This window comes from Nocardiopsis sp. MT53 (genome assembly GCF_019598965.1).
GTDB classification, from domain to species: domain Bacteria; phylum Actinomycetota; class Actinomycetes; order Streptosporangiales; family Streptosporangiaceae; genus Nocardiopsis; species Nocardiopsis changdeensis.
On sequence record NZ_CP080599.1, the window covers coordinates 3,588,104 to 4,049,476 of the forward strand.

The window sequence follows — 461,373 nt, forward strand, 5'->3', positions numbered from 1 at the left end:
GCCGAGGTCGGCGCCGGACGCCTCACCGACGGAGCGGAGGCGGTGGAACTGGAAGCCTTCACCTGGTCCTGGCAGCTGACCCAGCTCGGCGTCGGCCTGCTCTGCCTCGCCCTGTCGGTCACCGTGGCCGCACTGGTCTACAGCCGTGCCACGGTGTCCCACCGGGCAAGCTGAACGCCTGAGCACCAGGACCCCGAGCACGGAGAGGAGCGAGGCGGTGCACGTCGGCCCAGACGACCACCTCACGATCGGTGAGGTCATCCGCCGGACCGGTGTGTCCGCCTCCGCCCTGCACTTCTACGAACGCAAGGGCCTGATCTTCAGTGAGCGCGGCGGCGCCAACCAGCGCGTCTTCCCCCGGCACATGCTCCGCCGGATCTCCTTGGTCATCGTGGCCAAGAGACTCCGCATCCCCCTGTCGGACGTCGCCGAGGTCTTCGCCGGCCTCCCTGTCGACCGCGCCCCCACCCACAAGGACTGGCAGCGGGTCTCCCGGCGCTGGAAGAAGCAGCTGGAGGAGCGCCGCCGTGTCATCGAGAGGCTTGAACAGGAACTCACCGGCTGCATCGGCTGCGGCTGCCTGTCGATGAAGGCATGTCTGCTCCTCAACCCCGACGACGCCCTCGGCGGCCGCGGCACCGGTCCGGTACGCCTCCAACAGCCCGACACCACCCCCTAGCCCGGCCGGGGTCCGGCTTCGGGCGGGCCCGCCGCCGACAGCGGGAGGCGTGCCGTGCTCGCGGGCCGTTCGCGGGCCGCGGACGTGCTTTCCGGCGGCCCCGGCCTTTGGGGCAGAGCCGCGGCCGACCCCGTCCTTCGGATCGGCGGTGGTGCCGCCCCTCCAGGTTCGGCGGGAGGCCGCCGACCGGCCCCGCGCACCGATCCCCGGTTCCCACCCGGTTCTCCTTGGCCGGCCCCCTCAGCCCAGCGCCTGCGCCCCGATGACCGACAGCAGCCGGAGCTTCTCGTGGCTCTCACTGCCCGGGACGGCCGTGTAGACCAGCAGCGAGTGCGACTGGCCCGGGTCGATCAGCCTTTGGCAGTGCAGCTCCAGGGCGCCGACCTCCGGGTGGACGAAGTGCTTCACGTCGTGCGGCCGCACCCCCACCTCGTGCTCCTCCCACACCCGCCGGAACTCCTCGCTCCGCTCCAGCAGCAGCTCCGCGAGGTGGGCGGCCTGCGAGTCCGGCCCCCGCAGGGTGAGGATCTGGCGCAGCCCCGAGGCGTACATGCGGGAGAGGAACCCGTGCTCCTCCGGCGCGTACAGCAGTCGCGACCCCGGGTCGGTGAACCACCGGTACCCGATACTGCGTTCGGGCCCCGTGAACCGGGTCGTGTCCCCGGTCAGCGCCACCCCCATCGGGCTCTGCCGCAGCGTCTCCCCGAGCTCGGTGACGACCTCCGCGGGCGTGTCCTCCAACCGGTCCAGGATCCGCAGCAGGCCGGGGCTGACGTGCTCGCTGACCGACCCGCGCGCGGGCGGGTTGTGCCCGGCCAGGCGGAACAGGTGGTCCCGCTCGTCCAGCGACAGGTGCAGCCCCTGGGCGATCGAGGCGAGCATCTGGTGCGACGGCTGCGGCCCGCGCTCCTGTTCGAGCCGCGAGTAGTAGTCGGTCGACATGTGGCACAGCGCCGCGACCTCCTCGCGCCGCAGCCCCTTGGTCCTCCGCCGCCGCCCCCGCAGCATGCCGACGTCCTCGGGTTGCAGCGCCTCCCGCCGGTTCCGGAGGAACTCCGCCAGTCCGGTGCGATCGATCACGGCACGCCTTCTTCCTGCCAGGGGTTCGGGGATCCGGGGCTCCGGCCTGCCGGGATCCGATGTCCATGATCGGGGCCCGGGCCCCGGAGCCTCCGGGGATCCGCCGCCGGAACCCCGCCGTGGCCTCACCACGGCCTCACCAGGGTCTTCTCCCGTGTCTACCGTTCCCGCGCGCCTCCGACAACGGATCGCCGATCCCCCCTTACGTTCGGGGTGCGACCGCGTGAGCCCCGGATCGGGAGTCCCTGGATGAGGCCTCCGACTTCGCCGATCGTGGAACCATCACGACCCGAGGAGCCGAACCATGCCCCGCCGAACCATCGACATCACCGTGCCCGACCTGACCGGGAAGCTCGCCCTCGTCACCGGGGCGAGCGACGGCATGGGACTGGGAATGGCCGAACGCCTGGCCGCGGCCGGCGCGGAGGTCCTCCTGCCCGTCCGCAACACCCGCAAGGGCGAGGACGCCGTCGCCAGGATCCGCCGCGACAACCCGGACGCCCGGGTCTCCCTGCGCTCCCTCGACCTGTCCTCGCTCGACTCGGTCGCCGCCCTCGGGGAGACGCTCCGCGGCGAGGGTCGGCCGATCCACATCCTCATCAACAACGCGGGCGTGATGACCCCGCCCGACCGGCAGACCACGGCGGACGGCTTCGAGCTCCAGTTCGGCACCAACCACCTCGGCCACTTCGCGCTCGTCGGCCACCTCCTCCCCCTGCTGCGCGCCGGCCGCGCCCGCGTCACCTCGCAGATCAGCGTGGCCGCGAGGCGGGGCGCCATCAACTGGGACGATCTGAACTGGGAGCGCTCGTACGACGGCATGCGCGCCTACGCCCAGTCGAAGATCGCGTTCGGGCTCTTCGGCCTGGAACTGGAGCGGCGCAGCCGGATCCACGGGTGGGGCATCACCAGCAACCTGTCCCACCCCGGCGTCGCCCCGACCAGCCTGCTCGCCGCGCGCCCCGAGGTCGGCCGCGACCGGGACACCCTGGGCGTGCGCCTGATCCGGTTCCTGTCCGCCCGCGGCATCCTCGTCGGCACCGTCGAGACCGCGAAGCTCCCCGCGCTCATGGCCGCGACCGACCCCGCGGCCGAGCCCGCCGTGCTCTACGGCCCCAGCGGTCCCGGGAACCTCGGCGGACGGCCCGCCGCACAGAGGCTCTACCCGCCCCTGCGCAGCCCGCAGGAGGCCGAGCGGGTCTGGGAGGTCTCCGAACGGCTCACCCGGACCGGGATCCCCGCGGTCTGACCGCCGGCGGGAGGGGCGAGGGGCGCCCGGGGACAATGGGGGCATGGCCCCCTACCCGAACCCCTGCCGCAGCGGAGGTCACCGGTCGTCCCCCCAGGGAGAGGACGACCGGGACCCGGCGGCGAGGACACGCGCCGCCACCGCCCGCCTCATCGCCCTGGACACCCGCACCGGCGCCCGGCACCTGGTCCCGGCCGCCGCCTCGGCGGCCGCGGCCGCACGCCGTGCGGTGCGCGTCGGGTCAGGGGCCGGGGACGAGGTCCGGGCCGGGGCTCGGTCGTGGATCGGAGCCAGGTCCGGAACCGGTGCCGGGACCGCACCCGGACCCGGGCCCGACTTCGACCCCGGCCACGGCCCCGAACCCGGTCCGAGGACCGGATCCGGATCCGGAGCCGACCGGGACCTGCTCGCCGCCGTGGCCGAGGCCCATCAGGTCGCCGGCTGGATCGCCTACGACGCCGAGCACCAGCACCTCTCCCGGCGGATGAGCCTGGAGGCGCTGCGGCTGGCGCGCGCCGCCGGGGACCGTTCGATGGAGCACTTCGCGCTCGCCCAGCTCGCCATGCAGGACGTGCACGTCCACCGGCCGGCCGAGGCCGCGGACATCTGCGACGCGGTGACGCCGCAGACCCGGGGCAGCGTGCGCACCCTGTTCACACTGCGGGCGGCGCGGGCCGCGGGCCAGCTGGGCGAACGGATGCGCGCCCTGGACCTGATCCGCCTGACGCACAGCCGCCACCTGGACGGGCCGCGGGATGGGGACCCGGCCTGGTCCTGGTGGGTGAACGAGGCGGAGATCGCCTGGCACCACGCCATGATCCACGCCGACACCGGGGACCGGGCCGGGGCCGTCGAGCGGTTCGCCGCCGCCACCGACCGCCCGGGGTACGCGCGCGCCGTGTTCGTCGCCCACGCGAGCCTGCTGTGGGCGCTGGCCCGCGCGCGGGCCTGGAGCGAGGCCGAGGAGGTGCTGGTCCAGGAGGTGCTGCCGCGCCTGGGGGAGGTGGCCTCGACGCGCGTCGAACGGATGCTCGCCGAGGCGGCCCGTCGGCTGGACGGCGCCACCCGGCGGCCGAGCCTGCGCGACACCGCCCACGGCCTCGCCGCCTCCCTGCGCGAGGTCGCCCTACGTGAGAACCCCTTGCGCGAAAACCCTCGGCGCGAGGACTCTCGGTGCGCACCAGAAGGGAAGGCCCCGAACACCCCGAGTTCCTAGGCGTCGCTCCCGCCACCGGGATCCGCCGAGACCCGGCTTTCCGCAACAGGCCTTTCCGTGGCGGGTCCTTCCCCTACGCCACTCCCCGTGGCGGCCCTTCTCCGGGCGGGCCGACCGCCCTGTTCACGGCTCCACGACGTCGATCACGACGTTCCCGAGCTTGCGCCCCGTCTCCACGAACCGGTACGCCTCCACGATCCGTTCCAGCGGGTAGTGCCGGTCGATCAGCGGCCGGAACCGCCCGGTCGCCAACAGGTCCGCGAACCACCGGGCCATCTCCTGGTCCTCCGAGGGGACCGGGAACCGCACCGTCCGCCCCGGCAGCCAGGGGGTCGTCAGCGCCAGCACCGCGTTCTGCCAGTACGGGCCCACGTCGGACGACGCGAACCGGCCCCGGGGAGTGAGCAGCTGCCGGCACCGCCCGTACGTGCTCTTGCCGACCGCGTCGAGGACGACGTCGTAGGTCCGACCGCCCGCGGTGAAGTCCTCGGTCTCGAAGTCGACGACCCGGTCCGCGCCCAGGTTCCGGACCGTTTCCACGTGCGCGGTCGGAGCCGTCGCGGTCACCTCGGCACCCAGGGCCTTCAGCAGCTGCACCGCGGCCGACCCGATCGCCCCCGTCGCCCCGTGGACGAGCACCCGCTCGCCCTCCACGACGCGGAGCCAGCGGGCCGCCGCCAGCGCGTAGTGCGCGCCCTCGGTCGCACAGGCCGCCGTGGCGAAGGGCACCCCGTCCGGGATCTCCGCGACCATCCCCGAGGCGGGGACCGCCAGGTACTCCGCGTGGGCGCCGAAGGCCCCCTCGTTGTATCCGAAGACGCGGTCGCCGGGGGAGAAGCCGGTGACCGACGCCCCGACCTCCTCGACCACCCCCGCGTACTCCGTCCCCAGCACGCGTCGGCGCGGACGCGTCAGGCCGGTGAAGCCGCGAACGAAGAAGGGACGGGCGGCACGGTAGGCGCAGTCCGTCCGGTTCACCGCGGTCGCGTGCACGCGGACCAGCAGGTCGCCGTCACCGGGTTCCGGGGCGGGGACCTCCCCGATCCGCACCACGTCGGGGGGACCGTACCGATCGTGCACCGCGGCTCTCATGGCACGACGCTACCGGGGCGGCCCCGGCTGTTCCAGGGGGTCGGGGCCGGATGCCGGAAGTGGCCACGGCTCCGGCCACGGGGCCCGCCCCGGACGGCGGTTCCGCCGCCTCGCCCGCCACGGCTCCGGCGTCGAGACGGCGGCGGAACCGTGGCCGGGCGGGGTGCGGCGCTCAGGCGGGCAGCACGGCCTCGACGGCCTTGACGACGTCCTCGGACTCCGGCTCCGTCTGCGGCGCGAAGCGCGCGGCGACGGTGCCGTCCGGCGCGATGAGGAACTTCTCGAAGTTCCACCGGATATCGCCGGTGTGGCCCTCGGCGTCGGCCGCGGAGACCAGCTCCCCGTACAGGGGGTGCCGCCCGTCGCCGTTCACGTCGACCTTCTCCGTCATCGGGAAGGTGACGCCGTAGGTGGTCGAGCAGAACTGCGCGATCTCCTCGGAGGTGCCCGGCTCCTGGCCCATGAACTGGTTGCAGGGGACCCCGAGCACGGTGAACCCGCGCTCCCCGTACTGCTTCTGCAGGTTCTCCAGGGCCGCGTACTGCGGCGTCAGCCCGCACCGGGACGCGACGTTGACGACCAGCACGGCCCGGCCCCGGTACTGGGACAGGTCGGCGGAACCGCCGTCGAGGGCGCCGATCTCTACATCGAAAACGGACATGTCACTCCTTGCTCCGCGGGTTTCTCCGTTGTCGGACACCTTCTCACCCCGGCTCCGGCGCCTCGCCGGGGGCACGCGCCGAAGCCGGCGGGCCGCCGCCCGGATTCCCGCGTGATGTAGGACAGGAGTCGGCCTGGACGCCTCCTAGCATCGCCACCGTGAATCACGCAGACCGAAGTGAGAGGGACGCGATGCCCGAGCAGACCGGCGCCACCCCCGAGGGCTACACGACCGTTGCCCCCTGGATCGTCACCGAGGACACGGCGGCTTTCCTGCGGTTCGTCACCGGGGCGTTCGGCGGCGAGGAGATCGGACGGGTGCTCACCGAGGACGGCCTGGTGGGCCACGCGGAGATCCGCGTCGGAGACACGGTCGTGCTGGCCTTCGACCGGCGCGAGGACTGGCCCGCCATGCCCGGCCTCCTGCGCGTGTTCGTGCCCGACGCGGACGAGGCCTGCGCGCGGGCCGTGGCGCTCGGCGGCCGGGTGGTCACCCCCGTGATGGACAACCCCTTCGGCCAGCGCGGATGCCGGGTCAGGGACCCCTTCGGCAATATCTGGTGGGTGACCGCCCACGTCGAGGACGTCACCGAGGAGCAGATGTGGGAGCGCCTGGAGGACCCCGTCCACGTCGCGGGCATGCGCCAGGCACAGGAGACGCTCGACGCCGAACTCAGCGGCCGGAGCCGCGGCCGCAGCAGCGCACCGGTGAAGACCGCCTGACCGGCCGGGAGGACCGTTGCCCCCGGAGCCCCGCCGCGGGGGCTCCGGGCCCCGGGTCCTCTGTGCGGGTCGCACATCCGGTGGGGAAGCCGGATCGTTCGGACGTGTTCGGGGGAACCGGCCCCGGGGCGGGGCCCGAGAGGGCAGGATGGCGCGGCGGGGGAGTCAACACCCCGTGCCACCGCCGTCCACCCGCGAAGGAGAACCGTGTCCCTGCTGATCCCGTCGCTTCCCGACCTGGACTCCCACTGGTCGCGCGTCGCCCACCACCTGGGCGCCCGCCCGGACACCGCGACCCCGCACCCGGGGTCCGGCGGGCACACCCGCAGCGGGCCGGTCACCACGGCCGACGGGGAGCCCGGCTGGCTGCGGATCTGGTGCGCGCCCCGGTCGGAGGGGGCGGTGTGGGAGGGGCCGGCACTGGCGGCGCACCTCTTCGACGAACGCGTCCCGCGCCCGGCGCTGCTGGCCGAGGCCGCCTGGGACGGGGAGGACGACGACCGGTGGGCGGTGCAGGCCCACCTGTACGAGCGGCTGCCCTCGCCGCCGCTGTCACCGGAGCCGGCGCTGCTCCAGGCCCCGGACCTGCCGGAACAGTGGTGGGCGGACCTGGCCGAGGCGGTGGCCGCGATCCGCGGGGTCCCCGCGCACCCCGAGCGCACGGTCATCGACCAGGGATACGTCCACCGCGTTCCGGACATCCTGCCCGAGTTCGCGGCGGAGGACCTGACCGTCCGGCACTGGGAGACCGCCCACGGAGACCTGCACTGGGCCAACCTCACGGCCGCGCCGCTGCGCATCATCGACTGGGAGGGCTGGGGCGCCGCCCCGGCCGGGTTCGACGCCGCCCTCCTGCACACCTACGCCCTGCCCGTACCGGACCTCGCCCGCCGCGTGCGCGCGGAGTTCGCGGGGCTGCTGGACACCCCGTCCGGCCGTCTGGCGCAGTTGGCCGTCGCCGCCGAGGTCGTCCAGGCCGCCGAGCACGACGACACCCACGCCCGCTTGGAGCCGTTCGTCCGCCGCCACCTCGGAACCCTCCTCTGAGCCCAGCCCGGCTCACCCCGCGACGGCGACCCGCCACCACCAATGCCCGCCGGGGGCTCAGGTGGTCCTTCGGGACCCTTACCGGAACGCTCACAGCAAGCCCCACCCTCGGAAAGCGCACGCCAGGGCTTCTCCGAGCCACCGCGTCCACGCGGGGTTCGCGGGGCCGGAGGGCGGCCGGTGTTTCCGCCGACCCCGGCCGCCCGCCTCCGCTGTGCGGAAGCGGTATCGCTCCGAGATGAACGGCTCAGGGACGAGTTCGCGGCGCAGCTCCAAAGGAGTCTTATTTCAGTCCGGCCGCGTTGAATCCTTGGCCCTCCTCGTTCGGAGGGTAGTACTTGATCCCGTACCGTTCGGGCTCTGCGTAGAACGTGGGCTCGCCCGGCTCCACCTCGACTCCGATCGAATCTTCGATCTCTTTTATGGCGGCGGCCAGTCGCGGCGCATTATTCTGATGGATCAACGGATGGGGATCGCCCGAAAAATCATACCAGGACCAGATGTCATGAATGACACCGAGGACTCCGGTGACACCGAATATCTGGACATCGACCGAGAAGTCGACAAGCCTGGGCTCCCACTTCTCGTTCCCTTGCTCGTCGATCCAGGCTCCCGGGCCCGTCATATATATCCGATACGCCCTTGATTCCGGGTGGGCTCTCGGCTGGCTGTCGGCTATGCGGGCGGCCAGTTCATCCGCTTCGAGCCGCTCGCCCGGAGGAATGGATATCGTGGAGCCGAGGCCGATCGGGCCCTTGCCTTTTTGGTCCCAGGATATCTCTATGCGTCTGGCCTCCATCAACTTTTTCGCACCGAGAACCCGAGCGGCCTTCACCGCCGTGGAGACGCCGAGGGTCAGGTCCCGGCCATCCGGGGTCTCCTGGAGCCACTCCCACGAAGCGACTACTCCGCGTGCGGATCGAAGAAGTGCCATGATGATCACTCCGGATGGATGTCGCGCTATGTCTCTTCTGAGAAGTGAGAAGCCCCTGCTGGGGGCGTCGGCTGCCTAAAGCCCGGCGCCAGAGGGTTCTCGTGCTGTATACGGCAGGTCGTGTTCCGGGGAGTTCGAGTCCTTGGTTGGTTCGACCACCCATTGTCCACGCGGCGTGGCCTCCGACACCATCACCAGTAAGAACATGGTCCTTTCGGAATCCGGCGCTCTTCGAAAAAATCATCGGGAAAGAGGTCTGTGTACTTGCGGGCGGTCATCGTCATCGAACCGCGACGCGATCTCCCAGGTCGTTCTTTCCGCCAGTAGATCGAAAAAGAACTGGACTTTCTCTGGTGCGTCGATCCACCTGGCCTGTTCGACATCTATCACGGTAGGATAATCTTCGCTCAGATCTACTTCGACTCCGACCGTGAGGTTTCCGACTTTTTCGTCCATCCTCTCAAAGGAGAACCGGAACTCCCCTTCGGTCACTTCTTGTTCCGAGTTCGATTCGGGGAAGTTTCGGATCGTATCCACAACCTCCTCGAGGTCGGCTGAAACCCAGATGAACTCTGTTCTTGACAATGGATCCTCTCTGGGATGGGTATCTCCAAAATGTCATGCGGGATTCCTGGGAGCCCCGGGCATCAGTTCAGGCGAGGCCTGTGGACAAGTGGGCGGTCGTTCTCGTCAAAACGGGAGGAGATCTCCCATCTTGTCCTCTTGGCAACCAGGTCGAAGATGAACTGGACTTTTTCAGGGTTGTCCGACCAGGTCGCCGAGAACACATCTATGGCCGTGCTGTACGGACCGGATGAAACCTCTTCGATGTGAACATCGACGTCTCCGACGTGTTCGTCTCCGGACGCAACACGGAATTCAAAAGTTTCAGGGGCATTGCTCCACTCTCGTACCGTTTCCGGAAACCCGCGCAACGTAGAGGCGACTTCGTTGGGGGTGGCTGAAACCTCGATGAACTCGGCTCTCGACAATATCCCTCCTAAGGGTTGTCCCGTAATCGTGTCCGACCTGTCAGAGCTGCTCCGACGGGCAGCAAGGGCCGGTCGGGTGGCTGGAAGGAACGGGACGACGCTGTTCGCCGTTCCTGTGTCCGGAACGGGTTGTGCGGTCACGGTGGCGTCCTGGGTGCGGGCTGCGTGCGAAGCGTGAGGCACGGGGCTCACGCACTGGCCGCCCGACCCGTGACAGCGTGTCGTTGCTGCCGGCATGCCCCGTGTTCCAGCGGACAGCCTGTGGACGGCCCGTTCCCAGGTACGGAAAAAGGACCTGCGAGCATCCCGGACGCCATGCTGGGATGGATCATCATGAACCCCGTGCGCATCCCGTCCGTCAATGCATCCGACCTTCCGCTCGCGATGGAGCTGAATCTCGCCGAGCACGCCTGCCACCTGCACCGAACCCTCAAGGGCGCGTCCGTGTCCGAGACCGACGACCTGCTGATCGCCGACAGCGGTCTCGACGACGACACCTTCAACATCGTCGCGAGGGCCCGCTTCACCCCGGGTACCGCCCCGGCCCGCGTCGCGGAGACGGCCCGGACACTGGCCGCCGCCGGCCGCCCGTTCTCCTGGTGGGTGGGCCCCGCCTCCACGCCGGGCGATCTCGCCGGGCATCTTCGGTCCGCCGGCCTGGAGGCGTCGGAAACGGAGGCGGGCATGTGGAAGGACCTGCGCGGCCCCCTCCCCGACGCGCACGCCGACGGCCTGGCGATCCGCCCGGCCACCACCCCGGAACAGCTCGGCGATTACGCCACGGTCCTCGCCGCGAACTGGGACCCGCCCGCCGCCACGGTGCGCCGGTTCTTCGCCGACACCGCCGACCGGGCGCTTGCCGACGACTGCCCCGCCCGCTACCTGGTCGGCTACGTCGACGGCCGGCCCGTCTGCTCGGCCGAGGTCTTCCTGTACGCGGGCGTGGCCGGGCTCTACAACATCGCGACCCTCGCCGCCGACCGCCGCCGCGGCTACGGCGGCGCCATCACCGCGGCCGCCCTGCGCACCGCCCGCGACGCGGGCTACGAGACCGCGGTGCTGCAGGCATCCGCCGACGGGGAACCCGTCTACCACCGCCTCGGGTTCACCGTCAGCGGCCACTTCACCGAGTACGCCCTCACCCCCTGACCCATCACGGCACCTGCTCCGCTGCCCATCAACACGCGATCTCGACGGCACGGCCCAGGGCCGGGGTGAACGGATCGCTGTGCACGACGGAGGCGTCCAGTACGAGCCGGGTCCCGGTGAGGGAGGACGCCCGCTCCACGAACTCCGGAACCGGGCGGACGTCCGGTTCCCCGGCGGCCCAGCCCAGGCCGACCGGTTCCTTCTCGGACAGGAAGCCGTGGGTGTCGTCCCAGTGCACCGGCAGGCCGGTGAGACCGTCGTGGCAGGCGCCGGAGTCGTCGCGCACCACCCAGCGCCCCAGCGCCGAGGCCAGGAGGGTCCGTGTTCCGTAGGTCAGCCGTGAGGCGGACGGGGTGAGCACGTGGAGCGTCCGCTGCCGGGCCCGGGTGGCGACGGCGTCGGCGAGCCAGGAGGAGAACGGCACCACCGGCCGGTCCTGGACGACCAGGAGGGCGCGGTCCGCGGAGCGTTCCGCCGCCGGGTGCTCCGTCTCCTCCCACAGGCCGGCGTCGGCCCTCCCCGAGGTCCACACCGCGCCGCCGAGCCGCAGCACCAGGCCGTCGGCGAGGTCGTGCGCCGCCTTCCGTCCCGCCTCGTCGGGGCGGGAGCGGATCTCGACCCACCAGCAGGGGGCGGGAAGGTTCGCGGCGAGGTCGGAGCCGAGGAGGCGGTCGACCTCGTCCCGGTTCTCCACACGGAGCCCGGGCTCGAAGGTGGCCAGGAGGCGACCGCCGGCGTCCTTGATCTGGAGGAGGTCGGTGTCGTCCCGGTACCGGTGCAGGAACAGCTCGGGGTCGACGCGCCGGAGGGCCCGGGCGACCGCCTGCTCGTCGGGTTCGGCGGCCACCAGGGCGACGACGTCGTGGCTCAACGGCACTCCTCGGGGCTGGGGACGGACCGGCCGTGAGGCGGGCGGGTCACCGTGCGCCGACGAGCATACTCATAACGTTACGAACCGCCCGTTCTGGGTCCGGCGGGCAGGCGGGAGAGGGCGGCTTCTCCGGCGGGACGCCAGGTGGGCTTGCCGCCGGGGAGGCCCCGGTCGCCGGCGCGGCCGATGGCGATGAGGTCGAGGGCGCGCAGCAGCGCCCATCCCCGGGCGCGGCGGACGGTGGCCGGGTCGGCGCGGGCGTACGCGGAGAAGAACGCCGCGTCCGCGCCCGCGGGCAGCAGGAGCCAGGCCGCCGAGAGGTCGGTCGCCGGGTCTCCGGCGCACATGTCGCCGAAGTCGATCACCCCCGCCAGGGTGCCGTCCGCTATGACGGTGTTGGCCGGGTGCAGGTCGCCGTGGATCCACACCGGCGGCCGGTCCCAGGCGGGGGCCGCCAGCGCGTCGTCCCACACCCGGCGGAGCCGGTCGGTGCCGTCGCCGGGGTCCAGGGAGTCCAGCCCCCGCTCGGCCGCCTCGGCGAGGCGCTCCAGGGGGACGCCGCGGTCGGGGCCGAGTGGTGCGTCGTCGGGGGCCCGGTGGTGGAGGGCGGACAGGAAGCCGGCCAGGGCCCCGGCGGCGTGCGGGCCGCGGGTGACCGGCGACCGGTCGCCCGGGCCGCCCGGGACCCAGGTGGCGACGGTCCACGTGTCGGGGAAGCGCGCGGTGGGCTCGCCGACCCGGACCGGCACCGGCACGGGCAGGGGCAGGCGGGGCGCCAGCAGCGGCAGCCAGCGGTGCTCCTTCCGGAGCAGGGAGGACGCGCGCGGCGTGCGCGGCAGGCGCACCGCCAGGTCCTCGCCGAGCCGCCACATCCGGTTGTCCCAGCCTCCGTCGACCGGCTCCAGTTCCAGCCCCGCCAGGTCCGGGTGCTGCTCCTTCAGCAGCCCGCGCACCAGCTCGCCGTCGAGCGTGACGTCCTCCATCGGCCTCCCCTTCGTCGTTGTTCCGCCTGCTCCGTGCGGTGGGCCGGTCGGAGGCCGTGTCCGGAGGGGCCCGGGGATCCGCGTGCGGGCGGGGGCCTCCTGCCCGCCGGGTCCGGGTTCGCGGCGCCGCTCGACGAGTGCATCGACGGCGGGGCCGCGGGGTCTCCGGGGCCGCTCATGGCGGGCCTGCGGCCCGACGGGCACCGGAGCGCGGGTATCCGCATACTCCCGGTCGGCGCCCCGCGCGGCAACCCCCGGCCCGGGCGGTTCCGGGCCTTGTGAAAACGAACAGCGCTCGTTTAATGTGGCCCGACCACCCCCGAGGAGGCCGCCGTGGGACGACCCCGCACCCCCCTCCTGAGCCCCGAGCGCATCACGCAGGCGGCCCTGGAGATCGTCCGCGAGCAGGGCGACTTCACCGTCGCCGGGCTCGCCGCGCACCTGGGCGTGCGGGTCTCCTCGCTCTACAACCACGTCCGCTCCAAGTCCGAGATCATCCAGGCCATCCGCCGCGACCGCCTCCTGCCCGCGCTGGAGCGGCTCCGGGACGAACCCGATCCCCGGCGCCTGCTCGAACTGCTCGTCCTGGACTACTACGACTTCCTCAGCCGGGTCCCGCAGCTCGTCCCGCTGCTCGTCTCCGAGCCGATCCGGCAGCCGGAGATGATCGCGTACTACGACCTGATCGCCCGCTCGATCGCCCGCATGGGGGTGCCCGAGGACGAGGTCATGCCCGCCCTCGGCCTCCTGGAGGGCTACGTGCTCGGCGCCGCCGTGGACCTGGGCTCGAAGCCCTTCGACCCGCGGGACACGGGCGGGGCGCCGCACCTGGGCGCGGCCCTGTCCCACCGGGACGCCGACGACCCGCGCAGGCTCCGCTCCTTCGAGGCCGGCCTCGCGATCGCGCTGCGCGGCCTGGCCGCCGGCGTCCCCTGAGCGGACCCGTCCGCCCCCACCCCCCGAGGAGACCGCACTTGACGAACATCCTGATCCGCGACGGTGTCCTGTTCTCCGGCGGACGCCTCCTGGAGGCCACCGCCCTGGCCGTCCGGGACGGCCGGATCGCCGCCGTCGGAACCGAGGAGGAGGCCCGCGCCGCGGCCGGGCCCGGTGCCGCGGTGGTCGACGCCGCCGGCGGCCTGGTGACGCCGGGCTTCGCCGACGCCCACGTCCACGCCTGCTTCGGCGGGGTGGAGGCCGCCCGCTGCGACCTCACCGGGGCCGCCACCGCCCGGGACTGCCTGGACGCGATCCGCGCCTACGCCGACGCCCACCCCGACACCCCCGGCGGCTGGGTGCTGGGCGGCGGCTGGGGCATGGCGCTGTTCAGCGGCGGCACCCCCACGCGGGACCTGCTGGACGCGGTGGTCCCCGACCGGCCCGTGTTCGTCATCAACGCCGACCACCACGGCGCCTGGGCCAACAGCCGCGCCCTCGCCCTGGCCGGGGTCGGCGCCGACACCCCCGACCCCGCGGACGGCCGCATCGAGCGGGACGCCGACGGCGCCCCGTCGGGCACCCTGCACGAGGGGGCGATGGACCTGGTGGGACGGGTGGTCCCGCCCACGACGGCGGCGGAGTGCGAGGCCGGTGTGCTCACCGCTCAGGAGTACCTGCTCTCGCTCGGGGTGACCGCCTGGCACGAGGCGATCGTCGGCGAGTACGCCGGGTACCCCGACATCGCGCCCGCCTACGCAGCCCTGGCCTCCGCAGGAAGCCTGCGCGCCCGGGTGACCGGCGCGGTGTGGGTGCCGCGGGGGCTCGCCCCCGACGGCGTGGACGACTTCGTGGCCGCCCTGCGCGCCCGCCGGGACGGGCCGGGCCTGCGCCTGGACACCGCCAAGATCATGGTGGACGGGGTCGCCGAGAACCGCACCGCCGCCCTGCACGACCCCTACCTGTCGCCCTGCGCCTGCGGCGGCCCCGAACGCGGCCTCGCCTACTTCGGCCAGGACCTGCTCGACGCGCTCGTGCCCGCGCTCAACGCCGCCGGGATCGCCGCCCACTTCCACGCGATCGGCGACCGCGCCGTCACCATGGCGCTCGACGCGGTCCGGCGCGTGGCGCCCGGGCACCGCGCCCGGGTGCGCAACCACCTCGCCCACCTCCAGGTCGTCGACCCCCGCGACGTCCCCCGGTTCCGGGAGCTGGGGGTCACGGTCAACATGCAGGCCCTGTGGGCGTGCGTCGAGGAGCAGATGACCGGGCTGACGCTGCCGCTCCTGGGACCCGAACGCGCCCGGTGGCAGTACCCCTTCGGCTCGCTCGCCGCCGACGGGGCGGACCTGGCCATGGGCTCGGACTGGCCGGTGTCCACCCCCGACCCCTGGCAGGCGGTCCACGTCGCCGTGAACCGCCGTTCGCCCGGTGACACGGTGTCCCCGCCGCTCGAGGCGGGGGAGGCGCTGCCCCTGGCCCTGGCTCTGGAGGCGTACACGGCCGGGTCGCACCGGCTGCTCGGGTTCGCCGACTCCGGCCTCCTGGAGGCGGGAAGGGCCGCCGACCTGTGCGTCGCCGACCGGAATCCCTTCTCGGGCCGACCGGAGGACGTCCACCTCACCCGCAACCGGCTGACCGTCCTGGACGGGCGGATCGTCCACGGCGGCTGAGCGGAGCCCCGGCCCCCGGCCCGCCCACGCCCGCCCGGCACGGCCCGGCGCTAGGGTCGGGCGCATGATCGAGGAGCTGTGGGCCGCGGGGGAGATGCCCTTCCGCGACGGCCTGTACCGGCCGGACGACACCGCGCTGGAGGCCGACGCCCCCGGGCCCGGCGCCTACCATCCGGACGCCGGGCGGCCGATCCCCTTCCGCCTGGGTGGACCGATGGACGTGTCCCGGGCCCTGGAGGAGGACGGGGCCAACGGCGCCGACCCCTGGTTCGAGTCCCCGCTGCCGGACGGCCTGGGGTGGCTGACCGGCGGTGGCGGCGGGATGGGCAACATCGGGTTCCTCGCCCGCCTGGGCCCCGACCGATCCCTGCGGTGGGTCCTGCCCCTGTTCCGCTCCAACCCGTTCACGGGGGTGAGCTACGAGGGGGAGACCGCCGTGGCGGTCAACGACTGGGGCAACCTCCTGCGCCTGGACCTCTCCGCCGGCCCGCTGCGCGCCTGAGCGCCGGCCGCCGGCCGGTACGGTCGGCGGCGACGGCCCGGTACGGGGCGCCCGGGCCCCGGCCGGGGGCGTGTCCGGGCCCGGCGGGGGAGGGCCCGGAACGTGGGCCGCGCCCCTCCGGACCCCGGGCTCAGGTCCGGTTCTCGGCGCTCCCGGCCAGGATGGGCTGGTCGACCAGCCGGGACAGCACCAGGGTGCTCTTGGTGCGGACCACGAAGGGCTCGGCGCCGATGCGCTCGATGACCTCCTCCAGGTGCCGGGTGTCGCGCGCCCGCACCTGGACGATGGCGTCGGCCTCGCCGGTGACCGTGCAGGCCGAGGTGATCTCGGGGTAGGCGGACAGGCCCGTGCGGATCTCCCCGGGGGAGGTGCGGGCCCGGCAGTACAGCTCGATGAACGCCTCGGTGGTCCAGCCGACGGCCTGGGGCTCCACCACGACGGTGAACCCGCGCACCGCGCCGGACTCCACCAGGCGGTCCACCCGCCGCTTGACGGCGGACGGGCTCAGCCCCACCTGGCCGCCGATCTCCGCGAAGCTCATGCGCGCGTCCGCGCCGAGGATCGCGATGATCCGCTCATCGACACGATCAAGACGCATGGTGTCCCTTTGTCCACTTCTGATGCCGGCGGTCACATCGTACCGGCGCGTCCCCAGGTGAGCCGCCGTGTCGTTTCCTATGGTCACTGATGGTGACATGGACAATGCATATGGTCGCAACGCCTGGGCGAGGGAGTGGACACGTGCGAGCACCGTCTCTGACCGTGATGTCGGGGGTCCTCATGGCCTCCCTGGTGGCGGCCCCGGCACCCGCCGCGGCGCAGGCCCCCGGCCAGGCCCCCGGGCAGGCCCCCGCCCCGGAGCGGCCCGGGACCACGCGCATCGACCAGAAGGCCCTGCGCTGGGAGCCCTGCGAGGACCTCGACCCCGTGGGCGACGAGACCCTGGAGTGCGCGACGCTCACCGTCCCCATGGCGCACAACGGCCGCGGCCCCGGCGACCCCGTCCGGATCGCCCTGTCCCGGGTGCCCGCCACCGGCACCGCCGAGCACACCCTGCTGGTCAACCCGGGCGGGCCGGGCAGCGCCGGGCGCCGGTGGGCCTCCTACACGCACCTGCGCATGTCGCCCGAACTGCGCGAGGTCTACGACGTCGTCGCCTTCGACCCGCGCGGCGTGGGCGCCTCCACCCCGAGGATCACCTGCGACCCGGAGCACTTCACCCCGCCGCGCCCCGACGGCGTCCCCGCCGACGCCGGGGCCGAGCAGGCGCTGCGGGCCGACGCCGAGGAGTACGCCCGGTCCTGCGCGCAGAACACCGGGCACCTGCTGGACCACATGCGCACCGAGGACATCGCCCACGACATGGACGCCATCCGGGCCGCCCTGGACCTGGAGCGGATCGACTACCTGGGCTACTCCTACGGCAGCTACCTGGGCACCGTCTACTCCGCCCTGTACCCGGACCGGGTGCGCTCGCTCATCCTCGACAGCGTGGTCGACCCTGACACCCCCTGGTACGAGAGCAACCTGCGCCAGAGCCTGGCCCTGGACCGGTCCGCCCGCAACTTCTTCGGCTGGGTCGCCCGCCACGACGCCGCCTACGGCCTGGGCACCGACGCCGACGCGGTCGAGGAGGCGTACTACACGCTGCGCTCGGAGCTGGCCTCCGAGCCCGTCGACGGCGTGGTCGGGCCGACCGAGCTGGAGAGCGCCGTCATCGTCGTCGCCTACAGCGGCGCCTCCTGGCCGACCGTGGCCGCCGCCCTGTCCGACCGCATCATCGACGGCGACCCCGCCGCCCTCAAGAAGCTCTTCGACACCTACGGGGAGCAGCCCGACGCCGACACCGACACCGGGTACGGCGGCTACCTCGCGGTCCAGTGCACGGACGCCCCCTGGCCCAAGGACTGGGACACCTGGCACGAGGACGCCGAGGGAGTGCACGCGGCCGCGCCCTTCATGGGCTGGCACAACATCTGGTACAACGCTCCGTGCGCCACCTGGGACGCCGAGGTCGAGGACTGGTTCCAGGTCGGCGACGGCGCCTACGAGCACCCCGCCTACCGGGGCGACGCGCTCATCGTGCACGCCACCGGGGACGGGGCCACCCCCGTGGAGGGCTCCTACTCCCTGCGCGACCGGCTGCCGGGGTCGGCGCTGGTCGTCGAGGAGGGCGGGCTCACCCACGGGGTGACGCTCACCGGCAACGTCTGCGTCGACGAGATCGCCCGCGACTACCTGCTGGAGGGCACCCTCCCCGAGCGGGCGGAGGGCGAGGGGCCCGACGCCGTCTGCCAGGCCCGGCCCGAGCCGTCCCCGCGCACCGCGCAGAGCGAGCCTTTGGTGGATCGCCCGGGGACGTCCGGGTGAGGGTGGAATAGGCTGGAATCAGCGCGAACGGACCTGATCCCGCGGTCGCGGAGCCGACGGCGGGCGGATGGGGGAGATGCGATGCTGCGGACCTCACCGGTGAGGATTCTCGGCGAACGGGACAGGGAGGCCGTGCGCGCCCTCCTGGACATGGATCCGGTGGGGAACGTGTTCGTCACCTCCCGGCTGATGGCCGCGGGGATCTCCGCGGGCAACGGGACCGAGGTGTGGGGGCACGTCGAGCACGGCCGCCTCACCGCGCTCTGCTACTCCGGGGCCAACCTGGTCCCCGTCAACGCGGGTCCCGCGGCGATCCGCAGCTTCGCCGACCACGCCCGCTGGCGGGGTCGGCGCTGCTCTTCCATCGTCGGCCCGGTCGACGCGGTCAGCGACTTCTGGCAGCAGGTCACCCCCGCCTGGGGGCCGGCCCGCGCCATCCGCGCCAGCCAGCCCGTGCTGGAGATCTCCGGCGAGCCCGCCGTGCCCGCCGACCCGCTGGTGCGCCGGGTCCGGCGCACCGAGCTCGACATCCTCGTGCCCGCCTGCGTGGCCATGTTCACCGAGGAGGTCGGCGTCCCGCCGGACTCCGGCGACGGCGGCGCCCTGTACCGCGCCCGCATCGAGGAGCTGGTGCGCACCGGCCGCGCCTTCGCCCGCATCGAGGACGGCCGGGTCGTCTTCAAGGCCGAGGTCGGCGCGGTCACCCCGCAGGCCTGCCAGATCCAGGGCGTGTGGGTCCACCCCGACCTGCGCGGGCAGGGCCACTCGGTGCCGGGCATGGCCGCCGTCGTGCGCCACGCCCTGGCCGAGATCGCGCCGCGGGTCACCCTGTACGTCAACGACTTCAACACCCCGGCCCGGGCCGCCTACCGGCGGGTCGGGTTCCGACAGGTCGGAGAGGTCATGTCGGTGCTCTTCTGACCGGCGGCCGCCGACACCGCCGGGAGAAAGGGACCGCGACGGTGCACGGTGTCTACATAGCGTCCAGCGACGCCGAGGGGGACAAGCGCCCGGTCGCGCTCGGCCTGGCCGAGCTGCTGGCGGGGACCGTCGACACCCTCGGCGTGTTCCGGCCGGTGGTGGGCGCGGGCGAGCGCGACCCGCTGGTCGAGACGGTCCGCCGCAGGTTCGGGGTCGCGGCGCCCTACGAGGAGTGCACCGGCGTGGTCTACGACCGGGTCCGCGACGACCCCGAACAGGCCATGTCCGAGATCGTCGCCGCCTACGGGGCGCTGGCCGCGAAGTGCGCGGCCGTCGTCGTCATCGGCACCGACTACACCGACGTGGCCACCCCCACCGAGTTCGCGTTCAACGCCCGTGTCGCCGCCAACCTGGGCACCCCGGTGCTGCTGGTGCTCTCCGGCCGCGGCCTCTCCGAGGAGCAGGTCCGCGGCGCCGCCGCGGTCGCCGAGGCCGAACTCGCCCGCGAGCACGCCGCCCCGCTGGGCACCGTCGTGGGCCGGGTCGACCCCGACGGGGTCGCGGCGCTGCGCGCCGCCGGGCCCTGGTCGGTGCTGCCCGAGGTGCCGGGCCTCACCGTGCCCACCGTCCGCGACCTGCAACGGGCCTGCGGCGGGCGGCTGCTGTTCGGGGAGGACAAGCGCACCGGCCGCGAGGTGTCGGGCATCCTCGTCGCGGCCATGTCCCTGCCGCACATCCTGGACCGGATGCGCGACGACAGCGCCGTCATCCTCCCCGCCGACCGGGCGGGCGCGGTCCTGCCCGCGCTCATCGCCGCCCACCTGTCCCCGGACTTCCCGGCGATCGCCGGGGTGTTCCTCACCGGCGACACCGACGCCGACATGCCCGAACCCGTCTGGCGGCTGCTCGCCGGGATGCACGTGCGGGTCCCCGTCATCGCCACCGGCCTGGACACCTTCACCGCCGCCACCCTGCTCGCCGACGTCCGCGGCGGCGGCGCGCCCCTGCCCGACCACAAGATCGAGTCCGCGGTGGCCGCCTTCGACTCCGGCGTGGACGGACCGGCCCTGCTCGAACGCCTCCAGGTGGCCCGCACCGACACCGTCACCCCGCTCATGTTCGAGTCCACCCTGCTCGGCCGGGCCCGCGCCGACCGGCGGCGCATCGTCCTGGCCGAGGGCACCGAGGAGCGGGTGCTGCGCGCCGCCGACCTGGTGCTGCGCCGCGACGTCGCCGACCTCACCCTGCTCGGGGACCCCCGCGAGATCCGGGCCCGCGCCGCGGACCTGGGCCTGGACGTGGCCGCCGCCGACCTGGTCGACCCGGAGGCGTCGCCGCTGCGGGACGAGTTCGCCGCCGAGTACGCCCGGCTGCGCTCCCACAAGGGCGTCACCGAGCAGCTGGCCCGCGACACCGTCGGGGAGGTCTCCTACTTCGGCACCCTCATGGTCCACCTGGGGTACGCCGACGGCATGGTGTCCGGGGCGGTCCACACCACCGCCCAGACCATCCGCCCCTCGTTCGAGATCCTGCGCACCTCGCTGGTGTCCAGCGTGTTCTTCATGTGCCTGGCCGACCGGGTGCTCGTCTACGGCGACTGCGCCGTCGTCCCCGACCCCACCGCCGAACAGCTCGCGGAGATCGCCTCCGCCTCCGCCGACACCGCCGCCCGCTTCGGCGTGGACCCCCGGGTGGCCCTGCTGTCCTACTCCACCGGCGCCTCCGGCAGCGGCGCCGACGTGGACAAGGTGCGCACCGCCACCGACCTGGTCCGCGAACGCCGACCGGACCTGCCGGTGGAGGGCCCCATCCAGTACGACGCGGCCGTCGACCCCGGGGTGGCCCGCACCAAGCTCCCCGACAGCCGGGTGGCCGGGCGCGCCACGGTGTTCGTCGTCCCCGACCTCAACACCGGCAACACCCTGTACAAGGGCGTGCAGCGCAGCGCCGGCGCGGTCGCGGTGGGGCCGGTGCTCCAGGGGCTGCGCCGCCCGGTCAACGACCTCTCCCGGGGCGCGACCGTGCGGGACATCGTCAGCACCGTCGCCATCACCGCCGTCCAGGCCCAGGCCGGGGACTGACGGGGGCCGCCGGACGGCCGCGGAGGTTTCGCACACATCGGTGTCAGAACGGGGGCGGAGGCGGTTTCGCGGCGTCCCGCCACGGTTAGCCTGCAAAGGGCGCCGATCGCGCTTTTCGTCACCGCACCCCGAGAGAGCGCCGATGACCCTGCGCAACCCGACCGGCCGCACCCGCCTGTCCCTGGCCTTCCTCCTGGCCGCCCTGGCCGTGCTGGGGCCGCTCAACATCGACATGTACCTGCCCGCGTTCCCGGAGATCTCCGCCGACCTGGGCGCCGGGGCCTCGCAGGTCCAGCTCAGCCTCACCACCTGCCTCGTCGGGCTGGCGGCCGGCCAGTTCATCGTCGGCCCGCTCAGCGACGCGTACGGCCGCCGCGGGCCGCTGCTGGTCTCCCTGGGCCTCTTCGTGCTGGCGTCCGCCGTGTGCGCGCTGGCCCCGAACATCGCCGTGCTGGTGGCCGGCCGCTTCCTCCAGGGGCTGACCGCCTCGGCCGGGGTGGTGCTCTCCCGCGCGGTCGTGCGCGACGTGTTCGACGGGCACGAGCTCACCCGGTTCTTCGCCCTGCTCATGGTGATCAACGCGGTGGCCCCGCTGGTGGCGCCGGTGGCGGGCGGCGCCCTGCTGTGGCCGGATTTCACCGGGTGGGAGACCGTGTTCTGGGCCCTGGCGCTGCTGGGCGTCGCCATCGTCGCGGTCACCGCCCTGCGCCTGCCCGAGACCCTGCCCCGGGAGCGGCGCACCCCCGGCACGGTCCGGGGCACCCTGCGCAGCATCGGCGGGCTGCTGCGCGACCGCGTGTTCCTGGGGTACGCGCTGGTCACCGGGCTGCTGCACGGCGGCAGCTTCGCCTACGTCGCCGGGACGCCCTTCGTCTACCAGGAGCTGCACGGGGTGTCCCCGCAGGTCTTCGGGGTGCTGTTCGGCATCAACGGGATCGCGATCATCGGCGGCAGCTGGGCGGTGGGCCGGTTCTCGCCGCGCTTCGGCGAACGCCGCCTGCTGGTCACCGCCGTCTCCGTGGCCGTGCTGGCCACCGGGGTGCTGCTGGCCGCGACGGTGTTCCAGGGGCCGCTGGTCGCCCTGGTCGTCCCGATCTTCGTCTACATGACCTGCATGGGCATGATCCTCACCGGCTCGTTCGCCCTGGCCATGGAGGGGCAGGAGCGCCGGGCGGGCAGCGCCAGCGCGCTGCTGGGCGCGCTGTCCCCGCTGTTCGGCGCGGTGGTCGCGCCCCTGGTGGGGCTGGACGAGACGACGGCGGTGCCGATGGGCGCCCTGCTGTTCGGCACCTCCGCCGTCGGACTGCTGGTCCTGGTGGCGATGACCTCCCGGCGTCCCCGTGTCCCCGTCGCCGAGGCCTGAGCGGCGGTGCGGGATCCCCCGGAGGTCCGGCGGGCCTTCCGGGACCCCGTCCCGGGCATTGCCAACGTGTTGCATGTCACATGGCTCTCCCTGGGGCCCGCACTGTTTCCTTTGTCTGCATCGGGGAGGACACGTGACGGGGTTTTGTGGCCAATCCCAGGCAGGGTGAAGGCGGGTGTGCTGTTCTGGACTCGGCACACCCTTGTCTAAGGTGAGTGCAGGCGGCGCAACCCGCGCGCCCGACGCGGGTGATTGGAGTGACCGGATGGCTGAGGCGAGGCAACTCCGGGAATACGTGCCCGCGGAGGTACCCGAGAACGCGGAACCCGCCCCCATCGAGGGCGGCGACCTCACCGGCGGCGCCACCGACCACACCGTCTGGAGCTGCGCGGGCAACCTCACCGCCGTCCGCTCCGTCCGCGCCCGCGTACGCGACTTCCTCGCCCGCATGGGCCACTCCGAGACCGTCCTGGACGACGCCGAGCTCGCCGTCAGCGAACTGGCCACCAACGCCCTGCTGCACTCCCGTTCCGGCCAGAGCGGCGGGGTCATGACGCTGTTCATCCGCTCCGACGGCTCCCGGCTGCGCGTCGCCATCGCGGACCAGGGGGAGCGCGCGGGGGAGGGCGGCCACAGCCGCGAGGACGGCGACGACTTCGGCCGCGGCAAGCTCATCGTCGACAGCTGCGCCACCCGCAGCGGCGAGTACTGGAGCGAGGCCACCCACGTGGCCTGGTTCGAGATCGAGGACCCCCGCCCGGGCCTCCCCCTGGCGGGCGACACCGCCTGAGCCCGGCGGGCGCCGCGCACGGCCCCGCCCCCCGCCCCGAACCCCGTCGGGACGGAGCGCGGCGTCAGGCGGTCAGGCCCGGGGCGGCGATCCGCTCGGGCTCGGGGGCGCAGCGCACCGTCACCCGGCGGCCCTCCGGAGCGGGGCAGTCCGCCCCCGTCATCACACAGGCCCCCGTCCACAGCGCCAGCGCCACCAGCGCGGCCCGCGTGGCCTCCTCGCCGCGCTCGTCCACGGCGACCACGTCCTCGGCGGTCAGTGACAGGTGCTCGCGCAGCGCGACGAACCGCGCCATCAGGTCGCTGTGCGGGTACAGCGTCGTCAGCAGTCCCGCCCCGGTCTCCTCATAGCCCAGGATGCCGTTGTCGAACAGCCCCCGCGAAGGGCTGTACCCGGTGCCGTCCGGACTGGGCCGCAGCAGGTCCTCGAAGGGCGTCGTGCCCAGGGCGTCGCCGAACGCGATGACCTGCCGCACCCGCGAGCGCTCGGCCAGCTCCAGCGCCACGGGCGCCAGGTCGGCGCTCACCACCAGCAGGCGGGCGTCGGTCTCGGCCAGGGCCGCGCACTGCACGTCGGTATCGGAGGCAGGGGACAGGGGCAGGGCCCGGCCGCCCACCGCCATTACGGTGTAGGTGGCCAGGAACCGCTCGGGCGAGACCGGGGCCAGCACGCCGACCACGTCGCCCAGGCACAGGCCCCGCTGGCTCAGCCCCGCGGCGGCCCGCTCCACCGTGGCGGCGAAGGTCAGCGCGTCGACGCGCGCCCCCCCGCCGCGGATGCTGCCGCCCAGGCCCGGGCGCAGCCGCAGGCGCTCGCACAGCCCGCCGGTCAGCGAGCCGATGGGGTCGTCCCGGCGCGGCAGGTTGCGCCCCGGTCGTCCGGTTCCAGAAGACAGCCCTACCCCCATGCGTTCCCCCAGTTCACCCTGGTCGCGGCGGTACCGCCATCCGGGCTCGTCACGCCCCCTCCACGTGGCGAGCCCGGCGGCGCCGCACCGGCCGGTCCGAGCGAGGTCCCTCCCCAGGTTCCACCTCGCGCCGGTGCGGGTTCCCACCGGCCCCGGGAGTCCTCCCGGGGCTGACGGTCCGCCGGGATTCCGGGCAGCGCACCCGGGCCGACGGCCGTTCCCGGAGCGCCCGGACCGCGCCACCGAAGTGCCGCGATCGCGTGCGTTCCATGGCTGGAAGCCTAGCGCGTTCACGGTCGGATGCACATGCATATTGCTATGCAGATGCATATGTAGATTCAGTGCGCAGGGGCCGGTACAGGCCCCGTTCGCGGGGGTTTCGGAGGAACCGTCAGTCCCGTCCCCCGTGGCTCTGCATCCACGCCGCGATCTGCGTGCGCGAATGGAAGCCCATCTTTCTGTTGATGTTGGCGATGTGCCGGGCGGCGGTCGCCGGGCTGATGAACAGCGCCCGCGCGATCTCCGGGTTGCTCCGCCCCCTGCTCACCAGCCGGGCCACCTCCAGCTCGCGCCGGGTCAGGCGCTGCTGGGGCGGCGTCTGCGGCGGGGGAGGCGGCGGGGCCGCGGCGGTCCGCGCCGGACGGGCCGCCCGGGCGGGCGTGCGCCGGGGGGCGGGGGACGGGCTGCGCCGGGACGGCGGCCGGCGCCCCTCCTCGGCCAGGCGCTCGGCCTCGCGCACAGCCTCGGCGGTGCTCAGCCCCCGGCCCTCCTCCCAGAGGGAGACCAGGCGCTTGCGGCGCCTGCGGGTCTTCTCCTCGTCGCCGAAGGGCCAGGGTGCCGGGGGTACGGACAGCCCCAGCCGCTCGCGCATCTGCACGGCCGCCCCGGCGATACGGCAGGCGGCGTCGCGCATGCCGACCGCGAACGCCACCCGGGCGATCGCGACCAGCGCCCGGCCGACCTCGGCCCGCTGGCCGGCGGCGTGGCTCAGCAGCAGTCCCTCGCTCAGGTAGTCGCAGGCCTGCTCGACCCGCTCCTGCGCGTACGCCACCCTACCGATCCCGGCCAGGCAGCGGGCCTCCTCGGCGGAGGCGCCGATCATCCGCTGGGTGTCCAGCGCCTCCCGGTAGCAGCGGTCCGCCGTCACCAGGTCCCCGCCCAGCTCGGCCGCGCGGGCCTGGCCGATGAGGGTGACGCCCACGCCCCAGCGGTGGTCGATCCCGCGCAACAGGGTCAGCGCCGCGTTGTAGTGCTGGTCGGCGGTCTGGTGGTCGCCCTGCTGGGCGGCCAGCGCGCCCCGGGTGCCCAGGGCGATCGCCTCGCCCCACAGGTCGCCGGACTCCCGGCACAGCCGCAGGGCCTCCTCCACCCGCACCGCCGCCCGGTCGGGCACCCGCTCGCGCACCTCCACCAGCGCCAGCAGGTTCAGGGCGGTGCGCACGAACATCTCGTCGCCCGACTCCCGGCACAGCCGCAGCCCCTCCTCGCCCAGGGACAGCGCCAGGGCGTGGTCGCGGCGCACCCGCGCCAGCTGGGCCCGGCCCACCAGGGCGCGCGCCCGCGAGGGGGCCTTCTCGGCGTCCTCCAGGTCCAGGAGGAGGTCCATGAGGTGGGCGCCCTCGGAGTAGTCGTGGTGGCTCACCCAGTGCGCCACCAGGCTCGACGCCAGACGCAGCCCCGGCTCGGCCCGGCCCTCCCGGTGCGCCCAGCGCAGCAGCGAGCGCAGCGTGTCGAACTCGGCGAGCACCCGGCGCCGCCCGGCGTCGCGCTCGCTCCAGGGCATGGCCCGGCTCGACTCCAGCCGCAGGCCCAGGTCCTCGGCCAGCCGGGTCATCCGGTCCAGCAGCCGCTCCCGGAGCAGGCCGTCCTCGCCAGCCTCGGCCAGCCGCTCGGCGGCGAACGCCCGCACCGCCTCGGGCAGCCGGTACCGCAGCCGCCCCTCGAACTCGCCGGTGACGGTGATCAGCGACCGGTCCAGCAGCGACGCCAGCAGGTCCAGGACGTGCTCCCGGGCCAGGCCGTCGCCGGCGCACACCTGCTCGGCCGACTCCAGGTCCCAGCCGCGGAACACCGACAGCCGCCGCAGCAGGACCCGCTCCGGCTCGGGCAGGGTCCGGTAGACGAAGTCCAGGACGATCGGCAGCACCTCGCTGCGGGCCACCGCCTGGCCCGGGCCCGGCCGGAACTCGGGCGAGGCCAGGTGGGCGCGCAGCCCCTCGGCCAGGGCGTCCGGCCCGATGCCCGGAGCGCTCCCCCCGAGCACCTCGATGCCCAGCGGCACCCCGCCGGCCAGGTCGCACAGCACCGCCGCCGTCTCCAGGTCCTGCCGGGACGGGTCGAAGCGGGGGTCGCGGATGCGCGCCCGGTCCAGGAACAGCCGCACCGCCTCGGAGTCGGCGGGGTCGGGCGGCGGGCCGTTGCGCGAGGCCACCGGCAGCGCCATGGGCGTCATGCGCCACACCGTCCCGCCCGACAGCCGCACCGGCTCCAGCGCGGTGATCAGGATCGACACCCCCGGGCAGGCGGCCAGCAGGGTCTCGCCGATACCGGTGACCGCGTCCGCCACGGGGTCGCAGGCGTCCAGCACCAGCAGCAGCCGCCGGTCGCGCAGCGCCTCGACCACGGTCGTCCCCAGGGGCTGTCCCGGCTCCTCCACCACGCCCACCGCCTGCGCCACCCGGGCGTGGACCTCCAGCTCGGTGTGCGCGTCGGTGAGGTCGGCGGCCCACACCCCGTCGGGGAAGGACGCGGTGGACTGTTCGGCCACACGCAGGGCCAACCGGGTCTTGCCGATCCCCTCGGTGCCGCACAGCGTCACCGAGCGGCTGGACTCGAGAAGCCGCAGCAGGCTGCTCAGGTCCCGCTCACGGCCCACGAAGCCGGTGCCCGGCCGAGGGAGGTTGTGCCGCGCGGGCGCGGTCGAAGATGCCATGGCCTTCACATGTCAGGGCGGTCGGGGAGGTCCTCACCGTGGTGGGGGTCGCTGGCAAGGGGACGACTTCGTAGAGGGGGTGGTCGGAATCTCTGTCTTAGCGCCTGTACGCGCGGTGTGCAAGTGCGGTCGGAGCGCGCCGGTCCCTTCATGTCCGATCTCGGGAGGAAGCCCAGCCGGTCAGCTGGGTCCGCGAGGAAATCGAGAGTTTTCTGAAGATGTTCGCGATGTGCCGGGCCGCCGTCGCCTGGCTGATCGTCAGCCGCTCGGCGATCTCCCTGTTGGACAGCCCCTGCTCGACCAGTTCGGCGATCTCACGCTCGCGCGGGGTGAGGGTCACCGGCTCGGCCGGGCGGTCCGAGGAGCGGGGGAAGGCCAGGGCGCGGTCGCGCACCTGCTCCAGCGGCAGCGACCGCCAGGCGTTCCAGGCCTCGGCGGTGCGGACGGGGCCCACCCGCTCCTCGACGGCCGACCGCAGCCGCACGGTCTCGGCCGAGGGCCGGTCCAGGGCCGTCCGCAGGTCGGCGGCCACCCCCGTCAGCGCGGCGGCCCGCTCGGCCTCCTCCTCGGCCAGCGCCAGCTCGCCCAGCGCCTCCAGCGCCCGGGCCACCGCGATGCGCTGCCCGGAGGTGAAGCTCACCCGCAGGCAGGAGGCCAGCGGCTCGCGGGCCTGGAGGATCAGGCCCTGCGCCAGGTAGAGCCGGCCCAGCTCCCGTGAGCAGTGCGCGGTGGCCGGGGCGGCGCCCAGCTCCTCGAACACCGCCAGGGACTCGGAGAACAGGTCGCGGGCCCGCTCGAACTCGTCCTGCTCGGCGGCGATCGACCCCAGCACGTGCAGGCAGCGCGCCACGCTCCACCGGTCGTGCAGCTTCTCGCCCAGCTCGATGCAGTGCCGCAGCAGCTCCACGGCCCTGTCCGGCTCCCCGCGCCGCCGGGCCAGCTGGGCCAGCACGCCCAGCGCGGTGGTCTCGGTGAGCGGGTCGCCGTCCTGCTCGGCCCAGGCCAGGGCGCGCTCGGCGTGCCGGCGCCCCTCGTCCAGGGCGTTGGTGCGCAGCGCCAGCGCCGCCATGGTGGCCAGCGCCGAGGCGGCGGCCCCCGCCTCCCGGCAGGCCCGTGCCGCCTCCAGGGCGCACATGGCCAGGGTGGACACCCGCGGCGCCACGTCCAGGTCCAGCCGCAGCTCGGCCTGGAGCGCCAGCGCGCGGGCCCGCAGCTGCGGCGACTGCCCGTCGGGGTCGGCGGCCAGCACCGACTCCAGGATCCGCCCTCCGGCGGCGGCCTGGTCGCGCACCAGCCAGTAGGGGCGCAGCGCCACGCACACCCGCAGGGCGTCGTCCACCCGGCCGCGCGAGAGCGCCCACCGCACCACCCGGGCGTGGTTCTCCCGGTGGTGGTCGAGCAGGCGGAAGTGGGCCAGCCGCTCCGACCAGCCCATCGGGGACCGGGAGCCCTCGGCCGCCGCCTCCAGGCGGGTGACGCAGAAGTCCAGGTACCGGGACCAGCGCTCGTCCTCGCCGCCCTCCGCGGCCAGGTGCTCGGCGGCGTAGGCGCGCACCGTCTCGGTCAGCCGGTAGTGGGCGGTGCCCTCGATCTCGGAGTCCACCATGATGAGGGACTTGTCCAGCAGCGAGAAGTGCAGCGGCAGGATGTCGGCCGGGTCCACCCCGTCGCCCGCGCACACGTCCTCGGCCGCCTCCAGGTACCAGGTTCCGAACACCGACAGGCGGTGCAGCAGCGCCCGCTCCGGCTCGTTCAGCAGGCCGTGGCTCCACTCCAGGACCGCTCGCAGCGTGCGCTGGCGCGGCGGCAGGTCGCCGGACCCGTCGCTGGTGAGCAGCTGGAACCGGTCGTCCAGGCGGCGCAGGATCTGCTGCACCGACAGCACCCGCACCCGGGCCGCGGCCAGCTCGATGGCCAGCGGCATGCCGTCGAGCAGCCGGCAGATCTCGGCGATGTGGCCGGAGTTCTCGCGGGTCATCTCGAACCCGGAGCGGGCCGCGTGCGCCCGCGTGACGAACAGCCGCACCGACTCGTAGCGCTGGGCGTCGCGCCGGGGCAGCGGCGCCGGGTCGGCGGAGTAGGGGTCGGTGGGCGTGGGCCGGGCGGGGAGGGACAGCGGCGGCACCCGCCAGATGCTCTCCTCGGGAACGTGCAGGGGCTGGCGGCTGGTGGCCAGGACGCGCACCCGCGGGCAGTCGCGCAGCACCGCGCGGCACAGCCGCCCGACCGGGTCCACCGCGTGCTCGCAGGTGTCCAGGAACAGCAGCAGGCTCTGGGTGCGCAGGGCGGTGATGACCGCCTCGGTCGTGGTGCGGCTGTCGTCCTCCACCGCCTGGAGGACCCCGGCCACCGCGCGCAGCACCTGGTCCTCGGTGGTGGCCTCGCTCAGGTCCACGAAGCGCACCCCGTCGGGGAACCGGCGCATCACGCGCTCGGCCAGGTGCAGGGCCAGCCTGGTCTTGCCGATCCCGCCGGTCCCGGTCAGCGTGACCATCCGGGCGGTGCCCAGCAGGCGGCCCAGGTCGACGATGTCGCGTTCACGGCCGACGAAGCGGATGAACTCGCCGGCGGACAGGGGCAGGTTGTGGCGAGGGGGAGACATGGCCTCGATTTACATAGGACACCGAACGGTCCGCGGCACGGGCCCGTCCGGATCCGGGACCGCGGAGAACAGTCGCACCCAGTGTCGCACTTCTCCCCGCGCCCTGTCCCGGGAATGGCCGCTTCCGGCACGAGCGGTCGGAAACCGCCCATGCCGGTCGCGTTCGCGTCGTGGACCGGCTACTCTGTGCGGTCGCCCGGCGACCAGGACGCCGGGTCCGCCGCGGCCTGCTCGCCGCTGCCCATGTCCTTGACCTCGTGGCCGCCGTCCTCGTCGAAGGGCGGGAACCACACGAAGGGGATGCCCTTCTTCGAGGCGTACTGGATCTGCTTGCCGACCTTGGCGGTGGAGTGGAACACCTCGGTGTTGAACCCGCGCGAGCGCAGCAGCTCGCCGACGGCCAGGGCGTCGCGGCGCCGCTCGGCGCCGGGCACCACGACCATCACGTCGGTCGGGCAGATCCGGCCGCCCCCGATGCGCCCCTCGGCGACCAGCTTGGCGAAGATCCGGGTCAGGCCGATGGAGATGCCCACGCCCGGCAGCCTGCGGCGGATGAACTGCCCGGCCAGGTCCTCGTACCGGCCGCCGGCGCAGATGCTGCCGTAGCCGGGGTCGTCGTCGAAGGACGCCTCGTAGACCGTGCCGGTGTAGTAGTCCAGCCCGCGGGCGATCGACAGGTCGGCGACCACCGCGCCCTCGGGCAGGTCGGCCAGGTCGTCCAGGACGAACGACAGCTCCTCCAGACCCTCCTCCAGCAGCGGGGAGGAGACGCCCAGCCCCCGCACCCTGTCGGGCACGTCCGCGCCGGTGCCGCGGACGCGCGCCAGGGCCAGGCAGGCGTCGGCCTGCTCGGCGCTCAGCCCGCCCCCGGTGAGGATCTCCCGGACGCCGTCGTCGCCGATCTTGTGGAGCTTGTCCACGGCCCGGATGACCATGATCGGGTCCTTGACGCCCAGCCCCTCGTAGAAGCCCTGGAGGACCTTGCGGTTGTTGACGTTGAGCGTCCAGGCCGGGATGTCCAGACCGCTGAGCACCCGGTGCACGATGCGCGGCAGCTCGGCGTCGAAGTGCAGCGGCACGGAGTCGACGTTGATCACGTCGATGTCGCACTGGGTGAACTCGCGGTAGCGCCCCTCCTGCGGCCGCTCGCCCCGCCACACGCGCTGCATCTGGTAGCGCTTGAACGGGAACGTCAGCTCGTTGAAGTGCTGGGCGACGTACCGGGCGAACGGCACCGTCAGGTCGAAGTGCAGCCCCAGCCGGGCGTCGGAGTCGTCCTTGGGGTCGGATTGGAGGCGGTGCAGGGTGTAGACCTCCTGGGAGGTCTCGCCCTTGGCCGTCAGCACCTCCAGGTTCTCCACGGACGGGGTCTCCACCGACGCGAAGCCGAAGGACTCGAATCCGGCGCGGATATGGTCCAGCCAGCGCTGCTCCACGGACCGGACCTGGGGGGTCCACTCGGGGAAACCGCTGATCGGGGCTGGGCGGACGACGCGCTGATCGGACATGCGGAGTTCTCGGCTCCCTGGAAGTCGTACGTGGAAAGCCCCCGAACGGGGGCGTGACCATCCTACGGCCACAGGGGGTGCGGGCACGGCCGCCACCGGCCCACGTGGACGGTTGTGGGCCGGTGGGGCTCCGGCGGAGGTCGGGCGCGACGGCTCCGACGCCGAAGAGCGGGACGTCGGTTCGCCGGTCGCGCGTCCGTGAACGCCGCCGACGGCTCCCACTGTGCGGTCGGGTGCTCGTGCCAGGAGTCGGTTCCGCGACCGCGTACACCGTGCGGGGGCCCTGTCCTCCACCGTAGACGCCGTGGGCGGTGGCGGACAGGGATCGGCGCGGCCGGAAGCGGCCGAAAGCGGTCGCTCACGATGTCGTAAAGTCCGCCTCCCGGGGTAGAGTTCTGTGCTTGTCTGATCACTCTCGGTTCCCGGAGGGGGGCCGATCGCCATCGGACGCCCCGGGGGCGCGGTGGCGCTTCGCGCTGCCCGGGACCCCGCCCCCGCCGGTGTGAGAAAGCGGACCCGCGCGGCGACTGTGCCCAAAACGCCGTCCGGCACCGCCGTCCGGTGTTAGGTTCCAGGGGCGGCGACCCCGCGCGGTCGGCTGAAGGAACCCGTGAAGGTCCGCGGGGAGGCCGGACCCGGGGGCGTCGCGCCCCTCGCTAGCCCGGGCCGTGCGAGCCGCACCCGTCCGTTCGGACCCGGCACTCTCGCTAGGACTGTGACTGTGATCGATCCAGCCAACACCACGAACGACGTTCAAGCACCCGGCGCGCTGTCCACCAAGATCATCATCGCCGGGGGCTTCGGCGTGGGCAAGACCACGTTCGTCGGCGCCGTCTCGGAGATCCCGCCGGTGCGGACCGAGGCCGCGGTGACCGCTGCCAGCGCCGGGGTGGACGACCTCTCCCACACCCCGGACAAGCAGACCACGACCGTGGCCATGGACTTCGGCCGCATCTCGCTCGACACGGACCTGACCCTGTTCCTGTTCGGGACCCCCGGCCAGCAGCGCTTCTGGTTCATGTGGGACGACCTGGTGCGCGGGGCCCTGGGGGCGGTGATCCTGGCCGACACCCGCCGCCTGGAGGACACGTTCCAGGCCCTGGACTACTTCGAGCGCCAGTACCGGCTGCCGTTCGTCGTGGCCGTCAACGAGTTCGACCCCGAGGCGTCGATGTACACCGCCGACGACCTGCGCGACGCCCTCGACCTCACCCCCGACGTCCCGGTCGTGCGCTGCGACGCCCGCGACCGCAGGTCGGTCGTGCGGGTGCTGGTGACCCTCGTCAAGCACGCCATGGCGGTGGAGGCCCGCCAGAGCGGGGGGAGCCGGCTCGTGGTCTGATCCCGGTGCAGACCGGCCGCCGCGTCCGCGCGGCCGGTTCTCGAACGTGCGCGTTCGGGGTCTTGTGGGGTGTGTGTCCGGCGTTACTCTGTGGTGGTGTTCGGACGAATGGCGGAAAGCGTGCGCCGTCTGCTGGGTAAGCCCGGCGCGGTGGATCTGCGGCCTTATACCAAGCTCCTGTCGGCTATCGAGGCCGAGGAGGATGGTCTGCGCGAGCTCGACGACACCGAGCTGACGGACAGGGCCATCGAACTCGGCACCGGCGACCTCCCTTACGGGCGCGACGACCTCGTGTCGCTGTGCGCGGTGGGCCGCGAGGCGGCCCGGCGCGCCCTCGACGAGCGCCCCTTCGACGTCCAGCTGCTGGGCGTCATGTCCCTGCTGGACGGGCACGTGGCCGAGATGGCCACCGGTGAGGGCAAGACCCTGACCGGTGCCCTGGCCGCCGCCGGCTTCGCCCTGCGCGGCCGGCGCGTCCACGTCATGAGCGTCAACGACTACCTGGCCCGTCGTGACGCCGAGTGGATGAAGCCGCTGTACGGCATGCTCGGCGTCACCGTCGGGTGGATCACCGAGGACTCCACGACCGAGCAGCGGCGCGCGGCGTACTCCTGCGACGTCACCTACGCCCCGGTCAGCGAGCTGGGCTTCGACGTGCTGCGCGACCGCATGGTCACCGACATCGCCGACCGCGTGGTCCCCGAGCCCCACGTCGCCATCATCGACGAGGCCGACTCCGTGCTCGTCGACGAGGCCCGCGTGCCGCTGGTGCTGGCCGGCGCGGCCGAGCGGGTCGACGCCGACGTGGAGATGGCCGACATCGTGCGCGCCCTCAAGCCGCGCATGCACTACGAGATCGACGGCGAGGGCCGCAACGTCCAGCTCACCGACGCCGGGATCGACGCGGTCGAGAAGGCGCTGGGCGGCGTGGACCTGTACGCCGAGGACGAGTCGTCCCTGCTGCCGCAGGTCAACCTGGCGCTGCACGCCCACGTGCTGCTCCAGCGCGACGTCCACTACGTGGTGCGCGACGGCGAGGTCCGGATCATCAACGAGTCCCGCGGCCGCATCGCCCTGCTCCAGCGCTGGCCGGACGGCCTGCAGGCGGCCGTCGAGGCCAAGGAGAAGGTCGCGGTCAGCGAGACCGGCGAGGTGCTGGACTCCATCACCGTCCAGTCGCTGATCCTGCGCTACCCGACCCGGGCCGGGATGACCGGTACCGCCATGGCGGTGGCCGAGCAGCTGCGCGAGTTCTACGAGCTCGAGGTCGCGGTCATCCCCTCCAACAAGCCGAACGTCCGCGAGGACCACGGCACCCACCTCTTCGCCACCCGCGAGGAGAAGGAGGACGCCCTCATCGAGGAGGTCGAGGAGGTGCACGCCACCGGGCGGCCCATCCTCATCGGCACCCAGGACGTCGCCGAGTCCGAGCGGCTGGCCGAGCGGCTGCGCAAGGCCGGCCTGGAGTGCGTGGTCCTCAACGCCAAGAACGACGCCGACGAGGCCGCCATCATCGCGGAGGCGGGCACCCACGGCGCCATCACGGTGTCCACCCAGATGGCCGGCCGCGGCACCGACATCCGCCTGGGCGGCAGCGACATGGCCGACCGCGACCGGGTGGTCGAGGCCGGCGGCCTGTACGTGATGGGCTACGGCCGCTACCCCAGCAGCCGCCTGGACGGCCAGCTGCGCGGCCGCGCCGGGCGCCAGGGCGACCCGGGCGACTCGGTGTTCTTCGTCAGCATGGACGACGACGTGGTGGTCAACAACGCGTCCGAGACCTCCGGGTACTCCACCGACGACCGCGGCGAGATCACCGACCCTGCCTGGCTGTCGATGGTGGACCACGCCCAGCGGGTCGCCGAGGGGCAGCTGCTGGAGGTGCACCGCAACACCTGGCGCTACAACCAGCTCATCGACGTGCAGCGGGACGTGGTCCTGGAGCACCGCGAGCTGGTCCTCACCGGCGACGAGGGCGACCGGCACATCAAGAAGGACCGTCCCGAGAAGCACGCGGAGCTGGTCGAGGAGGTGGGGGAGGAGGCGGTCGCCGACGCGGCGCGGCTCATCACCCTGTACCACCTGGACCGCGGCTGGACCGACCACAACGCGTTCCTGTCGGAGCTGCGCGAGGGCATCCACCTGCGCTTCCTGGGCCGCCGGGACCCGCTGGACGAGTTCAACCGCGACGCGGTGCCGGTGTTCAAGGGCTTCCTGGACGACGCCCGTTCGCGGGCCGCGGAGAGCTTCGAGGAGCTGGAGGTCGAGGACGGCGCCCTGGACGTCTCCGAGGTGGGCGTCAAGCGGCCGTCGATGACGTGGACGTACATGGTCCACGACCACCCGTTCAGCTCGGCCCTGGAGGCCGTGGCGGGCCGTCTCAAGGGACTGATGGGGAACAAGGGGAACAAGTAGTTTCCAGGGCACGTGTTCCAGGGGACACGTGTTCCGGGGAGATCTTCCGGGAACGCGTGTTCTCGGGGGTTCGTGCCCCCCGCTTTTCCCTGGTGCGGGTCGGGACTTTGGTCCCGGCCCGCACTTACTTTTGTCGGCTACTCTTCTGAAAAGCCTCCGTGGCGGGGGAATCGCCATGCGGAATTGACCGGTGCGGGTTAACATGGCTGCGTTTTCCAGAGAATCCGAGACGGTTGGGACAGAAACTGCTGTGGTCCACGAAATCGGCGCGCAGGAAAAGATCAGTTACGGACGCAATGACCGCTTCCTCGGCGGCCCGGTGGGCGGCGGCCAGTTCTGGATCGACGAGGACGGCCGGGCGGTCGCCAAGATCGGCGGCCCCAAGGAGTGGCGGCCCACGCCGATGATCGACGTCCGTGTGGGCGACGTGTTCAGCGTCGGCGGCCAGGTGTGGAGGGTCACCGATATCGTCGACGCGGAGTCCCCGTCCGCTTATCTGCTGGCCACGCGCATTAGCTGAGTTCACGCCCGCCGGCGGGTCCGGCGGGCACCCCTGTTTGCTTGGGCCGGGAATCGCAACCCCGTGCAACCTTTACGGAAAGGTCGCACAGGGTGACGGTTCCCGGTTTTTCTTATGTGGCGTGTTTTCGCCCGGTGAGTGTCCGGTAACGGTGAGCGCCGGTGTCGCCGCAGGTCACGGCGGGTATTTCGGCCGCCGCCGGGGGAATCGAGACGCTCCGGTTATCGGAAGGGGGGTGTCCGTGTTACCGCCGCCTCGTTAACGTCGTTCGTGCAGGGCGCGCCCCGTTCCGGGCCGCCGCGCCCGCCGCCCCGTGGCCGGTCCCAGGGGCTGTCCCCCGCCCCTGGGCCTGGCCTCCCCGCCGTCGGCGGGGGCCTTCTGCTTCCGCCTTCCCGCCCCGTTCCCGCCTCCGGGGACAGCCCTGCCCTCGTCCGGGCGGCGGTTCATAACCGGTTCCAGTGTCTTCTGGAGGAGGGAAGTCGTTACCCTGCTGGGGGAAGGTCGCTCTGCGGGGCTTGCATTAGAACGAGTTTCAGTATTACGCTCAGGCCATGCCCGGCCCGGTGAGGGCGCCCGGTGGTTCGGTCACCCGGCGCCAAGGACGGCCGGTGAGGATCGTCGCCCGCCGAGACCGGATCGCGCCCCGGGACCGGCGGGCGGCGGCCGTCTCAGGCCAGGAGGCGCGAGATCTCCTCGAAGGTGGGGCAGGGCCAGGCCAGTCCGCACCCCGCGCACGTGCCGCCCTCCTCCTCGACGGGGTGGTGCAGCCGCAGCAGTTCCGCGCACACCCCCGCCAGGGCCGCCACGTCGTTGCGCGCGTTCGCGTAGAAGGCCACGTCGTTGATCCGGGACAGCGGGCTCTCGGAGCCGCCCCGCGGTATCCCGACCGTGTCGGGCTCCCAGGGGACCGCCCGGGCCGAGCGCTCCCGGATGCCCTCGACGCACCGGAGCAGTAACGCGTGCTCGGTGGCACTCCCTTTCGTCGGCCTGGTGAACGGCATCGCCGATCTCCCCCCAACGGGTGGATGCGCAGATACATCTAGTGACTCAGCGTATACCTATCGTCGCGCAATGTCGCGACACGGGGAGGAGTGCACAGGAGCGGGCTGCCCCCAAGGGGAGGGGCAGCCCGCCGGGAAGGGGGTCGGGTACGGGCTAGCCGCAGCTGCCGCCGCAGGCGCACGAACCGCCGCTCTGGCAGCCGCACCCGCAGCCCGAACCGCAGCTGCAGGCGCTCGGGGGAGTGGTCAGGGGGTGGGTCATGATCCCTCCTCGGATCGGTCCGGAATCCGGTCCACCGCGCCGGGCGGCGCGGTTCCCGACGGATGACGTGCCCGGGGCCGGGCTTTCCCAATCCGGGACGGTGTCCTTGACGAATCCTGACCGACACGCCGAGGTCCGGGCGGCCCGTCCCCACCGGCCCGGGCGAATCCGGGCTCAGGCGAAGAAACTCGGGGAACGGCTCGGGCGACGCGTCATTCGGTAGAGCCAAACCTGGCCGATGAGCATGACCGGAATGGCGGGGGCCAGCACCGACCACACCAGCACGGCGGTCGTGTCCGGGACCGGGGCCAGCGGCAGGTCTCCCACCACCGCCACCAGCACGCCCGGCACCGCGATCGCCACCGCGGAGGTGTGCCGGGACAGCATCGGGCCGGACAGCCCCGCGGTCGCCGCCAGAGTGGCCGCCAGCACCACCGCCGGGACCACCGCCGCCGCGCCCACTCCGGCGCCCGACAGCGGGGCGGACACCGCGGTGACCAGGGTCCCCGCCAGGGCCGCCAGGGCGATCGGGCGGGTGTCGCGGGCGGCCACGTCCGCGCTCTCCGCGTCGGACTCGCCGACCAGCCGCTCGGCCCCGAAGGCGGCACCCCGCAGCGCGAACAGCAGCACCACGGTCAGCGCGCACGGGACCGTGAACAGGGAGACCCCCGGGTCGCCGGCGACCAGCGACGCCAGGACCCAGCCCCAGGAGAGGGCCAGCGTCCAGCTGCCCGCGACGACGGCGCCGTCCCACAGGGCCGCCCACACCGGGCCCGGCACCCGTGAGCGCAGCCACAGGCCCGCGTCGCGCACCAGCAGCCCCGCGGCCAGCGCCACCAGCACCGGCCACAGCCGCGCCACCACGTGGTGCTCCACGGACGGGAACAGCCCGGCCAGCACCCCCACCAGGGCCACCAGCCACACCTCGGTGGCCAGGAAGTAGGGGGCGATCGCGGCCACCACCCGGCGCCGCTGGTCGGGGCCGCGCGCCACGCGCGGCATCAGCATGCCCAGCCCCACGTCGGCCCCGGCCAGCACCAGGTAGCCGACGACGAACAGGGCGAGCAGAAGAGAGGACAGGGAGGAAAGGACGTCCGACATGGCAAGGCTCCGGTTCAGAACGTGGGGACGGGGGTGGAGGACTCCGCCGGGGCGGCGCCGTCGTCGCGGCGCTCGGCCAGCGGGCCGCCTTCGGGGCCGCGCCGGGCGAACCGCACGAGCAGCCACCAGGTCGTCCCGGCCAGCAGCGCGAACGCCAGCGTGAACAGCCCGAAGGAGGTCGCGGCGGCCGCCGGGGACATCGGCGTCACCGCGTCGGCGGTGGTCAGGTGGTGCACGACGGTCCACGGCTGGCGGTTGGTCTCCCGGAACACCCACCCGCCGACGCTCGCCAGGTAGGGCAGGAAGGGCAGCACGGCCAGCGGGTACAGCGCCCCCCGCAGCCTCCGCGCGCTCTTGGACACACGGGCGATCACCCAGCCCAGCAGCAGCACCGGCCCCAGGAGGAACATCAGGCCCCACATGCCCATCATGAAGACCTCCGCGGCGGTCCCGACGCCGGCGTGCACCCCGCTGCCGGCCGCCTCGATGGCCTCGATCTCCGCCGCGGAGTAGGTCTGGCCGCTGGTGGGCGGGTCCTGCCCGAACAGACCGAACTGCACCCCGCCGAAGCCCGCCACCGGGATCGGCAGCAGGACCATCACCAGCGCCCCGTAGCCGATGCCCCGAGAGAACATCCGCTGCGGGTCGTTCCCGCGCCGCAGGTGGTAGGCGCTCGTCGCGATGATCACCGCCGCGCCCACCAGCAGGGCGCCGGTCACGATGTGCCCGAACGCCATCGTCGCCGCGGGGTTCGTCATCAGCGCCACCGGGTCGGTCAGGTGGGCGACGCCGTCCACCATCTCGAAGCCCACCGGGTTGCGCAGGAACCCGTTGGACACCAGCACCCACCAGGCCGACAGGTACGCCGTCGCGGTGACCACCGCGAAGCACCCCAGGTGCGCCCAGCGGCCCATCCGGTCCCACCCGAAGATCCACAGCCCCAGGAACGTGGACTCGATGAAGAACGCCGTCATCGTCTCCAGGGCCAGCGGCGCCCCGAAGGAGTAGCCGTACATCTCCTGGAGGCCGCTCCAGTTGAGCGCCAGCTGGAGTTCCATGACCAGCCCGGAGAGCACGCCCATGCCGTAGTTGACCAGGTACAGCCCGCCCCAGAAGCGGACCGCGGACATCCGCTCCCGGTCGCCGGACAGGGTCGCCCGCAGCTGGGCGGTGAGGATGTAGGGCGCCAGCCCCAGGGTCAGGGCCACGAACATGAAGTGCGTCGCCGCCGTGAACGCGAACTGGAGCCGCGCCAGGAGGAGGGGATCGTCGAACATCGCAGGGCCTCGTGATCGTCGTCGGGAATCACGAGAAGCATCCGCCGCGGGTCCGGTCCCGGGCATCGTCCGGCGGAGGGCTTTCGCCCGTCTCCCACGGGGGTAGCCGGCCCCGGGGCGCTACTCCCGGGGGGTTACGGGGGTCCCCTAGGGGTTCCGTCCGCTCCAGCCGGGGGTCACCAGCGCCGACTCGTAGGCCAGCACCACCAGCTGCGCCCGGTCCCGCACGCCCAGCTTGACCATGGCCCGGCTGACGTGGGTCTTGGCCGTGGCGGGGCTGAGCACCAGCTCCCGGGCGATCTCCTCGTTGGACAGCCCGCGGCCCACCAGCGCCACCACCTCCCGCTCCCGGTCGGTGAGGCCGTTCAGGCGCGGCGACGGCTCCGCGTTCGCGCGCGGGCGGCTGGTGTAGTCCGAGATCAGCCGCCGGGTGATCCCCGGCGACAGCAGCGCCTCGCCCCGGTGCACCACCCGCACGGCCTGCAACAGGTCGCGCGGCTCGGTGTCCTTGACCAGGAACCCGCTCACCCCCGAGCGCAGCGCCTCGAAGATGTACTCGTCCAGGTCGAACGTGGTCAGGATGATGATCCGGGTCTTCTCCAGGGCGGGCTCGGCGATGATGCGCGCGGCCGCCGCCAGGCCGTCCACCCCGGGCATGCGGATGTCCATGAGGACCACGTCGGGGCGTTCGGCGCGGGCCACCCGCACCGCCTCCTCGCCGTCGGAGGCCTCGGCGACCACCTGGATGTCGTCCGCGCTGTCCAGGAGGGCGCGGAAGCCGGCCCGCACCAGCGCCTGGTCGTCGGCGAGCAGTACGCGGATCAACGTTCACCCCGTTCGTTCTTCGGAACCCGTTATCGGCAGCCGGGCCCGCACCCGGAATCCTCCACCCTCCAGCGGTCCCGCGTCCACCGTCCCGCCGACCAGGGCGGCCCGCTCGCGCATGCCGCTGATGCCGTTGCCCGCGGCGGGGGAGCCCAGGGTGCCGCGCCCGTTGTCGGCGACCTCCACCACCACCGCGTCGGGGAGGTAGTCGACCAGCACCGTGGCCCGGTCCGCCTCCGCGTGGCGCACCACGTTGGTGAGCGCCTCCTGCACGGTCCGGTAGGCGGCGGAGTCGGTGCCCACCGGCAGCCGCACGGGGGTGCCGGCGACCTTCACCTCCACCGCGATCCCGGCGCCCCGGGCGGCCTCCGCGACCTCGTCGATCCGGTCGACCCCGGCGACGGGGGAGCGCGGCGCGCCCTCGTCGGCCGCCCGCAGCACCCCGAGGATGGCGCGCAGCTCCACCAGCGTGTCCTTGCTGGTCTGCTTGATGGTGGCCAGCGCCTGGGAGGCCCGCTCCGGCTCGCTCTCCATCAGGTACAGGGCGGTGCCCGCCTGCACGTTGATGAGCGAGATGTTGTGCGCGACCGTGTCGTGGACGTCGCGGGCCAGCCGCAGCCGCTCCTCGGAGGCCCGCCGCAGCAGCTCCTCCTCCCGGGTGCGGTCGGCCTCGGCCTCGCGCTCGCGGTCCGCCTTGAGGTACTCCTGCCGCCAGCGCACCACCTCGCCGGCGCACAGCAGCACCAGCACCCACCCGACGATGCCCAGTGCCTCGGGGCGGAACGTCTCGTTGGCCGCCAGCTCGTAGCCGTTCACGGCCAGGAACTGCACGATCCCCAGGGTCCAGCCGAAGGTGCGGTACCCCCACCGGACCAGGCTGTAGAGCATGACGGCGGTGCAGGCCATGACCACGCCGTCGGGGAACCCCAGGGGGTAGTAGACGGTCGCCGCGCTCACCGAAACCAGTCCGACGGCGCAGGGGAAGGCGGTGCGCCACAGCAGGGACAGGGAGGCGACCGCGATGAGCGCGTAGCCCCACGGCCAGGGGTCGCGCGCGCCGGTCGCGGGATCCGCCACCTGGACCACGAACGTGCTGCCCGCCGACAGCAGGAGCAGGCCCAGGGCGATCCAGGCGTCGGTCCGTGCGGGGCGCGGGAGTAGTGCTGTCACACCCCCGACGGTACGGCCCGCACGTAGGGGTTTCCGTCCTCCCCCGGGAGGCGATCGCGGCCCCGCGCCTACTCCCCGCGGAGTACCCCGCCGCCCCGGGCGGCCGGAGGACGGCGGTCAGAAGACGCCGTCGGGCGGTGCGGGGGAGTCGACCGCGCCGGTGTCGCGCACCGGGCCGCGGCCGGAGGCGAACCGGTCCAGCTCCCCGCCGGAGAGCAGCCGGGCCATCTCCGGGTCGCGGTGGGCCCGCCGGGACAGCTCGTCCACCGGCAGCGGCCCGTGGGACGCGGTCAGCACCAGGTTGCCGAACCGGCGGCCGCGCAGCACTCCCGGCTCCGCCGACAGCGCCACGTGCGGCAGCACCTCCCGGACGGTCGCCACCTGGCCGCGGGTGTGCGCCAGCGCGCCGCCGTCGCCCACGTTCACCGCCAGCAGCCCGCCGGGGCGCAGCACCCGGGCGGCCTCGGCGTAGAACTCCACCGACGTCAGCCGGGCCGGGGTACGGGCCCCCGCGAAGACGTCGGACACGATGAGGTCGGCGCTCGCGTCGTGCCGGGCCGCGATCCACTCCCGGGCGTCGCCGATCCCCACCCGCAGCTGCGCGCGCCGGTCCCAGGGCAGCCGCCGCCGCACCAGCTCCACCAGCGGGGCGTTCACGTCCACCGCCCGCTGGCGCGAACCCGGGCGGGTGTGCGCGATGTAGCGGGCCAGGGTGAGCGCCCCGGCGCCCAGGTGCAGGGCGTCGACCGGCTCCCGGGCGGGGGCGACCAGGTCGGCGGCGTGCGCGATCCGCCGTACGTAGGAGAAGTCCAGGTGCCCGGGGTTTGACAGGTCCACGTGCGACTGGGGCGTGCCGTCCACCACCAGGAACCACGATTCGGCCCGGTCGGCGTCGGCCAGCAGCTCCATGCCCGGCGCCCCGACGACCTCGTCGTCCTCCCGTGTCCCGCGTCCGCCCATGTCCCCGTCCCGTCCGTCCCGGTGCGGCCCCCAGCGTAGCCGTCCCCAGGTCGGGGAATTGCCGCGCGCTGCGCACCCCGGTGGCGCTAGCCTGGGGTTCCCCTGATTCTTTCGAGTTGTTCCAACACCCGCGCCCCGGCCGGGGCGCGTTCACCGAGGAGTGGCCGTGCTACTGCGGATGTCGACCCTGTTCCTGCGCACCCTGCGTGAGGACCCGGCGGACGCCGAGGTGCCGAGCCACAAGCTGCTGGTCCGCGGCGGCTACGTGCGCCGCGCCGCCCCCGGCGTCTACTCCTGGCTGCCTCTGGGCAAGATCGTCCTGGAGAACGTCGCCCGCGTGGTGCGCGAGGAGATGAACGCCATGGGCGGCCAGGAGCTGCTGCTGCCCGCGCTGCTGCCCAAGGAGTACTACGAGGCGACCGGCCGCTGGGAGGAGTACGGCGACACCCTCTTCCGCCTCCAGGACCGCAAGGGCGCCGACTACCTGCTCGGCCCCACGCACGAGGAGGTCTTCACCCTCCTGGTCAAGGGCGAGTACTCCTCCTACAAGGACTTCCCGGTCATCCTGTACCAGATCCAGGAGAAGTTCCGCGACGAGGCCCGGCCCCGGGCCGGCGTGCTGCGCGGCCGCGAGTTCCACATGAAGGACTCCTACTCCTTCGACATCGACGACGCCGGGCTCCAGGAGTCCTACGACAAGCACCGGGCCGCCTACATCCGGATCTTCGACCGGCTGGGCCTGGAGTACGTCATCGTCAAGGCCACCTCCGGCGCCATGGGCGGCTCGGCCTCCGAGGAGTTCCTCGCGGTCGCGCCCACCGGCGAGGACACCTTCGTGCGCAGCACGGGGTCGGACTACGCCGCCAACGTCGAGGCGGTCGCCACCCCGGCCCCCGCCGCCCTGCCGGTCGAGGGGCTGCCCGAGGCGAAGGTCCACCACACCCCGGACACCGCCACCATCCGCACCCTCGTCGACTTCCTCAACGGTCTCGACCTGGGCCGCGACTTCAGCGAGGCCGACACCCTCAAGAACGTCCTGGTCAAGACCCGCGCCCCGGGCTCGGGCGAGTGGGAGCTGCTGGCCATCGGGCTGCCGGGCGACCGCGAGGTGGACTTCAAGCGCCTGGAGGCCGCCCTGGAGCCCGCCGAGGTGGCGCTGCTGGACGAGGCGGACTTCGCCGCCAACCCGTTCCTGGCCAAGGGCTACATCGGCCCCCGCGCGCTGCTCGACAACAAGGTCCGCTACCTGGTCGACCCGCGCGTGGTCACCGGCACCGCCTGGGTGACCGGCGCCGACCGGACCGACCACCACGTCATCGACCTGGTGGCGGGGCGCGACTTCACCCCGGACGGCGTCATCGACGTCGCCGAGGTCCGCGACGGCGACCCCTCCCCGGACGGGCAGGGCACCCTGTACACCGCGCGGGGCATCGAGATCGGCCATATCTTCCAGCTGGGCCGCAAGTACACCGACGCCTTCCAGGTCGACGCCCTGGGCCCGGACGGCAAGCCCAAGCGCATCACCATGGGCTCCTACGGCATCGGCGTCTCCCGGGTGGTGGCCTCGGTCGTCGAGCAGTCCCACGACGACAAGGGCATCGTCTGGCCGCGCGAGATCGCCCCGGCCGACGTGCACGTCATCGGCACCGGCAAGGGCGACCAGATCGAGGAGGCGCTGCGCATCGCCGGTGAGCTGGAGGCCCGCGGGCTGCGCGTGCTGGTGGACGACCGCAAGGGCGTCTCGCCTGGTGTGAAGTTCACCGACGCCGAGCTGCTGGGCGTGCCCACCGCCGTCATCATCGGCCGCGGCCTGGCCGACGGCGTGGTGGAGCTGCGCGACCGCGCCACCGGGGAGCGCGAGGAGGTCGCCCTGGACGCGATCGTCGAGCGCGCCGCGGCCGCCTGCCGCGCCTGACCCGCGCGAGAACGGCCCCGCCCGGAAGCCCGGGCGGGGCCGTTCCGTCGGTCCGTGTCCCTGCGGACCTCCGCCGCGCTCCGCCCGCCCGGCGCCCTCGACGGACGGCCGACGGCCGCGGGTCCGGCCCGCTCGCACCCGCTGGAAGGTCCTCGGCGGGCGGCCTGCGGCCGGGGCTCTGCCCGCCGGGCGCCTGCCACCGCCCTTGACGGACGGCGGACGGCCGCAGTCCTGGTCCGCTCGTCACCCGTTAGAAGGTCCTCGGCTGAGGACTGACGGCCGACGGCCGCGGCTGTGCGGCCTCGCCCGGCGCCCGGGGGGCGGGCGAGGGCGGTGGGCGCTAGGCCTCGTCGAAGCCCGGCAGGGCGCCGGGCTCCCCGCCGCCTTCGACCACCCGGACCGCCGCCTCCTGGAGGCCGCGGGCCCCCGCGGTGCGCAGGTCGGTGTCGCGGGCGGCCGACAGCCACGCGTAGGCGCGGGCCGTCGCCTCCTCCAGCCCCAGCAGGAAGGAGTCCAGGGCGGCGTCGTCGCGCGACGCCGGCAGGGGGTAGGTCGCCAGCGCGGGCGCCGGGTCCACGCCCGCGGCCACCGACAGGGCGTGCAGTTCGTCACGCAGCGCCTTGTGCACCAGCGCCGCCTCCCCGGCCCGGGTGCGGTAGTCGAGGTCGCCCCCGGCCCCGCCCGCGAACTCGTACCCGTACACCGCCGCGTGCTCGGCGGCCAGGGCCTCCGCCAGGGCCGCGGGGCCGTCGTCGGCCGCCTCGACGGACAGGTCCGCGTCACTCACCGGGCACCGCCACCTTCCATCGCTCTCTCCATCGCCCGGCCGCTCACGCGCGCGCCAGCAGGTGGGCGTGCACGGCCTCACAGGCCCCGATACCGCTGATCAGCTGGGCCAGGCCGGGGTCGGACACCGCCGCCGCCTGGTCGATGCGGGCCGCCGCGGCCGAGGCCTCCAGCACCCGCAGCCCCTCGGCGTCGGGCGCGGTGTCCGGGGCCGGGTCGGTCGGCTCCCCGGACGGGGCCGCCGACTCCTCCGCCGCCGACTTCTCGGGCAGCGCCGCCGTCAGGGCGTCCACGTGCTCCAGGTGGTGGGCGCGCAACCGCTCCAACAGGTCGGACGGCCCCGAGCCGGTCTCGATCGCCGCGGCGTAGCGGGCCGCGACCAGCTCCTTCTCCCACAGCAGCGAGCGGACCACGTGCTCGTCGGGGGTCACGTCGGCCGGATACCAGTCGGCCCCGCCGCACCCGCTCAGGCCGACGGCCCCGGCGACCGCCGCCGCCGCGCCCAGGACCGTACGGCGGCTGATCCCGACCTCGCCCACGCGCTCTCCCCTCCGTGCCCGGCCCTCCGCCCCGCGCCGCCCTCGGCGCCGGACGCCCGGCCTCTTCGTTCTCGCGCTCCCATCTTTCCACGCCCGGCGCCGGAACCGGTCCCCGTCCACACCCCCTGCGGGACAGGGCCTGCGGGTCCGCCGGGACACACCCCGACGCGCCCCCGCCACGGACGGCGACCTGGAAGGGGTCCGGGTGTGGATACCCTTGCACCACGACCGCCGTCGTACGCGACGCGCGGCCGGTTCGCGTCCCCGAGCGGGAGCGGACCCACCAGTCGAAGACTTACGTACAGAGCTGGACCGCCCCGTACACCGGCCCGAAGGCCGCGCGGGCGGGATTCTCGCCTTGAAGGGGCACACCACATGGGAGCGCAGGCGCGTGAGGAGCGCATCGCCGAGCTGCTGGAACCCGTCCTGGCCGCGGCCGGGCTGGACCTGGAGGCCGTCGAGCTGACACCGGCCGGCAAGCGCCGGGTGCTGCGCGTGGTCGTGGACTCCGAGAACGGGGTGGACCTGGACACCGTCGGTGAGGTCAGCCAGGAGGTCGACACGGCCCTGGAGTCCTCCGACGTCATGGGCGAACTGCCCTACGTCCTGGAGGTCACCTCCCCCGGGGTGGACCGTCCGCTGACCCTGCCCAGGCACTGGCGCCGCTCGCGCGGGCGCCTGGTGCAGGCCACCCTCGCCGAGGGCGGCGGGATCACCGGTCGGGTCACCGAGGCCGACGACGAGGGCGTCACCCTGGACGTCGAGGGTCGTCCCCGCACCTTCACCTACGCCGAGATCGGCAAGGGCAGGGTGCAGGTGGAATTCCGCCGTGCCGCCGACACCGACGCGGCGGACTAGAGGGGGAGCCCCGTGGACATTGACATGAGCGTTCTGCGCAGCCTGGAACGCGAGAAGGACATCTCCGTCGAGCTGGTCGCCCGGGCCATCGAGGACGCGCTGCTGATCGCGTACCACCGGGAAGAGGGCCCCGACAAGAAGGCCAGGGTCGAACTCGACCGCTCCACCGGGCACGTCACCGTGTGGGTGGCCGAGCTGGACGAGGAGGGCGACGTCGTCGGCGAGTCCGACGGCACCCCCACCAACTTCGGCCGCATCGCGACCTCCACCGCCAAGCAGGTCATCCTCCAGCGCCTGCGCGACGCCGAGGACGAGCTGACCCTGGGCGAGTTCGCCGGGCGCGAGCACGACATCGTCTCCGGCATCATCCAGCAGGGCAAGGACCCCCGCAACGTGCTGGTCGACCTGGGCCGGATCGAGGCGGTGCTGCCCCCGCAGGAGCAGGTGCCCACCGAGACCTACACCCACGGCGAGCGCCTGCGCGCCTACGTGGTGCAGGTCCGCAAGGGCCACCGCGGCCCCTCGGTGACCCTCTCGCGCACCCACCCCAACCTGGTGCGCAAGCTCTTCGAGCTGGAGGTCCCCGAGATCGCCGACGGCACCGTGGAGATCGCGGCCATCGCCCGTGAGGCCGGCCACCGCACCAAGATGGCGGTCCGCTCCAACCGGGGCGGCGTCAACGCCAAGGGCGCCTGCATCGGCCCCCTGGGCAGCCGCGTGCGCAATGTCATGGCGGAGCTGCACGGGGAGAAGATCGACATCGTCGACTACTCCGACGACCCCGCGGTGTTCGTCGCCAACGCACTGTCCCCGGCGCGGGTCAATTCCGTGGAAATCCTCGACATGGCCGCCCGGGTGGCCCGGGTGATCGTTCCCGACTACCAGCAGTCGCTGGCGATCGGCAAGGAGGGCCAGAACGCCCGCCTGGCCGCGCGTCTGACCGGATGGCGCATCGACATCCGCTCCGACGCGGAGGTCCCGCAGGACGCCGACGAGGCCGAGGACGGGACCGGCGCGGGCGGTCGCGGCGCCGCGACGGACGGTTAACGGGTCGCGGTCGTGGCTCGACGCGATATGGTTGCCGAAGACGGTCCCGACCGTCCCACGCGCACGTGTGTGGGGTGCCGGTCGCGGGCAGTCCAATCCGACCTCGTTCGGATGGTGGCCGAGGGCACGGCCGTCATCCCCGACGTTCGGGGTCGACGTCCGGGTCGCGGTGCCTACCTGCACGACGATCGGCGCTGCCTCGAGGCGGCCGAGCGCAGGCGGGTGTGGTCACGCGCCTTTCGGAGGGGACCGGGCGACGGTGGGTGGGACGTTTCACGTGTGGAGGCGCTGTTCGGTGTCACCCCGCACGACCCGCCGGCGGACCCGTCCCGATAGGGTTGGAATGTCCGGGCCGGCCTCCGGGTTGTAGTGACCGAGGTCGGCGTGCAGTGCTGCGCGCTGCACGAGTTGTGTACGGCCCATTGTTGTGTAGCGATGAGGAAGCAGGTCGAGATTGCGATGAGCGCCTGATGAGTACGCAGCGATGAGTACGAGCTAACAACGGTCCGGCACGAGCCCATGTCCCGGACCGAAGCTGAAGGAGAGTAGTGGCGAAGGTCCGGGTGTACGAACTCGCGAAGGAGTTCGGAGTAGAGAGCAAGGCCGTCCTGGCCAAGCTCAACGAGATGGGCGAATTCGTCCGTTCGGCGTCCTCGACGATAGAGGCCCCCGTCGTGCGACGCCTGCAGGAAGCTTTCAACAACGGGAACGACGGCGGCAAGAAGGGCGGGGCCCCCAAGCCCGGCCCGCGCGCCGAGTCCTCCGCGGCCCCCAAGCCGGGGCCCGCGCCCAAGCCGGGTCCCAAGCCGGGTCCGGCCGCCAAGCCCGCCCCGCAGTCCCCGGCCGCGCAGCCCCCGTCCTTCCAGGGCGAGCCCGCGCGTCCGGCGGGCCCCAAGCCGGGCCCCAAGGCCCCGCGCGGCGAGTCCGGCCAGCGTCCCGGCGGTGCTCCGCGCCCCGGTCCGCAGGGCCGTCCCGAGGGCGGCGCCCCGCGCGGCGACCGTCCCGAGCGCGGTGACCGCCCCGAGCGCGGCGAGCGCCCGCAGCGCGGCGACCGCGGTCCGCGTCCCGAGGGCCGCAGCCCCCGTCCGGGCCCGCGCCCGGCCGGTCCGCGCCCCGGCAACAACCCGTTCCAGACCAACGCCTCGGGCATGGGTGCCAAGCCGGCCCCGCGTCCCGGCGGCGGCGCCCCGCGTCCGGGCGGCCCCAGCGGCCAGGGCGGTCCCCGTCCCGGCCCGCGTCCGGGCCCGCAGGGCGACCAGCGCGCTCCCCGCCCCGGCGGTGGCGCTCCGCGTCCGGGTGCTCCCGGCGCCCAGGGCGGTCCCCGTCCCGGCCCGCGTCCGGGTCCGCAGGGCGACCGCGCCCCGCGTCCGGGCGGTGCCGCGGGCGTGCCGCGTCCCGGCGGCGCGGCCGGCGCCCCCGCCCCGGTGGCGGCGCTCCGCGTCCGGGCGGTCCGCGCCCCAGCCCGATGAACATGCCCTCGTCCCGTCCCGCCCCGGCCGAGCGGTGCCGGTCGCGGCGGTCCCGGCGGCGGTCGTCCCGGCCCCGGCGGCCGCGGCGCGGCGGCGCCCCGCGGGTGCCGGCGGTCCGCGTCCCGGCGGCGGCGGTGGCGGCGGCGGTCGTCCCGGCGGCGGCGGTGGCTTCGGCGGCCGTCCCGGCGGCGGTGGCCGCGGTCGCGGCGGCGGCACGGCCGGTGCGTTCGGCCGTCCGGGCGGTCGTCCCGGGCGTGCCCGCAAGTCCAAGAAGCAGCGGCGTCAGGAGTTCAACGACCTCCAGGCCCCGTCGTTCGGCGGCGTCAAGATCCCGAGCGGCAACGACCAGGTCATCCGCCTGTCCCGCGGCGCTTCGCTGTCCGACTTCGGCGACAAGATCGACGTCAACCCGGCGTCGCTGGTCCAGGTGCTGATGCACCTGGGCGAGATGGTCACCGCGACCCAGTCCCTGCCGGACGAGACCCTGGTGCTGCTGGGCGACGAGCTCAAGTACCGCATCGAGGTCGTCAGCCCGGAGGACGAGGACCGCGAGCTGCTGGAGTCCTTCTCCATCGAGTTCGGCGAGGACGACGGCACCGAAGAGGACCTGCGTCCCCGTCCGCCCGTGGTCACCGTCATGGGCCACGTCGACCACGGTAAGACCCGACTGCTGGACACCATCCGCAAGACCAACGTCGTGAGCGGCGAGGCCGGCGGTATCACCCAGCACATCGGTGCCTACCAGGTCGCCACCGAGGTGGACGGCGAAGAGCGCAAGATCACCTTCATCGACACCCCCGGTCACGAGGCGTTCACCGCCATGCGTGCCCGCGGTGCGAAGGTCACCGACATCGCGGTCCTGGTGGTCGCGGCCGACGACGGCGTCAAGCCGCAGACGGCCGAGGCCATCGACCACGCCAAGGCGGCCGAGGTGCCGATCGTGGTGGCGGTCAACAAGATCGACGTCGAGGGCGCCGACCCGCAGCGGGTCCGCGCGCAGCTCACCGAGTACGGCCTGGTGGCCGAGGAGTACGGCGGCGACGTCCAGTTCGTGGACATCTCCGCTCTCCGCGGCACCAACATCGACGCCCTGCTCGAGTCGATCGTGCTGACGTCCGACGCGGCCCTGGACCTCCAGGCCAACCCGGACATGGACGCGCAGGGTCTGGCCATCGAGGCCTACCTGGACCGCGGCCGCGGCTCCACGGCCACGGTGCTGGTCCAGCGCGGCACGCTCAACGTCGGCGACTCGATCGTCTGCGGCGACGCCTACGGCCGCGTCCGCGCCATGCTCGACGAGCACGGCCAGAACGTGCAGAGCGCCGAGCCGTCCCGTCCGGTGCAGGTGCTGGGTCTGACCAACGTTCCCAGCGCCGGCGACAGCTTCCTGGTCGTCAAGGACGACCGGGTGGCCCGCCAGATCGCGCAGCAGCGCGAGGCGCGCGAGCGCTTCGCCCAGCAGGCGCGGTCGGCCCGCCGTGTCACCTTCGAGACCTGGCAGGACCACCTCAAGGAGGGCGAGCGCTCCGAGCTGCTCTTGCTCATCAAGGGTGACATGTCCGGTTCGGTCGAGGCGCTCGAGGAGTCGCTGCTCAAGATCGACGCGGGTGGCGAAGAGGTCAACATCCGGGTCATCGGGCGCGGTGTCGGTGCGATCACGCAGAACGACATCAACCTGGCGGCCTCCGCCGACGCCATCATCATCGGCTTCAACGTTCGGCCCGAGGGCAAGAACAGCGAGCTCGCCGACCGCATGGGCGTCGACATCCGCTACTACTCGGTCATCTACCAGGCCATCGACGAGGTCGAAGCCGCCGTCAAGGGTCTCCTCAAGCCCATCTACGAGGAGGTCAAGCTCGGTTCGGCCGAGATCCGCGAGGTCTTCAAGGTGCCCCGGATCGGCAACATCGCCGGTTCGATCGTCCGCGACGGCATCATCCGCCGCAACTCCAAGGCGCGGCTCATCCGCGACGGGGTCGTCATCTCCGAGAACCTCACGGTGGACTCGCTCCGCCGGTTCAAGGACGACGCGACCGAGGTCCGCGAGGGCTTCGAGTGCGGTATCGGTGTCGGCTACAACGACATCCGCATCGAGGACGTCATCGAGACGTACGAGATGCAGGAGAAGCCCCGCGACTAGGAGTCGCGAGGCCTGATCCACCGGGGCCCCGGACACGAGCTGTCCGGGGCCCCGCCTTTGACGGTTCACAACACCACAGGTGATCACTTGTACGTTGGGGCGCTGACCCTGGACGTCCTTCTGGGCGACGTCCACTCGCTCAAACAGAAGCGTTCGGTGGTGCGGCCGGTCATCGCCGAGCTGCGCCGCAAGTTCTCGGTGTCGGTCTCCGAGGTGGGAGAGCACGACCTGTACCGTCGCGCCAAGATCGGCGTCGCGGTGGTCGCCCCCACGGCGGCCCACGCCCGGGAGCAGATGGACACCTGCGAGCGCTTCGTCGCGGGCCGTCCCGAACTGGAGCTGCTGTCCGCCAGGCAGCGGCTCTTCAACGAAGAGGAAGACTGACCATGGTTGACGCCGCACGCGCGCGAAAGATCGCCGACCGCATCCAGCGCATCGTCGCCGAGATGCTGGACCGACGGATCAAGGACCCGCGCCTGGGATTCGTCACCGTGACCGACGCGCGCATCACCGCCGACCTGCGGGACGCCACGGTGTACTACACGGTGTTCGGCAGCACCGAGGACCGGGCCGCCTCCGCCGCGGCGCTGGAGAGCGCCAAGGGCCTCATCCGCAGCGAGGTGGGCAGGCAGACCGGCATCCGGCACACGCCGAGCCTGACCTTCGTCATCGACGAGGTTCAGGAGAACGCCCAGCACATCGAGGAGCTGCTGGTCAAGGCGCGGCAGTCGGACGCCGAGGTGGCCCAGCGGGCCACCGGCGCCAGCCCGGCGGGCGAGGCCGACCCCTACAAGGCGCCGCGTGAGGCCGAGGACGACGACGAGGACGAGGAGTAGCCCTCCCGTCCCGTGCCGCGGGGAGACCGCGGCCGGAGACGCCGGCCGGGGACCCTCCGGTCCCCGCCGTACGGGCGGCGGCGCAGCGCCGCCGCCCGCTCCCCTTTCCCGACCCCTTCCCGAGGAGACCGATGGCCGAGAGCGGCGTCGTGGTGATCGACAAACCCGCCGACTGGACCTCGCACGACGTGGTCGCCAAGACCCGCGGGCTGGCCAGGACGCGCCGGGTCGGACACGCGGGCACCCTGGACCCGATGGCCACCGGTGTCCTGGTGCTGGGGATCGAGAAGGGCACCAAGCTCCTGGGCCACCTCACCCTGACGGAGAAGGCGTACGACGCCACCCTCCGGCTGGGGCTCACCACCAACACCGACGACGCCGAGGGCGAGCCGGGGGAGCGGGTGGACGCCTCGGGGGTGACCGACGAGGCCGTCCACGAGGCGGTGCGGGCGCTCACCGGGGAGATCATGCAGGTCCCGCCGCAGGTCAGCGCGATCAAGGTGGACGGCGTGCGGGCCTACAAGTCGGCGCGGAAGGGCCAGGAGGTCGAGCTGAAGGCCCGCCCGGTCACCGTCTCCGCGTTCGAGGTCACCGGCATCCGCCGGGTGACCGACGAGGCGGGGACGTTCGTGGACGTGGACGCCTCCGTCGTCTGCTCCAGCGGCACCTACATCCGCTCCCTGGCCCGCGACGCGGGCGCCGCCCTGGGCGTCGGCGGCCACCTGACGGCGCTGCGCCGCACCCGGGTGGGCCCCTACGACCTGGCGCAGGCGCGCACCCTGGACCAGCTGGCGGAGGAGTTCACCCAGGTCCCGCTGGCGGAGGCGGTCGCCGCGGCCTTCCCGTCGCGCGCGCTCACCGAGGAGGAGACCCGGCGGGTGCGGCACGGCAACCGGATCGACCCCACCGACCAGGGGCGGGGGCCCATCGGCCTGTTCGCCCCCGACGGCCGGGTGATCGCGCTGGCGGAGAACCGCCGCGACCACATGAAGCCCCTGGTGGTCTTCGAACCCGCCTAGTCCGTGTTCCTTTGAACCTCCGCTGCGCTTCGGCCCGCCCGTCGCCCGCCACCACCCTCAACGGACGGCCTGCGGCCGCAGCCCGGTCACCTTGTTCGGCGCCCCTCGAGGGCGGGAACCTTCGGCCCCTCCGTCGCAGTCCTCGCCCGCCCGTCGCCCACCACCTCCCTCAACGGATGGCCTACGGCCACAGGCTTTCCTCGAGGACCGCTCCTTCGGGGCCTCCAGAACCCCGCCGGGCGCCTCACGAACCCCGGCGGCACAGGAGAGCGTTCAAAAAACAGGCATTAGGCAGCGGGGACCTCGGCGAGGAAGCCGGCCAGGGCGGCGGTGAGTTCGGCGGGGCGCTCCACCGAGGGCACGTGCCCGGTGTCGGGCAGCTCCAGCAGCCGGGCGCCGGGGATCCCGGCGTGGTAGAGGTCGGCGACCTCCTGGATCTCGCGCACGTCGGACAGGCCCTTGACGACCAGGGCGGGCACGCCGACCTCGGCGAGCCGCCCGTTGGCCGGCGGGTCGATCCACCGGGGCGTGTTGGCCGGGGAGGACCACAGGCGGGCGAACAGCTCGCGCAGCATCAGCAGGCTCAGGTCCCAGGACTCCGGGGGGAGGTCCTCGGGGGAGCGGCCGGGGCCGGCCACCATGAACCGGGCCTGCGCCTGCGCCATCGCGGCCACGTCCGCGGGGTCGGGGGCGGCGTTCCCGGCCCGGTAGCGGGCCAGGCGCTCGGGCGGGACGGCGGGGCCGACGGCGGCGGCCGCCGCGTCCGTGAACGACTGCGGCCACCGGTGGCCGGACATCCCCGGGCAGACCAGGGCCAGGGCGCCGACCCGGCCGGGCGCGGCCAGCGCGGCGTCCACGGCGTGCGCGCCGCCGTACGACGCGCCCACCAGGGCGGCCCGGTCGATGTCCAGGGCGTCCATGAGGTCGAGCAGGTCGCGGTGGTGCTCCACCGGCCCCCCGTGGTCGGCGGAGCCGCCGACCCCGCGCCGGTCGTAGCGCACCACCCGATGGTCCGCGGCCAGCGCGGCGAACTGGTGGTCCCACATGCGCCGGTCGGCCAAGCCCGCGTGCAGCAGCACCACGGCCGGTCCGTCGCCGGCCTCGTCGTAGGCGAGTCGGGTCGAGCCCGTGTCGATCATCGGCATCCGGGCAGGCTAACGACCCCCCCGCTCCCTGTCGACCCCCTTCTCCCCACCGCAGAACCCCGGCGCTCCCGAAGCACGGCCCGCCGGGGCACGGGCGCCGCGGGGGGACTGGTGTCGGCGGGCGGGCGGCGGACGTGGCAGGCTTGGGGCGAGGGGGCCGCAGGGCCCTCCGCCTGGCCTCGTGACGAAGGGGAGTCGGACGTGCGGCGATGGGACGGGCCGGAGGGCGTGCCCTCCGGATGGGGGCGGTCCGTGGTGGCCGTCGGTGTCTTCGACGGTGTGCACCGGGGACACCGGGCCCTCCTGGCGACCGCGGTCGAACGGGGCCGGGAGCTGGACCTGCCGGTGGTCGTGGTGACCTTCGACCCGCACCCGGAGGCGGTGCTGCGCGGCGTGACCCCGCCGGTGCTCACGCCGGTGGAGCGGCGGATCGAGCTGCTCGGCGGGTACGGGGCGGACGCCGTGTGCGTCATGCCGTTCACCAAGGACCTGTCGGCGCGCACCCCCGAGGAGTTCGTGCGCGGCCTCCTGGTCGACCGGCTGCACGCCGCGGCCGTGGTGGTGGGCGAGGACTTCCGGTTCGGGCACCGGGCCGCCGGAGACGTGGCCGAGCTGGCCCGCCTGGGCGGGGAGTTCGGCTTCACGGCGGACGGGGTCGCGCTGGTCGCCGACGGGGAGGCCATCACCTCCACCCGGGTGCGCGGCCTGCTGGCCGACGGCGACGTCGCCGGGGCCGCCGCGCTGCTGGGGCGCCCGCACCGGGTCGAGGGCGAGGTCGTGCACGGCGCCGCGCGCGGCCGCGAGCTGCTGGGCTTCCCCACCGCCAACATGGACCTGCCCCCGCACACCGCCGTCCCGGGCGACGGCGTGTACGCGGGCTGGCTGAGCCGGGTCGAGCCGGTCCCGGGCCGCGAGTCGCGCTGGCCCGCCGCGATCTCGGTGGGCACCAACCCCACCTTCGACGGCGCCGAGCGGACCGTGGAGTCCTACGCCCTGGACCGCGACGACCTGGAGCTGTACGGGGTGCGGATGACCGTGGACTTCACCGAGCGCATCCGCGGCCAGGAACGGTTCGACCGGCTGGACGACCTCATCGTCGCGATGCGGCGCGACGTCGAGCGCTGCCGCGCCGTCCTGGGGGTCTCCTGAGCCGGGGAGACCGCCCCCACGCTGCGTGCACGCCCGCGCCCTCCGTGTTTGCGGTAGGGTGGAGTCGTCCACGTGTGCCCCGCACGAGGTCACGGTAGCGTGACCCGAGGGGGAGCGCGATGTCCTCCCGCCGTCGGCGGGAGCCGCGCGGCACACCCGACGGTGACTGTTCGTACGCGTGGTCACCGCGTCTGACCCCGGTCCCTTCCGGCCGGGTTCGCCCTGCGTACCGAATCATTGAGAAAAGGAACGACGTGTCGATCGACGCCGCCACCAAAGAGAAGATCATCGCCGAGTACGCCACCGGCGAGGGCGACACCGGCTCCCCCGAGGTCCAGGTCGCGCTGCTCACGCACCGCATCACCGAGCTCACCGAGCACCTCAAGGACCACAAGCACGACCACCACAGCCGTCGCGGCCTGCTCCTGATGGTCGGCCGTCGCCGCCGTCTCCTCAAGTACATCGCCAAGCAGGACATCACCCGCTACCGCTCGCTGATCGAGCGCCTGGGCCTGCGCCGCTAGGACGTCGGAGGGAGCGGCTTCGGCCGCTCCCCCTTTCTTAGTAGGGTGTACGTGTCGGCGGTCACCGCCGCACCCGCACGCCAACTGAACAGAGACCACCCGCGCCCATCACTCCCTCGGCCGCAGAGTCGAGGCCGGTCCTCGGTAGTGGCCTCCGGAAGGTCCCGTCACGGGACCCCGTGGGCTTCGATCGATGACCGGCCGTCATCAACTCCGGGGCACGGACGCGGGGAACGAACACACGCGCCGGACCAGCGGGTCCGGCGCATCCCAACGCGAACACGTGTAGTAGGAGGTCGCCCATGGAGGGCGTTTACTCTGCCGAAGCCGTCATCGACAACGGCAAGTTCGGCACCCGTACCATCCGCTTCGAGACCGGTCGCCTGGCCCGCCAGGCCGCCGGTTCGGCGACGGTGTACCTGGACGACGAGACCGTCGTGCTGTCCGCCACCACCGCCTCGAAGCGACCCAAGGACAACCTCGACTTCTTCCCGCTGACGGTGGACGTCGAGGAGCGCATGTACGCGGCCGGCCGCATCCCCGGCTCGTTCTTCCGGCGTGAGGGCCGTCCCTCCGAGGACGCCATCCTCACCTGCCGCCTGATCGACCGGCCGCTGCGCCCGTCGTTCAAGAAGGGTCTGCGCAACGAGATCCAGATCGTCGAGACGATCCTGGCCCTGCACCCGGACCACCTGTACGACGTCGTGGCCATCAACGCCGCCTCGATGTCCACCCAGATCGCCGGGCTGCCCTTCTCGGGTCCGATCGGCGGCGTGCGCGTCGCCCTGATCGACGGCCAGTGGGTCGGCTTCCCGACGCACTCGGAGCTGGACAACGCCACCTTCGACATGGTGGTCGCCGGTCGCGTCCTGGAGGACGGCGACGTCGCGATCATGATGGTGGAGGCCGAGTCCACGGTCCACACCCTCAAGCTGGTCGCCGAGGGCGCCGTCGGCCCCAACGAGCAGACGGTGGCCGAGGGCCTGGAGGCCGCCAAGCCCTTCATCAAGGTGCTGTGCCGCGCCCAGCAGGCCGTCGCGGACCAGACCAGCCGCGAGGAGGGCGAGTTCCCGATCTTCCTCGACTACGAGGACGACGTGTACTCCGCCGTCGACTCCGCCGTGCGCGAGGACCTGTCCAAGGCGCTGACCATCGCGGACAAGCAGGACCGCGAGGCCGAGCTGGACAAGGTCAAGGCCGCCGCGGCCGAGAAGCTCGCCGAGGACTTCGAGGGCCGCGAGAAGGAGGTCTCGGCCGCCTTCCGCTCGCTCACCAAGAACCTGATGCGCGAGCGCGTCCTGCGCGACAAGGTCCGCATCGACGGCCGCGGCCCCAAGGACATCCGCCCGCTGTCCGCCGAGGTCGGCGTGCTGCCGCGCGTCCACGGCTCGGCGCTCTTCGAGCGCGGTGAGACCCAGATCCTGGGCGTCACCACCCTGAACATGCTGCGCATGGAGCAGACGGTCGACACTCTCAACCCCGAGAAGACCAAGCGCTACATGCACAACTACAACTTCCCGCCCTACTCCACCGGTGAGACCGGCCGGGTGGGCTCGCCCAAGCGGCGCGAGATCGGGCACGGCGCCCTCGCCGAGCGCGCCCTGATCCCGGTCCTGCCCTCGCGCGAGGAGTTCCCGTACGCCATCCGCCAGGTCTCCGAGGCGCTGGGCTCCAACGGCTCCACCTCGATGGGCTCGGTCTGCGCCTCCACCATGGCCCTGCTGTCGGCCGGCGTGCCGCTCAAGGAGATGGTGTCCGGCATCGCCATGGGCCTGATCAGCGAGGGCGACGAGTTCGTCACCCTCACCGACATCCTCGGCGCCGAGGACGCGTTCGGCGACATGGACTTCAAGGTCGCCGGCACCCGTGAGCTCATCACGGCCCTGCAGCTCGACACCAAGCTCGACGGCATCCCCGCCGAGCAGCTGGCGCTCGCGCTCCAGCAGGCCCGCGGCGCGCGCCTGGCGATCCTCGACGTCATGCAGGAGGCCATCGAGCGTCCGGCCGAGATGAGCCCGAACGCTCCGCGCATCCTGACCGTCAAGGTCCCCGTCGACAAGATCGGCGAGGTCATCGGCCCCAAGGGCAAGATGATCAACTCGATCCAGGACGAGACCGGCGCCGAGATCACGATCGAGGACGACGGCACCATCTACATCGGTGCCACCGACGGCCCCTCGGCCGAGGCCGCCCGCGACACGATCAACCAGATCGCCAACCCGACGATGCCCGAGGTCGGCGACCGCTACCTGGGCACCGTCGTCAAGACCACGACGTTCGGCGCGTTCGTGTCGCTGCTGCCCGGCAAGGACGGCCTGCTGCACATCTCGCAGATCCGCAAGCTGCACGGCGGCAAGCGGATCGAGAACCTCGACGACGTGATCAGCATCGGCGAGAAGATCCAGGTCGAGATCCGCGAGATCGACGACCGCGGCAAGCTGTCGCTGGTCCCGGTCGAGGTCGTCGAGGCGGAGGCCGCCCAGGCGGCTCCGGCCGCTCCGGCCGAGGGCGACGCCCCGGCCGAGGCCGAGGACAAGGACGGCGACAACGGCGAGGGCGCCCCGCGCCGGCGCCGCCGCCGCTCGAGCAGCCGCTCCGAGAACACCTGATCCGCTCTGAACACGTGAGGGGGCGGTCGCACCGTGGGTGCGGCCGCCCCCACCGCGTATCCTCGGGCGGTAGGTCCCACGCACACGACGCGAAGAAGAAGGATTCATGAGTTCTGTCCCCATCGCCGCCGAGCAGGAGCCGGGCACGACCGTGACGCTGCTGGAAGCGGACGGCGGCTCCGGCCTGGTGCGCCGGACCGTGCTGCCCGGCGGACTGCGCGTGGTCACCGAGCACATCCCCGGCGGGCGCTCCGCCGCGTTCGGGATCTCGGCGACCACGGGCTCGCGCGACGAGGACGCCGCGCACGCCGGTTCGGCGCACTTCCTGGAGCACCTGCTGTTCAAGGGGACCCGGACCCGGTCGGCGCTGGAGATCTCCGCGCTGCTGGACGGGGTGGGCGCCGACCACAACGCCTACACCACCAAGGAGCACACCTGCTACTACGCGAAGGTGCTCGACCGCGACCTGCCGCTGGCCATCGACGTGGTCGGTGACATGGTCGCCAACTCGGTGCTGGACGAGGGCGAGGTGGAGACCGAGCGCGGCGTGATCCTGGAGGAGATCGCCATGTACGAGGACGAGCCCGCCGACCTGGTGGACGACGTCTACGCGGCGCACTTCTTCGGGGACACCCCGCTGGGGCGGCCGATCCTGGGCACCATCGACACCATCAAGGCGCTGCCCCGGGAGCGGATCGCCGAGCAGTACCGGGACGCCTACGTCCCCTCGGAGCTGATCGTCACGGCGGCCGGGAGCCTGGACCACGACCTGGTGGTGGAGCAGGTCCGGGAGATGTTCGCCGAGCGGCTGGCCGCCGCGGGCGACGCCCGCCCGGCGGGGCCGCGCATCGGCGGCGGCCCGGTCCCCACCTTCGGCGGCCAGGTGGTGCAGCCGCGCGACACCGAGCAGGCGCACATCATCCTGGGGTCGGAGGGCATCATGCGCACCGACCCGCGCTGGCACGCGCTGCGGCTGCTCAGCGCCGCCCTGGGCGGCGGCATGTCCTCGCGCCTGTTCCAGGAGGTGCGCGAGAAGCGCGGCCTGGCCTACGCGGTGCACGCCTACCACACCGGCTACGCCGACACCGGGACCTTCCAGATCTACGCGGGCTGCCTGCCGGAGAAGGCCGACGAGGTCATCGGGGTGTGCCGGGACGAGCTGGCCAAGGTGGCGGCGTCGGGGATCACCGACGAGGAGCTGCGCCGGGCCAAGGGGCAGATCCAGGGCTCCCTGGTGCTGGGCAGCGAGGGCACCAACGCCCGGATGGGCCGCCTGCTGGGGCACGAGCTGAACCACCCGCGCCACTTCTCCATCGACGAGGACCTGGCCCGGTTCGACGCCGTCACCGACGCCGAGGTCGCCGAGGTCGCCGCCGAGCTGCTGTCGCGCCCGCGGGCGCTCGCGGTCATCGGCCCCTACGACGAGGGCCGCACCTTCTGACCTCCCGGCCGGCCGTACGGGCCCGCACCCCGCACCGGGCGGGGCGCGGGCCCGCTGTGCGCCCGGTCAGCCTTCGAGCAGGGTGTCCCCGACGTAGCCGCCCTCGGCGCAGCCCGGGGGGACGGCGAACACGGCCGAGCCGACGGCGGTGACCCACTCGTTGAGCAGGTCCAGCTCGTCCAGCCTGCGCTGGATGGGGACGAACTGGCGGACCGGGTCGGCCTGGTAGGAGGCGAACAGCAGCCCCGCCTCCGGGGTCCCGTGGTCGCGCAGGTCGTAGTTGTAGCCGCGCCGGAAGATCCGCTCCTCGGGGTCGTCGGTGCGGGAGCGGCGCACGTGGGCGAAGTCCGCGATCACGGACAGCCCGGTGGCGTCGGTGGCCGCGAGGTCCACCTCGGCGTGCTCGCCGCCGCCGGTCAGCGGCGCCCCGTCGGCCAGGCGGCGGCCGATGACCGCCTCCCGGGCGGGCCGGTCCAGCTCGTCCCAGGTGTCCAGGTGGGTCTCGATGCGCCGCAGCACCAGCCCGGTGCCCCCGGCGAGCCAGGGCGGTCCGGCCTCCCGCCACACCAGGTGGTCGAAGTCGGCGGTCCCCGGGCGCGGGTTGACCGTCCCGTCCACCTGGCCCATGAGGTTGCGCATGGTGGTGCCGTCGGCCTCGGAGCCGTGGGCGCGCCGGAACCCGCTCTGGGTCCACCGGGGCTCGGTGAAGGCGCGCGCGTCCTTGCCGAGCATCCGCACCGCGTGCGCCACCGTCACCGGGTCGTCGGCGCACACCTGGACGAGCAGGTCGGCCTGGCCCCAGCGCGGGTCCAGGTCGTCGTGGTCGAACTCCGGGAGCGGCCGCAGCCAGCCGGGCACGGCGTCCGGGTCCACCCGCTCCACCAGGCCCGGGCCGAACCCGAACGTGACGGTCAGGCCCGCCGGGACGGCCGCCAGCTCGGGTTCGGTGTCGGCCAGGGCGGGCTCGCCCCGGGTCAGGCGGGCGGCGTCGTCGCTGAGCAGCCTCATCAGCCGGCGCACCCCCTCGGCGTCCACGTCCCGGCCCAGGTCGAAGGCGGTGAACGCGGCGTGCGCCTGCGGCGGGGTCTCCACCCCGGCCTGGCGGGGCCCGTGGAAGGGCACGGTCCGCTCCCCGTTGAGGGGGAGCGCAGCGGCCTCCTGCGGCGCGGTAGGCGCGCCGGCCGCCCAGCGGTGGGCCAGCGCTCCGCCGACCGCTCCCGCGCCGGCCGCCGCGCCGCCCAGGAGCAGGCCGCGTCTGCTGACGGTCCGGTCCATCAGTGGTCCCCGCCGTCCCCGTGGTCCCCGTGGCCCCCTCCGCCGTGGCCGTCGCCCTCGTACTCCTCGTCGGCCCCCGCGTACTCCTTCACCGGAGCGGTGAACTCCGCCGTCGACCCGTCGGCGAACTCCACCGTGACGGTGGCCTCCATGCCCGGCTCCAGGTCCTCCGTGAGGCCCATGAGCATGATGTGGTCGCCGCCGGGCGCCAGGGCACGGGTGCCCCGGGGCTCCACGGGGAACCCGCCGTCGATCTCGCGCATGGTGGATTCGGTGCCCTCGGTGACGACCTCGTGCAGCTCGACCGTCTCCGCCGCCGGGTGCTCGGCCGCCACGATGACGATCTCCGCGTCGGAGCCGTTGGCCACCTCGCCGAACACGGCGGTCATCCCCTCCTCGGCGGTGACGGCCTTGACCCAGGGGTCGGTGATCGAGAAGGCCTCCGCCTGCTCCGCCGCCGGAGAGGGCGGGGCGGACTCGGCGGCCGCGCCCCGGGGCGTGTCGGCCGGGGTCCCCGTGCCGCAGGCGGTGAGGGCGAGGCCGAGCACGGCCGCGATCGGCAGGGCGCGGGCGGTGCGGGTGTACTGCATCGTTCCTCCGATTCGGGGCCGTACCGGAGACGGCCCTTCCGTCATCGGAGTCGTCGTGCGGGGGCGGGCGGTTCCCGCCGGTTCCGGGCGGCGGCGCCCGGGAGGCGCCGCCGCCCGGCTCAGGAGCCCCGTTTGCGCCTGCGGACGGAGATCGTCTTGGGCGCGGCGGCGTTGGCCGCGCCGCGCACCACCACCTCCAGCAGACCCTCCCCGTAGGAGGCCTCCACGTCGCGTTCGCTGACCCCCTCGGGCAGGGTGATCTCGCGGCGGAAGGTGCCCATGAACCGCTCCGACGAGTAGTAGACGACCGTTCCCTCCTCGTCGCGCCTGCGCTCCCCGCTGATGGTGAGGACCCCGTGGTTGAAGCTGACGGCGACGTCCTCCTCGTACACCCCGGGCACCTCGCAGCGGACGACCAGGTCCTCGCCGCGGGCGAGGATGTCGGTGGGCGGGCTCCAGGCGTCGGCGTACCCGCGTTCGCGCAGGCCCGTCTGGCTGGTCTCGATCGACGCCATGGCGTCGGAGACCCGGTTCATCTCGGTGATCATGTCCACGACCCCGTGGAAGGGGTTGCTGAACTTCTTCGGTGCCATCGCGGGCCCCTTCTGCTAGCGGCCGCCGGGCGGGCGGTAGGACGGCATCTGGTCCTCGGGTTCGTACACGATCTTGGGCCCGTGCCTGCGGGGCTCGTCCTTGAGCGCCTTGGCCAGCCCCCAGCACATGAACAGCAGGATCACCGCGAACGGGAGCCCGGTGACCACCGCCGCCGCCTGGAGCGCGGAGAGGGCGTCGGCCCCGCCCAGGACCAGCAGGACCAGGGTCACGGCGCCCTCGCTGATCGCCCAGAACGCCCGCTGGGCCTTGAGCGGGTTGGGGTCGCCCCCGTTGGTGAGCATGTCCACCACGAGGGAGCCGGAGTCGGAGGAGGTGATGAAGAAGACCGCCACCACGATGATCAGCAGGACCGAGACGAGCACGCCCGCGATCTGGCCCAGGGGCAGCAGTTCGATGAGCCGGAACGCCCGGTCCTCCTCCGCCAGCGCGTTGAGCCCGCCGCCCTCGAACAGGTCGTAGTACAGGCCGGAGCCGCCGAACACCCCGAACCACAGGACCGAGACGACGACCGGTGCGAACAGCGCGCCGATGACGAACTCCCGGATGGTCCGCCCGTAGGAGACGCGGGCCAGGAAGATGCCGACGAACGGCGCCCAGGAGATCCACCAGCCCCAGTAGAAGATGCTCCACGTGGTGGTCCAGCTCGCGGCCTGCTCGTCCATCAGAGAGCTGGGGAAGGACAGGCTCCACGGGACGAGGTTGTCCAGGTACTCGCCCAGGCCCGTGGTGGTGATGCTGATGATCCACAGCTTGGGCCCGAGCAGGAAGACGATCAGCATCAGCGCGATCGCCAGCCACAGGTTGATCACCGACAGGCGGCGGATGCCCTTGTCGATCCCGGCCAGAACGCTGAGCAGGGCGATGCCGGTGATGACGACGATGAGCACCGAGTGGACGAGCGGGTTCGACTCGATGCCGAAGACGTGCTGGATGCCGCCGCCGATCTGGAGGGTGCCCAGGCCCAGCGACGTGGCCAGGCCGAAGATCGTGCCGAAGACCGCGAGGATGTCCACGAGGTTGCCGGGCCAGCCGAACGCCCGGTCGCCCAGGAGCGGGTAGAGCGCGGAGGCGGGGCGCAGCGGCAGTCCCTTGCGGAACGTGAAGTAGCCGAGCGAGACGCCCAGGGCGATGTAGATCGCCCAGGGGTGGAAGCTCCAGTGGAAGAAGCTCAGGGCCATGGCCTCGCCGGCGGCCTCGACGTGCGGGGCGCCGTCCTCGCCGGGCAGGAACGCGGCCGTCCGGGGCCAGTGCAGGTGGTGGATGGGCTCGGAGACGCCCCAGAACACCAGGCCGATGCCCATGCCCGTGGTGAAGAGCATGGCGAACCAGGCGACGGTCCCGAACTCGGGCCGGGAGTCGTCCGGGCCCAGCCGGATGTTGCCGTACCTGCTGAACATCAGGAACAGGGCCAGGCCGAGGAAGAACGTGGTGGCGAGTACGTACAGCCACCCCAGCCTGGTCCCGATCCAGTCCCGGGTCGCCGTCGCGGCGTCCAGGAGGGGGTCGGTGAACACGATGCCCAGGACCACGAAGGCGATGATGACGATCCCGGACACCGCGAAGACCGCGGGGTTGGTGTGCTCTCGGATGTAGGTGCGCAGGGTCGAGATGACGACTCCTCCCCAACCTCGGCGGGGGTCCCCGGGTGGAGTGTCGGCCGGGTGCGAAGCCGGATACGGACTGGTCTGTCGGCATCGTAAGAGCGGCTCCGGGACACGGCGGTGAGCCGCGCGGGTGCGGAGGGTCGGTGACGGATCACCGCAGGGGCGGACGGTTCCGGCGGAAAGGGGCGTTCAGGGCGCTTCGGCGAGCCCGTCCAGGGTGCGGCCGACCCGGCCCAGCCAGTCGACGATGACGGCCAGTTCGTCGTTGGTGTAGCCCTCGTGCAGCGCGGTCATGGCGGCGCGCATACCCGGGGCGGTCTCGGGCGCCCGGAGTTCGGCGCTCTCGGTGAGGCGCACGGCGACCTTGCGCCGGTCCTCGGGGTGGCGGGTGCGCTCGACCAGGCCGTGGGCCTCCATCCGGTCGATCACGCCGGTGACCGAGCCGGTGGACAGGCACAGACTGGAGGCGATCTCTCCGGGTGTCATCGTGCCCGCGACCCGTAGCAGCGTGTAGCACTGGAAGTCGGTGGGGTTCATCCCGGAGCGGTCGGCCATCCGGTGCAGGAGCTTGATGAGCCGGACGGCGAGCATCTGCCCGTCGTTCTGGAGGGACCGGTAGTGGCCGAACCTCACCGCGGCCTCGTCGGGCCCGGTGGGGGAGGTGGTCGACACGGTGTCCACGGTTCCTCTCTCCCCGGTGTTCGGACTTCGGTCACCCCGAGTCTACGGCCAACGGAACCCCCGGTTCCTCCTTGCCGGATCCGGGGGAGCGAAGGCAATAGCTCGGTTGCCGAGATTCATGATTTCCGAGATAGTTGTCCATGACATGACCCGTCCAGGGGAGGCAGACATCGAACCGGTTCTGAACGGTCCCGGAGCACTCCGAATCCACCACGTCCACGGCGACCCGCGGCCGGCACTCGACCAGGTGCTCCGCGACCACCTGCGCCGCCGCCTGCTCGGGGCCGAACAGACCGACCCCGAGTTCGCCGCCGGGACCGCCGCGCAGACCGCGGCCTTCACGCTGGAGGGCGGCAAGCGCCTGCGCTCCTCGCTGGCCTGGTGGGGCTGGCGCGCCGGCGGCGGCCCGGTGTCCGGCCCCGTCGCCCACCACGCCCTGGTCGCCTGCGCGTCCCTGGAACTGCTCCAGACCTGCGCCCTGGTCCACGACGACGTCATGGACGGTTCCGCGACCCGGCGCGGCGCGCCCTGCGTCCACCGGCGGCACGAGGACGAGCACCGCGAGAACGCCTGGTCGGGGGAGGCGAGGCGCTACGGCGAGTCCCTCGCCGTCCTGGTCGGCGACCTCGCCCTGGCCTGGGCCGACGACATGCTCGCCGAGGCCCTGCCCGGGGTGCCCCGCCCCGAGGCGGGCCGCGCGGTCTGGCGGGAGATCCGCACCGAGATGATCGCCGGACAGTACCTGGACGTGCGCGGACAGGCGAGGGGGTCCCGTTCGGAGTCCCTCGCGCTGCGCATCGACCGGCTCAAGACCGCCTCCTACACCGTGGAGCGCCCGCTGCACCTGGGGGCCGCCATGGCCGGGGCGCCCCCGGCCGTGGCCGAGGCGCTGCGCTCCTACGGGCGGGACGTCGGCGTCGCCTTCCAGCTCGCCGACGACCTGGCCGGCGCCTACGGCGACAGCGGGTCCACGGGCAAACCCGTCGGCGACGACCTCCTGGAGGGCAAGACCACCCTGCTGCTGGCCCTCGGCACCCGCCTGGCGCGCGAGAGCGGCGACACGGCGGGCCTGGACCTCCTGGAGCGGGTCGGGGCGGGGGCCGACCCGGCGGAGGCCGCCGCCGTGCTGGAGGGCCTGGGCGCCCGGGAGCGGGTCGCCGAGCACTGCCGGGGCCTGGCCGCCCGCGGCGTCTCCCACCTGGACGGGATCGACCTGCCCGAACCGGTGCGCGACGTCCTCGCCGGCCTGGCCGCCCGACTGGGGGAGGCCGCGTGAGCCGCCGCACCGCACCCGGCCGGGGCCGGGTCGTCATCGTCGGCGCGGGGCTGTCCGGCTTGGCCTGCGCCCTGCACCTGCTGGGGGCCGGGCGGGAGGTCACGGTCCTGGAGCGCGACGCCCATCCGGGGGGACGGGCGGGCCGCCTGGACCAGGACGGCTTCCGGATGGACACCGGGCCCACCGTGCTGACCATGCCCGAACTCCTGGACGAGGCCCTGGGGGCGGTCGGCGAGACCGTCGCCGACCGCCTCGACCTGGTCCCGCTGCACCCCGCCTACCGCGCCGACTTCGCCGACGGCTCCACCATCGACGTCCACACCGACGCCGACGCCATGGCGGCCGAGGTGGCACGGGTGGCCGGCGAGCGCGAGGCCGACGGCTACCTCCGGCTCCGCGACTGGCTCACCCGCCTCTACCGGGCCGAGATGGGCACCTTCATCGACGCGCAGTTCGACTCGCTGCTGGACCTCGCCCGGCCGGACCTGGTGCGGCTGGCGGCCCTGGGCGGGTTCGGGCGGCTCTCCCGGGCGGTGGGGCGGCACGTGCGCGACGAGCGCCTGCGGCGGATCTTCTCCTTCCAGGCCCTGTACGCGGGCGTGGCTCCGGGGCGGGCCCTGGCCGCCTACGCCGTCATCGCCTACATGGACACCGTGGCGGGCGTGTACTTCCCGCGCGGGGGCATGCGCGCCCTCGGCGACGCCCTGGCGGGCGCGGCGGCCAAGGCCGGGGGAGTGCTCCGCTACGGCGACGCCGTGGCCTCGCTGGAACGCTCCGGCGACCGGGTCACCGCCGCCGTCACGGAGTCGGGCGAGCGCTTCCCCTGCGACCAGGTGGTGGTCACCGCCGACCTGCCCGCGGCGTACCGGCTGCTGGGCGGCGCTCCCCGGCGCCGGGTCCCGCTCCGCTACTCGCCGTCCGCCGTGGTCCTGCACCTGGGGGTGGACCGCACCTGGGAACGGCTGGGGCACCACACGATCTCCTTCGGCGGCGCCTGGGAGCGCACCTTCGACGAGATCATCCGCGAGGGGCGGGTGATGGGGGACCCGTCCCTGCTGGTCACCCGGCCCACGCACACCGACCCGTCCCTGGCCCCCGCCGGGCACGAGTCCCTGTACGTGCTGGCGCCCGCCCCCAACCTGGCGGTCGGCGGCATCGACTGGGCCGCCGAGGGCCCGCGCTACCGCGACCACCTGGTGTCCACCCTGGAGGAGCGCGGCCTCACCGGCCTGGACACGGCGGTCCGGACCGAGCACCTGGTCACCCCCGCGGACTGGGCCCGGCGGGGGCTGGCGCACGGCACGCCCTTCTCGCTGTCGCACACCTTCGCCCAGACCGGGCCGTTCCGGCCCCGCAACACCGTCCCCGGCCTGGCCAACGTCGCCCTGGCCGGGTGCGGGACCACGCCCGGGGTCGGCCTGCCGACCGTGCTGATCTCGGGGAAGCTCGCCGCCGCCCGCGTGGTGGAGCGAACGGGGGGACGATGAGGACCGCCACCGCAGAACTCGACGCCGCCGGGATCGCCCCGGAGGACCTGCGCCGCGCCTACCTGCGCTGCCGTGAGCTGCACGCCCGCCACGGGCGCACCTACTTCACCGCCACCCGGGTCCTGCCGCCGGACCGGCGGCCCGGGGTGCACGCCCTGTACGGGTTCGCCCGCTGGGTGGACGACATCGTGGACGAGCCCGGGCCCGGTGCCACGGCCGCCGGACAGGCGGCCCGGCTGGACGCGGTCGACGCCGACCTGGGCCGGGCGCTGGGCGGCGGCGAGCCCGGCGACCCCGTGCTGCGGGCCCTGGCGCACACCGTGCGGAGGTACCGCCTCCCGGCCGCGCACTTCACCGCGTTCATGCGCTCCATGCGCATGGACCTCACCGTGACGGACTACCGCGACCTCGACCACCTGCGCGAGTACATGTACGGGTCGGCGGCGGTCATCGGCCTCCAGGTGCTGCCCGTGCTGGGCACGGTGGTGCCGCGGGAGGAGGCCGAGCGGCCCGCGGCCGCCCTGGGCGAGGCCTTCCAGCTCACCAACTTCCTCCGCGACACCGCGGAGGACTTCGACCGGGGGCGCGTGTACCTGCCCGCCGACGTGCTGGCCGACCACGGGGTGGACCGCGACCTGCTGGCGCACTGCGCCCGCACCCGCCGGCCCGACCCGCGCGCCCGCCGGGCGGTCGCCGCCCTGGTCGAGGTCAACCAGGGGTTCTACCGGGAGGCCGAGCCCGGCATCGCCATGCTCGATCCGGTCGCCCGTCCGTGTGTCGCCACGGCGTTCCGGCTCTACCGCGCCATCCTGGACGAGATCGCCGCCGCCGGCCACGACGTGTGGAGCACCCGCCACCGGGTCTCCGAGGCCCGCAAGATCGCCGCGGCGGTGCCCGCCCTGGCCCGGTCGATGCTCGCCCGGACGGTCCCCCGTCCCCGTCCGGCATCCGAAAGGTAGGCCCGACGTGACCCTGCCCGATCCGACCCCCCGCCGCATCCCGCTGCGGCGCATGCCCGCCACCGCCTGGACCGCGCAGGACCCGACCTGGCGCGACGGGTCGCCCGGCATCATCGCCGCCGCCCTCAAACGGGCGCTGGCACGGCCCTCGGGCAACTGGTACGTGCTGGCCGCCTCCCGCGAGGTCCGCGCCGACCGGCCCTTCGGGCGGGTCGTCGGGGGCGTCGAGCTCGTCGCCTGGCGCACCCCCGACGGCACCGCGCACGTGGCCCCGGGGGCCTGCCCGCACCTGGGAGCCCCCCTGTGCCGCGGGGCCGTCGACGACGGGCGCCTCGTGTGCCGCTGGCACGGGCTGTCCCTGGGCGCGGACGGCTTCCCCGGCTGGAGCCCGTACCCGGCCCACGACGACGGGGTGCTGGTGTGGGTGCGCCTGGACCGCGTGGGCGGCGAGGTGCCTCTGGACGCGCCGGTCGTCCCCGAGCGCCCCCCGCTGGAGAAGGCGGTGAGCGCGGTGGAGAGCCTGGCGGGCCGGTGCGAGCCGGAGGACGTGGTGGCCAACCGGCTCGACCCCTGGCACGGGTCGTGGTTCCACCCCTACAGCTTCGTCGGCCTGCGCGTCACCGAGGTGCCCGAGGGGCCCGACCCCGACCCGGACCGGATGGTCGTCGAGGTGGGGTTCAAGGTGGCGGGCCGCTGGGGGGTGCCGGTGCGGGCGGAGTTCCACTGCCCGGAGCCGCGCACCGTGGTCATGCGCATCATCGAGGGCGAGGGCCTGGGCAGCGTGGTCGAGACGCACGCGACGCCGCTGGGCACGGACGCCCGCGGCGTGCCGCGGACCGCGGTCGTCGAGGCGACCGTCGCCGCCTCGGACCGGCCGGGCTTCCTGCTGGCCCGCCGCCTGTCCGCCGTGGTCCGCCCGGCCGTGCGGGCCGCCGCCCGCCGCCTGTGGCGCGACGACCTCGCCTACGCCGAGCGCCGCTACCTCCTCCGCTCCACCGGCCGCTTCCCCGGCTGACCGGTTCAGCGCAGATGCCGCCGCACCTCGGCGGCGAAGCGGGGGACACCCGTGCGCTCCAACAGGCCGAGTACGCCGATGACGGTGGTCGGCTCCCTGCGGTAGGAGGCGGCCTGTCTCTCCAGCGCGCCGAGAGTGGCACCGGGGTGGAGGTCGAGTTGGTCGAGCAGGAAGTCGTCCGGGTCCACCGCGGACAGGTCGTACGGGGAGAGCGCGCTATCCGGGAAGTCCTTGATGTTGCGGGTGACGATGACCTCCGCGCCACCGCGGACCGCTGCGGCGAGGACGTGCCGGTCCTTGGGGTCGTTGGTCATGCCTTCGATCATGGGCTCGTGGCCGCGCACGGTCGCGTCCGGGAAGGCCCGGCGCATCTGTCCGATCCGGCGATCGGCTCTGTCCTCGGGGATGCCGCGTGCGATCACGTTGCGGCGCAGCTCATCGAGGATGCCGTCCGACCACAGGGGGCGGTACGTGCCGGCCGAGGCCAGCCGCAGCAGGGTGTCGCACAGGTAGGCCGGGTACAGGACACAGGTGTCCAGGAGGGCGGGGAAGGCCACGGTCGTCCGTTCTCACCGGGTGTTCTCGGGCGGCTCGGTCAGGTCGTACAGTCCCGCCTCTTCGCCTTCGGCCGCCATGGCGTCCAGGGTGTGCTCGCGCTCCCGGCGCGAACGCTCCTGGTAGCCGAGCAGGTCGTGGAGCAGGACCCGCCGGTGTCTTCCCCGCATGCTGTAAGGGATCTCGCCCTCGGTGAGCAGTCTGACCAGGGTGGGGCGGGAGACGCCGAGGAGGTCCGCGGCCTCCTGGGTGGTCAGCATCGTGTTGTGCGGGGCGATGGAGATGGCCAGCCCCTGGGACAGTGCCGCGACGACGTCGCGCAGCACGCTGTAGAGCTCCTCGGGAAGCTCGGTCTCGGACCCGTCCGGGCCGACCAGTCGGGCGTGCGGGCCGCCGTCGGTGCCCAGGTCGCGGGCGAGCCTGGTCAGCGCGGAGCGGTCATCGGGCGGCAGGACGGTGCGTTCGTGCAGTGTGGTCGCCATACCTCCAATCTACCCTATTCGAAAAAAACGAAAGGTCAGGGACCGGGGGTGCGCCGGGAGAGGTGGGCGAGGGCGCGGGCGGGGGCCAGGCGGCCGCGGCGGGGCACGGTCCACAGGGTGTGGCCGGGCAGGCCCCAGCGGGACAGCAGCGCGTTGGCGGCGAGCAGGCCGCCGGCGGCCGCGCGCTCCATGAGCGCGACCGGCAGGCCGGTGCGGACGTGGTCGCCCGCCATCACCAGGAACGGGTCCGGGGTGGCCGTCCCCGGCCGGTCGCGGTACGAGCCCGGCGTGAACAGCGGGCAGTCCGCGCGCAGCTCGTGCCGGGCGTCCACCACGCCGGCGGAGGCCAGCTCCGGGTACACCGCGACCGCCTGCTCCCACAGGCGTTCGCGCTCGCGGTCGGGGTCGCAGCCCTCGGGCAGGGCGTAGGCGTGCAGCTCCACCACCGAGCCGCCGGTGCGGTCGGCCCACTCCCGCTCCCCGTCCCGGTACCGCTCCAGGACGCTGATGTTGTCCAGCGTCGGGTACCCGGCCGTGCCCAGGAAGGCGGGCCGGTGCGGCCGCACCGGCCGGTCCAGCCAGTACCGCGACACCAGGAACGGCGGCGCCGACTCCAGCCGGGCGATCCGGGACCGCCAGGCGGCGTCCCCCAGGCCGGGCGACGCGGCGACCAGGGAGCGCGTCCCCGGGACGTCCGCGGCCAGCACCACGGCGTCGAACTCCCCGTGCCCGGGCAGCGCGAACCGCCGCTGCGAGCCCGGCCCGACGCGCTCGACCGGCACGCCCGTGCGCACCTTGGCGTCCAGCCCGGCCAGGTACCGGACCAGCGGCTCCCACAGCGACTCCGGGAACGGCCCGCGCGGCACGTCGAACACCAGGCCCTCGGCCGAGCCCAGGAAGTACAGGTGGAACATCACCGCCAGCTCCGCCGCGGAGAGGCGGTCGGTCGAGGCGAAGAAGCTGCGCGTGAACACCTCGAACGCCAGGTGCCGCGCCGTCGGCGGGAACCGGATCGCCTCCAGCAGGTCCCGCGCGCTCATGTGGTCGAGCCGCTCGTACACCCCCGGCACGTCCACGTCGAGCAGCTGCAGCGCGGCCGGGACGTTGACCCGGGCCAGGTCGCGCGGAGGGAAGCTCGGGCTGGTGGCGGCCAGCGCCAGCGCGTTCCACGGCGGGGTCGCGGGCAGGCCGGAGAAGCGGTCGCGCGGCCCGTCGCGGTGGACCAGCGGGTAGTCGGCCAGGGGGACGAGCGCGTCCAGCGCCGGGTCGGCCCGGCGCAGCAGCCCGCGCAGGTTGTAGTACTGGCGGAAGAAGGCGTGGAACCCGCGGTCCATCGCCGCTCGGGAGCCGTCCGCCAGGGTGGTCTCCCAGCCGCGCAGCCGCCCGCCCGGGGACTCCTCGCGCTCGAACACCGTGACCCGAACGCCGCGCTCGGCCAGTCCGCAGGCCGCCGCCAGCCCGGCGATCCCGCCGCCGACCACCGCGGCCTCGGGCGCCTCCGCGGTGCGCGGGCCGACCGGCGGTGCGGGCGGGACCTCCTCGGCGAGCCGGTCGCGGACGTCCACCGGGCGGCTCACCGGTCCTCCTCCCGCCGCATGCCCGCGAACGTGTGCGTGATGCCGTACTCCCAGCCCGGCATCGGGGCGGAGGCCACCGACACCAGCCCCGCGCGGCGCATCCGCTCCAGCAGCGCCCGGCGGCCGTCGAACTCCAGGACGCTGCGCCACAGGTACCGGAACAGGGTCCCGTCACCCGAGAACACCCGTCCGGCGGGGATGATCACTCCCTGGCACACCGCCGTCCACACGGCCCGCGCCACCGCCGAGTCGGCCACGGAGTACTCGTGCAGCACCAGCCGGCCGCCCGGGCGCAGCAGGTCCCGCATCACCTCCAGCGCCCGGTCGGGGTCGGGGCAGTTGCGGATCAGGTACGCCCCGAACACCGCGTCCACCGGCCCGCCCAGGCGGTCGGCCGCCCACTGCGGGGTCAGCTCCTCGACCCGCGCGTGGTGGAACGAGACCGTGTCGGGCCAGTCCTTGGCCCGGGCGGTCGCCAGCATCCCCTCCGAGGCGTCCACCCCGACGATCCGGGCCGTGGGCACGGTGTCGAGCAGGGCCGCCGTGGAGGCCCCGGTCCCGCAGCCCAGGTCCAGGATCCGCGGCTCGGGGGAGAGGGCCCCGGGGTCCAGCCTCCGGGCGGAGAGCCGCAGGTGGGCGTGGTAGCCGGGGCTGCCCGCCACGAGTCTGTCGTAGGCGGCCGAGGCGAGGTCGAACCCCTCCGTGACCGCTCCGTCCTGTTTGGCTCGGGTGGTGTCCACACGTCCTCCGGGTGCGCGCTGGCCTGTGTGCGGCATCCCCGGCAGAGTGGGGGCCATGAACGATCATGACGTGGTGATCGTGGGCGGGGGAGCCGCAGGCCTCACCCTGGCCCACCGCCTGTCGGGCGTCAATCACCCCGACGGGGCCCCCGTGCGTGTCGCCCTGGCGGAGCCCCCGCGCGGGCCGCACACCCCGCCCCCGCGCACCTGGTGCTTCTGGGAGCCCGACGGCGGCGAGTGGGACGGCCTGCTGGCCGCCCGGTGGCGGAACCTGACCGTCGTGGGGCCGGACGGCGACGCCCGCACCGCGCCCGCCGACCCCTTCGTGTACAAGATGCTGCGCTCCGTCGACCTGGAGGCCCGGGTGCGGTCCGGCCTCGGGGACCGGGTGGCGGAGGTGCCCCTGCTGGTGGACGCGGTCCGGGACGGGGCCGACCGCGCCGTGGTGGAGGGGGTGATGCCCGACGGCTCCCCGGCCAGGCTGACCGCCCGGTGGGTGTTCGACTCCCGACCGCCCCGCCCCCTGCCGACGGGCCGCACCCTGCTGCTCCAGCACTTCCGGGGCTGGTTCGTGCGCACCCCCGCCGACGCCTTCGACCCGGAGGCGGCGGTGCTGATGGACTTCACCCCGCCCCAGCCGGAGAACGCGGTGGCCTTCGCCTACGTGCTCCCGCTGTCGGCGCGCGAAGCGCTGGTGGAGTACACCGAGTTCGGGCCCGCGCCGCTCACCGCCGCCGAGTACGACCGCCGCCTGGCCGACCACTGCGCCCGCATGGGCCTGGCGGGGTTCGAGGTCACCGCCGCCGAGCAGGGCGTCATCCCGATGACCGACGCGCCCTTCCGCACCCGGGCCGGGCGGCGGGTCTTCCGGATCGGCGGGGCGGGCGGGGCCACCCGGCCCTCCACCGGCTACACCTTCAGCGGGGTGCTGCGCCAGACCGCCGCCGTGGCCGCGGCCCTGGAACGCGGGGTCGTGCCGGTCCCCCCGATCCCGCACCGGCGCCGCCACCTGGCCATGGACGCGGTCCTGCTGCGCGCGCTGGCCACCGGTCGCGTGCGCGGCGCGGATTTCTTCACCCGCCTGCTCGCCCCGGACCGGCTCGGCGACGTGCTGGCCTTCCTCGACGGCGGTACCCGGCTGTCCCGTGAACTGGCGCTGGGCCTGCGCACCCCGGTCGTCCCGATGTCCCTGACCGTGCTGGACCAGCTGGGCCACGCGGTGCGCACCGCGCTCAGCCCGGGTCGAGCGCCAGCACCGCCTCCGGCAGGGAGTTCAGATGGCCGCCCCCGGACCGCGCGGTGAGGGAGCGCCAGCCGCCCCCGGCCGTGTACACCCGGACCGCCTGGGGCGACTCGGACGCGGCCAGCACCGTCGCGCGCAGTGCCGCCAGGTCGGACCGCCCGCCCACATGGGACCAGAGCACCACGGCCCGGGGAGCGGTCCGCCGCACGGTCCGCGCCGCGGCGTCCGCCGGCGTGCAGGCGCCCAGGACCCGGTGCGTCAGGCCGCGTTCGCGCAGGGCGGCGGCCAGCGCCTCGACCGGGAGGCTGTGCGTCTCCTCGGGCCCGCAGGCCAGGACCACCGGCCTCTGCCCCGTCCGCGGCGGGCCGCCGGGCGGGGGGACCCGGCGCAGCGCCGAGGACACGCACCACGACAGCAGGTGCTCCACCTCCACGTAGCGGCGGGTGTCCTGCCACTTGCGGCCCATCCCGTACAGCAGCGGCATGACCAGCCCCTCCCAGGCGGCCACCACGCCCTCGGCGCGCAGCGCGCGCTCGACCAGCGCCTCCACGAGCTCGGAGTCCATGCGCACCGCCGCCCGGGCCACCCCCTGGAGGCGGGACGCCCCGCCCGCCGGGAGCGCGTGCCCGCGCGTCCCGGGGTCCCGTCCGTCGCGCGGCGCGGGCACGGTCGGGGCGGGGGCACCGCCCCCGGCCAGCACCCGCTCGGCCGCGACCGCCGGGGCCAGCCCCTCGCCCACCAGCCGGCACAGCTCCCGCAGCCGGTCCACGTCCTCGGGCGTGTAGCGGCGATGCCCGCCGGGGCTGCGCTCGCGCGGCCCGATCCCGTACCGGTGGTCCCAGCTGCGCAGGGTGGACGGAGCGACCCCCAGCATCCGGGCGGTCGCACCGGGGGTCAGGGTCTCCGCCATGGCATCCCAACCGTTGCGAAAGCGGCGCGACTTGTCGCACCCGTCCTCGCCACCGACTCTAGCTGCAAAGACGTGGAACGGAGGGGACCCATGGACCTGGACACCTCGCACAACGCCGACCGGCGCCTGGCCGCCGTCCACCGGTTCGGAACGGCGTTCATCGGACTCGTTCTGGTGGGATTCGGCGTGACGAGCCTGTTCGTGCGCCTGCCGCTCTTCGACACCCGGGGGGAGGTCGTGGCCGGCCTGTCCACCAACGGGGCGCTGGGCTTCGTCTCGGTGGCGGTCGGATCGCTGCTCGTGGGCGCCGCCGTGGTGGGCGGCACCTACTCGTCGACGGTCTCCACCCTGGTCGGCGCCGGTTTCGTCGCCAGCGGCCTGGTCAACCTGTACCTCATGAGCACCGACTACAACATCCTCGCGTTCTCCATGCCGAACGTGATCTTCAGCTTCGTGGTCGGCATCCTGATGCTGACCGTGGGCATGTACGGGCGCTTCACCGGCGGCCTGCCCGAGGACAACCCGTACCGGCGCCACCGGGAGCGGCGGCGGAGCCTGCGCCGGGGCACGGCCCCCGCGGGGGCGGCCCGGTGAGCGGGCGCCGGGCGCTGGTCACCGGGGCCACCGGGTACATCGGGGGGCGGCTGGTCCCGCAGCTCCTGGACGCCGGGTTCGAGGTGCGCTGCCTGGCCCGCGACCCCGGCAAGCTGCGCGACCACCCCTGGCGGGACAGGGTGGAGGCGGCCCGCGGCGACGTGGTCTCCGGGGAGGGGCTGGCCGAGGCGCTGGAGGGGGCCGACGTCGCCTACTACCTGGTCCACTCCATGTCGGGGAGCCGTGACTTCTCCGGCGACGACGCCCGGGGCGCGCGGAACTTCGCCGAGGCGGCGGCCGGGGCCGGTGTCGGGCGCGTCATCTACCTGGGCGGCCTGGCGCCGGAGGGGGAGGACCTCTCCGCGCACATGGCCTCCCGCGCCGAGGTCGGCCGCATCCTGCTGGACGGCCCGGTGCCGGCCGCGGTGCTGCGGGCCGCCGTGATCATCGGGTCGGGGTCGGCGTCCTTCGAGATGCTGCGGTACCTCACCGAGCGGCTCCCCGTGATGACCACGCCCCGCTGGGTGCGCAGCCGGGTGCAGCCCGTCGCGGTGCGCGACGTGCTGCGGCTGCTGGTGGAGGCCGCCGACCTGCCGCCGGAGCAGGACCGCACCTTCGACGTCGGCGGACCCGACGTCCTCACCTACGCGGAGATGATCCAGCGGTTCGCGCGGGTGGCGGGGCTGCGCCCCCGCCTGATCCTGCCGGTCCCGGTGCTCTCGCCGGGGCTGTCGAGCCTGTGGGTCGGACTGGTCACGCCGGTGCCGCCCGCCATCGCCCGGCCGCTGGTGGAGTCGCTGCGCCATGACGCGGTGTGCGGCGAGGACGACCTGTCCGGCCTGCTCGGCGACCACGCCCGCATCGGGTTCGACCGCGCGGTGGAGCTGGCGGTCCGCCGCACCTCCCAGTCCCGCGTGGACACCCGGTGGACGTCGGCCTCCTGGGCCGGGGCCCCGTCCGACCCGCTGCCCACCGACCCCGACTGGGCGGGGGGCAGCCTGTACACCGACGAGCGGGTGCGGGAGGTGGACGCCCCGCCGGAGGCGGTGTGGCGCGTGGTCGAGGGGATCGGCGGCGAACGGGGCTGGTACTCCTGGCCGCTGGCCTGGGCGGCGCGCGGCTGGATCGACCTCGCCGTGGGCGGGGTGGGCCCGCGCCGGGGCCGCCGCGATCCGGGGCGCCTTCGGGTGGGCGACTCGCTGGACTTCTGGCGGGTGGAGGAGATCGTGCCGGGGGAGCTGCTGCGGCTGCGCGCGGAGATGCGCCTGCCCGGTCCGGCGTGGCTGGAGTTCACCGTCGAGCCCGGCCGGGGGCGCACGGTGCTGCGCCAGCGCGCGCTGTTCCGGCCGCGCGGCCTGTTGGGCCACCTGTACTGGGCCGCGGTGACGCCCTTCCACGGGGTGGTGTTCGGCTCGATGTCGCGGAACATGGCGCGTACGGCCCACAGCGAGGCGCGCGAGCCCGCGGCCGTGTGACCGCCGGCCCCGCCGCCCGCCCCGCACCGCGTCCGGTGCGGGGCGGGCGCGTGCGGAGGGGGAGGGAACGGCCGGTCCGGCGAGGGTGTAGAGTCGCGTCCAAGAAAGGCTCGAAAAGCGAGATACTTGTTTTCCGTGAATTTTGTCGCGGTGGAGGGGAACACCGGTGAACGAGGAGAGGCGACCGCTACGCCGGTCGCGGTGGTGGGTCGGAGCGGCGCTGCTCGTCGTCCTGCTGTGGACCCTGGGCGGCGGACCGCTGGGCGCCTTCCTGGGCAGGCTCGGCGAGGTGCAGACCAACGACCGGTCCGCCTTCCTGCCGGTGGGGGCGGAGTCCACCGAGGTCGCCCGGATCGCCGAGGACTTCGACCGCGAGGACGCGGTGCCCGCCATCGCCCTGTGGTCCGGGGACGGGGACGTCACCGCGGAGGAACTGGCGGACATCGCCGCCGTCGGGGAGGAGGTGGCCGAACGGCCGTGGGTCTCCGGCGAGGTGGTCGGCCCCTTCCCCGGAACCGAGGACCCCTCCGTCGCCCAGCTGATCGTGCCGATCGACTCCGGCGAGAAGACCTCCGACGCCGTCGAGGAATTGCGCGCCGTCCTGGCCGACCACCCCGTCGGCGACCTCACCCCCCAGGTCACCGGTCCGGCGGGCTACGCCGCCGACCTCGCCGCGGCCTTCGGCGGGATCGACTCCACCCTGCTGCTCGTCGCGGTCGCGGCCGTCCTGGTCATCCTCGTCGCCGTCTACCGCTCCCCGCTGCTCCCGGTCCTGGTGATCCTGGCGTCCCTGCTCGCCCTGGGCCTGTCGGGGGCCCTCGTGTACCTGGCCGCCGACGCCGGCCTGGTCAGCCTCAACGGGCAGAGCCAGGGCATCCTGTTCATCCTCGTCGTGGGCGCCTGCACCGACTACGCCCTCCTGCTCGTCGCCCGCTACCGCGAGGAACTGGCCCTGCACGAACGGGTCCCGACCGCCGTCATGGCCGCCCTGCGCGGCGTCACCGGACCGGTGCTCGCCTCCGCGGGCACCGTCGTCCTGGGCCTGCTCTGCCTGCTCGCCGCCGACCTGGCCTCCACCCGCAGCCTCGGCCCGGTCGTCGCCATCGGGGTCGGCGCGGCCGTCCTCTCGGCGATGACCTTCCTGCCCGCCGCGCTGGCGCTGGCCGGCCGGGCCGCGTTCTGGCCGACCGCGCCGCACCGGCCCACCGCCGAGACCGGCGGCGACACCGACCGCGTCATGGCCGCCCACCCGTTCTGGGGCCGGGTCGCCCGGGCCGTGGCCCGCCGGCCGCGCACGCTGTGGGCGGCCACCACGGTGCTGCTGGCCGCGGCCGCCGTGTTCGCCCCCGCGTTCAGCGCCGAGGGCACCGGCCAGGCCGAGGTGTTCCGCACCGAGGTGGAGGCGGTCACCGCCCAGGAGGTCCTGGACCGGGGCTTCGGCACCGACGCCGCGGCGGCCCCCGCGCTGGTCGTCACGGACGCCGACCATGTGGCCGACGTCGTCGCGGCCGCCGAGGGCTCGCCGTCCGTGGAGTCCGCCGCGCCGGTCACCGAGCCCGGTCCCCCCGGGGCCGGGGCGCCGCCCCTGGAGGAGGACGGGCGCGCCCTGGTCGAGGTGGTCCTCACCGTGGGACCAGAGTCGCCCGAAGCGGTGGACGCCGTGCGCGACCTGCGCGAACGCCTGGCCGCGGACGCCCCGGGGGCCGACGCCCTGGTCGGCGGCGTCACCGCCACCGACCTGGACACCCTGGAGACCGCCCAGCGCGACTTCCTCGTGGTGGTGCCGCTGGTCCTGGCCGTGGTCCTGCTCGTGCTGGTCGTCCTGCTCCGCGCGCTGGTCGCCCCGCTGCTGCTCATGGCCGCCAACGTGCTGTCGTTCGCCGCCGCGCTGGGCGTGGGGACCCTGGTCTTCGACCACGTGCTGAAACTGCCGGGCGCCGATCCGGTGGTGCCGCTGTTCGCGTTCGTCTTCCTGGTGGCGCTGGGCATCGACTACAGCATCTTCCTGATGTCGCGGGCCCGGGAGGAGACCCTGGTCCACGGCCACCGCGACGGCGTGCTGCGGGCGCTCACCGTCACCGGCGGGGTCATCACCTCCGCCGGCGTGGTGCTGGCCGCCACCTTCGCGGCGCTGGCCGTCATCCCGCTGCTGTTCCTGCTCCAGCTGGCCTTCCTGGTGGCGTTCGGGGTGCTGGTGGACGCGCTGCTGGTGCGCACCGTGCTGGTGCCCGCCCTGGCGCTGGACGTGGGGCCGCGCACCTGGTGGCCGGGGCGGGCCCGCCGCGCCGGGGCCTGAACCGGCGGGTCACAGGGGGTCGCCCGGCAGGTCCCGGTAGGTGGCGGCCAGCTTGTTGGTGAGCGCGGCCAGCGGCAGCCGCTCCCCGTCGACGGAGGCCACCGGGCGCACCCCCGTGACCGCGTTGGTCACGAACGCCCCCGACATCCCGGCCGCGTCCGCCGCCGACAGCGGCCGGGTGGAGACGGGCACGCCCATGTCCTCGGCGAGCCCGCTCACCAGCCGCGCGGTCACCCCCGGCAGTGCCGGGCCCTGCGGCCACACCAGGCCCTCGCCGTCCAGGAAGCAGATGTTCCAGGTGGGCCCCTCCGACAGCAGCCCGTCCGCCCCGTGGAACAGGGCGTCGTCGTGCCCGTCCAGCTGGGCCGCCCGCCGCTGGCGGATCGGGCCGAACAGGCCGGTGCCCTTCACCTCCGGGGTGTCCCGGGTGTACAGCCGGGTGCCCAGCCGCAGCGGGGGCGGCAGCCGGTCGGGGACGGGGGCGGGGCGGGTGGTGACGAGGATCTGGGGGAAGGTGCGCCCGGCGGGTCTGCCCGGGTCCAGCGCGGGGTCGAAGACGGTCACCCGGATGACGGCGGGGGAGGGGTGCGCGCGGGCGCTGCGCCGCGCGAGCTCGCGCACCCGGGGGATGTCCGGTTCGGTGCCGAACAGCGCCCGGCAGTCCCCGCGCAGCCGGTCCATGTGCAGTTCCAGGCCGCGTACGCGCAGGTCGGCGACGAGCATGGTGGTGAAGTGGCCGTAGCCGTGGAGGGCGAGGGAGCCGAGCTCCCCGGTGGTGGCAGGGCGTCCGTTCAGTTCCATTGCGCGCCCATCATGGCATTTCGGGACCTGTGTCACGTGGCTTTTCCTCCGCCTCGCCCGAAGCGGTGGCGAACCCCCAGGTCAGCGCGATGCCGATCGCCCCGTCAGTCGCCTCCGCCGGCCTCGCGGGCGAGGAACGCGGTGGTCAGCTGTTCCTCGGAGGTGTCCAGGTAGGCCTCCAGTTCGGCGGCGGCGGCCGTGTGGTCGCCGCCGGCGAGCAGGGTGTGGATGCGCCGGTTCCAGTCCAGGTAGGGCGCGTGGAACTCGCGGGGGGCGTCCATCACGTGGAAGACCAGCCGGGTCTCGGCCAGGACCCGGCTCATGAACTCGTCGACCCGGGTACTGCCCGCCAGTCCGGCCAGCGCCTGGTGGAAGTGCATGTTGGCGGTGCCCACCCCCCACCAGTCGCCCGCGTCGCGGGCCGCCTCGCCCTCGTCGACGGCCCGCCCCACCGCCGCCACCGCCTCGGGGGCGGGGTCGGCGGCGCGCTGCACGGCGGTCAGCTCCAGGGAGCGCCGCGCCCTGAACAGGTCGCGGACGTCCTCCGTGGTGGGCAGCGTGACGAACACGCCGCGGTGCATCTGGTGCACCACCAGCCGTTCGCGGACCAGCAGCCGGAACGCCTCGCGCAGGGTGTTGCGGGAGACGCCGAGCTCCTCGCACAGCCGCTCCTCGGACAGGCGCCGGCCGGGCGGGTGGTCGCCGTCGATGACGGCCTCGCGCAGCAGCTCGGCGACCCGCTCGGCCTGGCTGGGCAGCGGCAGCAGCCGTCGGGTCGGCCTGCCGACGCGGTCGTCCGTGGCCGTCACAGGAGCTCCTCGCTGGGAAGGGAACGGTGCCCTCCCATTGTCGCCGATGCCGCGGGGTTCCGGTCGGTGCGTTCTCATGTGAACGCTTCATTGGATGATCCTATGAATAATCGGCCGACGAGAGCAGAACGTTACATCCCTGACCAGCGGTCTTTGCGGCAAGGCTCTTTACTGGCCTTGTTGGATTGAAGTATTGTTCAACAATCCAACGGCGTGGAGTGGTCCGCGTCACGTCGTATCTCCAGACCGCATCCCCAGGAGAGACCATGGGCGACACGCCCCCCGCACCCGCCAAGGTGCGTCCCCGCCCCGGACGGGTCGCGCTGAGCAGCACCCTGCTCGGTGCGATGTTCCTGATGGCCACCAGCGCCATCGGCCCCGGCTTCATCACCCAGACCACTCAGTTCACGGCGCAGCTCGGCGCCACGTTCGCCTTCGCGATCCTCATCTCGATCCTCGTGGACATCGCCGTCCAGCTGAACATCTGGCGGGTCGTCGGCGTCGCGAACACGCGCGCCCAGGACCTGGCCAACAAGGTCGTCCCCGGCGCCGGCTACCTGCTGGCCGCCCTCATCGTCTTCGGCGGCCTGGTCTTCAACGTCGGCAACCTCGCCGGCACCGGCCTGGGCCTGAACGCCCTGGCCGGGGTCGACCCCCGGCTCGGCGCGGTCATCTCCGCGGTCCTGGCCGTCGTCATCCTGGGCGCCAAGAGGCTGGGCGCGGCCCTGGACCGCGTCCTGGTCGTCCTCGGCGTCGCGATGATCGGCCTCACCCTGTACGTCGCGGTCATCTCCCGGCCCCCGGTCGGCGAGGCCCTGCGCCAGGCCGTCCTGCCCGAGCAGCTGGGCACGGACGTCTTCCTCGCCGCCGTCACCATCATCGGCGGCACCGTCGGCGGCTACATCACCTACGCCGGGGTCCACCGCCTCATCGAGTCCGGGCAGGGCGGCCCCGAGAACATCGCCGCGATCTCCCGCACCTCCGTGCTGGGCATCATCGTCACCGGTGTCATGCGCGTGCTGCTCTTCCTCGCCATCCTCGGCGTGGTCTCCGGCGGCGTCGACATCATGCAGTCCGACAACCCCTCCGCCGAGGCCTTCCTCCAGGCCGCGGGCGAGGCGGGGATGCGCCTGTTCGGCGTGATCATGTGGGCGGCCGCGGTCAGCTCCGTGATCGGCGCCTCCTACACCTCGATCTCCTTCGTCTCCACCTTCCACCCGGTGCTGGAGAAGCGGCGCGGCATCCTCGTCACCGTCTTCATCGGCGTCTCCCTGGTCATCCTGCTGGTCTCCGGGCAGGCCCCGAACACCCTGCTGGTCCTGGCCGGCGCGCTCAACGGCGTCATCCTTCCGGTCGGCCTGGGCATCATGCTCTGGGTCGCCGCGCGCCGCTCCCGGGACCTGCTCGGCGGCTACAGGTACCCCGTGTGGCTCATCGTCATCGGCGTCCTGGCCTGGGCGCTCACCGCCTACATGGCGGTCAACTCCCTCGGCGGCATCGCCGCCCTCTGGCAGTAGAGAGGAGCACCCGTGTCCCGCATCGACCTCAACTCCGACCTCGGCGAGGGCTTCGGCCGCTGGGAGCTCGGCGACGACCGGGCCCTGCTGTCCATCGTCACCAGCGCCAACGTCGCCTGCGGCTTCCACGCCGGCGACCCCTCGGTGCTGCGCCGCACCACCGCGGACGCCGCCGCCGAGAACGTGGCGGTCGGCGCCCACGTCGGCTACCGCGACCTGGCCGGGTTCGGCCGCCGCTTCATCGACGTTCCACCCGCCGACCTGACCGCCGACGTCCTGTACCAGATGGGCGCGCTGTCGGCCTTCACCCGCCTGGCCGGCGACCGCATCCGCTACGTCAAGCCGCACGGGGCCCTGTACAACACGATCGTCCACCACGAGCAGCAGGCCGCCGCCGTGGTCGAGGCCGTCCGCGCCTTCGACCCCGGCCTGCCCGTGCTCGGCCTGCCCGGATCGCGGTTCCTGGAGCTGGCGGAGAAGGCCGGGCTGCCCACCTACCGGGAGGCGTTCGCCGACCGCGCCTACACCCCCGAGGGCACCCTGGTCTCCCGCCGCGAACCCGGCGCCGTCCTGCACGACCCCGAGGAGATCGCCGAGCGCTGCCTGCGCATCGCCCGGCGGGAGCCGGTCACCGCGGTCGACGGGAGTGAGATCCTCATCGAGGCCGACTCCCTGTGCGTCCACGGCGACAGCCCCGGGGCGGTCGCCATCGCCCGTGCCGTCGCCGACCGGCTGCGCGCCGAAGGCGTCACCCCGGCGCCGTTCGCCCGCTGACCGACCGGGGACCCGACCCCGGCCCGAAGGAGAATCCGTGCGCGTACTGACCTGCGCCGACAGCGGTGTGCTGGTGGAGGTCGCCGACCTGTCCGAGGTGATCGCTCTGGGGGCGGCCCTGGAGGCCGCCCCCGTCCCGGGCGTCGCCGACGTCGTCCCGGCGGCGCGGACCGTGCTGCTGCGGCTCGCCCCCGGGGCCGACCCCGGGGCGGTGGCCGCGGCGGTGCGCCGGGTCCCGCTCGCCCCGGCCGGGGAGCGCGCCGAGGGGGAGACCGTGGTCCTGCCGGTGGTCTACGACGGCGAGGACCTCGCCGACGTCGCCCGGCTGACCGGCCTCACCCCGCGCGGGGTGGTCGAGGCGCACACCGCGGCCACCTGGACCGTGGCGTTCTGCGGCTTCGCCCCCGGGTTCGGCTACCTGGTCTGCGACGACGAGCGCCTGCGCGTCCCGCGCCGCGCCGAGTCCCGCACCCGGGTCCCCGCCGGGTCGGTCGCCCTGGCCGGGGAGTTCACCGGCGTGTACCCGCGCAGCTCCCCGGGCGGCTGGCAGCTGCTCGGCCGCACCGGGGAGAAGATCTGGGACCTGCACCGCGACCCGCCCGGCCTGCTGCGCCCGGGCGTGCGCGTCCGCTTCGAGGAGGTGCGGTGAGCGCTCTGGAGATCGTGGCGACCGGGCCGCTGACCACGGTCCAGGACACCGGGCGGTCCGGCCACGCCGCCCTGGGCGTGGGCCGTTCCGGCGCCGCCGACACCGCTTCCTACGCCCTGGCCAACCGCATGCTCGCCAACCCGGCCGGGGCCGCCGCCCTGGAGGCCACCCTGGGCGGGCTGCGGGTGCGCGCCCGCGGCCCCCTGACGGTCGCCGTCACCGGGGCCGGGGTGCCGCTGCGGGTGGACGGCCGCGGTGCCGCCATGAACACCGTCCTGCGCCTGGCCGACGGCGCCGAACTCGTGATGGGCTCCCCGGCGCGGGGCCTGCGCACCTACCTGGCCGTCCGCGGCGGCGTGGACGTGCCGCCGGTCCTGGGCTCGCGCAGCACCGACGTGCTGGCCGGGCTCGGCCCCGACCTGCCCGCCCCCGGCGACCTGCTGCCGGTCGGCCCGCCGCCCGCCGGGTTCCCCAACGTCGACCTGGCCCCGGTCCCGCCGGTCGGCGGACCGGAGACGACCCTGCGCGTGGTCCCGGGCCCGCGCGACGACTGGTTCACCGGCGACGCCCTCAAGACCCTGCTCACCTGCTCCTACGAGGTCACCTCGCGCAGCGACCGGGTGGGCGCCCGCCTGTCCGGGCCGGCCCTGGAGCGGTCCCGCGACGGCGAGCTGCCCAGCGAGGGCATGGTGCCGGGATCGCTCCAGGTGCCGCCCACCGGCGAGCCCGTGCTGTTCCTGGCCGACCACCCGGTGACCGGCGGGTATCCGGTGATCGCGGTGGTCCGCGCCGCCGACCTGCCCCTGGCGGCACAGGCCCGGCCCGGGACCGCGATCCGTTTCACGCTCTAGAAGGAGAGACCGCCGATGGACCCGGCCCAGCTGTCCCCGAAGCAGGCCCGCGAGCTGTTCCGCTCCGGGCTGCGCACGCCCACCTCCGGGTTCAGTCCCGGGTACGCGCAGGCCAACCTCATCGCCCTGCCGCGCGAGGCGGCCTTCGACTTCCTGCTGTTCGCCCAGCGCAACCCCAAACCGTGCCCGGTCCTGGACGTGACCGAGCCGGGGCAGGTGTCGGCGTCGGTGTTCGACGGCGACCTGCGCACCGACCTGCCCGCCTACCGCGTGTACCGGCACGGCGAGCTGGTGGAGGAGCGCGCCGACGTCACCGACCTGTGGCGGGACGACCTGGTGGCCTTCCTCATCGGGTGCAGCTTCACGTTCGAGACGCCGCTGCTGGAGGCCGGGGTCCCGGTGCGCCACACCGAGGCCGGGACCAACGTCGCGATGTACCGGACGAACCGGGAGTGCCGTCCGGCCGGTCGGTTCCGGGGCCCGCTGGTGGTCTCCATGCGGCCGATCCCCGCGGACCGGGTGGCCGACGCCGTGCGCATCACCTCCCGCTACCCGGCCGTGCACGGGGCGCCGGTGCACGTGGGCGACCCGGCGGCGCTGGGCATCGCCGACCTGTCCCGGCCCGACTACGGCGACCCGGTGGAGGTCCGGGAGGGGGAGGTCCCGGTGTTCTGGGCCTGCGGGGTGACCCCGCAGGCGGCGGTGGCGGCCTCGGCCCCGGAGTTCGCGATCGGGCACGCTCCGGGGCACATGGCCGTCACCGACGTGAGGGACTCCTACTACCAGGTGCCGTGACGCGGCAGGTCAGGAGCGCTCCGCCCCGTCCCGGCCGCCGTCCTCTCCGGGGGAGTCCGGGGAGGAGAGCCGGCGGTCGGGGTCCTGGCCGCCGAGCCGCCGGATCCACCCGCCGAGCCGCCCCGGCCCGGACGGCTCCTGCGGCGGGGCCGGGGGCGTCGGGGGCGCCGGGGACGGCGCCTGCGGGGGAGGCGTCTGCGAGGACCCGGGCCCCTGGGCCTGCTGGTAGCGGCCGCGCTTGCGGGTGTACCCGGACTGGCTGGCGTAGGCGGTCTTGGCGGCCCGCGAGAGGTCGTCCTCCCGGGCCATCCGCGCCATGTCCCGCAGCTCCACGGCCTGCGCGGCCGCGGGGGCGGGGGCCGCTCCGTACGCCCCGCCCGGGGCGGCCGGACCGCCGAGGAAGTCGGGCGCGTCCAGGTCGTCCAGGTCCCGCCCGGCCTGGTCCAGGAGCCGGGCGGCCTCGGCCCGGTCGCCCCGCCGCAGCGCCTCGCTCGCCCGCTTCTTGGCGGTCTGCGCCTTCTGCAGGGCCTCCTCGGTGCGCACCTCCGGGCGCGGGACCCGGCCCGCGGCCTCGTCGCCCGGCACCACGTTCACGCTGACCGGCAGCGTCGCGTTGTAGGTCGTCAGGGTCTCCGGGTCGACGTAGGTGGCCTCCAGCGTGGTCAGGGTGACCGTCCCCAGCGACGACATCCCCGGCACCTCCAGCCGCAGCAGCAGCCGGCGCTCCTCACCGGAGTGGAAGTCGCCCAGCTCCACCATGACCGACCCGTCCGGCAGGCGGTGCGAGGGCATCTCGCCGACCACGTCCACCGCGCGCACGTGCTCGCCCGCGGGGATCCGCAGCGACACCGCCTGCGCGCTCTTGGCCAGCAGGTACTCCGCCTCCTGGGCGATCAGGCCGCCCGCGGTGTCGGGGTCCTCGGCGAACAGGGCGCTGCCGGTGCCGCCCTCGGCCACCGCGCCCAGCAGGGCCTCGTCGTAGCCCAGCCCGTAGCCGAGCGTGGCCACCGTGACCCCGTGCCCGTAGGCGTCGGCGGCCACCTGGCGCAGCAGGTCGTGGTCGGTGACGCCGTTGTTGGCGTGCCCGTCGGAGACGAGCAGCAGGGTCGCCCCCCGCTCCCCGCCCGCCCGGCGGGCCTCCTGGATGCCGCGCAGCAGGCCGCTGGACAGATCGGTACCCCCGCCCGCGCGCAGCGCCCCGACCGACCTCCGGACGGCGGGCTTGTCGGCCAGGGGGCCGCAGGGCACGACCACGCGGGCTTGGGTGTCGAACACGACCAGCCCGAAGTCGTCGGAGGGGTCGAGCCGGTCGATCAGCCCCAGGAGCGCCTGCACCGCCCCGTCGAGGCGGCCGCCGTGCATGGAGCCGCTGGTGTCCAGGACGATCTGGAGGGTGGCCCGGGGGCGCTGGGCGTTCTGTTCGCGTTCGGGAGCGACGATGTCGAGCAGGACGGCCACGGCGTCCTCGGTGTCCAGGGGGACGGCGTCGAAGTCGAGCAGGGCGGACAGGTGCATGTGCGGCTCCCGGGGTCGGTTCCCTCCAGGCTAGGCAGCGGCACCGACATCCGCCCCGCTCCCCGTGGCCGGATCGGGCCACCCCGGGACCCGGTCCCGGGGGCGGGGCTCACCCCGCCCTCAAGCCCATGCGGCGCAGCTCCAGGGCGGCCAGCCGGTCCAGGGCCGCGGTGTCCCCGGAGCGCCAGGCCCCGGCCGGGTCGGGGTGGACCGCGGCCAGCCGGGCCGGGGCCACGGACGTCAGGGCGCGCAGCGCCAGCAGGCGGGAGCGGGCCTCCGGGGACAGCTTCCCGGTCCGGCGCACCGAGGTGGCCCGGGCGATCCACCGGGCCCGGGCGGGCAGCCAGGTGGTGGCGACCAGCAGCACCGGCACCGCCGCCACCAGCAGGGGCAGCGTGGTGGCCAGCGAGGCGACCGTCTCGCGGAAGGAGTCGCCGGCGGAGGTCAGGGAGGCGCCGGTCTCGCTCATGTTCGTGAAGGGGACGGCCAGGGTCTCCCCGGCCAGCGGCACCTTGGCGGCCTGCTCGGCGGCGCTGTCCATGTGCTCGCTGAACCCCCGGCCGGTGGCGGCCATGAGCTCGCCGGGCCGGTCCAGCGCGCCGATCATGTCGCGCAGTTCGAGCGCGGCCCGGACCCACAGGTAGACCCACGCGACGGCCAGGGCGTCGGAGGCGAGCTGGAACAGGGCGCGGACCGGGTGGTCGGCGTAGAGCTTCACGGGGTCTCCCAGGGGGTCGGGGGAGCCGGACCTCGTGTCCGGACGCTCATCCGTTACCCGCTCCGACGCATCGGCATTCCGCCGGTTCCCGTGTCGGAGGGGGAATCCGGGGCCGCCGTGACCGAAGGGGCCCGATGCGCCCCGCTTCTCCCGACGCCGACCGCTCCCGCCGCCCCGAAGGCCGGCCCGCGGCCGGGCGGTCACCCGCGCACGGGCACCCGCCGGTCCAGGAACCCGCGGACGGCCCGGCCCCACTCCCGCGGGGCCTCCGCGGCGATCAGGTGGCCGGAGTCGATCTCCACCGACTCCGCGCCGGGGATGCCCGCGGCCAGCGCGCGGGACAGCTCCGGCGAGACCAGCCGGTCCAGCGCGGTGGTCACGACCAGCGTCGGCACCGCGATGCCGGGGAGGTCGGCGCGCGTGTCCGCCCGGGCCACCAGGTCCACGTGCTCGGGGGTGCCCGCGGGCACGGAACCGGCGGCGGAGCGCACGGCCTCCTCCAGCTCCCCGGGGGAGAGCGCGTCCAGCGCGGGGGCGCCGAAGGCCACGGAGAGGTTGAAGCGGGCCAGGGTGTCCCTGTCCCCGTCCAGCAGGGACCGCCACACGTCGACGTTCAGCCGCGTCCGGTTGTCGATCCGGGCGAACCCGGCCGTCAGGACCAGCCCGGTCACCCGCCCGGGGTGGCGGGCGGCGGCGCGGACCGCGATCGCGGTGCCCAGGGAGTAGCCCAGAACGGTGAACTCCTCGACCCCCTCCTCCACGGCGGCGGCCACCAGCGAGTCGGCCACCGAGTCCAGGTCCAGGGGGCCGGCGGCGCGCGGGGTGCCCCCCGTCCCCGGCAGGTCCGGGGCGACCACGGTGTGCGTGCGGGCCAGGTCCGCCATCAGGGGGCCGAAGTTCGGCTCGATCCCGCCCCCGCCGCCGTGCGCGAGCAGCAGACCCGGACCGGAACCCTTGACGGTGCGTGCGTAGTGTTCGATCATGCGGCGACGGTAGGCCGTGACACCGGTGTGAACGTCAAGTGAGGAGGGTCACCTCGTGCTGATCGGGGAGCTGTCGGAGCGGACCGGAGTGAGCCGTCGGCTGCTGCGCTACTACGAGGAGCAGGGGCTGCTGGACTCCGCGCGCGCGGCCAACGGGTACCGGACCTACGACCCGGACGCGGTGCGCACGGTGCGCGCCGTCCGCGCCCTGCTCGCCATGGGGCTGAGCACGGAGACCATCGCCTCGGTGCTGCCGTGCGTGCGCGACCCCGAGGCCGACCCCGTCGAGCTGGAGCTGTGCCCCGACCTGGTGGCCACCATCCGGGCGGAGGTCGCCGCCCTGGACGCCCGCATCGAGGAGCTGTCCGGACGGCGCGGCGCCCTCAGCGCCCAGCTGGCCGGCTGCTGAGGGCCGACCGGCGAACGTGCGCCGCCCCGCACCGGGCCTCGTGAGGCCGGTACGGGGCGGGCGGGGAGCCGGTGCGGCACCAGGGTTCCGGGAGGAGTGCGCGCACCGGGCGCGGTCCGTGGGCCGGGAGTGAGCCGGACCGCGCGGGGTCGGTCGGTCAGCCGCGGGTCCCCACCGGGGAGCGGTCCCCGTCCGCGCCCCCGTCGGAGGGCCGGGTGCCGGAGCCGTCGGCCTCCGCGGCCTCGGCGGTGTCCTCGGCGCTCCCGTCCCCGGACTCCTCGCCGGACCGGTCCTCCTCCTTGTCGGAGGACCTGTCGTCGAAGCTCATGAGGGCGTCCATGTCGATGGAGTTCGGGTTGTCGAGCACGTGCTTCAGCCGGTCGCGGTCCAGGCCGCCGGTCCAGCGGGCGATGACCAGGGTGCCCACCGCGTTGCCGATGAGGTTGGTCAGGGCGCGGGCCTCGGACATGAACCGGTCGATGCCGACGATGAGCGCGATCCCGGCCAGCGGGATGACGTCGCCGAACGCGGCCAGCGAGGCGGCCAGGGTCACCAGTCCGGCGCCGCTGACGCCCGCGGCGCCCTTGCTGGACAGCAGCATGAAGAGCAGCAGGCCGACCTGGGTCCAGACCGACACGTCCGAGCCGGTGGCCTGGGCGATGAAGATCGCGCCCATGGTCATGTAGATCGCGGTGCCGTCCAGGTTGAACGAGTACCCGGTCGGGATGGTCAGGCCCACCACGGACTTCTTGGCGCCCGCGGCCTCCAGCTTGGTCATCATGCGCGGCAGCACGGACTCGCTGGAGGAGGTGCCCAGGACGATCAGGAGCTCGTCGCGGATCAGGCGCAGCAGCTTGAACAGGCCGAACCCGGCCATCCGGCTGACGATGCCCAGGACCACGATGATGAACAGCACGCAGGTGACGTAGAAGCTGAGCATGAAGTAGGCGAGGCTGCTCAGCACCTGGCCGCCGTACTCGCCGATGGTGAAGGCCATGCCGCCGAAGGCGCCGATGGGGGCGGCGTACATGACGATCTTGATGACGCCGAACATGACGTGCGACATCGTGTCGAGGGCGCGGACGGCGGCCTGGCCGCGCTTGCCGAGCATGGTCAGCGCGCAGGCGACCAGGATGGCCAGGACCAGCACCTGGATGAGCTGGCCGTCGACGAACGCCGAGAAGAACGAATCGGGGATGGTGTGGAGGACGAAGCCGGAGAAGCCCTCGCCGCTCTCCTCCGCCTTGGCGATGGTGTCGGCCGCGTCGGCCTCGTCGAACGACATGTTCAGGCCGACGCCGGGCCGCATGATGTTCACGGTGACCAGGCCGATGGCCAGGGCGATCACGGTCAGCGCGGTGAAGTAGACCAGGGTCCGCAGGGCCAGGCCGCCCGCCTTGGCGAGGTTGCCCAGACTGGCGATGCCGACGACGACGGTACAGAAGATGGTCGGGGCGATGACGACCTTGACGAGCTTGATGAACAGGTCGGCGAGCCACCGCATCTCGGCGGCCCAGGTCGGGAAGAGCAGACCGACGGCGATGCCGAGTGCGATACCGACGAGCACCCAGAAGTACAGGTGGCGGTAGATGGGCTTCTTGGCGGGGGCGGGGCCGGAGGCGGCACCCTTCCCCGCGGTGGCGGCACGTCCGAAGGTCGGCATGGCCCCCTCCTCTGAAAGTTCTTGTGAAAGTTCTTGTGCGGCTGGTCACAGGAACTTTCACCGAGAGGCGGGCGGCAGTCGAACTTCAAACGGAAACTTAAGATTTACCTGACATTTGCTCACACACCGTGCCCGCTTACTCCGCTCTTATCCACACATCGTGACCAGGGGGCGGAGTTCGTCACGGACCGTGAGATCGGCCGCCGGCGACGCGCCGCCACGGGCCGCCGAACAGGGCCGGAACGGCGGCGACCGCCCACCGCCGCCCCGGCTCCCCGCCCCGCCGTGCCGGGCTACCGCCAGGCGTCCGCCGCCTTGCGGGCGTAGTCGGCGAACGGTGTGGCGGGGCGGCCCAGGGCGCGCTCCACCCCGTCGGCGGGTTCGGCGTTGCGGCCGTCCAGGATCTCCTCCAGCAGCCCCACCAGTCCGTGCGCCAGCTCCTCGGGGGCGCCCGCCGCCGCCATCGCCGCGACGAACTCCTCCGGCGGCACCTCCAGGAAGCGGACGTCCCTCCCGGAGACCTCGCCCACCACGCGCACCGCCTCGGCGAACGTGACCGCCTCCGGCCCGGTCAGCTCGTAGGTCGCACCCCCGTGCCCGTCCCCGGTCAGGGAGCGTGCGGCGACCAGCGCGACGTCGTCCAGGTCCACGAACGGCTCGGGGACGTCGGGCACCGGCAGCGGGAGGGCGCCCCCCAGCAGCGGGGGCAGGAAGAAGCTCTCCGAGAAGTCCTGGGCGAACACCGAGCAGCGCAGCACGGTCGTGCCGGGGAACGCCGCGCGGACCATGTCCTCGGCGTCCCGCGCCCCCTTCTCGCCCCGCCCGGACAGCAGCGCCATCCGGCGGACCCCGGCCCGTGCGGCGCGTTCGGCGAACGCCGCCACCGTTCCGGCGGCGCCGGGGAACGCCAGGTCGGGGTGGTAGCAGAGGTAGACGCCGGTGGCCCCGTCCAGGGCGGCGTCCCAGGTGGAGGTGTCGTGCCAGTCGAAGCGCGGCTCCCCGGACCGGGAGGCGACCCGGGTCCGGACCCCGGCCTCGGAGAGGAGGGCGTGGACGCGGCGTCCGGTCATCCCGGTGCCGCCGGTGAGGAGGATGTGCTCGGTGCTCGTGTTCTCGTTCATGGTCCGAGTCCACCAGTCCGGAGCCGGACGGAACATGGTCCGGATACCGGAAGGCATAAGAGATCGTCTACCATAGGGTCGGGTCATGGATCCGCTCTCCCACCTCCTGGACGGACCCCGGGCCCGGGGCGCCTTCACCCTGCGCGTCGTCATGCGCCCCCCGTGGGGCATCCGGCTGCTGGACCGCTCCGCCCTCACCCTGGCCGTGGTCACCTCCGGGGACGTGTGGGTGGACGTCGGCGACGGCGGCGCCCGGGCCACGGCCGGGGACGTGCTCCTCGTGCGCGGGCCCGAGCCCTACACGCTCTCCGACCGGGGCGGGCGCGCCCCCACGATCACCGTCCACCCCGGGCAGCGCTGTGTGGCGGCCGACGGCCAGGAGGTGCACCTGAGCATGCTCCACGGCGTCGGGACGTGGGGGAACGACCCCGACGGGCCCGACACCCTGATCGTCGGCGCCTACGAGGACGACAGCGAGGTCGGCCGGCTGGCGCTGTCCGCGCTGCCCCGCCTGGCGGTGCTGCCGGGCGAGCGCGTCGACCCGGCCCTGGTGTCCCTGCTGTCCAGGGAGATCACCAGCGACCGCGTCGCCCAGTCCGGGCTCAACGACCGGCTGCTGGACTGCCTGCTGGTGATGGCCGTCCGCGCCTGGATCGAGGACGCGCCCGACCACGCCCCGAGCTGGCTCAACGCCCGCCACGACCCGGTGGTGGCCCGTGCCCTGGACCTCGTCCACGAACGCCCGGCGGACCCGTGGACCCTCGCGGGCCTGGCCCGCGCCTGCGCGGTCTCGCGCTCCACCCTGGCCGACCGCTTCCAGCGCGCCGTGGGCACCCCGCCTATGACCTACCTGCGCACGTGGCGCCTCACCCTCGCCGGCGACCTCCTCACGGCCCGCCCCGACCTCGGCCTGGAGGCCGTCGCCGCCCGTGTCGGCTACGGCAGCGCCTTCGCCTTCAGCGCCGCCTTCAAGCACCACACTGGACGCAGCCCCTCCCACTACCGCGCCCCGGCCCCCGCCCCCTGACCCGGCCCGCCCCGGTCGGGCGCGCGGCGGGCCCGCCGGGCTAGGTTGGTGTCCGGGCCCGCCGACCGGGCGGGTCGCACGACCCCATGGGGAGGCGCCTCCGTTGACCGACAGGACCCAGGCCTTCGACCGGCTCACCGACGACTACCGGCGCTTCCGCCCCGGCTATCCCGCGGACATCACCGAACGCCTCCGCGAGCATGTCCTGGCGGGAGGCGGTGAGCCCCGGCTCCTGCTCGACGTCGGCTCCGGAACCGGGATCTCCACCCGGACCCTGCGCCACCTGTTCGGCCCCGGGCCCCGCGTGGTCGGCGTCGAACCCGGGCGGGCCATGCGCGGTGCCGCCGCCGACGAGGCCGACGGCCTGGAGTACGCGGACGGCCGCGCCGAGGCGCTCCCCTTCCCGGACGGGTCGGCCTCCCTGGTCCTGGCGGCCCAGGCCGTGCACTGGTTCGACCGGCCCGTGTTCTACGCCGAGGCCGTCCGTGTCCTGGTCCCCGGCGGTACCGCCGCCGTCCTGCACAACGACCGCGACTGGGAGTCCAGCGACTTCGTCGACGCCTACGAGGGCCTGCTGGAGAAGTACGGCGACGACTACCGGCGCGACTACCGGGTGTTCGACACGGTGGGGGAGATGAACGCCGCGGACGGGCTGGCCGACGCGGTCGGGCACTCCACCGCCTGGACCCGGGAGCTCGACCTGGAGAAGCTGCTGGGCAACGCGCTGTCCTCCAGCAAGGTCGCCTCGGTCGTCCGCGCCCTGGGCGAGGACGCCACCCGCGCGGCCCTCACGGCCCTGGCCCGCGAGCACTTCCCGGACGGGCGGATCCGCATCCCCTACGTCACCCGCCTCTTCCTCGCCCGCCGCACCTGAGCCCCCGCCCGGCCCCGCACGGGACCTGCGCCGGGGGCGTCCGTTGAGGGTGGTGGAGGGCGACGGACAGGGAGGGGCTGCGCCGGGGGCGTCCGTTGAGGGTGGTGGAGGGCGACGGACAGGGAGGGGCTGCGCCGGGGGCGTCCGTTGAGGGTGGTGGAGGGCGACGGGCGGGCTTTGCCGGATGAAAAGGGCCCCCTGACATTGGCGGGAGCCGCCTCCGGGAAGGGTTCCGCCGATCGGGCCCGACACCCGGGCCCGGCGACGACGGGAGAACGCACACCCATGTCACAGCTCATCGTCCTCGGCGTGGCCGACCGTGAAACCGCCGAGCGCGCCCTGGACATCGCCGCCGACCTCAACAAGCAGCAGCTGCTCCGGCTGGAGGACGCCGCCTACGCCTACAAGGACGACAAGGGGCGCCCCCGCATCCAGCAGACCGTGAGCACCACCGGTATGGGCGCGGCCGGCGGCGCCCTGTGGGGCACCCTCATCGGCCTGATCTTCCTCAACCCGCTGCTCGGCCTGGCCGTCGGCGCGGCCACCGGCGCCGTCGCGGGCAAGCTCACCGACATCGGCATCGACGACGACATGATCAAGCAGATCGGCACCCACCTGGAGGACGGCCGCGCCGCCGTCTTCCTGCTCGCCGACATCACCACCGCCGACCGCGTCATCGACGCGGTCAAGCCGCTCCGGCCCACGGTCATCCAGACCAACCTGTCCAAGGACGACGAGCACGAGCTCGTCGAGGCCCTGCGGGCCTGACCCGCGGCCCCCGGGGACCCGCCGCATGAGCGGCGGGTCCCCGCGCGTTCCGGGTCCACCGGGGGTGCTCCGGCGCGGGTCAGGAGGGGCGCGAGCGCAGGCGGCGCAGCATCCGGGCGTCGCCGAACCCGACGGCGCGCGCCGCGGCCTCCACGGTCTCGCCCGCGCCGATCAGGTGCTCGGCGTGCTCCAGGCGCAGCCCCTGCTGGTAGCGCAGCGGCGTGAGCCCGGTCGTCGCCGTGAACAGCCGGGTCAGCGTCCGCTCGCTCACCCGCGCCGTCGCCGCCAGCTCCGCCAGCGGCAGCGGTTCGCGGAACCGGGCGTCGATGACGTCCTGCACCCGGTGCACCGCGTCCACCAGGTGCCCCCGGTGCCTCAGCATCACCCCTGCCTGCGGTTCGTCCCCGTTGCGGCGGGCGTAGACCACCATCTCCCGGGCGATCGCCGCGGCCGCAGACGGCCCGTGCCGCACGGTGACCAGGTGCAGGGCCAGGTCGATGCCGCTGGCGATGCCCGCCGAGGTGAGCACGCCGCCGTCGGGCACGTACAGCACGTCGGGCACCACCCGGGCGCGCGGGAACCGGCGGGCCAGCAGGTCCTGGAGGCCGTGGTGGGTGGTGCAGCGCCGCCCGTCCAGCAGCCCGGCCTCGCCCAGGGCGAAGGCGCCCGAGCACACGCTCGCCACCGTCCCGCCCGCGGCGCGGTGGGCGGACAGCGCGCCGGCCTGCCCGTCGGTCAGCACCCGGTGCGGGACCCGGCCGCCCGCCCGCCACCCCGGGACCACCACCAGGCCGTCGGGGGAGGGCGGCGGGACGTCGGTGCCCACCCGCAGGGCCGGGCCCTGCGCGGTGGCCACCTCCTCGTGCGCCGCGCTGTAGCGCACCTCGTACCCCAGGCCCAGGTCGGCCGCGGTGGAGAACACCTGCGCCGGACCGGCCAGGTCCAACAGGTGCACGCCGGAGACGAGGAGAAAGCTGACGAGGGTCACGATCCGGTCAGTCTACGCCGGTCACCTCGGCGACCGTGGAGATCCGCGCGAACCTTCCCGACAGCGCGTACACGGTGCGGGTGACGACGTCCCCGGTGCCCAGCGTCGCCGGGTCGGCGAGGATCTCCGCCAGCGGCCGCCCCGGCCGCGACCCGGGGGCCGGGATCGGCTCGGTGGCGGTGGCGTCCACCACGAAGGTGACGCCGTACCCCAGGTCGGAGGCGGCCCGGGCGGTGGTCTCGCAGCACTGCTCGGTGCGGATGCCGCAGACCGCCACCTCCGTCACCCCCCGCTCGTCGAGGACGCCCTGGAGGCCGGTGCCGCCGAACGCGCTGTGCACGGTCTTGTACAGCACCGGCTCGCCCTCCCGGGGGTCGAGCCCGTCCAGGGGCTCGACGAACCCGAGCGCGGGGTCGAAGGGGGTGCCGGTCCCCGGCTCGGTGTGCAGGACCCACACCACCAGGTCGCCGCGCCCCCGGGCGTGCGCCACGAGCCGGGCGGCGTCGTCGGCGACGTCGGGGTTGGAGGAGGCCCGCCAGGTCTCCCGCTGGAGGAAGGACTTCTGGGCGTCGACCACAAGGAGTGCTCTCGTCATGCGCCGATCCTCCCGCGCCGCCCCCGTGTCCGGACAGACACGATCGGGGCCGCCACCGGAACGATCCGGTCAGCCGAGGGGCTTCTTGAACCCCAGGTGCGAGGGCGCGTAGCCGAGGCGCTCGTAGAACCGGTGGGCGTCCTCGCGGGCCCGGTCCGAGGTGAGCTGCACCAGTGCCGCGCCCCGGCCGCGGGCCACCCGCTCCACCCACTCCATGAACGCGGACCCCAGGCCGGTGCCGCGTTCGCCGCCGTGCACCCGGACCGCCTCCACCTGGACCCGCAGCGCGCCCCGCCGGGACAGCCCGGGGACGAACGTCAGCTGGAGGGTGCCCACCACCCGGTCGCCCCGGCGCAGCACCGCCAGGAACTGGTTCGGGTCGGCGTCGATGTCCTCGAACGCCCGCCGGTACACCTCCGGGTCGTCCGGGGCCTCCCGGGAAGCGCCCAGCCGGTCGTCGGCGAGCAGCCGGACGATCGCCGGGACGTCCTCGAACCGGGCGCGGTCCACGAACACTCCCGGCACCAGTTCCTCCGTCGCGATGTCGCGTCCCATATGCACTCCTTCGTCCGGTTCCTCGAAGCGTCCCCACCCTGTCACAGGCCCGATGCCGGCCCCGGGACCGGACCCCGGCGGACGGTCCGCACCCGGCCGGGCGGCCGGAGGGGGTGCGGTCCGCACGGTGCGGTCGCCGCGGGCCTCGTTTACAGTCGATCCATGGACGCCGAGCGGTTGGCCGACCTGGCCCGCGCCACCGAGAACACCGACCCGCTGGTCGGGCTGGACGCCACCGTGCGCATGCGCCAGGAGATGGAACGGCTCGAAGCGGTCCTGGTGCGCCGGGCCCGCAACCAGGGGGCCACCTGGGAGCGGATCGCCGACGCCCTGGGGGTGTCCAAGCAGGCGGTCCACAAGAAGTACCGGGGCGGCCTCTTCGGCTGACGGCGGCCGGGCCCGTCAGGCCGGCCGCAGGACCGCCGCGGCGAACCGCTCCATCCGTTCGCCGGACCCCTCCCAGTCCCCGAACCACACCGCCACGGCGTCCGCGCCCTCCCGCTCCAGGGCGCGGTACAGGTCCACGGCCCCGTCGAACCCGGCCTCCCCGCCGTCCCACGCGATCCGGGTCTGCGCCCGCACCGGGCGTTCGGTGAGCTCCCGCAGGCGGTCGCGGCAGCGCGCGAACCCGGCGGCGTCCAGGCCCACCCCCTGCCAGGCGTCGCCCAGGGCCGCGGCCCGCGCCAGGGCGGGCTCGGAGGCGCCGCCCACCGTCACCGGCAGGGGCGACGCCGGGCGGGGCTCGAACACCCCCCGTTCGTAGGAGTGGAACCGGCCCCGGAAGGGGCCCGAGCCCTCGAACAGGTGCCGCAGCAGCCGCAGTGTCTCGTCGGTGCGGGCGCCGCGCGTGGCGAAGTCCGCGCCCACCGCGGCGAACTCCTCCCGGGACCAGCCGACCCCCACCCCCAGCACGAACCGCCCGCCGGACAGGGCGTGCAGCGTCGCCGCCTGCTTGGCCAGGGTGAACGGGTCGCGCATCGCCGCCACCAGCACCGACGTGCCCAGCCGTACCCGCTCGGTGCGGGCGGCCAGGTGGGCCAGCGTCACCAGGGGCTCGTACACGCCGCCGAAGGTGGCCCCGTAGGGGGCGGGCGGGAGCAGGTGGTCCGGCAGCCAGAGGGCGTCCGCGCCCAGCTCCTCGGCCCGCCGGGCGAGGTCGGCGAGGACCCGCGGCGGCATGTCCGGGGACTCGTCGGGCAGCACCACCTGGAAGCGGGTCGCGGATGTCGTGCCGGGGGCCTGTTCGCTCATGCGCCGACCGTAGACCGTGCCACCGGTGTGAAGGTCAAGCCCGGCCGCGGCGTGCCGTCAGCGGCCGCCGGGAAGGGTCACGGTGACGACCACGGCCCGGTGGTCGCTGCCGGTCACCTCCACCACCTCCAGGTCGGCCACCCCCATGCCCGGGTCCACCAGCACGTGGTCGATGGTCACCGGGGGCAGCGTCCGCCCCAGGACCGGCCAGGTCGGGCGGGTGCCCTCGCCCAGCTCGGCCGCCGCGTCCAGGTAGCCCGAGTCCAGGACGTCGCGCAGGGCCGCGTGGTCCAGGGTGGCGTTGAAGTCCCCGGCCAGGATCCGCCGCACGCCCTCCGGCGGGGGAGCGGTCAGCGCCGCCAGCTCCGTCTCCCAGGCCGCGACGTACTCCGCGTTCAGCGGGGGAGGCGTGTGCACCGACACCACCTCCACCGCCCCGCCGTACCGCGCGCCCGGGACCTCCATGGCGGCGACGGGCATGGCGAACCCGTCCGGCCCGTTCAGCGCGCCCGCGTCGGTGAGCGGCAGCGCCGCGTGCACGGTGCTCCCCTCCACCCCGGCACCGGAGTGGTCGACGGTGTACGGCAGCAGGTCGTCGAGCCCGGCGGCGGACAGGTCGGCCAGCACCTCCGGGGTGACCTCCTGGAGGGCCAGCACGTCCACCCCGTGCTCGCGGACCAGGCCGACGATCTCGTCGATCCGGGCCCCGCCGCCTAGGACGTTGAAGGTCGCCACCCGCAGTTCGGGCCCGCCCATGTCGGTCACCGCGAAGAACACGGCCGCGCGCGGCACGACCGCCGCCACGAGCACCGCGGCCGCCACGGACAGGACCGCCAGGGACACCCACCGGCGCAGCACCCCCGCGAGGGCGACGGCCAGGACGGCGGCCCCCGCGGCGTAGGGCGTGTAGGCCATGAGCGGCACCAGCGGGAACCCGCGTTCCAGGCCCAGCCCGCGCGCCAGCGCGAAGGCCGCGAACCCCGCCGCCACCAGACCGACCAGCACGGTCACGGGCCGCGACCCGCGCCGCACGCCCACCGGTGTCCGTTCCGCCATGCGTCCTCCTCCGCTCCGCCGTTGCCGGGGGGTGGGATCCCCGTACAGGGGGGGACGGTTGCGACCGGATGCGAACGCGGGGTTCACCAGGAGCGCCCCGCCGCGGACAGCAGCGACAGCACCCCCTCCAGGCAGGAGTTCTCCGGTATCCCCGGCCGCCGCACCAGGAACGCCGTGTTGATCGGCGGGTCCTCCGGCTCCAGCAGCGTCACCAGCCGCCCCGCGTCCAGCTCCCCCTGGCACAGGTAGCGCGGCAGCACGCTGACCCCGGCACCGCCCGCCACCGTGGCCATCACCGCCCGCAGGTCCGGCACGACCACCGCCGCCTTGCAGGTGAGCCGCACCCCGAACACGTGCCGCCAGTACCGGCGCAGGATCGGCAGGCTCTCGTCGTAGGCCACCAGGGGGACCTCGCACAGGGCCGGCGCCCCCTGCCGGGCGATCCGTCCCGGGCCGATGCGATCCGCCCACAGCGGCGCCCCCACCAGCACGAACTCCTCGTCCGCCAGCGGCTCGGCCACCAGTGAGCGCCCGCGCGGCCGTACCGTGGACACCACCAGGTCGTGCCGTCCCGCGCGCAGCTCCTCCAGCAGGTCGTCGGAGAGGCCGTGGCGCACCCGCAGCCGCAGCCCCTCCGACTCCACCAGCGGGGCCAGGGCGGGCAGCACCAGCACCTGGAGCGCCTCCGCCGGCCCGGCCAGCCGCAGCGGCCGGTGCGGGACCGCCGGACCGCCCCCGGCCACCAGCTCCAGAGCGTCCAGGGGCTCTGCGACCCGCGCCGCCAGTTCGTTGGCCTCCGCGGTCGGCGCGACACCCCGCGGCAGCCGCTCGAACAGGGAGTGCCCCAGCCGGCGCTCCAGGGTCCGTATCTGAGTGGTCACGGTCGGCTGTGACAGGCGCAACGCCTGTGCGGCCGCCGTGAAGGACCCCGACCGGTGCACGGCCAGGAACGTCCGCAGCTGCTGGAGATCCAGCGGGGCGGGACCGGTCTCGACGCGGGCGTCCCCGAGGACCGCCGCGGATCCATTGGAATACCTATGGCTCACTTCGGCGATTTTATTGGTCGGTCAATACGTGGAGGTACTAGCGTCGGCCACCGGGCCCACCGCCCACCGCGCGGGGCCCGTACCCGTTCCCACGGCAGTCCGTTCGAGAGGTGCCACCGTGTCCGTCACCAGCAGGGAAGTCCACCTGGTCGCCCGCCCGGTCGGGGAGCCCGTCCCCGGCGACTTCGCGCTCGTCGAGACCACCCTGCCCGACCCCGGTCCCGGGCAGGTCCTGATCCGCAACGAGTGGATCTCCGTCGACCCGTACATGCGCGGCCGGATGAACGACACCAAGTCCTACGTCGCCCCCTACCGCCTCGGCGAGGCCATGGAGGGCGGCGCGGTCGGCACGGTCATCGCCTCCGGTGACGACTCGGTTCCGGTCGGCACCACCGTGCTGCACTCGCTGGGTTGGCGCGACCACGCGCTGGCGCCCGCCGGGGCGGTCCGGGCCGTGGACGCCGGGGCCGCGCCCGCCCAGGCCTACCTCAACGCGCTGGGCATGATCGGCTTCACCGCCTACGTCGGCCTCACCGAGATCGCCCCCGTCCGCGAGGGGGACGTGGTGTTCGTCTCCGGCGCCGCCGGGGCGGTCGGCTCCCTCGCCGGGCAGATCGCCCGCCGCCTGGGCGCCGCCAAGGTCATCGGCTCGGCCGGGGGCCCGGAGAAGAAGCGCCGCCTGGTCGAGGAGTTCGGCTACGACGCCGCCATCGACTACCGCGAGGGCCGGCTGGAGGAGCAGCTCGCCCAGGCCGCCCCCGACGGGATCGACGTCTACTTCGACAACGTCGGCGGCGACCACCTGCGGGCGGCCATCGCCGCCGCGCGCGACCACGCCCGCTTCGCCCTGTGCGGGGCGATCTCCCAGTACAACGCCACCGAGCCGGTGCCCGGGCCGGACAACCTGTTCCTCGCCGTGGGCAAGCGGCTCACCCTGCGCGGCTTCATCGTCGGCGACCACGCCCGCCTCATGGGCGAGTACGCCCGCCGCGCCGCCGGGTGGCTGGCCGACGGCGACCTGCGCGCGGAGGAGACCGTGGTGGACGGCATCGAGAACGCCGTCACCGCCTTCCTGGACATGATGCGCGGCGCCAACACCGGCAAGATGCTGGTCCGGCTGGCCCCTTAGGGCGTGTTCGGCGGATCATTCCGGGTCGCGGCCGCCGGGCGGCCTCTCGCCGCGCCGCCTGTGCTCGGACGGCCTACCCCGGGCCGACCTCGCCAGGCGGCTTGCGAGAGATCGCCCGACGACCGCTCCCGGCACCCGGCGCAAGCGCCGGGCCACACGAAAGCATCCACCGAACACGCCCTAGTCTGCTCCCGCCCCCCGCGCCACACCTTCCTCATCCTCGTGACCCCGGAAAGGGACCCATGCAGTACGTCACCCTCAACAACGGCCTCCGCATGCCGCAGCTCGGATTCGGTGTCTGGCAGGTCCCCGACGACCAGGCCCAGGCCTCCGTCGAGACCGCCCTGGAAGTCGGCTACCGCAGCATCGACACCGCCCGCATCTACGACAACGAGGCGGGCACCGGCCGGGCCCTGGCCGCCTCCGGACTGCCCCGCGAGGAGCTGTTCGTCACCACCAAGCTGTGGAACGACGACCAGGGCGCGGACAAGGCCCTCAAGGCGTTCGACGCGAGCCTGGAGCGCCTGGGGCTGGACTACGTCGACCTGTACCTGATCCACTGGCCGGTCCCGGCCCAGGACGCCTACGTCGACACCTGGAAGGTGCTGGAGCGCATCGCCGCCGAGGGCCGCGCCAAGGCGGTCGGCGTGTCCAACTTCACCGAGAAGACCCTGGCCCGCCTGCTGGAGAACACCGACCTGGTGCCCGCGGTCAACCAGATCGAGCTGCACCCGTACTTCTCGCAGGAGGCCATGCGCGGGCTCAACGCCTCCCACGGCATCCTCACCGAGGCCTGGAGCCCGCTCGGCCAGGGCAAGGGCCTGCTGGAGGAGCCCGTGCTGGCGGAGATCGGGGCGAAGCACGGCAAGACCGCCGCCCAGGTCGTGCTGCGCTGGCACCTCCAGACCGGCAACATCGTGATCCCCAAGTCGGTGACCCCGTCCCGCATCGCGGAGAACTTCGACGTGTTCGATTTCGCACTGGAGGGTGACGACCTGGACAGGATCGGCGCCCTGGACCGCGACGGCCGCATCGGGCCGGACCCGGACGGGTTCAACGTCGTCTGACCCCGGCGTGCGGAGGGCGCTCCCGGCGGGCGGGGGCGCCCTCCGGCGTTCCCCGCGGCGGTGGCCGGTGCCGGTCACCCCCGGGCCGCGCCCTCCCCGCCGCCGCCCGTTCTTCCGGGAGGAACGGGTCGAAAGCGCTCGGGAGCGGACACATTCCGCGCATCGGAGAAGATCGCGGAACGCCTTCCCGCGGCCGCTCCCGCCCCCGAGGTGGCACGGGGCCGACGGGAGGCGTACAGTCCTCTTTTGGCGCGCCGGGCAGCAGACCGGCGAACAGCACTCTCCCTACGCGAAATCCCAGATCCATGACCGTCGTTCCTTCGCGCACCGCGCGTGTCTACCGCTCCGAGAGCGCCGAGCGTTCGGTACACGCCTGGTGCCACAAAGCCCTCAGCCGCTGGCCCGAACTCGGCCCCCTGCCCCCCGTGGACACCCGCATGGGCAGCACCCAGGCGTTCCGGTCCACCGGCGGCCCCGGGACGCCGGTCCTGATCCTGTCCGGCACCAACTTCAACGCCGCCACCACGGTGCCCGCGGCCCGCGCACTGTCCGCGGACCGCCCCGTGTACCTGGTGGACCTGCCCGGGCAGCCCGGCCTCAGCTGCGGCGAACGCGTCGGCAGGCCGGGGATCGAGGCGTACGGGGCCTGGTTCGACGAGCTCCTGCCGCAGATCACCGACCGGCCGGTCATCGTGCTCGGCCACTCCCGGGGCGCCGCCATCGCGCTGGCCTCCACCCCGTCGCCGCTGGTCGCCGGGCTGCTGCTGCTCAACCCGGCCGGGCTGACCGCGCCCGGGATGACCTCCGAGTCGATGCGGGCCACCCTGCCGTGGATGCTCCGCCCTACCGAGCAGAACAGCGGGCGCCTCGTCGAGTTCCTCAGCGGGCCGCAGACGCCCTGCGAGGAGCACCGCGAGGAGGCCGAGTGGCTCACCCTGCTCGCGCGCAGCTGCCGCACCGGGTCCACGCCCAGCCCGCTGTACGCGGAGCAGATCCGTGCCTGGTCCGACACGCCCGTCGCGGTCGCGACCGGGTCGCACGACCCGTTCTTCTCGCCGGCGCGCCTGCACGGGCCCGCCCGGCGCTTCCTGGACGCCGAGGTCCACACCATCGAGGGCGCCGGCCACCTGTCCCTGTACGAGAACCCCGAGCAGGTCTGCGGGCTGCTGCGCTCGCTCGACGGCGCCTGACGGCCCCGCACGCCGACCGCGGGCGGCCCCCGGGGGCGACCCCGGAACCGTCCGCGGCCGTGTCCCGGCCCGCATCGGAGGGCCGGAGCGGCAAGACTCTCCGTGAGGAAGCCATCACGGGGAGGCGCATATGCTCGACAGGGCGGCGAAAGCCCTCGGTCTCAGGACCGATCCGGTCATCTTCTTCGGCGCGGTCGCGGCGACGGTCCTGTTCGTGGTGTGCGCCATCGCCTTCACCGACACGGTGGACGCGGTCTTCGGCGCCGTGTCCGACTGGATCCTCACCCACCTGGGATGGTTCTACATCCTGGGGGTGACCACCTTCCTGGGCTTCCTCGTCTGGATCGCCCTGAGCAGGTACGGCCGCGTCCGGCTCGGCGGCGACGACAGCCGGCCCGACTACAGCGACCCCGTCTGGTTCTGCATGCTCTTCGCCGCCGGCATCGGCAGCATCCTCATGTTCTGGGGTGTGGCGGAGCCCATCAGCCACTTCGCCGAGCCGCCGCTGCGCGACGTGGAACCGGAGTCGGTGCAGGCGGCGAGCGAGGCCATGGGGTTCACCCTCTACCACTTCGGCCTGCACACCTGGACGATCTTCTGCCTGCCGGGGCTCGCCTTCGCCTACTTCGCGTACCGCAAGGGGCTGCCGTTCCGGGTGAGCTCGATCCTGTACCCGTTCCTGGGGAGGCGCACCTTCGGGCCCCTCGGGCGCTTCATCGACGCGTTCGCCGTCCTGGGCACGCTCTTCGGGGTCGCCGTCACCATCGGCCTGGGCACCATGCAGATCAACAGCGGACTGCACACGCTCTTCGGGGTCCCGGAGAACAGGGCCGTCCAGCTCGTCCTCATCGCGTCCGTGACGACCCTCGCGGTGATCTCCGTGGCCACCGGCCTGGACGTCGGCATCAAGTGGCTGTCCACCGCGAACATCGTGATGGCCGTGGGACTGCTCGTCTTCGTCTTCCTCGCCGGCGCCAGCCTGTACCTCGTCAAGGGGGTCATCGAGACCACCGGCGTGTACCTGTCGTGGCTGGTCCCGCTCTCCTTCTGGAACGACACCTTCGGCGACACGGGGTGGCAGGGGACGTGGACGGTCTTCTACTGGGCGTGGACGATCACCTGGTCGCCGTTCGTGGGGATCTTCGTCGCCCGCATCTCCCGGGGCCGGACCATCCGGGAGTTCGTCCTGGGGGTCCTGGCCGTGCCCACCGCCTTCAGCATCATCTGGTTCGGCGTCTTCGGCCTGTCGGCGTTCGACATCGAGATGAACCAGGGCGGGGAGCTGGTCCGCAACGTCGTGGTGGAGGAGGACATCCCCGGCGCGCTGTTCGCCTTCCTCGCCCACTACCCCCTGCCGACCCTCGTCTCCGCGGCGAGCATCCTCATCGTGGTCGTCTTCTTCACCACCTCCTCGGACTCCGCCTCGCTCGTGGTCGACATGCTGTGCGCGGGCGGGCCCGAGTCGCCCGTCCGCCAGCGGGTGTTCTGGGGCGTCACGGAGGGGGTGGTGGCCGCCACCGTGCTCACCGCGAGCGGGGTGGGCGGGCTGGAGGCCCTGCAGCAGACGATCATCGTCTTCGGGCTGCCGTTCTTCGTCCTCACGTTCTTCATGATGGTCGGCCTGGTGCGCAGCCTGCGCCGGGAGCCGGAGAGCGCCTTCCGCAGGCGCCCGCCGCACGGCGGGGAGCCCGGGGAGGAGAAGAGGGAGGCCGGAGCGGACGGGCCCTAGCCGTACGGGCGGGGCGCCGCCGGCTCACTCCGGCCAGAAGAAGTCGTCCAGGACCCGGTACAGCTCCAGCAGCCCCGGGTCGACCAGGTCGCGGCCGTAGGCGTCCAGGAAGGCCTCCGCGTCGCGCGGCCCGAACGACGGGTTGAGATCGCTCAGCATGCTGCCCGTCATGTCCGCCAGGTCCAGGTGGCGGTCGCCCACGCCCACCCGGCCCAGGTCGATGAGGGACCACCCGCCCTCCCCGTCCACCAGGACGTTGGGCAGGCAGTAGTCGCCGTGCAGCAGGACCGGCCCGGACACCGGGATCCGCTCCAGGCGGTCGGCCAGCGCGGCCAGCACCTCCGCCGCCCCCGACGCGCGCCGCCCGTTGCCCCCGGGGACCCGCGGGGTGTGGCCCTGCGCCCGCCAGCCGCGGTCCACGGCGCCCGACGCCACCCGCTCGCGCGCCTGCTCCAGCAGCACGTCCGGGCCCATCGGGAGCGGTAGCCCCGCCGCCGGGACGGCGTGCAGGTCGCGCAGCGCCCGGGCCAGCAGGGCGATCAGCTCCGCGCGGTCGTGCCTCGGCTCGTGGGCGCCCCGGCCGGGGAGGTGCTCCATGGTCAGCCAGTACGAGCCCCGCCACCGCCCGGAGTCCAACAGCCGGGGGACCGGCAGCCGCGTGCCGGCCAGCAGGCGCAGCCGCCGCTCGGTGCCGACCAGCTCGGCCACCAGGTCGCGGCGGCCCGCGTCCGCCGACTTGAACACCGCCGTCGGCCGCCCCGCGACGTACAGGCGGGCGACCCGGGCCCCGGACAGGCCCACGTCGATCTCCTCGACCCGGTCGGCGGCGACACCCGGCGGCAGTGACATGCCCGGCAGCCTAGCCGCACGCCCGGCCCCGCCCCACCGGTTTTCCCGCCGCCGGGCCCGTGCAGCGGGACGGCGGCATGTCCGGTGCCCCTGCCGGGCGGCCGATGCTGTTCCCACCGGTTCTCCGCGGCCGCCGGGTCCGTGCAGCGGCGTCCGCCACGGCCGCCGTCTGCGGGAGCCCGCTCCGCGCGGTGCGACCCCGGCGGGGCGGCGTGTCCGGTGCCGCGGCCGGATGGCCGGTGGCGATTCCGCCGGCTCTCCGCTTTCGCCGGGCCGCCCCGAGTGCGGCGCGGCTAGGGTGTGCGGCTCGGGCGGGGGTCCGCGCCGACGGCGGGCAGGATCACCTCGTCGACGACCTGGGCGAGGTGGTCGCGGTCGGGCGCCCGGCCGTGGTCGATCGAGTACTTGAGGACCATCGCCTCCCCGATGTCGGTGGTCACGTCGGTGACCCGGGCCGGGTCGATCCGGCCCTGCTCGGCGTAGTGCATCAGGACGGTGCGGGTGAACCGCCCGCCCCGGGGGCCGAACACCTCGTCGTCGAACCGCTCGTGCAGCACCGGGTCGCGCAGGGACTCGGCGATCACCGCGAACATCGCCTGTCCCAGGGGGGACGAGCTCAGCTCGGTCAGCATCGCCAGCGAGTCGATGAGGTCCCCGCGCAGGTCGTCGGCGCCCGGGGCGGGCCGCTCCTGCGGGAAGTGGCTGTACATCGCGTCCAGCAGGATGTCCGTGGGCAGGGACCAGCGCCGGTACAGGGAGGTCTTGGCGGTGCCCGCCCGGCGGGCGATCCCCTCCATGGACAGCCCGCCCACGCCGTTGTCCGCCGCCTCCAGGATCGCGGCCTCGTGGATGGCGCCGACGAGCTGCTCGCCGCGCCTGCGTGTACGCCGCGGGGAGGACTCCCCGTCCGATGGCGCGGCCGAATCCTCGTTCCGGTTGTCCACAGGGCTTCCCAACTAAGAAACGATGCCGTATCTTAAAAACGCGTACTGGCTACGTACCCGTATCTTAGCGTCCGACCTTCCCGGAGTGATCCCTATGCCCCCTCCTCGTACCTACGGCGTCCCGCTGACGGGACGGGCCGTGGCCCCCGACCTCGCCCGCGGCGTGATGCTGCTGATCATCGCCGTCGTGCACGCCCACATCCTGTGGCAGATGACCGCCGGGGGCCACTCCGCGGGAGTGGCCGACACCGTGACGACGATGGCGCTGATGCTGTTCGCCGAGGCGCGCGGCTACCCGATGTTCGCCGCCCTGTTCGGATACGGGCTGGCCTGGATCCACCTGCGGCGGACGGCCGAAGGTCGGCCCTGGCCACGCGTGCGCTCCCTGGTGCGCAGACGCGGCCGCTGGATGCTGCTCATCGGGGTGCTGCACACCGCGCTGCTCTTCTTCGGCGACATCATCGCCGTCTACGGTCTCATCGCGCTGTGCTTCGCGGGTCTGCTGCACGTCACCGACCGGAGGCTGCTCTCCCACGCGTTCGGCTGGATGGCGGGCGGTTCCCTGGTCTACGCGCTGGGCACCACCCTGCCCGAGGCCACCTCCGCCGACGCCAGCGTGTTCGGCCAGGACTACCTGGCGGACGTGGGGATGCGGCTGATGACCTGGCCGGTGATGACCCCGCTGCTGCTGTTGACCTCGGTGTTCCCGTTCGCGATCGGGGTGTGGGCCGCCCGGCGCCGGGTCATGGAGCGGCCGCAGGAGCACCTGGCGCTGCTGCGCCGGACCGCCGGGATCGGCATCCCGCTCGCCGTTCTGGGCGGGCTTCCCCAGGCGCTGGTGTCCGCCGGCCTGTGGGCGCCGTCGTCGACGGCGGTGGAGGGCCTGGGGGCCTGGCTGCACGTGCTCACGGGATACGCGGGCGGGTTCGGCTACGCGGCGCTCATCGCCCTGGTGGCGGTGCGGTTCGGCGAGCGGCAGGGGCCGGTGGTCCGCGCCCTGGTCGCCACCGGGCAGCGGTCGATGACCTGCTACCTGCTGCAGTCGGTGGCCTGGATGACGCTGTTCATGCCGTACACGCTGAACCTGGGCGCCGAGCTGTCCGCCACCGCCTCGGTCCTGGTGGGCGTCGCCGTCTGGGCGACGACCGTGGTCCTGGCGGACCTGATGCGGCGCACCGGGGTGCGGGGGCCGGCCGAGCGGTTCCTGCGGTGGCGGACCTACGGCCCGGAGCGCGAGCAGCCGGCCGGAGACCCCGGGGGTCACGGCGACCGACCATCCGCACAGCCGTCGGTGCGCTGAACCACCACCACCGCCTCCCGAGTCCGGGGTGAAGGCCGTGTCACCCTCCCGGAGCCCGGGTTCCGGGAGGGTGGGAGCATGGCGGGATGGGACGTTCTGACGACATCTTCCTCAAGGACACGGCGGCCCGGCTGGGCGGGCTGACCGGGGTGCGGGCGGTGGCCCTGGGCGGGTCGCGTGCGCAGGGGACGCACCGGGACGACAGCGACTGGGACCTGGCGGTCTACTACCGCGGGGAGTTCGACCCGCGGGAGCTGCGGGAGCTCGGCTGGCCCGGTGAGGTATCGGAGGTCGGCGGCTGGGGTGGGGGTGTGTTCAACGGCGGCGCGTGGCTGCGCATCGACGGCCGCCCGGTGGACGTGCACTACCGGGACCTGGACGTGGTGGAGCGGGAGGTCGAGCGGGCGCAGGCCGGCGACTTCGACGTGGAGCCCCTGCTGTTCCACCTGGCGGGCATCCCCACCTACCTGGTGGTCGCCGAGCTCGCCCTGGGCCGGACCCTCCTGGGCGAACTGCCCCGGCCGGACTACCCGCAGGCCCTGCGCCGGAACGCGCCGCCCCGCTGGCGCGGGGTCGCCGCGGCCACCCTCGGGTACGCCGAGCACAACCACGCCCCGCAGGGGCGGGTGAGCCAGACCGCGGGCCTCATCGCGCAGGCGGCCGCCCAGACGGCGCACGCGGTGCTGGCCGGGCGCGGCGAGTGGACGACCAACGACAAGGCCCTGCTGGCCAGGGCCGGGTTGGAGGAGATCGACCTGGTCATCGCCGGGATGACCGCCGACCCCCAGGACCTGGTGGCGGCCGTCGCCGAGGCCGGACGGGTCTTCGCCACGGCGTGAGCGAAGACCGCGGCGCGGCGTCCCAGGCGGTGCCACCTGGCGCCGACCGAGCTTTGAGCGTGCCTCTGCGTCGGCGTGGCCGAGCCCCGGCCGCGTCCGAGCGCGGCGTGGTCACCGGCGGACCCGGGACGTGTTCTCCCTGCCCCGCGACCGCCGGGCCTCGTCGGGCGACATCGCCGTGCTCGCCGTGGGGCGGTGCTGGTACCGCCGGGTCTGCCGGGCCTCGTCGGGCGACACCGCCGTGCTCGCCGTGCGGCGGTGCCGGTGCAGCCGACACCGCCGGGAACGGCACGACGTCCCGGGCGGTGTCGCCCGGGGAGGGGCGACCGGTCGGCCGACGCAGGGCGCCGGCCGATCGGAGGCCCCGGCGGCCGCGCCTACAGGGGCGCGTCCCACACCATGTCGACGACCCCGCTGATGGTGGCGTACCCCGCCCGGGCGAAGGCCGCGGCCATGGGGGTGTTCCCCAGGTCCGTGGCGGCCCGCGCGTACGTCTCGCCGCCCTCCTCGACCAGCACCCGGGTGCCCTCGGCCAGCAGGTCGTCGATGTACCCGTTGCCCCGGTACTCGGGCAGCACCGCGATGTACCCGATGATCGGGTGCTTGGCGTTGCGGGCGGGCAGCACGAACCCGACCGGTTCCCCGTCGGGCCCGGTGGCGATCCGCCACCAGGACCGCGGCGTGGAGTAGCGCCCGAACTCTTGGGCGAACTCGCCCGAGACGACCTCCTCGGGGGTCATGGTCAGCAGCTCGTGCCGGTGGTGGGCGTCCAGGCTGCCCTGCAGCGCCCGCTCCATCAGCTCCCGCATCTCCTGCTCGTCCCGGATGCCCCGGAAGCGCAGCCGGTCGCCGGGGCGCGGCGCGGAGTCCCCCAGGTCCCACTGGAAGCGGAGCCGCTCCACGAGCAGGGAGCCGCCGGTCTTCTCCACGGCGGCCATCCGCTCGGCCACGGCCCGCCGCTCGTGCGGGTCGGAGCGCCAGTCGGCGGACACGAACCGCAGGAACTCGGGCGGTACCGTCCCCGGCGGGACGGTGGCGGCCAGCGCCGTGCGCAGCAGGTGTTCGAGGACGGCCTCCCGGTCCAGGCCGGAGGCCTCGTCGTCGACGTCGAGGACGTCGGTCAGCAGGGGTTCGTCGCCCTGCTTCGCCGCCCAGAAGGACAGCCGGGCCACCGGGCGGTCGCCGGCCAGGGCCAGCCACATCCATGCGGCGCGGCGGCGGCCGTCGGCCAGGTCCTCGGCGAATTCGTCGTTCAACAGGTAGGGGAACCGGTTGAACAGAGACAGTTCTTCGGGTCCGGTGATCGGACGGACGGTCAGGTCGGATACTGCAACAGTCAAGGCGACACCTTCGTGTGTGCGCCCGACCGCCCGGAGGCGGGCCGCGTGAGCCCTATCGGTTCCCCCGGGAGGCCACGAGCGCGATGTGCACGGTGGACATGGCCCGGCCTCCTCTCGTTCTCGGACCCCGGTTCACCGTTCGTACCGGGGCGCGTAATTTCTACCGGTCGCGTGCCGGGGAGCGCAACCGTCTTTCACGCGGCCTCCGCCTCCTCGTCGGTCCGCGCGCCCCGCCGCGCGGTGACCGCCCAGGTCACCGTTCCGGCGACCAGCCCCCAGAACGCCGAGCCGATGCCCAGGAACGTGACCCCCGACGCCGTCGCAAGGAACGTCACCAGCGCGGCCTCCCGCGACCGCTCGTCCGACAGCGCCGACGACAGCGACCCCCCGATCGTGCCGAGCAGGCCGAGCCCGGCGATGGCCGCGATCAGCGCCGGGGGCAGCGCCACCAGCAGCGCCGCGACGGTCGCCCCGAACACGCCGACGACCAGGTAGAAGACGCCCGCCCACACCCCGGCGAGGAACCGCCGCTCCCGGTCGGGGTGGGCCTGGGGCCCCGTGCAGATCGCGGCGGTGATCGCCGCCAGGTTCATGCCGAAGCAGCCGAACGGCGCCAGCACCAGGTTGGTCGCCCCGGTCCACCCGATCAGCGGCGAGACCGGCACCCGGTAGCCGTCGTTGCGCAGCACCGCCACCCCGGGCAGGTTCTGCGACGCCATCGTCACCACGAACAGCGGCACCCCCACGCTCACCAGCACCTGCCAGGAGAACTCGGGGACGACCAGCACCGGGACCGCGAGCCGGGGGACCACCCCCGACAGGTCCAGCGTTCCGCCCAGGGCCGCCACGGCGCCCCCGGCGACCAGCGCGGCGGGCACCGCGTACCGAGGCGCCCAGCGGCGGGCCGCCAGGTACACCGCGAACATCGCGGCCACCACGGCGAGGTCGCCCTCCATGCTCGTGAACAGGCCGATCCCGAACTGCAGCAGCACCCCGGCCAGCAGTCCGGCGGCCAACGGCACGGGGATGCGGTCCATGACCTTCTCGAACCAGCCGGTCACCCCGCTCAGCGTGATCAGCGCGGCCGAGAACACGAACGCGCCGACCGCCTGCGCCAGCGTCACACCGTCCAGGCCCACCGCCAGCAGCGCGGCGCCGGGCGTGGACCAGGCGGTGACCACGGGCGCCCGGTAGCGCAGGGACAGGCCCACGCAGGTGACGGCCATGCCCACGCCCAGGGCGAGCATCCACGACGCGACCTGCCCGGAGTCGGCCCCGGCGGCCTCCGCGGCGGTGAACACGATGGCCGCGGAACTCGTCACCCCGACCAGCACGGCGACCAGCCCGGCGGTGACGGCGGGCAGGGGGGTGACGGAACCGGCGAACCGGAGCAGAGTCCTCATGGGGGTCCATCCTGGCGAGTCCGCTCCGACGCACCCGCGGCGGGGTGGCCCCATCACCGGATGACATGCCGCCGCCCGCGGAAAACCGGCTGGCCGCGGACGGTCCCGGATGTGAACATGCCTCCATGAGCACCTTCGACGACCTGGTGGCCGAGGCCGCCGACGCACCCGTGGCCGGGTGGGACTTCTCCTGGCTGGACGGCCGCGCCACAGAACAGCGCCCCTCCTGGGGCTACCACCGCCTGGTGGCCGAACGCATGGCGCGGGCGAGTGCCGCCCTGGACGTGCAGACCGGGGGAGGGGAGCTCCTGGCGGGTGTCCCGCGCAGGCCGCCGCTGACGGTCGCCACCGAAGGGTGGCCGCCCAACGTCGCCCGGGCCACCCGGCTGCTGCACCCCCTGGGCGCGGTGGTGGTCGCCGCGGCCGACACCGATCCCCTGCCGTTCGGGGACGACGCCTTCGACCTGGTGGTCTCCCGCCACCCGGTGGCCGCGAACTGGCCCGAGATCGCCCGGGTGCTCGCCCCGGGCGGCACCTACCTGTCCCAGGAGGTCGGCCCGGCGAGCGTGTTCGAGGTGGTGGAGTTCTTCCTCGGCCCCCAGCCGGAGGAGGTCCGGGCGAACCGCAGCCCCGACCACGCCGGCCGCGCCGCCGAGGCGGCGGGGCTGGAGGTGGTGGACCTGCGGTTGGAGGAGCTGCACACCGAGTTCTTCGACGTCGGCGCGGTGGTCTACTTCCTGCGCAAGGTCGTGTGGATGGTCCCGGACTTCACGGTGGAGAAGTACCTCGACCGGCTGCGCGCCATGCACGACCACATCGAACGCGAGGGCTCCTTCACCGCCACCACGACCCGCTTCCTCATCGAGGCCCGGGCCCCGCGGAACCCCTGACCGCGAGCCGTCCGCGCAGCCCCCGCCGCAGCCGTGCGGAGGCCCCGCGCAGGGCTCCGAGCGCCGCGACCCCGTCCGGGTCCACCCGGGGGTTCCCGGCCAGGGCGAGCGCGGCGCCGTAGGGCCGGGCACCCGCTGACAGGGATGCGGCGACGGCCCGCAGGACGGCGCCGAGCACCTCGCCGTCGGCCCCGGGGTGCTCGGCCAACAGGCGCAGCAACCGGTGGTGGTTCCACTCGTCCGACCGGGCGTGTGCCAGCAGCGCCAGTGCGTCCGCCGGTGTGCGCCGGTTCTCCGCGAGGGCCTGCCACACGAACGGATAGGGCGTGGCCGCCAGGCGGCGCAGCTCGGCGGGATCACGGGAGCCGCGCGCCGCCGCCAAGTGGTCGGAGGGGGAGGTGCCCGCGCGGGGCGGGCACCCGGGGACGGTCACGCCCCGGCCCCGTCACCCCTCGTCCTTCGCCGAGACGCGCTGGATCACCTCGAAGCCCCACAGCTCGCTGCCGGTCGCGGCGGGACCGCCGTGCCCGTGGCCATGGCCGTGCCCGTGCCCGGTGCGGCCCGCGTCGGCGGCGGCCTGGGCGTGCCCCTGACGGAACTCCCGGCTCTTCAGCCAGTTCTCGAAGTCCTCCTGGGACCGCCACCGGGTGTACACCAGGTACTTGTCGGTGCCCTCCACCGGGCGCAGCAGCTGGAACTCCTCGAACCCGGGCTGCCCCTCCACCAGGCCCGCGCGGTTCGCGAACCGTTCCTCCAGCGTGGCCCCGGCACCCTCCGGGACGGTCAGGACGTTGAACTTGACGACGCTCACGCGGCACCTCCACGGTTGTCGGCGATCTGTACGCCCAACCTACGGCCATCCGCCCCCGCCCCCGCGCCGCCCCCGCCGGTGTACGTTGGCCGACGCCCCTGCACCCCGGACCACCGAGGATCTCCATGGCCTTCCACCGCCCCGGCCGCGCCGGGGACCTGCCCCCGCTGCCCGACCTGTGGGCGCGCGCCGCCCTGCTGGCGGCCCTGTCCCCGGGCACCCGGTACACCGCGGACGAGGACGGTGTCATCCGCTTCGACGACCACGGCGGAAGCCGCTGGGAGCTGGTCCCGGTGGCGGGCGGCCGAGCCGTTCTCACGGGCACGGAACGCTCCTGCGACGAGCACCTCTACATGGGCGTGGACCCGCTGGACGGCGCCCCCGGCTGGCTGCCCTGGGCCTGGCTGGCCGACAACGAGGCCGAACGCCCGCCGGGCCTCGCCTACTGGTGGGACGGCGCCGTCTGGGACCGGGTCGCCTACGACGACCGGGTGGAGGACGACGGCCTGTCCCGCCTGCTCGGGGACCTGGCCGACGACGCGGCCGTCCGGGCGAGGATCGCGGCCGGGCTCGGGCTCCCCGCGGGCCCCGACCCGGAACCGGACGCCCTGGCCGCCGACCTGTCGGCCCGGGCCCGGACCGCTGGGATCACCGGGGATGTGGTCGAGCGCGCCCTGGCCCTGTACGCCCGTCGCCCCGGGTACCGCGGCGGGCTCGACGCCCCGACGGCCCTGTCCACGGCCGCCCGGCTCGGGCTGACCCCCGGGAGCACCCCTCCCGCCCTCCCCGCGGGTTCCGCGGCCCCGGTCCGGACGCGCCTGCTGGAGGACTACGAGGCGATGGTCTCCCTGCGGCTGGGCGACGACCTGCGCCGCCGCGCGGAGATCCCCGGCCGTCCGGTCCCCGGGCCCTCGCCCGCTCTGGACGCCCTGGTCGCCTGGACGCGCGCGAACGCGCCCGGCGGCACCGCCGTCCTCCTCCACGAGCGGATCGGCCGGAACTGGGGCTTCGCCGTGAGCGGCCCCGAGCCGCTGGCCCGGCGCTCGCCGCTCACCGAGCCCATGACCCTGCTCAACGCCCTCTACGAGGCGGAACTCCACCCCGAGCACGGCGGCTGGTGCTTCCTGCGCCTGGAGGTCGGCCCCGCCGGGGCCTGCGTGCTCCGGGCGTACGACCACTGGCCCTCCTGGTTCCCCGCCGACGGCCGCGGCTGGGAACCCGCGAGCGCGCAGGCGGCGGGGAGCACGTTCTTGCGGGACCTGGAGCGGCGCGCCCCGGCCTGGCGCCACCCCCTCGATGAGCGGCACCGGGGGAACGACCTGCCCGACGGCCTGGAGACCGCCCCGGGCGGGGCCTGGATCCCCCTGGCCCCCGGGGAGCGCGAGACGCTGGAGGCGCAGGTCGCCGCCGCCTTCGCGGAGGGGGCCGCGGGCGCCGGCGTCCGGGGGTTCGCGGTGCTGCTGGGCGGACGCGTCGGGGTGCACGCTGTGGCCGGGGGCGCCCGCCGCCTCACCGTTCCCGCCCGTGTCTCCGCGCCCCTGGCGCGACTGCGCCGCGGCATGTACGAGCCCGGGACAGGCACGTGGTTCCGTGCCGATGTCACCGTGGAGCCGGACGGGGCGTACACCTTCTCCTACGACCGCGACTCCGAGCCGGGCTTCGGGCGCAGGACCCACGACGGGCACTACGTCCTGGACTTCCGCTGCTTCCCCCGCGCCCCCGAGCACATCCCCGACTGGTGGCGGCGACGGCTCGGGTCCTGAGGGGACCGGTCACCGCCGGAGGGTCCGGCCCTCCGGCGGAGCGTACTGGTCGTGGTTCCGTCCTGTGGCGTTCTCGTGGTCGCCTGCCGCCTCGCGCCCTGCCTCGCAGCCGATTCTCCGGCGTCCCGCTTTCAACCCGCTTACCGTTCTCCGGAGAGGTCGCGCGGTCCCCCGGCGCGGCGGCACGGCGCGGCGCCCCGGACGGGCGCCCGGCTCACCGCAGGCCGTGCCTACGGGCGACCATGCCCAGGACCACCGAGCGCGGCATCAGCCGCCGCAGCGCGAACACCAGCGGCGCGTTGCTGCCCACCGCGTACAGCGGCCGCGGCCGGGCGTCCTCGATCGCCCGCAGGACGGTGCGGGACACCGTCTCCGCGGGGATGCCCGCCGCCTCGTTGGCGTTGAGCGCGGCCAGCATGGTGCGGTAGTCGCCGGTGTAGGGGGAGCCCTCGCGCAGGTACTGGGTGCGCCGCTCGCTGATGCCGGTGTTGATGGAACCGGGCTCCACGGTGGCCACCCCGATCCCGTACGGGGAGACCTCGCGGCGCAGCGCGTCCGCGAACCCCTTGATCGCGGCCTTGGACGCCACGTACGAGGACCGGTGCGCCAGCGGGAAGCTGGCCAGCATCGACCCGACCATGACCACCCGCCCGTACCGGCGCGCGCGCATCCCCGGCAGCAGCAGCTGGGTGAGCCGCACCGCACCGAACACGTTGAGGCGGAACAGCCGTTCCAGGGCGTCCATGGGCAGCTCCTCCAGCGGCCCGCTCTGGCTCTCGCCCGCGTTGTTGACCAGCACGTCCACGTCCCCGGCCGCCGCGGCGCAGGCCGCGATGGAGTCCGCGTCGGTCAGGTCCAGCGCCAGGTACTCCACCCCGGCCACGGGGTCGGCGACCGCCTCGGGCCTGCGGCTCGTCCCGTACACGCGGTACCCGCGCCGGACCAGGTCGGCGGCGACGGCACGGCCGATGCCGGAGGAGGCGCCGGTGACGAGCGCGGTCCGCCGGGTGGTGTTCTGCATTCGGGGGTCCTTCCGGGGGTGGGACGGGGAGGGTGCGCTCGCGCCGCGCTGGGGGAGATGATCGCACGGCCCCCTCCCGCGGGTCACGGCCGCCCGGTGTCCCAGCGGTGCGGGTCGAACATGGAGACCGGCACCGCGGTCGCACCGTCCCGCGCCAGGTCGGCCAGGGCCGTGCCCACGGCGGAGGCGAACTTGTACCCGTGCCCGGAGAACCCCCCGGCGACCACCAGGCCGGGCAGGTCGCGGTGGCGGCCGATGACGAAGTGCTCGTCGGAGGTCATCGTGTACATGCACGCCGCCATGCGCTCGGGCAGCGGCTCGACACCGCGCAGCCCGGCGGTGAGTTCGCCGAGGCGGCGGGCGTCGTCCGCGTCGGGGGCGCGCGGACCCGCGTCGGGGTCGACGGGCTCGCCCCACTGGGACCCGGGACGGTGCGGGGCGCCGGGGGCCTCGGCGTGCACGCCGATCTTCACGGTGCGCCCGTCCAGGCTCGGGAAGCCGTACCAGAGGGTGCCGTCGGGCTCGTCGCGGGCGAAGACCGGGCCCGCGGCGTGCGGCGGGGCGTCCCCGGTGAGCCGGAACCAGCCCAGCACCCGCCGCTCCACCCGGATACCGCCGCCGAGCCCGGCCAGGGAGGGCAGCAGGGTCGGCAGCCACGCCCCGGCGGTCACGACCACCCGCCGGGCGCGGATCTCGGTGTCGCCGGCGAACACGCGGGGGCGGTCGGGGTCGGGCTCGATCCGGGTGACGGCGGTGCCGGTCATCACGCGGGCCCCGTGGGCGCGGGCCAGCCGCACCGCGGCCAGGATCGCCGCCTCGGGGAGGACGGCTCCGCCCTCCTCCTCGAAGACGCCCTCCTCGCCGGGGCGCACCGCGTGCTGGGGGAAGCGTTCGGCCAGGCCGGCGCCGGACAGGTGCTCCACGGCGAGCCCGTGCCGGGCGGCCGCGGCCAGCGAGCCGGCCACCGCCGCGCTGTCGGGGGCGCCCAGCATGAGCGCCCCGGTGCGGTGGACGAGCCGCTCCCCGGAGGCCTCCTCCAGTTCGGCCCAGGCCCGCCAGGCGGCCCGCACGAACGGGACGTACTCCTCGCCCTCCAGGTAGGCGGTGCGGATGATGCGGGACTCGCCGTGGCTGGAGCCGCGGTCGTGGCCGGGGGCGAACCGCTCGACCCCGACGGCGTCGACCCCCTGCCGGGCCAGTCTCCACAGGGTCTGGGCACCCATCGCTCCCAGACCGACGACGACGGTGTCGGTCTCCACCGGGTTCGCCACGTTCGCCCCTTCCACCTCGGATGGCACCCATCATCCCAGGACCGGATGGAACGGACGCCCGCCCCGGCGAGGAGGCGGGCGTCCTGCGGAGCCGGGGAACGGTCTCCGGGGGTGAAAGGGGAAAGGGAAAGGAAGGGGTGCGATCGGGGGTTCGGGAGCGCTCCCAATCGTGCCGTGAGCGGGTTGGTGAAAGGACGGACAATGGCACGCCGCCGGGCCTTCCGCGCCGGTGCCCGGTGGGTTCCGGCGGCGTGCCAGAAAAGTAACCCGCCAATGGTGATATGTAAACACCATATGAACGACTTATTTCAGGAACGCCGTCCCGAATTCCCCGCCGCCGGCTCCGCGTCGGCCGCGCCCAGGGGCCGCCAGGCCACCGCCGCCAGCACGCCCACCGCGGCCGCCGCCACCCAGAACGGCGCCAGTAGTCCCAGCGTCTGGGCCAGCGCCCCGCCGAGCACCGCGCCCAGCGCCGCCCCGCCCAGGTCGGCCCACCGGTACACCCCGGCCGCCCGGCCCAGCAGGCCGTCGGGTGTGACCGACTGCCGTACGGTCACCGCGGCCGTCCCCCACACCACCGCGTGCACGCCGAACAGGGCCATGACCGCCCCGGCCGCCCACGGGCTCGCGACCAGGGCCAGCGCCGCGTAGGTCGCCGCCTCCAGTACCAACCCCCAGCGCAGCAGGAACGCGCGCCCCACCCGGGGCTCCCAGAACCCGTACACCCGCGAGCCCACCACCCCGCCGACGGCGCCGGCCGCGATGAACAGGCCGAACCCGGCCTCCGACAGCCCCAGGTGCTCGCGGGCGTACAGCACCCAGATCGAGAACGCGCCCACCCCGGTCAGGTTCATGACGAGGATGCAGCCGGTCAGCGTGCGCAGCACCGGGACGCCGCCGACGAACACCAGGCCCCCGAGCGTGTCCGCCCACAGGCCGCCGCCGTTGCGGCGTTCGGGTTCCGGGGTCCGCGGCCGCACCGACAGGCGCAGCACGACCAGCCCGGCCACGGCGTAGGCGAGGGCGTCGAACCCGAACGGCAGCGCCCACAGCACGGCGAACAGCGCCGCGCCCAGCGGCGGCCCCAGCAGTTGGTTGTTGAGCGAGAACGTCAGCGCCAGCCGGGCGTTGGCCCTGCCCAGCAGCTCCCTGGGGACCACCGAGGGGACCAGGGCACCGTAGGCGGTGTCGGCCAGGGTCTCGCCCACGCCGAGGGCGAACACCGCCGCGTACACCGTCCACAGGTGGGCCCCGCCGGTCAGCACGGCCAGGGCCAGCAGCGCGAGCACCGCGCCCCGGGCCAGGTCGGCGGCGACCAGCACCGACCGCCGGGGGAGCCGGTCGACCAGGGCGCCGGCGAAGGGGGAGAACAGCAGGTGCGGCGCGGTCTGCACGGCCGCGGCGCCCGCCACGGCCAGGGGGGAGGGCGCCACGGAGGCGACGAGCAGGGGGCCGGCGGCCAGCAGCGCGCCGTCGCCGAGGTTGGTCAGGGCCGACGCCCGCCACAGGAGGGTGAAGTCGCGGCCCAGGGGAGGGCGTCCGGCGCGCGTGCGGCGGAACGGGAACAACGATGACACGGGGACTCCCGAGACACGGAGGGAAGAGAACACGCATGTGCCTTCCGCCCGGCCGTGTCCGGGGACACCGGGCACCGCGGACCGCCGGCGCGCCCCGGGCGGGGGCGCCGGTGGCGGCCCCGGGGCCGTCAGCGGCGGGTCGGCTCCCCGGCCGCGGCGGTGCGGAGGGCTCGTCGTCCGGAGTGCTCGTTCATGCGGCCCCTTCCCGTCGGGATGTCGTCCCGGCACCTTAACCCCGGCCGGCACCCGGCGGCGAGGGAATTCCGGAGCGCTGTGTTTCGGGGCGGATCCGGTGGGTAACAATCGGCGTGGGAGCGCTCCCCGTCGTGTGGCCACCCGGCCGAGACCGACGGAGACGCAATGAACGAGAACACCGCAACGACCACCGCCCGCCCCCGCCTCCCCCTGGCGGCCCGGGCCCTGACGCTGGCGGCACTGCCCCTGCTCGCCCTCACCGCCACGGCCGCGCCCGCCTCCGCGCACGGTTCCGTGGTCGACCCCGCCTCCCGCAACTACGGCTGCTTCGAGCGCTGGGGCGACGACCACCTCAACCCCGGCATGGCGCAGGAAGACCCCATGTGCTGGCAGGCGTGGCAGGACAACCCCAACGCCATGTGGAACTGGAACGGGCTGTACCGCGACAACGTCGGCGGAGACCACCGCGGCCAGGTGCCCGACGGCACCCTGTGCAGCGGCGGCAACACCGAGGGCGGCCGCTACGACTCCCTCGACACGCCCGGCGCCTGGAAGACCACCCCGGTGGAGGACGACTTCACCATCCACCTGTACGACCAGGCGTCGCACGGGGCGGACTACTTCCAGGTGTACGTCACCCGCCAGGGCTTCGACCCGACCACGCAGGCCCCCGGCTGGGACGACCTGGAACTGGTCGAGCAGACCGGCCAGTACCCGCCCGGCAACGACTACCTGATCGACGTCAGCACCTCGGGGTACACCGGCCACCACATCGTCTACACGATTTGGAAGGCCTCCCACCAGGACCAGGTGTACTACCTGTGCAGTGACGTGGACTTCGGCTGATCCCCTCCGCCGGAGCGCCCTCTCGGGCGGGCGGCCCGCCGGGTCCCGGAACACCCGGCGGGCCGCCGTCAGGCGCCCAGGTGGCGCAGGATCGCCAGCACACGGCGGTTGTAGCCCGGCGTCGCGGCCAGCCCGAACTTCTCGAAGATCGCGTTGGCGTGCTTCTCCACCGCGCTCACCGAGACGAACAGCCGCTCGGCGATCGCCGGGTTGGTGTGCCCCTGCGCCATCAGCTCCAGCACCGAGCGCTCCCGCTCGGTCAGCCCGCCCCCCTCGCCGCCGGCCAGCAGCTGCCGGACGACCTCGGGGTCGAAGGACGCCCCGCCCGCGCCCACCCGCTCCAGCGCGTCGAGGAAGCCGTCCACCTCCATCACCCGGTCCTTGAGCAGGTAGCCGACCCCGCCGGTGTTCTCTGTGAACAGCCGGGTCGCGTACCGCCGCTCCACGTACTGGGACAGCACCAGCACCCCGATCCCCGGGCGCTCCCGGCGCAGCCGCACCGCCGCCCGCAGGCCCTCGTCGGTGTGCGTCGGCGGCATGCGCACGTCGGCCACGACCACGTCGGGCTCCTCCTCGGCGACCGCCGCGAGCAGCGCCTCGGCGTCCCCGACGGAGGCGATCACCCGGTGGCCCTCGTCCTCCAGCAGCCGCACCAGGCCCTCGCGCAGCAGCGCGGAGTCCTCGGCCACGATCACCCGCACGGCAGCACCGCCGTCACGGTCGTCGGTCCGCCGACCGGGCTGTCCACGGCCAGGCTCCCGTCCAGCGCGCCCACCCGGCCCGCCAGGCCGGACAGTCCCGTCCCCGACGGGTCGGCCCCGCCCGCCCCGTCATCGCTCACCCGGACCACCAACGCGTTCCCCTCACTCTCGACGTGCACGTCCACCCGGGTCGCCCCGGCGTGCTTGACCGTGTTGGTGACCGCCTCGGCCACCACGAAGTAGGCCGCGGTCTCCACCGCCGGCGGGATCTCCGCCGGAACCCGGCAGGACACCCGGATCGGCAGCTCCGACCGGGCGGCCAGCCCGTCCAGGGCCGCGGCCAGCCCGGACTCGGCCAGCACCGCCGGGTACACCCGCCAGGCGACCTCCTTGAGGTCGCGGATCGCGTTGCCCATCTCCCGGTGGGCCTGCTCCACCAGTTCCCGGCCGCGCGCGGAGCCGGGGTCGCGCCGGGCCCGGCCCAGGGCCATGCCCACCAGGACCAGCCGCTGCTGGAGGCCGTCGTGCAGGTCGCGCTCGATCCGGCGGCGCTCCCGGTCCACGGCGGTGACCACCCCGGCCCGGGACGCGGTGAGCTCGGCGACCCGCTCCCGGAGCAGGTCCTGGCGGCTGGGGCCCAGCAGCCGGCGCGCGAGCCAGCGCTCGGTGCCCACCAGTCCCACGATCCCCTGCACGCTCAAGTACACCAGGGCCAGCCCGAACGGGACGACCGCCACCGGATTGCCGTCCAGCACCGCCAGGGGGGAGAGCGCCAGGTAGACCCCCGACGGCAGGAAGAACCCCAGCACCAGCCCGCCGAACAGCCCCACCGGGCAGCGCACCGCCAGGTACGCCGACACGCGCAGCGGCCCGGGCTCGCCCACGATCTCGATCCCGAACAGGGCGGCCAGGCGCCACCGTTCGGCCCGCTCCAACGGCCGCAGCAGCCGGTGCAGCCACCGCCGCCCGGGCCGGGCGGCGGCCAGCGGCAGCAGGACGAGCAGCGGCACCAGCGCCGCGGCCTCCACCACCGCGGACGCCGCGCCCAGGGCGGTGCCCGCCACGGCCCGCGCCCAGACGCGCGCCGACCGGTCCTCGCCGCCCATGGGTCCTCCTCCTCGTCGGTCCTCGCCCCGCGGATGTGCCCGGGCCCTCCCCGGCGCGGGCACCGGGCCGCAGGGGCGTCCGCGGGGCACGTCCTGGAGCATGCCCGGTGGATGCCTTCGAGCGTTTCGGCGCTTGCGCCGAATGCCGGGAGCGGCCGCGACCCGGAATGATCCGCGGAGCACGCCCTAGGACGGTAGCCGCCCCCGGGGCCGCACCGGTACTGCGGGACTCCGCAGTTCGGGCCGCGGGATCCCGTAGGGACCGGGCGGGATCCCCCATGGGAACGGGGGAGCGCGCGGCGTAGCGTTTGCGGAGCCCCGGCCGGGCCGCACCGCACCATCCGATCCGAAGACCCGATCCGAAGGGAGATCCGTGGACTCCGCATCCGTGCGCCGCGCGATCCTTTGGGCGGCCGGGACCCTCCTGTCCGTCTTCGCCATGCAGGCGGCCTGGGACATCGCCCTGCTCGCCTGGCTCTACCCCGTCCTGCTGCTCCGCTCCATCCGCTCGTTCGGCCCCCTCGCCGCGTTCGGCGTCGCCCTGGCCTCCACCGCCGTCTCCACGACGGTCTGGCTGGCCCTGGCCGACCTGCTGTCCCCGCCCTTCCTCCCGATCGCCCTCGTCCTGGCCCTGGTCCACGCCGTCCCCTACACCCTCGACCGGCTCCTGTACCTCCGTGTCGGCCGGTGGGCGAGCGCGGTCTTCCCGGCCGCCGTGGTCACGGTGGAGTTCGCGGTCGCCTCGGTCACGCCCTTCGGCACGATCCAGGGGGTCCTGGGCGCCACCCAGGCCGAGAACACGGCGCTGATCCAGGTGTCCTCACTGACCGGGGTGTACGGGGTGAGCCTCCTGATCGCGTGGACCGCCTCGGCCGCCGCCCTGCTGTGGGAGCGCGGAGCGGCCGACCGGTCCTCCCGGAACGCCGCGGTCGCCGCCGTCTCGGCGGTCGTCCTGGTCACCGCGCTGGGCGGGGCGCGCCTGGTGTTCTCCCCGCTCCCCGACGACACGGTGCGCGTCGCCGGGGTCAGCGCCTCCCAGGCCGCCTGGGAGGAGCTCCGGCCGACCTTCCACGAGTACGACTCCCTGGAGGCCTTGCTCGCCGCCGACCGCGCCGAGATGCGCGCACGCTTCGCCGCCGTCAACGACGACCTGCTCGCCGCCACCGGACGCGAGGCCGAGGCGGGCGCCGAGGTCGTGGTCTGGGCGGAGTCGGCGGCCTTCACCATGGAGTCCGACCGCGACCTGCTCGTGGAGGACATCGCCCGGGTCGCCCGCCGGCACGGCGTGTACGTGAACGCGGGGATGTCGGTCTACACCGAGGAGGCGCCGCACCTGCGCAACCAGATGGTCCTCGTCGACCCCGCCGGGACCGTGCTGTGGACCTATGACAAGAGCCACCCGATCCCGATCCTGGAGCCGTACGAGCCCGGCGACGGCCGGGTGCCCGTGGCGGACACGCCCGCTGGGCGGCTGGCCACGGTCATCTGCTACGACGGGGACTTCCCGGGCACGGTCCGGCAGGCGGGCGCGGCGGGGGCGGACATCCTGCTCGTGGGCGCCAACACCTGGGAGGGGATCAAGGAGATGCACGCGCGCAACGCGGTGTTCCGCGCGGTGGAGAACGGGGTGTCGCTGGTCCGCCAGGCGAGCCGGGGCCGGGCCAACGCGGTGGACCCGCTGGGGCGGACCCTGGCGACGGTGGACTACTACACCGCCGAACGGCAGCTCCTGGTGGCCCACGTCCCCCGGGAGGGGGTCCCCACGGTGTACGCGCGGGTGGGGGACGTCTTCGCGTGGCTGTGCGCGGCGGCCCTGCTCGCGCTGGCCGCGGCGGCGGTGCGCGCCCGGTACGGCCCGGGGCCCGTCCGGGCCGCGCGAGGCGGTCCGGAGCGTCCCGGACGGGGATAGCGGGACGCGCCCTGCCCGGCGGGGGTGCCGGGCAGGACGTCGTCAGCCGCCCTCGCCCATGAGGCGGTCGCGGGCGGCGTCGGTGACGGCGCCGCCCGGGTCCTCCACGAACCCGCCGACGGCACCGGCCTGGTCCTGGAAGCCCTGGACGGCCTCGCCCGCCTCGCCGAACGCGGCCTCGCCGTAGCCCTGGGCGGTCTCGGCGGCCCCGCCGAGGACCTCTTCGCCGTACCCCTGGGCGGCCTCGCCGTAGCCCTGCGCGGTCTCGGCGGCCCCGCCGAGGACCTCCTCGCCGTAGCCCTGAGCGGCCTCGCCGTACCCCTGGGCGGTCTCGGCGGCCCCGCCGAGGACCTCCTCGCCGTACCCCTGGGCCGCCTCCCCGTACCCCTGCGCGGTCTCGCCGTAGCCCTGCGCGGTCTCACCGAACCCCTGCGCGGCCTCGCCGTACCCCTGGACGGTGTCCGTGACCCCCTGGACGGCCTCCTCGGCCGCCCCGCCGAACATGCCCTTGAACCACTCCACGACACTGTCGAACATCGACACGCTCCTTCTCGGTTCTCTGACCCTTACCCGGGCGCCCTACCCCCGCACTGTAAGCCACGGGTAAGGGGCACGAGTGCCGTCTGGGCGAAGCGGCAGGCCCTGTGTCCCAAGGGATGGAGCACGCCGGTGATGGCGGTCACACGTGCCGTTCCCGCTCCGGGGGACCGCCGTCCAACGGCAGCGCCCGGGTGAGGGCGTACAGCCCGGCGGCCGCTCCGGGGTCGAAGGCGGGGCCGGACAGGTCCAACCGGGTGTTCCGGCGGAACGCGGAGACCGGTTCGGCCGGGGGCGCGTCCAGCAGCCGGGCCAGGTCCGCGGCCGCCGCCTCCGGGGATCTCGCCAGGACCCGGGCCAGCACCCGGGTGAGCAGCCGTTGCGGCGCGGGCAGCGGGTCGGCCATGCCGGTGCGCACGAACCCGGGGTTGTAGAGGACGTACCGGGTGCGCGCCCCCGGGTGGCGGGCGGGGAAGTCCGCCCCCAGCAGGTCGTTGCAGCGCGAACCCTGCATGGCCGCGCGCATCCCGGTGTACCCCCGGGTCAGCTGGAGGTCGTCCCAGTGCACGCGCCCCGGCAGTCCGCCGGGGCCGGCGATGTTGAGGATCACCGGCGCCTCCCCGCGTTCGAGCAGGTCGACCAGTCCGTGGCCGAGCACGGACCGGCTCAGGTAGGTCAGGGCGAAGGTGGCCTCCAGGCCGTCGGCGGTCTCCTCGCGGACGGGGCGGAACCGCTGCGCGCCGAAGACGAGCCCGTCGAGCCGGTCGGCGCGCTCGCGCACACCCGCCAGCGCCGCGTTCATCCCGGCGACGGTGCTCAGGTCGGCGCGCAGGAAGTCGACCCGGTCGCCCGCCCCCGCCTCCCGGGCCCGGTCGAGGAGCGCTCGCCCGCCCGCCTCCCCACTGGCCAGGGCCAGGACCCGGTCCCCGCGGCGGGCCAGCAGCAGGCCCAGGGCCCGGCCCATCCCGTTGGTCCCTCCGGTGATGGCGTACACCCGCATACCGTTTCCCCGTCCGATCAAGTCATCAGATGATGACAAAGGCTAGGCGGAGCCGGGTATTAAGTCAACGCTTGATGACTTATGCTGACACGCATGACCACACGACGGCGCCGCGACAAGGCGGCCACCCGCGCGGCCCTGCTCGACGCCGCGCGCCTGCGTTTCTCCCGACAGGGCTTCGACGGTGTCGGCGTCCGGGAGATCGCCGCGGACGCGGGCGTCGACGCCGCGCTGGTCTTCCGCTACTTCGGCTCCAAACGCGAGCTCTACGCGCAGGCGATGCGGCCCGAGGTCCCCGACGTGCCGCACGGGGGCCCGGACCGCCCGGCCGGGGAGATCGCCGCCGACCTGCTGCGCGAGGTGGTCCTGGCCGACCGCGGCCCCGCCGGCGAGCACCCCCTGGTGGCGATGCTCCGTTCCTCCGGCCGGGCCGACGTGCGCGAGCAGCTGCGCGTCCGGATCTGCGACGAGCACCTCGCCGGGTTCGCCGAACGGCTGCCGGGGGACGACGCCGCGCTGCGCGCCGAGATGCTCGGCGCCCTCCTGCTGGGGCTGGGGGTCATGCGCTCGGTCGTGGGGTCCCCGGCGCTGACCGGGGCCGGACCCGCGCGGATCGAGGAGCTGTTCTCGGCCATGGCCGCCCCGCTGACACGCGATCAGTGACCCGGCGGCGGCGGGGTGAAGGCCATGGTCAGCGCGACGGCCAGCAGGGCGGTCCCGGCGACCACCCCGTACACGGGCCCGTAGCCGGTCAGGGCGGACGCGGCGAGCACGGCGCCGGTCACCGCGATCAGCAGCGAGACGCCCAGCGACTCCGCCACCTGCAGCGCCGAGCTGTTGCCCCCCTGCTCCCCGACCGGCGACAGCGCGAGCACCAGCGAGCTCACCTGCGGGTAGGCCAGGCCCATGCCCGTCCCCATCAGCACGCAGCCGAGCACGGTCGCCCAGAGCGGCAGCACCCCGGTCACCAGGCCCAGCGCCGCCACCGGCCCGCACAGCGCCAGCAGCGCCGCCGTACGCAGCGAGGCGGGCGATCCGGCGGGGGCGTCCGAGCGCCCCTGGATCCAGGCGCCCAGCGCCCAGCCGAACGCCCCGATCGCCACCACCGCGCCCGACGCCACGGGGCTGAAGTCCAGCCGGTGCTGGAGGTACAGCGGCAGGTAGATGTCGGTGGCGGCGTTGGCCGCCCCGAGCACGCCCCGGAAGGCGACCAGCCGGGGGATGCCCGCCCGCGCCCGCAGCGTCCCCGCGGGCAGCAGGCGCGCGGCGGCGACCGCCGCGGCGGCCGCGCCCGCCGCCGTACCCACCACGAGCCAGGGCATCTGCTGCTGCCCGGCCAGGTGCAGGCCCAGCACCGAGACGGCCGCGACCACCGCCCACAGGCCCCGGCGGCCCACCGGGGATCCCGCGGTGTCCGGGCGCGGGGCCGAGCGGATCGCGTTCAGCAGCACCGCCAGCGAGAGCGCGGACCCGGCCAGCACCAGGGCGAACACCAGCCGCCAGTGCATCAGCTCCACCAGCGCGCCGGTGACCAGCGGCCCCACGATCGACGGCAGCAGCCAGGCCGCGGTCAGCAGCCCGAACATGCGCGGGCGCAGGTCCTCGGGGACGAACCGGGCGATGACCACGTACAGCACGACCGAGTCGATGCCGCCGCCCACGCCCTGGAGCAGGCGGCCGAGGACGAAGACCGGCATGCCGGGGGCGGCCGCGCACAGCGCGATGCCCACGAGGAACATCACCGCGCCGGCGACCAGCGGGCGGCGCACCCCGCGCAGGTCGGCCCAGCGGCCGCCGACGGTCATGCCGATGAGCCCGGTGGTGGCGGTCGCGGCGAACGCCAGCGAGTACCACTGCTCCGCGTGCAGGCTCCGCGCGACGACCGGCATCACGGTGGTGACGGCGAAGGCCTCGAAGGCGATGAAGGTCATCAGCCCGAACACCCCGGCCACCACGGGACGGTGGGGAGGCGCCCACAGCCGCGCCCGTCCGGGCGTCCCGGCCTCGGCGGTCACGCCGCCGCCCCGCGGTCCGCCGCGCTCGTCGTCTCCACGTTCCCCTCCTCGCCGGGCACGGTCGCGCCCGGGAGAATTCCACAACCTCAACCCGGGTCGAGGTCAAGCCGTCCGGGGCTCCCGCCGGCCCCGGGAACGCCGGCGGCGCCCCGCCGCGGAGCGGGGCGCCGCCGGGAGCGGCCCGGTCTCAGGCCAGGGCGTCCGCGATGCGGGGGACCAGGGTGTCCACCGCGTAGGGGATCGACAGCACCGAGTTGTAGGTGATGGCGCCGCGCTGCTCGATGGTGGCCACGACCACGGCGTCCTCGCGCACCACGTCCAGGTCGGCGAAGACCGGCGCGGCCTCGACCACGTCGTAGTCCTCGTCGTCGCTCAGGACCAGCAGCACGTCGCCGTCGAGCCACTCGACGTTCTCGGCGGGCACCTCCACGAAGAAGCTCTCGCCGGTGTCCCGCTCGGTGATCTCCTCGGGGATCCGGAAGCCCAGCGACACCAGGAACTGGCCGCGGGCGTCGCCGGGCAGGTACGCGCCGAACTTCCCGTCGTAGGGCAGCACGACCCCGCCGGTCATCTCCGCGAACTCCGGGTGCTCGGCGCGGACCTCCTCCAGCAGGGCGTCGGTCTCGGCGTTGAGCTGCTCGCCCTTCTCCGGGACGCCCATCGCGGCGGCGATGGACGCGGTGGCGTCCTCGCGCGGGACGGCGTAGGCCGCGGTCCCGGCGGGGCGCGCGAGCACGGGGGCGATCTGCGACAGGTTCTCGTAGGCGGCCTCGTCGAACCCGGAGGAGACACCGATGATGAGGTCGGGCTCCAGAGCGGCGATCTGCTCGAAGTTGGGCTCGGCCTCGGACTCCAGCAGGGTCGTCTCCGCGTCGCCCACCAGGTCGTCGGTCCAGGGCCCCAGCCCGTTCTCGAAGAACGGGTAGCCGGTGTGACCGACGGGGACCGCGCCCAGGGCCAGCACGGCGTCGGCGTCGGTGACGCCCAGGGTGACGATGCGCTCGGGCGCCTCGGTGACGGTGGTCTCGCCGAACTCGTGCTCGATGGTGACCGGGAAGGCGCCCGCCTCGGCGGCGACCCCGCCGCCGGAGCCGTCGGCGTCCTGGCCGTCGGAGGCGCCGTCCGCGGCGTTGCCGCAGGCGCTGAGCAGGGTCAGGGCGGCCAGGGCGGCGGCGGACGACAGGGCGCGCGCTCGGGCGCGCGGGTTACTGAGCAGGGGAGACACGGGACTCCGTTCACAAGCAGATAAGGCTCGCCTACCCTAAACCCTGGCCTCTCCCGGGTCCGCGCCGGGGGTGCGGCCGACGGGGCCGCCCGCCCGGAGCAGGGTGTCGCCCGCCGGCGTCCGGGTGTAGAACACCCGCCGCCCCACCCGCCACGACCGCACCAGCCCTGCCGCGCGCAGCACCGACAGGTGCTCCGAAACGGTGGCCGGACTCCACCCGTGCGCGCGGGCCAGCACCGTGGTCGTCGAGGGTTCGGCGAGCACCGTCAGCAGGCGCGCGCGGGTCCCGCCCAGCAGCCGGGCCAGGGCGTCCCCGGCCGGCGCCGGGGGCTCGGCCTCCCACAGCCGCCCCACCCCGTGCACGGGGTAGAACAGCGTCGGCTGCCAGGGCTCCTCGGTCTTGGCCACCGTCTCCGGCCACATGAACACGCTGGGCATCAGCACCAGGCCCCGGCCGTCCAGCGTGCGCTCGCCCTGGGCCGGGTCGGGCAGGTGCAGCACCCGCCCCCGCCACCGGGCGTCGGGGGCGACGGCGGCGATCACCTCCCGCAGCCCGCCCTCGGCGACGGTGCGGGCGCGCAGCGACACGTCGGCCTCCAGCAGCGCCCGGGCCCGCGGCCAGTGCGGCGCCACCAGCGCCTCCCACGCCCGGCGCACCGCCCGGACGATCCGCTCCAGGGTCGCCTCCGGATCGGCCAGCAGCGGCCCGGTCACCGACTCCGGCAGGGCCCGGCGCGGATCCAGCAGGCACTGCCGCAGCTCCACCGCCACCTGCTCGGGCGGGGTGGTGAGCAGCGCCTCCAGTTCGTCCTCCAGGTCCGCGGACGGCCCCGGCGGGGGAGGGGTCAGGAAGTCGGGCGTGTACCCGGGGCGCGGCGACAGCAGCGGCAGCGGGTCCAGGCCCAGGTCGGTGCCGTTGCGCTCGCGGATCGCCGCGGGCCACAGCCGGCGCAGCGTGCCCCGGTGCGGCTCGCCGAGCAGCCGCACCGCCGCGGTGGCCTCCCACAGCGGGGAGACCGCGAAGCGGCAGCGCAGCAGGTCGTCATGGCTGAACACCAGCCGTCCGGCCACCGGCGCCTCCCGTGCGCGTCGTCGTTTCGGTCACCGCCGAATCGTTTGAGGCTACCCCGGGCGGGTCCGAACCTGGGGGCATGACATCCCCGACCGAGCCGCGCGCCGCCGCGCGCACCGGATACCTGCGGGTCCTGGCCGTCCCCGAGTTCCGCGTCCTGTTCCTGGCCGAGGTGCTGGCGATCCTGGGCCAGGTCGCCGCGCAGATGACACTGTCCCTCACCGTGTACACGCGCACCGGCTCGCCGCTGCTGTCGGCGCTGGCCTTCGCCATGGGCTTCCTGCCCCACCTGCTGGGCGCGACCCTGCTGTCGGCGCTCACCGACCGGGTCCCCGCCCGCGGGCTCATGGTCCTGACCCAGGGGGCGACCGCTCTGCTCGTGGTCGGCATGGCGGTGCCGGGGACGCCCATCGCGGTGATGCTGCTGCTGATGTTCGTGATGGGCGCGATCGCCCCGCTCTACCAGGGGACCAAGGCGGCGACGGTGGCCGACGTGCTGCCCCCGGAGGGGTTCGCGCTGGGCCGGTCCCTGCTGCGGATGGCGGCGCAGCTCGCGCAGATCTGCGGGTTCGCGTTCGGCGGTGTGCTGTTCGCGGTGCTCTCGCCCACCCCGGCACTGCTCGCGGGCGCGGGGCTGCTGCTGGCGTCCTGCCTGCTGCTGCGCCTCGGGCTCCCCGCCTTCGGGCCCCGCCGCTCCCCGGAGGCCGCGCAGTCCTCCCCGGTGGCCGATTCGCTGCGCGGCGTCCGCGAGGTCCTGCGCTCCCCGCGCCTGCGCGTCCTGCTGGCCCTGACCTGGTTCCCGCCGGTGCTGGGCGTGGCCGCCGAGGCGCTGGCCGCGCCGCTGGCCGACGCCCTGGGTGGCGGGCCCGCCCTGGTCGCGATGCTGCTGTCGGCCACCCCGGTCGGCATGATCGCGGGCACCTTCCTGGCCGGGACCCTGCTGACCGACGCCCAGCGGGTGCGGGCCATCGTCCCGCTCGGGCTGCTGGCCTTCCTGCCGCTGCTCGGCCTGGGCCTGCACCCGGGTCCGGTGGCGCTGCTCGCCCTGCTCGTGCTGTCCGGGGCGGGGTACGGGTACGCGCTCGGTGTGGACCGGCTGCTGGTGGCGGCGGTCCCCGAGCAGGAGCGCGGCCAGGTCATGACGCTCGTGACCGCCGGGCTGATGATCTTCCAGGGGGCGGGGTTCGCACTGGCGGGGGCGCTCGCCGAGTTCCTGTCGCCGAACACGGTGGTGGTGCTCGCCGCCCTGGCCGGCATCGCCGTCGTCCTCGCCGCCGGGACCCGGGCGGGCCGCCCCTGACACCCGCGGGGCCGGACACGGGCCGGGGCCCGGTGCGCCGCACCGGGCCCCGTTCGCGTCGGCGGGCGGGGACGCGCTCCCTAGGGCACGTGCCGGGGGTTGCTCACGCCGCTCTCGCGGTGGGTCCGGTCCAGCGCGGTCGCGTAGTAGGTGCGGCCGCCGCCCTCGGTGGTGAACACCGCCCGGCCGTCGTCGCCGGCGGGCACGGTCCCGACCAGGGTGCGCACGCCGGGCACGGCGCAGTCGGGGTCGCGCCCGGGCTGCCCCTCCACCGCGTACACCGCGTAGTAGGCGGGGCGCTCGCCCCGGCCCGGGCGGATGGACAGCTCCACCCCGTCGCCCTGGGCCCCGCCGACCACCCGCGGCGCCTGCGGCGCCCGGCCGGGCAGGCCCTCGTGCAGGGGCACGAGCGCCGGGTGGCGGTAGTGCTCCTCGCGGACGAGCGCCATCGCCTCCGCCGCGTTGGTGTCCAGCGAGTTCGCGCTGAAGTACACGTCGCCCAGCACCCCCGGGTGGTCCCGGTTGAACTCCAGGTGCCGGGACAGCTCGCGTGGGTCCGACCAGGCGCCCGCGTTCCCGACCTTGTAGGCGGCCTGGCCCACGTAGAGGTGCACGTCGGTGCCCGCCACGACCTGCTCCCACCAGGGCACCAGCACCGCGTAGTCCGCGACCGGCAGGCCGATCTCCCAGTAGATCTGCGGGTTGATGTAGTCCACCCACCCCTCGCGGACCCACCGGCGGCTGTCGGCGAAGATGGCGTCGTAGGACTGGAGGCCGTTGGTGGCCGAGCCCTCCGGGTCGGTGGAGGCGTTGCGCCAGATGCCGAACGGGCTGATGCCGAACTTCACGTGCGGCTTGGCGGCGTGCACCGCCTCGTCCATCTCCCGCACCATGGTGTCGACGTTGTCGCGCCGCCAGTCGTCGATGTCGTCGTGGTCGCCGCCGTACTCGGCGAAGGTGTCGGCGTCGGGGATCTCCTGGCCGGACACCGGATAGGGGTAGAAGTAGTCGTCGAAGTGCACGCCGTCCATGTCGTAGTTCTCGACGGCGTGCATCATCGCCCCGATCACGAACTCCCGGACCTCCGGGATGCCGGGGTCGTAGTAGAGCCGCCCGCCGTAGGAGAAGGTCCAGTCGGGGTTGCGGCGGGCCGGGTGGTCGGCGCTCAGGCGGTCGGGGTCGTCGTGCATGGCCACCCGGTAGGGGTTGAACCAGCCGTGGAACTCCAGCCCCCGGGCGTGCGCCTCCGCGACGGCGAACTCCAGGGGGTCGTAGCCGGGGTTCCGGCCCTGGGTCCCGGTGAGCCACTGCGACCAGGGCTCGTGGGGGGAGGGCCAGAAGGCGTCGGCGGTGGGCCGGATCTGTACGAACACCGCGTTCAGGCCGTTGTCGACGGCGCGGTCGTACAGGGCGGTCAGCTCGGCCTGTTGCTGCTCGGGCGTGAGCCCGGTGCGGCTGGGCCAGTCGATGTTCTGCACCCCGGCGATCCACTCGGCGCGCATCTGCCGCTCGGGCGCGGCCCGGGGGTCGGCCCGGCACTCGGCGGATCCGGTGCCGGTCGCGGGCGCGGTCAGCGCGGCGGCGGGGAGCGCGGGCAGCAGGGCGGCGACCAGGGTCGCCGCCAGGAGCGCGCCGCATCGGGGGACGGGGGAGGTGGGTCGGGACGGGTGCGCCAACGTGGCTCCTTCCGGGGGCTCTCCTGCGGGTGGGGCCCGACGGATTCCGGGTCGTGTCCTGGCGACGACGGTACGCGACGATGACCCACCCAGTAGAAAACCTTCATGATTTTCCGGTGTGTCGCAAGAGACCTACGCGTTTTTGGTACGCGAGTGCCGAATGTTCCGTGTGCGCCCTTCGTGGCGCTCCGCCCGGTCCGCCACACTGGGGTGCATGAGCGACCCCCTGCGCGCCACTACTCTGAGCCGGGACGGCGCCGACCTGCACGTCCTCGACAGCGGGGGAGACGGGCCGCCGGTGCTCGTCCTGCACGGGCTGGCGGGGAGCGTCCGCGAGTTCGAGCCGACCGCCCGCGCCCTGGCGCCGGACTTCCGGGTGATCCTGGTCGACCAGCGCGGCCACGGCCGCAGCACCCGCCGTCCGGCCGACGTCTCGCGCTCGGCCTTCGTCGCCGACGCCGCCGCGGTCGCCGAACGGGTGGCCCGGGGGCCGGTGCGGCTGGTCGGCCAGTCCATGGGCGCGCACACCGCCCTGCTCACCGCCGCGGCCCGGCCCGACCTCGTCGAGCGGCTGGTGCTGCTGGAGGGCCACCCGGCGGGCGGCGAGGGCCCGGAGGGGGCGGCGCGGATCGGCGCCTTCTTCGCCTCCTGGCCGCTGCCGTTCCCCGACCGGGCGGCGGCCCGCGCCTTCCTCGGTTCGGACGTGCTCTCCCGGGCCTGGGCCGCCGACCTGGCCGAGGGGCCCGACGGGCTGCGCCCCCGGTTCGACGCCGACGTGATGGAGGCGGTCGTCGCCGCCGCCGACGAGCCCCGCTGGGCCGAGTGGGAGGGGGTGGCGGCCCCCACGCTCGCCGTCTTCGCCGACCTGGGCATCTTCTCCGACGCGCAGAAGGACGAGATGATCGCCCGGCGCCCCGCCACCGTCCGCGCCGACCTCGACACCGCCCACGACGCCCACCTGGAGGACCCCGGCGCCTGGTTCTCCCTCCTGCGCGGCTTCCTCTCCGCGCCCTGAGGGGCCCTCCCGGCGCCGGGGCCTGCGGGATGACGAGGCTCACAGGAGGGGAGTGCGCCCCGCGTTGCATGTGCATTCATCGTGATGCATACTTATTGCCATGTCCAAGGTACTCACCTCTCTGCCCGTCGGCGAACGTGTCGGCATCGCCTTCTCCGGGGGGCTCGACACCTCGGTGGCGGTCGCGTGGATGCGCGAGAAGGGCGCCGTCCCGTGCACCTACACCGCCGACATCGGCCAGTACGACGAACCCGACATCGCCTCGGTCCCCGGCCGCGCCCACGACTACGGCGCCGAGATCGCCCGGCTCGTCGACGGTCGTGAGGCCCTGGTGGAGGAGGGCCTGGCGGCGCTGGCCTGCGGTGCCTTCCACATCCGCTCCGGCGGCCGCGCCTACTTCAACACCACCCCCCTGGGGCGCGCCGTCACCGGCACCCTGCTGGTGCGCGCCATGCTCGAGGACGGCGTGCAGATCTGGGGCGACGGCTCCACCTACAAGGGCAACGACATCGAGCGGTTCTACCGCTACGGCCTGCTGGCCAACCCCGCCCTGCGCATCTACAAGCCCTGGCTGGACGCCGACTTCGTCAACGAGCTCGGCGGCCGCAAGGAGATGTCCGAGTGGCTCCAGGAGCGGGACCTCCCCTACCGCGACAGCACAGAGAAGGCCTACTCCACCGACGCCAACATCTGGGGCGCCACCCACGAGGCCAAGTCGCTGGAGCACCTGGACACCGGCATCGAGATCGTGGACCCGATCATGGGCGTCCGTTTCTGGGACCCCGCGGTGGAGATCGCCCCCGAGGACGTCACCGTCGGCTTCGAGCAGGGCCGCCCGGTCACCATCAACGGCAAGTCCTTCCCGTCGGCTGTGGACCTGGTCCTGGAGGCCAACGCCATCGGCGGCCGCCACGGCCTGGGCATGTCCGACCAGATCGAGAACCGCATCATCGAGGCCAAGAGCCGCGGCATCTACGAGGCGCCCGGCATGGCCCTGCTGCACGCCGCCTACGAGCGCCTGGTCAACGCGATCCACAACGAGGACACCCTCGCCGCGTACCACACCGAGGGCCGCCGCCTGGGCCGCCTCATGTACGAGGGCCGCTGGCTGGAGCCGCAGGCGCTCATGCTCCGCGAGTCGCTCCAGCGCTGGGTGGGCACCGCCGTCACCGGCGAGGTGACCCTGCGCCTGCGCCGCGGCGAGGACTACTCGATCCTCGACACCACCGGCCCGGCGTTCAGCTACCACCCGGACAAGCTGTCCATGGAGCGCACCGAGGACTCCGCGTTCGGCCCGACCGACCGGATCGGCCAGCTGACCATGCGCAACCTCGACATCGCCGACTCCCGCGCCAAGCTGGAGGAGTACGCCCGGCTCGGCATGGTCGGCACCGGCGAGGCCGCGGTCGTGGGCGCCGCCCAGGCCGCCTCCACCGGCCTCATCGGCGCGATGCCCGAGGGCGGCGCCGAGGCGATCGCCTCCCGCGGCCAGGCCCCCGAGGACGAGCTGCTCCTCGACCAGGCCGCCATGGAGTCCGGCACGGACTGACCCCCGCGGCGCGCGGCCCCCGGGCCGCGCGCCGCACCGGGCCCGGGGCTCAGTCCCGCTGGGCGGGGTGCTCCTGCACCAGGCGCATGGACACGTATTCCTTGATGCCGCTGAACCCGGCGTAGGGGGCCCTGCGCCGCCGGTACTCCCGGAACCCGAGCCGCCGGTAGAGCCCCAGCGCGGCCTCGTTGTTCCCGGCGATGTCCTCCAGCACGTACTCGTCGTATCCGGGCAGGGCGAGCAGGTGCAGCAGGACCGCCTTGGCCGCCCCCCGCCCCCGGTGCCGCAGTGACGAGGCCACGAACCCGATCTCGGCCTTGCCCTCCCGCGGTTCCCGCACGGCCCCCTGGAACTGGCTGCGGAACACCCGGTCGGCGATGGTCCCCCGGACCGCGCCCAGGTGCCGCCGCAGGGTCCTCGCGTCGGGTTCGACGCACTCCTCGTCGTCCACGGTGAGCGAGGCCAGTCCCGCCGGCTCGCCGTCGACCAGGGCTACGTAGAACCGCTCCGGCACCAACATGTGCGCGATGGCGTCGGCCAGGACCTCCGGGTCCTTCGAGAAGGCGGCCAGGTCCGGCCCGAACCCGTCCACGAACACCCGCGCGACCTCCCGCCGGCGCGTCTCGCCCAGCGCGTCGGCGCGCACCACCTCGATCATCCCGGCCCTCTCCGCCCCACCTGTCATCGGTGTCCGTCCTCTCATCGGTGTCCGTCCTCCTCGAGCAGCGGGGCCAGTACCACGGCGGCGCTCGGAACGGCGAACCCGTCGCCCACGGCGGAGCGCATCGTCACCAATCCGCCCAGGGTGGCGAAGAAGCAGGTCGCCAGCTCGTCCGCCGGGCCGCGGCGGAACCCGCCCTCCGCCCGGCCGCGCTCGATGAGCTCCACCGTCGCCCGGAGCAGCGCGGTGTTCCCCTCGACCAGGTCCCGGACCGCGGGCGGTGCCCCCTCCGGTCCGCCGTGTCCGGCGGTCCCGTGGGTGAACGCCTGGTTCATGAGCAGGTAGAAGTCCACGAACTCCGCGTCGCCGGCCAGGTCCCGCAGGAACCCCTCGCAGAAGGCGCGCAGCAGCTCCGCGGGGGAGCCGGGGCCGCGCAGCCGTGCGGCGGTGGCGTTCAGCCCGGCCGCGGCCTCTCCGACCAGGTCGCCGTACAGCTCCTCCTTGGTGGCGAAGTGCCGGTAGACCAGGCCGGTGCTCATGCCCGCCTCGGCCGCGATCCTCCGCATGTTCACCGTCGCGTACCCGTGGCGCGCGAAGAGGCGCATCGCCGTTCCCCGGATCCGCTCGCGTGTGGCGGCCCGCATGGCCTCGTTCTGCTCCGGACTGCGCGGCACGGCCCCTCGTCTCCCCGATTTTTCAATGAACAATTGTTCATTCTATTCGGGGCTCTCCAGAGCGCAAGGGCTCCCCCACCCGGGACCGGGACCCCCGGCCCGGGCGTACGCTGCGGACATGGACGCGCACGCCGACACCCTGGTCGCCAGGCCGAACGTGCCGGGCGTCGTCGAGGTCTTCCACACCCACATGCTCGGGCACGCCTACCCGATGCACACCCACGACACCTGGGCGCTGCTCATCATCGACTCCGGGCTGGTCCGCTACGACCTGGGACGGCACGAGCACGGCGCCCTGGAGCGCACCGTCACCCTGCTGCCCCCGCACGTCCCGCACAACGGCACCCCCGCCTCGGCGCAGGGGCTGCGCAAACGCGTCGTCTACCTGGAACCCGCCCGGATCGGCGCCGACCTGGTGGGCCGCTCCGTCGACCGCCCCGCCCTGGACGACGCGGTGCTGCGGCGGCGCATCCACGCCCTGCACCGGGCCCTGCTCGAACCCGGCGGGGAACTGGAGGCCGAGAGCCGCCTGGCGTTCGTCACCGAACGCCTGCGCGGCCACCTGCTGGGCGACCCCGAGCCCCCGCCGCCCGTCGACCGCTCGGCGCTGGCCGGGCGGCTGCGCGACCTGCTGGACTCCCGGGTGGTGGAGGGGGTCTCGCTCGACGAGGCCGCCGCCGTCCTGCACGCCCACCCCGCGCACCTGGTACGGGCCTTCGGCCGCAGGTTCGGCCTGCCCCCGCACCGCTACCTGGTGGGGCGCCGGGTGGACCTGGCCCGCCGCCTGATCCTCCAGGGGCGGAGCCCGGCCGCCGCTGCCGCCGCGGCCGGGTTCCACGACCAGGCGCACCTGCACCGGCACTTCACGCGCGTCCTGGGGCTGTCCCCGGGCCGCTTCGCCCGGGCGCTGCGCGCGGACCCGGTCAGCGGTGCATCCGGGCGCCCTTGACGACCTTGTCCACGGCGTTCCTCGGCCCGTACACCGCCATCCCGACCAGGTCCAGGGAGTCACGGGCGACCGCCCGCACCGCCGCCCGGTTGTCCCGGTCGTTGCCGGTGGCGAACAGGTCGGAGGTGAACACGGCGACGGCCAGGCCCCGGGACACGGCCCTCGCGTGGGCCCGGGTGAGGACCTCTTTCTCCCCCTCGAACACCAGCACCGGCTGGCGGAACATGGGGAGGTAAACGGTGCCGTCGCCGTCCTCGTAGGGCTCGCCGACCACGTCGGGCTCACGGGTCCCCAGTCCGCTGACCAGGAACGAGGTCACGTTCAGCCGCTGCCATACGGCGAGGTCCCCGCGCAGGAGTACGGCGATCTTGGTGTCGAAGCGCGCGGGCGCGCCGACGGCCTCGGCGCCGGCGTCCGCGGGTCGTCCGGTGTTCTGCATGACCCCCATGCTCGGGTCCGGCCCGCCCCCCGGTCTTGTACGTTCTTCACCTCTGCCGGCCCGGAGGTGGGGCGGGCCCCACCCCGGGGCCTCGCCCCGGCCCCCGTGACCGGACCCCGCCGGTCCGCTTGCATGGCGTACGGACACATCCGGCAGGGGAGAGGCGGAACGGCGTGCTGAGCCTTCGAGGACTGACCAGGACCTACCGGCGCGGGAGCGTCCCCGTGCCCGCCCTGCGCGGGGTCGACGCGGACTTCGGCCCCGGCGGGTTCACCGCGATCATGGGCCCTTCCGGCTCCGGAAAGAGCACCCTCCTGCACTGCGCCGCCGGGCTGGACCGCCCGGACGGGGGACAGGTGCTGCTCGGCGGCCGCGACCTCGCCCGGATGCCGGAACGCGACCTCACCCGGCTGCGCGCGGGGGCGTTCGGGTTCGTGTTCCAGGACTTCAACCTGCTCCCCTCCCTCACCGCCCGGGAGAACGTCGAGCTCACCGCACGCCTGTCCGGGCGGCCCCCGGACGCCTCCCGCCGCGACGCCCTCGCGGACCTGCTGGACCTGCGCGACCGCCTCGACCACCGGCCCGCGGAGCTGTCCGGCGGCCAGTGCCAGCGGGTGGCGCTGCTCCGCGCCCTGGTGCACCGGCCCGACGTGCTGTTCGCCGACGAGCCCACCGGGGCCCTGGACACCCGCTCCGGCGGCCGGGTCCTGGACGCCCTGCGGCACGCGGTCGACCACGACGGGCGCACCGTCGTCATGGTCACCCACGACCCGGCCGCGGCCGCCCGCGCCGACCGTGTGCTGTTCCTGCGGGACGGCCTCATCGCCGACACCCTCACCGCGCCGACCCCGGCGGCGGTCCTGGACCGGATGGGGGCGCGGTGATCCGCTTCGTGCTGCGCGGGCTGCGGGAGCGGTGGCGCACCCTCGCCCTATCGGTCCTCACCCTGGCGCTGGGCGCCGCGCTGACCACGGCGGCCCTGGTCCTCCAGGCCTCCGCCGAACACGCCGCGGGCACCGTATGGCTGCCCACCGCCGCCCCGGTCGTGGTGGCCGCCGAACCGGCGGACGACCGCCTGGCCGCCACGCCCTCGGCCGAACCCGCCCGCCTGTCCGGGGACGCGGTGGACACCCTGAGTGCTCTGCCGGGGGTGCGCGCGGCCGTCGCCCAGGCGCCCTTCGCCGCCTACGTCATCGCCGACGGCCCGGACGGCGCCGACGATGCGGGCGACGCGGACACCGCGGGAGGCCCGGGCGGGACCGTCCTGGGCGGACAGGCCGACCGGTCCCAGGGGTTCGCCTGGGACCCGGGACTGGAAACGGAGAGGGGGCGCGGCCCCGCCAGTGCGGGGGAGGCGGCGGTGGACGCCCGGACCGCCGCCGACGCCGGGATCGGCGTGGGCGACCGCGTGCGCGTCCTCACCGACGGCGGCGTCTCCGAGGCCACCGTCACCGGGGTGGTCGCGGGTCCGCCCGGCGGCCGCGCCGTGTTCTTCGCCGCCACGGCGGGCCCCGTCCCGGAGGAGCCGCGGGCCCCCACCGCGGTGGCCCTGTACCCGGACGACGGCGTGGACGCCGCCGCACTCGCCGCCGCCGTCACCGGACAGGTGCCCGGGGTGCGGGTGCTCACCGGGGCGGACCGGAGCACCGCGTTCACCGTCGACCGGACCGACCGCGAACTGTCCACCGGCATGGGCCGCTTCTTCGGCACCACCGCCGTCCTCACCCTGGCCGTCGCCGCGGTCGTCACCACCGGACTGCTCACCACGGCGATGCGCGCCCGCGGCCGGGAGTTCGCGCTGCTGCGCCTGGCCGGCGCCTCCCCGGGGGCCGTCCGCCGCATCGTGTGGGGGGAGGCGCTGGCCCTGGGCGCCGCGGCCGCCGTGCTCGCACCGCCCCTGGGGCTGCTCGGCGCCGCGGCCCTGACCCGGGCCTTCACCGCGACCGGGGTGCTGCCCGCCGGGTTCGAGACCGTGGTCGGCCCCGGGGCGGTCGCGGCCGGCCCTCTGGTGGCACTGGCCGCGTCCCTGGCGGCGGCGGTGCGCCCGGCCCGCGCCGCCGGGCGCACCGCCCCGATCGAGGCGGTGCGGGAGGCCGCCGCCGAGGACCCGGACCGGGTGCGCGGGCGTGTCGTCTGGGGCGCCCTGTCCCTGACCGCCGCCGCCGTGCTGCTCGGGCTCACCGCCGCCACCGCCGGGACCCGGGAGTCGGTACTGGCGGCGTCCGCGGCCGCGATCGCCCTGGTCCCGGCCGCCGCCCTCCTCGTCCCCGTCGGCCTGGCCCGGGCCCTGCGCCGCCTGCGGCCGCGCGCCGCGGTGCCCTTCCTCGTCGCACGCGAGGCCGCGGCGGCCCCGCGCCGGGTCACCGGTGTGCTGACCCCCCTACTGGTGACGACCCTGGTCGGACTACTGCTCCTCCTCCAGCCGCCCACCCTGGCCCAGGCCCGCGCCCACTCCTACGGGGACCGCCTGGCCGCCGACCTGGTGGTATCAGGGCCGGTCGGGGTCGGCCTGCCCGCGGGCACGGTCGGGGCGGCCGCCGCCGTCCCGGGGGTCGCCGCGGCGGGCGGGTTCCGCCAGACGGTCGTGATCGGCGAGCGCGTGTCGGCGCCCGCCCACATCGTCACCCCGGAGGCCGTCGGCGACCTCTACCGCCTCGACCCCGAACAGGGGTCGTGGGACCGCTTCGACGACGGCGGTGTCGCCCTGAGCGCCGGCCTGGCCGCCGCCGAGGGCTGGGAGGCCGGCGACACCGCCGAACTCCACGGCCCCGACGGGGAACCGGTCCGGGCCCGGGTCGACGTCGTGTACCGGGCCGGCCTGGACTTCCCCGACGTGCTGCTGCCCCGCGCGGCCCTGGCCGAGCGCATGGTCGACCCCCTGGAGAGCGCCGTCCACGTGCGCCTGGAACCCGGCGCAGACCCGGCCGGGACGGCCCGCCTGCTCCGCGAGGCGGTGGCCGACGTGCCCGGGGTCGAGGTCTCCGACCGCGCCGGCCACCTGGCCGACCTGGCGGCGCTCGCCGAGGAGGACGGCTGGATCACCTACCTGATGGTCGCCGTCGTGGCCGGGCTGGCCGGTGTCGGCGCGATCGCCACGCTGGCGGTGTCAGCCTCGGCCCGCGGCCGAGACTTCGCGCTGCTGCGCCTGGCCGGCGCCACCCGCGGCCGGGTGGCGGCGGTGGTCGCGGGCGAGGCGCTGGCGGTGTCGGCCGCGGCCCTGGCGGCGGGGACCGCGGTCGCCCTGGTCGGCCTGGCCGCCATGGCGCACGCGTTCACCGGCGGCTTCGCCCTCCCGGCCGTGCCCCCCGACCGCTACGCCGCCGTCGCCCTGCTGGTCCCGGCCGTGGGCCTGCTCGCGAGCCTGGTCCCCGCCCTGGCCGCCCTGCGCGCCCGTCCACTCCGGGCCGCCGCCTCCTGAGCGCCCGCCGGGGCGGGGCGCCTCTGCCAGAATGCGGGGCAGATGAACGAGCACACGGACTGCCCCCGGTGCGGCGGCGCACCCGCCCCCGACGGGCGCTGCTGGGAGTGCGGCGCCGACCTCTCCGACCTCCTCGGCCACAGCCGGGCCGGCGCCGGCGGCGCGGCCGGATACGGCGAACGCGGCCCCGGCCGCCGGACCAACGCCGACGCCCTGGCCCTGCTCGTCCCCGTGACCACGGGGCACCGGTGACGGCCGGGATGTACGAGGTCCTCGTCGAGGGCCCGGTGCCCCCGGAGCGGGCCCGCGCGTTGTGCGCCCGCCATCTGGGCGTGCCCGTGTACACCGGTGAGGAGCTGGCGGCCCTGCCCTCCCTCCCCGAGCGGTACGGGCTCCTCGAGGCCGCGCCGGACCCGGCCGCCGGGGGCACCCTGGTCTCCTGCTCCGTCACCCACGCCCGGCTGCCCGAATGGCGGTTCGCCGCCCGGGTCGCCCGCGGGACCGGATACCGCTGCCGGGTCCCCGACGACACCGCCAACCCCTTCCGGTGGCTGCTGGCCCGGCCCGACGGCCGGGTCCGTCCGGTCCACCTCACGGAGGAAGAGGACGGATCCGTCGCGTTCGGCGTCCACCACCTGTGCTGTTCCGCCTGCGCCCACTGCGCGGCCGAACCCCTCTGCCGCACCTCCCGCCACCCGCCCGACACCCTCCTGGTCGACCTCCCGGAGCGTTCCGGCGGCTGAGCGAAGGCACGGGACGGCGCCCCGGTCACCGGATCCGGCGGTACACCAGGTCGAAGTCCTTCTCCCAGCCGCCGTCCCCGTGCGCGATCTCCCAGGCACCGTCGATGACGTTCCCGTCCGCCGAGAAGGTGCCGGTGAACCGCTGCCGGAAGTCGAGCGGTGAGAAGTCCGCCTCCTCCCGCAGCAGGGTCCACACCCCGTCGGCGAACCCCATCGAGTACAGGCGCACCACGCCCCGGGAGTCGAAGTAGTGCTGCGTGTAGGTCCCCGCCGCCTTCCCCGGCGCGACGACCATGAGGCCGTCGGGCGCCTCGGGTATCGAGATCTCGCTGCGCTGGACCAGGAACCTCCCGTCCAGGTCCCACTCGAACCGGCTGCGCGCCACGACCTGCCCCCCGCCGGGACCGGCCCCGCCGGGGCGCCCGGCGGCGAAGCGGGGCTCCAGGTCCCACTCGCCGACGAAGACGTCCAGGCGCGCCAGCGCCTCCGGCCTGGTTCCTCCTGCTGTTCCCATACCGGTTCCCTTCCCTCTCCGCGGGTCCCCTCCCCCGGCGGCCGCCGCCCGCCGCGGTCCGTCACCCGTACCGACCACCGCCGGCGCCGGAACTCATCGGCCCCGTCCCTGCCTCCCCGGATTCTCCGGGGGTTCATGTGTCCTTCCGTGTAATCCGCGCCCCGGGGTCGGAGAATGCGTTTCCGGGGTCCCCTTCCGCCCTCCCGCCGCCGTGGGGGCGTCGGCCGCCCTCCGGCGTCCGCGCAGGCCGGAGCCGCTCCCGGCCGGACCGTGCCCGGCCAGGGTGGATCCATCACATCATTTGACTAGTTCCAGAAAAGGCGGCAGACTGGCGGCCATGCCAACCCCTTCGGATTTCGAGCGCATGCTGCGCGAGTCCGGCCTGCGGGTGACGAGCCCTCGGATGGCAGTGCTGTCCGCCGTGCACGACAACCCGCACGCCGACACGGAGTCGGTCATCGACCTCGTGCGCGGGAACCTCGGCACGGTGTCCGGCCAGGCCGTCTACGACGTGCTCAAGGCGTTGACCGGCGCCGGGCTGCTTCGGCGCATCCAGCCACAGGGCTCCGTGGCCCGTTACGAGACACGGGTCGGGGACAACCACCACCACGTCGTGTGCCGCTCCTGCGGTGCCATAGCCGACGTCGACTGCGCCGTCGGGCACGCACCGTGCCTGACCGCATCGTCCGACCACGGCTTCCGGGTCGACGAGGCCGAGGTCGTCTACTGGGGTGTCTGCCCCGACTGCGCCCGTACACGCGAGTCCTGAAACCAAGAGTTCACCTCTTCCCTGTTCCGGAAGGAAGACGATGTCCGAAAACAACGAGGTAGTCACCCCCACCGCCGAGACCGAGGCGTCCGGCGGCTGCCCCGTCGCGCACGGTCGCGCCCCGCACCCCACCCAGACCGGTGCCAACAGCACCTGGTGGCCCAACCGGCTCAACCTGAAGATCCTCGCCAAGAACCCGGCCGTGGCGAACCCCCTCGGTGAGGGCTTCGACTACGCCGAGGCGTTCAAGGCCCTGGACCTGGACGCCGTGAAGGCGGACATCGCCGAGGTCCTCACCACGTCCCAGGACTGGTGGCCCGCCGACTTCGGGCACTACGGCCCCCTCGTCATCCGCATGTCCTGGCACAGCGCGGGCACCTACCGCCTGTTCGACGGCCGCGGCGGCGGCAGCGCCGGCCAGCAGCGGTTCGCCCCCCTCAACAGCTGGCCCGACAACGCCAACCTGGACAAGGCCCGCCGCCTGCTGTGGCCGGTCAAGAAGAAGTACGGCCAGAACATCTCCTGGGCCGACCTCCTCATCCTCGCGGGCAACGTCGCGCTGGAGTCCATGGGCTTCGAGACCTTCGGCTTCGGCGGCGGCCGCGAGGACGTCTGGGAGGCCGACGAGGACGTCTACTGGGGCCCCGAGACCACCTGGCTCGACGACAAGCGCTACAGCGGCGACCGCGAGCTGGAGAAGCCGCTGGCCGCCGTCCAGATGGGCCTCATCTACGTCAACCCGGAGGGCCCCAACGGCAACCCGGACCCGATCGCCGCTGCCCGCGACATCCGCGACACCTTCGGCCGCATGGGCATGAACGACGAGGAGACCGTCGCCCTCATCGCCGGCGGCCACACCTTCGGCAAGACCCACGGCGCGGGCCCGGCCGACAACGTCGAGGCCGACCCCGAGGCCGCCGGCCTGGAGCAGCAGGGCCTGGGCTGGAAGAACAACTACGGCACCGGCAAGGGCGGCGACACCATCACGTCGGGCCTCGAGGTCACCTGGACCTCCACGCCCGCGCAGTGGAGCCACGGCTTCTTCAAGAACCTGTTCGAGTTCGAGTACGAGCTCACCCAGAGCCCGGCCGGCGCGCACCAGTGGGTCGCCAAGGACGCCGAGGAGATCATCCCCGACGCCCACGACCCGAACAAGAAGCACAAGCCGACCATGCTCACCACCGACCTGTCGCTGCGCTTCGACCCGATCTACGAGCCGATCTCGCGCCGCTTCTACGAGAACCCCGAGGAGTTCGCCGACGCGTTCGCCCGGGCCTGGTACAAGCTGACCCACCGCGACATGGGCCCGAAGTCCCGCTACCTCGGCGCCGAGGTCCCGGAGGAGACCCTGCTCTGGCAGGACCCGCTGCCCGCCCAGGAGGGCGAGGTCATCGGCGAGCCCGAGATCGCGGCCCTCAAGGCGGCCGTCGCCGAGTCCGGCCTGACCGTGTCCCAGCTGGTCAAGACCGCGTGGGCCTCGGCGTCCACCTACCGCGACAGCGACAAGCGCGGCGGTGCCAACGGCGCCCGCGTCCGCCTGGCCCCGCAGATCGACTGGGCGGTCAACAACCCGGTGGAGCTGCGCGAGGTGCTGAGCACCCTCGAGAGCATCGCCGACAAGTTCAACGCCTCCTCCGCGAAGAAGGTGTCGCTCGCCGACCTCATCGTCCTCGCCGGCGGCGTGGGCGTGGAGAAGGCGGCCCAGGCCGCCGGGCAGGACGTCGTCGTGCCGTTCACCCCGGGCCGCGTGGACGCGACCCTGGAGCAGACGGACGTCGAGTCCTTCTCCTACCTGCAGCCGGTCGCCGACGGCTTCCGCAACTACTACGGCGAGGGCAACCGCCTCCCCGCCGAGTACCTGCTGATCGACAAGGCGAACCTGCTGGGCCTGAGCGCCCCGGAGACCACCGTCCTGGTCGGCGGCCTGCGCGTGCTGGGCGCCAACTACGACAACTCCGAGGTGGGCGTGCTCACCGACGCGCCGGGCACCCTGACGAACGACTTCTTCGTCAACCTGCTCGACCTGGGGACCACCTGGACCCCGACCGGTGAGAGCTCCGAGACCTCGCAGACGTTCGTCGCCAAGGACGAGTCCGGCGCGGTCAAGTGGACCGGCAGCCGCGTCGACCTGGTGTTCGGCTCCAACTCCGAGCTGCGCGCCCTGGCGGAGGTGTACGCCTCCGACGACGCGAAGAAGAAGTTCGTCGAGGACTTCGTCGCCGCGTGGACCAAGGTGATGGAGCTGGACCGCTTCGACCTGGCCTGATCCGCCACCGGGTCCTGCCCGGAACCGGACCCGGAGCCGGTCCGACCGCCACGGTCGGACCGGCTTCCCCCTTTTCGGGGGCGGGAGCGCCGGAGGGGCGGTGGCCGGGGCGGGGGCGGGCCACCCGTGACGCCGTGTCATGGCAGCGCCCGGGGAAATGTCATCCCCGGGCGGTGACGCGGCGCCACTGCCGTGCGGGCGCCGCCGGGGATGGAATGGGGGCATGCCCGGGGGACCGCGGGCGAGGGCGCCCGACGCGGCCGGAGCCGCGCGGGCCCGCGGTCCCCGGGGCACCCGACACCGAGGAGGGACCAGCCATGTCCAGCACCCGTTCCGACCACCCCGGACGGCCGGCTCCGGCCGCCGGCGCCGCCCCGCGGCGCCCCGGCTGGCCCGAGATCATCGCCGGCCTGGCGGCCCTGACCGCGGCCGGTGTCCTGCTCGTGTTCATCCCGTCCGAACCCCTGGGGCCGGTGGCGTTCGGCCTCGTCGTGGCCGCCTGGTCGGGCGTCGCCGGGCTCTTCGGCTTCGCCGTGGCGGCGGCGCTGCGCATCCGCTCCCTGGCCGCCTTCAACGTCCGCCGCACCACGGCGCGCTGGATGCTCATCGGCGCGGCCTGGGGCGTGGCCGCGCTGCTCCTCAAGGGCGGGCTGATCCTCGCCATCACCGCCCTGACCGGGTACGAGGAGAACCCGCAGGGCATGTACTACGACGCCGCGGGCGGCGGCCTGCCCGCCTTCTTCCTGACCGTCCTGTTCCTGGCGGTGCTGACGCCGATCGGCGAGGAGTTCCTCTTCCGCGGCGTCGTCACCACCGCCCTGCTGCGGTACGGGCCCGTCATCGGGTCCCTGGGCGGCTCGGCGGTCTTCGCCGTGTTCCACGGCGTCAACGTCATCCTGCCCGCGGCGTTCGTGGTGGGCCTCGTCGCCGCCGAGGTGATGCGCCGCAGCGGGTCGATCTGGCCCGCCGTGGCCGTCCACTCGGTCAACAACCTCGCCCTGCCGCTGCTGGTGCTCCTGACCGGGACCGCCGGGCCGGCCTGAGCCCCGCTCAGTGGTGCGGCGGGTGGGGCGGCCGCGGCGGGTGCCCCTGCCAGGGGCCCGGCCGCCCCGGCGTCACCCGCCGCCCCCCGAGGGCACGCCCGAGGTGGAGGCCCGCCAGAAGTCCGCGTAGCGGCCGCCGCGGCGCAGCAGCCCCTCGTGGTCGCCCTCCTCCACGATCCGGCCGCCGTCCAGGAACACGATGTGGTCGGCGCCGCGGACGGTGCGCAGCCGGTGCGCGACCATCACCACCGTCCGGCCCGCCGACAGGCGCTCGATGCCCTCGTGCACCGCGGCCTCGCCGACCGGGTCCAGCGCGGAGGTCACCTCGTCCAGCAGCACCACCGGCGCGTCCTTCAGCAGCGCCCGCGCGATCGACACCCGCTGGCGCTCCCCGCCCGACAGCAGCGCCCCGCCCTCGCCGACCTCCGTCTCCCAGCCCCGGGGCAGCCGCTCGACCACCTCGTCCAGCCGGGCCGCGGCCGCCGCCGCGCGCACCTCCGCCGCCGTGGCGCCGGGCCGGCCCAGCCGCACGTTCTCCTCGATCGTCCCCGAGAAGAGGTGCACGTCCTGGAAGACCACGGCGATCCGCTCCATCAGCACCTCCGTGGGAACGGACCGCACGTCCACACCCCCCAGCCGCACCGAGCCGCCCTGTACGTCGTGGAACCGGGCCACCAGGTGCAGCAGCGTGCTCTTGCCCGCCCCGGACGGGCCGACGACGGCGAGCCGCCGCCCCTCGGGCACCGACAGGGACAGGCCGTCGATCACCGTGCGGCCGCCGTACCCGAACTCCACGGACGCGAACTCCAGGTCGTGCCGCCGGGGCCGGACCGGTTCCGCGGGCTCGGGCAGCGGCTCGGTGCGCAGCACCGTGTCGAGCCGTTCCAGTTCGGCCCGCGCGGCGCGCAGCTGCCCGCCCAGGTCCGCCAGCGACAGCAGCGGGTCGGCGCAGCGGGCGGCCAGCACCAGGACGGCCAGGAGTTCGGCCGCCCCGATGTCCCCGCCGAGCACCAGGTACGCGCCCAGGGCCAGGACCGCCGTGAACGCCGCCTGCACGGTCAGCGCCAGGCCCACCACTCCGGGCAGCGCCGACACGAGCGAGCGGCGCGACGCGCGCCGGATCCCGCGCAGCGCCTCGTCCAGCGCCCGGAAGCGCTCGGTGCCCCGGCCTCCCGCACGCAGCACCGGCTGGGCGCCGAGGTACTCGATCACCCACCCCGTGGCCTCGTGGTCCCGCGCAGCGCGCTCGGCGTCGGCGGCCGCCGACGCACGCCCCGCCCGGACCTGGACCGCGGCCACGACCGGCACGGCGATCGCGGCGGCCAGCCCCAGCCGCCAGTCGAAGGCGAGCATCACGGCGACGATGGTCAGGGGCGTCGCGCAGGCCGTGAGGAACGGCGCCAGCAGGTGCGCGATCACGCCCATCGCCTGGAGCACGCCGCGCCCGGCCAGGCCGGACACCTCCCCGACCCGGTCGCCGGTGTACCAGCCGACGGGCAGCCGGGCCAGATGGTCGCCGAGCCGGTGGTACACCCCCCGCAGCAGCGTGGTCCCGGCCCGGAACCCGGACAGGTCCGCGAGGTAGCGCAGGACCCCGTACCCGGCCACCGCGGCGCCGAACGCCGCCAGCCAGGGCAGGGCCCCGCCGGGGTCGTCGCCGAACAGCGCCCGCAGCACCGGGACCAGCAGGGCGCAGGCCAGGCCCTCGGCCACCGCGGCGGCCGTCATCAGCACGACGGTACGCCGTACCGGTCGCGCGTACTCGTCCCCGAGCACGCGCAGCAGCATCCGGATCATCGGGGTTCGTCTCCTCGCACCGCGTCGCCCGCGGCGGTCGATTCCTCGGAGGCGGCCCGGTGGGTCCTCCAGAACGCGGCGAACTCGCCGCCCCGGGCCAGCAGTTCGGCGGGCGCGCCGCGTTCGACGACCTCCCCGTCCCTGAGCATCACGACGGTGTCGGCGTCGGCGATCGTCTCCAACCGGTGGGCGATGACCAGGACCGTCCGCTCTCCTCCGCGCGCGGTCAGGGCCCGGCGCACCGCCCGCTCGGTCAGCGGGTCGGCGAACGCGGTGGCCTCGTCCAACACCAGGACGGGGGTGTCCGCGAGCAGCGCGCGGGCGATCGCGATCCGCTGCGCCTCACCGCCCGACAGCCCGGCCTCCTCGCCCAACACCGTCTCGTAGCCGTGCGGCAGGGCCGTGACGCGCTCGTGGACCTCCGCCGCCCGGGCGGCCCGCTCCACCGCCCCGCGGTCGGCCCGCGGCACCGCCAGCGCGATGTTGTCCGCGACCGAGGCGCGCAGCAGGCGCGTGTCCTGGAAGACGAACGACACCTTCCGGTACAGTTCCCGGCCGTCGATCTCCCGCAGGTCGGCACCGCCCAGGAGGACCGAGCCGGAGGTCGGGTCGAAGAACCGCGGCAGCAGCCGGACCAGGGTGGACTTGCCGCTGCCGGACGGCCCGACGACCGCGGTGACCGTCCCCGGTTCGAGCACCAGGTCGATCCCCCGCAGCACCTCGCGGCCGTCCCCGTAGCCGAATCCGACCCCGCGCAGCTCCACCCGGTGGCCCCGGGGCGCGACCGGGTGCGCGGGCTCGGGGAGCGGGGGCACCGCCAGCACCTCCCGGATCCTCCCGACCGCGCGCCGGGCGGCCTGCAGGTCGTCGAACCCGTGGCCCAGGGCCGCCACCGGGGCGGCCAGGCCGGGGCCCAGCAGCAGGAAGGGCGGCAGGTCCGCCGGGGCCATCCCGCCCGCCGTGACCAGCACCGTTCCGCCGACCAGTACGGCCAGCAGGACGAACGGCGGCGACAGCACCAGCTGCATGCCCGCGGCGACCACGGAGAGGTTGCGCACCATGCGGGAGAACGAGGCGGTGAAGTCGTCCACGGCCCGCAGGAACCCGCGGTGGGCGCGCTCCTGGCCGCCGAACACCTTGACCACCGAGATGCCCCGGACGAACTCCACGGCGGCGTCCGCGATCCGCCCCTGGGCGGCGTCGAACTCCTCCTGCTCGCGCAGCCGGGCGGGGGTCATCATCAGCGGCACCAGCGCCACCGCCAGCACCACCGGGACCAGGGTGACCAGGGTGAGCCGCCAGTCCACGGTGAACAGGTAGGCCAGCGCCACCAGCGGCACCACGAACGCGGAGACCAGCTCGCCGGGCGCGTGGGCGATGAACGGGTGCACGGCGCTCACGTCCTCCCCGACCACCTTGGCCAGTTCGCCGGTCCGGCGCCGGGAGAGCCAGCCGATCGGCGCCCGCCCCAGCCGCTCGGCCAGCCTCCGGCGCAGGGCCAGCTGCAGCCGGACGTCGACCAGGTGCCCGACCCCGGACGAGGCGGCCGTGAACAGCAGGCGGACGAACAGCCCGGCCGCGCCCACCACCACGGCCGCCCGGACGCGGTCCGGGTCGGGCGGTCCCGACGCCAGCAGGACCCGGCCCAGTTCGACCACCGCCAGCAGCGGGGCCAGGCCCGCGAGGGCCCCGACGACCTGGAGGACCACCACGGAGGCGAAGCCGCCCGCGTAGGGGCGCAGCAGCCCGCCGGCGCCCCCGTCCGGCGTGCGACCCGGGTCCCGCGCCTCGGCGGGCGGGGCGGTCCCGGTCGCCGCCCCGGCGGTGTCGGTGGCGGTCATCGCCGCTCCACCCCCGCCCGTCGCGCCGCGGGGTGCAGCCGGCCGCGCAGGAACGCGAGGATCCCGTCCCGCGCGGGGCGGGCCTGCCGGACCAGGCCGGGCATGCTGAGGAACCCGTGGACGGCCCCCGGGTAGCGGTCCCGCCGGGCGTCGGTGCCCGCGGAGCGGAGCCGCTCGGCGTAGCGGCCGCCGTGGTCCTCGAGCGGGTCCAGCCCGCCGGTCACCACCAGCGCCGGGGGCAGGCCGGACAGGTCCTCGAGCTTGAGCGGGGACACCTCCCGCGGGTCCAGACCCGGCGGCAGGCTCAGCCGGGCGGCGGTGCGGAGCTCGGACAGGGAGAACGCGGGCTGACCCGTGTTGGCGGCGATCGAGGGGTGGTCGGCCATGGTCTCCGTCCAGTCCAGGGCGGGGTAGGCCAGCACCTGGGCGTGCACCGCGGGGCCGCCGTCGCGGGAGCGCAGGGCCATGAGCGCGGCGATCGTGCCCCCGGCGCTCTCGCCCAGGACCGCGACGGCCGCCGGGTCGACGCCCCAGGCCCCGGCCTCGTCGAGGATCCGGGCGAGCGTGTCGTGGCCGTCCTCGACCGGCAGCGGCAGCGGGTGTTCGGGGGCCAGGCGGTACTCCACCCCCATGACCACCGCCGGACAGCGGGCGGCCAGGTGGCTGTTGAGCCAGTCGTTCTGCGCGGCGGTGCCGGCGATGAAGCCCCCGCCGTGGAACGACAGGACCAGCGGGAGCCGGGGGCCCGCGTCGCGCGGCCGGTGCACGCGCAGGGTCAGGCGGCGGCCGGGGAGGTCCAGGACCCGTTCCGTGATGCGGGTGCGCCGGTGGGGGAGGCCGGTGACCACGCGCATCGCGCGCGAGGCCCGCAGGCGGTTGGTCCGGTGCCGTGCGGCGATCACCTGCTCGTCGGTGAGCGACTCCCAGTCCGTGGTGTTCCTGGCGAGGATGCGGGTGCCCAGGGGGGCCTTTCCGCTCATGGCGTGTCCTCTCGGATCAATTACGCTACTTCCAGTAGCGTAATCGGCAAGATAGCCTGAACCGGTGCAGAAATCCACTCCGGCCGGACGCCCCCGCTCCGATCTGAACGCGACCGTCTTCGCGGCCACACTGCGCTCGGTGCGGGAACTGGGCTACGCGGGCGCCACGATGGACCGCATCGCGGCCGAGGCGGGGGTCGCCAAGACGACGCTCTACCGCCGGTGGCCCTCCAAGGGCGCTCTGATCGTGGACTGCCTGCTCGACGCGATCGGCGTGGTACCGCTGGAGGGGGAGACCCGGGACGCGATGCTGGAGACGGCCGTCCGCTGGGCCGCCGAGAAGATCGGGGAGCCCGGGGTGGGCGCGGCGTTCGCGGGGGTGTTCAGCGAGGCCATCAACGACCCCGCCCTGCGCGAGATCCTGAACACGCGCTTCCAGGCGCCGTACCTGGCCGTGCTCCGGGAGGCGCTGAAGGAGCCGGAACAGCGGATCCTGCTCATCGTCGACGTGATCGCGGGGACGCTGCTGCACCGCCTGGGCATCAGCGGCCGGCCGATGGTCGAGGAGGACGTCGACGCTCTGATCGCGATGACGCAGGGCCTCCTGCGCTGACCTGCGGGCCTCCCGGCCGCTTACCGGGCCGGAGCGGCTTCGGCCTATGATTCCGGCCATGGCATCTCTGGGCGAGGACGCGGCGGTCGTGGTCGACGACAAGCGGATCGTGCGCGGCGACACCCGCCGCACGGCGATCCTGGCGGCCGCGACCCGCGAGTTCGGCCGCAAGGGGTACGAGAGCGCGCGGATCGCCGACATCGCCCGGGCGGCCGGGGTGACCGACGCCGGCGTCCTGCACCACTTCCCGCGCAAGAAGGACCTGTTCCTCGCCGTCGTCGAGCTGCGCGAGGACGTCTACCGCGAGCTCTACCTCCGCGAGATCACCACCGTCCGCGACCTGTGCGACGGGCTGGTCGCCGCCGTCCGACGGGCGGCGCAGGACCCGGACCTGGTGCGGTTCCGCCGGATGCTCACCGGCGCGGCGGGCATCGAGGGGCACCCCATCGAGGGCCGCCACCGGCACAACCTCGAACGCGCCCTGGAGGAGTTCGTCCCGGTGGTGCGCGACGGGATCGGGTCCGGCGAGCTGGCCGCGGACACCGATCCCGAGCGGACCGTCCTGGAACTGCTGGCCCTCAACGAGGGCATCCGCGACCAGTGGCTCACCCTGCCCGACCGCATCGACTACGTCGAGACCTTCGAGGCGGCCGTGGACTCCCTCTACCGCCGCATCGCCGCCCCGACCGGGGACGCCCCGCCCGACTGAGGGGACGGCGCCCGGCGTCCCCGGGCCGGGCCGGCGTGCGGACGCCGCCTCAGCCGGCCGCCAGCAGCCGGCCGCGCAGCCGCTCCAGGGCCTCGGCGTCCAGGCCGTGCGCGGCGAGGTACCCGGCCGCGCCGCCGTACCGGGCGTCCAGCCGCTCGAACACCTCCGCCATCACCGGGGCGGGACTGCTCACGATCAGCGTCTCGACCTCCGGCGTGACCTCGATCCCCATCGCGCGCACGGAGGCCAGCATCCCCTCGGCCCAGGCGCCGCCCAGCCGCGACCCGCTGAGCGCGTAGTCGGCGACGATCTCTTCCCGCTCCACGCCCACCGCGTCCAGCAGCAGTGCCACGGCCAGTCCCGTGCGGTCCTTGCCCGCCGTGCAGTGCACCAGGACGGGACCGCCGGTGTCGGCGACCAGGAGCGCGATGCGGACGAAGGCCTCGCCGGCCGAGTCCACCAGGCCCGCGTAGACCTCGCCCAGGGTCGGCACGGCGGCCATGGAGTCGGCGGAGCCCTCCAGCAGGGGCAGCCGGACGGTGGCCGGGTGCACCCCCGGGGCCCGGGCGACCTCGTACTCGGCGCGCAGGTCGACCACCAGCGCGAAGTCGTCCCGCAGCGTCCGGGCCCCCGCCTCGGTCAGCGAGGCGGGCCCGGCGGACCGGCACAGCACCCCGGTCCGGACGGCGCCCGCGGGCGTCCGCAGGCCGCCGACGTCGCGGAAGTTGACGAGGCCCTCGGGGGCCCGGACGAGCGTTTCGGTCATGGTGTGGTGTCCTCGCTGTCGGTGGATACGGGGGCGCCCTCGGAGCGGGCGGCCCCGGGCGGGTTCGAGGGGGCGGGGGAGGCCACGGAGGCGGCCGGGGGCACCAGGGCCTCCGGGACCGCGGGGGTCTCGGGGACCGCAGAGGTCTCGGGGGTCGCGGGGGCGCGCCGCAGGACCGGCCGCAGCCCGGGCAGCACCGCCAGCGACAGCAGTACCGCGACCGCTCCCGCCAGGTAGAGCGACGCGTAGTTGTTCTCGTGCCCGGTCACCGGGTCCGGCCCGCCCACCGCGAGGGCGAGCGGAGCGAGCGCGGGCGCGACCGACTGCGGGATCGTCTTGGCGAGGTTGAAGATGCCGAGGAACTTGCCCTCCTCGCCGGCCGGCAGGGTCCGCATCACGAGCGCCAGGTCGATCGAGTAGTACACGCCCAGGGCGAAGCCCGCGACGACCGTGCTCGCCCAGAACACGGAGACGTCCCCGGTGTAGGCCTTCATCAGCAGCGACACCGCCATGGCCGCGGTCGCCGCGACGATGAACGGGCCGTAGTTCCCCCGCCGCGAGGCCAGGTACCCGCAGGCGAACGCGGCCGCGGTGTTCAGGCCGGCCCCGGCGACCGTCGCCAGCGAGGTCAGGGACACGGCTTCGCCCTGCTCCATGCCGAGCCGTTCGATGAGGTAGAAGAGCCCGAACGTGCCCACGATCGTGTACCCGAACTGCATCACGCACCGCTGGACCCACACGAGCGAGAACCGCGGCACCCGCAGCGGGTTGAACAGGAACGCGCGGAACACGTCCCCGATCCCGCGCTCCCGCGCCCCGGCGCCGGAGACGGGCGCGTCCGGCACGACGGCGCAGACCACGCCCACGATCACCAGCGAGATCAGCGGCATCGCCAGCATCACCACGGCCAGGTTCTCGGCGAACACGGCCGCGATCAGCATCGCCGGGACCAGGCCGAGGAAGCCGAAGGCGCCGAACACCCCGGACGCCTTGGCCCGCTGCTCCTCGGGGACCTGGTCGGCCAGCATCGCGTTGAGGGCCGCCAGCGAGGCGTTGTACCCGGCCTGGCCGAGCGCCCAGGCGGCGGCGAGCCAGCCCACGCCCGGGGCGAGCAGCATGAGGACCGCGCTCACCGCGCCCAGGACGGCCCCGGAGACGATCCAGGGCCGGCGCCGTCCGAAACGGGACCGGGTGCGGTCGGAGAGGTGGCCCCAGACCGGGTTCGAGACCAGGGCGGCGACCGCCCCGGCCGTGGTGACCAGGGCGAGCGAGGCCTCCTTGGACTCCGGGGCGATCTCCAGGACCTTGAGGGAGAGCGAGACGGCGAGCGCCGTGGCCAGCGGGCCGAGCGAGGCGAGCTCGACCAGGGCGAGCAGGTAGACGCGCGACATGGGGATGCGCGTCGGCGGGTGGGGCGGGGGAGCGGACGGGGCCGGTGGCACGGCGGGATCCCTTCGGGCCGGGGTGTTCTGTGGGCGGGCACCGCGGTGCCCGCCGTGAGCGTAGGGACTCCGGCCGGACCCGGAGTTGAATACCTAGTGGCTACTAGGTAATACCTAGTGAATACTAGGTCCAGGGGGTCGGATCCCGCTAGGGTGAGCGCATGCCCACCATCGGAACCCCTTCCACCGGACCCTCGCCGACCGCCCCGCACACCGCCTCACCTGCGGTGGAGTCCCTCCTCTCCAGGATGACCCCCCAGGAGAAGGCGGGGGCGCTCCTGGTCGCCCGGGTGACCGTCAACCCGGACGGAACGCCCTGGGAGGGCACGGACGACGAGTCGCCGTTCGGCTTCACCCCCACCACCGAACTGCTTCTGGACCGCCATGTCCGGTCCTTCTGCCTGATGAACTCCCCCGGCGCGGAGGAGCTGGCGCGCTGGGGCACGGCGGTCCGGGCCATCGCCGCCCGTTCGGGCCCGGGCGTGCCGCTCACGGTCGGGTCGGACCCCACCCACGGCCGCGGCCGCAACGCCCAGGTGAGCCAGAGCGGCGGCGGCTTCAGCACCCTGACCGAACCCCTCGGCCTGGCGGCCACCCACGACCCCGCGCTGGTCGAGGAGGTCGCCCGGATGATGGCGGCCGAGCTGCGCGCGGTCGGCGTCCACATCGCCGTGCACCCCATGGCCGACCTGGCCACCGAGCCCCGCTGGGCGCGCGTGGCCGGGACCTTCGGCGAGGACCCCGGGCACGCGGCCGCGATGACCCGCGCCTTCGTCCGCGGCCTCCAGCACGGCGGCGCGCACGAACGCGTGCTGGCCACCGCCAAGCACTTCCCCGGCGGGGGCCCGCAGCGCGGCGGCGAGGACGCCCACTTCGAGCGCGGGGCCCACACGGTGTACCCCGGCGGCCGCTTCGAGGACCACCTGCTGCCGTTCGCCGCCGCGATCGGCGAGGGCGTCGCCATGGTGATGCCCGGCTATGCCGCCCCGCTGGGACTGGACCACGACGAGGTCGGCTTCGCCTTCCAGCGCACGGTCATCACCGGCCTGCTGCGCGATCGGCTGGGCTTCGACGGCACGGTGGTCACGGACTTCAACGTCGTGACGGGGATGCGCCTGCCCCGCCTGGGGATCGAACTCCCCGTGCGCGCCTGGGGGCTGCTGGACCTGACCCCCGTCGAACGCGTCGCCCGCCTGTTCGAGGCGGGGGTCGACCAGCTCGGCGGAGAGGACGACCCGGCGCTCGTCCTGGAGGCCCTGGACCGCGGCCTGGTCACCGAGGAGCGGTTGGACGCCTCCGTCCGGCGCGTGCTCCGGGACAAGGAGCGCCTGGGACTGCTCGACGACCCGGCGGCGGGGACGGTCGCGCCGGAGCGGGTCCGCGAACGCGTCGCCACCACGGCCGGCCTCGCGCTGGCCCGCCGGGCGCAGGCGGCGTCCGTCGTCGTCCTGTCCGGCGGAGCCGTCCGGCTGGGACCGGACGTGCGCGTCTACGCCGAGGGGGTGGACCCCGGGGTCCTGGCCCGGTACGCGCGGCCGGTGGAGAGGGCGGAGGAGGCCGACCTCGCCGTCCTGCGGCTGGCCGCCCCCTTCGACCCCGCCCCGGAGGGGAGCCTGGAGGCCGCCTTCCACTCGGGGACCCTGGAGTTCCCGGAGGAGACCGTCCGGCGCGTGGAGCGCCTGGCGGCGGCCGTCCCCGTGGTCGTCGACGTGTTCCTGGAGCGCGCCGCCGTGCTGACCCCCTTCGCCGAGCTGCCCGGGGTGACCCTGGTGGGCACGTTCGGCGTCGACGACGACGTCCTGCTCGACGCCGTGTCCGGCAGGGCCGAGGTCTCCGGGCGGCTGCCCTTCGACCTGCCCCGCTCCGACGCGGCCGTCGCCGCGGCGCGCGAGGACGTGCCCTTCGACACGGCCGACCCGCTCTTCCGGTTCGGCCACGGTCTGCGCCTGCCCGCCCGCCGCTCCTGAAGCGCACCGCCACGGCCGGGCCGGGGAGGGCGTCCCCGGCCCGGCCGGATCGGCGGCCCCCCAGGCTCTGCGGGCATCCGGCCCCGCCCCGCGCCTGCGGGGGCGGACCGGGCCGGGGGACGCCGCGGTGCGCCGGCGCACCGCTCCCGGTCAGTCGGCGGCGCGGCGGAACCGGTACCACTGCGGCGAGGTCCGGTTCATCGGCCACCCCAGGCCCGCGGGATCGGCGTCCTCGGCCGAGAGGAGCTCCCAGCCGGGGAACGCGGCCTCGACCTCGGCCCGAGAGACGCCCTCGACCAGGCGCCGGTAGCGGGACGGCCCGAAGGCGAGCATCAGCAGGGTGGCGCCGGGGGCGGCCAGCGCCGTCACACCCCGCCCCTCGGCGGCCCGCTGCTCCGGGGTCAGCCCCTGGAAGCAGCCGATGTCGAGGAACAGGTCGAACACCCCCAGACCGGCCGACGGCAGGTCGGTCACGTCCCCCACAACGTAGGAGACCTCCGCCGGGCCCCTGCTCCGGGCGGCCTCGATCGCGGCCGGCACGAGGTCGACCCCCACCGCCTCCCAGCCGCGCCGGGCCAGTTCGGGGGTGAACTGGCCGCGCCCGCAGCCCAGGTCCAGGGCCCGCCCGGGCCCGCCCGGCCGCTCCCGCGTCTCCCGGTCGATCAGGCCGCCGAGCTGCGCCCCGCCGGCGGCGCCGTAACGTTCCCACGGGGTGAAGCCGAGACGGTACATCCGCGCGTATTTCGTCATGCCCTCACGGTAAAACGGCCTTCCGGCGGGGCGCCGTCACCCCCCGGACGCCGGACCCGCCGCAGGTGGGGGCGCCGCCCTGCCGTCGCCGACGGCCCGGAACAGCCCCGGCTCCACCTCGGCGACCCGCCCCTGCGCCGCCAGCACCTCCAGGTGCTGCACCGCGGTCCGGCGCTCCACCGGGTCCACGTGCGGCCCCTCGACGTGCGGGCGGTAGACCAGCCGGTGCGCGACGATGTCCTCCAGGGTCCGGGGCACGGCGAGGAGGTCCAGCAGAGCGGCACTGCGCCGGTCCACCACCCCGGCGTAGGCGTCGAGCCTGCGCCGGAACTCCCCGGCGCCCTCGACCACGCCCTTGTGGTGCCCGGTGCCGTACCACCGCGCCTCGATCTCCCGGCAGCGGCGCATCGACGCCTCGAAGTCCGTCAGGCTGCTGCCGGCGTCCCCGTAGAAGGGGCCGAACGAGCTCAGGTCGATGTCCGCCACGAACAGGAACCCGTCCGGCTCGACCAGGAAACCGCAGTGGCCCGCGGTGTGGCCGGGCAGGTGCACGGCCGTCACGGTGCATCCGCCCAGGTCGAACACGGTGCCGTCCCCGAACCCGGTCGCATCGGGGCGCTCGCGCACGTGGAACCGTTCCCGGTAGTCCTTCTCGACGGCGGCCGCCGCCTCGGGACCCAGGCCCAGCCCGGCGATCAGCTTCTCGGGGGAACGCACCCCTTCGAGGTCGTGTTCGTGGACGCCGACCAGGGCGCTGTGGTCCGCCAGGCCCGCCATGTGGTCCTCGTGCGCGTGGCTCACCAGGACCAGGTCCGCGGGCGGCGGGGAGCCGACCAGGGAGAGCGACGGGTCGATGAGCACCGTCGACTCCGTGCCGCGCACCAGCAGCGAGTTCGCGTAGGGGTAGGCGCCGCGTTCGGCGCCGACGAGCACTCGGACTCGTCCGTGGTCCACCGCCGTGTACCCCGTGGTGTGCGCGTCCGTCATCTCGGCCCTTCGTCGGAGGAGTCCTCCCCGGCGCGGGAGCCGAGGAAGCGCAGGCCGTCGACGACGGTCCCGGCCTCGATCTCCCGCAGCGTCCACGCGTGCGGGGAGTGGTCGTCGGCGGCGACACCGTCGTGTTCGAGCAGCAGCGCGAGCAGGGGGAGGAGTTCGGCCGGGCCCTCGACGCGCCTGGAGACGTCCACCTGGAGCGCCCAGTCGGGATGGCGGCCGAGCGCGGCGTCGATCCGCGCCACCTCCTCCGGCTCCCAGTCGCCGAACAGCAGGCCGGCCGGCTCGTCGTCGATGTGGGCGTAGAGGACGTCCGGCACGACCCACGTGCCGCCGGACCGGGGCAGGTGCCGGTCGAGCAGGGCGGCGGTCTCCTCACGTCCGGTGCCGGGGAACACGAACACGGTGCGCATCGCCGCAGTCTAGGAGGTGCCCCCTGCGGCGGACCGGGGCGGGGGCGGGGGTCGGCCCCGGACGGCGGCCCGGGGAGGGGCCGGTCGACCACGGCGTGCCCGCCGTGCCGCGCCCCCGCGCACCGGCGCCCGCGGCGCCGACCCGCCGAGGCGGGCCGGCGCCGCGGGCCGTCGGCTCCGCGGTCCGCGACCGCTCAGCCGCGGTCGACCACGATCTGACCGTCGGGCGCGCTCTGACCGGCCGCGCCGCCGCCGTAGTTGGCCTCGACCCGGGACCGCTCGGAGGCGTTCGGGTTGGGGTTGGTGCAGCTCACGCCACCGGTGGAGCCCGACATCAGCGACGAGCACGGACCGGGCTTGGCGTCGGGCAGCCCCAGGCTGTGGCCGAGCTCGTGGGCGGCGATGCGCACCGCGTCGTAGCCCTGCGCGGTGCCCTGGCGGCCCATCCAGACGGTGACCTGCCCGCCGGGCCGCACCGGGCCCAGGTGGGCCCGGGGCCAGCCGTCGTCGGCGATGACGCGGATCTCGGCGCGCCGTCCGGCGGGGGCCGGCTCCAGGCGGACGTTGCCGACGCTGGAGTTCCACACGTTCACGGCCGCCGCGACGGCGGAGGTGTACTCCGCGGCCTGGCTGGAGTCGTAGTACAGGACGGTCTGGGCCGCGGGCCGGACCTGCTCCGCGGTCGGGGCGTGGACGGGCGCGGCGCCGGCGGGCGCGACGCCCACCAGCGTCATCGCCAGAGCACTCAGGGTGATGAGCAGGGGCGTGAGGATACGTCTCAGCATGCGGGGGCTCCCGGGGGTGAGGGTGCTGAACTGATCGGTGACCCGGTGGGGTCGGGGCGATGCTATGCGTAGCGCCCCGTCCTCACAAGGAGTGCAGAACGACCATTCGCGAACACCGCGCCCCCGCGCCGGGAGCTCCCGCCCTCACCAGGGGACGGCCCCCGCCTCGTCGAAGAACCCGCCGCGCGGCCCGTCGTCGGGCAGGGTCGCGAGCCGGACCGCGATCGCGGCCCCCTGCTCGGGGGTCCGCGAGCCGTTGAACCCCGTGAAGTCCGTGGCCACGTATCCGGGGCAGGCCGCGTTGACGATGATGCCGGTGTCGGCGAACCGGCGGGCGTACTGGACCGTGACGGCGTTGAGCATGGTCTTGGACGGCGCGTACGCCGCCAGCACCGGCCCCGTTCGCAGGGCCAGCGACCCCATGTTGCTCGACATGTTGACGATCCGCGGCGCGTCCGAGCGGCGCAGCAGCGGCAGCATCGCGTTGGTGACCCGGACCACCCCGAACACGTTGGTCTCCAGCACGGTGCGCACGACGTCCAGGTCCAGCGTCGTCGGGTCCTGCCCGCCGCCGTCGGAGCGGCCGGCGATGCCCGCGTTGTTGACGAGTACGTCCAGGCGCCCCGCCTCCTCTTCGACGGCCTCCGCCGCCGCGGCGACGCCCTCGTCGGAGGTGACGTCCAGCGCGACCCCGAACGCGTCGACGCCCTCGGAGCGCAGCCGCTCCACCGCCGCCCCGCGCCGCCCGTCGTCGCGCGCCCCCACCGCGACCCGGAACCCGACCTGTCCGAGGCCCCGTGCGATGGCGAGGCCGATTCCCTTGTTCGCGCCGGTGACCAGCGCGGTCTTCGTGTCGTTCACGGGTCCCATCCTCGGGGGGCCGCGAGCCCGGCGTCCAAGACCGAGTGGGTCCACTGTGATACCCGCCGGGTATCGGCCGGTAGTCTGCCGGCGTGGACCATCTCGAGACCCGCGAGCTGCGGTACTTCGTCGCCGTCGCCGAAGAGCTGCATTTCGGGCGCGCCGCCGAGCGGCTCGGGATCGCACAGCCCCCGCTGTCCCGTGCGATCCGCCGGCTCGAACACCGGCTCGGCGTCCGGCTCCTCGACCGGGACCGGCGCCGCGTGGATCTCACCCCCGCGGGCGCGGTGCTGCTCCGGGAGGCCCGGTCGGCCCTCGACGCGGTCGAGGCCGCCGTCCACCGGACACGGCGCGCCGGGGATCCGAAGCGGCCGCTGGTGCTCGCGACCAAGGCCGGCGCCTCCCACGAACTGCTGCGGAGCCTCCTCGACCGGGCGGCCGGGGAGCCCGGCGCCGCGCCGGTCGACGTCCTGCTGTGCGAGGTCGGTGAACAGGCGGGCCTGCTGCGCAGCGGACGCGCCGACGTGGCGCTCATGCACCGTCCGTTCGACGACCTCGCCGGGTTCGACACCGAGGACCTCCACACCGAGGGCCAGGTCGCGATCCTGCCCGCGGACCACCCGCTGGCGTCGCACGAACGGCTCACGCTGGCCCAGGTGCAGGACGTCCCGGGGCTGCCGATCGCCCGGTGGCCGCGGCTCGACGGGTCCTACCCGGACGGGCCCGGGCCGAAGGTGGGCACCCAGGCGCAGCTCGCCCAGCTCGTGGCGCTCGGCAGGACGCTGCTCGTCATCCCCGCCTCCAGCCGCGCCTGGCAGTGGCCCGAACACGTCGCGGTGCCCGTCGTCGACGCCCCGGAGGTCACCACGGTGATCGCCTGGCCGCCCCACAGCCGGTCCCGGGCGGTCGCCGCGCTGGTCCGCACGGCGGCCGGACTCCACGGCGCCCCCCTGCCCGTGTCCTCGGACTGACCGCACCGGGGCACACCGGGACCCGGTGGAGCCGGGGCGGGCCGCTGGGTGCCGTTCCCGGACCCGTGCGGCGGTCGGCGGTTCTCCGCCACCCGCGGCGCGTTTCTCTCTATCCGACATAGAATATCTTCTATTGCCGATAGAGAACAGAGCGGGCGCCGAGCCGCCGCGGCACCCCCGGCCGCCCCGCCCGGCCGGACACCGCCCCTTCCCGCCCCGTGCGGAAGGACGGCGCCCGCGCGACGACGTGAGGTGGTACCCATGCCGGAGCGGTTCCGCCGCCCGTCCCCGCCCCGCCGTGCCGCACGCGCCCGGCGCCGGCTCCCCGCCGCGGCGCTGTGCCTGCTCCTGGCCGCCACCGCCTGCGGCAGGCCCGGACCCGCCGACCCGGTCGACGCCCTGCCCCTGGACGGGGAACCGACCCCCGCCCCGGAGGTGGAGCCGGGCCGGTTCCCCGGACCCGTGGACGGTTCGGCCGGATGGGCCACGCCCTACTCCTCCGAGCCCAAGGGCTCCGACACCGGGTTCGTCGGCCCCGTGTCCCCGGAGGGCGGGGGAGAACTGCACTTCGTCGGCATGGACGACCGGGGCCGCACCCGCTGGTCCACCGAGCGCAACCCGAGCTGCACCGGGTTCGCCCTCACCCGCACGGGCGGCGGCGACGACCTGGTGGTGCTGCTCGACAGCGACGCGGCACCCGAGCGCGGGCTGCTCGCGACCCGGACCACGGTGGCCGCCCTCGACCCCGGGACCGGGCGCAAGGTGTGGGGGCCCGTGGAGGTGCCCGGCACCTGGGTGGGGCCGGGTCTGGTGTTCGCGCAGGTCGCGCACACCGTCATGAGCGCCGAGACCGGGCCCGCGGTGGCCCTGGCCGCGGACACCGGGCACGTCGCGGCCGACGAACGGCAGGGGGACGCGGTCCTGCACGAGTACCAGGGCACCGTGCTCCTCCACCGCGACGGAGCGCTGCGCGCGGTCGACGCCGGCTCCGGACGGGAACTCTGGGACCACACCGGTCTGGAGGTCCCCGCCGCACTGGAAGGGGCTGCGGGGGAGGCCGTCGTGTCCTACGGCCCCCGCCCCGTGAGCGACTCCGCGCCGGTGGCCGTGATGGCCTGGGAGCGGGGGGAGGCCGCGGCCTACACCGTCCACGGCCTGGAGGACGGCCGGACGCTGGCGGAGTTCTCCTCGCGGTCCGAGCCCGTACCGGTCGGCGACGAGCACGGGCGCGCCGCGGTCGCGGGCACCTCGGCCAGGTCCGGCGCACCCGTGATCACGGGCTGGGACGGCGCCCCCGGAACCGGCGGCTGGACGGTGGAGGCGGAGGCGGGGGAGCGGCCCGTACGCATCGTCTCCGGCTACCTGTACACCGAGGCCGGCGGGGAGAACCGCGTCCGCTCCATGGCCGACGGCGCGCTCCTGGACAGCGGTGCGTGGGAGGCGCCCGTGGCCGGGACGGCTGGAGGGTCGGCCGCGATGCCGGTGCCCGGCGGAGGCGGCGCCTACGCCCTGTTCCCGTCACCGGGCGCAGGCCGCGGGCAGGGGGGCGCGTGATCACTATGCTGAGGGGGATTCCGATGTCGACCGGTGGGATGCGGATGCCATGATCGCTGGGCTGGGACCGCTGGAGGCCGCGGTCATGGAGGTGCTCTGGCGCGCGCCCGGGCCCCTGCCCGTACGCGGCGTCCTGGAGGGGCTCACCGACCACGAGGTCGCCTACACCACCGCCTCCACCGTCCTGGAGAACCTGCGCCGCAAGGGCTGGGTCGACCGCGAGCGGACCGGTCGCCTGTGGTTCTACCGCCCCCGGCGCGACCGGTCGACGCACGCGGCCGAGGTGATGCACGAGGCGCTGGCCGGCAGCCGCGACTCCGAGGCGACGCTGCTGCGCTTCGTGGACGCCATGCGGCCCGAGGAGGTGCGGGCCCTGCGGGCCCTGCTCGCCGACCTGCCCGACGAGGAGGGGCGGTGACCTGGTCCTTCGCCGCCCTGTGCGCCGTGGCAGCGGTCGGTGTGCGCGGACCCGCGGTACTGCGCCGCACCGCCCGCGACTGCGGCCCGGGACCGCGCGCCATGCTGGCGCTGTGGACCGCGGCCACCGCGGCCTGGGTGCTCTCCTGCGCCGCCCTGCTCGGGGTGCTCGCCGCGGAGCTGCTGGGGCCGGCGGTCAAGGGCGTCATCGCCGCGTGTGTGAGCGTCCTCCAGGCACTGGAGCGCAACCACGCCGGATGGGGGATCGGTGCCGGGGCCGTCCTGGTGCTGGCCGCCCTCGCGCGGCTGCTGTGGACCGCCGCCCGCCAGGGGCGCGCGGGGCTGTCCTGGCGCCGGGCCCACCACCGGGACCTGCTCGCGGCGGCGCGGCGCCGCCGCCTGTACGGCCACCCCGTGTGGCTGCTCGACGCCGCCGAACCGGGCGCCTACTGCGTCCCCGGGACCCGGGGCGGCGTCGTCATCACCAGCGGGGCGCTGGAGGTGCTCACCGCGGCGCAGGCCCGCGCGGTCCTGGCCCACGAGCGGGCCCACCTGCGCGGCCGGCACCACCTGCTGGTCGGCTGGGTCCGGCTCCTGGACCGCGCGTTCCCCGGGGTCCCGCTGTTCCGCGCCGCGGCGCGCGACGTCCCCGAACTCGTGGAGTGGGCCGCCGACGACCGCGCCGTGCGCACCGTGGGGATGCGCCCCCTGGTCCACGCGCTGGGATCCCTCGCGCGGACCGGGCAGGCCGGGCCGGGCGGGCCGACCGGCGCCGCGCGGACGCTGTCCATCGCGGGCGCGTGCCCGGTCGAGCGCGTCCGCCGCCAGGTCCAGCGCCCCACCGGGTGCCGGATCTGGAGGGGGCGGCTCCGCGCCGGGGCCGCCGCCGTGCTCGTGACGCTCCCCCTGGTGTTCACGGTCGCGTCCGCCCTGGCCGCGGTGCTGATCCCGCACTGCCGCTGCGCCGGCTGACCGCCCCGGACCCACGACGCCCTGCCGGGCGCGGGCGCGCCGGGGAAGCGGTCCGGCACGGCGGCCGCGCGTCAGCTTCCGGGCTCCCCCTCGTCGGCCGCCTCCACCAGGCGCCTGAGCGTGCGCACGTCGTCGGGGGACATGGCGTCGACGAACCTCAGCAGGGTGCTCCCCGGCCGGTCGCTGCCGGCCAGGGCCCGGTGCATGTCCCGCGCCGCCCGCTCGCTGCGGTCCAGCACGGGCCGGTAGAACCAGACCAGCCCCCGCTGCTCGCGGTCGACCCACCCCTTGGCGTGCAGGTTGCCGAGCACGGTGGCCACCGTGGTGTAGGCGGGGCCGTCCCCGCCGAGGTGTCGGGCGACCGCCCGCACCGTCACCGGTTCCTCCGCCTCCCAGACGGCGTCCATCACCGCCGACTCCAGAGGTCCCAGCGTCCCGCCGCCCATCGCCCGCGGCCACCCCTTCCCGTGCCCTGCCCGGCCCCGGCCGTCGCGGCGCCCCCGGCCAGTATGCGCCGGATCCGGCGGAGGGGCGCGCCCCACCCGATCTATCTTCCTTAGTAGGTCTACTATGGTCGATAGAAACCACATCGGACGAAGGAAGGCCGAGCATGCCCGATGCGCCGAAGAGGGGGACCGGACCCGGGGGTCGTTCCGCGGGGGACGGTGACACGGGCCGCGCCGGCGAGGGCCGCGGCGGCGCCTCCTGGAAGGTGCCGCTGGTCCTGGGGGCGGCTCTGCTCCTGATCGCCGCCGTGATCACCCTGGGGCGCTCCGGGCAGGACACCGGAACCGAACAGGACCGGGCGGCGGCACCGGACACGGCCGGCGCCCCGTCCGAGCCCACCGGGGCGGACGGGGAGGCACCCGACTCCGCTGCCGCCGCCGGCACCGAGGCGCCCATGGCCCGCAGGCAGCCCGACGACCCCACCGCCCTGGGCGAGGTCGACGCGCCGGTCGTCATGGTCGTCTACTCCGACTACCACTGCCCCTACTGCGGGCGCTGGGTCGAGGAGACCCAGCCCGAACTGATGCACTACGTCGACTCCGGCGACCTGCGCATCGAGTGGCGCGACTTCCCCATCATCACCGACACCTCCGAGGCGGTCGCCCTGGCCTCCCGCGCCGCCGCGGCCCAGGGCGCCTTCTGGGAGTTCCACGAGGCCTACTACGCCATCGACGAGGGGTCCGACCGGCGCGACCCGGAGGCGGCCGTCGCCCGCATCGTCGACGACCTGGGACTGGACCCCGAGCGGTTCGACGAGGACCGCAACGGCGCCGCGGCGGCCGAACTGGTCGGGCGCGACTTCTCCGAGGGCCTGTCGATCGGCGTCACCTCGACCCCGGCCTTCCTCATCAACGGACAGGCCGTCATGGGCGCCCAGCCGCTGGAGGTGTTCGAGACGGTCATCGACGACTCCCTGGAGGCCGTGGCCGCCCAGGCCGGGGGAGGGGGATGGTGACCGACATCGGGTTCGCCGCCGCCCTGGCCGGGGGAGTGCTCGCCCTGCTCAGCCCGTGCAGCGCCCTCCTGCTGCCCTCCTTCTTCGGCTACGCCTTCCGCGACCCGCGCCGCCTGGTGGCGCGCACGACCGTCTTCTACCTCGGGCTGTGCACCTCCCTGGTGCCCCTGGGGGCGGGGTCGGCACTGGTCGGCCGCCTGGTCTACGGCGAGAGGGAGCTCCTGATCGCCGTCGCCGGGTGGCTCGTCATCGCCTTCGGCGTCGCCCAGATCGCGGGCCTGGGCTTCTCGTCCCGGCTGGCACAGCGCATCCAGGGGCGGCTGTCGGGCAGGAGGGACACGGCGTCGGTCTTCGTCCTGGGCGCGGTGTACGGGTTCGCCGGGTTCTGCTCCGGCCCCATCCTGGGCGCGGTGCTCACCGTCGCCGCCACCGGCGGCACCGTGCGCGGCGCGCTGCTGCTGGCCGCCTACGCCCTGGGCATGGCGGCCCCGCTGTTCCTGCTGGCCCTGCTCTGGGACCGCTACGACCTCGGGTCCCGCCGCTGGCTGCGGGGCCGGACCTTCCGCGTGGGGCCGGTGGAGTTCCACACGACCGCGCTGCTGTCGGGCCTGCTGTTCATCGGGGTCGGGGTCCTGTTCCTCGTCTCCGACGGGACCGCGGCCCTGTTCGGCGGCACGGGCCGCCTGGACGAGGCCGCCCACCGACTCCAGGAATGGATCTTCGGGATCGGCGGCTCCGGGGCCGACGCGGTCCTGCTGGCGGCGCTGGGGCTGGTGCTCATCGCGGTGGGGCTGCGCGGCCGGTACCGGCGCGACAGGCGGGAGGAGGACGCCGCCCCGTCCGGCCCGCCCGCGGGCGACCGGTAGGACCCGGCCCGCCGACACCCCGCGGCCGGTTCAGCGGGCCGGACCGGTCCGCATCGACTCTGTGCCCACGACGCCCAGCAGCGCGAGCTTCTCGGCGGTGTCGGTCCCCGCGCGCGGTGCGAACCAGAGCAACCGCTGTCGGCCGTCCTCACTGAAGAGGCTGAGGCAGTCGAGGTCGAGCAGGCCGACGGCGGGGTGGACGATCCGCTTGCGCTCGTCCCTGCGCACCCCCACGTCCTGGGCGGCCCACAGCTCCCGGAACTCCGGCGACCGCTCCGACAGGTCGTCCACCAGCCCGGCCGCCTCGGCGTCGCCGGGGCTGCGCCGCCCGACCGCCGCGCGCAGGTCGGCCACGAACGAGCGCGACTGCGGGGCGAGGTCCTCCCGCGGGTAGATCCGCCGCGCGGCCGGGTCGGTGAACCACCGGTGGATGAAGCTCGCCGCGCGGCCGCGGTGCGCGGACAGGTCGCCGAGCAGCGCGACGGCGAGCGGGTTCTGGACCAGGACGGTGTGCAGGTCGGTGCTCACCATCGCCGGGGTCCCGTCGATCCGTGTCAGCAGGTCGAGCATCGCGGGGTAGACATGGGAGGCCGCCCCGCCCCGGCCCGGGACCGGGCGGTCCGCCAACCGGTACAGGTGGTCGCGTTCGTCGAGGCCGAGGCGCAGGGCGCGGGCGAGCGCGGCGAGCATCTGGTCGGAGGGCTGCGATCCGGCACCTCGCTCCAGCTCGGTGTAGTACTCCACCGAGGCGCCGGCCAGGACGGCGACCTCGTCACGGCGCAGTCCCGGGACGCGGCGCCGCGGGCCGGGCGCGATCCCCACCTCCTCGGGGCGGATCCGCTCGCGCCGCGAACGCAGGAAGCCGCCGAGTTCGGAGTACCTCGTGTTCGACATGGGCCCAGCATCCCCGAGCGGTGCCCCCGGTACCAGAGGACACCGTCCCCACCTTCGGGGGCAGCTGTCGCGGGCCCGCGCCGCGCCGCAGAGTGGACGCCATGAACACTCCACTCACCGACACCCCCGCCGGCGGCGCTTCGGCGGACGCCGGGAAGACGGTCCTCATCACCGGCGGCACGAGCGGCATCGGCGCCGCGACCGCCCGGCTCCTACTCGCCCGGGGCCACCGGGTCGCCGTCACCGGGCGCGACCCCGGCCGGCTCAGGGCCTTCCTCGACGACGTCGGCCACGCGGACCGCGTCCTGGGCCTGGTGGCCGACGCCTCCGACCGGGAGGCCACGAACACGGCGGTCACCGGCACGGTAGAACGCTTCGGGACCCTGGACGCAGCGGTCGCGAACGCGGGCGGCGCGTCCGCGGACCACTTCCGGACGGGCGGCGCCGGCGTCATCGGCGGCGGCGACCCGGAGCTGTGGGCGCCGATGGTGCTCGCCAACGTGCTCGGCCCGGCCCTGCTGGCGGAGGCGGCCCTGCCCCACCTGGAGCGGTCCCGCGGCCGGCTGGTGCTCATCGGGAGCGTGGCCGGGATCAAGAACAGCCCGGGCAACCTCTACTCCGCCACGAAGTGGGCGGTGGTCGGCTTCGCCGAGAACCTCCGCCTGCACGCCACGACCCGCGGCGTCGGGGTCACGGTCGTGAACCCGGGCATGATCGACACCGCGTTCTGGCACGGCCAGGCTCCCCCCACCGCCATGAGCCCGGAGCCGGTGGCCGAGGCGATCGGCTTCGCGCTCGACCAGCCGGCGGGCGTCGACCTCAACACGGTGACGATCCGTCCGATCGGCCAGCCCGTCTGACCCCGGGCGGGCGGCGCGCCCACTGGCGCGCCGCCCCCGGGACCGGGGGCGGCCCCGGCCGCCCCCGTCCCCGCAGACCTTCACCGCACTAGGCGACCGTGCGGATGAGCTTCTTGTTGAGGAACTCCTCCATGCCGGGACGCCCCAGCTCGCGGCCGAAACCCGAGCGCTTGACACCGCCGAAGGGCAGTTCGGCGCCCTCCGCACCGACACCGTTGATGAAGACCATCCCGGTGTCGAGGCGGTCGGCGACGCGCCGCGCCTGCTCGGGGTCGGTGGTGAACACGTACGACCCCAGGCCGTACGGGGTGTCGTTGGCGATCCGTACCGCGTCCTCCTCGTCCGCGGCCGGGAACACCAGGGCGACGGGGCCGAACAGCTCCTGCCGGGCCACGGGGAGGTCGGTGGTGAGACCGGTAAGGAGGGCCGGCGGGTAGTAGGCCCCGTGGGGCTCCTCCGCCCTGACCAGGTGCGCCCCCTGGGCGACGGCGGCGTCGACCTGGCTCCCCAGGGCCCGGGCGGCGGCGGCCGAGGCCAGCGGTGCCCCGGACCACCCGGCCGGCAGCCGGTCGGAGAACCGCTCCACGAACGCGTCGTACAGCTCCGCGACGACCACGAACCGCTTGGCCGCGTTGCACGCCTGGCCGGTGTTGTCGAGGCGGGACGCCACCGCGGCGTCCACGACCGAGTCGAGGTCGTCGGTGGACAGCACGATGAAGGGGTCGGAGCCGCCGAGCTCGAGCACGACCTTCTTCAGGTGCCGCCCCGCGATCTCGGCGACGGCGGAACCGGCTCGCTCGGAGCCGGTGAGCGAGACCCCCCGCACGCGCGGGTCGGCGATCATCGCGCCCACCTGCTCGTTGGTCGCGTAGACGTTGACGTACGCCCCCTCGGGGAAGCCCGCCCGGGTGAAGAGCTCCTGGAGGAGTTCGGCGGTGTCCGGGCACTGCGGGGCGTGCTTGAGGACGATGGTGTTGCCCGCCGCGAGGTTCGGGGCGGCGAACCGGGCGACCTGGTAGGCGGGGAAGTTCCACGGCATGATGCCCAGGAGGACGCCGAGCGGGGAGCGCCGCAGCACGGCGCCGCCGGGCCCGGAGGTGACGTCGAGCGGCTCGTCGGCGAGGAACTCCTCGGCGTGGTCGGCGTAGTAGCGGTAGATCTCGACGCAGAAGTCGACCTCCTGCTCGGCCTCGGCCAGGGGCTTGCCCATCTCCCGCACGATGCCCGCGGCCAGGGCGGCGCGGTGCTCCGTGTGGAGGTCGCCCAGGCGGCGCAGCAGCGCGGCGCGCTCGGCCGCGGCGCCGGTGCGCCCCCACTCCGCGGCCCGGTGGGCACGGGCGAGGGCCGCTTCGATCTCGGCGTCCGTGGCGGCCGGGCGGGTGGTGTGGACCCGGCCGGTGGCGGGGTCGGTGACGGCGTACATGGTCCTCCAAGCGGGTGGGCGTGTGCGGGACGGCGGGGCGGCCCGGGGCGGGGCGGGCCACCGGGTCACGGGGTCACGGGGTCACGGTCGCAGGATCGTGCGCAGGCCGGATCCGGCCTCGAGGTCGGCGAACGCGGCCTCGACCTCGGACAGGGGGCGGGTGGCGCCGATGAGGTCGTCCAGCGGCAGCCGCCCCGCCAGGTACAGCCGCGCCAGCTTCGGGATGTCGATCTGGCCGACGCTGGAGCCGTAGTTGCAGCCGAGGATCCGCTTCCCCTGGTCGGCGAGGTCGAACAGGTCGAACGCGCCGGTCGCCCCGGTGGGGGCCATCCCGACGAGGACGGCGGCCCCGCCCGAGGTGAGCATGGCCGGCAGGGTCTCGATCACCCGTGGGCTGCCGATCGCCTCGAACGCGTGGTCCACGCCCCCCAGCTCCCTTCGGCACCAGGCGGCCACGTCGGTCACGGCCCCGTCCAGGACGTGGGTGGCGCCGAACCGCAGCGCCGCCTCGCGCCGCTCGGGCGACAGGTCGACGGCGATGATGGGATCGGCGCCGACGAGCGCGAGCCCCATGACCACGGACAGGCCGACCCCGCCGGTGCCGATGACCACGGCCGACTCGCCGGGCCGCACCTCGGCGGTGTTGGTGACCGCGCCGATCCCGGTGGTGATGGAACAGCCCAGCAGGGCGCCCACCTCGAAGGGGAGCTCCCGGGGCACCTTCACCGCCGCGGACTCGGGAACGGTGAGGCGGCCGGTGAACGCGCCCAGGCCCAGGTAGGGCCACACCGGGTCGCCGTCGGCGTCGGTGAAGGGCGTGGTCCCGTCGGGCAGGGTGTTCTCGACGGCACGGGTCTCCGTGCACAGCCAGGCCCTGCCGGCCGCGCACTTGCGGCACCGGCGGCAGGGCGCGAACCAGGACAGGACGACGTGGTCGCCCGGTTCCAGACCGGTCACCCCGGCTCCGGTCCCGGTGACCACGCCCGCCGCCTCGTGGCCCAGGACGAGGGGCCGGTCGGTGGGCCAGTCCCCGTTCACGATGTGCAGGTCCGAGTGGCACACGCCCGCGGCCCGCACCTCGATCTCCACTTCGCCGGGGCCGGCGGGCCGGAGGGCGACCTCACGGGTGTGCATCCCCCGGTCGGGGTCGACGACGACGGCCGGGGAGGGGTGTGACGACATCAGGGCGTCTCCAACTTCTCTTCCTGGTTCTGGTTCTGGTTCGCGGGGAGGCGGGTGTGGGGCTTGGCGATCGCCACGTAGACGAGGCCGACGGCCAGCAGCACGGAGAAGACGAGGACCACGGCCCAGACCTGGACCCAGCTGCCGCCGACCGGCGCGAGCTCGACCCGCGGCCAGGCGATGTTGGTCGCCTCGAAGAGCAGCCAGACCACGGCCAGGACGTTGATCACCAGGCCGGCGCGGCCCAGGTCCACCCGCCCCCGGGAGGGTCGCCAGCGCCCGGTGAGGCGGGCGACGAGCGCCACGACGGCGACCGAGAGGAAGACGAAGTAGAACCCGCCGGAGCCGAAGGCGATCAGGGTCGCCGCCGCGTTGCCGTTCAGGCCGAGCAGCAGGCCGAGGCTGGCGAGGACCGCCGTGACCACGAGCGACACCCACGGGATCTGGCGCGGGCCGACGGTGGCCAGGGTGGCGGAGAAGGGCAGCTGCCGGTCGCGGGCGAACGCGTAGACGGCACGGCCGATGTAGGTCTGGATGGAGATGGCGCAGGCGATGAACGCCAGCAGGACGACGGCGATGAAGGGCTTCTCGCTCCAACCGCCCAGACCCGCGGTGACGGCGGTGAAGACCGGGTCCGCGAGCCGCCCGGCGACGGCCTCCTCCGGGTTCGGCAGGGCCAGCGTGACGGCGAGGCCGGTGAGCAGGACGGTGAAGGCGACGAACAGGTAGGCGCGGATGAGGGCCCGGGGGACGTTGCGCCGGGGCTGCTCGGTCTCCTCGGCGACCTGGGTGGTGGCGTCGAAGCCGAGGAACGCCCAGCCGGCCACGGCCAGGCAGGTCAGGAATCCGGCGAGGACCGATCCGCCGGAGGCGGCCTGGGCCCCCAGGGTCTCGAAGAGGATGCCGAACCCGTTGTTGTGCGCGAAGACGAGCAGGAACACGCTCACCGCGATGGAGGCGACGCCCTCGGCGACGATGCCCGCGTTGAGGAAGTGCTTGACCGGGTTGACGCCCAGGAGGTTGATCCCCAGGGCCACCGCGATGAAGACCACGCCCAGCAGCACGTGGTGTAGGGGTTCCAGCGGCCCGTCGCTGAAGAGCATGTGCAGCCACGTCGCCCCCAGGTAGGCCACGGTCGTCAGCGAGGCGATGGCCGAGGCGAGGTAGATCCACCCCACCAGCCAGCCCTGGCGCGGACCGGCCAGGCGCCGCACCCACTGGTAGACGCCGCCGGTGACGGGGAACTGGGAGGACAGCTCGACGTAGACCACCGCGACGAGCAGCTGCCCCAGGAAGGCGAGGAGGACCGCCCAGATCCAGGCGGGGCCGGCGAAGACGAACCCGAGCTGCACCACGGCGTAGATGCCCACGACGGGCGAGATGGTGGCGAACCCGATGGCGAACACGGCCCATACGGACAAGCTGCGTCGAAGTTCCTGCCGGTAGCCGTATTCGGCCAGTTCACCGGCATCGGTGCGTGAGTTGTCCACGTTCGTCTCCTGTGAGGGATGCGCGACGGCTCCCGAGGGCCGGCGGCGCCCGGGGATCGGGGCGCGGTGAGCCGGGCCGGGGAAGGATCCGGTGCCGTCGGCGTTACGGCCGACGGAGCGGGTTCGAGCAGGTCACCCTACGGATCGCGCTTATTGTTCGCGAAGCCAATAAGATACTGGGTGCTTAGCCAATAGCATCTGTGGCATGACGTCAAGCGATCGCAGGAAACGAGTTCGCAAAGCCCCCGGGGAGCGCCGCGACGAGATCGTGGCGGCCGCGGCCCGGACCGGGCTCGTCGAGGGCCTGGAACGCATCACCCTGCGCCGGGTGGCGGACGGCCTCGGAGTGCGCCCCGGCCTGGTCGGCCACTACTTCCCCGTGGTCGAGGAGCTCGTGGCCGAGGCCTTCACCAGCGCGGCCCTGGGGGAACTGGACGTCCTGCTCCCGGAGACGCCCGCGGAACCCGCCCCGGAGGAGGCGGCGCCGGCGGCGATGCCGATCCTGCGGGACTTCCTGAGCAGGATGTCCGGCCCCGTGTTCGACGACGTCAGCAGGCTCTGGCTCAACGCCCGGCACCTCGCCCGCTACCGGCCCGCCCTGCGCGAGAGGGTCGTGAGCCAGGAACTCCTCTGGTGCCGGCGGGTGGAGCGGGTCCTCGCCCTCGGCGTGGAACAGGGGAGCTTCCGCTGCGACGACCCGTGGGGCGCGGCCGTGCGGATCATGGCCGCCATCGACGGGGCCAACTCCTACATCAACACGAGCGCGCCACAGCGCTCGGAACCCCTGACCGAGATGGTCCGCACCCTCGTGGAAGTCGAACTGGGGCTGGGCCGGGACGCCCTCCGCGCCCCGAGCCCGGACCCGGCCCCGAACACCTGAGCCCCGGGCCGGGGGCGCGAACTGTCACTCTCCCGTCACCCGTCTTCCCCGGGCCCCGGCGAAGACGGGGCGGCCGTCCACGGTCGCGTCCGCATGGGCACGGGAACCGGCACCCCCCGGCCCGGCCGGAGCACACACCGGGACGGCGCCATCTGCCGCGCCGCGGCGTGCCCGCCTCCCGGAAAGCTCTCCACGCAGCGCTGCACGGAGCCCGGGACCTCGGAACCGCCGGGATGAAACCGGTGGCACGGCCGGCAGGGGAGCGGCCCGCCCCAGGCCCGCGTTCGGCGCCCCGGCGAGCGCACGGCCGGCGATGACGGTGTCCTGTGCCGGGTGCGACAGAGGCCCCCGAGGGATGAACAGGACCCCTGTTATCCTGCGCTGGTGTCAACGATCAAACAGTTCCAGGTGACCTTCGACTGCGCGGAACCCGCGCGCCTCGCCGCTTTCTGGTGCGAGGTGCTGGGGTACGTCATACCGCCGGTCCCGGAGGGCTTCGCCACCTGGGAGGAGCACCACCGCTCGCTGCCGCCCGAGGACGAGATCTACTTCGCGTGCACCGACCCCTCCGGTGTGGCTCCGCGCCTGCTCTTCCAGCGGGTTCCCGAAAGCAAGGTCGTCAAGAACCGGGTGCATCTCTGTGTGCGGACCGGCGACGGGCTCGTGGGTGACGAGCGCCTGGCCACCCTCGAGGCCGAATGCGCACGGCTGATGGCCTTGGGCGCGAAGCACGTGCTGACGCAGCCCGCCGACGGCGTCAACGAGTCGTGCATCACGATGCAGGACATCGAGGGCAACGAGTTCTGCCTCTCCTGAGTCCCCTCCGCGACTGCCAGGCCGAGAGCCGTCTCCCCTGGTCCTCCCAGGTCCCGCATACGGCAAGAGCCATTCCGCGAGAGCGAGGCCGTGCAGACGGGCGATGCCGGGGATGGCGTGAAGGACGCCGTCGCCGCCATCAGCCCAGACCTCCGGCCCGTTTGATTCAGGCCCCCTCCCGCCCGGTGTCTCCTAACGTGGCCGAATCGGCGGTGTCGCTACTGCCCCGGCTGGCGCCTGTGCCGTGTGCAGGCGGCACCGGCCCGGACGGTCCCCAGGGGGGAGGTGCGGTGTCGGGGGCGGACATGGCGGTACAGGTCCGTGGTCACTCCTCCCGGCTGGGAGCCGAGCGGACACGGGCCCACCCAAAAGGCTCACGGGATGGCGAAGCGCTTCGCGAGATCGCCCCCACTTGCACCCACCTTGCACCGGGGAGCACACAGGGAATGGAAACGCGGCGAGGACCCCTTACGAGGTCCTCTTCGAACCCCCTGAACCGGGATTTTCTGGTGCACCCGGCAGGATCCGAACCTGCGGCCATCGGATGAGAAGCCAACTGGTTCCGTCGCGTCTGTCCTGCGTGTGAATCTCAGTCCTTGGCGAACATCCCGTGGGCGATCAGCCGCTGGTTGGCCGCGCTGCGTTCGGCGACCACCACGGGGTCGAAGACCGGTGTGTCCAGGCCCGGTCGCATCACCGGTTCCAGGAGCATGGGGCCCAGGACGAGGAAGAGTACCTGGTAGGGGGCCCACCGCTCGTCCGTGCCGCCCATCGTCGAGAGCCGTACCCGTACCCCCTCCAGCAGACGGGCGAAGAGGCGGGCGCTCAGGTCGCTGCCCTCCGCCAAGGCGCGGCGGAGGTATTCACGCCGGATCGCGTCCGTTCCGAACAGCCTGGCGCTGGCCTCGCCGAAAGCGGCGAGGCTCTCCGTTTCGCCTTCCCGTTCGCCGATATCGGAGAGGACCGTGTCGAAGGCGTCCAGAACGTCCTCGTCCACGGCCTCGCGCAGTTTCTCCTTGGAACCGAAGTGGTGCCGGACCAGGGCGTGAGAGACCCCGGCGTCGGCCGCGATGGCGCGGAGCGAGGTGCTGGAGAAGCCGTGTTCGGCGAACAGGCGCAGCGCGGACATCCGGATGCGGGCCCGGCCGGTGAGATCGGCACTGTGCGTCATGGGCGCACAGCCTAGCCGCCCCACCGGCGGGGCGCCGTTCACAGCACCCTGCGCAGATAGGGGGTTCGGCCGGCGCCCCAGGCCAGCGCGAAGCTCAACACCAGGCCCCCGACGGCGGACAGGGCGAAACCCTCCCACGGGCCTGCGGCCAGGGCGCCCGCCATGTACTGCAGGGCGACGACCACCGGAACGTGGATGAGGTAGACGGTGAAGGCCAGCCCCGCCAACGCGAGCGGCAGACGACTCGGCCGGGCGGCCCACCGGCGGAACAGCACGAGCAGGCCGATGGACAGGGAGACGCACATCAGTGTCTCCATGGTCGACCACAGCAGGGAGCCGGCGCTCCAGCCGCCGTCGGCGTACCACCCGCCCAGTTCCTCACCGAAGGCCAGGTGGGCTCCGGCGAGCACCGTGCCGAGGGCGAGCCAGGCATATCCCGCGCGGTCGGGGAAGGCCGTGAGCCAGCCCTGCCGGTAGGCGAGGAGGCCTGCCACGAAGAAGGAGGACTGCAGGGCCAGGTCGCCGGGCTCGGCTTGGATGAACTCCAGGAGCGGGATCCAGGTGTCCACGGGATACCAGACCCGGAGTGCGAAAGTCGCCAGCGCCACCAGGGCCGCGAAGAGCAGAATCGCGGCGGTCGAGGGGGCCCGGGGAGCGGTGTCCGTGGAGGAGGAGGGCGCCCGGCCGCGCAGCCGGGCCGTCAGAACGCGCCACAGGGCGTACAGGACGGCATAGACCAGCAGGTGCTGGATGAACCACAGGTGGGCGAACTGGCGGTCCGGCCAGATGGGGCCGGACCAGCCCTGCGGTCGATCGGCACCGCCCATGTAGACGTCGGCGTAGTAGGTGGCGAAGCCGAGGTCGGGGTGAGGACGGAAGTTCGAGTAGTAGGCGTACATCAGGACCGGGACGACAACCAGGAATCCGATGAGCACCAGCGGCAGGAACCGCCGGAAGCGGTCGCCCAGGAAGGCCCTGGGGCCCTTGCGGTCGTAGGCCGCTGGGACGAGGTAGGCGGAGATCAGGAGGAAGAGGCTCATCAGAAAAGTGCCCGCGACGAGAGCGGCGTTGGAGAGCAGTGGCGCCTGGGCCTGGTCCTCGAAGTACCACCAGTCGGCGGGGCCGTAGGGCTGTGCCGCGTGGAGGAGCACGACGAGTGCGATGAGCAGGAGTTTGAGGTGGTCGAGGTAGTACAGCCGTCCGTTGCCCGCCTGTAGTTGCTGTCCATTTGGATTCTTTACTGTCCACATGGACAGCACACTAGGCGGGTGCGCTGGTGGCCGCCAGGGGTTCGCTTCGATATCAGGGAACTCTCCGGGATCTCCCCGGGGGCGTGGGTTGTCGGTGCCAGGGCCTCAACAGCGGGCTGTCTTGCGTTGATCGCCGTATCCGGTGTGCGCCGGGATCGCCCCTCAGTGCTCGGGCGGCTGAGACCTGCCGTGCTCTCCGTTCGAGACGGCTGAACCTCGAATCCGCTCGGCGGCCCGGCTCTACACTCGAGCCATGCCGCGGCCCCTGTACCTGGTGCTGTCCGGAGCCCCAGCACCCGAAGGAACGGTCGAACTCGTCCAGGCCTTCCAAGGCCATGACTGGCGGTGACGGTGCTGTCCACCCCCACCGGCACGGACTTCCACGACCCGGCCCGCTTGGAGGAGGTCACCGGCGATCCGGTCCGGGTGACGTTCCGCAGACCCGGCCAGGGCACACCCCTGCCTCCCGCCGACGCAGTGCTGGCCTGTCCGCTGACCCTCAACTCCACCAACAAGTTCGCCCAAGGGCTGGCCGACAACTTCGCGATCGCTCTGCTGTGCGAGATGGCCGGATACGGGATGCCCACCGTGGTGGTGCCCCACTGCAAACCCCAGCTGGCGTCCCACCCGGCGTTCACCCGCTCCCTGGAGACCTTGGGCTCCATGGACGCGATCACCGTCCTGCACGACCCCGACGCCCCCTACGAAGCCCGTCTGCCCTCCTGGAAGCAGGTCATCGACGCCGTGAACAGCCTCTGACCGAAAGGCGCGCCGTGGACCCCGCCACCCGAGGCCGGACGATCAAACGCGCCTGACGTCGCCGCGGCTACTCCCAGAGCGTGCCGGCCGGCCTCCTCGGCCGCTTCGAATCGTGGCTCTCCCCGGTCGAACGCGGCATCCTCATGGTGGACTCCCACGAGATCCTCACCCGCCTGGCCCGCGTCCTGCACCTGGACCCGGCCGAATTGACCGGAGCCGAACCCGAGGCGGTCACCGACATGCGCTACGACGCAGTCCGAGCCATCGAAGGCGCCATCGTCGCTGAGATCGGCAGGGAACCACGGACCGACCCCGTATCCCTTCTCGCTCAGGCCCAACACACCTATGCCGCCTAACAGGCGGCCCGCTACGACGAGGTCGGGCGCCGCCTGCCCGGCTTGATTCTCGAAGCCGAAGGCACCCCCCCGGATGCGGACCGCTCCGGGAGGTCTCCGCCCGCCTGCACTGACCTTGTAACTGGGGGGCACACATGGAGCACGCAGGGGCCTGGAACGCGGCGAGGACCTCTTGCAAGGTTCTCAGGTAACCCCTTTGAACTGGGATTTTGTGGCGCACCCGGCAGGATTCGAACCTGCGGCAATCGGATTGGAAGTGCCCTGGTTGCGTACCCTCGCAAGACGCTACGTACAGTTTTGTGCCTTCTCATCCGATCCGCCCTGCCGTTCTGTGCCATGTCATGCCGCGCAATGTCGCCCCGGTCCAAAACCGCGGAGCACGAACGGAGCACGCACGCCCTGTCGGCGGCGTTCGATGGCAGTTCGCGAGGGTCTCGTGAGAATCGGGCGGGCGTTTCGGAGCTCTGGTCCCTACCGACGGGAATTGCCAGTGATGACAGGCCGGGGCTGAGATCACCGGTCGGGTGCTGTGCGAGAAGATCAGGACTGCCTTGACCGAACGGATGAATGGCAGGGAAGCCGTGGAAGACGAAGTCCAGAAGTTGGAACTTTTTCTGTTCGCGGATCCGGTACAGAGCGTCGCTGTTGAAGTGGTGTGCGGTGATCCTCTGGTCATGGGCGAGGAGCGGTACTACGCCGCCTCCATCGTGCTGAGAAGCGACTTCGTCAACGGCCATGCCCGTCTGATGGTGTCAGTCAAGGACCTGGACGATTGGGAGCGCTGCCTCGACACGCTTCGGGGTGAGGAGGGGACGGCGTGGCCCAAGGGCGATCGGACCGCTTGGTTGGAAGTATCGCCCGAGGATCCGCTGGAGGTGATCGTGCATGACATGCCGTCGACACAGATCACGGTGCGCATGCCGATCGATGACACCTCTGACTGGGGGGAGGAGAACCAGCGACGCTTGGAACGCGTCCGTCACGCCATCGAACCGTGAGCTGCTCCGGGTGTCGGTATTTTAGGAGCGCCTTCCGTCATCTGGCGCACCTCAGAGTCGCCATTACACCAGACGCGAAACAGTGCCGAGACGAGACCGGGATGGTGTTCCACCGAAGGGCGTAACCTCACCAGCTCACGAAGTGGCAGCACCTGACCCAGATTTGATCTCGTTGGGACCCTGCTGGCTGCTCGGGTAGTGCGCGTCCTCGCCCAGCAGCTCGATCATGGACGCCTCGGAGAAGTAGCATCGATCACTGACCTGCCATTCATCGTGTATCTCGGACAGCACCGTTTGGCCGATCCGACCAACGTCGCGGGATCGGCGAAGGCCCGTGCCACGTCCGCTCTGTGTTTGCCCTCCCGGTTCAACTGCTATAACAGGCTGGTCGGCCAGATCTTCTTCCCGTGCCTGGTCGGAAAGTCGGCGAACGCGGCCACCAGTACGCTTGAAGCTGGTGCCGGTTTGAAGGTCGGTGCTGATTGAGGTGTGGGTAGTTTGGATTTCACCGAAGTTCCTGCCTTCCTTGGAGAAAGGAAGGCGATTTTCAGGACCCCGAGTGAAGCTTTTATTTCCTCTGTTTTCCTGGTGGCGCTGGTAGGTGGGGAGGGTTAGATGTTGGGATATCTCGTGTTGGCGGTTGTCCTTATGTTTTTTGGTGGCTTGTTGGTGGCCTCTGGGTATGGAAACTGGAGGAACTGGGATGAAATTCAAAGAGCTTCTCTCTTTTTGCTTCCTTTTATGTTGAGTGCTTGGGAGAAATCTCGAGGAGGGCGGATTGATTCGGCCAATAGGGCGATGTCATCTCTTGTTTGGGTTGTGCTGGGGGGCGCACTTTTTGTTACGGGATTGGTGACTTTGGTGGAGGTGGTGAGGCAGTTAATTTCTGTGGGTTGGTGGTAGTCGATTTCCTGGTGCAGGCTGGGAAGCGGTCGTGCTCGGGAGGGACGAACGGTCGCTGTGGTCAGGGCGGACGCCTTTGCCGGGGTGGTGGGGCGCTTCGGGCAGGCGGCATGGTGTTGTGGCCGTTGCGCGGAGGACGACAGGTACTGAGGAAGTGACACCGGGTTGCCGGTGGGTGTCGGGGTACGGTCCACGGAGGCTGGCCGCCAACGCTTGTCGGAGGAAGTCAGGGGAACGTGTTCGTCACGGCTTGCCGCCCCGTTCGAGTTCGAGGACCGGGTGGACGTCGACCCCGACCTGATCACCGGGGCCCTGGTGCGCCCCTACCTCGACCTCGGCTCCGTTCCTCGCCCCCGCCCGGCCGAACCGGACGACCACCCGGCCCCGCTTTCGGGTGTCGAGTCCGAGCCGGTGGAGGAGGAGTTCGCCGAGCTGACCGACCGCATCCGCACCTACCTGGCACTGCGGGGCTGACAAAAAACCGAACAGGCTGGGGGCGTCTTCTCCTGCGGGAGGAGGCGCCCTCCGCTGCGTTCCTGAACTCCTATGGTGCCATCGCGGGTTTCTCGATCAACGGTCGGGAAGAAGGAACCCGGGGTGATTTCTCGGACCGTCGAAGCGCTCTGGAGGCGTTCCGGAAGCCGTCGAGGGAAGCTGATCAGGGTGGGCCGTCGAGGGGCCGATAACGCCGCCGATCGGTGGGCCCTTTCGGGGGCCAGTGACCCCGCCGATCGGCGGGCCGCCTTGAACGGCCCACCCTCAGCCCGTTATCAGTGCAGGTCAACGCCCCTGTGGGTGGGCCTGTAGGAATCCAGACTTATGCCCGGTAGGCGGGTTCCTTCACATAGGGCGCGCGGCGCCCGGGGGTGTCCGGGGGCGTTCCCTCCCCCGCACACCCTCCCCGGCAGCCGTCTGTCGCCCCGCTCCACCCACCTGTCCTTGGGTGGCTCAAGCCCAGACCTTCCAGGCCCGGCTCGTCTTGGCTGCCCGGACGATGCCCGGGCTGCGCCACGGGGACGCCTCGCTCGCGCTCGTGGTGGGCACGGACGTGAAGGTGGTGCCCGCCGAGCTGGGCCATGCGACTACGCACTTCACCCAGGACACCTATCAATCGGTCTGCCCCAACGTCGCCAAAGCGACGGCCGAGGCGACCGCTGAGCTGTTGCGCGGGACGCCGGTTTCGGCCGGGTAGCGGGGCGGGGGAGCATACCAGGAGCGATTCAGCTCCCTGAGCTCTGGATCCTGTGGCGGGTTCACACCGCCTGGCCTGGGGCTTCACTGTCGGCGGAGGTGGCTGGCCATCGGATCGAAGGTCCCCTGGAGGTGACCTCAAGGAAGTGTCCACTGCGGAGAGGACTCCGTCTTCCACACCATGTCGTCGCGCGGCGACCGTTGTCGTCGGGGCCGCTTCCGGAACCGATGGCCTCCGTCGCTGATTTCTTGGAGATCGTCAGGTATTCACCAGGGCATCTCCCCGTTCTCATCCTGGAAGGTCCCCGTCGGCCCGCCCGCGGCGAGGGTCGCCAGCCGCACGACGGCCCTGGCGCTCTCCTCGGGTGACCTTCCGATGCCGAAAGCCGCGGTCATGTCCGTGGCGGTGGTACCCGGCTCCAGTGCGTTGAACTTGATGTCCGGATGGGCCTTGGCGTACTGGACCGTCAACATGGTGGCCGCGGCCTTGGACGCGGAGTAGAGCGCGGTCGGCAGGTGGAATTCGGGCCGTCCGGGGTCGGTCACCGCCCAGAACGATCCGGCGCTGCTGGAGATGTTGACGACGGTGGGGTTGGCGGACCTGCGCAGCAGGGGCAGCGCCGCCTCCGTGACCCGCACGACCCCCACCGCGTTGGTGTCGAAGGAGCGCAGTGCCGAAGGGCCGTCGATGTCTCCGGACGCCAGGATGCCCGCGTTGTTCACCAGGACGTCGAGCCGGCCCTCGGCCGCACCGATCGCCGCCAGAGCACTCTTCACCAGCGCGTCGTCGGTCACGTCGAGCCGCACGAACCGTGCACCGATCTCCGCTGCGGCCTTCTCCCCCCGCTCGGTGTCGCGCGCACCGAGATAGACGACGTGGCCCAGTGCCAGAAGCTGTTTCGCGGTCTCGAAACCGATGCCCTTGTTGGCCCCGGTGATCAGTGTGATGGTCATGGTTCTCCTCCTGGGATACGCGGCCCGAACGGGTTCTCGGACACGCTAGGAGGGAACGCGCCCCCGCCCCAGAGCCCTGCTGAGCCGGGGGTGTGACAGGGCCCCTCTATCTGCCCTGCGGCGATCTAGGCTGATCACATGAGCGAGACATCGAACGCCCTCGGCGCGTTCCTGCGGGCTCGGCGAGCTCTGGTGAGGCCCGAGCAGGTGGGCATCCCCGATGTCGGTGTACGGCGCGTGCCCGGATTGCGGCGGGAGGAGGTCGCCATGCTCGCCGGTATCAGTGCCGACTACTATCTGCGGTTGGAGCGGGGCCGCGACCGCAACCCGTCGGTGCAGGTCCTGGAGTCGATCGCACGCGTGCTGTGCCTGGACGACGACCACTTCGCACATCTGCTGTCGTTGGTCGCCGAGGTTCCCCGGCGGCGTGGACGGAGGCCGCGCAAGGAGACCGCACCGACCGGTGCGCTCAAGCTGCTGGACTCCCTCGTCCAGCCCGCCTTCATCGAGGGCCGGTACTTCGACATCCTGGCCTCGAACGCGCTCGCCCGGGCCCTCGACCCCCGACTGACCGTGGGCGGCAACCAGCTGAGGGACATGTTCCTGGACCCGGGCCAGCAGGCGCTGTACCCGGAGTGGAAGCGCGTCACCGAGTGCTTCATCGCAAACCTGCGCCAGTCCGTGGGCACCGACATCGACGATCCCCGCTTCGCCGACCTCGTCGGAGAACTCTCACTGGCGAGCCCGCTGTTCCGCAGGCTCTGGGCCCGGCACGAGGTGCGGGGCCAGCGCGGAACGCCGATCCGGCTCGACCACCCGCGGATCGGGGAACTGACCCTCAACAGGGAGCGGCTGAGCGTGGGCGGGGCCGAGAGCCTGAAACTCGTCGTGTACCACCCGGACGCCGGGTCCGACAGCGCGGAGAAGCTGGCTCTGCTGGCTTCGGCGGACATGCCCACACGGGAGCGCGGAGGGAACGAGGGCACTCCGGCCCGCGAGACGAACGGCGCTGCGCCTGAGTGAACCCGTTCCAGCACCGGGTACGGCGCACGGCGCGATCGCACGGGCGACCGGTATTTCTCATCAAGGCTTTGCAGTGGAGGCACCTGTGACAACGATCGGGATCATCGGCGCGGGCGAGGTGGGGAGCCAGATCGCCCGCGCGGCGGTGGCGAACGGCTACAAGGTCGTCATCGCCAACTCGCGGGGCCCCGAGACCCTGGAAGAGCTCATCGATGAGCTCGGTCCGGCGGCCTCCGCCGCGTACGCGGCGGAGGCCGCGGCGTCGGGCGACTTCGCGGTCATCGCCGTACCCCTCAAACTCGTCGACCACATGCCGGTCGCAGAGCTGGCGGGCAAGGTCGTACTGGACACGAACAACTACATGATCTGGCGCGACGGCCACTTTCCGATGGTCGACTCCGGTGAGAAGACGGTCCATGAGCTGCGCCAGGAACAGCTCCCGACATCGAAGGTGGCCAAGGCGTTCACCCACATCCAGGCTCCGAGCCTGCTCCGCACGGCCCGACCCGCAGGTCACCCGGCTCGGCGGGCTCTGTCGGTGTCGAGCGACCATCCAGAGGCCGTGGAAATCGTCACACGGCTGTACGACCAGTTCGGATTCGACACGGTGGACAACAGTCCGTTGAGCGAGTCCTGGCGCACCGCCCCGGGCCAACCTGCCTGGGTCCAGCACGCACGACAGAACCGCGAGCAGCTGGCCCGCAACCTGGAACTGGCTGAGCCCTTCACTGTTACGTGATACCGCCCGTCCACGGTATCCAAATGATCCCCGGGTCCCGGGAACAGGCGGTATCGACACGTCTGCGCACGGGTTGCTTTGTGCTTGTGCCGGGTGCGATGGAAGCTCTGGAAGTGGGCCCGGCGCCGAGGAGATGGTCGTCTGGGATGCGCGAACGAGTGATCAGGGTTGCCAGGTTGACGCCGGTGCCGGGCCGGGGGAACTCGATCAGGTTCACATGGGCACCGGACCGAAACCCGAGATGTGGGAACCGCGCCGGGTCGACGTGATCTCGAAGTCCGGGGCGGCTTTCTTCGCGTCAGCGTTGCGGGATCAGGGTTTACCGTTGAATTGGCTGTGTACGTTCTGCAGGGCGCCAGAGTGGTTCTGTTTCCGTGCCCTGCGCGTCCGGGGCGGCGCCAGACGGCTGTCGGCAGCGGCAGGCGTGTCAGGGCATACTGACGGCGAAGCCATGGGGCCGTGGGATGGCGAAGTGCTCGGGAGGTGGGTGCCCTGCCTGTACTGACCTTGGACTGGGGAGCACACCAGGAGCACACATGGCCCCGAAACGCGGCGAGGACCTCTTGCGAGGTCCTCACGCACTCCGATTGAACTGGGGATTTGTGGCGCACCCGGCAGGATTCGAACCTGCGGCCATCGGATTAGAAGTCCGGCGCCCGGGTATCCTCACGTGTCATTTCATGCCGTCGCGTCCCGCACCATCCGAATCCGGATGCCGTCCTGTGCCACATGGTGCCGTGTGGTGTCGCCCCGGTCCAAAACCGCGGAGCACCAACGGAGCACGCACGCCCTGTCGGCAGCGTCCGATGGCACCTCGCGAGATCCTCACGGCGTGGCCGTTGAGACCGAATCTGTGCCCAGAAACCTTGGGGTACCCCAGAGGGAACGTTCGTGCGTTGCTACGCATTTCCGGACTTCAACTCTTCGTCTTCCGGCATGGAGTTCTGGAACTGTGTGCGAACGTCCCTCAAACGGCGGCCGTCCGCCACGGACCAGAAGTACCACCCGTTCGTGGCCTTCTTGCGCAATGCGTATCCGGCAGCCGATGGTGACATGTAGCGCTTGCCGGCCAGCTCGATGGCCCCGTCGGCAGTCAGAGTGGCTTCCCTGCCCTTGAAGTCCCGGTGCGTTGCCACCAGCTTGTCGCCAGGAGCGAGAAGTCCTGCCTCGATGAGGTGCTTCAACTCGACCCAGTCACCAGCCTTGGTCTGCGGGTCGATCACCTTGCCGTGATGGCCCTCAGGGACCGGCCACACCTGAAGGACCCGATCGATCAGCTCTGTCGTCCGCTCGTCGATCAGCTCCTCGTCCCAGGCATGGTGCTCGGTTCGCTTGATCACCCGTCCCGTGAGCGTGATCGTGTTGTGGTCCATCAGCGCCGACCGTTTCGCTGACCACGGTCCGTTGGACACCTTCGCGTTGAGCTTCTGTGTCAGGAGCGTCAGGTTGCCCAGACGGTGGACACGCAGCTGCCGCTCCTCGATGCCCTCCGGTGTCTGTACGGCCCAGTGGTCGTGCCACTTCTGCGGAAGCAGGTGTTCGACCGGGTAATTCTTCCGCTCGATCTGCGGCTGGCCCGTCTCCGCCCGGTAGAGGTCCTCTATCGCTTCGAGGATCATGCGGAGTCGTCCCCGCGGGAACCGTGAGTATGCTGATTCCGTGGTGAGCGTCCTGCGGATCTCCTCGTCTCCCGGCCAATAGGTGCTCGTGACGTTCAGCCGGGCAAGGTGCCCGGTGACGCGTTCCACGAGTTCATCGGCGGGCATGGCGGAGTTCGCGTTGATGAGGTCGGCGACGATGCGCCCCAGATCGCTGCCGGACAGACGAAGCAGCTGACGGCGGACGACCCAGCTCTCGGCCGCCCGGATGATCTGGTCGACGGACTCCCGCGGAAGGTCACGGCCCGGCTCGTGCAACCAGATGAGCAGTGGCTTGAGCACCTCGACACCGCCGGCCTGCATTCGGTACACCGCCATCTCGGCGGAGTCGAGACTTCCTCCGTGGTGGGCTGCGGCTTCGGTCCAGGCCTCGTATTGCTGTGCCTGCTGTTTGATCACAGGCAGCAGGCCGGTCATCTTGTGACCGGACTCGAGCTCCACGTAGGACTTGAACCGGCTGAACGTCGCCTGCGGGCTGATCTCCTCGCCGGTACGCGATACGAGCCACTGGTTGAGGAACAGCGAGCTGCGGCTGATGAGGTTGCGCCCGACGCTGACCTCCTTCGTCCAGAACTTGGTCTCGAAGGGCCAGTCCTCCCGGTAGGCCTTCTTCGTGTCTGCGCCTTCGGCCTCAAGCCGCTGGAACACGAAGTTGCGCACAAGGTCGGCCGCAGTGAGCGGGGTACCGCGAGCGTTGAGCGTCTCGAAGATCTCCTGGGAGTTCTCTGAATCCTTCAACTCGATCGAGACCAGCTGGAGGCCGTTCAGCAGGACGGCGGTGAGGTTCTTGGCCTTGGTGGTGTAATCCTCCGACTCGGGCGGGCCGAGCCACTGTTCGACGACCGTGGAGAAGTAGGCGTGCGCGGCGACGATCTGGGAGTCCGAGTGGGCCAGAGCGGTGTGGTCGACCGGCGGCTCAGCCGACATCACCTCGTCGAACGCAGCCCGGTCCTTGTTGAGGTGGCGCACCTTCAGCCGGATGTCGCCGTCTTCGACGTAGACATCGTCGTTGTGGGTGAGACGTTCGAGTTGACCGGCGAGCGGAGTGTTGCCCGACTGCGCCAGGAGTGCACACGTGGCGTCCGCGAAGACCTGCAAGGTCGTCAGTCGCTGCTGGCCATCGACCACGTTCCACGTCGGCAGCTGCTTCTGAGCTTCCTGGGACTGGATGACCACCGCGCCGAGGAAGTGAGTGGCGTTCAGATGAGGCTCTTCGATCCGGAGTTCGGCGATGCGCCGGATGTCCTTCCATAGCGGCTCCCACTGCTCGTCCTCCTTCCAGACGTAGGGGCGCTGGAACAGCGGGATCACGAAATGCTGCGGCAGGTTGAACAGTTGCAGCGGCGTCCGTTTGAAAGTCTCCACGTCTCCTATCATTCCGCACCCGCCCGACATTTTGGGTCAGAAACCCGGGTGCATCGAGGGGTGGGGTGATGCGTTGGCCCACGACTGAAGTGCGGAGCCCGCTTGGGGCATCTCGTATCGGGGGCAGTAGACGCTGCGGAGTGTGCTGGGATCGCCTCCCGCCACCTGGCACACACCACGGACTCCATCAAACCCGGCGTGAGACATCCGCGCGTCCGCTCTCATGCATATGGCAGGCCTGACTCGTGCCACTTTTGAGCATCCCGGCGAAGAGCAACCTGCTGACCTGGTCTGATAGTGGCCGGGAGGGGCACTCGGGGTGACTAATCGCGGTGCCGGCCATAGCGTGAACGAGTGGCATCGTTCATCAGGAAGGTCCCCACCGCATCAGGCGCGCAAGCAGTACAGATCGTCCATAAGAACGGCCGCCAGATCGTGGACATCGACCACATCGGCTCGGCCCATAACGACGCCGAACTCGCCGCACTGATGGAGATCGCCCACCAGCGACTGCACCCCGGCCAGCTCGCCCTGGACCTGGATGTGGGACCGCCACCTGCGGCAGAACCCGAACCCGCGCCCCACACCGGCAGCGGCAGCGGCAGCGGCCCGAGGGCCGTGGGCACCCGCTCCGAACTGCTATGGGACACCCTGGCCGATGCCTACACCCGCCTGGGCTTCGATGCCGTGCGCGATGCCACCTTCGCCAAGCTCGTGCTCGCCCGCATCGTGGAACCCACCTCCAAAGCCGACACCCTGCGGGTCCTGGGAGAACTCGGTGTGCCCGCGCCCTCGCTGCGGACCGTCTTTCGGTGCCTGTCCCGCTGCCAGGAGCACGACTACCGCCAGAGGATCACCGACGCGTGCCCGGCCCACGCCCGCTCCACCACCGGCCTGGCCCTGATCATGTACGACTGCACCACCTTGTACTTCGAGGCCGAGAAAGAGGACGGCCTGCGCAAGGTCGGGATGAGCAAGGAACGCCGCGTGGACCCGCAGATCCTCGTCGGCCTGCTGGTGGACGCCACCGGTTTCCCGCTGGCTGTGCACTGCTTCGAGGGCAACAAAGCCGAGACCAAGACGCTGCTGCCCGTGGTCACCGACCTCATACAAGGCCTGCCCGAGGCCGAGGACGTCGTCGTGGTGGCCGATGCCGGCATGCTCTCGGCCGCCAACCTCAACGCCCTGGAGAAGGCGGGAGGACGGTTCATCGTCGGCTCCCGGATCACCAAGGCGCGCTACGACCTGGCCGAACACTTCCAGGCCCGCGGCACCTACTTCGAAGACGGGCAGATCCTCGAATCGGAGCGGGTGATGGGCACCGGCCGCAACGCCCGCACCCGGCGGGTGGTCTACCAGTACCTGTTCGAACGCCACCAGCGCGATCAGCGGGCGATCAACGCCCAGATCACCCGGGCCGAGAAGGTCGCCGACGGCACCCGGCCGGTGAAGAAGGACCGGTTCGTGCGCCTGGACGGCGCCGACAAAGGGGTGGACTGGGACCTGGTCCAGCGAGCTCGGGACCTGGCCGGGCTGAAGGGCTATGTCACCAGCATCGACCCGGAGGTGATGGGAGGCCAGGCGGTGATCGACGCCTACCACGACCTGTACCAGGTCGAGCGGTCCTTCCGGATGGCCAAGTCCGATCTGGCCGCGCGGCCGGTCTTCCATCACGTGCGCGAATCGGTCGAAGCGCACCTGACCATCGTGTTCACCGCTTTGGCCGTCTCCCGGCACCTCCAGACCACCAGCGGGGTGTCGATCCGCAAGATCGTGCAGACGCTGCGTCCGTTGCGGTCCGCGATCATCGAGATCAGCGGTCACCGGCTCACCGCCGCACCCGATATCCCCGAGAGCGCCCGCGAGATCCTCGACCGGCTCAAGGGTTCGGGGTGACTAAAAGCGGCACGAGTCAGGTCAGGGCGCCGCTGGGGTGTTCCCGTGCGGCGCCCCTGTGTCTGTGGGGCCCTCCTGCAGAGGGCAGTGGTCAACGGAGCAGGGTGACCAATGCGGCCAGGGCTGTGGTAAGAACGGCTGCCAGGGTTAGGGTGGCGGCGAGGGTGGCTGCGGCGTGGCGGATGGCTTTGGGGTAGGTGGCGCCGTCGCGGCGGGCCAAGTAGGCGGCGCCGGCACCGGCCAGCACAGCTACGACCGTGACCAGGGTGCCGGCCAGGACCAGCAGCACGATCCACTCGGGCATGTCGGTTTTCCTCCGTCATCATTGTTCTATCGGCGGAGTTGAATGTGGTCGAAGACGTGCCTGTGATGGTCGGGACTGGACACAATGAGACATAAAAAGACACGGCCACGCGAATCAGGAGATGGTGTGGGCCCTCACTTCGGCACGGACGGACTCACCCCTGACGTGGCGCTGTCGGAGCTGCGAAGCCGGTTTCGGAAAGCCCTCCACCAGAAGAACTGGAACCAGGACACGCTGGCCGACAGGGCTGGTCTGAGCCGCGCAGTGGTGAACCCGGTGGTGAGCACCACCAACAACGAAAAGGTGCCCTCGGAGCGGACGGTGAGGCGCCTGGCCGAGGCGCTCAAGCTGGAGGAAGGTCCGCTGCTCACCCTGCTCGCCGCTGCTGTGGCCGCCCCTGCCCAGCCACAGTCTGGGCTGGGGCGGCCCATTCGTGCGTGGGACCCTCACGACCTGGAGATGCGCGTGGCCGGGAACCCCCCGGATTCCCCCACCGCAACTGTCGGCGTTCCCCAACGTGACACGGCGAGGCTGCCGGGGTACGTACGACGTGACCACGACGACGAACTGGGCCGTGCCATGCAGGCGGCCGTGGACGGGGCCAGTCGAATGGTGGTGCTGGTGGGGTACTCCTCCACCGGCAAGACCCGCGCCTGCTGGGAGGCTATTCAACCTCTCGCCGAGCGGGGATGGCGGTTGTGGCACCCTCTGAACCCCACTCGCGCCGAAGCCCTCCTTGCTGATATTGAAAACGTGGGCCCGCACACCGTGCTCTGGCTCAACGAGACCCAGCATTACCTCGGCCACCCCCGTTTCGGTGAGCGCGTCGCATCAGCCCTGCACACCTTGCTCACCAGCCCTGACCGTGCCCCCGTTCTGGTTCTGGGTACCCTGTGGAAAGAGCCCGCCCAGACCTTCACAGCCCTCCCTCAACCGGGGCAGGCGGACGAGCACGCCACAGCACGGGCTCTGTTGGAGGGCCGACTGGTTCCTGTGCCCGTGGACTTCACCCACGCTCAGCTCGACGACGTCCGCAAGTTGGCCGAGGCGGGCGACGGCCAGCTTGCTCACGCCCTGGAACACGTCCGTGACCGTCGGCTGACCCAGACTCTGGCCGGGGCGCCCGATCTGGTGCTCCGCTATCAGCACGGCTCCCGCCCCGCCCAAGCGCTGCTGGAGGCGGCGATGGACGCACGCCTTTTAGGGGTGGGCTTTCATCTGCCGCTGAACTTCCTGGCTGAGGCCGCCGAGGACTATCTCACTGACGACGAGATCGACGCTCTGGATGATCAGTGGATGGAAGCAGGATTGAGGGAGACAAGGCTACCCGTGCATGGTGGGTGGGCCCCGCTGCGTCGCATAAGGTTCCGGCGGCGTGACCAAAACCCCACGGAGCCGCAGGGCCCCGTTTACCGGTTAGAGGAGTACCTCGAACAGCACGCCAGGGACACGCGATGGGAGAAGTGCCCTCCTGCATCGTTCTGGGAAGCCGCGCACCGCCACCTCACTGATCCTGACGACTTGTATGTCCTGGCGCAGGCTGCAAGGCGCCGGGGCCTGCTCCGGCACTCAGTCCGGCTCAGCCACCGGGCTATCTTGGCTCACCATCCCCAAGCCGCACACTTAGCTGCCGAACTGCTCTCCCCCGACACCGATCCCCAGCAGCAGGGCGCGGACTGGATTGCCGCGCACGCCAACGTGACCGACCCGCACGGTGTCGGGTTTCTCCTGAAAAGGCTGCGGGATATAGGGCCTGAACAAACGGTGGAGGTGCTGGCCTCCCGAGTAATCACCTACGCCGACCTTACCGACCCAAGCGGCATTGCCCACTTGCTGGGAGAGTTGCGCCGGGTGGGGCAGGAGCAGGCATTGGAGGTGCTGGCCTCCCGAGCGGCCTCTCATACCGACCCCACCGACCCAAGCGGTGTCGCCTTCCTGTTGGAGGAACTGCGCCGGGTGGGGCAGGAGCAGGCATTGGAGGTGCTGGCCTCCCGAGCGGCCTCTCATACCGACCCCACCAGCCCAAGCGGTGTCGCCTTCCTGTTGGAGGAACTGCGCCGGGCGGGGCAGGAGCAGGCATTGGAGGTGTTGGCCTCCCGAGCGGCCTCCCACGCTGACCCCGCCAACCCGCACAGCATCCTCCCCCTACTGGGAGAGTTGCGCCGGGCGGGGCAGGAGCAGGCATTGGAGGTGCTGGCCTCCCGAGCGGCCTCCCACGCTGACCCCGCCAACCCGCACAGCATCCTCCCCCTGCTGATGAAGCTGGGCCGGACGGGGCAGCGACAGGCATTGGAGGTGCTGGCCTCCCGAGCGGCCTCCCATACTGGCCTTACCGACTCAAGCGGTATTGCCCACTTGCTGGGAGAGTTGCGTGCAGCAGGACAGGAGCAGGCGGTGGCTGCATTGTTGGCACGCAACCCCGCCGCCCACGCCGACCTCACCGACCCAAGCGGTGTCGCCTTCCTGTTGGAGGAACTGCGCCGGGTGGGGCAGGAGCAGGCATTGGAGGTGCTGGCCTCCCGAGCGGCCTCTCATACCGACCTCACCAGCCCAAGCGGTGTCGCCTTCCTGTTGGAGGAACTGCGCCGGGTGGGGCAGGAGCAGGCATTGGAGGTGCTGGCCTCCCGAGCGGCCTCTCATACCGACCCCACCAGCCCAAGCGGTGTCGCCTTCCTGTTGGAGGAACTGCGCCGGGCGGGGCAGGAGCAGGCATTGGAGGTGCTGGCCTCCCGAGCGGCCTCTCATACTGGCCTTACCGACTCAAGCGGTATTGCCCACTTGCTGGGAGAGTTGCGCCGGGCGGGGCAGGAGCAGGCATTGGAGGTGCTGGCCTCCCGAGCGGCCTCTCATACCGACCCCACCAGCCCAAGCGGTATTGCCCACTTGCTGGGAGAGTTGCGTGCAGCAGGACAGGAGCAGGCGGTGGCTGCATTGTTGGCACGCAACCCCGCCGCCCACGCCGACCTCACCGACCCAAGCGGTATTGCCCACTTGCTGGGAGAGTTGCGTGCAGCAGGACAGGAGCAGGCGGTGGCTGCATTGTTGGCACGCAACCCCGCCGCCCACGCCGACCTCACCGACCCAAGCGGCCTCATCTTCCTGTTGGAGGAACTGCGCCGGATGGGGCAGGAACAGGTACTGGAGGTGCTGGCCTCCCGAGCGGCTTCCTACACCGACCTCACCAACGCCTCCGACGTGGCCTTTCTCCTAGGGAAGTTACGGGGCATCGGACAGGAACTGGCAGTGGCTGCATTGTTGGCACGCAACCCCGCCGCCCACGCCGACCTCACCGACCCAAGCGGTATTGCCCACTTGCTGGGAGAGTTGCGTGCAGCAGGACAGGAGCAGGCGGTGGCTGCATTGTTGGCACGCAACCCCGCCGCCCACGCCGACCTCACCGACCCAAGCGGCATCGCCTTTCTGATGAAGATACTGCGGGACACCGAGCAAGCACAGATGGTGGCCGAACTATCGAGGCGAGCGCTGGACGCTGGTGTCCTTCAGGAGCTGCCCTCATCGTTGTTGCCCTATGGACGTGATCCGGATGGTACTCCCGCGCGGGCGTGGAGCTGGGGCGAACTAGGTGTACTGACCACGGAGGTTGGTAACACCCACCCCATCTGACACAAGCCATGAGGGCCTCCGGTATCGGTGCGGATTGCAAGTTCTGCACCGACTCACCGGAAGGCCCTTGATGGCTCACACTACCCACGCCAACGCCAAACTCACACCCGCCAGCCGCCTCGCCCTGGCCCGCTGCGTGGTCGATGATGGCTATGGTGTTTTGCCCGTTCAAGGGGCGCGGCAAGCTCCGCGCACCGGGCGAACACGCGATCGCCCAGCACAAACAGTGGTACATTCCGTGCCGCCTGCGTTGCTGCCCGCAGCGGGCCGGCCAGACCACCCGCACTGTTCTGGTCCTTCAGCTCCGAGAAGAAGGATGAAAAAGGTTCAGTGGCGTCGGCTGCGATCATGCTCGGGGTGATACGGAGGCAAAGGCGCTTATGTGGATTAGGAGACCGTCTCATCTAGGTGAAACAGCTATCCTGGTGCTGCAACGACGGTAGCGGAGCCCCTGGTTCTGGAAACTTGTGGAAGCTGCCTCAGGAGCCTTATACCACACGAGGTGAGGCGAAGGCAAGGCAGCGAACGGTCGTACAAGGAAGCAAGGATGGTCGGCGTGGCAAAGACCAAGACAATTACTGACGAACGTACTCTTGCAGGCTGGTTTAGTGCACCAACGGAATCCAGGGCGGAGAAGCTTGAAAGCGATGGAATTGATCCCATCTTCTATCACGCCGATGTTGAAGAGCATGTATTCGATCAGAGCTCTGGTGGAACCAAGCGATGTGACCTGACCATTCGATCCAAGAAATTCGCACTGGCAAGCGTGGAGATGAAGCGTCCAGAGGTGGCTCAGGCAAATTCCCCAGAGCTTCTGATGGACGCCTGGAAGAAAGCGGTCGGTCGAGGTCTTCCGTTCTTTTTGACATGCAATTTTCGTGAAATCATGCTCTGGGAAACTAAAAAAGGACCTAGCCAGTCTGATCCAATCTTAAAGTTTGAAATAGCCCGTGACCTGAGTCATTCTCGCTTCGCTCATGCCCGTCGGGATGAAATGCGAGCCAATTGGCGGGAGTTTCTCGATGAGTTTTCTGAAATATACCGAAAGAAGATGTATCGTAAGGAGGGAGAGAAGAAGCTTCCGCCACAAGCTTCTGAACTGAAGGTCTCTATTGCCAGCGTTGCGGAAGAAGCGTCCGAGCGAATCCGTGAATCGGCGAAGGATAACAACTTTCGAGAAAAGACTCTGGATATATTCCGTTCCCAGTTTGGTGTTGAAATTTCACTTGACCCGCAGGGGAATATGGATAATTTCATTTCGGAATCCGAGCAAGTGGCAACCATATCTGCGTTCGTTATATCCACACGTCTTATGCTTTATCAAGCCCTGGCGACAGCTACACGTCCGGATGGAAGCAGTTTTGGGTTGGATTCCCTGGAGATCGCCAGGAACACATCTGATCCCAGGAGAGTTGCTAGTGATTTGCGAAGTTTGTACGAGCACGCACGACGAAAGACAGGAGACTTTGAAGTTCAATTCTCTTCTACAGATCTCGATGACATCGTTTTTGTCGATGGTGAAAGTTCCACCCGCGACATTGGAGAGCGTTGGGGTAAGCTAATTGATGTGGTTAAAGGTGCTGATTGGGAAGCCCCAGCATCCTATGTCCCAGGGCTTTATGAATCTCTCCTTGATGATGAGCACAGGCATGTCATGGGAGTTCATTACACCCCTGACACTGTCGTAGAGCTGATTACTGCATATGCTGTGCGGGAGCCTGCAGATGTTGTTCTGGATCCATCTTCTGGCGCCGGTACATTCGTTACAATGTGTTACGATCGAAAAAGGGCACTTGGGTCAACACATGAACAGGCGCTTGAGGAAGTTTACGCCATTGAGTTGGCGGAGTTTGCCGCTTCCCTAACTGGATTTAACTTGACGCTTGCTGACTCTTCAGCAACATCTGCTTATCCTCGTGTATTTCGTGCCGACTTTTTTGATACCTACCCCGGGTATAAGAGCCCGCTGACTCTCCCTTCGGTAGGTCGCCTGAAGTATCCAAAGAACGTAGACGCTGTAGTCGGAAACCCACCATATATCCGGTTCGAAAACCGTACTCCTGAGGAGCGTCAGGAGGTCCTTGAATTCCTTCAGAACCACTTCAATAAAACTCAAACGACCTACCCAAATTTCACTGGCAAGGCTGACGTATGGGCGTTTTTCATCGCGGGCGCTCACATGTACTTGCGGCCTGGTGGAAGGCTAGGCTTTATTGTTTCATGGAGCCTGCTGGCCTCTGAATATGGAGATGCCGTACTCGCTTTCCTGTCTCGATATTTTAAGGTGCATGCTATTATTGATAGCAGGGTGGAGCGATGGTTTGCTGCGAAGCAGAATACCGTAATCATCCTTGCAGAGAAGGTAGATGAGCCCACTGCGAGGTTCTCGCATATGCCAAACCCGAACATACCAGAAGGTCACTTGGTTCGTTTCGTGAGATTTAAGCAGTCTTTGGCTGATCTCTTGGAAATGGACTTTCCTCGTGGCAAGCGAGGAGAGGATGTAATCGATGAGATCCTGGAAACTAATTTTGATGTAGGCGAGGACCTCCGGTGGGATATCCGTGTATTTCCACAGGCTCAGTTGGTGCGTCCTGGGCGCGATGTTGGTGACTCTGGAGAGGAGAAATAATGTCTGGCGGAGTGGACTTTAGGATCCTTGGTGCCAAGAATGCATTCCCTGGAAAACTCAGTTCCTTCTGGGGTGCGTGTCTTGTCGAGCCGCCGAGTATCGGAGCGCTGCGTCGCAAGGCAGATTCCAAGCTTATTCGTCTAGGTGATATTGCACCTGCTAGGTCCGGAATCCCCACCCGAGTTGTAGGTTATTTTTGCCTTGAGGAAATCGCTGATCCAACGATCATGGCACGAATGGGTTTGAGGTCTCAACGAGACCGACAGCGCCTAACAGTTGTTCGGGATGGTAGGCAGGCTCTACATGTTATCGAACGTGAGGCCCTCAAACCTATGGTTCGCCGCCCAGGGGTGCTGGAAGGGCGAATTGATGTTAAAGTAGAGGACACTGATCCCTGGCGAATGCTTTATCTGCAAGAGACGAAGAGTGAAATAGAACTAAAGCGGTGGGCTCATGTGCTTTCCTATATCCACTATGGTGAGACCACCGACTTTTCAGCTAGAGAAGGAAGCCGGCGGGCCGGAGGTATTCCGGCTCAGCGATCTCAAGTTCGCGTTAGGCCCGTATGGTTTCAAGTTCCCAGGATCTCCACTGGCCCAGGAAGGGTTTGTTGGGTCAAGGGTAGGGGAGACCGGCACTATGCGCCTACGCTAGCAGCAGAAATTCTAATCCCAGATAACTTTATTTACTCGGCCCCACCTGCGGATCTTTCTGTTCCTCGCGCCTTCGCGGCGGTTGCTAATCTTACGTGGACAAACCTTATGGCAGAGGTGTATGGGCGGCGAGGGGGTGGGGATGGAGTCCTTCACACCTATATCCGCGAACTTGAGCAGATGCCGATCATAAATCCGTTGAAATTTACAACTTCGCAAGCAGAAGATCTGGTTGAACTCTTTGAGCGCTTGTCTAACCGTCCGGTGCTACCGATTGACGATGAGCTTCGTCAGGCGGATCGCCAAGAATTTGATTCATGGGCGATGAGGTACCTATTTGGCCCTGATGCCGATGACGCTGCTCGTGCTGTCGAACGGTCTATAAGAGACCTGGTCATGGAGCGAACTCAGCGCACGGTGAGTGGTCGAGAGCAGCAGCAGAAGGCAGTTCGCAGGACTGTTTTCGATCCTGTTCCTATCGCAGCACGTATCCTGGTGGATAATGGGGTTCCACCTAAGATTGGAGATTTTCTTCCGTCTGAGGAGAGCTCGGCGGAGATGACTATCATTCTAGATGTGCCTGCCCATGAAGTGCTTCCAGTAACTCTTGGCGAAACGCTGCTTGACCAGGGAGATGTTCTCATTGGTTCAAATAAGCTGATGGACACTCCAAGTGAAGCGCATTCTCAGGCTCTGGTTGCCCTATTGACTGTGAATCCAAAATTCACTGGGGAATTCGCTATCCCGGTCGAATCCAGCGTTGTTGCAGATGCTGTAAGCAACTGGAGCGAAGCTTGGAGGATTTGGCTTCGGAACGTGAAGACTGACTTGAAAACCATTCTTCCTAAGCCATCTCAGGCGCAGCGTCGTATGCAAGTTGCACGTGAGCTCGAGTCCAGAACTGGTCTTCTCACGTCTACGTTGACCATGGAATGATAACTATGTTAATTGTCTCCTCGGATTCATAGGGAGGTGAGCTGCCCGTCCTTGAGTATCTCATCACGATCTAGTTTGGATGTATAGTCAAGTGCTATTATTCTGGGATCGTGAGATTTGTGGAGGTTGTTCCAGGTTTTTGACATAATGGATGATTTATGAAATTTTGGAGGGTAGGGGTGTCAGTCATTGTGAGTATTGGTCCGGTTTGGCCGTTTGGACCTGAGGTGCAGTTAGGTCCTGTAGTTTTGTTTTAGTTGGGGAGTGTGCGAAGATCGGTTTCGAATTTCTCTGTCCCATGTAAACGTAGGTCCCCGTAGCTTTTCAACTATGGGGACTGTCTGTCATGTAAGAACCGAGTGATTGCCGAGTCTTCAGCTCCGGTACGGATGCGGCGGGCATCTTCTTTGCGGGTCACGTCGCGCACGTAGTGCACCCGGTTCTCCACCGTTTAGTGCCCGCGGGCATAGGTGGCCCATTCCTTAGGGAGACCTGGTGGGCGTCCAGGTCGGTACGGCGAAGACCACCTCGCGGCCGCCCTTCTCCTTGCCGTGCGGGTGGCGGTGGCGCTCGATGCGCACCGCCTGACACGCTTCGGGAAGACGAACCCGTTCTCCGCGGTGACCTTGAGAAAGCGGAGTTCCTCCCTTCCATGTGCATGGGTGGACCCTTCGTCGTGGGTGAGGGGACCTCGTTCCAGGGCAAGACGGCCGGCTGCTCGTGCAGGATGGGGCGGTTGCCTTATCCGGTGAGCAGGCCCCGTCAAGCCGAAGGCCTGGCTGTGCTCTATATCCAGGCTGCGGTCGCTGAACCTCTACGGGTACTCCTGGTAGGTACCCCTCAAGGGGATCCGCTGAGTGCGCTTGTACGGCCACCCTGGACATAGGCAACCGGCCGATCCGAAGGACACGGGTCTGGATCCCGGGCTGACCGTGGACATAGGGGCCTCACAGGCTTTCTCCGCCAGTGAGCCTTGCCGTCTGAGGAGTAGCGCTCGTTTGGGGCTGGTATGGGTTCTGTTTCCGCAATCCGAGGCGGTGGGCGTGATCGCTTGGCAGTGGCCGCGGAGTGTTCGCCTGACGCGAAGCCGTTCCTCCTCCGTCGGGTGACCGCCCCGGATGATCGCGCATCCGTGATGGTGGAGCCTTCCAGGAAGCTGGTGGGACATGCGGTAGCGGCTCCGGGGCAGCCCGTCTACGCCAAGGCCGTCCGCCGCTATCTGCGCGCGCTGGTTTCCTTGCCCGAGCGAGAGTTCGCCCTTGTCGAGCTGTTGGCCACGGAGCTCTTCAACAACACGACCCAACACTCCCGCAGTGGGGAGCCCGGGGGCGAGGTCGTAGTGGCGGTGTTCCAGCTCCCCGGGCGCCTCCAGGTCCGCGTCATCGACGCCGGCCCCGACCTCGAGGAGTTCACCGTTCCGCACCTGCGTCCCTGGGACGCGGACGCCGAGGAAGGACGGGGACTGTTCCTGGTCGCCGCGGAGGCCGACCGGTGGGGAACAGTTCACCATGACGACGGCCGCACCAGCGTCTGGTTCGAGATCGACCACGCCCAGGAATCCAGGCCAGGGGTTCCAGGAGAAGGTTGGTGACGTCTCGTGGGATGGAGGTACGAGGACGACCACGACCGCTATCAGGCCGCCCGGCACCTTCAACGACGACACGGACGGCTGTGGCTCATCCTGTGGGGACCGGCTTCGCGGGCGTTTTTCGCCTTCTACCAGGGCGAGGCCCACGTCGCCCCTCTCGCCGCCCCCACCTGCTCCGAGCTGCACAACCGGATCGTGAACACCGAGCGCGAGCTGGCGCGCACACTGACCCCACCCCGGTCGTGGTGGGCCTGCCCGACCCCGGGATGCACGTGGTCCTCCGCCAGGCCCACCGTTCACGCTCCCTGTCCGCTTCCGGCTGCTCCCGCTCGGCCGCATTCGCCATGACCGACCGAACCCCGTGCCAGAGCCTGGCCGACCCGGACCTCCTGTTCGGCGGCGCACTGCAACAACGCCGGCTCCGACACATCTGCGTCCCGTGCTCCGTCCACATCGCCTGCTTGACCCGAGTGCTTTCCGAAGGCGTGAAGGCAGGACTCTGGGGCGGGATGACCCACAGCGAGCGGAAGAGCCTTCTCCGCCGCCACCCTGACGTGACCGACTGGCACGCCTTCCTCACCCATAACACGTCCGTTCCACCGGAAAGGAACTTCGCACGTGCTCCCCATACCCTCCACCACCTACCCGAGCACAGAGCCCGAAAGAGTGCTGACCACCTCTGAAGTGGCCGGACTGTTCCGGGTCAACGTCCACACCGTCAGCAGATGGGCCGACCGAGGACTCCTGTCCAGCTTCAGGACGCCCGGCGGTCACCGGCGCTACCTCGCCAGCGAGGTCCACGCCCTGAGGGCCAAGAACTTCGCTCCGATCCGGGAGTGAGATCGACGGCCGTTCGCCCTTGCGGAGGGGGAGGGGCGAACGGCACCTGTGGTGGGTCGCCTCGCCTTCTCCCGGCAAGGACAGAACCCCGTTCCCACTGAACCTGATTTACAAGGAGGAGTCGAAGGCATGTCATCGTCCAGCCGTACCGAACGAGGGCTTTCTCGACGCAGCTGGTCCAGTGGATGGGAGTGCGCCTCGGATGGCAGTCCGCTGATTCGCCCCTACCTGTACCTCGGAGAACAGGTCACGGCCTCGGAGATGGCCCACCGAAGGAACACGGCCCGAAGCGCCCACGAAGGACTGCGCGTCCTCGGACGGATCGCCGTGGGCCAGGTCCACGCGAACGCGATGGAGCAGCTGAACGTCCTTACCTCCGGCCTGGAGGTCAGTGGTGGGGCCGACGACCTCGATGACCTGGCCGATGCGATCCGCCACCTGATCAACGAGCGGCCAGAGCTGGCTCGGCCTGTGTTTCCGAATCCCGAGCAGCCGTTCTAGAGACGCACGAACCGTCACCCAGTGAGACTTCCGAAGAGTCCGCGCTGCTCGCCGACGAACAGTCCAGAGCCGCCGGAACCCATGGTGAACCGTCCGCTGTCCAGGGATACTGAATGCCGTCGGCACCTCCACCCTCTGTGACAGCGCCTGACGGAGACACCATGGTCTACACCCCCTCAGCGGCCCTGCCAGCCGAACTCCTCGCCCGGGAGGATATGCAGCGCGCCCTCCAGGAGCACGACTTCGCGACCGTGTTCCAGCTGGCTCGCCGGCACGGGATCAGCTTCGGGAAGATCGGTGCCTCCTGCGGCGTCAAAGCGGAACGTGTCGGAAGGATCGCCCGCGACCTCGTTCGGGTGACCAGCTACGACAAGATCTGCGAGATCGCCGACGGACTGCGCATCCCCGGCCACCTCCTCGGACTCACGCCCCGACCATGGGAGACCACGCAGCCCCGGGGGCTGGCTACCCCGGGTCACTCCAACTCAGAGGGAACGACATCGCCGGTTCCAAAGCCCGGCGAACGCCTGGACTCCGAAGCCCGAGACTGGGCCGACGACGAACTGCGACGCCTGGAGCGCGACTACGACCTGGTCTCCTCATCCATGCTGCTCGCCGAAGCAGGTCAGATCCACGGGGTGCTGGCCAACGCGACCGTTCCCGCCGACTCCGAGGGAACACGGGCTGTGCTGGAACTGCGAGCACGTTCGGCCCTCCTGATGGGCCAGCTCATCTGGGACGCCTCCCACCGCCGCGACGGGGGAGCCGCAGGTTCGTACCTCGACCAGGCTGCGCATGCGGCCCGCCACAGCAGGAACCGCGATGTCCTCGCCCAGGCCTTGTTGCGCCAGTCGTTCATCCCGCTCTACGGAACCGGCGACAACCGAGGCGCGTTAATCGCCGCCCAGCGCGCTGTTCACGCCGCCCGCGGGCTACCCGCCGTGCACGCACTGGCTGCTCTGCACGTCAGCGAGGCCCACGCCCGGCTCGGTGACCGAACCGCGGCCGAACAGCACCTGAGGGAGGTCGACCGCTTGGTGGAGAAGGCCGACCTCGAACCCGGGGAATGGAACGGACGCCGACTGCGCATCTCCGGATCCGTGTACCTGTCCCTGCGACGCCCGCAGCAGGCCCAGCGGATCCTGGAAGAGGCGGTCCCCCTGCTGGAGGAACGCGCCAAGTCCCAGGCCATCGTGGTCGCCAACCTCGCCCTCGCCCACCTGCGCCAACAGCGCCCCGATGAAGCCGCAGCCGTCCTGCACGACGCCATGGACCTCATCGAGTCGACCCGCGCCGGAGGAGCACTCACCCTGGTCGCGACGGCATCACGGGAGCTGTCCCCCTGGAGGGGCGAACCCTGGGTCGCCGACGTGCACGATCGTCTCTTCACCCTCATGGCGAGCTAGAAAGTAGAAGCATGACCACCGATATCAACAGCGCCAAGGACGACGTCCGCCAACGCATCTGGTCTCTGCTGGACGCCCGCCGGATCGGCCGGAGCGGGCCGGTTCATGGCAAGATCCCGGACTTCCACGGCGCTGATCGAGCGGCGCTTCGCCTTGCTGGGCTGGAGGGCTGGGCCCGCGCCCGGGTGGTCAAGTCGAATCCGGACAAGGCTCAGGCCGAGGTGCGGGCCGAGGCACTTGCCGCCGGGAAACTGTTGTACATGGCCGTCTCCAAGATGGCCACCCCCGAACCGTTCTACGAACTCGACCCCGCCGCCATCCACGATCCGGTAGAGGTCGCGTCCACCGGTAGGTGGGCGGCCTCGCACGCCCCCCACATCTCCGTCGAACGGATGCACCCGGTGGACGTCGTGGTCTGCGGCAGTGTGGCGGTCAACCGGGCGGGCGTCCGGCTGGGCAAGGGAGCCGGATACAGCGACATCGAGATGGGGTTGCTCGCCGACGCCGGGCTCATCGGCCCCCGCACCCTCATCGTCACGACCGTGCACCAGCTCCAGGTCGTCGACGAAGAACTGCCGGACAGCGACCACGACGCGAGCGTCGACGTGATCGTCACCCCGGCGGAGACCATCCTGTGCCCGCCGCGCCGCCGCCCACAGGGAATCCTCTGGGACGACCTCCAAGCCGAGAAGATCCAGGCGATTCCCGCCCTCCGAGCCCGACGGCCTGTCCAGTAGCGCGCTGAGCGCTCCACACCGACAGCGGCACCGGCCTCAACTCCATATGCGGGAACCACGGTCTACCTGACTCCTGGGATGAGGAGTCCGCCGCCCGGCATGCGGACGCACGGGTTCGTGAAGGAACGTGAAGCCGAATGCCGGGCGGCGTAGGGTGTGACGGGTGATACAGGATGTGGAGCAGCGCACCCTCGATGCGGTTGATGTCGACGTGCGTCTGGCCGTGGCCGAATTCGACAACGCCCGCGCCTGGCTGGAGCAGGCCCGCCGCAAGCCGATGGAGCCCCTCTCAGCGGAAGTGTGGGTCATCGACCACGATTGCGGCCACGTGCTGCTCGTCCGGCACCGGTGGCGCGGCTGGGTCCCGCCCGGCGGCAAGGTCGAGCCCGGGGAGACACCGCGTGAGGCCGCGGCTCGGGAACTCCGGGAGGAGGCGGGCATCTCTGCCGAACTCCTGCCTGTGCCAGCCGCCGTGTCGGTCCGTTCCTACCGCTCAGACTGGACACCGACGCTCGGATTGGCGTATGCGGCCCTCGCCGACCGCACGCTGCCGCTTTCAGGGGAGAGCGGGCAGCCGGCTGCCTGGGTCCCGCTGGAGCACGATTGGGAGAGCGTGTTCCCCGAGGACCGGGACCGGATTCGACGACACGCCCGGCGACTGGCCGAAGCCCGTACCGGCATCCGCTGACGCCGGGCCCGGAACCGGGGGATCATCCCGCGGCCTGGGCGACGACGACGAGCCAGCTCGTGACGGTCACCTGGCCCGGGGCGACCAGCGCGTAGGCCTTGCGGAGGATCTCCATGCGCTGCTCATAGGTCAGATCGCCTTCGGGTTGGGCGAAGATCGGGATGGACAACCATGCCCGCTTCTCCGCCATCGTCCCGTGGTGGGCTACGACACCCGCTTCCAGGACCCGGAACCCCGCTGCACGCAGCTGTGCCCGAACCACCTCCAGGGGCAGCTTCGGTCGGGCCCGGGTCTTTCGCGGCGGTACATACCCGTAGTCGCGGACGGCCACGTCCTGGATTAGGGCGCTCAACGACGGTCCGGTGCGGGCGGCCTCCTCGTCGGGATGGGTGACTCCGGCGAAGCCGCCCCCGATGTTGAAGACGAACCGCCCGCCGGGCCGCAGAACACTTCGGACGGCCGTGAAAGTGGCCATGGTGTCGGTCTTCCAGATCGCGGAGTTGCACACCACCGCGTCGGCTCCTTCGCCGACGTGCCGGGCGACGTCCTCGGCTCTTGCGGTGACCCAGGACAGACGTGTGTCATGCAGGCTCCGCCGCCCCACCTCCTGCATGGCGGCGGAGGCGTCCAAGGAGATGACCCGCGCTCGCGAGGGCAGGACGGCGAGCGCGGCCCCGGCGGTGACACCCGTGCCCCCGCACAGGTCGACCACGAGCCGACTGCCGCGTAGCTCGGCCCGCTCCACCAGGTCACGGCTGGTGTTCGTGTACATGGGGAACAGGTGGGTGAAACAGGCGTAGGCCTCGGCGGTGTGCCGCTCATCCCAGCCCGCGACGGCATCCGGTGGAACCACAGGTGTCTCCTCGCGTCCTACACGTTCAGAAAAGAGCGGTCTGCACGCTCGTCGCCGGGGATGAGTAATCGCCGAGCGCGAGCCGGTGTCCCTTGAGAACGCCCAGGTCCAGCACATAGCGCACAGCATCGTCCGGGTCCGTGAGGCGGACCAGGGCATGGGAGCCCAGACACGCCTCGACGGTGAAGCCGTGTTCGCCTTCGCGAAGGTCATGGGGATACAGGGAACGCCCGACACCCGGGTGTATCCGGCGCAGTCCTTCGCCCTCCCGAGGCGGCTGCCACCCTTCCACCATGGTCTCGACGCCCAGGTCGGCCAGGAGCTCGACGCTCCGTTGCACGGTGTGCGCGTGTGCTTCCTCGACCTGCCGGAGATTGCCGGGGCTTATGAGCGCCGCGAGCTTGGCGGCTCCGCGTACTTGCTGGACGACCCCGAGGCCGCGTGTGATGGCGTCCTCCAACCGCCGTACGGTCCGGCCGTCCTGTGTTCTGGCGACGAAGGTCGCCATCAGCGCCCCCTGCTCGTCCAGGCGTGAGCGCTTTCGGGGCTGTGCCGCCGTGCCCACCTTGCTGACGCCGTGGGCGAAGGTGGCGATGTACAGCCAGTGGGGCTGGGCCATGTACCGCTCCAGCGCCGGAGACACGTATCCGCCGGTGTGGACCTGGTGGGCGAAACGGAACTCGTCCTGCTGGGCGCACAGAGCACACTGGCCGCCCCGTCCCGCCTGCGCCCGGTCGGAGCAGGGCACCGGCTCCACACGGAAGGTGTCGGTGAAACCGAAGCGTCCGGTGCAGAAGCGTTCCCGGCCGATCGTTCGCAGGCCGATCTTCCCGCCCATGACCTCGACGGCGAACAAGGGTCCCGTGGGGACGGGGGCGAGCAGGAGCCGGGGACGGCCACCGGCCCACGTCACCCCATGGCACACGTACTCGTTCTCGTTGTCGATCCGGCTCGCTGACACTGCGGAGTCCTCCCGGGGAGCTCAGATGGTGCTGAGGGCGAAGCGATTCCACAGGATCTCGGCCGCGTCGTCGAGGACCTGGCCGCGGTCCTTGCCGGCGACATCGATCCACACCCACCCGCCAGGATCTGTCCGGTGGCTCAGCTGGTCGGTGACAGTGTCCTGGTACCGCACGAAGTCGGCCCCCGCCGCCCCGGAGTGCCCAGCCTCCAGCGAGGTGAAGCCGCCCTTGCGGCGCAGCGCCTCGGCGGCGTCGATACGGAGGAACAGCACCAGGTCGGGGATGGTGAGGTGGGCGAAGACCTGCTCGGCCAGGTCCGTGGGCACTCCGGGGTTGACCGCGTAACGGGCCAGGATCTTGTGGTGGGCGTTGTCGAGGACGACATGCGTACCCGATTCCAGCGCGGGTCGGACGATCAGCCGGTCCTGCAACGTGTACCAGGCGGCCAGCGCCAGCAGCCAGTAGTGGTCACCGCACTGCTGCGCGACCTCGGCGTCTCGCCGGTAGACCAGGGCGTTGAGGCCGTCGACGTACGCCGACAGCGCCGGGTCCACGGGGACCCCGGTGGTGTGCTTGCCGACGAGAACGGTCTTCTCCCCCGCGGCGTTCAGGCGCTGGACGAGCGCGGTGGCGAGAGTCGACTTTCCCGCGCCGTCGATACCGGTCACGGTGATCAGCCTCCCGGCGGGGATTGTGCCGGGGCGCGGCTCGGTGGCCATGGTTGCTTCCTTTTCCACGGTGGGTCAGGTCGGGTCTGAGGCCAGGCGCATCTCGATGATCCGGCGGATGCGCGTGACCAGGTCGGCGCGCTGCCGCAGGACCTGGAGCAGGCGCTCGTTGGACAGGTCCTCGGGGTAGCGGCGGGCCAGGTTGTTGGAGATCACGTGCAGGTACCCGAAGCCGATTCCGGCGGCGGCCGCCGCTTGGCCCATGGGGCCGATCTCCGGGTCGACGAACGCGTGCTGGGCGTTGGCGGACAGCCAGAGGTTTCCCTCCAGCAGGACCGAGGGGGAGGTGACGTGGACACCGGTGCGTACCTCCGGCTGACTGATTGCGGTGGGGCCGAAGAAGTCCCTCCACGTGACGGGGGTGCCCTCGACCAGGCTCACGGATCCCGTGGCCAGCGCCGTGTTGGGAACGACCGACGGGTCCAGCGCGCCGACCTTGCCCACATAGACGACGTCTCGGGCGCCCAGGGCCGCGAGCCGTGCGACCACACGGCCGGCGACGTCGCCCCAGATGCTGTGCAGGAAACCCAGGTACACGACGCGGCGGCCGTGAACGCTGGCGCTCTGCCAGGCGTATCCGTGCCCGTAGGTCCATCCGGTGCGGCCTGGGGCCAGGTGCTCCAGGCCCCATCCCACGACGACGAGGGCCCCGTCCACATCCAGGTCGACCCGGTCGACCGCGGATCGGCAGGTCGCCGGGTGCGGGAACGTGTAGGTGATGTGGTCGTGGCGGCGGTCCGCCATGGCCAGATAGGTGGCCAGGATCAACCCGTAGTGCTGGACGTAGTCGCGTCCGGGAAAGCATCGGATGACCAGGGAGTCCCCGTCGATCTGTGCGGTGGGGCGCTGCCAGTTGAAGAGCTTGTCGGACTTCTCGTTGGTGGAGACGACACAGTCGCGGTTGTAGCCGCCCACGACGTGGATGCTCTCCCAGTCGCGTTCCTGGACGAGGTGGTGGGTCTTGATCTGGAGGTAGCGCAGCAGGCTTGCCGCGCCCATTGTGTGCTCGTGGGGGTCGATGGGTGCCGCGGCTACTGGGGACTCGGTCGCTTCGCTGAGTGGAGTGCTCGGTACGGGGCTGATCATGCTGGTGCCTCCGGGATGCGCAGGGGGCAGTCGGCCGCGCGGCGCACAGCCGCGATGTTCGCCTTGATCAAGGGGAAGCGTTCCGGGGGGATGGTTCCCAGCTCCTCGACACGGGGGGTCTTGGGCTTGGAGTAGGGGCCCTCGGGCAGCATCGCGATTCCCATCGCTCCCAGGAGCACGGGAGCCGCGCCGTCGACCGAGGCGATCCAGTCGTGCTCGCGCTGCTCGACGAGCTCCAGGTGGCCGGTGCGGCCCAATCCGAGCAGCCGGTAGACGAGCCGGTGATTGACCAGCCCGTGCTTTTTCAGGTAGGCGGTTGCGGCGGTGCGGGTCGCGGACAACCGGTCGGGCGGTGCCGGGCGTCTGGAGGCGGGCAGGGCGATGGCGCCGGCGTAGTCGCAGGAGGCGAAGTGGTCGTAGCAGCGCAGCCACTGCTCATCGTCAGCGGCGTGCACGACCGCGCACAGTCGGAACTCGTCGCTCAGATCCTGGATGCGTGCGGCGGCTTCGTCACTGGCCTTGATGGTGGCGGGCCCGTCGCCCATCACGTCGGGCAGGATGATCTCCTCGGCGTGCACCGCTCGGGCCGCCCGCACCAGATCCTCCGCAGGCAGAGCCCTGCCCAGGTCGAACACGCCGTTGTCAACGATGATCGACGCGCCGCGTTCGGCCTCGCACTGGAAGAAGGCGCGGTAGGACGGGTCGTTCAGGACGCGCTGTGCCGCCACGTGGTGCACCGTCGCCGGGTCCTGGGCGACGAAGTCGGCGAGGTAGGCGGCCGGGGCGATCACCGACACGTTGATGCCTCCGCCGCTCACCTCGGCCTCCCGGAGCCGGTGGTCTGCGCGAAGGCCAGGAATTGCTGGGAGAGGACCGCGTCCTCGCGCAGGCGGCCGAAGGCCAGCACGGTGCTGGTGCTCGCCGATTCCATCCGCACACCGCGCATGCTCATGCACAGGTGCTCACCGCGCGCCGCTACGGCCACGTCCTCGTTCCCCGTCGCCTCCTGCACCTCTCGGGCGACCTGGCGGGTGAAGCGCTCCTGGAGCTGGAGCCGCCCCGCATGGCGGCGTGCGATCCGCGCGAACTTCGACAGTCCCAGCACCGAGTCGGCGGGGACGTAGCCGACCGTCAGCTCCAGCCGCATCGGCAGCAGGTGGTGCTCGCACAGTGACCACACCTCCATGCCGCTGACCACGACCAGTTGGTCGCTGAGCCGCGTCTCGCTGAAGCTGGTGGGCACCAGGGCCGCGGGCGGTTCCAGGAACTCCCGCCACCAGTTCGCCACGCGCCGCGGGGTCGCGAGCAGGCCCTCGCGCTCGGGGTCCTCGCCGAGAACGACGAGGAGTTCACGCACCAGCTCGGCCACACGGGCGGTGTCCACACCGTCCGCTGGCCGGTGAAGGAGCCGCCCGTCGGGCGCCTCGCTCTCATGTGTTTGAACGCCAGGTGGAGACACCGTGTTCGCCTCATTTCGGGGGTCAGGGGTCGGGGGTGATGCCGGTTCGACGGAGAAGGGTCAGCGCCCTCGCGCGTTCTCGAAGGCGAGGACGTGCAGGCGGGACGTGAGCCGCCAGCCGCGCGCGGCGACCACCGGCGCCAGGACACGGGTGGTACGCACCAGGTCGTCGGCGGTGGCGCCCTCGGGCATGACGTAGACGGGGCTCAGAGCGAACCGGCTGACGAGCTCGTCGACCTCCTCCAGTTCGTCCGCGGTTCGGGCCACCACCTTGAACACGGCCCGCCCGCTGGCCGAGAAGGCGTCGAGGACGGCGGGAACGATGCGCTTGGCCGCGTCGACACCGGAGGTGGCGAGCTTCGGGGAGACGTTGAAGCCCACGCCGTCGACCAGGAGTTCCTCCTGGGGTGCGATCGTGCCATTGGTCTCGACCTCCACGCGCTTTCCCGCCGCCAGCAGTCGGCGGACGAGCGGGATGAGGGCGCGCTGCTGGAGGAGCGGTTCTCCGCCCGTGACAACCACCAGGCCGACGTCGGTCCCGCACGCCCAGTCCGCCAGTTCGCCCACGTCGCGGCGGTGTGCCTCGCGAGCGGGGTCGTAGGTTGTCCAGTCCCAGGTGTACTTGGTGTCGCACCATGAGCAAGTCAGGTTGCAGCGCGACAGCCGGATGAACAGAGCCGGCACACCCAGACTCGGCCCTTCCCCCTGGAAGGTCGGCTCGACGTCGCCGAAGCACTCCGCGACGATCAACGACCTCCCGCCGCCGGACACGTGCCGGGTTCCGTTGCCGGCGGGGGTCACGTTCCCTCCACGTCGAATCGTGCCCAGCTGCGTGCGGTCTCGCTGACCTTCACCGCTTGGAGGCGTCCGGGGATGTGGGGCTCGACGTGGCCGATGAACCACTCTGCCAGGTACCGGGCCAGCAGTTCGGACGTTGGCTCGACGGGGAGCACCTCGTGCAGGTTCCGGTGGTCCAGCTCCTCGTCGAGGAATTCCTTGAACGGTGCCAGGTCCGCGAAGTCGGTGATGAAGCCCGGCGGGACCAGGCGGTCGGCGGTGAGGATCACCTCGACCTCGTAACTGTGGCCGTGCTGCCGTGAACACTTGTGCTCGACGGGGAGGCCGGGGAGACGGTGGCCGGCCTCGAAGGTGAACCGTCTGCCTATCGTGAGGGTGCCCTGGGGGTGGGAATCGGGGGCGTTCAATGCCTCTCCTCGCTTCACTGCTGAGAGAGCCGACCGCTGGCGGAACCGGGGGTTCGCGACAGCGAGCGTGGGGACTGCTCCTCACTCTGGCCCGGTCGAAGCCGCGTGGGATCCCCCGCGGGGGTACCCACCACGGGGGTGGGCCCCGGGCGCAGCGAGGCCCTCCGAGCCGCCGTGTCTCGGCTCGGCGCACAGGAATCCGCTTCGATAGATTCACCGCCGTATCGGTTTTCTGCTCTCTCATGCACTGCGAGTGAGTAGAGAATGAGCGCGTTACGAGTGTCCTGAGCCCATGCGGCGTCCGTGACTTATTCGACCCTTCTCGTTGCGTGTCGAAAAAAATCTTTCATGACCTGTCGGAGAGGGTTGGTGAGAGTCGTCTGGGAGGGTGATCGGAGGCTGCTCACCTTGTCATCCGTGCAGGTGGGTGCGAGTTCGTGTGAGGTTGATCGGACCGGGGGTTGCAGCGGAAGTCGCCTCCCGGGGTGCGAATCTTACTTTTTATTTAACGTGGTGAACTTCTTTTGAGTGCGGGGTGAGTTTTTAGCGAGAGTGCTTCGAGGGGGTGCCGAGAAAGGCGTTTGATTTGATTCGGGTGTCATTTCTCTCTGCGATCCGAGGGGGCACCCGTGGCCTTTGCGCCGTCACCGCTGGAAGTGGTCGAGACCCACTTCGTTCACCTGGCACCCGCCCACCTGACCCTGACCGGTTCCGCGGTCCACCTCTGGCTCCAGGAGCGGATCTATGCGCTGTACGAACTGCGCGACGTCCTCATGGACGTGGACACCCCGCATGAGGTGAAGGACGAGGTGCTGCGGTACACCATCCGGAGGGCCCGCCTGTCCCAGGACTGGATGGTCGGCGCCCTGGGGTTGTGCATGCCCGCGTTCCGGTCCACCGCACGGCGCACGTGCCGAGGGTTGTCATCGGACGGTGTGGACACGGTGGAGTCCGCCATCCTGAGCGAGGCCGTTCACCAGATCCGCACTATCAACACCGACTACGCCCGCCTGGCCTGGTACTTGACCCGGCCGGTTCACCGAACGGCCCTCTCAATGCGCAGGCGTGAGAAAGAGGCACCGCGGCCGGCCGGGGCGGCGAGCGAGCAGGAGGCCCCCGAGCCCGGTGTGCAGGGCAGCGCCGAACTGCTGCTGGTGGCCGCGATGCGGGTCGGGGTGCTCTTGCGTTCCGAGGCGAACCTGATCGCTCGGACCCGCTTGGAGAACATCCCCTTGGCCGAAGTGGCGGGTGAGTTGGGGGTGTCCTACCCGGCGGTGGCCAAGCGCCGTGAGCGCGCCGAAGCCCGGCTCGTGGCCGCTGTGCACGCGGGCGAGGTGGTGATCGCCGACGCCCTCATCCGCCCTGGGACTCGCCCCGCAGACGGCCCCGAACACCTTGGCCGGCTCCTGAACGCCAAGATTCCGGCGAAGTCGATGTCGTATCTGCCCCTGCCCCTGGCTTGTTAGGGGAGCGAATACGGGCACTGGGCCTCGGATGCGTCGTGTTGAGCGCCTGGTGCCCTGATCGGAATCAAGTGAGGGGGATCGGGTGAGGGCATCGGCGCAGGGCGGCTCTTCGCGGTGTGGCGTCCGCTGGCGGGCGGTGGTGCTGGCCGCCGCCGTGTCAGCGGTGTGGTGGGTGGCGGTGGGCGAGGACGCCTCGTGGGTGTGGGCGGAGACCCGGGAGGGCGCCGAGCAGGAGGCCTCGGCGCTGCTCCAGATCGTGGACCGGGTGCAGCTGATCCTCATCGTGCTCGGTACGGCCCTGGGCACGCTGTTCCTGACGATCGCCGGGGTGCGGTGGATGGTCGCGGGCGGGGAGCCGGGGTCGATCGATTCCGCCAAGCGGGCGCTGACCGGGACCGCCATCGGCTACGGCATCGCGGTCCTGGCCAGCACACTCATGCAGATCCTGGACTGGGTGCTCGCCGCACAGGCCGGGGGCGGCCAGTGACCCCGCCCCCGCCGGGTGGGCGGTCGCCCGCGGATCTGGAGATCAGCGACGACCCGTTGCCGCCGCCGTCCGACGATCCGCCCCCTGAACCCGAGCCCGAACCCGTACCCGGGGCCGGGTCGGAGGTGGATCCGGAGATCACCGATGACCCGCTGCCACCGCCGGAGGACCCCGAAGGGGGCGAGCCTCCGGTGGTGGAGCCGGAGCCGGTGGAGCTGGAGGTCGACGACAACGTCTTCGACTGCGACCTGATCGACGCCGGCTGCCACGTCTCGAACTGGTTCGCCGACTTCGCCGTCTCGGGCCTGAACCCCGCGCTGGGGTGGCTGGCATCCAAAGCGTTCTACACCCCCGTCCCCACCGAGGGAATGCAAGGGCTGCACGCCGGGATCCTGGGCGTGTCCAACACCCTGTTCGTGCTGTTGGTGGTGGCGGGCGGGCTGATCGCGATGGGCCACCAGAGCGTGCAGTCCCGGTACTCGGCCGCCGACATCCTGCCCCGCCTCGTGTGGGGGTTCGTCGCCGCGAACATCTCGCTGTGGGTCTCCACCGAGATGATCACCGTTTCGAACCAGGTCTCAGCGGCGATCGGCGCCCAGGCCATCGACCCCCGGGAGGCGGCGGAGAACTTCCGCGACCGGCTGGACGCGCTGGTCGCCGACGCCCTGATCTTCACCGTGCTGTTGGTGGTGGTCGTGGTGGTGCTGTTCGTGGTGTGGATGATCACCGAGGCGGTGCGCATCTGCATGGCCATCGTCCTGGTCATCGGCGCACCGATCCTGTTGATCTTCCACGCCCTGCCGCAGACCAACCGGATCGCGGAGATGTGGTGGCGGTGCATGGCGGGCCTGTGCGCCATCCCCGTCGGGCAGGCGATCGTGTTCATGTCCCTGGCGAAGCTGTTCTTCGAAGGGCAACTGACACTGGCGGACATCAGCCACACTCCCTCCGAGACCGGGGATGAGGTGGGCGACGGCGACTGGCTGATGCAGCTCATGCTGCTGCTGGTGCTGATCTACACCCAGATCAGGATCGGGTCGTGGGTGATGCGCCTGGTGTGGCAGCCCAACCCCGGTACCTCGCCCATCGCGAGCCTGTTGAAGAACATCGCGTGGATGCTCGCCTTCCGCAGTGTCAGCGGCCTGCGCCTACCGCGCACCGCGGGCTCCCTGTCCGGCCTGGGGGTGCGCTGGCCGGGGCGTTCACCGGTGCCGTCGGGCAGGCCGCTGCCGCGCTACACCCCGGCCCCGTCGAGTGGGTTGCAGCCGTTGCAGCCGCAGACCTGGTGGTACCGGCCCCGCCGTGACCCACCCGACCCGGCCGGGGCGCTCGGTGCGGGCCGCCCGGGGTTGCCCGGCTCCGGCGGGGCCACCGGCCCGTGGCCGGCCGGTCCGGGAGCACCTGGCGGGCCGGGCGGTGCCGGCACCCCCGGAGGCCCCGGCCGACCGCTCGCCCTTCCCGGCCCCCGCCCGTTGCCCTCACCCCATGCGGGGGCTCCGCGTGGCCTGCCCGGGGTTCCGCCGCGTCGTGCTTTGGAGGAGGGACGCATGCCCGGATCACCCGAGACGGGTCAGCAGGTGCTGTTCCCGCGCCCGGCCGCACCGGCGGTGCGGCCGCAACCGGCCCCGCCCACCGGGGCTCCGCGGCGGCGGTGGCGGCAGTTGGTGCTGCCCACGCCCCCGCCGGTGCGGGTGCCCGGCAGGCGCGCCTCTGAGCGCCTGGGGTGGGTGGGGCCCCGTCCCCGGGCGAGGGAGGGGCTGCGGCACCTGCCGTCGATGCCCGCCCTGACCTGGGACAAGAAACCGCAGGTGAAGGGACAGATCCCGCTGTTCTCCAGCCCCAGGCGGGTGTGGAAGCAGTACGGCCTCTTCCCGGTACCGAAGCCGGGAGCGGGACGGGACGACTCGTGACGACACCACCAGTGCAACGAAGGAGGAATGTTCGTGGCCTCGGATGAGGAAACGGGGTGGCGGGGCCGTATCCCCGCTGACATCGACCGGCCTGAACCCCTGGTGTTCGGGCTGACCGCGCGTCAGTGCCTGATGATCACTCCCGCATTGGCGGGGGCCTGGGGGACCTACCTGCTGCTGCGCGATCACCTCCCGTGGTGGGTGCTCACGGCGACGGTGGTCCCCGTTCTGGGGGTGGTCATCGCCCTGGCCCTGGGCGAGAAGGGCGGCCAAGGGCTGGAGAAGCTGGCCGTGCAGGCGGCGCGGTGGGTCGTCGCCCCCAAACACCTGGTCGCCGCACCGTCAGGGCAGGTCCCCGCCCGGCCGCGGTGGGCGCCCCGGACACGGCGCGCACCGCGGTTGGAGCCGTTGCGGTTGCCCGTCTCGGCGATCACCCCCGAGGGGGTGCTCGACCTGGGCGGGCGGTGCGCGGTGGTCATCGCCTGCACCACCCTCCCCTTCCAGCTCTCCTCTACGCGTGAGCGCGGCCAGGTGCTGGCGGCGTTCGCCGGGGTTCTGGACGCCCTCACCGCACCGGTCCAGATCCTGGTGCAGCGGCGCACCGCCGACCTGGGCCCGTTGGCCGAGATGATCCGCGCCAACACCGCCCACCTGCCGCATCCGGCTCTGGCCGACGCCGCCCACGGCCATGCCGACTTCCTGCACGAGATGGCCGCCACGCACGAGCTGTCCCACCAGCAGGTCCTGGTCGTGGTCACCGCCACCGGGTCCGCCCGACGCGCGGGGGCGGCCCTGGTGCGCGCGGCCCGGGACACCGCCGGGCGGCTCGCCGCGATCGGGGTGCGCACCCAGGTGCTGGACGGACACGACGCCGAGCAGGTGCTGCGCGCGTCGATGGCCTCCCCCGAAGCACCCCTGACCCACGACCCCGATACAGGCGATCCGTGGGCAGATCGGGTCGGCGACGCACACGAACAGGAGCAGGAGTGGTGATGGGTCTTCGTGAACTCTGGAAACGCTCAGACTCTCCTGAGCTGGGCGGCCCTGCCATCCATATCGGTTCCCGCCATCTGCGGGTGGGCGGCGGGGTGTGCCAGACCCTGGCGGTGATCGGCTACCCGCGAGAGGTGAGCGCTGGGTGGGCCGAACCCCTGCTCTCCTACCCCGGGCAGCTCGACATCGCCTTCCATCTGGACCCGGTACCGGCGCCGACCGCCGCCGTGCAGCTGCGCAGGCGCCGCGCCCGGTTGGAGTCGGCGCAGCGCACCGATCTGGTTCGCGGGCGGGTGGAGGACCCGCACCAGACGGCGGCGGCACTGGACGCCGCCGAGATCGCCGACCGCATCGCCACCGGCCAGGGCAGGTTGTTCCGGGTGGGGGTGTACATCACGGTGCACGCCCCCACCCTGGAGCTGCTGGACGGGCATCTCCAACAGGTGCGGGCCTTGTGCTCTTCCCTGCTCATGGACGTCACCCCCACCGTGTTCCGGACGCTGCAGGGGTGGATCTCCACGCTGCCGCTGGGCACCGACCCGGTGGGGACGGTCCGGTCGATGGACACCGACGCCGTCGCCGGCATGCTGCCGTTCTCCTCCCCGGAGCTGGTCGCGGACCTGAGCGAGACGACCGTGGTCTACGGCACCAACACGCACTCCTCCGGCCTGGTGGCCTGGGACCGGTTCTGCGCAGGGTTGGACAACCACAACAGCGTGATCCTCGCCCGCTCAGGGGCGGGCAAGTCCTACCTGGCCAAGCTGGAAGTGGTGAGGTCGTTGATGGTGGGGGTGGAGGTCACCGTCATCGACCCCGAGGGCGAGTACACGCGGCTGGCCGAGGCGGTCGGCGGCACCGTGCTGCGCCCCGGAGCCGCCGGGCAGCCGGGGCTGAACCCCTTCTCCCTTCCCGCGGCGGCGCAGGACGGGCAGGGGTTCACGCACCGGGCGTTGTTCCTGCACACGCTCATCGGCGCGATGGTCGGCGACCTCTCGACCACCGACAGGACGGTCCTGGACCGGGCCATCGTCACCGCCTACGCCCAGGCCGGGATCACCCGCGACCCGGCCACCTGGGACCGGCCCGCCCCCGTGCTCGCGGACCTGGCCGCGGTGGTGGAAGAGCTGGCCACCGCCCCGGACACCGAACAGGACCTCGCCCACGCGGCCCAGGGCCTGGCCGGGCGGTTGGAACCCTTCGCCCAGGGCTCCCACGCCGACCTGTTCACCGGCCCTTCTACCAGCGTGGTCGGCGGGCACCTGACCGTGGTGTCCCTGCGGGAGCTGCCCGACCAGGTGCGCCCGGTCGGGGTGCTGGTGGCATTGGATGCGATCTGGCGGCACGTCACCGCGGGCACCGAGGCCCGGCCACGCATAGTCGTGGTGGACGAGGCGTGGCTGCTGCTCCAGGACCCGGCGGCGGCCCGCTACCTGGCCCGGTTGGCCAAGGCGGGTCGCAAGCACTGGGTGGGGTTGACGGTGATCACCCAGGATGTCGGTGACGTGCTCGGCAGCGAGCTGGGCAAGGTCGTGATCGCCAACGCGGCCACCCAGGTTCTGTTGAAGCAGGCGCCGCAGACCCTGGACGCGGTCCAGGCCGCGTTCCGGCTCTCCGAGGGGGAGGCCCACCTGGTGGGCACCGCGCCGCGGGGCAGTGCGCTGCTGGTCGCCGGCCACCAACGCGTCGGGTTCCACCCGGTCGCCTCGGCCGAGGAACACCGGTTGATCACCTCCGACCCCGCCGAGCTGGCCGCCATGAGGGCGCAGAAGCACTCTGGCCCCCAGGACCATGGCCACTGCACGGACGGGTCCGAGGGCGGGGAGGTGGCGTGATGGTCGGTTTCCTGCTCAACGGAGGGTTCTTCCTCGTCCTCGGCATGATCCCGTTGGCCGGTGCGCTGGTGTGCGCGGTCGTGCTCGGAGCGCGCTTGGCCCGTCACCGTTATCTGTCCTGTCAGGCGCGGGTGGTGGAGATCCTGCCCCCGCCCGAGGCCACCATGGAGAACGCCACCGCGTTCTGGAACCACACCTTGGGGCTGCTGAAGCCCCGCTGGTCCCGATGGCTGCTCCAACCCCACCTCGCGATGGAGGTCATCGCCTCCGCCTCAGGGGTCAGATTCCAGGTGTGGGTCCCCGGGACCGTACCCTCGGGGACGGTCGAACGCGCCATCGCCTCGGCCTGGCCCGGAGCCACCACCTCCACCCGGCACCTTGCCCCCGGTGAGTCACCGCTTCCGGCCGGGGCCTACACCACGGGCGGTCACCTGCGCCTGGGCCGCGGGGAGGTGTTCCCGCTGCGGACCCGGTTCGACGACGACCCGGCCCGGCCCCTCCTGGGCGCGCTGGAGGACCTGGTCGAAGGCGAGCACGCCCTGGTCAGAGTCAGCGCTCGCCCTGCCACGGGGTGGCGGGCGGCCCGTGCGCGCCAAGCGGCGGCCCGCTTGCACGGCCACATCGGACCCGCTGCGGTCATGGTCGACGCCTTCGACCCCACCCGCCACGGTGCCACCCGCACCCGGACCCCGATCCTTCCCGGTATCGGGGACGACGTGCGGGCGATCCTGACGAAGGCGTCCTCGCCCCGGCTGGCGTGCGATGCCTCCTACATCCTCACCACCACCCATCCCGGGGAGGAAGCGAAAGAACGACTGCGAGGGCGGGCACACGGAGTGGCCTCGGCGTTCGCCGCCTTCACCTCCGGCACCAACCACCTGGACCGCCGCTTCATGATCGTCCCCGCCTGGTGGGCGGCCAACAGGTTCCTCGGGCACGGGTACTTGCTGTCCACCGGCGAACTGGCGGGGATCGCGCACCTGCCCACCGACACCACCGTCCCGGGCCTGACCCGCGCCGGAGCCCGACCGGCGGCACCCTCCCCGGCCGTTCCGCGCGGAGGTGAGAACACGCGGGTGATCGGCGACGCCGACGCGGGCACGCCCCGACCCATCGCGGTCGGGGTCGTCGAAGCGAGGCAGCACACGCACATCCTCGGCAAGACCGGCTCGGGCAAGTCGACCCTGCTCGCCAACCTCGTCCTCCAGGATGCCGAGGCGGGGCGGGCGGGGCTGGTGATCGATCCGCGCGGGGACCTGGTCACCGACATCATCGCCCGCCTGCCCGAGCACGCCGTGGACAAGGTGGTGCTGTTCGATCCCGACGACAACGAGCCGCCGCCCAGGTTGAACCTGCTCGAAGGCGGGGATGCGGACTTCGTCTCCGACACCGTCGTGGGCATCTTCCGCAGGATCTACGCCGAGTACTGGGGACCGCGGACCGACGACATCCTGCGCGCGGCGACGCTGACCCTCACCCGGGCGGACGACCCCGGGCTGACCCTGGGCGATGTCCCGCGCCTGCTCGCCAACGACGCTCTGCGCGAGTCGGTCATGGCCAGGGTCATCGCCCGCACCGGCCAGGACGAGGCCCTGGAGGACTTCTGGGGCTGGTATTCGGGCCTGACGGTCTCGGCGCGTTCGGCGGTGACGGGACCGGTGCTCAACAAGCTGCGGACGGCCCTACTACGCAAGTGGGTGCGCCAGGTGGTGGCCTCGGGGCCGTCCACGGTCGACCTGCCCACCCTGTTCGACAGCGGCCACCTGGTCCTGCTCAGGCTGCCGAAGGGGCGGTTGGGCGAGGATACCAGCTCGCTCATCGGCAGCTTCGCGCTCGCCGCCACCTGGCAGGCGGTGACCGCCCGGATCCACACGCCCGAGGCACAGCGCAAGGACCTGTGCGCGTACGTGGACGAGTGCCAGAACTTCCTCAACCTCCCGGGCTCGTTGGAGGACATGCTCGCCGAGGCACGCGGCTACCGGCTCGGGCTGACGCTCGCCCACCAAGAGCTCGGGCAGCTGCCTGCGGACCTGCGCAAGGCGGTGTCGGCGAACGCGCGCACGAAGGTCTACTTCTCCGCTTCCCCGGACGACGCCGCCAGCTTGCAGCAGCACACCCACCCCGTGCTGGGCGCCTACGACCTGACCCACCTGGGGGCCTACCAGGCAGCGGTGCGACCCCTGGTGGGGGCGAAGGAGCTGGGGGCGGCGACGGTGCGCACCCGCCCGCTCCCGCCCGGGGTGAAGGGCCGGGCGACCAAGGTCCGCAAGGCCGCACGGCGCCACGGAGCCGGGGCGAGCGGCACGGACACCACGTCACAGAAACCCGTTGAGGAGAGGCTGGATGACTGAACCCGGTCACACCCTGGAGTTCTTGTCGATGCGCCTGACCGAACGAGACATGGCCATCATCTGCGACGTCCACGACCACCAGACGCTCACCACGCACCAGATCGAGAGGATGTACTTCGCAGACGCGGACGAACGCCGGGCCCGCCGTCGCCTGCTGGTCCTGCACCGGCATGGAGTACTGGACCGGTTCCGCAAGTACTCGAAGCACGGCACGCTCCCCGATCACTGGGTCCTGGCTCCCCTCGGAGCGGAGCTGTTGGCTCTTCACCGCGACGTCCAGGTCTCGGAACTGGGATTCCGGAGGGACCAGGCGATGCGGTTGAGGTATTCGGCGCAGCTGGAACACATCCGCGGCCTCGCCGAGAGCTACGTCTGCTTCGTCGAAGCCGCCCGGGGCCCGGGAGAGCTGGTGCGCTGGTACGGCGAGCGGGAATGCGCGCGCCGGTGGGGAGCCCACATCCGGCCGGACGCCTACGTGCGGTGGCTCCAGGAGGAGCGTGCCCTGCACGCCTTCGTCGAGTACGACACCGGAACCGAATCCCTGGCCAGGCTCCGCTACAAGATGACGGGGTACGCGAACCTGGCACGGCACAGCACCCTGCCCTCGATCGTGCTGTTCGCGGTCCACTCCGAGCAGCGGGCCGAGCACCTGGAGGCGAAGCTGGCCGGTGACGTCACGGACATGGTCGCGGCCTATGTGACCACCCACGCGCGGCTCGCCGATCCAGGACCGGACCGGTCGGTGTGGCGGGCCGTGGGTTGTCGGGATACCGGCGACCGGTGGAGGCTGACGGACATCGCCCACCGCCACGACTTCTCCGGTCGGGGGGCGGGGTGATCCGTCACGCGGCCGGTTCGGCAGGGGCGGTCTTCTTGCTGATACCGGTGCTCATCGGCGCGATGGCCGATTCCGGAGGACATCTGGCATCGGTTCCACAGAGGGTGGACGGCATTCCCGACGTGGTGCTGTCGGCCTACGCCCGTGCGGCCGGGCACCTGGAGAAGGAGTACCCGGACTGTGAGGGGATGACGTGGCCCGTGCTCGCGGGCATCGGGAGGAGGGAGTCGAGCCATGCGGCCGGAAGCGAGATCTCCGCTTCGGGGCTGGCGCACCGGCCGCTGATCACCGGGCCCCGCCTGGACGGTTCAGGGGCCGGCGGCAACACCACCCCGCACCCCGACAGCGACGGTGGGAAGTGGGACCGGGACACCGGGTTCGACCGCGCGGTGGGGCCCATGCAGTTCCTCCCCACCACCTGGGCCTCCCACGGTCTCGATGCCTCCGGTGACGGTGTCGCGGACCCGCACAACATCTTTGACGCGGCGTGGAGCGCGGCGGTCTACCTGTGCGTGAGCCGCCCGGAAGCCGGTGCCGTGGATTTCACCGATGAGGACGACCTCGAATCGGCGCTGCTGCGCTACAACAGATCGGCCTCCTACGTGGAGGAGGTGCGCGGGTTCATCGACTCCTACGCCGAAGTCGCCGTCCAGACGGCCCCGGTTCCTGCGGTGGGTTTGGGGGCCGGGAGCCCGCAGGGGCGGGCGGCGGCACAGTGGGCCCTGGCCCAGGTCGGCAAGCCGTACCTGTGGGGTGGAACGGGGCCGGGCGCGTTCGACTGCTCGGGGCTGGTCATGCGGGCGTGGGAGACGGCAGGAGTGGGCATTCCGCGGGTAACCACCGACCAGGTCAATGCCGGAACCCGTATAGGGCTAGGTGAGCTCCAGCCGGGGGACCTGTTGTTCTACGACACCGGAGCGCCCGGCGGCTCGCCCTCGCACGTCACCATGTACGTCGGCGACGGGCAGATGGTCAACTCGCCCAGGACCGGCCAGCTGATCCGCGTCGAACCGGTGAACGGCGCCTACTACAGCAGCGTTTTCGTGGCGGCCGTCAGGCCGGGCTGACGGGCCCACAGCGCCCTGGAGGCGCGGACGGCCGATCCAGGGCCGTCCGCGCCCACGGGGCCGACTGGCGGCCCCCTGGGGCGCCGTCGCGTGATGCCCCCTCTTTTTCAAGCGTAATGACTTTTCCGAACCATTCCGGTTGAAACTTCTCGCGAGTATGGGGAAACATCGTCGCTGTTCAGCCCGGGTGAACGCGGCCGTTCTTATGGAAACGGCTTATTTCTTATGTCTGAAATGGGGGATTTTGTCATGCCCGAGTGTGCCCTGAGAAAAACGTATCTCGCCCAGCTCTGTGCCGGTTCCGCTGCCGCGTAGCAGGGCCGGTGCCACCGTGTCCGGCGGGGTGAGGAAGCGCAGCTTCGCAGGGCGGCCGACCTTCGGGGCCATTGACACCCGCCCCGCCCGGAGCACGGAAACGAAAGCCGAAAAGAACGCAGAAGAGAAGGCGCCCCGGACGGTGATGGCGCACCGGCCGAGGCGTGATCCCCCACCTGAGAACACCAGGAGAGAAGATCCATGGGACATGCTACGGGTCGGCACCGCAGGCGCCGGCGAAGGTGGGCCGACCGCATGCGGCGGGCTGCGAGTGCGGTTCTCGCCGCGATCGTCGGAGCGGGGCCGGCGCCCTCCCGGCGCCCGGTGCCCTCGGAAGGGCCGACTCCGGCTTCGAGTCCGGAACCTACGGGCGCAACGGGCACACGTTCGGATCGTGAGCCGGAGTGGGTACGGCGCTATGACGAGGCGAGGCGCTCCCACACGGATCGGTCGCGCACCCTTTTCACCGAGGGCAACGAGAGGAACGCGGCAGATGCCCCGGTGCGGTTGCCGGAAACGGGCTGGTGCGTGGACGAGGACGGGGTACGGGCGGTGCGCCCCTACCTGATCGCGCATGAACAGAGCCAGCGGGCCGAACGGCACTATGCAGGGCCGCGCACTCCTTATCGCGGGAGGTCCGTGTTGAACGCTCCCGCCGAGGGGGCCGGCTCGGAGACCTCTGGCGAGTGGGCTGAGCTGGCCGGGCTGATCCGCCGATGGGACGCGCTACGGGTGTCCGCGGTCTGATCCCGGCGGTGATTTCGGGGCTGTCTCCCTGCGGGGCAGCCCCTTCGTCTTTGCTCGTGCTCGGTGTTTGCGCAGGTAGAGCGTGCGACATCGAATCCTCGTGGTTCTCTTCACAGTTTTGGTCACCGTGGGTGTTCAAGAAACGGTTGTGAGGTGACTCTGAGTGTGGTTACTGTCACTCATCGAAAGCGCGGCGTCAGGGCCGCGCCCGGTGAGGAATCGGCGGTGGGTCATGCGTGTGCCTGCGACGGGTTGGGCGGCGGTGGCGGCGGTCACGCTGATGGGGTGCGCGGCACAGGAGAGCGACCCCGTCGGCGAGCCGGCGAGCACGCCCCCGGCCCTCGCGGCGCCCGCCGAACCGACCGCGGAGGAGCTGGCGCTGGACGCCTACCGCGGCATGTGGGACGTGGTGGTCGAAGGCTCCCATGAAGGAACCGTCGGCCACCCGGACCTGGAGCAGTACGCCTCGGGCCAGGCGCTCGACTTCACTTCGGACATGCTGCGCGGTGTGGTGGCCACGGGGGAACCCGTGATGAGTCCCGAGGTGGTCGGCACCGACCGCTCCGGGTCTTCAGGGACCGTGTCCGTCAAGGACTGCATCGACGATTCGGGATGGCTCATAGCCGACACCGCGGCCGACGGGCCGAGCGGTTCACGACTGGTGACGGCCACGGTCGTCTCCACCGATGGCCGGTGGCTCGTGGACGACCTGTGGATGGAGGACTACGGGTCATGCTGACACGGGTCACCTCCTGGAACCTGGTCTTCTGCACCGCAACGGCCGCCGTGGTCGTCGCGCTGCCCCAGCAGGCGGCGGCCGACGGCTTCTTCGCCGACAGCGTGTGCTCGGACGGAGGGTGCCACGTCACGGCCCGCACGCCCGGCCTCGGCCCGGCGGTTGCCGACAGCCCCGTAGGAGGGGGTGGCGGCGGTGAGGGAAAACAGAGCGGGCCTGCCTGTGTGATGCCGGATACGGAGTTCGCGCAGTCCGGAACCGAAGGGCCGCTGGAGGCGCCTCCGAGCATGGCCCGGTGCGAGAGCACGGGCGGCACCGTGCGGGTGCCGGTGTTCGACCCCGCCGTGCTGGCCGAACAGGCGCGGGCGGTCATGCGCCTGCCCGAGCCCGATATCGGAGTCACACCCACCCCGGACAAGCTCCGGTTCGTGAACATCCCCCAGTGGATGTGGTTGGCCGAAGCGGACTGGGCGCCGGTGTCGGCGACGGCGTCGGTGAGCGCCGGGTCGGTGACGGTCCTCGCGACCCCGCAGCGGGTGGTGTGGGACACCGGGGACGGACACGAGGTGGTGTGCACCGGGCCCGGCACCGTCTTCTCCCGGACCGCCTATCGGCAGACGGGCTCACCGGACTGCGGGCACACCTACACGGCGCTGCCCCCGGGCGGCGCCGGGGCGAGGGTGGACCTGGCCGCGGCGTGGGAGTGGGAGGTGTCGTGGTCGGCCAGTGACGGCCGGAGCGGGGAGCTGGAGGCACTGACGACCACGGCGGTGGTCGCTGTGCCGGTGAGCGAGATCCACGCGGTGGTCACCGACAACCGCTGAAGGCAGCGGACAGAGACGTTGATCAAGAAGGGGGAGGGATGGTAGCGCTCGCGAATCCCAAGTATGCCAATCGGAAAGCCAGGGAAAACCCGGACGGGGTGGAAGGGGAGTGGGAGTCGGTCCGGCTGGCGGCGGTCTCGCGCCGCCGGTGGAAGTGGGGGCTGCTGGCCGGATCCCTGATCTTCTCGGGCGGCTTCGCCGGAGCTTGGGCGGGACTCGCCTCGGAGGACACCCACATGGTCGCGGTGCTCGCGGCCGACCTTCCGGCCGGTCACGTGCTCACCGCCCAGGACGTGTCCCAGGTCGAAGCGGAGGGGATCGAAGGACTTCACCTGCTGGCACCGGATGCCGTGGAGGGGATGGCACTGAGCAGGCCGATGACCGCGGGTTCCCCTCTGGTGGCGGGCTCGGTCGCCGATTCCGGGCTGTGGCCCGAGCCGGGCACCGCCCTGCTCGCGGTGCCCGTGGCCACGGTGCCCCAGGACATGGAACCGGGGGCACGAGTCGACCTGATCGCCACCCGCCTGGCACCGGACGAAGCCGTGCAGGACGCAGGATCCGAGGAGGACGGCTCGGGCGGTGCGCCCGGGGTCGTGACGGGCCTAGTGCACCGTGTGGTCTCCGGTAGCGAAGACGGGTTCAGCGGTGACCGCCAGGTGGTGGAGGTGGTCCTGCCCCGGGACCGGGCCGCACGTTTCTCCCAGGCTGCGGCCGGGGGAGACGTGCAGGTCGCGGTGGTCGACCCGCGTGAGGAAACCCGAACGGGTGAGGCGGGGGAGGAGAGCGAATGATCGTGGCGGTGTGCTCACTGAGCGGGGCTCCGGGTGTGACGAGCCTGGCCACGGCGGTCGCCGCGTGCTGGCCCTCCACCCCGTTGACGGTGCCGGTGCTGGTGGAGGCAGACGCCTCCGGCGGAGATGTGGCCTCCTGGTACGGCATCGATCTCGGCCGGGAGCAGAAGGGGCTGGTGCCGCTGGCCGCCGCCTCCCGCGTCCCGGTGCCGGTGTCGGCCGGTGCCTGGGCGGAGGCCGGGGTGGTCAACGCGGTCGCGGCGGGTTCGCCGGTGCTGGACCACGCGGTGGAGCTGCCCGGCGGCCTGCGGGTGGTGGCCGCTCCGGCCGACCCGCTGGAGGCGGGCCGCGCTGTGGCCGCGCTCGCCCACAACCCGGCCCTGCTGCGGGCCGGGCGGGTGACCGTGCTCGATGTGGGGCGGGCGGTACCAGGGTCCGCGGGGGCGTCCCTGGTCCGCTGCGCGGACATCGTCGTGGTCCTGGCCGACCCGGGCGATGTGGGGCACGCGAACCGGTTGAGGGTGTGCGCTCCGGTCCTGGCCTCGCTGAAGGAGGACGGGGTGCGGGTCGGGCTGGCCGTGGCCGGCACCTGCCCGCATCCCGACCAGGAGGTGTCCCGGCTGTTCGGACTGCCGGTGTGGGCGTGCATCCCGCACGACCCCGCCGGGGCGGCACTGGTCCGCGGCGAGCACCGACCGCCCACGCGGTTGCGGGACCGCTGGGCCGCGTGGCGGTCCCAGCGCCGCGACCCCGACGGTATGGAGTGGATGCCGTTGGTCAAAACCGCCAAATCCCTGGCGGAGCTCTGCGACGACTTCTCCGGCCTCGGCCTGGACGGCCAGGGGCAGAACACGACGGCGGTGAGTGCGGCATGACAGCGACGAACGACGTTCCACGACTGGCACCGACCTTCCAGGACGGCCCGGACGAGGCCGCCCTTCGAACCACCGCGGTGGCGCTGGCCGGCCGCATCACCGAACAGCTCATCACCGACCACGACAGGGCTGCGGACCCCGAGTCCGTGGGCCGACTCGTCGACGCCCTGCTGGAGGAACGGGCCCGCACCGCTCTGATCCGGGGAGGCGTCGAGTTCACGGCCGCGGACGAGGCCCGGCTGCGCCGCGTGGTCCTGGACCACGTCCTGGGCCTGGGGCCGCTGGAGGAGCTGCTCGCCGAACCGGAGGTGCAGAACATCCACATCACCGGAAACGACCCGGTGACCGTGGACCTCGGCGGGGGACACCGGGAACCCCGCCCGGCCGTGGTGGACACCGACGCCGCCCTCGTCTCCCTGGTGCAGCGGATCGCGGCACGCGCTCCCGGCGGGGAACGGCGCTTCGACACCGCTGCGCCGATCCTGTCCATGGAGCTGAAGGACGGTTCCCGGCTGTCGGCGGTGATGCCCGGCATTGCGGCCCGACCGACCGTGACGATCCGTCGTCACCCCGCCCGGTACCTGAGGCTGGGGGACCTGGCCCGGGCGGGGATGGTCGACCAGGCCGCACGTGACCTGCTGGTCGCGGCGGTCAGGGCTCGGATGAACCTCCTCATCAGCGGGGCCACGAACGCGGGTAAGACCACCCTGCTGCGTGCACTGGCGGGCACGGTCGAGGGCGAGCGGATCATCACCGTGGAGGATGCACTCGAACTCGGACTGCACCGTCACCTGACGGACGTCAACGTCGTGGCGCTACAGGGGCGGCCCGCGAACATCGAAGGCCTCGGCGAGGTCACCCTGGCCGAGCTGGTGCGGGCCGCGCTGCGGATGTGCCCGGACCGGGTGATCGTCGGGGAGACCCGGGGGCCGGAGACCATCGCACTGCTCAACGCGATGAGCATGGGCACGGACGGGTCGATGTCCACGGTCCACGCGTCCAGCTCGCAGCAGGTGTTCGCCAAGCTGGCAGCGTACTGCGCCCAGGCCCCGGAGCGGATGACCCCTTCGGCGACGGCAGCGCTGGTGGGCGCGGCGGTGCACCTGGTCGTCCACATCGATGTGGCCCCGGACGGGGACCGGGTGGTCACCAGCGTCCGCCAGGTCGTGGGCTCCCAGGGCGAACAGGTCGTCTCGGACGAGCTGTACACCCGGGAAGCCGACGAGCCCACCGGGGAGATGGTGTGCCCGCCGAGCGGGCAGGTCGGTCGGCACCTGGCCAGGGTCGGATACCCGATGCGGAGGTGGGCGTGATGGCGCCGTGGTGGGACTGGACGGTGGGCGCCCTCGTCCTTGGAGGTGTGCTGGCCGGTGCGGGCATCGCCTGCGCCGCCTACACGCTGAGCCTCTTCCCCGGGCGCGTGCCCTCTACGGGACCGGGACGGTGGGTCAAGCTCCCGAGCCGACGCGGCACGTGGACGCGTGCGGCCTGCGCCGCCGCAGCGGGGACGGTGACCGGCCTGGTGACGGGATGGCCGGTCGGAGCCGTGCTCGCCGCCGCCGCAGGGTGGTGGATGCCCGCCCTGCTCGGCCCCGACACCACGACCCGGGCACAGGCCGACCTCGGCGAGGCCCTGGCCTCCTGGGCCGAACAACTGCGCGACATGCTCACCGGGGCCTCGGGACTGCACCAGGCCGTCACGGCCACGGTGCCCGTCGCCCCGGATCCGGTCCGCGACCAGGTCCGGGCGCTTGATGCCCGGCTGCGTGCCGGACAGTCCATGGAGCGGGCGGCGGCGGTGTTCGCCCGCGAGGTCGACTCCGACCTGGGCGACCTGATCGCGGTCGCCTTGACGATGGGAGCGTCCCACCAGAGCGGCGATCTCGGCGGAGCCCTGTCGCGGTTGGCGGAGGCCGCGCGTGAGAGGGCGACCACGGTGGCCCGGGTGTCGGCGTCCCGAGCGCAGGTGCGCTCCTCGATACGGATCATCGCCGCCGCCACCGCCTTCATGCTCCTGGGCATGACGGTGTTCAACCCGTCGTTCCTGGCTCCGCTGGGAACGGTCTCCGGCCAACTCGTGCTCGCTCTGACCGGCGGGCTGTGGGCGGCCTCGTTCTTCTGGCTCGCACGCCTTGCCTCACCGCCCGGGCAGGCGCGCCCCTTCACCCTCACGGCGGTCCCGACGGCCGGGGCGGGTGGTGCGGGGTGAGCGCGGCCGTGCTGTCCATGGCCGGGGCGATGATGGGCGCGGGGGTCTGCGCCGCCGCGTACGCGATGCGCCGACCGACCCTGATCGAGCGCCTGACACCCCGTCCTGCTCCCGCGCCGCGAACCCCCTCGGAGAAGGGGTGGGCCCGACGACTGGGACACCGCGCGGGCCGCCTCCTGGCCCGCACCGGTATCCCGGGGCCGGCCATGGTGCGGACACTCGCGGCATCGGGTACCTCTGTGGAGTCCTACCGGGCGGAGAAGGCCGCCGCCGCTGGAGTCGGCATCGTGACGGCAGCGGCGCTGGCCGTTGTGGGCGCCATGATCTCGCCGCACCCCGCGATGGTGTGGCTGCTTGCTGTGCTGGTCGCGGGGGCGGGGTTCTGCGCCCCGGACCTGGCGGCGCACAGTGCCGCGGCCGAACACCGTGGCGAGCTCCGCGCGACCGCGTCAGTGCTGGCGGACCTGGTCGTGATGGGCCTGGCCGCGGGTGCCGGTACCACCGGAGCGGTCACCACCGCCCTCCAGTACGGGAACGGGCGCGCCCCTGAGCGGATCCGCAGGGCCGTGCGCGCGGCAACGCTGCGCCACCGGCCCGCCTGGGAAGGACTGGAGACCCTCGCCCGGGAAACAGGGGTGCGCGAGCTCGCGGAGCTGGCCGCGTCCCTGCACCTGGGCGGCACCTGCGGAGCGCACACCCGCACCTCCCTGACGGCGAAGGCGACATCGCTGCGCGCTCGCCGCCTGGCGGAGACCGAAGCGGCCGCGAACGCGGCCACCGAACGCATGACCCTGCCCACCATGGGCCTGGTCGCCGGGTTCCTGACACTGATCAGCTACGCCGCCCTCACCCACGTGACGGCCGGCTTCTAGACAGGGAGAGGTCCCAGTGAGGGATGTCCTTCAACGTGCCCAGAGCCGTGCACGCACCCGGCTGACACCGCAACGCCGTGTCACCTCCGACGCGGGGGCGGCGACGACCGAGTGGATCCTGGTGATCGTGGTGTCCATCGCGATCGCCACTGTCGTCGGCGGCATCCTGGTCGGGGAGTTCACCACGGCGGCCGAATCCATCGACCTGGGCGTGAACCGGTGAACACACGGTCCCGGTGCCGCAGCGGCCGCAGCCGGAGGAGCGACGACGACCGGGGCAGCGCGGAGCCGCTTTTCGTCCTGCCGATCGTGTTCGTGATGGTGCTGGCCGTCGCACAGGCGGGGGTGTGGGCGCACGCCCAACACCGGACCCAGGCGATCGCCTCCCAGACCCTGGCCTCCGCCCGCGCCTTCGACGGCTCGGCGGAGGCGGCCCGGGAGCGGGCCGGGCAGGCGCGGGAGCAGCTGGGAGGAGGCGTGCTCCACCGGGTGGAGGTCGAGGTCGACCGCACCGCGGACCTGGCGCGGGTGCGGGTGGCGGCCCGGACGGTCGGCCTGGTACCGGGGGCGGGGGTGCCGGTCTCGGCGGAGATGTCCGGACCGGTCGAACGCCTCGCACCATGAACCTCTGCGTGAGGAGCGGGTGTGTGCGGCGGCGCGGACGTGACGACGGGAGCGCCTCCGTGGAGCTGATGCTCCTCGTTCCCGTGCTCCTGCTGGCCCTGATGCTGATGGTCGTGGCCGGACGGCAGGTCTCGGCCGCCCTGGTCACCCAGGACGCGGCCGCGGCGGCGGCCCGGTCCGCCTCCCTGCAACGCGACATGACCTCCGCCCACGCCCAGGCCCATGACACTGCTCTGGGGGAGCTGGCCGACCGGGGCGTGGTCTGCGACCCCTTCACTGCCTCCGTGGACACCTCCCGTTTCGAGGCGGGAGGGACGGTGCGGGTGGAGGTGGCCTGCACGGTCAGCGCCGTGGACCTGGGCGGCTTCGGCGGCCAGCGCACGCTGCGCTCCTCCGCCGAGTCCCCGATCGACCCCTACCGAGGGAGGACGCCATGAGCCGGGTGACCCGAGTCCCGGGGCGCAACCTGCGCTGGTCCGGAGACCGGGGGAACGCGTCGGTGTTCCTCATCATGCTCATGCCGGTCGTGATGGCCGTGTTCGCGCTGGTGTGGGAGGCCGGGCAGATGCTCCTCGCCAAGACCGAACTGCTGACGGCCGCGCACGAGGCCGCCCGGGCGGGCGCCCAACAGATCGACCAGAACGAGACACTCCGCACAGGAACCCCGGTGCTGGCCCCGCACGATGCCCGCCGGGCCGCCATCGACCACCTCCGGTCTCCGGACACCACGGTGCGGGTGGAGGTCGGCGAGGACCGGGTCACGGTTCTGGCCCACACCACCTACACCCCCGTTCTGCTGCCGATAGGCGTCCGCGAGATCGAGGCGGAGGCGACCGCGACCGCGCTGCCCCCGCGGTAGTGACGCGGGACTCGCATGGTCCCAGCATCAAGGCCGGAAGAGAACCGAAGGGAAGAGGTATGACGCGAAGCCCGTGGTCAGTGGCGGGTGAAGCACTTTTCACGGTGGTCATGCTGGTGGGCCCGCCCTTCCTGGCGACCCGGATGGAGTGGCCGCTGGGGGAGGACACCACCTGGGTCTGGCTCCTCCAGTACCTGCGCGGGGGGACCGTGCCCAGCGCGGCCGTGATCGCCGCATCGATGGTCGGCCTCTGGGGAGTATGGACGTTCCACCTGGTGATCGTCGCCCTGGACATCGTCGCCGTGGTGCGCGGCGTCGTGCCGCGGATAGGGCTGGTCCGACTTGTGTGGGTGCTGGTGGCCGGAGGTGCCACCGCGACCACCACCCACACCGCGGCTCTGGCCGCGCACACGGACACGGTGGCCGAAGCACCGGTCACACCCACCACCGATCCCGTTCAGCAGCCTCGGAACGCGGGTGAGGAACAGGTGGAGAAACGGGGAGCGATCGACCGCACCCGCACCCTGGCGGGATTCGGGTTCGACTCGGTCGACCTCACACCGGCCATGGCCGACTCCCTGGAACCGACCATCGGCATGATCGCCGACTTCGGACACCCGGACGAGCCGGTGGTGGTGACCGGGCACACCGACCCGATCGGCGACCCCCGTTACAACCAGGCACTGTCCGAGCAGCGTGCCCAAGTCGTTGCTGACCACCTGGCCGAGCACCTGGACGCCGAGATCCGGATTGAAGTCCGGGGCAGCGGAGCAGCCCAGGCCCCATCGGACCCGGGTGCCTCGTACGGCGAGTACCGACGGGTCGAGATCTCCTACACCGTCCAACGCCCCACCCCCGAACCCGCACCGCCCGTGGAATCCGTTCCTGGGGCTCCCGCAGAGGCGGCCCCTGTTCAGGAACGGGTGGAGCCGGACATCTCCGCCACGGGCCACCGGTTCGCAGGGCAGGACGTGGTCCTGGTCGGTGCCGTATCAGGGGCGGCCGGCCTGGGGGTCGGTTACGCGGTCGGGAGGAGGAGGGGAGCGTCCGCTCCCGGAAAACCGGAGGCGGACGACGGGCGGTCAACCGGCCACGAAGCCCCGGTGGCGGACCCCGCCACCGGTGACACCTCTTTGCCTTTGAGCCAGGGCGGTTCGGCGCCCCGGGACGAGGCCGGGCCTGCTCGCGGTGTCATCCAAAAAGACGGCCATATGCTCTTCTCTGACACGGTCAGGGTGAGCGGTGCCGGAGGCCTCGCGTTCACCGGAACCCACGCGGCGCGAGTACTCGCGGCCACGGTCACCGCCCACGCCCCGGGCCCGGTGGTGCTCACCAGAGCGGTCGCCGCGGCCTTCACAGCGGACGGCGCACCACTGGAGGGGGCGCGGATCGTCCCCGATCTGCACCATGCACAACTCGCCGTCGAGACGGAGCTGCTGTCCCTCGCCCGGCTCCTGGACGAGGACGATGATGATCCTGCTGAACCCGCGGTCCCCGCCCGGCCCGTCCTGGTGGCGGTCGAAGCAGACGACCTCGCTGCGGCCCGGGGCCTGCCCGCGGAGCTGGCCACTGCTGCCGGGGTGGTGGCCTGCGTACTCGGCGACACCGACCGCACCGGATCCGTACTGGACTGCGAAGACGCCCACCAGGTGCGGGTCCGCACCCGTAACGGGGAGGCGACGCACGACGGCGCCCTGCGGCACGTGAGTCCACCGCCAGGTGGGGAAGCCGACGACGATCAGCTCCCGGGCACTCCGGAACCCGCTCCTGACCGGGCCGGGGACGGGCCGAACCGGGCCGGAGAGGGACAGCCCGACGCTGCTGCGGTCCCGGGGAGGGAACCGCATGAGGCCGACTCGCAGGCCAGGGTGCGGGTCCAGTTGTTCGCGCCACAGGTGATGTGCGAGGTGAACGGCCGCGATGTCCTCCAGGGAACGCGCAGCAGCACCTACACCCTGCTCGCCGTTCTGGCCCTTGCTCCGGTGTCAGGGGTCTCCCGCCAGGAGCTGACACAGGTCCTGGCACCCGAGATGCCCGAGGAACAGGCCCGCCGGTTTCGGTCCAATGCGATCTCGGCTTTGCGCAGGGCTGTCCGCGACGCATTGGAGCTGGGACCGGAGACGCCGGTCGTCGAGAACGAGAAAGGAAGGCTCCGACTCCAGCAGGAGTACTTCGACATCGACGTCCGTGAATTCATCAGCCTTCACGACGAGGTGAGAAGCTCGGATGATTCAGACGAAGAAGATCGGTTGTGGAAGTTGGTTGACCTCTACCGAACCGATCTCCTTGTAGATGTCCAGGACGAATGGTTCTTCGAGCGCCGGCGCGAGTTCCAGGAGATTATCGCCGATGTGTATGTGAGGCTGCTGGACTACGTCGAAAACGAAGAAGAGCGTATACGCCTCATCGACTCCGCATTGGAGATGGACAGCTTGAATGAAGTTCTTCACCGGGAGAAAATGAAGAACTATGCCTCCCTGGGGAGGAAGGACGCTGTTCATCGGTGCTTCCGGATGTTGGAGAGCGAACTCCGCCGGTGTGGCGCCAAGCCTGACCCGGAAACCCGGTCCCTCTTTGAAAGCCTCGTCCGCTAGCACTCCCGAGCCAGGTTCGGTGCGAGCTGGGTGCCTGGGCAGGCGAGTGCCTGCCTGAGAATCCCGTGGGCCGCGCGAGGGCCGATCGCCCCGCCGATAGCTCCGCCGATTGGAGGGCCGATCCTTGGGCCGATAACTCCGCCGATCGGTGGGCCGCCTTGGGCGGCCCACCCTGGAGGCGTTATCAGTGCAGGTCAAAGCCCGCTTAGGTGGGCCGATAGAAATCCAGACTTATACCCAGTGGGTAGTCATCCTCACGTAGGGGCGGGGCCGTCCCTCCGGCTTCGGCGGCCGGACGGCTCCCGTCCGCCCTGATGCTCGGAACTGTCTACCCCTCCCTCGCTTCCCCCTATCCTCACCCCAATCCCCGTTTTTATTTCAGCTTCTCTCTTCATGGAAAAAGCATTTCATGGGTGCTTTGATCGCCCAGATGCTCACTTTTCATGAAAAACATGATCAGCCAAAAGGTCAACGAAGGCGAAGTTCTCTCGCCTCGCGCGCGTGCGCGGTTCCTTCCTCTGGCGTGCGGGCGGGAAAGATTCTCGCGAGAAATCTCGCGCCGCGGGTTGACAACCCCGCCGAACCCAAGGTGCTATTGGCGTGCCACCGGGGCGGAACACGGCCCCCGGGGCGGGCGGGAAAACTTTTCCGCGACGCGAGTTAACAAACCCGCTTCACCCAAGGTCACCTAGTGGCCGCCCCGGATAACGGAAACGTTTATCGGGGGTGCGAAAAAAGGTTCGCGGGGCGAGTTGACAAACCCGCGACACCCAAGCGAACCTCGGACCGCCGAACACGGGACACCGGAATGGAAAGGAGGGAACTTCCGTGATTATAAACGGACGCCGCGCAAAAGGACGGACCGTCGGCCGGGCGCCCCCGGCCGGGTGATGCGGCCGACCCGGAGGTTGCCCCCTCCGGACCGGCCCCACCTACAACGACCGTGCCCGCCGAACAGGTGTGGAGCCCAAGGGCGGGCGCGGTTCCCACACAACCAACGAAGTGGAGTGTGCTGTGAGCACGAGTATGCCCTACACGGCGGGGATCACCGTCACCCCCGGCAACATCGACGAGCTGCGCGAGCTGGGAACCGCCGGTTGCCTGGTCTGGGACGAGGGGGCCTGCTGGGTCCTCGCGGTCAGCGGGGACAAGGCCCAGGCCCCCTCCCGCATGATCATCACGGGCCACTGGGGGCTGAAGCACCTGGCCCGGGACCTCAAAGAGCAGGGGCGGCCGGCCACCGATGAAGAGCTCGCCCGGGACCTGACCGACATCGCCAACGACCAGCTCACCGACTGGCCCGGCATCCGCGCGATGAACCTCCAGGTGCAGGAGCTGCGCGAGGCGCTGATCGGACCGCACATCTACCTGGACGCCGCCCCGACCTTCGAGATCCCGGCCGGGGGCCTGCCCCGGATGACGGACTACTACCGGCGCACCCACACCGGCATCACCGCGTGCGTCACGGTCACCTTCGGCTACCTGGAGCCGACCCGGATCACCGTGTGCACGCCGGGCGAGGTCCCCCGGCCGGTCGCGGACCTGACGGTGAGCACCGCGGGCCCCTGCAAGGCCCACCAGGTCCACCGGCTGATCGCCGCCGCGGTCGACGGGGCCCTGGACCTGGACCTGTAGCCACCCGCCGCACCTACCGGGGCCGCCCCTTGCGAGGGGCGGGGGCGGCCCCCTTCTTCCCGAACCACTGCCGAGCCTGTGTTCGGCATGCCCGAAAAGGACCGCATTCTCGTGATCGACCTGAACCTGACCCGTTTGCTGGCCGCCGAGGTCACGCCCGAGGACCTGCTCGCCCTGGCCGGCACCGGCCCCGGTGGGCTGATCATCCCCGACGCCGACAGCAGCGGGTTCACCGTCGCCCGCGCCGAGCACCTGGACTGGAACCGGCGCCGGGTCATCGTCTACGGCTACCGCGACCTGGCCTTGGACCTGGCCCTGCGCCACCGTGACCACGGCGAGGCCGCCGCCGACCTGACCCGCACCGTCCGGGCCGGTCTGCGGGGGTGGGCCGCCCGGACCCGGGAGGCGAGCCCCCTGGTGTGGCGGGTGCGCGGGGACCTGCACCGGCACGGTCTGCACCTCAACGCCCGGCCGCAGTTCAGCACCACCGAGGACGGCGGGGCGCGTATCGACGACACCTTCACCTGGCGCGCGGACCGCCGGATCGCCGTCACCCTGTGCACCGTCCAGCGCCAGCCGCACAGCCTGATGGCGGCCCTGGACCTGTACTGCGGGGGCCACCACGTGACCGGCTGGTCCGAGCGCATCACCCGCACCAGCGGCGTGCCCCGGTTCGCCCACCTGGCGGGGGACCGGGCCCGGCTGCACCTGGACCTGCGCGACTAACCCGCCCCCGGGGCCGCCTCCGTAAAGGGGCGGGGCGGCCCCACCCCGAGACCCGTTACCCGCGCCGGGCCCGGTGTTCGGCGCGCCCACAGAAAGGCACACTCCGTGTACGACAAGGCACCCGAAGTGGCGATCTCCGACTGGTTCACCCATGCCCGCATCACCTCGGGCATGTTGCGCACCCTGGACAGGATCGGCCCCGGCGGCGTGATCATCGCCGACCTTTACCGGCGCGACTTCCGGGCCACCCACGCCCGCACCCTGGACCCCGGCCGGATGCACACCTACCTCATCGTGTATGGCCACCACGACCTGACCCACGACCTTCCCGCGTTCCGCCGGGACTACGGGGACCGGTTCTGGGAGGAGCTGGTCGCGGCGGTGGACTGCACCGCCTTCGACTGCATGGACGACCAGCTCGACGACATCGCCGCCACGGGGCTCGTTGTGACCCGGATGCGCCAGCACATGCACAAGCTCGGGTTCGACCTCACCTCGGTTCCGCGCTACCGGGACCACAACGCTGCCGAGGCGGGCGGGGCGGTGTTCATCCGCCGGGTCGTCACCGACCGGTACGCCTACCGGGCCGCCCCGCACATCACGGTCACCGTCAAGAGCCCGGTGGACGAAAGGACCGGTGGCATGGCCCTGGTCAAGATCTCCGACAGCGACCGCCACGTGACCGGATGGCCCGCCCTGATGCGCACCCAGTTCTCCTCCGGGCCCTGCGCCCACCGCGTGCACCGGGCGGTCCAGGCCCACCTGGCCCGCACCCGCGCCTGACACCCCCGGGGCCGCCCCGCCAACGGGGCGGGGCGGCCCCGGACACCCGGCCCGCACCTGCGGCCGCACACCGCGGCCTGACACCCGACACCACCTCACGGAAGGCACCTGCAATGGCCATTGCCGTCACTCCCGAAGGACTGCGCGCCTGGTTCGCGAAAGCGCGTATCACCCCCGACATGCTCCGCAAGGTGCACGATCTGGGCCCCACCGGCTTGATCACCGCCGACATGTTCCGACGTACCTACCAGGCCTCCTCGTCAGCGACCCTCGCCCTGAACGGCAACCAGAGCGAGGTGATCGTTTACGACCACGACACGGTCACCACCGACCTGCGCCAGGCCGGAGCAGGGGCCCACGATGCCGAGCCCGCCTGGCTCCTGGCCTCCGATCAGGCCACCACCGCGGTCCGGGCGAGCACCGAGGACTGGCTCCCGTTCATCTTCATCAGCCCGCTGGCCTGGCGGATGCGCCGCACCATGCGCAGCCACGGGGGGTTCGAGCTCGCCGCCCGGCCCACCGTCACCCCCGACGACACCCTGGTGGACACCTACATCCACGCCGACGCCCCCGACCTGCGCATCACCCTGGCCATGCCCGCCTTCACCGACGGGGCGGTGGAGTGCGAGGCCACGATTCTGGACCGGCACAAAGCGCCTGCCGGGGGTGCCTCCGGTCACCTGTGCCACGGCTGCGGAGCCGAGGAAGCCGCTGCCGGTCTGCGCGACATGGTCAAGGACATCGCCGCCGAAGAGGCCTGACCTCCCCGGGCCGCCCCGCCAACGGGGCGGCCCCGGACACCCGAACCGCTACCCGCGCGCCGCACCCGGTGTTCGGCGCGCCTGCACGAAGGGAACCTCTGGTGACCGTTCACCCCTACCGGCCGATGTCAGCCCGGTTCGCCGACCAGCACCTCACGGAACCGCTGCTGCGTGCCCTGGACCGCACCGGGCCCGGCGGGTTGATCATCGCCGACCCGGCCAGCGGCGAGTACCGCCTCACCCACGCCCGCTACCTCACCACCCGGAACCGGGAGGTGATCGTCTACGGACTCGGTGACCTGCACCACGGCCTGGAAACCTACAGCCTCATCCTGCCCCGGGAGCGGGTGTGGCCGAGCGTCACCAACGCAGCCGACCAGCTCGCCCACGCCTGCCTGGCCCAGGACCCCTGGGAGCCGGTCCGGCCCCGGCCCCGCACCGCCCTGGCCGCCCTGCGCCGCGCCATGCACCGGGACGGGTTCGCGCTGCTGCGCCGCCCGCTGTTTCACGACCGGGGCGAGGTGGGGCGGCTGGACGATGTCTACCTCGACACCCGGGACCCGGCCACCGTGGTCACGGTCGCCACCCCCTACCCCGACCCCGACATGCCCGACGGGGCGGTCTTCACCTGGGTCACCCGCCGCGGCTCCTACCTGACCGGCTGGCACACCCCCGCCTCGCAGCGGCACGCCCTGCCCGAAGTGATCCGCGCCCGGGTACACGCCCACCTGGCCTGCGACACCTGACCCCGGACCGCCCTGCACCGGGGCCCTACAGACACCACCGACCGCACGAAAGGACCACGTTCACCATGACCACCACCACGACCGCCACCGCGCCGCGCCGCTCGGCCGAGCACACCCGCGCCCTGATCCTGGCCACCCTCACCGAGGCACCCGAGCCCGTCACGGTTGCCGCGCTGGCGGAGGAGACCGGGCTGGGCGCCTCCACCCTGGCCAAGCACCTCAATACGCTGGAGGAGGAGAAGAAGACGGTGCGCACCCCGGGCGGGCGCCAGGGGAACAAGCGCCTGCCCGACACCTGGCATGCCACCCCCGCACCGGAGCCCGCCTCCCCGCAGGAGACCACCGAGCTCGCCCCGGCCACCACGCCCAAGCAGAAGAACCCGGCGCCCTCCCCGGAGGAGAGGAACGAGACCGGCACCGTTTCGGGTACCGGCGAGCGGCCTCGCACGGCTCCGGCCGCCGAACCCGCCACCTCGAAGGCGGCGTTCATCGAGGTCGGCGCCCCCAACCCGGTCAGCGGATCCCCCAGGCTGGCCCCCGGCGAGCTGAAGGTGATGGTCAAGGCCCTCCTGGACGCCTCCCCCAAGGAGGAGTTCACCGCGACCGAGATCAGCCACCTCCTGGCCGGCCGGTCCATCGGCGCGATCCAGAACAACCTCGCCCGCCTGGCCAAGGAGGGACGCGCGGCACAGACCGGCGACAAGCCCCGCCGCTACCGCTCCGCCAAGTCCGGCAACTGACCGCACCACCCCGGGGGTGTGGGCCCGAACCAGCCCACACCCCCACCCCATGAATACCCCTGGGAGGTATAGAACCGTGTTCATCATGAACCCCTACTGGGACCCCTGCCCCGGATGGGGAACCGCCCTGCTCCTGGCCGGAACGTGTGTCCTGGTCACCCTCGCCGGAACCGTGGCCCGCACCGCCCGGCTCCTGGACCGCTACACGTGCAGGGCGACTGGCCCGGCATGGTCCACCACTCCGAACGCGGACCCGGCACCGTGTGCGGGCACTGCGGGCACCACCTGACCGCGCACGACCGCGCCACCGGCCGCTGCTGCCACGGCCTGCCCCTGGACCGGCTCGCCGCCATCATCGCCCTGCCGATGCCGCTGGCCCTGCGCGGCATCGTGCAGCAGGCGGGCTGCCCCTGCCGGATCGAACACCGGCGCACCTGACCCGCACCGCCCGACTGGCTGAAGCCCCGGGACCCGCACCAGCACGAACGGCTGGTACGGGTCCCGGGGCTTCAGCTTTCTTTGAGCTTTTCCCGGGCCGGTGTCGTATCGGCTGCGGGGGTGTCTTTTTAAGGGGTCATCAGGGCGAGCAGAAAGAGGTGCACCTGATGACACACGCACACGAGCCGACGAGGTCGGGTAGGCCGCCGCTGGCGGTGTGGGCCTGCGGCACCCACGACCACGACCCCGACGAGTACCTCGTTCCGGCCCGGTTGGCCGAGCGGCTGGTGGCCGAGTACACCCGCCCCGGGCAGGCGGTCGCGGACCTGACCGGAACCGGGATGGTCACCAACGCGGCTCTCCAGTCGGAGCGGACCACCTCGCCCGCCACTACCGGCGACGGTACGGAGGAGGTGGGGTGGGCCGACCTGGCCGTCCTGCACGTTCCCGTCCCCTCCGACCGGATGCGACCCGAGGGCGCGTCGGTACGGGCGCGGTTGGTGTTCGCCGCGACCGTGACCCGCCCCGGCGGGATCGTCGCGGTGATCACCGGCCTGGACCACACCCGCGCGGGTGCCTTGGTCGATCCGGCCCCGACGGTGGTACGGTCCGCCGCCTGCGCGGACCTGGTCTACCTCCAGCACGTCATCGCGTTGACGGTGCCGATCTGCCTGGGCGGGCTCGGTGCCACCGTCCCCGTGCGTGACCGGGACGACTCCGGTTTGGGCTGGTGGGAGGACGATCCCGAAGTGGAGGAAGCGGGGTTGGCGCCGTCGGTGGCCGAGGCCGCGGTGACCATCACCTCGCCCGCCCACCTCAACGTGTCGGTGTTCCGGCTGCGCAGGTTGGCGCACCGCACCGACGCCGGCCGCACCGGGGAGGTGGCGGCCTGATGCTCCATGAGAACACCGATCCCGCCATTTCCCCGGACCTGTGCGTGTCCACGTCGGGGCTCTCGGTGTGGGAGACCGGCCAGCAGCAGGCCGCTCGCCAAAGGGGTAACCGCTACTCGCGGCTGTCGCTGGAGCACCCCGCGCGGATGCTCCCGGCCATCGCCGCCCACGCCATCGCGACCTACACCCGCCCGGGGGATGTGGTGCTGGACCCGATGTGCGGGATCGGCACCACCCTGGTCGAGGCCGCCCACCAGGGCCGCCAGGCGGTCGGCATCGAGCTGGAGCCCAAATGGGCGTCCATCGCCCGGCTGAACCTGGAGACCGCCACGGTGCAGGGCGCTTCGGGGTCGGGTGAGGTGCACACCGGCGACGCCGCCGAGGTCGCTACCCGCTTGGCCCAGGTCGGGCTTGCGGGGCGGGTGCGGCTGGTGATCACCTCCCCGCCCTACGGGTCGATGACCCACGGCCAGGTGCGCTCCCGGAGGGACGGGGCGGACGCGGTGGAGAAGACCGCTTACACCTACTCCCGGGACCGCGACCGGAGGGCGGCGAACCTCGCCTACCAGCGCCCGGAGAAGCTGGCCGGCTCCTTCGCCCGGATCATGGCCGCCTGCCGCGAGCTGCTCACCCCCGGCGGGATCGTGGTGGTCACCACCCGCCCTTACCGGAAGGGCGGGGAGCTCGTCGATTTCCCCGGGCAGATCACCCACGCGTGCCAGGAAGCGGGGCTGGTGCAGGTCGACCGGTGCGCAGCCTTGTTGTGCGCGGTCCGTGACGGCGAGGTGGTGGGACGGACCTCGTTCTTCCAGCTCGTAGAGGCCCGCAGGCTCCGCAAGGGAGGTGTGCCGGTGCACGTGGTCCAGCACGAGGATGCCCTGGTCTTCACCAACCCCGCACCGCGACAGAGCGTCGAGCGGGAGGTGCGGGCTGCATGAACACCACCGGCCACGACCAGCCCGCCGAACCCGAGACGGGACAGACCAGCATGCCGTTCACCGACACCGCCGGGCCCGCGCTGCGGTCCCGGATCATCGCCGACCTGCGCGCGCTGGCGGACTTCCTGGCGGAAAACCCGGAGCTGCCCGTCAGCCAGCACACCACGTTGGACGTGACCTACTTCCCGCACACCGCCACCGATGAGGAGGCGTTCGACGAGGTCGCCCATGTCGGGGCGCTGTTGAAGCGGATTCCGGCGTGGGAGGGCGACCACTACGTGGTCGAACACTCCTGCGGGGCGGCCCGGTACCGGGCGGTGGCCATCCCGGAGCGGGTCAGGGCCGCCCACCGGGCCTGGGTCACGTACACCGGGCACGTCCGCCCCGACTGACCGGCGGACGGGTAGGGCGGTCGGGGCCGTGTGGGGCGCCGTGGTGCCCCACACGGCCCCGGACACCCGACATCGGCCCCACGCGGGTAGCTGGTGGGGTCAGGGGCCGACATGGCGGCTGCGGGGCCGCTTCCACGGGCTCGGGCATATCGCCGATGTTCGTGCGTGCTTGCCAGGTGGAGCGTGGGTCCGGTGGGTGTTTCGGCGAATCCGCTTGCATTGCTCGGCGAGGTCGAGCGTGGATACGTGGTGCCCCGCTGCCGGCGGGGCCACGCACTGTGTTCGTGCAGTTCAGAGGTGGTGAGGAGGTGGGTGAAGTGAGGTCAGGTACTCCGGTTACCTTGGCCGAGGTCGCCATGCTGCCGGTGGCGCTGGATCCGGTGACGGCCGGTCGGATGCTCGGCCTGGGCCGGACCACCGTCTACCGGCTGCTCCGCGAGGAGGCCTTCCCGGTTCCGGTTCGGAGGGTGGGCCGTAGCTGGGTGGTGCCGACCTCCGGGGTGCTGACCTTTCTCGGTTTGGACACCCCGACCACTTCCATTGCCACCGGCGGTGGGTGCGGGTGCGGTGCGCGTGCGAACACCACGGAAGAAGGGTGAGGGCATCGATGAGCGCGTACGAGGGGTCGGTGTTCAAACGGTGCGGATGCCGCAACGAGGACAGCGGTCGGGCGTTGGGGGTGAAGTGCCCGCGGCTGCGTCGGGAGGACGGGGCGTGGAACCCCAGGCACGGGAACTGGTGGTTCCAGCTCGAACTCCCGCGCACCGGTGAGGGCAAGCGCCGCCAGGCCCGCCGGGGCGGTCTGGCCTCTCAGGAGCAGGCCCGGGGACAGCTCGACCACGTGAAAGCGCTGCTGGCCCTGGCTGAGGGCGAGCAGGATCTTGAAGTCCAGGTCGCGGACCTGATCCAGACCGCGCTCAAGGGTCGTCGGCCTCTGCCCGAGGTTGAGGAGGTCCGTAAACGCATCGGCGCGGGGACAGACATCCGGCGCGAGCCGCCGCTGGTGGAGGAGTGGTTGCGCCAGTGGCTGGACGGCAAGCCCGATCTCGCGGAGGGCACCCGGGCTTCCTATGACGGGCACATCCGCAAATACCTGACCCCCCACTTGGGGAAGATCCGGGTGGATCGGCTCCAAGCGCGTCATGTGGAGGCGATGTTCGCGGTAGTGGAGGAGGAGAACGTGCACATCCTGGAGTGCCGCGAATCCGAGGACCCAGAGGTGAAGAGGTCGGTGCGGGGGCGGCGGGTGATCTCGCTGTCCACGAAGCACCGTATCCGGGCCACGTTGCGCAGCGCGTTGTCGGACGCGGTCCGCTCCCCGGACCTACCGGTGTCGGTGAACATCGCCTCGCACGTGCGCCTTCCCTCCTGCCCGAGGAAGCGGCCCCTGGTGTGGACCGCCGACCGGGTCCGTCAGTGGGAGAAGGACGGGACGGTGCCGGGGGAGGTGATGGTCTGGACACCCGAGCAGACCCGTACCTTCCTGGCCCATGCGAGGAGGTACACGTGGCTGCATCCTCTGTTCCACCTCATCGCCGCCAAGGGACTGCGCCGGGGTGAGGCGGTGGGGTTGCCGTGGGCGAACACCCGGCTGCTGGACGGCCAGATCGACATCCGCGTCCAGGTGGTGCAACTGGCGTGGGAGACGATCACCTCGACCCCCAAGAGCGCGGCGGGCCAGCGCACCATCACCCTGGACGCCGACACCATCAAAGTGCTGCGGGGGTGGAAGAGGTTCCAGAATGAACAGCGCCTCGCAGCTGGGGCCTCCTGGGCGAACACCGGGTTGGTGTTCACCTGTCAGGACGGGTCGGGGTGGCATCCGGGTCAGGTCAGTGACTGGTTCTGCCGCATCGCCAAAGCCGCCGAACTCCCGCCGATCACCTTGCACGGGCTCCGCCACGGGGCGGCCTCGCTCGCGCTGGCGGCGGGTACGGACGTGAAGGTGGTCTCCTCCGAGCTTGGCCACGCCACGACCCATTTCACCCAGGATACCTACCAGTCGGTGTACCCCGACGTGGCCAAGGCGGCGGCCGAGGCGACTGCCGCGCTGCTGCGCGGTACCCCGGTCTCGGCCGGATAGCGGGACGGGGAAGCACACCAGGAACGATTGAACACCCCGGGCCCCGGGCCGTGCGGCGGGTTCACCCCGCCTGGCCTGGGGCTTCCTCGTGGGTGGAGGTGGCTGGCCATCGGATCAAAGGTCCGATTGATTGCGATGACTTCGTAATTTTTGCAAAGAGTTACGCCAGGCTGGATTTTTGAGTCCACCTGGAGTGCGGGAAGACAATTTTGACAATCGAGAGGAATCTTTTAGGGATTTCTTGTTATTCTCTAATCGCACCCTGCGGAATGTACTATTAGATTAGTCGGGAGTGAGATTTATGAGCATAGCTGTATTGACAGGGAACGGTGTGTCTGTGTGTGATAATCCTGATATGTCAACGGACAGTCTTACGCGGGCTCTGGTGAGAAGATTCACTGACGTTGGGGAAGGTGGCGTGGAAGATTCTTTAAGTCAATTCCGTGACTTCGTGGGATCTTTCGAAGATCTTCTAGGTCCGCTTGACGTGGCGGCTAGCGGCATATCTGCCGCTTCGCCGCTAATCGGGGTCATTGGGGAGAATTTTTTTGACGAGGAAGTATTGCAGGGGGTGGTGAAATCAGAAGGATACCTTAGAGATATATATAACATTGGTGTGGCGATAACTTTGGATGAGATTCAACGTCGGGCGGTCAATTTTGAGTGTACTAGGGAGCTTGCTGAGAAGGTTCACGCTCTTGCTAAAAAGAACGGAGAAAAGTGCTACTTTGGGACACTCAATTATGACGGATTGGTCTACGCATCTAACATCGAAACATCATGGATCGATAAATGTGACTTGGCTCACGGACGACGTGAGGTAGAGGGGGTCGTGGTTGAGGGGGCTAGGCCTGCTTGCGGTTGGCTCCTGAGGGAGGTTGGTGATTTTCCAGAGGATCGGGATTTCATTTTCCTTGAGTTGCACGGCTCCATCGCTTGGCTCAAATGTCCTGGATGCTCCAAAGTAGTTCGATTTCCAGCAAGTGAGCTTAGGGATATTGACTATTGGATTGGGCTTTGCAATCGACTTTCCTTGTGGCAGCCTCAAGTTATTCTAACCAGTAAGTACGAGAAGCTCAATCGAATGAGGGTGGATCCGTTCAGCTTGGCCTACAATGAATTCATTAGAGGCGTAGCAAGGTCCAATTCTCTTCTCGTTGCGGGTTATGGATTTGGCGATATTGGCATCAATGAAATAATTGCAGACGCGCTTCGATTTGAAACTCAAGTCCTAATTTCCACTATTGAAAGCGGGCCTTCTGATTGGGATATCTTTCAGAGTCTTGGGGTTGGAGAAGGAGGGCTTCGGAGATATCTCGATATATGTCGGTGTGGTCTCCCTGGCGCTCTTTCCTGTGAGCATTGGGATCGCTGGAGGGATGCGGTAGTTTCTTGGCGCTGAAGAATTATTGGTTGGCGTGAATGCTTTCTGGGGCCTGTTGGGCATGATGGCGTTGCCTGGCTGAAGGGAATACCTGGTCAGTCGTCGGGTTTTCGCAGGTTGTGAGAACATTGTCCAGTACCACGTATCCGTTTTCAGATTTTCGAAACCTGCACCACGACTAGGAGGCGGTGTTGCTGCTGCACCTCGCTTAGTCGGTGGATCAGTCTCCTCAGAGAAAGCAGTGTACATTCTCACGGCCCGTTCCCGTCCTCGTTTCCAGAATTGGGATCGTTCCCCTCCGCAGTTGCTGCAGGGGATCCCTGGAAAGGTTTCCCGTACCACTTCAGAGGCAACGGGGTCGTGTTGAGAGGAGCCTCTCGGGCTGCCTTCACGATCCCCATGGGGGCAGGGCCTGCGGCCCACGTCGTTGAGTTTCTGTTCTCATGAACCTCGACGAATGTCACACGGCTTCCGCTCAGGACCACTCCGGTGAAGTCCACGTTTGGGTCACCGAAGACTAGCGGGGCGAACTTCGCCTCTCCGCCTTCGAACCTGGCAGCGTTGAAGGTCACGTAGGCGCCCTTGAACTTGGCCCGGGTGAAGCCCAGCATGCCAGCGGCGATGGTGGCGGCGTCGAAGGTCACTTCGCCTGATTCGAACCAGGCGTAGTTGAAGAGCATTCGGCCTCCGTTGATGCTCACATGGGTGAAGTTCACCTCGATACCCTCGAACTTGCTGTGGGCGAAGATGGCCTCGCCTCCCAAGACTCGCATGCCGCTGAAGGACACGACCCCCTCTTGGAAGAGGGCATGGCTGAAGTCGACTTGGCCGCTGCTGATTTGGGCTCCGTTGAACTCCACCCCGGCGCCGACGAATCTGGCGTGGGTGAAATCGACGACGGCGCCCCGGAAGCGGACGTCGTTCAGGTCCACGATGCCGCCGGTGAACCCGGCTCTGCGGAAACTCAGCCTGCCACCGGTGAAGTGGGCGCCGTGGAAATCGCCGCCGTCGAAGTCCACCCCGCTGAAGTCGTAGTCCTTGCCGCGCCAGCGGCTGTCGCCTCGTTCTCTCAGGCGGTTACCGATGACACGGACGATGGCGTGTCGCACTTCGCGAAACGCCTCGTACTCCAGGGTGTTCTTACGGTGCTCAGCCTCTTGCTGCGGGGTGGTCTGCTCTGGGAGGGGGGTCGGGGCGGTCTGGAAGGGGATGCGCAGGTAGGCGCACAGCACGTCAATGACCATCTGCACCAGGTCCTCGCGCCCCGCCGGGGCTTCGTCGGCCAGGTGCGCCAAGGCGTGTACCCCGCCGAGTCGCACAGCGGGCTGAGCGTCTCCGAGCTGTCCCACGGCCGTGGTGAACCGCTCGGTGAACAGTTTGGTGTTCTCGCGCTGCTCGCCGTTTTCGGTGGTGTGCTGGCGCCGGTAGGCGATCACCAGGAAAGCCACGGCTCCCAGGCCGGTCACGATCGCGAAGGCGCGGGTGATGATCGCTCCTAGCTGTCGCGGTTCCAGCTCCGTTGGGAAGACGATCCTGGGTGCTCCCATGAACCACCATGTCCCCGCGATGATGAGAAAGACCATGCAGGCCACCATCAGCCACGCGGTCGCGATCACCGCGCCCAAGTTCTTCTCTTCGAGGTGTTCACGGAGCTTCAGGGTTGTCTTCAGAAGCAGTGCGCTAACGATCAGGACCGCCCCGATGGTGCCCCAGACAACATTGACCGCGTGAGGCAAAGCCCAAAGGCCGGCCCAGGTTTGTGGGATGAACTGTGTGCTAGCTAGCAGGAGCAGGGCCGTGCCCGCTCCGAGGGCAGTGGGGCGCCAGTGTTTGCGCATCCAGCCGACCAGGGCATCGATGCCAGAGAATATGTTGCTCAGGTCCCACACTCCTACTGTTGAACACCTGCGGTACCAACGTTGTCAGGACCGCTCGGGCGTCTGCTGGACGACACTGGCGCTGCGGATCGCGAGTTCAGGCCGGTGGAATGACTCTCGGGTATTTTGCCCGAGGGCTGCGGCGCTGACGGGATCCTCGGTCGGTTTCGTCTCAAAGCCAGTATCAAGGCGCTCGCCGACACCAGCCTGGTCTCGGTCGGCCTCTCGCTGGCGGAGTTCGAGGATCACTTCCATCAGCGGGATTCGGTGTCATCGGATAGTCGCGTGCGAACCCCTGCCGATAAGGGGTTCTCGGTTGAAACGGCTGTATGCGGCCTGCCGAGCCCGTGGGGCGCACAGGGACCCGGGCGTTGAACTGGGCCGCGTGGCGGCGTTGGGTGGGCTGTGGGGGCGCTGGTGGGCGGGCGCTGGGGTAGCCGGGGCGGAACCGCCAGGGTCACGGGGTGGCAAAATGCTCCGCGAGGTCCTCACCCGGGTGTACGCGACCTTGTACTGGGGAGCACGCATGGAGCACTTGGGGGCTTAGAACGCGGCGAGGACCTCTTGCGAGGTCCTCGGAAACCCCCTCTGACCTGGGGTTTTGTGGCGCACCCGGCAGGATTCGAACCTGCGGCCATCGGATTAGAAGTCCGGTGCTCTATCCACTGAGCTACGGGTGCTCGGTTCAATTGTGGCCCGCGGTGGCGGGTCGTGACCACGTTGTGACCCAGGGTGCGGTCGGGGTGGCCTGCGACCGGGCGGTCCGCCCGTGTCATGGTGTCCCGGGCAGACATTCTAGGGTATTTGGAAGATCTCGCCCACAGGTGGGCAAAGCCTCATCAACTACGGTGATTCGTGGTTGACACTCGTTACCGCGCGTGTTCCGTCAAACCGGTCGCTATGGGCCCCGTGCACCACGTTACCGGTGATTAACTCCGGGTGTGCTGCACCCCCGCTGGTGTTTCGTGAACTCCTCGCGCCCCGGCGTCAGAAGTGCCACCACTGGCCGATGAGCACGGCCAGCCAGGTCAGGATGAACATGGGTGCCCTCTGAAGTCCGTCACTCTAAGTACACAGATTATTACTCTGAGTAATCAAGCGGGGCGTGTCAGGACCCGGAGTCGCTACCGTGGTGCGGTGCGATCACGAGGAATGGCGGCGGGCTACCTGCTGGACATGCTGGTGCGGGACCCCCGGAGGGGGCATCCCGTGGCGGTGTTCGGCCGGGCCGCGGGGTGGTGGGAGCGGCGCGTGTACCGGGACTCGGCGGTCGCCGGGGCGATGTTCGCCGCCGGGGCCGTCCTGCCCGCCGTGGGGCTGGGGCGGCTCGCCGAGCGGGGCGGGGAGGCGGCGACCGCCGCGGTCACCTGGGCGGTGCTGGGCGGGACCATGCTGTGCCGGGAGGCGGAGGGCGTGGCCCGGGCCCTGGAGGACGGGGACGTGGAGCTGGCCCGCGAGCTGCTGCCGCGGCTGTGCGGCCGCGACCCGAGCGGGCTGGGGGAGCAGGAGATCGCGCGGGCCGTGGTGGAGTCGGTCGCCGAGAACACCTCCGACGCCGTGGTCGGCCCCCTGGTCTGGGGTGCCCTGGGCGGGGCCGCCGGGCTGGCCGGCTTCCGGGCCGTGAACACGCTGGACGCCATGGTCGGTCACCGGAACGCGCGGTACCGCAGGTTCGGCGCGCCCGCTGCGAGGCTGGACGACCTGGCCGGCTGGGCGCCCGCGCGGCTCACCGCGCTGCTGGCGGTCGCCGCCGCGCCGCTGGTGGGCGGGAACGCGGGCGAGGCGTGGCGGGTGTGGCGCCGCTACGGGGACCGGCACCCGAGCCCGAACGCGGGTCAGTGCGAGGCCGCCTTCGCCGGCGCCCTGGGCGTGTCCCTGGGCGGGGCGAACGTCTACGGGGACCGCGAGGAGCGGCGGCCGAGCATGGGCGAGGGACCGCCGCCCCGGGTCGCGGACATCCGCCGGGCGGTCCGGCTGTCCCGGGCCGTGGGCGCGGGAGCGCTCGCGGTGGCCGCCCTGTGAACGCCGCCCCGGGGCCCCGGCGGGACCGGACCGGCCGGCCCCGCTCGCTCGGGGGCGGGGCCGGGGTCAGGCGGCGAGGCTGCGGGCGTAGTTGACCTGCTGGTTGATCTGCGCCGACAGGCCGCGGTGCGAGGCCGGGATGGAGGCCGCGTGGTAGTGGCCGTGCCCCTGCACGGTGACCTGGATGTGCCCGCTGGTCTTCTCCTCCTTGACCAGCAGGAAGAGCAGGCCGAGCAGACAGGTCCACCAGAACACGAGGATCGCCACGATGACGGCCCAGACCGGGGTGCTGCGCTCGGTGCGGGTCATGTCGGTGACGGTCCACACCGTCCCCCGGATCGGGAAGCGCCCGCCGGGGGTGATGACGGTGTTCTGGGTGATGGCGATGTCCCCGATGGTGCTGAGCACGGGCTCGTTCGCCCCACCGGGCGTCGGTCCGGCGGGGACGGGGGCGTAGCCGCCGGTGGGGGCCCCGTAGGGCTCGATCGCCCCGTACCCGTCGGCGGGGTTCCAGGCCGACGGGTCGGGCTGCTGCTGGTTCTGCTGCTGCCAGGGGTCGCCGTCGGGGGAAGGGTAAGGGTTCATGGGCCGATTGTGTCAAAGCGCGGGGGCCCGGGGAACGCGATCCCGGGCACGACCTCGGCCGAGAGGGCTTCGGGGCCGTGGCCGGATGTGGCCACTCCCGCGGCGCCGGGGACCGTTCGTGACGGCTCCCGTTCGCTGCGTGCCGGAGCGTTCCCGCTGGATGTGGTGTGGGTCACTCTAAACATGCCACTTCCCGCGGGCGGGCGGAGGGGGTGGGAGCAGGCCCGGACGCTAAACGTGAAACTCTTTCGCGATTTACTTACCCGTACGTAACATGCCGCTGAACCATCGCCCGCACCCCCAGGTGGTGACAGCACATGCCCCCTTCTCCCCCCTCGCTGGCAAGGCGGCTGCGCGCCGGTGCCTCCGGTGTCGCCCTGGCGGTCGCGGCCGCCACCGTCTCGGCGCTCCCCGCGGCACCCGCCCTGGCCGAACCCCTCCCCGACTACTGCGCACCCGAGGGATGCCACGACATCCTCCCGCCGGGCCAGAACGGCAGCGCGACCCTCGTCGAGATCCTCGGCCACCAGGCCTTCGGGACCCGGCCCCGGTTCTCCTCCAGCCAGCTGGACATGTACGACGACCTCGTCCACTACTACGACGGCCTCACCGAGGAGAGCCTGGACGACTTCTTCCTCGACGCCACCTTCGGTGTGGCCGAGGGCGACGTGGGCCGCAGGTACCAGCCGCGGTCCGACGTCACGATCACCCGCGACCGGCACCACGGCATCCCCCACATCGAGGGGACCACCCGTGAGGGCACGATGTTCGGCGCCGGGTACGCGGCCGCCGAGGACCGGCTCTTCCTCATGGACGTGCTGCGCCGCGTCGGCCGCGGCGAGCTCACCTCCTTCGCCGGCGGCGCCGAGGGCAACCGCGGCCTGGAACAGGACCTGTGGCGCAACGCCCCCTACACCGAGGAGGACAAGCAGGCCCAGGTCGACCGGGTCGCCGCCAGCGGTGAGCGCGGGGAGCAGGCCCTGGCCGACGTCGGGGACTACCTCGACGGCGTCAACACCTACATCGAGCAGGCCGACGAGGGCCGCTACTTCCCCGGTGAGTACGTCCTGACCGGGCACAAGAACGCCATCACCAACGCCGGTGAGATCGAGCCCTTCACCGTCACCGACGTCGTCGGCATCGCCTCCATGGTCGGCGGCATCTTCGGCGGCGGCGGTGGCGGCGAGGTCCAGGCCGCCATCGTCCTAGCCAACTTCCAGGACCGCTACGGCGCCGAGGAGGGCCTGGCCCTGTGGCAGGACTGGCGCATGGAGAACGACCCCGAGGCCGTGGTCAGCGTCCCGGGCGAGTTCCCCTACAGCGGGACCCCGGAGGACCCGGTCGGCGAGGTCCGGCCCGACCCGGGCTCGGTGGAGTACTACGACATCGTCCACGACGAGCACGGCTCCGCGGCCTCCGGGCAGGCGGCGGAGTCCGCCGAACCCCTCGCCGCGGCCACGGAGGCGCCCGACGGGGGCGAGGAGGTCACCGTCGAGGACCTCAGCGAGGAGCAGCAGGACGAACTCGACGCCATGGTGGAGGAGGGCGACCTCTCCGCCGCCGAGGGCGTGTTCAACGAGGGCGTGCTGCCCGAGGGCCTGCTCGAACCGCACGGCATGTCCAACGCCCTGCTGGTCTCCGGCGAGCACACCGAGAGCGGCAACCCGGTGGCCGTCATGGGTCCGCAGACCGCCTACTTCTCGCCCCAGCTGCTCCTGCTCCAGGAACTCCAGGGGCCGGGGATCAGCGCCCGCGGCGCCTCCTTCGCCGGGGTGAGCTTCTACGTCCAGATGGGCCGCGGCGTCGACTACGCCTGGAGCGCCACCTCGGCCGGCCAGGACCTCACCGACACCTTCGCCGTCCACCTGTGCGAGACCGACGGCTCCGAGCCCACCAAGGCCTCGCGTGCCTACATCGACTCCTCCGGGGACTGCACCCCCTTCGAGGAGCTGAGCGTCACCAACGAGTGGACGCCCACCGTGGCCGACGGCACCCCGGCGGGCGGCTACACGCTCACCTCGCTGCGGTCCGAGTACGGGCTGGTGCAGTCGTTCGCGACGGTGGACGGCACCCCGGTCGCGTTCACCTCGCTGCGCTCCACCTACATGCACGAGGTGGACTCCATCATCGGGTTCCAGCGCTTCAACGACCCCGACGAGATCACCTCGGCGGAGACGTTCACCGACGCCGCCGAGGACATCGGATACGCCTTCAACTGGCACTACGTGGACGACGAGGACATCGCGTTCATCAACTCCGGCGCCAACCCGGAACGGAACCCGGGCACCAACCCCAACCTGCCCATCGACGCCTACTCGGACGCGGGCTGGTCCGGCTGGGACCCGGACGGCAACACCGCCTCCTACATCCCCAAGAGCGAGCACCCGCAGGCGGTCAACCCCGACTACATCGTCAACTGGAACAACAAGCCCGCGCACGGGTACACCTCGGGCTGGGCCACCGGCTCGGTGCACCGCGGCGACCTGCTCGACACCCGCGTCTCCTCGCTGATCGACGGCGGGCACAGGTTCACCACCGCGAGCCTGACGCAGGTGATGATGGAGGCCGGCACCACCGACCTGCGCGCCCAGGAGGTGCTTCCGCTGCTGCTGGAGGTCATCGGCTCCGAGGAGGTCGACGACCCCGCCCTGGCGTCGGCGGTCGAGGGCCTGCGGCAGTGGAACGAGGCGGGGTCCCAGCGCCGTGAGCCCTCCCGGGACGCGGGCTACTACTCCTACGCCGACTCCATCCGGATCCTGGACGCCTGGTGGCCGCTCCTGGTCCGGGCCCAGTTCGAGCCCGAGCTGGGCGAGGACCTGTACACCGAGCTGACCAGGGCGGCGCAGATCGACGAGTCGCCCTCGGGCAACATCGGCGGCGGCACCCCCGGCAGCGTCAACCAGGGCCAGCCCCACCGCGGCTCCGCCTTCCAGTACGGGTGGTGGTCGTACGTGGACAAGGACCTGCGCACTGTGCTGGGCCAGGACGTCGAGGGACCGCTCGGCGACGGAGCCTACTGCGGCGACGGGGACCTGGCAGAGTGCCGCACGGTCCTGCTCGACACCCTCGCGGAGGCCGTGGCCACCCCGGCGGGCGAGGTCTACCCGGGTGACGGCCACTGCGCGGTCGGCGCCCAGGTGTGCGCGGACACGGTGATCCACCAGTCGGTGGGCGGCATCAACATGTGGCCGATCGCCTGGCAGAACCGGCCCACCTACCAGCTCGTCTACCAGTTCTCCGGCGGACGGTAGCGACGGGCGGCACGGCCCCCGGCGGCCCTGAGCGGGTGCCTCCGGGGGCCGTGCCGTGCCCGGGCGCCTCTGTACCCGAGCGGCGGACCGGTGCGTGGAAGGCCTCGCCGGGCTCCGACCGGAACCCCGGCCGAAAGCCCCGCCGCCGGACCCCGGACACGGGGCGCCCGCCCCGGAGCGCGACCCGCGGAACCCGTGTCGCGGGCCCCGCCGCCGGCACCGTCCGGCGCGGACCGGGGCCGCCCGGGGCCCGACCGGAACCAGAGGACGAAATCCCCGTACTCGTAAGCGAATCGTGTGGTTCGTCGGCCCTGGGTGGGTAGCAAAGGAATACCCGGAACAAGAACGGGAGGGTGGTACATGGACGCCTGGTTGGTCTGGCTGGTCCTCGCCGTCGTCCTGGGGATCATCGAGATCGTCACCCTCACCTTCGTCCTGGGACTCCTCGGCGCGGCGGCCCTGGTCGCCGCCCTGCTCGGCGCCGTCGGACTCCCGCTCCCGGTGCAGATCATCGGGTTCGTCGGAGCCTCGGCCGCCGGAATCTACCTGTTGCGGCCGATCATGCGCCGCCAGCTCGCCCGCGGGCCCGTGGTGCGCTCGGGTGTCGAGGGGCTGGTGGGGCGCAGCGCCGTGGTGCTCCAGCCCGTGGACCGGGACAAGGGACTGATCAAGCTCTCCGGAGAAGAGTGGTCGGCGCGCAGCATCGACGAGGACCTGGTGATCCCCGTGGGAGCGCACGTCGACGTGATGGAGATCGACGGCGCCACCGCCGTGGTCTACCCGCGCGAGGCCCTTCCCTGAGCCGGCCGCCGGGGAGGGCGGGCGGGCCGGGGCCGCGCGCACCGCCGCAGACACGAACCGAAGTCAGGTGCCGAACATGTTGGATGCCCTACCGCTCATCATCCTCGCCGTCCTCTGCGTCGCCCTCGCCATGTCGGCGATCCGCATCGTCCCCCAGGCCAGGGCGTACAACATCGAACGCTTCGGCCGCTACACCAGGACGCTCGGACCCGGCCTGAACTTCCTCATCCCGGGGGTCGACCGCGTCAACACCAGGTTCGACCTGCGCGAGCACGTGTTCAGCTCGCGCCCCCAGCCGGTCATCACCGAGGACAACCTGGTCGTCAACATCGACACCGTCCTCTACTACCAGATCACCGAGCCCAAGGCCGCCGCCTACGAGGTCGCCAACTACATCCAGGCCATCGACCAGCTCACGGTCACGACCCTGCGCAACGTGATCGGCTCGATGGACCTGGAGCGCACGCTCACCTCCCGCGAGGAGATCAACACCCGCCTGCGCGGCGTCCTGGACGACACCACCGGCAAGTGGGGCATCCGCGTCAACCGGGTGGAGATCAAGGCCATCGACCCGCCGCCCACCATCAAGGAGGCGATGGAGAAGCAGATGCGGGCCGACCGCGACAAGCGCGCGGCCATCCTGCACGCCGAAGGCGAGCGCCAGGCCCGCATCCTCAAGGCCGAGGGCGCCCGCCAGCAGGCGATCCTGGAGGCGCAGGGCGACCAGCAGGCGGCGATCCTGCGGGCCGACGGCGAGGCGCAGGCGGTGGAGCGGGTCTTCCAGGCGGTGCACGCCAACAACGCCGACGCCAAGCTGCTCGCCTACAAGTACCTGGAGACCCTGCCGCAGCTGGCCAACGGGGAGGGGAACACGTTCTGGGTCATCCCGGGCGAGTTCACCGAGGCGGTCAAGAACGTCAGCCACGCCTTCGCGGGGGAGGCGGTGCGCTCGCGCCCCTCCACGGAGAAGGACGAGGACGCCGGGGTGGACGGACCGGCCCGGATCGCCGGGCCCGAGCCGAGCGAGCTGTCCGCGTCGGAGCGGGCCGCCGTGGACGCCGCGGAGGCGGCCAGGCAGGCGGTGGAGGACGCCCGCGACGACGTGCGCCGCGCCGGGGTGGCCGGTGTGCGCGGTCCCGAGGCGGCTCCGCGCCCGCGCGAGGAGGGGGAGGGGTAGCCCGGGCGGGCCGGAACGGCCGCGGTCCCGTTCCCGGGACCGCGGCCGCGCCGTGCGGCCCGTCCGGGGCCGACCGGGGTCAGACCAGGACGAGCTTGCCGGTGGTCCGGCGCGAGGCCAGGTCGGCCTGGGCCGCGCCCGCGTCGGCCAGCGGGTACCGGCCGCCGATCCGCACGTCCAGGCGGCCCGCGCCCACCAGGGAGAACAGGTCCCCGGCCCGCCACAGCAGCTCCGAGCGGTCGGCCACGAAGTGCGCCAGCGAGGGCCGGGTCAGGTACACCGAGCCGGCGGCGTTGAGCCGCTGCGGGTCCACCGGGTCCACCGCTCCCGAGGACTGCCCGAACAGCGCCAGCACACCGCGCGGGCGCAGCGACGCCAGGCTCGCGTCGAAGGTGTCGCGGCCCACGCCGTCGTAGACGGCCGCCACGCCCGCTCCGCCGGTGAGGTCGCGCACCGCCTCGGCCACCGGGACCTCGGTGTAGCGGACGACCTCGTCGGCGCCGGCCGCGCGGGCGACGCGCTCCTTCTCCTCGGAGGAGACGGTGCCGATCACGCGGGCGCCCCGCTCCTTGGCCAGCTGGGTGACGAGCAGGCCGGTGCCGCCCGCCGCGGCGTGCACCAGGACGGTCTCGTCCCCGGCCACCGGGTGCACCGAGTTCACCAGGTAATGGGCGGTCATGCCCTGGAGCAGCAGGGCCGCCGCCTGCTCCGGGGACACCTCCTCGGGCACCGGCACCACGAGGGACGCCTTGACCACGGCGCGGTCGGCGTAGGCGCCCGGCGCCATCGCCCACCCCACCCGCTGCCCGACGGACAGGTCCCCGACGCCCTCGCCGACGGCGGCCACCGTGCCGGCGGCCTCCATGCCCGGGACGAAGGGCAGCGGGACGTCGTACTGGCCGCTGCGCTGGTAGATGTCGATGAAGTTGACCCCGCGGGCCTCCACGTCGATGAGGACCTCACCGGGGCCGGGTACGGGGTCGACGACCTCGGAGACGCGCAGGACCTCGGGTCCGCCGGTCTCCTCCAGGACGATGGCGCGCATGCTTCCACTCCTTGCCGAATGCGAATGCCCGGCATCATGCCAGGCCGTCCGGGGCGGCGCCACGGCGGCACCCGCCCCGGGGCGCGGTCACTCCTGCGCGAGGATCTCGTGCACCGAGAAATCGGTGTAGAGCACGGCCATCGGCTGGTGGCCGGGGCCCGACCGGGTCATCATCCCGATCCGCCGGCGGTCCTCGGCCTCCTCGGCCTCCGCGGGCAGCGGGTCGGAGTCGACGGCGCTCACCGCGTGCTCGCCGTTCACCCACAGGGCCAGCTCCATGCGTGCCTCGCCGCCCTCGTCCTCGACGTACTCGCAGGCGAAGGCGAGCGTGTTGACCACGATCTCGTCCCGGTCGAACTCGTACGGGGACCCGGGGTCGTACCCGTCCGTCCTGGCGCTCTCCTCGAACAGCGGGTAGGGCTCGAACCCGCGGACCTCGTTGGTGCGTTCGAGGACCTGGTCGCCCTCCTCCTCGCTCATCCGCCGGATCTCGGCCTGCTGCCCGTCGTAGCGCACCGCGGCCTCGTACTGGGTGCGGTACTCCTCGCCGGAGGTGTCCCAGCAGCGGACGCCGAAGGTCGCCTGCTCGGGCCCCTCGATCACGTAGGCACCGGCGGTGACCAGCACCCGGTCGGGCATGTCGTCCTCGCGGTCCAACGGCACGACCAGGCCCCGGCTCGGGTCGTCGCCCGAGGGCTCGGGGTGCCGGAGGAGCATGCCGCGGCGCTCCTCCCAGTACAGGGCACCGTCCTCGACCTCCTCGGCGTCGTAGAAATAGGTGTTCCACGCGGGGTTGAAGGAGAAGTCGGTGTTGTAGATCGAGACGATCTCGTTGTCCTCCTCCGAGGGGGGCCGGGGCTCCAGGTTGGACAGGACCACCGGGCCGATCCCGGCGATCAGCACGAGAGCGCCCGAACCCGCTCCGAGGGCGAGCAGCAGTCGGCGTTTGCGCCGTGCGCCGTCGCCCGCGCCGCCGGCCCCGCCGTTCGCGCCGGCGTTCGGCGGCACCGGGGCGCCGGGACCGCCCGGACCCGCCGGGAAGCCGTGGGCGGGCTGCCCGTGCGGCGGCGGGGCGTACCCGGCGGGCATCCGGTGGGTGGCGGGGGGCTGGGGGCCGGAGGGCCCGTGGTGCGCCCGCTCGTGGAGGGTGGGCGGCACCTGGCCGCCGGGGCCCTGGTGGGCGGTGGCGGGGGGCAGTTCGCGGCCCGGGTGGTAGGGCAGGGTCGGGTTCGCGCCGGTGCCGCCCCCGTAGTGGACCTGCCCCTGCGGGAAGGGGGCGGTGGCCCCCTCGGGCGGGGTCTGCCCGTGCGGCGGGGTGGCCGGTGCGGGCGGGGCCCCCGGGACGGGGGCGCCGGTCGGCACCTCCCAGGAGTCGCTGATGCTGCGCCGCACCTCGGCCTCGGCCGGTGCGTCCTGTCCGGTGAGGCGGGCCAGGATCTGCTGTGAGGTGGGCCGCCGGGACGGGTCCTTGTCCAGGGCGGCGGCCACCAGGTCGTACAGGCCCGGGTCCAGGCCCTCCAGCCGGGGCGGGGCCGACGTGATGTTGTGCAGCACGGCGGGCACGGAGACGGCGTCGAACGGCGCCTCCCCGATCCCCGCGAAGGCCACCAGGCAGCCCCAGGCGAAGATGTCGGCCGCGGCCGTGGGCCGCTCGCCCATCAGCAGTTCCGGCGCCATGTACGAGGGGGTGCCCATCAGCTGGCTGGACCGGGTGACCCCGCCGGAGTCCTCCAGCGCGCGGGCGATCCCGAAGTCGATCACCTTGGGGCCCACCGGGGACAGCAGCACGTTGCCGGGCTTGAGGTCGCGGTGGATCACCCCCGACCCGTGGATGGCGGTGAGCGCGGCGGCCACGCCCATGGCCAGGCCGTCCAGGGTGCCCCCGGTCATCGGGCCGCCCTGGCGGACCGCCTCGTCCAGGTTCGGCCCCGGGACGTACTCGGAGACGATGAACAGGGTGTCGCCCTCCAGGTGGGCGTCGATCACCCCCGCCGTGGAGAACCGGGCCACCCGGCGGGCCGACTCCACCTCGCGGGCGAACCGCAGCCTGAACGACTCGTCGTCGGCGAGGTCGGGATGGATGAGCTTGACGGCGACGGGCCGGCCGGAGGCGTCCTCCGCCAGGTAGACGGTGCCCATGCCGCCACGGCCCAGGCGCGCGGTGATCCGGTAGCCACCGAGTTCACGGGGGTCGCCCGCGCGCAGGGGTTTGCCGCTCTGGTGGCCGTTCGACGTCACGTGGAGGGTCCTCGCATGGATCGGGGATGGGGTGGTGCAAGCGTATCGACGGCGACACGCCGTGCGATTCCGAACGGGGGGATCCCCGCGCCGGACGCGCACGCCGGAGGGGGTGCCGCACACCGGTCACATGAGGTGATGCCGACCTTCGCGAAACAGTTCCACGGGTCCGCCGATTTCGCTACTGTGGGAACACTTGTTCGAACATCTGTCCGTATCTTCCCCGCGGGCGGGCGCATCCGGGGCCGGAGGGGTCGATGCCGAGGGGAAGTGTCGTGGGAAGGTACTACGGGACAGAGGTGACGGTCGTGGAGGACGCGGGCCGGCCGGCCCGGTTCACCTGGAACGGCAGGGTCTACGGCGTGCGCCGGATCATGGAGCACTGGGTCACGCCGCAGGACGGGTGGCGGGCCTCGCGCGGTCCCCTGACGCCCCGCAGCGAGCACTGGCGGCTGGAGGCCGGCGCCGCCGGATCCGAGGGGGTGTACGAACTGCGCCACGACACCGCCACCGGGACCTGGTCGCTGTCCCGGGTGTGGGGGTGAGGCGGGGCGTGCGCCGTGCCGGGGCCCGGTGTTCCGGGGCTCAGTGCGCCGGGGGCCGGTCCCGGAGGTCGGCGGGGAGCAGTCCGTACACGGCCAGGTCGGTGCGGCGGCCCCCGTGCAGGGGCATGGCGCCGCGCTCCACGCCCTCCAGGGTGAACCCGGCCTTCTCGGCCACCCGGCGCGAGGCGGTGTTCCGTGGCGCCGCCTTGATCTCCAGCCGCTGGAACCCCTGGTCCAGGGCCCAGCGGGACACCGCCACCACCGCCTCGGTGATGTGGCCTCGGCCGCGTTCGCCGGGGGCCGCCCAGTAGCCGATCTCGCTGTTCATCGCCTGCCACATCACGCGGACCAGCCCCACCGCGCCCACCAGCCGGCCGCCGTCCCTGAGCGTGACCGCCCACTGCTGGCCCTCGCCGCCGGTGCGCATCCCCGGCGCGATCTCCCGGCACCACTGCTCGGCGTCCGCGCGCGTGTAGGGGGCGTCGGGGCGGGGGAGCGGGAGCCAGGCCTGCAGGCCCGGGTCGCTGCAGGAGGCGTACACGTCGTCGATGTCGTCCTCGATGAAGGCGCGCAGGCGCAGGCGCTCGGTCTCCAGGACGACGGAGGGCAGGACCGGGCGCGGTGGGCGCAGGGCGGTCATGGGGAACTCCCGGGTTCGCAGGACTCGGTCCCACAAGCGTAGACACGCCTCGCGACCGGCCCCGCCGACCCCGACGGACCCGTGCGGTCGGCGCCGGAACGCCGACCGCGGCGGATCAGACCAGACCGCGTGCGACGCGGTCGCGGATCGCGGTGTCGAACACCTCGGCGAAGGCGTTGCCCGGGCACTCGGTGGACAGCCAGTCGCGGTGCCGGCCCAGCGCAGGGCCGGGGGTGACGGCCCCCGTGGCGGGGTTGGTGTAGTCGATCCGGGCGCGGGGGTCCACCCCGGTCACCGCGCACAGCAGGCGCAGTACGCGGACCAGCGAGTCCTGGGCGGCCGGGGTGGGCAGGGCGTCGGTGAAGTCCCCGAGCAGGCACACGCCGACGTTGCCGTGGTTGACGCCGAAGGCGTGCCCGGCGGTGACCGAACGCGCCCGGCCGGGCAGCGGGAGACCGGAGAAGACGGGGACGCCGTCCTCACCGGAGTGGCGCCCCTCGTACACCCCGCCCTCGGGGTCGATGAGCAGGTGGTAGCCGATGTCGCCCCAGGCCTGCTCCACCGCGTGCAGGTAGTACACGGCGCGCACGTCGGCGGAGTGGTCGCCGGTGGTCGCCATGGCGGTGTGGTGCACGGTGATCGCCTGCACCGGGTGGAAGACCGCGGGCCACAGGTCGTTCCCCTCGCCGTCGAACCGCCAGGACTCGTCGGCGCCCCACCCGGCGCGCGTGCGCAGGCGCAGGGCGGGCGGGCCCGCGGTCCGGCCGTCCCCGGCGGACAGGGTGGTCCGCTCGGGACCGCCGACGCGCAGGCCCTCGCCGTCGAACAGGTTCACGGCGGCGGTGTCCCCCTCGATGTCGGCCTCGTACCCGGTGGCGCCCTCGGGGGCGCGGACCAGGGCCGAGCCGACCGGGGCGTCGTCGTCGCGCCCCTCGGCGTGCAGGTGGAGGGGCTCCCAGGCGCCGGTGCCGGAGGGGGTGCGGAAGCGGATGGCGCCGCGGGCGCCGGGGCGGCCGGTCACCGTGACCACGTCGAACGGCCGCCCGGGGCGGACGGGGGTACCGGCGGGGGCGGTCTCGGCCAGGACGCGGGGAACGGTACCGTCCCCGGCGGCCAGAGCGGCGCGCGGTGCCGCGACACCGCCCAGCGCGGCCAGTCCGGCCGCGGCGGTGGCACCGGTGAGGAACGTGCGTCGTCGCATGCGGGTCGTCTCCTTGGGGTGAGCGATGGGGACCCGGGGGCAGGGAGCCCCGCCACTCTCGCACATGACCGACCACGGTGGGTGACGAATAGCGGGCGGAGGCGGGGGGAGCCTGGCCGGATCCGGCCGCCCCGCTCCGCGGCTCCGGGCGCCGGCGGCCCGCTTCGTGTTCCGCCCGCCCCGCCCCGGCAGCTCGCACCCCCCTTCCGGGACCCGCCTCCACCTGGGAGGACAGGGGGGATACCGGACACCGTCCGCGCGCCTTCAGGGTGACTCTGGCACAGTTGACGGTGATGTGCGGGGCTTGGGGAGAGGGGGTCGAGAGGCGATCCGCCCAAGGCCCGGGGGACCCGTGCGAGCGGTACGCCGCCGCAGACTACGCTTACCGGTCGAACACCGGGACGAGCAGTGGGAACGGGCAGTCGACACACCTTCACGGGGGGCGATCATGACCGAGGACGACCGAGAGGACTCCCGCCGCGGCGGCGCGGGCGGCGAGGACCCCCGCGGCCGGACCGCCGGGACGCCCGGCTTCGGGCCGCTCGGCGGCCTGCTCGACGGCCTGCCCGAGAGCGGCCGCGGCACCAGGCCCCGGCGGCCTGCGGGGGCCAACCCGTTCCGGCGGCCCGACCCGGCCCCCGCCGCCCGCCCCGAGCGGTCCCCGGCGGCCCCACCGCCCCCGGCCCCCGCCGCGCCGCCGCCCGAGCCGGAGGACCGGGCCGAGCCCGCCGCCCGGGCACCCGAACCCGAACCGCCCGCCGACCCCGCCCCGACCCCGCCGGCCCGGCCCAACGTGATCCCCTTCCGGAACCCGCCCGAGCCCGACCCCCGGGCCGAGCACCCGCCACAGGACCGGACCGGGGCCGACGCGCCGCCGGAACGCGCCGACCACCCGGCGGCCACCGCCGCCGGGACACCAGCGGACACCACCCCCGCGACCACCGAAGCAGAACAGAGCATGCACGTACACGAAGCGGCCGTCCCCCACGCCGAGCCGCACCCGGCACAGCCGCCGCGCCCCGCCGCGGTCCGACCCGCACCGGAGCCGGCCTCCCCGGCACCGGCCCCCGCGGAGCCGGCCGCACCGGCGGAACGCACCGACCACGCCTACGACGAGGCCGAGCGCGCCGCCGTCTACCGGGCCATCCACGACCGGCGCGACGTGCGCACCGGGTTCCTCCCCGACCCCGTCGACCACGAGGTGCTCGCCCGCGTCCTGGAGGCCGCCCACCGGGCACCCAGCATCGGCCACTCCCAGCCCTGGGACTTCGTGGTCATCGAGGACCCCGGCCTGCGCGGCCGCGTCCTGGACCTGGCCCGGCGCGAACGCGACGAGTACGCCCACGCCCTGCCCGGCACCCGCGCCCGCGCCTTCTCCGGGCTCAAGGTCGAGGCCGTGGCCGAGGCCCCGCTCAACATCGCGGTCACCGTCGACCCCGCCCGCGGCCTGCGGCACACCCCCGGCCGCCACGCCCGGCCCATGAGCGCCTCCTACGCCGCCGCCCTGGCCGTGGAGAACCTGTGGCTGGCCGCCCGCGCCGAAGGCCTCGGCGTGGGCTGGGTCGGCTTCGCCGACGAACGCGACGTCGCCCGCGTCCTCGACCTCCCCTCCCACCTCGAAGTCGTCGCCTACCTCTGCCTGGGCCACGTCGAGGAGTTCCCCACCGAACCCGAGCTCGGCCTCTCCGGCCGGGCGAAGGGACGCCCCCTGTCCTGGGCGGTGCACCACGACCGCTACGGTCGCCGCGGTCTGCCCGGCCAGGAGCCCACGACCCTGCTGGAGGAGACCATCGCCGCCATCGGAGTCCTGAACACCCGCGCGGTGGAGGAGGCCCGGGACCGGCAGGACAGGATGACCAAGCCGCCGGGCTCCCTCGGGATCCTGGAAGAGGTGTCCGTCCGCCTGGCCGGGCTCGCCGGGGAGTGCCCCCCGCCCATCCCCGAGCCCGCGGCCGTCGCCGTGTTCGCCGGGGACCACGGCGTCCACGCCCAGGGGGTGACCGCCTGGCCGCAGGAGGTCACCGAGCAGATGGTGCACAACTTCCTCAACGGCGGAGCCGTCGTCAACGCGTTCGCCGCCCAGGTCGGGGCGGAGGTCACCGTGGTCGACGTCGGCGTGGTCGGCGACCTGCCGCACGCCGCCGGGCTGCTGTCGCGCAAGGTCGCCCGCGGCACCGCCGACATCACCCAGGGCCCCGCCATGACCCGCGACCAGGCCATGCAGGCCCTGGAGAGCGGCATCGAGGTGGCCCGCGACCTGGTCACCGCGGGCAACCGCTGCCTGGTCACCGGCGACATGGGCATCGCCAACACCACTCCTTCGGCCGCCCTCATCTGCGCCTTCACCGGCGCCGCCGCGGAGGAGGCCACCGGCCGCGGCACCGGGGTGGACGACGCGATGTTCGACAACAAGGTCGACGTGGTCCGCCGCGCCCTGGCGGCCAACCCCGTGGACCCGGCCGACCCCATCGGCACCCTGGCCGCCCTGGGCGGGTTCGAGCACGCGGCTCTGGCCGGGTTCATCCTCGGCGGCGCGGCCATGCGCGTCCCGGTGCTGCTCGACGGCGTCATCGCCGGATCGGCCGCACTGGCCGCCGCGGCGATCTCCGGCGACTCCATCGGCGCGTACTTCGCCGGCCACCGCTCCAGCGAGCCCGGCCACGCCCTGGTGCTGGAGCACCTGGGGCTGCGCCCGCTGGTGGACCTGGAGATGCGCCTGGGCGAGGGGTCGGGCGCGCTGCTGGCCCTGCCGCTCCTCCAGGGCGCGGCCCGGGCCCTGCGCGACGTCGCCACCTTCGACGACGCCGGGGTCTCCTCCGCGCACTGACCCGCCGCGCGCCGCGCGCCGGGACCTCCCGGCCGCCACGGCCGCCCGCGCCCCTCCGGGTGCGGGCGGTCTCACATTCTCCACAGGGTCTGCTTCATCTCCCTGTAATACCGTTTTGACAAGGTAATTTGGAGCAATCGCCGACCATACCCGGCGGGCGCCCGGGCCCCGTGCCCGGTGACGGCCCCCGCCGGTGCCCCGCCGCCGTCGCCGGGGTCCGCCGGAACCGACGACCGAAGGGGTGCGCCCCGTGACCTATCTCCTCGGCCTGCGCCTGCACGACCGTGACGTCCTCGTCATCGGCGGCGGCCGCGTCGCCCAACGCCGTGTCCCCGTCCTGCTCCAGGCGGGCGCCCGGGTCACCGTGGTGTCCCCGGCCGTCTCCGCCGCGCTGGAGGACCTCGCCGCCGCCGGGCGCATCACCTGGACCGCCCGCGCCTACGAGCCCGGCGACGTCGCCGGGCCCGGCGCGCCCGCCCACTGGCTGGTCCACGCCGCCACCGACGACCCGCGGGTCAACGCCGCGGTCGCGGCCGAGGCCGAGGCCGCCCGCATCTGGTGCGTGCGCGCCGACGACCGGCACGCCTCCGCGGCCTGGACCCCGGCCAGCGGCCAGGAGGGCGGCATCACCGTCGGCGTCGTCGCCTCCGGCGACCCGCGGCGCTCCGCCGGACTGCGCGACGCCATCGTCGACGGCCTGGCCGACGGGACCCTGGACGCCCGCCGCGGGCGCGAGCGCCTCACCGGCGTCGCCCTGGTCGGCGGCGGACCCGGTGATCCCGGTCTGATCACGGTCCGGGGCCGGCAGCTGCTCTCCCAGGCCGACGTCGTGGTGGTGGACCGGCTCGCCCCCACCTCGCTGCTGGACCGGCTCCCCGCCGACGTGGAGATCGTCGACGCCGCCAAGATCCCCTACGGCCGCTCCATGCTCCAGGAGGAGATCAACCGGATCCTCGTCGACCGCGCCCGGCAGGGGAGGTTCGTGGTCCGCCTCAAGGGCGGCGACTCCTTCCTCTTCGGCCGCGGGGGAGAGGAGGCCGCGGCCTGCGCCGCCGCCGGGATCCCCGTCATCGCCGTCCCCGGCGTCACGAGCGCGCTCGCCGCCCCCGCCGCCGCCGGGATCCCCGCCACCCACCGCGGCGTCTCCCAGGACCTCCACATCGTCTCCGCCCACGTCGCCCCCGGCGACCCCCGGTCCACCGTGGACTGGGCCGCGCTGGCGCGCTCGACCGGTACCGTCGTCGCCCTCATGGGGGTGGAGCGCCTGGCCGCGATCACCGACGCGCTCGTCTCCCACGGGCGCTCCCCGGACACCCCGGCCGCCGTCGTCCAGGAGGCGACCCTGCCCGGGCAGAGGACGGTCACGGGTACGCTGGCCACCATCGCCGATTCGGCCGCCAGGGCCGGAGTGCGGCCCCCCGCCGTGGTGATCATCGGGGAAGTGGTCCAAACAGCGCGGGAACTTGACATACTGCACACGGGGAACCAGTTCGAGACCCATCGACTGGCGGCCGGGCGCGATCTCCCATGACACCCCCCGATGGCATCGCCCGCCCGGTGGGACGCCAGCACCGTTGAGGAGGGCATACCGATCATGACCCGGCCGTCGGCCGCGCCGGACACCACCGGTTCCGGTCCCGCGGGCCGGTTCGGTACCGGACCGGCCGCCACCTCCGACCAGCCCGCCCAGGGCTCCGGACCGCTGCCCGGGGAGGACCCCCGGGCCATCAACGAGGCCCGGCGGGGGCCCACCGTCCCCGTTGCGGCCGGACCCGCCAAACACCGAGCCCCCGTCCCGGAGGACGACCGCTTCGAACAGGTCCTGGAGTCCCTGCGCAAACAGATCCGGGACCTGAGGTTCGCCGACGGCCTCCCCGGGGCCGAGGAGGGGCGCGTCCTGCAGGCCGACGTGCTCGCCCAGCTCTCCGACTACGTGCTGCCCCGGGTGCGCCGCCCCGACATCCCACTGCTCATCGCGGTCGCGGGATCCACCGGCGCGGGCAAGTCCACCCTGGTCAACAGCCTGGTCGGCGAGCAGGTCACCACCACCGGCGTACGCAGGCCCACCACCAACAGCCCGGTCCTGGCGTGCAACCCCGCCGACGTGGACTGGTTCAGCGAGGCCTCCTTCATCCCGTCGCTGCCGCGCGTGCGCCAGCAGGGCCTGGCGATGCCAGGCAAGGACGGCATGCTGGTCCTGGCCGCCACCGAGGCCATGCCGCCCGGTGTGGCCCTGCTCGACACCCCCGACGTCGACTCCGCGGTGGCCGCCCACCACGAGTTCGCGGCCAAGTTCCTCGACGCCGCCGACCTGTGGGTGTTCGTCACCACCAGCAGCCGCTACGCCGACGCCCGCGTGTGGGAGTTCCTCCAGGTCGCCCGAGACCGCGACACCTCCATGGCGGTCGTGCTGTCCCGGGTGCCGCGCAAGGGGCGCCGCAGGCTCCTGGACCACTTCGGCGCCATGCTGGAGGCCAACGGGCTGGGCGCGGCGGCCCGGTTCGCCATCCCCGAGACCGACCAGATCCGGGGCGAGCGCTTCACCTCCAACGTCGCCGACCACATCCGCGGCTTCCTCGCCGACGTGGCGGGCGAGGCCGAGCAGCGCGACCGCGTGTCCCGGCGCACCTTCATCGGGGTCATCGACAGCTTCCGCACCCGGGTGCCCGAACTGGCCCGCCAGGTGGAGACCCAGATCGAGGCCGGCCGTGTCATGGCCACCGCCGTGGACACCGCCTACGCCGACTCCCGGGCGCGCATCGGCAGCGGGCTCGGCGACGGCTCCCTGCTGCGCGGCTCGCTGATCGCCCGTTGGCAGGAGGTCGCCGCCAGCGGCGAGCTCGCCCGCAGCCTGCGCCCGCGCGGCCGGCGCACCCGCAGGGCGGGCCGGGTCGAGCAGGCGGAGCGCGGACAGCGGGTGGCCGCCCTGGAGCGCGCCGTCCGCGACGCCGTCGAGGCCCTCGTTGTGTCCTCCTGCGAACGCGCCTCCGAGGAGGTCGAAAGCGTCTGGCGGGGGGTCCCCGGCGGCGCCGACCTGGCCGCCCGGGCCCTCGACCAGCCCGGCACCGGCCTGCTGGTCCAGCAGATCCGCCACGAGATCGGCGAGTGGCAGCGCGACATCGCCGAGATGACGGGGGAGGCCGGGGCCACCAAGCGCTCCGTCGCCCGCCTGGTCACCTTCGACCGGGACATCGTCACCCTGATCCTCATCATCGACCTGCTCGGCTACGAGCGGTCCAGCTCCGGGGGCGGCGCGCACGCCGCGGAACCCCCCGGCCCGTCACCGCAACGCCTGCTCAAGGGGTTGTTCGGCGCGCAGTCGCTGCGCAGCATCGGCGCGAAGGCGCGGGAGAACCTCATCGCCCGCATCAACGGCCTGCTCGACCGCGAACGGGTCCCGTTCGACACCGCACTGGCGTCGGCGGGGATCCCCTCCGAGGACGCCGCCGTCCAGCTCTACCAGGCCACGTACAACCTTGAGATAGCACGATGACGACTCAGTGGAACCCCGCGCAGGCGCACGGGGACACCGACGCCGCCCCCGACGGGGACGCACCGGCACCCGCGGACAACGGGCCCTGGCGCGGCTACACCGTGCCGGTACCCGAGCACCCGGACCACGCCCGCCACGGAGGGGAGGCGGAGGAGCCCGCGCACGACGGGATCTCCGCCTACCCCGACGACGTGTCGGCCGCTCCGGGCGAGCCCGCCGGAGAGGCGCCCCGGGTCCCCGGGGACGCCGGTGACACCGCACCCGGGGGCGATGGGGCACGGACCCAGCGCCGCAGCGGCCGCCACGCGCGCCACGCCGCCCCGCGCCCCGAGGCCGACCGGCCGGAGAAGGCCGACGACCCGGGCCGCGGGCCACAGGTGCAGGCCGCCGACGAGGACCCCGACGGCCTGGCCGGATGGGTCGGCAGCCTCGCCGAGGCCGCCGACGACACGCGCATCGCCGGACGCAGCGCCGGCACCGGGGCCTTCGCCGCCGTTCCCGCCACGGGCCGCCGCGCCCGGGTGGAACGCGCCGCCCGGGGCGCTTCGGAGGAGGACGGGACCGGAGACGGGGACGGGGAGAGCGCGCCCGAGGCGGCCCCGGATCGGGCCGCCCCGCGGACCGCTCCCGCCGCGGACGACCCCTGGGTGCCCGAACCCTCCGCCCGCCCGGACCGGGACGCGGAACCCGCCGCGGCCGGCGCCGGAGACGAGGAGCCGGAGCCGCTGCCCCGCCGCGTCCCCGGGCCCTCCGCGGTCTCCGGGTCCTTCCGGGCCGTGGACCCCGACGCGGCGGAGCCCGTGGGCGCCGACCCCGACGAGGAGTACCGGCCCACCACCCACGACTCCTGGCAGCACACCAGGAACACCACCCGCGCCGAGCTGGTCGAGCGGCTCGACGCCCTGTCCACCCTCGCCGAACTCGGCCAGGGCGACCTCCCGCAGGAGATCACCGCCCGCTCCGCGCAGCTGCTCGACCACGCCGGGGCCCGCCTGCGGCTGTCCGCCGAGCACACCGTCGTCGCCCTCGCGGGCGGCACCGGGAGCGGCAAGTCGTCCCTGTTCAACGCCCTGTGCGGGCTGGAGCTGTCGCAGACCGGCATCACCCGGCCCACCACCTCCCAGGCGCACGCCTGCGTGTGGGGCCACGAGGGCGCCGACGCACTGCTGAGCTGGCTCGGGGTTCCCACCCGCCTGCGCCACTCGCGCAGCAGCGTCCTGGACTCGGGCAGCTCCGAGCTGACCGGCCTGGTCCTGCTCGACCTGCCCGACCACGACTCGGTGCGCAGCATGCACACCGCCGAGGCCGACCGGCTCATCGGCTCCGTCGACCTGCTCGTGTGGGTGCTCGATCCGCAGAAGTACGCCGACGCCGCCGTCCACCACCGCTACCTGGCCAAGATGGCCGGGCACGGCGCGGTCACCGTCGCGGTGCTCAACCAGGTGGACAAGGTCGAACCCGACGAGCTCAAGGAGCTGCTCACCGACCTGCGCCGCCTGCTGGAGTCGGAGTCCGGTGTGCACCCCCGGGTGCTGACCACCTCCACCCTCACCGGGCAGGGGATCCGGGACCTGCGCGAGTTCCTCGCCGAGACGGTGCGCGAGCGGCGCGCCCTCGTCGACCGGCTCGTCGCCGACCTGGACCAGGTCGTGGCCCCCTACGCCGAGTACATCGGCGAGGCGGAGGTCCCCGAGAACGTCCCCGCCGACGTGCGCTCGCGCGTCCAGGAGGGGCTGGCCCGGGCGGCCGCCGTCACGGCCGTCGCCGACGCGGTCGAGGCCAACGACGTCCGCCGCGGGCGGCGCCGGGTGGGCTGGCCGGTCGCCCGCCGGGCGGCCCGCCTGCGCAAGGACCCGCTGGCCGCGGTCCAGCTCGACTTCCTGCGCAAGGACGGCGGCCAGGTGCTGGGCGGCCCGGTGGACGCCCACGAGGCCGAACTGGAGACGGTCCTCTCCGACGCGGCCGACACCGTCTCCGAGGACATGCCCGCGCCGTGGCGGCGCCGGATGCGCGCCGCCGCCCGGTCGGCGGTGACCGAGCTGTCCGCCGAGCTGGGCGGGGCCGTGGCGTCCGCCGTGGGCGACCCCGACCAGAGCCCGTCGTGGTGGCGGATGGCGCGGTCGGTGCAGTTCGCGCTGCTGGCCGTGGCCGGGGTCGGGCTCGCCTGGGCGCTCGTGGCGCTGGTGAGCCGGCTGGGCGGGGGGCTCACCGGGATCGCGATGTTCGACGACGTGGTGTTCGTGGCCTACGCCTCGGCCCTGGTCGTCGCCGCCCTCGCGGTGGGGTGGCTGACCGGCGTCGGCTGCGGCAACCTCGTGGAGGTGGCCGCGGTGCAGCGCCGGGAGGACGTGGAACGGGCGGCCCAGGCCAGGGTGCGGGAGATCGCCGCGGCGCGTGTGGTGGAGCCGATGGAGGCCGAACTCGCGCGCTACCGGGCGTTCCGCGCCGCGTACGAGGTCGCGGCACCGGCAGAGGAGTGAGAACGGCGGCGGCCTCCCCGGGAGGCCGCCGCCGTTGACGGCGAGGCCCGGGGTGGATGGTGTCAGATCATCTGCACCCGGGCCTTGTCATTGGGCTCAGACCCAAATTATGCCGCTGCCGATCATCTGAACTCCTTCTGGGCAGGTCCGCGTCAGCGTCCCTGGGACGGTGGAGCATCGAGTGGGGCGGTGCTCCAAGAGCCGGGAGGCGGTTCCGGATCCTAGAGCAGAATGCCCTAGTTCTCGTGTTCTATCCACCCCCGTTGTGGTACTCGATCTCATTGGTCTTCCCAGACCCATTCTCGTACACTGAGCAATTAAGCTATTACTCAAAGTAATGTAAAGTGATAGGGTGTCGCCTTGCCCGGGAACCGAGGGTCACCACTTGGGAACACATCTATCCAGAAGTGGTCACCGGGTGGCACGGTAGGGGAACGCCGAGCGAGAAGCCTCCGTCCTAGGGGGGATTCCGGAGGAGGTGGGTCACGATCGGTGCCGAAAGGGGAGGGGTGGCCGTGGTGGAGGGCGAAGGGAGGGCAGGGGAGTGAGGGACTCGGAGAGGCGCAGGCCGCCGCTCGGTGCCTTGGACCGGGCGCGCTGGCCGTTCCTTCAGGAGCCGCTCGGGCTGATCGTCTACATGTCCCTGATGGTGCTCGTCGCGCTCTTCCTGTGCGGGTTGGCGTTCGCGGTGACCGTCTTCTCCGTCATGGATCTCGTCGTCCTCGTCGTTTTCACGATCGGTGCCGCCGTCTGTGTCGAGGGCAGCCGGAGGCTGGAGACGCAGCGGCACGCGGGGAGCAGCCGCGACCTCCTGGGCGCCTGGTGGTTCCCCGTCGTCCTGCTCCTGCCCCCTGTCTACGCGTTCCTCATCCCCATCCCGATCTACCTCCTCAACCAGCAGCGGATCCGGCAGACCCTGATGTACCGGCGGATCTTCAACATGGTCTCCGTCGGCCTGTTCGGGTTCTTCGTCTCCGTCGCGTGGCACTGGCTGATCAGCGGCGACCTGATGGAAGGGCTTCGAGGGTCCGGCGAGGTGTCCCAGTGGCTGGCGACCCTCCCGGGGCTCCTGGTCGCCTTCGCCGGCTGTGCCGTGTTCACCCTCATCAACACGCTGGCCGTCGCCCTGGCCATCCGGATCAGCATGCGCGGCAAGCGGAAGCTGCCGCCCCTGTGGGACCGTGAGTCGCTCATGGTCGACGCAGTGGAGATCAGTATGGGCATCGTCGTCGCGGTCCTGTGCAACATCTCCCTGTTCCTGGTGCCCATCGCGCTGCCGCCGATCCTGCTGCTCCAGCGGAGCCTGCTCTACCAGCAGCTGCAGAACGCGGCGCGGACCGACCCCAAGACCGGGCTGCTCAACGCGCCCACCTGGGAGCAGGAGGCCTCGATCGAGATCGCCAGGGCCCGTGCCGCCCGCCACCGGTCGGCGGTCCTGATCATCGACATCGACCACTTCAAGCGGGTCAACGACACCCACGGACACCTCTTCGGGGACCAGGTGCTCATGGGGGTGGCGACCACGATCTCCCACCACCTGCGCCAGTCCGACCTGCTCGGGCGGTTCGGCGGCGAGGAGTTCGTGGTGCTCCTCCCGGGCTCCGACGTCAACGAGGCCTGGCACGCCGCCGAACGGCTGCGCGTGGAGGTGGGCTGCATGGAGATCGAGGTGGACAAGGTCAAGGTCGCCGTCACCGTGTCGGTCGGCCTGGCCGTGGTCGGGGAGCACGGGAACGACCTGGTGGAGCTGCTCACCGCCGCCGACCTGGCGCTGTACCGGGCCAAGGAGACCGGGCGCAACCGGGTGTGCCTGCCGGACGGCCGGGAGGACGGCCGGGGCCCCGAGTCGCACGGGGGCGTCGGGACACAGGCCGTCCCGGAGAGCCCGCAGGGCATCGCGGAAGCCTGACGGGCGGCGGGCTCCCGCGAGGCCGGGGTTTTCCACAGGTGGCAGAAGGCCATTGCGCGCGGTCGCCCGGTCACGCACCGTGAATATATGCACTTCGACCAGGATCGTTCCGCCCAGCACCCCGCGTCCGACGACCCCCGGCCCCCGCTCCCGCGCCGCCGCCTCCCCGATCCCCGACCGCCCGCCGACGACCTCCCGACCGCGCCCGCCCCGAATCCCGGGCGCGAGGGTCTCCCCCCGCCCGCACCGAAACCGTCCCGTTCCGTTCCGCCCGCCGAGGGTCCGCCGCCCGCCTCTGCTCCGCGTCGCGAAGGCCTCCTCCCGCCCGGGGCGAAGCCGCCCCGCTCCGGACCGCTCGCCGATGGCTCGGCTCTGAACCCGTGGCCCGAAGGTCTCTCCTCGCCTCCGTCGAAGCCGAGCCGTTCCGTTCCGCCGGCCGACGGCCCGCCGTCCGCCCCTGCTCCGCGTCGCGAAGGCCTCCTCCGGCCCGGGGCGAAGCCGCCCCGCTCCGGCCTGTCCGCCGGTGGCTCGGCTTTGAACCCGTGGCCCGAAGGTCTCTCCTCGCCTCCGTCGAAGCCGAGCCGTTCCGTTCCGCCGGCCGACGGCCCGCCGTCCGCCCCTGCTCCGCGGCCCGAAGGCCTCCTCCGGCCCGGGGCGAAGCCGCCGCGCTCCGGGCCGCCTGCGAACGCACTGCCGCCCGTCTCGGCCCCGTGGCGCGAGGGTCTTTCCCCGCCCGTGCCGGAACCGTCCCGCCCCGGCCCGCCCGCCGACGGTTCGGCTCTGAGCCCGTGGCCCGAAGGTCTCTTTCCGTTCGGGTCGAAAGCGTTCCCTGGTGTGCCCGGTGACGTATCGCCTTCCTCGGATGTGCGGCGCGATGGCCCCTACCCGTTCGGGACGAAGCCGCCGCGCTCCGGGTCGGAGGCCGGCCGCGGGGCGGGTGCGCGGCCCGGCGGCGCGGTCCGGCCGACCGGACCGCCGGGCGGCGGCGACCGCCCGCCGCCGCCCGTTCGGCAGGGCGACGCGGACCCGCCGGGGGAGGAACGGGAGGACGGGGCCCCGGGGGTGCCCCCGCCCGCGGATCCCGACGGCGGCCCGGCCGCGGACCGCGCGGCGCGCCGGGGCCGTCCCCCGGAGGGCGGCCCCCCGGACCCGGGTGCGCGGGGGGAGCGGCCGCCGGGCGGCGCCGTCCGGCGGGGGAGCGCGGTGGAGGGGGTGCCGGTGGGCGGGCGCCTGGCGCTGCGCAACCCCCTGGACATCATTGCCGGGATGCCCTACCTGGTGGGGGAGCCGCCCGACCCCGGGATCGTGGTGCTGGCGGCCAAGGGGGTCGGCGTGTACGCCGCGTTCTGCGGTGCGCTGGACGGGGCGCACGGGCACCTGTCGCCCATGGAGCGGGCGCGGCCGCCGGTCGACCTGGCCGTCGCCGAGGGCTGCGGCGGGCTGCTCATCGTGGCCTACGGCGCGGCCGAGAGGGTCACGCCCTACGTCGACGCCCTGATGCTCACGGCGCGCGAACGCGGGGTGAACATCATCGACGCCCTGCGCGTCACCGGCGGGCGCTACTGGTCCTACACCTGCGCGTCCCCCACCTGCTGTCCGCCCGAGGGCACCGTCGTCGACGTCGACGGCTCGCCGGTGCCGGCCGGGGCCGTCCTGCGCGGCATCGCCCCCGTCCGGCCGCCCCGCGTCCCGCCCGCCGAGCTCCGGCGCGTCCGCGCCCTGCTGGCCCCCGTCGGCGGACCCGAACGGGCGGCGGTGGGAGCCGCCGCGGAGGCGTTCGCCCTCCGGGTGCGGGCGCTGTCGGAGGACACCCGGGTCGCCCGGGGCACGGCGGCGGTCCGGGCGGCCGCCGACGCAGAGGGGCTCCCCGGGCGCGAGGACACCGCCCGGCTGGGCGTCCACCTCGGGCACCTCCGGGTCCGGGACCGGGCCTGGTCGGCCATCACCGCGGACACCGCCCCGCGCCACCGCGACCTGTGGGGCCACCTGGTCCGGCACCTGCCCGACCGGTGGCGGGCCGCCCCCGCCGCGCTCACCGCGGTCGCCGCCTGGCAGCAGGGGGACGACGTGCTCGCCATGGCCGCCGTGGAGACCGCCCTGGCGGCCGACCCCGGCTACTCCATGGCGGTGCTCATGGGGCGGGCCCTGGCCTGGGGGCTCCCGGTGGAGCGGTGGCGCGATTCCACGGGGGAGTGACGACCGCTCGGGTGGCCCCCGCGATGGCGGGGGCACGACCCGCGACGCCCTAGGCTTGGAGGCATGCCGGAGTACATCTACACCATGAACAACGTGCGCAAGGCGCACGGCGACAAGGTCGTCCTGGACAACGTTTCGGGGTCGTTCCTGCCCGGAGCCAAGATCGGTGTCGTGGGCCCCAACGGTGCGGGTAAGTCGACGCTTCTGAAGATCATGGCCGGCATCGAGCAGCCGTCCAACGGCGAGGCGCGCCTCATGCCCGGGTTCACGGTCGGCCTGCTCGCCCAGGAGCCCCACCTCGACGCGAGCAAGACCGTCCTGGAGAACGTCGAGGACGGCGTCGCCGAGACCAAGGCGATGCTGACCCGCTTCAACGAGATCGCCGAGCAGATGGCGACGGACTACTCCGACGACCTGCTCGAAGAGATGGGCAAGCTGCAGGAGCAGCTCGACCACCGCAACGCCTGGGACCTGGACAGCCAGCTGGCCCAGGCGATGGACGCGCTGCGCTGCCCGCCCGGGGACGCCGACGTCAGCCGGCTCTCCGGTGGCGAGAAGCGCCGCGTCGCCCTGTGCAAGCTGCTGCTCGAGCAGCCCGACCTGCTGCTCCTCGACGAGCCCACCAACCACCTCGACGCCGAGAGCGTGAACTGGCTGGAGCAGCACCTGGCCAAGTACCCGGGCACGATCATCGCGATCACCCACGACCGGTACTTCCTCGACCACGTGGCCACCTGGATCCTGGAGCTGGACCGCGGCCAGTTCTACCCCTACGAGGGCAACTACTCCACCTACCTGGAGACCAAGCAGGGCCGCCTGAAGGTCGAGGGGCAGAAGGACGCCAAGCGCGCCAAGCGCCTCAAGGACGAGCTGGAGTGGGTCCGCTCCAACGCCAAGGCCCGCCAGACCAAGAGCAAGGCCCGCCTCCAGCGCTACGAGGAGATGGCGGCCGAGGCGGACAAGACCCGCAAGCTGGACTTCGAGGAGATCCAGATCCCGCCGGGTCCGCGCCTGGGCACCACCGTGGTCGAGGTCAAGAACCTCACCAAGGGCTTCGGCGACCGCGTCCTCATCGAGGACCTCAGCTTCTCGCTGCCGCCCAACGGCATCGTCGGTGTCATCGGCCCCAACGGTGTCGGCAAGACCACCCTGTTCAAGATGATCGTCGGCGAGGAGACCCCGGACCAGGGCTCCATCAACGTCGGCGACACCGTCGAGATCTCCTACGTCGACCAGTACCGGGGCCGCATCGACGACTCCAAGAACGTCTGGGAGACCATCTCCGACGGGGAGACCTTCATCCAGGTCGGCAAGGTCGAGATCCCCAGCCGCGCGTACGTCGCCGCGTTCGGCTTCAAGGGCTCCGACCAGCAGAAGAAGTCCGGCGTCCTGTCGGGCGGTGAGCGCAACCGCGTCAACCTGGCGCTCACCCTCAAGCAGGGCGGCAACCTGCTGCTCCTGGACGAGCCCACCAACGACCTCGACGTCGAGACCCTCGGCTCGCTGGAGAACGCCCTCCTGGACTTCCCCGGCTGCGCCGTGATCACCTCCCACGACCGCTGGTTCCTGGACCGCGTCGCCACGCACATCCTGGCCTGGGAGGGCGACGCGAACTGGTTCTGGTTCGAGGGCAACTTCGAGTCCTACGAGAAGAACAAGATCGAGCGCCTGGGTCCGGACGCCGCGCGTCCGCACGCGGTCACCCACCGCAAGCTCACCCGCGACTAGGGCGTGTTCGGTGGATGCTCTCGAGCGTTTCGGCGCTTGCGCCGAATGCCGGGAGCGGCCGCGGGGCGATCTCTCGTAAGACGGCCGGCGCGGGTCGGCCCGGATTCGGCCGTCCGAGCGCGGGCGCGCGGCGAGAGGCGGCCTCGCGGCCGCGACCCGGAATGATCCGCCGAACACGCCTTAGCCCGCGGGCGGAGCCCTCGTGCCGGGGGCCGCGGGACCGGTGACGGTCCCGCGGCCCCCGGCCTTTATTCCGGGGCCGTACGGCCCTCGGAACGGGGGCGGAACGTGGCATACCCTAGGGGCGATGACTTCCGCGCGCGATGACCACAGGAGCCCGGGCGAGGAGCCCGTGCACATGACGTTCTACGAGGCCGTGGGCGGTGAGGAGACCTTCACCCGCCTGGTCCGCCGCTTCTACGAGGGCGTGGCCGACGACCCCGTCCTGCGGCCCATGTACCCCGAGGAGGACCTGGGGCCCGCCGAGGAGCGGCTGCGGCTGTTCCTCATCCAGTACTGGGGCGGCCCGCGCACCTACAACGAGCAGCGCGGCCACCCGCGGCTGCGCATGCGCCACGTCCCCTTCCGGATCGGGGCCGCCGAACGCGACCTGTGGCTCCGGCACATGCGTGCCGCCGTCGACTCCCTGGACCTGCACGAGGTGCTGGAGCGGCAGCTGTGGGAGTACATGGTCATGGCGGCGCACAGCATGGTGAACGTCCCGGAGGAGGCGCCCCGCCCGGCGGTCGCCGACCCCACCCGGGTCTCCGTGTCCTCCGAGGGCGGCGACGAGGACGACGACGGCGAGACCGTCACCATCTCCCTGAAGTAGCGCCGGCCCCCGGGTCGGCGCCGGCCCTGACGGGCGCCACCGGCCGGTTCCGGACACCGCCCGCGCGGACGCCCGGCGGCCGGTCTATCTTCTGGGGATGCACAACGACTCCTCCGGACGTCCGCCCGCGGGCGGACCCCCATCACCGGCGCCCCCGGGGCGGGCGGGCCGCCCCACCCCGGCGCGGTCCCCGTCCGCCCCGGGCCGCCGCACCCCCCGCGGCGCTCCCGGGTCGGGCTGATCCTGCTCGCGATCGGCGGGGTGCTGCTGCTCCTGGTGGCGGGCGGCGGCGTGGGCGCCGCCTACGCCCTGGGGTGGCTCGCGCCCGAGCCCCCCTACACGTCCGCGCCGCAGGCCTGCGAACTGGTCGACCCCGGCGTCCAGGAGCGGATCGCCCCGGGCCGGGGGCTGGAGCAGCAGGACGACGACCTCTTCACGATGCCCACCAGCCACTGCCTGGTGGCGGACACGGCCGCGGGGGACGGCTCCCTCGACTTCACCCTGGCCGCGCAGGTGTTCACCAACGACCCCGACGGCCTGGTCCGCGACACCGGCCAGGAGCGCGCGGCCGAGGAGTTCGGGATCAACTACGTCGACCGGCTGGGCCTGGTCCCGACCACCGACGGCAACGGCGTCCCGGCGTACACCGTCTTCCAGGAGGACGTGTACGGCCGGACGGCGCACGCGGCCGCGCACGTGGAGAACCTGATCGTCCACGTCACCGTGTTCGGCGGCGACCCCGAGGACGCGTCGGCGGACCACGAGGCGCTGGCCCTGGAACTGCTCACCCACGCCCTCGAACAGGCGGGTCCGCCCGCCTCCTGACCGCGTCCCCGCGGGGGCGCGGACGGCGGCCGCACGCTCCGGTCAGATGTACCGGGCCAGGAAGGCGCGCTCGACGCCGTTGAGGCGTCGGGCGCGCTGCGTGGGCACGTCGAAGCCCACGAGCACGGTCCGGGCGCGCAGGTACACGCGCTCGTCGTCGAGGATCTCGTAGGCCAGCGAGAAGCTGGCGTTGCGCACCTCGGTCACCCACAGCTCCACCCGCACCGGCTCCGAACGCGGCAGCAGCGGCGCCACGTAGTCGGCCTCCTGGCGGGCCACCACCATGGCGCCGAACACCTCCTCGCCCTCGACCGCTCCGCCGAAGCGCAGGAACGAGATGCGGGCGTCCTCCAGGTAGGTCAGCATCCGGACGTTGTTGACGTGGTGCTGCGGGTCGAGGTCGGCGTAGCGGACCTGCGCCAGGTGTACGTGGCGGCGCGGCCCGGTCTCCGTTCCGGTGCCCGCGGCCTCCTCGGTCTGTGTCACGTCCGTGTCCTCTCGTGGCTCTGCGCGGGTGGGCCCGGTACCGATTCTCCCAGCAGGGGGCGCGCGGGCACACGGCCGGGCGCCCGGGAGGCCTGTGTCCTTGCTCTCCCGGGGGCGAGAGCGGGCCCACCCCGGAGCACGGCCGGGCGGCGCGCCCCGCGGCCCGGCCGCGGGGCGCGCCGGGCCGGGGTCAGCCCGCGTCCAGGCCCAGGTGGTGGGCGAGGAACCCCAGCTGGTCGGCGTTCAGCTCCACGCTGCGGCTCACCGAGCGGGTGCTGTGCCCCACCTCCGCCTCCCGGCGCAGCAGCACCGGGCGCTCGTCGACCGGGGCCGAGGTCGCCCACTGCAGCTGCGCGCACAGCTTGCGGGCGTGCAGCGGGTCCACCCGGGTGTCGTTGTCGAACACCGTGAAGAGGACGGCCGGGTACCGGGTGCCCTCCCGCACGTTGTGGTAGGGGGAGTAGCCCAGCAGCCACCCCAGCTGCTCGGGGTCGTCGGCGCTGCCGTACTCCACGCTCCACAGCCGGCCCAGCCCGAACCGCTCGTAGCGGACCATGTCCAGCAGCGGGGCCGAGCACACCGCGGCCGCGAACAGGTCCGGCCGCTGGGTGACCATCGCCCCGACCAGCAGGCCGCCGTTGCTGCCGCCCATGACCGCCAGGCGGTCGGTGTCGGTGACCCCGGTGGCGATGAGGTGCTCGGCCGCGGCCGCGCAGTCGTCGAACACGTTCTGCTTGTCGGCGAGCATGCCGCCGCGGTGCCACTCCTCGCCCTCCTCCAGGCCGCCGCGCAGCCCGGCCACGGCGTACACGCCGCCGGCGCGCACCCAGGACAGGGCGGTGGCCGAGTAGCCGGGGGTGAGGGAGATCCGGAAGCCGCCGTACCCGTACAGGATGGTCGGCCGCGGGCCCTCGGCCGGGGCGGCGGGCGCCATCACCAGCATCCGGACGGTCGTGCCGTCCTTCGAGGTGTAGGCGACCTGCTCCACCCGCACGTCGGGCACGGTGACGGTGCCCGGGGCGCTCTCCCACAGGTCCACCGCGCCGGTGCCGGCGTCGTAGCGGTACACCGCGGACGGGGTGGTGCTGTCGGTGTAGCCGAACCAGGCCTCGTGGCCGCCCTCGGGGCGTTCCAGCAGGCTGCCGATGCTCCCCAGCCCGGGCAGCGGCAGCGTGCCCAGCAGCTCGCCGGTGGCCAGGTCGTGCCGGGTCACCTCGCCGACCGCGTGCCGGGACCAGGAGACCAGCAGCTCGGGGCGCTCCAGCCCGGGGCCGTCCAGGACCGCGTAGTCCTCCAGCACGGCGTCGTCGGCCTCGGCCACGAGCGTGCGCCAGTTCTCGTACCCGGGCGCCGCGGGGTCGGCCACGCACAGGCGTCCGCGCGGGGCGTCCCGGTCGGTGAACAGGTACAGCCGGCCGTCCCGGCCCACCCGGGCGGACAGCGACGCGGCGGCGTCCTCCTGGACGCTCACCCAGGCGGGCGCCTCGTGCGGGCTCCGGGTCAGGTCGGCCAGCCACAGGTCGGTGTGCGAGGAGGTGCCCTTGGCGGCGTCGAGCACCAGCCAGCGGCCGTCCGGGCTCACCCATACGCCGAAGTACTCGGTCTTGTCGCGGCCCTCGCCGAAGATCAGCACGTCCTCGTCGGCGGGGGTGCCCAGCCGGTGCAGGTAGACGCGCCGGTGGTAGTCCTGCTCCCCGTCGGGGACCTGCTCGGGGGGCAGCTTGCGCACGTAGTAGAAGGCCGACGAGTCCGGCAGCCACGCGACGGGCGTGTACCGGGCCCGGTCGATGGGCCCGTCGACGATCTCGCCGGTGTCCACGTCCATGACCCGCAAGACGGACTCCTCGTTCCCGCCCTCGGACAGCTGGTAGGCGAGCAGCCGCCCGGACGGGTCCGCCTTCCACGCGTCCAGCGTGGTCAGACCGGTGGGGTCGAGCGCACCGGGGTCCAGCAGGACCCGCTCGGGGCCGTCGCCGTCCCGCACGTACAGGACGGGGTGCTCCTGGTCGGCGGTCCGGCGCCCGGAGAAGCGGCGCTCCCCGCGCCACACGGGGGCGCCCACGCTTCCGGCGCCCATCAGTTCGCGGACGTGCGCGGCGAACAGGTCCCGGCCGGGCAGGTGCGCGCCGAGTTCGGAGAACAGGGTGTCCTGGGCGGCCGCCCATTCCTTGGCCGGGGCGGATTCGGGGTCTTCGAGCCACCGGTAGGGATCGGCGACGGGACGGCCGTGCAGGGTTTCGACGAGGTCGAGGCGCTCGGCCGTGGGATAGCGGTGTTCAGGCATGCTTCGCACTCTATCCACCGCTATCTCACTCGCGATCGGTATGGGAAGGGAACATGGAACGTGGTTTCGGTGACTCGCATTATGACCAGGAATAGCGATAACAGCGGGTTCACGACTCGGGCGGGGGAAATTGGGGTGGCGCCGGAGCCTCCCCACCACGCACACTGAATGCGGGACGCAACTCGGCGGGACCACCGGGAGGTCCGTGTGGCAAGGCGTACAGAGCCACCGATCACGGGATCGGTGCACAGGGAGGTCTCCTGGCTGGCCGAACGGCTGGCCGGGGAAGAGACACGGTCGTCGCACCCGACGGCCGAGGTGTCGCGATGAGCGGCGCGCGCAGCAGGGAGGGCGGTCCAACCGCCCGCCGGCACGTGCTGCTTCTCAACGCGAGTTTCGAACCACTCACGACATTGCCGCTGCGCAGGGCGATCCTGCTCGTGCTGCGGGAGAAGGCGGAGGTCGTCCACCGCGACGACGCAGGGGCGGTGCTCCACTCGGCGACGCACTCGTACGAGGTGCCGTCGGTGATCCGGCTCAGGCGCTACATCAGCGTCCCCTACAGCCGCAGGGTCCCCCTCACCCGGGTGGCGCTGATGCGCCGCGACCGGCACACCTGCGGCTACTGCGGGAAGAAGGCGGAGACCATCGACCACGTCATCCCGCGCAGCCGCGGCGGCGCGCACGTGTGGGAGAACGTGGTGGCGGCCTGCAAGCCGTGCAACCACCGCAAGGCCGACAAGTTCCTGGACGAACTCGGCTGGGAGCTGCACGTCACCCCCAAGGTGCCCAAGGGTCCGCACTGGCGGCTGATCAACGGGGACCTGCACGGCGACCCGCAGTGGGAGCCCTACATGGCGCACCTGGCCGCCTGACGGCCCTGAACGCCCCGGCCGCGGGGACAGCGCGTCCCGCCCCCGCGCCGCACCGCCGCCCCCGGCGCGCCCTCCACGGGCCGCCGGGGGCGGCTCTTCGCGCCCGCCCCGCCCCGGCGGGGAGCCGGCCGTATTCTGGGGGCATGCCCAGATACGACTTCCGGTGCCGCGAGTGCGGCGACACCTTCGAACTCTCCCGTCCGATGGCCGAGTCCGGGGACCCGGCCGCCTGCCCGCAGGGGCACGGGGACACGGTGCGGCTGCTGTCCACAGTGGCCGTCGGCGGGCTGGCCCCGGCGCCCGCGTCCAACGGCGGCGGTGGCTGCTGCGGGGGCGGCTGCTGCGGCTGACCGCGTGCGGTCCACGAGCGGAGGGGCGGCCCGCCAGGGCCGCCCCTCCGGCCGTTCCGGGAGCGGGCCGGGCCGGTGTCGACGGCCGGAAACCGCCGGTCCGGGGGGTACGGACTCTGCTGCAATGGGGCCCGCATCCCAGTGGACCCCTAGCGGACGGAACCCGTGTCGATGACGATCCCTCTCGCCCCCGGCCCTCCCGTGGCGCCGGAGCGCCCGCCCCTGCTCTCCTGGCTCGCCGTGCTCTCGGTGACGCTGGGGATCTTCGCGATCGTCACCACCGAGATCCTGCCGATCGGGCTGCTGACCTCGATCGGCGCGGACTTCACCGTCTCCGACGGGGTGGCCGGGCTGATGATGACCATGCCCGGCCTGCTGGCCGCGGTCTCGGCGCCCCTGGTCACCGCGCTCACCGGGGGCGTGGACCGCCGGGCCATGCTGGCGGTGTTCATCCTCCTGCTGGCGGCGGCCAACATCATGACCGCGCTCGCGTCGAGTTACTGGCCGGTGCTGCTCGCGCGGGTGATGGTCGGCGTCACCATCGGCGGCTTCTGGTCCATCGGGGCGGGGCTGGCCGGCCGCCTGGTCCCCGCCGCCCGGACGGCCCGGGCGACCGCGGTGATCTTCTCGGCGGTGCCCCTGGGGTCCGTGCTCGGGGTCCCCCTGGGGACCCTGGTCGGCGACGCGGCGGGGTGGCGGACCGCTTTCGCGGCCCTGGCGGTCCTGAGCCTGGGGGTCCTCGTCCTGCTGCTCGCGGTGGTCCCGCCGCTGCCGGCCGAGGAGCCGACCCGCGCGGGGGCGCTGGCCGACGCGCTCGGCGGGAGCGGCACCCGGGCCGCCCTGGTGCTGACGTTCCTCGTGGTCTTCGCCCACTTCGCCGCCTACACCTACATCACACCGTTCCTGGAGCAGGTGACCGGGGCGGGGCCCGGGCTCGTCACGGTCCACCTGCTCGCCTACGGTGCGGCGGGGGTCGCCGGGAACTTCCTGGGCGGCGCGGCGGCGGCGAGGCGCCCCGGTGCCGCCTTCGCGGGGGCGGCCCTGCTGATCGCCGCCGCCACCCTCCTGCTCCCGGTCCTGGGCGGGGGCGCGGCGGGCTCGCTGGCCCTGCTGGTGCTGTGGGGCGCCGCCTACGGAGCCGTGCCGGTCTGCTCCCAGACCCTCTTCGCCCGGGCCGTGCCCGGCTCGCCCGAGGTCTCCGCGGTGCTCTTCACCGCCTCGTTCCAGGCGACGCTCTCCCTGGGCGCGCTGGCCGGGGGAGCGGTGGTGGACCGGTCCTCGCCCCCGGCGGTCATGGTGCTCGCCGGCGCGGTCGCGCTCCTGGCGGTGGCGGCCGTCCTCCTGCGCCGCCTCGGGCGGGCCGGGAGGACGTGAGCGCGGCGAGGGGCCGGACCCGTACGGGTCCGGCCCCTCGCTCCGCGGTCAGCGCTCGATCTGGGACACGTCGCGGGCCGCGCCGGTGGAGGCCGAGGTTGCCATCGCGGCGTAGGCGCGCAGGGCGGCGGTCACCGGCCGCTGCCGGTCGCGGGGCTGGAACCGGCCCAGCTCCTTGAGCAGGCGCTCGCGGCGGGTGTTCAGCTCCTCCTCGGACACCTCCAGCACGAGGCCCCGGTTGGGGATGTCGATGCTGATGATGTCGCCGTCCTCGACCAGGGCGATGTCACCGCCCGCGGCCGCCTCCGGGGAGGCGTGGCCGATGGACAGCCCCGAGGTGCCGCCGGAGAAGCGCCCGTCGGTGATGAGCGCGCAGGCCTTGCCCAGGCCGCGCCCCTTGAGGAAGCTCGTCGGGTACAGCATCTCCTGCATGCCCGGGCCGCCCTTGGGGCCCTCGTAGCGGATGACCACCACGTCGCCCGGCTCGACCCGCTTGCCGAGGATGCCGTCCACGGCGTCCTCCTGCGACTCGAACACCTTGGCCGGGCCGGAGAAGGTCCACAGCTCCTCCTCCACGCCCGCGGTCTTGACGATCGCGCCGTCCGGGGCGAGGTTGCCGAACAGCACGGCCAGGCCGCCGTCCTTGGTGTAGGCGTGCTCCACCGAGCGGATGCAGCCCTTCTCCCGGTCGGTGTCCAGGCTGTCCCAGCGGGTGCTCTGCGAGTACGCCCGGGTGCTGCGCACCCCGCCGGGGGCGGCGTGGAACAGCTCCACGGCCTCGGGCAGGACTCCGTCGGAGGTGATGTCCCACTCGGCGAGGTACTCACCGACGGTCTTGCCGTGCACGGTGGGCAGCGAGGTGTCCAGCAGCCCGCCGCGGGCCAGCTCGCCCAGGATGGAGGGGATGCCGCCCGCCCGGTGGACGTCCTCGATGTGGTACTTCTCGGTGTTCGGCGCGACCTTGCACAGGCACGGGACCCGGCGCGAGACCGCGTCGATGTCGGTGAGGCCGAAGTCCACGCCCGCCTCGGTGGCGGCGGCCAGCAGGTGCAGGATCGTGTTGGTGGACCCGCCCATGGCCACGTCCAGGGCCATGGCGTTGCCGAACGCGGCCGGGGTGGCGATGGACAGTGGCAGCACCGAGTCGTCGTCCTGCTCGTAGTACCGCCGGGCGGCCTCCACGACCAGGCGGCCGGCGTCCTCGTACAGGGCCCGGCGCGCGGTGTGGGTGGCCAGGACGGTGCCGTTGCCGGGCAGCGCCAGGCCGATGGCCTCGGTGAGGCAGTTCATCGAGTTGGCGGTGAACATGCCCGAGCACGAACCGCAGGTCGGGCAGGCGTTCTCCTCCAGCTCGTCCAGCTCGGCCTGGGACACGCTCTCGTCGGCCGCGGCGATCATGGGGTTGATCAGGTCGAGCTTCTTGACGGTGGTGGCGGTGCCGTTCACCACGGTCACCTTGCCCGCCTCCATCGGCCCGCCGGAGACGAACACGGTGGGGATGTTCAGGCGCAGCGCGGCCAGCAGCATGCCCGGGGTGATCTTGTCGCAGTTGGACACGCACACCAGGGCGTCGGCGCAGTGCGCGTTGACCATGTACTCCACGGCGTCGGCGATCAGCTCGCGGCTGGGCAGCGAGTACAGCATCCCGCCGTGGCCCATGGCGATGCCGTCGTCGACGGCGATGGTGTTGAACTCGCGGGGGACGCCGCCGGCGGCGCGCACGGAGTCGGCGACGACGTCGGCGACCTCGCGCAGGTGCACGTGCCCGGGGACGAACTGGGTGAAGCTGTTGGCCACGGCCACGATGGGCTTGCCGAAGTCCTCGCTCTGTACGCCGGTGGCGCGCATGAGGGCGCGCGCTCCCGCCATGTTCCGGCCGTGGGTGACGGTGCGTGAGCGTAGGGGTGGCATGGCGCGGACTCCCATCGATACGGGTGTTTCCCCACGATGGTAGTCCCCTTTCGGCGCGCTCGCGGTCTCAGGGGGAAAGACGTGCGGTCCGCATGCCGAGACGGGCGGTGGATCTCCCCTGTTCCCGTCCGGGGCGCCGGCCGGCCCCGGACGTACGTGAGGCCCGGCGACCACGGCGTTGTGGTCCGGCCGGGCCTGTGGGTCCGTACGTCACGGGCGCGGTGGCAGAGCCCGCTCGGCCGCCCTGTAGATGTCCTCGATCTCCTGCTCGGTCAGGCGGTCCCGGCCGGTGCGCAGCCACTTGCGGACCTTGGTGCCGGAGATGATGTCCACGCCCCGCAGCCGGTGGCTGTCCCAGGGCATGCCGGGCCCGTAGATGGCCAGGGAGGCGCGCACCTTGATCTCGCGGCCGAGCTCCTTGCTGATGAGCTCCTCCGCGCGCTTGGCCTCCTCCAGCGCCTCGTCGATGCGCTGGTTCTTGTTGAAGCGCCCGTGGTAGAGCTGTTCGAGCTTGTTGCGCAGCGGCAACCGCTTGTCCCAGGACTCGGAGTCGATGGCGAACGCGCCGCGTCGGCCCACGATGAAGTGGTCGATCTGGCCGTTGCCGCCGGGCACCGAGCGGGCGTGCAGGACCTTGTACCCGAGCTGCTTCATCACCTTGAGCTGGACCTCGGTCTTGCGCTGCGCGGCCGAGGGCTTGCGCCAGCGGGGGATCTCGGACTCGCGCCGGGACTGGTACAGCGAGATGCCGACCATGGCGCCGATCCCCAGGGTCGCGCCGATGCGCCAGTCGGAGGTGATGAGACCGCAGGCGATCCCGACGACGACGGCCACGGCTCCGCGCACGGCCCATTTGCGGGCCGCGCCCTTCTCGCGAAGGGCGCTGTAAAGCACCCTTGTGGTCGAAATGCTCTTCTGCTTCTTTTGGTTGGGGAAGAAGAGGCTTTCGGGCCCTTCCGGCTCCGGCCTCTGGGACGACGGGTTCACTCTGGTTGCCGATTCCACGTCGGACAGGTTAGTTCCACTCATATCCGAGTCCTAGTGCATTACTTCTCACACTTTCCCTCCTTGTTCTGTGGCTCACAGGAGGGTTCGGGTCGCAGGGGGCGGGGAATGATTGGTTTTCTGTCGACCTCTCCAGAGAACTTGGGTTCCACCTCTCGTGGTGCCCGTTGGCGTGCCCGCTAATCTGGGTCGGTATGACCCAGATGCATGACCTTCCGGCCCACCGCCTCGCCGCGATGGTCCGCAGTCGTGAACTGTCCCCTCGTGAGATCACAGAGCACGTTCTGGCCCGGACCGAGCGCCATGACCCCGGCTATGGGGCCTACATTACGGTCATAGCGGAAAAAGCTTTGGAACAGGCCCAATATGCCGAGAAACGTGTGATGAGCGACACGCCGGAGAGCCTGCCCCCACTGCTCGGGGTCCCCGTCCCCATCAAGGACCTCGACCTCCTCGCCGGGGTCCGGGCCACCTACGGCTCCCGTGTCCTGGCCGACAACACCGCCCCCATCGACTCCGACACCGTCGCCCGGCTGCGCGCCGCCGGGGCCGTCTTCCCCGGCAAGACCAACACCCCCGAGTTCGGGTCCAGCTGCTACACCGAGAACGACGTCGCCCCGCCCGCCCGCAACCCCTGGAACCCGGAGCTGTCCCCGGGCGGCTCCAGCGGCGGCGCCGCGGTGGCCGTGGCCGCCGGGCTGGCCCCGGTCGCGCACGCGAGCGACGGCGGCGGTTCCATCCGCATCCCGGCCTCGGTCTGCGGGCTCTTCGGCCTCAAGCCCACGCGCGGCCGCATCTCCGGCGCCCCGGTCAAGCCCGACCTCGTCGGCCTGTCCACCAGCGGCCCCCTCACCCGCCACGTCGCCGACGCCGCGCTGATGCTCGACACCATGTCCGGGAACCTCCCCGGCGACTACTACACGGCCCCGCCGCTGCCGCCCGGCGAGACGTTCGCCGACCACGTCCGGCGCGAACCGGGACGGCTGCGCATCGGCCACTACGCCCACACCGGCTCGGCCGGGCTGCCCGTCCACCCCGACGTGCTGGCCGCCCACGAGTCCACCCTGCGCCTGCTCGCCGACCTGGGCCACGAGGTCGAGGAGATCCCCGAGCCCGGCGACGCCCACTTCGGCGGCACCTTCAGCGACGACTTCGCCGTCATCTGGGCCGCCATGGCCTCGGCCACGCCGGTCCCGGCCGAGCGCGAGCCCGAACTCGGGGAGCTCAACCGCTGGCTGCGCGAACGCGCCCGGGCCCTCCCGGTCCCCGAGTACATCGCCGCCTGCGCCCGCCTCCAGCGCGGCGTCCGCTCCTGGATGGCCGCCACCGAGCCCTACGACGCGGTGGTCACCCCGGTGCTGGCGCAGCCCCCGGTGCCCGTCGGGTACTTCGCCGGGGACGGCCCGGAGGAGGAGTTCCGGCGGATGACCGCGTTCACCCCGTTCACGTCGGTCTTCAACGTCACCGGCCAGCCGTCCATGAGCGTGCCCCTGCACCACGCCCCCGACGGGGCGCCCATCGGCTCCATGGTCACCGGCCGGATGGGCGGCGAACCCCTGCTGCTCTCCCTGGCGGCGCAGCTGGAGCGGGCACGGCCCTGGGCCGACCGGGTCCCCCCGGTCTGGCACGACTGAGCGCGGACGGCCGGCCCCCGGCCGCGGGTCAGTCCGCCGGCCGCCCGGCCGGGGTCCCGGGGGCCGCGCCCGGGCCCGACTCCGCCACGGGGGCGACCAGTCCGGCCGCGCCCGCCGGCGGCGCGGCCTCGGCGATCCCGGAGACCTCCGCCGGGACCGTGTCCGCGGCCCCGCCGTCGGACGCCTCGTCCGGGGCCTGGGGGACGAACGCGCTCAGCAGCGCCGCCACCGTCACCAGCACGGTCGCTCCGAGCACCCCGCCCGTGATCCCCATGAGGTCGATCAGCGCGCCCGCCAGCGGACCGGCGACCGCGCCGCCCGTGCCCAGGGCCGTGGCCATCCACCCGAACGCCTCGGCCCGCCGGTCGGCGGGGGCCAGGTCGCCCAGCCGCCCCATCGTGGCGGCCAGCGTCGGGGCGATCGCCAGGCCCGACAGGAACAGCAGCGGCGTGACCCACAGCGGGGTGGACAGCTCCACGAGCGGCGGCGTGAACGGGAGCAGCACCGCCACGCCCGCCGCGGAGGCGAACGAGCGCCGCACCAGCCGGGGCCTGCCCCGCAGGCCGCCCGCGATCGCGCCGCCCACCAGCGAGCCCAGCGCCCACACCGACGCCAGCACCATCACCAGGTGCGGGGCGTTCAGTTCGTTGGCCCAGGCCACGATGGCCATGTCCACGCCCATGATCCCGCTGACCATCAGCAGGCACATCACGAACAGCACCACCAGGGCGGGCCGGCGCAGCAGGCTGCGCCGCGGCCCGGTCGGCTCCGGCGCCGCCCCGGCCTCCACGGGGGCCGGTCCGGTCACCCCGGCCCGGCGCAGCGCCAGGGCGAAGCCCAGCGCGCCCAGCAGACCCAGCACGGCGAGCATCACCAGCGCCCAGCGCGCTCCGGCGAAGGCCACGACACCGGCGGTCAGGATGGGGCAGAAGACGAACAGCAGCTCCTGCGTGGTGGCCTCGGCCGCGTAGATCGCCTGCCGCTCCGGGCCGCGGGTGAGCCGCGGCCACAGGGCCCGCACGATCTGGTTCGCGGGGGTGCCGAACAGGCCGGTCCCCAGCGCCAGTGGGATGGACACCCACCACAGCGACCCCGGCAGCCACGTCAGCGCCAGCAGGCCCACCGTGAACACCACACCGCACACCAGCACCAGCCGGTCGGTGCCGCCCTTGTCCGCCATCCGCCCGCGCAGCGGCCCCACCAGCGCCATCCCCAGCGTGAACGCGCCCGCCACCAGGCCCGCCAGCGAGTAGGAGCCGGTCCAGTCGACCACCAGGAAGGTGACCGCGATCATCAGACCGGGGGTGTAGAAGCGCGCGGTCAGGGACCAGGCCAGCAGGGACAGCACATGGGGGACGGCGAAGAGCCGGCGATAGTTGGCGAGCACACTCCAAGATTATGCAGAGAGTGCAGGTCGGGGGCCATCCGATTATCGATACGACCGGTGTCATGGCCCTGCGCTCGACGGCGTGTCACCCCCGCCCGCCGGGCCGGGGCCCGCGACGCGCCCGGCCGGGCCCGGAATGACCGCCGCTTTCCCCCACGGGACGGCTGTTACCGGGCGTCCACCGGCCGGTACCGGCCCGTCCTTGCGGTGTACGGAGTCCCCGTTAGGGCATGATCGGTTTCTGTGAGGGACGTTCAGCTGGCCCGTGTGGCCGAGCAGTACGGTGTCGCGACGAGCTACGAGGACTGGCGGGGGCGCAGGGTCCCGGTCGACCCCGACGTCATCCGCCATGTCCTGGCCGCGCTGGGCGCCGACCCGGACCGGGAGCCGCCGGACCGGGAGCCCGCCCTGCTCCCTCCCGCGGTCGTCCTGCGCGAGGGCAAGGCGCCCGACCCGGTGCTCCCCGAGGGGGTGCACAGCACCGTCGAGACCGCCGACGGCTCCCTGCTGCCCTTCGACCAGGGCCTGCCCCTGGGCGTCCACACACTGCGCGTCACCCACCGCGGCACGGAGCACGACGCGCCCCTGCTGGTGGTCCCCGACCGGATCGACCCCACCGCCCTGCGCGAGAACCCGCGCCTGTGGGGGGTCATGACCCAGCTCTACAGCGTCCGCTCCCGGGCCTCCTGGGGCATCGGCGACCTGCGCGACCTCGCCGAGATATCGGACTGGAGCGCCCGCGACCTGGGCGCCGACTTCGTCCTCATCAACCCGGTGCACGCCACCGAGCCCGTCGCCCCGGTGGAGCCCTCCCCGTACCTGCCGGTCAGCCGTCGCTACGCGAGCCCCCTGTACATCCGCATCGAGGACGTCCCGGAGTACTCCCGGCTGGACCCCGCCCAGCGCGAGGGCATCCAGCGCCTGGCCCGGCCGCTGCGCGAACGCGGCCGCACGGCGGACCTGCTCGACCGCGACGCCGTCTGGGAGTCCAAGCGGGCCGCCCTGGAGATCCTCTTCCAGGTGCCCCGGGCACCGGGCCGCGAGGCCGCGCTGCGCACCTACCTCGAACGCGAGGGCCGCCCCCTGGTGGAGTTCGCCACCTGGTCGGCGCTGGCGGAGGAGTACGGCCCCGACCACCGGACCTGGCCCGCGCACCTGCGCGACGTCACCGACGACGCCGTGGGCCGGGCCGCCCTGGACCGCTGGCCGCTGGTGGAGTTCCACCGCTGGCTCCAGTGGGTCCTGGACGAGCAGCTCGCCCAGGCCCAGACCACCGCACGCACGGGCGGCATGGGCATGGGCGTCGTGCACGACCTCGCCATCGGCGTGCAGGCGGGCGGCGCCGACGCCTGGATGTTCGGCGACGCCCTCGTCCAGGGACTGCACGTGGGCGCCCCGCCCGACGAGTTCAACAGCCTGGGCCAGGACTGGGGGCAGCCGCCCTGGCACCCGCGCCGCCTGGCCGAACGCGGCTACGGCCCGCTGCGCCAGATCCTCGGCCAGGCCCTGCGCCACTCCGGAGGGGTGCGCATCGACCACATCATGGGCCTGTTCCGCCTGTGGTGCGTGCCCGAGGGCGCCTCCGCCGACCAGGGCACCTACGTCTCCTTCGACCACGAGGGCACCGTCGGCGCCCTGCTGCTGGCCGCGCGCCGGGCCGACGCCGTCGTCATCGGCGAGGACCTGGGCACCGTCGAGCCCTGGGTGCGCGACCACCTGTCCGATCGCGGCATCCTGGGCACCTCGGTGCTGTGGTTCGAGCAGGGGGCCGACGGCTCCCCGCGCCCGCCCGGCGACTGGCGCACCGACTGCCTGGCCACGGTTGCCACCCACGATCTGCCCCCGGTGGCGTCGTTCCTGTCCGCCGAGCACGTCGAGCTGCGCGACCGGCTGGGGCTGCTGTCCCGGCCGGTGGAGGAGGAGCGGGCCGACGCCGAGGCCCGGGTGGAGCGCTGGCGGGCCCTGCTCGTGGAGCTGGGGCTGCTGGAGGAGGACGCCGACCCGCTGGCCGACCCGGCCGCCGTGGTCACCGCCATGCACGCCTACCTCATGGCGACCCCGGCCCGGATGGTGGGGGTGGCGCTCACCGACGTGGTGGGGGAGCGGCGCATGCAGAACCAGCCGGGCACCAGCACCGAGTATCCGAACTGGCGGATCCCGCTGACCAACGGCGAGGGAGAGCCCGTCCTGGTGGACGAGCTGCTCGCGGACCCGCGCATGGTGTCGCGCATCCGCCGCACCCTGGGCCCGCTCGCCGACGGGCGTGGCCGCACCCTGTAGCGCCCGGCCCCGCGGTTCCGGACGCGGGGCTCCTGACACGGGACGGGCCCGGGGAGGACGTCCCCGGGCCCGTCACCTCTGCCGCGTCGACGCGGCCAAGGCGTGTTCGGCGGATGCTTTCGAGCGTTTCGGTGCTTGTGCCGAATGCCGGGAGCGGCCGCGACCCGGAATGATCCGCCGAACACGTCCTAACGGGCCTCGCCGGCGGCGATGTCCACGGCGCGGGCCTTCAGCGCCCGCTCCACCCCGGCGCGCCCCTCCACCAGCAGGCGCCGCAGGGCGGGGGCGGGGGAGTTCTCGGCGATGTAGGCGTCGGTGCGCTCGATCGTCGCCTCCTCCACGAGGCCGCCCGGGTACATGAACTCGGCGAAGGTCTGCGCGAACTCGCCGGTCCACTTCTCCCAGGCCGGGGCCAGCTGCGCGAAGTACTTCTCCACGTAGGGCCGGTACAGGTCGGCCTGGCCCGGCTCCACGAAGCCCAGCAGCACCGACCGGAACTCGGCGTTGGCCAGCTCCTCGCCCACGATCCGGTCCCAGGCCGCGGCCTTGGCCGCCGCGGTCGGGACCGCCGCCCGCGCACCGGCGGCGTGCCGCTGCCCGGCGGCCGTCGCGTCGTTCTTCAGCTCGGCGTCGATCTCCTCCTCGCCCGCCTTGCCGGTGGCCACCAGGCGGCGCAGCAGGGTCCACCGCAGCTCGGTGTCCACCACCAGGCCGTCCACGGTGATCGCGCCGTCCAGCAGCCCCCGGAGCAGGGACAGGTGGGCGTCGCCGACCGCGCTGGAGGCCAGCGCGTTGACGTAGGCCAGCTGCAGGTCGCCGCCGGGCTCGGCGGTCGTCAGCAGCTCGCGCAGGCGCTCCGACAGCTTCTCGAAGCCGAACGGGCGCCACGCCGGGTCGGCGTAGTTGTGCAGGGCGGAGACGGCCTGGCGCAGCAGCGTCTGGGCGACCATGACGTCGTCCACGCCGTCGATGCCGGAGACGACCAGGTCCACGTAGTCGCGGGCGGGCATCTCGCCGTCACGGGTCATGTCCCAGGCGGCGCCGAAGGCCAGCGCGCGGGGCAGGGACTCCCGGATGCTCCCGATGCCGTCCACGACCGTGGCCAGGGACCGCTCGTCCAGCCGGATCTTGGTGAAGGTCAGGTCGTCGTCGTTGATGAGGACCAGGTCGGGGCGGGCCCTGCCGACCAGCTCCGGCACCTCGGTGCGGGCGCCGCTGACGTCCAGCTCCACCCGGTCGCGGCGCACGATGCCGTCCTCGGTGCGGTCGTACAGGCCGATCGCCAGTCGGTGCGAGCGCAGCGTCGGGTGCTCGGGGGCCGCCTCCTGGAGCACCGCGAACGAGGTGAAGTCCCCGTTCGCGTCCACCTCGAAGTCCGGGCGCATCGTGTTGACGCCGGTGGTCTCCAGCCACTCGCGCGACCAGCCCGACAGGTCCCGGCCGGAGGCCGCCTCCAGGTGCTTGAGCAGATCCTTCAGCTCGGTGTTGCCGAAGGCGAACTCCTGGAAGTAGGCGCGCACGCCCGCGAAGAACGCGTCCACGCCCACGTACGCCGCCAGCTGCTTGAGCACCGAGGCGCCCTTGGCGTAGGTGATGCCGTCGAAGTTCACCTCGACCGCCTGGATGTCGACCATATCGGCGGCGATCGGGTGGGTGGAGGGCAGCTGGTCCTGGCGCAGCGCCCAGGACTTCTCCACGTTCGCGAACGTGGTCCAGGCGTCCGTCCACTTGGTGGCGTTGGCCTGGCAGTACACGCTGGCGTAGGTGGCGAAGGACTCGTTCAGCCACAGGTCGTCCCACCAGCGCATGGTGACCAGGTCGCCGAACCACATGTGCGCCATCTCGTGCAGGATCGTCTCGGCGCGCCGCTCGTAGCGGGCGTCGGTCACCCGGGAGCGGAAGACGTAGTCCTCCAGGAACGTGACGGCGCCCGCGTTCTCCATGGCGCCCGCGTTGAACTCCGGCACGAACAGCTGGTCGTACTTGCCGAAGGCGTAGCGGACCCCGAACAGGTCGTGGAAGAAGTCGAAGCCCTGCCTGGTGACCTCGAACAGGGCGTCGGAGTCCAGGTGCTCGGCCAGCGAGGCCCGGCAGAAGAGGCCCAGGTCGATGCCGTCGTGGGTGTCGCGCACCTCGTGGTACGGGCCGGCGACCAGCGCCGTGATGTAGGTGGACATGCGCTTCGTGGCGGGGAAGTGCCAGCGCACCCGCTCCTCGCCGGCCGCCTCGCGCGTCACGTCGGGCGCGCTGTTGGAGACCACGGTCCACGACGGCGGCGCGAACACGGTCAGCTCGAACGTCGCCTTCAGGTCCGGCTGGTCGAAGCACGCGAACATGCGGTGCGCGTCGGCGGTCTCGAACTGGGTGTACAGGTACACCGAGTCGTCCACCGGGTCCACGAACCGGTGCAGGCCCTCGCCGGTGCGCATGTAGGCGGCGTCGGCCACCACGGTCAGCTCGTTGTCGGCGGCCACCTCCGGCAGCGTCAGGCGCTCGCCGTCGAACAGCCCGGCCGGGTCGAGCTCCGCCCCGTTCAGCGTCGCCGACAGCACCCGGGGCGCCGCCAGCTCCACGAACGTCCGCGCACCCGGCTCCGAAGAGGAGAAGCGGACCACGGTGGTGGACCGGAAGGTCTCGTCCCCGGTGGTGAGGTCGAGTGTCACCTCGTAGGAGTCGACGCTCAGAATGCGCGCCCGCTCCCGAGCCTCGTCCCGGGTCAGGTTCCCTGCCACGCCACGCTCCCTCCACGGCCGCCGTCGTCGCCGGCCGGATCGCTTCACCGGGGACGACGGCGCGGGCCGGGGGAACTCCTCTGGGCGGGGCGTCGTCGGGGCCGGTGGATCGGTTGTCGATTCGGCTCCGATCCTGCCACGCACGGGGTCGGAATGCGCAACCGAAATCGAAGGTTGTAGCGCTACGTCGACCCCCGCGGGGCGCCGCCCCGACTCTCTTGCGAGGAGCACTCCATGACGCAGACCGCCGCGGACGCGGGCGAGCAGGACATCGCCTACGCGGACATGTGGTTCGATCCGGCCTGCCCCTGGGCCTGGATCACCTCCCGCTGGCTGCTGGAAGTCGAGAAGGTCCGGCCGGTGCGGGTGCGCTGGCACGTGATGAGCCTGGGCGTCCTCAACGAGGGCCGCGACATCCCCGAGGACTACCGCCGGCTGCTGGACCGGTCCTGGTCCGCGGTGCGCGTGTGCATCGCCGCCGAGCAGCGCTTCGGGGCCGAGGTCCTGGGTGCCCTCTACACCGCTCTGGGCACCCGCTTCCACAACAACGACGAGCCCCGCACCGACGAGACGATCCGCGCCGCCCTGGCCGACGCGGGCCTGCCCGAGGACCTGGCGGAGGCCGGCGGGTCCACGGAGTACGACGAGGCCCTGCGCGCCTCCCACGCCGAGGCCATGAAGCTGGTCGGCGAGGACGTGGGCACCCCCGTCGTCCAGGTCGAGGACGTCGCGTTCTTCGGCCCGGTCATCACCCCCACCCCGCGCGGGGAGGAGGCCGGGAGGCTCTGGGACGGCGTCCGCCTGGTCGCCGGCACCGAGGGCTTCTTCGAGCTCAAGCGCACCCGCACCCGCGGCCCGGTCTTCGACTGACACGGGAGCACGGCGGCGCGCCGCGCCCGGCCCCCGGGCGCGGCGCGATCCGGGGTGCGCGCGGGTGCACACTGGAGGGGGCCGCGGCGGCGGCCGCCCACGACGACGGAAGGACCGGCCGTGCCCGAACCCGACGACGAACGCAGGGTCGACTTCCTCGACGACCTCGACGTCCTGCCCGACACCACCTCCGACGAGGGCGCGCTGGGCTGGGGCGACGACGTCTCCGACGACTCCACCGACCGCCTGATCGCCGAGCGCCCCCCGCACTGGGACTGAGGAACCCGCGACCGGGGCCCGGCCCGGCCGTCATCGGCGGGTCCACCGGTCGTGCCTCCCGCACTGGCCGACCGAATCCGGTTCTGCGACAGTGGGGGCATGCGATCCCTCTACATCGACGGCGCCTGGCGCGACTCCGCCTCCGACGAGGCCCTGGACGTGATCGACCCGGCGACCGAGCAGGTCATCGACACCGTTCCGGCCGGGGACCCCAAGGACGTCGACGCCGCGGTGGCGGCCGCGGCGGCCGCCCTCCCGGCCTGGTCGGCCCTGGCCCCCGGCCGCCGCGTCACCCACCTCGCCCACGCGCTGGACCTCTTCAACGAGCGCATCGACGACATCGCCGCCCTGCTCACCCGCGACATGGGCGCGCCGGTGAAGTTCTCCCGCAGCGTGCAGGCGGGCCTGCCCGCGCTCATGTTCCGGACCTACATCGACCTGGTCGAGGAGACCGGCGAGCGCTACTTCGAGGGCGAGAAGCTGGGCAACTCGCTCATCGTCCGCGAGCCGGTCGGCGTGGTGGGCGCCATCACGCCGTGGAACTACCCGCTGCACCAGATCGTGCTCAAGGTCGTGCCCGCCCTGCTGGCGGGCAACACGGTCGTCCTCAAGCCCAGCGAGGTCGCCCCGCTGAGCGCCTACGCCCTGGCCGAGGTGTTCCACGACGCGGGCCTGCCCGCGGGCGTGTTCAACCTGGTCTCGGGCACCGGCCCGGTCGTCGGGGAGGCCATCGCCGCCCACCCGGGCGTCGACATGGTCTCGTTCACCGGCTCCACCCGCGCGGGCGTGCGCGTCTCCCAGGTGGCCGCCGAGACCGTCAAGCGGGTCGCCCTGGAGCTGGGCGGCAAGTCGCCCAACGTGATCCTGCCCGACGCCGACCTCACCGCCGCCGTCAAGCGCGGCGTCGCCGACGTCATGCGCAACACCGGCCAGAGCTGCAACGCCCTCACCCGCATGCTCGTCCACCGCGACTCCTACGAGGAGGCCGTCGCCCTGGCCGCGCAGGCCGCGGCCAAGTACGTCCCGGGCGACCCCAAGGAGGAGTCCACCCGGCTGGGCCCGCTCGTCTCCGCGGCCCAGCTCGACAAGGTCCGCTCCTACATCGAGCTCGGCGTCCGGGAGGGCGCCCGCCTGGTCGCCGGCGGCCCCGAGCCCGTCGAGGGGCCGGGCTACCACGTGCGCCCCACGGTCTTCGCCGACGTCGGCAACGACATGCGCATCGCCCGGGAGGAGATCTTCGGGCCGGTCCTGGTCCTCATCCCCTACGACACCGAGGAGGAGGCCGTGGCCATCGCCAACGACACCGACTACGGCCTCAGCGCCGCGGTGTGGTCGGGCGACCCCGAACGCGGCCTGGCGGTCGCCCGCCGCCTGCGGGCCGGGCAGGTGGAGCTCAACGGCGGCGCGCTCAACCCCCGCGCCCCCTTCGGCGGCTACAAGCGCTCCGGCAACGGGCGCGAGTGGGGGCTCCCCGGCCTGGAGGAGTTCTGCGAGATCAAGGCCGTGCAGATGTGACCGGCCGGTGTGTCCGGACTCACGGGCCGGAACGGTTCATACCAGGAATCGGCCCCGGTGAGAATCGCGTTGAGGGGTGTGGAAAAATTCCGACTGGTCATCCCTGGTCGAACCCAATCGAGGTGTGAGTTGAGCAACAAGCCCGCGGTCTCCAAGGCAGGACCCCTCGGCAAGGACATCAAGATGATCGTGATCAGCAACGTGATCGCGATCGCCTCCATGGCCCTCTTCGCCGTGCTGGGTCTGAGCGTCGCGGCCGCCGCAGGCGCCGCCTGACCCTCGGTCACAGACGCGTCCGACGCCCCGCCCGTCCCCTCGACGGGCGGGGCGTCGTGCATCCCCACCCCGGCGACCTGCGACACTGTGTCCGTGCGTGTTTACCTTGGATCAGATCATGCGGGCTACGAGCTCAAAGAACACCTCGTCTCCTGGCTGAAGGAGCGCGGCCACGAGGTCGTCGACGCCGGGCCCTTCGCCTACGACGCCGTGGACGACTACCCGCCCTTCGTCCTGCGCGCCGCCGAGGGCGTCGCCGCCGACCCCGGTGCGCTGGGCATCGTCATCGGCGGCTCCGGCAACGGCGAGCAGATCGCCGCGAACAAGGTCGCGGGCGTCCGCGCCGCCCTGGCCTGGAGCGAGGACACCGCCCGGCTGGCGCGCGAGCACAACGACGCCAACGTGCTCGGCATCGGCGGCCGGATGCACACCCTGGACGAGGCCACGCGCTTCGTCGAGGTCTTCCTGGCCACGCCCTACAGCGACGAGGAGCGGCACACCCGCCGCATCGCGATGCTGAGCGCCTACGAGGAGACCGGCGAGCTCCCGCCCCTGCCCTGAGGACCCCTCCCGGCCCCGCCGGGAACCGAGCGCCCCCGTCCGTGAACCCGGGCGGGGGCGTCCGCGTGCGGGGCCCCGGGAACGGGTTTGGGCTGATCCCAAACCCTCGATTATGGGGGAGAACACCGACGGATGCACGTGCCAGTCGGACATCCCCCGCGCTACAGTTCGTGCACAGCGGCTCGGTTCCGTCCCGGCCGCCGCCCGGCGGTGCCCTCGGCCCGCCGCCACGACCGCGGGCGGGTCCCCACACCGCCCTCAGCCCGTCGCACGTCCCGAGCCGGGGACGGCGCCGGAGCCCCGCCGGACCGCCACGGTCGCGGCACGGGCCACCCGAGCCGACCGAGACCGAACCCCCACGGGCGGGCGCGCCCGCACAGAGGATTGATGAAGCCCACACCGAACGCCAAGGCCGCCCGACTGCTGCGCACCACCGCGCAGCGGATCGTCGCGGTCCTCCGGCGCAAGGTGCTCTTCCGCTACCGGCTCGTCCTGATCACCCTGGTCACCCTGGCCGTCGGCATCGGCGTCGGCGCCGTCTGGGGCCCGGCCGGGTGGTTCCCGCCCAGCTCCACCATCCTCACCGTCCTGGCCGGCGGCCTGCTGCTCAAGCGCAAGAGCCTGGCGGCCCTGCTCGCCGTGGTCGCGGCCGTCCTGGTCTTCGTCGCCTTCATGCTCGACTTCGGGCAGGTCGGCCCCGGGCTGCTGGTCACCATCGGCGTCACCGCGGTGCTGTCCTACCTGCTGTCGGGCGTGCGCGAGCGCCTGGGCGTGCAGGGCCTGAGCGGCGAGATGATGCTCCTCGACCTGCGCGACCGGCTGCGCCAGCAGGGCCGGCTGCCCGGGCTGCCGTCCGGCTGGGGCCGCACCGCCGTCCTGCGCCAGGCCGGGGGCTCCTCCTTCGGCGGCGACTTCGTCGTCTCCGACCGCGACGGCGACCGGCTGGACATCGCCGTGGTCGACGTCTCCGGCAAGGGCGTCGACGCCGGGACCCGCGCCCTGATGCTCTCGGGCGCCTTCAGCGGGCTCATCGGCGCGGTGCCCACCAAGGACTTCCTCGCCCACTGCAACGACTACCTCATGCGCACCGGCGGCGGTGAGGGATTCGTCACCGCCGTCCACCTCAGCGTGGACCTGACCACCGGCGAGTACAGCATCGCCTCCGCCGGGCACCCGCCCGCGGTCCACTACGACGCCGGTACCGGCTCCTGGACCACCACCGAGGCCAAGGGCGTGGTCCTGGGCGTCATCCCGGAGATGACCTACACCTCGGTCCGCGGCCGCCTGCGGCCCGGCGACGCCCTCATGCTCTACACGGACGGCCTCATCGAGACCCCCGGCGAGGACCTCGACGCCGGCATCGACCGCCTGCTCGGCGCGGCCGAGACCCTGGTGACCAGGGGTTTCTCGACCGGTGCCGGGAAGATGGTCGACGCCCTCAGCAAGGACAAGAACGACGACTGCGCCCTGGTCGTCCTCTGGCGCGACTGACCCCCCGGCGACACCCCCGGACGGGGCGGCGGACCCGTGCGCGGCCCCCGGACGGGTAAGGTTCGGGGTGCTCCCCGTCCCGCGTACGGCGGCCGTCCCCGTACACGTCCCCGGATACCCGTGCGCGCCCTCCTCATCCCCGGCGCCGACTCCGCGCGGTCCACCACACCAGTGACGACGGGACCCGGAGCCGTCATACGCAACCGGTGTCGTCCGCGGCCGTGCCCTGCGGGCGGAGGAGAACGCGAGGGGGTGCTTCGCATGTCAGAAGGCGAGCGCGCTGAAGAACTCACCGAACTGGTCGAGAACAACGACCTGACGGGAATCCGGCTCTGGTTGGCCGAACATAGGCCCTACGAGATCGCCGACGAGCTCGCCCGCATGGCGGGCAGGCAGGCGATCATCCCCTTCCGGCTCCTGGACAAGGACCGCGAGCTGGAGGTCTTCGAGGAACTCGACCCCGGCCAGCAGCAGGCCATCCTCCTGGGTCTGCGCGACAGCGCCTTCCACGAGCTCCTGGAGGAGATGGACCCCGACGACCGGGCCCGCCTCATCGGGGAGGCCCCGGCCAAGATCGCCACCCGCGCCCTGGCCGGCCTCAGCCCCGCGGAGCGCCGGATGACGGCGGCGCTGCTGGGCTACCCCGAGGACGCCGTCGGCCGGTTCATGACGCCCGAGACGGTCGTCCTGCACCGCGACCTCACCGTGGGCCGCGCCCTGGAGATCGTCCGTGCCAAAGGAGCCGACGCCGAGACCATCTACACGCTCCCGGTGGTCACCGACGGCCGCCGCCTGGTCGGCACCGTCACCCTGGGCGACCTGGTCGTCAACGACGACGCCCGGCTGCTCAAGGACATCGTGGACGTCCTGGCCCCGCGGGTGCGGGCCACCCACCCGGCCGAGGACGCCGCCCGCCTGATGCAGGAGGCCAACCTGGTCTCCCTGCCGGTGGTCGACTCCGAGGACCGGTTCGTGGGCCTGCTGACCTTCGACGACGCCCTGGAGCTCATCGAGGCGGCGGACTCCGAGGACATGGCCCGCCAGTCCGGCGCCAGCCCCGTCGGCGACCACTACGTCAGCGTCGGGGTGCTGCGCCTGGTCGGCGCCCGCTCGGTGTGGCTCATGCTGCTCATCGTGGCCGCCACCCTCACCGTCAACGTGATGCAGGTCTTCGAGGCCACCCTGGAGGAGGTCACGGCGCTGGCGGTGTTCGTGCCGATGCTCATCGGCACCGGCGGCAACGTCGGCGCCCAGTCCGCCACCGCGATCGTGCGCGCCCTGGCCGTCGGCGAGGTGCGGGTCCGAGACCTGCCCCAGGTGATCTGGAAGGAGGCCCGGGTCGGGCTGCTGCTCGGCGTGATGCTGGCCGGCCTGGCGCTGGCCATCGGCGCCCTGCTGGTCGGGTTCCAGGTCGCCGTGGTGGTGGCCTGCTCGGTCATCGCCATCTGCACCTGGGCGGCGATCATCGGCTCGTCGATGCCGCTACTGGCCCGCAAGGTGGGCGTGGACCCGGCCGTGGTGTCCTCGCCGATGGTGGCGACCCTGGTGGACGCCACCGGCCTGATCATCTACTTCTCGGTCGCACGGCTCATCCTGCACATATGACACGGGGGCATAACCGGCGTGCCACCGGGTATCGCCTTGGGTGCAGGACGGACCTGAGGGGGGAATCCATGTCCGGTGCCGGAGATGCGTTCGACAAACTGAGGAAGGCCGTCGACGACAACGCCGACAAGGTCGAGGGGCTGGTCGGCAAGGCCGCGAACGCCGCCAAGAAGGCGACCGGCGGCGCCCATGACGACAAGATCGACAAGGGGGCCGGCGCCGCCACCGACTACCTGCGCAAGCGTGCCCGGGAGAACAGGGAGCGGTAACACGGTTCGGCGGGGCGGGACCGGGCGTCCACAATATGGAGATGCCCGATCCCGCCCCGACCCGTTCCCAGGTCGTCCTGGCCCGAGTCCGCGTCCCCCTCATGTGGGCCGCGGGCGCCGCTCTGCTCGCCGGGTACGCCGGCCTGTCGTGGTGGGCGGGCTGGTCCCTGTTCGCCGTCGCGCTGGCCGTGTACCTGCGCCTGGGCACCGTCCGCTGCGCCCCGCGGGTGCTGCGGCCCCCGGTGCGGGGGCGGTGGATGGCGCTGACGAGCCCGGTGGACGCGGTCCCCAGCCAGGGGACCCACGCCTACGGGCAGACCCACGCCCTGGGGCTGGTCGCCGAGGACGGGACCCGGCCCGACATCGGGTGGCGGCCGCTGAGCCGCCCCCCGGAGGACTTCCCCGCGTTCGGGAGGCCCGTGTACGCGCCCGCCGACGGGCTCGTCGTCGCCGTGCACGACCGGAGCCGCGACCACCGCAGCCGCAACTCCTGGCCGTGGCTGCTGGGCTCGGTCCTGGAGAACACCCTGCGCGAGCTGCGCGGCCCGGCGGGCCTGCTGGGCAACCACGTGGTCATCGACGTCGGCGGCGCGTACGTGCTGCTGGGCCACCTGCGGAAGGGCTCCGTCGGGGTCCGCCGGGGGGACCGGGTGGCGGCGGGCGCCCTGATCGCCCGCTGCGGCAACTCGGGGGCGTGCACCGAGCCGCAGCTGCGGATGCAGCTCATGGACCACCGGTGGCCGCTGGTGGCGGCGGGACTGCCGTTCCTGTGGGAGGCGGGCTGGGACGGGGGGTCCGACACCGCGGGGCTTCCCGAGACCTGGCGGCCGTTCGACGTCCCCGCTGGTCAGAGCGGTCCGGAGGCGGGTTACCCTGAGGCTGATGAGGTAAGGCGAACCTAAGGTTCGGGTGAGGAGGACGGTGTGGGCGAGATCGACGGGCGGCCCTGCCGGCTCACGGTCTGCCGCGGCTGCTGCTGCGGGACGAAGAAGAAGGTCCCGGGCGTCGACCACAAGGCCCAGCTCGCCCGCCTGTCCGCCATCGACGACCACGCCGGCCGCACCGTCCCGGTCCGCACCAGCAAGTGCCTGGGCATCTGCTTCCAGGCCAACGTGGTGGTCGTGCAGCCCTCCCAGAAGGGCCACGCCGCCGGGGGCCGGCCCGTGTGGCTCGGGGAGATGACCGAGGACGGGCTCCTCGACGCCCTCGACGACTGGATCTTCGAGGGCGGCCCGGGCCTGGCCCCGCTCCCCGACGCCCTGGCCGACCACGTCACCTCCAAGGACGCCAAGAAGCCCAAGAAGCGCAAGCGGCCCAAGAAGGCCAAGGCCATCGAGAAGGAGCGCCGGAAGGCGAAGGAGCGCAAGGCCGAGAAGGCCTCCCGCCGGCCCGGGAAGAAGGGCAAGGGTGAGAAGGACGGCAAGAAGAGGGGCCGGAAGAAGGACGAGCGCCGCAAGAAGAAGTAGCGCGGCGCCCGCCCCCGTGTCCCGTCAGTGGTCCTGCGGCGCGAACTGGGTCCGGTACAGCGCCGTGTACAGGCCGCCCCGGCCCAGCAGCTCCTCGTGGGTGCCCCGCTCCAGGATCCGCCCGTCCTCCAGGACCAGGATCTGGTCGGCCTCGCGCACCGTCGCCAGTCGGTGCGCGATCACCAGGGAGGTGCGCCCGGACAGGGCCTCGGCCAGCGCCTCCTGCACCGCCGCCTCCGACTCCGAGTCCAGGTGCGCGGTGGCCTCGTCCAGGACCACCACCGACGGCGAGCGCAGCAGCAGCCGGGCGATCGCCAGGCGCTGCTTCTCGCCTCCCGACAGCCGGTAGCCGCGGTCGCCCACCATCGTGTCCAGCCCGTCGGGCAACTGCTCCAGCAGCGGGCCCAGCCGCGCCATCCGCAGCGCCGCCTCCATCTCCTCGTCGGTGGCGTCGGGCTTGGCGTAGCGCAGGTTCGCGCCCACCGTGTCGTGGAACAGCTGGGCGTCCTGGGTGACCACGCCCACGGCCTCGCGCAGCGAGTCGGAGGTGGCCTCGCGCAGGTCCAGCCCGCCGACGCGCACCGCTCCCTCGGTCGGGTCGTACAGCCGCGACACCAGGTGCGTCAGCGTCGTCTTGCCCGCGCCGGAGGGGCCCACCAGGGCCACCATCGTCCCGGGCTCGGCCCGCAGCGACACCCCGCTCAGCACCTGGGTGTCGTCGGAGCCGCGCCCCTGCGGGTTCAGCTCCAGCGACGCCACCGAGGTCTCCTCGGCTCCCGGGTAGCGGAACGACACGTTGTCGAACTCCACCCCCACCGGGCCCCGCGGGATCGGCCGGGCGTCCGGGGACTCCTTGATCGCGGGGTCCAGGTCCAGGATCTCGAAGACCCGGTCGAACGACACCAGCGCGGTCATGATCTCCACGTGCACGTTGGACAGGCTCGTCACCGGCCCGTACAGGCGCACCATCAGCGTGGTCAGCGCCACCAGGGTGCCGACCTCGAACGCGCCGTCCACGGCCAGCAGGCCGCCGACGCCGTAGACCATCGCGGTGGCCAGCGCGGTGACGGTGCCCAGCATCGTGAACAGCAGGCCGCCGAACACGGCCTGGCGCACGCCCAGGTCGCGCACCCGGCCGGCCCGGCGGGCGAACCCGTCGGCCTCGTCCCGCGGGCGGCCGTACAGCTTGACCAGCATGGCGCCGCCGACGTTGAACCGCTCCGTCATCAGGGAGCTCATGTCGGCGTTGGTGTCCATGGCGTCCCGCGAGATGTGCGCCAGCCTGCGGCCGATCAGCTTGGCGGGGACGAGGAACAGCGGTACCAGCGCCAGCGCCAGCAGGGTCACCTGCCAGGACAGCGCCAGCATGGTGATGATCACGGCGGTGGCGCTCACCAGGTTGGACACCACCGACTGCAGGACCGAGGTGATCGCCCGCTGGGCGCCGACCACGTCGGTGTTCAGCCGGCTGATCAGCGAGCCGGTCTGGGTGCGGGTGAAGAACGCCAGCGGCATCTTCTGCACGTGGGTGAAGACCTGCGTGCGCAGCAGGTAGATGACGCCCTCGCCGATGCGGGCGGACAGCCACCGGCCGGTGAGCGCGAGCGCGCCCTCCAGCAGGGCCAGGCCGCCCGCGGCGGCGGCCAGGCCGATCACCAGGGAGCTGTTCCCCGCGACGATGCCCCGGTCGATGATCGCCTTGAGCAGCAGCGGGTTGGCCACCACGATGGCGGCGCCGACCGACGTCACGAGCAGGAACAGAAGTATCGCCCGCCAGTGGGGGCGGGCGTAGGAGATGATGCGACGGGTGATGCCGGGGGGCAGTGCCTGCCCCCGGGCGCTTCCGTCGTTGACCAGGGCCCTGTAGGAGGGCCGACCGGACATCATGGTCATACGGGCCTCGATTCGCGTTACGCGTGGGTCAACAACCGCCCGCGCCCACCGCTTCCCGAGGCGTCCGGGGTGCTCAGAGGGCTCGGGCCAGCCTGCCCAGCGCCGCTGTGGTGGAGCGGCCTGGAGTGAAGGGCAGCTCCCAGGCGAGGGCGTCCAGCGCCTCGGCGCCCAGGATCTTGGCGCGGGTGTAGCGGTCCCCGGCGGTGAAGGCCAGGGCCGCCGGGGCCAGCGGCCGCAGGACCTCGGCGTAGGCCGACCAGTCGGCCACCCCGGGGGGCCCGTCGATGATGAAGGAGCCGGCCACACAGCCCAGGGCGGCGATGGTCTCGGCGCGCTCCTCGGCCGGGTTGACCGGGCGTCCGGGCCCCTTCCAGGCGCGGACGCGCTCGTCGCACTCGATGCCGACGACCAGGGGGAGGCCGCGGTCGGCGATGGCTTGGAGGAAGCGGATGTGGCCGACGTGCAGGACGTCGAAGACCCCGGTGACGACGGCGGGGCGCTCCGGCCCCTCCGGCCGCTCGAACCAGCGTGTGCTCAGCGCAGTACCCGTGCCCGTGTCCGCCATCCAGTCACCCGATCCTCACAGGGGTGCCCGTGTCCGGTCTCGTCGGCGACCCCGCCCGCAAGGTCAACGTACCCGGTCGGGCCGGGTATTCCGCCTCCGGGCCCGAACGGTGTTCGGCCCTGTGGGGGAGCTCACCCGGGCCGGTCCGCGGGGGCCGCGCACGACGGCGGGGGCCGGTGCTCGCGCACCGGCCCCCGCAGTGTGAAGAGCGGGCGACGAGAATCGAACTCGCATGACCAGCTTGGAAGGCTGGGGTTCTACCATTGAACTACGCCCGCGTGGCGCCGGAGCCTTCGAGTTTCCTCTAGACTCGTTGAGCCGACGGGGACAAGACTACAGTCTCCGCAGCGTTGGTCGCACACCCCTTTCCCGGGTCCGTGCGGGCGGCGTGTTCGGTCCGTGCCGGGAACCCGGAGCCGAACACGGTGTTCGGGGAGCAGGCGCACGGGGTGTGGCGCAGCTTGGTTAGCGCGCATGCTTTGGGAGCATGAGGCCGCGGGTTCGAATCCCGCCACCCCGACGAAACCGGCCACGGCGGCGGCTCCGGCCGTGCGCGGTGGCCCCCTGCGCATCTGCCCTAGACTTGGTGCGATCAGCAGGAAACTGTAAGTCCCAGCCCGTCGCAGGGCACCCCGTCGCCGGAGATCGTCAGATCGGGCGGGGGTGCACGCGTGCATTCGCCGTTGTGTGGTGCGCCTGCGGGCCGACGCGGACACCAGCCGGCAAACCTAGGAGTACCGCCCCGTGAAGACCGTTGTCGAGGAGCTGAGCCCGACCCGGGTCAAGCTGACCATCGAGGTGCCCTTCGAGGAGCTCGATCACGCTTTCGACGTGACCTACAAGTCGCTCGCGAAGCAGGTTCGGATCAAGGGCTTCCGCCCGGGCAAGGCGCCGGCGCGACTGATCGACCGTTACGTCGGTCGCGGCGCTGTGATCAGCGAAGCGGTCAACCACGCCGTTCCCGAGCTCTACAACGAGGCCATCCAGAAGGAGGAGATCTTCGCGCTCGGCCAGCCCGACGTGGAGGTCACCAAGCTGGAGGACAACGACGAGCTCGCCTTCACGGCCGAGGTCGACGTCCGCCCCAAGTTCGAGGTCGCCGACTACAAGGGGATCGAGGTGACCGTCGACAGCGCCGAGGTCACCGAGGAGCAGATCGACGAGCAGCTCGGCTTCCTGCGCGAGCGCTTCTCGACCCTGGTCGGCGCCGAGCGCCCGGTCGAGGACGGGGACCACGTCTCCATCGACCTGTCCGCCGCCATCGACGGTGAGAAGCTCGAGGACGTCGCCGTGAGCGGCTACTCCTACGAGGTCGGCACCAACACCATGCTGGAGGGCCTCGACGAGACCCTGCGCGGCATGGAGGCCGGTGCCGAGGCCACCTTCACCACGACCCTGGTGGGCGGCGAGCACGAGGGCAAGGAGGCGGACGTCACCGTCACCGTGCACAGCGTCAAGGTGAAGGAGCTGCCCGAGCTGGACGACGAGTTCGCCCAGCTGGCCAGCGAGTTCGACACCATCGACGAGCTGCGCGGGGACGTGCGCAAGCGCATGACCGAGGTGCGCCGCCTCCAGCAGCTGTCCTCCGCCCGTGACAAGGCCCTGGAGAAGCTGATCGAGTCGATCGAGCTGCCGCTGCCCGACGCGGTCGTCGATGAGGAGATCCAGCGCCGCCGCGAGAGCCTGGAGCAGCAGCTCGCGCAGAGCGGCCTCACCAAGGAGGCCTACCTCGAGTCGCAGGAGAAGACCGAGGAGGAGTTCGAGGAGGAGCTGACCACCGGCGCCCGCTCCGCGGTCAAGGCCGGGTTCATCCTCGACCAGCTGGCCATCCAGGAGGACCTGAGCGCCGACCAGGGCGAGCTCAGCCAGTACGTGTTCGAGCAGGCCCAGCGCATGGGCGTCAGCCCGGACCAGCTGGCCCAGCACCTGGTGCAGTCCAACCAGATCCGCGTCGCCTTCACCGAGGTCGTCCGCGGCAAGGCCATGGACCTGGTGCTGTCCTCCGCGAAGGTCACCGACGAGGACGGCAACGTCATCGAGCAGGAGACCGCCGAGGAGAAGTCGGCCAAGGCCGCCGCCGAGGCCGCCGCCGCGGCCGAGGGCCTGGAGGTCCTGGAGGACGCCGAGGAGGCCCCCGTGGCCGAGGCGACCGAGGAGGCCAAGGCCGACGAGGACGAGGGCACCGAGGCCAAGGCCGACGAGGCCAAGTAGCCCCGGCCGCCGCGCCGAGCGCTCGCGGGCCCCGCACGACCCTCCCGGGTCGGGCGGGGCCCGCCGCTTTCCCCGGGCCGCGCCGACATGGCTTCGAGGGGGTGCGGGCGGTGCGGTGCGGCACCGGAGCGCCCGTTATTCCCGCTCCCGACCGCGTTCTTGTTCGCCTTCGGGAGAACAGGGCCTGCCGGGCTTGCGTCACCCTGCGCTCAAAGCGAACAGGCACGGTATCCGTGCAACCCCGGTGTCGGTCGGCGTTAGTGTCGCTGTATCGCAACCGTTTCGATTCCGGAGCAGGTGACGAGAGTGCCGCCGATCTTTGATGAGTCCTCGCGATTCGACGCTCGTACGTCGGAGCCGCAGTTTTCCCCTTTTCTTGAGCAGACGCCTCAGCGCCTGTTGCGCCAGCGAATCGTTTTCCTCGGCCAGCAGGTCGACGACGAGATCGCCAACCGCCTGGTGGGCGAGCTCCTGCTGCTGTCCGCGGAGGACCGCCAGCGGGACATCACCCTGTACATCAACTCGCCCGGCGGTTCCGTGACCGCGGGCATGGCGATCTACGACGTGATGCAGTACATCCCCAACGACGTCCGCACCGTGGGCATCGGCATGGCCGCCTCGATGGGCCAGATGCTCCTGTGCGCCGGTGCCCCCGGCAAGCGCTACGCGCTGCCGCACACCCGGGTCATGATGCACCAGCCGTCCGGCGGCATCGGGGGCACCGCCTCCGACATCCGCATCCTCGCGGACCAGCTGCTGTACGTGAAGAAGATGTTCATCGAGAAGATCTCCGAGCACACCGGTCAGACGGTCGAGCAGATCGAGAAGGACGCCGACCGCGACCGCTGGTTCACCGCGCAGGAGGCCAAGGACTACGGCTTCATCGACGAGGTCCTGGAGGGCACGCTCGACGTGGCCCAGGATCGCGGCTAGCGATCGGTCGGTGATCGGAACCGTCGGGTCCCGGAGCACCCGGGACCGGCACGGTGACCCCGCCCGACCCGGCGGTGCCGGGATCGGCGTAGTGCGTGGAAGCGTGGAAGGCGTGAAATGACCGAGTTCAATCCCTTTATCGGCGGCACGGCCCCGATGTCTCCCCAGGGCCGCTACGTCCTGCCGTCCTACGTGGAGCGGACGTCCTACGGCGTCAAGGAGATGAATCCGTACAACAAGCTCTTCGAGGAGCGGATCATCTTCGTCGGCGTGCAGATCGACGACACGTCGGCCAACGACCTGATGGCGCAGCTCATCACGCTGGAGCAGCTCGATTCCGAGCGCGACATCCAGATGTACATCAACTCGCCCGGCGGGTCGTTCACCTCGCTCATGGCGATCTACGACACCATGCAGTTCGTCCGCCCGGACATCCAGACGGTGTGCATCGGCCAGGCCGCCTCCGCCGCGGCGATCCTGCTGGCCGGCGGGACCAAGGGCAAGCGGGGCGCGCTGCCCAACGCCCGCATCCTGATCCACCAGCCCGCCACCGAGGGCATGCACGGCCAGGCCAGCGACATCGAGATCCAGGCCAACGAGATCACCCGGATCCGCACCCAGCTGGAGACCACCCTGGCGCGGCACACGGGCCGCACGCCCGAGCAGGTGTCCAAGGACATCGAGCGCGACAAGATCCTCACGGCCGAGGAGGCCAAGGATTACGGCATCATCGACTTCGTGCTCCCTTACCGCAAGGCCTCCCTGAACAAGTAGACCCTGCGGGCACAGGTCGAGAAGGCGTCGACCGGACCGGCCGCCAACCCGCCCGGAAGGGCCCGGTGGTGAAGCCGGTCCGGTTTTTCGCTTAGTCTGGCGAAAGAGCGACACACGGATCGCCCGTCCGTGAACGGACGGGTGCGGGGTATCGGACCCCGCACCGCCGCGGTACGCGGCATCGGCGGCCTTAGTTTCGAGGAGTGGCTGGGTGGCACGCATCGGCGACGGCGGGGACCTGCTGAAGTGCTCGTTCTGCGGCAAGAGCCAGAAGCAGGTGAAGAAGCTCATCGCCGGCCCCGGCGTCTACATCTGCGATGAGTGCATCGACCTCTGCAACGAGATCATCGAGGAGGAGCTCGCCGACTCCACCGAGCTCTCCTGGGATGCGTTGCCCAAGCCGCGGGAGATCTACGAGTTCCTGGATTCGTATGTGATCGGGCAGGAGCAGGCGAAGAAGGCGTTGTCGGTGGCGGTCTACAACCACTACAAGCGGGTGCGCTCGGAGGGGGAGCGTCCGGGTGGTGAGGATGTGGAGATCGCGAAGTCGAACATCCTGCTGTTGGGTCCGACGGGGTCGGGCAAGACGTTGTTGGCGCAGACGCTGGCGCGGATTTTGAACGTGCCGTTCGCGATCGCCGATGCGACGGCGCTGACGGAGGCGGGGTATGTCGGTGAGGATGTGGAGAACATCCTGTTGAAGTTGATCCAGGCGGCCGATTACGACGTGAAGAAGGCCGAGACGGGGATCATCTACATCGACGAGGTGGACAAGGTCGCTCGTAAGAGTGAGAATCCGTCGATCACGCGGGATGTGTCGGGGGAGGGTGTGCAGCAGGCGTTGTTGAAGATCTTGGAGGGGACGACGGCGAGTGTGCCTCCGCAGGGTGGGCGGAAGCATCCTCATCAGGAGTTCATTCAGATCGATACGACGAATGTGCTGTTCATCTGTGGTGGGGCGTTTGCGGGGTTGGACAAGATCATCGAGTCGCGTACGGGGCGGCAGGGGATGGGGTTCAACGCGGTGTTGCGGTCGAAGGAGGAGTTGGCGGGGGGCGGTTTCGGTGAGGTGATGCCGGAGGACCTGTTGAAGTTCGGGATGATTCCGGAGTTCATCGGGCGGTTGCCGGTGATCACGAGTGTGCATGATCTGGATCGGGGGCGTTGATCCGGATTCTGACGGAGCCGCGTAATGCGTTGGTGAAGCAGTATCAGCGGTTGTTCGAGTTGGACGGTGTGGGGTTGGAGTTCACGCCGGACGCGTTGGAGGCGATCGCGGAGCAGGGGATCATTCGGGGGACGGGTGCGCGTGGGTTGCGGGCGATCATCGAGGAGGTGTTGTTGTCGGTGATGTACGAGGTGCCGTCTCGTGAGGATGTGGGTCGGGTGATCATTTCGCGGGAGACGGTGATCGACAACGTGAATCCGACGATCGTGCCGCGGGCGCAGATCGAGCCCGAGCACCGCGAGAAGTCCGCCTGAGCCTTCCGCCGCCGCACATGAGAGGACGGCGCCCTCCCGACGGAGGGCGCCGTCCTCTCTTTCCGTTCCGGGGCCGGTCCCGGGGCGTGATCGATGGGTGCTTTCGCGTGGCTCGGCGCCTGCACCGGGTGCCGGGAGCGGGCACCGGGCGGTTTCCCGCAAGGCGCCCGGCGAGACCGGCCCGGGGAGGCCGTCCGAGCACAGACGGCGCGGCGGGAGGAAGCCTCGCGGCCGCGACCCGGAACGATCCGCCGAACGCGCCCTAGTCCTCGTTCTCGAGGACGGCCTCCATGCGCTCGATCTCGGTGTTCTGCTCGGCGATGAGGTCGTTGGCCATCCTCATCACCGTCTGGTCCTTGCCGTTCTCCAGGACCTCCTCGGCCATGGTCACCGCGCCGCGGTGGTGGGCCGTCATCAGCTCCACGAACAGCCGGTCGAACTCGTCGCCGTCGGCGGCCTCCAGCCGGCCCATGTCCTCCTCGGAGACCATGCCCGGCATGTCCTCGTGGTCCACCTGGAGGTCGCAGGCGGGGACCTCGCCCTCGCCGTGGTGGTCGCCGTCCCCCTCCAGCCCGCAGAAGTTCTGGTGGGCGGGGTTCTCCCGGGCCGGGCCGAAGACATTCGTCTCCAGCCAGCTCTCCATGGCGGTGATCTCCGGGCCCTGGGCGGCGCTGATCCGCTCGGCGATGCCGCCGATGCCCTCGCGCCGGTGGCGCTCGGGGGCCAGGTCGGTCATCTCCAGGGCCTGGGCGTGGTGCTCGATCATCTTCACCAGGTAGACGACGTCGGCCTCGTTGTGGCCCTGCTCCTCGGCCAGGGCGGCGATCTGGTCGGCCGTGGCCGGGGAGGACGACTCGCCGGGAGCGCCGGGGGCGATGACGTTCGCCGACTCCTGCGGCTGCTCGTCCTCCCCGGTGCAGGCCGAGGTTCCCAGGAGTACGAGGGCGGTTCCTGCCGCGAGTACCAGGCGACGCACGGGGTGTCCTCCAAGAACGGGGGTGTGGGGCGGGCCCGGGGGCTGTGCGCCGCCTCCGGCGCGGCGGGCCGGTCGGAGGAGAACGCTCTGCTGGGCTTTCTACTCACTGCCCGGGTGTTTTGTCCACCCTTGGGGGCGTGTCTCCATCGTTTTGTTCGCTCCGCGTGTCCCGGCCGTCCCGTATGTCAGACCTGGTGCCTGTGTACCCATGGCGGCGTTTCTGCTGGTCCGTTGGCCATCGGGAGAGTAAAACACAAAGTAGGCGATTTGTTGCTCTTTGTGTCGGAGGTGGGCCGTGGGCGGGGAGACGGGGCGAGGGGAGGGGCCGGCCCGCGCGCTCCTGCGCTGGGGCGGCGCCAGCGCGGCCGCGGTCCTGCTGGCCGCCGCGACCGCGGTCCCCGGGGCGGCGGTCGCGGAGCAGGACGTCTCCGCCGAGGGCGTGGTCCGGGTGGGCGGCCTGCCCCGGCCCGCGCCGCTGGACCGGGAGGGCGCCTTCAACTCCGACCTGGCGTTCACCGGCGACCACGCCATCGGCGGCAACTACGACGGCTTCGTCGTCTACGACATCTCCGACCCGACCCGGCCCCGGGTGGTGTCCACGGTCCTGTGCCCGGGCGGCCAGGGCGACGTGTCGGTCAGCGGCGACCTGCTGTACTTCTCCGTCGACTACCCCCGCGCCGGCGACGAGTGCGGCGCTGCGGCGGCACCGGCCACCGAGGCCGGCGCGTTCGAGGGCATCCGGATCTTCGACATCTCCGACAAGGAGAACCCGCGGTACGTGGCGGCGGTGCGCACCGACTGCGGCTCGCACACCAACACCCTCGTTCCGGGCGAGGACGGCGAGAGCGACCTCGTCTACGTGTCGTCCTACTCGCCCTCGCCGGACTTCCCCGACTGCCGGCCGCCGCACGACAAGATCTCGATCATCGAGGTGCCGCACGACGACCCGGCCTCGGCCGCGATCGTCAACGAGCCGGTGCTGTTCCCCGACGGCGGGGCCGAGTCCACCACCGGCTGCCACGACATCACGGCCTACCCCGAGCGCGGCATCGCGGCCGCCGCCTGCCTGGGCGACGGGCTGCTGCTCGACATCTCCGACCCGGTGGAGCCGCGGGTGCTCGACCGGGTGCGGGACCCGAATTTCGCCTTCTGGCATTCGGCGACGTTCACCGACGACGCCCGGTACGTCCTGTTCACCGACGAGCTGGGCGGGGGGAGCGCCGCCGTCTGCACCGAGGAGACCGGATCCGAACGCGGGGCGAACGCGGTCTATTCACTCAGCGGTTCCGGGGACCAATGGGAACTCGATTTCAGGAGCTACTACAAACTGCCGCGCCATCAGACCGAAACCGAGAACTGTGTGGCGCACAATGGCTCGCTGATCCCTGTCGCGGGGCGGGACTACTTCGTCCAGTCGTGGTACCAGGGCGGGGTCTCCGTCATCGACCTGACCGACCCCGAGAGTCCGGAGGAGATCGGCCACTTCGACCGGGGGCCCTGGGATCCCGGGGCCCTGCGCACCGCGGGTTCCTGGTCGGCGTACTACTACAACGGGCACGTCTACTCGTCCGACATCCGGAACGGGCTCGACGTCCTCCGGCTCACCGACCCGCGCCTGGAGCAGGCACAGGGCGTGGTCATGGAGGAGTTCAACCCCCAGTCGCAAACGTCCTTTTCCGGACATGGACAACATCCGTAACAACGGTCGCCACCTGGGAGAACATGGAAGCGCATAGGAGGGCGCTGGGAACCGCCGACCCGCGCGGCGCACCACCGACCCCCGAGGGAACCTAGGCACCGTGCGTAGCCGGATGGGGTCGTGTGGACAGTGTGTTAACTGGTGTGTTTCTTTTGTTCCCCCCTATACAGATAGATGTTGAAGTGTGTACTTTCTTCCTGTTCAGCGCCAGACCCGAACAGGAGCCCCCATGGCGTCCTCCCCCATGCCAACCCCTCCGCCGCGTTCGTGGAGATCCACGCTGAAGAGGGGAGCGGTCGCCCTCACCGGTGCCACCGCCCTCGTCGCGTCCCTCCTCGCCCCCTCCGCCGCCTCCGCCGACCCGGCCTTCACCAGTGACGCGGACACCAGCGCCAACGTCACGCACATCGCCAACGTCCCCAAGACCGAGGTGATGAGCGACTTCAACTCCGACCTGGCGTTCACCGGCGACTACGCCATCGGCGGCAACTACAACGGGTTCGTCATCTACGACATCTCCACCCCGGAGAGCCCGACGGTCGTCTCCGAGGTCCTGTGCCCGGGCGGCCAGGGCGACGTGTCGGTCAGCGGCGACCTGCTGTACTTCTCCGTCGACTACGCCCGCGCCAGCGACGAGTGCGGCGCCCCCTCGGTGCCGACCAGCGACCCGAACGGGTTCGAGGGCATCCGGATCTTCGACATCTCCGACAAGGAGAACCCGGAGTACGTGGCGGCGGTGCGCACCGACTGCGGCTCGCACACCAACACCCTCGTCCCGGGCAAGGACGGCGAGCACGAGTACATCTACGTCTCCTCGTACTCCCCGTCGGCGAACTTCCCCAACTGCCAGCCGCCGCACGACAAGATCTCGATCATCGAGGTCCCCATCGACGACCCGGCCTCCGCGCAGGTCATCGACGCGCCCGTCCTCTTCCCCGAGGGCGGCTACCGCAACACCAGCGGCTGCCACGACATCACCGTCTACCCGAAGCACGACATCGCCGCGGGCGCCTGCATGGGCGACGGCATCCTGATGGACATCTCCGACCCGGCCGCCCCGGTCGTCACCGACGTCGTCCAGGACACCAACTTCGCGTTCTGGCACTCGGCGACGTTCACCAACGACGGCGCCACCGTGATGTTCACCGACGAGCTCGGCGGCGGTGGCGGCGCGACCTGCCTGGAGAGCATCGGCTCCGAGCGCGGCGCCAACGCCATCTACACCATCGACGGCTTCAAGAAGGGCGAGCCCGAGCTGTCCTTCGAGGGGTACTTCAAGATCCCGCGCATGCAGGGCAGCACCGAGAACTGCGTGGCGCACAACGGCTCGCTCATCCCGGTCCCGGGCCGCGACTTCTTCGTCCAGTCCTGGTACCAGGGCGGCGTCTCCGTCATCGACTTCAACGACCCGTCCGACCCGCAGGAGATCGGCTACTTCGACCGGGGCCCGATCGATGACAGCCGCCTCGTGCTCGGCGGCTCCTGGTCGGCCTACTACTACAACGGCTACGTCTACTCCTCGGACATCACCCGGGGCCTGGACGTCATCAAGCTGGAGGACCCGCGCTTCCGTGTGGCCGAGCAGGTCCACATGAGCGAGTTCAACCCGCAGTCGCAGCCGGAGTACCGCCCGGGAAGGGGCAACGGCCGCTGACCGCCCCCGAAGACGCCCCCGGCCCTCCGGGGCAGGGGCGGGTGACGTGAGAGGGGCCGCGGCCGTGCACGCCGCGGCCCCTTCACGTACCCCTCGAACACCCCCTAGTGCACAGGAGTCCCGATGCCTGCACCCCGCAACAGGAGAGGCCTGAGCCGTTCCGTCGCCCTGGCGGCGACGGCCGCGGCCTCTCTGCTCGTGGGCCTGCTCGGCCCGGCGACCGCGTACGCGGACACGCCCCCGGCCGACTCGATCCACAGTGCCAACATCGAGCACGTGGCCTACGTGCCCAAGCCCTCCACCGTCCGCAACGTCAACTCCGACCTGGCGTTCACCGGCGACTACGCCATCGGCGGCAACTACGACGGCTTCGTCATCTACGACATCTCCGACCCCGAGAACACCAGGGTCCTGACCGAGGTGCTGTGCCCGGGCGGGCAGGGCGACGTGTCGGTCAGCGGCGACCTGCTGTACTTCTCCGTCGACTACGCCCGCGCGAGTGACGAGTGCGGTGCCCCGGCCGTGCCGACCAGCGACCCGAACGGGTTCGAGGGCATCCGGATCTTCGACATCTCCGACAAGGAGAACCCGGAGTACGTGGCGGCGGTGCGCACCGACTGCGGCTCGCACACCAACACCCTGGTCCCGAGCAAGGACGGCGAGAGCGACCTCATCTACGTGTCGTCCTACTCGCCCTCGTCCAACTTCCCCAACTGCCGGCCGCCGCACGACAAGATCTCGATCATCGAGGTGCCGCACGACGACCCGGCCTCGGCCGCGATCGTCAACGAGCCGGTCCTGTTCCCCGACGGCGGCAACCACGACCAGGACGGCCTGCTGCTGCCCACCCAGGGCTGCCACGACATCACCGTCTACGCCGAGAAGGACATCGCCGCGGGCGCCTGCATGGGCGACGGCATCCTGATGGACATCTCCGACCCCGTGAACCCGGTGGTCACCGAGGTCGTCCAGGACCCGAACTTCGCGTTCTGGCACTCGGCGACGTTCACCAACGACGCCCGGAACGTGGTGTTCACCGACGAGCTGGGCGGCGGCGGGGCCCCGACCTGCACCGAGGAGATCGGCGGCCAGCGCGGCGCCAACGCCATCTACTCCATCAACGGCACCGACGCGGCGCCGGAGATGGACTTCGCCAGCTACTACAAGATCGACCGGCACCAGGGCGACCAGGTCTGCGTCGCGCACAACGGCTCGCTCATCCCGGTCCCGGGCCAGGACTTCTTCGTCCAGTCCTGGTACCAGGGCGGCGTGTCCATCATGGACTTCAACAACCCGAGGAAGCCGAAGGAGATCGCCTTCTTCGACGTGGACTCCCGGGTCGAGGAGGGTGTCCTGGACAACGACACCTGGTCGACGTACTACTACAACGGCTACATCTACTCCAACGACATCACCCGGGGCCTCGACGTCCTGAAGGTGACCGATCCGCGCCTGCGGGCGGCCGAGCGCATCACGTTCGACGAGCTCAACCCGCAGAACCAGGAGAGCTACCGGCCCGGCCGCTAGGCCGTGACCGGTCCACTCCGTGAAGGCGGGGGCGGCGCCCGGGGCGCCGCCCCCGCCCCCTCTCCCGGACCGGTCAGCCGAAGAGGCGGTCGGTCGGCACGTCCAGGACCTCGGTCATCCGGCCGGTGAAGTAGACCGTGCCCAGCGCCAGTACCCGGTCGCCCAGGGCGGCCACCCGTGCGGGGGAGAGGTCGGCGGCGTCCACCCGGCCCCAGTGCGCGGGCGGGGCGTACTCGAACCGCAGGTGCGCCTCGGGCAGGCGCACCATGGTGACCGGCAGGTCGCCCAGCACCGCCACGGCGCCGGAGACGTCCTTGTGGTCGGGCAGGCACAGCAGCACGTGGTCCACCCCGCCCCAGGCGGCGCGCGCGTGGGCCAGCGCCGCGGCCACCCCCACCCGGTCGATCGCCGAGTCCACGATGGCCTCCGCCCCGGGCGTGCCCGGAACCGGGTGCCGCGACAGCCGGGCGGGCAGCCGCAGGGTGCGCAGCACCGCGTGCAGCCGGGCCGGGTCCAGCGGGCCCCGGCCCAGGTGCTCCAGCATCCGGGCGGCGGCGGCCGTGCCCAGCACGCCCGAGGCCGCCGACAGCCCCGGCGGGCGCAGGTCCGCGGGCGGTTCCGTCCCGGGCGCCTCCGGATCGGCGACCTCGGCCCGTACCCGGCCCCCGGTCGCCTCCTCCAGGGCGGCGTCCACGGCCGCGGCCACCTCCGGGGTCTGCGGCAGCCGGACCAGGCGCCGGGTGCGCCCGCCGGCCACGCGCGCCTTCTCCCGGGCGATCTCGGTCACGGTGTCCCCAAGGATCCCCACGTGTTCGGCGAAGACCGCGCCGAGGGCGACCACCTCGGGGCCGATCAGCCGCAGCTCGTCGCGGTGGCCGCCCATCCCGGCCTCCAGCACGCACACGTCGGCGCCGACGTCGCGGGCGTGCAGCAGGGCCGCGACGAGGAACACCCCGCTCGGCGCCAGGTACCCGCCGGACTCCGCGGGGCCGGGCAGGCCGCGCCGTGCCCGGTCGATCCGCGCGCCCAGGGAGTCCAGCACCCCGTCGGAGACCGAGGCCCCGTCCACCCGCACCCGCTCCCGGTAGGAGCGGAAGCTGGGCCCGGTGGCCAGCACGGTCCGCAGCCCCGCCGAGGACAGGGCGGCCGCCGCCGTGGTGGCCGTGGTGCCCTTGCCCTTGGAGCCGACCACCCCCAGCACCGGGGGCCGGGCGCCGTCCAGGTCCAGCGCGCGCATCAGCTCCCGGGCGCGCTCCAGGCTGCGGGTCGAGCCGGCGGCGCGGCCGGCCCACTCGGAGAAGAAAGGGTCAAGGTCGGGCATGCCCCCAGTATGCTCCCGGCCATATCGGGGTCCGGACCCCGTACCCGGAGGTCACGCCCCGGCCGGGCCGCGTACACTGACGCGGTGTGTACACCCCGACTCCGACCTCTCAGCAGCCGTGAGTGAGGACCGCGCCGACGCGCGCTACGCCGAAGTGACGGCGCAGATCCTCGCCCGGGCGCCCGAGACCGACATCGACCCCCGCTTGGACCGCGTCCGCACCCTGCTGGACCTCTTGGGCGATCCACAGCGGAACTTCCGGGTCATCCACGTCACGGGTACCAACGGCAAGACCTCCACCGCCCGCATGATCGACGCGCTCATGCGCGCCCGGGGGCTGCGCACGGGCCGCTACACCAGCCCGCACCTGCGCACCGTCCGGGAACGCATCGTCGTCGACGGGGAGCCCGTCTCCCAGGAGCGGTTCGTCGAGACCTTCGACGACATCCGCCCCTACATCGAGATGGCCGACGAGATGAACGACGCTCCCCTGTCGTTCTTCGAGATCCTGACGGTGATGGCCTACGCGGTCTTCGCCGACACCCCGGTCGACGTGGCCGTCGTCGAGGTGGGCATGGGAGGCCGCTGGGACGCCACCAACGTGGTGGACGGCGACGTCGCGGTGATCACACCCATCGGTATCGACCACACCGACTACCTGCCCGACACCGTCGAGGGCATCGCCGAGGAGAAGGCGGGCATCATCAAGCCCGACTCCGTCGCGGTGATCGCCCAGCAGCCGGTGGCCGCGGCCGAGGTCCTGCTGCGCAACGCGTCCGAGGTCGGCGCCCGGGTGACCCGCGAGGGCATGGAGTTCGGGGTGCTGGGCCGCGAGGTCGCGGTGGGCGGTCAGCAGATCGCCGTCAAGGGGCTCACCGCGAGCTACGAGAACCTCTTCCTGCCGATGTTCGGCGCCCACCAGGCGTCGAACGCCGCCGTGGCCGTGGCCGCGGTCGAGGCGTTCGCCGCCGCGGGCGAGGACGCGGCCGGCCTGGACCCCGGCATCGTCGCCGAGGCCCTCGCCGGGGTCGATTCCCCCGGGCGTCTGGAGGTGGTGCGCACCAGCCCCACCGTCATCGCGGACGCCGCCCACAACCCGGCCGGAATGATCGCGACGGCCGCGGCCGTGGAGGAGTCCTTCGGCTTCTCCCGCCTGGTGGGCGTGGTCGCGATCATGGCCGACAAGGACGTCGAAGGGATCCTGGATCCCCTGGAACCGTTGCTCGACGAGATCGTCGTCACCCGCAACTCCTCACCCCGCTCCCTCGACCCGGAGTCCCTGGCCGCCATCGCGGTGGGCATCTTCGGCGAGGACCGCGTCCACCTGGCGCCCCGACTCGACGACGCGATCGACCTGGCAGTGGGCCGGGCCGAGGACGACGGCGAGTTCGGCGGCTCCGGGGTGCTCGTCACCGGCTCGGTGGTCACCGCGGGCGACGCGGTCCACCTGCTGCGGGGCGCGGGGGAGTAGCGGGCCGACGCGCTCTCATTACGAAGGGAATTCCCACCGTGCGTGTCGTCTGCGCCGTCGTTCTGGCCTTCGAGGTCATCGTCATCGGCCTCTTCATCCCGGTCGCCGTGACCCTGGCGGGCATGGACCCCGCCTTCGCCGGAGGGCTGTGGGGCACCATGGCCGTCGCGGCCCTGGTGCTCGCCGGGCTCCAGAAGCACCGCTGGGCCCACTACGCGTCCTGGGCGCTCCAGGCCGTGTTCCTGTTCACCTCGTTCATGCTCCCGGGGGGCATGCTGGTCGCCGTGGTCTTCGTGTCCCTGTGGGTGACCGGTGTCGTCCTGGGCCGCCGGACCGACGAGATGAAGGCCGCCCATCAGGCGCGGGCCGAGGCCGAGGCCGCCCGGGAGGCCGAGACCGCCGTCGGTGCCTCGTCGGAGTCCCGAACGCGATAGTGTGACGCACGTTTCCGCGTGCACAGACGCCGTGGGCGTCGTGCCCTCGCGCCACGCGGAGTCCAGTGAGGAGCTGAATCGCACGTGGAACGCACTCTCGTTCTCATCAAGCCGGACGGCGTCCGCCGCAGCATCGTCGGCGAGGTCATCTCGCGCATCGAGCGCAAGGGCCTGAGGATCGTCGCGATGGAGCTGCGCACGCTCGACGCCGAGACTGCCAAGACCCACTACGAGGAGCACGCCGAGCGTCCGTTCTTCGGCTCCCTGGTGGAGTTCATCACCGGCGGCCCGCTGGTGGCGCTGGTGGTCGAGGGCGAGCGCGCCGTCGAGGCGTTCCGCGCCCTGGCCGGCGCGACCGACCCGGTCACCGCCTCCCCGGGCACCATCCGCGGCGACTTCGCCCTGGAGGTGCAGCAGAACATCGTGCACGGCTCGGACTCCACCTACTCCGCCGAGCGCGAGATCAAGCTGTTCTTCCCCGACCTGGGCTGATCCCGGTCGCCGGAACCGAGGCCGAAGGGCCGCCCCCGCCGGGGGCGGCCCTTCGCGCCGTTCGGGGGGCGATTGCGCCGAACCCCCCGCACGCCGGGGGCCGCGCGGCTACGCTGTGCTTCCCGGAGCCCCCGCCCGGCCCGGGCCCTCCCGCACCCGGGGACACTCCCGGAGCCCCGGGCCCGTCTCCCGCCGTCCCCCGCGGCCGACGGCGCCGACGGCGCCGCACTTCCGTCCGCGCGCCGCGGACGCGGAGAAGACAACGATTCGGTGTGTTTGCGTAACCAACTAAGTGCCGACCGTTACGATACGGGGGACTGAATACCTATCGTGCCGGAACGACTACGTATGGTCGCCCCGTGCAACCACGTCCGACACGGCGCCTCTGAGGACGTTACATGCCGAACAACCTTGCTTTTCTCGGCCGGGACATGGCCGTCGACCTGGGGACCGCCAACACGCTCGTGTACGTGCGTGGCCGCGGCATCGTCCTGAACGAACCCTCGGTCGTCGCCCTCAACACCTCGACCGGCAAGATCGTCGCCGTGGGCATCGAGGCCAAGCAGATGATCGGCCGCACCCCGACCAACATCACCGCCATCCGCCCGCTCAAGGACGGCGTCATCGCCGACTTCGAGATCACCGAGCGGATGCTGCGCTACTTCATCCAGAAGATCCACCGCCGCCGCCACTTCGCCAAGCCCCGCATCATCGTCGCGGTCCCCAGCGGTATCACCTCCGTGGAGCACCGCGCGGTCAAGGAGGCCGGGTACCAGGCGGGCGCGCGCCGGGTCTACATCATCGAGGAGCCCATGGCCGCCGCCATCGGCGCCGGGCTCCCCGTCCACGAACCGACCGGCAACATGGTCGTGGACATCGGCGGCGGCACCACCGAGGTCGCCGTCATCTCCATGGGCGGCATCGTCACCTCCCAGTCCATCCGGGTCGGCGGCGACGAGCTGGACCAGGCGATCATGACCTTCGTCAAGAAGGAGTACTCCCTGATGATCGGGGAGCGCACCGCCGAAGAGCTCAAGCTCGCCATCGGCTCGGCCTACCCGACCGGGGCCGAGGAACTGCACGCCGAGGTGCGCGGCCGCGACCTCATCAGCGGCCTGCCCAAGACCATCGTCATGTCCGAGTCCGACGTCCGCCAGGCCGTCGAGGAGCCCGTCACCGCCATCATCGACGCGGTCCGCACCAGCCTCGACAAGTGCCCGCCCGAGCTGTCCGGCGACATCATGGACCGCGGCATCGCCGTCACCGGGGGCGGGGCCCTGCTGCGGGGCCTGGACGAGCGCCTCCTGCACGAGACCGGGATGCCCATCCACGTGGCGGACAACGCCCTGGACTCGGTCGCCATCGGCTCCGGCACCTGTGTGGAGAACTACGAGCGCCTCCACCAGGTCCTCGTCCCCGAGCGGCGGCGCTGATGCTGCGCGACAGCCCGAGGTCCCGGCTCACCCTGACGGTGCTCGTCGTCCTGTCGGTGGTCCTGCTCGTCCTGGACGGCCGCGAGGGCCCGAACCCGGTCACCGCGGCGGCCCGCGCGGGCGGCGAACTGGTCTTCGCCCCCGCCGCCGCGGGCGTGGGGTACGTCGCCGCGCCGTTCGGCGGCCTCTACGACACCGTACGGCGCGCCCCCGGGGCCTCCGAACGCATCGCGGAACTCGAGGCGGCCAACGCCGACCTCAAGGAGGAGCTGCACGCCGCCCGCCTCGACGAGGACCGCGCCGAGCGCCTCGACGAGCTCCTGCACCTGTCCGGGATGGGCGGCTACGAGATCGTCCCGGCCCAGGCGGTCACCCGCACCACACCGCGCGGCTACGCCGACGTCGCCACCATCGACGCCGGGACCGAGTCCGGGATCGCCCCGGACATGACCGTGGTCAACGGCCAGGGGCTGGTCGGCCGGGTCATCGAGGCCGGCCCGCGCACCGCCACGGTGCTGCTCGCCACCGACGTCACCTCCGCGGTCGGCGCCCGCCTGGAGTCGACCCGCAAGATCGGCGTCGTCACCGGGGGCACCGTGCCCGGCGGGCCCGAGGCCGACCTCACCCTGGAGCTGTTCGACATGGAGGCGCCCGTGGAGGCCGGGGACCGGCTGGTCACCCTCGGCTCGCACGAGGGGGCGCCGTTCGTCCCCGGTGTGCCCATCGGCACCGTCGAGGAGGTGCAGGCCGCCCCCGGGGCGCTCAGCCGGCTCGCGGTGCTGACGCCCGCGGTCGACTTCGCCTCGCTGGACACGGTCGGCGTCGTCGTCGCCGGCCCGGCCGAGGACCCCAGGGACTCCGTGCTCCCGCCCAAGCCCGACGCACCCGAGAGGGAGAAGTAGCCATGAGGTCCGCCGTGACCCTGCTCTCGGTGGCCGCGGTCGTGCTCGTCCAGGCGGTGGTCGTCAACCGGCTGCCGTTCGGCGCGCTCTCCGACGGCGGCCCCGGCCCCGACCTGGCCGTGGCCGCCATCGTGGCCCTGGCCCTGACCACCGCCCCCGCCGCCGCCGCGGGCTGGGGGTTCGGCATCGGGCTGGCCCTGGACGTGCTGCCCCCGGCCGACCACGCGATCGGCCGCTACGCCCTGATCCTGTGCCTGGCCGGGTACCTGGTGTCGCTGGTCCACCGCAACACCGGGGCGCCCGGCGGGGTCGGCGCCCGCACCTCGCGCCTGTTCGCCCTGGGCGCCGTCCTGGCCACCTCGCTCGGCGTCGGCCTGGCCTACGCCGGGCTGGGCGTGCTCATGGGCGACCCGCGCACGGGCCTGTCCGACACCGTGGTCGCCGTCGGCGTCGGCGCGGCGCTCACCCTGGTGGTCGCCCCGCTGGTGACCCTGCCCCTGCTGTGGCTGCGCGAGTCCCTGTCGGACCACGAGTTCGCCACCGTCCAGGGGCCCATGTCCCCCCGGGGGTGGTGACCGTGCGACGACCTCCCGTGGACCCGGCCCTGGCCGGACCGCGCCTGGGGCGCACCGGCCTCGTGCTCGCGCAGATCCTCGTGGTCGCCCTGTTCGCCGTCCTGGGCGCGCGCCTGTGGTACCTCCAGATCCCGATGGCCGACCACTACCGGGACCTGGCCGTCGCCAACCACCACCAGCGGCTCGTCGTGCCCGCCACCCGCGGCCAGATCCTCGACGCCACCGGCCGCCCCATGGTCGCCAACCGCACCGAGCTCGTGGTCTCCGCCGACTACCACGAGCTCCTGGGCATGGACGACGGCGGCGAGAAGGTCCTGACCGACCTCTCCGAGGTGCTCGACGTCCCGGTGGAGCAGCTCCGGCAGCGCATGCGCCTGTGCGGGCCCGAGGTGGAACGGCCCTGCTGGCCCGGCTCGCCCTACCAGCCGGTCACCCTGGCCGAGGACATCGAGCCGTCCGTCGCGCTGCAGATCATGGAGAGCTCCGACGACTTCCCCGGCATCACCGCGCAGGCCCACGCCGTGCGCGAGTACCCCAACGGCGCCCGGGCCGGGCAGGTCCTGGGCTACCTCCAGCCCGTCACCCAGGAGGAGCTGGAGGCGCGCGAGGAGCTGCGCACCCAGTTCACCGGCATCGACCAGGTCGGCCGCGACGGCCTGGAGGCGGTCTACGACTCGCAGCTGCGCGGCATCGCGGGCGTGCGCACCCTGGGCGTGAACAACCACGGCGAGGTCATGGACGTCATCTCCGACCGTCCGCCCCAGGCGGGGATGCACATCGTCACCCACCTGGACATGGGCGTGCAGGAGATCGTGGAGGAGGCGCTGGCCGAGGGCATGCGGGGCGCCCGCCCCCGGTACAAGGCCGACTCCGGCGCCGCCATCGTCATGGACGTGCGCAACGGCGGCATCGTCGCGATGGCCAGCCTGCCCACCTACGACCCCGCGATCTGGCAGGGCGGCATCGACCAGGAGACCTTCGACGAGCTGCTCAGCACCGAGGCCGGCGAGCCGCTGCTGTCGCGCGCCGTCCAGGGCCAGTACCCGCCCGGCTCCACGTTCAAGGTGTCGTCGCTGTCGGCCGCGGTCGAGAACGGCTACTCGCTGCGCAGCACCTACGCCTGCCCCGGGTCGGTCAACATCGCCGGGCAGAACTACCAGAACTACGCGGGCGGCGGGCACGGCACCATCAGCCTGCACCAGGCCATCGTGGTCTCCTGCAACACGATCTTCTACAACTTCGGCTACCAGCTCTGGCTCAAGGACGGCGGCCTCGAACCCGAGGGCGAGCCCAAGGAGGCCATGGCGGAGATGGCCCGCGGGTACGGGTTCGGCGCCCCCACCGGCATCGACCTGCCCTACGAGACGAGCGGGCGCATCCCCGACCGCGAGTGGAAGCGCACCTTCTGGGAGGAGACCCGGGAGAACAACTGCCGCCGCGGGGAGGAGGGCTACCCCGAGGTGGCCGAGACCAACCCGTCCCATGCCGCCTACCTCAAGCTCCTGGCCTACGAGCAGTGCGTGGAGGGGTTCCAGTGGCGGGCCGGCGAGGCCGTCAACTTCGCGATCGGCCAGGGCGACGTGCTCGTCAGCCCGCTCCAGCTGGTCCGCGCCTACGCCGCCATCGCCAACGGCGGCACCGTGTACGAGCCCCGGGTGGCCCGGGCCCTGGTCTCGGCCGACGGCAGCGTCGTCGAGGAGATCGAGCCGGTCGTCGCCGGGAGGGTGCCGGTGAAGGACGAGACCATCCGCTACCTCCAGAACGCGCTGGAGGAGGTCCCCAAGACGGGTACCGGCGGCGGCGCCTTCGCGGGCTTCCCGCAGGACAAGGTGTCCATCGCGGGCAAGACCGGTAGCGCCGACGCCCAGAACCGGCAGGTGTCGTCCTGGTTCGTGTCCTACGCGCCCGCCGACGACCCGCAGTTCGCCGTGGTCGTGTTCGTCTCCCAGGGCGGTACCGGCGGCACCACCTCCGCGCCCATCGCCCGGAAGATCTACGAGGGCATCTACGGGTTCGGCGACTTCGACGAGCCCGCCCTGCCCGGCGGCGAGCCCCGCGCCGAGCTGCCCGAGGTCCGCTCCGACGGCTCCATCGACCCTCTGGACCGGTGACCCATGACCGTACACGTCCCGCGCAGGATCGACCTGGGCCGCACCGCGGTGACCGCCGCGGGCGCCGCCCGCAGGCTGGACTGGGTCCTGGTGCTGGCGGTGGCCGCGCTGTGCGCCATCGGCTGCCTGCTGGTGTGGTCGGCCACCCAGCCCGGCGACGGCGGGAACCCGCTGGACTCCACCGAGCACCTGCGCAGGCACCTGGCCCACCTGGCCGTGGGCTGGGCGGTGTGCCTGGCCGTGGCCGCCGTCGACTTCCGGACGGTCCGCGCGTACGCGCCCATCGTCTACGTGGTCACCGTCATCGCGCTGATCCTGGTGCTGACACCGCTGGGCGCCGTCATCAACGGCTCGCGCGGGTGGATCGTGGTGGGCGGCTTCCAGTTCCAGCCCAGTGAGCTGGCCAAGGCGGGCCTCATCCTGGTGCTGGCCACCCTGCTGGGGGAGCCCCGCGACGGCGAGACCCGGCCGATGACCAGGGACGTGCTGTTCTGCCTGCTGGCGCTCGCGGTACCGCTCTCCCTGGTCATGCTCCAGCCCGACCTGGGGACCACACTGGTACTGGGGGCCATCTTCCTGGGGATGCTGACACTGTCCGGGGCCCCGGTCTTCTGGGTGGCCGGGATGCTGCTGTCGGGAGTGGTGGCCGGCTTCTGCGTCTGGTGGTTCGACATGCTGGAGCCCTACCAGCTGGACCGCATCGCCACGCTCGTGGACCCGTCGGCGGACCCGCAGGGCGCCGGCTACAACTCCAACCAGGCGCTCATCGCCGTCGGATCGGGCGGGTTCGACGGGACCGGGCTGTTCCAGGGGGAGCAGACGCACGGCCGGTTCGTGCCCGAACAGCACACGGACTTCATCTTCACGGTCGCGGGGGAGGAGCTGGGGTTCGTCGGGGCCGGGCTGGTCATCGGCCTGTTCGCGGTGATCCTGTGGCGGATCCTGCGCATCGCCCTGGGCTGCGACCAGCCCTACCCGCGCCTGCTGTGCGTGGGGGTGGCGTCGTGGTTCGGGTTCCAGACCTTCATCAACATCGGCATGGGGCTGGGGATCGTCCCGGTGACCGGGCTCCCGCTGCCGTTCGTCTCCTACGGGGGCACGGCGCTGCTGGCCAACCTGCTGGCGCTGGGACTGGTGCTCGGGGTGAACTCCCGGGACCGGGGGTTCGAATAGGGCCTGTGGAGAACCCGGGACCGGGGGTCGCGGCGCCGGTAGCCTGAAAGGGCAGATCCGTCCCCGTCCGCCGATCGAAAGTCTCGAGGCCATGACCGTCGAAAGCCTCTTTCCGCGACTGGAGCCCCTGCTGGCCCGGGTGGGCAAGCCCATCCAGTACGTGGGCGGTGAGCTCAACTCCGTCGTCAAGGAGTGGGACGACACCCGGGTGCGCTGGGCGCTGATGTACCCCGACGCCTACGAGGTGGGGGTGCCCAACCAGGGCGTCCAGATCCTGTACGAGGTCCTCAACGAGCGCGAGGGGGTGCTGGCCGAGCGCGCGTACGCGGTCTGGCCGGACATGGAGGCCCTGCTGCGGGAGCACGGGGTCGAGCACTTCACCGTGGACTCCCACCGGCCGCTGGGCGCCTTCGACATCATCGGGGTCAGCTTCGCCAGCGAGATGGGCTACACCAACCTGCTCACGGCGCTGGACCTGGCCCGCATCCCGCTGCGCACGGAGGACCGGCGCGAGGGGCACCCCGTCGTGCTGGCCGGCGGGCACTCGGCGTTCAACCCCGAGCCCATGGCCGACTTCCTGGACGCGGTGGTGCTCGGCGACGGCGAGGAGATCAGCCTGGCCATCACCGAGATCGTCCGCGAGTTCAAGGACGAGGGGGAGCCGGGGGGACGCGACGGGCTGCTGCTGCGGCTGGCCGCCACCGGCGGGGTGTACGTGCCGCGCTTCTACGACGTGGACTACCACGAGGACGGGCGCATCGCCGCGTACACGCCCAACCGGCCGGGCGTGCCCGAGACGGTCCTCAAGCACACCGTCATGGACCTGGACCGGTGGCCCTACCCGAAGAAGCCGATCGTGCCCACCGCGGAGTCGGTGCACGAGCGCTACAGCGTGGAGATCTTCCGCGGCTGCACCCGCGGCTGCCGCTTCTGCCAGGCGGGGATGATCACCCGGCCGGTGCGCGAGCGCAACAAGGAGACCGTCACCTCCATGGTCCGCGAGGGGGTGAAGAACTCCGGCTTCCAGGAGGTGGGCCTGCTGTCGCTGTCCAGCGCCGACCACAGCCAGATCAAGGACATCGCCAAGGAGCTGGCCGACGGCTACGAGGGCACCAACACCGGGCTGTCGCTGCCCTCCACCCGGGTGGACGCCTTCAACATCGACCTGGCCAACGAGCTCACCCGCAACGGCCGCCGCTCGGGGCTGACCTTCGCCCCGGAGGGCGGCAGCGAGCGGATGCGCCGGGTCATCAACAAGATGGTCACCGAGGAGGACCTCATCCGCACGGTCACCGCCGCCTACGCGGCGGGGTGGCGGCAGGTCAAGCTGTACTTCATGTGCGGGCTGCCCACCGAGGAGGACGAGGACGTGCTGGCCATCGCGGACCTGGCCACCGAGGTCATCCGCACCGGCCGGGAGGTGACCGGGCGCCGGGACATCCGCTGCACGGTGTCGATCGGCGGGTTCGTGCCCAAGCCGCAGACCCCGTTCCAGTGGGCGGCCCAGACCCCGCACGAGGTGGTGGACGCCCGGCTGCGCAAGCTGCGCGACCGGCTGCGCTCGGACCGCGCCTACGGCAAGGCCATCGGGCTGCGCTACCACGAGGGGCGGCCGTCGATCATCGAGGGGCTGCTCTCCCGGGGCGACCGCCGGGTGGGCCGGGTCATCGAGGAGGTGTGGCGCTCGGGCGGCCGGTTCGACGGCTGGAGCGAGCACTTCTCCTACGACCGCTGGGCCAAGGCGGCCGAGGTCGGCCTGGCCGGGTACCCGGTGGACGTCGACTGGTACACCACCCGGGAGCGGGACGAGGACGAGGTGCTGCCCTGGGACCACCTGGACGCGGGACTGGACCGCTCCTGGCTGTGGCAGGACTGGCAGGACTCCCTGCACGGCGAGGAGTCGCTGGAGGTCGACGACTGCCGCTGGAACCCCTGCTACGACTGCGGCGTGTGCCCCAGCATGGGCACCGAGATCCAGATCAACGCCCCGGCGGAGGGCCGCCCGACCCTCCCGCTCACCGTCATCTGACCCCTGCCCTGGCCGTCGGCGCCCCGGCGCCGGCGGCCGGGGAGCGCTCCGGGGCCCGGTGCGCAGAGGGGAGCGGGTGAGAGTTCATTAGCTGTACCGCCGTTTTCCGGTCCGGGGCCGGGGCCCGGTGCGCAGAGGGGAGCGGGCGAGGGCCCCTCAGCCGTACCGCCGCTTCCGGCCCGGGGCCAGGGGTGGAGCGGGGAGCGGGTGAGGTTCCGTCAGCCGTACCGCCGCTTCCGGCCCAGGGCCGGGGCCCGGTCGGCAGAGGGAACGGATCGGTGCGGGCCCTTCGCTGTGCCCTGCGGTCGCCGCCCGCGTCGCGCGGCCGTCCCCGCGCGGCAGCGGGGCACCCGCGGTGATCGGTGGTCCCCGCCCGTCTCGCGCGGCCGGATCCGGCCACAGGGGCGTATCGGGTGCTCCGGCTCGGGAGGGGGAGGCGCCCGACGGGGGCGCGGAGGCGGTGGAGTACGATGCCCGCTCCGGGCGCCGCCTGTGCGGCGGTCCTCGACCCTGTGAAGGGGAGCGCCCGGGGGAGAAGGTGTACGGCCCGGCGCCCCGCTCGCGCCGGGCCGTACGTGTAATAGGACTCGCGGCCCCGTGGGGGGGTTGCCATGGGTCCGGGATTTTCTTCGGATTTTTTTTCCGGCCCCCCGCGTTCCGGTGGTGAACACTTGTTCACCCGGCGCGCAAACCCCGCAGCGGCCCGTCCGGAGTCCCATCGGGACTTTTCGAGCGCAGGTCAGTGGGGCAGATACGGGATGCGTGGTCCTGTCGGACGCACGTGCAACGGAGCACCCGCCGGTTCGCCGGTCCAGGTGCACCACCGCGCACCGTACGCTGAACAGGACGAGGAACAGTCCCTCACCGGCCGCCCCGCGGCCGCTCCGAGGGGCATGAGGAAAGGAGTTGAGCTGCCCCCCGCACCCGAGGGCACCACTTCACCCTCCACCGCCGCATCCGGACAACGGCTCCGCGTCCGCTACGCCAAGCGCGGACGCATGAGGTTCGCCAGCCACCGGGACATCGCCCGGGCGCTGGAGCGAGCCCTGCGCCGGGCGGACGTACCGGTGGCCTTCTCCGCCGGCTTCTCGCCCCACCCGAAGGTCTCCTACACCGGCGCCGCCCCCACCGGGGTCGCCAGTGAGGCGGAGTATCTCGAACTCACCCTCGCCCAGGAGCGGGAGCCCGCCCGGGTCGGGACCGACATCGACGCGGCCATGCCGGACGGCATCGACATCATCGAGGTCGTCGAGGCCCGCGTGCCGGGACTGGCCGAGCGGCTCCAGGCCTCCGTATGGCGGGTGGAACTGGACGGGGTGGGAGCCGACGAGGCGGAACGCGCCGTCGGGGCCTACCTGGCGGCCGAGACCGTCGAGGTGGAGCGGATGACCAAGAAGGGTCGCCGCCGCTTCGACACCCGGCCGGCGGTGGTCGGAATCGACGTGTGTCGTGATCCCGGGCGCGCCCCGAGGGAGCAGGACACCACATATGCCATACTTCGGATGGTCGTACGGCACACCACACCGGCCGTTCGACCGGACGACGTGCTGACCGGCCTCCGCCATGTGGCCGACCTCGCGCCGCAGTCACCGGTGACGGTGACCCGGCTGGCGCAGGGGCCGCTGAACGAGGCGACAGGTGCGATCGCTGACCCGCTCGCCGTGGACCGAAACGACTCCGGACCGGCGGACGACGCCGAGGAGCGGGGCGACAGCGCACCACAGCCGTCGGCGCCCATGACGGGACCGCGCTGATGAGCGGCCCCGAAGCGGGGAACGTGGGCGCCACCACAGGACTTTGCCCCGACGGCACCCCGGTGCCGTCGGCGCTGACACTGCGACGACAGTTCCCGTGAGCCGCGCCGCCGACCGAGAGGTCGCGGCGCGCCCGGGGACTTTGACGGGAGACCGCCCGGATGCTCGACAACGAGCCCAACAACGGTGCAGACGACACCGTGGGTACAACTGAAACAACCGAAACGAGGGCGGCGACGTCCCCCGTGGGGGGAGGCGAGGTGCGCGTGACCACGCGCGCACCGGCCAAGGGCGTGCGCCGCGCGGCAGGACCGCCCCCCGAGCCGGACGACGTCTTCGTCCCCCCGGCCAAGCCCGTGACCACGCTCGCGGGCTCCGGTGAGGGCGGCACGGTCAAGGTCACCTCCGCGACCCCGGTGCGGCGACGCACGGTGCGCGTCGAGGACCGGCCGCTGGACGTCCCCGCGACCCCTGCGACGGCCCCGGCCGGGCCGGAGGAGAAGGACGGGCCCGCGGCCGCCGAGCCCGCCGAGCCCGTCAAGAAGACCCGCACGCGCCGCACCCGCGCGGCCGCGGCCGAGACCTCCGCGGCCGCCGAGCCCGAGCCCCGGACCCGTGCGCGCCGCTCGCGCACGCGCGCCGCCGCCGAGCCCGAGGCCGCGCCCGAGACCACCGCCGTCCCCGAGGCCGGGGACGAAAGCGAGGAGGAGGCCGCCCAGGTCGGCACCGTCTTCCAGGCACCCTCCATGCTCTTCCAGCCGCCCGTGGCCGCCGCCCCGCCCGCGGCCCCCGCGCCCGTCGAGGCCGACACCGAGGACGGTGTCGTCGACGAGGACGAGGAGGACGAGGACGCCGCGGAGGACGAGATCGCCGAGGAGACCGGCGCCGAGGACTCCGCCGAGGAGCGGCCCGGCCGCCGCCGTCGCCGCCGCGGCGGACGGGGCCGCGGACGCTCGCGCTCCGGCGACGACGCCGATGACACCGAGGTCCCCGACGAGGCCGAGGCCGCCGCCGAGGAGGCCGAGCCCGAGGACTCCGCCGACACCGCCGAGGAGGACGAGCGCGGCGGGAGCCGGCGTCGCCGCCGCCGTCGCCGCCGCTCCGGTGGCGCGGGGGGCGAGGCCACCTCCGACGACCCGCCCAACACCGTGGTCCGGGTCCGCGAGCCGCGCCAGGAGCGGCCCATCTCGGACGAGGTCCAGGCCGTGCGCGGGTCCACCCGCCTGGAGGCCAAGAAGCAGCGCCGCCGCGAGGGCCGCGAGCAGGGCCGCCGCCGTGCCCCGATCGTCACCGAGTCGGAGTTCCTGGCCCGCCGCGAGGCCGTCAAGCGCGACCTGGTCATCCGCCGCACCGGCGACCGCACCCAGATCGCCGTCCTCGAGGACGACATCCTCGTCGAGCACTACGTCGACCGCGCCACCCACCGCTCCTACGTGGGCAACGTGTACCTGGGCCGGGTGCAGAACGTGCTGCCGTCGATGGAGGCCGCGTTCGTCGACATCGGCAAGGGCCGCAACGCCGTCCTGTACGCGGGCGAGGTCAACTGGGACTCGTTCGGCCTGGAGGGCCAGCCCAAGCGCATCGAGTCGGTGCTCAAGTCCGGCCAGTCGGTCCTGGTGCAGGTCACCAAGGACCCGATCGGCCACAAGGGCGCCCGCCTGACCAGCCAGATCAGCCTGCCCGGCCGCTACCTCGTGTACGTGCCCGGCGGTTCGATGACCGGCATCAGCCGCAAGCTCCCCGACAAGGAGCGCGCCCGCCTCAAGCAGATCCTCAAGAAGGTCATGCCCTCCGGAGCGGGCGTCATCGTCCGCACCGCCGCCGAGGGCGCCAGCGAGGAGGAGCTGGAGCGCGACATCTCCCGCCTGGCCAACCAGTGGGAGTCCATCAAGCGCAAGTCCAAGTCGGCCAACGCCCCGGCCCTGCTCAACAGCGAGCCCGACCTGACCATCCGGGTCGTGCGGGACGTGTTCAACGAGGACTTCTCCAGCCTGGTGGTCTCCGGCGACGAGGCCTGGGACACCGTGCACGACTACGTCGAGCACGTGGCGCCCAACCTCGCCGAGCGGGCCTCCCACTGGACCGAGGACCGCGACGTCTTCGCCGCCTACCGGATCGACGAGCAGATCAACAAGGCGCTGGACCGCAAGGTCTGGCTGCCCAGCGGCGGTTCGCTCATCATCGACCGCACCGAGGCGATGACGGTCGTCGACGTCAACACCGGCAAGTTCACCGGCCAGGGCGGCAACCTCGAGGAGACCGTCACCAAGAACAACCTGGAGGCGGCTGAGGAGATCGTCCGCCAGCTCCGGTTGCGCGACATCGGCGGCATCATCGTCATCGACTTCATCGACATGGTCCTGGAGTCCAACCGCGACCTGGTGCTGCGGCGGATGCTGGAGTGCCTGTCCCGGGACCGCACCAAGCACCAGGTGGCCGAGGTCACCTCGCTGGGCCTGGTGCAGATGACCCGCAAGCGGGTGGGCCAGGGCCTGCTGGAGGCCTTCTCCCACACCTGCGAGCACTGCAGCGGCCGCGGCCTGATCCTGTCCACCGAACCGGTGGAGGGCAAGGGCGCCGCCGCCGGCAACGGCGGTGGCGGCGGCCGCAAGAAGAAGGGCAAGGGCAAGGGCGAGGCCGAACAGGCCGAGACCCCCGCGGCGCCGGACACGGCGGCCGAGGAGCCCGAGCCCGCCGAGCCCGAGGCCCCGGCCGCGGAGGAGGCCCCCGAGCCCGCCGCCAAGGCCGACAAGCCGGCCAAGAAGTCGGAGAAGAAGTCGGCCAGGACCAGGAAGGCCGCCGAGGCCGAGGTCGAGGCGGAGGAGCAGGCCGAGCCCAAGCGGACCCGCAAGCGCACCACGCGCTCGCGCAAGGCCGCGGAGGACACGGTGGTCGAGACGGCGGTCGAGCAGGTGGCCGAGGTCGCTCCGGCCCCCGAGGCGGCCGACGGGGCCGCGGAGGCCCCCCGGGCCGCCGAGGAGCCGCAGGAGGCCGCCGCGGCGGCCGCGGACGAGGCACCGGCCGAAGAGGCCGCGGCCCCGCGCCGGACCCGTCGCACCGCGACCCGGCGGACCGCCCGTGCGGCCGCCGAGGCCGTGGGCGAGCCGGAGACCGTGACCGAGGCCGCGGCGCCGGCCGAGGGCGACGAGGAGGCCGGAGAGCGGCCCAAGCGCCGCCGCACCCGGCGGACCAGGGCGGCGGCCCCGTCCACCGCCGTGGACGCCGGCTGAGCCCGGCCGGGACGTGGGCCCGGTCCGGGCCGGGGTTCGCCCCCGGCCCGGACCGCGGCACGTGTGCAGGCCCGTGGCGGGGCGATGGTAACCTGATGGACGGTGCGTCGGCGCGCTCCTCGTGATCGCGCGCCCCGACACCAAGTGCTCTCCACGCAGGGTTTGTTTCCCTCAGATCCCCGCGCCCCGCTACAGGCAACAGTGGATCGTGGAACGAGGACTCCCCGGGTTCCCACACGGGGCGGTCCTCCCGGCCCGCCCGTCAGGGCACCCGGCCGGACCCGGACCCCGAACACATGTCTCGGGGATTGGTCCCGAGCATTATTCGTTGAGCGAGCAGGAAGAGAGTTACGCGGTGTACGCGATCGTGCGGGCGGGCGGCCGTCAGGAGAAGGTGTCCGTCGATGACGTCCTGAACATCGACAAGGTCTCCGCCGAGGCCGGCGCCACCATCACGTGGCAGCCCATCCTCGTCGTGGAGGACGGCAACGTCGTCAGCGACACGGACAAGCTGAGCGGCTACACGGTCACCGCCGAGGTTCTCGGCGAGACCAAGGGCCCCAAGATCAACATCCTGAAGTACAAGAACAAGACCGGTTACAAGAAGCGCCAGGGTCACCGCCAGAAGCACACCCAGGTCCGCGTCACCGGCATCTCGGCGAAGTAGGAGGATCTGAGAGATGGCACACAAGAAGGGCGCATCGTCCAGCCGTAACGGCCGCGACTCGAACGCCAAGCGCCTCGGTGTCAAGCGCTTCGGCGGCCAGGCCGTCCAGGCCGGCGAGATCCTCATCCGCCAGCGCGGCACCAAGTTCCACCCCGGCGCCAACGTGGGCCGCGGCGGTGACGACACGCTGTTCGCGCTGGTCGCCGGCGAGGTCAAGTTCGCCAACTTCCGCGGCCGCAAGGCCGTGAACATCGTTCCCGCCGCCGCCGAGTAGGTCGCGCGCGAACGTTCGTTGTGCACAGGGGCGGGCCAGGGAACACTGGCCCGCCTCTGGTGTTGTCACCAGGTGACGCACACATTTCCCATCGGGCCGCCCCGCGGCCGGAGCAGTGAACCGAGGAGAACCATGCCCGACTTCGTCGACGAGGCGGTCTTGCACGTCAAGGCCGGGAACGGCGGGCACGGCTGCGCCTCCGTCCACCGCGAGAAGTTCAAGCCGCTGGGCGGACCGGACGGCGGCAACGGCGGCCGGGGCGGCGACGTCGTCCTGGAGGTCGACTCCCAGACCGCCACCCTGCTGGACTACCAGCGCCGCCCGCACCGCAACGCCCAGAACGGCACCCCCGGCATGGGCGGCCACCGCAGCGGCGCCAACGGCGACGACCTGGTCCTGTACGTCCCCGACGGCACCGTGGTCACCCGCATGGACGGCGAGGTCGTCGCCGACCTGGTCGGCCACGGCACTCGCCTGGTGCTGGCCCAGGGCGGCAGCGGCGGCCTGGGCAACGCCGCGCTGGCCTCCAAGAAGCGCAAGGCCCCCGGCTTCGCCCTCAAGGGCGAGGAGGGCGAGGCGTTCGACGTGCGCCTGGAGATGAAGACCATCGCCGACGTCGGCCTGGTCGGCTTCCCCAGCGCCGGGAAGTCCTCGCTCATCGCCGCCATGTCGGCCGCCCGGCCCAAGATCGCCGACTACCCGTTCACCACCCTGATCCCCAACCTCGGCGTGGTCGAGGCGGGCACCACCCAGTACGTCATCGCCGACGTTCCCGGCCTCATCCCCGGCGCCAGCGACGGCAAGGGCCTGGGCCTGGAGTTCCTGCGCCACATCGAGCGCTGCTCCACCCTCCTGCACGTCCTGGACTGCGCCACCTACGAGCCGGGCCGCGACCCGGTCAGCGACCTGGAGGCCCTGGAGGCGGAGCTGACCGCCTACGGCGAGGCCACCGGCGTCGACCTGTCCGACCGCCCGCGCATCGTCGTCCTGAACAAGGTCGACGTGCCCGAGGCCCGCGAACTCGCCGAGCTCGTCGCGCCCATGCTCACCGAGCGCGGCTACCGGGTGCTGGAGGTCTCCGCGGCCTCCCGCGAGGGCCTGCGCGAGCTGTCCTTCGCCCTGGCCGAGCAGGTCTCCGCGGCCCGTGAGGCCGCTCCCGCCGCCGAGCCCACCCGCATCGTCATCCGGCCCAAGATGATCGGCGACGTGCCCTTCGAGGTCGTCCCGCTGGGGGACAACGCCTTCCAGGTCCGCGGCGAGAAGCCCGCCCGCTGGGTGCGGCAGACCGACTTCTCCAACGACGAGGCCGTCGGCTACCTCGCCGAGCGCCTCAACCGCCTGGGCATCGAGGAGGAGCTGGCCAAGGCCGGGGCCACCGAGGGCGCCGAGGTCCACATCGGCACCGACGAGGACTCCGTGGTCTTCGACTGGGACCCGTCCCTGGACGCCGAGGCCGTCCCGTCCGGCCCGCGCGGGACCGACGCCCGGCTGGGCTGAACCGCGCGGGGAAGCATCGGCCCGGCCGCACAGGCGAGACGGGCGCGGCTCCGCCGCCCGGACCGCGCCCTCGGATGGAAAGCCCCCATACGGTGCACAGCGCAGAACAACTGGAACAGACCGGCTCCCGGGAAGAGGCCCGCGGGCGCGCGGCCGTGGCCGCCGCCCGCCGGGTCGTCGTCAAGGTGGGGTCGTCGTCGCTGACGACCCCCGACGGCCGGATCGACTCCGGCCGCATCCGGGACCTGGTCGAGGTGCTGGCGTCCCGCCGCGCCCTGGGCCAGGAGGTCATCCTGGTCTCCTCCGGCGCGGTGGCCGCCGGCATGACCCCGCTGGGCATGCGCACGCGCCCCCGCGACCTGGCCTCCCAACAGGCCGCCGCCAGTGTCGGACAGGGGCTGCTGCTGGCCGCCTACACCGCGGAACTGGCGGGCCACGGCATCAACACCGCCCAGATCCTGCTCACCGTCGAGGACCTGATGCGGCGGGTGCAGCACCGCAACGCCCAGCGCACGCTGCGCCGCCTGCTGGACATCGGCGCCCTGCCCATCGTCAACGAGAACGACACCGTGGCCACCCACGAGCTGCGGTTCGGCGACAACGACCGGCTGGCCGCCCTGGTCGCACACCTGATGAAGGCCGACGCCCTGGTCCTGCTGTCGGACGTGGACGCCCTCTACGACGGGAACCCGGCCGAGCCGGGCTCCCGGGTGGTGGGCCTGGTCTCCGGGCCGGACGACCTGGAGGGCATCGACATCGGCTCCTCGGGCAAGCGCGGTGTGGGCACCGGGGGCATGGTCACCAAGGTGGCCTCGGCGCGCATCGCCACCGAGGCGGGTGTGAACACACTGCTGACCTCCGCGGCCAACGCCCGCGCGGCGCTGGCGGGGGAGGGGGTCGGCACGCTCTTCGCCGCCGCCTCGGGACGGCGCCCCTCGGTCCGCCAGCTCTGGCTGGCCCACGCCACCGCCGGGCGCGGCAGCCTGGTCCTGGACCCGGGCGCGGTGGCCGCGGTGGTCCGGGACAAGGCATCGCTGCTGCCCGCCGGGGTGGTGGACGTGCTCGGGGAGTTCAGCGCCGGGGACCCGGTGGACCTGCGCGACGAGCAGGGCGCCGTGGTGGCCCGCGGCCTGGTCAACTACGACTCCGCCGAGGTGCCCGACCTGATGGGCCGCTCCACCCGGTGGCTGGCCCGGGAGCTGGGCCCCTCCTACGAGCGCGAGCTGGTCCACCGCGACGACCTCGTCGTCCTGTGACAGCGGCCGCGTGACGCCCGCCCCGTGACACCGCCGCCCGCGGAACCGCGCGGGCGGCGGCGCCGTCACACCGGCATGAGCGAACGCGCGCAGGAGGCCCGGGACCGCTGGCGCCGTCTGGCGGGGGCCGTCGCCGACCACGCCCACGAACGGCTCGAGCCGGTGTGGACCCGCACCGGCCTGCTGACCTCGCTGGAGCTGTCCTGCACTGGGGTGGTCCCCTACCACGAGGGGGCGGACCCCGAGGCGGCCCTGCTCCGGGTGTACCGGGCGATGTGGCCCAAGGCCCGGGTGGAGATCCGCACGCTGGTCCCGGACCGGGGGTGGTGGCGCAGGAGCCTGGTGCGCAACGCGACCGGCCGGGCGCGGGACTCGCAGGAGCACCCCGTCCCCGGCCACGCCGCGATCATGGCCGAGGTGGCCGGGATCCTGTCCGACGTCGCGGACGAGGTGGAGGCCGAGCTGGGGGAGGTGCGCCGCTCCTTCACCGCGACCGGCAGGGTGGGCGACTGCTGCGCGTACGACTTCGCCTGGGTCGACCACCTCCTGCTCACCGACCGGTGGGCCTGCGTGATCCACATGGGGGAACTCGACTGACCCGGATTCCGGGCCCGCGCCTCCCCCGCCCGGTGACGGGGGTATGGAAAAGTCGGGTTCGTGCACGTTCGGAGAAGGAGTTCCCCATGCAGAGTCTGATGGCGCGGCTGCTGTCATTGGCGCTGCGTGTGGCGCGCAAGCGCCCGATGGGCTCGGTGGAGAGCGCCCGGGAGTGGCTGTACGAGCCCAAGGACGACCCCGCGCCGCCGCACTGGGTCTCCCAGCGGCACTGGATCGGCCTGCGGACGGTCGCCGGCTTCCCCGTCTACACCGTCCTGCCCAAGGACACCGAGAACCCGGTGAAGGCCGTGCTGTACGTGCACGGCGGGACCTACGTCACCGAGATCTCCGCGTGGCACTGGGTGCTAGTCTCCCGGATGGCCGACACGGGCTGCCGGGTGGAGGTGCCGCTGTACGGACTGGCCCCCGAGCACACCTACCGGGAGGCCTTCCCGTTCCTGACGGAGGTCTACCGGGAGCTGACGGCGGACGTGGCACCGGAGCGGACCGCGTTCGCGGGCGACTCCGCGGGCGGGGGGCTCGCGCTGGCCCTGGCCCAGACCCTGACCGGCGCGGGGCTGCCCGAACCGGCGCGGCTGATCCTGATCTCCCCGTGGGCCGACCTGACGATGTCCAACCCCGAGATCGCCGAGGTGGACGAGCGCGACCCCTGGCTGAGCCCGGTAGGGATGCTGGAGGCGGCGAAGTCCTGGTCGGGCGGCGACGACCTGTCCCTGCCCCGGCTGAGCCCGGTGTACGGGGAGCTGGCGACCCTGCCGCCCATGGACCTCTACATCGGCACGCGCGACGTGCTGCTGCCGGACACCCGTCGGCTGCGGGACCTGGTGGCCGAGGTCGGGGGCACGGTCCGGCTCAGCGAGGAGGAGGACGCCTTCCACGTCTACCCGCTGGTCCCCGTCCCCGAGGGCGGCCCGGCGCGGGCTGAGATCCTGCGGACCGTCCGGGACCTGTGAGCGCCCGCGGCGCCCGGCGCCGGGCCGGGCGCAGCGGGCGCGGGGTCAGGTCAGGCGCCGCACCACCGACAGCGGCAGCCGCTTCATCAGGAACCCGATCGGCGCCCACGGCCAGGCGGGGACGTACGCCTTGGCCCTGCGCTTCTCGATGGCGGCGACCATGGCGCGCACCCCGGTCCGGGTGTCGACCATGAACCGGGTCCTCTGCTCGACCCGCTCGTTCATCTCGGAGCGGATGTAGCCGGGGTGGACGACCGACACGTCCACGCCCGGGACGCCCTCGGCCCGCACCCCCTCGGCGAGGGCGGACACGCCCGCCTTGGTGGCGGCGTAGACGGTCATGGACCGGCGCATGCCGCGCAGCGCCGACATGGACGAGATCACCACCAGGTGGCCGCGGCCCTGCTCCCGGAAGATCTCCAGGGCCGCCTCCACCTGGGCCAGCGCGCCCACGAAGTTCGTCATGGCGGTCTGCCGGTTGGCGTCGAACCGGCCGGTGCCCAGTGCCGCGCCCTTGCCCAGCCCGGCGTTGACGATCACCCGGTCCACGGAGCCCAGCTCCGCGGCGAACTCGCCGAAGACCCGGAAGACGGCCCCGTCGTCGGTGACGTCCAGGGCCCTGAGCACCACGCGCCGGCCGGGGTGGGCGGCGGCGATCTCCTCGCGCAGCCCCTCCAGCCGGTCCGTACGCCGGGCGCACAGGCCCAGGTCGTAGCCGAGCGCGGCGAACTGGCGGGCCATCTCGGCCCCCAGCCCCGAGCTGGCCCCGGTGATGACGACGGTCCCCCTGCTCACACCCGCTCCTTCGGGGTGGAACCGCCGACGCGCTTGAGCATCTGCCCGGCCACCGCCCGCATGGCCCGGTCGTACAGGGGGCGGGCCAGCCGCTTGGCCCAGAACGCGCCCCTGGCCTGCGCGTCGGGGAGGATCAGGTGGGTGCCCCGGTCCACGGCCCGCACCACGCGGGCGGCGATGTCCTGGGCGCCCAGGTGCGACCCGTTGATGAGCGCGACCGCGCTGCGCTCCACCTCGGGGTCGCTGCCGCGCAGCGACGCGGCCAGGTTGGTGCGGAAGAACGAGGGGCACACCACCGATACCCGCACCCCGAACGGGTGGAGCTCGTGGAGCAGGGTCTCGCTGAGCGCGACCACGGCCGCCTTGGTGGCGTTGTAGGAGCTCATCGCGGGCGGGTGGACGAGCCCGGCGGCCGAGGCGGTGTTGACGATGTGGCCCGACCCCCGGCGCTTGAACAGCGGGGTGAAGGTGCGGCAGCCCCGCACCACGCCGAACAGGTTGATCTCGGTGATCCAGCGCCAGTCGTCCATGCCCAGGACGTCGATGCGGCCCCCCGCGGCGACCCCGGCGTTGTTGACCAGGACGTCCAGGCCGCCCCAGTGCTCTTCGACCCAGGCCAGGGCGCCGGCCCAGTCGTCGTCGGAGGTGACGTCCAGGCGCAGGTAGTCGGCTCCGGCGGGCAGGCCCGCGGGGGCCCCTTCCGCCAGGTCGGTCGCCAGGACGCGGTCGCCCCGGGCGTGGAACTCCGCGACCAGGGCGGCGCCCAGTCCGGAGGCGCCGCCGGTCACCAGCACGGTGCGGGGGGTGGGGGAGGTGGTCATATCCGGCTCCGTGTTCCATCGGTCCGCTGTCGAACGACGGGAACCCGGTGCGCCGGGCCGGGTCCGTCAGCGGGCGCCCGGCTCGCGGCGGGGCGCCGTGCCCACGATCCTAGTGAACGCCGTTCGGCGGCCCCGGGCCGGTCCCGCGCACGGGCGCCCGAGCCCGGCCCGGGCCCCTATCATGCGGGGATGAGCGAACGGACGATGCACCGCAGCGACGACCACCCCCACCGCGGCGAGGTACGGGAGATCCCCACCTCGGAGAGCGCCACCAGGCTCGTCTACGCCCCCGAACGGGACGGTCTGGCCGACGCGGGCGAGATCGTGTGGACCTGGGTCCCCTTCGAGGAGGACCCCTCGCGGGGCAAGGACCGGCCGCTGCTGGTGGTGGGCCGCCGGGGCCGCCGCCTGCACGGGCTGATGCTGTCCTCCCAGCGCCCCGAGCAGTGGGAGCGCCAGGACTGGCTGCCCATCGGCTCGGGCCCCTGGGACCGCGAGGGCCGCGACTCCTTCCTGCGGGTGGACCGCCTGTTCGAGTTCGACGAGGACGACATCCGCCGCGAGGCCGCCATCCTGGAGGAGAAGGTCTTCTGGCTGGTCGCCGACGTCCTGCGCAGCCGCTACGGCTGGACCTGAACCCGCGCGCCCGGTCCGGCCCCGGGACCGGACCGGGCGCCGTCCCACCCTGTGGAATTCCCCGGGCGGTGCGGGGGCCGGATGGATAGGCTGGAGCATCACCCCGGCCCGGTCCTTCGACGCGGCAGGACCCGGGCGTGCGGGGCCCTCCCCGATCCCGAGAGAGTAACGCCATGAGTGACATCGAGCGCGAGGTCCGCGCGGTAGCCGAACGTGCGGGGGACGCGGCGGCCGACCTCGCCCCGCTCAGCCGGGCGGTCAAGGACGCGGCCCTGGAGGCGATCGCCGACGCCCTGGTCAAGCGGGCCGACGAGATCACGGCCGCCAACGCCCAGGACGTGGCGCGGGCCCGTGAGGACGGCACCTCCGAGGCCATGATCGACCGCCTCACGCTGAACCCGCAGCGCATCGAGGCGATCGCCGACGCCGTCCGGGAGATCGTCGAGCTGCCCGACCCGGTGGGCGAGTCCGTGCGCGGCGGGGTGCTCCCCAACGGCCTGGACCTGCGCCAGATCCGTGTTCCGCTGGGCGTGGTCGGCATCATCTACGAGGGCCGCCCCAACGTCACCGTGGACGCCGCCGCCCTGTGCCTCAAGAGCGGCAACGCCGCCCTGCTGCGCGGCTCCTCCTCGGCCTACGACTCCAACACCGCCATCGTCGGCGTCATCCGCGACGCCCTGGCCGGCACCGGGGTCCCCGTCGACGCCGTGCAGCAGGTGCCCGGCCGCACCCGGGAGTCCTCCCTGGCGCTGATGCGCGCCCGCGGCCTGGTCGACGTCCTCATCCCGCGCGGCGGCGGCTCCCTCATCCAGGCCGTGGTCCGCGACTCCACCGTCCCGGTCATCGAGACCGGGGAGGGCCTGTGCCACGTGTACGTGGACGCCGAGGCCGACCTCGACAAGGCGGTGGCCATCACCGTCAACGCCAAGGCCCAGCGCTGCTCGGTGTGCAACTCCGCCGAGACCCTGCTGGTGCACGAGGCCGTCGCCGAGGAGTTCCTGCCGCGGGTGCTGGCCGGGCTCGCGGAGGAAGGGGTGACCGTGCACGGCGACGCCCGGGTGCGCGAGGTCGCCGCGGCCCACGGGTCGCCCGCCGAGGTCGTCGAGGCCACCGAGGAGGACTGGGCCACGGAGTACCTGTCCCTGGACCTGGCGGTCCGGGTCGTGCCCACCGTGGACGAGGCGCTGGCGCACATCCGCCGCTACTCCACCAAGCACACCGAGGCCATCGTCACCGACTCCCTGAAGACCTCCCGGTACTTCGTGTCCCGGGTGGACGCGGCCGCGGTCATGGTCAACGCCTCCACCCGGTTCACCGACGGCGGCGAATTCGGTTTCGGCGCGGAAATCGGCATCTCCACGCAGAAACTGCACGCCCGCGGCCCGATGGGCCTGACCGAGATGACCTCGACCAAGTACGTCGTGACCGGTGACGGCCATGTGAAGTGAGCCGCCGCCGCCCGTGCGGGCCGCCCTCGGACAGCGTCCGGGGGCGGCCCGCGGCGTATCCGGACCGGTCCGCCGGGGCCGGTCGCCGACGGTGCCCGGCCTCCGTTGTCACCTGGAACGTTTTCCCAGAGGAAACCTGGACAGAAGCGAATCTTCTCTCAGCGAGTATTCCCAAAGCGACGAGAGGTCGGTAATTTCACTGGGGTGTCTTACGACGCTCTTACCCCGCTCGAAGCACCCCGGGAGCGTCACCCCCACGGTCACGACGAAAGGAATCCCCCCGCATGAAGATCCGGAGCTCGGTCGCGGCCGCGGCCACGGCAGCCCTGGCCGTCGGCGGTGTCACGCTCATGGCCGCTCCCGCTCAGGCGGACCTGGTCACGCTCTGCTCGGGCCACGGCGGCGCCATCACGCTGCCCACGGACCTCGCGGTCCCCGCCGGCAAGAGCTGCTTCCTGGACGGCACCGTCATCCAGGGCGACGTCACCGTCCGCAAGGGCGCGAACCTGCACATCCTGGGCGGTGAGATCCAGGGCCAGGTGATCGTCCAGCAGGACGGCTACTTCGACGCCTCCGAGACCACCGTCGACGGCCGCGTCGTCAACCGCGGCTCGTACGGCAGCTACCTGGAGGACAGCACCGCCGGTGACGCGCTGCGCACCGTTCCGGTCGAGGGCGCGGCCAACGACGGCTTCGCGTTCGTCGTCGACTCCTCCGTCAAGAGCATCAACGCCGAGACCGGCGCCGTCTACGTCGAGGGCTCCCGGGTCGGCGGTGCCGTCAAGGGCACCGGCGTCGAGTACGTCGACATCTACGACTCCGTCGTGCGCGGCGCCCTGACCGTCAGCGGCTCCACCGGCGGCGGCATCCTCTGCGACAGCGAGGTCCTCGGCGCGGCGTCCTACACCGACGGCGCCGGCCCGGTGGCCGTCGGGGCGGGCGAGCAGGAGGGCTTCTGCTCGTCGGTCAACTACATCGACGGCACGCTGACCGTCACCGGCATCTCCGGTGGCGCCTACATCGACAACAACATCATCGGCGGCGACCTGGCCGCGTCGGGCAACACCCCGACCGCCCAGGTCGGCGACAACAACCGCGTGCGCGGCGACATCCTCACCCAGGAGGTGGCGCTGCGCTCCTTCAGCACCGCCGTGACGGAGGAGTTCGAGGCGCACCAGGAGGGCCTGGTCGAGGAGGTCGAGGCCGCCCGCGCCGAGACCGTCGACGAGGCCATGGCCGCCGGCCCGGCCTTCTAGGACCGAGGACAGCGGTACCCCTCCACGCGCATCGGCGCCGCCGGCACAGTGCCGGCGGCGCCGATCCCCGTCCGCGGCCTGCTACGGTGCGGGCGACGACGGCGTCGCGAGGAGACCCCATGCCCACCACCGAACGCTACGGCGACCACCCCAGCGGGATCGCCCACCGATGGGACCCCTCGGACGGGGGGACGGGCCCCGCCCCGGTGGCCGTGCTGCTGCACGGCGGCTGGTGGCGCGACCTGCACGACGCCTCCCTGATGGACCCGCTCGCCCGCGACCTCACCGCGGCGGGGTGGGCGGTGTGGAACGTCGAGTACCGGCGTACGGGGGAGGACGGCGGCGGCTGGCCGCAGACCCTCGACGACGTGAACGCGGCCCTGCGGTGGATCGGCCGCGCCCTGCGCGCGGCGCCCGAGCGGTACGACGGCGCCCGGGTGACGGCCGTCGGCCACTCCGCGGGCGGCCACCTCGCCCTGCTCAACGCCCTCGACCCCGACACCCCGGTCACCGGGGTGGTCGCCCTGGCGCCCATCACCGACCTGGAGCGCTGCGCCCGGGCGGGGCTCGGCGAGGGGGCGGTCGGACCGTTCCTGGGGCCGCGGCCCGGCGCGGGGGCGTACACGGAGTCCTCGCCGCTGCACCGGGTCCCGCTCGGACGGCCGCAGCTGGTGGTGCACGGCGACGCGGACCAGCGGGTCCCGGTCGAGCACAGCCGCGACTACACGGCGGCGGCCCGGGCGGCGGGAGACCGGGTGGAGTACCGGGAGCCTGCGGGGGCCGACCACTTCGCCGTCATCGACCCGGGGCACGCCGCCTGGGGCGAGGTCCGCTCCCACCTGGGGGTCTGACCGGGCGGGGCACCCGGCCGGGCCCGGAAAGGGCGAAGGGGCGGCCCGTGGGGCCGCCCCCGTCCATCCGCCCCGCGGGGCCTAGTTGTCGGAGTTCCGGTTCTGGCCGCCCGACCCGTTGCGCCAGCGGTCGGCCACCGTGTCGAAGATCTTCCCGCCCGCGCTGGCCGCGCTGCCCGCGACGTCGCGCAGGGTGCCCAGCAGCGGGTCGCCGGTGCGCTCCCACGACTCCTTGTACGACTTGGCGGCGTTGCGCGCCTCCTCGCCGACCCGGGCGTCCTTGTCGGTGGAGCGGCGCGGGTAGTCGCCGTTGAGGATGCGCTGGTAGGAGCCCTCCTCCACCCAGCGATTGAGCTCGGCCATGCGCACCACCGCGAACGGGTGGGTCTGCCCGACCAGGCTGAGCAGCTTGAGCAGGCCGTCCCGGGCGTCGCCGCCGCTCTCGTACTCGCGGGCCTGCTCCAGGAACGAGTCCGGGTTCATCTCGGCCAGGCGCGAGCCGCCCGCCAGCTTCATCAGCGCGCGCTTGCCCGCCTCGGGGTCCTGGGCGGCGAGGATGCCCGCGCGGTCGCAGGACAGCTCGGACTTGCGGTACCACTCCTCCAGCGCGGCCACGATGGCCTGGAGGCCGATGTAGCCCAGCGGCACCCACGCCACCCGGGTGGCCAGCCGGATCAGGGCCAGCAGCATGGTGCGGTACACGGCGTGGCCGCTGAGGATGTGGCCGACCTCGTGGCCGATGACGAACCGCTGCTCGTCGGCCTCCAGGAGGTCGAACAGGCCCGTGGTCATGACGATGAACGGCTTGTGGCTGCCGATCGCCATGGCGTTGGGCTTGGGGTTCATCTGGATGTAGAGCTCGGGCACCTCGTCCATGTCCAGGACGTAGGCGGCGTCGCGCACGTAGTCGTACACGTGCGGGAACTGCGTGGGGCCGACGCGGACCGCGCTGGACAGGAACATCAGGCGCAGGGCGCGCTCGTTGAACAGGCCGGAGAGGCGTTTGAAGACCTCGTCGAACCCGCGCAGGGAGCGCAACGCGACCAGGGCGCCGCGGTCGGCGGGATGCTCGTAGGCGCGGGGCGAGATGTCGGAGAGCCGGACACGGACGCGATCTGGTGAGTTGGGCATACCGGCATGCTATGCGCCGGGGTCGCGCTTGGCCACGGTTTCGGGGCAACGAGATATGACGCGTTTCCCGGGCGGGGGTGCGGACCCCGGAGGGAACCGGCGCGGAACCCGAGGTGGCGGCGGTGAAGGGGGTGACCGGAGAGGGGGAGGGGCCGCCGGCGGCATCGGGGGAAGGTCAGGGGGATCCCGGGGGCGCCTCAGGGACGGGGCCCGCCCCCGCCCGCGGGAAGGAAGCGGGGCGCACCGTCGTTGTGCCTGTGCACCGGGGGACGGGGGCGGGGTCCCCCGGGGGTGTCGGCTAATCTCGGTTGGCCGATTCCGGCACGCCGGACCGAGGAACGGAGCAGTCGAGTGGTGCACGAGGACAACGGGCAGCGGGGACGGCCCCCCCGCGTCGGTATCATGGGCGGCACCTTCGACCCCATCCACCACGGCCATCTCGTCGCGGCCAGTGAGGTCGCCCACCTCTTCGAACTGGACGAGGTGGTGTTCGTCCCCACGGGCAGACCCTGGCAGAAGGACCCGGAGAAGGTCACCCCGCCCGAGGACCGCTACCTGATGACGGTCATCGCCACGGCGGAGAACCCGCAGTTCCGGGTCGACCGCATCGAGATCGACCGCGAGGGGCCCACCTACACGATCGACACACTGCGCGAACTGCGGGCCGCCTACGGCCCCGAAGTGGAGCTGTTCTTCATCACCGGGGCCGACGCCCTGGGTGCCATCCTGGGCTGGCACAACGCGGACGAACTTTTCGAGCTCGCGCATTTCGTAGGCTGTAACCGGCCCGGTCACCGGCTCAGCGACTCGGGACTGCCCGAGGGCAAGGTCTCCCTGGTGGAGGTCCCCGCACTGGCCATCTCCTCGACCGAGTGCCGCGAGCGCGTCCGCAAGGGCGAGCCCATCTGGTACCTGGTCCCGGACGGCATCGTCCGCTACATCAACAAGACCGGGCTTTACCGAGAAAGCTGAAAGGCAGCAAGCACAACGTGACAGCCACCGACAGGGCGCTGGAAATGGTCAAGGTCGCCGCCGAGGCCGCCTCCGACAAGCTCGCCCAGGAGATCATCGCCTACGACGTCAGCGAGCAGCTCGTCATCACCGAGGCCTTCGTCCTCTGCTCGGCGCCCAACGACCGCCAGGTCCGCGCGATCGTCGACGAGATCGAGGACCGGCTGCGCCTCCAGGCGGGCGCCAAGCCCGTCCGCCGCGAGGGTGAGCGCGACGGCCGCTGGGTCCTGCTGGACTACGCCGACATTGTCGTGCACATCCAGCACGAGGAGGAGCGCGGGTACTACGGCCTGGAGCGGCTGTGGAAGGACTGCCCGACCATCGAACTGCCCGAGAACGCCCGCGGCGCCGAGCGCACCCCGCTCGACGAGCAGTAGCCGGCCCCCGGAACACCCCCGAGTGGAGAGACGCACCAAGGTGACCGACACCCGTCGCGTGCTGTTCTGGCGGCACGGCCGTACCGCCTGGAACATGGAGAACCGCTTCCAGGGCCAGACCGACATCGAACTCGACAAGGTGGGGCACGCCCAGGCCGACCGGGCGGGGCGGCTGCTCGCGACCCTGGAACCCGACCTGATCGTGGCCTCCGACCTCAAACGGGCCGCCGACACCGCGGGCTACCTCGCCCGCGCGACGGGACTGCCCATCGAGTTCGACAAGGGCCTGCGCGAACGGTTCGGCGGATCCTGGGAGGGGTTCACCGGCAAGGAGCTGGCCGAGCGCTGGCCCGACCGGCACCCGCGCATGGACATCCCCGACGGCGAGCCGATCGCCGAGGTCGGGGACCGCATGCACACGGCGGTGGGCAAGGCGCTGGCACGGACCCCCGAAGGGGGGCTGCTGGTCGTGGTCAGCCACGGGGCGGCGCTGCGCGTGGGCATCTCCCGGATGCTGGGGATCCCCGACGAGCAGCGCGAGATCCTCGGACCGCTCAGCAACTGCTGCTGGTCGGTGCTCCAGCAGCGCCGGGGGCACTGGAGGCTCATGGAGCACAACGCGGCGAGCCTGCCCGAGCCCGTCGTGCTCAGCGACGACGCGTAATCCGTTTCGACGTTCGCACCGGATTCCGCTATGGTGTGGGAGTCGGCAGCGCACGGCAGTGCGAGGTCCGACTCCCACAAGGGGCTATGGCGCAGTTGGTAGCGCGCCTCCATGGCATGGAGGAGGTCTGGGGTTCGAATCCCCATAGCTCCACTCGACTCTGAGACGACCCTGCTCGCGCGTTGGACGCGCTCGCGGGGTCGTCTTCGTCGTGCCTGCCGGGGGGAGACCCCCCGAACCCCCCGAGGTGACCCCCTGTGGCGGGGGCCGGGTGCATCGTGGATCTCGGCGGTGGGCGGTCTTGTATCGTTCGCGGGCTGCGCCCGCGGGGTCTTCTTCGAGGTGGCCCATTGTGGCGGGGGCCGGGTGCATCGTGGGTCTCGGTGGTGGGCGGTCTTGCGTCGTGTGCGGGCTGCGCCCGCGGGGTCTTCTTCGAGGTGGCTCATTGTGGTGGGGCCGCGTGGGTCGAGGGCCTCTGGGGTGGGGGGTCGGGGGATCTCGGTGGTGTGCGGTTCGGGTGTCGGGAAGGGGCGGGGGGCTCCGTCCCCGGGGTAGGAGTGGGGACACCGACGAAGGGGTGACCGCCATGCGACCGAACGAGATCGCCGAGATCCTGGACCGACCCGTCAGCCGGGAGCTGCTGGCCCGCGACATCACGCGCCTGGCCTACGTCGCCACGGACGGCACACCGCGCAGCATCCCGATCGCGTTCACCTGGAACGGCTCGGAGATCGTCCTGTGCACCACGAAGAACGCCCCGAAGCTGCGCTCGCTGCGGGTGAACCCCACGGTCGCCCTGACCATCGACACCGAGGTCCACCCGCCCAGGATCCTGCTCCTCCGCGGGCGCGCCGACCTGGACGAGGTCGACGGCATCCCGGAGGAGTACCTCCGGATGAACGGCACCTACGGGATGACGCCCGAGCAGCGCGTCGAGTGGGAGGCCGAGGTCCGCTCGCTCTACGACGGCATGGTGCGGATCGTCATCACCCCCACCTGGGCCAAGCTCATCGACTTCGAGACGACCCTGCCCAGCGCGGTCGAGGAGCTGGTGAGGCGGCGGGACGAACGCCGGAGCGGATCGGCCTGAGGACGGCGGCGCGAGGGCCCTCGAACCCGTGGAGCGGTATAGTATGGCCGGTATAGTTATTTGAGACGCGGGAAGGGCGCCCCATGATCGAGATCCTCAACCCCACCGAGCTGGCCCGGGCCGGAGTCACCGGCGCCCTGGTCGGGGACATCCTGCGGACGCTGCGGAGCCGCAGCGAGGTCGGCACCAACCTCCTGGACATCGACAGGTGGGCCCGGGAGATGATCCTCGAGGCCGGGGCGCAGTCCTGCTACGTCGACTACGCGCCCTCCTTCGGGCGCGGGCCGTTCGGCCACTACATCTGCACGGGCGTCAACGACGCCGTGCTCCACGGGCGGCCCCACGACTACGCCCTCGCCGACGGCGACCTGCTGTCCCTGGACCTGGCCGTCTCCGTGGACGGCGTCGCCGCCGACGCCGCCATCAGCTTCATCGTGGGCGAGTCGCGGCCCCCGGAGAGCGTCGCGCTGATCGACGCGACCGAGCGCGCGCTGGAGGCGGGGATCGCCGCTGCCGGGCCCGGGGCCCGCATCGGCGACATCTCCCACGCCATCGGCTCGGTCCTCCGGGAGGCCGGGTACCCGATCAACACCGAGTTCGGCGGCCACGGCATCGGCTCGACCATGCACCAGGACCCGCACGTCCCCAACACCGGGCGGCGCGGCACCGGGTACAAGCTGCGCCCCGGTCTGATGCTGGCGCTGGAGCCGTGGGTCATGCAGGACACCGACCGGCTCGTCACCGACGCCGACGGGTGGACGCTGCGGAGCGCGACGGGCTGCCGGACGGCGCACAGCGAGCACACGGTCGCCATCACCGAGGACGGGGCCGAGGTCCTCACCCGGTCGGCGCGGGGGTGAGGACCGGCCGCCGCGCCCGCGCGGGTCAGCGGGCGCGGCGGTGGACCGTCACCAGCACGCCGTCGCCGTAGACGGTCGCCTCGGCGAGCCTCCAGGCCGACTTGTCGGCGGTCTCGCCGAACAGCCTGCGGCCGTGCCCCAGGAGGAGGGGGAACGTCATGAGCCGGATCTCGTCCACGAGGTCGTGCCCGACCAGTCCCCGCACCAGGGAGAGGCTGCCCGGGACGGAGATCTCGCCGTCCACCTCCTCCTTCAGCGCCGTCACCGCCGATACGAGGTCCCCCGAGAGCACCGTCGTGTTGTTCCACCGCGGCTCGGTGAGCGTGTTCGAGACGACGTACTTGGGCATCCCGTTGTACTTGTCCGCGAGCGCCCCCTCGTACTCGGGCCAGGCGGACGCGAACCCCTCGTAGGTCCGCCGTCCCAGCAGCAGCGCCCGCGCCCCGAACGCCTCGTCCTCCTTGAACTTCTCCCCCTCCCCGCGGTCCACCTCGAAGCTCCAGTTCGGGTACCTGAAGTCCTCGCCGCCCGGTGCCTCCGCGACGCCGTCCAGCGAGACGAACTCGGTCACCACGACCCGTCCCATGTCAGCCCTCCTTCCCGGCGAACGCCCGCAGCACGGGCGCGAGCACCTCCGGGGCGGCGCTGTGGTTCTCGCCCGGCACCACCTGGAGGGTGGCGGTCGGCAGGTGACCGGCGACCGCCCGCGCGCCCGCGGCGAGGAAGGGCCAGGTCCGGTCGCCGTGCAGGACCAGCACCGGGACGTCGACCCCGTCCCACAGGTCGGCGCGCAGCGGCCGGCCGGACATGGTGTCGCCGAGGTTGCGGCCGTCGTAGGCGATCGTGTGCGCGATCGCCTCCAGCCCCGGCCACATCTCGCTCCCACGCACGTCGCCGAGGAACTCCGGCGGCATCCCCACGGCCGCCGTCATGAACAGCTCCACCGCGTCCCCCGGCCGCCCGGCGGCCACGGCCGCGTCGAGCCGCTCGACGTAGTCGTCCGGCAGCGGCGGCCGGGAGCCGTCGACGACGACCGGCGGCTCGAACAGCACCAGCCGCGCGACGGGCACGCCCGCCTGCGCCGCGTTGAGCGCCAGGTGCCCGCCCGAGGACCAGCCGAACACCGTCACGGGCCGCCCGCCGCCCTCCCGGTCGATCACCGCCGCAAGGTCCTCGAACTCGCGCTCCACCGCGTACGGCGCGGTGTCGCCGCTGGCGCCCCGGCCGCGCCGGTCGTGGTTGACCACTCGGAAGCCGTCGGCGAGCAGTTCCGCGATCGCCGCGTTCTCCGGGGTCGTAGCACGGTGCGCGGTCGCCCCGTCGATGATGACGATCGGATCGCCCTCGCCCCACGCGCTGTACGCGATGGCGGTGCCGTCGGCGGAGGTGACCGTTCCCTCGGACATGTCCAGCCCTTCTGTCGTCCGCGGTGGCCTCCCACCGCTGTGACCCCAGGCTAGGAACCGGCCGGGGGCCCGGTCTTGTACAGAAGCGACATCGTCCCCCGCCCCTCCTGCAACTGGGTGGCCGTCCGCCCGATGAACCGCTGGAGCGAGCGGGCCAGGTGCGGCTGGTCGTAGTACCCCAGCCGGTGCACCACGTCCAGCGGCGCGGCGCCCCCGCCGAGGAGCAGCGCCGCCTCCCGGGCGCGTTCGATCTGCCGGATCGCCCCCTGGGTGAGCCCGGTGGCGGCCGCGACGCGCCGCTGCACCGACCGGGTCCCCACCCGCGCGATCCCGCCCCAGACCACCTCGTCCACGAGGGGGTCGCGGGAGATCACCCCCGCCCGCGCCAGCCGTGCCACCAGGGCCTCGGCGTCGTCGAAGCCCGGGACCTCCCACTCCCGGCCGCCCAGCACGAACGTCCGCTCTGTGACGTGGGGGCTCTCCACGGCCGAGTCGACCAGCCGCGGCAGGTGAGGCAGTACGGTCCCGTGCGCGAAGGTGATGCCCAGCGACTCCGAGTCGCCCGCCAGCTCCACGCTGGACGCGGCGGTCTCGGGCCCGCGGACGGCCGCGTGCCCGCGGCCCCCCTCCTCCCAGAACACGAGCTCCCAGGTGGACGTCGCGACCGAGGTCATGGCCTCGAACCCCGACGCCCGCCCCCGCCAGACGCACGCCACGTGGGGCGAGTCCGACATCCTGTGCAGGCTCTCGATCGCCATCGTCCCCTCCGGGTCCGGTCCGTGGTGCCATCATCGCCGCGGGCACCGACACGGGGCCACCGGAGGCCGGGGATCCGCCTCTGGACGGCCCGGCGACGCGGGGCCGGTGCGCGGTTCAGGGGGTGCCGCCCGCTCTCCGGCGGGTGGCCGCCGTGTAGCGGTCGGCCAGGCGGGCGCAGGCGTCCGCCAGCTCGTCCGGACCGACGACCTCGAACCCGGCGTCGAACCGGCCGACCGCCGCGGCCAGGCCCGTCCACGACCACGAGTACAGCACGAGCCGGCACCGGTCCGGGCCCGCCTCCTCGACGGTGCCGTCGCCGACGTAGGGGGCCGCCGCGGCCGCGGGCAGGTCGAGGAGCACCTCGCCGCGGCAGGGAGGGACGCCCGTCCCGTCCGCGCCCCGGAACCGGGCGGCGACGAAGGCCGCGGCGTCCCCGCCCGGCGGCTCGCGCGGGGAGAACCGGGGACCGGTGAGCGGGCGCGGTGTGATGCGGTCCGCCCGAAAGGTGCGCCAGTCGCCGCGGTCCAGATCCCAGGCCAACAGGTACCAGCGCCCGCCCCGGGCCACCAGGTGGTGGGGCTCCGCCCGGCGCGGCGGGGGCCCGAGGGGGCCGTCGTCCCGGCCCGGTGCGGCGTAGTCGAAGCGCAGCACCTCGCGGGCGTGCACGGCCGAGCCCAGCGCGGCCAGGACGCCGCCGCCGACCGGCGGCCGGGGACCGGGATCCTCGGCCGCCGAGGCGTCCAGGGTGTCGATCCGGCGGCGCAGCCGCGCGGGCACGAGCCCGCGGACGGTGTGCAGGGCGCGCAACGCGTCCTCCGCCACGTCGGAGCCCTCGGGGCCGGCCGCCGCCAGCCGCAGCGCCAGGGCCAGGACGGTCGCCTGCCCGTCGTCGAACAAAGGCGGGGGCCGGTCGGCGCCCGCGTCCAGGCGGTAGCCGCCGTCGGGGCCCTTGGCGGCCGCCACGGGGTAGCCGAGCTCGCGCAGCCTGTCGACGTCGCGGCGCACGGTGCGCGGGCTGACGCCCAGCCGCTCGGCCAGCAGGGGGCCCGGCCAGTCCCGGCGGACCTGGAGGAGCGAGAGCAGCTTCAGCAGCCGCACGGAGGTCTTCTGCACGCCCCCGATCCTGCCGGGGGAAGAGGCCACCCCCTGTCCGCCTCCCCTGCGACCTTGTCCGCGGGGCCGCCGGACGGCGGCCCGGAACAAGGGAGCGACCATGTCCATCACCACGACGACCCATGCCAACTTCCGGGGCGACGCCCGGGCGGCGCTGGAGTTCTACCGGGACGTGTTCGGCGGCGACCTCGCCGTGATCACCTACCGGGACGCCGGCGGTGTCACCGACGAGGCCGAGGCCGACCAGGTCATGTGGGGGCAGGTGGAGTCCCCGGCGGGCTTCCGCCTGATGGCCTACGACGTGCCCGGGCACACCCCGTGGAACCCGGGGGAGCGGCCCTACTTCGTGTCGGTGCGCGGCGACTCGGTCGAGGAGGTCGCCGGGTACTGGGAGAAGCTGAGCGAGGGCGCCGCCGTCGTGCAGCCCCTGGGGGAGTCCGCGTGGGCGCGGGCCTACGGCATGCTCCGGGACCGCTTCGGCCTGACCTGGGTCCTGGACGTCCCCGCGGCCCACGGCGCCTGACACACCGCGGGCCCGGTCGGGGACCGGGCCCGCGGCCCGCCGCGTCGCGCCGCCGCCGTCCCACGGGCCGCCTTTTCCGTCCGAACCCAGTGCGAAGACTTGCCCTCGCTTTTCCACACCGCGCGCGAGGATGTTTCCGTGCCGTTTCCGGGGAGATGACTCCAGAACACGTTCGACCGATCGCGTACAGCCACCGGGATCGGAAGGAGAGGCCCATGTTCTTCCTGCCGGGGCGCGGACCGCGGGGGCGCCGGACGCGGGTCGCGCGTCCGCTCGCGGCCGGGGCCGCCGCCCTGCTGATGGTCCTGTCGTCCGGGTGCGGCGCGCCGCCGGGGCAGGAGGGCGGAGGGGCCGGCCTGGCCGACGACCCCCGGATCGTCTGGGCCGTCACCGGCGCCGACCGGGCCGCCCACGAGCAGGTCGCCGCCCTGTGGAACGAGACCCACCCCGACCGCCAGGTGGAGGTCTTCTTCCTGGCGCCCACCGCCGACGAGCAGCGCCAGGCCATGTTCCAGGACCTCCAGAGCCGGGCGGGGCAGTTCGACGTCCTGGGGCTCGACGTGATCTGGACGGGCGAGTTCGCCGACTTCGGCTACATCGAGAGCCTGGAGGACCTGCGCCCGGAGGTCGAGGGGGTGAGCCTGCCCGGCGCCGTCGACACCGCCCAGTGGCGGCAGGAGCTCTTCGCCCTCCCGTACTCCTCCAACGGGGCCTTCCTCTACTACCGCACCGACCTCATCGACGAGCCGCCCCGGACCTGGGAGGAGCTGTACGAGACCGGGACGGCGGCCGCCGAGGAGGCGGGGATCTCCGGCTTCGTCGGCCAGGGGGACCGCTACGAGGGGTTCGTCGTCAGCTACCTGGAGCTGTTCTGGGCCGCCGGGGGCGAGCTGTTCGACGAAGGGCAGACCCGGAGCACCTTCCTGGAGGGCGACGCCGCCTCCACCGCGCTGGACTTCATGACCCGGGCCCACGCCACCGGCTTCTACGCCGAGGGCTACGACTCCATGGTGGAGGACGACGCCCGGGCCCTGTTCCAGGCCGGCGAGGCGGTGTACATGCGCAACTGGCCCTACGCCGTGCCGCTGCTGTCGGGCGAGGCCGGCGAGGAGAGCGCGGTCGCGGACGACTTCGCCGTGGCCCCGCTGCCGACCTTCGACGGAGAGGGCACCACCAGCGCCCTGGGCGGGCTCAACAACGCCGTGAGCACTCTGAGCGACGAGAAGGAGGTGGCCCGCGAGTTCGTCCTGTGGGCGGCCACCGACCCCGGGGCCCAGGCCCTGCTGGCCGAGAACAGTCTGCCGCCCACCATGGAGTCGGTCTACGAGGACTCGGAGGACCCGAACTTCCGGATGCTCGGCGACATCCTGGCCGAGGCGCACGCCCGGCCCCCGGTCCCGGGGTACAACTCGCTCTCCCTGGCGATCCAGGACGAGCTCCACCCCGCCTTCCTGGGCCAGGCCGATCCCGGGCCCGCCCTGGAGGCCGTGGAACGCGCCGCGGACGACGCCCTCCGGCAGGAGTAGGACATGGCGACACGACAGAGCAGCGGACACACGGCGCAGGACCGCACGGGCCGGGTGCCCCGGCCGCGCGGGGGCGGGGACGGAGGCGGCGGGGGAGGCCGGACCTCCCGGGGCGGCGGCCGGGGGCCCCGCCGGAACCCGGGCCACGGCCTGGGCGAACGGGCCATGGGGAGGATCTTCCTGGCACCCTCGTTCGCCTTCATGGCCGTCATCGCGCTCTTCCCGGTCTTCTACGCCGTCCTGATGAGCCTCTACGAGATCCGCGGCTTCAACCAGGACTTCACGGGGTTGGGCAACTACGCGCGGGCCCTCACCGACCCCGGCTTCTACAACGCGGCGCTCAACACCCTGGTCTTCACCGTGGCCTCGGTGACGCTGGAGTTCGTGATCGGACTGGGCTTCGCGCTGATCATGCACCAGGCGTTCGTCGGCCGCGGCCTCACCCGGGCGGTGATCCTGGTGCCGTGGGTGATCCCCACCGCCGTCGCCGCCCAGGTGTGGCGGTACATGTTCGACCACAACCCGGGGTTCGTGAACGCGGTGCTCGGCACCGACGTCAACTGGCTGCGCGACCCGGCCTGGTCCATGGTCGGCATCATCGCCGCGGACGTGTGGAAGACCGCGCCGTTCGTGGCCCTGCTGCTGCTGGCCGGGCTCCAGACGATCCCCAAGGACTACTACGAGGCGGCCAAGATGGACGGCGCCGGGGTGCTCCAGCGCTTCTGGTCCGTCACGCTGCCGCTGCTGCGCCCCGCGATCGTGGTGGCGCTGCTGTTCCGCACGGTGGACGCGCTGCGCATGTTCGACTTCGCGTACGTGTTCGCCGGGTACTCCAACTCGCTGGCGACACTGTCGGTGTACGCGCAGCGCTTCCTCGTCGCCGAGCCCCGCCTCGGCTACGCGAGCGCGCTGTCCACCGTCACCTTCGTGATCGTCATGCTGGTCGGCCTGGCGTTCATCTCCCGGATGGGGCGGCACATGGTCGGCGACACGGCACGGGAGGTGAAGCGGTGACGATCTCGGAGCAGGACCGGGCCCGCGAGGCGGTGCGCGAGGCGCACCGGACACGGCGGGGGACGCCGCCGGCCCTGGTCAACGCGCTCAAGCTGCTGGGACTGGCGGTGGTGCTGCTGTGGTGCCTGTTCCCGTTCCTGTGGATGGCGATGACCAGCCTGCGCACCGGGTCGGTGGCGCTCACCGACCCCAACATCCTGCACGGGCCGTTCAGCCTGGACAACTACGGCCAGGTCTTCGACCTGGGGTTCCAGTTCGCGCTGCGCAACTCGCTGCTCGTGGCGGCGCTGACCACGGTCATCTGCATCCCGGTGGCGGCGCTGGCGGGCTACGCCCTGGCCCGGCTGCCGCTGCGCGGGAGGTTCGTGCTGCTGGCCGTCACCCTGGTGGCGACCCTCTTCCCGCCGGTGGCGCTGGTCAACCCGCTGTACCAGATGTACCTGGAGCTCCAGTCGCTGACCGGGGTCAACCTGCTCAACAGCTACGCGGGCATGGTGATCCCGTACGTGGCGCTGACCCTGCCGCTGTCCATCTTCATCCTGGCCACGTTCTTCGCGGGCATCCCGCGCGAGGTCGAGGAGTCGGCGAAGGTGGACGGGGCCACGCCGTTCCAGGCGTTCTGGCGGGTGGTGGCGCCGCTGGCGGCGCCCGGGGTGGGCGCCGCGTCGATCCTGACGTTCGTGTACGCCACCAACGAGTTCCTGCTGGCGTTCTCGTTCGCGCCCCGCGACCTCAACGTGCAGACGGTCCCGGTGTTCATCGGCACCTTCCAGCGCGTCGGGTACGAGAACCCGATCGGCCAGGTCATGGCGGCGTCGGTGCTGGTCTCGGTCCCCCTGATCCTCTTCGCGCTGGTGCTCCAGCGCCGGATCGTGGCCGGGCTGACCTCCGGCGCGGTCAAGGGCTGAACGCCGGGGTCACTCCAGGCAGGCGCGGACCACGGCGGCCATCCGCTCCCGGGGCTCGACGACCCCGGGGCGGGTGACCCCGCGCAGGATGAGCCCGTCGGCGTAGGCCATCAGGGTGCGCATCGCCGCCTGCGGGTCGGCCGCGCCCAGGTCGGCGAGGACGCGCGCGCCCCACTCCTGGATGAGGGCCGCGCCCCGGGACAGGGCGGCGGCGATCCGGGGGTCGTGGGTGGCCTCCACCGACAGCGCGTAACGGGCGACGGTGCGGACCCGGTCGGTGGTCACCGAGGCCTCGATGAACCGGGTGACGGCGTCCAGGAAGAGGTCGAGCGTCGGCTCCCCGGGCAGGTCCATCGCCGCCCAGTCGCGCCGGTCCAGCTCCTCCAGCCGTTCCACGACGGCGGTGACGAGCGCGTCGCGGGTGCGGAAGTGGTTGGAGGACGACCCCCTGGGCAGACCCGCCGCGGCGTCCACCCGGCCGTGGGTGAGGGCGTGCGCGCCGCCCGTGCCGAGCAGGGTGATGGCGGCGTCCAGGGCGCGTTCGCGAGTCTCCGACATGGGGGAACTATAAACGTAGTGACGGGCTACTATGATCGTAGTAGCGTGGGGCCATGAACGGTAGAGCACTCATCGTCGGAGGCGGCATCGCCGGACTCGCCGCCGCCCGCGGCCTGCTGGACCGGGGCTGGGAGGTCGAGGTGCGCGAACGCCACGCCGGCCCGCCCGACATCGGCGGGGCGCTGGGCATGTGGCCGCCCGCCCTGGAGGCCCTGGACCGGCTCGGCCTGGGGGATGCGGTCCGCGCCACCGGGAGCGTCCCCACCGCCGCGCGGCTGGCCGACCCCGCCGGACGGACCCTCGTGCGCCTGGACCGGCGCGCCCCCGCCGCCCGCCTGGTCGCCCGTTCCGCGCTGCTGGAGATCCTGGCCGGCGCCCTGCCCGCGGGAACGGTCCGCTGGAACACCCCCGTCACCCCGGAGGAGGCCGCCGCCGGAGCGGGCGGATTCGACGTGGTCGTCGGGGCCGACGGCCTCAACGGCGCCGTCCGCCGCGGCGCCTTCCCCGCCGCGCCCGCCTCCCGGGGGCTGGGCACCGTCGCCTACCGGGGAGCCGTGCCCGGCCATGTCGCGACCTTCACCGAGACCTGGGGGAGCGGCCGCCTCTTCGGCGTCACCCCCATGGACGGCCGCGCCGCCAACTGGTACGCGGCCGTGCGCGCCGACCTGGCGCCCGACCGCGGGGCGGACCCCGTCGTCCTGCTGCGCCGGCTGTACGGCGGCTGGCACGCGGGGGTCGCCCGGGTCCTGGACGCGCTGCCCGGCACCGCCGTCGACCGGCGCACCCTCTACGACCTGCCCGCCCCGGCCTCCTACGTGCGCGGGCGCCACGTCCTCATCGGCGACGCCGCCCACGCCATGGCGCCCAACCTGGGGCGGGGCGCCTGCGAGTCCCTGGTGGACGCGGCCGCCCTGGCCCGGGCACTGGGCGAGGCCCCCGCCGTCGCCCGGGGGCTGGCCCGCTACGACCGGGAGCGCCGCCGCCCGGCCGCCCGCCTCGTGCGCGCCTCCCGGGCGATGAGCGGGCTCGCCACCGCCACCCGCCTCACCGGTCTGCGCGACGGGACCCTGCGCACCGTCGGGGCGCTCCTGGGATAACCGCTTTACCCGGGCGCGGCCGCACGGTTGGCTGGGGGCATGAGCGGATCACAGACCGACGTACTGCCCCTGACCACCGACGTGCGCGAACACCCCGCCGTGTTCGCCAGCGCCTTCAACTCCGGCGACCCCGACCTGGTGGAACGCGTCTACGAGGAGGACGGGATCCTCGTCCTGGACCCGGCCGCCCCGCTGACCGGGGCCGCGCGGCGCGAGGGCAACGCCCGGTTCATGTCCCTGGGCGTGCCGATCGCGGTCAGCCCCCGGCACGTCCACCAGGCGGGCGACATCGCCTTCCTCATCGTCGACTGGGAGGTGCGCGGCACCGGACCCGACGGGCGGGAGGTCGACATCCGCGGCACCGCCACCGACGTGGCCCGGCGCGGGGCCGACGGGCTGTGGCGGTACGTCATCGACAACCCGTTCGGCGTGGCCGGGGCGCCCGCCGCGCCCTGACCGCCCGGACACGGGACCGCCCCGGCCCGGGGACCCCGGGCCGGGGCGGCGCGGCCGAACGCACCCGCGGCTCAGCCGGCCGCGGTCGGCTCCGGCACCTCGGCCTCGACCTCGGCGATGTGCAGCGCCGCGACCAGGTCGCGGTACAGCTCGTCGCGTTCCAGCAGTTCGGTGTGCGTCCCCTGGGCGCGCACCCCGCCCTCCTCCATCAGGATGATCCGGTCGGCGTGGATCACCGTCGACAACCGGTGCGCCACCGTCACCACGGCCGCCCGGTCGGCGTGCCGCCGCACGCTCTCGGTGATCGCCGCCTCGGTGATGGCGTCCACCTGCGAGGTCGCCTCGTCCAGCAGCAGCACGTCCGGCGAACGCAGCAGCGCCCGGGCCAGGGCCACCCGCTGGCGCTGGCCGCCCGAGAACGCCGTGGCGTCCAGCGGGGTGTCCAGGCCCTCCTCCAGGGCGTCGACCTTGTCGGCCAGGCGGACGTCCCCGACCACCCGGCGGATCTCCTCCTCGGTCGCCTCCGGGCGGCTGAACAGCAGGTTGTCCCGCAGGGTGCCCGGCACCACCGGGGTGTCCTGCTCCACGTAGGCGAAGTGCGCGCGCACCTGCTCGGGGGTCAGCTCCCGGTAGGGGGTGCCGTCCACCCGCAGTTCGCCGCCCTCCGGCTCCAGGAACCGCAGCAGCAGCGACAGCACCGTGGTCTTGCCCGCCCCCGACGGGCCCACGATCGCGGTGTGCCCCCGCCGGGGGATCACCAGGTCCACGTCCCGGAGCGCGGGCGCGGCGCCCGGGGCGTAGCGGGCGGTCACCCCCCGCAGCTCCAGCAGGGCGTCCGGGCCGTGCCCGTTGGAGAAGGCGGGGCGGCCGCCGAGCGGAGCCGGCGCCGGGCCCGCGGGCGCCTCGGCGGCCGGCTCCAGCGGGATCGCCTCCACCTCGCGGATCCGCTTGGCCGCGGCGATGCCCGACTGCAGCGTGCTCACGCTCTGGGACAGCTCCATGACCGGGTTCAGCAGCGTGAACGCGTACAGCAGGAACGCGATCAGGGTGGACACGCCGATGTCGCCGGAGGCCACCCGCAGGGCGCCCACGCCCAGGATGGCGATGATCGCCAGCTGGATGCCGCTGAACGCGATCGTCCAGGCCACCGCCTCCCGGCGGACCGCCCGCACGCCGTGCTCGGCGGCCTCGCGGGCGTGGACGAGGATCGTGTCGCCCAGGCGCTCCTCGGCGCGGCTCACCTTGACGGTGCGGATCGCCCGCAGCGCCCCGTCCAGCACGCCGCCCATCAGGCCCAGGGAGTTCTGCGCCTTCTCCTGCGCCTTGGCCAGGGCGGGCATCAGGGTGAGGAACAGGACCGTCACGATGAGCACCGCGGCCGCCGTGACGGCCACCAGGACCAGGTCCAGGACCGCCATCATCACCAGCGTGCCGACCAGCAGCACGGCGCCGTTGATGAGGCTGATGACGCTCGTGGACGCGGCCTCGCGCAGCAGCACGGTGTCGGAGGTGGCCCGGGTGACCAGCTCGCCGGAGGAGCGGCGGGACAGCGGGATCAGCGCGGCCCGGAAGTAGCGGCGCACCAGCGAAGTGCGCGCGTCCAGCACGACCTTCTCGGCGACGGTGCCCATCAGGATCCAGTGGTACATGCCCAGCACCGCGCCGACGGCGAACAGGCCCAGCAGCAGGACGATGGGCAGCGTCAGCCCGCCCCCCTCGGCCAGGGTGTCCAGGACGAGTTTGACCACCATGGGGTTGGCCAGCTCCAACCCGGAGCCGAGCAGCGCCAGGACTAGGCCCAGCAGGAGCTTGCGGCGGTGCGGGCGCACGAACGACCACAGCACCTTCAGCTGGGCGAAGCGCGGCTCCTCCCCGGGCGGGGACTCCGCCGGGATCGGGGCATCGTTTGTCTCAATGCGATCAGCCATGCTTGAAATTAGGTCATACGTGACCGATTATTGTCAACCAAATACCCGCAAGCCTAGGATGAGCGCATGGTGAAGAGCGCAACCTCAGAGGAAGAGACGAGGACCCGTGCCCGCACCCGCCGCGCCATCCTGGACGCGGCCGTGCAGGTCCTCGGAGACAACCCCGCCGCACCCCTGTCCCAGGTGGCCAGAGCAGCCGGGGTCGCCCGCAGCACGCTGCAGCGCTACTTCGCCGAACGGGCCGACCTCATCGAAGCCCTGCGCGACTACGCGGACGAGCTCTCCAACGAGGCCTGCGAGCGGGCGCGCACCACCGAGGGCACCGCCATCGAGGCGTTCACCCGGCTCGTCGCCGAGTACTTCACGCTGCGCAAGGTCATCATGCTGGCGTTCGGCTCCGACGACCTAACTGAGGACGCCCGCGACCAGGACGAGTGCAGCGCCGCCGACCTGGCCCTGCAGGCGCTCATCGTCCGGGGGCACGAGGACGGCACCATCGACCCCAGGATCACCCCGCTGTGGGCCGAACAGCTGCTGTGGTCCGGGCTGTACGCCGGCTGGACCTACGTCACCACGGCCAGGGTCCCCGCCTACGAAGCGCTCACCCTGTGCCTGCACTCGCTCGTCAAAGCGGTGGAGCGGCGGCCCGGGCGGGACGACTGACCCGATACGGAGCGGACCTCCGGGAGCCCACGGGCCCCGGAGGCGACGGGTGCTACAGGTACAGGCCGGTACCCCGCTCCGGGGCCTCCTTGGCGATCGCGTGCACGTCCCGCTCGCGCAGGATGATGTACCGCTCGCCGTTCAGTTCGACCTCGCCCTGCTCCTCCGGATCGAACAGGACCCGGTCCCCGGTCTTGACATGGCGGGCGCCGGTGCCGGCGCCCACGACCTCGCCCCAGGCGAGCCGCGTCGCCAGCTTCACCGTGTCCGGGATGACCAGACCCGCGCTGCTGCGCCGCTCGCTCTTGTCGGGGACCGTCTTCACCAGCAGGCGGTCGTGGAGCATCTGGATTTCAAGCTTTGATTCGGGCACACCCCCAGGGTATTCGCCCCCGGCCCGGGCCGTCCGCCGCCACCACCGGCCACGGGACCGCCCCCCTGGCTCAACCACCTCTTAACCTTCGGTACAGTAATTCCATCGCCGACCGGGGTAACCGAGCGGCGCACCAGGGGCTATGGCGCAGTTGGTAGCGCGCCTCCATGGCATGGAGGAGGTCTGGGGTTCGAATCCCCATAGCTCCACTCGACTCTCAGACGACCCTGCTCGGGGGCCTTCGGCCGCCTCGCAGGGTCGTCTTCGTCGTGCCTGCCGGGGGGGGAGACCCCCCGAACCCCCCGAGGTGACCCCCTGCGGCTGGGGCCGCGTGCATCGTGGGCCTCGGCGGCGGCTGGTCTTACATCGTGTGCGGGCTGTGCCCGCAGGGGTCTTCTTCGAGGTGGCCCGTTGTGGCGGGGCCGCGTGTATCGGGGGCCTCGGCGGTGGCCGGTCTTGCATCGTTCGCGGGCCGTGCCGACAGGTCGGCCGGAGGCGATCCTCTGCGGCGGGGGCCGCGTGCATTGTGGATCTCGGCGGTGGCCGGTCTTGCATCGTTCGCGGGCTGTGCCCGCGGGGCGTTCTTTGAGGTGACCCCTGCGGGGGAGTGGCGGACCTCACATGTGCGCGGGGGCGGTTCAGGTCGGGGTGAGGGCCGCGTAGTAGGACTGCCGGGACGTGAAGCACGGGTCGAAGGCGGGCGGCGGCTCCCCCCACGAAAGACCGCCGATGTGTCGAAGCGGTCCTCTCGATCAGGCCGTACCCGTCCTCGCTGCCCGCCGCCGGAGCGGTGGGCCACCGGAGCGCCGCGGGGGCCGGTACCGGACGATTCCCCGGAATTTCCCCGGACGTTCGAACGGTGTGCGGGCGGTGAACGGTCGGCGGCCGGTTTCGGACACGCGAATGGAGAGGGGGGACAATTCACCTGCGGATCTCCCGCGAAGAATGGAGGAATCGCAGATCAAGCGGCCTCCACCACTTTCGTCGGTAGTGCCACCACCACCCGCGTGGTGGGTGTGGGTGGACGGTGAATCGGGAGTCGGCACCATCGAATGCGGCGACCCGCGCATCTAACGTCGAAACCGTTAGAGAATCCCTCGATCCGACGGAGGATCATGATCACGGCGGGCCCCCGGACCGCGCCGCCCCTGGCGCCTCTGCACTACGAGGAGCAGGAGTGGAACGGCCTTCGACTGCTGGCTTACGACGAGTCCGGCGACGGGCGCATCGTCGAGGCCCTGGGTGATCCGGCGACCGCCGATCACATCATCGTCCTCGTCCCCGGAAACGACAATTACCTGGGGAATTACTTCGACCCGAGCCGTCCCACCCGCCCCCGGGTGAACGGCGCGACCCTGCTGCGGACCATGGGCGAGGTCGCCACGGGGGAGAGTTTCGCCGTCGTGGTGTGGATGGGCTACGACACCCCCCGCGGATTCTTCGAGGGCGCGATGCGCGGACCGGCCCGGCGGGCCGCCCCCGACCTCGTCCGGCTCACCCATTACCTGCCCGGCGACGCCCACATCACCCTGGTCGGGCACAGCTACGGGACCGTCGTGTGCGGCCTGGCGCTGGCCGAGGGCCGCGTCGACGACTGCATCGCCCTGGGCAGCCCCGGCATGGGCGGCTCCTCCACCGCCGACCTGCGCTACTCCGGGAACCTCTGGGTCGCCCAGGGGCGCGACGACTGGATCCGCCGCTTCCCGCGCGGCCGCCTCGGCGACCTCGGCCACGGGCCCACCCCGCTGCGCCCCGGCTTCGGGGGCCTGCGCATCGAGACCGGCGACATCCCCGGCCACTGCGCCTACTACACCGAGGGCAGCGAGTCGGTGCGCAACATGGCCCGGATCGCCCTGGGCCGCTACGAGGAGGTCACCCTGGTCGACCCGGTGGCCCGCACCCCGCTGCCCCGACCGGCCGCCCCGGCCCGGTCCGCCGCCCTGCCCGCGCAGCGGGCGGCCGCCGTCCCGGGGGAGAGGATCGCCCGGTGACCGCCGACGGACCGGTGATCCTCGCCGAGGGGGTCCGCAAGACCTATCCGTCCAGGAGCCGGCCCTCCCTGGACGGGTTCGACCTGGTCGTGCGCCCGGGCACGGTGCACGCCCTGCTCGGCCCCAACGGCGCGGGCAAGACCACCGCGGTCCGGGCGATGTCCACCCTGGTCCGGTTCGACGAGGGCAGCGTCCGGGTGGCCGGGCACGACGTGGCCTCCCAGAGCCGCCGGGTACGCGAGCGCATCGGCCTGACCGGCCAGTACGCCGCCCTGGACGAGGTGCTCAGCGGCCGGCGCAACCTGGAGATGTTCGCCCGCCTGCACCACCTGCGGCCCCGGGAGGCCAAGGCCAGGGCCGCGGAGCTGCTGGAGCGGTTCGGCCTCACCGACGCCGCCGAGCGCCCGGTCCGCCACTACTCCGGCGGCATGCGCCGCCGCCTGGACCTGGCGGCCAGCCTCATCCTGGACCCGCAGGTGCTGTTCCTGGACGAGCCCACCACCGGCCTGGACCCGCGCAGCCGCGCCGAGGTGTGGCGGGCGGTGCGCGACCTCGTCGACCGGGGCACCACCGTGCTGCTCACCACCCAGTACCTGGAGGAGGCCGACCGGCTGGCCGACACGGTGTCGGTGATGGAGGCCGGCCGGGTCATCGCCGAGGGAGCCCCCGACGAGCTCAAGCGGCGGGTCGGCGGCAGCCGCGTGGAGGTGGTGGTCACCGACCCCTCCGAGGTCGACAAGGCCGTGGAGGTGCTGGGCCGGGTGTGCGGCGCCCCGCTCGACGTCGACCCCGATACCCAGACGGTGCGCGCCCCCGTGGGCGGGCGCGGCAGTGAACTGGCCAAGGTGGTGCGGGCCCTGGACGAGGCCGGGCTGGAGGTGGAGGACATCGCGCTGCGCAGGCCCAGCCTGGACGAGGTGTTCCTCAGCCTGACCGGTCGCCGCACCGGAGAGGACGCGACCACCGGGGAGGGTCCGCGATGACCGTGATGGCCAGGCGCCTGGGATGGGCGCTGTCCGACACCGGGGTGGTGGCCCGCCGCTACCTGTCCCACCTGGTGCACAAGCCCGACGAGCTGATCGGCACCCTGCTCATCCCGGTGCTGGCGGTGCTGCTGTTCGGGTTCGTGTTCGGCGAGACCATGGGCGCCGCCGCCGGGGTGGACGACTACCGGGACTTCCTGATGCCGGGCCTCTTCGCGCTCACCATGGCCTTCGGTATCGGCAACACCACCATCGCCGTGGTCACCGACGCCGGGAGGGGCGTCATCGACCGGTTCCGCACCCTGCCGATGGCGCCGTCGGCGCTGCTGGCCGGGCGCAGCGTCTCCGACGTGGTCTCCGGGGTGGTGGACCTGGCCGTGCTGGCCGGGATGGGCCTGCTCATCGGGTGGCGCTGGAACGAGGGCTGGCTCTCGGCGCTGGCCGCCCTGGGGCTGCTGCTGTGGCTGCGGCTCGCCTTCACCTGGATCGGCATCTACCTGGGGCTGGTGGTGCGCAGCCCCGAGGCCGCCATGAAGTTCTTCTCACTGGTCTTCCCGCTGGCCATGGTCGCGGACACGTTCGTGCCCACGTCGAGCATGCCCGGCTGGCTGGCCCCGCTGGCGGAGTGGAACCCGCTGTCGGCGACGGTGATCGCCGCCCGCGACCTGTTCGGCTCGCCCGGGGTGGTGTCCGACTCCTGGGTGGCGCAGAACGCCCTGCTCATGGCGCTGGTGTGGCCGCTGGTGCTGCTGGCGGTGTTCGTCCCGCTGGCGGTGCACCGCTACCGGGCGGCCGCCCGGTAGCGGGGGCCGCGCGGTGGTGGGGACCGGGGTCCGCGGGGGCGGCCGCGGTCCTCACCCGTGCGCGTCCACGAAGGCCAACAGGCCGGGATCGCCCGAGACCAGGCGCTCCGCCTCCTCGCCGCCGTCGCACCGGCACAGCGACACCGTCACCTCGGAGTCCGTGCGCGCGACCACCCGCCACACACCCCCGTGCTCCTCCCAGCGCCGCAGGACGTCGACCGGATCCGTCATGGCGTACCGCCTCCTCGCCGTTCCCCGGGCGGCGCGGTGGAATCGCGCACCACCAGTTCCGGTGCCAGCACCTCGTGCCGGTCCCCGGTGCGGCCGCCCATGCGCTCCCACAGCAGTTCGGTGGCCAGCCTCCCCATGATCGCGCGCGGCTGGTCCACACTGGTCAGCCGGGGGCGGGTCACCTCCGCCAGGGACGTGTTGTCGTAGCCCACCACGGACACCTCCGGCGGGGCGTGGTCCAGCACCGCCAGCGCCGCCAGGTCGTTGACCGCGAACACCGCGCCGGGTCCCCGCGCCAGCAGCTCCGCGGCCGCGCGCTCCCGGTCGCCGCCCACCGGGTGCACCAGCGCCTCCCCGGCCAGCCCCGCCTCCCGCATGGTCTCCCGGTACCCGGCCTCGCGCGAGCGCGACGACGGGCTGCCGCTGCCGGACAGGTGCCCGATCCGCGTGTGGCCCAGCTCCAGCAGGTGCCGGACCGCCGCCCGCGCCCCCGCCTCGTCGTCGTTGGCGACCGTGTCCACCCCCGGGGCGAACTCCCGCGGCCGCCCCACCATCACCACCGGCACCCTGCGCGCCGCGTCGGCCAGGGCCGCGGCGCCCACCCAGGAGCTCACCACCACGACCCCGTCCACGTTGAGCTGGAGCAGGGAGTCCAGCTGGTGCTCCAGCCGCCCCCGGTCGCGGCGGCCGTGCGCCAGCAGCACCGTGAACCCGCGGCCCTCCGCGGCCTCCTCCACGCCCGCCACGACCTCCGTGTGGTACGGGTTGGCCAGGTCGGTGAGCAGCACGCCCAGGATCATCGTGCGCCCCTGCACCAGCCCGCGGGCCAGGCGGTTGGAGCGGTAGCCGAGCCGGTCGGCGGCGGCCAGGATGCGCGCCCCCGTCTCCTCGCTCACACCGGGATCCCCGCGCAGCGCCAGCGACACCAGGGATTTGGACACCCCGGCGGCCGCGGCGACATCGACGATGGTGGGACGGCGCCCGGGTCTGGTTCCTGTCACAACGACCATTGTGTCCCGGATCGGAGTGCCTCGCCCGCCATCGACTGGAACGTTCCAGACCCGTTTCCCGACCGGCCACCGAAAGTCCTTCCCCCGGCTCCGGCCCCTGTTTACCGTCACCGGTGAACGCACTCTCCGGGCCGCCGCGGCGGGCCCCGACCGGCAGGAGCCACCTTGGACCCGATCCCCGCCCTGCGCCGACGCCCCGAGGCCCTGCTGCTGGACTTCGGCGGGGTCGTCTTCCAGACCCGCAAACCGCCCGAGGGCCGCGCCGCCGTCGCCCTGCACCTGCGCGAGACCCTGCTGCGCGCCGGGCACGACGTGCCCGCCGCGGAGCTGCGGGCCTCCCTGGACGCGGGCCTGGCGGCGCTCAAGGACTGGAAGAACGCCGCCGGCCGCCGGCGCACCCCGCGCGAGCTGACCCACCGCGAGATCTGGACCGACTTCCTCGCCTCCGACCTGCCCGACCCGGTGCGGGAGACCCTCGCCGGCAGCGCGGGCCCGCTGCTGGCCGACATGTCCACCCTGCTCTCCGAGCACCGCCTCCGCCCCGGCATCCGCGACCTGCTGCACGCCGCCCGCACCCTGGGCGTGCGCGTGGGCATCGTCTCCAACGCCCACTCCGGCCGCGCCCACCGGTCACTGCTGCGCGAAGCCGGGCTGGAGGACGCCATCGGCGTGCAGGTGTACTCCGACGAGGTCGGCATCCGCAAGCCCCACCCGGAGATGATCGCCCTGGCCGCCCGCGCCCTGGGCACCGATCCCGGGCACTGCTGGTACGTCGGCGACACCCAGGACCGCGACGTGGTCGCCGGGCGCAGGGCCGGGGCGGCCGCCGTCGTCCTCACCCGCCACCACCACACCGACACCCCGCCCTACCCGGTACGGGAGAGCGCCGACGCGGTCTTCGACACCCCCGAGGGGCTGGTGGACCCGCTCTGGCACAGCGTCCCGGCCCGGGCGGCCGACGCCGCCCCGGCACGGACCGCCGGAGAGGACACGGAACAGGACCCGGTCCGGGTGGTCCGGCCCCGGGCGCACGGCCCCGCCGCGGCGCGCCGCGCCCCGGACCCCGGGGAGCCCGGCGCGCTCCTGCTCGACCAGGGCGGGGTCATCGCCGTCTCCAGCGCCACCCCCGACGTCCAGCGCGACTTCGCCGCCTCCCTGGCCCGCCGCCTGGAACGCGTCGGCTACGCCGCCACCACCGAGGACATGCTGGCCCTGGTGCGCGCCGGCCGCGACCGCTACCGCGACTGGAAGGCGGGGCACGACGAGGACGGGCCGATCCCCGAGATCACCCCGCGCGCGTTCTGGCACGACATGGTCGGCCGCGACCTGCCCGAACGCGTCCGCGCCTTCCTGTACGCCGAATCCGCGCAGCTCACCCTGGAGTACGCCGACTCCAAGAGCCTGGCCCGGATGCGCGCCGGCGTCCGCGAGGTCCTGGAGCACTGCGCCGAACGGGGCATCCCCGTCGCGGTCGTCTCCAACACCGTCTGCGGGCGCGCCGTCCGCGACGAACTCGACCGGTTCGGCATCGCCCACCTCATCGGCGCCCACGTCTACTCCGACGAGCTGGGCCACCGCAAACCCGACCCCGCCACCGTCCGCTCTGCCCTCACCGCCCTGGACGCCGACCCGGCGCGCGCGTGGTTCGTGGGCGACAAGCCCTGGCGCGACACCGCCGCCGCCCGCCGGGCCGGAGTCGGGACCGCGGTCATCGTGCGCGGCGGCTCCGCCTCCGACGAGCGCATCGACGCCGCGCGCACCGGCCGGGACCCGCTGCTGCGCCCCGACCACGTCATCGACGAGACGGGCGACCTGCTCCGGCTGTGGACGGGCACCCCGGTGCCCCTCGCCACCTGAGAGACCCCCTTCCCCCTCCCCCCGAAAGGTCACCCACCATGGCCACCCCCACCCCCCGGCCCCCCGACGTCCGGGAGCCGTCCCGGCCGCCCGCGCTCAACTCCGGCCAGAAGCTCATGGTCTTCGTCCTGAGCATGACGCTGTTCGGCCTGGCCAACATCATCACCGAGGTCCTGCCCGCGGTCAGGCTCGGCCCGGTCGAGCTGTCCGTGTCCTACCTGGCCTTCGTCCCGGTCGTCATGGCCTCCCTGTTCCACCCCCTCTACGCGGCCCTGGGCGCCCCGCTCGGCGAGATCGTCTTCGTCGACCTGCTCATGGGCGACTTCTCCGGCATCGGGGAGCTGGAGGGGTACCTCCAGATGTTCCTGGGCGTGTACATCGCGGGCTGCCTGGTCCGCGACCCGCGCCGCCGCGGGCAGCTGTTCCTGGCCGGGGTCACCGTCGTGTTCGTCGACAAGCTCCTGTCGGCCGTCGTCGACATCGGCAAGGTCATGGTCGGCGTCGAGGACGCCGAGTTCGTGCCCGGCCTGCCCGAGTCGATCCTGCTGCTGGAGGCGGTCGGGTTCACCACCGAACTGGTCATCAGCGGCATCCTCTTCGGCGCCCTGCCCGCGATGGCGCTGGCGCCCCGGCTGTACGGCAGGATCGAGCCCCTGCTCGGACTGGCCCCGCGCGACCCCGCCCGGCCCCACGCGCTGGCCGAGCGCGGCACCGGCGCGTTCCTGCTGCTGGCCCTGGTGCTGGCGTTCGTGTCGATGATCGCGGCGTTCACCTCCGAGATCTTCGACAACTTCGGGGTATGGCAGCCCGACTTCATCGACCGGTACGGGCAGCGGTTCCTGTGGATCGGGGCGTCGGCCGCGGCCATCGTGCTGGCCGCCGCGGTCATGGCGGTCCGGTTCGTCGTCCACTCCCGGCGCGAGCGCGCCGCCCAGGACGTCCGGGACGGGGAGGGGCCGCGGTGAGCGGCGGCGACCCCGCCGCACCCGCCGTCGAGGTCCAGGGGCTGCGCTTCCGCTACCCGGGCGCCGCCCGGGACACCCTCACCGGCGTGGACCTGCGCGTCGAACGCGGCGACATCACCGCCGTCATCGGCGGCAACGGCTCCGGCAAGACCACCCTGTGCAAGACCTTCAACGGGCTCGTCCCGCACTACTGGTCCGGCGACTTCGACGGGACCGTGCGCGTGTGCGGCACCGACACCCGCACCGCCTCCGTCGCCGCCCTGTCCCACCTGGTCGGCTACGTCTACCAGGACTTCGGCAACCAGCTGGTGCGGCCCACCGTCCGCGACGAGGTGTCCTTCGCGCCCGTCAACTTCGGGCTCGCCGACCACGCCGAGCGCACCGAGGAGGCCATGGAGCTGCTCGGCCTCGCCCACCTCGCCGACCGGTTCACCTGGCAGCTGTCCGGCGGGCAGCAGCACCTGGTGGCGCTCGCCTCCGTGCTGGCGCTGCGGCCCGAGGTCGTCGTGGTGGACGAGCCCGTCGCCGAACTCGACCCGGTCCGCGCGGAACGGATCTACGAGGCGCTCACCGACCTCAACGCCCGGCGGGGGACCACCGTCGTCGTCATCGAGCACCACGCCGAGTTCGTCGCCCGGTACGCCCGCTCGGTGGTCCTCATGGCCGAGGGCGCACCGGTGTGGCACCTGCCGGTGCGCGAGGCCCTGGAACGGCACGACGAACTCGACCGGCACGGCATCCCCGCACCGCAGATCGCCCGGGCGGTGCGGGCCCTGGCCCCCGGGGCACCGGTCCCGCTCACCGTCCCCGAGGCCGCGCGGGCACTGCGCGGGGTACCCCTGGGCGGGGCCGCCCCGGCGCCGCCGGCGCCGCCGCCGGGGGAGGCCGTGGCCGAGCTCTCCGGCGTCCACCACGGGTACCGCGAGGTCGGCGGCGGGCTCACGCAAGTGCTGCGCGGCGTCGACCTCACCCTGGGCGCCGGCGAGCGCGTCGCCCTGGTCGGCGGCAACGGGGCGGGCAAGTCCACCCTGCTGCGCCTGCTCACCGGCCTCAAGGTGCCCCGCGCCGGGACCGTGCGCGTCGAGGGCGTCGACACCCGCACCGTGCGGCCCGCCGACCTCGCCCACCGGGTCTGCCACCTGTACCAGCGGCCCGAGCAGATGTTCCTCAAGGACAGCGTGCGCGAGGACATCGCCATGTTCCCCGCCGCGCGCGGGGTCCCCGACACCGACGCGCTGGTGGACACCATCCTGGAGCGCATCCGGCTCACCGGCCTCGCCGACCGCGACGGGCGCCTGCTCTCCGGCGGCCAGCAGCGCCGCGCCACCCTCGGCATCGGACTGGGCGTGCGGCCCGCCCTCCTGCTGCTGGACGAGCCCACCTCCAGCCTCGACACCGCCAGCCGCGACGCCGTCATCGCCATGCTCGACGCGCTCGCCGACACCATCCGCTGCACCGTCGTCGCCACCCACGACATGCACCTGGTCGCCACCTGGGCGCAGCGGGTCGTCGTCCTGGACGGCGGCCGGATCGCCGCCGACACCGCCCCGGCGGCGCTGTTCTCCGACCCGGGGCTCATGGCCGCGGCCGGACTCGTCCCGCCCCAGGTCGTCCGGCTCGGCCTGGAACTGGGGCTGGAACCGCCGCCCCTGTCCGTGGCCGACCTCCTCGGCCGCCGCCCGATCACCGAGGGGACCGCCGATGGCCGCCGCTGAACGCCACCGCAGGGAACGGGACACCCTCTCCGTCGAGTGGGTCAAACTCGAACTCCTGCGGACCGCCTACGCCACCCGCGGCGGACTGCTCGCCTCCCGGGACCCCCGGTTCGTCATCGGGTGGTACCTGGTCTTCGCCGTGGTGCCCTGGCTCACCCACGACCTGACCGTGCTCGCCGGGCTGTTCCTGGTGTGCGCGGCCGCCGTCGTGCTCAGCCGGGTCGGGCCGCTCATCCTCGGGCTGTTCCTGATCGGGTTCGTGCTGGAGAGCGTGTACCTGCTGGTCGCGTCCTGGTTCTTCGGCGGGGACCTGGGCACCGTGCTGGCACTGTCCGAGCTCACGCTCAAGCTCGCCACCGTCAGCCTGGCCAGCATGGCGGCGTTCGTGTCCCTGGACCCGGAGAAGCTGTCCGACGCGCTGCTGGCCCTGCACGCGCCCGCCATGGTCGCGTTCGGGGTGAGCTACGGGTACCGGATGCTGCCGGTGCTGATGGAGGAGTTCCACACCGTCGTCGACGGGTACCGGCTGCGCGCGGCACCGCCGCCCCCGCCCGGGTTCCTGGGGTGGCGGGCCGCCGTGCGGCTGGCCACCACCGTGGTGGCGGCGTTCTACCCCCTGATGCTCAACACCGCCAAGCGCACCCGCACCACCGTGGAGGCGCTGGAGACCAAGGGGTTCACCTACGCCGCCGAACACCCGGCGGGGCGCCGCATCCGCCTCTCCCACCTCAGGGCCGACCGGTGGGACGTACTGCTCATCGCCGTGACCGCACTGCTCGTCGCCGGCTGCTTCGGCCTGGGGCAGGTCTACCCGATGCCCGTCCGGGTCCGCTGACCCCCGCCGGTGGCGGGCGGTGTGGGCCGCCCGACACCCGGCCGGGTCACGGCACCCCCCGCGATCCGATAGACTCGACCATGTCGCCGGGGAGACCCGGGCGGCACCCGCACGGGGCTATGGCGCAGTTGGTAGCGCGCCTCCATGGCATGGAGGAGGTCTGGGGTTCGAATCCCCATAGCTCCACTTCACTCCGGAACGACCTTGTCCGGTGGATCTCGTCCGCCTCGCAAGGTCGTTCCGTCGTTTCCGCCGGGGGACGACCCCCGGTCTCCCGATGCGGGGCTTCGCCCCACGGGTTCGGGTGACGTCCCGTCGGGCCCGTTCGACTCCGAGACGACCCTGCCCACGCGTTCCACGCGCCGGCAGGGTCGTCCTCGTCGCGCCCGCCGGGGCCACCCCCGGCCGCGGCTCAGCGGGTGACCGGCTCGGGCGCCTCGGTGGCCGGCGCGGACCGGGGGAGCAGGCGCACGGCCAGCACGGCCAGCCCCAGAGCCAGCAGTCCGCCCACGGCGACGGTGACGTGCAGGCCCGTCACGAACGCCTCCCGGGCCTGGTCCGCGGCGGCGGCCGTCAGCCCCGGAGTCCGGAGCGTCTCGTCCAGGGTGCCCGCCGCGCCCGGCCCCAGCAGCCGGAACACGAACGCCGCCAGCGACCCCAGCAGGGCGATCCCGAGCGCGTGCCCGATCTCGTTCCCGGTCTCGGCCATGGCGGCCGCGGCGCCCGCCCGCTCCCGGGGCGCCGCCGACACCGCGATGTCGGCGACCAGGCTGAACGAGATCCCGTACCCGACGCCCGCGACCATCGTCGCCGCGACGTAGGGCACCACCCCGCCGTCCGAGGCCAGCGCCAGCAGCAGGAGCAGGCCCGCGCCCATGCTCGCGTGCGCCAGGATCAGGGCCGGGCGGGCTCCGATCCACCGGACCAGCACCGGTGTCCCGATGGAGCTCAGGGTCAGCACCGCCGCCCCCGGCAGGGCGAACAGCGCCGCCGTCAGCACCTGCAGCCCCAGCACCGACTGGAGGTACACCCCGGTCAGGTAGATCGACGCCGCCCACACCACCAGCGTCGACACGCTCGTGAGGATGGCGAGGGCGAACACCCGGTCCCGGAACAGCCCCAGGTCCACCAGGGGGTGGGCCAGGGTGCGCTGGCGCCGTACGAACCACACCAGCAGCGCCGCCCCCGCGACCCCGGTCGCCACCGTCACGGCCGAGACCCCGTGCGCCGCGATCCCCTTGACCGCGTACACCGCCAGCAGCAGCCCGCCCGCCGACAGCACCACGCTCGCCGCGTCCACCCGGCCGGGCCGCCCGGCGCGCACCTCGCGCAGCACCAGCGGTGCCAGGACGAGGAAGGCCACCACGACCGGCGCGTTGATCAGGAACACCGACCCCCAGTCGAACCGGCTGAGCAGTATCCCGCCCACCACCGGCCCGACGGCGAACCCGGCCGCGAACGTCGCCGCGAACACCCCGATCGCCTGCGCCCGGCGCCGCGGGTCGGTGAACAGCTCGCCGATCACCGCCAGCGAGGACGGCAGCAGCGTCGCCCCGCCCAGCCCCATGAGCACCCGGAACCCGATGAGGACCTCCGGCGTGGGGGACAGCGCCGCCCCCACCGAGCCGGCGCCGAACACCGCGGCCCCGATCATCAGCAGCCGCAGCCGCCCGTACCGGTCCCCCAGGTTGCCGAACGCGATGAGCAGCGAGCCCACCACGAAGCTGTAGGAGTCCAGGATCCACAGGGCCTGGTCCGCCCCCGGCTCCAGGTCCGCGATCACCCGCGGCATCGCCAGGTACAGCACCGAGGCGTCCATGGCCACCAGCAGCACCGGCCCCAGCACGACCAGCAGGCCGAACCAGGTCCGTGCGGTCGTTCGTTCTCGATTCGTTCCCATGGCGGCAACAGTGCCGCCGCCCCGCCGCCGCGACCAGACACCCGCCGTGGGTACACCCGGCAGGTGCAGGCACGCCGGCCCGCCCGCCGCCTACGCTCGGGGCATGAGAACGGACAGCCTCGGAGCCTTCCTCAAGACCCGGCGGGACCGCGTCACCCCCGACGACGTGGGCCTGCGCACCTACGGCACCGCCCGGCGCGTCCCGGGCCTGCGCCGCGAGGAGCTGGCCCAGCTGGCGGGGGTCAGCGCCGGCTACTACACCCGCCTCGAACAGGACCAGGCGGGCACCGCCTCGGCCCAGGTCCTGGACGCCCTGGCCCGGGTCCTGATGCTGGACGCGGACGAGACCGCCCACCTGCACAACCTCGCCCGCCGTCCCGCCGCCCTGCGCATGGTCCGCCCGCGGCCGGAGCGCCCGGACGCCCGGGTGCTCACCCTGCTGCGGTCGCTGGGCGAGAGCGTTCCGGCGATCGTGTGGGGCCGCCGCGGCGACGTGCTGGCGTGGAACCGGACCGGGCACGCCCTGTTCGCCGAACACGTCGACTTCGGCGCCCCCGACGAGCCGTCCCGGCGCCCCACCAACGCGCGGCTGTTCTTCCTGGACCCGCACACCCGGGACCTGTACCGCAACCGGGAGGAGCTGGCCCGCGCCCACGTCGCCTACCTTCGCCTGGCCAGCGGCCGGTACCCCACGGACGGCCGGCTGGCGGAGCTGATCGGCGAGCTGATGATGCACAGCGCGGAGTTCGCGTCCCTGTGGGCGCGGGTCGAGGTCGCGGACTGCACGACGGGGCCGATGAACCTGCGCCACCCGGTGCTGGGCGACGTGGACGTGGACTACCAGGTGTGGATCCAGCCGGACAGCCCCGACCACCGGCTGGAGATCTACACCCCGCAGGACGTCGCCTCCGCCGACGCCCTGAACCTGCTCGCCGCCGGAACGGCCGGGACGGCCGCCCCCGCGGCTCCGGCCGCCGGCCGCCCTGGAACGCGGCCGCCCTCCCTCCCCGCCGGTTCCCCCTCGGCGTGAAGGACACCCCGGGACCCCTTTCGAGATTTTGCCGGGAGGAGACCGTACCGCTCCCCGTTCTGTCGGTGCCGGATGCGATGATCAACACATCGGTTGATCAACGAGGAGGTTGAATACACGGATGGCGGACGACCCGTTGAGTCTCACCTTCGCCGCTCTGGCCGACCCGACGCGGCGGGCCCTGCTCGCCCGGCTGGCCGAGGGCGAGGCGACCGTCAACGAACTCGCGGAGCCGTTCCCCATCAGCCTCCAGGCGATCTCGCGACACCTGAAGGTCCTCGAACGCGCCGGGCTCATCACCCGGGGCAGGGAGGCCCAGTGGCGCCCCTGCCGGCTGGAGACCGCGCCGCTGCGCGAGGTCTCCGACTGGCTCGGCCGCTACCGCGGCCGCTGGGAGGACCGCTTCGGGAGGCTGGACGCCGAGATCAGCAGGATCAGGGAACAGGCAGCGAAGAACCAGGGAGAAGGACAATGAGCGACCTCGAGATCATCGCCGAGCCCGGCCGGCAGGACATAGTCATCAAGCGCAGCTTCGACGCCCCCCGCGAGCTGGTGTTCCGGGCCATGACCGAGCCCGAGCACCTGGCCGCCTGGTGGGGGCTGCCCACCTCCGAGACCGTCATCGACCACGCCGAGCCCCGCACCGGGGGCAGCTGGCGGTTCGTCGAGAGGGCCGAGGGCGAGGAGTACGCCTTCCGCGGCGTCTACCACGAGGTCACCGCGCCCGAGCGGGTCGTGCAGACCTTCGAGTTCGAGGGCATGCCCGGCCACGTGGCCATGGAGACCATGACCCTGGAGGACGCCGGGGACGGCCGCACCCTCTACACCAACGTCTCCGTCTACCAGAGCGTCGAGGACCGGGACGGCATGATCGCCTCCGGCATGGAGGACGGCCTCGGCCAGTCCATGGACGCCCTGGACGAGCTGCTCCGCGAGCTCGGGTGACCCGCGGCGGGCCGGGCCTGTGGACAGGGCCCGGTCCGTCCCCGGCGGCCGGTACTGTCGATCCGTGGCAGATCTCCCCGACGTCCCGACCCTGCTCGACACCGCCGTGGCCGCCCTGGGCGGCCGCCGCCGCGACGGCCAGTCCGCGATGGCGGCGGCCGTCGCCGACGCCGTCGACAGACGCGAGCACCTCGTCGTCCAGGCGGGCACCGGCACCGGCAAGTCCCTGGCCTACCTCGTCCCGGCCATCCGGCGCGCGATGGAGAAGGACACCTCCGTCGTGGTCTCCACCGCCACCATCGCCCTGCAGAACCAGCTCATCGACCGCGACCTGCCGCGGCTGGCCGGGGCGCTCAAGCCCCTGCTGCGCCGCGAGCCCACGTTCGCCGTCCTCAAGGGCCGCCGCAACTACCTGTGCCGCAACCGCCTGCACACCGCGGCCGACGACTCCGACGAGGCCGAGCTGTTCGACCCCCGCCAGCTGTCCTCCCTGGGCAAGCAGGTGGCCCGCCTGCACGAGTGGGCGGAGGAGACCGCCACCGGCGACCGCGACGAGCTGGTCCCGGGCGTCACCGACCTGGCCTGGCGGCAGGTCTCGGTGTCCGCCAACGAGTGCATGGGCGCCCGCATCTGCCCCTTCGGGCAGGAGTGCTTCGCCGAGTTCGCCCGCGAGGAGGCCAAGGGCGTCGACGTGGTGGTCACCAACCACGCGATGCTGTCCATCGACATGACCCAGGGCAACCACATCCTGCCCGAGCACGACACGATCATGATCGACGAGGCCCACGAGCTGGTCGACCGGGCCACCTCCGTGGCCACCGGCACCCTGGCCGAGCGCACCGTCACCGTCGCCGCCAAACGCGCCGGCCGCCTCATCGAGCCCATGGTCGCCGAGCGGCTGACCGAGGCCGGCGAGGGCCTGGCGCTGATGTTCGCCGACGCCCCCGAGGGGCGCATCGACCACATCGACGAGGGGCTGGCCGGGGCGGTCGCGGTCGTCCGCGACGCCGCCGCGGCGTGCGTCACCGCCATCGGGCCCTCGCCCGGCGAGCAGGAGGCCGAGGCCGCCAGCGAGCGCCGCCTGGCCCTGGCCGCCCTCAACGAGGTCCACGACACCGCGGTGCGCGTCCTGGAGTCCTTCGAGCCCGCCCTGCGCGACCGCACCGACGTCGTGTGGCTCACCAAGACCCCGGGGCGCCGCCCCGCGCTGAGCGTCGCCCCGCTGGCCGTGGGCGGGCTGCTGCGCGAGAAGCTCTTCGGCGACCGCACCGTGGTCCTCACCTCCGCCACCCTCACCCTGGGGGGCTCCTTCTCCTCGCTGGCCCGCCAGTGGGGGCTGGGCCGGGAGGTCGGCCAGGAGCGGGCGGAGGCCGAGCGCGCCGCCGCGACCGGCGGGGACGACGCCGAGGACGGCCCGCACCGCGCCGCGGGCGAGCCCCGGTGGCGGGCGCTGGACGTCGGCTCCCCGTTCGACCACGCCCGCAGCGGCATCCTCTACGTCGCCGCCCACCTGCCGCCGCCCGGCCGGGACGGGCTCTCCCCGGCCTACCTGGACGAGATCACCGAGCTCATCGAGGCCGCCGACGGCCGCACCCTGGGGCTGTTCTCCTCGATGCGCGCCGCCCAGCAGGCCGCCGACGAGCTGCGCGAGCGCTTGGACCACCCGCTGCTGTGCCAGGGGGAGGACTCCACCGGCCAGCTGGTCCGCCGGTTCTCCGAGGACGAGAACGCCTGCCTGTTCGGCACCCTGTCGCTGTGGCAGGGGGTGGACGTGCCGGGACCGTCGCTGTCGCTGGTGATCGTGGACCGCATCCCGTTCCCGCGCCCGGACGACCCGCTGGCCTCGGCCCGCCAGCGCTCCGTGGCCGCCCACGGCGGCAACGGCTTCCTATCGGTGGCGGCCACCCACGCCGCCCTGCTGCTGGCCCAGGGCACGGGGCGCCTGCTGCGCTCCACCGACGACAGGGGCGTCATCGCGGTCCTGGACCCGAGGCTGGCCACCGCCCGCTACGGCGGGTTCCTGCGCGCCTCGCTGCCGCCGTACTGGGGCACCACCGACCCGCAGGTGGCCCGGTCGGCGCTGCGCCGGCTCTCGGGCCGCGCCGCCCCGGCGGCCTGACCGGCCCCGGACACGGCGACGGCCGGGCGCCCGCGGGGCGCCCGGCCGTCGCACGTCCGTGTCAGCCGCGGGTGCGGTAGCCGAAGAGCCGGACCGCGTACCCGGGGGAGTCGTTCTCGGCCTCCTGGATGAACCAGCGGTCGTCGTGCTCTCCCACCAGGAGCTCGTTCCACATCATGTCGATGAGCTTGAGCCGGGAGACCACCGACGCCTCGGGGTCCAGCACGATCGAGTACGCGCGGTCGGTCAGCCGCTGCGTCACCATGCCCACGGACTGCCCGTCCCAGATGGCGGGGACGGGGGCGTGGCCGACCTCGACCCCGCACAGCCGCAGCTGCTCGACCTCTTCGTCCAGGGCCTCCGCGGCCAGCGCGCCGTCCAGGCGCAGGGCGTCCTCCAGCTCGTCGCGGTCCTCGTCGGCGCGCAGGTAGGCGTGGTACGTGCGACGGTTGCAGGTGCGGCACTTGCGCCAGACGACGCACCGGGCCAGTCCGTAGGCGGACTGGGCCTCGCCGACACTCTGGTAGTCGCTCACCTCGCGAATCGTGCCGCATTCGCAGCACAGGGCCGTGAGATCCTGCTTCATCAGAGTCCCCCCTCCCAGGTGAGTATGCGACGGATGCGGGTCGTTAGGGAACCCGTTCGGTGAGGAAGTCGCGGCAAGGACTCGTCATCAATGCCCAAAATGACCCGGTGACGGGTTTCGCGTGGGCAGGTCCCGGTTCTCGACGTGTCCGTTCTCACCTCCTTCGTCCGGGCGTGTCCCCGTCCGCAGGGGAGGGCGGGGACGCCGAGCACGCATGCAAGGTGACCTACGTCTCATGGATCCGGTCGGGGGGAGGGGGGATCGGGACGCGCCGGGATCAGTCCAGGGACCGACCGTTCTTGTTGCGGGCGCTCCAGTCCCGCATCCGCTGGGGGTAGCCCATGATCTGCACGTCGTACACCGGGATGCCCCGCTTGGACGCCACCTTGCGGATGACCGCGGGGGAGCCGCAGCGGCGCCGGATCCACTCGCCGTCGGTGGCCACCGCCACCGCCGTGGTCTGGGTCGCGAAGGTCTCCGGCTCGACGAAGAACTCCACGCCCACCCTGCTCTGCGCGAACTCGATCAGGGCCTTGATGTCACCGTCCTCGGTGGCGCGGTCGAACCGGGCCTTGCCGGAACGGTTGGCCTTGCGCAAACCGAAGCGGTCTCGCCATCCCATCGGTGTCCTTGTCCCCTAACAGAGGTAGTGCGGTCGGGTGGCCCCGAGTCTATCGATGCGACTTTCATGATCAGAGGCCTCGACCGCCTGTCCTGCACCGGTTTCACGCGTTTTCCGGACAGGCCCGCACACCGGCTGCTACGTTCTGTTCCCACGGCACTACAGGGGGAGACGATGATGCCGATGTGGACGTGGGCGGGGGAGACCGCACGCCGACTCGCCAACGCAGGACAGGCCGAGCTGGCCGAGGCCGTCGTCGGCCTGCCCGAACTGGCGGAGGCGGGTGACGCCGTCCAAGTGGAGGCGGTCGCCCGCTCCGCACTGCGCACCGCCCGCCGCCTGGTGGCCGAGGCGGGCGCCGAGAACGCCGAGGTGCCCGGGGTGTTCGGCCCCGCCACCCTCTTCTTCCTGGCCCACTGGCCGCTGGCGGTCCGGGTCTCGGCCCTGGCCGAGGGCGGCCGGGCGCTGCCCCGCGCGGTGGCCGCCGCCGAGGACGCGCCGGGCCCGCACGCCCACGGGCCGCTGCCGGTCTCCGCGCTGGAGACCCTGGTCCGCTGCCACGCCAACGTCGACGCCGCGGGCACCGTCGGCCTGCGCCGCGAGCTGCTGTCGTCGCGCAACCTCGCCGGGTGGGAGCGCACCCCCGCCTGGCCGGCCTTCACCCTGGCCCGGGTGCACCTGCTCATCGACGAGGGTGACCCGGAGCGCGCCGAGACCGAGCTGCGCCGCTACGAGCACACCGCCACCGGCCCCGCCCTGCTCGGCGCCGACGGCATCTTCACCCTGGTCCGAGCCCTGCGCCACCGCGACGCGCACACCCAGGCGCTGGAGGTGCTGGACCGGATGGAGGCCGAGCTCGCACTGGAGCCGAACAACCCGCGCAGGCCCGCCCTGCGCCGCCGGATCCGGTTCGAGCGCGCCCGGCTGCTGTCCTGGTTGGCCCGCCTGGGCCAGTGCCCGGCCCGCGACGCCGTGGCGCCCCTGCCCACCGTGGAGGAGGCCGAGGCCCACCCGTCCCTGCGGCCGGCCTGGGTGGAGGCGGTGGAGAACCTGGTCTGCCAGGGCATCGTCCGCAACGACTGGCGGCTGGGCGTGCGCGTCACCACCTGGTCCCGCTACTTCGAGCGCGTGGGCGCGCCCCGGCGCGGCGCCGAGCTCGCCCTGGCCGCGGCCCGCCTGGCCGTGGGACGCGGCGCCCTGTGGGTGGCGGGCTGCTCCGCCCGCCGCGCCGAACGCCTCATGGGCGACCTCGCCAACACGGGGGAGATCCGCGGCGACCTCGCCGAGGTCCACGCCATGATCGCCGCCATGCCGGCCGTGCGCCCCCTGGCCCCGCCCGACCGCATCCTGGACTTCCTGCGCGCCCAGCCCGCCGAGGAGGTCGACCCGGAGAACCAGGCCGAGCAGGTCAACGCCGCGCTGGAGCACCGGCCGCACGACACCCTGCTGCTCACCGCGCTGGGCCAGGTCGGCCGCACTCTGATGCTCTCCGACGCCGCCACCGAGCCCCAGTGGCGCCACGTCCGCGAACGGCCCGGCGACCAGCGCGCCGCGCTGTCCCTGCTGGAGACCCTGCTGCACGACAACGACACCGCGGGCGTGCGCGACCTGGTCCGCACCCTGGCCGCCGACCGCGCCGCCGTGCTCACCCCGCACAGCTGACCCGCCGACACCGACCCGCCGCGGGCCTCGCCCCGTCCGCGGCAGGGCCCGTCCGGACTAACGGGCGGGAGAGGGCTCCCCGGCGGCCAGCGCCCGGCCGGCCGGATAGGCCAGGGCGGCCGCGGGCAGACGCGCCGGGCGGCCGCTGGCCAGCACCCGCACCCGGCCCCCGCCGGCCCCCGCGGCCCCGGCGTCTCCGGCGGCTCCGATACGGCGCAGCGTCTGCGCGGCCACGGCGTCCGCCGCGGTGAACAGCTCCACCCCGGCCGCGGCGCCCGACCGGGCCCGCAGGGCCTCGGTGATCGCCTCACCGACCAGGTCGTAGTGCGTGCACCCCAGCACGATCCCGCGCACCCGGCCCGGCGTGCGCTCCGCCGCGTAGGCGACCGCGTCGGCGATCCGTCCCGGGTCGGCCGACTCCACCGCCTCCGCCAGCCCGACGCACGCCACCGGCGTCACGTCCACGCCCCGGGCGAAGGTCTCCACCAGCCGCCGCTGGTACTCGCTGCGCGTCGTCGCCTCGGTCGACCACACCGCGATCGGCGTGCCCGCGGCCGCCGCGGGCTTGATCGCCGGGACCGTCCCCACCACCGGCACACCCGGCTCGAACCGCTCCCGCAGCTCCGCCAGCCCGTGCACCGACGCCGTGTTGCACGGCACCACCACCGCGTCCACATCGCCCCCCGCCGCGTCCACGGCGGCCCGGGCGCCGGCCAGGGCGCGCTCGACGATCTCGTCGTGGGTGCGCGGCCCCCACGGCATGTGGTCCGGATCCATGGACAGGTACAGCTCGGCGTCCGGCCGGGCGGCGAACAGCGCCGCGGCGGTGGACAGCATGCCGATTCCGGAATCTACGACAGCGATGCGCATGAACCCCGATCCTATCCGCGGGCCCCCGTCCCCCACCCGACCCACCGCCCTGACCGGCGGCGCGGCCCCGGGGCGGGCCGTTTCCACCGCGACACGACATAAATGGGGTGGTCTCCTTCGTTACCGATAGGTAGAACTGAGGGGATCGGTCACTTCCGGCCCACCGCGACCGGATCCGACCGTTCCACGCTGTGCCTCACTCGCGCGCGCCACGACCGGGAACGGGATCAGGGATGAGTCCTCAACGGCAGGGAACGAACAGCGACACCGCCTCCGGCGGCGACATCGGGCTGGCCCGGCACATCGCAGCGGTCAACCGCCTGCGCCGCGACTACCGGTCCCTGCCCGCCGACGCGCCGGTCCGGCTGGCCAAGCCCACCTCCAACCTCTTCCGGTTCCGCGAGCCGACCTCCGCGCCCGCCCTCGACGTCTCCGCCTTCTCCGGCGTCATCTCCATCGACCCCGTCGAGCGCCTGGCCGACGTCGGCGGCATGACCACCTACGAGGACCTGGTCGCCGCCACGCTCCCGCACGGGCTCATGCCCACCGTCGTCCCCCAGTTGCGCACCATCACCCTGGGCGGCGCCGTCACCGGGATGGGCATCGAGTCCTCCTCCTTCCGCAATGGCCTGCCGCACGAGGCCGTCCAGGAGATGGAGATCCTCACCGGGTCCGGCGACATCGTCACCGCCACCCGCGACAACGCCCACGCCGACCTCTTCCACGGCTTCCCCAACTCCTACGGCACCCTCGGCTACAGCCTGCGCCTGCGCATCGAGCTGGAACCCGTCTCCCCGTACGTGCACCTGCGCCACCTGCGCTTCCACGACGCGGCCGAGGCCATGGACGCCCTGGCCCGCATCTGCGACGACCGCTCCCACGACGGACAGCCGGTCGACTTCGTCGACGGCGTCGCCTTCTCCCGCGACGAGCTGTACCTGACGGTGGCCCGCTTCACCGACCGGGCCCCCTGGGCGAGCGACTACACCGGCCAGGAGATCTACTACCGCTCCATCCAGGCCAACGCCGACAACGGCCCGGGCGACTACCTCACCGTCCACGACTACCTGTGGCGCTGGGACACCGACTGGTTCTGGTGCTCGCGCGCCCTCGGCGTGCAGAACCCGGTGGTGCGCTCCCTGTGGCCGCGCTCCCTCAAGCGCTCCGACGTCTACCGCAGGGTGGTGGCCTGGGACCGGCGCACCGCCTTCTCCCGGCTGCTCAACCACTACCGGGGCCGCCGCCCCCAGGAACCGCTCATCCAGGACATCGAGGTGGGCGTGGAGCGCGGGGCCGAGTTCCTCGACTTCTTCCACGAGGAGATCGGTGTGACCCCGGTGTGGATCTGCCCGATGCGCCTGAAGGAGCCGCGCCGGGCCGACCTGGGGCCCGGCGGCCACGTGTGGCCGCTCTACCCCCTGGAGAACGACCGCCTCTACGTCAACTTCGGCTTCTGGGGCATGGTCGACATGAAGCCCGGCCAGCGCCGCGCCCACCACAACCGGCGGGTGGAGGAGCGCGTCGCCGAGCTCGGCGGCCACAAGTCGCTGTACTCCGACTCCTTCTACACCGAGGAGGAGTTCTGGCGCCTCTACAACGGCTCCGTCTACGCCGACCTCAAGGAGACCTACGACCCCCGGGGGAGGCTGCTCGACCTGTACGCCAAGTGCGTACGCAATGGATGACACCGCACGCGAACGGGAGGCGACCCGCGGAGTGGGCCGCGTCCGCGAGAGGAAGGGAAAGAAGAACATGCGGCTCGCCGAGATCTTCGAGCGCGTCGTGGGACCCGACGCGCCCATCCGCTTCACGGCCTACGACGGCAGTGCCTCCGGAGACCCGGGCAGCGACGTCCACCTGCACGTGCGCACCCCGGTCGCGGTCAACTACCTGGCCCAGTCGCCCAACGCGCTGGGCCTGACCCGCGCCTACGTCTCCGGGCACCTGGAGGTGGAGGGCGACATGTACACCATCCTCCGGCGGATGTCCGACTTCGTCTTCGCGGAGGGGTTCAACGTGTCCGCCCGCGACCTGGCGGCCATCGCCCGCTCCGTGGGCTGGGTCAAGTTCGTCAACCGGGTCGCCCCGCCGCCCCAGGAGGTGACGCGCGGCCGTCTGGCCGGGCTGGGCTGGCGCCACTCCAAGCAGCGCGACGCCGAGGCCATCCACCACCACTACGACGTCTCCAACGCCTTCTACGAGCTGGTGCTGGGCCCGTCCATGACCTACACCTGCGCGGTCTTCGACGACGCCGACGGGGCCCTGGACCGGGTGGAGGCGGACGACGGCGCCCTGGAGAGCGCCCAGTTCCGCAAGTACGAGCTGGTCGCCGCCAAGCTCGGCCTGGAGCCGGGCATGCGCCTGCTCGACGTGGGCTGCGGCTGGGGCGGCATGGTCATGCACGCCGCCCGCGAGCACAAGGTCAAGGCCCTGGGCGTCACCCTGTCCAAGGAGCAGGCCGAGTGGGCGGCCAAGCGCATCGCCCAGGAGGGGCTGTCCGACCTGGCCGAGGTCCGCCACATGGACTACCGGGACGTCCCCGACGGCGGCTTCGACCGGATCAGCTCCATCGGCCTGACCGAGCACATCGGCGCCCGCAACCTCCCCGCCTACTTCTCGTCGCTGAACGACAAGCTGGTGCCGGGCGGCCGGCTGCTCAACCACTGCATCACCCGGCCCCGCAACGACCTGCCCCCGATGGACACCGACGGGGTCATCAACCGCTACGTGTTCCCCGACGGCGAGCTGGAGGGGCCCGGGCAGATCCAGACGGCCATGAACGACGCCGGGTTCGAGATCCGGCACCAGGAGAACCTGCGCGAGCACTACGCGCTCACCCTGCGCCACTGGGGCGCCAACCTGGAGCGGAACTGGGACGCGGCGGTCGCCGAGGTCGGCGAGGGCACCGCCCGGGTCTGGCGGCTGTACATGGCCGGGTGCGTGCTCGGCTTCGAGCGGAACGTGGTGCAGCTCCACCAGATCCTGGGCGTCAAGCTCGACGGCACCGACGCCCGCATGCCGCTGCGCCCGCGGTTCCAGTAGGAGGCGGGGCCGGGAACGCCGTTCGCCCGCGGCGATCCCGGCCTGTCCGCGCCCCGCCGCGGCCCGCGGCACGGCATCATGGACGCGAGACCCTACGAGGAGTGCCCGTGACCGAGAACGCCGGGGGGGAAGGCCCCCTCGTCCCGGACCAGCCGGACCACGTCAAGCGCACCGCGATCGACCTGATCGCGGCCTACGCCGACCGCAACCGGGACGAGCTGGAGCGGGTGATCCCGCGGGCGGCCGACGACGCCGGGGCGGTGCAGTCGGAGCTGCGCGTCATCTCCGCGTTCCTGGGCCGCCGGGTCCAGGAGACCGGAGTGGTGTGGAAGCCCGCCGACTCCCGAGAGGCCGTGGCCCGCACCGTCGCGGAGATGCTCCCGCCGGAGCTGGAGTTCGCGGTCTCCACCGCCTGGGAGGCCCACACCGTGGGCGAGGAGGAGGCCGCCGAGCGCTTCACCCGCGGCGACCCCATGGTCTACGTCCACATGCTCGCCGCCTTCTCCGCCGCCATCGGCCTGGCGGTGTACAAGCGCGCCGAGCTCATCTCCACCCTGCGCCAGGTGACCGGCCTCTCCGAGTAGGGGGCACGGGGCTCCGGGGCGAGGGTCGGGGGAGGCGGGCCCTCCTTCGGCGCGCACCTCGCCGGAGCCCCGGAAACCCCTGCGGCACCGGGGTTCCCGGGCCCGTCCGGCGGCGTCCCCTAACAGCTCAGACACAAAATGGAGTGGTTTACTTCACTCCGAGCCGTTCTTTACGTAGGTTTCCTACCAACCCCGAGGGGACCCACGACAGGAACGGGAGGCGAGCCCATGGCCCGCAGACGAACCCGAAAGCACGTTCCGCTCCCCGCAGCCGCACTCGCCCTGACCCTGGCCGCGACCGCGTGCGCGGGAGGCGGCGGCGACGGCGGCGGTGACACCGACAGCCTCACCGTGTGGATCATGGAGGGCACCAACCCCGACGCCACCGGCTTCTTCGACGAGGTCAACGCCGCCTTCACCGAGGAGACCGGCATCGAGGTGGTGGTCGAGTTCGTCCCGTGGGACGGCGCCCAGGACAAGATCTCCACCGCCATCGCCGGCGGCACCATGCCCGACGTCATCGAACTCGGCAACACCTTCGTCCCCGGCTTCGCCGACTCCGGGGCCCTGCACGACCTGTCCGCCTACGGGGTCGACACCTCCCTCTACGTGCCGGGCCTCATGGAGATGGGGGCCCTGGACGAAGGGGTCTACGGCATCCCCTGGTACGCCTCCATCCGCTCCATGGTCTACCGCACCGACGTGTTCGAGGAGCACGACCTGGAGGTGCCCCAGAGCTGGGACGAGCTCCGCGAGACCGCCCTGGAGATCAAGGAGGCCGAGCCGGACATGGTCGCCCTGCCGGTGCCGGGCGACGCCCAGTACTCGGTCATGCCGTGGATCTGGGGCGGCGGGGCCGAGATCGCCGTCCAGGAGGACGACGGCACGTGGGTGTCCGGGGTGGACTCCCCCGAGGCGCGCGAGGGCATCGCGTTCTTCACCGGCCTGGCCCTGGAGGACGGCACCTCCACCACCGGCGCCGTCAACTGGAACGAGATCAACATCATGGAGTCGTTCTCCGAGGGCGACGCCGCCATCGCGCTGCTCGGCAGCGCCAACCCCAAGGCCATCGTCGAGAACAACCCCGAACTGGAGGGCCTGCTGGGCTCCTTCCCCATCCCGGGGCGGGAGGCCGGGACCTACACGCCGTCGTTCGCCGGGGGCTCGCTGCTGTCGGTGTTCGAGGGCACCGGCAACGAGGAGGCCGCCTGGAGCTACGTGGAGCACCTCACCGGCGAGGACAACATGATGCTCTGGGCCGAGCAGACCGGGTTCTTCCCCGGCCTCACCGGGAGCGTCGACGCGTTCACCGCCTCGGCCGACCCCGTCCTGGAGGCCTACGCCGTCCAGCTGGGGGAGGCGAGCAAGGGCGTGCCCACCGCACCCGCCTGGAGCCAGGTGGAGGCCGAGAAGGTCCTGGTCGGCATGCAGCAGTCCATCCTCAACGGCACCTCGGTGGAGGACGCCACCGCCCAGGCCGCCGACGACATCGAACGCATCCTCAACGGAGGTTGACACGTGGGAACACCGGTCGGGCAGGCGGTCGGCGGCACGGGCCCGGGGCTCCGGGCGCCGGCCGGCCCGCCCGGCCGGGGGCGGCGCGCTCCCGCCCTCGGCCTGAGGCGGCGCAGCGCACTGCTGCCCTGGGTGCTGCTCGCCCCCGCCCTGGCGGTCATCGCCGCCCTGCTGCTCTTCCCCCTCGGCCGGATCGTGTGGCTGTCGTTCCGCGAGTACCGGCTGCGCAACCTGGTGTCGGGGGAGTCGGACTTCATCGGCCCGGCCAACTACGTCACCCTGTTCACCGACTCCTACCTGTGGCGGGTCGCCCTGCCCAACACGGTGGGGTTCGCCGTGGTCGCGGTCGTCTCCACCGTGGTGCTGGGCACCCTCGTGGCCCTGCTGCTGTCCCGGCTGCGCCCGGTCACCCGGGTCGTCGTGGTCTCCTGCATCATGGTCGCCTGGGCCATGCCCGCCGTCAGTGGCACCTACGTGTGGCTGTGGATCTTCGACGTCGACAGCGGCGTCGTCGCCCAGGCCCTCAAGGGCGCCGGCCTGCTGGGCCCCGAGGGGTACAACTGGTTCGCCGACCGGCTGTTCTTCTACGCGGTCGTCGTGCTCAACGTGGTCCACGGCGGGTTCCCGTTCGTGGCCGTCACCGTTCTGGCCGGGCTGCTCACCGTGCCCCGTGAACTGCACGAGGCAGCCCTGCTGGACGGCGCCGGGGCGTGGAAGCGGTTCTGGCACGTCACCTTCCCGGTCCTGCGCCCGGTGTTCGCCGTCGTCACCATCCTGTCCACCATCTGGGACTTCAAGGTCTTCGCGCAGGTCTACCTGATGCCCGGAGGCGGGGTCGGCGGCTCGGAGATGCTCAACCTGGGCGTGTGGACCTACGTGAGCTCCTTCGGCCAGAGGGACTACGGAATGGGATCGGCCATCGCCGTGGTCCTCACCCTGCTCCTGCTGGCGGTCACCGCGGTCTACCTGCGGGCCCTGTTCCGAGAGGACGAACTGCGTTGAGCGCCCGGGCCGACACCGCCGCGTCCGCCGCCTGGGAGAGCCGGGTCCGCCGGGCCCGCCGCCGCGGCGGCGCCCTGCGCCTGACCCGGCTCGCCGGGCGGGCCGCCGGGGTGGCCGCGATCCTGCTGTTCACCCTGTTCCCCGTCTACTTCATGCTCGCCAGCGCGTTCTCCGACCGGATGACCTCCGCCGTCGGGACGCTGGTGCCCCGCGACCCCACCCTGGACAACTTCGTCCACGTCCTGACCGAGGGCGACTTCGGGACGTACATGCTCAACTCGCTGGCGGTCGCCTGCATCACCGTCGTCGGGGCGTGCGTGCTGTCGCTGCTGGCGGCCGTGGCCGTGGCGCGCTTCCGGTTCCGGTTCCGCACCGCGATCCTGGTGATGATCCTCGTCGTCCAGATGGTGCCGCTGGAGGCCCTGGTCATCCCGCTCTTCCTCCAGGTCCGCGACCTCCGGCTGCTCAACACCGTGCTGGGCCTGGGCATCGTCTACATCGCCCTGTCCCTGCCGCTGGCGGTGTGGATGATGCGCGGGTTCGTGGCCGCGGTCCCCAAGGAGGTGGAGGAGGCCGCCTACATCGACGGCGCCTCGTGGCCGGTCATGTTCTGGAAGGTGCTGTTCCCGCTGGTCGCCCCCGGCCTGGTGGCGACCGCGATCTTCGCGTTCATCATCGCCTGGAACGAGTTCGTGCTCGCCCTGACGTTCATGCAGCAGAGCGACAAGTACACGGTCGCCGTGGGCCTGCGGCAGTTCTTCGGCGAGTACGCCAACGAGTGGGGGCACGTCATGGCCGCGTCCACCCTCATCACCCTGCCGGTCATGGTCTTCTTCGTCCTCGTGCAGCGCTGGCTGGCCTCCGGGCTGGTCCAGGGCGCCGTCAAGGGCTGACCCGGCCCGGCGGCGGGCCGGGGGAGGCGAGGGGAAGGGGCGGGACCCGGCCGGGTCCCGCCCCTCGTCCGCCCCGCGGGGTCAGTCGCGCAGCTCGCGCTTGAGGATCTTGCCGGTGGCGGTCATCGGCAGGCTCTCGCGGAACTCGATCTCGCGCGGGTACTTGTACGCGGCCAGGCGTTCCCTGGCCCACCCGGTCAGCTCCTCGGCGGTGAGCCCGGCGCCCTCCTTGAGGATCACGAACGCCTTGATCTCCTCGCCGTGGGTGTCGTGCGGGACGCCGACGACCGCCGCGAGGCTGACCGCCTCGTGCCCCATCAGGACCTCCTCGACCTCGCGCGGGTACACGTTGTACCCGCCGCGGATGATCATGTCCTTGGAGCGGTCGATGATGAAGTAGAAGCCCTCCTCGTCGCGGCGGGCGATGTCGCCGGTGCGGAACCAGCCGTCCCGGATCACCTCGGCGTTGACCTCGGGCCGGTTGTGGTAGCCCTTCATCACCAGGTGGCCGCGGATGGCGATCTCGCCGACCGGGTCCTCGTCGCCGGTCTTGACGACCTCGTTCCACTCCGGGTCGATCAGCTTCATCTCCACACCCCACACCGGCTTGCCGATCGAGCCGGTCTTGGCCTTGACGTTGGGGTTGTTGAAGGACGCCACCGGGGAGGTCTCGGACAGGCCGTAGCCCTCCTTGATGCCGACGCCGAAGGTGTCCTGGAAGTCCTGGGCGAGCTGGGCGGGCAGCGCCGCGCCACCGGAGACCGCGTCGACGATGTTGTCCGCGATCGCCTTGATGTCGTACTTCCCCTCGCCGGCGGAGCGCACGGCGTTGAGCAGGCCCCAGTACATGGTGGGCACGCCCGCGAAGCCGGTGACGCCCTCCTTCTCCATCAGGCGCAGGGCCTCGTCGCCGTCGAACCGCGGCATCAGCACCAGGGTCGCGTGCCGGTAGAGGGCCGCGTTGAGCATGACGGTCTGGCCGAAGATGTGGAACAGCGGCAGCACCACCAGGGCCACGTCGCGGCCGTCCGGGTGCGGGTTGACCAGGCTGGAGGAGACGACCGCGTTCATCATCAGGTTGTTGTGGCTCAGCTCGGCGCCCTTGGGCTTGCCGGTGGTGCCGCTGGTGTAGATGATGACGGCCGTGTTGTCGGAGCTCGCCTGGACGGTCTCGAACTCGCCGGGCTGCCCCTCCAGGGCCTTCCACAGGGTCTGGGCGCCCTCGATGGCGGACTCGGTCGCCCCCGGGACGGCGGGCAGGTCGATGTAGGTCTCGCAGGTGTCCACCTGGCCGAACGCCTCGAAGGCGCGCTCGCCCAGCGGCAGCTCCGGGGTGCCGGTGAACGCGAAGATCGCCTTGGCGCCGGAGTCCTCCAGGTGGTAGGCGATCTCACGCGGCGTGAGCAGGACGTTGAGGGGGACGACCACCGCGCCCGCCTTGAGCGCTCCGTAGTAGACGAAGGGGAAGTACGGCACGTTGGGGCTGGCCAGGGCCACCCGGTCGCCGGGCCGGACGCCCCGGGAGACGAGGAGGTTGGCCACCTGGTTGGCGATCATGTTGGTGATCGCGTAGTTCAGGCGCAGATCGCCGAAGACCAGGCAGTCCTTCTCCGGGACGGATCGGGCACCGTCCTCCAGGACCACGGACAGGTTGAGCATGGGGCCTCCCGCAGGCAGATGTGTCCAGGGACGACAAGGGAACGGGACCCGGGTGTGATCCGGGTCGCGTGTTCTGCGCCACTCTCACGACTGAGTTGACGGAAGAGTAACAAACCGGACAGTCGGTGTGGAGGGGAAGGAGGTCCGTAATCTCACGCAATGTCGGGTGACGCACCGTGACGAACGCGGGGTGCCGCCGCCGGTCCGGGGGCGCCGTCCACAGGCGGGGAAACCCGTCCGCGCCCCGGTCCCCCAGCCGATAACCTGAGGGGGAACGGATCTCGCATGTTGGTCCGCGGATCCCATGTACGACCGAACCCGAGGGAACAAGCAGCGATGACAGCGGTAGACGGCGACCAGACGACGGGCGACACCTACGACGCCCGCGCCCTCCAGGACAAGTGGCAGGCGCGCTGGGCCGCCGAGCTCCCGTTCCAGGCCGACGAGGACCCCGGCGACACCCGCCCCCGCTCCTACATCGTCGACATGTTCGCCTACCCCTCCGGCGACCTGCACATGGGCCACGCCGAGGCCTACGCCATCGGCGACGTGATCGGCCGCTACCGCTTCCAGCGCGGCGACAACGTGCTGCACCCCGTCGGCTGGGACTCCTTCGGCCTGCCCGCCGAGAACGCCGCCATCAAGAACGACTCGCACCCCGCCGCGTGGACCTACGCCAACATCGAGACCCAGGCGGCCTCCTTCCGCCGCTACGGCATCGCCGTCGACTGGTCCCGGCGCATCCACACCAGCGACCCCGAGTACTACAAGTGGAACCAGTGGCTGTTCACCCGGTTCTTCGACCGCGGACTGGCCTACCGCAAGGACGGCCAGGTCAACTGGTGCCCCAAGGACCAGACCGTGCTGGCCAACGAGCAGGTCGTCCAGGGGCGCTGTGAGCGCTGCGGCACCGAGGTCGTGCGCCGCAGCCTGAACCAGTGGTACTTCAAGATCACCGACTACGCGCAGCGCCTGCTGGACGACATGGACCAGCTGGAGGGCGGCAACTGGCCGGACGAGATCCTGGCCATGCAGCGCAACTGGATCGGCCGCTCCACCGGCGCGGACGTCGACTTCGCCATCGAGGGGCGCGAGGAGCCGGTCACCGTCTTCACGACCCGGCCCGACACCCTGTACGGCGCCACCTTCTTCGTGGTGGCCGCCGACGCCGACCTGGCCGACGAGCTGTGCGCCCCCGAGCAGCGCGAGGCCTTCGAGGCCTACCGCTCCGAGGTCGCCAAGCTCTCCGACATCGAGCGCCAGACCACCGAGCGCCCCAAGACCGGCGTCTTCCTGGGCCGTTACGCGGTCAACCCGGTCAACGGCGAGCGCATGCCCGTCTGGGCCGCCGACTACGTCCTGGCCGACTACGGCCACGGCGCCATCATGGCCGTCCCCGCCCACGACCAGCGCGACCTGGACTTCGCCCTGGCCTTCGGCCTGCCCGTGCGCGTCGTCGTCGAGACCGGCGAGCCCGACCCCGCCGAGACCGGCGTCGCCACCGCCGGCGAGGGCAGCCTGCGCGACTCCGGCCCCCTGGACGGCCTGTCCAAGGCCGAGGCCATCGAGCGCATCATCGGCGTCCTGGAGGAGCGCGGCACCGGCCGCGGCACCGTCAACTACCGCCTGCGCGACTGGCTGCTGTCCCGCCAGCGCTACTGGGGCACGCCCATCCCGATCATCCACTGCCCCGCCTGCGGCCAGGTGCCCGTCCCCGACGAGCAGCTGCCCGTCACCCTGCCCGAGCTCAAGGGCGCCGAGCTGGCCCCCAAGGGCGTGTCCCCGCTGGCCTCCGCCACCGACTGGGTCAACGTCGACTGCCCGTCCTGCGGCGGCCCCGCCCAGCGCGACACCGACACCATGGACACCTTCGTGGACTCGTCCTGGTACTTCCTGCGCTACATCTCGCCGCACCTGGACACCGCGCCCTTCGACTCCGACCTGGTCAACGAGTGGGGCCCCGTCGACCACTACATCGGCGGCAAGGAGCACGCGACGCTGCACCTGATGTACGCGCGCTTCTTCACCAAGGTCCTGCACGACATGGGCATGGTGTCCTTCACCGAGCCGTTCCGCCGCCTGACCAACCAGGGCCAGGTCATCAACCAGGGCCGGGCCATGTCCAAGTCCCTGGGCAACGGCGTCGACCTGGGCAAGGAGATCGACGCCTACGGCGTCGACGCGGTCCGGCTGACCATGCTGTTCGCCAGCCCGCCCGAGGAGGACGTCGACTGGGCCGACGTGTCCGTCGTCGCCGCCCAGAAGTTCCTCAACCGGGCCTACCGGGTGATGAACGAGGCCGGTGCCGCCTCCAAGCCCGGCGCCGACCCGGCCGCCGGCGACATCGAGCTGCGCCGCGCCACCCACCACGCCATCGACCAGGTCACCAACCTGATCGAGGCCAAGCGGTTCAACGTGGCCATCGCCCGCGTCATGGAGCTGGTCTCCGCCGCCCGCAAGGCCATCGACTCCGGCCCCGGCGCCGCCGACCCGGCGGTGCGCGAGGCCGCCGAGTTCGTGGCCGTCGCCCTGTCCCTGTTCGCCCCCTACGTGGCGGAGGAGGGCTGGGAGCGGCTGGGCCACACCGGCACCGTCGCCGTCGGGAACTGGCCCGAGGCCGACCCCTCCCTGCTGGTCCAGGAGACCGTGACCTGTGTCGTGCAGGTGCAGAGCAAGGTCCGTGACAAGCTGTCCGTTGCGCCCGACATCGACCCGGCCGAACTGGAAAGGCTCGCGCTGGCGTCAGAGAAGGCGCAGGGCTTCATCGGCGACAAGCAGATCCGCAAGGTGATCGTGCGCGCGCCGAAACTGGTGAACATCGTCGTCGGCTGACCACCGCGACGGCGGCCGCGACCCGCGGCCGCCGTCGCACCTCGGTCGACCGGCGGCCGGACAGGGAGGCGGTGACCGGTTGGGTCCCCTCGCACGGGCGGGTGTGATCGCGGCGGGCGCGGTGGTGGTGTCCGCGTTGGCGATCGGCGGCGGCCTGTGGGCCGCGCAGGACGACCCGGACCGACCCCACCCCGGGGACGTCCACACCGCCGCGCCCGACTGCGGCGACCTCGGAGAACTGCTCGACGAGCACCTGCCCGGCGCGGTCCGCGACCTCGCCGAGCGCGGGCCGCTCACCGGCGGTGAGGGCACCGTGTGCCGGTGGACCTCCGCCGGGACCTCCGACACCCCCCGCCAGGGCGTCCTGCGGGTGGAGTACTCCGCCCTGTTCACGGACTCCACCGCCGAGGAGCCCGTCTCCGGCGAGGACCGGGTGAGCGCGGCCGCCACCGCGCTGGCCCCCGACGCCGCCGAGACCGTGGACCTGTCCACCGGCCGGGGCCTGGTGTGGCGCGGCGGCTCCGGCGACACCGAGCTCGCCTTCTGGGCCGACAACCTGCTGGTCCGGGTCTCCTACACGGCCGTCACCGGCGGCGAACCCGTCTCCCCCGACGAGGGCCGGGCCACCGCGGTCGCCTTCGCCGAACGGATCGGAGCCTCCCTGTGATGCCCCCCGGGCAGCCGCCCGAGACCGTGCCCTCCAGCCAGCCGCAGAGCCGGGGCTGCGCCACCGCCGGTGTGGTCGCCCTCGCCCTCCTGCTGCTCTCCGCCGCGGGCGGCGCCGCCTGGTACGTGCTGACCCGCGAGGACCCCGAGACCGGCGTGTACGACGCGGCCCCCGGCTGCGAGGTCGGTGAGACCGAGGCCCTGGACGCCCGGGTGCCCGAGCGCGAGCTCGCCCTGGAGGAGCCCGTCGGCGGCGCAGCCGACCCCTTCGGCCAGGGCTGGCAGTGCCGCTGGGCCACACCCGGCGGCGACGGCGACTCCGTCCCCGCCACCGCCACCCTCGTCATGGTGGCCGCGCCCAACCCGGGCGGGGTGGTCACCGCGCGGGAGAACTTCGCCGAGACCACCGGGGCCCAGAGCACCTCCCCGGTCGACGACCTGGGGGAGGAGGCGGTGACCTGGCTCGACGAGACCGGTTACACCACCTCCTGCGTGGCGGTGCGGGTGTCCAACCTCTACCTGGAGACCTGCTACTCGGCCGCCGCCGGGTACGACGGCCGCGAACCCGCCGACGAGGAGCGCCTCTCCGCCGGCGCCGAGGAGATCGCCCGCGCCACCGTGGACGCCCTTCCCGAGGAGATCACCACCGAGGACGACTGACCCCGCCCCGGCGGGTCGGGCCGCGGTGACGGACGCGCCGTCACCGCGGCCCGCCGGTCACCAGGCGGTGTCGACGAACTCCGCCAGCGCCGGGGCGACCTGCGGGGCGAAGGGGCGCTCGGCGTCCAGCACCGTCGCCCCCGGCCCGTCCTCGTAGACGCGGAAGATGTGGTCGGCGTCGGGGATGTCCACCCGCTCGGCCCGGGGCAGGCCGGTCATCAGCCGGTCCACCTCCTCGCCGGTGACCTGGGCGTCGGCCTCGCCCCACAGCACCAGGACCGGGGTGTCCTCGGGCAGTTCCGCGGCCAGCTCCACCGGGTCCATCCGGTCCATCCGGGCCAGGAACCCGGCGTTCTGCGGCGAGTACAGGGTGCCGACGACGCCGGTGAGGTCGTCGGGGACCTCCCGGCCGCCGCGCACCGCGGCCCGCCCGGCGCGGGCGTCGGAGAGCATGGTCACCGCCTCCGTCTCGGTGAGCTGCCCAGCCGCCTCGACCGCGCGCACCTGCTCGGTGAGCTGGCGGTCCAGCACGTCCAGGTAGCGGTCGCCCACCGGTGCGGCCAGCACCAGGGCCGGCGCGGCGTCCACCAGGGTGTGGGCGCGCAGCGCGTAGAGGGAGCCCTCGCTGTGTCCGACCACCGCGGTGCGGGCCGGGTCCACCTCGCTCTGCCCCACCAGCGCCTCGTAGGCAGCGGCCATCTGGGCGTCGAACACGTCCGGGTCCACCGGGGCCTCCGGGTCGAGGCCGCCCAGTCCGGTCTCGCCGCTGCCGAGCTTGTCGTAGCGCAGGGAGGCCACCCCCGAATCGGCCAGGAGGCGGGCGAAGTTGAGGTTGGTGTTCGCGTCGGGGCGCATGTCGGCGTTGCCGTCGCGGTCGGTGGGGCCGCTGCCCGAGACGATCAGCGCGCCCGGGACCGGGCCGGACGTGTCCGCGGGCAGGGTGAGGGTGGCGAACACCTCGATCCCGTCCACGGTGAAGCTCAGCTCACGCTCGGAACCCGCCACCCCGGGCGGCGGGGCGGCCTCCTCCCCGGCCGGAGCGCAGGCGGAGGTCGACAGCAGGGCCGCGGCCGCGGCGACCGCCACGGCGCGCCCTCGGGCACGCGGGAAGACGAGGGAAGCGAACACCCCCATAGCCTAGGCGCCCGGGAGGACGCCCGACGCCCCGGGCGGCCCGGAGCGGCGGGGGCCGCCACCGGTGTCCGGGACGGCCACCGGCCGCCGCGGCGGCCCGCCGGTCGCACCCGTGGCCCCGCACGGGTGCGACATGTCCCGTACCGCCCGCGGACCCGCGCCCGGTCCCGCCCGGCGGGGCGGACCGGCCGGGGGGCGACCGGGGGCGTATCGCTCAGACCCGGCGCATCACGGTGACGACCTTGCCCAGGATGGTGGCCGCGTCGCCGTTGATCGGCTCGTAGGCGTCGTTGCGCGGCATCAGCCACACGTGCCCGTCCTCGGTGCGGCGCAGCACCTTGACCGTGGCCTCCTCGTCCAGCAGCGCCGCGACGATGTCCCCGTTCTCGGCGTCCGGCTGCTGGCGGACCACCACCATGTCCCCGTCGGTGATGGCGGCGTCGGTCATCGAGTCGCCGACCACGGTGAGCATGAACAGCCGGCCCTCGCCGACCAGCTGCCGCGGCAGCGACAGCACGTCCTCCACCGACTCCTCGGCCAGGATCGGGCCGCCCGCGGCGATCCGCCCCACCAGGGGCACCCGGGCGGCGTGCGCCGGGTCGGACTCCTCGGCGGCGACCAGCGCGCGCACCCCGGGGCGGCCCGGCTGGCGCAGCTCCACGGCCCGCGGCCGGTTCTGGTCGCGGTACAGGTAGCCCTTGCGCTGGAGCACCTTGAGCTGGTGCGCGACGCTGGAGGGGCTGGACAGGCCGACCGACTCCCCGATCTCCCTGATCGACGGCGGGTAGCCGCGCTCGCGCAGGTACCGCTGGATACAGTTCAGGACGCTCTGCTGGCGGGCGGTGAGCTTGGGCGCCTCCTCGGGCGCGCCCGCCTCGCCCACGGGCGCGAGAACGGTGGTGGTTGCGGAATCCAGGGGTCCGGGATTCTCCTCCGGCACGGCCGGCCTCCTCGGCATCGGTTCGGTCAGGGCCTGCTTGCACGACTGGCCACCACCGGTCTGCGACCGCTCCGGACCCTGTGTCCACGTGATGGCGAAACCGGCGTGAAATCAAGGCCAACGTTAGTCGTTGCGCACGGTGATATCAAACAAGCGTTCGAGGCCTGTGGACAATTGCCGAGAGGATTTTCCGCGGCGCTTTTCCGGCCTCACTTACGTGTGTACACGTGTTCACGTCGCGTCGCCCCCGGAATGGCGGAAGATGTGCCGTCGGGTTCGAGAACGGGGGGATGCGGGGCGGATCACCCCCGGGCAAGGGGTCGACCGAAAACCCCGAGCCGCGCCGTGGAAGGGGATTCGCGGCGATATCCTGGGCGGCGCGCGGCTGTGACACGCGGGGCGCGCGAAAGTTGCGGTTCGTCCGACCCTCCGACTAGGTTCGACCACAACATCTGGTGTCGCTGTTTGAGGCGTCGGCCCAGGAGTTGTGGTTAAGTAGACCCAGGGTTGTCAGTTCGGCGAGGGAAGCAGGTGAGCCGGGATGCACTGTCCGTTCTGCCGCCATCCGGACACCCGGGTGATCGACAGCAGGTCCACCGACGACGGCGCGGCCATCCGCCGCCGCCGTTCCTGTCCTGCCTGCGAACGCCGTTTCACCACACAGGAGACCGTCCTGCTGATGGTCGCCAAGCGCTCCGGCGTCACCGAGCCCTTCAGCCGGACCAAGATCATCGCCGGGGTCCGCCGGGCCTGCCAGGGCCGCCCGGTCTCCGAGGACGCGCTGGCCAAGCTCGGCCAGCAGGTCGAGGAGGAGATCCGCGGCCGAGGCGTCGCGGAGGTCCCGGCCCACGAGATCGGCCTGGCCATCCTGGGCCCCATGCGCGACCTCGACGAGGTCGCCTACCTGCACTTCGCCAGTGTCTACCGCGGTTTCGAGAGCCTCGCCGACTTCGAGGCCGAGATCGCCAGCCTGCGCAGCGACCGCGAGGCCGAGGCCCGGGCCAAGGAAGAGGCCGACACCACGGCCTGACGCACCGCTCCCCGGGGGCGCCGAGGGAACGCCCCCGAGCAACGGTTCCGCGCGCGGGCCGCGCCCGCGCCCTATCTTCGGGGGACTCCGCCATGACGGAAACCACCAGCGGATCGACGGGACGCAAGGGCAAGGGGAGGCGCAAGGGGCTGAAGATCCCGCGGATCTTCACCACCGAAGGCGTTCATCCCTACGACACCCTGGAATGGGAGCGCCGGGACGTCGTCATGACGAACTGGCGCGACGGAACGGTGAACTTCGAACAGCGCGGGGTCGAGTTCCCCTCGACCTGGTCGATGAACGCCACACAGATCGTCGCCGGGAAATACTTCCGGGGCGCGCTCGGCACCCCGGAACGGGAGTGGAGCCTCAAACAGCTCATCGACCGGGTCGTCGGCGTCTACACCCGCACCGGCCGCGAGCACGGGTACTTCGCCGGCGAGGCCGACGCCGAGGTCTTCGACCACGAACTCAAGTACGCGCTCGCCCACCAGCTCTTCAGCTTCAACTCACCCGTGTGGTTCAACGTCGGAACCCGCGCGAAGGCCCAGGTGAGCGCCTGCTTCATCCTGTCGGTCGACGACACCATGGAGTCGATCCTCGACTGGTACAAGGAGGAGGGGATCATCTTCAAGGGCGGCTCGGGGGCGGGGGTCAACCTCTCCCGGATCCGCTCCAGCAGAGAACTGCTCTCCTCCGGGGGCAGCGCCTCGGGGCCCGTGTCGTTCATGCGCGGCGCCGACGCCTCCGCGGGCACCATCAAGTCCGGCGGGGCCACCCGGCGGGCCGCCAAGATGGTGGTGCTCGACGTCGACCACCCCGACATCGGGGAGTTCATCGACACCAAGGCGCACGAGGAGCGCAAGATCCGGGCATTGCGCGACGCCGGGTTCGACATGGACCTGGGCGGCGCCGACATGGCCAGCGTCCAGTACCAGAACGCCAACAACTCGGTGCGGGTCTCCGACGCGTTCATGCGCGCCGTCGAGGACGGCGGGCGCTTCGGCCTGGTCGCCCGCACCACCGGCGAGGTCGTCGACGAGGTCGACGCCAAGGCCCTGTTCCACCGCATGGCCGAGGCCGCCTGGGAGTGCGCCGACCCGGGCGTCCAGTACGACGACACCATCCAGGACTGGCACACCACCCCCGAGTCCGGACGTATCACCGCCAGCAACCCGTGCTCGGAATACCTCCATTTGGACGATTCGTCCTGCAACCTGGCGTCGATCAACCTGCTCGCGTTCCTGCGCGAGGACGGCACGTTCGACGTGGAGGGGTTCACCCGGCTGACGGAGCTGGTCATCACCGCGATGGACATCTCCATCACGTTCGCCGACTTCCCCACAGAGAAGATCGCCGAGACCACCCGCGCCTACCGCCAGCTCGGCATCGGCTACGCCAACCTCGGCGCCCTGCTCATGGCCACCGGCCACGCCTACGACTCCGAGGGCGGGCGCGCCGTCGCCGCCGCGATCACCTCGCTGATGACCGGCGTCGCCTACCGGCGCAGCGCCGAGCTGGCCGGTGCGGTGGGCCCCTACGAGGGCTACCGGCGCAACGAGGCGTCCCACATCCGCGTCATGCGCAAGCACGCCGCCGCCAACGGCGCCCTGCGCACCGTCGGCGCCCTGGAGGAGCCGATCCACGCCGCCGCCACCCGCGCCTGGGCCGACTGCCTGGAGACCGGAGAACGCCACGGCTGGCGCAACGCCCAGGCGAGCCTCCTCGCGCCCACGGGGTGCCTGACCGGGGACACCCTGGTCACCACCGACCGGGGGCTGACCCGGCTGACCGAGCTGGGCGATGTGCACGGCCCCCGCTGGCAGGACCTGTCCGCCACCGTCTCCACGGACGAGGGACCGAGGCGGGCCACGAAGTTCTACGTCAACGGCGAGGCGCCCACCCGCCGCATCGTCACCGAGGGCGGCTACCGGCTCCAGGGAACGCACACCCACCGGATCAAGGTGGTGGACGCGGACGGGGCCTGGAGGTGGAAGCGCTTCGCGGACATCTCCGAGGGCGACCTCGTCCCGCTGCAGATGGGGACCCTCGTCGGCGTCCCGCGGAACGTGGCGCTGCCGGTCCTGGACCAGGCCTACTACACGGGCGACCGGGGGGTCACCGTCCCCGACACGGTCGATGAGGAGCTGGCCGAACTCGTCGGCTACTTCATGGGGGACGGCAGCCTGCACGCCGAGGGGATCCGGCTCTGCGTCGCCGACACCGACGAGGACGTCGCCGAACGCCTGGCCGTCCTGGCCAAAGGCTGCTTCGGGCTGGTCCCGAAGGTGACGCGCAGGCAGGGCTACCTGGAGGTCCTGCTCTCCTCGGTCCGGCTGGCCCGGTGGTGGAAGGCGGCCGGGTTCGCCAAGGGATCGCCCGGACAGGACCACACGGGCAAGGGGTGGACGCCCCGGGTGCCCTCGGCGGTCCTGGAGGCCAACGATCCCGCCGTGTACGCGGCCTTCCTGCGGGGCCTCTTCGAGGCCGATGGCACAGTGCTCGAAGGGGTCCCGAGCCTGTCCACCGCACACGACGCCTTCGCCGGGGAGGTGCGCACCCTGCTGCTGGCCCTGGGCATGGCGACCACCACTCGGACGACCCGCAGCGGCCTGGGCGGGGACCTGTACATCCTCCGGCTGCGCAACCTCGACCACGCCCTGCGCTTCGACGAGGCGGTCGGCTTCATGGGCGACCGCAAGAACCGGCTCGTGGCGGACCTGGAACCGGACCGCGCGCCGAAGCGGGACCGGATCGTGCTGCCGCGTGCGGTCTGGGACGACCTGGTCCCGCCGGGGCACCCGCTCCGCGGCGACGTCCTGCAGGCCCTGCGCAAGTACGCGGGTGTGCCCCGCCGCACCGCCTCGCTGGTCCACGCCGGGACGCCGGACGCCCGCCTGGGGCGCGCCCTCGGGTACCTCTTCGAGCGGGTGGCGGCCAACGAGGACGGGGGCGTGCAGCCCACCTACGACCTCTCGGTCCCCGACAATGTCACCTATGTGGCCAACGGGCTCGTCAGCCACAACACCATCGGGTTCATGATGGACTGCGACACGACGGGGATCGAGCCGGACTTCTCGCTGGTGAAGTTCAAGAAACTGGTCGGCGGCGGGTCCATGCAGATCGTCAACCGCTCGGTGTCGCGGGCCCTGGAGCACCTCGGGTACCAGCCCGAGCAGGTCGAGGCGATCGTCGAGTACATCGCCGAGCAGGGCCACGTGGTCGACGCCCCCGGCCTGCGCGAGGAGCACTACCCGGTCTTCGACTGCGCCATGGGCCGCCGGTTCATCGAGCCCATGGGCCACGTGCGCATGATGGCCGCCGTGCAGCCGTTCCTGTCCGGGGCGATCTCCAAGACGGTGAACGTGCCGGAGGAGGCCACCGTCGAGGACTTCGAGCACATCTACTTCCAGGGCTGGAAGCTCGGCCTGAAGGCACTCGCCGTCTACCGGGACAACTGCAAGGTCGGGCAGCCCCTGTCCACCGCGAAGAAGGAGCCGCAGGAGGCCGAGGCGCCCGCGCGGCCGGTGCGGCGGCGGCTGCCCAAGAAGCGCCCCAGCGAGACCACGTCGTTCTCGGTGGGCGGGGCCGAGGGGTACATCACCGCGGGGTCCTACCCCGACGACGGGCTGGGCGAGGTGTTCATGAAGCTCGGCAAGCAGGGGTCCACCCTGGCCGGGGTCATGGACGCGTTCTCGATCGCGATCTCCATCGCCCTGCAGTACGGGGTCCCCCTGGACACGTACGTGGAGAAGTTCACCAACATGCGGTTCGATCCCGCCGGGATGACCGACGACCCCGACATCCGCATGGCGCAGTCGGTGATGGACTACATCTTCCGCCGCCTGGCGCTGGACCACCTGCCCTACGAGGAGCGGGCGGCCCTGGGGGTGTTCTCCGCGGCCGAGCGGCAGGCGCAGCTGGCGGGGGAGGACCCGGCGCAGGTCGCGGCGCAGGTGGAGTCCTACGCCCAGTCGGCGCCGACCGGCGAGCGGGAGCCGCGGGTCGCGCCGTCCGCGCGGGCGGACGACGCGCACTCCACCACGGAGGTGGTCGAGCGCGCGCAGGGGTTCGTCGCCGACGCCCCGCTGTGCGTCACCTGCGGGACCAAGATGCGCCCGGCGGGGAGCTGCTACGTCTGCGAGGGCTGCGGCTCCACCAGCGGCTGCAGCTGAACCCGGGGTGCCCCCTCCGCTACGCTCACGGCGAGCGGAGGGAGCACCCATGGCGCGCACCGCCCACCACGCGCGGATCCACCGGGAGGGCAGGCCGCTGGTCGGCCTGCGGTACGCCCGCGGCCGTCCCCCGGAACGCGTGGTCCGCCGGGTGCGGGTCCACGAACTCGCCCGGGTCCTCGTCCGGGACGGCTCCCTGGGTGCGGAGGCGGCCGTCGCCGAACGGCGTGAGCGCTGCCGCGCCCGCCGGGCCGTCGGCCTGACCCGACGCGCGGTCACCGCCGACGGGCACCTCGTCCCGGACGCGGCCGAGGAGGTCGTGTGGCCTTCCGGCCGCCACCGCCGCGGTGCCCTCTGGTCCGTCTGAGCCCGCGCAGTGCAGCCCGGCGAACTCCCCGGGCGTGAACGGGGGTGGCCGTTTCCGCAACGCCTTGTGCGGGGCGGGGAGGCGTGGGAGCATTCCCCGCATGACCAACGGAAGCGAGTCCACGAACGCGTGGTGAGCCCGGCGCCCGGTGCCGGGATCTCCTTGTACGAGCACGCCCTGTGCCTGCACGCCCGCATCCCCGACGGCCCCCTGGAGCCGCAGAACGACCCCTTCCCGGAGGGGGCGATGAACCTGCGCCACGCGCCGCGCGACCGGATCGGGATCGACGCCGCCGAGGCCGTGCGCGCCCACCTGGCCTGGCCGGACCTGCACCCTCGCTTCCTGGGGTGGGCGGTGCGCGAGGTGGCCGTGCCGATCTTCCGGGACGAGCGGATCACCGAGGCCGTGCGCGAGGCGGACCCGGCGCACGCCCGCCGGACGGGCCGCTGGCTGGTCCGCCGCGCCACCGACGTCAACTCCGTCCTCATCGGACTGGCTCTGCTGCTGGAGAGCGCCGAACCCGCCGACATTCCGCTGGTACAGACGGTCTCGCTGTACTCGGAGACCTTCGGCCCGCTGGCCTACCGGATCCTGGAGCGGCTGCCGGACGCGACGGACTCCCTGCTCTGGGCGGCCGAGCGCTCCCAGGGGTGGGGGCTGGTGTACGCCGTGAAGGCGCTGCTGCGCCAGGACACGGAGGAGGCGCGGCAGTGGCTGCTGCGCCGCCCGGCGGACGGCGACATCGCCCAGGGGTACTTCGCGCACGCGGTCCTGGTAGGGACCCGAGCGCACGAGGAGGTGGCCCGGCCCGACGCCGACCCCGCCCTGGTGGACAACACCGGCCTGTTCCTGCTCACGCTCACCCACTGCCGGGGGATGGGCACCGACCTGCTCGGCTACGCGCACGCGCGGGTCGCCGTCACGGCGTTCTTCGAGCACGTGTCCCGGCTGGGGCCCACGTCCGCGAGGTTCCGCGCGGTGCAGGAGCTCACCCGCCACCTCCACGCGAACACGCCGGAGAGACTGGGCTGGGACCCGCGGCGGGCGCGCCGCCTGGGGCGCACCCTGCTGGCGGCATGGGCCGGCCCCACCGAGCCCGTCCCGTGGGGCGGACACCGGTGGTTGGGCGTGCAGGGCGGCGGGTAGCCCTTCAGCAGCGACACGCCCGCGGAAGGTGGACCCCATGCTGATCGCCGCGATCCTCCGGACCAAGGGACCCGACGTGGTGCGCGTCCCGCCCGACGCGACCGTCGCGCTGCTGCTCACCGAGCTCGCCCGGCACAACATCGGCGCCGTCGTCGTCACCGACGGCGACCGCCTGCTGGGCATCGCCTCCGAACGCGACGTGGTGCGCGGCCTGGAGCGGCACGGCGCCGACCTCCTGGCCGCGCCGGTCTCCTCGATCATGACCGCGGACGTGGTCACCTGCACACCGCGCGACACCGTCGAGGAGATCGGCGAGACCATGACCCGGCGCCGGTTCCGGCACGTCCCGGTGGTGGAGGGCGGCCGGCTGGCGGGCATCGTCAGCATCGGCGACGTCGTCAAGAGCCGGGTGCGGGGCCTGGAGTACGACCGCGCCCAGCTGGAGGCCTACATCCACGGCCGCTGACGCCCCGCCCGCGGTCAGTCGCGTTCGGCGGCGACCGCGACGGCGGCGGTGGCCGCGGTCACGCCCAGCACGGCCGGCCAGGAGCCGATCTTCTTGGCCAGCGGGTGGGACAGCCCGAACGCCGCCACGTAGACGCCGGTGAGGGCGACGGCGGTGCCCAGCCCGGGGCCGCGGCGCCAGGTCTCGAACGCGGCCGCGCCGAACCCGGCCAGGACGGCGCCGCCCAGCGGCCGGTTCCCGGTGGCCCTGGCCACGGTATAGCCGCCGATGAGCCCGGCGGTGGTCAGGACGGCGCTCGGTACGGCGGCCATGGGAGCTCCTCGTGTTCGGGGACGGTACGCGCGAACGACGTTATCGCCCGCGTCCCGGGGGTGCCATTCGGCACGCTCCCGACGCGGGGTGATCACCGTACGGCCACGCTCCGGGGGCGCCTCTGGGTTCCGGGCATCACATATGCGAAGGTCGGAACCATCCGCTATGGCATTCGCCCCACAGGAACCGCCGTCGACCTGGAACCGGTCCCCGATACGCGGCGTCGAAGCGGATAGTTCCCAGACATCTCCGAACCTAGGAGTTCCCGCCCATGTCGTTCGCGCAGACGGTGCGCGGCGCGGCCGCGGCGGTCGCCCAGGGAGGCGACCCGCGGCAGGCCGTGACCGACGCCCTGCAACAGACCTCCAGGCAGGTCACCGAAGGTGGTGGACTCGACCCGAGCGACTTCGTCGCCGCCCGCGACCAGGGCGGTTCCGTGGGCACTCGGATCGAGCAGAAGACCGCCTCGCTCAACAACGCCGGTGAGGCCATCAACCGCAGCAGCTACGAGCGCGGCCCCAACGGCCCGGTGCACGTGGTCTGCCCGATGGTCATCCCCCGGGGCCGCACGTTCGTCACCATGCTCCCGGCCGTCGCGCTCATCGCGCTGGGCCTGGTGGGCGCCCTCCTCGTCCTCCTGCCGTACTCACTGGCCGGCGGCAACGCGCTGCTCAACCCGTTCTTCGGCCTCCACTACTGGATCATCACCATCGCCATCACCGCCTTCATGTGGTGGCGCCAGGGCATGGTCATGGTGCCGGAGGGCTGCGTCGCCATCGTCACCCACTTCGGGCGGATGGAGCGCATCTACCCGCCGGGCCTGGTGACCCTGTTCAACCCGTGGAAGCGGGTGTCCTACATCGTGAACGTGGTGCGCGAGTACCCGTTCAACGCGCCCATCCGCTCGGCCCCCACCAAGAGCGGGGTGCAGGCGTCGGTCGACCTGTTCGTCCAGTTCCAGATCAAGAACCCGGAGGGGTTCGTCTACACGCTGGGCGGCGTGCACGGCTTCCAGGAGAAGCTCAACAACGCGATCAGCGAGACCACCCGCAGCCTCATCTACGAGCAGGAGGCCTCGGCGATCTACGACCTGGTCGGGGAGAGCACCCAGGGGCTGCTGGCCCAGCTCAACCGCCAGTTCAGCGACATCGTCGTGCTGACCAGCGCCAACATCACCCACGCCGAGCCCTCCAGCCAGGAGTACCGGATGGACCTGGCGGCGTCGGAGATGGTGCGTGTCGCCAAGGACGCCTACACGTTCGAGTACGAGCTGCAGCTGCGCAAGGAGCAGAACGAGGGCGACCTGAACAAGGAGCTGGCCACCCTCAACGAGACGCTGTCGGCGATCCAGGCCGACATCGCCCAGTACCAGGCGCAGATGGACACCGCCCTGGAGCGGGAGACCAACCGCGCCCGAGCATTGGCCCGCCAGCGGTTCGTGGAGGCCGAGTCCGAGGCCAACGCCAACGCGGCCCTGCTGCAGGCCCAGGCCCTGGACATCCGCGCGGTCAGCGCGGCCGAGGCCCCGGAGATCCTCAACTACCGGTTCCGCGAGAGCCTGCTGGACAAGCTCTCGGAGGTCGCCGACAGCCTGCCCCAGGTCCTGCGGATCGGCTCGGGGGACGCGGCCAGCGTCGACTACCTGCGCATCGCGCAGGAGATCATCGGCCAGGCCGACGCCGCCCTGTTCTCCCAGGAGGACATGGAGGCGATCCGCTCCCGCCTGGGCGAGATCAACGCCCGCATCTCCGAGCGCCAGGACGAGATCGACGCCCTGCTGCGCGAGGACGGCGCCGGACGGGAGCAGTCCCCGGCGGACGCGCAGGCCCCCGGCGAGGACCTGGTCGAGGAGATCCGCCAGTCGGTGTCCGACCAGGCCATCGACGAGCGGCTGGCCGAGGCGCGCGACGCCGAGTCGGCGCCGCAGGAGCCGGCCCCGGAGGCCCCGCCCGCGGCCGAGCCCTACGCCGACCCGCAGGACCCGCCGCTGCCGCCGTGGTCCCAGGGACCCGACACGTTCGAGGGAGGCCGCTAGATGAGCCAGCAGGTCAATGTCAGGAGCGGCTCCAGCATCAAGGAGTCCCTCTCCTCCTGGAGCGATCTCGCCGGGCTGCTGCGCGGCGGCGACCAGGGCGCCGTGGTGCCCGTGGTCATCCCCAAGGACAACCGCGGCCTGCGGTGGATGGTCCTGGTGTGGATCGGGCTGTTCGCCCTCACCTCGGGCCTGGTCATGTCCATCAACGTGGCGGTCGAGGGCGCGATGTCCGCGCCGATCAACGCGGTGCTGGCGCTGCCCGCCCTGTTCGTCGGCGTCATCTCCATCGTGGTGGCGGTGCTGTGGTGGTGGCGCAGCTCGATCATCGAGATCGAGCACGGCACCCAGGGCATCCTCACCAAGTACGGCAAGGTGCAGAAGGTCATCGCCCCGGGCCGCCACTACCTGTGGCACCCGTGGAAGCGCGTGGACTACGTGGTGGACACCAGCACGGAGATCCCGTACACCGCACCCGTGGTGGCCTGCCCGACCCGCGAGAACGTGCCGCTGAAGTCGATCGAGTTCTTCCTGAAGTTCCGCATCCACGACCCGCAGCGGTTCGTGCTGTCGATCGGCGCCAGCAACTTCGACCTGGTGCTGTCCAGCGCGGTGCAGGACGCCATCCGCCAGCGCAGCCGCCTGGTGCGCACCGAGGCCGCCTACGACCTGCGCGGGTCCAACGTCGAGGACATGCGCACCCTGCTCAACCAGCAGCTGGAGAAGTACGGCGTGGTCATCACCGGCTGCAACATCCCCGACGTGCAGCTGCCCAACCAGTACCAGCAGCACCTGGCCACCCGGGAGCGGGTGTCCAAGGAGCTGGTGGCCTACGAGCAGGAGTGGGAGCTGACCCGCAAGCGCCGCATCGACACCCTGCTGATGGACATCGAGCGGTCCAAGAAGGTCCGGGACGCCAAGATCGTCGAGGTCAACGCGTCCCTGAACAAGGCCCGCAAGGACGTCGCGCAGATGCTCCAGGAGCAGGAGACCGAGGCGCAGCGGGTGCGCTACGAGATCGAGACGCGCGGCCGGGCCGACCTGGTCGCCGCCGAGAACGAGGCCAAGGCCCAGCAGCGCCTGGCCACCGCCTACCGGGACAACCGGGCGGTGCTGGAGTACGAGCTGGCCCGCCGCCGCCTGGACGTGGGCGCGACCCTGGCCGAGCGCGCCCCGCGCCCGGTCGTGGTGCAGACCGAGGCCGGGTCGGGGGACTCCTCGGCGCTGTCGACGCTGCTCACCGCGCAGCTGCTGCCGCAGGTTCTGGGCAACGGCGCGCGGGCCGCGAGCGCGACGGCCAAGGCGGTCGAGGGCCTGGAGTCCGCGCGCGGCGCGGTCGCCGCCGCTGCCGCCCGCCAGCAGCAGCTGGCGGACGAGTACCAGGAGCAGCAGGACATCGCCATGCGGCACCAGTTCGAGAACGGGGAGGGGTTCGGCGGCCGCCGCTGACCCGTACCCCCTGAGAGCGGAAGGGCTCCGCGACCCTCGTGGTCGCGGAGCCCTTCTCCGTTCCGGTCAGCCGCGGGGGGAGAGGTCGGCGTAGCCCGTTCCGATGTCGATGCCGTTGCGGGCGGCCAGTTCCACCAGGTCCTCGATCTCCCCGGCCTGGCCGAGGGCCAGGTCGTCGTCGCCCCGGGCGTGGGCCCGGCGCAGCGCGGTGATCGAGTCGTGGATGCGCAGGTGAAGGGTGAGCGTGAACTCGCGCATGAATCCTCTCCTCAGGGTCCGCCGTCGGGCCGGGGTCAGGGGGACCCCTCCCGGGCACCTCTCTGTCTACACGGCCAAGGTGAGAACCGCGTTGGAGGAGCACAAGCCCCGGCAAAGGCACGGAGAAGGCCCGGCGGCCTGCGCCGCCGGGCCCTCGTCCGGATGTCGCGGTGTGCGGCTCCCCGGGGAGGTCCCCCGGCCGCGCGGCCCCGCCGCTAGTGCTCCACCCACACGTACCAGTCGTCGGTGACGTGCTCGTAGATGCGCGTGCCCTGCCCGCTGACGAACACGCCCTCGGGGAGGTCCCCGTCGCTGTGCGCCAGCCCGGAGCGGCCCACCAGCCCGGCGCCCTCCACCTCGTAGTGGAGCACCCCCTCGGTCACGCTGAGGCTGCGCAGCGAGTACAGCCCGGCCCGCTCCCCGTTGAGGGGGATGGCGGAGGACTCGTCGGCCCGGTCGGCCATGGCCAGCAGGTCCTCGGCGGAGGCCTGCACCCGGGCGCTCAGCGGCACGTCGGCCGCGGAGACCCCGATGGCCAGGGCGGCGATCAGCGGCGCGGAGATCCAGCGCAGCCAGTAGTGGCGGATCATCGGCCGGGCGACGGCCAGGGCGATGCCCAGGCGCAGCGCGCCCATCCCGGCCAGCAGCATACCGCCGACCAGGCCCACCACGAAGGTGGGCAGGTGGCCGGAGGGGACGCTGTCCTCGAAGAGGATGAGCAGGGCCACCACCGTGCAGGAAGGGATGTAGAGCCGCCCCGGGGGCCGGGAGGCCCAGCTGATGAGCCGCCGGCCCAGGGTGGGCTTCTCGGCGATCTCGATCAGTTTGGCCACGGACCCGTCAGGGGTCGGGCCGGAACCTACGGCGGACATGGTGTTCCCCCCACCGAATCCATGCTGGTGACGGACGCGGTCCCGGGAGGGCGTGAGAAGGAGGAGCCGGAACGGGCCGCGTCACAGTTGAGACGGCCGACGTACAGCGGCCTGTCCCACAGGATAGAGCAGCGGCGGAGCGTGTTCGGGGCGACGCGTGGAAATAGCGGGAGGTTTCCCCTCCGCCCGGTCCGGGCGGGGACGGGCCGCCCTGCGCCGTTCGGGGCGCTCGGCGGGTTCGGGGGCCAGCACGAGGTGGTCCCAGGACCACCGCCCGCCGTTGACCGCCATGAGCAGGCATACCGCCGTGACCAGCGCCGTCACCGGCCAGGAGTCGAACGGGGAGAGCCCGGGGGAGGCGGGGGAGAGGGCGCCCAGCACCGCGCACAGGGCGAGCAGGGGGCCGGCGAGCCATGTGAGCAGACCCACGGCGAAGGACAGCGAGGTGGCGACCATGAGGGCGGGCAGCAGGTGGACCGCGAGGGAGGGCAGGGGCGTCCCGGACTCGGCCAGGTGGGCGGCCAGCCGCGCCTCCTGGCCGCGCAGGGCGAGGCCGTGGTCGGCGAACACCCAGCCGACGCCGATCCGGGTCAGCGCGGCCCCGATGTCGTACAGGCCGCGGCGGCGCAGGCGGACGCGCGACCGGGGGCGTGGCCTCTGGCTCCGGGGATGCCGGGTGGGGCGCTGCATGTCCATTCCTCCGGGTCACACCTGTGCGCGGTCCTGACAAGCGGAAACTACCGAAAGTCATGAGCCATGACGCGGTGTGATAAACGGCGAGTCGTGCAAAGACCCGTCCCGGACGCCCGTTCCCGGCGTTCGGCCGCTCCGCGGGCTCCCTGGTGGCGGCCCGCGGCCGTCGCGGAGCCGCCCGGCCCCGGTGTCAGCCGGACGCGGCGCCCGCCTCCGGCGTCCGCTCGCGGTGGCGGCGCACCCGCATCCGGGTGGAGCAGCGCGGGGAGCAGTAGTGCCGGTTCGCCCGGTGCGAGGTGTCCAGGAACGGGGTGTCGCAGTCGTCCGCGCCGCAGGTGTGCACGCGGCGCGCACCCCCGGCCGCCGCGAGGGCCTGTGGGCCTTCGGCGCGGCGGCCCTGCTGGTCGCGGGCTGCCTGCTGCTGGCCTCGGGACCAGCCCTACCCCTGGCCGCCCTGGCCCTGGCGCTGAGCGGGCTCCCGGTGGCCGCGCTGCTGGGCCTGCGCTCGCACATGATCGACCTCGCCGTCCCGCCGGGGCAGCGCGCCGGGTACTTCTCCTGGGCCTTCGCCCCCCAGAACGTCGGCTTCGCCGCCGGCAGCGCGGCCCTGGCCGTGGTCGGGCAGCCCGTGCTCCTCACAGCCGCCTCCCTGGCCACCCTGGCCTCACTGGTCGTGGCCGTGGGCCTGTCCCGGTCCTTGCGCGAACCGGCGGCGGAGCCCGCCGCCGCCCTCTAATCTGGGAACGTGTCGATCTCCGAGCCCGCCGCCAAAGCACCCGCCGCAGCCCCCGCCGCACCCACCTACGAGGTGGAGGACGAGCTCCGCGCCGCCGGGGCGCGGGTCGTCGCGGGAATGGACGAGGTGGGGCGCGGCGCCTGGGCGGGGCCGCTGCTGGTCTGCGCCGCCGTCCCCGGCGAGGGCGAGCCGCCCGCCGGCCTGACCGACTCCAAGCGCCTCACCCCTGCTCGCCGCCGCGACCTGGCCGCCCGGCTGGAGCCCTGGGTGGCCGACCACGCCTTCGGCTGGGCCGAGGCGGCCGAGATCGACGAGGTCGGCATGACCGAGTCCCTGCGCCGCGCCGCCCGCCGGGCCCTGGCGGGGCTCACCGTCCGCCCGGACGCCGTCCTGCTGGACGGCTCCCACGACTTCATCGGCCGCCCCTGGCGGGTCCGCACCCAGGTCAAGGGCGACCTCACCTGCGTGAGCGTCGCCGCCGCCGCGATCCTGGCCAAGGTCCGCCGCGACGCGCACATGGCCGAGCTCGCCGAGCTGCACCCGGGCTACGCCTTCGAGCGGGCCGCCGGGTACCCCTCGCCCGTCCACCGCGCCCACCTGGCCGAACACGGCCCCACCCCGCAGCACCGGATGAGCTGGTCCTACCTCGACGACCTGCCCCGGTGGAGCCACCTGCGCAGGCCCCGGCCCGGCCCCGGGGGCCAGATCCCCCTGCTGTGACGGCCCGCGCCCCCGCGGTGCGCGGGGCGACACGCCGCCCCGCACTGGACAACCGGGGACGGTTGGGGCAAGGGTCAACTTCACCCGGGACCGCGATCCCGGGATTGGAGGTGGCGCCCGACCGGCTGCCGGGTGGGCTCCTCCGTCCGACCACCCCTAGATCGTTGATGGGAAATCCCTGAACCCGCTGCGCGCATGGCGAAGGGCGTCGAGGATCAGAGTGTGACCAATGACCTTGACGCCCTTCTGACAGCACTCTACGTCCATCTCGACGACCATGTGCTCCCTTCGGCGAACCAGCGCCGCGGCCCGGGCCGCCCCCGAAAGCTCACCGACGCCGAACTCGTCTGTGTCGCCCTGGCCCAGGTCCTGCTCAGGTGTGACTCCGAACGCCACTGGATGCGGGCGGCACCGGCCCGGATCGGGCACCTGTTCCCCCGCCTGCCCGGCCAGTCCGAGTACAACCGCCACCTGCGCGATGCGGCCCCGGTCCTGCTCAAGGCCGCGATGTGGCCGGCCCGCTCCGTCCCGACCTGGTGGGAGAACCTGCGGTTGATGGACGGCACCCCGGTGCGGTGCGGGGCCTCTCGCGTGACGGTGGACCGCTCCGGCCCGGGCGAGGTGGCCGGGTACGGGCGGGACGTGTCCCACCACGCCTTCTACTGGGGTGCCAAGCTCGTGCTCATCACTACCGCGGAGGGGTCGGTGTGCGCGTTCTCCCTGGCCCACCCCAAGGAGTTGGACGAACGCAAACAGGCACTGCATCTGCTGCACGTCCGACCGTGCGCTCCGGGGCCGGCGGTGATCGTGTGCGACAAGGGCTTCGCCGGGGTCGGTATCGAGACGGCGGCCGCCGGGTTGGGGTTTGCCCTGGTGCGTCCGGCGCTCAAGGGCGAATCCGTCGAGGGCCGGTTCCCGGGCTGGTTGCGTCAGAGGATCGAGGCCGTCATCTGGACGTTGAAGAACCAGCTCGGCCTGGAGCGCCACCAGGCTCGCACCAGTGAGGGGCTGTGGGCGCGGGTGTGCCAGCGCATCTGCGCGCTCAACGCCGCGATCTGGCACAACTGGCTGGTGGGTGCCCCGGTCAAGCGGTCGTTGATCGCCTACGACCACTGACCAGGACACATTTCCCCATCAACGATCTAGGGGGCGGTGGGGACGCGTGACTCACGCCCCGCGTTCCACGCGTCCTGGCCCCTGCGGGCCAGGACGCGGGAAGCGTTGCGGTCGGCGTGCGCAACGACGCCGCACGACCGGCAGATGAAACGGGCTTGGGAGATGCGGTTGTGGCGGTGGGTGTGGGAGCAGTGGGCGCACTCGCGTGAGGAGTACGCCGCGTCCACGGACACCACCGGCACCCCGGCCCGTTTCGCCTTGTAGGTGATGAAGTCTCCCAGCTGGCGGAACGACCAGCTGTGCAGCGCGGCCCGTTGGGGCTTGCGGTGCCGTACCCGTGCGTGAATCCCCGTCAGATCCTCGAGGGAGATTCCTCGTCCGGTGCGTTCGGCCTCGGCCACGATGCGTTTGGCGATGACATGGTTGGTGTCCCGTGTGTGGCGGGACTCCTTGCGGCGCTGCTTCTTCAGCAGGCGTTTGGCACTCTTGGTGCCCTTGGCCTGGAGCTTGGCGCGGAGCCGTAGCCGGCGCCTGCGGTACCGGTTCAGTGTGCGCCCGGCCATGATGTGGCCGTCGCTGGTGGTGGCGATGTTGACGATGCCCAGGTCCACGCCCAAGAACCCGTCCGGCTCGTACTCGGGGGCGTCGGGCACGGTCACGCTGACCAGCAGGTACCACGTCCCGTCCCGGGCCACCAGGTCGGCCTCGCCCCGTTTGTGCTCGGCCAGCGCCTTGGCCTGGGCGGGTGAGCAGGTGAACGGCACCCCCTTCAGCCGTCCCCGCACGGTCCACAGCGAGATCGTGCGGGCGTCCGGGGCGAAGGACAGGTTGCGGGCGTCGTAGGGCTGGGCCGCGTCGGATCGGAACACGATCGGCTTGGACCCGGCTCCGCGGCGGCGCTTCGATCCGGGCCTGCCGTGGTCGCCGTTGCGGATGCCGGTGGCCAGGGAGGTGTAGGCGTCGGCGACCTTCTTGATGAGGTGCTGGGCCGCTTGGGAGCCGATCCCCGCTGCCCGCACATCCGCGTACACCAGTTTGCGGAGCGGGAAGTTCCTGGTCGTGCCGGTGTCGAAGGCCACCTGCGACACCCGGTTGGCCTGGGTGTTGACCGCGTGCAGGGTCGCCGCCAGCGCCGCCGCCTGCTCGGGCGACGGCGTCAGCTTCACCTGCACCGTGATCGTCGACACGGGTTGCATTCTGCACCCGCATGGTGGCGGAACGCGCTCGGACGCCCTTTTTCCCGGGGGTGACCCGCGTCACCGGATGCCGGGTACGGTCTATGCGGCGATTCCTCCCGGGGCTTCAAGCCCAGGGAGGCCCCACCGAACTAAGCTGAAGGCGTGGCGTCGACCCCTCGACCCCCCTCCGGCCAGCGACCCCCGGCCGGAGGCCCGCCTCCGGACCCCCACGCAGGAAGGGGCACCGATGACGCGCGACACGCGCCCCGGTACCGAGGTCCCCGGACCTTCCGGGCTGGAACGCCTGCGCACCAGGTACCGGGCCGTCCCCCCGGCCAGACGGCTGGTCGCCGGGGTGGCCGTGCTCGCCGTCGTCGCGGTCGCCGCCCTGGTCGCCTCGGTGCCCGTGGTCACCGCGGTCTCGGTCGCGCTGGCCCTGATCCTGCTCTTCGCCGCGCTGATGCGCTCGGCCGACGCCCTGGTCACCGTGGTCGTCTGCCTGATCTGGACCGCGGTCGCCTTCCCGCTCTTCCAGCTCCCGCTGGCCGGGGAGCCGGTCACCCTGCTCGTCCTGCTGCTGCCGCTGCCGGTCGTGGCGGCGGCAGCCGCCGTGCGCGAGTTCCCGGTCTGGCACACCGCCGCGCTGTCCCTGACCGCGGGCCTCGTCTTCGGCTTCTCCCTGGCCCTGGTCGGCATGGTCGCCCCCACGCCGCCCTCGTCCTGGGGGATCGGGGCGCTCTACGCCGCCGCCGGCGCCTGCCTGCTGTGGCGGCTGTCCGCGTCCCGGCAGATCCGCAAGGAGTCCGAGGCCGCCCGGGAGAGCGCCCAGGCCGACACCCGCCCGGTCTCCCGCGGCGCCCGCTCCGAACGTGTGAAGGGCCGCGCCGACGCCTCCCGGCCCGCGGCACCCGCCCGCGGGCGCGCGGCGGCCGCCGATGCGGGAGGTGAGCCGGTGCCGGTCGACGAGGCCCTGGCCGAGCTGGAGGCGATGATCGGCCTGGACCCGGTCAAGCAGCAGGTCCGCGGGCTGGCCGCGTCCATCGAGGCGGCCCGGCTGCGCGCCGACGCCGGGTTCCCGGTGGAGCGGCCGCTCCGCCACCTGGTCTTCTCCGGCCCGCCCGGCACCGGCAAGACCAGTGTGGCCCGCACCCTGGCCACCATCTTCCACTCCTTCGGGCTGCTGCCCACGGCCCGCGTGGTGGAGGCCCAGCGCGCCGACCTGGTGGGGGAGTACCTGGGGGCCACCGCCATCAAGACCAACGGCCTCATCGACGGCGCCCTGGGCGGGGTGCTGTTCATCGACGAGGCGTACTCCCTAGTCAACGAAGGCGACGGGCAGAGCGACCGGTTCGGCAACGAGGCGGTGCAGACCCTGCTCAAGCGCGCCGAGGACGACCGGGAGAACCTGGTCATCGTGCTGGCCGGGTACGAGAAGGAGATGGACGCCTTCCTGTCGTCCAACCCGGGCCTGGCCTCGCGCTTCTCCACCCGGATCACCTTCCCCAGCTACACCGCCGACGAGCTGTTCCGCATCGCCGGGAGCTTGGTCGCCCAGCGCGGCGACGTCCTGGACGCCGAGGCCGAGCGGACTCTGCGGCGAAGACTCGACCAGGCCGTGCAGCGCGAGGCCGTCGACGAGCTGGGCAACGGCCGGTTCGCCCGCTCCCTGGTGGAGAAGGCGGCCCAGGCCCGCGACGTACGGGTGGTCACCTCCGGGGTGGCGGGCGACCGGCCCGCGCCCCGGCCCGAGGCCGAGGAGCTCATCACCCTGCGGTCCGCCGACGTGATCACCGCCTACGACGAGCTGACCGCGCGCCTGCCCGGGTTCGGCGAGGCGCCGGGCATCGAGGAGGCCCTGGCCGAGCTCGACGCCATGATCGGGCTGGAGCCGGTCAAGGCCCAGGTCCGTTCGCTGGTCGCCCAGCTGCGGGTGGCCCGGCTGCGCGAGGAGCAGGGGCTGCTCAACCACGCGCCCATGCGGAACTTCGTCTTCACCGGGCCGCCGGGCACCGGCAAGACCACCGTCGCCCGCGTGCTGGGCCGGGTCTTCGCGGCCCTGGGCATGCTGGCCCGCGCCGACGTGGTGGAGGCCCAGCGCGCCGACCTGGTGGGCGAGCACCTGGGCGCCACCGCCATCAAGACCAACCGGCTGGTGGACCGGGCCCTGGGCGGGGTGCTGTTCATCGACGAGGCGTACTCGCTGATCAACCCGGGGTACGGCGGCGGGGACGCCTTCGGTGCCGAGGCGGTGCAGACCCTGCTCAAGCGCGCGGAGGACGACCGCTCCCGCCTGGCGGTGGTGCTGGCGGGCTATCCGGCGGAGATGGAGCGGTTCCTGGCCTCCAACTCGGGGCTGGCCTCGCGGTTCAACGTCCGGGTCCGCTTCCCGTCCTACACCGCCGACGAGCTCACCGCGATCGCGGAGGCGCTGGCCGCCCGCACCGGCGACGCCTTCGACGACACCGCCGTGGAGGACCTGCGCAGCATCTTCTCCCACGTGTGCGCCGAGGGGTGGATCGACGAGCTGGGCAACGGGCGCTTCGCCCGATCCCTGTTCGAGAAGGCGTGCTCCCAGCGGGACCTGCGGGTCTCCCAGGAGGTCGGCGACGCGGCGACCGCCGCCGAACTGACCGTCCTCACCAGTGCCGACGTCCGCTCCGCCTATGCCGAGGCCACCCAGCAGAGCTGATCCGGCGGGCGCCGGTGGCGCACCGGCCACCGGATTCCGCGTACTGCTAGTGTCCGGGCATGACCGCTTCACCCTCAACCTCCGCGGCGCCCGTCACCCAGGCCCTGATCCTGGCCGGCGGGCAGGCCACCCGGCTGCGGCCCTACACCGACACCCGCCCCAAGGCGATGGTGGAGGTGGCCGGACGGCCCATCATCGACTACCAACTCGAATGGCTGACGGGCCACGGCGTCGAGCACGTCGTGGTCTCCTGCGGGTACAAGGCCGAGGTATTGCGCGAGTACCTGGCCTCCCGCGACGGCGGCCCCGAGATCACCCTCCTGGTCGAGGACGAACCCCTCGGCCGGGGCGGCGCCCTGCGTTACGCCTCCCAGGGGCTGCCGGCGCAGGACGCGCCCTACTTCGCACTCAACGGGGACGTCCTCACCTGGTTCCCGCTGGACGAGATGACCGCCCACCACCGGGCCAAGGGCGGCCTGGCCACCCTGGCGCTGGCCCAGTTCCGCACCACCTGGGGCATCGTCGACGTCGACGGCCAGGACCGGATCGAGGGGTTCACCCAGAGCCCGCTGCTGCCGGTGTGGATCAACGCCGGCGTGTACCTGTTCGAACCCGGCATCACCCCGCTGCTGCCGGTCAAGGGCGACCACGAGTCGTCCACCTTCCCCGACCTGGCCGGGCAGGGGCGGCTCACCGCCTACCGCATCAGCGGGTTCTGGCGCGGGGTGGACACCGCCAAGGACGTCAAGGAGGCGGGGGAGGAGATCACCGCCATGCGGCAGGGGGCCTGACCCCGAACCGGGCTCGGGGCGCCGGGGAGGCGGTCGGTATCGTCGCCTTCGTGACGAACAACGGTTTCATCCTCTCCAGCGCCCCCAACTTCCGCGATCTCGGCGGCCACCGGACCGCCGGGGGAGGCACGGTCCGCCACGGCCTGCTGTACCGCTCCGACGCCCTGCACACCATCTCCGAGCCGGACCTGCCGGTCTACAACGGCCTGGGCATCCGCCAGCTCATCGACCTGCGCACCGCCCACGAGCGGGAGAGCCTGCCGGACATCACCCCCGAGGGCGCCGCCTACACCGCCATCTCGGTGCAGGACCCGACCGCGGCCGGGGCGAACTTCTCCCAGGCCCTGCTGGACCGCGAGCGCGCCCGGGCCATGTTCGCCGACGGCGCCGCCGAGCGCTTCATGTTCGGCGTCTACCGCGAGCTGGTCACCGACGGGGCCGCACTGACCGGCTACCGCGACCTGGTCGAGCGCGCGGCCGAGGGCCCGACGGCCCTGGTCTTCCACTGCAGCGCCGGCAAGGACCGCACCGGGTGGGGCGCGGCCCTGCTGCTCACCCTGCTGGGCGTGGACCGGGCCGCGGTGGTCGCCGACTACCTGGCCAGCAACGAGCGCCAGGAGAACACCGACAAGTGGATGCGCATGCTGTCGGAGCACAGCGGCCTGGAGTGGGAGGAGGTCGTGCCGATGACCAGGGTGCGCGCCGAGTACCTCCAGACCTCGTTCTCCCACATCGACGAGGTGTACGGCTCCTTCGACGGCTACGTCTTCGACGGGCTGGGCCTGTCCCGGGCCACGGTGGACGCCCTGCGCGCCCGCATGGTCGCCTGACCCGCGCCTACAGGGCGTCGAGGCGGCGGCGCAGGTCGGCGCCGTCGGTGGCGGCGTCGAGCACGTCGCCCAGCTCGGCCAGGACCGAGGCCCTGTCGCGGCCCCGGTCGAGCAGCCGCCGCGCGGCCGACCACAGCTCGGCGGGGCGCCCGGACCACAGCCGCTCGGCCAGCCGCTCGTGCCGGTCCAGCGCCCGCTCCCGGTCCGGGTCGTCGCCGGTCACCGGGCGGTACCAGTGGTCCTGTCCGGTGGAGTGGCGGCCGCTGGGCGGGGTGGCCGCCTCGTACTCGCCGAAGTGGTCCAGCCGCAGCAGCGCCCGGCGGCCCCGCGGGGTCGCCGGGTCGAACTCCTCGGGGGCCCACGAGATCAGGTCGCTGGCCAGCAGCGGGAACGCGAACATGCGCCGGGCCAGCGCCGAGAAGTCGCCGTCGGGCAGCAGCCTGCGCACCGCCTCCTGGCGCAGCCCCAGCGGTCGGGCGGGGTCCCGGTAGACCCTGGTGAACTCGGCGGTGGACTCCCACACCGCGTCCAGGGTCGCCCCGACGGCGACCTCGGGCAGGCCGGTGCGCGGACCGGCCCAGCGCACCCAGGCCGCCAGCACGTGGGGCATGGCCTCCTGCTCCTCGGGCAGCAGCACCACCCGGCCGGGCAGCCAGCGCAGCAGGAACGCCTCCACCTTGCGGGGGCTCACCCGGGTCGGCCGGCCGGCGTCCACGTCGCAGCCGTAGGCGATGATGTGGTCGGCGCAGCGGCTCGCGGTGTAGGAGTCCGACAGCTCGGCGGCCTCGTCGGAGGACAGGAAGCGGGCGGCCAGCACCGCCCGGCGGTCGCGCCGCCACACCGGGACGCCGTCCTGCGCGTCCCGGCCGCAGGGCTCCGGCAGTGTCCGCACCCGGGCGTTGGCCAGGGCGAAGTGCGCGGCCAGGGAGCCGCCCGCCAGGTCGGCGGCGGTGGGGCCGGCCGGCAGCGGGGCGGCGTCGGCGCCCCCGCCCGCGATCACCCGTTCGGTCACGCGCAGGGCGCGGACCAGGCGGCTGCGGGCCTGGGCGGGGTCCAGTTCGGCGAACCGGGTGAACTCGTCGGCGGCGGCCCGCTCCCGGCACCCCTGGAGGAGCTTCTCGACCTTGGTGGTGACCCAGGCGTCGCGCAGCACCCCGCCGGCGTTGTGGTCCACCACCAGGATGAGCGCGTGCTCGGGGACGGCCGCGGCTTCGCCCTCCCCGCGGCCGAACACGCACACCACGTCGTCGGTGTCCCCGAACAGGTCGCTGTTGACGTAGGCGCCCAGCGGTACGACCCGGCCCAGCTGGGACGCCCACTCGGGGACCTGGAGCCCCTGCTCGCGCAGCGCGATCATGCCCTGCTCGGCGAGGAGGCGCAGGCCGGGCGTGGTGCCCAGAGCGGCGACCGCGGCCAGCACGCCCAGTCCGGCGGGCTTGCCGGAGGCGGCGGCGTGGGTGATCAGGCCCTCGCCGAGCACCCGCTCGACGTCGAGCCCGGGCACGCGCTCGCCCCACCAGGTGCCGAGCAGCTCACTGAAGGCGAGCTCGGCGTCGAGGGGGTGCCGCATGGCGAGCATCGCCCTGGCGGCGCGCAGCATCTCGTCGAAGGCGGCGCCGGGAACCGGTTCGGGGTTCGCGGATGAGGGAGGTGTAGGGGAGGGCACGGTCCGAGCGTATGACAGCCGGGGGCCCGTGATTCACGGTCCGGGGGTTTCACCCGGTTCCTCCCGGCGCGTCCGCCGCTCCGGAAAGGGGAGCGGGGCGTGCCCGGCCGGGCACGCCCCGCTCGCCGCGGGTCGGGCGGATCACCGTGGCCGGGGAACCACCCGGTGGCCGGCGAACAGGGTCGGCCCCTGGGCCCGGGCGGCCGCTTTGGCCGCTTTGCGCGCGCCCTGGGAGGGCGGCACCGAGTTGACCATCGCCTCCAGGTGCTCGCGGGCGATGCGTTCGACGAGGTGCGGCGTGACCGCGATGCCCAGGTGTTCGGCGCAGTTCCAGGCGTCGCTGACGCACCGTTCGACGCAGCGGTGGGACAGACCGTTGAACTCGTCGTGCAGACGAGCCGAGATCCGTCGGAGATCCTGGACCGGGAAGGTCTGGAGCATTCTCGCTCACACTCCTGGTTGGTGATGGCCTGGACGGTGACCTCCACCCATTCCACTTGTTCTGAGCGGGCTGTCAACCCCTCTCCCGGCACGCTGTTGATAAAACCTGAGGTGGGCATCGTTTACTCGGACACCACCATCACCCCAGGTCAACAAGGCGAAAAGGACGTTTCGGGCATATAACGGAGCTGTTTCCAAGCTATGATCCCAAAGCGGACAAGTATCCCGATGCCTGGGAATTCGGGAGAAAACTCCTGTGGAAAACCAATGGTCTCCTCGTACGAGGTCCGCCGGTGGCCTACTATTTACCTCCCCGTCCGTGCGGGGCCCGCTCCCCGCGGGCCGTTGCGCCCGGACGGGCGTGTCCTATGCTTGAGCCGTGACAGCGGCCGAGAGGAGTCGTGGGAGTGACTCCCGAGGGCCGTGGAGCCCCCCGATCCCCTTTCGGCACCGCGCCGCGGATTCACATCACCCCCGCGCGGTCCGGTCCCCGGGACGAGGGGTCCGTGTGCTCGGTCGGTCGGGTCGGGAAATCCGAGGGTTCAGCGGAGGTGTCGAGCAGGTGAGCGCCGAGACGTCCATTCCTCCGCCCCGTTCCGACGGCGACGCCGTTCCGGACGACGCGGTCCGCGCACTTCTGGACGATTCCCCCATCGGATTCGCCCTGATGGATTCCACCGGGCGGATCATCGCCGCGAACCGCCTGGTCGCCGAGGTGCTCGGCCGCGCCCCCGAACTGTGCCCGGGGCACGAGCCCGTCGAGCTGATGCGCGCCTGCGGCGTCCCGGCCGCCGGGTCGGCGGTCGCCGAGCGCGCCGAGGACCGGGTGGTCCGCGTCCGCCACCGCACCGACGACGGCCGGCTGTGGGACCTCACCTGGTTCCCCGTCGTCGACCCCGTCACCGGCGACCCCCGGCTCGCCCTCATCGCGATCCGCGACGGCGGCGGCGTGCACCGCGACGAGCAGCGCCTGCGCGCCCTGCTCCAGATCGGCAACCAGGTCGTCTGGACCGCCGACGCCCGGGGCGAGGTCCACGAGGACAGCCCGCAGTGGCGCAACATCACCGGCCAGAGCACGCAGGACTACCTCGGCCGCGGCTGGCTCGACGCCCTGCACCCCGACGACCGGGCCTCCGTCGAGCGCGCCTGGGACGACGCCGTCCTGGACGGCACCCCGTTCGACGCGCTGTTCCGGGTGCGCACCCGCTCCGGCGGCTACGACCACTTCCGGGCCCGGGCCAAGCCCGTGACCGAGGGCGGGGCGCCCGTCGAGTGGGTGGGCAGCCTCGTGGACGTCACCACCGAGCGCGAGGCCGACGAGCTGCGCCGCCGGCTCAACCAGCAGCTCAGCGAGGCGGCCATGCGCACCGCCCGCCTCCAGCAGGCCACCTCCGACCTGGCCGAGGCCCTCACCGTCGACGAGGTCGTCGCCGCCATGTCCGAGATCGGCCGCTCCGGCGTGGGCGCCGACCACATCAGCGTGGTCCTGCTCGACCGCAACGGGGCGCGGCTGGACACCGTCGCCGCCGCCGGGGCCCATCCGCTGCCCCGCGCGTCGTTCCCGCTGGGCCACCCCGAGATCAGCGCGCTCGCCATCGCCGAGCGCGCCCCCCGCACCGCCGCCGACCCGGCCGGGCTCGCCGCCCTCCTGGAGGACGCGCCCGCGGTCGAGGAGCTGGTCCGCCTCACCCCCGAGCGGGCCTGGGCCGCGCTGCCCATGATGGTGGCGGGCCGCCCCATCGGGGCGCTGCGCCTGGCCTTCACCGCGCCGCGCGAGATCGGCGACGAGGAGCGCGTGTTCCTGGAGGCCCTGGCCGGGCAGTGCGCCCTGGCCATCGGCCGGGCCGCGCTCTACGAGCAGGAGCACAACACCGCGGAGGAGCTCCAGCGCAGCCTGCTCCCCGAGGAGCTGCCCGACGTGCGCGGGGTGCGCCTGGCCGCGTACTACCGGTCCGGCTCCCGCCACGTCCAGGTCGGCGGCGACTGGTACGACGCCTTCCCGCTGCCCGACGGGCGCATCGCCGGAGTGCTGGGCGACGTCATGGGCAAGGGCATCCCGGCCGCCGCGGGAATGAGCCGCATCCGCAACGCGTTGCGCGCACTGGCGTTCTCCATGCCGGAGCCCGCCGACGTCCTCACCGGGCTGGACCGCATGTTCAGCGCCACCGAGGCCATGGACCAGGTCACCACCCTGGTGTACTTCGTCCTGGACCCGGTCACCGGCCAGCTCGACCTCAGCAACGCGGGGCACCTGCCGCCGCTGGTCGTGGCGGGCGGGACCCGGCCCTCACTGCTGGACACCGACCCCGACACACCGCTGGGGATCACCTCCGTGCGAGGACACCACAAATTCTTCGTCCAACCCGGTAACACCGTCGCCCTCTACTCCGATGGACTGGTCGAGAACCGCAAACGGTCCGTCGACTCCGGGCTCGAGGAGCTCGTCGACGTGGCGTCCTCGGCTCCACCGGAAGTGGTGGGCGATCCACAGCAGATGCTGGAGTACCTTGTTGAGAGCATGCTCGAAGGGTATGAGCAGGACGATGACGTCACTCTGCTCGCCGTCCAGCTCCCGGTGATCGAGTCCGTCGCCGACCGTTGAGTCGCGTACGGAGGAGGACACCGTGGGGAGGAGCGGTGGACCGTACGAACAAGTCCATTCCTTTGCCTACAGTGAAGAAGCCGTTCCGCCCCGCACGGGGGTGATTCCGCGCAGCCGCCCGGAGAGCCGACCGCTCACCGTGCGTCTCCTGCGGGGAATGATCTCCGAGAGCGCATACGCTTGAAAGACAAACGGCTTCCCCGCCCCGGCGGGGACGATCCCAGGCCGCAGGTGGGAGAGGGCGCGGTGCCCGGTCCCGGCCAGGCGGACCACCGGGTCCGACAATCTCGCCACACGTCCGTTCGAGAGGTGTTTGTGTCATCTGCCAGTTCGACTCGCTCGAAGCAGTCCGAGTCACTGCAAGAGCCCGTCATTCAGCAGCTGATCGAGCGTGGGCGGTCCCAGGGCTATCTTGAGCCCGAGGACGTGCGCCGTGCCTTCGAAGAGGCCGAAATCCCGATGTCGCAGGCGCAGTCCGTGCTCCGCAGCCTCGCGAAGGAGGGCGTGACCGTACTCGTCCCCGAGTCCGCGTCCTCCCGGCGCAAGACCACGCGGCGCAAGACGACGGCCACGCGGTCCACCACCTCGACCAGGTCCACCAAGGTCACCACGACCTCCACCACGGCCCGGACCGCCAAGCCGGTGCGCGCCGCGGCCGCCCAGGAGCAGCCGGAGACGGTCACCGCCGTCGTCGACTCCGCCGAGGCCGCCGCCGACAAGAAGGCGCCCGTCCGCAAGGCCGCCGCCAAGAAGGCGACGACCGCGAAGAAGACCACCGCGGCCGCCGCCAAGAAGACGGCCGCGCCCAAGAAGGCCGCCGTCGCCAAGGACCCCGCCGCGGCCAAGAAGACCGCCGGCCGCAAGACCGCGGGCAAGAAGGACCTGGAGCTCGCGCCGGAGGCGGACGCGGACGCGGAGGACTTCGACGAGGACGACCTCGACGACCTCGAGCACACCGGCGCCGAGCTGGAGCTGGTCGAGGACACCGCCGAGGAGGTGCCGGAGAAGGAGCTCAAGCCGGCCCGCCCCGAGGCCGTGGGCTCCCCGGTCAAGACCGGGAACGAGGACGAGTCCTTCGTTCTGTACGACGATGACGACGACGCCCCCGCCGCGCAGGTGGTGGCCGCCGGCGCCACCGCCGACCCGGTCAAGGACTACCTCAAGCAGATCGGCAAGGTGCCGCTCCTCAACGCCGAGCAGGAGGTCGAGCTCGCCAAGCGGATCGAGGCCGGCCTGTTCGCCGAGGAGAAGCTCGCCGAGGAGGCCGACGGCCTCTCCTTCGAGCTGCGCGACGAGCTGGAGTGGATCGCCGAGGACGGCGGCCGCGCCAAGAAGCACCTGCTGGAGGCCAACCTCCGCCTGGTCGTCTCGCTCGCCAAGCGCTACACCGGCCGCGGCATGCTCTTCCTGGACCTGATCCAGGAGGGCAACCTGGGCCTGATCCGCGCGGTGGAGAAGTTCGACTACACCAAGGGCTTCAAGTTCTCCACGTACGCCACGTGGTGGATCCGCCAGGCGATCACCCGCGCGATGGCCGACCAGGCCCGCACCATCCGCATCCCGGTGCACATGGTCGAGGTCATCAACAAGCTGGCCCGCGTCCAGCGCCAGATGCTCCAGGACCTGGGCCGCGAGCCCACCCCGGAGGAGCTGGCCAAGGAACTCGACATGACCCCCGAGAAGGTCGTCGAGGTGCAGAAGTACGGCCGTGAGCCGATCTCCCTGCACACCCCGCTGGGCGAGGACGGCGACAGCGAGTTCGGCGACCTCATCGAGGACTCCGAGGCCATCCAGCCGGGCGAGGCGGTCAGCTTCACCCTGCTCCAGGAGCAGCTGCACTCGGTGCTGGACACCCTGTCCGAGCGCGAGGCCGGCGTGGTCTCCATGCGCTTCGGCCTGACCGACGGCCAGCCGAAGACTTTAGACGAGATCGGCAAGGTCTACGGGGTCACCCGCGAGCGCATCCGGCAGATCGAGAGCAAGACGATGTCCAAGCTCCGCCACCCGTCGCGCTCCCAGGTGCTCCGCGACTACCTGGACTAGGCCGTCCGGAGTGCATCGCGGCCTGAGACGGCCTGAACCCGTGTGCCCTTCCGTTCGCTGAACGGGAGGGCACACGGGTTCCGCGGTGCCTTCGTCGGTCGACGGGTGTGGCGACGCCCGCGTTCCCGCACCATCGGCCGGCCCGTTCCCACACGCGCCGACCTGACCGGGTACCGCCCGGCCGCGGTGGATTCGATCCCAGGTGTTCCGTCGTCCATCCGACACCGCCCATGCTCGCGCAGTGCCTGTAGGTGCGGGATAAAGTCGCGATGCCGGTTCGTTATCTCACGCAGAGCGACGGAGCGGTCCCCGGTCCCCCGGTCCCTCCGGCTCAGTCGCGCACGACGACGTCGAGGACCCGCGGGGCCCCGGCCTTCGCCTCGGGCGTCTCCACCGTGTGCCCCAGGTCCCGCAGCGCCGCGGCCAGCTCCGCTACGCCGGCCGCCTCGACCCCCTCGGCCAGCAGCGACCGGGCGATGTCGCCGCGGGTGGCCTTGGCCATGTGGCTGACCACCGAGCGCCGGACCTCCGAGCCGACGACCCGCTCGCGCAGCACCCGCACCGACACCAGCCGCTCGGCCGCGGCGCCCCGGGGCTTGAACGCGGCGGTGTAGGTCGCCGACCGGCAGTCCACGAGCAGCCGGTCCCCGGCCAGTTCCCCCAGCGGTCCGGCCATGGCCCTGCGCCAGTAGGCGCCCAGCCCGCCCAGCGGCGGCAGCTTCACACCCATCGACAGCCGGTAGGGCGGCAGCGCGTCGTCGGGGCCGACCACGCCCCACAGCCCGGAGAAGACCAGGACCCGCTCCCGGACGCGGCCGGGGTGCTCCCGGAGCAGTTCGGGCAGGCCCAGGCGGTCGTAGAGGACGCCGGTGTACAGGTCGGCGGCGCGCAGGGTCGGCGCGGTGGCCGCGTCCAGGTCGCGCTTGACGGCGTCGGCCTGTCCCGGGGTGAGCCCCAGCACCTCCAGCGCGGTGTCCTCCGGGCCCGAGCACAGCTCCTCCAGCGCCGCCAGGACCTCCCGGCGGGCGGGGGCCAGTGCGGGCAGCACCAGGGACTCCGGGTCCACGGCGGGACCGGTGCCGGAGGGGGCCTTGCCCTCGGACGGCGGCAGCAGGATGAGCATGGTCGAACGGTCTCCAGGTTCGATCGGGGTGGTCGGTCCACATGCTAGGGCGTGGCGGGCGCCCCGGCGGCCGGGGCGGGCCCGCGGCCCGCTAGGATCGCCGCTTCCGGAGAGAGGGAGGCGGCGGGCGTGCACGAGTGGGCGGCGCGGGTGGCGCGGGACTGGCCGGCGTTCGAGGTCGTCGAACGGGGCGGCTGGCGGTTCGGCACCGCGGAGGGGGTGACCAAGCGCGCCAACAGCGCCGTGCTCCTGGCACCCGGCGCGGACCCGGCCGAGGTCACCGCGTTCTACCGGGAGCGGGGGCTCACCCCCTGCGCCCAGGTGTGGCCGGGGCAGGAGGAGGCGGACGCGCGCCTGGAACGGCACGGCTACGCGGTGGTGGAGCCCACACTGGTCCTGGCCCGGGAGCCGCTCGGGCGCCCGCGGGCCCCGGGCACCACGGCGGTCGCCGCCGCGCCCGGCGCCGACTGGCTCGCCCACGGCCCGGCCCGGGTGGACGTGGTCGCCCGCATCCTGGGCGGGACCACCGCGCTGTACGGGACCGCCCCCGGCGGCGCGGGCCGGGGCTGCGCGGTGCTGTCGGGGCGCTCGGCGGCGGTCTGCGCCATGGTCACCGCCCCCGGGGCCCGGCGCCGGGGCGTCGCCTCGGGGATCCTGGCCGACCTGTTGGCCGCGGCCCATGACAAGGGCGCCACCGATGCCTACCTGTGCGTGGTGACGGAGAACACGGCGGCGCGCCGCCTCTACGAGGGCTTCGGGTTCACCGAGGTGTCCGCGTACCACAACCGCGTCCTGGCCTGAGGCCGCTCCGCGGTCCGGGCACACGACGGGCGGCGGTCCCCTGTCGGGGGCCGCCGCCCGTGTCCGTGCGGTGCGACCGGCGCTACTTGTCGTCGTTGAGCTTGTCGGTCTCGTCGTGGATGTCCGAAGCGATCTTCCGGAGGGAATCGTCGTGCTTGCGCATGTGGTGCGCGCAGAACAGCAGCTCGCCACCGGAGTTCAGCAGCACCCGGACGTAAGCCTGTGCACCACAGCGGTCGCAACGGTCAGCAGCCGTCAGCGGCTGGGTGGGGGCAAGGGTTCCAGTCACTTCGCCATCCTCAATACTCGGCGTCGGTCACCTCAGACAACATCTAACCCGACCCAGACGTTCCCAACCCGGGGCCGTGTACGCCGACAGCGGAATCCGCCTGATTGGTGCCTGGAGATCTCCCTTTGGGGCCTTTGTGGCCGCTCGTCGTTTCTACTCCTTGGTGTACCCCCTGAACGCCCGACGCATCCCCGGAAAAGGGGAGTATCCAGGTCGCATCCACCGGAGGTGGTAGTCTCGCGCGGGGCAGGACCGTTCCGGCCGCCGCCGACCCCGCTCCCCGCGGTGTTCCCGGTCGCCGCCGGCCCGCCCCGGGCGACCGTCCGGCACCGCCGCCGGACCCGTACGAACCCGCCCGAACCCTCCCCGGCGTACGAGGTGAACCGACCCGTACGCCGTGGCCTGGCCCTTTTCGTCGGTGCGGCGCGGTACAAAGGGCACGCACCGCATCCGAGCCCCGATGGCCCTCAAGACGCAGGAGATGTCCGAGTGACCGCCTTGACCGCAGCCGTCCACGACCCCGAGGACTATTCCGCCCGGCACCTGTCGGTCCTCGAAGGTCTTGAGGCGGTGCGCAAACGGCCGGGCATGTACATCGGCTCCACCGACAGCCGCGGCCTCACCCACTGCATGTGGGAGATCATCGACAACTCCGTCGACGAGGCCCTGGGCGGCTTCTGCACGCGTATCGACGTCGTCCTGCACAACGACGGCTCGGTGTCGGTGGCCGACGACGGCCGCGGGATCCCCGTCGACATCGAGCCCAAGAGCGGGCTCTCCGGTGTGGAGCTGGTCATGACCAAGCTGCACGCCGGCGGCAAGTTCGGCTCCGGCTCCTACACCGCCTCCGGCGGCCTGCACGGTGTCGGCGCCTCCGTGGTCAACGCCCTGTCCGCCCGCGTCGACGTGGAGGTCGACCGCCAGGGCCACACCCACGGCCTCTCCTTCCGCCGCGGCATCCCCGGGCGCTTCGCAGGGGCCGGGCCCGACGCCGAGTTCACCGCCGTCTCGGGGCTGGAGCAGTTCCGCAAGATCGCCAAGAAGCTCACCGGCACCCGCATCCGGTTCTGGCCGGACATGCAGATCTTCATCAAGGGCGCCGAGATCGCCCGGGAGTCCCTGCTGGAGCGGGCCCGCCAGACCGCCTTCCTGGTGCCCGGGCTCACCATCTCCGTGCGCGACGAGCGCGTGGAGGGCGAGGAGCAGCCCTTCGAGGAGGAGTTCCGCTTCGACGGCGGGATCAGCGAGTTCTGCACCTTCCTGGCACCCGACGACGCGGTCAGCGACGTGCTGCGCATCCAGGGCAGCGGCAACTTCACCGAGACCGTCCCCGTGCTCGACGACGCCGGGCACATGGTCCCCGCCGACGTGGAGCGCCGGCTGGACGTGGACGTCGCGCTGCGCTGGGGCACCGGCTACGACACCACGGTCCGCTCCTTCGTCAACGTCATCGCCACCCCCAAGGGCGGCACCCACATCACCGGGTTCGAGCGCGCCCTGGTCCGGGTCATCAACGACCAGCTGCGCGCCGTCAAGCTGCTCAAGAACAGCGACGACCCGGTCACCAAGGACGACACCCAGGAGGGGCTCACCGCGGTCGTCACCGTCCGCCTGCCCGAGCCCCAGTTCGAGGGCCAGACCAAGGAGATCCTGGGCACCTCCGCGGCCGCCCGCATCGTCTCCCAGGTGGTCGGCCGGGAGCTGCGCGAATTCCTCACCTCCACCAACAAGGCGGACAAGGCCAAGGCCCGCACCGTCATGGAGAAGGTGGTCAACGCCGCCAAGGCCCGCCTGGCCGCCCGCCAGCAGCGCGAGACCCAGCGGCGCAAGAACGCCCTGGAGAACTCGGCGCTGCCCGCCAAGCTGGTGGACTGCCGCAGCGAGGGGCTGGACCGCAGCGAGCTGTTCATCGTCGAGGGGGACTCGGCGCTGGGCACCGCCAAGCTGGCCCGCGACTCGGAGTTCCAGGCGCTGCTGCCCATCCGCGGCAAGATCCTCAACGTGCAGAAGTCGTCGGTCGCCGACATGCTCAAGAACGCCGAGTGCGCCGCCATCATCCAGGTGATCGGCGCCGGGTCCGGCCGCAGCTTCGACCTCGACGCCGCCCGCTACGGCCGGGTCATCCTCATGGCCGACGCCGACGTGGACGGCGCGCACATCCGGTGCCTGCTGCTCACCCTCATCTACCGCTACATGCGGCCGATGCTGGAGGCGGGCCGGGTGTTCGCCGCGGTCCCGCCGCTGCACCGCATCGAGCTCACCAACACCCGCCGCAAGCGGGGGGCCAAGCCCGAGGACAAGTACATCTACACCTACTCCGACGCCGAGCTGACCCGCACCCTCCTGGACCTGGAGAAGCGCGGCATCGCCTGGAAGGAGCCGGTGCAGCGCTACAAGGGCCTGGGCGAGATGGACGCCGACCAGCTGGCCGAGACCACCATGGACCCGCGGTACCGCACCCTGCGCCGCATCCGGGTGGAGCAGGCCGAGGAGGCCGCGAACGTGTTCAACCTGCTCATGGGCAACGAGGTCGCGCCGCGCCGCCGGTTCATCCAGCAGGGCGCCCAGGAGCTCGACGTCGCCCGCATCGACGCCTAGCCCCCGCGGCCGCCCCCGCCCGCCACGGCCCCCTCGGCCCCGGTCCCGGACACTCCGGGGCCGGGGCCGTCCGGGTCAGGCGGGCGGGGCCCAGACGCCCTCGCCGAGGAAGCGGTCGATGGCGTCGCGGTACGGGGCGGGGTCCAGCCCCCGCTCGGCCACCCAGGCGTCGTTGTAGTAGCTGTGCCGGTAGCGCTCGCCGCCGTCGCAGATCAGGGTCACCACGCTGCCCCGGCGCCCTTCGTCGAGCATCCGGGCCACCAGGTGCCACACGCCCCACAGGTTGGTCCCGGTGGATCCGCCCGCCGACAGGCCGGTCCGGTCGTACAGGTGGCGCATGGCGGCGATGCTCGCGGCGTCGGGCACCGGCATCATCAGGTCGATGACCGACGGAACGAAGCTCGGCTCCATGCGCGGGCGGCCGATCCCCTCGATGCGCGAGGGCATCCCCGTGCCGTAGTCCGCGGCGCCGGTCACCCACCCCGGGAAGAACGCCGAGTTCTCCGGGTCCACCACCGCCAGCCGTGTGTGCAGCCGCTTGTAGCGCAGGTAACGGCCGATCGTCGCCGAGGTGCCGCCGGTGCCGGCGCCCACCACGATCCAGTCGGGGCACGGGTGCCGCTCCATCGACAGCTGCTCGAAGATCGACTCGGCGATGTTGTTGTTGCCGCGCCAGTCCGTCGCCCGTTCGGCGTAGGTGAACTGGTCCATGTAGTGGCCGCCGCTCTCCGCGGCCAGCCGCTCCGCCTCGGAGTACATGTCCGGCGGGGAGTCCACGAAGTGGCAGCGGCCCCCGTAGCGCTCGATCAGGGCGATCTTCTCCGGGCTCGTCCTGCGGGGGATCACCGTGACGAAGTCCAGGCCCAGCAGCCGTGCGAAGTACGCCTCCGACACCGCGGTGGAGCCGGAGCTGGCCTCCACGATCGTGGTGCCCTCGTCGATCCACCCGTTGGCCAGCCCGTACAGGAACAGGGACCGGGCGAGCCGGTGCTTGAGGCTGCCGGTCGGGTGGACCGACTCGTCCTTGAGGTAGAGGTCGATGCCCCATTCGGGGGGCAGCGGGAACACGTGCAGGTGCGTGTCGGCCGAGCGGTTCGCGTCCGCGATCACCTTGCGGACCGCCTCGTCGGCCCAGGAGCGCCGCGAGTCGCTGCATCGGTCCACCCAGGGGGTGCCGTCGGGGTCTGTCGGAGGTGCCATGACCAGCAGGGTAGCGGGCGGGCACGGCGAGGCCCCCGGGACTCCGCGTCCCGGGGCCCTCGGCGGGGTGCGGCCCTCAGTCGAGCGAGCCGCCCGACATCACCGCGTGCATGCGGCGGTAGGTGGCCGCCTCCTCGTGCCTGCTCTGGCGTTCCAGGGTGCGGGCGAGCGCGATGTGCGCCCAGTGGTCCACCGGGTCGAGCTCGATGATCCGGCGGAACGTCCGCTCCGCCTTGTTCAGCTGCGCGGAGTGGAAGTAGGCGCGGCCCAGGAGCTCCAGCAGGGAACGGCTCTCGGGCTCGTCCTCCACGGCCGGCTCCAGGGTTCTGGCCGCGTAGATGGGGTCGCCCAGCTCCATGAACATGCGGGCGCGGTTGAAGATGTCGTACGTGCTCTCTTCCACGAGTGCTCCTCCCGGCGGCACGGGGGCCGTCATCGGGTCGAACGGTCGGGGGGACGACCGCATTCCCCTAGTTGATCCCCGGTCACCGGGGGCGCACACGCCCGCGGGCCCCCTCAGAAGTCGACGGGGGAGAGCCGGCCGGTGTCCACGTCGTAGACCGCCCCCGCCACCGGCAGCCCGGCGGGCAGCAGCGGGTGGTGGCGGATGCGCTCCAGGTCGTGCCGCAGCGCCCCCAGCTGGTCGTTGTCGGTGTGGAAGTCCAGGCTGCGGGTGTCCACCCCGTACTCCTCCATGATGGTGTCGTGCACCGCGTCGTCGCTGGGGACGGACGCCATCTTGCACCTGGTGTGCGGCATGACCAGCACCCGCTCCACTCCCAGCAGGTACACGGCCAGCACCAGGGTCCGCAGGGTGTCATCGGTGACCCGGGCGCCCGCGTTGCGCATGATCTTGGCGTCGCCGGGCTTGAGGCCCAGCAGGTCCAGCGGTTCGATCCTGGAGTCCATGCAGGTCACCAGGGCCAGGCCGCGCGCGGCGACGGGCTTGAGCCCGGCCAGTGAATACCGGGCCGCGTAGTCCTCGTTGGCGGCGATGACGTCGTCGAACGCGCCGCCCGCCGGGCCGCTCGTGCTGTCGTTGCTCATGAGATCCCCCTCAGTCCGTACCCAAGACGATGCCGTGCACATCGAACCAGGTCGGTGTGCACGGCATGTTGCGACTTCCTCAGGCCCCGGAACCCGGGGCCGTGATACCGAAGTCGGTCCGTCCACTCCCTACCGTAACGATCGCGCGCGGCAGAGCCTCACCCGACCCGTCCCGACGCTCGGTCGTGTCGGGCAGGCGCACCGGCTTGCCGTCGGCGCGGGCGGCCCGCGCCGGACCCCGGCCGATCCACGCCATGAGCAGGGTGTCCTCGCCCTTGAGGTAGCGGTGGCAGCGCACACCGCCGGTGGCGCGGCCCTTGGCCGGGTACGCGGAGAACGGGGTGACCTTGGCCGCTCCGGCCTGGGTCCCCTCCAGGGCACTGCTCGCACCGGACACGGTCACCACGACCGAGTCCTCGGGGCTGCTCACCGCGCCGAACCACAGCACGCGGGCCTCCTCCGGCAGCCGTACGCCCGCCACACCGCCGGCCGGGCGGCCCTGCGGGCGCACCGCGGAGGCGGGGAAGCGCAGCAGCTGCGCCTCGGAGGTGACGAACGCCAGGTCCTCCTCGCCCGTGGACAGCTGGGAGACGCCGATGACGCGGTCGTCGTCCTTGAGGGTGATGACCTCGAAGTCGTCCTTGTTGGGCGGGTAGTCCGGGGCGACCCGCTTGACCACGCCGGCGACGGTGCCCAGCACGAAACCGGGCCCGGAGGCGTCCATGGACACCACCGACACGACCCGTTCGTCCCCGTCCAGCTGGACGAACTCGGCGACCGGAAGGCCCGACGCCAGCGGCGGGGCCTCCTCGCCCTCGTCGGGCAGCTCGGGCAGCTCCACCACCGGGACGCGGATCATCCGCCCCAGGTCGGTGACCAGGCCGACGTCCGAACGGGAGGTGGTGGGCACCGACACGGCGATCGCGTCGTGCCGCACGCGCAGCCCCTCGAACATGGGCGGCGGGACGGCCCCCCGGCTGCGGCCGATCCGCCCGTCCACGTCCATGAGCACGTGGCAGGGCTGGTCGGCCATCTCCAGCGGGATCACCGCGGCGCGGGAGACGCCGTCGCTCTCGCGCAGCTGCGTGCGGCGCGGGGTGGCGAACTTCTTGGAGACGTCGCCCAGCTCCTTGGAGACGACCCGGCGCAGCTTCTTGTCCGACTCCAGGATCGACGTGAGCTCGTCGATCTCGCTGTTGAGCTGGTCGCGCTCGGTCTCCAGCTCCAGCCGGTCGAACCTGGTCAGGCGGCGCAGCGGGGTGTCCAGGATGTAGCGGGCCTGGATGTCCGACAGGTCGTAGGCCGACATCAGCGACTCGCGGGCCGCGGTGGAGTCATCGGCCTCGCGGATGAGCGCGATGACGCGGTCGATGTCGAGCAGGGCCACCAGCAGGCCGTCCACCAGGTGCAGGCGCTCGCGGCGCTTGCGGCGGCGGAACTCGCTGCGGCGGCGCACGACCTCCAGCCGGTGGCCGACGTAGACCTGGAGGAGCTCGCGCAGGCCCAGGGTCTGGGGCTGGCCGTCGACCAGGGCGACGTTGTTGATGCCGAAGGACTCCTCCATCGGCGTCAGCCGGTAGAGCTCCTCCAGGACGGCCTCGGGGTTGAAGCCGTTCTTGAGCTCGATGACCAGCCGCAGCCCCTGGTTGCGGTCGGTCAGGTCCTTCAGGTCGGAGATGCCCTGGAGCTTCTTGGACTGCACCAGCTCCTTGATGCGGGCGACGACCTTCTCGGGGCCCACGTTGTAGGGCAGCTCGGTGACGATCAGGCCGGTGCGCCGGGCGCTGACCTTCTCGATGGCGACGGTGGCGCGGGTCTTGAACGTGCCCCGCCCGGTCCGGTAGGCGTCGCGGATGCCGTCCAGTCCGACGATGCTGCCACCGGTGGGCAGGTCCGGCCCCGGGACGAACTCGGTGAGCTCCTCCAGGGTGGCCTCGGGGTGGGCGATGAGGTGGCGGGCCGCCGCGATGACCTCGCCCAGGTTGTGCGGGGCCATGTTGGTGGCCATGCCGACCGCGATGCCGGCGGCGCCGTTGACCAGCAGGTTCGGGAAGGCCGCGGGCAGGACCTCGGGCTCGGTCTCCTGGCCGTCGTAGTTGGGCTTGAAGTCGACGACGTCCTCGTCGATGCCCGACACGAGCAGCTCGGCGGCCCGGTCCAGGCGGGCCTCGGTGTACCGCATGGCGGCGGGGGCGTCGTCGCCGCCCAGGGAGCCGAAGTTGCCGTGGCCGTCCACCAGGGGGACGCGCATGGCGAAGGGCTGGCTCAGGCGCACCAGCGCGTCGTAGATGGCGGAGTCGCCGTGGGGGTGCAGGCGGCCCATCACCTCACCGACCACGCGGGCGCACTTGACGTGCCCGCGCTCCGGGCGCAGCCCCATTTCGTTCATCTGGTACAGGATGCGGCGCTGGACGGGCTTCATGCCGTCCCGCGCGTCGGGCAGGGCGCGCTGGTAGATCACCGAGTAGGCGTACTCGAGGAAGCTGCCGCGCATCTCCTCGGAGACGTCGATGTCGATGATCTTCTCTGCGAGATCCTCGGGGGGGTGGGAAGTTGTACGGGCCATGTCCGTAATTCTGGCCCGAACCAGAGACTGAAACGTACGTGTGCGCGTGGTCGGGCGTGTGTGAGTCGCGCGACTGGCGGGTTTCGTCCGTGGCGGTGGCGCTTTATGACCTTCCTGCCGAGGGGCGGCCCCGCTCCGGGAGCGAATCGGAACGGGGCCGCCGGGGTGCCGTCGCGCGGGTCAGCCGCCGAAGGGGACGGTCAGGGTCGCACCCCCGTCCGCGCCGGTCCGCACGCTGGAGTCGGCCGTGCCCAGGGCGCTCCAGATCTTCAGGCGCACGGTCCCGCCGTCGAGGTCGGCGAAGCCGCCGGAGACGGAGGAGGGGCCCCGGCCCTGCGTGTGGGTCTCCCACCCGGTGACGTCGTCGGTGGCGAAGTAGGGGTAGGTCTCGGTCCGGTCGACGGTCCCGTCGCCGTCGAAGTCGTACTCGACGCGCACCTGGACGGCGTTGGCGACCGAGGCCCCGGAGTCCACCGGCAGGGAGAAGGCGGTCTCCCCGCCGTCGAAGGAACCGCTCACACCCTCCAGTTCGAGGACCACGGCGTCCGCGGGCGGGTCGCCGTCGCGGTTGGCGCCCCCGGCGTCGGGGACCGTGATGACGCCCGCGGTGCCGGGGGGCTCGGCCGACAGGTCCGACCCGTTCGGGTACAGCACGCCGTCGCCCAGGTCGCCGCCCCCGGGGTCGGGGTCGGGCGACGGGTCGGGGCCGCCCGGGTCGCCCCCGCCGCCCTCGCCGACGGTGGAGGCCAGGGTGCCGGGGGCCACCTCCAGTTCGGTGCCGTCGGAGAAGGTGACCGTGATCGGCGAGCCGCCGGGGTTGAACGCGGTGTAGGCGCGCCCGTCGCCGTCGGAGAACACCGCGTAGTGGGCGGTGTCGGCCGTGACGGACGCGTCCACGGTGCCGACCTCGGCCAGCGTGGAGATCCACTGATAGGTGTGCGGCTTGGAGCCGCCCGCCTCCGGTTCGTAGGTCTGCCACTGCGCCTCGAACATGTCCAGGGCGGCGTCGCCGTCCGACAGCGCCCGGTGCGCCCAGTGGATGTCGCGCCAGATCTCGGGCTCGCGTCCCAGGCGGTCCACGAGGGACTCGTACATCGCCCCGGCGTGCGCCGGGTCGTGGCCCAGGTAGAGGGAGCCCGCGGTGATCGGCAGGTAGTTGATGCCGTAGTGCTCCTCGTCGCCGCCGTCCCACCAGATGCGGTAGTCGCCGCCGTCGCCCCAGACCATGCCGACCACGTCGTGGCCGAACCCGTCGGGGAAGGCCTCCCCGCCGTGGTCCTGCCAGTAGCGGGTGACGGTGGAGGCCTGGGTGGTGTGCAGGAAGACGCCCAGGTCGCGCAGCTCCTCGTCGCCGGTCAGCGCGCCGAAGAGCGCGGTGGAGGAGGCGAAGTGCATGCCCTCGGAGGACGACTCCTGGTTGTTGCCCGCGGCGAACCCGGCGTGGCCGGAGGCCCAGCCGTGCCCGGCGTAGGGGGAGAAGGAGCGCAGGCGGGGGAAGAGGCCGGCCTCGGTGGCGGCCACGTCGTCGATGACCATGCGCACCATGCCGCCCCAGGCGTCCTCGGCCGCCCAGCCCCGGTCGTAGCGGGCGATGGTGGCGGCGGCCGAGACCAGGTAGCCGTAGTGGAAGTCGTGGTCGTTGAGCTCGGTGGTGGCGCCGAAGCTGTCCGGGTAGCCCAGGAGCGTCCCCCAGTCGGCCTCGTAGTGCAGGCCGCGGCCGCCCCCGGCGGTCAGCCAGTCCTCGACGCGCCCCTTGAGCAGGCCCAGGAGCTCGTCGCGGGCCTCGGTGTACCCGATGGAGTCCGCGATGGGCACTAGCTGGGCCAGGCGGCCCATGGCCTTGCCGTCCCAGTAGGTGTCGCCGGGGGAGGGGAAGTGCGCGTCCTCGGCGAGGACCTCGTCGATGAGCAGGCGCAGCCGGTCGTGGTCGGCGGAGTCGACGGTGGGCAGGCTCGGCAGGATGCCCTGCGTGGTCAGCTCCGTGGTGAAGGAGCCGCCCAGCGCCACGCGCATCTCCCCGCGCGGGGAGGCGTAGGACAGGCCGGCGACCTCGTCGTCGCTGTTGCCCCAGTGGTGCGGGTACATCGCCAGGACGGTGCCCTCGGCGCCGCCCTCCAGCGCCTCGGTCTCCACCCGGTAGGTGCTGGTGAGGGTGGCGGCCGCCTCGTCGTAGTCGTACTCGACGACGGAGCCGGTGACGGCGGAGTGGGCGTAGGGGGCGAAGTCGTCCAGCGCGTCCGGCGAGGGCAGCAGGGCGACGGAGTAGTGCCCGCCGTCCCCGGTGGGCGCGGTGAAGGTGTCCCCCGAGCGGGTCCAGGGGGACCCGGTGGGGGAGAAGAGGGCGTAGTGGTTGCCGTTGACGGTGGCGCCGACCGTCGAGCCCTCCTCGTGCCAGACGTCCGGCGAACCGGTGAAGGCCACCTCGGCGTCGCCGCCGTCGGTGCGGGCGTGCGCGAAGGGCAGGCCCTGGCCGATGGTGACGTCCAGGGTGGGGCCGCCCGACCAGCGGGCGGTCACGGTCCAGTCGCCGCTGTCGGCGACCCGGGTGTCGGGGGAGTCCAGGCCGACGGCGCCCAGGGAGAGGTCAGCGGTGTGCGGGAACTCGTACTTGAGGCCGTCCGCGACCAGCCGGGGCTCGCGGGGGTGGCCCATCTCCAGGCCCCCGGCGTGGGGCCGGTAGGTGGCCGGGTGAGCGTAGAGGTTCTCGCCGTAGGGGTTGTCCGGGTAGCGCTGGAAGATGAGTGAGGACCACCACTCGTTGGTGGGTGCCGGTCCTTCGAAGTCCTCGGTGACCTTGGGGTCGACCGGCGCCCCGTTGAGGTCGGAGGGGCCGGTGGCGCCGGCGGGGAGGGCGTCGTCGTAGCTCCCGGCGCCGACCGGGACGAGGGCCGCGGCCGCGGCGGGGGCCGCGTTCGGGCCTGCGGTGAGGGCGGTGGTGGTCAGGGCGGTCGCGCCGCCGATCGCGAGCGCCGCCAGGACGGCGGCGGTGCCGCGGCCGGGGGACCGTCGGGAGGGGGCGGGGGGCGGGTGGTTGTCGTCCATCGGTGCGCCTCTCTGGGTTCAGCGGGGGGTTCGCGCATGGGAGCGCTCCCATGCGTGAGGAACCGTGCTCAGAGTGTGCTCAGGCGAAGATGTGAGCGCAATGGAGGAAACTTCGAAAGTTTCTGTTTTGTTACCGTGGTCGGCTCCCGTGGCCGGCGGGAACCGGCACACCCCGCGAACCGTGCGGAGCGCGAGGGGCGGGGGAGGAGCTTCAGGGCACCGCTCGCCGGCGGTGGCGGGCGACGGGCAGGGGGCCTCGTCGGAGGCGTCCGTTGGGGGCGGCGGTGGGCGACGGGCGGGAGTGGACGACGCCCCGGGCGTCGGCCCGCTCTGGTACGAAGGGATCATGGCCACCACCCCTGACCCCACCCTCACCACCGACCCCGCCGACGGGGACCTGCGCGAGCGCGCCGAGGCGCACCTGCGCGCCCTGGCCGGGGACTCCGCCCGGCTGCGCGAGGACCAGTGGACCGCGATCCACGCCCTGGTCGCCGAGCGGCGCCGGGCCCTGGTCGTCCAGCGCACCGGCTGGGGCAAGTCGGCGGTGTACTTCGTGGCCACCGCCCTGCTGCGGGCCCGGGGCGCGGGTCCCACCGTCATCGTCTCGCCGCTGCTGGCCCTCATGCGCAACCAGATCTCCGCCGCCGAGCGCGCGGGCATCCGCGCCCGCACCGTCAACAGCGCCAACACCACCGACTGGCAGGCCGTCTACGCCGACGTGGAGGCGGGCGGGGTCGACGTGCTGCTGGTCAGCCCCGAGCGCCTCAACAACCCCGAGTTCCGCGACCGGGTGCTGCCCGAGCTGGCCGCCGGTGCCGGGTTGGTCGTCGTCGACGAGGCCCACTGCGTCTCCGACTGGGGCCACGACTTCCGCCCCGACTACCGGCGCATCCGCTCCCTGCTGCTGGACCTGCCCGACGGCGTCCCGGTGCTGGCCACCACCGCCACCGCCAACGAGCGCGTCACCCGCGACGTCGCCGAGCAGCTGCGGGCCGGGGCCGACCGGGACGAGACGCTCGTGCTGCGCGGGCCCCTGGACCGGGAGAGCCTGCACCTGTCGGTGGTGGACCTGCCCGAGCCCACCGACCGGCTGGCCTGGCTGGCCGAGCAGCTGCCCCGCATCCCCGGCTCCGGGATCGTCTACACCCTCACCGTCGCGGCGGCCGAGGAGACCGCCCGGTTCCTGGCCGAGCAGGGCATGGAGGTGCGCTCCTACACCGGGCAGACCGACCCCGACGAGCGCCGCGCCGCCGAGGACGACCTGCTGGCCGACCGGGTCAAGGCGCTGGTGGCCACCAGCGCCCTGGGCATGGGCTTCGACAAGCCCGACCTGGGGTTCGTCGTGCACCTGGGCGCGCCCTCCTCGCCGATCTCCTACTACCAGCAGGTCGGCCGTGCCGGGCGCGGGGTCGAGCGGGCCGAGGTGGTGCTGCTCCCGGGGCGCGAGGACACCCGCATCTGGGAGTACTTCGCGAGCCTGTCCTTCCCGCCGGAGGAGACCGTGCGCCGCACCCTGGACGCGCTGGCCGAGGGCGGGCCGCTGTCCGTCGCCCGCCTGGAGACCCGGGTGGACCTGCGCCGCAGCCGCCTGGAGCAGATGCTCAAGGTCCTGGACGTCGACGGGGCGGTGCGCCGGGTGCGCGGCGGCTGGGAGGCCACCGGGCGGGCCTGGTCCTACGACGCCGAACGCTACGAGGCGGTCGCCAAGGCGCGGGAGACCGAGCAGCGGGCGATGCTGGACTACACCGCCCTGGACACCTGCCGGATGGAGTTCCTGCGCCGCCAGCTGGACGACCCGGAGGCCACCGCCTGCGGGCGCTGCGACAACTGCACCGGCCGCACCTGGGAGACCGGGGTCGACCCCGGCCGCCGGGAGGCGGCCGCCGCCCACCTGGACCGGCCGGGCGTGCTCATCGAGCCGCGCCGCCAGTGGCCCACCGGCATGGACACCCTGGGGGTGCCGCTGTCGGGGCGCATCAAGCCCGAGCTCCAGGCCGCGCCGGGCCGCGCCCTGGGCCGGTTCACCGACATCGGCTGGGGGGTCGAGCTGCGCGCCCTGCTCGCCGAGGACGCCCCCGAGGCCCCGGTGAGCGACCGCGTCCTCCAGGGACTGGTGCGGGTCCTGGCCGCCTGGGGCTGGGAAGAGAGGCCGGTGGGTGTGGTGGCCATGCCCTCGCTCACCCGGCCGCGGATGATCAACGACCTGGCCGGGCGCCTGTGCGCCCTGGGCCGCCTCGCCCCGGTGGGCTCCCTGGCCTACGCCACCCCGGAGGGCCCGGGGGAGCGGCGGCACAACAGCGCCATGCGCCTGGCCCAGGTGCACCGGGCCCTGGTCCCGGGCCCCGGCCTGGCCGAGGCCCTGGCCGCCCTCCAGGCCGAGACGCCGGGGCCGGTGCTGCTCGTCGACGACCACACCGACACCGGATGGAGCCTCACCGTCGGCGCCGCGATCCTGCGCGAACTCGGCGCGCCCGCCGTCCTGCCCCTCACCCTCGCCACCACCGGTGGCTGACCCCCGCCCGGGCGCGGCGTTCGCCGGCGCGCGCTCCCTTGCCTGCCGCGAACGGTCTCCGGTTCCCGGGGCGTGCCACGGGACTCCGCCGTCGCTTCGGGCGGCACCGGACACCCGACCGCCGTGGACGCCCTCCGGCGCGTGCGCTCCCTTGCCTGCCGCGGGCGGTCTTCGGCCGCCGCATCCCCGGGTGCGCGGAGACCTCGCCGCCGGTCGACGGCAGGTCCGGGGGTGCTCAGGGAACACGGACGGGGCCCGGTGTCGGCCGGGCCCCGTCGCGGGACGTCATGGGGGTGCGGGTCAGCGGATGCGCTGGCCGCGCGGGGCGCCGCGCCGCACCGGCTGGCCGTTGCCCAGGTCCGGGCGGGCACCCGGCTGGTGCAGGGCGCGCGCCGCCAGGCGGTGCGCCCGGGCCAGGGCCTCCTTGGGGTGGCGGCCCGCCAGCCACGCGGGCAGGAAGCCCGCGATGAACGCGTCGCCCGCGCCCACCGAGCCCGGCGAGGGGTCCACCTGGTCGGCCGGGGCCCACACCACGTCGTCGCGGGTCTTGGACGCCCACAGGCCGCCCTCCTCGCCCAGCTTCAGCACCACGTTCGGGAACCAGGCGGTGAGCACCTTGGCCGCCGCCTCCGGGTCCTCCCGGCCGGTCAGCACCTTGGCCTGGGCCAGGTTCGCGAACAGCAGGCGGGCGCCCTGCGTCCAGTCCAGGAAGTTCTCCGCGCCGGCGCGCTCCAGCGGGGCGTGCGAGCCGCCGTCCACCGAGATGGACATGCCGCTCTCGCGCGCCATCCGCAGCGCCACCCGCGCCGCCCGGCGCGAGTCGGCGTTGATCAGCGTGTAGCCCGACACGTGCAGGTGCCCGTCCGGGCCGAACACGTCGCGCGGCAGGTCCTCGGGCTGGAGGCGGGCGTTGGCGCCCGGGTCGCTCAGCATCGTCCGGTCGCCCCGGTGGGTGATCATCACCACGCAGGTCCCGGTCGCGACCTCGGGGTCCATCACCATCCGGGAGTCGAGCCCGTAGCCCATCAGCTCCATCTCGCGGGTGCGCCCGGTGATGTCGGATCCGCGCCGGCCCACGAACGTGGTCTCGGTGCCCTCCACGGCCAGCCAGGAGGCGATGTTGGCCCCCGAGCCGCCTCCGTACATCACCACCGACGCCGGGGTGTCGCTGCCGCGGGCCAACGGGTGGAACGCGCGCGCGACGGCGTCGGTCATCAGATCACCGATCACGACCACTCGTGTCATATCGCCAGCCACCACCGAGTCATGAGAATTCGTGCCCGCTCGACGTTAACAGGTGAATCGTCAGCGGTGTGTAACGAAGTGACGGCACCCCGGACACACGCCGATTCGGGGCCCTCGTCCCGGAGCCGAGCCCCGTGGACAAGCGTATCCGGCCATAGGGTGCTCGGTCCCGGATCGGGACCTCCGGCCCCCGGGGACGGGACGTACCGCGGGTGTTTTCGCGCCGACCGCATCGACTTTCCCCGGAATCGACCGATTGTCGTCTAGTCTCGCAGTCGTGCAGTCCTACCCGAACCACTGGGAAGCCGACGTCGTCCTCACCGACGGAGGCACCGCCCACCTGCGCCCCATCACCCCGGACGACGCCGACCTGCTGCGCGAGTTCCACGGCAGACTCTCCCCGGAGACGATCTACTACCGGTTCTTCGCGCCCTACCCCCGCCTCTCCGACCGCGACGTGAGACGTTTCACCACGGTCGACTACGAGGACCGGGTGGCCCTGGTCGCCACCATCTCCGACGCCCTCGTCGCGGTGGTGCGCTACGACAAGGTCGCCCCGGAGGAGGCCGAGGTCGCCTTCGTCGTGGAGGACGCCCACCAGGGGCGCGGGCTGGCCTCCGTCCTGCTGGAGCACATCGGCGCGGCCGCCCGCGAACGCGGCATCCGCCGGTTCATCGCCGACGTGCTCCCGGAGAACCGGCGGATGATCAACGTCTTCCGCGAGGCCGGGTACACCGCCCAGCAGACCTTCGACGAGGGGGTCATCCGGCTCACCCTCGACATCCAGCCCACCGACGACTCCACCGAGGTCATGCGGGCCCGCGAGCAGCGCGCCGAGTCGCGCTCCATCGCCCGGCTGCTGTTCCCGGAGTCCGTCGCGGTCATCGGCGCCAGCCGCACCGCCCACACCATCGGCCAGACCGCCCTGCGCAACCTCCTCGACAGCGAGTTCCAGGGCCCCGTCTACCCGGTCCACCCCGAGGCCAAGGCCGTCGTGGGCGTGCGCGCCTACCCCTCCGTCCTGGACATCCCCGACCAGGTGGACCTGGCCGTGGTCGCCGTGCGCGCCGAAGCGGTCGCGGACGTGGTGGAGCAGTGCGCCGAGAAGGGCGTGCACGGCCTGATCGTGGTCAGCTCCGGCTTCGGCGAGACCGGCCCCGAGGGGCGCGCCCGCCAGGACGAGCTGGTGCGCACCGCCCGCGCCGCCGGGATGCGCGTGGTCGGCCCCAACTGCCTGGGCGTCGCCAACACCGACCCCTCGGTGTCCCTCAACGCCACCCTGTCCCCCGACCTGCCCCGCAGCGGTCCCATCGGGTTCTTCTCCCAGTCCGGCGCCCTGGGCCGGGCCATCCTGCAGCGCGTCGCCGACCGGGGCATGGGCCTGTCCACGTTCGTCTCCGCGGGCAACCGCGCCGACGTGTCCGGCAACGACCTCATGCAGTACTGGCAGGAGGACCCCTCCACCGAGGTCGTCCTCCAGTACCTGGAGTCCCTGGGCAACCCGCGCAAGTTCACCCGCCTGGCCCGGCGCCTGGCCAAGCTGAAGCCGGTCGTGGCGGTGCGCAGCGGCGGGTCCGCGCAGACCACCCCCACGGGGCACGCGGCGGGCGGGCTGGCGCTGCCCGACTACGCCGTCACCTCGCTGTTCCAGCAGGCCGGCGTGGTCCGGGTCGACGACATCACGCAGATGTTCGACGCGGCCCAGGTGTTCGCCTACCAGCCCCTTCCCAAGGGCCCCCGGGTCGGCGTCATCGGCAACTCCGACTCCCTGGAGCTGCTGGTCAAGGACGCCGCGGTCCGCCAGGGCCTCAAGCCGCACGACCCCGTCAACCTGGGCCCGCAGGCCACCGCGGACGACTTCGACCGGGCCCTGGAGGCGGCGCTGGCCGACGACGAGGTCCACTCCGTCGTGGTCGTGTTCGTCCCCGCCCTGCACCCCATCTCCGACGACGTCGCCCGGGTGCTGCGGGCCCGCTCGCTGGGCTCGGACAAGCCCATCGTCACCACCTACCTGGCCCGCCAGGGCGTCCCCGAGGAGCTGCGCCACGTGGGCGAGCGCGGGGAGACCCTGCGCGGCTCGGTGCCCTCCTACCCCGCGCCCGAGGACGCCGTGCGCGCCCTGGCCTACGCCACCCGGTACACCCAGTGGCGCGACCGCAAGCCCGGCCGCCACCCCGAGCTGCCCGACATCGACGGCGCGCGGGCCCGCGCCACCATCACCCGGGCGCTCAAGAACGCCCCGGGGGAGGAGGTCTGGTTCGGCGGCGAGCGCCGCTACGACGAGGACACCGCGGTCTCCGCCGAGGACACCCGCGAACTCCTCTCCTGCTACGGCATCACCGCCTACCCCGACATCCCCGTGTCCTCCGCCGACGAGGCCGTGGTGGCCGCCGGGCGGCTGGGCTACCCCGTGGTGGTCAAGGCCGACTCGCCCGACCTGCGGGTGCGGGCCGGGGGCACCTTCGTCCGCGCCGACCTGCGCACCCCCGACGACGTGCGCAGCGCCTACCTGTCGCTGGCCGACCGGTTCGGCGCGGAGGCCGACCTGGTCGTGCAGCGCATGGTCGCCCCCGGGGTGCCCACCGTGGTGCGCGCGGGCGACAACCGGTCGTTCGGCTCGGTGGTCTCCTTCGGCCTGGCCGACGTCACCGCCGAACTCCTCGACGACCGGGCGTTCCGGCTGGCCCCGCTCACCGACATGGACGCCGCCGACCTCATCCACGCCGTGCGCGCCGCGCCGCTGCTGTTCGGGCTGCCCGCCGGGGCCACCTCCCTGGCCGAGCAGCCCAACGTGGAGGCGCTGGAGGAACTCCTCATCCGGGTCTCGCGCCTGGTGGAGGCGTTCCCCGAGATCGGCTACATCGACCTGGACCCGGTGCTGGTCAACGCCACCGGCGCGCACGTGCTCGGCGCCCGCATGTGGCTGCGCGAGGCCCCCGAGGTCCGGCCCGACGCCGGCCCCCGGCGGCTGCGCGGGGTGACGTTCTGATGCGGCGGCCCGCGCCCGGGTCCGGGCGAGGGGTGACGTCCTGATCAGGCACTGGGCATCCCGTTTCTCCCAGCGGTCGCGAAGTGCCGCGGTGAGGAGGCAGGATAGGGATATGAGGAAAACACGCGCCGTGTCCACGGACTGGCGGCTGGAGATCGAACGCAGCGGCTACTATCCCGCGCTGGTGATCGACGCCGTCGCCACGGCCCTGGGCGACGAGAGCGCCGAGGCGTTCGTCGTGCACCACGAGGCGACCTTCGACCCGGCGATGGAGATGCGGCGGCACATCACCGTCATGCTGCTCACCGCCACCCGGCTCGTGGTGTGCCACACCGACGAGCACCCGCCCACCGAGCCCGGCGGCACCTCGCACGCGTCCACCACCACCGACAGCATCCAGCTCGGCAACATCCAGTCGGTCGCCCTCACCAGGGTCGTGCCCAACCCCGCGCAGTACACGCCCGGGAGCATGCCCAGCGAGCTGGTCCTCAGCGTCAACCTCTCCGTCAACTGGGGCGCGGTCGCCCACATCGACCTGGAGCCGGCCTCCTGCGCCGACGAGAGCTGCGAGCTCGACCACGGCTACACCGGCGCCATCACCGCCGAGCCGCTCACCCTGCGGGTGAGCGAGGCGGCCGACGGGGCCGAGGCCGTCGCCACCATGCTGAACTTCGCGAACGCGCTGTCGGCGGCCACCCGCTGACACCGGGACCCTGCGGGGCCGGGGACCGCCGCGGTCCCCGGCCCCGCCGCGTTTCACGCGTTCGCCCCCCGGCCGTGACACGGACTTAACGAACACGGTTCACCCGGCCGTGGTGCCCCGGCGACCCGTCCGTCTAGGGTGGAACCGGATTCGTGCATTCCGCCACAAGAGAGGCGCGTCCGGTCACAAACCAGGCGTTTCCGTGCACGCCGTACCCCGACGGCGCGCCCGCTCTCACACACTCCCCGCACCCGCGGAGATGATGGACCCGGAGAAAGGTCGGTCTGCGATGACGCAGCACTCGTCCCCGACGCCCAAGGACGACACGCCCCTGGTACGCCTCGACGTGGACAGGGGAGTGGCCACGGTCACCCTCGACTCCCCCCGCAACCGCAACGCGCTGTCCGCGCGGCTGCGGTCGGAGCTCTCCAAGGCGCTGTCCGACGCCATGGCCGACGACGAGGTGCGCGCCGTCGTCCTCACCGGCACCGGGCCCGTGTTCTGCGCCGGGGCAGACCTCAAGGAGGTCGCCGCCGCGCTGGCCGGGGAACCCGTCGAGCCCGCCCCGGAGCTGCCGGAGGTCTTCGAGCAGATCATGGGAGCCCCCAAGCCCGTCATCGCCGTCCTCAACGGCGCCGCCCGCGCCGGCGGCATCGGCCTGGTCGCCGCCGCCGACATCGCCCTGGCCCCCAAGAGCGCCACCTTCGCGTTCACCGAGGTGCGCATCGGAGTGGTGCCCGCGATCATCTCCGTCCCCGTGTCCGCCCGGATGCACTCGCGCCAGCTCAGCCGCTACTTCCTCACCGGCGAGCTCTTCGACGCCTCCGCCGCCGCCAAGGCCGGGCTCATCACCCAGGCGGTGCCCGACCGCGACATGGCGCACGCCCTCGACGCCGTCCTCCAGGGCATCCGCGGCTCCGCGCCCAAGGCGCTCTCGCGCACCAAGGAGCTGCTCGGCGAACTCGGCGCCGGGGCGCTGGCCGCCCCCGAGCGGCGGGCCGAGGCGTTCGCCCGCATGGGGGAGCTGTCCGCCGAGTTCTTCGCCGGCGAGGACGCCGCCGAGGGCCGGCTGTCCTTCTTCGAGAAGCGCCCGCCGCGCTGGGCCAGGTGACCGTGGCCGGGCGCCCCTCCTTTCGGGGCGTCCGGTGCGTCCGCTCCTGCGCAGAGGTCACAATGGTCGGGTGAGCTACTCCGGAGATACCAGGGTCGGCGGCCCCGCCGACCTGCGACGACTACCGCATCTGACCATCACCAAGATCAGCGTCGGCCCCATGGAGAACAACGCCTACCTGTTGCGTTGCCGCTCCACCGGCGAGGCCGCCCTCATCGACGCCGCCGCCGAGCCCGACCGTATCCTCGAACTCATCGGCGCCGACGGCCTCGACCGGGTGATCACCACCCACCGCCACCAGGACCACTGGCAGGCCCTGGCCGAGGTGGTCGGGGAGACCGGCGCCCGCACCGTGGCCCACCCCGAGGACGGCGAGGAACTGCCCGTCTCCGTCGACGAGCCCGTCGTCCACGGCTCGCGGATCTCCGTGGGGGACTGCCACCTCACCGTCATCCACCTGCGCGGCCACACGCCCGGGTCGATCGCGCTGCGCTACGACGACCCCGAGGGGCACGTCCACCTGTTCACCGGCGACAGCCTCTTCCCGGGCGGGGTCGGCCGCACCTGGTCCGACGAGGACTTCCGAACCCTTCTCGGCGACGTCGAGGAGCGCGTGTTCGGGGTCCTGCCCGACGACACCTGGGTCTACCCCGGCCACGGGCGCGACACCACTCTGGGAGTGGAGCGCCCCCACCTGGACGAGTGGCGCGAACGGGGCTGGTGAGTCAGGCCCCCAGACACACGAAGCCGTGCCGCCCCAGGTGGGCGGCCACCGCCTCGGGCGGGGCGGCGCCCGCCGCCAGCGCCCGGTGGAAACCGGCCACGGCCCGTCCGGTCCCGGCATCGCGCACCGGGGCCGGGCTGGCCACCACGGCGCGCACCCCCGCCTCCAGCAGCGCCCCGGCGAAGCGCCCGGCTCCGCACGAGGTCAGCACCACCACCTTCGGAGGCGCCGCCGACACCAGGTCCAGGGCCAGCAGCGGACCGTCGGCCAGGGCGACCGACGACAGCAGCGGGGAGCGCTCGGCCACCCGGCCGTGCCCGGACAGGTGCACCAGGTCGCAGCCCGCGGCGCCCGCCGCCACCTCGCCGACCCGCACGGCCCGGTGCGCCCGGGAGTGGACCCTGCCCAGGTCGGCGACCTCGCGGACGGCGCCCCGCGGCGCCGGGCCCGCCGCCAGCAGCACCCGCCGCCACCGGGGGAGCGGACGCACCACCCGGTCCGCCCACGCCCGCGCCGACGGCACCACCGCGACGGGCCGGCCGCGCAGCCCGGGCAGCGCGCCCCACGGCGGGTGGCCCAGCCGCGGGTCGGCGGCGACCACCAGCGGCCGGTCGTCCACCAGCTCCAGCACGGGGGCCAGCGCCGCGCCGAACTCCCGCGCCACCCGCGCGGGCGGGCCCAGCGACCGGGCGTGCACCCGGCCCTCGACCACGACCAGCGCCACCACGTCGCCCACGACCACCAGGCGCACGAACGCCCGGCCGCCCAGCAGCCCGGCCAGCCGGGCGCCCACCGGAGCGCACTCCCGCGCGGCCGCACCCTGCGCGTACCGCGCCCGCTCCCACCGCCGCGCGTACACCAGGCAGTGCCGGTCCCGTCCGTTCGCCAGCGCCTCCCGGTACCGCTCGACCACCGGGTCGCACCGCCCCGCCGGCACCCGCGGCGCCGGGGGCACGGTGAACTCGGCCCACTCCAGCGCACCGCGCAGGTCGCCCCGCGCCAGCGACACCTCCACCCCGGCCCGCGCCACCTGCGGGTCCCCGAGCACACGGGGGTCCGCTTCGGCGGGCCCCGCGAAGGCGGCCCACGGGCCGCGGACCTCCTGCGACTCACGGGTCAGCCGCGAACCGGGGGCCGCCCGCCGCTCCCCGGCCCTGTGCACACCGCCGGCAGGCCGGTGACCGGCGGGTCCTCCCGGGGCCCGGGGCGCCCGCGGTTCCGGGGGCGACTGTTCGGTGCGGGCCGCCCGTGCGCCACCGGCCGTCCGCGGGGCCGGGGGCCACGGGGGGAGCTGCACGTCCACCGCCCGGTGCGCCGCGACCAGGCGGGGGACGGGCTCGGAGGCGCTCACCGGCCGCCGCAGTTCCAGTGCGGCGTGCGCCCGCTCCTGCGGCGACGCGGACGACCAGTCCAGCGGGGCCGCGCACACCCGTTCGGCCATCTCCTCCAGCCGCACGGCCAGGCGGTACCACAGCGACCCCGGGCCGTGGGTCTCCCGCACCCGGCGGGCCAGCTCCCGCGCACGGTGGCGGTCGCCGCGCAGCAGCCGCAGTTTGGCCTCCACCAGCAGGGTGACCGGCTGCGCCGACCGGCCGTGCGCCCACGGGCCGTCCGCCAGGGTGAGCGCGGCCTCCTCCAGGTGGCCCTCGGCCAGCAGGGCCTCCGCCAGGTCGGCGCACAGCGCCTCGCGCCGGTCGGTCGGCAGCCGGTGCGCCAGGCCCGTGAACGTGGCGATCGCCCCGGCGGCGTCGCCCCTGCGCAGTGCCAGACAGCCCAGGTTCTGCCGGGTGACCAGCTCCAACAGGTGCAGGTCCCGATCCAACGCCAGGGAACGGGCCTCCTCCAGGTGGTCCTCGGCCGCGCCGAACCCGCCGCACAGGATCCGGGCCAGTCCCAGGTTGGCGAGGAACCCGGGCAGGACGGGCGCGGCCTCCTCCGCCAACGGGTGCCGCCGCAGCCGGACGTGGGTGTCGTCGAGGATCTCCACGGTCCGGTCGAACAGCCCGCGCTCGGCCAGGGCGACACCGAGGACCACCCGTTGGAGGAGGAGACGGCCGGACCTTTCCACCCGACCGTCCCGGCCTGTTCGCCAACGGACGGAGGGGGTCGAGGAACGGGGTGCGGGACGGGACGGGGTCAAGGTCCGGCCGCCTTTCTCCGAGGGGGAGGAGCACCTCTAGGAATAGCAGCGGGTGACGGTCCGTGTGGAGATGGGAACGTGAAGTCACCTCGGAGTCGGCCGCCCAAAAGCGGACAAGGGGGTGCGAAGGCCGACGAGCGCGCGGGGGTTCCCGGCGGGATGCAATGGCAATTCGGAACCGCCCCTTCTGTGACCGTCCGGCCCCGTCTGCGGACGGCGGTCAGAGGGTGAACCACTCCGTGCTGAGCGGGGCCTCGGCGTCGCGGCGGAGGGTGAGCCGGATCGGCCCGCGGCGCAGGTCCGGCAGGGCGAACTCGCCGGTCTCCTCGACGGAGGCGACGTCCTCGCCGCCGCCCGGCCGGTGGGCCTCCAGCAGGGCGTACCCGAAGTCGCCCCGGACCGTCCCCGACAGGGTGCGGGAGGGGCCGCGGGCGTGCAGGGCCAGGTCGATGCGCACGTCCCCGAACTCGAAGGACAGCTCCCCGACGACCGGGTCGTCCACCGAGCGCACCTCCTCGGTGCGGGGGCCCCGCTCGGCCACGAGGACGGCGAGGTCCACGGCGTCCACGCTCCGGTCGAAGGCCGCCAGCGCGGCCTCCCGGCCCTCGAGGCCCTCCCGCTCCTCCCGGCTGCTCATATCTCGTCCTCCAGGGTGTTGCGCAGCCGGCGGACCATGCGGCGGCGCTCGTTGAACGCGGCCCGGCGGTCCTGCGGCGGCGGGGTGGAACCGGGTTCGAGGATGCGCAGCGCGGCCCGGCGCTCGGCGGGGTCGCGCAGGCGGTCGACCGCCCGGTGCAGCGCCTCGTCGCGCTCCTTGCGCAGGTACTCGGCCTCCGGGTCCGGGGCGTTCCCGTCGACGCGGGCGAACTCCTCCGGGTCGGTCGGGTACTGGCGGGCGTCGCGCCCGCGCTGGCGCAGGCACTTGTCGCGGGTGACCCGGGACAGCCAGGCGCGCAGGCGGTGCGGCTCGCGGAGCCGGGGCAGGTGCAGGTTGAGGGTCAGCCACACCGTCTGGACGACGTCCTCGCGGTCCGGCGCGGACAGCCCGAAGGAGCGGGCGATGCCGTTGACCATCGGCAGGTGGCGGTCGACGATGTCCCGCCAGGCCTCGCGGCTGCCGTTCGCGGCCCGGCGCACGAGTTCGGCGTCGTCAAGGCCGAGTCCGCTTGTGGCCAATGTCGGGGGGTGTTCGTGCCGCGGGTCGCTGGAAAGTACGGTTTCAGGGTCCTCGTGCGACTGGTCTGGCAAACGCGCCCCCACTATGATCGGATTCCCCCATAGCACCTTCGGGGCACACGTTACTCCGGAGGGGCGGGGGATACTGGGAGATCCCAGAAGATCGCTGGTCCTCAGGGTGCCCTTCGGGCACAATGGGGCAAAGGCATTCAGGCGGGTATGCAACCTTCTCGTGGTACGAGGGCGTCGGGGAAGCGCACTCGTTCGTATCAGGAGGTTCGGTGTCCGCACGTGGCGTCTTGTACGTCCACTCCGCGCCCGCGGCGCTGTGCCCACACGTCGAGTGGGCGGTCGCGGGTGTCGTAGGAGTGCCCGTGAAACTCGATTGGGTCGCCCAGCCGGCGGCACCCGGCAACCACCGCGCCGAGCTGAACTGGCAGGGGCGGCCGGGGACCGCGGGGCAGGTGGCCTCGGCGCTGAACACGTGGCAGCGCCTGCGGTTCGAGGTGACCGAGGAGGGGTCGCCCGGCTGCGACGGCGTGCGCTACAGCTACACGCCGTCCCTCGGTATGTTCACCGCGGTCACCAGCGCCGCCGGGGAGGTCCTGGTACCGGAGGGCAGGCTGCGCCTGGCCGTGGAGGAGGCCGCCGCCGGCGGCTCCGACCTGGCCTCGGCGATCGACCGCCTCACCGGCCGCGCCTGGGACGAGGAGCTGGAGCCGTTCCGCTACGCCGGAGACGGCGCCCCCGTCCGCTGGCTCCACGCCGTGGGCTGAGTCTCCACTGCCGCTGGGGTTCGTGAGGCGCCCGCTGGGGTTCTGGAGGCCCCGGAGGAGCGGTTCCCGGGGAGGCCTGTGGCCGCAGGCCGTCCGCTGAGGACCTTCCGCCACCCGACGGGCGGCGAGGAGCGCGACGCAGGGCCGAAGGCTCCCGCCCTCGGGGGCGCCGAACAAGGTGGCCGGGCTGTGGCCGCAGGCCGTCCGTCGAACCCGGCCTAGAGGGGCTCGCCCTCGTCGGGCCAGATGAGGGAGGCCAGCAGCACCGCCGCCCAGATCCCCAGGGGGACGAGCGGCCAGTACGGCACGGGTTCGCCGCCGATGAGGACCGCCGCGCCCCACACCCCCGTGAGGAGCACGGCGATGCCCAGCCACCACCGCCACTCGTCGGCGTGCTCCCACCGGGGCTCCTCCCGGGCGGACGGCACGAGCGGCGGCGGGGCGGGCGCGGGCAGGTCGGCGATGAGCCCGTCGAGCTCGCCGATCAGCACCGCGCTCAGTGCCGACTCCACCCGGCGCTCGTACTCGACCAGGTCCAGGCGGCCCTCCACGAACGCCGTGGTGAGCCGCTCGACGATCTGCTCGCGCTCGTCGTCGGAGGCGCGTGTGCGGTACCTGTTCTCCACTTCCCACCCCCCGGGGCGCGGTGCGGTGCCCACACGATACGCGTGACCCCCGGGACGGGGGAAGGGTCATCGGGCGGTGAGCCAGCGCGCGACCGTGCGGCAGGTCGCCGGGTCGGCCCCGCCGACCAGCCCGGTGTGCTCGTACCCTCCCCGGTAGGGGAAGGGCGTGCCGTCCAGCCGGGTGAGCAGGCCCCCGGTCTCGGCCAGGACCAGGCCGGGCGCGGCCACGTCCCAGTCGCGCACGGGCACGTCCTTGACGAACAGGTGGGCGGTCCCCTCGGCGATCAGGCACAGTTTCAGGGAGATGCTGCCGCTCTCCAGGTAGCCGCCGTACCCGAAGCGCTCGGCGACCCGGGCGGCGATGCCGCGCGGCTCGGGGGTGTTGTCGGTGAGCACCCCGTGCCCGGGCGGGACGGCCGGGTGGCGGGGCAGGGGGACGCCGTCGCGGCGGGCGCCCCGGCCGCGCACGGCGGTGTACAGGGTCCGGGACTCGGGGGCGTACACGGCGGCGACCTCGGGGCGGTCGCCGATGACCAGGGCGGCCTGGGTGACGTACCCGGGGAACCCGTGCGCGTAGCTGGCGGTCCCGTCGACGGGGTCGATCAGCCAGTACCGGGGCGGCCGCTCCCGGGCCAGGGAGCCGGGGTCCTCCTCGCTGACCACGGGGATGTCCGGGTCGATCGCGGTGAGCCGGTCCGACAGCGCCCGGTGCGCCCGGGCGTCGGCCCCGGCCTTGAACTGGTCCCCCTCCCACACGCCCCGCAGGGCCTCGGCGTCCCCGCGCCATTCGCGCAGCAGGGCGCCGACCTCGGTGACCGCTCCGGCCACCGCCTCCGCCAGCGGGTGCGCGCTCCCGGGACCCTCCGCGGCCCCGTCGGCCGTTCCGCTCAACAGCTCGCTCACGGGTCCGCTCACCGCCCCGCGAGCGGGGTCGCCGGGGCCAGGGCGGGGTCCCGGACCGGGACGCCGACGGTCGCGGGCGCCGGGCTGATGCCGTGCGAGGTGAACTGCTCCTCGTCGATGAAGTCGTCGGTCCAGTGCCGCACCATGGCCACCCCCTCGCGCCAGTCGTCGGCGAGCCGCGGGCCGCTCCCCACGGCCTGGCCCACCAGCCCGGCGATCTCGTCGACCCCGGCGGCGGTGGTGAGGGCGGAGGTGGAGGAGAAGCGCGGGTTGATCTCGAACACCCGGGGCGCGCCGTCCCCGTCCAGGCTCAGCTGGACGTTGAAGGGGCCGTCGGCCCGCAGGGACTCCTGGACCGCCCGGCAGGTCTCGATGACCGCCTCGTTGCGGCGGGTCACCGCGTACTTGGTGACGCCCTGCTTGAGGACGACCTCCTTGGGGACGACGGCCTGCACGCCGCCGTCGCGCCAGACCACCACGGACACGGTGTACTCGGGCCCGGTGATCCGCTCCTGGACGATGAGCTCGTCGGCGGGCAGGCCGCTCTCGGCCACGACCCGGGCCAGGTCGCCGACGGAGTCGACGAACCGCACCCCGCGGCTGCCCCGGCCGCTGCGCGGCTTGACCACCAGGCCCCGTGCGGCGTCGAAGGTGTCGGTGGGCCACTCGGAGGCGAGCCGGGTGCGGGGGACGCCGATCCCGGCGGCGTCGAGTTCGCGCATGAGCCGGTACTTGTCCAGGCAGGTGGCGACGAACCCGGGCAGCGGCAGCAGCACGGCGACGCCGTCCTCGGCCAGGCCGCCGACGTGCAGCAGCTCCTCGTCGACCAGGGGGACGACCGCGGCGGCGCCCTCCTCGGCGCACAGCGCGCGCATGCGGGGCAGGAAGGCCTCGCTGTCGCCCGGGGGGACGAGGTGGCCGCGGTCGGCGAGGTACAGGCCCGGTGCGGCCGGGTCGACGTCGGTGGCGACCACGCGGTAGCCCCGCGACCGCAGGTGGAGGATGGTGCCGGGGGTGGGCGCCGACCCCGCCGTCGTCACCACGATGGTCGGTTTCCTCGAAGACTTCTCTGGCACCGGACGAATCCTTCCAAGCCGTGTCGGGCGGATCGCGGGGGATGGACCGAGAGTAGTCCGCGGCGGGCGCGATGGCCCGTCATTGGCCGGTTCCGGCTCGGCGGTGAACCGCGGGAGCCCCTCGCGCGTGTATCCATCGGCCCCCGGGAGGAAGAGGGCCGAGGGCGGGTGCTCTCTGGGGAGAGGACACCCGCCCTCGACACGCCGTCCGACCGTCCTACCTCTGTTCGTAGACGGGGGTGACGACCGCGCGCCCGATGGAGTGCGAGAACAGGTTGAACCCGAGGAACGCGGGGCTGGCGGAGGCGTCCACGGACAGTTCGGGGACGTCCACGGCGTGCACCACGAAGAAGTACCGGTGCGGTCCGTGCCCGGCCGGCGGGGCAGCGCCGATGTAGCGGTGGGACCCGGCGTCGTTGCGCAGGGTCACGGCCCCGGCGGGCAGGGCGCCGGACTCGCCGGACCCGGCCCCGGCGGGCAGCCCGGTGACGTCGGCGGGGATGTTCGCCACCGCCCAGTGCCAGAACCCGCTCGCGGTGGGGGCGTCGGGGTCGAAGCAGGTCACGGCGAAGCTCCGCGTCCCCTCGGGGGCGCCGCTCCAGGACAGCTGCGGCGAGACGTCCTCGCCGCCCGCGCCCATGATCCCGCTGACCTGGGCTCGGGGCAGGGCGCGCCCGTCGGCGACGTCGGCGCTGGTCACGGTGAACGACGCGACCGGGGGCAGGAAGTCGTAGGGGGAGGGTGGCACGGCCACGGTGAGGGGCCTCCTTCGTTCGTTGCTGTTTCTCGGGCCCTACGAACATACGCTGGTGCGCGACCGCGCGTCCCGGCTCCCGGCCGCCGTGTCGCGGGGCCGCCCGAAGACGGCAGACCGACCGGGCGGTATGGTCGGGGGTCACCGGCACGGACGACACCGACAGGGAGCCACCATGACCAGTCGCTGGGGCATGACCGTTCCGCTCGAAGGGATCCCGCTCCCCGACCAGAGGGCGGTCATCGAGCGGATGCCCGACCAGGGCTACACCGACCTGTGGTCGGCCGAGGCGGGCTCGACCGACGCGTTCACCCCCCTGGCCCTGGCCTCGGTCTGGGCCCCCGACCTGCGCCTGGGCACCGCCATCGTGCCCGCCTACACGCGCGGCCCGGCGACCCTGGCGATGAGCGCCGCGACGCTGGCCGCGGCCGCGCCCGGCCGGTTCGCCCTGGGGCTGGGCACCTCCTCCAACATCATCGTCGAGCGCTGGAACGCCGTCCCCTTCACCGAGCCCTACAAGAAGGTCCGCGACACCGTCCGCTTCCTGCGCGAGGCGTTCACCGGTGCCCGGGTCAAGGCCGACTACGACACGTTCTCCGTCCAGGGCTTCACCCTGGGGGCGGTGCCGCCGCAGGCCCCGCCGATCCTGGTGGCGGCGCTGCGCCCGGGCATGCTGCGGCTGGCCGGACGCGAGGCCGACGGCGCCATCATCAACTGGCTGTCCGCCGAGGACGTGCGCACCGTGGTCCCCTACGTGCACGAACAGGGCGAGGGCAAGGAGATCGTCGCCCGGATCTTCGTCATCCCCGAAGCGGACCCGGACACCGCCCGGGGCATCGGCCGCCGGGCGATCGCGGCCTACCTCAACGTCCCGGTCTACCGGGCGTTCCACGAGTGGCTGGGCCGCGAGGAGCTGGCCCCGATGTGGAAGGCCTGGGAGGAGGGCGATCGCAAGGGCGCGCTGGCCGCCATCCCCGACGCGGTGGTGGACGAGCTGATCGTGCACGGGCCGGCCGGGTACTGCCGCGAGCGCGTCGCCGCCTACGTCGAGAACGGGGTGACCACCCCGGCCCTGGCCCCGATCCTGCCGCCGGGGGCCGACCCGGCCCGGGCGGTGCGGGCCCTGGCCCCGCGGGACTGACCCCGCGGGGACCGGCCCCGTTCGGCCCGGGACCCTCCGAGCGGCCCTCAGGGCCCTTCGACGGTCCCGGGCAGCCGGCGGGCGCGCAGCACGAGTTCGAGCTCGAACCGCTCGCCGGGGTCGCGCAGCCGCGCACCGAACAGCTCCTCCAGCCGCCGCATCCGGTACCGCACGGTCTGCGGGTGGATGTGCAGCCGCTCGGCGGCCTCGTTGGCGTTGGACCCGGCCTCCAGCCAGGCCAGCAGGGTCTGGGCCATCCGCTCCCGCTGGTGCGGGCGCAGCTCGGCCAGCGGTGCCAGCCGGGACCGGGCCATCGCCGACAGCAGGGCGGGGTCGCGGGACAGCAGCAGCGCCAGCAGGTGGTCGTCCCAGCGCACCAGCCCCTCCCCGGGGACCGCGCCCGAACGCACGAGCTCGGCCAGTTCCCGGGCCCGCTCCAGCGACTCCGGGACGCGTTCCAGCGGCACGCTCGGCCCCAGCACCGCACAGGAGCCCCGCAGCGACCGCTCCAGGGCCCGCAGCCTGCCGGGGCCCTCGGGGTCGGGCACCAGGGCGCAGGGCTCGGGGCGCTCCAGGTCCACCAGGGCGTCGGGCGGCAGCGACGGGGGCAGGGCGTCGGGCCGGGCGGCCCCCTCGCCCGCGGGCCCGGGGTGGAGCAGCACCACGGCGGCGCGCTCGGGCGTGCGCCAGTGGGCGCCGCGGGCCAGTGCCGCGACCGCCGCCGGATCCCGGCCGACCCCGGCCAGCAGGGCCTCCAGGAACCGGGTGCGGCGGTGCCGGGAGGCGTCGGCGCCCGCGGCGCTCACCCGGGCGTGCCCCTGGGCAGCGGCCTCGCCGAGCTCCTCCTCGAAGAGCAGGACGGCCTCGCCCAGCGGCCCCAGCAGGTCGCGGGACAGGGTGTCGTCGTCGGACAGGACGCGCCAGACGGCGGCGGCGATGACGCGCATCCCGGCGTGCAGGCGCTCCAGGCCGCGTCCGTGCCCGGCCTCGTGGGCGCCGAACGCCCGGAAGCGCGCGAGCAGCGCCTCGTCGGGGCCGCGGCCGGTCCCCAGCCGCTCCATGAACCCCTTCACCCCGATGTCGAGCAGGCGGCGCGCCCCCGCCTTCGCGTCCGGCGCCACCAGGGCCTCGCCGAGCCTGTGGTGGATGCCGGCGAGCGCCTCCTCCACCAGTACCGGTGCGAGGGAGCGCATGCGGGCGCCCACCTCCGGGGGGATGTCGGAGAACGGGTCCGTGCGGCCGCTCTCCCGCGGGGGACGGGTCATGTCTCCTCCGGCGCGGACGCACGGCGGAGCCGTCCGTGGCACGCCCGCGCGTGCTCCGTGCGCCAGAATCGGGGTGCGCCCCGCCGAGGGTGACGGGGGACACATCCATACCACCAGAGCCGCGTTCCGGGGACAAGCCCGGCCCCCCGGTAACGCGGTCCCGGACGGTACCGGACACGCGAGGGGCCCGTCGCCGGTCCGGCCGGCGGCGGGCCCCTCGCGTGTCCCGCGGTGCTAGACCACCGCTCCTGCCAGGGCCACGATGATCGGCCCGGTCAACGGCAGCAGGATGTTGGAGATGGCGTAGGTGATCGTGTACGCGATCACCGGCACCGTGTTCCCGGCCGTCGACACCACCTGGCTGATCGCCGGGGTGCTGCACTGCTGTCCGGCCACCGCGCCGATCAGCAGCGGCGGCTCGATCCTCATCAGCCTGCGGCCCACGAACAGCGAGATCGACGCCGGGATCAGCGTGGTCAGCACCGCCGCCACCGGCAGCATCACCCCGTAGTGCTGCACCAGCTGCCAGGCCGAGGGGCCCGCGGACATGCCCACCGCCGCGATGAAGGTGGCCAGCCCCAGGTCCTTCATCGTCCCGGCGGCCGCCGGGTGCAGCGAGCCGAAGGTGGGTCGCCGGGCCCGCAGGTAGCCGAACACCAGCCCGGACAGCAGCGCCCCGCCGCCGGTGCCCAGGGTGAGGTCGGCGCCCCCGATCGGGATGACGATCTGGCCGACCAGGATGCCCAGCACCAGGCCCAGGCCCAGGTAGACGAAGTCGGTGGTCTTCTGGGAGACCACCGGGTACCCGAGCTTCTTCTCGACCGCTCGCACATCGGCGGGCGCCCCCACGACGGTGAGCACGTCGCCGGTGTGCAGCCGGGTCTTGGGCAGCGCCGGGATCTCCTGCTCGGTGCGGGTGAGCCTGCGGATGAACACGGCCTCGCGCAGGTCGGCGCCGAGCACCTCGCCCAGCGACTCCAGCGGCAGGTGGTCTGTGCCGCGGTGGGTGAGCACCACGTCCAGGCTCTGGAGGACGGTGTCGGGCTCCTCGGCCTGCTCGGGGCCGATGACCGACTCGGCGCCCACCAGCGCCGCCCGGCGGCCCACCAGCACCAGCAGGTCGCCGGTGCGCACCCGGAACCCCGGGTCGGGGCGTTTGACGGTCTGGTCGCCGCGGCGCACCTCCTCGACGGTCGAATGGCCGTTGAGGGAGGCGTGGATGTTGTCCACGCTGCGCCCGTCGGACTGCTCGACCCGGTAGGCGCGGCCCACCAGGTCCGGCAGCGCCGGGGTCTCCCCGTCGGCCCGCTCCCGGCCGCCGCTCATCTTCTGCCACAGCTTCGCCGACTCCTCGCGCAGGTCGAACCGCATGATGCGGGGCGCGATCTGGCTGGTCAGCAGCACGATGGTGATGAGACCGCACAGGTAGCTGACGGTGTAGGCGGTGGCGACGTTGTTCTGGAGCTCCGTGGTCTCGTCGGCGGACAGGCCCAGGCGGCCGATCGCCTCGCTCGCCGTGCCCAGCGCCGCCGACTCGGTGGCGCCGCCCGCCATCAGCCCGGCGGCGGTGCCCTGGTCCAGTCCCAGCAGCACCGTGAACACCAGGACCACCCCGATCACCGAGACCACCTCGATGATCGGGAAGCCCAGGTAGCGCAGTCCCTTGCGGTTGAGGTTGGCGAAGAACTGGGGCCCGCTGCTGAACCCCAGGGCGAAGATGAACAGCGCGAACGCGAGGTTCTTGACCCCGTCGTCGAGCTGGGCTCCGGTCAGGTAGCCGATGACCAGCGCCACCAGCAGGGTGCCGCACACCCCGCCCAACCGGATCGGTCCGAACGGCACCTTGCCGAACGCGTACCCCAGCGCCAGCGCGGTGAACAGCGCGATCTCCGGGGTGTTCTGGAACAGGTCGGTGATCCAACCGCCCACGGCGGCCTCCTCACGACTCGGGGCGGCCCAGGCCGTGTCCTTCGAATGTCCGTTCCGCACCGGCCCGCCCGCCGCCCGCCATCACCTCGGCGGACGGTCCGGCGGCCGCGCCGCCGCCGGGCGGCACGGGAGGACACTCGAGAACAGGTCCTAGGCGCCGTGGGACGAAGTGAAGCGGCGGTGGTACTCCTCCCCGATCTCCCGCAGGGCCCGGCCGATCCGGGTGTAGGCGTCGTGGTCGAGGTTGGCCAGGCTGACCCGGACCGACCAGGCCGGTCCGTCGAAGCCGCCGCCGTTGAGCAGGACCACCCCGTCCTCCTCGGACAGGCGCAGCACCGGGTCCACGGGCTCGTAGTTCTCCCTCATCCAGGCCGCGAACTCCGAGCCCCAGTGCTGCTCGGCCCAGTACAGGAGGTCGAGCTCGACGTAGTAGCCGGCCCGCAGCGGGTTGTCGGGGAACTCCACGCCCAGGCTCTCCGACAGCGCGGCCAGCCTGCGGCGCAGCACCTCGTTGACGGGCCCGTGGTACTCCTCCGGCGCGTGGGTGAGGGCGAACAGCGCGAACAGGGCCATCTGCACCTGCTGGGGCGTGGACAGCCCGGCCGTGTGGTTGAGCGCCACCGAGCGGCTGTCGGCGACCATCCGGTCGATGAACTTCATCGACGCCGGGTCCAGGGTGAGGGAGGCGTAGCGGCGCCGGTGCGCCTCGGCGTCCTCCCCGCTCATCCGGGCGATCTGCGCGTCCACGGTGTTGTCCGGCTGGAGCGCGATGACCCCCAGCCGCCAGCCGGTCGCACCGAAGTACTTGGAGAACGAGTACACGCCGATGGTGTTGCGCGGGCACACCTCCATCAGAGAGGTGAAGCCCTCCACGAACGTGCCGTAGACGTCGTCGGTGACGATGACCAGGTCCGGGTTGCGGTTCTCCACGATGTCGCGGATGCGGTCCAGGGCCCGCTCCGACAGGGCCACCGACGGCGGGTTGCTGGGGTTGACCAGGCAGACCATGCGGACCGAGGGGTCGGCGAGCTTGTCCAGTTCGGCGTCGTCGTAGTCCCAGGTGTGGAAGCCGTCCGCGGTCCCGCGCGAGGCGCTGACCTCGACGACGTCGAAGCCGTACCGGTCCAGGTGCGGGATCTCCAGGTAGGGCGTGAAGATCGGGGTCATCAGCGCGATCCGGTCGCCCGCCCGCAGCACCCGGTTCACCTGGAGCGAGTCGAAGACGTAGCACATGGCGGCGGTGCCGCCCTCGACCGCGAACAGGTCGTAGGGGGCCTCGGGCTGCCGGCCGCCCATGGCGTGCACCAGGTACTCGTGCACGGACTTCGCGACGAACGGCAGGATGCGGTCGGGCACCGGGTAGTTGTCACCGATGATGCCGTCGACGAGTTCGTGCAGGACGGCGTCGGAGCGGTCGTGCGTCACCCGGTTGAGGATCCGCCGCAGCAGGTCGGCGCCGGGCTCCCCGGCGTTCTGGTCGAGGAACACCGAGAAGCGCTCGGTGATGCCCTCCCGTCGGGGCATGCCGGCGACGGCGGGCCACTCGTTCCAGGCGGCGCGGCTCTCCAGGACGGCGAACCGGCCCAGGAGGAAGAACGCCTCCCGCGGCGGCGCGGCGGTCCAGTTGGGGTTGCCCCGGCCGGCGTTGAGCATGGCGTGCGCGGTCTTGCGCTGCTCCGCCTCGGCCAGGTCGATGAGGTGCCCCTTGAGCTCGAAGGGGCTGAGCCCCTCCAGACGGCGCTGGGATGCGCGGTCGTCCTCCAGGTGGGTCATTCCGGTTCCCCCGATGGTCGTCACTCGAAGTGAGTGCGCAGTTGCCATGCGTGCGCCATCAGGGCGTGCCCGGCCCGGGGTCAAGGAGAACCGAGCCTCCCGCCATGCTTTGGCCGGGAGAGCGGGGGTGCCGGGTCAGCCGAACAGGAGGTAGCCCAGCAGCATGCCGCCCGCCACCACCACCAGGGCGGCCGCCGACCACAGCCGCTGGACCCCGGCCCCGCCCCGCTCCGGGGCGGCCGGGGCGGCGTCCGTGCCGGATCCGGGCGCGCGCTCGTCCAGGCGGCGGGCGCAGCGCTCCATGAGCCCGCCCGCGACCTCGGTGAGCACGGGCTCGGTCCAGCGGGTCAGCCCTCCGGCCAGCTCCAGGTCGGTGGTCACGGACACGACGGTGTCCTCCCCGCGTTCGCGCAGGCCGGCGGTGATGAGGGCCGAGCCGGTCCCCTCGCCGCGCCGGGACCGGCCGGTCGCCTCGACGACGATGCGGCGCGCGCCCTCGTCCTTCTCCACCAGGCGGGCGGTGCCGTGGCAGGCGACCACGGCGGGGCCGACCTTGATGCGCGCCTCGGCCAGGTGCGTGTCGCCGTCGGTTCCCACCAGGCGTACCCCGGGAACGCAGGGGACGAGGGACTCCACGTCGGTGAGCAGTTCCCAGGACCGCTCGACGGGCGCGTGGACGACGAATTCGTTGTTGATCCTCATGGGGGTGCTCTCTGTTCGGGCCCTGGGGGAGGAGGGGACCCGGCGGGCCGTGTCCCGGGTCCGGTGCGGCGGCAGGTCCTGCGCCCTGGGGCGGTGTCGCCGATGATACGGGCCGCGCCGACCGGGGGTTCCCGCGCGCCGGAACAGGGTCCGCCTTCCGGAGGGACCGCCCGCCCGGGCGGCGGACGCCCCGCGGCCGCCGGTTCCGGGCCCGGTGTCAGGTCCCGGTGGACTCCCGGGGCCGGCGGTCCCGGTCGGCCGGGCCGGGGGCCGGGGCCTCCCCGGGTTCCGCGGCGGGTTCCCGGCCGGGGTCCGCCCCGCGCCCTCGCACCGGGATGAACAGCCCGACGACGGTGCCCGCGGCGCAGGCCGCCACCCCCGCCCACAGCGCGGCGTCCATGCCCGCGCCCGACGGGTAGGGCACGCCGTCCACGGTGACCGTCAGCGAGGCGAACAGCAGGGCGAGCACCGCGCTGGCCGAGGAGGTGCCCAGGGAGCGGACCAGGGAGTTGATCCCGTTGGCGGAGGCGGTCGCGTCGCGGGGCACCGCGCCCATGATGAGGACGGGCATGGCCGCGAAGGAGACGGCCGTGCCCACGCTGACCAGGGTGCTCCCCAGGACCGCGTTGGCCAGGGAGCCGGGGGCCAGGACCCGGCCCAGGTAGGTCAGCCCCATGACGGCCAGCCCGAACAGCAGGGTCGGCTTGCCTCCCCAGCGGTCGAGCATGCGGCCGGCCACGGGGGAGAACACCAGCATCATCAGCCCGCTCGGCACCATGAGGAGCCCCGCGGTGACCACCGGCAGTGCCAGGCCGTACCCGGTCTCCGCCGGGACCTGGAGCTCCTGGGTGAGGACGAGGCCGTTGAGGAACATCGCGAACCCGGTGAAGTACGACGCGACGTTGGTCAGCAGCACCGGCGGCAGCACCGCCGTGCGCAGGTCGACCATGGGGGCGCGGGTCCTGAGCTGGAGCGGGATCCACAGGGCCAGGAACAGCAGCGACACCCCGGTCAGGACGAGCACGCGCGGTCCGCCCCAGCCCCAGGCGGCGCCCTTGGACAGCACCAGGAGCAGGCCGACCAGGACGACGGACAGCACCAGGGCGCCCAGGACGTCGAAACGGCCCGGGGAGCGCTGCGGCGACTCGGCGACCGCCAGCCGGATGAGCACGGTGAGCACGGCGCCGACGGCCGCGGTGGACCAGAACAGGGACGTCCATCCGAACGCGCCGTAGAGCACCCCCGACAGCGGGAGCCCCAGCGCGCCCCCGATGCCCAGGGTCGCGCTCATCAGGGCGATGCCCCCGGCCAGCCTCTCCCGGGGCAGCTGGTCGCGCATGATGCTGATGCCCACCGGGATCAGGGCGGTCCCGAACCCCTGCATGGCGCGCCCCACCAGGAGCGGCAAGAAGCCCCCGCCGACGGCGGCGATGAGGGACCCGGCCGTCATCACCGCGAGCGAGACCAGCAGCATGCGGCGCTTGCCGTACATGTCGGCCATGCGGGCGACGATCGGGGTGGCCACGGCGCCGGTCAGCAGGGTGGCGGTGACCAGCCAGGAGGCGTCGTCGGCGGAGACGCCCAGGATCCGGGGCAGGTCGGGGAGCAGCGGTATGACCAGGGTCTGCTGGAGGGAGACGATCATGCCGCAGAGGGTGAGGACACCGGTGGTGAGCCGGACGGGCATCCGCGGTGCGGACGACATGGGGCCTCCGGGGAGGGGGGTGAACAGGCGTTCACCGCCAGGGTAAACACCGTTCAACCCGATGGACACCCCGGCGGTCGAACGTGGCGCGGATCACCCGGACCCCCCGCGGAATCGCGTACGCGCTGATACGTCGCACGCTGTACGCCGTGTCGCCGCCCCCCGCGGATACTGGCCGCACGGGCGAGGAGCGGAGGGGCCATGGACACGGCGGGGACCACGGAGAAGGCGCGGCCGGGCGGACGGGAGCGGTCGCGGCGGGCGCCGCGGCGGCGCGCGGGCAGGCTCGGGCCCCGCACTCGCAAGGCCGTCCTCATCGTCCACATCGCCGCCTCGGGCGCGTGGCTCGGGCTCGACCTGGTCCTGGGGATCCTGGTGGCCACCGCGCTGCTGGGCGGCGACGGGGCGGCCCTGGCGGTGGCGGTGGCGGCGTTCGCCACCTGGCCCATGGTCGCGGTCGGCGTCCTCACCCTGGCCAGCGGTGTGGTGCTGGGCCTGGGGAGCAGGTACGGACTCGTGCGCTACAGATGGGTGCTGGTCAAGCTGGTGCTCAACGTGGTCCTGGTGTTCCTGGTGGTCGTCGCGCTCTCCCCGCAGGTCGGGGCGCTGGCCGGGGAGGGGCGGGCGGCGCTGGCCTCCGGAGGCGACCTGGCCTTCGACCCCGGGATGCTCTTCCCGCCGGTGGTCTCCTCCACGGCGGTCGCGTTCGCCATCGCGATCTCGGTCGTCAAGCCCTGGGGGCGGACCCTCCGCGGCCGGACGGCGGCCGGGGGTCCGGCTCACTGAGGCAGGGCGCGCACGAGCTCCAGGTCGTCGGGCGTCACCTCGAGCAGGGCGTCGTCGAATTCGTGGTGGCGCTCGACGTACCTGGCGACGTAGGGGCAGACGGGCACGATGCCCAGGCCCAGGGAGCGGGTCTCCGCCAGGGCCTCGGCGACCAGCGTGCCGGCCAGACCGCGCCCGGAGAAGCGCTCGTCGATCTCGGTGTGGAAGAAGACGCGCCGCCGGTCGTCGGCGTCCACGAACTTCGTGAACCCCACGACCTCCCCGTCGACGCTGATCGTGTACCGGTCCGCTGCTTCGGCCACAGTGGCCCTGCCGTCCGCCATGGGCCCATCATGCCCCCGCCCGGCCCCCTTGTGCCGGTACGGCGCGCGGCCTAGAATCTTGAACACCGTTCAATTATTGAACGCCGTTCAGAGAGGAAGGCGCCGATGAACGGACGACTGCTGGCACCCGACTTCGCCCGGGGCGGGATGCTCCTGCTCATCGTGCTGTCCAACACCGCGATCTTCTTCCACGGGGTCGCCGCCGTCGAAGGCGGGACCTCGGCGACCCCGGTGGCCGACCAGGTCGTCCGCTTCGCGATGATCGCCCTCCTCGACGTCCGCGTGTACCCGCTGTTCGCCTTCCTCGTCGGCTACGGGCTGGTCCGGGCCTACCAGGCCAGGTCCGCCGAACTGGGGGAGGACGCGGCGCGGGCCGTCATCCGCTCGCGCAACCGGTGGCTCGTCGTCTTCGGCCTCGCGCACGCGGCGCTGCTCATGGGCAGCGAGGTCCTGGGCGACTACGGCGTCATCGGCCTGATCCTGTGCGCGGTGTTCCTCGGCCGCGGCGAACGCCGGCTCAGGGCCGCGATCCTCACCGGAGCGGGCCTGCTCGCCGCGGTCCTGCTCGTGTCGGCGGCCGTCCTGGCCGCCTCGGTGGTCCTGCCGTCCACCGGGGCGGCGCCGGCGCTCGAACCGAGCGCGCAGGAGCTGAGCCTCAACGGCTCCGGCACCACCGACTACCTGGAGTCCGTGGTCACCCGCCTGTGGGGCTGGGTCTTCCTGATGGTGTTCGCCAACGGGCTCGGGGTCGTGATGCCCACCGCGATCCTCATCGGCATGTGGACGGCCCGGAGGCGGATCCTGGAGGAGCCGCACCGGCACCGCCGCCTCATCACCACGACGGCCGCCGTCGGGGTGGGCCTCGGGCTGGCGGGGTCGCTCCCCTCGGCGCTGGCGTACGCGGGCGTGTTCACCCCGGCGTCGGAGGCCGCGGAGGCGGCGCTGTTCCTGCTGGCCTGGACCTCAGGGCTCGCCGGCGGGCTGGGGTACGCGGCCCTGTTCGTGCTCGCCGCCGGGCGTCTCACGCGGGGAGGCCGCACGCCCCGGCCGGTCGCCGCCGTGGCGGCCCTGGGCAAGAGGTCCCTGAGCGGCTACCTCGCCCACTCGATGGTCATGGCCCCCGTGCTCTCGCTGTGGGGGCTGGGCCTGGCGGCGCACCTGACCGAGGCGACCGCCGCCCTGTTCGCGTTCTGCCTGTGGCTGCTCACCGTCGTCGTGGCCGCCCTCATGGAGAAGAAGGGGATGCGCGGACCGTTCGAGGTGCTGCTGCGTGGACTCGGCGCCCGCGCGGCGCGCCGCCGGACGGAGGCGGCGCGCTAGATTGGGCCGGTGCCGTCGACATCCCCACCCCGCCGCGGCCCGCGCCGCAGCCTGACCCGAGAGCGCATCGTCGACGAGGCGATCGCGGTCATCGAGGCCGACGGGCTGCCCGCCCTGTCCATGCGCCGCCTCGCCGAACGCCTCGACGTGGCCCCGGGCACCCTGTACACCTACGTCGCCAACCGGACGGCGCTGGAGACCCTCATCCTGGACGCGGTGGTGGCCCGCGACGCGCTCCCGCACGAACAGCCGGGGCCGTGGTGGCACCAGCTGGAGGAGTGGGCCCGGCGGGACCTGGCCGCC

The 461,373-nt window shown here is 72.7% G+C and carries 408 protein-coding genes, 7 tRNA genes and 3 pseudogenes (2 of these 418 only partly in view); 254 read left to right on the plus strand and 164 right to left on the minus strand.

Features of this window, described 5'->3' with window-relative positions:
• Both K1J57_RS15995 and soxR read left to right on the plus strand, forming a co-directional pair.
• A protein-coding gene (locus K1J57_RS15995; RefSeq protein WP_220565239.1) for an MFS transporter crosses the window boundary here: on the plus strand, positions 1-174 show its 3' end. Its footprint begins 1,329 nt before the window's first position; 174 of the gene's 1,503 nt are visible here — the last part of the coding sequence; the start codon falls outside the window, past its left edge; the stop codon is at positions 172-174.
• Positions 175-217: 43 nt separating this feature from the next.
• Positions 218-679 (plus strand): redox-sensitive transcriptional activator SoxR, encoded by a 462-nt coding sequence (gene soxR, locus K1J57_RS16000; RefSeq protein ID WP_220565240.1) that lies wholly within the window; start codon positions 218-220, stop codon positions 677-679.
• A gap of 240 nt (positions 680-919) precedes the next feature.
• Here soxR and K1J57_RS16005 read toward each other — a convergent pair whose 3' ends face one another.
• Positions 920-1,759 (minus strand): helix-turn-helix transcriptional regulator, encoded by an 840-nt coding sequence (locus K1J57_RS16005; protein WP_220565241.1) that lies wholly within the window; start codon positions 1,757-1,759, stop codon positions 920-922.
• Positions 1,760-2,063: 304 nt separating this feature from the next.
• On the opposite strand from K1J57_RS16005, the gene K1J57_RS16010 reads away from it, so the two are divergent.
• Both K1J57_RS16010 and K1J57_RS16015 read left to right on the plus strand, forming a co-directional pair.
• On the plus strand, positions 2,064-3,008 hold the full coding sequence (locus K1J57_RS16010; RefSeq protein ID WP_220565242.1) for an SDR family oxidoreductase: 945 nt from the start codon (positions 2,064-2,066) through the stop codon (positions 3,006-3,008).
• Between the two features lie 43 nt (positions 3,009-3,051).
• Entirely contained in the window at positions 3,052-4,224 is a 1,173-nt protein-coding gene (locus K1J57_RS16015) for a DNA-binding protein (RefSeq protein ID WP_220565243.1), read from the plus strand.
• Between the two features lie 123 nt (positions 4,225-4,347).
• On the opposite strand, the gene K1J57_RS16020 is transcribed toward K1J57_RS16015, so the two are convergent.
• Together K1J57_RS16020 and K1J57_RS16025 are read right to left on the minus strand one after the other, a co-directional pair.
• A complete protein-coding gene (locus K1J57_RS16020) occupies positions 4,348-5,316 on the minus strand; it encodes an NAD(P)-dependent alcohol dehydrogenase (RefSeq protein ID WP_220565244.1) in 969 nt (322 codons plus the stop codon).
• Positions 5,317-5,488: 172 nt separating this feature from the next.
• A complete protein-coding gene (locus K1J57_RS16025) occupies positions 5,489-5,977 on the minus strand; it encodes a glutathione peroxidase (RefSeq protein WP_220565245.1) in 489 nt (162 codons plus the stop codon).
• A 158-nt stretch (positions 5,978-6,135) separates the two neighbouring features.
• Between K1J57_RS16025 and K1J57_RS16030 the strand changes: the two genes are divergently transcribed.
• Positions 6,136-6,699: a VOC family protein gene (locus tag K1J57_RS16030; RefSeq protein ID WP_255647086.1), complete on the plus strand. Its 564-nt coding sequence runs from the start codon at positions 6,136-6,138 to the stop codon at positions 6,697-6,699.
• Between the two features lie 207 nt (positions 6,700-6,906).
• On the plus strand, positions 6,907-7,746 hold the full coding sequence (locus K1J57_RS33490) for a phosphotransferase (RefSeq protein WP_255647087.1): 840 nt from the start codon (positions 6,907-6,909) through the stop codon (positions 7,744-7,746).
• A 283-nt stretch (positions 7,747-8,029) separates the two neighbouring features.
• On the opposite strand, the gene K1J57_RS16040 is transcribed toward K1J57_RS33490, so the two are convergent.
• The 3 genes from K1J57_RS16040 to K1J57_RS16050 all read right to left on the minus strand — a co-directional run bounded on the left by K1J57_RS16040 (position 8,030) and on the right by K1J57_RS16050 (position 9,672).
• A complete protein-coding gene (locus K1J57_RS16040) occupies positions 8,030-8,689 on the minus strand; it encodes a hypothetical protein (protein ID WP_220565246.1) in 660 nt (219 codons plus the stop codon).
• A 231-nt stretch (positions 8,690-8,920) separates the two neighbouring features.
• Positions 8,921-9,265: a hypothetical protein gene (locus K1J57_RS16045; RefSeq protein WP_220565247.1), complete on the minus strand. Its 345-nt coding sequence runs from the start codon at positions 9,263-9,265 to the stop codon at positions 8,921-8,923.
• 62 nt (positions 9,266-9,327) lie between these two features.
• On the minus strand, positions 9,328-9,672 hold the full coding sequence (locus K1J57_RS16050) for a hypothetical protein (protein ID WP_220565248.1): 345 nt from the start codon (positions 9,670-9,672) through the stop codon (positions 9,328-9,330).
• A 315-nt stretch (positions 9,673-9,987) separates the two neighbouring features.
• On the opposite strand from K1J57_RS16050, the gene K1J57_RS16055 reads away from it, so the two are divergent.
• Positions 9,988-10,821 carry a GNAT family N-acetyltransferase gene (locus tag K1J57_RS16055; protein ID WP_255646354.1) on the plus strand — a complete coding sequence of 278 codons (834 nt, stop codon included), beginning with the start codon at positions 9,988-9,990 and terminating at the stop codon, positions 10,819-10,821.
• A gap of 28 nt (positions 10,822-10,849) precedes the next feature.
• Here K1J57_RS16055 and K1J57_RS16060 read toward each other — a convergent pair whose 3' ends face one another.
• Positions 10,850-11,692, minus strand: a complete 843-nt coding sequence (locus tag K1J57_RS16060; protein ID WP_220559371.1) for a DUF6177 family protein — start codon at positions 11,690-11,692, stop codon at positions 10,850-10,852.
• A gap of 77 nt (positions 11,693-11,769) precedes the next feature.
• Positions 11,770-12,675, minus strand: a complete 906-nt coding sequence (locus tag K1J57_RS16065) for an aminoglycoside phosphotransferase family protein (RefSeq protein WP_220559372.1) — start codon at positions 12,673-12,675, stop codon at positions 11,770-11,772.
• Between the two features lie 333 nt (positions 12,676-13,008).
• Here K1J57_RS16065 and K1J57_RS16070 point away from each other — a divergent pair, with 333 nt between their 5' ends.
• From K1J57_RS16070 to K1J57_RS16080, 3 genes are all read left to right on the plus strand, one after another.
• A complete protein-coding gene (locus tag K1J57_RS16070) occupies positions 13,009-13,611 on the plus strand; it encodes a TetR/AcrR family transcriptional regulator (protein ID WP_220559373.1) in 603 nt (200 codons plus the stop codon).
• A gap of 38 nt (positions 13,612-13,649) precedes the next feature.
• On the plus strand, positions 13,650-15,284 hold the full coding sequence (locus K1J57_RS16075) for an amidohydrolase (RefSeq protein ID WP_255646355.1): 1,635 nt from the start codon (positions 13,650-13,652) through the stop codon (positions 15,282-15,284).
• 64 nt (positions 15,285-15,348) lie between these two features.
• Complete coding sequence (locus K1J57_RS16080; RefSeq protein WP_220559374.1) at positions 15,349-15,786, plus strand: hypothetical protein; 438 nt, start codon at positions 15,349-15,351, stop codon at positions 15,784-15,786.
• A gap of 130 nt (positions 15,787-15,916) precedes the next feature.
• Here K1J57_RS16080 and K1J57_RS16085 read toward each other — a convergent pair whose 3' ends face one another.
• The gene (locus K1J57_RS16085) at positions 15,917-16,384 is read right to left on the minus strand and encodes an Lrp/AsnC family transcriptional regulator (protein WP_220559375.1); all 468 of its coding nucleotides are present in this window, start codon (positions 16,382-16,384) and stop codon (positions 15,917-15,919) included.
• A gap of 167 nt (positions 16,385-16,551) precedes the next feature.
• On the opposite strand from K1J57_RS16085, the gene K1J57_RS16090 reads away from it, so the two are divergent.
• The 5 genes from K1J57_RS16090 to K1J57_RS16110 all read left to right on the plus strand — a co-directional run bounded on the left by K1J57_RS16090 (position 16,552) and on the right by K1J57_RS16110 (position 23,311).
• A complete protein-coding gene (locus K1J57_RS16090; RefSeq protein ID WP_220565574.1) occupies positions 16,552-18,156 on the plus strand; it encodes an alpha/beta fold hydrolase in 1,605 nt (534 codons plus the stop codon).
• A gap of 81 nt (positions 18,157-18,237) precedes the next feature.
• A complete protein-coding gene (locus tag K1J57_RS16095; protein ID WP_220559376.1) occupies positions 18,238-19,077 on the plus strand; it encodes a GNAT family N-acetyltransferase in 840 nt (279 codons plus the stop codon).
• A 41-nt stretch (positions 19,078-19,118) separates the two neighbouring features.
• Positions 19,119-21,158, plus strand: coding sequence for a phosphate acetyltransferase (gene pta, locus K1J57_RS16100; RefSeq protein WP_220559377.1), 2,040 nt, complete (start codon positions 19,119-19,121; stop codon positions 21,156-21,158).
• A 142-nt stretch (positions 21,159-21,300) separates the two neighbouring features.
• Positions 21,301-22,521 (plus strand): multidrug effflux MFS transporter, encoded by a 1,221-nt coding sequence (locus K1J57_RS16105; RefSeq protein WP_220559378.1) that lies wholly within the window; start codon positions 21,301-21,303, stop codon positions 22,519-22,521.
• A gap of 265 nt (positions 22,522-22,786) precedes the next feature.
• On the plus strand, positions 22,787-23,311 hold the full coding sequence (locus tag K1J57_RS16110) for an ATP-binding protein (protein WP_220559379.1): 525 nt from the start codon (positions 22,787-22,789) through the stop codon (positions 23,309-23,311).
• 64 nt (positions 23,312-23,375) lie between these two features.
• On the opposite strand, the gene K1J57_RS16115 is transcribed toward K1J57_RS16110, so the two are convergent.
• The 4 genes from K1J57_RS16115 to hisS form a co-directional block, all read right to left on the minus strand.
• Complete coding sequence (locus K1J57_RS16115; RefSeq protein WP_220559380.1) at positions 23,376-24,218, minus strand: AMP-binding protein; 843 nt, start codon at positions 24,216-24,218, stop codon at positions 23,376-23,378.
• 391 nt (positions 24,219-24,609) lie between these two features.
• On the minus strand, positions 24,610-27,150 hold the full coding sequence (locus K1J57_RS16120) for a LuxR C-terminal-related transcriptional regulator (RefSeq protein ID WP_220559381.1): 2,541 nt from the start codon (positions 27,148-27,150) through the stop codon (positions 24,610-24,612).
• Positions 27,151-27,298: 148 nt separating this feature from the next.
• A complete protein-coding gene (locus tag K1J57_RS16125; RefSeq protein ID WP_220559382.1) occupies positions 27,299-29,752 on the minus strand; it encodes a LuxR C-terminal-related transcriptional regulator in 2,454 nt (817 codons plus the stop codon).
• Between the two features lie 179 nt (positions 29,753-29,931).
• On the minus strand, positions 29,932-31,260 hold the full coding sequence (hisS, locus tag K1J57_RS16130; RefSeq protein ID WP_220559383.1) for a histidine--tRNA ligase: 1,329 nt from the start codon (positions 31,258-31,260) through the stop codon (positions 29,932-29,934).
• Between the two features lie 721 nt (positions 31,261-31,981).
• On the opposite strand from hisS, the gene K1J57_RS16135 reads away from it, so the two are divergent.
• The 3 genes from K1J57_RS16135 (at position 31,982) to K1J57_RS16145 (ending at position 35,537) form a co-directional block, all read left to right on the plus strand.
• Positions 31,982-32,602 carry an ATP/GTP-binding protein gene (locus K1J57_RS16135; protein WP_220559385.1) on the plus strand — a complete coding sequence of 207 codons (621 nt, stop codon included), beginning with the start codon at positions 31,982-31,984 and terminating at the stop codon, positions 32,600-32,602.
• 108 nt (positions 32,603-32,710) lie between these two features.
• Positions 32,711-35,017, plus strand: coding sequence for an accessory Sec system translocase SecA2 (secA2, locus tag K1J57_RS16140; protein WP_220565575.1), 2,307 nt, complete (start codon positions 32,711-32,713; stop codon positions 35,015-35,017).
• A 250-nt stretch (positions 35,018-35,267) separates the two neighbouring features.
• Positions 35,268-35,537, plus strand: a complete 270-nt coding sequence (locus K1J57_RS16145) for a DUF6406 domain-containing protein (protein WP_220559386.1) — start codon at positions 35,268-35,270, stop codon at positions 35,535-35,537.
• A gap of 668 nt (positions 35,538-36,205) precedes the next feature.
• On the opposite strand, the gene K1J57_RS16150 is transcribed toward K1J57_RS16145, so the two are convergent.
• The 6 genes from K1J57_RS16150 to K1J57_RS16175 all read right to left on the minus strand — a co-directional run bounded on the left by K1J57_RS16150 (position 36,206) and on the right by K1J57_RS16175 (position 42,133).
• Positions 36,206-36,538, minus strand: a complete 333-nt coding sequence (locus tag K1J57_RS16150; RefSeq protein WP_220559387.1) for a hypothetical protein — start codon at positions 36,536-36,538, stop codon at positions 36,206-36,208.
• 436 nt (positions 36,539-36,974) lie between these two features.
• A complete protein-coding gene (locus tag K1J57_RS16155; protein ID WP_220559388.1) occupies positions 36,975-37,901 on the minus strand; it encodes a cytochrome d ubiquinol oxidase subunit II in 927 nt (308 codons plus the stop codon).
• A gap of 14 nt (positions 37,902-37,915) precedes the next feature.
• Positions 37,916-39,178, minus strand: a complete 1,263-nt coding sequence (locus K1J57_RS16160) for a cytochrome ubiquinol oxidase subunit I (RefSeq protein ID WP_220559389.1) — start codon at positions 39,176-39,178, stop codon at positions 37,916-37,918.
• A gap of 147 nt (positions 39,179-39,325) precedes the next feature.
• Positions 39,326-40,003 carry a response regulator transcription factor gene (locus K1J57_RS16165; RefSeq protein ID WP_220559390.1) on the minus strand — a complete coding sequence of 226 codons (678 nt, stop codon included), beginning with the start codon at positions 40,001-40,003 and terminating at the stop codon, positions 39,326-39,328.
• 3 nt (positions 40,004-40,006) lie between these two features.
• On the minus strand, positions 40,007-41,173 hold the full coding sequence (locus K1J57_RS16170; RefSeq protein WP_220559391.1) for a sensor histidine kinase: 1,167 nt from the start codon (positions 41,171-41,173) through the stop codon (positions 40,007-40,009).
• Positions 41,174-41,290: 117 nt separating this feature from the next.
• Positions 41,291-42,133, minus strand: a complete 843-nt coding sequence (locus K1J57_RS16175; protein ID WP_220559392.1) for a spermidine synthase — start codon at positions 42,131-42,133, stop codon at positions 41,291-41,293.
• 178 nt (positions 42,134-42,311) lie between these two features.
• Here K1J57_RS16175 and K1J57_RS16180 point away from each other — a divergent pair, with 178 nt between their 5' ends.
• Positions 42,312-44,048, plus strand: a complete 1,737-nt coding sequence (locus K1J57_RS16180; RefSeq protein ID WP_220565576.1) for a proline--tRNA ligase — start codon at positions 42,312-42,314, stop codon at positions 44,046-44,048.
• A gap of 340 nt (positions 44,049-44,388) precedes the next feature.
• Here K1J57_RS16180 and K1J57_RS16185 read toward each other — a convergent pair whose 3' ends face one another.
• Together K1J57_RS16185 and K1J57_RS16190 are read right to left on the minus strand one after the other, a co-directional pair.
• Positions 44,389-44,835: a DUF4439 domain-containing protein gene (locus K1J57_RS16185; protein WP_220559393.1), complete on the minus strand. Its 447-nt coding sequence runs from the start codon at positions 44,833-44,835 to the stop codon at positions 44,389-44,391.
• 43 nt (positions 44,836-44,878) lie between these two features.
• On the minus strand, positions 44,879-45,373 hold the full coding sequence (locus tag K1J57_RS16190) for a ferritin-like domain-containing protein (protein ID WP_220559394.1): 495 nt from the start codon (positions 45,371-45,373) through the stop codon (positions 44,879-44,881).
• Positions 45,374-45,748: 375 nt separating this feature from the next.
• Here K1J57_RS16190 and rimP point away from each other — a divergent pair, with 375 nt between their 5' ends.
• The 7 genes and pseudogenes from rimP to truB all read left to right on the plus strand — a co-directional run bounded on the left by rimP (position 45,749) and on the right by truB (position 52,742).
• Positions 45,749-46,231, plus strand: a complete 483-nt coding sequence (gene rimP / locus K1J57_RS16195; RefSeq protein ID WP_220559395.1) for a ribosome maturation factor RimP — start codon at positions 45,749-45,751, stop codon at positions 46,229-46,231.
• Positions 46,232-46,255: 24 nt separating this feature from the next.
• Positions 46,256-47,278, plus strand: coding sequence for a transcription termination factor NusA (gene nusA, locus K1J57_RS16200; protein WP_220559396.1), 1,023 nt, complete (start codon positions 46,256-46,258; stop codon positions 47,276-47,278).
• A 111-nt stretch (positions 47,279-47,389) separates the two neighbouring features.
• The gene (locus tag K1J57_RS16205) at positions 47,390-47,614 is read left to right on the plus strand and encodes a YlxR family protein (protein WP_255646357.1); all 225 of its coding nucleotides are present in this window, start codon (positions 47,390-47,392) and stop codon (positions 47,612-47,614) included.
• A 212-nt stretch (positions 47,615-47,826) separates the two neighbouring features.
• A pseudogene (gene infB / locus K1J57_RS33495) lies at positions 47,827-50,887 on the plus strand (translation initiation factor IF-2).
• A gap of 87 nt (positions 50,888-50,974) precedes the next feature.
• A complete protein-coding gene (locus K1J57_RS16220) occupies positions 50,975-51,271 on the plus strand; it encodes a DUF503 domain-containing protein (RefSeq protein ID WP_220559399.1) in 297 nt (98 codons plus the stop codon).
• A gap of 2 nt (positions 51,272-51,273) precedes the next feature.
• Positions 51,274-51,723, plus strand: coding sequence for a 30S ribosome-binding factor RbfA (gene rbfA, locus K1J57_RS16225; RefSeq protein WP_220559400.1), 450 nt, complete (start codon positions 51,274-51,276; stop codon positions 51,721-51,723).
• A gap of 131 nt (positions 51,724-51,854) precedes the next feature.
• Positions 51,855-52,742 (plus strand): tRNA pseudouridine(55) synthase TruB, encoded by an 888-nt coding sequence (gene truB / locus K1J57_RS16230; protein ID WP_220559401.1) that lies wholly within the window; start codon positions 51,855-51,857, stop codon positions 52,740-52,742.
• 287 nt (positions 52,743-53,029) lie between these two features.
• Here the strand turns inward: truB and K1J57_RS16235 are convergent, their stop codons facing one another.
• A complete protein-coding gene (locus K1J57_RS16235) occupies positions 53,030-53,887 on the minus strand; it encodes an alpha/beta fold hydrolase (protein WP_220559402.1) in 858 nt (285 codons plus the stop codon).
• 201 nt (positions 53,888-54,088) lie between these two features.
• On the opposite strand from K1J57_RS16235, the gene K1J57_RS16240 reads away from it, so the two are divergent.
• The 4 genes from K1J57_RS16240 to K1J57_RS16255 all read left to right on the plus strand — a co-directional run bounded on the left by K1J57_RS16240 (position 54,089) and on the right by K1J57_RS16255 (position 59,610).
• Positions 54,089-55,036 carry a bifunctional riboflavin kinase/FAD synthetase gene (locus K1J57_RS16240; protein ID WP_220559403.1) on the plus strand — a complete coding sequence of 316 codons (948 nt, stop codon included), beginning with the start codon at positions 54,089-54,091 and terminating at the stop codon, positions 55,034-55,036.
• Between the two features lie 254 nt (positions 55,037-55,290).
• On the plus strand, positions 55,291-55,560 hold the full coding sequence (rpsO, locus tag K1J57_RS16245) for a 30S ribosomal protein S15 (RefSeq protein WP_220559404.1): 270 nt from the start codon (positions 55,291-55,293) through the stop codon (positions 55,558-55,560).
• Positions 55,561-55,862: 302 nt separating this feature from the next.
• Complete coding sequence (locus tag K1J57_RS16250; protein ID WP_220559405.1) at positions 55,863-58,169, plus strand: polyribonucleotide nucleotidyltransferase; 2,307 nt, start codon at positions 55,863-55,865, stop codon at positions 58,167-58,169.
• 106 nt (positions 58,170-58,275) lie between these two features.
• Positions 58,276-59,610 carry a pitrilysin family protein gene (locus K1J57_RS16255; RefSeq protein WP_220559406.1) on the plus strand — a complete coding sequence of 445 codons (1,335 nt, stop codon included), beginning with the start codon at positions 58,276-58,278 and terminating at the stop codon, positions 59,608-59,610.
• A gap of 66 nt (positions 59,611-59,676) precedes the next feature.
• Here K1J57_RS16255 and K1J57_RS16260 read toward each other — a convergent pair whose 3' ends face one another.
• The 5 genes from K1J57_RS16260 to K1J57_RS16280 all read right to left on the minus strand — a co-directional run bounded on the left by K1J57_RS16260 (position 59,677) and on the right by K1J57_RS16280 (position 64,375).
• Entirely contained in the window at positions 59,677-60,885 is a 1,209-nt protein-coding gene (locus tag K1J57_RS16260; protein WP_220559407.1) for a Dyp-type peroxidase, read from the minus strand.
• Positions 60,885-61,475: a copper chaperone PCu(A)C gene (locus K1J57_RS16265; RefSeq protein WP_220559408.1), complete on the minus strand. Its 591-nt coding sequence runs from the start codon at positions 61,473-61,475 to the stop codon at positions 60,885-60,887. Before K1J57_RS16265 ends, K1J57_RS16260 begins: the two co-directional genes overlap by 1 nt.
• A 119-nt stretch (positions 61,476-61,594) precedes the next feature.
• Positions 61,595-62,068, minus strand: a complete 474-nt coding sequence (locus K1J57_RS16270; RefSeq protein WP_220559410.1) for an Hsp20/alpha crystallin family protein — start codon at positions 62,066-62,068, stop codon at positions 61,595-61,597.
• 15 nt (positions 62,069-62,083) lie between these two features.
• Entirely contained in the window at positions 62,084-63,646 is a 1,563-nt protein-coding gene (locus tag K1J57_RS16275) for a BCCT family transporter (protein WP_220559411.1), read from the minus strand.
• A gap of 237 nt (positions 63,647-63,883) precedes the next feature.
• The gene (locus tag K1J57_RS16280) at positions 63,884-64,375 is read right to left on the minus strand and encodes a MarR family winged helix-turn-helix transcriptional regulator (RefSeq protein ID WP_370634421.1); all 492 of its coding nucleotides are present in this window, start codon (positions 64,373-64,375) and stop codon (positions 63,884-63,886) included.
• Positions 64,376-64,520: 145 nt separating this feature from the next.
• Here K1J57_RS16280 and K1J57_RS16285 point away from each other — a divergent pair, with 145 nt between their 5' ends.
• The 4 genes from K1J57_RS16285 to K1J57_RS16300 are packed head-to-tail and all read left to right on the plus strand — an operon-like array spanning position 64,521 to position 69,112.
• On the plus strand, positions 64,521-65,651 hold the full coding sequence (locus K1J57_RS16285; protein WP_220559412.1) for a polyprenyl synthetase family protein: 1,131 nt from the start codon (positions 64,521-64,523) through the stop codon (positions 65,649-65,651).
• Complete coding sequence (gene crtI, locus K1J57_RS16290; RefSeq protein WP_220559413.1) at positions 65,648-67,138, plus strand: phytoene desaturase family protein; 1,491 nt, start codon at positions 65,648-65,650, stop codon at positions 67,136-67,138. Before K1J57_RS16285 ends, crtI begins: the two co-directional genes overlap by 4 nt.
• On the plus strand, positions 67,135-68,097 hold the full coding sequence (locus K1J57_RS16295) for a phytoene/squalene synthase family protein (protein WP_220559414.1): 963 nt from the start codon (positions 67,135-67,137) through the stop codon (positions 68,095-68,097). The genes crtI and K1J57_RS16295 overlap by 4 nt, the downstream gene beginning before the upstream one ends.
• A 7-nt stretch (positions 68,098-68,104) precedes the next feature.
• The gene (locus tag K1J57_RS16300) at positions 68,105-69,112 is read left to right on the plus strand and encodes a DUF5914 domain-containing protein (RefSeq protein ID WP_220559415.1); all 1,008 of its coding nucleotides are present in this window, start codon (positions 68,105-68,107) and stop codon (positions 69,110-69,112) included.
• A 5-nt stretch (positions 69,113-69,117) separates the two neighbouring features.
• On the opposite strand, the gene K1J57_RS16305 is transcribed toward K1J57_RS16300, so the two are convergent.
• From K1J57_RS16305 to K1J57_RS16320, 4 genes are read right to left on the minus strand one after another with little or no spacing between them, the layout of a single operon-like run.
• Positions 69,118-69,669, minus strand: a complete 552-nt coding sequence (locus K1J57_RS16305) for a putative toxin-antitoxin system toxin component, PIN family (RefSeq protein WP_220559416.1) — start codon at positions 69,667-69,669, stop codon at positions 69,118-69,120.
• Positions 69,670-69,681: 12 nt separating this feature from the next.
• The gene (locus K1J57_RS16310) at positions 69,682-70,149 is read right to left on the minus strand and encodes a helix-turn-helix domain-containing protein (RefSeq protein WP_220559417.1); all 468 of its coding nucleotides are present in this window, start codon (positions 70,147-70,149) and stop codon (positions 69,682-69,684) included.
• 35 nt (positions 70,150-70,184) lie between these two features.
• On the minus strand, positions 70,185-71,726 hold the full coding sequence (locus K1J57_RS16315) for an FAD-dependent oxidoreductase (RefSeq protein ID WP_255646358.1): 1,542 nt from the start codon (positions 71,724-71,726) through the stop codon (positions 70,185-70,187).
• On the minus strand, positions 71,723-72,466 hold the full coding sequence (locus tag K1J57_RS16320; RefSeq protein WP_255646359.1) for a class I SAM-dependent methyltransferase: 744 nt from the start codon (positions 72,464-72,466) through the stop codon (positions 71,723-71,725). The genes K1J57_RS16315 and K1J57_RS16320 overlap by 4 nt, the downstream gene beginning before the upstream one ends.
• Before the next feature lie 55 nt (positions 72,467-72,521).
• Between K1J57_RS16320 and K1J57_RS16325 the strand changes: the two genes are divergently transcribed.
• Positions 72,522-73,769, plus strand: coding sequence for a lycopene cyclase family protein (locus K1J57_RS16325; RefSeq protein ID WP_220559420.1), 1,248 nt, complete (start codon positions 72,522-72,524; stop codon positions 73,767-73,769).
• Here K1J57_RS16325 and K1J57_RS16330 read toward each other — a convergent pair.
• The gene (locus K1J57_RS16330; protein WP_220559421.1) at positions 73,699-74,619 is read right to left on the minus strand and encodes a MerR family transcriptional regulator; all 921 of its coding nucleotides are present in this window, start codon (positions 74,617-74,619) and stop codon (positions 73,699-73,701) included. The two genes, K1J57_RS16325 and K1J57_RS16330, sit on opposite strands and share 71 nt — an antisense overlap.
• 90 nt (positions 74,620-74,709) lie before the next feature.
• Between K1J57_RS16330 and K1J57_RS16335 the strand changes: the two genes are divergently transcribed.
• The 3 genes from K1J57_RS16335 to K1J57_RS16345 all read left to right on the plus strand — a co-directional run bounded on the left by K1J57_RS16335 (position 74,710) and on the right by K1J57_RS16345 (position 78,984).
• Positions 74,710-75,213 carry a DUF4383 domain-containing protein gene (locus K1J57_RS16335; protein WP_220559422.1) on the plus strand — a complete coding sequence of 168 codons (504 nt, stop codon included), beginning with the start codon at positions 74,710-74,712 and terminating at the stop codon, positions 75,211-75,213.
• Positions 75,210-76,688 (plus strand): SDR family oxidoreductase, encoded by a 1,479-nt coding sequence (locus K1J57_RS16340; protein WP_220559423.1) that lies wholly within the window; start codon positions 75,210-75,212, stop codon positions 76,686-76,688. Before K1J57_RS16335 ends, K1J57_RS16340 begins: the two co-directional genes overlap by 4 nt.
• Before the next feature lie 166 nt (positions 76,689-76,854).
• Complete coding sequence (locus K1J57_RS16345) at positions 76,855-78,984, plus strand: MMPL family transporter (protein ID WP_255646360.1); 2,130 nt, start codon at positions 76,855-76,857, stop codon at positions 78,982-78,984.
• A gap of 9 nt (positions 78,985-78,993) precedes the next feature.
• Here K1J57_RS16345 and K1J57_RS16350 read toward each other — a convergent pair whose 3' ends face one another.
• Both K1J57_RS16350 and K1J57_RS16355 read right to left on the minus strand, forming a co-directional pair.
• A complete protein-coding gene (locus tag K1J57_RS16350) occupies positions 78,994-79,785 on the minus strand; it encodes an aminotransferase class IV (RefSeq protein ID WP_220559424.1) in 792 nt (263 codons plus the stop codon).
• Between the two features lie 104 nt (positions 79,786-79,889).
• Positions 79,890-80,594: a GntR family transcriptional regulator gene (locus tag K1J57_RS16355; protein ID WP_220559425.1), complete on the minus strand. Its 705-nt coding sequence runs from the start codon at positions 80,592-80,594 to the stop codon at positions 79,890-79,892.
• A gap of 266 nt (positions 80,595-80,860) precedes the next feature.
• Between K1J57_RS16355 and K1J57_RS16360 the strand changes: the two genes are divergently transcribed.
• From K1J57_RS16360 to K1J57_RS16380, 5 genes are read left to right on the plus strand one after another with little or no spacing between them, the layout of a single operon-like run.
• Entirely contained in the window at positions 80,861-82,111 is a 1,251-nt protein-coding gene (locus K1J57_RS16360) for an NRAMP family divalent metal transporter (RefSeq protein WP_220559426.1), read from the plus strand.
• 12 nt (positions 82,112-82,123) lie between these two features.
• Complete coding sequence (locus K1J57_RS16365; RefSeq protein ID WP_220559427.1) at positions 82,124-82,885, plus strand: LamB/YcsF family protein; 762 nt, start codon at positions 82,124-82,126, stop codon at positions 82,883-82,885.
• A 37-nt stretch (positions 82,886-82,922) separates the two neighbouring features.
• Positions 82,923-83,534, plus strand: a complete 612-nt coding sequence (locus K1J57_RS16370; RefSeq protein ID WP_220559429.1) for an allophanate hydrolase subunit 1 — start codon at positions 82,923-82,925, stop codon at positions 83,532-83,534.
• Positions 83,531-84,385, plus strand: coding sequence for a biotin-dependent carboxyltransferase family protein (locus K1J57_RS16375; RefSeq protein WP_220559430.1), 855 nt, complete (start codon positions 83,531-83,533; stop codon positions 84,383-84,385). Before K1J57_RS16370 ends, K1J57_RS16375 begins: the two co-directional genes overlap by 4 nt.
• Positions 84,386-84,400: 15 nt before the next feature.
• Positions 84,401-85,180 (plus strand): putative hydro-lyase, encoded by a 780-nt coding sequence (locus K1J57_RS16380; protein WP_220559431.1) that lies wholly within the window; start codon positions 84,401-84,403, stop codon positions 85,178-85,180.
• A gap of 9 nt (positions 85,181-85,189) precedes the next feature.
• Here K1J57_RS16380 and K1J57_RS16385 read toward each other — a convergent pair whose 3' ends face one another.
• The 3 genes from K1J57_RS16385 to K1J57_RS16395 all read right to left on the minus strand — a co-directional run bounded on the left by K1J57_RS16385 (position 85,190) and on the right by K1J57_RS16395 (position 88,396).
• Positions 85,190-86,695, minus strand: coding sequence for a VWA domain-containing protein (locus K1J57_RS16385; RefSeq protein WP_220559432.1), 1,506 nt, complete (start codon positions 86,693-86,695; stop codon positions 85,190-85,192).
• 109 nt (positions 86,696-86,804) lie between these two features.
• The gene (locus K1J57_RS16390; RefSeq protein ID WP_220559433.1) at positions 86,805-87,413 is read right to left on the minus strand and encodes a hypothetical protein; all 609 of its coding nucleotides are present in this window, start codon (positions 87,411-87,413) and stop codon (positions 86,805-86,807) included.
• Positions 87,414-87,613: 200 nt separating this feature from the next.
• The gene (locus K1J57_RS16395; RefSeq protein WP_220559434.1) at positions 87,614-88,396 is read right to left on the minus strand and encodes an alpha/beta fold hydrolase; all 783 of its coding nucleotides are present in this window, start codon (positions 88,394-88,396) and stop codon (positions 87,614-87,616) included.
• A 55-nt stretch (positions 88,397-88,451) separates the two neighbouring features.
• On the opposite strand from K1J57_RS16395, the gene K1J57_RS16400 reads away from it, so the two are divergent.
• Positions 88,452-88,805: a MerR family transcriptional regulator gene (locus K1J57_RS16400; RefSeq protein WP_220559435.1), complete on the plus strand. Its 354-nt coding sequence runs from the start codon at positions 88,452-88,454 to the stop codon at positions 88,803-88,805.
• A gap of 157 nt (positions 88,806-88,962) precedes the next feature.
• Here the strand turns inward: K1J57_RS16400 and dctA are convergent, their stop codons facing one another.
• Together dctA and K1J57_RS16410 are read right to left on the minus strand one after the other, a co-directional pair.
• Positions 88,963-90,468, minus strand: coding sequence for a C4-dicarboxylate transporter DctA (dctA, locus tag K1J57_RS16405; protein ID WP_255646361.1), 1,506 nt, complete (start codon positions 90,466-90,468; stop codon positions 88,963-88,965).
• A gap of 293 nt (positions 90,469-90,761) precedes the next feature.
• Positions 90,762-91,589: an NmrA family transcriptional regulator gene (locus K1J57_RS16410; protein ID WP_220559437.1), complete on the minus strand. Its 828-nt coding sequence runs from the start codon at positions 91,587-91,589 to the stop codon at positions 90,762-90,764.
• 85 nt (positions 91,590-91,674) lie between these two features.
• Here K1J57_RS16410 and K1J57_RS16415 point away from each other — a divergent pair, with 85 nt between their 5' ends.
• The 3 genes from K1J57_RS16415 to K1J57_RS16425 all read left to right on the plus strand — a co-directional run bounded on the left by K1J57_RS16415 (position 91,675) and on the right by K1J57_RS16425 (position 94,258).
• Positions 91,675-92,616: an AraC family transcriptional regulator gene (locus K1J57_RS16415; RefSeq protein WP_220559439.1), complete on the plus strand. Its 942-nt coding sequence runs from the start codon at positions 91,675-91,677 to the stop codon at positions 92,614-92,616.
• 103 nt (positions 92,617-92,719) lie between these two features.
• On the plus strand, positions 92,720-93,490 hold the full coding sequence (locus K1J57_RS16420) for a class I SAM-dependent methyltransferase (RefSeq protein WP_220559440.1): 771 nt from the start codon (positions 92,720-92,722) through the stop codon (positions 93,488-93,490).
• 285 nt (positions 93,491-93,775) lie between these two features.
• Entirely contained in the window at positions 93,776-94,258 is a 483-nt protein-coding gene (locus K1J57_RS16425) for a DUF1269 domain-containing protein (protein WP_220559441.1), read from the plus strand.
• Between the two features lie 79 nt (positions 94,259-94,337).
• Here K1J57_RS16425 and K1J57_RS16430 read toward each other — a convergent pair whose 3' ends face one another.
• The 3 genes from K1J57_RS16430 to K1J57_RS16440 all read right to left on the minus strand — a co-directional run bounded on the left by K1J57_RS16430 (position 94,338) and on the right by K1J57_RS16440 (position 96,396).
• Positions 94,338-95,246: a GlxA family transcriptional regulator gene (locus tag K1J57_RS16430; RefSeq protein WP_220559442.1), complete on the minus strand. Its 909-nt coding sequence runs from the start codon at positions 95,244-95,246 to the stop codon at positions 94,338-94,340.
• A 7-nt stretch (positions 95,247-95,253) separates the two neighbouring features.
• Complete coding sequence (locus tag K1J57_RS16435; protein WP_220559443.1) at positions 95,254-95,841, minus strand: isochorismatase family protein; 588 nt, start codon at positions 95,839-95,841, stop codon at positions 95,254-95,256.
• Between the two features lie 69 nt (positions 95,842-95,910).
• Positions 95,911-96,396, minus strand: coding sequence for a GNAT family N-acetyltransferase (locus K1J57_RS16440; protein WP_220559444.1), 486 nt, complete (start codon positions 96,394-96,396; stop codon positions 95,911-95,913).
• Positions 96,397-96,558: 162 nt separating this feature from the next.
• Between K1J57_RS16440 and K1J57_RS16445 the strand changes: the two genes are divergently transcribed.
• A complete protein-coding gene (locus K1J57_RS16445; RefSeq protein WP_220559445.1) occupies positions 96,559-96,783 on the plus strand; it encodes a helix-turn-helix domain-containing protein in 225 nt (74 codons plus the stop codon).
• Positions 96,784-96,798: 15 nt separating this feature from the next.
• On the opposite strand, the gene K1J57_RS16450 is transcribed toward K1J57_RS16445, so the two are convergent.
• The 3 genes from K1J57_RS16450 to K1J57_RS16460 form a co-directional block, all read right to left on the minus strand.
• Complete coding sequence (locus tag K1J57_RS16450; RefSeq protein WP_220559447.1) at positions 96,799-97,647, minus strand: TIGR03619 family F420-dependent LLM class oxidoreductase; 849 nt, start codon at positions 97,645-97,647, stop codon at positions 96,799-96,801.
• A 57-nt stretch (positions 97,648-97,704) separates the two neighbouring features.
• Positions 97,705-98,703 (minus strand): endonuclease/exonuclease/phosphatase family protein, encoded by a 999-nt coding sequence (locus K1J57_RS16455; RefSeq protein ID WP_220559448.1) that lies wholly within the window; start codon positions 98,701-98,703, stop codon positions 97,705-97,707.
• 83 nt (positions 98,704-98,786) lie between these two features.
• Positions 98,787-99,677, minus strand: a complete 891-nt coding sequence (locus K1J57_RS16460; RefSeq protein WP_255647188.1) for a LysR family transcriptional regulator — start codon at positions 99,675-99,677, stop codon at positions 98,787-98,789.
• Positions 99,678-99,867: 190 nt separating this feature from the next.
• Here K1J57_RS16460 and K1J57_RS16465 point away from each other — a divergent pair, with 190 nt between their 5' ends.
• From K1J57_RS16465 to K1J57_RS16480, 4 genes are all read left to right on the plus strand, one after another.
• Positions 99,868-100,878, plus strand: coding sequence for an NADP-dependent oxidoreductase (locus K1J57_RS16465; RefSeq protein ID WP_220559449.1), 1,011 nt, complete (start codon positions 99,868-99,870; stop codon positions 100,876-100,878).
• A gap of 242 nt (positions 100,879-101,120) precedes the next feature.
• The gene (locus K1J57_RS16470; protein ID WP_220559450.1) at positions 101,121-101,945 is read left to right on the plus strand and encodes an aldo/keto reductase; all 825 of its coding nucleotides are present in this window, start codon (positions 101,121-101,123) and stop codon (positions 101,943-101,945) included.
• Between the two features lie 305 nt (positions 101,946-102,250).
• On the plus strand, positions 102,251-103,135 hold the full coding sequence (locus tag K1J57_RS16475) for an alpha/beta fold hydrolase (RefSeq protein ID WP_220559451.1): 885 nt from the start codon (positions 102,251-102,253) through the stop codon (positions 103,133-103,135).
• A 130-nt stretch (positions 103,136-103,265) separates the two neighbouring features.
• Positions 103,266-104,864: a BCCT family transporter gene (locus tag K1J57_RS16480; RefSeq protein WP_220559452.1), complete on the plus strand. Its 1,599-nt coding sequence runs from the start codon at positions 103,266-103,268 to the stop codon at positions 104,862-104,864.
• Positions 104,865-104,888: 24 nt separating this feature from the next.
• Here K1J57_RS16480 and K1J57_RS16485 read toward each other — a convergent pair whose 3' ends face one another.
• Both K1J57_RS16485 and K1J57_RS16490 read right to left on the minus strand, forming a co-directional pair.
• On the minus strand, positions 104,889-105,713 hold the full coding sequence (locus K1J57_RS16485) for an aminoglycoside 3'-phosphotransferase (RefSeq protein WP_220559453.1): 825 nt from the start codon (positions 105,711-105,713) through the stop codon (positions 104,889-104,891).
• 293 nt (positions 105,714-106,006) lie between these two features.
• Complete coding sequence (locus tag K1J57_RS16490; protein WP_220559454.1) at positions 106,007-106,657, minus strand: TetR/AcrR family transcriptional regulator; 651 nt, start codon at positions 106,655-106,657, stop codon at positions 106,007-106,009.
• A 94-nt stretch (positions 106,658-106,751) separates the two neighbouring features.
• Between K1J57_RS16490 and K1J57_RS16495 the strand changes: the two genes are divergently transcribed.
• Positions 106,752-107,957 carry a DUF418 domain-containing protein gene (locus tag K1J57_RS16495; RefSeq protein ID WP_255646362.1) on the plus strand — a complete coding sequence of 402 codons (1,206 nt, stop codon included), beginning with the start codon at positions 106,752-106,754 and terminating at the stop codon, positions 107,955-107,957.
• An 86-nt stretch (positions 107,958-108,043) separates the two neighbouring features.
• Complete coding sequence (locus tag K1J57_RS16500; protein WP_220559456.1) at positions 108,044-108,796, plus strand: nucleotidyltransferase domain-containing protein; 753 nt, start codon at positions 108,044-108,046, stop codon at positions 108,794-108,796.
• Positions 108,797-109,173: 377 nt separating this feature from the next.
• On the opposite strand, the gene K1J57_RS16505 is transcribed toward K1J57_RS16500, so the two are convergent.
• Together K1J57_RS16505 and K1J57_RS16510 are read right to left on the minus strand one after the other, a co-directional pair.
• Positions 109,174-110,136, minus strand: a complete 963-nt coding sequence (locus K1J57_RS16505) for a GNAT family N-acetyltransferase (RefSeq protein ID WP_220559457.1) — start codon at positions 110,134-110,136, stop codon at positions 109,174-109,176.
• Between the two features lie 194 nt (positions 110,137-110,330).
• Positions 110,331-111,539 (minus strand): benzoate/H(+) symporter BenE family transporter, encoded by a 1,209-nt coding sequence (locus K1J57_RS16510; protein WP_220559458.1) that lies wholly within the window; start codon positions 111,537-111,539, stop codon positions 110,331-110,333.
• Positions 111,540-111,664: 125 nt separating this feature from the next.
• On the opposite strand from K1J57_RS16510, the gene K1J57_RS16515 reads away from it, so the two are divergent.
• Entirely contained in the window at positions 111,665-112,429 is a 765-nt protein-coding gene (locus tag K1J57_RS16515) for a class I SAM-dependent methyltransferase (protein WP_220559459.1), read from the plus strand.
• Here K1J57_RS16515 and K1J57_RS16520 read toward each other — a convergent pair.
• A complete protein-coding gene (locus K1J57_RS16520) occupies positions 112,398-112,862 on the minus strand; it encodes a hypothetical protein (protein ID WP_220559460.1) in 465 nt (154 codons plus the stop codon). The genes K1J57_RS16515 and K1J57_RS16520 overlap by 32 nt on opposite strands.
• Positions 112,863-112,874: 12 nt before the next feature.
• Positions 112,875-113,240, minus strand: coding sequence for an antibiotic biosynthesis monooxygenase (locus K1J57_RS16525; protein WP_220559461.1), 366 nt, complete (start codon positions 113,238-113,240; stop codon positions 112,875-112,877).
• Positions 113,241-113,365: 125 nt separating this feature from the next.
• On the opposite strand from K1J57_RS16525, the gene K1J57_RS16530 reads away from it, so the two are divergent.
• Positions 113,366-115,003, plus strand: coding sequence for a hypothetical protein (locus K1J57_RS16530; protein ID WP_220559462.1), 1,638 nt, complete (start codon positions 113,366-113,368; stop codon positions 115,001-115,003).
• Positions 115,004-115,217: 214 nt separating this feature from the next.
• Here the strand turns inward: K1J57_RS16530 and K1J57_RS16535 are convergent, their stop codons facing one another.
• From K1J57_RS16535 to K1J57_RS16545, 3 genes are all read right to left on the minus strand, one after another.
• Positions 115,218-116,024: an SDR family NAD(P)-dependent oxidoreductase gene (locus K1J57_RS16535; RefSeq protein ID WP_220559464.1), complete on the minus strand. Its 807-nt coding sequence runs from the start codon at positions 116,022-116,024 to the stop codon at positions 115,218-115,220.
• Positions 116,025-116,107: 83 nt separating this feature from the next.
• The gene (gene solA, locus K1J57_RS16540; protein WP_370634680.1) at positions 116,108-117,247 is read right to left on the minus strand and encodes an N-methyl-L-tryptophan oxidase; all 1,140 of its coding nucleotides are present in this window, start codon (positions 117,245-117,247) and stop codon (positions 116,108-116,110) included.
• A 356-nt stretch (positions 117,248-117,603) separates the two neighbouring features.
• Positions 117,604-118,872 (minus strand): MFS transporter, encoded by a 1,269-nt coding sequence (locus tag K1J57_RS16545; RefSeq protein WP_220559466.1) that lies wholly within the window; start codon positions 118,870-118,872, stop codon positions 117,604-117,606.
• Between the two features lie 360 nt (positions 118,873-119,232).
• Here K1J57_RS16545 and K1J57_RS16550 point away from each other — a divergent pair, with 360 nt between their 5' ends.
• Positions 119,233-119,913, plus strand: a complete 681-nt coding sequence (locus tag K1J57_RS16550) for a lytic polysaccharide monooxygenase (protein ID WP_220559467.1) — start codon at positions 119,233-119,235, stop codon at positions 119,911-119,913.
• A gap of 68 nt (positions 119,914-119,981) precedes the next feature.
• Here the strand turns inward: K1J57_RS16550 and K1J57_RS16555 are convergent, their stop codons facing one another.
• Both K1J57_RS16555 and K1J57_RS16560 read right to left on the minus strand, forming a co-directional pair.
• Positions 119,982-120,614, minus strand: coding sequence for a response regulator transcription factor (locus K1J57_RS16555; protein ID WP_220559468.1), 633 nt, complete (start codon positions 120,612-120,614; stop codon positions 119,982-119,984).
• Positions 120,605-121,720: a sensor histidine kinase gene (locus K1J57_RS16560; protein WP_220559469.1), complete on the minus strand. Its 1,116-nt coding sequence runs from the start codon at positions 121,718-121,720 to the stop codon at positions 120,605-120,607. The genes K1J57_RS16555 and K1J57_RS16560 overlap by 10 nt, the downstream gene beginning before the upstream one ends.
• A gap of 373 nt (positions 121,721-122,093) precedes the next feature.
• Here K1J57_RS16560 and K1J57_RS16565 point away from each other — a divergent pair, with 373 nt between their 5' ends.
• Complete coding sequence (locus K1J57_RS16565) at positions 122,094-123,629, plus strand: nitrilase-related carbon-nitrogen hydrolase (RefSeq protein WP_255646363.1); 1,536 nt, start codon at positions 122,094-122,096, stop codon at positions 123,627-123,629.
• 42 nt (positions 123,630-123,671) lie between these two features.
• Here the strand turns inward: K1J57_RS16565 and K1J57_RS16570 are convergent, their stop codons facing one another.
• Together K1J57_RS16570 and K1J57_RS16575 are read right to left on the minus strand one after the other, a co-directional pair.
• Positions 123,672-124,166: a hypothetical protein gene (locus K1J57_RS16570; protein ID WP_220559470.1), complete on the minus strand. Its 495-nt coding sequence runs from the start codon at positions 124,164-124,166 to the stop codon at positions 123,672-123,674.
• A gap of 142 nt (positions 124,167-124,308) precedes the next feature.
• The gene (locus K1J57_RS16575) at positions 124,309-125,166 is read right to left on the minus strand and encodes an SDR family NAD(P)-dependent oxidoreductase (RefSeq protein ID WP_220559471.1); all 858 of its coding nucleotides are present in this window, start codon (positions 125,164-125,166) and stop codon (positions 124,309-124,311) included.
• Between the two features lie 93 nt (positions 125,167-125,259).
• Between K1J57_RS16575 and K1J57_RS16580 the strand changes: the two genes are divergently transcribed.
• On the plus strand, positions 125,260-125,829 hold the full coding sequence (locus K1J57_RS16580; protein WP_220559473.1) for a TetR/AcrR family transcriptional regulator: 570 nt from the start codon (positions 125,260-125,262) through the stop codon (positions 125,827-125,829).
• Here K1J57_RS16580 and K1J57_RS16585 read toward each other — a convergent pair.
• The 3 genes from K1J57_RS16585 to K1J57_RS16595 all read right to left on the minus strand — a co-directional run bounded on the left by K1J57_RS16585 (position 125,823) and on the right by K1J57_RS16595 (position 129,477).
• Entirely contained in the window at positions 125,823-127,181 is a 1,359-nt protein-coding gene (locus K1J57_RS16585) for an MFS transporter (RefSeq protein ID WP_255646364.1), read from the minus strand. The two genes, K1J57_RS16580 and K1J57_RS16585, sit on opposite strands and share 7 nt — an antisense overlap.
• 187 nt (positions 127,182-127,368) lie before the next feature.
• Positions 127,369-128,406, minus strand: coding sequence for an iron-siderophore ABC transporter substrate-binding protein (locus tag K1J57_RS16590; protein ID WP_255646365.1), 1,038 nt, complete (start codon positions 128,404-128,406; stop codon positions 127,369-127,371).
• A gap of 36 nt (positions 128,407-128,442) precedes the next feature.
• On the minus strand, positions 128,443-129,477 hold the full coding sequence (locus tag K1J57_RS16595) for a DUF5937 family protein (protein ID WP_255646366.1): 1,035 nt from the start codon (positions 129,475-129,477) through the stop codon (positions 128,443-128,445).
• Between the two features lie 80 nt (positions 129,478-129,557).
• Here K1J57_RS16595 and K1J57_RS16600 point away from each other — a divergent pair, with 80 nt between their 5' ends.
• On the plus strand, positions 129,558-130,778 hold the full coding sequence (locus tag K1J57_RS16600; protein WP_220559474.1) for an MFS transporter: 1,221 nt from the start codon (positions 129,558-129,560) through the stop codon (positions 130,776-130,778).
• Positions 130,779-130,858: 80 nt separating this feature from the next.
• Here the strand turns inward: K1J57_RS16600 and K1J57_RS16605 are convergent, their stop codons facing one another.
• Complete coding sequence (locus K1J57_RS16605; protein WP_255646367.1) at positions 130,859-132,454, minus strand: glycoside hydrolase family 10 protein; 1,596 nt, start codon at positions 132,452-132,454, stop codon at positions 130,859-130,861.
• 214 nt (positions 132,455-132,668) lie between these two features.
• Between K1J57_RS16605 and K1J57_RS16610 the strand changes: the two genes are divergently transcribed.
• The gene (locus tag K1J57_RS16610) at positions 132,669-133,469 is read left to right on the plus strand and encodes an alpha/beta fold hydrolase (RefSeq protein WP_255646368.1); all 801 of its coding nucleotides are present in this window, start codon (positions 132,669-132,671) and stop codon (positions 133,467-133,469) included.
• A gap of 100 nt (positions 133,470-133,569) precedes the next feature.
• Entirely contained in the window at positions 133,570-135,018 is a 1,449-nt protein-coding gene (argG, locus tag K1J57_RS16615; RefSeq protein WP_220559475.1) for an argininosuccinate synthase, read from the plus strand.
• A gap of 49 nt (positions 135,019-135,067) precedes the next feature.
• Here argG and K1J57_RS16620 read toward each other — a convergent pair whose 3' ends face one another.
• Positions 135,068-135,703, minus strand: coding sequence for a GNAT family N-acetyltransferase (locus tag K1J57_RS16620; protein WP_220559476.1), 636 nt, complete (start codon positions 135,701-135,703; stop codon positions 135,068-135,070).
• A 14-nt stretch (positions 135,704-135,717) separates the two neighbouring features.
• Positions 135,718-136,353, minus strand: a complete 636-nt coding sequence (locus tag K1J57_RS16625; RefSeq protein ID WP_255646369.1) for a TetR/AcrR family transcriptional regulator — start codon at positions 136,351-136,353, stop codon at positions 135,718-135,720.
• A 118-nt stretch (positions 136,354-136,471) separates the two neighbouring features.
• Here K1J57_RS16625 and K1J57_RS16630 point away from each other — a divergent pair, with 118 nt between their 5' ends.
• Entirely contained in the window at positions 136,472-137,302 is an 831-nt protein-coding gene (locus tag K1J57_RS16630) for an AraC family transcriptional regulator (RefSeq protein ID WP_220559477.1), read from the plus strand.
• On the opposite strand, the gene K1J57_RS16635 is transcribed toward K1J57_RS16630, so the two are convergent.
• Complete coding sequence (locus K1J57_RS16635) at positions 137,277-137,741, minus strand: DUF2000 domain-containing protein (RefSeq protein ID WP_220559478.1); 465 nt, start codon at positions 137,739-137,741, stop codon at positions 137,277-137,279. The genes K1J57_RS16630 and K1J57_RS16635 overlap by 26 nt on opposite strands.
• Before the next feature lie 173 nt (positions 137,742-137,914).
• Here K1J57_RS16635 and K1J57_RS16640 point away from each other — a divergent pair, with 173 nt between their 5' ends.
• From K1J57_RS16640 to K1J57_RS16655, 4 genes are read left to right on the plus strand one after another with little or no spacing between them, the layout of a single operon-like run.
• The gene (locus K1J57_RS16640) at positions 137,915-138,625 is read left to right on the plus strand and encodes an ABC transporter ATP-binding protein (RefSeq protein WP_255646370.1); all 711 of its coding nucleotides are present in this window, start codon (positions 137,915-137,917) and stop codon (positions 138,623-138,625) included.
• The gene (locus K1J57_RS16645) at positions 138,622-141,159 is read left to right on the plus strand and encodes an ABC transporter permease (RefSeq protein ID WP_220559479.1); all 2,538 of its coding nucleotides are present in this window, start codon (positions 138,622-138,624) and stop codon (positions 141,157-141,159) included. The genes K1J57_RS16640 and K1J57_RS16645 overlap by 4 nt, the downstream gene beginning before the upstream one ends.
• Positions 141,160-141,201: 42 nt before the next feature.
• Positions 141,202-141,411 (plus strand): hypothetical protein, encoded by a 210-nt coding sequence (locus K1J57_RS16650; RefSeq protein ID WP_220559480.1) that lies wholly within the window; start codon positions 141,202-141,204, stop codon positions 141,409-141,411.
• Positions 141,408-141,902, plus strand: a complete 495-nt coding sequence (locus tag K1J57_RS16655; protein WP_220559481.1) for a hypothetical protein — start codon at positions 141,408-141,410, stop codon at positions 141,900-141,902. Before K1J57_RS16650 ends, K1J57_RS16655 begins: the two co-directional genes overlap by 4 nt.
• A gap of 25 nt (positions 141,903-141,927) precedes the next feature.
• Here the strand turns inward: K1J57_RS16655 and K1J57_RS16660 are convergent, their stop codons facing one another.
• Positions 141,928-142,416 (minus strand): hypothetical protein, encoded by a 489-nt coding sequence (locus tag K1J57_RS16660; protein WP_220559483.1) that lies wholly within the window; start codon positions 142,414-142,416, stop codon positions 141,928-141,930.
• A 337-nt stretch (positions 142,417-142,753) separates the two neighbouring features.
• Here K1J57_RS16660 and K1J57_RS16665 point away from each other — a divergent pair, with 337 nt between their 5' ends.
• From K1J57_RS16665 to K1J57_RS16675, 3 genes are all read left to right on the plus strand, one after another.
• Positions 142,754-143,185 carry a Fur family transcriptional regulator gene (locus tag K1J57_RS16665; RefSeq protein WP_220559484.1) on the plus strand — a complete coding sequence of 144 codons (432 nt, stop codon included), beginning with the start codon at positions 142,754-142,756 and terminating at the stop codon, positions 143,183-143,185.
• A 40-nt stretch (positions 143,186-143,225) separates the two neighbouring features.
• A complete protein-coding gene (gene katG, locus K1J57_RS16670) occupies positions 143,226-145,451 on the plus strand; it encodes a catalase/peroxidase HPI (RefSeq protein ID WP_220559485.1) in 2,226 nt (741 codons plus the stop codon).
• A 317-nt stretch (positions 145,452-145,768) separates the two neighbouring features.
• The gene (locus tag K1J57_RS16675; protein WP_220559486.1) at positions 145,769-146,494 is read left to right on the plus strand and encodes a CPBP family intramembrane glutamic endopeptidase; all 726 of its coding nucleotides are present in this window, start codon (positions 145,769-145,771) and stop codon (positions 146,492-146,494) included.
• A 72-nt stretch (positions 146,495-146,566) separates the two neighbouring features.
• Here K1J57_RS16675 and K1J57_RS16680 read toward each other — a convergent pair whose 3' ends face one another.
• From K1J57_RS16680 to K1J57_RS16690, 3 genes are read right to left on the minus strand one after another with little or no spacing between them, the layout of a single operon-like run.
• The gene (locus K1J57_RS16680) at positions 146,567-148,291 is read right to left on the minus strand and encodes an ABC transporter ATP-binding protein (RefSeq protein WP_220559487.1); all 1,725 of its coding nucleotides are present in this window, start codon (positions 148,289-148,291) and stop codon (positions 146,567-146,569) included.
• Positions 148,288-150,132 (minus strand): ABC transporter ATP-binding protein, encoded by a 1,845-nt coding sequence (locus K1J57_RS16685; protein ID WP_220559488.1) that lies wholly within the window; start codon positions 150,130-150,132, stop codon positions 148,288-148,290. The genes K1J57_RS16680 and K1J57_RS16685 overlap by 4 nt, the downstream gene beginning before the upstream one ends.
• The gene (locus tag K1J57_RS16690) at positions 150,129-151,112 is read right to left on the minus strand and encodes an alpha/beta hydrolase (protein WP_220559489.1); all 984 of its coding nucleotides are present in this window, start codon (positions 151,110-151,112) and stop codon (positions 150,129-150,131) included. The genes K1J57_RS16685 and K1J57_RS16690 overlap by 4 nt, the downstream gene beginning before the upstream one ends.
• 64 nt (positions 151,113-151,176) lie before the next feature.
• Between K1J57_RS16690 and K1J57_RS16695 the strand changes: the two genes are divergently transcribed.
• Positions 151,177-151,725: a TetR/AcrR family transcriptional regulator gene (locus tag K1J57_RS16695; RefSeq protein WP_220559490.1), complete on the plus strand. Its 549-nt coding sequence runs from the start codon at positions 151,177-151,179 to the stop codon at positions 151,723-151,725.
• Between the two features lie 58 nt (positions 151,726-151,783).
• Complete coding sequence (locus K1J57_RS16700; RefSeq protein WP_255646371.1) at positions 151,784-152,434, plus strand: TetR/AcrR family transcriptional regulator; 651 nt, start codon at positions 151,784-151,786, stop codon at positions 152,432-152,434.
• A 49-nt stretch (positions 152,435-152,483) separates the two neighbouring features.
• Here K1J57_RS16700 and K1J57_RS16705 read toward each other — a convergent pair whose 3' ends face one another.
• Together K1J57_RS16705 and K1J57_RS16710 are read right to left on the minus strand one after the other, a co-directional pair.
• Positions 152,484-153,200, minus strand: a complete 717-nt coding sequence (locus K1J57_RS16705; RefSeq protein WP_220559491.1) for a tyrosine-protein phosphatase — start codon at positions 153,198-153,200, stop codon at positions 152,484-152,486.
• Positions 153,197-154,591 carry an MFS transporter gene (locus tag K1J57_RS16710; RefSeq protein WP_220559493.1) on the minus strand — a complete coding sequence of 465 codons (1,395 nt, stop codon included), beginning with the start codon at positions 154,589-154,591 and terminating at the stop codon, positions 153,197-153,199. Before K1J57_RS16710 ends, K1J57_RS16705 begins: the two co-directional genes overlap by 4 nt.
• A gap of 212 nt (positions 154,592-154,803) precedes the next feature.
• Between K1J57_RS16710 and K1J57_RS16715 the strand changes: the two genes are divergently transcribed.
• Positions 154,804-156,609, plus strand: a complete 1,806-nt coding sequence (locus tag K1J57_RS16715) for a glycoside hydrolase family 3 protein (protein WP_220559494.1) — start codon at positions 154,804-154,806, stop codon at positions 156,607-156,609.
• Positions 156,610-156,759: 150 nt separating this feature from the next.
• Here K1J57_RS16715 and K1J57_RS16720 read toward each other — a convergent pair whose 3' ends face one another.
• From K1J57_RS16720 to K1J57_RS16740, 5 genes are all read right to left on the minus strand, one after another.
• Positions 156,760-157,359 carry a bifunctional 2-polyprenyl-6-hydroxyphenol methylase/3-demethylubiquinol 3-O-methyltransferase UbiG gene (locus K1J57_RS16720; RefSeq protein ID WP_255646372.1) on the minus strand — a complete coding sequence of 200 codons (600 nt, stop codon included), beginning with the start codon at positions 157,357-157,359 and terminating at the stop codon, positions 156,760-156,762.
• A 36-nt stretch (positions 157,360-157,395) separates the two neighbouring features.
• On the minus strand, positions 157,396-158,346 hold the full coding sequence (locus tag K1J57_RS16725; protein WP_220559495.1) for an MBL fold metallo-hydrolase: 951 nt from the start codon (positions 158,344-158,346) through the stop codon (positions 157,396-157,398).
• On the minus strand, positions 158,343-158,765 hold the full coding sequence (locus K1J57_RS16730; RefSeq protein ID WP_220559496.1) for a hypothetical protein: 423 nt from the start codon (positions 158,763-158,765) through the stop codon (positions 158,343-158,345). Before K1J57_RS16730 ends, K1J57_RS16725 begins: the two co-directional genes overlap by 4 nt.
• A 194-nt stretch (positions 158,766-158,959) precedes the next feature.
• A complete protein-coding gene (locus K1J57_RS16735; RefSeq protein ID WP_220559497.1) occupies positions 158,960-159,550 on the minus strand; it encodes a snapalysin family zinc-dependent metalloprotease in 591 nt (196 codons plus the stop codon).
• A gap of 144 nt (positions 159,551-159,694) precedes the next feature.
• Positions 159,695-160,420: an SDR family oxidoreductase gene (locus tag K1J57_RS16740; protein WP_220559498.1), complete on the minus strand. Its 726-nt coding sequence runs from the start codon at positions 160,418-160,420 to the stop codon at positions 159,695-159,697.
• A gap of 83 nt (positions 160,421-160,503) precedes the next feature.
• Between K1J57_RS16740 and K1J57_RS16745 the strand changes: the two genes are divergently transcribed.
• The 4 genes from K1J57_RS16745 (at position 160,504) to K1J57_RS33990 (ending at position 164,325) form a co-directional block, all read left to right on the plus strand.
• Complete coding sequence (locus K1J57_RS16745; protein ID WP_220559499.1) at positions 160,504-161,382, plus strand: LysR family transcriptional regulator; 879 nt, start codon at positions 160,504-160,506, stop codon at positions 161,380-161,382.
• A 261-nt stretch (positions 161,383-161,643) separates the two neighbouring features.
• Positions 161,644-162,936, plus strand: a complete 1,293-nt coding sequence (locus K1J57_RS16750) for a PQQ-like beta-propeller repeat protein (RefSeq protein ID WP_220559500.1) — start codon at positions 161,644-161,646, stop codon at positions 162,934-162,936.
• Positions 162,937-162,985: 49 nt separating this feature from the next.
• Positions 162,986-163,354, plus strand: coding sequence for a BlaI/MecI/CopY family transcriptional regulator (locus tag K1J57_RS16755; RefSeq protein WP_220559501.1), 369 nt, complete (start codon positions 162,986-162,988; stop codon positions 163,352-163,354).
• Positions 163,351-164,325, plus strand: a complete 975-nt coding sequence (locus tag K1J57_RS33990; protein ID WP_220559502.1) for a M56 family metallopeptidase — start codon at positions 163,351-163,353, stop codon at positions 164,323-164,325. The genes K1J57_RS16755 and K1J57_RS33990 overlap by 4 nt, the downstream gene beginning before the upstream one ends.
• A 71-nt stretch (positions 164,326-164,396) precedes the next feature.
• On the opposite strand, the gene K1J57_RS16765 is transcribed toward K1J57_RS33990, so the two are convergent.
• On the minus strand, positions 164,397-164,771 hold the full coding sequence (locus K1J57_RS16765; RefSeq protein WP_220559503.1) for a BlaI/MecI/CopY family transcriptional regulator: 375 nt from the start codon (positions 164,769-164,771) through the stop codon (positions 164,397-164,399).
• Positions 164,772-164,935: 164 nt separating this feature from the next.
• Between K1J57_RS16765 and K1J57_RS16770 the strand changes: the two genes are divergently transcribed.
• Together K1J57_RS16770 and K1J57_RS16775 are read left to right on the plus strand one after the other, a co-directional pair.
• A complete protein-coding gene (locus K1J57_RS16770; protein ID WP_220559505.1) occupies positions 164,936-165,787 on the plus strand; it encodes a DsbA family protein in 852 nt (283 codons plus the stop codon).
• A complete protein-coding gene (locus K1J57_RS16775; RefSeq protein ID WP_220559506.1) occupies positions 165,781-166,653 on the plus strand; it encodes a cytochrome c biogenesis CcdA family protein in 873 nt (290 codons plus the stop codon). Before K1J57_RS16770 ends, K1J57_RS16775 begins: the two co-directional genes overlap by 7 nt.
• A 30-nt stretch (positions 166,654-166,683) precedes the next feature.
• Here K1J57_RS16775 and K1J57_RS16780 read toward each other — a convergent pair whose 3' ends face one another.
• Positions 166,684-167,547, minus strand: coding sequence for a helix-turn-helix domain-containing protein (locus tag K1J57_RS16780; RefSeq protein WP_220559507.1), 864 nt, complete (start codon positions 167,545-167,547; stop codon positions 166,684-166,686).
• A 101-nt stretch (positions 167,548-167,648) separates the two neighbouring features.
• Between K1J57_RS16780 and K1J57_RS16785 the strand changes: the two genes are divergently transcribed.
• Positions 167,649-168,407, plus strand: coding sequence for an SDR family oxidoreductase (locus K1J57_RS16785; RefSeq protein ID WP_220559508.1), 759 nt, complete (start codon positions 167,649-167,651; stop codon positions 168,405-168,407).
• Positions 168,408-168,495: 88 nt separating this feature from the next.
• Here K1J57_RS16785 and K1J57_RS16790 read toward each other — a convergent pair whose 3' ends face one another.
• The 3 genes from K1J57_RS16790 to K1J57_RS16800 all read right to left on the minus strand — a co-directional run bounded on the left by K1J57_RS16790 (position 168,496) and on the right by K1J57_RS16800 (position 172,502).
• The gene (locus K1J57_RS16790; protein WP_220559509.1) at positions 168,496-169,830 is read right to left on the minus strand and encodes an aldehyde dehydrogenase family protein; all 1,335 of its coding nucleotides are present in this window, start codon (positions 169,828-169,830) and stop codon (positions 168,496-168,498) included.
• A gap of 81 nt (positions 169,831-169,911) precedes the next feature.
• On the minus strand, positions 169,912-171,012 hold the full coding sequence (locus K1J57_RS16795; protein WP_220559511.1) for an alcohol dehydrogenase catalytic domain-containing protein: 1,101 nt from the start codon (positions 171,010-171,012) through the stop codon (positions 169,912-169,914).
• Complete coding sequence (locus K1J57_RS16800) at positions 171,012-172,502, minus strand: APC family permease (protein WP_220559512.1); 1,491 nt, start codon at positions 172,500-172,502, stop codon at positions 171,012-171,014. Before K1J57_RS16800 ends, K1J57_RS16795 begins: the two co-directional genes overlap by 1 nt.
• A 205-nt stretch (positions 172,503-172,707) precedes the next feature.
• Here K1J57_RS16800 and K1J57_RS16805 point away from each other — a divergent pair, with 205 nt between their 5' ends.
• Positions 172,708-173,382 (plus strand): TetR/AcrR family transcriptional regulator, encoded by a 675-nt coding sequence (locus K1J57_RS16805; protein ID WP_220559513.1) that lies wholly within the window; start codon positions 172,708-172,710, stop codon positions 173,380-173,382.
• A 384-nt stretch (positions 173,383-173,766) separates the two neighbouring features.
• The gene (locus tag K1J57_RS16810) at positions 173,767-174,198 is read left to right on the plus strand and encodes a VOC family protein (protein ID WP_255646374.1); all 432 of its coding nucleotides are present in this window, start codon (positions 173,767-173,769) and stop codon (positions 174,196-174,198) included.
• Between the two features lie 589 nt (positions 174,199-174,787).
• On the opposite strand, the gene K1J57_RS33995 is transcribed toward K1J57_RS16810, so the two are convergent.
• Positions 174,788-175,369 carry a TetR/AcrR family transcriptional regulator gene (locus K1J57_RS33995; RefSeq protein WP_220559514.1) on the minus strand — a complete coding sequence of 194 codons (582 nt, stop codon included), beginning with the start codon at positions 175,367-175,369 and terminating at the stop codon, positions 174,788-174,790.
• Between the two features lie 38 nt (positions 175,370-175,407).
• Positions 175,408-176,619 (minus strand): acyltransferase family protein, encoded by a 1,212-nt coding sequence (locus K1J57_RS16820; RefSeq protein WP_220559515.1) that lies wholly within the window; start codon positions 176,617-176,619, stop codon positions 175,408-175,410.
• A gap of 345 nt (positions 176,620-176,964) precedes the next feature.
• Between K1J57_RS16820 and K1J57_RS16825 the strand changes: the two genes are divergently transcribed.
• The 3 genes from K1J57_RS16825 to K1J57_RS16835 all read left to right on the plus strand — a co-directional run bounded on the left by K1J57_RS16825 (position 176,965) and on the right by K1J57_RS16835 (position 178,732).
• Entirely contained in the window at positions 176,965-177,378 is a 414-nt protein-coding gene (locus K1J57_RS16825; protein ID WP_220559516.1) for a flavoprotein, read from the plus strand.
• A gap of 80 nt (positions 177,379-177,458) precedes the next feature.
• On the plus strand, positions 177,459-177,734 hold the full coding sequence (locus tag K1J57_RS33510; RefSeq protein ID WP_255646375.1) for a helix-turn-helix domain-containing protein: 276 nt from the start codon (positions 177,459-177,461) through the stop codon (positions 177,732-177,734).
• Between the two features lie 551 nt (positions 177,735-178,285).
• Complete coding sequence (locus tag K1J57_RS16835; protein ID WP_220559517.1) at positions 178,286-178,732, plus strand: DUF5959 family protein; 447 nt, start codon at positions 178,286-178,288, stop codon at positions 178,730-178,732.
• Positions 178,733-178,867: 135 nt separating this feature from the next.
• On the opposite strand, the gene K1J57_RS16840 is transcribed toward K1J57_RS16835, so the two are convergent.
• Complete coding sequence (locus K1J57_RS16840) at positions 178,868-179,446, minus strand: hypothetical protein (RefSeq protein ID WP_220559518.1); 579 nt, start codon at positions 179,444-179,446, stop codon at positions 178,868-178,870.
• A 468-nt stretch (positions 179,447-179,914) separates the two neighbouring features.
• Here K1J57_RS16840 and K1J57_RS16845 point away from each other — a divergent pair, with 468 nt between their 5' ends.
• Together K1J57_RS16845 and K1J57_RS16850 are read left to right on the plus strand one after the other, a co-directional pair.
• Positions 179,915-180,109, plus strand: a complete 195-nt coding sequence (locus K1J57_RS16845; RefSeq protein WP_220559519.1) for a hypothetical protein — start codon at positions 179,915-179,917, stop codon at positions 180,107-180,109.
• A gap of 517 nt (positions 180,110-180,626) precedes the next feature.
• Positions 180,627-180,827 (plus strand): annotated as a pseudogene (locus K1J57_RS16850) (site-specific integrase); the annotation flags it as partial.
• A 266-nt stretch (positions 180,828-181,093) separates the two neighbouring features.
• On the opposite strand, the gene K1J57_RS16855 reads toward K1J57_RS16850, so the two are convergent.
• Positions 181,094-181,780, minus strand: coding sequence for an SDR family NAD(P)-dependent oxidoreductase (locus K1J57_RS16855; protein ID WP_220559520.1), 687 nt, complete (start codon positions 181,778-181,780; stop codon positions 181,094-181,096).
• Positions 181,781-181,918: 138 nt separating this feature from the next.
• On the opposite strand from K1J57_RS16855, the gene K1J57_RS16860 reads away from it, so the two are divergent.
• Together K1J57_RS16860 and K1J57_RS16865 are read left to right on the plus strand one after the other, a co-directional pair.
• Complete coding sequence (locus K1J57_RS16860) at positions 181,919-182,803, plus strand: helix-turn-helix domain-containing protein (protein WP_220559522.1); 885 nt, start codon at positions 181,919-181,921, stop codon at positions 182,801-182,803.
• A gap of 85 nt (positions 182,804-182,888) precedes the next feature.
• Positions 182,889-183,542 (plus strand): NADPH-dependent F420 reductase, encoded by a 654-nt coding sequence (locus tag K1J57_RS16865; protein ID WP_220559523.1) that lies wholly within the window; start codon positions 182,889-182,891, stop codon positions 183,540-183,542.
• A 603-nt stretch (positions 183,543-184,145) separates the two neighbouring features.
• On the opposite strand, the gene K1J57_RS16870 is transcribed toward K1J57_RS16865, so the two are convergent.
• Together K1J57_RS16870 and K1J57_RS16875 are read right to left on the minus strand one after the other, a co-directional pair.
• Positions 184,146-184,278: transfer RNA gene (locus tag K1J57_RS16870), tRNA-Arg, on the minus strand.
• Between the two features lie 163 nt (positions 184,279-184,441).
• Positions 184,442-186,565: a DUF262 domain-containing protein gene (locus tag K1J57_RS16875; RefSeq protein WP_220559524.1), complete on the minus strand. Its 2,124-nt coding sequence runs from the start codon at positions 186,563-186,565 to the stop codon at positions 184,442-184,444.
• 354 nt (positions 186,566-186,919) lie between these two features.
• Between K1J57_RS16875 and K1J57_RS16880 the strand changes: the two genes are divergently transcribed.
• On the plus strand, positions 186,920-188,461 hold the full coding sequence (locus K1J57_RS16880) for an IS1634 family transposase (RefSeq protein ID WP_220559525.1): 1,542 nt from the start codon (positions 186,920-186,922) through the stop codon (positions 188,459-188,461).
• A gap of 91 nt (positions 188,462-188,552) precedes the next feature.
• Here K1J57_RS16880 and K1J57_RS16885 read toward each other — a convergent pair whose 3' ends face one another.
• On the minus strand, positions 188,553-188,765 hold the full coding sequence (locus K1J57_RS16885; RefSeq protein WP_220559526.1) for a hypothetical protein: 213 nt from the start codon (positions 188,763-188,765) through the stop codon (positions 188,553-188,555).
• A gap of 84 nt (positions 188,766-188,849) precedes the next feature.
• Here K1J57_RS16885 and K1J57_RS16890 point away from each other — a divergent pair, with 84 nt between their 5' ends.
• A complete protein-coding gene (locus tag K1J57_RS16890) occupies positions 188,850-192,389 on the plus strand; it encodes a hypothetical protein (RefSeq protein WP_220559527.1) in 3,540 nt (1,179 codons plus the stop codon).
• Between the two features lie 101 nt (positions 192,390-192,490).
• On the opposite strand, the gene K1J57_RS16895 is transcribed toward K1J57_RS16890, so the two are convergent.
• Positions 192,491-192,739 (minus strand): hypothetical protein, encoded by a 249-nt coding sequence (locus K1J57_RS16895; protein WP_220559528.1) that lies wholly within the window; start codon positions 192,737-192,739, stop codon positions 192,491-192,493.
• Between the two features lie 206 nt (positions 192,740-192,945).
• On the opposite strand from K1J57_RS16895, the gene K1J57_RS16900 reads away from it, so the two are divergent.
• The 9 genes from K1J57_RS16900 (at position 192,946) to K1J57_RS16940 (ending at position 202,370) form a co-directional block, all read left to right on the plus strand.
• Positions 192,946-195,021 (plus strand): N-6 DNA methylase, encoded by a 2,076-nt coding sequence (locus K1J57_RS16900; RefSeq protein WP_220559529.1) that lies wholly within the window; start codon positions 192,946-192,948, stop codon positions 195,019-195,021.
• Between the two features lie 761 nt (positions 195,022-195,782).
• Positions 195,783-196,610 (plus strand): hypothetical protein, encoded by an 828-nt coding sequence (locus tag K1J57_RS16905; protein ID WP_220559530.1) that lies wholly within the window; start codon positions 195,783-195,785, stop codon positions 196,608-196,610.
• Positions 196,611-197,769: 1,159 nt separating this feature from the next.
• Entirely contained in the window at positions 197,770-198,201 is a 432-nt protein-coding gene (locus tag K1J57_RS16910) for an ATP-binding protein (protein WP_255646376.1), read from the plus strand.
• A 341-nt stretch (positions 198,202-198,542) separates the two neighbouring features.
• A complete protein-coding gene (locus K1J57_RS34165) occupies positions 198,543-198,881 on the plus strand; it encodes a WhiB family transcriptional regulator (RefSeq protein WP_220559533.1) in 339 nt (112 codons plus the stop codon).
• Entirely contained in the window at positions 198,817-199,038 is a 222-nt protein-coding gene (locus tag K1J57_RS16920) for a BldC family transcriptional regulator (RefSeq protein ID WP_277615504.1), read from the plus strand. The genes K1J57_RS34165 and K1J57_RS16920 overlap by 65 nt, the downstream gene beginning before the upstream one ends.
• Before the next feature lie 129 nt (positions 199,039-199,167).
• A complete protein-coding gene (locus tag K1J57_RS16925) occupies positions 199,168-199,539 on the plus strand; it encodes a hypothetical protein (RefSeq protein ID WP_220559534.1) in 372 nt (123 codons plus the stop codon).
• Positions 199,540-199,700: 161 nt separating this feature from the next.
• Positions 199,701-200,945 carry a hypothetical protein gene (locus K1J57_RS16930; protein ID WP_220559535.1) on the plus strand — a complete coding sequence of 415 codons (1,245 nt, stop codon included), beginning with the start codon at positions 199,701-199,703 and terminating at the stop codon, positions 200,943-200,945.
• Positions 200,946-200,956: 11 nt separating this feature from the next.
• Positions 200,957-201,682, plus strand: coding sequence for a 5-formyltetrahydrofolate cyclo-ligase (locus K1J57_RS16935; protein WP_220559536.1), 726 nt, complete (start codon positions 200,957-200,959; stop codon positions 201,680-201,682).
• Between the two features lie 163 nt (positions 201,683-201,845).
• Positions 201,846-202,370, plus strand: coding sequence for an NUDIX domain-containing protein (locus K1J57_RS16940; protein WP_370634429.1), 525 nt, complete (start codon positions 201,846-201,848; stop codon positions 202,368-202,370).
• Positions 202,371-202,392: 22 nt separating this feature from the next.
• On the opposite strand, the gene K1J57_RS16945 is transcribed toward K1J57_RS16940, so the two are convergent.
• From K1J57_RS16945 to K1J57_RS16980, 8 genes are all read right to left on the minus strand, one after another.
• Positions 202,393-203,223, minus strand: coding sequence for a trans-aconitate 2-methyltransferase (locus K1J57_RS16945; RefSeq protein ID WP_255646377.1), 831 nt, complete (start codon positions 203,221-203,223; stop codon positions 202,393-202,395).
• Between the two features lie 25 nt (positions 203,224-203,248).
• Complete coding sequence (locus K1J57_RS16950) at positions 203,249-204,184, minus strand: DUF2797 domain-containing protein (RefSeq protein WP_220559538.1); 936 nt, start codon at positions 204,182-204,184, stop codon at positions 203,249-203,251.
• 21 nt (positions 204,185-204,205) lie between these two features.
• Complete coding sequence (locus K1J57_RS16955) at positions 204,206-204,904, minus strand: AAA family ATPase (protein WP_220559539.1); 699 nt, start codon at positions 204,902-204,904, stop codon at positions 204,206-204,208.
• Between the two features lie 24 nt (positions 204,905-204,928).
• Positions 204,929-205,912, minus strand: coding sequence for a hypothetical protein (locus tag K1J57_RS16960; RefSeq protein WP_220559540.1), 984 nt, complete (start codon positions 205,910-205,912; stop codon positions 204,929-204,931).
• Positions 205,913-205,995: 83 nt separating this feature from the next.
• Positions 205,996-206,817 carry a hypothetical protein gene (locus K1J57_RS16965; RefSeq protein ID WP_220559541.1) on the minus strand — a complete coding sequence of 274 codons (822 nt, stop codon included), beginning with the start codon at positions 206,815-206,817 and terminating at the stop codon, positions 205,996-205,998.
• Positions 206,814-207,383, minus strand: coding sequence for a GTP cyclohydrolase I (gene folE, locus K1J57_RS16970; protein WP_255646378.1), 570 nt, complete (start codon positions 207,381-207,383; stop codon positions 206,814-206,816). Before folE ends, K1J57_RS16965 begins: the two co-directional genes overlap by 4 nt.
• A gap of 135 nt (positions 207,384-207,518) precedes the next feature.
• On the minus strand, positions 207,519-208,259 hold the full coding sequence (locus K1J57_RS16975) for a 7-carboxy-7-deazaguanine synthase QueE (protein WP_255646379.1): 741 nt from the start codon (positions 208,257-208,259) through the stop codon (positions 207,519-207,521).
• A complete protein-coding gene (locus K1J57_RS16980) occupies positions 208,256-208,663 on the minus strand; it encodes a 6-carboxytetrahydropterin synthase (RefSeq protein WP_220559543.1) in 408 nt (135 codons plus the stop codon). Before K1J57_RS16980 ends, K1J57_RS16975 begins: the two co-directional genes overlap by 4 nt.
• 629 nt (positions 208,664-209,292) lie before the next feature.
• Here K1J57_RS16980 and K1J57_RS16985 point away from each other — a divergent pair.
• From K1J57_RS16985 to K1J57_RS17145, 33 genes are all read left to right on the plus strand, one after another.
• A complete protein-coding gene (locus tag K1J57_RS16985) occupies positions 209,293-210,129 on the plus strand; it encodes a sigma-70 family RNA polymerase sigma factor (RefSeq protein ID WP_220559544.1) in 837 nt (278 codons plus the stop codon).
• A gap of 82 nt (positions 210,130-210,211) precedes the next feature.
• The gene (locus K1J57_RS16990; RefSeq protein WP_255646380.1) at positions 210,212-210,616 is read left to right on the plus strand and encodes a pilin; all 405 of its coding nucleotides are present in this window, start codon (positions 210,212-210,214) and stop codon (positions 210,614-210,616) included.
• Positions 210,613-212,526, plus strand: a complete 1,914-nt coding sequence (locus K1J57_RS16995; protein WP_220559545.1) for a hypothetical protein — start codon at positions 210,613-210,615, stop codon at positions 212,524-212,526. The genes K1J57_RS16990 and K1J57_RS16995 overlap by 4 nt, the downstream gene beginning before the upstream one ends.
• 33 nt (positions 212,527-212,559) lie before the next feature.
• Complete coding sequence (locus tag K1J57_RS17000; protein WP_220559546.1) at positions 212,560-213,519, plus strand: PrgI family protein; 960 nt, start codon at positions 212,560-212,562, stop codon at positions 213,517-213,519.
• Between the two features lie 134 nt (positions 213,520-213,653).
• Positions 213,654-215,351: a VirB4 family type IV secretion system protein gene (locus K1J57_RS17005; protein ID WP_255646381.1), complete on the plus strand. Its 1,698-nt coding sequence runs from the start codon at positions 213,654-213,656 to the stop codon at positions 215,349-215,351.
• Positions 215,351-217,702, plus strand: coding sequence for a type IV secretory system conjugative DNA transfer family protein (locus K1J57_RS17010; protein WP_220559548.1), 2,352 nt, complete (start codon positions 215,351-215,353; stop codon positions 217,700-217,702). Before K1J57_RS17005 ends, K1J57_RS17010 begins: the two co-directional genes overlap by 1 nt.
• Positions 217,695-218,540, plus strand: a complete 846-nt coding sequence (locus K1J57_RS17015; protein WP_220559549.1) for a replication-relaxation family protein — start codon at positions 217,695-217,697, stop codon at positions 218,538-218,540. The genes K1J57_RS17010 and K1J57_RS17015 overlap by 8 nt, the downstream gene beginning before the upstream one ends.
• A 104-nt stretch (positions 218,541-218,644) precedes the next feature.
• Positions 218,645-219,607, plus strand: coding sequence for an NlpC/P60 family protein (locus tag K1J57_RS17020; RefSeq protein WP_255646382.1), 963 nt, complete (start codon positions 218,645-218,647; stop codon positions 219,605-219,607).
• A gap of 1,294 nt (positions 219,608-220,901) precedes the next feature.
• Positions 220,902-221,408, plus strand: coding sequence for a hypothetical protein (locus K1J57_RS17025; RefSeq protein WP_220559552.1), 507 nt, complete (start codon positions 220,902-220,904; stop codon positions 221,406-221,408).
• Entirely contained in the window at positions 221,402-222,229 is an 828-nt protein-coding gene (locus K1J57_RS17030; RefSeq protein ID WP_220559553.1) for a hypothetical protein, read from the plus strand. The genes K1J57_RS17025 and K1J57_RS17030 overlap by 7 nt, the downstream gene beginning before the upstream one ends.
• Before the next feature lie 98 nt (positions 222,230-222,327).
• A complete protein-coding gene (locus tag K1J57_RS17035) occupies positions 222,328-223,020 on the plus strand; it encodes an SAF domain-containing protein (protein ID WP_255646383.1) in 693 nt (230 codons plus the stop codon).
• Entirely contained in the window at positions 223,017-223,895 is an 879-nt protein-coding gene (locus tag K1J57_RS17040) for a hypothetical protein (protein WP_220559554.1), read from the plus strand. The genes K1J57_RS17035 and K1J57_RS17040 overlap by 4 nt, the downstream gene beginning before the upstream one ends.
• The gene (locus K1J57_RS17045) at positions 223,892-225,208 is read left to right on the plus strand and encodes a CpaF family protein (protein ID WP_220559555.1); all 1,317 of its coding nucleotides are present in this window, start codon (positions 223,892-223,894) and stop codon (positions 225,206-225,208) included. The genes K1J57_RS17040 and K1J57_RS17045 overlap by 4 nt, the downstream gene beginning before the upstream one ends.
• The gene (locus K1J57_RS17050; protein ID WP_220559556.1) at positions 225,208-226,104 is read left to right on the plus strand and encodes a type II secretion system F family protein; all 897 of its coding nucleotides are present in this window, start codon (positions 225,208-225,210) and stop codon (positions 226,102-226,104) included. Before K1J57_RS17045 ends, K1J57_RS17050 begins: the two co-directional genes overlap by 1 nt.
• Entirely contained in the window at positions 226,101-226,976 is an 876-nt protein-coding gene (locus K1J57_RS33515; protein ID WP_255646384.1) for a hypothetical protein, read from the plus strand. The genes K1J57_RS17050 and K1J57_RS33515 overlap by 4 nt, the downstream gene beginning before the upstream one ends.
• A 16-nt stretch (positions 226,977-226,992) precedes the next feature.
• The gene (locus K1J57_RS17060; RefSeq protein WP_220565932.1) at positions 226,993-227,199 is read left to right on the plus strand and encodes a hypothetical protein; all 207 of its coding nucleotides are present in this window, start codon (positions 226,993-226,995) and stop codon (positions 227,197-227,199) included.
• Positions 227,196-227,600 carry a TadE/TadG family type IV pilus assembly protein gene (locus K1J57_RS17065; protein WP_255646385.1) on the plus strand — a complete coding sequence of 135 codons (405 nt, stop codon included), beginning with the start codon at positions 227,196-227,198 and terminating at the stop codon, positions 227,598-227,600. The genes K1J57_RS17060 and K1J57_RS17065 overlap by 4 nt, the downstream gene beginning before the upstream one ends.
• 23 nt (positions 227,601-227,623) lie before the next feature.
• Positions 227,624-228,037 carry a TadE/TadG family type IV pilus assembly protein gene (locus tag K1J57_RS17070; protein WP_255646386.1) on the plus strand — a complete coding sequence of 138 codons (414 nt, stop codon included), beginning with the start codon at positions 227,624-227,626 and terminating at the stop codon, positions 228,035-228,037.
• A complete protein-coding gene (locus tag K1J57_RS17075; protein WP_220559557.1) occupies positions 228,034-228,459 on the plus strand; it encodes a pilus assembly protein TadG-related protein in 426 nt (141 codons plus the stop codon). Before K1J57_RS17070 ends, K1J57_RS17075 begins: the two co-directional genes overlap by 4 nt.
• A 59-nt stretch (positions 228,460-228,518) precedes the next feature.
• Positions 228,519-231,053, plus strand: coding sequence for an OmpA family protein (locus K1J57_RS17080; protein ID WP_220559558.1), 2,535 nt, complete (start codon positions 228,519-228,521; stop codon positions 231,051-231,053).
• A 1,014-nt stretch (positions 231,054-232,067) separates the two neighbouring features.
• Positions 232,068-232,688, plus strand: a complete 621-nt coding sequence (locus K1J57_RS17085) for a hypothetical protein (RefSeq protein WP_220559559.1) — start codon at positions 232,068-232,070, stop codon at positions 232,686-232,688.
• Between the two features lie 87 nt (positions 232,689-232,775).
• Positions 232,776-233,414 carry a hypothetical protein gene (locus tag K1J57_RS17090; protein WP_220559561.1) on the plus strand — a complete coding sequence of 213 codons (639 nt, stop codon included), beginning with the start codon at positions 232,776-232,778 and terminating at the stop codon, positions 233,412-233,414.
• A 105-nt stretch (positions 233,415-233,519) separates the two neighbouring features.
• A complete protein-coding gene (locus K1J57_RS17095) occupies positions 233,520-234,197 on the plus strand; it encodes a hypothetical protein (protein WP_220559562.1) in 678 nt (225 codons plus the stop codon).
• 113 nt (positions 234,198-234,310) lie between these two features.
• Positions 234,311-234,958: a hypothetical protein gene (locus K1J57_RS17100; protein ID WP_220559563.1), complete on the plus strand. Its 648-nt coding sequence runs from the start codon at positions 234,311-234,313 to the stop codon at positions 234,956-234,958.
• Between the two features lie 101 nt (positions 234,959-235,059).
• The gene (locus tag K1J57_RS17105; RefSeq protein ID WP_220559564.1) at positions 235,060-235,704 is read left to right on the plus strand and encodes a hypothetical protein; all 645 of its coding nucleotides are present in this window, start codon (positions 235,060-235,062) and stop codon (positions 235,702-235,704) included.
• 65 nt (positions 235,705-235,769) lie between these two features.
• Positions 235,770-236,444, plus strand: coding sequence for a winged helix-turn-helix domain-containing protein (locus tag K1J57_RS17110; protein WP_220559565.1), 675 nt, complete (start codon positions 235,770-235,772; stop codon positions 236,442-236,444).
• 207 nt (positions 236,445-236,651) lie between these two features.
• Positions 236,652-236,882 carry a hypothetical protein gene (locus K1J57_RS17115; protein WP_255646387.1) on the plus strand — a complete coding sequence of 77 codons (231 nt, stop codon included), beginning with the start codon at positions 236,652-236,654 and terminating at the stop codon, positions 236,880-236,882.
• 167 nt (positions 236,883-237,049) lie between these two features.
• Positions 237,050-237,775, plus strand: a complete 726-nt coding sequence (locus K1J57_RS17120; RefSeq protein ID WP_220559566.1) for a hypothetical protein — start codon at positions 237,050-237,052, stop codon at positions 237,773-237,775.
• Positions 237,775-238,713 (plus strand): TRM11 family methyltransferase, encoded by a 939-nt coding sequence (locus K1J57_RS17125; protein WP_220559567.1) that lies wholly within the window; start codon positions 237,775-237,777, stop codon positions 238,711-238,713. The genes K1J57_RS17120 and K1J57_RS17125 overlap by 1 nt, the downstream gene beginning before the upstream one ends.
• Positions 238,710-239,105, plus strand: coding sequence for a hypothetical protein (locus tag K1J57_RS17130; protein ID WP_220559568.1), 396 nt, complete (start codon positions 238,710-238,712; stop codon positions 239,103-239,105). The genes K1J57_RS17125 and K1J57_RS17130 overlap by 4 nt, the downstream gene beginning before the upstream one ends.
• 341 nt (positions 239,106-239,446) lie before the next feature.
• Positions 239,447-239,704 carry an AlpA family transcriptional regulator gene (locus tag K1J57_RS17135; protein ID WP_255646388.1) on the plus strand — a complete coding sequence of 86 codons (258 nt, stop codon included), beginning with the start codon at positions 239,447-239,449 and terminating at the stop codon, positions 239,702-239,704.
• Between the two features lie 8 nt (positions 239,705-239,712).
• Complete coding sequence (locus tag K1J57_RS17140; protein WP_220559569.1) at positions 239,713-241,188, plus strand: site-specific integrase; 1,476 nt, start codon at positions 239,713-239,715, stop codon at positions 241,186-241,188.
• A 385-nt stretch (positions 241,189-241,573) separates the two neighbouring features.
• Positions 241,574-242,590, plus strand: coding sequence for an SIR2 family protein (locus K1J57_RS17145; RefSeq protein WP_220559570.1), 1,017 nt, complete (start codon positions 241,574-241,576; stop codon positions 242,588-242,590).
• Positions 242,591-242,823: 233 nt separating this feature from the next.
• Here K1J57_RS17145 and K1J57_RS17150 read toward each other — a convergent pair whose 3' ends face one another.
• The 3 genes from K1J57_RS17150 to K1J57_RS17160 all read right to left on the minus strand — a co-directional run bounded on the left by K1J57_RS17150 (position 242,824) and on the right by K1J57_RS17160 (position 245,129).
• Positions 242,824-244,461 (minus strand): pentapeptide repeat-containing protein, encoded by a 1,638-nt coding sequence (locus tag K1J57_RS17150; protein WP_220559572.1) that lies wholly within the window; start codon positions 244,459-244,461, stop codon positions 242,824-242,826.
• Positions 244,462-244,494: 33 nt separating this feature from the next.
• Positions 244,495-244,704: a hypothetical protein gene (locus K1J57_RS17155; RefSeq protein ID WP_220559573.1), complete on the minus strand. Its 210-nt coding sequence runs from the start codon at positions 244,702-244,704 to the stop codon at positions 244,495-244,497.
• A gap of 349 nt (positions 244,705-245,053) precedes the next feature.
• A tRNA-Arg gene (locus K1J57_RS17160) sits at positions 245,054-245,129 on the minus strand.
• 457 nt (positions 245,130-245,586) lie between these two features.
• Between K1J57_RS17160 and K1J57_RS17165 the strand changes: the two genes are divergently transcribed.
• Entirely contained in the window at positions 245,587-246,471 is an 885-nt protein-coding gene (locus K1J57_RS17165) for a cobalamin biosynthesis protein (protein WP_220559574.1), read from the plus strand.
• 66 nt (positions 246,472-246,537) lie between these two features.
• Here the strand turns inward: K1J57_RS17165 and K1J57_RS17170 are convergent, their stop codons facing one another.
• Positions 246,538-247,056, minus strand: coding sequence for a hypothetical protein (locus K1J57_RS17170; RefSeq protein WP_220559575.1), 519 nt, complete (start codon positions 247,054-247,056; stop codon positions 246,538-246,540).
• A 317-nt stretch (positions 247,057-247,373) separates the two neighbouring features.
• Here K1J57_RS17170 and K1J57_RS17175 point away from each other — a divergent pair, with 317 nt between their 5' ends.
• From K1J57_RS17175 to K1J57_RS17185, 3 genes are all read left to right on the plus strand, one after another.
• A complete protein-coding gene (locus tag K1J57_RS17175; protein ID WP_220559576.1) occupies positions 247,374-250,307 on the plus strand; it encodes a penicillin acylase family protein in 2,934 nt (977 codons plus the stop codon).
• Between the two features lie 360 nt (positions 250,308-250,667).
• The gene (locus K1J57_RS17180; RefSeq protein ID WP_220559577.1) at positions 250,668-251,108 is read left to right on the plus strand and encodes an NfeD family protein; all 441 of its coding nucleotides are present in this window, start codon (positions 250,668-250,670) and stop codon (positions 251,106-251,108) included.
• 76 nt (positions 251,109-251,184) lie between these two features.
• Positions 251,185-252,285: an SPFH domain-containing protein gene (locus K1J57_RS17185; RefSeq protein ID WP_220559578.1), complete on the plus strand. Its 1,101-nt coding sequence runs from the start codon at positions 251,185-251,187 to the stop codon at positions 252,283-252,285.
• 79 nt (positions 252,286-252,364) lie between these two features.
• On the opposite strand, the gene K1J57_RS17190 is transcribed toward K1J57_RS17185, so the two are convergent.
• Both K1J57_RS17190 and K1J57_RS17195 read right to left on the minus strand, forming a co-directional pair.
• On the minus strand, positions 252,365-253,330 hold the full coding sequence (locus K1J57_RS17190; RefSeq protein ID WP_220559579.1) for a quinone oxidoreductase: 966 nt from the start codon (positions 253,328-253,330) through the stop codon (positions 252,365-252,367).
• An 87-nt stretch (positions 253,331-253,417) separates the two neighbouring features.
• Positions 253,418-255,568, minus strand: coding sequence for a serine/threonine-protein kinase (locus K1J57_RS17195; RefSeq protein ID WP_220559581.1), 2,151 nt, complete (start codon positions 255,566-255,568; stop codon positions 253,418-253,420).
• Between the two features lie 257 nt (positions 255,569-255,825).
• Between K1J57_RS17195 and K1J57_RS17200 the strand changes: the two genes are divergently transcribed.
• Positions 255,826-256,113, plus strand: a complete 288-nt coding sequence (locus K1J57_RS17200) for a DUF6504 family protein (RefSeq protein WP_220559582.1) — start codon at positions 255,826-255,828, stop codon at positions 256,111-256,113.
• Between the two features lie 40 nt (positions 256,114-256,153).
• Here the strand turns inward: K1J57_RS17200 and K1J57_RS17205 are convergent, their stop codons facing one another.
• Both K1J57_RS17205 and K1J57_RS17210 read right to left on the minus strand, forming a co-directional pair.
• Positions 256,154-256,753 carry a GNAT family N-acetyltransferase gene (locus K1J57_RS17205; protein WP_220559583.1) on the minus strand — a complete coding sequence of 200 codons (600 nt, stop codon included), beginning with the start codon at positions 256,751-256,753 and terminating at the stop codon, positions 256,154-256,156.
• A 115-nt stretch (positions 256,754-256,868) separates the two neighbouring features.
• A complete protein-coding gene (locus K1J57_RS17210; RefSeq protein WP_220559584.1) occupies positions 256,869-257,954 on the minus strand; it encodes a peptidoglycan recognition family protein in 1,086 nt (361 codons plus the stop codon).
• 448 nt (positions 257,955-258,402) lie between these two features.
• On the opposite strand from K1J57_RS17210, the gene cobT reads away from it, so the two are divergent.
• From cobT to K1J57_RS17255, 9 genes are all read left to right on the plus strand, one after another.
• Complete coding sequence (gene cobT, locus K1J57_RS17215; protein ID WP_220559585.1) at positions 258,403-260,781, plus strand: nicotinate-nucleotide--dimethylbenzimidazole phosphoribosyltransferase; 2,379 nt, start codon at positions 258,403-258,405, stop codon at positions 260,779-260,781.
• Positions 260,782-261,031: 250 nt separating this feature from the next.
• Positions 261,032-262,312 (plus strand): uroporphyrinogen-III C-methyltransferase, encoded by a 1,281-nt coding sequence (gene cobA / locus K1J57_RS17220; protein ID WP_220559586.1) that lies wholly within the window; start codon positions 261,032-261,034, stop codon positions 262,310-262,312.
• Positions 262,313-262,375: 63 nt separating this feature from the next.
• Positions 262,376-264,274 (plus strand): dynamin family protein, encoded by a 1,899-nt coding sequence (locus K1J57_RS17225; protein WP_220559587.1) that lies wholly within the window; start codon positions 262,376-262,378, stop codon positions 264,272-264,274.
• Positions 264,271-266,754, plus strand: coding sequence for a GTPase (locus K1J57_RS17230; protein WP_220559588.1), 2,484 nt, complete (start codon positions 264,271-264,273; stop codon positions 266,752-266,754). The genes K1J57_RS17225 and K1J57_RS17230 overlap by 4 nt, the downstream gene beginning before the upstream one ends.
• Before the next feature lie 544 nt (positions 266,755-267,298).
• On the plus strand, positions 267,299-268,663 hold the full coding sequence (locus K1J57_RS17235) for a GGDEF domain-containing protein (RefSeq protein WP_370634430.1): 1,365 nt from the start codon (positions 267,299-267,301) through the stop codon (positions 268,661-268,663).
• A gap of 1,203 nt (positions 268,664-269,866) precedes the next feature.
• Entirely contained in the window at positions 269,867-270,859 is a 993-nt protein-coding gene (locus K1J57_RS17240; RefSeq protein WP_255646389.1) for a DUF4192 domain-containing protein, read from the plus strand.
• Positions 270,860-270,922: 63 nt separating this feature from the next.
• Positions 270,923-272,587 carry an energy-dependent translational throttle protein EttA gene (gene ettA / locus K1J57_RS17245; protein ID WP_220559590.1) on the plus strand — a complete coding sequence of 555 codons (1,665 nt, stop codon included), beginning with the start codon at positions 270,923-270,925 and terminating at the stop codon, positions 272,585-272,587.
• A gap of 307 nt (positions 272,588-272,894) precedes the next feature.
• Positions 272,895-273,419, plus strand: a complete 525-nt coding sequence (locus K1J57_RS17250; RefSeq protein ID WP_255646390.1) for a globin — start codon at positions 272,895-272,897, stop codon at positions 273,417-273,419.
• A 261-nt stretch (positions 273,420-273,680) separates the two neighbouring features.
• Positions 273,681-274,244 (plus strand): hypothetical protein, encoded by a 564-nt coding sequence (locus K1J57_RS17255; protein ID WP_220559591.1) that lies wholly within the window; start codon positions 273,681-273,683, stop codon positions 274,242-274,244.
• A 42-nt stretch (positions 274,245-274,286) separates the two neighbouring features.
• Here the strand turns inward: K1J57_RS17255 and K1J57_RS17260 are convergent, their stop codons facing one another.
• Together K1J57_RS17260 and K1J57_RS17265 are read right to left on the minus strand one after the other, a co-directional pair.
• Positions 274,287-274,730, minus strand: a complete 444-nt coding sequence (locus K1J57_RS17260; RefSeq protein WP_220559592.1) for a thioesterase family protein — start codon at positions 274,728-274,730, stop codon at positions 274,287-274,289.
• Between the two features lie 190 nt (positions 274,731-274,920).
• Positions 274,921-277,014: a prolyl oligopeptidase family protein gene (locus K1J57_RS17265; protein ID WP_220559593.1), complete on the minus strand. Its 2,094-nt coding sequence runs from the start codon at positions 277,012-277,014 to the stop codon at positions 274,921-274,923.
• A 374-nt stretch (positions 277,015-277,388) separates the two neighbouring features.
• Here K1J57_RS17265 and K1J57_RS17270 point away from each other — a divergent pair, with 374 nt between their 5' ends.
• From K1J57_RS17270 to K1J57_RS17280, 3 genes are all read left to right on the plus strand, one after another.
• A complete protein-coding gene (locus K1J57_RS17270; RefSeq protein ID WP_220559594.1) occupies positions 277,389-277,889 on the plus strand; it encodes an HNH endonuclease in 501 nt (166 codons plus the stop codon).
• 143 nt (positions 277,890-278,032) lie between these two features.
• Positions 278,033-278,239, plus strand: a complete 207-nt coding sequence (locus K1J57_RS17275; RefSeq protein ID WP_220559595.1) for a zinc ribbon domain-containing protein — start codon at positions 278,033-278,035, stop codon at positions 278,237-278,239.
• A 171-nt stretch (positions 278,240-278,410) separates the two neighbouring features.
• Entirely contained in the window at positions 278,411-279,613 is a 1,203-nt protein-coding gene (locus K1J57_RS17280) for an MFS transporter (protein WP_220559596.1), read from the plus strand.
• Positions 279,614-279,661: 48 nt separating this feature from the next.
• Here the strand turns inward: K1J57_RS17280 and ilvD are convergent, their stop codons facing one another.
• The gene (gene ilvD, locus K1J57_RS17285) at positions 279,662-281,524 is read right to left on the minus strand and encodes a dihydroxy-acid dehydratase (protein ID WP_220559597.1); all 1,863 of its coding nucleotides are present in this window, start codon (positions 281,522-281,524) and stop codon (positions 279,662-279,664) included.
• 210 nt (positions 281,525-281,734) lie between these two features.
• A complete protein-coding gene (locus K1J57_RS17290; RefSeq protein WP_220559598.1) occupies positions 281,735-282,553 on the minus strand; it encodes a nuclease-related domain-containing protein in 819 nt (272 codons plus the stop codon).
• Positions 282,554-282,723: 170 nt separating this feature from the next.
• Between K1J57_RS17290 and K1J57_RS17295 the strand changes: the two genes are divergently transcribed.
• Positions 282,724-284,163: an amidase gene (locus tag K1J57_RS17295; RefSeq protein ID WP_220559600.1), complete on the plus strand. Its 1,440-nt coding sequence runs from the start codon at positions 282,724-282,726 to the stop codon at positions 284,161-284,163.
• A gap of 28 nt (positions 284,164-284,191) precedes the next feature.
• On the opposite strand, the gene K1J57_RS17300 is transcribed toward K1J57_RS17295, so the two are convergent.
• Complete coding sequence (locus tag K1J57_RS17300; RefSeq protein ID WP_220559601.1) at positions 284,192-285,550, minus strand: MFS transporter; 1,359 nt, start codon at positions 285,548-285,550, stop codon at positions 284,192-284,194.
• 243 nt (positions 285,551-285,793) lie between these two features.
• Here K1J57_RS17300 and malQ point away from each other — a divergent pair, with 243 nt between their 5' ends.
• Positions 285,794-287,830: a 4-alpha-glucanotransferase gene (gene malQ / locus K1J57_RS17305; RefSeq protein ID WP_220559602.1), complete on the plus strand. Its 2,037-nt coding sequence runs from the start codon at positions 285,794-285,796 to the stop codon at positions 287,828-287,830.
• A gap of 188 nt (positions 287,831-288,018) precedes the next feature.
• Here the strand turns inward: malQ and pepN are convergent, their stop codons facing one another.
• Positions 288,019-290,562, minus strand: a complete 2,544-nt coding sequence (pepN, locus tag K1J57_RS17310; protein ID WP_220559603.1) for an aminopeptidase N — start codon at positions 290,560-290,562, stop codon at positions 288,019-288,021.
• Between the two features lie 234 nt (positions 290,563-290,796).
• On the opposite strand from pepN, the gene K1J57_RS17315 reads away from it, so the two are divergent.
• The 10 genes from K1J57_RS17315 (at position 290,797) to K1J57_RS17360 (ending at position 298,894) form a co-directional block, all read left to right on the plus strand.
• On the plus strand, positions 290,797-291,432 hold the full coding sequence (locus K1J57_RS17315; RefSeq protein WP_220559604.1) for a DsbA family protein: 636 nt from the start codon (positions 290,797-290,799) through the stop codon (positions 291,430-291,432).
• 120 nt (positions 291,433-291,552) lie between these two features.
• Complete coding sequence (locus K1J57_RS17320; protein ID WP_220559605.1) at positions 291,553-291,711, plus strand: hypothetical protein; 159 nt, start codon at positions 291,553-291,555, stop codon at positions 291,709-291,711.
• A 99-nt stretch (positions 291,712-291,810) separates the two neighbouring features.
• Entirely contained in the window at positions 291,811-293,226 is a 1,416-nt protein-coding gene (locus tag K1J57_RS17325; protein WP_220559606.1) for an aldehyde dehydrogenase family protein, read from the plus strand.
• Between the two features lie 129 nt (positions 293,227-293,355).
• A complete protein-coding gene (locus K1J57_RS17330; RefSeq protein WP_220559607.1) occupies positions 293,356-293,502 on the plus strand; it encodes a hypothetical protein in 147 nt (48 codons plus the stop codon).
• Positions 293,503-293,595: 93 nt separating this feature from the next.
• Entirely contained in the window at positions 293,596-294,063 is a 468-nt protein-coding gene (locus K1J57_RS17335) for a ribose-5-phosphate isomerase (RefSeq protein WP_220559608.1), read from the plus strand.
• A 387-nt stretch (positions 294,064-294,450) separates the two neighbouring features.
• Positions 294,451-295,554, plus strand: a complete 1,104-nt coding sequence (locus K1J57_RS17340; RefSeq protein WP_220559610.1) for a PP2C family protein-serine/threonine phosphatase — start codon at positions 294,451-294,453, stop codon at positions 295,552-295,554.
• A gap of 261 nt (positions 295,555-295,815) precedes the next feature.
• A complete protein-coding gene (gene mgtE / locus K1J57_RS17345) occupies positions 295,816-297,159 on the plus strand; it encodes a magnesium transporter (RefSeq protein ID WP_220559611.1) in 1,344 nt (447 codons plus the stop codon).
• Positions 297,160-297,227: 68 nt separating this feature from the next.
• The gene (locus K1J57_RS17350; protein ID WP_220559612.1) at positions 297,228-297,428 is read left to right on the plus strand and encodes an antitoxin; all 201 of its coding nucleotides are present in this window, start codon (positions 297,228-297,230) and stop codon (positions 297,426-297,428) included.
• A 41-nt stretch (positions 297,429-297,469) separates the two neighbouring features.
• On the plus strand, positions 297,470-298,330 hold the full coding sequence (locus K1J57_RS17355) for a M23 family metallopeptidase (protein ID WP_220559613.1): 861 nt from the start codon (positions 297,470-297,472) through the stop codon (positions 298,328-298,330).
• Between the two features lie 21 nt (positions 298,331-298,351).
• A complete protein-coding gene (locus K1J57_RS17360) occupies positions 298,352-298,894 on the plus strand; it encodes a (2Fe-2S) ferredoxin domain-containing protein (RefSeq protein ID WP_220559614.1) in 543 nt (180 codons plus the stop codon).
• Between the two features lie 24 nt (positions 298,895-298,918).
• On the opposite strand, the gene K1J57_RS17365 is transcribed toward K1J57_RS17360, so the two are convergent.
• The 3 genes from K1J57_RS17365 to K1J57_RS17375 form a co-directional block, all read right to left on the minus strand.
• Positions 298,919-300,781 carry an ABC transporter ATP-binding protein gene (locus K1J57_RS17365; protein WP_220565606.1) on the minus strand — a complete coding sequence of 621 codons (1,863 nt, stop codon included), beginning with the start codon at positions 300,779-300,781 and terminating at the stop codon, positions 298,919-298,921.
• 79 nt (positions 300,782-300,860) lie between these two features.
• Positions 300,861-301,352, minus strand: a complete 492-nt coding sequence (locus K1J57_RS17370; protein ID WP_220559615.1) for an adenylyltransferase/cytidyltransferase family protein — start codon at positions 301,350-301,352, stop codon at positions 300,861-300,863.
• A 207-nt stretch (positions 301,353-301,559) separates the two neighbouring features.
• Positions 301,560-301,630 (minus strand) — tRNA-Gly (locus tag K1J57_RS17375).
• A 167-nt stretch (positions 301,631-301,797) separates the two neighbouring features.
• Between K1J57_RS17375 and K1J57_RS17380 the strand changes: the two genes are divergently transcribed.
• The 5 genes and pseudogenes from K1J57_RS17380 to clpX all read left to right on the plus strand — a co-directional run bounded on the left by K1J57_RS17380 (position 301,798) and on the right by clpX (position 306,752).
• A tRNA-Pro gene (locus K1J57_RS17380) sits at positions 301,798-301,872 on the plus strand.
• A 224-nt stretch (positions 301,873-302,096) separates the two neighbouring features.
• Complete coding sequence (gene tig / locus K1J57_RS17385) at positions 302,097-303,563, plus strand: trigger factor (RefSeq protein WP_220559616.1); 1,467 nt, start codon at positions 302,097-302,099, stop codon at positions 303,561-303,563.
• 399 nt (positions 303,564-303,962) lie between these two features.
• Positions 303,963-304,496 carry a ClpP family protease gene (locus K1J57_RS17390; RefSeq protein ID WP_255646392.1) on the plus strand — a complete coding sequence of 178 codons (534 nt, stop codon included), beginning with the start codon at positions 303,963-303,965 and terminating at the stop codon, positions 304,494-304,496.
• A gap of 117 nt (positions 304,497-304,613) precedes the next feature.
• Complete coding sequence (locus tag K1J57_RS17395; protein WP_220559618.1) at positions 304,614-305,270, plus strand: ATP-dependent Clp protease proteolytic subunit; 657 nt, start codon at positions 304,614-304,616, stop codon at positions 305,268-305,270.
• Positions 305,271-305,481: 211 nt separating this feature from the next.
• A pseudogene (gene clpX, locus K1J57_RS17400) lies at positions 305,482-306,752 on the plus strand (ATP-dependent Clp protease ATP-binding subunit ClpX).
• Between the two features lie 262 nt (positions 306,753-307,014).
• Here clpX and K1J57_RS17405 read toward each other — a convergent pair.
• On the minus strand, positions 307,015-307,728 hold the full coding sequence (locus K1J57_RS17405) for a DUF305 domain-containing protein (protein ID WP_220559619.1): 714 nt from the start codon (positions 307,726-307,728) through the stop codon (positions 307,015-307,017).
• A gap of 439 nt (positions 307,729-308,167) precedes the next feature.
• Between K1J57_RS17405 and K1J57_RS17410 the strand changes: the two genes are divergently transcribed.
• From K1J57_RS17410 to K1J57_RS17420, 3 genes are all read left to right on the plus strand, one after another.
• Positions 308,168-309,427 (plus strand): LVIVD repeat-containing protein, encoded by a 1,260-nt coding sequence (locus tag K1J57_RS17410; RefSeq protein ID WP_370634681.1) that lies wholly within the window; start codon positions 308,168-308,170, stop codon positions 309,425-309,427.
• A gap of 229 nt (positions 309,428-309,656) precedes the next feature.
• Positions 309,657-311,081, plus strand: coding sequence for an LVIVD repeat-containing protein (locus K1J57_RS17415; protein ID WP_220559620.1), 1,425 nt, complete (start codon positions 309,657-309,659; stop codon positions 311,079-311,081).
• A 123-nt stretch (positions 311,082-311,204) separates the two neighbouring features.
• Entirely contained in the window at positions 311,205-312,608 is a 1,404-nt protein-coding gene (locus K1J57_RS17420; protein ID WP_220559622.1) for an LVIVD repeat-containing protein, read from the plus strand.
• 73 nt (positions 312,609-312,681) lie between these two features.
• On the opposite strand, the gene K1J57_RS17425 is transcribed toward K1J57_RS17420, so the two are convergent.
• The gene (locus K1J57_RS17425) at positions 312,682-313,929 is read right to left on the minus strand and encodes a hypothetical protein (RefSeq protein WP_220559623.1); all 1,248 of its coding nucleotides are present in this window, start codon (positions 313,927-313,929) and stop codon (positions 312,682-312,684) included.
• 118 nt (positions 313,930-314,047) lie between these two features.
• Here K1J57_RS17425 and K1J57_RS17430 point away from each other — a divergent pair, with 118 nt between their 5' ends.
• The 17 genes from K1J57_RS17430 (at position 314,048) to K1J57_RS17510 (ending at position 334,798) form a co-directional block, all read left to right on the plus strand.
• Positions 314,048-315,400, plus strand: coding sequence for a folylpolyglutamate synthase/dihydrofolate synthase family protein (locus K1J57_RS17430; RefSeq protein ID WP_220559624.1), 1,353 nt, complete (start codon positions 314,048-314,050; stop codon positions 315,398-315,400).
• A gap of 38 nt (positions 315,401-315,438) precedes the next feature.
• Positions 315,439-315,834 (plus strand): DUF4233 domain-containing protein, encoded by a 396-nt coding sequence (locus K1J57_RS17435; RefSeq protein ID WP_220559625.1) that lies wholly within the window; start codon positions 315,439-315,441, stop codon positions 315,832-315,834.
• A gap of 84 nt (positions 315,835-315,918) precedes the next feature.
• Positions 315,919-316,326, plus strand: a complete 408-nt coding sequence (gene ndk / locus K1J57_RS17440; protein WP_220559626.1) for a nucleoside-diphosphate kinase — start codon at positions 315,919-315,921, stop codon at positions 316,324-316,326.
• 398 nt (positions 316,327-316,724) lie between these two features.
• The gene (locus K1J57_RS17445) at positions 316,725-317,759 is read left to right on the plus strand and encodes a rod shape-determining protein (protein WP_220559627.1); all 1,035 of its coding nucleotides are present in this window, start codon (positions 316,725-316,727) and stop codon (positions 317,757-317,759) included.
• The gene (mreC, locus tag K1J57_RS17450; protein ID WP_220559628.1) at positions 317,759-318,661 is read left to right on the plus strand and encodes a rod shape-determining protein MreC; all 903 of its coding nucleotides are present in this window, start codon (positions 317,759-317,761) and stop codon (positions 318,659-318,661) included. The genes K1J57_RS17445 and mreC overlap by 1 nt, the downstream gene beginning before the upstream one ends.
• A gap of 2 nt (positions 318,662-318,663) precedes the next feature.
• Complete coding sequence (mreD, locus tag K1J57_RS17455) at positions 318,664-319,236, plus strand: rod shape-determining protein MreD (RefSeq protein ID WP_220559629.1); 573 nt, start codon at positions 318,664-318,666, stop codon at positions 319,234-319,236.
• Between the two features lie 2 nt (positions 319,237-319,238).
• Entirely contained in the window at positions 319,239-321,347 is a 2,109-nt protein-coding gene (gene mrdA / locus K1J57_RS17460; RefSeq protein WP_220559631.1) for a penicillin-binding protein 2, read from the plus strand.
• Between the two features lie 3 nt (positions 321,348-321,350).
• The gene (gene rodA, locus K1J57_RS17465; RefSeq protein ID WP_220559632.1) at positions 321,351-322,520 is read left to right on the plus strand and encodes a rod shape-determining protein RodA; all 1,170 of its coding nucleotides are present in this window, start codon (positions 321,351-321,353) and stop codon (positions 322,518-322,520) included.
• Positions 322,521-322,611: 91 nt separating this feature from the next.
• On the plus strand, positions 322,612-324,549 hold the full coding sequence (locus K1J57_RS17470) for a TIGR03960 family B12-binding radical SAM protein (protein WP_220559633.1): 1,938 nt from the start codon (positions 322,612-322,614) through the stop codon (positions 324,547-324,549).
• 998 nt (positions 324,550-325,547) lie between these two features.
• Positions 325,548-326,303, plus strand: a complete 756-nt coding sequence (locus tag K1J57_RS17475) for a TIGR03936 family radical SAM-associated protein (protein ID WP_255646394.1) — start codon at positions 325,548-325,550, stop codon at positions 326,301-326,303.
• Between the two features lie 161 nt (positions 326,304-326,464).
• Entirely contained in the window at positions 326,465-329,533 is a 3,069-nt protein-coding gene (locus K1J57_RS17480) for an Rne/Rng family ribonuclease (protein WP_220559635.1), read from the plus strand.
• Between the two features lie 355 nt (positions 329,534-329,888).
• The gene (gene rplU / locus K1J57_RS17485; protein WP_220565608.1) at positions 329,889-330,200 is read left to right on the plus strand and encodes a 50S ribosomal protein L21; all 312 of its coding nucleotides are present in this window, start codon (positions 329,889-329,891) and stop codon (positions 330,198-330,200) included.
• Between the two features lie 13 nt (positions 330,201-330,213).
• Entirely contained in the window at positions 330,214-330,474 is a 261-nt protein-coding gene (rpmA, locus tag K1J57_RS17490) for a 50S ribosomal protein L27 (protein WP_073380480.1), read from the plus strand.
• Positions 330,475-330,606: 132 nt separating this feature from the next.
• On the plus strand, positions 330,607-331,971 hold the full coding sequence (obgE, locus tag K1J57_RS17495; protein WP_220559636.1) for a GTPase ObgE: 1,365 nt from the start codon (positions 330,607-330,609) through the stop codon (positions 331,969-331,971).
• Between the two features lie 92 nt (positions 331,972-332,063).
• Positions 332,064-333,227: a glutamate 5-kinase gene (gene proB, locus K1J57_RS17500; RefSeq protein ID WP_220559637.1), complete on the plus strand. Its 1,164-nt coding sequence runs from the start codon at positions 332,064-332,066 to the stop codon at positions 333,225-333,227.
• A 75-nt stretch (positions 333,228-333,302) separates the two neighbouring features.
• Entirely contained in the window at positions 333,303-333,824 is a 522-nt protein-coding gene (locus K1J57_RS17505; protein WP_220559638.1) for a hypothetical protein, read from the plus strand.
• Between the two features lie 86 nt (positions 333,825-333,910).
• Positions 333,911-334,798 carry an alpha/beta hydrolase fold domain-containing protein gene (locus tag K1J57_RS17510; RefSeq protein WP_220559639.1) on the plus strand — a complete coding sequence of 296 codons (888 nt, stop codon included), beginning with the start codon at positions 333,911-333,913 and terminating at the stop codon, positions 334,796-334,798.
• 45 nt (positions 334,799-334,843) lie between these two features.
• On the opposite strand, the gene K1J57_RS17515 is transcribed toward K1J57_RS17510, so the two are convergent.
• Complete coding sequence (locus K1J57_RS17515; RefSeq protein ID WP_220559640.1) at positions 334,844-335,593, minus strand: SDR family oxidoreductase; 750 nt, start codon at positions 335,591-335,593, stop codon at positions 334,844-334,846.
• Entirely contained in the window at positions 335,590-336,414 is an 825-nt protein-coding gene (locus tag K1J57_RS17520) for an SDR family NAD(P)-dependent oxidoreductase (protein WP_220559641.1), read from the minus strand. Before K1J57_RS17520 ends, K1J57_RS17515 begins: the two co-directional genes overlap by 4 nt.
• A 189-nt stretch (positions 336,415-336,603) precedes the next feature.
• Between K1J57_RS17520 and K1J57_RS17525 the strand changes: the two genes are divergently transcribed.
• The 4 genes from K1J57_RS17525 to K1J57_RS17540 all read left to right on the plus strand — a co-directional run bounded on the left by K1J57_RS17525 (position 336,604) and on the right by K1J57_RS17540 (position 340,605).
• Positions 336,604-337,050, plus strand: a complete 447-nt coding sequence (locus K1J57_RS17525) for a type II toxin-antitoxin system PemK/MazF family toxin (RefSeq protein WP_220559642.1) — start codon at positions 336,604-336,606, stop codon at positions 337,048-337,050.
• A 173-nt stretch (positions 337,051-337,223) separates the two neighbouring features.
• On the plus strand, positions 337,224-338,498 hold the full coding sequence (locus tag K1J57_RS17530; protein ID WP_220559643.1) for a glutamate-5-semialdehyde dehydrogenase: 1,275 nt from the start codon (positions 337,224-337,226) through the stop codon (positions 338,496-338,498).
• A 284-nt stretch (positions 338,499-338,782) separates the two neighbouring features.
• Positions 338,783-339,754 carry a hypothetical protein gene (locus tag K1J57_RS17535; RefSeq protein WP_220559644.1) on the plus strand — a complete coding sequence of 324 codons (972 nt, stop codon included), beginning with the start codon at positions 338,783-338,785 and terminating at the stop codon, positions 339,752-339,754.
• Positions 339,755-339,873: 119 nt separating this feature from the next.
• Complete coding sequence (locus tag K1J57_RS17540) at positions 339,874-340,605, plus strand: S9 family peptidase (RefSeq protein WP_220559645.1); 732 nt, start codon at positions 339,874-339,876, stop codon at positions 340,603-340,605.
• 81 nt (positions 340,606-340,686) lie between these two features.
• On the opposite strand, the gene K1J57_RS17545 is transcribed toward K1J57_RS17540, so the two are convergent.
• Positions 340,687-341,736: a M48 family metallopeptidase gene (locus tag K1J57_RS17545; protein ID WP_220559646.1), complete on the minus strand. Its 1,050-nt coding sequence runs from the start codon at positions 341,734-341,736 to the stop codon at positions 340,687-340,689.
• A gap of 351 nt (positions 341,737-342,087) precedes the next feature.
• On the opposite strand from K1J57_RS17545, the gene nadD reads away from it, so the two are divergent.
• The 6 genes from nadD (at position 342,088) to map (ending at position 345,738) form a co-directional block, all read left to right on the plus strand.
• Positions 342,088-342,708: a nicotinate-nucleotide adenylyltransferase gene (gene nadD, locus K1J57_RS17550; RefSeq protein ID WP_255646395.1), complete on the plus strand. Its 621-nt coding sequence runs from the start codon at positions 342,088-342,090 to the stop codon at positions 342,706-342,708.
• A gap of 17 nt (positions 342,709-342,725) precedes the next feature.
• On the plus strand, positions 342,726-343,124 hold the full coding sequence (gene rsfS / locus K1J57_RS17555; protein WP_220559649.1) for a ribosome silencing factor: 399 nt from the start codon (positions 342,726-342,728) through the stop codon (positions 343,122-343,124).
• Positions 343,125-343,164: 40 nt separating this feature from the next.
• Positions 343,165-343,788, plus strand: coding sequence for a histidine phosphatase family protein (locus K1J57_RS17560; RefSeq protein WP_220565609.1), 624 nt, complete (start codon positions 343,165-343,167; stop codon positions 343,786-343,788).
• An 80-nt stretch (positions 343,789-343,868) separates the two neighbouring features.
• Positions 343,869-343,941, plus strand: a tRNA-Ala gene (locus tag K1J57_RS17565).
• Between the two features lie 433 nt (positions 343,942-344,374).
• The gene (locus K1J57_RS17570; protein ID WP_220559650.1) at positions 344,375-344,878 is read left to right on the plus strand and encodes a pyridoxamine 5'-phosphate oxidase family protein; all 504 of its coding nucleotides are present in this window, start codon (positions 344,375-344,377) and stop codon (positions 344,876-344,878) included.
• Between the two features lie 83 nt (positions 344,879-344,961).
• Positions 344,962-345,738, plus strand: coding sequence for a type I methionyl aminopeptidase (map, locus tag K1J57_RS17575; RefSeq protein ID WP_220559651.1), 777 nt, complete (start codon positions 344,962-344,964; stop codon positions 345,736-345,738).
• Positions 345,739-345,763: 25 nt separating this feature from the next.
• On the opposite strand, the gene K1J57_RS17580 is transcribed toward map, so the two are convergent.
• The 4 genes from K1J57_RS17580 to K1J57_RS17595 all read right to left on the minus strand — a co-directional run bounded on the left by K1J57_RS17580 (position 345,764) and on the right by K1J57_RS17595 (position 349,016).
• Positions 345,764-346,324 (minus strand): dihydrofolate reductase family protein, encoded by a 561-nt coding sequence (locus K1J57_RS17580; protein ID WP_220559652.1) that lies wholly within the window; start codon positions 346,322-346,324, stop codon positions 345,764-345,766.
• A gap of 1 nt (position 346,325) precedes the next feature.
• A complete protein-coding gene (locus K1J57_RS17585) occupies positions 346,326-347,144 on the minus strand; it encodes an alpha/beta fold hydrolase (RefSeq protein WP_220559653.1) in 819 nt (272 codons plus the stop codon).
• 50 nt (positions 347,145-347,194) lie between these two features.
• Positions 347,195-347,902: a hypothetical protein gene (locus tag K1J57_RS17590; protein WP_220559654.1), complete on the minus strand. Its 708-nt coding sequence runs from the start codon at positions 347,900-347,902 to the stop codon at positions 347,195-347,197.
• Positions 347,903-348,017: 115 nt separating this feature from the next.
• Complete coding sequence (locus K1J57_RS17595) at positions 348,018-349,016, minus strand: YafY family protein (protein WP_255646396.1); 999 nt, start codon at positions 349,014-349,016, stop codon at positions 348,018-348,020.
• Between the two features lie 100 nt (positions 349,017-349,116).
• Here K1J57_RS17595 and K1J57_RS17600 point away from each other — a divergent pair, with 100 nt between their 5' ends.
• The 4 genes from K1J57_RS17600 (at position 349,117) to K1J57_RS17615 (ending at position 352,987) form a co-directional block, all read left to right on the plus strand.
• Entirely contained in the window at positions 349,117-349,539 is a 423-nt protein-coding gene (locus K1J57_RS17600; RefSeq protein WP_220559656.1) for a VOC family protein, read from the plus strand.
• 215 nt (positions 349,540-349,754) lie between these two features.
• On the plus strand, positions 349,755-351,065 hold the full coding sequence (locus tag K1J57_RS17605) for an ABC transporter substrate-binding protein (protein WP_255646397.1): 1,311 nt from the start codon (positions 349,755-349,757) through the stop codon (positions 351,063-351,065).
• Positions 351,066-351,230: 165 nt separating this feature from the next.
• Positions 351,231-352,079 (plus strand): carbohydrate ABC transporter permease, encoded by an 849-nt coding sequence (locus tag K1J57_RS17610; RefSeq protein ID WP_220565611.1) that lies wholly within the window; start codon positions 351,231-351,233, stop codon positions 352,077-352,079.
• A complete protein-coding gene (locus tag K1J57_RS17615; RefSeq protein ID WP_255646398.1) occupies positions 352,076-352,987 on the plus strand; it encodes a carbohydrate ABC transporter permease in 912 nt (303 codons plus the stop codon). The genes K1J57_RS17610 and K1J57_RS17615 overlap by 4 nt, the downstream gene beginning before the upstream one ends.
• A gap of 9 nt (positions 352,988-352,996) precedes the next feature.
• Here K1J57_RS17615 and K1J57_RS17620 read toward each other — a convergent pair whose 3' ends face one another.
• Positions 352,997-353,545, minus strand: coding sequence for a TetR/AcrR family transcriptional regulator (locus K1J57_RS17620; RefSeq protein ID WP_220559658.1), 549 nt, complete (start codon positions 353,543-353,545; stop codon positions 352,997-352,999).
• Positions 353,546-353,598: 53 nt separating this feature from the next.
• On the opposite strand from K1J57_RS17620, the gene K1J57_RS17625 reads away from it, so the two are divergent.
• Entirely contained in the window at positions 353,599-354,642 is a 1,044-nt protein-coding gene (locus K1J57_RS17625) for an FAD-dependent monooxygenase (protein WP_220559659.1), read from the plus strand.
• A gap of 39 nt (positions 354,643-354,681) precedes the next feature.
• Positions 354,682-355,098, plus strand: a complete 417-nt coding sequence (locus K1J57_RS17630) for a nuclear transport factor 2 family protein (protein ID WP_220559660.1) — start codon at positions 354,682-354,684, stop codon at positions 355,096-355,098.
• Between the two features lie 71 nt (positions 355,099-355,169).
• On the opposite strand, the gene K1J57_RS17635 is transcribed toward K1J57_RS17630, so the two are convergent.
• Positions 355,170-356,942, minus strand: a complete 1,773-nt coding sequence (locus K1J57_RS17635; RefSeq protein WP_220565613.1) for an ABC transporter ATP-binding protein — start codon at positions 356,940-356,942, stop codon at positions 355,170-355,172.
• A gap of 150 nt (positions 356,943-357,092) precedes the next feature.
• Between K1J57_RS17635 and K1J57_RS17640 the strand changes: the two genes are divergently transcribed.
• Positions 357,093-357,689, plus strand: a complete 597-nt coding sequence (locus tag K1J57_RS17640; RefSeq protein ID WP_220559661.1) for a TetR/AcrR family transcriptional regulator — start codon at positions 357,093-357,095, stop codon at positions 357,687-357,689.
• 52 nt (positions 357,690-357,741) lie between these two features.
• Here the strand turns inward: K1J57_RS17640 and K1J57_RS17645 are convergent, their stop codons facing one another.
• A complete protein-coding gene (locus tag K1J57_RS17645) occupies positions 357,742-358,035 on the minus strand; it encodes a co-chaperone GroES (protein ID WP_220565614.1) in 294 nt (97 codons plus the stop codon).
• 163 nt (positions 358,036-358,198) lie between these two features.
• On the opposite strand from K1J57_RS17645, the gene K1J57_RS17650 reads away from it, so the two are divergent.
• The 4 genes from K1J57_RS17650 to K1J57_RS17665 all read left to right on the plus strand — a co-directional run bounded on the left by K1J57_RS17650 (position 358,199) and on the right by K1J57_RS17665 (position 361,839).
• Positions 358,199-358,271, plus strand: a tRNA-Ala gene (locus K1J57_RS17650).
• A 906-nt stretch (positions 358,272-359,177) separates the two neighbouring features.
• Complete coding sequence (locus tag K1J57_RS17655; RefSeq protein WP_220559662.1) at positions 359,178-360,053, plus strand: alpha/beta hydrolase; 876 nt, start codon at positions 359,178-359,180, stop codon at positions 360,051-360,053.
• Positions 360,050-361,036, plus strand: coding sequence for an ATP-binding cassette domain-containing protein (locus tag K1J57_RS17660; protein WP_255646399.1), 987 nt, complete (start codon positions 360,050-360,052; stop codon positions 361,034-361,036). Before K1J57_RS17655 ends, K1J57_RS17660 begins: the two co-directional genes overlap by 4 nt.
• Positions 361,033-361,839: an ABC transporter permease gene (locus K1J57_RS17665; protein WP_220559663.1), complete on the plus strand. Its 807-nt coding sequence runs from the start codon at positions 361,033-361,035 to the stop codon at positions 361,837-361,839. Before K1J57_RS17660 ends, K1J57_RS17665 begins: the two co-directional genes overlap by 4 nt.
• Before the next feature lie 51 nt (positions 361,840-361,890).
• Here K1J57_RS17665 and K1J57_RS17670 read toward each other — a convergent pair whose 3' ends face one another.
• The gene (locus tag K1J57_RS17670) at positions 361,891-362,070 is read right to left on the minus strand and encodes a hypothetical protein (RefSeq protein ID WP_220559664.1); all 180 of its coding nucleotides are present in this window, start codon (positions 362,068-362,070) and stop codon (positions 361,891-361,893) included.
• Positions 362,067-363,071 carry a LacI family DNA-binding transcriptional regulator gene (locus tag K1J57_RS17675; RefSeq protein ID WP_255646400.1) on the minus strand — a complete coding sequence of 335 codons (1,005 nt, stop codon included), beginning with the start codon at positions 363,069-363,071 and terminating at the stop codon, positions 362,067-362,069. Before K1J57_RS17675 ends, K1J57_RS17670 begins: the two co-directional genes overlap by 4 nt.
• Before the next feature lie 174 nt (positions 363,072-363,245).
• Between K1J57_RS17675 and K1J57_RS17680 the strand changes: the two genes are divergently transcribed.
• From K1J57_RS17680 to K1J57_RS17695, 5 genes are all read left to right on the plus strand, one after another.
• The gene (locus K1J57_RS17680) at positions 363,246-364,937 is read left to right on the plus strand and encodes an HAD family hydrolase (protein WP_220559666.1); all 1,692 of its coding nucleotides are present in this window, start codon (positions 363,246-363,248) and stop codon (positions 364,935-364,937) included.
• Between the two features lie 38 nt (positions 364,938-364,975).
• The gene (locus K1J57_RS33520; protein WP_255646401.1) at positions 364,976-365,902 is read left to right on the plus strand and encodes a cell division protein FtsQ; all 927 of its coding nucleotides are present in this window, start codon (positions 364,976-364,978) and stop codon (positions 365,900-365,902) included.
• Positions 365,899-367,617 (plus strand): ABC transporter ATP-binding protein, encoded by a 1,719-nt coding sequence (locus K1J57_RS17685; RefSeq protein WP_255646402.1) that lies wholly within the window; start codon positions 365,899-365,901, stop codon positions 367,615-367,617. Before K1J57_RS33520 ends, K1J57_RS17685 begins: the two co-directional genes overlap by 4 nt.
• Positions 367,604-368,452: an energy-coupling factor transporter transmembrane protein EcfT gene (locus K1J57_RS17690; RefSeq protein WP_220559668.1), complete on the plus strand. Its 849-nt coding sequence runs from the start codon at positions 367,604-367,606 to the stop codon at positions 368,450-368,452. The genes K1J57_RS17685 and K1J57_RS17690 overlap by 14 nt, the downstream gene beginning before the upstream one ends.
• 113 nt (positions 368,453-368,565) lie before the next feature.
• Positions 368,566-368,638, plus strand: a tRNA-Ala gene (locus K1J57_RS17695).
• Between the two features lie 226 nt (positions 368,639-368,864).
• Here the strand turns inward: K1J57_RS17695 and K1J57_RS17700 are convergent.
• Positions 368,865-370,352, minus strand: coding sequence for an MFS transporter (locus tag K1J57_RS17700; RefSeq protein ID WP_255646403.1), 1,488 nt, complete (start codon positions 370,350-370,352; stop codon positions 368,865-368,867).
• A 103-nt stretch (positions 370,353-370,455) separates the two neighbouring features.
• Here K1J57_RS17700 and K1J57_RS17705 point away from each other — a divergent pair, with 103 nt between their 5' ends.
• From K1J57_RS17705 to K1J57_RS17720, 4 genes are all read left to right on the plus strand, one after another.
• Positions 370,456-371,382: a helix-turn-helix transcriptional regulator gene (locus K1J57_RS17705; RefSeq protein WP_220559670.1), complete on the plus strand. Its 927-nt coding sequence runs from the start codon at positions 370,456-370,458 to the stop codon at positions 371,380-371,382.
• Between the two features lie 121 nt (positions 371,383-371,503).
• Entirely contained in the window at positions 371,504-371,857 is a 354-nt protein-coding gene (locus K1J57_RS17710; protein WP_220559671.1) for a helix-turn-helix transcriptional regulator, read from the plus strand.
• A complete protein-coding gene (locus K1J57_RS17715) occupies positions 371,854-372,327 on the plus strand; it encodes an SRPBCC family protein (protein WP_220559672.1) in 474 nt (157 codons plus the stop codon). Before K1J57_RS17710 ends, K1J57_RS17715 begins: the two co-directional genes overlap by 4 nt.
• A 64-nt stretch (positions 372,328-372,391) precedes the next feature.
• Positions 372,392-374,446, plus strand: coding sequence for an ATP-dependent DNA helicase (locus K1J57_RS17720; protein ID WP_220559673.1), 2,055 nt, complete (start codon positions 372,392-372,394; stop codon positions 374,444-374,446).
• 61 nt (positions 374,447-374,507) lie between these two features.
• Here the strand turns inward: K1J57_RS17720 and K1J57_RS17725 are convergent, their stop codons facing one another.
• Together K1J57_RS17725 and K1J57_RS17730 are read right to left on the minus strand one after the other, a co-directional pair.
• Positions 374,508-375,032 carry a DUF6315 family protein gene (locus K1J57_RS17725; RefSeq protein ID WP_220559674.1) on the minus strand — a complete coding sequence of 175 codons (525 nt, stop codon included), beginning with the start codon at positions 375,030-375,032 and terminating at the stop codon, positions 374,508-374,510.
• Between the two features lie 277 nt (positions 375,033-375,309).
• On the minus strand, positions 375,310-375,654 hold the full coding sequence (locus K1J57_RS17730) for a hypothetical protein (protein WP_220559675.1): 345 nt from the start codon (positions 375,652-375,654) through the stop codon (positions 375,310-375,312).
• Between the two features lie 177 nt (positions 375,655-375,831).
• On the opposite strand from K1J57_RS17730, the gene K1J57_RS17735 reads away from it, so the two are divergent.
• Positions 375,832-377,316, plus strand: a complete 1,485-nt coding sequence (locus tag K1J57_RS17735) for a hypothetical protein (RefSeq protein ID WP_220559676.1) — start codon at positions 375,832-375,834, stop codon at positions 377,314-377,316.
• Positions 377,317-377,373: 57 nt separating this feature from the next.
• Here the strand turns inward: K1J57_RS17735 and K1J57_RS17740 are convergent, their stop codons facing one another.
• On the minus strand, positions 377,374-378,186 hold the full coding sequence (locus K1J57_RS17740; RefSeq protein ID WP_220559677.1) for a glutamate racemase: 813 nt from the start codon (positions 378,184-378,186) through the stop codon (positions 377,374-377,376).
• A gap of 233 nt (positions 378,187-378,419) precedes the next feature.
• On the opposite strand from K1J57_RS17740, the gene K1J57_RS17745 reads away from it, so the two are divergent.
• The 6 genes from K1J57_RS17745 to K1J57_RS17770 all read left to right on the plus strand — a co-directional run bounded on the left by K1J57_RS17745 (position 378,420) and on the right by K1J57_RS17770 (position 385,222).
• A complete protein-coding gene (locus tag K1J57_RS17745) occupies positions 378,420-379,871 on the plus strand; it encodes an FAD-binding oxidoreductase (RefSeq protein WP_220559679.1) in 1,452 nt (483 codons plus the stop codon).
• Between the two features lie 67 nt (positions 379,872-379,938).
• The gene (locus tag K1J57_RS17750) at positions 379,939-381,228 is read left to right on the plus strand and encodes a cyclopropane-fatty-acyl-phospholipid synthase family protein (protein WP_220565617.1); all 1,290 of its coding nucleotides are present in this window, start codon (positions 379,939-379,941) and stop codon (positions 381,226-381,228) included.
• Positions 381,229-381,329: 101 nt separating this feature from the next.
• Positions 381,330-381,812 (plus strand): hypothetical protein, encoded by a 483-nt coding sequence (locus K1J57_RS17755; RefSeq protein WP_220559680.1) that lies wholly within the window; start codon positions 381,330-381,332, stop codon positions 381,810-381,812.
• 228 nt (positions 381,813-382,040) lie between these two features.
• Entirely contained in the window at positions 382,041-383,327 is a 1,287-nt protein-coding gene (locus K1J57_RS17760; protein ID WP_220559681.1) for a sugar ABC transporter substrate-binding protein, read from the plus strand.
• A gap of 102 nt (positions 383,328-383,429) precedes the next feature.
• Positions 383,430-384,329 (plus strand): carbohydrate ABC transporter permease, encoded by a 900-nt coding sequence (locus K1J57_RS17765; RefSeq protein ID WP_220565618.1) that lies wholly within the window; start codon positions 383,430-383,432, stop codon positions 384,327-384,329.
• A complete protein-coding gene (locus K1J57_RS17770; RefSeq protein WP_370634433.1) occupies positions 384,326-385,222 on the plus strand; it encodes a carbohydrate ABC transporter permease in 897 nt (298 codons plus the stop codon). The genes K1J57_RS17765 and K1J57_RS17770 overlap by 4 nt, the downstream gene beginning before the upstream one ends.
• An 81-nt stretch (positions 385,223-385,303) precedes the next feature.
• Here the strand turns inward: K1J57_RS17770 and K1J57_RS17775 are convergent, their stop codons facing one another.
• Positions 385,304-386,881, minus strand: a complete 1,578-nt coding sequence (locus tag K1J57_RS17775; protein ID WP_220559682.1) for a long-chain fatty acid--CoA ligase — start codon at positions 386,879-386,881, stop codon at positions 385,304-385,306.
• Positions 386,882-387,217: 336 nt separating this feature from the next.
• Between K1J57_RS17775 and leuS the strand changes: the two genes are divergently transcribed.
• The 3 genes from leuS (at position 387,218) to K1J57_RS17790 (ending at position 391,039) form a co-directional block, all read left to right on the plus strand.
• On the plus strand, positions 387,218-389,713 hold the full coding sequence (gene leuS / locus K1J57_RS17780) for a leucine--tRNA ligase (protein WP_220559683.1): 2,496 nt from the start codon (positions 387,218-387,220) through the stop codon (positions 389,711-389,713).
• A 79-nt stretch (positions 389,714-389,792) separates the two neighbouring features.
• On the plus strand, positions 389,793-390,380 hold the full coding sequence (locus K1J57_RS17785) for a hypothetical protein (RefSeq protein ID WP_220559684.1): 588 nt from the start codon (positions 389,793-389,795) through the stop codon (positions 390,378-390,380).
• Positions 390,380-391,039 (plus strand): hypothetical protein, encoded by a 660-nt coding sequence (locus K1J57_RS17790; protein ID WP_220559685.1) that lies wholly within the window; start codon positions 390,380-390,382, stop codon positions 391,037-391,039. Before K1J57_RS17785 ends, K1J57_RS17790 begins: the two co-directional genes overlap by 1 nt.
• A gap of 57 nt (positions 391,040-391,096) precedes the next feature.
• On the opposite strand, the gene K1J57_RS17795 is transcribed toward K1J57_RS17790, so the two are convergent.
• Positions 391,097-392,173: a S9 family peptidase gene (locus tag K1J57_RS17795; RefSeq protein WP_220559686.1), complete on the minus strand. Its 1,077-nt coding sequence runs from the start codon at positions 392,171-392,173 to the stop codon at positions 391,097-391,099.
• Positions 392,174-392,387: 214 nt separating this feature from the next.
• Complete coding sequence (lexA, locus tag K1J57_RS17800) at positions 392,388-393,113, minus strand: transcriptional repressor LexA (protein ID WP_355267974.1); 726 nt, start codon at positions 393,111-393,113, stop codon at positions 392,388-392,390.
• A gap of 541 nt (positions 393,114-393,654) precedes the next feature.
• Between lexA and nrdR the strand changes: the two genes are divergently transcribed.
• The 5 genes from nrdR to K1J57_RS17825 all read left to right on the plus strand — a co-directional run bounded on the left by nrdR (position 393,655) and on the right by K1J57_RS17825 (position 400,297).
• Complete coding sequence (nrdR, locus tag K1J57_RS17805; RefSeq protein ID WP_220559688.1) at positions 393,655-394,143, plus strand: transcriptional regulator NrdR; 489 nt, start codon at positions 393,655-393,657, stop codon at positions 394,141-394,143.
• Positions 394,144-394,235: 92 nt separating this feature from the next.
• Positions 394,236-398,318, plus strand: coding sequence for a vitamin B12-dependent ribonucleotide reductase (locus K1J57_RS17810; protein ID WP_220559689.1), 4,083 nt, complete (start codon positions 394,236-394,238; stop codon positions 398,316-398,318).
• A gap of 49 nt (positions 398,319-398,367) precedes the next feature.
• Positions 398,368-398,685 (plus strand): hypothetical protein, encoded by a 318-nt coding sequence (locus tag K1J57_RS17815; protein WP_220559690.1) that lies wholly within the window; start codon positions 398,368-398,370, stop codon positions 398,683-398,685.
• A gap of 132 nt (positions 398,686-398,817) precedes the next feature.
• Positions 398,818-399,831, plus strand: coding sequence for a hypothetical protein (locus K1J57_RS17820; protein WP_220559691.1), 1,014 nt, complete (start codon positions 398,818-398,820; stop codon positions 399,829-399,831).
• 37 nt (positions 399,832-399,868) lie between these two features.
• Positions 399,869-400,297: a CBS domain-containing protein gene (locus K1J57_RS17825; RefSeq protein ID WP_220559692.1), complete on the plus strand. Its 429-nt coding sequence runs from the start codon at positions 399,869-399,871 to the stop codon at positions 400,295-400,297.
• Between the two features lie 14 nt (positions 400,298-400,311).
• Here the strand turns inward: K1J57_RS17825 and K1J57_RS17830 are convergent, their stop codons facing one another.
• Positions 400,312-400,608 (minus strand): hypothetical protein, encoded by a 297-nt coding sequence (locus K1J57_RS17830; protein ID WP_220559693.1) that lies wholly within the window; start codon positions 400,606-400,608, stop codon positions 400,312-400,314.
• A gap of 272 nt (positions 400,609-400,880) precedes the next feature.
• Between K1J57_RS17830 and K1J57_RS17835 the strand changes: the two genes are divergently transcribed.
• Together K1J57_RS17835 and K1J57_RS17840 are read left to right on the plus strand one after the other, a co-directional pair.
• Complete coding sequence (locus tag K1J57_RS17835; protein WP_220559694.1) at positions 400,881-402,644, plus strand: SPFH domain-containing protein; 1,764 nt, start codon at positions 400,881-400,883, stop codon at positions 402,642-402,644.
• Entirely contained in the window at positions 402,645-404,090 is a 1,446-nt protein-coding gene (locus K1J57_RS17840; RefSeq protein ID WP_220559695.1) for an SPFH domain-containing protein, read from the plus strand.
• Between the two features lie 66 nt (positions 404,091-404,156).
• Here the strand turns inward: K1J57_RS17840 and K1J57_RS17845 are convergent, their stop codons facing one another.
• The 4 genes from K1J57_RS17845 to K1J57_RS17860 form a co-directional block, all read right to left on the minus strand.
• The gene (locus K1J57_RS17845) at positions 404,157-404,348 is read right to left on the minus strand and encodes a hypothetical protein (RefSeq protein WP_220559697.1); all 192 of its coding nucleotides are present in this window, start codon (positions 404,346-404,348) and stop codon (positions 404,157-404,159) included.
• A 215-nt stretch (positions 404,349-404,563) separates the two neighbouring features.
• Complete coding sequence (locus K1J57_RS17850) at positions 404,564-405,220, minus strand: hypothetical protein (protein ID WP_220559698.1); 657 nt, start codon at positions 405,218-405,220, stop codon at positions 404,564-404,566.
• Between the two features lie 81 nt (positions 405,221-405,301).
• Entirely contained in the window at positions 405,302-405,910 is a 609-nt protein-coding gene (locus K1J57_RS17855) for a DoxX family protein (RefSeq protein WP_220559699.1), read from the minus strand.
• A 193-nt stretch (positions 405,911-406,103) separates the two neighbouring features.
• Positions 406,104-406,256: a CGNR zinc finger domain-containing protein gene (locus K1J57_RS17860; protein WP_255646406.1), complete on the minus strand. Its 153-nt coding sequence runs from the start codon at positions 406,254-406,256 to the stop codon at positions 406,104-406,106.
• Between K1J57_RS17860 and K1J57_RS17865 the strand changes: the two genes are divergently transcribed.
• The 3 genes from K1J57_RS17865 to K1J57_RS17875 all read left to right on the plus strand — a co-directional run bounded on the left by K1J57_RS17865 (position 406,251) and on the right by K1J57_RS17875 (position 408,485).
• Positions 406,251-406,649, plus strand: coding sequence for a hypothetical protein (locus K1J57_RS17865; RefSeq protein ID WP_220559700.1), 399 nt, complete (start codon positions 406,251-406,253; stop codon positions 406,647-406,649). The two genes, K1J57_RS17860 and K1J57_RS17865, sit on opposite strands and share 6 nt — an antisense overlap.
• 9 nt (positions 406,650-406,658) lie before the next feature.
• Positions 406,659-407,369: a ribonuclease HII gene (locus K1J57_RS17870; protein WP_260697199.1), complete on the plus strand. Its 711-nt coding sequence runs from the start codon at positions 406,659-406,661 to the stop codon at positions 407,367-407,369.
• 222 nt (positions 407,370-407,591) lie between these two features.
• Positions 407,592-408,485, plus strand: a complete 894-nt coding sequence (locus K1J57_RS17875; RefSeq protein ID WP_220559701.1) for a transposase — start codon at positions 407,592-407,594, stop codon at positions 408,483-408,485.
• Between the two features lie 26 nt (positions 408,486-408,511).
• Here K1J57_RS17875 and K1J57_RS17880 read toward each other — a convergent pair whose 3' ends face one another.
• Positions 408,512-409,681, minus strand: a complete 1,170-nt coding sequence (locus K1J57_RS17880) for an RNA-guided endonuclease TnpB family protein (protein WP_220559702.1) — start codon at positions 409,679-409,681, stop codon at positions 408,512-408,514.
• Between the two features lie 229 nt (positions 409,682-409,910).
• Here K1J57_RS17880 and K1J57_RS17885 point away from each other — a divergent pair, with 229 nt between their 5' ends.
• Genes K1J57_RS17885 through K1J57_RS17895 form a run of 3 tightly spaced genes read left to right on the plus strand, consistent with a single transcriptional unit; the run spans position 409,911 to position 413,973 of the window.
• Positions 409,911-412,352, plus strand: coding sequence for an AAA family ATPase (locus K1J57_RS17885; RefSeq protein ID WP_220559703.1), 2,442 nt, complete (start codon positions 409,911-409,913; stop codon positions 412,350-412,352).
• A 59-nt stretch (positions 412,353-412,411) separates the two neighbouring features.
• Complete coding sequence (locus K1J57_RS17890) at positions 412,412-413,143, plus strand: nucleotidyltransferase family protein (protein ID WP_220559704.1); 732 nt, start codon at positions 412,412-412,414, stop codon at positions 413,141-413,143.
• A gap of 50 nt (positions 413,144-413,193) precedes the next feature.
• Positions 413,194-413,973, plus strand: coding sequence for a tyrosine-protein phosphatase (locus K1J57_RS17895; RefSeq protein ID WP_255646407.1), 780 nt, complete (start codon positions 413,194-413,196; stop codon positions 413,971-413,973).
• A gap of 7 nt (positions 413,974-413,980) precedes the next feature.
• Here K1J57_RS17895 and K1J57_RS17900 read toward each other — a convergent pair whose 3' ends face one another.
• On the minus strand, positions 413,981-415,573 hold the full coding sequence (locus K1J57_RS17900) for a hypothetical protein (protein ID WP_220565622.1): 1,593 nt from the start codon (positions 415,571-415,573) through the stop codon (positions 413,981-413,983).
• A gap of 207 nt (positions 415,574-415,780) precedes the next feature.
• On the minus strand, positions 415,781-416,080 hold the full coding sequence (locus K1J57_RS17905; protein WP_220559706.1) for a hypothetical protein: 300 nt from the start codon (positions 416,078-416,080) through the stop codon (positions 415,781-415,783).
• Positions 416,081-416,642: 562 nt separating this feature from the next.
• Between K1J57_RS17905 and K1J57_RS17910 the strand changes: the two genes are divergently transcribed.
• Together K1J57_RS17910 and K1J57_RS17915 are read left to right on the plus strand one after the other, a co-directional pair.
• Positions 416,643-418,682, plus strand: coding sequence for a SpoIIE family protein phosphatase (locus tag K1J57_RS17910; RefSeq protein ID WP_220559708.1), 2,040 nt, complete (start codon positions 416,643-416,645; stop codon positions 418,680-418,682).
• Between the two features lie 426 nt (positions 418,683-419,108).
• The gene (locus tag K1J57_RS17915) at positions 419,109-420,725 is read left to right on the plus strand and encodes an RNA polymerase sigma factor (protein WP_370634436.1); all 1,617 of its coding nucleotides are present in this window, start codon (positions 419,109-419,111) and stop codon (positions 420,723-420,725) included.
• A 331-nt stretch (positions 420,726-421,056) separates the two neighbouring features.
• On the opposite strand, the gene yaaA is transcribed toward K1J57_RS17915, so the two are convergent.
• On the minus strand, positions 421,057-421,848 hold the full coding sequence (gene yaaA, locus K1J57_RS17920) for a peroxide stress protein YaaA (protein ID WP_220559710.1): 792 nt from the start codon (positions 421,846-421,848) through the stop codon (positions 421,057-421,059).
• 129 nt (positions 421,849-421,977) lie between these two features.
• Between yaaA and K1J57_RS17925 the strand changes: the two genes are divergently transcribed.
• Positions 421,978-422,649, plus strand: a complete 672-nt coding sequence (locus K1J57_RS17925; RefSeq protein ID WP_220559711.1) for a GNAT family N-acetyltransferase — start codon at positions 421,978-421,980, stop codon at positions 422,647-422,649.
• A gap of 82 nt (positions 422,650-422,731) precedes the next feature.
• Here K1J57_RS17925 and K1J57_RS17930 read toward each other — a convergent pair whose 3' ends face one another.
• Complete coding sequence (locus tag K1J57_RS17930; protein ID WP_220559712.1) at positions 422,732-422,938, minus strand: hypothetical protein; 207 nt, start codon at positions 422,936-422,938, stop codon at positions 422,732-422,734.
• Positions 422,939-423,427: 489 nt separating this feature from the next.
• Here K1J57_RS17930 and K1J57_RS17935 point away from each other — a divergent pair, with 489 nt between their 5' ends.
• Complete coding sequence (locus K1J57_RS17935) at positions 423,428-425,536, plus strand: type IIA DNA topoisomerase subunit B (RefSeq protein WP_220559713.1); 2,109 nt, start codon at positions 423,428-423,430, stop codon at positions 425,534-425,536.
• A gap of 75 nt (positions 425,537-425,611) precedes the next feature.
• Here the strand turns inward: K1J57_RS17935 and K1J57_RS17940 are convergent, their stop codons facing one another.
• The 5 genes from K1J57_RS17940 to K1J57_RS34000 all read right to left on the minus strand — a co-directional run bounded on the left by K1J57_RS17940 (position 425,612) and on the right by K1J57_RS34000 (position 433,391).
• On the minus strand, positions 425,612-426,736 hold the full coding sequence (locus K1J57_RS17940; protein ID WP_255646408.1) for a PLP-dependent cysteine synthase family protein: 1,125 nt from the start codon (positions 426,734-426,736) through the stop codon (positions 425,612-425,614).
• A gap of 76 nt (positions 426,737-426,812) precedes the next feature.
• Positions 426,813-427,139: a tetratricopeptide repeat protein gene (locus K1J57_RS17945; RefSeq protein WP_220559714.1), complete on the minus strand. Its 327-nt coding sequence runs from the start codon at positions 427,137-427,139 to the stop codon at positions 426,813-426,815.
• Between the two features lie 113 nt (positions 427,140-427,252).
• Positions 427,253-427,783: a carbonic anhydrase gene (locus K1J57_RS17950; RefSeq protein ID WP_220559715.1), complete on the minus strand. Its 531-nt coding sequence runs from the start codon at positions 427,781-427,783 to the stop codon at positions 427,253-427,255.
• 79 nt (positions 427,784-427,862) lie between these two features.
• A complete protein-coding gene (locus K1J57_RS17955) occupies positions 427,863-430,349 on the minus strand; it encodes a DNA topoisomerase (ATP-hydrolyzing) subunit A (RefSeq protein WP_220559716.1) in 2,487 nt (828 codons plus the stop codon).
• Positions 430,350-430,529: 180 nt separating this feature from the next.
• Positions 430,530-433,391 (minus strand): glycosyl hydrolase, encoded by a 2,862-nt coding sequence (locus K1J57_RS34000; protein WP_220559718.1) that lies wholly within the window; start codon positions 433,389-433,391, stop codon positions 430,530-430,532.
• Between the two features lie 346 nt (positions 433,392-433,737).
• Here K1J57_RS34000 and K1J57_RS17965 point away from each other — a divergent pair, with 346 nt between their 5' ends.
• Complete coding sequence (locus tag K1J57_RS17965) at positions 433,738-435,903, plus strand: ATP-dependent DNA helicase RecQ (RefSeq protein WP_220559719.1); 2,166 nt, start codon at positions 433,738-433,740, stop codon at positions 435,901-435,903.
• A gap of 300 nt (positions 435,904-436,203) precedes the next feature.
• On the opposite strand, the gene K1J57_RS17970 is transcribed toward K1J57_RS17965, so the two are convergent.
• Positions 436,204-437,139 carry a carbohydrate kinase family protein gene (locus tag K1J57_RS17970; RefSeq protein ID WP_220565624.1) on the minus strand — a complete coding sequence of 312 codons (936 nt, stop codon included), beginning with the start codon at positions 437,137-437,139 and terminating at the stop codon, positions 436,204-436,206.
• 286 nt (positions 437,140-437,425) lie between these two features.
• On the opposite strand from K1J57_RS17970, the gene K1J57_RS17975 reads away from it, so the two are divergent.
• The 4 genes from K1J57_RS17975 (at position 437,426) to K1J57_RS17990 (ending at position 442,675) form a co-directional block, all read left to right on the plus strand.
• Positions 437,426-440,137, plus strand: coding sequence for a bifunctional GNAT family N-acetyltransferase/acetate--CoA ligase family protein (locus K1J57_RS17975; protein ID WP_220559720.1), 2,712 nt, complete (start codon positions 437,426-437,428; stop codon positions 440,135-440,137).
• Between the two features lie 130 nt (positions 440,138-440,267).
• Positions 440,268-440,840 carry a DUF5998 family protein gene (locus K1J57_RS17980; protein ID WP_220565625.1) on the plus strand — a complete coding sequence of 191 codons (573 nt, stop codon included), beginning with the start codon at positions 440,268-440,270 and terminating at the stop codon, positions 440,838-440,840.
• 289 nt (positions 440,841-441,129) lie between these two features.
• A complete protein-coding gene (locus K1J57_RS17985) occupies positions 441,130-441,951 on the plus strand; it encodes an enoyl-CoA hydratase-related protein (protein WP_220559721.1) in 822 nt (273 codons plus the stop codon).
• A gap of 70 nt (positions 441,952-442,021) precedes the next feature.
• Positions 442,022-442,675: an MBL fold metallo-hydrolase gene (locus tag K1J57_RS17990; protein ID WP_220559722.1), complete on the plus strand. Its 654-nt coding sequence runs from the start codon at positions 442,022-442,024 to the stop codon at positions 442,673-442,675.
• A 1-nt stretch (position 442,676) separates the two neighbouring features.
• Here the strand turns inward: K1J57_RS17990 and K1J57_RS17995 are convergent, their stop codons facing one another.
• The 3 genes from K1J57_RS17995 to K1J57_RS18005 form a co-directional block, all read right to left on the minus strand.
• On the minus strand, positions 442,677-444,710 hold the full coding sequence (locus K1J57_RS17995; protein WP_255646409.1) for a CHAT domain-containing protein: 2,034 nt from the start codon (positions 444,708-444,710) through the stop codon (positions 442,677-442,679).
• A 325-nt stretch (positions 444,711-445,035) separates the two neighbouring features.
• Complete coding sequence (locus tag K1J57_RS18000) at positions 445,036-445,452, minus strand: hypothetical protein (RefSeq protein WP_220559723.1); 417 nt, start codon at positions 445,450-445,452, stop codon at positions 445,036-445,038.
• Entirely contained in the window at positions 445,449-445,991 is a 543-nt protein-coding gene (locus K1J57_RS18005) for an RNA polymerase sigma factor (RefSeq protein WP_255646410.1), read from the minus strand. The genes K1J57_RS18000 and K1J57_RS18005 overlap by 4 nt, the downstream gene beginning before the upstream one ends.
• A 281-nt stretch (positions 445,992-446,272) precedes the next feature.
• Here K1J57_RS18005 and K1J57_RS18010 point away from each other — a divergent pair, with 281 nt between their 5' ends.
• Positions 446,273-446,767 (plus strand): DUF3145 domain-containing protein, encoded by a 495-nt coding sequence (locus tag K1J57_RS18010; protein WP_220559725.1) that lies wholly within the window; start codon positions 446,273-446,275, stop codon positions 446,765-446,767.
• Positions 446,768-446,985: 218 nt separating this feature from the next.
• On the opposite strand, the gene K1J57_RS18015 is transcribed toward K1J57_RS18010, so the two are convergent.
• From K1J57_RS18015 to K1J57_RS18030, 4 genes are all read right to left on the minus strand, one after another.
• Complete coding sequence (locus K1J57_RS18015) at positions 446,986-447,393, minus strand: DUF1707 domain-containing protein (protein ID WP_220559726.1); 408 nt, start codon at positions 447,391-447,393, stop codon at positions 446,986-446,988.
• A 66-nt stretch (positions 447,394-447,459) separates the two neighbouring features.
• Positions 447,460-448,296: a 3'(2'),5'-bisphosphate nucleotidase CysQ gene (locus tag K1J57_RS18020; protein WP_255646411.1), complete on the minus strand. Its 837-nt coding sequence runs from the start codon at positions 448,294-448,296 to the stop codon at positions 447,460-447,462.
• Between the two features lie 8 nt (positions 448,297-448,304).
• Entirely contained in the window at positions 448,305-449,339 is a 1,035-nt protein-coding gene (locus K1J57_RS18025; RefSeq protein WP_220565628.1) for an ATP-grasp domain-containing protein, read from the minus strand.
• A 250-nt stretch (positions 449,340-449,589) separates the two neighbouring features.
• Positions 449,590-450,126, minus strand: coding sequence for a YbhB/YbcL family Raf kinase inhibitor-like protein (locus K1J57_RS18030; RefSeq protein ID WP_220559727.1), 537 nt, complete (start codon positions 450,124-450,126; stop codon positions 449,590-449,592).
• 175 nt (positions 450,127-450,301) lie between these two features.
• Here K1J57_RS18030 and K1J57_RS18035 point away from each other — a divergent pair, with 175 nt between their 5' ends.
• Positions 450,302-451,267 carry an LLM class F420-dependent oxidoreductase gene (locus tag K1J57_RS18035; RefSeq protein ID WP_220559728.1) on the plus strand — a complete coding sequence of 322 codons (966 nt, stop codon included), beginning with the start codon at positions 450,302-450,304 and terminating at the stop codon, positions 451,265-451,267.
• 47 nt (positions 451,268-451,314) lie between these two features.
• Here K1J57_RS18035 and K1J57_RS18040 read toward each other — a convergent pair whose 3' ends face one another.
• The 5 genes from K1J57_RS18040 to K1J57_RS18060 form a co-directional block, all read right to left on the minus strand.
• Entirely contained in the window at positions 451,315-452,532 is a 1,218-nt protein-coding gene (locus K1J57_RS18040) for a CdaR family transcriptional regulator (RefSeq protein WP_220559729.1), read from the minus strand.
• Between the two features lie 234 nt (positions 452,533-452,766).
• Positions 452,767-454,461: an aspartate-alanine antiporter gene (gene aspT / locus K1J57_RS18045; RefSeq protein ID WP_220559730.1), complete on the minus strand. Its 1,695-nt coding sequence runs from the start codon at positions 454,459-454,461 to the stop codon at positions 452,767-452,769.
• Between the two features lie 150 nt (positions 454,462-454,611).
• Positions 454,612-456,234 carry a bifunctional aspartate transaminase/aspartate 4-decarboxylase gene (locus K1J57_RS18050; RefSeq protein ID WP_220559731.1) on the minus strand — a complete coding sequence of 541 codons (1,623 nt, stop codon included), beginning with the start codon at positions 456,232-456,234 and terminating at the stop codon, positions 454,612-454,614.
• A gap of 135 nt (positions 456,235-456,369) precedes the next feature.
• The gene (locus K1J57_RS18055; protein WP_220559732.1) at positions 456,370-456,936 is read right to left on the minus strand and encodes an SRPBCC domain-containing protein; all 567 of its coding nucleotides are present in this window, start codon (positions 456,934-456,936) and stop codon (positions 456,370-456,372) included.
• Positions 456,937-457,153: 217 nt separating this feature from the next.
• Positions 457,154-458,641 (minus strand): MFS transporter, encoded by a 1,488-nt coding sequence (locus K1J57_RS18060; protein ID WP_220559733.1) that lies wholly within the window; start codon positions 458,639-458,641, stop codon positions 457,154-457,156.
• A 201-nt stretch (positions 458,642-458,842) separates the two neighbouring features.
• Here K1J57_RS18060 and K1J57_RS18065 point away from each other — a divergent pair, with 201 nt between their 5' ends.
• Positions 458,843-459,427 carry a hypothetical protein gene (locus K1J57_RS18065; RefSeq protein WP_255646412.1) on the plus strand — a complete coding sequence of 195 codons (585 nt, stop codon included), beginning with the start codon at positions 458,843-458,845 and terminating at the stop codon, positions 459,425-459,427.
• Here K1J57_RS18065 and K1J57_RS18070 read toward each other — a convergent pair.
• Positions 459,421-459,750 carry a GNAT family N-acetyltransferase gene (locus tag K1J57_RS18070; protein WP_220559735.1) on the minus strand — a complete coding sequence of 110 codons (330 nt, stop codon included), beginning with the start codon at positions 459,748-459,750 and terminating at the stop codon, positions 459,421-459,423. The two genes, K1J57_RS18065 and K1J57_RS18070, sit on opposite strands and share 7 nt — an antisense overlap.
• Before the next feature lie 105 nt (positions 459,751-459,855).
• Here K1J57_RS18070 and K1J57_RS18075 point away from each other — a divergent pair, with 105 nt between their 5' ends.
• Complete coding sequence (locus tag K1J57_RS18075; protein ID WP_255646413.1) at positions 459,856-461,070, plus strand: DUF418 domain-containing protein; 1,215 nt, start codon at positions 459,856-459,858, stop codon at positions 461,068-461,070.
• A 9-nt stretch (positions 461,071-461,079) separates the two neighbouring features.
• On the plus strand, positions 461,080-461,373 hold the beginning of the coding sequence (locus K1J57_RS18080) for a TetR/AcrR family transcriptional regulator (RefSeq protein ID WP_255646414.1). The gene runs 390 nt beyond the window's last position; the window shows 294 of its 684 coding nt (coding positions 1-294); it begins with the start codon at positions 461,080-461,082; the stop codon falls past the right edge of the window.

Bases quoted from the DNA above. Each gene is read 5' to 3' on its own strand.
- K1J57_RS16010 (WP_220565242.1), top strand. From the start codon at position 2,064: ATGCCCCGCCGAACCATCGACATCACCGTGCCCGACCTGACCGGGAAG.
- K1J57_RS16015 (WP_220565243.1), top strand. From the start codon at position 3,052: ATGGCCCCCTACCCGAACCCCTGCCGCAGCGGAGGTCACCGGTCGTCC.
- K1J57_RS16020 (WP_220565244.1), bottom strand. From the start codon at position 5,316: ATGAGAGCCGCGGTGCACGATCGGTACGGTCCCCCCGACGTGGTGCGG.
- K1J57_RS16025 (WP_220565245.1), bottom strand. From the start codon at position 5,977: ATGTCCGTTTTCGATGTAGAGATCGGCGCCCTCGACGGCGGTTCCGCC.
- K1J57_RS16055 (WP_255646354.1), top strand. From the start codon at position 9,988: ATGCTGGGATGGATCATCATGAACCCCGTGCGCATCCCGTCCGTCAAT.
- K1J57_RS16065 (WP_220559372.1), bottom strand. From the start codon at position 12,675: ATGGAGGACGTCACGCTCGACGGCGAGCTGGTGCGCGGGCTGCTGAAG.
- K1J57_RS16080 (WP_220559374.1), top strand. From the start codon at position 15,349: ATGATCGAGGAGCTGTGGGCCGCGGGGGAGATGCCCTTCCGCGACGGC.
- K1J57_RS16085 (WP_220559375.1), bottom strand. From the start codon at position 16,384: ATGCGTCTTGATCGTGTCGATGAGCGGATCATCGCGATCCTCGGCGCG.
- K1J57_RS16090 (WP_220565574.1), top strand. From the start codon at position 16,552: ATGTCGGGGGTCCTCATGGCCTCCCTGGTGGCGGCCCCGGCACCCGCC.
- K1J57_RS16095 (WP_220559376.1), top strand. From the start codon at position 18,238: ATGCTGCGGACCTCACCGGTGAGGATTCTCGGCGAACGGGACAGGGAG.
- K1J57_RS16105 (WP_220559378.1), top strand. From the start codon at position 21,301: ATGACCCTGCGCAACCCGACCGGCCGCACCCGCCTGTCCCTGGCCTTC.
- K1J57_RS16110 (WP_220559379.1), top strand. From the start codon at position 22,787: ATGGCTGAGGCGAGGCAACTCCGGGAATACGTGCCCGCGGAGGTACCC.
- K1J57_RS16115 (WP_220559380.1), bottom strand. From the start codon at position 24,218: ATGGGGGTAGGGCTGTCTTCTGGAACCGGACGACCGGGGCGCAACCTG.
- K1J57_RS16120 (WP_220559381.1), bottom strand. From the start codon at position 27,150: ATGGCATCTTCGACCGCGCCCGCGCGGCACAACCTCCCTCGGCCGGGC.
- K1J57_RS16125 (WP_220559382.1), bottom strand. From the start codon at position 29,752: ATGTCTCCCCCTCGCCACAACCTGCCCCTGTCCGCCGGCGAGTTCATC.
- hisS (WP_220559383.1), bottom strand. From the start codon at position 31,260: ATGTCCGATCAGCGCGTCGTCCGCCCAGCCCCGATCAGCGGTTTCCCC.
- secA2 (WP_220565575.1), top strand. From the start codon at position 32,711: ATGGCGGAAAGCGTGCGCCGTCTGCTGGGTAAGCCCGGCGCGGTGGAT.
- K1J57_RS16150 (WP_220559387.1), bottom strand. From the start codon at position 36,538: ATGCCGTTCACCAGGCCGACGAAAGGGAGTGCCACCGAGCACGCGTTA.
- K1J57_RS16155 (WP_220559388.1), bottom strand. From the start codon at position 37,901: ATGTCGGACGTCCTTTCCTCCCTGTCCTCTCTTCTGCTCGCCCTGTTC.
- K1J57_RS16160 (WP_220559389.1), bottom strand. From the start codon at position 39,178: ATGTTCGACGATCCCCTCCTCCTGGCGCGGCTCCAGTTCGCGTTCACG.
- K1J57_RS16175 (WP_220559392.1), bottom strand. From the start codon at position 42,133: ATGGGCGGACGCGGGACACGGGAGGACGACGAGGTCGTCGGGGCGCCG.
- K1J57_RS16180 (WP_220565576.1), top strand. From the start codon at position 42,312: ATGTCGACCCTGTTCCTGCGCACCCTGCGTGAGGACCCGGCGGACGCC.
- rimP (WP_220559395.1), top strand. From the start codon at position 45,749: ATGGGAGCGCAGGCGCGTGAGGAGCGCATCGCCGAGCTGCTGGAACCC.
- nusA (WP_220559396.1), top strand. From the start codon at position 46,256: ATGAGCGTTCTGCGCAGCCTGGAACGCGAGAAGGACATCTCCGTCGAG.
- K1J57_RS16205 (WP_255646357.1), top strand. From the start codon at position 47,390: ATGGTGGCCGAGGGCACGGCCGTCATCCCCGACGTTCGGGGTCGACGT.
- rbfA (WP_220559400.1), top strand. From the start codon at position 51,274: ATGGTTGACGCCGCACGCGCGCGAAAGATCGCCGACCGCATCCAGCGC.
- truB (WP_220559401.1), top strand. From the start codon at position 51,855: ATGGCCGAGAGCGGCGTCGTGGTGATCGACAAACCCGCCGACTGGACC.
- K1J57_RS16235 (WP_220559402.1), bottom strand. From the start codon at position 53,887: ATGCCGATGATCGACACGGGCTCGACCCGACTCGCCTACGACGAGGCC.
- K1J57_RS16250 (WP_220559405.1), top strand. From the start codon at position 55,863: ATGGAGGGCGTTTACTCTGCCGAAGCCGTCATCGACAACGGCAAGTTC.
- K1J57_RS16255 (WP_220559406.1), top strand. From the start codon at position 58,276: ATGAGTTCTGTCCCCATCGCCGCCGAGCAGGAGCCGGGCACGACCGTG.
- K1J57_RS16260 (WP_220559407.1), bottom strand. From the start codon at position 60,885: ATGGACCGGACCGTCAGCAGACGCGGCCTGCTCCTGGGCGGCGCGGCG.
- K1J57_RS16265 (WP_220559408.1), bottom strand. From the start codon at position 61,475: ATGCAGTACACCCGCACCGCCCGCGCCCTGCCGATCGCGGCCGTGCTC.
- K1J57_RS16270 (WP_220559410.1), bottom strand. From the start codon at position 62,068: ATGGCACCGAAGAAGTTCAGCAACCCCTTCCACGGGGTCGTGGACATG.
- K1J57_RS16285 (WP_220559412.1), top strand. From the start codon at position 64,521: ATGACCCGTCCAGGGGAGGCAGACATCGAACCGGTTCTGAACGGTCCC.
- K1J57_RS16295 (WP_220559414.1), top strand. From the start codon at position 67,135: ATGAGGACCGCCACCGCAGAACTCGACGCCGCCGGGATCGCCCCGGAG.
- K1J57_RS16310 (WP_220559417.1), bottom strand. From the start codon at position 70,149: ATGGCGACCACACTGCACGAACGCACCGTCCTGCCGCCCGATGACCGC.
- K1J57_RS16325 (WP_220559420.1), top strand. From the start codon at position 72,522: ATGAACGATCATGACGTGGTGATCGTGGGCGGGGGAGCCGCAGGCCTC.
- K1J57_RS16330 (WP_220559421.1), bottom strand. From the start codon at position 74,619: ATGGCGGAGACCCTGACCCCCGGTGCGACCGCCCGGATGCTGGGGGTC.
- K1J57_RS16335 (WP_220559422.1), top strand. From the start codon at position 74,710: ATGGACCTGGACACCTCGCACAACGCCGACCGGCGCCTGGCCGCCGTC.
- K1J57_RS16350 (WP_220559424.1), bottom strand. From the start codon at position 79,785: ATGGAACTGAACGGACGCCCTGCCACCACCGGGGAGCTCGGCTCCCTC.
- K1J57_RS16360 (WP_220559426.1), top strand. From the start codon at position 80,861: ATGGGCGACACGCCCCCCGCACCCGCCAAGGTGCGTCCCCGCCCCGGA.
- K1J57_RS16380 (WP_220559431.1), top strand. From the start codon at position 84,401: ATGGACCCGGCCCAGCTGTCCCCGAAGCAGGCCCGCGAGCTGTTCCGC.
- K1J57_RS16385 (WP_220559432.1), bottom strand. From the start codon at position 86,695: ATGCACCTGTCCGCCCTGCTCGACTTCGACGCCGTCCCCCTGGACACC.
- K1J57_RS16395 (WP_220559434.1), bottom strand. From the start codon at position 88,396: ATGATCGAACACTACGCACGCACCGTCAAGGGTTCCGGTCCGGGTCTG.
- dctA (WP_255646361.1), bottom strand. From the start codon at position 90,468: ATGCCGACCTTCGGACGTGCCGCCACCGCGGGGAAGGGTGCCGCCTCC.
- K1J57_RS16410 (WP_220559437.1), bottom strand. From the start codon at position 91,589: ATGAACGAGAACACGAGCACCGAGCACATCCTCCTCACCGGCGGCACC.
- K1J57_RS16415 (WP_220559439.1), top strand. From the start codon at position 91,675: ATGGATCCGCTCTCCCACCTCCTGGACGGACCCCGGGCCCGGGGCGCC.
- K1J57_RS16425 (WP_220559441.1), top strand. From the start codon at position 93,776: ATGTCACAGCTCATCGTCCTCGGCGTGGCCGACCGTGAAACCGCCGAG.
- K1J57_RS16435 (WP_220559443.1), bottom strand. From the start codon at position 95,841: ATGACGAGAGCACTCCTTGTGGTCGACGCCCAGAAGTCCTTCCTCCAG.
- K1J57_RS16440 (WP_220559444.1), bottom strand. From the start codon at position 96,396: ATGGGACGCGACATCGCGACGGAGGAACTGGTGCCGGGAGTGTTCGTG.
- K1J57_RS16445 (WP_220559445.1), top strand. From the start codon at position 96,559: ATGGACGCCGAGCGGTTGGCCGACCTGGCCCGCGCCACCGAGAACACC.
- K1J57_RS16450 (WP_220559447.1), bottom strand. From the start codon at position 97,647: ATGAGCGAACAGGCCCCCGGCACGACATCCGCGACCCGCTTCCAGGTG.
- K1J57_RS16455 (WP_220559448.1), bottom strand. From the start codon at position 98,703: ATGGCGGAACGGACACCGGTGGGCGTGCGGCGCGGGTCGCGGCCCGTG.
- K1J57_RS16470 (WP_220559450.1), top strand. From the start codon at position 101,121: ATGCAGTACGTCACCCTCAACAACGGCCTCCGCATGCCGCAGCTCGGA.
- K1J57_RS16475 (WP_220559451.1), top strand. From the start codon at position 102,251: ATGACCGTCGTTCCTTCGCGCACCGCGCGTGTCTACCGCTCCGAGAGC.
- K1J57_RS16480 (WP_220559452.1), top strand. From the start codon at position 103,266: ATGCTCGACAGGGCGGCGAAAGCCCTCGGTCTCAGGACCGATCCGGTC.
- K1J57_RS16485 (WP_220559453.1), bottom strand. From the start codon at position 105,713: ATGTCACTGCCGCCGGGTGTCGCCGCCGACCGGGTCGAGGAGATCGAC.
- K1J57_RS16495 (WP_255646362.1), top strand. From the start codon at position 106,752: ATGCCCCCTCCTCGTACCTACGGCGTCCCGCTGACGGGACGGGCCGTG.
- K1J57_RS16500 (WP_220559456.1), top strand. From the start codon at position 108,044: ATGGGACGTTCTGACGACATCTTCCTCAAGGACACGGCGGCCCGGCTG.
- K1J57_RS16510 (WP_220559458.1), bottom strand. From the start codon at position 111,539: ATGAGGACTCTGCTCCGGTTCGCCGGTTCCGTCACCCCCCTGCCCGCC.
- K1J57_RS16515 (WP_220559459.1), top strand. From the start codon at position 111,665: ATGAGCACCTTCGACGACCTGGTGGCCGAGGCCGCCGACGCACCCGTG.
- K1J57_RS16530 (WP_220559462.1), top strand. From the start codon at position 113,366: ATGGCCTTCCACCGCCCCGGCCGCGCCGGGGACCTGCCCCCGCTGCCC.
- K1J57_RS16535 (WP_220559464.1), bottom strand. From the start codon at position 116,024: ATGCAGAACACCACCCGGCGGACCGCGCTCGTCACCGGCGCCTCCTCC.
- solA (WP_370634680.1), bottom strand. From the start codon at position 117,247: ATGGGTGCCCAGACCCTGTGGAGACTGGCCCGGCAGGGGGTCGACGCC.
- K1J57_RS16550 (WP_220559467.1), top strand. From the start codon at position 119,233: ATGAACGAGAACACCGCAACGACCACCGCCCGCCCCCGCCTCCCCCTG.
- K1J57_RS16560 (WP_220559469.1), bottom strand. From the start codon at position 121,720: ATGGGCGGCGAGGACCGGTCGGCGCGCGTCTGGGCGCGGGCCGTGGCG.
- K1J57_RS16570 (WP_220559470.1), bottom strand. From the start codon at position 124,166: ATGTTCGACAGTGTCGTGGAGTGGTTCAAGGGCATGTTCGGCGGGGCG.
- K1J57_RS16575 (WP_220559471.1), bottom strand. From the start codon at position 125,166: ATGCGGGTGTACGCCATCACCGGAGGGACCAACGGGATGGGCCGGGCC.
- K1J57_RS16580 (WP_220559473.1), top strand. From the start codon at position 125,260: ATGACCACACGACGGCGCCGCGACAAGGCGGCCACCCGCGCGGCCCTG.
- K1J57_RS16600 (WP_220559474.1), top strand. From the start codon at position 129,558: ATGACATCCCCGACCGAGCCGCGCGCCGCCGCGCGCACCGGATACCTG.
- K1J57_RS16610 (WP_255646368.1), top strand. From the start codon at position 132,669: ATGAGCGACCCCCTGCGCGCCACTACTCTGAGCCGGGACGGCGCCGAC.
- argG (WP_220559475.1), top strand. From the start codon at position 133,570: ATGTCCAAGGTACTCACCTCTCTGCCCGTCGGCGAACGTGTCGGCATC.
- K1J57_RS16620 (WP_220559476.1), bottom strand. From the start codon at position 135,703: ATGACAGGTGGGGCGGAGAGGGCCGGGATGATCGAGGTGGTGCGCGCC.
- K1J57_RS16630 (WP_220559477.1), top strand. From the start codon at position 136,472: ATGGACGCGCACGCCGACACCCTGGTCGCCAGGCCGAACGTGCCGGGC.
- K1J57_RS16635 (WP_220559478.1), bottom strand. From the start codon at position 137,741: ATGCAGAACACCGGACGACCCGCGGACGCCGGCGCCGAGGCCGTCGGC.
- K1J57_RS16650 (WP_220559480.1), top strand. From the start codon at position 141,202: ATGAACGAGCACACGGACTGCCCCCGGTGCGGCGGCGCACCCGCCCCC.
- K1J57_RS16660 (WP_220559483.1), bottom strand. From the start codon at position 142,416: ATGGGAACAGCAGGAGGAACCAGGCCGGAGGCGCTGGCGCGCCTGGAC.
- K1J57_RS16665 (WP_220559484.1), top strand. From the start codon at position 142,754: ATGCCAACCCCTTCGGATTTCGAGCGCATGCTGCGCGAGTCCGGCCTG.
- katG (WP_220559485.1), top strand. From the start codon at position 143,226: ATGTCCGAAAACAACGAGGTAGTCACCCCCACCGCCGAGACCGAGGCG.
- K1J57_RS16675 (WP_220559486.1), top strand. From the start codon at position 145,769: ATGTCCAGCACCCGTTCCGACCACCCCGGACGGCCGGCTCCGGCCGCC.
- K1J57_RS16680 (WP_220559487.1), bottom strand. From the start codon at position 148,291: ATGATCCGGATGCTGCTGCGCGTGCTCGGGGACGAGTACGCGCGACCG.
- K1J57_RS16685 (WP_220559488.1), bottom strand. From the start codon at position 150,132: ATGACCGCCACCGACACCGCCGGGGCGGCGACCGGGACCGCCCCGCCC.
- K1J57_RS16690 (WP_220559489.1), bottom strand. From the start codon at position 151,112: ATGAGCGGAAAGGCCCCCCTGGGCACCCGCATCCTCGCCAGGAACACC.
- K1J57_RS16700 (WP_255646371.1), top strand. From the start codon at position 151,784: ATGGCATCTCTGGGCGAGGACGCGGCGGTCGTGGTCGACGACAAGCGG.
- K1J57_RS16705 (WP_220559491.1), bottom strand. From the start codon at position 153,200: ATGACCGAAACGCTCGTCCGGGCCCCCGAGGGCCTCGTCAACTTCCGC.
- K1J57_RS16710 (WP_220559493.1), bottom strand. From the start codon at position 154,591: ATGTCGCGCGTCTACCTGCTCGCCCTGGTCGAGCTCGCCTCGCTCGGC.
- K1J57_RS16715 (WP_220559494.1), top strand. From the start codon at position 154,804: ATGCCCACCATCGGAACCCCTTCCACCGGACCCTCGCCGACCGCCCCG.
- K1J57_RS16720 (WP_255646372.1), bottom strand. From the start codon at position 157,359: ATGACGAAATACGCGCGGATGTACCGTCTCGGCTTCACCCCGTGGGAA.
- K1J57_RS16725 (WP_220559495.1), bottom strand. From the start codon at position 158,346: ATGACGGACGCGCACACCACGGGGTACACGGCGGTGGACCACGGACGA.
- K1J57_RS16730 (WP_220559496.1), bottom strand. From the start codon at position 158,765: ATGCGCACCGTGTTCGTGTTCCCCGGCACCGGACGTGAGGAGACCGCC.
- K1J57_RS16735 (WP_220559497.1), bottom strand. From the start codon at position 159,550: ATGCTGAGACGTATCCTCACGCCCCTGCTCATCACCCTGAGTGCTCTG.
- K1J57_RS16740 (WP_220559498.1), bottom strand. From the start codon at position 160,420: ATGGGACCCGTGAACGACACGAAGACCGCGCTGGTCACCGGCGCGAAC.
- K1J57_RS16750 (WP_220559500.1), top strand. From the start codon at position 161,644: ATGCCGGAGCGGTTCCGCCGCCCGTCCCCGCCCCGCCGTGCCGCACGC.
- K1J57_RS16755 (WP_220559501.1), top strand. From the start codon at position 162,986: ATGATCGCTGGGCTGGGACCGCTGGAGGCCGCGGTCATGGAGGTGCTC.
- K1J57_RS16765 (WP_220559503.1), bottom strand. From the start codon at position 164,771: ATGGGCGGCGGGACGCTGGGACCTCTGGAGTCGGCGGTGATGGACGCC.
- K1J57_RS16770 (WP_220559505.1), top strand. From the start codon at position 164,936: ATGCCCGATGCGCCGAAGAGGGGGACCGGACCCGGGGGTCGTTCCGCG.
- K1J57_RS16775 (WP_220559506.1), top strand. From the start codon at position 165,781: ATGGTGACCGACATCGGGTTCGCCGCCGCCCTGGCCGGGGGAGTGCTC.
- K1J57_RS16780 (WP_220559507.1), bottom strand. From the start codon at position 167,547: ATGTCGAACACGAGGTACTCCGAACTCGGCGGCTTCCTGCGTTCGCGG.
- K1J57_RS16785 (WP_220559508.1), top strand. From the start codon at position 167,649: ATGAACACTCCACTCACCGACACCCCCGCCGGCGGCGCTTCGGCGGAC.
- K1J57_RS16790 (WP_220559509.1), bottom strand. From the start codon at position 169,830: ATGTACGCCGTCACCGACCCCGCCACCGGCCGGGTCCACACCACCCGC.
- K1J57_RS16795 (WP_220559511.1), bottom strand. From the start codon at position 171,012: ATGTCGTCACACCCCTCCCCGGCCGTCGTCGTCGACCCCGACCGGGGG.
- K1J57_RS16805 (WP_220559513.1), top strand. From the start codon at position 172,708: ATGACGTCAAGCGATCGCAGGAAACGAGTTCGCAAAGCCCCCGGGGAG.
- K1J57_RS33995 (WP_220559514.1), bottom strand. From the start codon at position 175,369: ATGACGCACAGTGCCGATCTCACCGGCCGGGCCCGCATCCGGATGTCC.
- K1J57_RS16820 (WP_220559515.1), bottom strand. From the start codon at position 176,619: ATGTGGACAGTAAAGAATCCAAATGGACAGCAACTACAGGCGGGCAAC.
- K1J57_RS16855 (WP_220559520.1), bottom strand. From the start codon at position 181,780: ATGACCATCACACTGATCACCGGGGCCAACAAGGGCATCGGTTTCGAG.
- K1J57_RS16860 (WP_220559522.1), top strand. From the start codon at position 181,919: ATGAGCGAGACATCGAACGCCCTCGGCGCGTTCCTGCGGGCTCGGCGA.
- K1J57_RS16885 (WP_220559526.1), bottom strand. From the start codon at position 188,765: ATGCCCGAGTGGATCGTGCTGCTGGTCCTGGCCGGCACCCTGGTCACG.
- K1J57_RS16890 (WP_220559527.1), top strand. From the start codon at position 188,850: ATGAGACATAAAAAGACACGGCCACGCGAATCAGGAGATGGTGTGGGC.
- K1J57_RS16895 (WP_220559528.1), bottom strand. From the start codon at position 192,739: ATGATCGCAGCCGACGCCACTGAACCTTTTTCATCCTTCTTCTCGGAG.
- K1J57_RS16905 (WP_220559530.1), top strand. From the start codon at position 195,783: ATGGCAGAGGTGTATGGGCGGCGAGGGGGTGGGGATGGAGTCCTTCAC.
- K1J57_RS34165 (WP_220559533.1), top strand. From the start codon at position 198,543: ATGACCGACCGAACCCCGTGCCAGAGCCTGGCCGACCCGGACCTCCTG.
- K1J57_RS16925 (WP_220559534.1), top strand. From the start codon at position 199,168: ATGTCATCGTCCAGCCGTACCGAACGAGGGCTTTCTCGACGCAGCTGG.
- K1J57_RS16930 (WP_220559535.1), top strand. From the start codon at position 199,701: ATGGTCTACACCCCCTCAGCGGCCCTGCCAGCCGAACTCCTCGCCCGG.
- K1J57_RS16935 (WP_220559536.1), top strand. From the start codon at position 200,957: ATGACCACCGATATCAACAGCGCCAAGGACGACGTCCGCCAACGCATC.
- K1J57_RS16955 (WP_220559539.1), bottom strand. From the start codon at position 204,904: ATGGCCACCGAGCCGCGCCCCGGCACAATCCCCGCCGGGAGGCTGATC.
- K1J57_RS16960 (WP_220559540.1), bottom strand. From the start codon at position 205,912: ATGGGCGCGGCAAGCCTGCTGCGCTACCTCCAGATCAAGACCCACCAC.
- K1J57_RS17010 (WP_220559548.1), top strand. From the start codon at position 215,351: ATGGTCGGTTTCCTGCTCAACGGAGGGTTCTTCCTCGTCCTCGGCATG.
- K1J57_RS17015 (WP_220559549.1), top strand. From the start codon at position 217,695: ATGACTGAACCCGGTCACACCCTGGAGTTCTTGTCGATGCGCCTGACC.
- K1J57_RS17025 (WP_220559552.1), top strand. From the start codon at position 220,902: ATGCGTGTGCCTGCGACGGGTTGGGCGGCGGTGGCGGCGGTCACGCTG.
- K1J57_RS17030 (WP_220559553.1), top strand. From the start codon at position 221,402: ATGCTGACACGGGTCACCTCCTGGAACCTGGTCTTCTGCACCGCAACG.
- K1J57_RS17040 (WP_220559554.1), top strand. From the start codon at position 223,017: ATGATCGTGGCGGTGTGCTCACTGAGCGGGGCTCCGGGTGTGACGAGC.
- K1J57_RS17045 (WP_220559555.1), top strand. From the start codon at position 223,892: ATGACAGCGACGAACGACGTTCCACGACTGGCACCGACCTTCCAGGAC.
- K1J57_RS17050 (WP_220559556.1), top strand. From the start codon at position 225,208: ATGGCGCCGTGGTGGGACTGGACGGTGGGCGCCCTCGTCCTTGGAGGT.
- K1J57_RS17075 (WP_220559557.1), top strand. From the start codon at position 228,034: ATGAGCCGGGTGACCCGAGTCCCGGGGCGCAACCTGCGCTGGTCCGGA.
- K1J57_RS17080 (WP_220559558.1), top strand. From the start codon at position 228,519: ATGACGCGAAGCCCGTGGTCAGTGGCGGGTGAAGCACTTTTCACGGTG.
- K1J57_RS17090 (WP_220559561.1), top strand. From the start codon at position 232,776: ATGCCCGAAAAGGACCGCATTCTCGTGATCGACCTGAACCTGACCCGT.
- K1J57_RS17100 (WP_220559563.1), top strand. From the start codon at position 234,311: ATGGCCATTGCCGTCACTCCCGAAGGACTGCGCGCCTGGTTCGCGAAA.
- K1J57_RS17110 (WP_220559565.1), top strand. From the start codon at position 235,770: ATGACCACCACCACGACCGCCACCGCGCCGCGCCGCTCGGCCGAGCAC.
- K1J57_RS17120 (WP_220559566.1), top strand. From the start codon at position 237,050: ATGACACACGCACACGAGCCGACGAGGTCGGGTAGGCCGCCGCTGGCG.
- K1J57_RS17125 (WP_220559567.1), top strand. From the start codon at position 237,775: ATGCTCCATGAGAACACCGATCCCGCCATTTCCCCGGACCTGTGCGTG.
- K1J57_RS17130 (WP_220559568.1), top strand. From the start codon at position 238,710: ATGAACACCACCGGCCACGACCAGCCCGCCGAACCCGAGACGGGACAG.
- K1J57_RS17140 (WP_220559569.1), top strand. From the start codon at position 239,713: ATGAGCGCGTACGAGGGGTCGGTGTTCAAACGGTGCGGATGCCGCAAC.
- K1J57_RS17155 (WP_220559573.1), bottom strand. From the start codon at position 244,704: ATGGAAGTGATCCTCGAACTCCGCCAGCGAGAGGCCGACCGAGACCAG.
- K1J57_RS17170 (WP_220559575.1), bottom strand. From the start codon at position 247,056: ATGAACCCTTACCCTTCCCCCGACGGCGACCCCTGGCAGCAGCAGAAC.
- K1J57_RS17175 (WP_220559576.1), top strand. From the start codon at position 247,374: ATGCCCCCTTCTCCCCCCTCGCTGGCAAGGCGGCTGCGCGCCGGTGCC.
- K1J57_RS17180 (WP_220559577.1), top strand. From the start codon at position 250,668: ATGGACGCCTGGTTGGTCTGGCTGGTCCTCGCCGTCGTCCTGGGGATC.
- K1J57_RS17185 (WP_220559578.1), top strand. From the start codon at position 251,185: ATGTTGGATGCCCTACCGCTCATCATCCTCGCCGTCCTCTGCGTCGCC.
- K1J57_RS17190 (WP_220559579.1), bottom strand. From the start codon at position 253,330: ATGCGCGCCATCGTCCTGGAGGAGACCGGCGGACCCGAGGTCCTGCGC.
- K1J57_RS17200 (WP_220559582.1), top strand. From the start codon at position 255,826: ATGCCGAGGGGAAGTGTCGTGGGAAGGTACTACGGGACAGAGGTGACG.
- K1J57_RS17205 (WP_220559583.1), bottom strand. From the start codon at position 256,753: ATGACCGCCCTGCGCCCACCGCGCCCGGTCCTGCCCTCCGTCGTCCTG.
- K1J57_RS17210 (WP_220559584.1), bottom strand. From the start codon at position 257,954: ATGCGACGACGCACGTTCCTCACCGGTGCCACCGCCGCGGCCGGACTG.
- cobT (WP_220559585.1), top strand. From the start codon at position 258,403: ATGACCGAGGACGACCGAGAGGACTCCCGCCGCGGCGGCGCGGGCGGC.
- K1J57_RS17225 (WP_220559587.1), top strand. From the start codon at position 262,376: ATGACCCGGCCGTCGGCCGCGCCGGACACCACCGGTTCCGGTCCCGCG.
- K1J57_RS17230 (WP_220559588.1), top strand. From the start codon at position 264,271: ATGACGACTCAGTGGAACCCCGCGCAGGCGCACGGGGACACCGACGCC.
- ettA (WP_220559590.1), top strand. From the start codon at position 270,923: ATGCCGGAGTACATCTACACCATGAACAACGTGCGCAAGGCGCACGGC.
- K1J57_RS17250 (WP_255646390.1), top strand. From the start codon at position 272,895: ATGACTTCCGCGCGCGATGACCACAGGAGCCCGGGCGAGGAGCCCGTG.
- K1J57_RS17265 (WP_220559593.1), bottom strand. From the start codon at position 277,014: ATGCCTGAACACCGCTATCCCACGGCCGAGCGCCTCGACCTCGTCGAA.
- K1J57_RS17275 (WP_220559595.1), top strand. From the start codon at position 278,033: ATGCCCAGATACGACTTCCGGTGCCGCGAGTGCGGCGACACCTTCGAA.
- K1J57_RS17280 (WP_220559596.1), top strand. From the start codon at position 278,411: ATGACGATCCCTCTCGCCCCCGGCCCTCCCGTGGCGCCGGAGCGCCCG.
- ilvD (WP_220559597.1), bottom strand. From the start codon at position 281,524: ATGCCACCCCTACGCTCACGCACCGTCACCCACGGCCGGAACATGGCG.
- K1J57_RS17290 (WP_220559598.1), bottom strand. From the start codon at position 282,553: ATGAGTGGAACTAACCTGTCCGACGTGGAATCGGCAACCAGAGTGAAC.
- K1J57_RS17295 (WP_220559600.1), top strand. From the start codon at position 282,724: ATGACCCAGATGCATGACCTTCCGGCCCACCGCCTCGCCGCGATGGTC.
- K1J57_RS17315 (WP_220559604.1), top strand. From the start codon at position 290,797: ATGACGCAGACCGCCGCGGACGCGGGCGAGCAGGACATCGCCTACGCG.
- K1J57_RS17325 (WP_220559606.1), top strand. From the start codon at position 291,811: ATGCGATCCCTCTACATCGACGGCGCCTGGCGCGACTCCGCCTCCGAC.
- K1J57_RS17340 (WP_220559610.1), top strand. From the start codon at position 294,451: ATGAAGCCCACACCGAACGCCAAGGCCGCCCGACTGCTGCGCACCACC.
- mgtE (WP_220559611.1), top strand. From the start codon at position 295,816: ATGTCAGAAGGCGAGCGCGCTGAAGAACTCACCGAACTGGTCGAGAAC.
- K1J57_RS17350 (WP_220559612.1), top strand. From the start codon at position 297,228: ATGTCCGGTGCCGGAGATGCGTTCGACAAACTGAGGAAGGCCGTCGAC.
- K1J57_RS17355 (WP_220559613.1), top strand. From the start codon at position 297,470: ATGCCCGATCCCGCCCCGACCCGTTCCCAGGTCGTCCTGGCCCGAGTC.
- K1J57_RS17365 (WP_220565606.1), bottom strand. From the start codon at position 300,781: ATGATGTCCGGTCGGCCCTCCTACAGGGCCCTGGTCAACGACGGAAGC.
- K1J57_RS17370 (WP_220559615.1), bottom strand. From the start codon at position 301,352: ATGGCGGACACGGGCACGGGTACTGCGCTGAGCACACGCTGGTTCGAG.
- K1J57_RS17395 (WP_220559618.1), top strand. From the start codon at position 304,614: ATGACCGAGTTCAATCCCTTTATCGGCGGCACGGCCCCGATGTCTCCC.
- K1J57_RS17415 (WP_220559620.1), top strand. From the start codon at position 309,657: ATGGCGTCCTCCCCCATGCCAACCCCTCCGCCGCGTTCGTGGAGATCC.
- K1J57_RS17420 (WP_220559622.1), top strand. From the start codon at position 311,205: ATGCCTGCACCCCGCAACAGGAGAGGCCTGAGCCGTTCCGTCGCCCTG.
- K1J57_RS17425 (WP_220559623.1), bottom strand. From the start codon at position 313,929: ATGCCCGACCTTGACCCTTTCTTCTCCGAGTGGGCCGGCCGCGCCGCC.
- K1J57_RS17445 (WP_220559627.1), top strand. From the start codon at position 316,725: ATGCCGAACAACCTTGCTTTTCTCGGCCGGGACATGGCCGTCGACCTG.
- mreC (WP_220559628.1), top strand. From the start codon at position 317,759: ATGCTGCGCGACAGCCCGAGGTCCCGGCTCACCCTGACGGTGCTCGTC.
- mreD (WP_220559629.1), top strand. From the start codon at position 318,664: ATGAGGTCCGCCGTGACCCTGCTCTCGGTGGCCGCGGTCGTGCTCGTC.
- rodA (WP_220559632.1), top strand. From the start codon at position 321,351: ATGACCGTACACGTCCCGCGCAGGATCGACCTGGGCCGCACCGCGGTG.
- K1J57_RS17470 (WP_220559633.1), top strand. From the start codon at position 322,612: ATGACCGTCGAAAGCCTCTTTCCGCGACTGGAGCCCCTGCTGGCCCGG.
- K1J57_RS17475 (WP_255646394.1), top strand. From the start codon at position 325,548: ATGAGGTTCGCCAGCCACCGGGACATCGCCCGGGCGCTGGAGCGAGCC.
- K1J57_RS17480 (WP_220559635.1), top strand. From the start codon at position 326,465: ATGCTCGACAACGAGCCCAACAACGGTGCAGACGACACCGTGGGTACA.
- rpmA (WP_073380480.1), top strand. From the start codon at position 330,214: ATGGCACACAAGAAGGGCGCATCGTCCAGCCGTAACGGCCGCGACTCG.
- obgE (WP_220559636.1), top strand. From the start codon at position 330,607: ATGCCCGACTTCGTCGACGAGGCGGTCTTGCACGTCAAGGCCGGGAAC.
- K1J57_RS17505 (WP_220559638.1), top strand. From the start codon at position 333,303: ATGAGCGAACGCGCGCAGGAGGCCCGGGACCGCTGGCGCCGTCTGGCG.
- K1J57_RS17510 (WP_220559639.1), top strand. From the start codon at position 333,911: ATGCAGAGTCTGATGGCGCGGCTGCTGTCATTGGCGCTGCGTGTGGCG.
- K1J57_RS17520 (WP_220559641.1), bottom strand. From the start codon at position 336,414: ATGACCACCTCCCCCACCCCCCGCACCGTGCTGGTGACCGGCGGCGCC.
- K1J57_RS17525 (WP_220559642.1), top strand. From the start codon at position 336,604: ATGAGCGAACGGACGATGCACCGCAGCGACGACCACCCCCACCGCGGC.
- K1J57_RS17530 (WP_220559643.1), top strand. From the start codon at position 337,224: ATGAGTGACATCGAGCGCGAGGTCCGCGCGGTAGCCGAACGTGCGGGG.
- K1J57_RS17535 (WP_220559644.1), top strand. From the start codon at position 338,783: ATGAAGATCCGGAGCTCGGTCGCGGCCGCGGCCACGGCAGCCCTGGCC.
- K1J57_RS17540 (WP_220559645.1), top strand. From the start codon at position 339,874: ATGCCCACCACCGAACGCTACGGCGACCACCCCAGCGGGATCGCCCAC.
- K1J57_RS17545 (WP_220559646.1), bottom strand. From the start codon at position 341,736: ATGCCCAACTCACCAGATCGCGTCCGTGTCCGGCTCTCCGACATCTCG.
- K1J57_RS17570 (WP_220559650.1), top strand. From the start codon at position 344,375: ATGCGACCGAACGAGATCGCCGAGATCCTGGACCGACCCGTCAGCCGG.
- map (WP_220559651.1), top strand. From the start codon at position 344,962: ATGATCGAGATCCTCAACCCCACCGAGCTGGCCCGGGCCGGAGTCACC.
- K1J57_RS17580 (WP_220559652.1), bottom strand. From the start codon at position 346,324: ATGGGACGGGTCGTGGTGACCGAGTTCGTCTCGCTGGACGGCGTCGCG.
- K1J57_RS17585 (WP_220559653.1), bottom strand. From the start codon at position 347,144: ATGTCCGAGGGAACGGTCACCTCCGCCGACGGCACCGCCATCGCGTAC.
- K1J57_RS17590 (WP_220559654.1), bottom strand. From the start codon at position 347,902: ATGGCGATCGAGAGCCTGCACAGGATGTCGGACTCGCCCCACGTGGCG.
- K1J57_RS17600 (WP_220559656.1), top strand. From the start codon at position 349,117: ATGTCCATCACCACGACGACCCATGCCAACTTCCGGGGCGACGCCCGG.
- K1J57_RS17605 (WP_255646397.1), top strand. From the start codon at position 349,755: ATGTTCTTCCTGCCGGGGCGCGGACCGCGGGGGCGCCGGACGCGGGTC.
- K1J57_RS17610 (WP_220565611.1), top strand. From the start codon at position 351,231: ATGGGGAGGATCTTCCTGGCACCCTCGTTCGCCTTCATGGCCGTCATC.
- K1J57_RS17620 (WP_220559658.1), bottom strand. From the start codon at position 353,545: ATGTCGGAGACTCGCGAACGCGCCCTGGACGCCGCCATCACCCTGCTC.
- K1J57_RS17625 (WP_220559659.1), top strand. From the start codon at position 353,599: ATGAACGGTAGAGCACTCATCGTCGGAGGCGGCATCGCCGGACTCGCC.
- K1J57_RS17630 (WP_220559660.1), top strand. From the start codon at position 354,682: ATGAGCGGATCACAGACCGACGTACTGCCCCTGACCACCGACGTGCGC.
- K1J57_RS17640 (WP_220559661.1), top strand. From the start codon at position 357,093: ATGGTGAAGAGCGCAACCTCAGAGGAAGAGACGAGGACCCGTGCCCGC.
- K1J57_RS17645 (WP_220565614.1), bottom strand. From the start codon at position 358,035: ATGCTCCACGACCGCCTGCTGGTGAAGACGGTCCCCGACAAGAGCGAG.
- K1J57_RS17655 (WP_220559662.1), top strand. From the start codon at position 359,178: ATGATCACGGCGGGCCCCCGGACCGCGCCGCCCCTGGCGCCTCTGCAC.
- K1J57_RS17665 (WP_220559663.1), top strand. From the start codon at position 361,033: ATGACCGTGATGGCCAGGCGCCTGGGATGGGCGCTGTCCGACACCGGG.
- K1J57_RS17670 (WP_220559664.1), bottom strand. From the start codon at position 362,070: ATGACGGATCCGGTCGACGTCCTGCGGCGCTGGGAGGAGCACGGGGGT.
- K1J57_RS33520 (WP_255646401.1), top strand. From the start codon at position 364,976: ATGGCCACCCCCACCCCCCGGCCCCCCGACGTCCGGGAGCCGTCCCGG.
- K1J57_RS17690 (WP_220559668.1), top strand. From the start codon at position 367,604: ATGGCCGCCGCTGAACGCCACCGCAGGGAACGGGACACCCTCTCCGTC.
- K1J57_RS17700 (WP_255646403.1), bottom strand. From the start codon at position 370,352: ATGGGAACGAATCGAGAACGAACGACCGCACGGACCTGGTTCGGCCTG.
- K1J57_RS17705 (WP_220559670.1), top strand. From the start codon at position 370,456: ATGAGAACGGACAGCCTCGGAGCCTTCCTCAAGACCCGGCGGGACCGC.
- K1J57_RS17710 (WP_220559671.1), top strand. From the start codon at position 371,504: ATGGCGGACGACCCGTTGAGTCTCACCTTCGCCGCTCTGGCCGACCCG.
- K1J57_RS17715 (WP_220559672.1), top strand. From the start codon at position 371,854: ATGAGCGACCTCGAGATCATCGCCGAGCCCGGCCGGCAGGACATAGTC.
- K1J57_RS17725 (WP_220559674.1), bottom strand. From the start codon at position 375,032: ATGAAGCAGGATCTCACGGCCCTGTGCTGCGAATGCGGCACGATTCGC.
- K1J57_RS17730 (WP_220559675.1), bottom strand. From the start codon at position 375,654: ATGGGATGGCGAGACCGCTTCGGTTTGCGCAAGGCCAACCGTTCCGGC.
- K1J57_RS17735 (WP_220559676.1), top strand. From the start codon at position 375,832: ATGCCGATGTGGACGTGGGCGGGGGAGACCGCACGCCGACTCGCCAAC.
- K1J57_RS17740 (WP_220559677.1), bottom strand. From the start codon at position 378,186: ATGCGCATCGCTGTCGTAGATTCCGGAATCGGCATGCTGTCCACCGCC.
- K1J57_RS17745 (WP_220559679.1), top strand. From the start codon at position 378,420: ATGAGTCCTCAACGGCAGGGAACGAACAGCGACACCGCCTCCGGCGGC.
- K1J57_RS17750 (WP_220565617.1), top strand. From the start codon at position 379,939: ATGCGGCTCGCCGAGATCTTCGAGCGCGTCGTGGGACCCGACGCGCCC.
- K1J57_RS17760 (WP_220559681.1), top strand. From the start codon at position 382,041: ATGGCCCGCAGACGAACCCGAAAGCACGTTCCGCTCCCCGCAGCCGCA.
- K1J57_RS17775 (WP_220559682.1), bottom strand. From the start codon at position 386,881: ATGCTCAACCTGTCCGTGGTCCTGGAGGACGGTGCCCGATCCGTCCCG.
- leuS (WP_220559683.1), top strand. From the start codon at position 387,218: ATGACAGCGGTAGACGGCGACCAGACGACGGGCGACACCTACGACGCC.
- K1J57_RS17790 (WP_220559685.1), top strand. From the start codon at position 390,380: ATGCCCCCCGGGCAGCCGCCCGAGACCGTGCCCTCCAGCCAGCCGCAG.
- K1J57_RS17795 (WP_220559686.1), bottom strand. From the start codon at position 392,173: ATGGGGGTGTTCGCTTCCCTCGTCTTCCCGCGTGCCCGAGGGCGCGCC.
- nrdR (WP_220559688.1), top strand. From the start codon at position 393,655: ATGCACTGTCCGTTCTGCCGCCATCCGGACACCCGGGTGATCGACAGC.
- K1J57_RS17810 (WP_220559689.1), top strand. From the start codon at position 394,236: ATGACGGAAACCACCAGCGGATCGACGGGACGCAAGGGCAAGGGGAGG.
- K1J57_RS17815 (WP_220559690.1), top strand. From the start codon at position 398,368: ATGGCGCGCACCGCCCACCACGCGCGGATCCACCGGGAGGGCAGGCCG.
- K1J57_RS17825 (WP_220559692.1), top strand. From the start codon at position 399,869: ATGCTGATCGCCGCGATCCTCCGGACCAAGGGACCCGACGTGGTGCGC.
- K1J57_RS17830 (WP_220559693.1), bottom strand. From the start codon at position 400,608: ATGGCCGCCGTACCGAGCGCCGTCCTGACCACCGCCGGGCTCATCGGC.
- K1J57_RS17835 (WP_220559694.1), top strand. From the start codon at position 400,881: ATGTCGTTCGCGCAGACGGTGCGCGGCGCGGCCGCGGCGGTCGCCCAG.
- K1J57_RS17840 (WP_220559695.1), top strand. From the start codon at position 402,645: ATGAGCCAGCAGGTCAATGTCAGGAGCGGCTCCAGCATCAAGGAGTCC.
- K1J57_RS17845 (WP_220559697.1), bottom strand. From the start codon at position 404,348: ATGCGCGAGTTCACGCTCACCCTTCACCTGCGCATCCACGACTCGATC.
- K1J57_RS17850 (WP_220559698.1), bottom strand. From the start codon at position 405,220: ATGTCCGCCGTAGGTTCCGGCCCGACCCCTGACGGGTCCGTGGCCAAA.
- K1J57_RS17855 (WP_220559699.1), bottom strand. From the start codon at position 405,910: ATGCAGCGCCCCACCCGGCATCCCCGGAGCCAGAGGCCACGCCCCCGG.
- K1J57_RS17880 (WP_220559702.1), bottom strand. From the start codon at position 409,681: ATGCAACCCGTGTCGACGATCACGGTGCAGGTGAAGCTGACGCCGTCG.
- K1J57_RS17885 (WP_220559703.1), top strand. From the start codon at position 409,911: ATGACGCGCGACACGCGCCCCGGTACCGAGGTCCCCGGACCTTCCGGG.
- K1J57_RS17890 (WP_220559704.1), top strand. From the start codon at position 412,412: ATGACCGCTTCACCCTCAACCTCCGCGGCGCCCGTCACCCAGGCCCTG.
- K1J57_RS17900 (WP_220565622.1), bottom strand. From the start codon at position 415,573: ATGCTGCGCGCCGCCAGGGCGATGCTCGCCATGCGGCACCCCCTCGAC.
- K1J57_RS17905 (WP_220559706.1), bottom strand. From the start codon at position 416,080: ATGCTCCAGACCTTCCCGGTCCAGGATCTCCGACGGATCTCGGCTCGT.
- yaaA (WP_220559710.1), bottom strand. From the start codon at position 421,848: ATGCTCATCCTGCTGCCGCCGTCCGAGGGCAAGGCCCCCTCCGGCACC.
- K1J57_RS17940 (WP_255646408.1), bottom strand. From the start codon at position 426,736: ATGGCACCTCCGACAGACCCCGACGGCACCCCCTGGGTGGACCGATGC.
- K1J57_RS17950 (WP_220559715.1), bottom strand. From the start codon at position 427,783: ATGAGCAACGACAGCACGAGCGGCCCGGCGGGCGGCGCGTTCGACGAC.
- K1J57_RS17955 (WP_220559716.1), bottom strand. From the start codon at position 430,349: ATGGCCCGTACAACTTCCCACCCCCCCGAGGATCTCGCAGAGAAGATC.
- K1J57_RS34000 (WP_220559718.1), bottom strand. From the start codon at position 433,391: ATGGACGACAACCACCCGCCCCCCGCCCCCTCCCGACGGTCCCCCGGC.
- K1J57_RS17965 (WP_220559719.1), top strand. From the start codon at position 433,738: ATGGCCACCACCCCTGACCCCACCCTCACCACCGACCCCGCCGACGGG.
- K1J57_RS17985 (WP_220559721.1), top strand. From the start codon at position 441,130: ATGACGCAGCACTCGTCCCCGACGCCCAAGGACGACACGCCCCTGGTA.
- K1J57_RS18000 (WP_220559723.1), bottom strand. From the start codon at position 445,452: ATGAGCAGCCGGGAGGAGCGGGAGGGCCTCGAGGGCCGGGAGGCCGCG.
- K1J57_RS18035 (WP_220559728.1), top strand. From the start codon at position 450,302: ATGACCAGTCGCTGGGGCATGACCGTTCCGCTCGAAGGGATCCCGCTC.
- K1J57_RS18040 (WP_220559729.1), bottom strand. From the start codon at position 452,532: ATGACCCGTCCCCCGCGGGAGAGCGGCCGCACGGACCCGTTCTCCGAC.
- K1J57_RS18050 (WP_220559731.1), bottom strand. From the start codon at position 456,234: ATGACCCACCTGGAGGACGACCGCGCATCCCAGCGCCGTCTGGAGGGG.
- K1J57_RS18055 (WP_220559732.1), bottom strand. From the start codon at position 456,936: ATGAGGATCAACAACGAATTCGTCGTCCACGCGCCCGTCGAGCGGTCC.
- K1J57_RS18060 (WP_220559733.1), bottom strand. From the start codon at position 458,641: ATGTCGTCCGCACCGCGGATGCCCGTCCGGCTCACCACCGGTGTCCTC.
- K1J57_RS18065 (WP_255646412.1), top strand. From the start codon at position 458,843: ATGGACACGGCGGGGACCACGGAGAAGGCGCGGCCGGGCGGACGGGAG.
- K1J57_RS18070 (WP_220559735.1), bottom strand. From the start codon at position 459,750: ATGGCGGACGGCAGGGCCACTGTGGCCGAAGCAGCGGACCGGTACACG.
- K1J57_RS18075 (WP_255646413.1), top strand. From the start codon at position 459,856: ATGAACGGACGACTGCTGGCACCCGACTTCGCCCGGGGCGGGATGCTC.